The organism is Streptomyces sp. NPDC028308 (assembly GCF_055565855.1).
This window is the reverse complement of record NZ_JBVHTO010000001.1, coordinates 115,343-574,502: the sequence shown is the minus strand read 5'-3', so window position 1 is coordinate 574,502 and position 459,160 is coordinate 115,343. Positions and strand designations below refer to the sequence as shown.

At 72.1% G+C, this 459,160-nt stretch carries 377 protein-coding genes, 11 tRNA genes, 2 pseudogenes and 1 riboswitch (2 of these 391 cut by a window edge); of the genes and pseudogenes, 176 read left to right on the top strand and 214 right to left on the bottom strand.

Annotation, left to right across the window (positions count from 1 at the left end; translation table 11 throughout):
* The 3 genes from ACZ4VA_RS02375 to hrcA all read right to left on the bottom strand — a co-directional run.
* Nucleotides 1-207, bottom strand: the 5' end (the start) of a protein-coding gene (locus ACZ4VA_RS02375; RefSeq protein WP_468079335.1) for a nitronate monooxygenase. The gene continues 879 nt to the left of window position 1, outside the view; the window shows 207 of its 1,086 coding nt (coding positions 1-207); the start codon lies at nt 205-207; its stop codon lies beyond the left edge, outside the window.
* Nucleotides 208-344: 137 nt separating this feature from the next.
* Entirely contained in the window at nt 345-1,481 is a 1,137-nt protein-coding gene (dnaJ, locus tag ACZ4VA_RS02370) for a molecular chaperone DnaJ (protein ID WP_356168799.1), read from the bottom strand.
* The gene (hrcA, locus tag ACZ4VA_RS02365) at nt 1,482-2,498 is read right to left on the bottom strand and encodes a heat-inducible transcriptional repressor HrcA (RefSeq protein WP_121404740.1); all 1,017 of its coding nucleotides are present in this window, start codon (nt 2,496-2,498) and stop codon (nt 1,482-1,484) included. It lies immediately after the preceding gene.
* A 204-nt stretch (nt 2,499-2,702) separates the two neighbouring features.
* Between hrcA and ACZ4VA_RS02360 the strand changes: the two genes are divergently transcribed.
* Nucleotides 2,703-3,437: an MBL fold metallo-hydrolase gene (locus ACZ4VA_RS02360; RefSeq protein ID WP_468079333.1), complete on the top strand. Its 735-nt coding sequence runs from the start codon at nt 2,703-2,705 to the stop codon at nt 3,435-3,437.
* A 46-nt stretch (nt 3,438-3,483) separates the two neighbouring features.
* Nucleotides 3,484-4,287, top strand: a complete 804-nt coding sequence (locus tag ACZ4VA_RS02355) for a DUF3097 domain-containing protein (protein ID WP_389389516.1) — start codon at nt 3,484-3,486, stop codon at nt 4,285-4,287.
* 369 nt (nt 4,288-4,656) lie between these two features.
* Here ACZ4VA_RS02355 and hemW read toward each other — a convergent pair whose 3' ends face one another.
* Nucleotides 4,657-5,889, bottom strand: coding sequence for a radical SAM family heme chaperone HemW (hemW, locus tag ACZ4VA_RS02350; RefSeq protein WP_355793124.1), 1,233 nt, complete (start codon nt 5,887-5,889; stop codon nt 4,657-4,659).
* 22 nt (nt 5,890-5,911) lie between these two features.
* Nucleotides 5,912-7,939, bottom strand: a complete 2,028-nt coding sequence (locus ACZ4VA_RS02345) for a SpoIIE family protein phosphatase (RefSeq protein ID WP_468079330.1) — start codon at nt 7,937-7,939, stop codon at nt 5,912-5,914.
* A gap of 102 nt (nt 7,940-8,041) precedes the next feature.
* Here ACZ4VA_RS02345 and ACZ4VA_RS02340 point away from each other — a divergent pair, with 102 nt between their 5' ends.
* Both ACZ4VA_RS02340 and ACZ4VA_RS02335 read left to right on the top strand, forming a co-directional pair.
* Nucleotides 8,042-12,190 (top strand): HAMP domain-containing protein, encoded by a 4,149-nt coding sequence (locus ACZ4VA_RS02340; RefSeq protein WP_356237727.1) that lies wholly within the window; start codon nt 8,042-8,044, stop codon nt 12,188-12,190.
* Between the two features lie 12 nt (nt 12,191-12,202).
* Complete coding sequence (locus ACZ4VA_RS02335) at nt 12,203-12,787, top strand: response regulator (RefSeq protein ID WP_468079328.1); 585 nt, start codon at nt 12,203-12,205, stop codon at nt 12,785-12,787.
* A 147-nt stretch (nt 12,788-12,934) separates the two neighbouring features.
* Here ACZ4VA_RS02335 and ACZ4VA_RS02330 read toward each other — a convergent pair whose 3' ends face one another.
* Both ACZ4VA_RS02330 and lepA read right to left on the bottom strand, forming a co-directional pair.
* Nucleotides 12,935-14,821: an AMP-dependent synthetase/ligase gene (locus tag ACZ4VA_RS02330; RefSeq protein ID WP_355780569.1), complete on the bottom strand. Its 1,887-nt coding sequence runs from the start codon at nt 14,819-14,821 to the stop codon at nt 12,935-12,937.
* 305 nt (nt 14,822-15,126) lie between these two features.
* Nucleotides 15,127-16,995, bottom strand: a complete 1,869-nt coding sequence (gene lepA / locus ACZ4VA_RS02325; RefSeq protein ID WP_355780567.1) for a translation elongation factor 4 — start codon at nt 16,993-16,995, stop codon at nt 15,127-15,129.
* Nucleotides 16,996-17,302: 307 nt separating this feature from the next.
* On the opposite strand from lepA, the gene rpsT reads away from it, so the two are divergent.
* Nucleotides 17,303-17,569, top strand: a complete 267-nt coding sequence (rpsT, locus tag ACZ4VA_RS02320; RefSeq protein WP_121403109.1) for a 30S ribosomal protein S20 — start codon at nt 17,303-17,305, stop codon at nt 17,567-17,569.
* A gap of 512 nt (nt 17,570-18,081) precedes the next feature.
* Here rpsT and holA read toward each other — a convergent pair.
* The 8 genes from holA to leuS form a co-directional block, all read right to left on the bottom strand.
* A complete protein-coding gene (holA, locus tag ACZ4VA_RS02315; protein ID WP_356168897.1) occupies nt 18,082-19,068 on the bottom strand; it encodes a DNA polymerase III subunit delta in 987 nt (328 codons plus the stop codon).
* A gap of 157 nt (nt 19,069-19,225) precedes the next feature.
* Entirely contained in the window at nt 19,226-19,471 is a 246-nt protein-coding gene (locus ACZ4VA_RS02310; RefSeq protein ID WP_356168819.1) for a hypothetical protein, read from the bottom strand.
* Nucleotides 19,472-19,786: 315 nt separating this feature from the next.
* Nucleotides 19,787-20,599 (bottom strand): arylamine N-acetyltransferase family protein, encoded by an 813-nt coding sequence (locus ACZ4VA_RS02305; protein ID WP_355780561.1) that lies wholly within the window; start codon nt 20,597-20,599, stop codon nt 19,787-19,789.
* 112 nt (nt 20,600-20,711) lie between these two features.
* Nucleotides 20,712-23,345, bottom strand: a complete 2,634-nt coding sequence (locus tag ACZ4VA_RS02300; protein WP_468079325.1) for a ComEC/Rec2 family competence protein — start codon at nt 23,343-23,345, stop codon at nt 20,712-20,714.
* Nucleotides 23,342-24,556, bottom strand: coding sequence for a ComEA family DNA-binding protein (locus tag ACZ4VA_RS02295; RefSeq protein ID WP_356237709.1), 1,215 nt, complete (start codon nt 24,554-24,556; stop codon nt 23,342-23,344). The genes ACZ4VA_RS02300 and ACZ4VA_RS02295 overlap by 4 nt, the downstream gene beginning before the upstream one ends.
* Nucleotides 24,557-24,676: 120 nt before the next feature.
* Nucleotides 24,677-25,522 carry a DegV family protein gene (locus ACZ4VA_RS02290; RefSeq protein WP_355793849.1) on the bottom strand — a complete coding sequence of 282 codons (846 nt, stop codon included), beginning with the start codon at nt 25,520-25,522 and terminating at the stop codon, nt 24,677-24,679.
* Between the two features lie 72 nt (nt 25,523-25,594).
* Entirely contained in the window at nt 25,595-26,326 is a 732-nt protein-coding gene (locus tag ACZ4VA_RS02285) for a hypothetical protein (protein WP_356168900.1), read from the bottom strand.
* Between the two features lie 151 nt (nt 26,327-26,477).
* Nucleotides 26,478-29,390: a leucine--tRNA ligase gene (leuS, locus tag ACZ4VA_RS02280; RefSeq protein WP_356168830.1), complete on the bottom strand. Its 2,913-nt coding sequence runs from the start codon at nt 29,388-29,390 to the stop codon at nt 26,478-26,480.
* A 413-nt stretch (nt 29,391-29,803) separates the two neighbouring features.
* Here leuS and ACZ4VA_RS02275 point away from each other — a divergent pair, with 413 nt between their 5' ends.
* Complete coding sequence (locus ACZ4VA_RS02275) at nt 29,804-31,099, top strand: ferric reductase-like transmembrane domain-containing protein (RefSeq protein WP_355792208.1); 1,296 nt, start codon at nt 29,804-29,806, stop codon at nt 31,097-31,099.
* Nucleotides 31,100-32,719 carry an NADH-ubiquinone oxidoreductase-F iron-sulfur binding region domain-containing protein gene (locus ACZ4VA_RS02270; protein WP_356168834.1) on the top strand — a complete coding sequence of 540 codons (1,620 nt, stop codon included), beginning with the start codon at nt 31,100-31,102 and terminating at the stop codon, nt 32,717-32,719.
* 50 nt (nt 32,720-32,769) lie between these two features.
* Here ACZ4VA_RS02270 and ACZ4VA_RS02265 read toward each other — a convergent pair.
* A tRNA-Ala gene (locus ACZ4VA_RS02265) sits at nt 32,770-32,842 on the bottom strand.
* Between the two features lie 113 nt (nt 32,843-32,955).
* On the opposite strand from ACZ4VA_RS02265, the pseudogene ACZ4VA_RS02260 reads away from it, so the two are divergent.
* Nucleotides 32,956-34,101 (top strand): annotated as a pseudogene (locus ACZ4VA_RS02260) (glycosyltransferase 87 family protein); the annotation flags it as partial.
* Between the two features lie 37 nt (nt 34,102-34,138).
* Here ACZ4VA_RS02260 and ACZ4VA_RS02255 read toward each other — a convergent pair.
* The 3 genes from ACZ4VA_RS02255 to ACZ4VA_RS02245 all read right to left on the bottom strand — a co-directional run bounded on the left by ACZ4VA_RS02255 (nt 34,139) and on the right by ACZ4VA_RS02245 (nt 35,983).
* On the bottom strand, nt 34,139-34,372 hold the full coding sequence (locus ACZ4VA_RS02255; protein ID WP_121403099.1) for a DEAD/DEAH box helicase family protein: 234 nt from the start codon (nt 34,370-34,372) through the stop codon (nt 34,139-34,141).
* Between the two features lie 3 nt (nt 34,373-34,375).
* Nucleotides 34,376-34,549, bottom strand: coding sequence for a hypothetical protein (locus tag ACZ4VA_RS02250; RefSeq protein WP_355779248.1), 174 nt, complete (start codon nt 34,547-34,549; stop codon nt 34,376-34,378).
* Nucleotides 34,550-34,618: 69 nt separating this feature from the next.
* On the bottom strand, nt 34,619-35,983 hold the full coding sequence (locus tag ACZ4VA_RS02245) for an MFS transporter (protein WP_468079625.1): 1,365 nt from the start codon (nt 35,981-35,983) through the stop codon (nt 34,619-34,621).
* Nucleotides 35,984-36,199: 216 nt separating this feature from the next.
* Between ACZ4VA_RS02245 and ACZ4VA_RS02240 the strand changes: the two genes are divergently transcribed.
* Nucleotides 36,200-37,096 (top strand): helix-turn-helix transcriptional regulator, encoded by an 897-nt coding sequence (locus ACZ4VA_RS02240; RefSeq protein ID WP_468079321.1) that lies wholly within the window; start codon nt 36,200-36,202, stop codon nt 37,094-37,096.
* A 102-nt stretch (nt 37,097-37,198) separates the two neighbouring features.
* Here the strand turns inward: ACZ4VA_RS02240 and ACZ4VA_RS02235 are convergent.
* From ACZ4VA_RS02235 to ACZ4VA_RS02205, 7 genes are all read right to left on the bottom strand, one after another.
* A tRNA-Ala gene (locus tag ACZ4VA_RS02235) sits at nt 37,199-37,271 on the bottom strand.
* A gap of 106 nt (nt 37,272-37,377) precedes the next feature.
* A complete protein-coding gene (locus tag ACZ4VA_RS02230) occupies nt 37,378-38,049 on the bottom strand; it encodes a histidine phosphatase family protein (RefSeq protein WP_355779253.1) in 672 nt (223 codons plus the stop codon).
* Nucleotides 38,046-38,489: a ribosome silencing factor gene (gene rsfS, locus ACZ4VA_RS02225; protein WP_355779256.1), complete on the bottom strand. Its 444-nt coding sequence runs from the start codon at nt 38,487-38,489 to the stop codon at nt 38,046-38,048. Before rsfS ends, ACZ4VA_RS02230 begins: the two co-directional genes overlap by 4 nt.
* A 174-nt stretch (nt 38,490-38,663) precedes the next feature.
* Nucleotides 38,664-40,457, bottom strand: a complete 1,794-nt coding sequence (locus ACZ4VA_RS02220) for a LytR C-terminal domain-containing protein (protein WP_355779259.1) — start codon at nt 40,455-40,457, stop codon at nt 38,664-38,666.
* Nucleotides 40,458-40,473: 16 nt separating this feature from the next.
* Nucleotides 40,474-41,172, bottom strand: coding sequence for a nicotinate-nucleotide adenylyltransferase (gene nadD / locus ACZ4VA_RS02215; protein ID WP_355779262.1), 699 nt, complete (start codon nt 41,170-41,172; stop codon nt 40,474-40,476).
* Nucleotides 41,173-41,251: 79 nt separating this feature from the next.
* On the bottom strand, nt 41,252-41,416 hold the full coding sequence (locus ACZ4VA_RS02210; protein ID WP_097263999.1) for a hypothetical protein: 165 nt from the start codon (nt 41,414-41,416) through the stop codon (nt 41,252-41,254).
* A gap of 139 nt (nt 41,417-41,555) precedes the next feature.
* A complete protein-coding gene (locus ACZ4VA_RS02205) occupies nt 41,556-41,717 on the bottom strand; it encodes a hypothetical protein (protein WP_355779266.1) in 162 nt (53 codons plus the stop codon).
* A gap of 99 nt (nt 41,718-41,816) precedes the next feature.
* Here ACZ4VA_RS02205 and ACZ4VA_RS02200 point away from each other — a divergent pair, with 99 nt between their 5' ends.
* The gene (locus ACZ4VA_RS02200) at nt 41,817-42,932 is read left to right on the top strand and encodes a M48 family metallopeptidase (protein WP_356237707.1); all 1,116 of its coding nucleotides are present in this window, start codon (nt 41,817-41,819) and stop codon (nt 42,930-42,932) included.
* Between the two features lie 395 nt (nt 42,933-43,327).
* Here ACZ4VA_RS02200 and ACZ4VA_RS02195 read toward each other — a convergent pair whose 3' ends face one another.
* The 5 genes from ACZ4VA_RS02195 to proB form a co-directional block, all read right to left on the bottom strand.
* Nucleotides 43,328-44,395 (bottom strand): SCO2583 family membrane protein, encoded by a 1,068-nt coding sequence (locus ACZ4VA_RS02195; RefSeq protein ID WP_355779272.1) that lies wholly within the window; start codon nt 44,393-44,395, stop codon nt 43,328-43,330.
* A 76-nt stretch (nt 44,396-44,471) separates the two neighbouring features.
* A complete protein-coding gene (locus ACZ4VA_RS02190; RefSeq protein ID WP_452922325.1) occupies nt 44,472-45,065 on the bottom strand; it encodes an SCO2584 family spore wall biosynthesis protein in 594 nt (197 codons plus the stop codon).
* Nucleotides 45,066-45,150: 85 nt separating this feature from the next.
* Nucleotides 45,151-46,437 carry a glutamate-5-semialdehyde dehydrogenase gene (locus ACZ4VA_RS02185; protein ID WP_389389525.1) on the bottom strand — a complete coding sequence of 429 codons (1,287 nt, stop codon included), beginning with the start codon at nt 46,435-46,437 and terminating at the stop codon, nt 45,151-45,153.
* A gap of 73 nt (nt 46,438-46,510) precedes the next feature.
* Nucleotides 46,511-46,969: a hypothetical protein gene (locus tag ACZ4VA_RS02180; RefSeq protein ID WP_355779290.1), complete on the bottom strand. Its 459-nt coding sequence runs from the start codon at nt 46,967-46,969 to the stop codon at nt 46,511-46,513.
* A 177-nt stretch (nt 46,970-47,146) separates the two neighbouring features.
* Nucleotides 47,147-48,274 carry a glutamate 5-kinase gene (proB, locus tag ACZ4VA_RS02175; RefSeq protein ID WP_355779281.1) on the bottom strand — a complete coding sequence of 376 codons (1,128 nt, stop codon included), beginning with the start codon at nt 48,272-48,274 and terminating at the stop codon, nt 47,147-47,149.
* A gap of 268 nt (nt 48,275-48,542) precedes the next feature.
* On the opposite strand from proB, the gene ACZ4VA_RS02170 reads away from it, so the two are divergent.
* Nucleotides 48,543-50,648, top strand: coding sequence for a hypothetical protein (locus ACZ4VA_RS02170; protein WP_355779284.1), 2,106 nt, complete (start codon nt 48,543-48,545; stop codon nt 50,646-50,648).
* A gap of 88 nt (nt 50,649-50,736) precedes the next feature.
* Here the strand turns inward: ACZ4VA_RS02170 and ACZ4VA_RS02165 are convergent, their stop codons facing one another.
* From ACZ4VA_RS02165 to ACZ4VA_RS02065, 21 genes are all read right to left on the bottom strand, one after another.
* A complete protein-coding gene (locus tag ACZ4VA_RS02165; RefSeq protein WP_468079315.1) occupies nt 50,737-55,140 on the bottom strand; it encodes an nSTAND1 domain-containing NTPase in 4,404 nt (1,467 codons plus the stop codon).
* A gap of 16 nt (nt 55,141-55,156) precedes the next feature.
* Nucleotides 55,157-55,531 carry a CU044_2847 family protein gene (locus ACZ4VA_RS02160; RefSeq protein WP_356168857.1) on the bottom strand — a complete coding sequence of 125 codons (375 nt, stop codon included), beginning with the start codon at nt 55,529-55,531 and terminating at the stop codon, nt 55,157-55,159.
* 209 nt (nt 55,532-55,740) lie between these two features.
* Complete coding sequence (gene obgE, locus ACZ4VA_RS02155) at nt 55,741-57,177, bottom strand: GTPase ObgE (protein WP_355781719.1); 1,437 nt, start codon at nt 57,175-57,177, stop codon at nt 55,741-55,743.
* A 151-nt stretch (nt 57,178-57,328) separates the two neighbouring features.
* Entirely contained in the window at nt 57,329-57,583 is a 255-nt protein-coding gene (gene rpmA, locus ACZ4VA_RS02150; protein ID WP_006374707.1) for a 50S ribosomal protein L27, read from the bottom strand.
* A 14-nt stretch (nt 57,584-57,597) separates the two neighbouring features.
* Complete coding sequence (rplU, locus tag ACZ4VA_RS02145; protein WP_119102267.1) at nt 57,598-57,918, bottom strand: 50S ribosomal protein L21; 321 nt, start codon at nt 57,916-57,918, stop codon at nt 57,598-57,600.
* Between the two features lie 198 nt (nt 57,919-58,116).
* A complete protein-coding gene (locus ACZ4VA_RS02140) occupies nt 58,117-59,469 on the bottom strand; it encodes a phospholipase D-like domain-containing protein (protein ID WP_355789654.1) in 1,353 nt (450 codons plus the stop codon).
* Between the two features lie 294 nt (nt 59,470-59,763).
* Nucleotides 59,764-63,915, bottom strand: a complete 4,152-nt coding sequence (locus ACZ4VA_RS02135) for an Rne/Rng family ribonuclease (RefSeq protein WP_468079311.1) — start codon at nt 63,913-63,915, stop codon at nt 59,764-59,766.
* A gap of 245 nt (nt 63,916-64,160) precedes the next feature.
* Nucleotides 64,161-64,994, bottom strand: coding sequence for a TIGR03936 family radical SAM-associated protein (locus tag ACZ4VA_RS02130; protein ID WP_356168865.1), 834 nt, complete (start codon nt 64,992-64,994; stop codon nt 64,161-64,163).
* A 48-nt stretch (nt 64,995-65,042) separates the two neighbouring features.
* Nucleotides 65,043-66,353, bottom strand: a complete 1,311-nt coding sequence (locus ACZ4VA_RS02125) for a hypothetical protein (RefSeq protein WP_468079309.1) — start codon at nt 66,351-66,353, stop codon at nt 65,043-65,045.
* A 181-nt stretch (nt 66,354-66,534) separates the two neighbouring features.
* Nucleotides 66,535-67,077 carry a lamin tail domain-containing protein gene (locus ACZ4VA_RS02120; RefSeq protein WP_468079307.1) on the bottom strand — a complete coding sequence of 181 codons (543 nt, stop codon included), beginning with the start codon at nt 67,075-67,077 and terminating at the stop codon, nt 66,535-66,537.
* Nucleotides 67,078-67,554: 477 nt separating this feature from the next.
* Nucleotides 67,555-69,516 (bottom strand): TIGR03960 family B12-binding radical SAM protein, encoded by a 1,962-nt coding sequence (locus tag ACZ4VA_RS02115; protein ID WP_468079305.1) that lies wholly within the window; start codon nt 69,514-69,516, stop codon nt 67,555-67,557.
* Nucleotides 69,517-69,616: 100 nt separating this feature from the next.
* Nucleotides 69,617-71,140: a CYTH and CHAD domain-containing protein gene (locus tag ACZ4VA_RS02110; RefSeq protein WP_468079303.1), complete on the bottom strand. Its 1,524-nt coding sequence runs from the start codon at nt 71,138-71,140 to the stop codon at nt 69,617-69,619.
* 107 nt (nt 71,141-71,247) lie between these two features.
* The gene (gene rodA, locus ACZ4VA_RS02105) at nt 71,248-72,447 is read right to left on the bottom strand and encodes a rod shape-determining protein RodA (protein WP_356237697.1); all 1,200 of its coding nucleotides are present in this window, start codon (nt 72,445-72,447) and stop codon (nt 71,248-71,250) included.
* A 31-nt stretch (nt 72,448-72,478) separates the two neighbouring features.
* The gene (gene mrdA / locus ACZ4VA_RS02100) at nt 72,479-74,731 is read right to left on the bottom strand and encodes a penicillin-binding protein 2 (protein ID WP_355781956.1); all 2,253 of its coding nucleotides are present in this window, start codon (nt 74,729-74,731) and stop codon (nt 72,479-72,481) included.
* Nucleotides 74,732-74,859: 128 nt separating this feature from the next.
* Nucleotides 74,860-75,528 (bottom strand): rod shape-determining protein MreD, encoded by a 669-nt coding sequence (gene mreD, locus ACZ4VA_RS02095; protein ID WP_355781959.1) that lies wholly within the window; start codon nt 75,526-75,528, stop codon nt 74,860-74,862.
* 12 nt (nt 75,529-75,540) lie between these two features.
* On the bottom strand, nt 75,541-76,479 hold the full coding sequence (gene mreC, locus ACZ4VA_RS02090; protein WP_355781962.1) for a rod shape-determining protein MreC: 939 nt from the start codon (nt 76,477-76,479) through the stop codon (nt 75,541-75,543).
* Nucleotides 76,480-76,634: 155 nt separating this feature from the next.
* A complete protein-coding gene (locus ACZ4VA_RS02085) occupies nt 76,635-77,654 on the bottom strand; it encodes a rod shape-determining protein (RefSeq protein ID WP_037747701.1) in 1,020 nt (339 codons plus the stop codon).
* Between the two features lie 364 nt (nt 77,655-78,018).
* The gene (gene ndk, locus ACZ4VA_RS02080) at nt 78,019-78,432 is read right to left on the bottom strand and encodes a nucleoside-diphosphate kinase (RefSeq protein ID WP_355781966.1); all 414 of its coding nucleotides are present in this window, start codon (nt 78,430-78,432) and stop codon (nt 78,019-78,021) included.
* A gap of 277 nt (nt 78,433-78,709) precedes the next feature.
* Nucleotides 78,710-79,069, bottom strand: coding sequence for a DUF4233 domain-containing protein (locus ACZ4VA_RS02075; protein WP_356168881.1), 360 nt, complete (start codon nt 79,067-79,069; stop codon nt 78,710-78,712).
* Nucleotides 79,070-79,072: 3 nt separating this feature from the next.
* Nucleotides 79,073-80,593, bottom strand: coding sequence for a bifunctional tetrahydrofolate synthase/dihydrofolate synthase (folC, locus tag ACZ4VA_RS02070; RefSeq protein ID WP_388903766.1), 1,521 nt, complete (start codon nt 80,591-80,593; stop codon nt 79,073-79,075).
* Nucleotides 80,594-81,822: 1,229 nt separating this feature from the next.
* Complete coding sequence (locus ACZ4VA_RS02065) at nt 81,823-84,453, bottom strand: valine--tRNA ligase (protein ID WP_356168887.1); 2,631 nt, start codon at nt 84,451-84,453, stop codon at nt 81,823-81,825.
* Between the two features lie 136 nt (nt 84,454-84,589).
* On the opposite strand from ACZ4VA_RS02065, the gene ACZ4VA_RS02060 reads away from it, so the two are divergent.
* The gene (locus ACZ4VA_RS02060; protein ID WP_389389533.1) at nt 84,590-85,504 is read left to right on the top strand and encodes a hypothetical protein; all 915 of its coding nucleotides are present in this window, start codon (nt 84,590-84,592) and stop codon (nt 85,502-85,504) included.
* 71 nt (nt 85,505-85,575) lie between these two features.
* Here ACZ4VA_RS02060 and clpX read toward each other — a convergent pair whose 3' ends face one another.
* From clpX to ACZ4VA_RS02035, 5 genes are all read right to left on the bottom strand, one after another.
* Nucleotides 85,576-86,865: an ATP-dependent Clp protease ATP-binding subunit ClpX gene (gene clpX, locus ACZ4VA_RS02055; RefSeq protein WP_355791632.1), complete on the bottom strand. Its 1,290-nt coding sequence runs from the start codon at nt 86,863-86,865 to the stop codon at nt 85,576-85,578.
* A gap of 160 nt (nt 86,866-87,025) precedes the next feature.
* On the bottom strand, nt 87,026-87,706 hold the full coding sequence (locus tag ACZ4VA_RS02050; RefSeq protein WP_355791635.1) for an ATP-dependent Clp protease proteolytic subunit: 681 nt from the start codon (nt 87,704-87,706) through the stop codon (nt 87,026-87,028).
* Nucleotides 87,707-87,822: 116 nt separating this feature from the next.
* Nucleotides 87,823-88,428, bottom strand: a complete 606-nt coding sequence (locus ACZ4VA_RS02045; RefSeq protein WP_183116939.1) for an ATP-dependent Clp protease proteolytic subunit — start codon at nt 88,426-88,428, stop codon at nt 87,823-87,825.
* A 560-nt stretch (nt 88,429-88,988) separates the two neighbouring features.
* Nucleotides 88,989-90,374, bottom strand: a complete 1,386-nt coding sequence (tig, locus tag ACZ4VA_RS02040; protein WP_356165059.1) for a trigger factor — start codon at nt 90,372-90,374, stop codon at nt 88,989-88,991.
* Between the two features lie 215 nt (nt 90,375-90,589).
* Nucleotides 90,590-90,666: transfer RNA gene (locus ACZ4VA_RS02035), tRNA-Pro, on the bottom strand.
* A 163-nt stretch (nt 90,667-90,829) separates the two neighbouring features.
* On the opposite strand from ACZ4VA_RS02035, the gene ACZ4VA_RS02030 reads away from it, so the two are divergent.
* A tRNA-Gly gene (locus ACZ4VA_RS02030) sits at nt 90,830-90,903 on the top strand.
* A gap of 295 nt (nt 90,904-91,198) precedes the next feature.
* Here the strand turns inward: ACZ4VA_RS02030 and ACZ4VA_RS02025 are convergent.
* Nucleotides 91,199-91,393, bottom strand: coding sequence for a hypothetical protein (locus ACZ4VA_RS02025; RefSeq protein ID WP_016435177.1), 195 nt, complete (start codon nt 91,391-91,393; stop codon nt 91,199-91,201).
* Nucleotides 91,394-92,007: 614 nt separating this feature from the next.
* On the opposite strand from ACZ4VA_RS02025, the gene ACZ4VA_RS02020 reads away from it, so the two are divergent.
* Complete coding sequence (locus ACZ4VA_RS02020; RefSeq protein WP_355793219.1) at nt 92,008-93,195, top strand: acyltransferase family protein; 1,188 nt, start codon at nt 92,008-92,010, stop codon at nt 93,193-93,195.
* A gap of 15 nt (nt 93,196-93,210) precedes the next feature.
* Here ACZ4VA_RS02020 and ACZ4VA_RS02015 read toward each other — a convergent pair whose 3' ends face one another.
* Nucleotides 93,211-93,666: an HD domain-containing protein gene (locus ACZ4VA_RS02015; RefSeq protein ID WP_355793217.1), complete on the bottom strand. Its 456-nt coding sequence runs from the start codon at nt 93,664-93,666 to the stop codon at nt 93,211-93,213.
* Between the two features lie 46 nt (nt 93,667-93,712).
* Complete coding sequence (locus ACZ4VA_RS02010) at nt 93,713-94,885, bottom strand: PP2C family protein-serine/threonine phosphatase (RefSeq protein WP_356165054.1); 1,173 nt, start codon at nt 94,883-94,885, stop codon at nt 93,713-93,715.
* A gap of 161 nt (nt 94,886-95,046) precedes the next feature.
* Here ACZ4VA_RS02010 and ACZ4VA_RS02005 point away from each other — a divergent pair, with 161 nt between their 5' ends.
* Complete coding sequence (locus ACZ4VA_RS02005; RefSeq protein ID WP_468079295.1) at nt 95,047-96,276, top strand: GNAT family N-acetyltransferase; 1,230 nt, start codon at nt 95,047-95,049, stop codon at nt 96,274-96,276.
* Between the two features lie 3 nt (nt 96,277-96,279).
* Here the strand turns inward: ACZ4VA_RS02005 and ACZ4VA_RS02000 are convergent, their stop codons facing one another.
* Entirely contained in the window at nt 96,280-97,089 is an 810-nt protein-coding gene (locus ACZ4VA_RS02000; RefSeq protein ID WP_356237694.1) for an Fpg/Nei family DNA glycosylase, read from the bottom strand.
* A gap of 166 nt (nt 97,090-97,255) precedes the next feature.
* Nucleotides 97,256-97,741, bottom strand: coding sequence for a ribose-5-phosphate isomerase (locus tag ACZ4VA_RS01995; protein WP_355789153.1), 486 nt, complete (start codon nt 97,739-97,741; stop codon nt 97,256-97,258).
* 230 nt (nt 97,742-97,971) lie between these two features.
* On the opposite strand from ACZ4VA_RS01995, the gene ACZ4VA_RS01990 reads away from it, so the two are divergent.
* Nucleotides 97,972-99,456: an amino acid permease gene (locus tag ACZ4VA_RS01990; RefSeq protein WP_355789150.1), complete on the top strand. Its 1,485-nt coding sequence runs from the start codon at nt 97,972-97,974 to the stop codon at nt 99,454-99,456.
* A 299-nt stretch (nt 99,457-99,755) separates the two neighbouring features.
* Here ACZ4VA_RS01990 and ACZ4VA_RS01985 read toward each other — a convergent pair whose 3' ends face one another.
* The gene (locus ACZ4VA_RS01985) at nt 99,756-102,143 is read right to left on the bottom strand and encodes a serine/threonine-protein kinase (RefSeq protein WP_468079292.1); all 2,388 of its coding nucleotides are present in this window, start codon (nt 102,141-102,143) and stop codon (nt 99,756-99,758) included.
* 187 nt (nt 102,144-102,330) lie between these two features.
* Between ACZ4VA_RS01985 and ACZ4VA_RS01980 the strand changes: the two genes are divergently transcribed.
* Nucleotides 102,331-103,050, top strand: coding sequence for an LPXTG cell wall anchor domain-containing protein (locus tag ACZ4VA_RS01980; RefSeq protein WP_468079290.1), 720 nt, complete (start codon nt 102,331-102,333; stop codon nt 103,048-103,050).
* 124 nt (nt 103,051-103,174) lie between these two features.
* Nucleotides 103,175-104,491 carry an FAD-binding oxidoreductase gene (locus ACZ4VA_RS01975; RefSeq protein ID WP_468079288.1) on the top strand — a complete coding sequence of 439 codons (1,317 nt, stop codon included), beginning with the start codon at nt 103,175-103,177 and terminating at the stop codon, nt 104,489-104,491.
* Between the two features lie 4 nt (nt 104,492-104,495).
* On the opposite strand, the gene ACZ4VA_RS01970 is transcribed toward ACZ4VA_RS01975, so the two are convergent.
* Nucleotides 104,496-105,071: a biotin transporter BioY gene (locus ACZ4VA_RS01970; RefSeq protein ID WP_389389537.1), complete on the bottom strand. Its 576-nt coding sequence runs from the start codon at nt 105,069-105,071 to the stop codon at nt 104,496-104,498.
* 454 nt (nt 105,072-105,525) lie between these two features.
* On the opposite strand from ACZ4VA_RS01970, the gene ACZ4VA_RS01965 reads away from it, so the two are divergent.
* From ACZ4VA_RS01965 to ACZ4VA_RS01920, 10 genes are all read left to right on the top strand, one after another.
* Nucleotides 105,526-106,740: an ROK family protein gene (locus ACZ4VA_RS01965; RefSeq protein WP_356165038.1), complete on the top strand. Its 1,215-nt coding sequence runs from the start codon at nt 105,526-105,528 to the stop codon at nt 106,738-106,740.
* A 54-nt stretch (nt 106,741-106,794) separates the two neighbouring features.
* Nucleotides 106,795-106,947 carry a hypothetical protein gene (locus ACZ4VA_RS01960; RefSeq protein WP_355794538.1) on the top strand — a complete coding sequence of 51 codons (153 nt, stop codon included), beginning with the start codon at nt 106,795-106,797 and terminating at the stop codon, nt 106,945-106,947.
* A 221-nt stretch (nt 106,948-107,168) separates the two neighbouring features.
* Nucleotides 107,169-108,236, top strand: a complete 1,068-nt coding sequence (locus ACZ4VA_RS01955; RefSeq protein ID WP_355794536.1) for an ABC transporter substrate-binding protein — start codon at nt 107,169-107,171, stop codon at nt 108,234-108,236.
* The gene (locus ACZ4VA_RS01950) at nt 108,233-109,105 is read left to right on the top strand and encodes an ABC transporter permease (protein WP_389389539.1); all 873 of its coding nucleotides are present in this window, start codon (nt 108,233-108,235) and stop codon (nt 109,103-109,105) included. The genes ACZ4VA_RS01955 and ACZ4VA_RS01950 overlap by 4 nt, the downstream gene beginning before the upstream one ends.
* A complete protein-coding gene (locus ACZ4VA_RS01945; RefSeq protein WP_355793865.1) occupies nt 109,081-109,893 on the top strand; it encodes an ABC transporter ATP-binding protein in 813 nt (270 codons plus the stop codon). The genes ACZ4VA_RS01950 and ACZ4VA_RS01945 overlap by 25 nt, the downstream gene beginning before the upstream one ends.
* The gene (locus ACZ4VA_RS01940) at nt 109,890-111,233 is read left to right on the top strand and encodes an LLM class flavin-dependent oxidoreductase (protein WP_356165031.1); all 1,344 of its coding nucleotides are present in this window, start codon (nt 109,890-109,892) and stop codon (nt 111,231-111,233) included. The genes ACZ4VA_RS01945 and ACZ4VA_RS01940 overlap by 4 nt, the downstream gene beginning before the upstream one ends.
* 135 nt (nt 111,234-111,368) lie before the next feature.
* The gene (locus ACZ4VA_RS01935; RefSeq protein WP_468079283.1) at nt 111,369-112,262 is read left to right on the top strand and encodes a TauD/TfdA dioxygenase family protein; all 894 of its coding nucleotides are present in this window, start codon (nt 111,369-111,371) and stop codon (nt 112,260-112,262) included.
* A gap of 177 nt (nt 112,263-112,439) precedes the next feature.
* Complete coding sequence (locus ACZ4VA_RS01930) at nt 112,440-113,849, top strand: amino acid permease (protein WP_355793685.1); 1,410 nt, start codon at nt 112,440-112,442, stop codon at nt 113,847-113,849.
* Between the two features lie 135 nt (nt 113,850-113,984).
* Nucleotides 113,985-114,626: a superoxide dismutase gene (locus ACZ4VA_RS01925; RefSeq protein WP_468079281.1), complete on the top strand. Its 642-nt coding sequence runs from the start codon at nt 113,985-113,987 to the stop codon at nt 114,624-114,626.
* A gap of 181 nt (nt 114,627-114,807) precedes the next feature.
* Nucleotides 114,808-115,041 (top strand): hypothetical protein, encoded by a 234-nt coding sequence (locus tag ACZ4VA_RS01920; protein WP_356165019.1) that lies wholly within the window; start codon nt 114,808-114,810, stop codon nt 115,039-115,041.
* Nucleotides 115,042-115,060: 19 nt separating this feature from the next.
* Here the strand turns inward: ACZ4VA_RS01920 and ACZ4VA_RS01915 are convergent, their stop codons facing one another.
* The gene (locus ACZ4VA_RS01915) at nt 115,061-115,705 is read right to left on the bottom strand and encodes a mycothiol-dependent nitroreductase Rv2466c family protein (protein ID WP_356237688.1); all 645 of its coding nucleotides are present in this window, start codon (nt 115,703-115,705) and stop codon (nt 115,061-115,063) included.
* Between the two features lie 137 nt (nt 115,706-115,842).
* On the opposite strand from ACZ4VA_RS01915, the gene pepN (ACZ4VA_RS01910) reads away from it, so the two are divergent.
* Both pepN (ACZ4VA_RS01910) and ACZ4VA_RS01905 read left to right on the top strand, forming a co-directional pair.
* Nucleotides 115,843-118,416, top strand: coding sequence for an aminopeptidase N (gene pepN, locus ACZ4VA_RS01910; protein WP_356165013.1), 2,574 nt, complete (start codon nt 115,843-115,845; stop codon nt 118,414-118,416).
* Between the two features lie 221 nt (nt 118,417-118,637).
* Nucleotides 118,638-119,687, top strand: a complete 1,050-nt coding sequence (locus ACZ4VA_RS01905; RefSeq protein WP_468079278.1) for a hypothetical protein — start codon at nt 118,638-118,640, stop codon at nt 119,685-119,687.
* Between the two features lie 81 nt (nt 119,688-119,768).
* Here the strand turns inward: ACZ4VA_RS01905 and ACZ4VA_RS01900 are convergent, their stop codons facing one another.
* The 5 genes from ACZ4VA_RS01900 to ACZ4VA_RS01880 form a co-directional block, all read right to left on the bottom strand.
* A complete protein-coding gene (locus tag ACZ4VA_RS01900; protein WP_452923053.1) occupies nt 119,769-120,905 on the bottom strand; it encodes a serine hydrolase domain-containing protein in 1,137 nt (378 codons plus the stop codon).
* 102 nt (nt 120,906-121,007) lie between these two features.
* Nucleotides 121,008-122,789, bottom strand: a complete 1,782-nt coding sequence (locus tag ACZ4VA_RS01895) for a TIGR03767 family metallophosphoesterase (protein WP_389389548.1) — start codon at nt 122,787-122,789, stop codon at nt 121,008-121,010.
* A 231-nt stretch (nt 122,790-123,020) separates the two neighbouring features.
* Nucleotides 123,021-123,479 (bottom strand): NUDIX hydrolase, encoded by a 459-nt coding sequence (locus tag ACZ4VA_RS01890; RefSeq protein ID WP_356165004.1) that lies wholly within the window; start codon nt 123,477-123,479, stop codon nt 123,021-123,023.
* A gap of 9 nt (nt 123,480-123,488) precedes the next feature.
* Nucleotides 123,489-124,367: a pyridoxamine 5'-phosphate oxidase family protein gene (locus ACZ4VA_RS01885; RefSeq protein WP_355785965.1), complete on the bottom strand. Its 879-nt coding sequence runs from the start codon at nt 124,365-124,367 to the stop codon at nt 123,489-123,491.
* Between the two features lie 15 nt (nt 124,368-124,382).
* Nucleotides 124,383-124,826 carry a VOC family protein gene (locus ACZ4VA_RS01880; RefSeq protein WP_355785963.1) on the bottom strand — a complete coding sequence of 148 codons (444 nt, stop codon included), beginning with the start codon at nt 124,824-124,826 and terminating at the stop codon, nt 124,383-124,385.
* Between the two features lie 126 nt (nt 124,827-124,952).
* Between ACZ4VA_RS01880 and ACZ4VA_RS01875 the strand changes: the two genes are divergently transcribed.
* Complete coding sequence (locus ACZ4VA_RS01875) at nt 124,953-125,516, top strand: CGNR zinc finger domain-containing protein (protein ID WP_355785960.1); 564 nt, start codon at nt 124,953-124,955, stop codon at nt 125,514-125,516.
* A 240-nt stretch (nt 125,517-125,756) separates the two neighbouring features.
* A complete protein-coding gene (locus ACZ4VA_RS01870) occupies nt 125,757-129,068 on the top strand; it encodes a S8 family serine peptidase (protein ID WP_468079274.1) in 3,312 nt (1,103 codons plus the stop codon).
* A 66-nt stretch (nt 129,069-129,134) separates the two neighbouring features.
* On the opposite strand, the gene ACZ4VA_RS01865 is transcribed toward ACZ4VA_RS01870, so the two are convergent.
* Together ACZ4VA_RS01865 and ACZ4VA_RS01860 are read right to left on the bottom strand one after the other, a co-directional pair.
* A complete protein-coding gene (locus ACZ4VA_RS01865; RefSeq protein ID WP_356164994.1) occupies nt 129,135-129,926 on the bottom strand; it encodes a hypothetical protein in 792 nt (263 codons plus the stop codon).
* 1 nt (nt 129,927) lies between these two features.
* Nucleotides 129,928-130,449: an RNA polymerase sigma factor gene (locus tag ACZ4VA_RS01860; protein WP_356164991.1), complete on the bottom strand. Its 522-nt coding sequence runs from the start codon at nt 130,447-130,449 to the stop codon at nt 129,928-129,930.
* A 218-nt stretch (nt 130,450-130,667) separates the two neighbouring features.
* Between ACZ4VA_RS01860 and ACZ4VA_RS01855 the strand changes: the two genes are divergently transcribed.
* Nucleotides 130,668-131,696: an aspartate-semialdehyde dehydrogenase gene (locus ACZ4VA_RS01855; RefSeq protein WP_356164988.1), complete on the top strand. Its 1,029-nt coding sequence runs from the start codon at nt 130,668-130,670 to the stop codon at nt 131,694-131,696.
* 102 nt (nt 131,697-131,798) lie between these two features.
* Here the strand turns inward: ACZ4VA_RS01855 and ACZ4VA_RS01850 are convergent, their stop codons facing one another.
* Nucleotides 131,799-132,302 (bottom strand): DUF1203 domain-containing protein, encoded by a 504-nt coding sequence (locus ACZ4VA_RS01850; protein WP_468079271.1) that lies wholly within the window; start codon nt 132,300-132,302, stop codon nt 131,799-131,801.
* A 112-nt stretch (nt 132,303-132,414) separates the two neighbouring features.
* Between ACZ4VA_RS01850 and pepN (ACZ4VA_RS01845) the strand changes: the two genes are divergently transcribed.
* Nucleotides 132,415-134,988 (top strand): aminopeptidase N, encoded by a 2,574-nt coding sequence (gene pepN / locus ACZ4VA_RS01845; RefSeq protein ID WP_356164983.1) that lies wholly within the window; start codon nt 132,415-132,417, stop codon nt 134,986-134,988.
* Between the two features lie 107 nt (nt 134,989-135,095).
* Here pepN (ACZ4VA_RS01845) and ACZ4VA_RS01840 read toward each other — a convergent pair whose 3' ends face one another.
* The 3 genes and pseudogenes from ACZ4VA_RS01840 to ACZ4VA_RS01830 all read right to left on the bottom strand — a co-directional run bounded on the left by ACZ4VA_RS01840 (nt 135,096) and on the right by ACZ4VA_RS01830 (nt 138,162).
* Nucleotides 135,096-136,061 (bottom strand): LysR substrate-binding domain-containing protein, encoded by a 966-nt coding sequence (locus ACZ4VA_RS01840; protein WP_356164980.1) that lies wholly within the window; start codon nt 136,059-136,061, stop codon nt 135,096-135,098.
* 9 nt (nt 136,062-136,070) lie between these two features.
* Nucleotides 136,071-137,026, bottom strand: a pseudogene (locus tag ACZ4VA_RS01835) (DMT family transporter).
* A gap of 119 nt (nt 137,027-137,145) precedes the next feature.
* Entirely contained in the window at nt 137,146-138,162 is a 1,017-nt protein-coding gene (locus tag ACZ4VA_RS01830; RefSeq protein WP_356237682.1) for an EamA family transporter, read from the bottom strand.
* A gap of 182 nt (nt 138,163-138,344) precedes the next feature.
* Here ACZ4VA_RS01830 and ACZ4VA_RS01825 point away from each other — a divergent pair, with 182 nt between their 5' ends.
* On the top strand, nt 138,345-138,854 hold the full coding sequence (locus ACZ4VA_RS01825) for a MarR family winged helix-turn-helix transcriptional regulator (RefSeq protein ID WP_355796083.1): 510 nt from the start codon (nt 138,345-138,347) through the stop codon (nt 138,852-138,854).
* Between the two features lie 248 nt (nt 138,855-139,102).
* Here the strand turns inward: ACZ4VA_RS01825 and ACZ4VA_RS01820 are convergent, their stop codons facing one another.
* The 3 genes from ACZ4VA_RS01820 to ACZ4VA_RS01810 all read right to left on the bottom strand — a co-directional run bounded on the left by ACZ4VA_RS01820 (nt 139,103) and on the right by ACZ4VA_RS01810 (nt 142,044).
* A complete protein-coding gene (locus ACZ4VA_RS01820) occupies nt 139,103-139,351 on the bottom strand; it encodes a hypothetical protein (protein ID WP_356164971.1) in 249 nt (82 codons plus the stop codon).
* Between the two features lie 221 nt (nt 139,352-139,572).
* Nucleotides 139,573-141,735, bottom strand: coding sequence for a 4-alpha-glucanotransferase (gene malQ, locus ACZ4VA_RS01815; RefSeq protein WP_356164968.1), 2,163 nt, complete (start codon nt 141,733-141,735; stop codon nt 139,573-139,575).
* Nucleotides 141,736-142,044: a hypothetical protein gene (locus ACZ4VA_RS01810; RefSeq protein WP_355795198.1), complete on the bottom strand. Its 309-nt coding sequence runs from the start codon at nt 142,042-142,044 to the stop codon at nt 141,736-141,738. It abuts the gene before it with no gap.
* Nucleotides 142,045-142,461: 417 nt separating this feature from the next.
* Between ACZ4VA_RS01810 and ACZ4VA_RS01805 the strand changes: the two genes are divergently transcribed.
* The 6 genes from ACZ4VA_RS01805 (at nt 142,462) to ACZ4VA_RS01780 (ending at nt 149,904) form a co-directional block, all read left to right on the top strand.
* Entirely contained in the window at nt 142,462-145,503 is a 3,042-nt protein-coding gene (locus tag ACZ4VA_RS01805) for a beta-N-acetylglucosaminidase domain-containing protein (protein WP_468079266.1), read from the top strand.
* Between the two features lie 88 nt (nt 145,504-145,591).
* Nucleotides 145,592-146,176, top strand: coding sequence for an RNA polymerase sigma factor (locus tag ACZ4VA_RS01800; RefSeq protein WP_355794948.1), 585 nt, complete (start codon nt 145,592-145,594; stop codon nt 146,174-146,176).
* Complete coding sequence (locus ACZ4VA_RS01795) at nt 146,173-147,057, top strand: zf-HC2 domain-containing protein (protein WP_388903798.1); 885 nt, start codon at nt 146,173-146,175, stop codon at nt 147,055-147,057. Before ACZ4VA_RS01800 ends, ACZ4VA_RS01795 begins: the two co-directional genes overlap by 4 nt.
* Before the next feature lie 80 nt (nt 147,058-147,137).
* On the top strand, nt 147,138-147,887 hold the full coding sequence (locus ACZ4VA_RS01790; protein ID WP_355795789.1) for an ATP-binding cassette domain-containing protein: 750 nt from the start codon (nt 147,138-147,140) through the stop codon (nt 147,885-147,887).
* The gene (locus ACZ4VA_RS01785; protein ID WP_389389558.1) at nt 147,884-149,293 is read left to right on the top strand and encodes a hypothetical protein; all 1,410 of its coding nucleotides are present in this window, start codon (nt 147,884-147,886) and stop codon (nt 149,291-149,293) included. Before ACZ4VA_RS01790 ends, ACZ4VA_RS01785 begins: the two co-directional genes overlap by 4 nt.
* Before the next feature lie 50 nt (nt 149,294-149,343).
* Nucleotides 149,344-149,904 (top strand): hypothetical protein, encoded by a 561-nt coding sequence (locus ACZ4VA_RS01780; protein ID WP_355782727.1) that lies wholly within the window; start codon nt 149,344-149,346, stop codon nt 149,902-149,904.
* A 46-nt stretch (nt 149,905-149,950) separates the two neighbouring features.
* Here ACZ4VA_RS01780 and ACZ4VA_RS01775 read toward each other — a convergent pair whose 3' ends face one another.
* Entirely contained in the window at nt 149,951-150,487 is a 537-nt protein-coding gene (locus tag ACZ4VA_RS01775) for an HNH endonuclease (RefSeq protein ID WP_355782705.1), read from the bottom strand.
* 273 nt (nt 150,488-150,760) lie between these two features.
* Between ACZ4VA_RS01775 and ACZ4VA_RS01770 the strand changes: the two genes are divergently transcribed.
* From ACZ4VA_RS01770 to ACZ4VA_RS01705, 14 genes are all read left to right on the top strand, one after another.
* Nucleotides 150,761-151,837, top strand: a complete 1,077-nt coding sequence (locus ACZ4VA_RS01770) for a mechanosensitive ion channel family protein (RefSeq protein WP_355782708.1) — start codon at nt 150,761-150,763, stop codon at nt 151,835-151,837.
* Nucleotides 151,838-152,064: 227 nt separating this feature from the next.
* On the top strand, nt 152,065-153,276 hold the full coding sequence (locus ACZ4VA_RS01765) for an ROK family transcriptional regulator (RefSeq protein ID WP_355782711.1): 1,212 nt from the start codon (nt 152,065-152,067) through the stop codon (nt 153,274-153,276).
* An 80-nt stretch (nt 153,277-153,356) separates the two neighbouring features.
* Nucleotides 153,357-154,694 (top strand): ABC transporter substrate-binding protein, encoded by a 1,338-nt coding sequence (locus ACZ4VA_RS01760; protein WP_356164951.1) that lies wholly within the window; start codon nt 153,357-153,359, stop codon nt 154,692-154,694.
* A gap of 7 nt (nt 154,695-154,701) precedes the next feature.
* On the top strand, nt 154,702-155,646 hold the full coding sequence (locus ACZ4VA_RS01755) for a carbohydrate ABC transporter permease (RefSeq protein WP_356237677.1): 945 nt from the start codon (nt 154,702-154,704) through the stop codon (nt 155,644-155,646).
* 2 nt (nt 155,647-155,648) lie between these two features.
* On the top strand, nt 155,649-156,545 hold the full coding sequence (locus tag ACZ4VA_RS01750; RefSeq protein ID WP_355782720.1) for a carbohydrate ABC transporter permease: 897 nt from the start codon (nt 155,649-155,651) through the stop codon (nt 156,543-156,545).
* A 2-nt stretch (nt 156,546-156,547) separates the two neighbouring features.
* Nucleotides 156,548-157,813: a 6-phospho-beta-glucosidase gene (locus ACZ4VA_RS01745; RefSeq protein ID WP_355782723.1), complete on the top strand. Its 1,266-nt coding sequence runs from the start codon at nt 156,548-156,550 to the stop codon at nt 157,811-157,813.
* Nucleotides 157,804-158,802, top strand: coding sequence for an N-acetylglucosamine kinase (locus ACZ4VA_RS01740; protein ID WP_356237676.1), 999 nt, complete (start codon nt 157,804-157,806; stop codon nt 158,800-158,802). The genes ACZ4VA_RS01745 and ACZ4VA_RS01740 overlap by 10 nt, the downstream gene beginning before the upstream one ends.
* A gap of 262 nt (nt 158,803-159,064) precedes the next feature.
* Nucleotides 159,065-160,516, top strand: coding sequence for a hypothetical protein (locus tag ACZ4VA_RS01735; protein WP_356164943.1), 1,452 nt, complete (start codon nt 159,065-159,067; stop codon nt 160,514-160,516).
* A gap of 14 nt (nt 160,517-160,530) precedes the next feature.
* Entirely contained in the window at nt 160,531-161,547 is a 1,017-nt protein-coding gene (locus ACZ4VA_RS01730; protein WP_468079260.1) for a glutamate ABC transporter substrate-binding protein, read from the top strand.
* 47 nt (nt 161,548-161,594) lie between these two features.
* Complete coding sequence (locus tag ACZ4VA_RS01725) at nt 161,595-162,929, top strand: hypothetical protein (RefSeq protein ID WP_355789719.1); 1,335 nt, start codon at nt 161,595-161,597, stop codon at nt 162,927-162,929.
* Between the two features lie 88 nt (nt 162,930-163,017).
* Nucleotides 163,018-165,474, top strand: a complete 2,457-nt coding sequence (locus tag ACZ4VA_RS01720; RefSeq protein ID WP_389389698.1) for a serine/threonine-protein kinase — start codon at nt 163,018-163,020, stop codon at nt 165,472-165,474.
* A gap of 2 nt (nt 165,475-165,476) precedes the next feature.
* Entirely contained in the window at nt 165,477-166,967 is a 1,491-nt protein-coding gene (locus tag ACZ4VA_RS01715) for a PP2C family serine/threonine-protein phosphatase (protein ID WP_468079258.1), read from the top strand.
* A gap of 113 nt (nt 166,968-167,080) precedes the next feature.
* Nucleotides 167,081-168,427 carry a vWA domain-containing protein gene (locus ACZ4VA_RS01710; protein WP_355794048.1) on the top strand — a complete coding sequence of 449 codons (1,347 nt, stop codon included), beginning with the start codon at nt 167,081-167,083 and terminating at the stop codon, nt 168,425-168,427.
* Between the two features lie 73 nt (nt 168,428-168,500).
* Nucleotides 168,501-169,814 carry an FHA domain-containing protein gene (locus tag ACZ4VA_RS01705; protein ID WP_468079255.1) on the top strand — a complete coding sequence of 438 codons (1,314 nt, stop codon included), beginning with the start codon at nt 168,501-168,503 and terminating at the stop codon, nt 169,812-169,814.
* 63 nt (nt 169,815-169,877) lie between these two features.
* Here ACZ4VA_RS01705 and ACZ4VA_RS01700 read toward each other — a convergent pair whose 3' ends face one another.
* Nucleotides 169,878-170,858 (bottom strand): methyltransferase domain-containing protein, encoded by a 981-nt coding sequence (locus ACZ4VA_RS01700; RefSeq protein ID WP_356164930.1) that lies wholly within the window; start codon nt 170,856-170,858, stop codon nt 169,878-169,880.
* Between the two features lie 151 nt (nt 170,859-171,009).
* Between ACZ4VA_RS01700 and ACZ4VA_RS01695 the strand changes: the two genes are divergently transcribed.
* Nucleotides 171,010-171,414: a globin gene (locus ACZ4VA_RS01695; protein ID WP_468079253.1), complete on the top strand. Its 405-nt coding sequence runs from the start codon at nt 171,010-171,012 to the stop codon at nt 171,412-171,414.
* 96 nt (nt 171,415-171,510) lie between these two features.
* Here ACZ4VA_RS01695 and ACZ4VA_RS01690 read toward each other — a convergent pair whose 3' ends face one another.
* From ACZ4VA_RS01690 to ACZ4VA_RS01660, 7 genes are all read right to left on the bottom strand, one after another.
* Nucleotides 171,511-172,200, bottom strand: coding sequence for a DUF8185 domain-containing protein (locus tag ACZ4VA_RS01690; RefSeq protein WP_468079251.1), 690 nt, complete (start codon nt 172,198-172,200; stop codon nt 171,511-171,513).
* Nucleotides 172,197-172,607, bottom strand: coding sequence for an acyl-CoA thioesterase (locus ACZ4VA_RS01685; protein WP_355785300.1), 411 nt, complete (start codon nt 172,605-172,607; stop codon nt 172,197-172,199). Before ACZ4VA_RS01685 ends, ACZ4VA_RS01690 begins: the two co-directional genes overlap by 4 nt.
* Before the next feature lie 2 nt (nt 172,608-172,609).
* A complete protein-coding gene (gene ettA / locus ACZ4VA_RS01680; RefSeq protein ID WP_355785297.1) occupies nt 172,610-174,274 on the bottom strand; it encodes an energy-dependent translational throttle protein EttA in 1,665 nt (554 codons plus the stop codon).
* A gap of 353 nt (nt 174,275-174,627) precedes the next feature.
* Nucleotides 174,628-176,037, bottom strand: coding sequence for a TQXA domain-containing protein (locus tag ACZ4VA_RS01675; protein WP_389389565.1), 1,410 nt, complete (start codon nt 176,035-176,037; stop codon nt 174,628-174,630).
* A 262-nt stretch (nt 176,038-176,299) separates the two neighbouring features.
* On the bottom strand, nt 176,300-176,773 hold the full coding sequence (locus ACZ4VA_RS01670) for a single-stranded DNA-binding protein (protein ID WP_356164919.1): 474 nt from the start codon (nt 176,771-176,773) through the stop codon (nt 176,300-176,302).
* Between the two features lie 317 nt (nt 176,774-177,090).
* The gene (locus tag ACZ4VA_RS01665) at nt 177,091-179,196 is read right to left on the bottom strand and encodes a YfjP family GTPase (RefSeq protein WP_468079248.1); all 2,106 of its coding nucleotides are present in this window, start codon (nt 179,194-179,196) and stop codon (nt 177,091-177,093) included.
* A gap of 5 nt (nt 179,197-179,201) precedes the next feature.
* The gene (locus tag ACZ4VA_RS01660) at nt 179,202-180,809 is read right to left on the bottom strand and encodes a dynamin family protein (protein WP_468079246.1); all 1,608 of its coding nucleotides are present in this window, start codon (nt 180,807-180,809) and stop codon (nt 179,202-179,204) included.
* A 313-nt stretch (nt 180,810-181,122) separates the two neighbouring features.
* On the opposite strand from ACZ4VA_RS01660, the gene ACZ4VA_RS01655 reads away from it, so the two are divergent.
* Both ACZ4VA_RS01655 and ACZ4VA_RS01650 read left to right on the top strand, forming a co-directional pair.
* Nucleotides 181,123-181,195: transfer RNA gene (locus tag ACZ4VA_RS01655), tRNA-Arg, on the top strand.
* A 227-nt stretch (nt 181,196-181,422) separates the two neighbouring features.
* On the top strand, nt 181,423-181,695 hold the full coding sequence (locus ACZ4VA_RS01650; protein WP_355793357.1) for a chaplin: 273 nt from the start codon (nt 181,423-181,425) through the stop codon (nt 181,693-181,695).
* A 79-nt stretch (nt 181,696-181,774) separates the two neighbouring features.
* Here the strand turns inward: ACZ4VA_RS01650 and ACZ4VA_RS01645 are convergent, their stop codons facing one another.
* The 9 genes from ACZ4VA_RS01645 to chpG form a co-directional block, all read right to left on the bottom strand.
* Complete coding sequence (locus tag ACZ4VA_RS01645) at nt 181,775-182,641, bottom strand: tyrosinase family protein (protein WP_468079244.1); 867 nt, start codon at nt 182,639-182,641, stop codon at nt 181,775-181,777.
* Nucleotides 182,625-183,083 carry a tyrosinase family oxidase copper chaperone gene (locus tag ACZ4VA_RS01640; RefSeq protein ID WP_355793359.1) on the bottom strand — a complete coding sequence of 153 codons (459 nt, stop codon included), beginning with the start codon at nt 183,081-183,083 and terminating at the stop codon, nt 182,625-182,627. The genes ACZ4VA_RS01645 and ACZ4VA_RS01640 overlap by 17 nt, the downstream gene beginning before the upstream one ends.
* 90 nt (nt 183,084-183,173) lie before the next feature.
* On the bottom strand, nt 183,174-183,683 hold the full coding sequence (locus ACZ4VA_RS01635; RefSeq protein ID WP_356164851.1) for a hypothetical protein: 510 nt from the start codon (nt 183,681-183,683) through the stop codon (nt 183,174-183,176).
* A gap of 140 nt (nt 183,684-183,823) precedes the next feature.
* On the bottom strand, nt 183,824-184,453 hold the full coding sequence (locus ACZ4VA_RS01630) for a vitamin K epoxide reductase family protein (protein ID WP_356164848.1): 630 nt from the start codon (nt 184,451-184,453) through the stop codon (nt 183,824-183,826).
* Nucleotides 184,453-184,950, bottom strand: coding sequence for a DUF5949 family protein (locus tag ACZ4VA_RS01625; RefSeq protein WP_468079241.1), 498 nt, complete (start codon nt 184,948-184,950; stop codon nt 184,453-184,455). Before ACZ4VA_RS01625 ends, ACZ4VA_RS01630 begins: the two co-directional genes overlap by 1 nt.
* A gap of 197 nt (nt 184,951-185,147) precedes the next feature.
* Complete coding sequence (locus ACZ4VA_RS01620) at nt 185,148-185,387, bottom strand: chaplin (protein ID WP_355790396.1); 240 nt, start codon at nt 185,385-185,387, stop codon at nt 185,148-185,150.
* A gap of 85 nt (nt 185,388-185,472) precedes the next feature.
* On the bottom strand, nt 185,473-185,781 hold the full coding sequence (locus ACZ4VA_RS01615; protein WP_355790399.1) for a hypothetical protein: 309 nt from the start codon (nt 185,779-185,781) through the stop codon (nt 185,473-185,475).
* Nucleotides 185,782-186,014: 233 nt separating this feature from the next.
* The gene (locus ACZ4VA_RS01610; RefSeq protein WP_355790402.1) at nt 186,015-186,734 is read right to left on the bottom strand and encodes a hypothetical protein; all 720 of its coding nucleotides are present in this window, start codon (nt 186,732-186,734) and stop codon (nt 186,015-186,017) included.
* Nucleotides 186,735-186,964: 230 nt separating this feature from the next.
* Complete coding sequence (gene chpG / locus ACZ4VA_RS01605; RefSeq protein ID WP_121402990.1) at nt 186,965-187,204, bottom strand: chaplin ChpG; 240 nt, start codon at nt 187,202-187,204, stop codon at nt 186,965-186,967.
* Nucleotides 187,205-187,507: 303 nt separating this feature from the next.
* On the opposite strand from chpG, the gene ACZ4VA_RS01600 reads away from it, so the two are divergent.
* The 9 genes from ACZ4VA_RS01600 (at nt 187,508) to ACZ4VA_RS01560 (ending at nt 198,332) form a co-directional block, all read left to right on the top strand.
* Nucleotides 187,508-188,614: a DUF3344 domain-containing protein gene (locus ACZ4VA_RS01600; protein WP_356164841.1), complete on the top strand. Its 1,107-nt coding sequence runs from the start codon at nt 187,508-187,510 to the stop codon at nt 188,612-188,614.
* A gap of 40 nt (nt 188,615-188,654) precedes the next feature.
* Nucleotides 188,655-189,899 carry a glycosyltransferase gene (locus ACZ4VA_RS01595; RefSeq protein WP_356164838.1) on the top strand — a complete coding sequence of 415 codons (1,245 nt, stop codon included), beginning with the start codon at nt 188,655-188,657 and terminating at the stop codon, nt 189,897-189,899.
* Complete coding sequence (locus ACZ4VA_RS01590) at nt 189,896-191,329, top strand: exopolysaccharide biosynthesis polyprenyl glycosylphosphotransferase (protein WP_468079237.1); 1,434 nt, start codon at nt 189,896-189,898, stop codon at nt 191,327-191,329. The genes ACZ4VA_RS01595 and ACZ4VA_RS01590 overlap by 4 nt, the downstream gene beginning before the upstream one ends.
* Before the next feature lie 52 nt (nt 191,330-191,381).
* Nucleotides 191,382-192,710: an O-antigen ligase family protein gene (locus ACZ4VA_RS01585; RefSeq protein WP_468079621.1), complete on the top strand. Its 1,329-nt coding sequence runs from the start codon at nt 191,382-191,384 to the stop codon at nt 192,708-192,710.
* A complete protein-coding gene (gene murJ, locus ACZ4VA_RS01580; protein WP_468079235.1) occupies nt 192,707-194,581 on the top strand; it encodes a murein biosynthesis integral membrane protein MurJ in 1,875 nt (624 codons plus the stop codon). Before ACZ4VA_RS01585 ends, murJ begins: the two co-directional genes overlap by 4 nt.
* Nucleotides 194,565-195,329, top strand: a complete 765-nt coding sequence (locus ACZ4VA_RS01575; RefSeq protein ID WP_356164829.1) for a polysaccharide deacetylase family protein — start codon at nt 194,565-194,567, stop codon at nt 195,327-195,329. Before murJ ends, ACZ4VA_RS01575 begins: the two co-directional genes overlap by 17 nt.
* Nucleotides 195,329-196,462 (top strand): glycosyltransferase, encoded by a 1,134-nt coding sequence (locus tag ACZ4VA_RS01570; RefSeq protein ID WP_356164826.1) that lies wholly within the window; start codon nt 195,329-195,331, stop codon nt 196,460-196,462. The genes ACZ4VA_RS01575 and ACZ4VA_RS01570 overlap by 1 nt, the downstream gene beginning before the upstream one ends.
* Nucleotides 196,459-197,127, top strand: coding sequence for a YveK family protein (locus tag ACZ4VA_RS01565; RefSeq protein WP_356164823.1), 669 nt, complete (start codon nt 196,459-196,461; stop codon nt 197,125-197,127). Before ACZ4VA_RS01570 ends, ACZ4VA_RS01565 begins: the two co-directional genes overlap by 4 nt.
* Nucleotides 197,128-197,264: 137 nt before the next feature.
* Nucleotides 197,265-198,332, top strand: a complete 1,068-nt coding sequence (locus tag ACZ4VA_RS01560; RefSeq protein ID WP_356237766.1) for a GNAT family N-acetyltransferase — start codon at nt 197,265-197,267, stop codon at nt 198,330-198,332.
* A 64-nt stretch (nt 198,333-198,396) separates the two neighbouring features.
* Here the strand turns inward: ACZ4VA_RS01560 and ACZ4VA_RS01555 are convergent, their stop codons facing one another.
* Nucleotides 198,397-199,758 carry a glycoside hydrolase family 26 protein gene (locus tag ACZ4VA_RS01555; protein WP_356164821.1) on the bottom strand — a complete coding sequence of 454 codons (1,362 nt, stop codon included), beginning with the start codon at nt 199,756-199,758 and terminating at the stop codon, nt 198,397-198,399.
* A 168-nt stretch (nt 199,759-199,926) separates the two neighbouring features.
* On the opposite strand from ACZ4VA_RS01555, the gene ACZ4VA_RS01550 reads away from it, so the two are divergent.
* On the top strand, nt 199,927-201,231 hold the full coding sequence (locus ACZ4VA_RS01550; protein ID WP_468079232.1) for a carboxylate--amine ligase: 1,305 nt from the start codon (nt 199,927-199,929) through the stop codon (nt 201,229-201,231).
* Nucleotides 201,231-202,493 carry an NAD(P)-binding domain-containing protein gene (locus tag ACZ4VA_RS01545; RefSeq protein WP_468079230.1) on the top strand — a complete coding sequence of 421 codons (1,263 nt, stop codon included), beginning with the start codon at nt 201,231-201,233 and terminating at the stop codon, nt 202,491-202,493. Before ACZ4VA_RS01550 ends, ACZ4VA_RS01545 begins: the two co-directional genes overlap by 1 nt.
* A gap of 45 nt (nt 202,494-202,538) precedes the next feature.
* Here the strand turns inward: ACZ4VA_RS01545 and ACZ4VA_RS01540 are convergent, their stop codons facing one another.
* From ACZ4VA_RS01540 to rdlA, 3 genes are all read right to left on the bottom strand, one after another.
* On the bottom strand, nt 202,539-203,423 hold the full coding sequence (locus tag ACZ4VA_RS01540) for a chaplin (protein ID WP_468079228.1): 885 nt from the start codon (nt 203,421-203,423) through the stop codon (nt 202,539-202,541).
* Nucleotides 203,424-203,523: 100 nt separating this feature from the next.
* Complete coding sequence (locus ACZ4VA_RS01535) at nt 203,524-203,715, bottom strand: chaplin (RefSeq protein WP_355792996.1); 192 nt, start codon at nt 203,713-203,715, stop codon at nt 203,524-203,526.
* 296 nt (nt 203,716-204,011) lie between these two features.
* Nucleotides 204,012-204,404, bottom strand: a complete 393-nt coding sequence (gene rdlA / locus ACZ4VA_RS01530; protein WP_355792992.1) for a rodlin RdlA — start codon at nt 204,402-204,404, stop codon at nt 204,012-204,014.
* Between the two features lie 250 nt (nt 204,405-204,654).
* Between rdlA and ACZ4VA_RS01525 the strand changes: the two genes are divergently transcribed.
* Nucleotides 204,655-205,047, top strand: a complete 393-nt coding sequence (locus ACZ4VA_RS01525) for a rodlin (protein WP_355792990.1) — start codon at nt 204,655-204,657, stop codon at nt 205,045-205,047.
* A 62-nt stretch (nt 205,048-205,109) separates the two neighbouring features.
* Here ACZ4VA_RS01525 and ACZ4VA_RS01520 read toward each other — a convergent pair whose 3' ends face one another.
* Nucleotides 205,110-207,035 (bottom strand): AMP-dependent synthetase/ligase, encoded by a 1,926-nt coding sequence (locus ACZ4VA_RS01520; RefSeq protein WP_468079225.1) that lies wholly within the window; start codon nt 207,033-207,035, stop codon nt 205,110-205,112.
* A 258-nt stretch (nt 207,036-207,293) separates the two neighbouring features.
* On the opposite strand from ACZ4VA_RS01520, the gene lacZ reads away from it, so the two are divergent.
* Nucleotides 207,294-210,482, top strand: coding sequence for a beta-galactosidase, LacZ type (lacZ, locus tag ACZ4VA_RS01515; RefSeq protein WP_468079223.1), 3,189 nt, complete (start codon nt 207,294-207,296; stop codon nt 210,480-210,482).
* A 46-nt stretch (nt 210,483-210,528) separates the two neighbouring features.
* Here lacZ and ACZ4VA_RS01510 read toward each other — a convergent pair whose 3' ends face one another.
* From ACZ4VA_RS01510 to ACZ4VA_RS01500, 3 genes are all read right to left on the bottom strand, one after another.
* Nucleotides 210,529-212,079, bottom strand: a complete 1,551-nt coding sequence (locus ACZ4VA_RS01510) for a vWA domain-containing protein (protein WP_468079221.1) — start codon at nt 212,077-212,079, stop codon at nt 210,529-210,531.
* A gap of 153 nt (nt 212,080-212,232) precedes the next feature.
* Nucleotides 212,233-213,096 carry an ABC transporter permease gene (locus ACZ4VA_RS01505; protein WP_355788946.1) on the bottom strand — a complete coding sequence of 288 codons (864 nt, stop codon included), beginning with the start codon at nt 213,094-213,096 and terminating at the stop codon, nt 212,233-212,235.
* Entirely contained in the window at nt 213,093-215,744 is a 2,652-nt protein-coding gene (locus ACZ4VA_RS01500) for an alpha/beta fold hydrolase (RefSeq protein WP_356164800.1), read from the bottom strand. Before ACZ4VA_RS01500 ends, ACZ4VA_RS01505 begins: the two co-directional genes overlap by 4 nt.
* A 116-nt stretch (nt 215,745-215,860) precedes the next feature.
* Here ACZ4VA_RS01500 and ACZ4VA_RS01495 point away from each other — a divergent pair, with 116 nt between their 5' ends.
* Nucleotides 215,861-216,310, top strand: coding sequence for a GNAT family N-acetyltransferase (locus ACZ4VA_RS01495; protein WP_356164797.1), 450 nt, complete (start codon nt 215,861-215,863; stop codon nt 216,308-216,310).
* A gap of 4 nt (nt 216,311-216,314) precedes the next feature.
* On the opposite strand, the gene ACZ4VA_RS01490 is transcribed toward ACZ4VA_RS01495, so the two are convergent.
* From ACZ4VA_RS01490 to iolC, 6 genes are all read right to left on the bottom strand, one after another.
* A complete protein-coding gene (locus ACZ4VA_RS01490; RefSeq protein ID WP_468079219.1) occupies nt 216,315-217,724 on the bottom strand; it encodes an APC family permease in 1,410 nt (469 codons plus the stop codon).
* 377 nt (nt 217,725-218,101) lie between these two features.
* Nucleotides 218,102-219,604 (bottom strand): CoA-acylating methylmalonate-semialdehyde dehydrogenase, encoded by a 1,503-nt coding sequence (gene mmsA, locus ACZ4VA_RS01485; protein WP_356164791.1) that lies wholly within the window; start codon nt 219,602-219,604, stop codon nt 218,102-218,104.
* A 13-nt stretch (nt 219,605-219,617) separates the two neighbouring features.
* Nucleotides 219,618-221,492 (bottom strand): 3D-(3,5/4)-trihydroxycyclohexane-1,2-dione acylhydrolase (decyclizing), encoded by a 1,875-nt coding sequence (iolD, locus tag ACZ4VA_RS01480; protein ID WP_355790742.1) that lies wholly within the window; start codon nt 221,490-221,492, stop codon nt 219,618-219,620.
* Complete coding sequence (iolB, locus tag ACZ4VA_RS01475; RefSeq protein WP_355790740.1) at nt 221,489-222,313, bottom strand: 5-deoxy-glucuronate isomerase; 825 nt, start codon at nt 222,311-222,313, stop codon at nt 221,489-221,491. Before iolB ends, iolD begins: the two co-directional genes overlap by 4 nt.
* 7 nt (nt 222,314-222,320) lie before the next feature.
* The gene (locus tag ACZ4VA_RS01470; RefSeq protein WP_356165068.1) at nt 222,321-223,199 is read right to left on the bottom strand and encodes a Cgl0159 family (beta/alpha)8-fold protein; all 879 of its coding nucleotides are present in this window, start codon (nt 223,197-223,199) and stop codon (nt 222,321-222,323) included.
* An 80-nt stretch (nt 223,200-223,279) separates the two neighbouring features.
* Nucleotides 223,280-224,230 carry a 5-dehydro-2-deoxygluconokinase gene (iolC, locus tag ACZ4VA_RS01465; protein ID WP_355788224.1) on the bottom strand — a complete coding sequence of 317 codons (951 nt, stop codon included), beginning with the start codon at nt 224,228-224,230 and terminating at the stop codon, nt 223,280-223,282.
* A gap of 122 nt (nt 224,231-224,352) precedes the next feature.
* Here iolC and ACZ4VA_RS01460 point away from each other — a divergent pair, with 122 nt between their 5' ends.
* Together ACZ4VA_RS01460 and ACZ4VA_RS01455 are read left to right on the top strand one after the other, a co-directional pair.
* The gene (locus tag ACZ4VA_RS01460) at nt 224,353-225,354 is read left to right on the top strand and encodes a sugar phosphate isomerase/epimerase family protein (RefSeq protein WP_355788222.1); all 1,002 of its coding nucleotides are present in this window, start codon (nt 224,353-224,355) and stop codon (nt 225,352-225,354) included.
* Nucleotides 225,355-225,714: 360 nt separating this feature from the next.
* Entirely contained in the window at nt 225,715-225,915 is a 201-nt protein-coding gene (locus ACZ4VA_RS01455; protein ID WP_355788220.1) for a helix-turn-helix transcriptional regulator, read from the top strand.
* A 149-nt stretch (nt 225,916-226,064) separates the two neighbouring features.
* Here the strand turns inward: ACZ4VA_RS01455 and ACZ4VA_RS01450 are convergent, their stop codons facing one another.
* Nucleotides 226,065-227,108, bottom strand: coding sequence for a zinc-dependent alcohol dehydrogenase family protein (locus tag ACZ4VA_RS01450; protein ID WP_355788217.1), 1,044 nt, complete (start codon nt 227,106-227,108; stop codon nt 226,065-226,067).
* Nucleotides 227,109-227,149: 41 nt separating this feature from the next.
* The gene (locus ACZ4VA_RS01445) at nt 227,150-229,363 is read right to left on the bottom strand and encodes an MMPL family transporter (protein WP_468079215.1); all 2,214 of its coding nucleotides are present in this window, start codon (nt 229,361-229,363) and stop codon (nt 227,150-227,152) included.
* Nucleotides 229,364-229,553: 190 nt separating this feature from the next.
* Here ACZ4VA_RS01445 and ACZ4VA_RS01440 point away from each other — a divergent pair, with 190 nt between their 5' ends.
* The 3 genes from ACZ4VA_RS01440 (at nt 229,554) to ACZ4VA_RS01430 (ending at nt 232,999) form a co-directional block, all read left to right on the top strand.
* Complete coding sequence (locus ACZ4VA_RS01440) at nt 229,554-230,240, top strand: TetR family transcriptional regulator (RefSeq protein WP_468079213.1); 687 nt, start codon at nt 229,554-229,556, stop codon at nt 230,238-230,240.
* 148 nt (nt 230,241-230,388) lie between these two features.
* Nucleotides 230,389-230,628 (top strand): heavy-metal-associated domain-containing protein, encoded by a 240-nt coding sequence (locus ACZ4VA_RS01435; RefSeq protein WP_355781633.1) that lies wholly within the window; start codon nt 230,389-230,391, stop codon nt 230,626-230,628.
* 112 nt (nt 230,629-230,740) lie between these two features.
* A complete protein-coding gene (locus ACZ4VA_RS01430; RefSeq protein WP_468079211.1) occupies nt 230,741-232,999 on the top strand; it encodes a heavy metal translocating P-type ATPase in 2,259 nt (752 codons plus the stop codon).
* Between the two features lie 707 nt (nt 233,000-233,706).
* Here ACZ4VA_RS01430 and ACZ4VA_RS01425 read toward each other — a convergent pair.
* The 4 genes from ACZ4VA_RS01425 to ACZ4VA_RS01410 all read right to left on the bottom strand — a co-directional run bounded on the left by ACZ4VA_RS01425 (nt 233,707) and on the right by ACZ4VA_RS01410 (nt 238,558).
* A complete protein-coding gene (locus ACZ4VA_RS01425) occupies nt 233,707-234,996 on the bottom strand; it encodes a citrate synthase (protein ID WP_121402961.1) in 1,290 nt (429 codons plus the stop codon).
* A 261-nt stretch (nt 234,997-235,257) separates the two neighbouring features.
* Nucleotides 235,258-237,516 carry an SF1B family DNA helicase RecD2 gene (recD2, locus tag ACZ4VA_RS01420; protein ID WP_468079209.1) on the bottom strand — a complete coding sequence of 753 codons (2,259 nt, stop codon included), beginning with the start codon at nt 237,514-237,516 and terminating at the stop codon, nt 235,258-235,260.
* A gap of 32 nt (nt 237,517-237,548) precedes the next feature.
* On the bottom strand, nt 237,549-237,746 hold the full coding sequence (locus tag ACZ4VA_RS01415) for a DUF397 domain-containing protein (RefSeq protein WP_356237655.1): 198 nt from the start codon (nt 237,744-237,746) through the stop codon (nt 237,549-237,551).
* A gap of 8 nt (nt 237,747-237,754) precedes the next feature.
* Nucleotides 237,755-238,558: a helix-turn-helix domain-containing protein gene (locus ACZ4VA_RS01410; protein ID WP_355782320.1), complete on the bottom strand. Its 804-nt coding sequence runs from the start codon at nt 238,556-238,558 to the stop codon at nt 237,755-237,757.
* A gap of 256 nt (nt 238,559-238,814) precedes the next feature.
* Between ACZ4VA_RS01410 and ACZ4VA_RS01405 the strand changes: the two genes are divergently transcribed.
* From ACZ4VA_RS01405 to ACZ4VA_RS01345, 13 genes are all read left to right on the top strand, one after another.
* Nucleotides 238,815-239,240, top strand: coding sequence for an ATP-binding protein (locus tag ACZ4VA_RS01405; RefSeq protein ID WP_355782317.1), 426 nt, complete (start codon nt 238,815-238,817; stop codon nt 239,238-239,240).
* A 138-nt stretch (nt 239,241-239,378) separates the two neighbouring features.
* On the top strand, nt 239,379-240,404 hold the full coding sequence (locus ACZ4VA_RS01400; protein ID WP_356164763.1) for a LacI family DNA-binding transcriptional regulator: 1,026 nt from the start codon (nt 239,379-239,381) through the stop codon (nt 240,402-240,404).
* On the top strand, nt 240,401-241,939 hold the full coding sequence (locus tag ACZ4VA_RS01395) for a sugar ABC transporter ATP-binding protein (protein WP_355782311.1): 1,539 nt from the start codon (nt 240,401-240,403) through the stop codon (nt 241,937-241,939). The genes ACZ4VA_RS01400 and ACZ4VA_RS01395 overlap by 4 nt, the downstream gene beginning before the upstream one ends.
* Nucleotides 241,929-243,881, top strand: a complete 1,953-nt coding sequence (locus ACZ4VA_RS01390) for an ABC transporter permease/substrate-binding protein (RefSeq protein ID WP_356164759.1) — start codon at nt 241,929-241,931, stop codon at nt 243,879-243,881. The genes ACZ4VA_RS01395 and ACZ4VA_RS01390 overlap by 11 nt, the downstream gene beginning before the upstream one ends.
* Before the next feature lie 167 nt (nt 243,882-244,048).
* On the top strand, nt 244,049-244,948 hold the full coding sequence (locus ACZ4VA_RS01385) for a ribokinase (protein ID WP_356237653.1): 900 nt from the start codon (nt 244,049-244,051) through the stop codon (nt 244,946-244,948).
* Entirely contained in the window at nt 244,945-245,334 is a 390-nt protein-coding gene (rbsD, locus tag ACZ4VA_RS01380) for a D-ribose pyranase (RefSeq protein ID WP_356164753.1), read from the top strand. The genes ACZ4VA_RS01385 and rbsD overlap by 4 nt, the downstream gene beginning before the upstream one ends.
* A 475-nt stretch (nt 245,335-245,809) precedes the next feature.
* Complete coding sequence (locus ACZ4VA_RS01375) at nt 245,810-246,142, top strand: hypothetical protein (protein WP_355793989.1); 333 nt, start codon at nt 245,810-245,812, stop codon at nt 246,140-246,142.
* Nucleotides 246,143-246,165: 23 nt separating this feature from the next.
* A complete protein-coding gene (locus tag ACZ4VA_RS01370) occupies nt 246,166-246,477 on the top strand; it encodes a pore-forming ESAT-6 family protein (RefSeq protein ID WP_121402948.1) in 312 nt (103 codons plus the stop codon).
* Between the two features lie 127 nt (nt 246,478-246,604).
* On the top strand, nt 246,605-246,922 hold the full coding sequence (locus ACZ4VA_RS01365) for a hypothetical protein (protein ID WP_356164749.1): 318 nt from the start codon (nt 246,605-246,607) through the stop codon (nt 246,920-246,922).
* Between the two features lie 10 nt (nt 246,923-246,932).
* Entirely contained in the window at nt 246,933-248,318 is a 1,386-nt protein-coding gene (gene eccD, locus ACZ4VA_RS01360) for a type VII secretion integral membrane protein EccD (protein WP_355795085.1), read from the top strand.
* 9 nt (nt 248,319-248,327) lie between these two features.
* Nucleotides 248,328-249,761 (top strand): CpaE/TadZ family protein, encoded by a 1,434-nt coding sequence (locus ACZ4VA_RS01355; RefSeq protein ID WP_356237652.1) that lies wholly within the window; start codon nt 248,328-248,330, stop codon nt 249,759-249,761.
* A gap of 61 nt (nt 249,762-249,822) precedes the next feature.
* Nucleotides 249,823-253,812, top strand: coding sequence for a type VII secretion protein EccCa (gene eccCa / locus ACZ4VA_RS01350; protein WP_356237651.1), 3,990 nt, complete (start codon nt 249,823-249,825; stop codon nt 253,810-253,812).
* A complete protein-coding gene (locus tag ACZ4VA_RS01345; protein WP_468079204.1) occupies nt 253,809-255,293 on the top strand; it encodes a DUF6177 family protein in 1,485 nt (494 codons plus the stop codon). The genes eccCa and ACZ4VA_RS01345 overlap by 4 nt, the downstream gene beginning before the upstream one ends.
* A gap of 35 nt (nt 255,294-255,328) precedes the next feature.
* Here the strand turns inward: ACZ4VA_RS01345 and ACZ4VA_RS01340 are convergent, their stop codons facing one another.
* The 3 genes from ACZ4VA_RS01340 to ACZ4VA_RS01330 are packed head-to-tail and all read right to left on the bottom strand — an operon-like array spanning nt 255,329 to nt 258,461.
* Nucleotides 255,329-256,126, bottom strand: coding sequence for a sugar phosphate isomerase/epimerase family protein (locus ACZ4VA_RS01340; RefSeq protein ID WP_355788113.1), 798 nt, complete (start codon nt 256,124-256,126; stop codon nt 255,329-255,331).
* Nucleotides 256,127-256,161: 35 nt separating this feature from the next.
* Nucleotides 256,162-257,313 (bottom strand): dihydrodipicolinate synthase family protein, encoded by a 1,152-nt coding sequence (locus tag ACZ4VA_RS01335; RefSeq protein WP_468079202.1) that lies wholly within the window; start codon nt 257,311-257,313, stop codon nt 256,162-256,164.
* Nucleotides 257,310-258,461 (bottom strand): Gfo/Idh/MocA family protein, encoded by a 1,152-nt coding sequence (locus tag ACZ4VA_RS01330; protein ID WP_389389595.1) that lies wholly within the window; start codon nt 258,459-258,461, stop codon nt 257,310-257,312. Before ACZ4VA_RS01330 ends, ACZ4VA_RS01335 begins: the two co-directional genes overlap by 4 nt.
* Nucleotides 258,462-258,697: 236 nt before the next feature.
* Between ACZ4VA_RS01330 and ACZ4VA_RS01325 the strand changes: the two genes are divergently transcribed.
* Together ACZ4VA_RS01325 and ACZ4VA_RS01320 are read left to right on the top strand one after the other, a co-directional pair.
* The gene (locus tag ACZ4VA_RS01325) at nt 258,698-259,774 is read left to right on the top strand and encodes a LacI family DNA-binding transcriptional regulator (RefSeq protein WP_468079200.1); all 1,077 of its coding nucleotides are present in this window, start codon (nt 258,698-258,700) and stop codon (nt 259,772-259,774) included.
* Between the two features lie 725 nt (nt 259,775-260,499).
* Nucleotides 260,500-261,300 (top strand): sugar phosphate isomerase/epimerase family protein, encoded by an 801-nt coding sequence (locus tag ACZ4VA_RS01320; RefSeq protein ID WP_355787233.1) that lies wholly within the window; start codon nt 260,500-260,502, stop codon nt 261,298-261,300.
* Nucleotides 261,301-261,466: 166 nt separating this feature from the next.
* Here ACZ4VA_RS01320 and ACZ4VA_RS01315 read toward each other — a convergent pair whose 3' ends face one another.
* Nucleotides 261,467-263,497: a cell wall-binding repeat-containing protein gene (locus tag ACZ4VA_RS01315; protein ID WP_468079198.1), complete on the bottom strand. Its 2,031-nt coding sequence runs from the start codon at nt 263,495-263,497 to the stop codon at nt 261,467-261,469.
* A gap of 330 nt (nt 263,498-263,827) precedes the next feature.
* Between ACZ4VA_RS01315 and ACZ4VA_RS01310 the strand changes: the two genes are divergently transcribed.
* The gene (locus ACZ4VA_RS01310; protein ID WP_355787240.1) at nt 263,828-265,681 is read left to right on the top strand and encodes a glycoside hydrolase family 3 protein; all 1,854 of its coding nucleotides are present in this window, start codon (nt 263,828-263,830) and stop codon (nt 265,679-265,681) included.
* A 265-nt stretch (nt 265,682-265,946) separates the two neighbouring features.
* On the opposite strand, the gene ACZ4VA_RS01305 is transcribed toward ACZ4VA_RS01310, so the two are convergent.
* From ACZ4VA_RS01305 to ACZ4VA_RS01290, 4 genes are all read right to left on the bottom strand, one after another.
* Entirely contained in the window at nt 265,947-267,395 is a 1,449-nt protein-coding gene (locus tag ACZ4VA_RS01305; protein WP_356237649.1) for a S28 family serine protease, read from the bottom strand.
* A 178-nt stretch (nt 267,396-267,573) separates the two neighbouring features.
* Nucleotides 267,574-267,960, bottom strand: coding sequence for a hypothetical protein (locus ACZ4VA_RS01300; protein ID WP_355794359.1), 387 nt, complete (start codon nt 267,958-267,960; stop codon nt 267,574-267,576).
* Nucleotides 267,961-268,043: 83 nt separating this feature from the next.
* A complete protein-coding gene (locus tag ACZ4VA_RS01295) occupies nt 268,044-271,781 on the bottom strand; it encodes an ABC transporter ATP-binding protein (RefSeq protein WP_468079194.1) in 3,738 nt (1,245 codons plus the stop codon).
* 131 nt (nt 271,782-271,912) lie between these two features.
* Complete coding sequence (locus tag ACZ4VA_RS01290; RefSeq protein WP_468079193.1) at nt 271,913-272,836, bottom strand: serine hydrolase; 924 nt, start codon at nt 272,834-272,836, stop codon at nt 271,913-271,915.
* A 286-nt stretch (nt 272,837-273,122) separates the two neighbouring features.
* Between ACZ4VA_RS01290 and ACZ4VA_RS01285 the strand changes: the two genes are divergently transcribed.
* Complete coding sequence (locus ACZ4VA_RS01285) at nt 273,123-273,926, top strand: endonuclease I family protein (RefSeq protein ID WP_356164710.1); 804 nt, start codon at nt 273,123-273,125, stop codon at nt 273,924-273,926.
* A 181-nt stretch (nt 273,927-274,107) separates the two neighbouring features.
* Nucleotides 274,108-275,598, top strand: coding sequence for a hypothetical protein (locus ACZ4VA_RS01280; protein WP_356164707.1), 1,491 nt, complete (start codon nt 274,108-274,110; stop codon nt 275,596-275,598).
* Between the two features lie 40 nt (nt 275,599-275,638).
* On the opposite strand, the gene ACZ4VA_RS01275 is transcribed toward ACZ4VA_RS01280, so the two are convergent.
* The 3 genes from ACZ4VA_RS01275 to ACZ4VA_RS01265 are packed head-to-tail and all read right to left on the bottom strand — an operon-like array spanning nt 275,639 to nt 279,808.
* Entirely contained in the window at nt 275,639-277,324 is a 1,686-nt protein-coding gene (locus tag ACZ4VA_RS01275) for a thiamine pyrophosphate-binding protein (RefSeq protein WP_355780765.1), read from the bottom strand.
* The gene (gene speB / locus ACZ4VA_RS01270) at nt 277,321-278,292 is read right to left on the bottom strand and encodes an agmatinase (protein WP_355780768.1); all 972 of its coding nucleotides are present in this window, start codon (nt 278,290-278,292) and stop codon (nt 277,321-277,323) included. The genes ACZ4VA_RS01275 and speB overlap by 4 nt, the downstream gene beginning before the upstream one ends.
* Before the next feature lie 52 nt (nt 278,293-278,344).
* Entirely contained in the window at nt 278,345-279,808 is a 1,464-nt protein-coding gene (locus tag ACZ4VA_RS01265) for a sodium:solute symporter family protein (protein WP_468079189.1), read from the bottom strand.
* A 191-nt stretch (nt 279,809-279,999) separates the two neighbouring features.
* Between ACZ4VA_RS01265 and ACZ4VA_RS01260 the strand changes: the two genes are divergently transcribed.
* Nucleotides 280,000-281,877 carry a PucR family transcriptional regulator ligand-binding domain-containing protein gene (locus tag ACZ4VA_RS01260; RefSeq protein ID WP_388903851.1) on the top strand — a complete coding sequence of 626 codons (1,878 nt, stop codon included), beginning with the start codon at nt 280,000-280,002 and terminating at the stop codon, nt 281,875-281,877.
* 97 nt (nt 281,878-281,974) lie between these two features.
* A complete protein-coding gene (locus tag ACZ4VA_RS01255; protein WP_452923104.1) occupies nt 281,975-282,763 on the top strand; it encodes a phosphatase in 789 nt (262 codons plus the stop codon).
* Nucleotides 282,764-282,800: 37 nt separating this feature from the next.
* Here the strand turns inward: ACZ4VA_RS01255 and ACZ4VA_RS01250 are convergent, their stop codons facing one another.
* From ACZ4VA_RS01250 to ACZ4VA_RS01235, 4 genes are all read right to left on the bottom strand, one after another.
* A complete protein-coding gene (locus ACZ4VA_RS01250) occupies nt 282,801-283,775 on the bottom strand; it encodes a cation diffusion facilitator family transporter (RefSeq protein ID WP_468079186.1) in 975 nt (324 codons plus the stop codon).
* Between the two features lie 11 nt (nt 283,776-283,786).
* Nucleotides 283,787-284,668 carry an acyl-CoA thioesterase gene (locus ACZ4VA_RS01245; RefSeq protein WP_355788928.1) on the bottom strand — a complete coding sequence of 294 codons (882 nt, stop codon included), beginning with the start codon at nt 284,666-284,668 and terminating at the stop codon, nt 283,787-283,789.
* A gap of 35 nt (nt 284,669-284,703) precedes the next feature.
* Complete coding sequence (locus ACZ4VA_RS01240) at nt 284,704-285,861, bottom strand: acyl-CoA dehydrogenase family protein (protein ID WP_355788931.1); 1,158 nt, start codon at nt 285,859-285,861, stop codon at nt 284,704-284,706.
* A 102-nt stretch (nt 285,862-285,963) separates the two neighbouring features.
* Complete coding sequence (locus tag ACZ4VA_RS01235) at nt 285,964-286,566, bottom strand: SACE_7040 family transcriptional regulator (protein ID WP_355788934.1); 603 nt, start codon at nt 286,564-286,566, stop codon at nt 285,964-285,966.
* A gap of 86 nt (nt 286,567-286,652) precedes the next feature.
* Here ACZ4VA_RS01235 and ACZ4VA_RS01230 point away from each other — a divergent pair, with 86 nt between their 5' ends.
* From ACZ4VA_RS01230 to ACZ4VA_RS01185, 10 genes are all read left to right on the top strand, one after another.
* A complete protein-coding gene (locus ACZ4VA_RS01230; RefSeq protein WP_356164692.1) occupies nt 286,653-288,269 on the top strand; it encodes a carboxyl transferase domain-containing protein in 1,617 nt (538 codons plus the stop codon).
* A 14-nt stretch (nt 288,270-288,283) separates the two neighbouring features.
* Nucleotides 288,284-290,272, top strand: a complete 1,989-nt coding sequence (locus tag ACZ4VA_RS01225; protein ID WP_355786384.1) for an acetyl-CoA carboxylase biotin carboxylase subunit — start codon at nt 288,284-288,286, stop codon at nt 290,270-290,272.
* A complete protein-coding gene (locus ACZ4VA_RS01220; protein WP_355786387.1) occupies nt 290,269-291,216 on the top strand; it encodes a hydroxymethylglutaryl-CoA lyase in 948 nt (315 codons plus the stop codon). The genes ACZ4VA_RS01225 and ACZ4VA_RS01220 overlap by 4 nt, the downstream gene beginning before the upstream one ends.
* Before the next feature lie 4 nt (nt 291,217-291,220).
* Nucleotides 291,221-292,381 carry an acyl-CoA dehydrogenase family protein gene (locus ACZ4VA_RS01215; RefSeq protein WP_356164689.1) on the top strand — a complete coding sequence of 387 codons (1,161 nt, stop codon included), beginning with the start codon at nt 291,221-291,223 and terminating at the stop codon, nt 292,379-292,381.
* A 137-nt stretch (nt 292,382-292,518) separates the two neighbouring features.
* Nucleotides 292,519-293,568, top strand: coding sequence for an ABC transporter substrate-binding protein (locus ACZ4VA_RS01210; protein WP_355787193.1), 1,050 nt, complete (start codon nt 292,519-292,521; stop codon nt 293,566-293,568).
* Between the two features lie 76 nt (nt 293,569-293,644).
* Nucleotides 293,645-294,529, top strand: coding sequence for a siderophore-interacting protein (locus ACZ4VA_RS01205; protein WP_355787196.1), 885 nt, complete (start codon nt 293,645-293,647; stop codon nt 294,527-294,529).
* Between the two features lie 166 nt (nt 294,530-294,695).
* Nucleotides 294,696-296,138, top strand: coding sequence for a lysine decarboxylase DesA (gene desA, locus ACZ4VA_RS01200; protein WP_355787199.1), 1,443 nt, complete (start codon nt 294,696-294,698; stop codon nt 296,136-296,138).
* Nucleotides 296,122-297,402, top strand: a complete 1,281-nt coding sequence (locus ACZ4VA_RS01195; RefSeq protein WP_356164681.1) for a lysine N(6)-hydroxylase/L-ornithine N(5)-oxygenase family protein — start codon at nt 296,122-296,124, stop codon at nt 297,400-297,402. The genes desA and ACZ4VA_RS01195 overlap by 17 nt, the downstream gene beginning before the upstream one ends.
* Nucleotides 297,399-297,962: a GNAT family N-acetyltransferase gene (locus tag ACZ4VA_RS01190; RefSeq protein ID WP_355787205.1), complete on the top strand. Its 564-nt coding sequence runs from the start codon at nt 297,399-297,401 to the stop codon at nt 297,960-297,962. Before ACZ4VA_RS01195 ends, ACZ4VA_RS01190 begins: the two co-directional genes overlap by 4 nt.
* Nucleotides 297,959-299,731, top strand: a complete 1,773-nt coding sequence (locus ACZ4VA_RS01185) for an IucA/IucC family protein (protein WP_356164678.1) — start codon at nt 297,959-297,961, stop codon at nt 299,729-299,731. Before ACZ4VA_RS01190 ends, ACZ4VA_RS01185 begins: the two co-directional genes overlap by 4 nt.
* 63 nt (nt 299,732-299,794) lie before the next feature.
* On the opposite strand, the gene ACZ4VA_RS01180 is transcribed toward ACZ4VA_RS01185, so the two are convergent.
* On the bottom strand, nt 299,795-301,390 hold the full coding sequence (locus ACZ4VA_RS01180; RefSeq protein WP_388903860.1) for a beta-N-acetylhexosaminidase: 1,596 nt from the start codon (nt 301,388-301,390) through the stop codon (nt 299,795-299,797).
* 106 nt (nt 301,391-301,496) lie between these two features.
* On the opposite strand from ACZ4VA_RS01180, the gene ACZ4VA_RS01175 reads away from it, so the two are divergent.
* Entirely contained in the window at nt 301,497-302,375 is an 879-nt protein-coding gene (locus ACZ4VA_RS01175; RefSeq protein WP_356237644.1) for a DUF4429 domain-containing protein, read from the top strand.
* Nucleotides 302,376-302,394: 19 nt separating this feature from the next.
* Here the strand turns inward: ACZ4VA_RS01175 and ACZ4VA_RS01170 are convergent, their stop codons facing one another.
* The gene (locus ACZ4VA_RS01170; RefSeq protein WP_356165062.1) at nt 302,395-303,966 is read right to left on the bottom strand and encodes a purple acid phosphatase family protein; all 1,572 of its coding nucleotides are present in this window, start codon (nt 303,964-303,966) and stop codon (nt 302,395-302,397) included.
* 164 nt (nt 303,967-304,130) lie between these two features.
* On the opposite strand from ACZ4VA_RS01170, the gene ACZ4VA_RS01165 reads away from it, so the two are divergent.
* Nucleotides 304,131-304,388, top strand: a complete 258-nt coding sequence (locus tag ACZ4VA_RS01165; RefSeq protein ID WP_356164669.1) for a hypothetical protein — start codon at nt 304,131-304,133, stop codon at nt 304,386-304,388.
* Between the two features lie 62 nt (nt 304,389-304,450).
* Nucleotides 304,451-306,268, top strand: a complete 1,818-nt coding sequence (gene glmS, locus ACZ4VA_RS01160; protein ID WP_355781743.1) for a glutamine--fructose-6-phosphate transaminase (isomerizing) — start codon at nt 304,451-304,453, stop codon at nt 306,266-306,268.
* Between the two features lie 344 nt (nt 306,269-306,612).
* On the opposite strand, the gene ACZ4VA_RS01155 is transcribed toward glmS, so the two are convergent.
* Nucleotides 306,613-307,140 carry a universal stress protein gene (locus ACZ4VA_RS01155; RefSeq protein WP_468079179.1) on the bottom strand — a complete coding sequence of 176 codons (528 nt, stop codon included), beginning with the start codon at nt 307,138-307,140 and terminating at the stop codon, nt 306,613-306,615.
* Between the two features lie 366 nt (nt 307,141-307,506).
* Between ACZ4VA_RS01155 and ACZ4VA_RS01150 the strand changes: the two genes are divergently transcribed.
* From ACZ4VA_RS01150 to ACZ4VA_RS01135, 4 genes are all read left to right on the top strand, one after another.
* Nucleotides 307,507-307,974, top strand: a complete 468-nt coding sequence (locus ACZ4VA_RS01150) for a hypothetical protein (protein ID WP_388903863.1) — start codon at nt 307,507-307,509, stop codon at nt 307,972-307,974.
* A 387-nt stretch (nt 307,975-308,361) separates the two neighbouring features.
* Nucleotides 308,362-309,597, top strand: coding sequence for a helix-turn-helix domain-containing protein (locus ACZ4VA_RS01145; RefSeq protein WP_356164665.1), 1,236 nt, complete (start codon nt 308,362-308,364; stop codon nt 309,595-309,597).
* Nucleotides 309,598-309,714: 117 nt separating this feature from the next.
* Entirely contained in the window at nt 309,715-310,317 is a 603-nt protein-coding gene (orn, locus tag ACZ4VA_RS01140; protein WP_356173120.1) for an oligoribonuclease, read from the top strand.
* A gap of 105 nt (nt 310,318-310,422) precedes the next feature.
* A tRNA-His gene (locus ACZ4VA_RS01135) sits at nt 310,423-310,495 on the top strand.
* A gap of 79 nt (nt 310,496-310,574) precedes the next feature.
* Here the strand turns inward: ACZ4VA_RS01135 and ACZ4VA_RS01130 are convergent.
* Both ACZ4VA_RS01130 and ACZ4VA_RS01125 read right to left on the bottom strand, forming a co-directional pair.
* Nucleotides 310,575-311,402: a protein kinase family protein gene (locus tag ACZ4VA_RS01130; protein WP_356173122.1), complete on the bottom strand. Its 828-nt coding sequence runs from the start codon at nt 311,400-311,402 to the stop codon at nt 310,575-310,577.
* A 25-nt stretch (nt 311,403-311,427) separates the two neighbouring features.
* The gene (locus tag ACZ4VA_RS01125) at nt 311,428-312,483 is read right to left on the bottom strand and encodes a LacI family DNA-binding transcriptional regulator (protein WP_355787079.1); all 1,056 of its coding nucleotides are present in this window, start codon (nt 312,481-312,483) and stop codon (nt 311,428-311,430) included.
* Between the two features lie 326 nt (nt 312,484-312,809).
* On the opposite strand from ACZ4VA_RS01125, the gene ACZ4VA_RS01120 reads away from it, so the two are divergent.
* From ACZ4VA_RS01120 to ACZ4VA_RS01105, 4 genes are all read left to right on the top strand, one after another.
* Entirely contained in the window at nt 312,810-314,129 is a 1,320-nt protein-coding gene (locus tag ACZ4VA_RS01120; RefSeq protein ID WP_355787076.1) for an ABC transporter substrate-binding protein, read from the top strand.
* A gap of 5 nt (nt 314,130-314,134) precedes the next feature.
* Entirely contained in the window at nt 314,135-315,151 is a 1,017-nt protein-coding gene (locus tag ACZ4VA_RS01115) for a carbohydrate ABC transporter permease (RefSeq protein ID WP_355787073.1), read from the top strand.
* A gap of 12 nt (nt 315,152-315,163) precedes the next feature.
* Nucleotides 315,164-316,072, top strand: coding sequence for a carbohydrate ABC transporter permease (locus tag ACZ4VA_RS01110; RefSeq protein ID WP_355787070.1), 909 nt, complete (start codon nt 315,164-315,166; stop codon nt 316,070-316,072).
* A 96-nt stretch (nt 316,073-316,168) separates the two neighbouring features.
* Nucleotides 316,169-317,599 (top strand): GH1 family beta-glucosidase, encoded by a 1,431-nt coding sequence (locus ACZ4VA_RS01105; RefSeq protein WP_389389612.1) that lies wholly within the window; start codon nt 316,169-316,171, stop codon nt 317,597-317,599.
* Nucleotides 317,600-317,714: 115 nt separating this feature from the next.
* On the opposite strand, the gene ACZ4VA_RS01100 is transcribed toward ACZ4VA_RS01105, so the two are convergent.
* From ACZ4VA_RS01100 to ACZ4VA_RS01090, 3 genes are all read right to left on the bottom strand, one after another.
* Nucleotides 317,715-319,178, bottom strand: a complete 1,464-nt coding sequence (locus tag ACZ4VA_RS01100; protein ID WP_356237642.1) for a glycoside hydrolase family 18 protein — start codon at nt 319,176-319,178, stop codon at nt 317,715-317,717.
* Between the two features lie 195 nt (nt 319,179-319,373).
* Nucleotides 319,374-320,750, bottom strand: a complete 1,377-nt coding sequence (locus ACZ4VA_RS01095; protein WP_468079174.1) for a sensor histidine kinase — start codon at nt 320,748-320,750, stop codon at nt 319,374-319,376.
* Between the two features lie 34 nt (nt 320,751-320,784).
* Nucleotides 320,785-321,489, bottom strand: coding sequence for a response regulator transcription factor (locus ACZ4VA_RS01090; RefSeq protein ID WP_355784462.1), 705 nt, complete (start codon nt 321,487-321,489; stop codon nt 320,785-320,787).
* A gap of 110 nt (nt 321,490-321,599) precedes the next feature.
* Here ACZ4VA_RS01090 and ACZ4VA_RS01085 point away from each other — a divergent pair, with 110 nt between their 5' ends.
* Nucleotides 321,600-322,121, top strand: coding sequence for a hypothetical protein (locus tag ACZ4VA_RS01085; RefSeq protein WP_355784459.1), 522 nt, complete (start codon nt 321,600-321,602; stop codon nt 322,119-322,121).
* Between the two features lie 15 nt (nt 322,122-322,136).
* Here ACZ4VA_RS01085 and ACZ4VA_RS01080 read toward each other — a convergent pair whose 3' ends face one another.
* Together ACZ4VA_RS01080 and ACZ4VA_RS01075 are read right to left on the bottom strand one after the other, a co-directional pair.
* Nucleotides 322,137-323,012, bottom strand: a complete 876-nt coding sequence (locus ACZ4VA_RS01080) for a spermidine synthase (protein ID WP_356173136.1) — start codon at nt 323,010-323,012, stop codon at nt 322,137-322,139.
* A 388-nt stretch (nt 323,013-323,400) separates the two neighbouring features.
* Nucleotides 323,401-323,838 carry a hypothetical protein gene (locus ACZ4VA_RS01075; protein WP_355782554.1) on the bottom strand — a complete coding sequence of 146 codons (438 nt, stop codon included), beginning with the start codon at nt 323,836-323,838 and terminating at the stop codon, nt 323,401-323,403.
* Nucleotides 323,839-324,135: 297 nt separating this feature from the next.
* Between ACZ4VA_RS01075 and ACZ4VA_RS01070 the strand changes: the two genes are divergently transcribed.
* Nucleotides 324,136-325,596, top strand: coding sequence for a hypothetical protein (locus ACZ4VA_RS01070; protein WP_355782551.1), 1,461 nt, complete (start codon nt 324,136-324,138; stop codon nt 325,594-325,596).
* 50 nt (nt 325,597-325,646) lie between these two features.
* On the opposite strand, the gene ACZ4VA_RS01065 is transcribed toward ACZ4VA_RS01070, so the two are convergent.
* Nucleotides 325,647-326,243, bottom strand: a complete 597-nt coding sequence (locus tag ACZ4VA_RS01065; protein ID WP_355782549.1) for a histidine phosphatase family protein — start codon at nt 326,241-326,243, stop codon at nt 325,647-325,649.
* Nucleotides 326,244-326,434: 191 nt separating this feature from the next.
* Between ACZ4VA_RS01065 and ACZ4VA_RS01060 the strand changes: the two genes are divergently transcribed.
* The 7 genes from ACZ4VA_RS01060 (at nt 326,435) to ACZ4VA_RS01030 (ending at nt 332,895) form a co-directional block, all read left to right on the top strand.
* A complete protein-coding gene (locus ACZ4VA_RS01060; RefSeq protein ID WP_468079170.1) occupies nt 326,435-327,388 on the top strand; it encodes a phosphatase PAP2 family protein in 954 nt (317 codons plus the stop codon).
* Nucleotides 327,285-328,502: a hypothetical protein gene (locus ACZ4VA_RS01055; protein WP_468079169.1), complete on the top strand. Its 1,218-nt coding sequence runs from the start codon at nt 327,285-327,287 to the stop codon at nt 328,500-328,502. Before ACZ4VA_RS01060 ends, ACZ4VA_RS01055 begins: the two co-directional genes overlap by 104 nt.
* On the top strand, nt 328,493-330,103 hold the full coding sequence (locus ACZ4VA_RS01050; RefSeq protein WP_468079167.1) for a hypothetical protein: 1,611 nt from the start codon (nt 328,493-328,495) through the stop codon (nt 330,101-330,103). The genes ACZ4VA_RS01055 and ACZ4VA_RS01050 overlap by 10 nt, the downstream gene beginning before the upstream one ends.
* Nucleotides 330,100-331,446: an AAA domain-containing protein gene (locus tag ACZ4VA_RS01045; protein WP_356237641.1), complete on the top strand. Its 1,347-nt coding sequence runs from the start codon at nt 330,100-330,102 to the stop codon at nt 331,444-331,446. The genes ACZ4VA_RS01050 and ACZ4VA_RS01045 overlap by 4 nt, the downstream gene beginning before the upstream one ends.
* A gap of 143 nt (nt 331,447-331,589) precedes the next feature.
* On the top strand, nt 331,590-331,976 hold the full coding sequence (locus ACZ4VA_RS01040; RefSeq protein WP_355794155.1) for a hypothetical protein: 387 nt from the start codon (nt 331,590-331,592) through the stop codon (nt 331,974-331,976).
* A gap of 183 nt (nt 331,977-332,159) precedes the next feature.
* On the top strand, nt 332,160-332,831 hold the full coding sequence (locus ACZ4VA_RS01035) for a bifunctional DNA primase/polymerase (protein ID WP_468079165.1): 672 nt from the start codon (nt 332,160-332,162) through the stop codon (nt 332,829-332,831).
* Nucleotides 332,822-332,895, top strand: a tRNA-Lys gene (locus ACZ4VA_RS01030). The genes ACZ4VA_RS01035 and ACZ4VA_RS01030 overlap by 10 nt, the downstream gene beginning before the upstream one ends.
* A gap of 150 nt (nt 332,896-333,045) precedes the next feature.
* Here ACZ4VA_RS01030 and ACZ4VA_RS01025 read toward each other — a convergent pair.
* The gene (locus ACZ4VA_RS01025; protein WP_356237639.1) at nt 333,046-334,575 is read right to left on the bottom strand and encodes a M6 family metalloprotease domain-containing protein; all 1,530 of its coding nucleotides are present in this window, start codon (nt 334,573-334,575) and stop codon (nt 333,046-333,048) included.
* Between the two features lie 355 nt (nt 334,576-334,930).
* Between ACZ4VA_RS01025 and ACZ4VA_RS01020 the strand changes: the two genes are divergently transcribed.
* Nucleotides 334,931-336,895 carry a putative bifunctional diguanylate cyclase/phosphodiesterase gene (locus ACZ4VA_RS01020; protein ID WP_356173147.1) on the top strand — a complete coding sequence of 655 codons (1,965 nt, stop codon included), beginning with the start codon at nt 334,931-334,933 and terminating at the stop codon, nt 336,893-336,895.
* Here the strand turns inward: ACZ4VA_RS01020 and ACZ4VA_RS01015 are convergent.
* Together ACZ4VA_RS01015 and ACZ4VA_RS01010 are read right to left on the bottom strand one after the other, a co-directional pair.
* Nucleotides 336,871-337,965: an LLM class flavin-dependent oxidoreductase gene (locus ACZ4VA_RS01015; protein WP_468079163.1), complete on the bottom strand. Its 1,095-nt coding sequence runs from the start codon at nt 337,963-337,965 to the stop codon at nt 336,871-336,873. The two genes, ACZ4VA_RS01020 and ACZ4VA_RS01015, sit on opposite strands and share 25 nt — an antisense overlap.
* Nucleotides 337,966-338,052: 87 nt before the next feature.
* The gene (locus tag ACZ4VA_RS01010; protein WP_355782201.1) at nt 338,053-338,787 is read right to left on the bottom strand and encodes a maleate cis-trans isomerase family protein; all 735 of its coding nucleotides are present in this window, start codon (nt 338,785-338,787) and stop codon (nt 338,053-338,055) included.
* A 322-nt stretch (nt 338,788-339,109) separates the two neighbouring features.
* Here ACZ4VA_RS01010 and ACZ4VA_RS01005 point away from each other — a divergent pair, with 322 nt between their 5' ends.
* The 8 genes from ACZ4VA_RS01005 to ACZ4VA_RS00970 all read left to right on the top strand — a co-directional run bounded on the left by ACZ4VA_RS01005 (nt 339,110) and on the right by ACZ4VA_RS00970 (nt 345,885).
* Nucleotides 339,110-340,069, top strand: coding sequence for a D-2-hydroxyacid dehydrogenase (locus ACZ4VA_RS01005; RefSeq protein WP_468079617.1), 960 nt, complete (start codon nt 339,110-339,112; stop codon nt 340,067-340,069).
* 35 nt (nt 340,070-340,104) lie between these two features.
* On the top strand, nt 340,105-341,571 hold the full coding sequence (locus tag ACZ4VA_RS01000; protein ID WP_355782204.1) for an amidase: 1,467 nt from the start codon (nt 340,105-340,107) through the stop codon (nt 341,569-341,571).
* A 10-nt stretch (nt 341,572-341,581) separates the two neighbouring features.
* Nucleotides 341,582-342,505, top strand: coding sequence for an ectoine/hydroxyectoine ABC transporter substrate-binding protein EhuB (gene ehuB, locus ACZ4VA_RS00995; protein WP_355782207.1), 924 nt, complete (start codon nt 341,582-341,584; stop codon nt 342,503-342,505).
* Complete coding sequence (ehuC, locus tag ACZ4VA_RS00990) at nt 342,502-343,233, top strand: ectoine/hydroxyectoine ABC transporter permease subunit EhuC (RefSeq protein ID WP_355782210.1); 732 nt, start codon at nt 342,502-342,504, stop codon at nt 343,231-343,233. Before ehuB ends, ehuC begins: the two co-directional genes overlap by 4 nt.
* Nucleotides 343,230-343,880 carry an ectoine/hydroxyectoine ABC transporter permease subunit EhuD gene (ehuD, locus tag ACZ4VA_RS00985; protein ID WP_355782213.1) on the top strand — a complete coding sequence of 217 codons (651 nt, stop codon included), beginning with the start codon at nt 343,230-343,232 and terminating at the stop codon, nt 343,878-343,880. Before ehuC ends, ehuD begins: the two co-directional genes overlap by 4 nt.
* On the top strand, nt 343,870-344,703 hold the full coding sequence (gene ehuA, locus ACZ4VA_RS00980) for an ectoine/hydroxyectoine ABC transporter ATP-binding protein EhuA (RefSeq protein ID WP_389389623.1): 834 nt from the start codon (nt 343,870-343,872) through the stop codon (nt 344,701-344,703). The genes ehuD and ehuA overlap by 11 nt, the downstream gene beginning before the upstream one ends.
* Before the next feature lie 226 nt (nt 344,704-344,929).
* Complete coding sequence (locus ACZ4VA_RS00975; RefSeq protein WP_356173152.1) at nt 344,930-345,688, top strand: IclR family transcriptional regulator; 759 nt, start codon at nt 344,930-344,932, stop codon at nt 345,686-345,688.
* Between the two features lie 123 nt (nt 345,689-345,811).
* Nucleotides 345,812-345,885, top strand: a tRNA-Lys gene (locus ACZ4VA_RS00970).
* 124 nt (nt 345,886-346,009) lie between these two features.
* Here ACZ4VA_RS00970 and ACZ4VA_RS00965 read toward each other — a convergent pair.
* The 7 genes from ACZ4VA_RS00965 to ACZ4VA_RS00935 form a co-directional block, all read right to left on the bottom strand.
* Nucleotides 346,010-346,663, bottom strand: a complete 654-nt coding sequence (locus ACZ4VA_RS00965; protein ID WP_468079158.1) for a response regulator — start codon at nt 346,661-346,663, stop codon at nt 346,010-346,012.
* On the bottom strand, nt 346,648-347,892 hold the full coding sequence (locus ACZ4VA_RS00960; RefSeq protein WP_468079156.1) for a sensor histidine kinase: 1,245 nt from the start codon (nt 347,890-347,892) through the stop codon (nt 346,648-346,650). Before ACZ4VA_RS00960 ends, ACZ4VA_RS00965 begins: the two co-directional genes overlap by 16 nt.
* Before the next feature lie 125 nt (nt 347,893-348,017).
* Nucleotides 348,018-349,679, bottom strand: a complete 1,662-nt coding sequence (locus ACZ4VA_RS00955) for an AMP-binding protein (protein WP_388903884.1) — start codon at nt 349,677-349,679, stop codon at nt 348,018-348,020.
* Between the two features lie 108 nt (nt 349,680-349,787).
* Complete coding sequence (locus ACZ4VA_RS00950; protein WP_356237634.1) at nt 349,788-350,213, bottom strand: hypothetical protein; 426 nt, start codon at nt 350,211-350,213, stop codon at nt 349,788-349,790.
* 114 nt (nt 350,214-350,327) lie between these two features.
* A complete protein-coding gene (locus ACZ4VA_RS00945; protein WP_355793450.1) occupies nt 350,328-350,945 on the bottom strand; it encodes a lytic polysaccharide monooxygenase auxiliary activity family 9 protein in 618 nt (205 codons plus the stop codon).
* A gap of 160 nt (nt 350,946-351,105) precedes the next feature.
* Nucleotides 351,106-352,293 (bottom strand): SPFH domain-containing protein, encoded by a 1,188-nt coding sequence (locus ACZ4VA_RS00940; RefSeq protein ID WP_356173169.1) that lies wholly within the window; start codon nt 352,291-352,293, stop codon nt 351,106-351,108.
* A 169-nt stretch (nt 352,294-352,462) separates the two neighbouring features.
* Complete coding sequence (locus ACZ4VA_RS00935) at nt 352,463-353,809, bottom strand: peptidoglycan-binding protein (RefSeq protein ID WP_356173172.1); 1,347 nt, start codon at nt 353,807-353,809, stop codon at nt 352,463-352,465.
* A 187-nt stretch (nt 353,810-353,996) separates the two neighbouring features.
* Here ACZ4VA_RS00935 and ACZ4VA_RS00930 point away from each other — a divergent pair.
* The 3 genes from ACZ4VA_RS00930 (at nt 353,997) to glxA (ending at nt 358,380) form a co-directional block, all read left to right on the top strand.
* Nucleotides 353,997-354,070: transfer RNA gene (locus ACZ4VA_RS00930), tRNA-Lys, on the top strand.
* A gap of 429 nt (nt 354,071-354,499) precedes the next feature.
* Entirely contained in the window at nt 354,500-356,446 is a 1,947-nt protein-coding gene (locus tag ACZ4VA_RS00925) for a glycosyltransferase family 2 protein (RefSeq protein WP_356237632.1), read from the top strand.
* Entirely contained in the window at nt 356,443-358,380 is a 1,938-nt protein-coding gene (glxA, locus tag ACZ4VA_RS00920) for a radical copper oxidase GlxA (protein ID WP_468079152.1), read from the top strand. The genes ACZ4VA_RS00925 and glxA overlap by 4 nt, the downstream gene beginning before the upstream one ends.
* 61 nt (nt 358,381-358,441) lie before the next feature.
* Here the strand turns inward: glxA and ACZ4VA_RS00915 are convergent, their stop codons facing one another.
* The 4 genes from ACZ4VA_RS00915 to ACZ4VA_RS00900 form a co-directional block, all read right to left on the bottom strand.
* Complete coding sequence (locus ACZ4VA_RS00915) at nt 358,442-359,476, bottom strand: glycoside hydrolase family 6 protein (protein WP_355788165.1); 1,035 nt, start codon at nt 359,474-359,476, stop codon at nt 358,442-358,444.
* A gap of 417 nt (nt 359,477-359,893) precedes the next feature.
* A complete protein-coding gene (locus tag ACZ4VA_RS00910) occupies nt 359,894-360,562 on the bottom strand; it encodes a class F sortase (RefSeq protein WP_356237630.1) in 669 nt (222 codons plus the stop codon).
* A 167-nt stretch (nt 360,563-360,729) separates the two neighbouring features.
* Nucleotides 360,730-361,317 carry a hypothetical protein gene (locus tag ACZ4VA_RS00905; protein WP_468079149.1) on the bottom strand — a complete coding sequence of 196 codons (588 nt, stop codon included), beginning with the start codon at nt 361,315-361,317 and terminating at the stop codon, nt 360,730-360,732.
* Nucleotides 361,318-361,431: 114 nt separating this feature from the next.
* Nucleotides 361,432-362,211, bottom strand: coding sequence for an HAD-IIA family hydrolase (locus tag ACZ4VA_RS00900; protein WP_356173184.1), 780 nt, complete (start codon nt 362,209-362,211; stop codon nt 361,432-361,434).
* Nucleotides 362,212-362,436: 225 nt separating this feature from the next.
* Between ACZ4VA_RS00900 and ACZ4VA_RS00895 the strand changes: the two genes are divergently transcribed.
* A complete protein-coding gene (locus tag ACZ4VA_RS00895; protein ID WP_468079147.1) occupies nt 362,437-363,333 on the top strand; it encodes a hypothetical protein in 897 nt (298 codons plus the stop codon).
* Nucleotides 363,334-363,380: 47 nt separating this feature from the next.
* Here the strand turns inward: ACZ4VA_RS00895 and ACZ4VA_RS00890 are convergent, their stop codons facing one another.
* Complete coding sequence (locus ACZ4VA_RS00890) at nt 363,381-364,544, bottom strand: ROK family transcriptional regulator (RefSeq protein ID WP_356237628.1); 1,164 nt, start codon at nt 364,542-364,544, stop codon at nt 363,381-363,383.
* Nucleotides 364,545-364,591: 47 nt separating this feature from the next.
* On the opposite strand from ACZ4VA_RS00890, the gene ACZ4VA_RS00885 reads away from it, so the two are divergent.
* Together ACZ4VA_RS00885 and ACZ4VA_RS00880 are read left to right on the top strand one after the other, a co-directional pair.
* The gene (locus ACZ4VA_RS00885; protein WP_468079144.1) at nt 364,592-365,698 is read left to right on the top strand and encodes a Gfo/Idh/MocA family oxidoreductase; all 1,107 of its coding nucleotides are present in this window, start codon (nt 364,592-364,594) and stop codon (nt 365,696-365,698) included.
* Nucleotides 365,695-366,168 carry a heme-degrading domain-containing protein gene (locus ACZ4VA_RS00880; protein ID WP_355789580.1) on the top strand — a complete coding sequence of 158 codons (474 nt, stop codon included), beginning with the start codon at nt 365,695-365,697 and terminating at the stop codon, nt 366,166-366,168. Before ACZ4VA_RS00885 ends, ACZ4VA_RS00880 begins: the two co-directional genes overlap by 4 nt.
* Before the next feature lie 156 nt (nt 366,169-366,324).
* Here ACZ4VA_RS00880 and ACZ4VA_RS00875 read toward each other — a convergent pair whose 3' ends face one another.
* From ACZ4VA_RS00875 to ACZ4VA_RS00850, 6 genes are all read right to left on the bottom strand, one after another.
* Nucleotides 366,325-367,182: a fumarylacetoacetate hydrolase family protein gene (locus tag ACZ4VA_RS00875; RefSeq protein ID WP_355789583.1), complete on the bottom strand. Its 858-nt coding sequence runs from the start codon at nt 367,180-367,182 to the stop codon at nt 366,325-366,327.
* 190 nt (nt 367,183-367,372) lie between these two features.
* A complete protein-coding gene (locus ACZ4VA_RS00870; protein WP_468079141.1) occupies nt 367,373-368,134 on the bottom strand; it encodes a YidC/Oxa1 family membrane protein insertase in 762 nt (253 codons plus the stop codon).
* 98 nt (nt 368,135-368,232) lie between these two features.
* Nucleotides 368,233-368,544, bottom strand: coding sequence for a DUF6412 domain-containing protein (locus tag ACZ4VA_RS00865; RefSeq protein WP_356173198.1), 312 nt, complete (start codon nt 368,542-368,544; stop codon nt 368,233-368,235).
* A 196-nt stretch (nt 368,545-368,740) separates the two neighbouring features.
* The gene (locus tag ACZ4VA_RS00860) at nt 368,741-370,288 is read right to left on the bottom strand and encodes a sodium:solute symporter family protein (protein ID WP_468079139.1); all 1,548 of its coding nucleotides are present in this window, start codon (nt 370,286-370,288) and stop codon (nt 368,741-368,743) included.
* On the bottom strand, nt 370,285-370,545 hold the full coding sequence (locus ACZ4VA_RS00855) for a DUF3311 domain-containing protein (RefSeq protein ID WP_388903895.1): 261 nt from the start codon (nt 370,543-370,545) through the stop codon (nt 370,285-370,287). The genes ACZ4VA_RS00860 and ACZ4VA_RS00855 overlap by 4 nt, the downstream gene beginning before the upstream one ends.
* A 40-nt stretch (nt 370,546-370,585) precedes the next feature.
* Nucleotides 370,586-371,389 carry a class E sortase gene (locus ACZ4VA_RS00850; RefSeq protein ID WP_355783139.1) on the bottom strand — a complete coding sequence of 268 codons (804 nt, stop codon included), beginning with the start codon at nt 371,387-371,389 and terminating at the stop codon, nt 370,586-370,588.
* A 326-nt stretch (nt 371,390-371,715) separates the two neighbouring features.
* Here ACZ4VA_RS00850 and ACZ4VA_RS00845 point away from each other — a divergent pair, with 326 nt between their 5' ends.
* The 4 genes from ACZ4VA_RS00845 to ACZ4VA_RS00830 all read left to right on the top strand — a co-directional run bounded on the left by ACZ4VA_RS00845 (nt 371,716) and on the right by ACZ4VA_RS00830 (nt 375,600).
* Nucleotides 371,716-372,732 carry an SEC-C metal-binding domain-containing protein gene (locus ACZ4VA_RS00845; protein ID WP_468079137.1) on the top strand — a complete coding sequence of 339 codons (1,017 nt, stop codon included), beginning with the start codon at nt 371,716-371,718 and terminating at the stop codon, nt 372,730-372,732.
* A gap of 187 nt (nt 372,733-372,919) precedes the next feature.
* A complete protein-coding gene (locus ACZ4VA_RS00840; RefSeq protein ID WP_468079135.1) occupies nt 372,920-373,318 on the top strand; it encodes a very short patch repair endonuclease in 399 nt (132 codons plus the stop codon).
* 17 nt (nt 373,319-373,335) lie between these two features.
* Nucleotides 373,336-374,289, top strand: a complete 954-nt coding sequence (locus tag ACZ4VA_RS00835; RefSeq protein ID WP_468079615.1) for a DNA cytosine methyltransferase — start codon at nt 373,336-373,338, stop codon at nt 374,287-374,289.
* 129 nt (nt 374,290-374,418) lie between these two features.
* Complete coding sequence (locus tag ACZ4VA_RS00830; protein WP_468079133.1) at nt 374,419-375,600, top strand: DNA cytosine methyltransferase; 1,182 nt, start codon at nt 374,419-374,421, stop codon at nt 375,598-375,600.
* A 14-nt stretch (nt 375,601-375,614) separates the two neighbouring features.
* Here ACZ4VA_RS00830 and ACZ4VA_RS00825 read toward each other — a convergent pair whose 3' ends face one another.
* From ACZ4VA_RS00825 to ACZ4VA_RS00815, 3 genes are read right to left on the bottom strand one after another with little or no spacing between them, the layout of a single operon-like run.
* Entirely contained in the window at nt 375,615-376,496 is an 882-nt protein-coding gene (locus ACZ4VA_RS00825) for a DUF6339 family protein (RefSeq protein ID WP_468079130.1), read from the bottom strand.
* Entirely contained in the window at nt 376,493-377,485 is a 993-nt protein-coding gene (locus tag ACZ4VA_RS00820; protein ID WP_468079128.1) for a hypothetical protein, read from the bottom strand. The genes ACZ4VA_RS00825 and ACZ4VA_RS00820 overlap by 4 nt, the downstream gene beginning before the upstream one ends.
* On the bottom strand, nt 377,482-379,611 hold the full coding sequence (locus ACZ4VA_RS00815; RefSeq protein WP_468079613.1) for a helix-turn-helix domain-containing protein: 2,130 nt from the start codon (nt 379,609-379,611) through the stop codon (nt 377,482-377,484). The genes ACZ4VA_RS00820 and ACZ4VA_RS00815 overlap by 4 nt, the downstream gene beginning before the upstream one ends.
* A gap of 557 nt (nt 379,612-380,168) precedes the next feature.
* Between ACZ4VA_RS00815 and ACZ4VA_RS00810 the strand changes: the two genes are divergently transcribed.
* From ACZ4VA_RS00810 to ACZ4VA_RS00790, 5 genes are all read left to right on the top strand, one after another.
* Complete coding sequence (locus tag ACZ4VA_RS00810; protein ID WP_468079126.1) at nt 380,169-384,932, top strand: DEAD/DEAH box helicase; 4,764 nt, start codon at nt 380,169-380,171, stop codon at nt 384,930-384,932.
* Nucleotides 384,929-386,839, top strand: coding sequence for a UvrD-helicase domain-containing protein (locus tag ACZ4VA_RS00805; protein ID WP_468079124.1), 1,911 nt, complete (start codon nt 384,929-384,931; stop codon nt 386,837-386,839). The genes ACZ4VA_RS00810 and ACZ4VA_RS00805 overlap by 4 nt, the downstream gene beginning before the upstream one ends.
* The gene (locus ACZ4VA_RS00800; RefSeq protein ID WP_468079122.1) at nt 386,836-390,084 is read left to right on the top strand and encodes a helicase-related protein; all 3,249 of its coding nucleotides are present in this window, start codon (nt 386,836-386,838) and stop codon (nt 390,082-390,084) included. The genes ACZ4VA_RS00805 and ACZ4VA_RS00800 overlap by 4 nt, the downstream gene beginning before the upstream one ends.
* The gene (gene drmB / locus ACZ4VA_RS00795) at nt 390,081-391,946 is read left to right on the top strand and encodes a DrmB family protein (protein WP_468079120.1); all 1,866 of its coding nucleotides are present in this window, start codon (nt 390,081-390,083) and stop codon (nt 391,944-391,946) included. The genes ACZ4VA_RS00800 and drmB overlap by 4 nt, the downstream gene beginning before the upstream one ends.
* Nucleotides 391,947-392,213: 267 nt before the next feature.
* The gene (locus ACZ4VA_RS00790) at nt 392,214-392,516 is read left to right on the top strand and encodes a hypothetical protein (RefSeq protein ID WP_355783119.1); all 303 of its coding nucleotides are present in this window, start codon (nt 392,214-392,216) and stop codon (nt 392,514-392,516) included.
* 382 nt (nt 392,517-392,898) lie between these two features.
* On the opposite strand, the gene ACZ4VA_RS00785 is transcribed toward ACZ4VA_RS00790, so the two are convergent.
* Nucleotides 392,899-393,864, bottom strand: coding sequence for a GlxA family transcriptional regulator (locus tag ACZ4VA_RS00785; RefSeq protein WP_356173230.1), 966 nt, complete (start codon nt 393,862-393,864; stop codon nt 392,899-392,901).
* 229 nt (nt 393,865-394,093) lie between these two features.
* On the opposite strand from ACZ4VA_RS00785, the gene ACZ4VA_RS00780 reads away from it, so the two are divergent.
* Both ACZ4VA_RS00780 and ACZ4VA_RS00775 read left to right on the top strand, forming a co-directional pair.
* Nucleotides 394,094-394,543, top strand: coding sequence for a hypothetical protein (locus ACZ4VA_RS00780; RefSeq protein ID WP_468079117.1), 450 nt, complete (start codon nt 394,094-394,096; stop codon nt 394,541-394,543).
* A 10-nt stretch (nt 394,544-394,553) separates the two neighbouring features.
* A complete protein-coding gene (locus ACZ4VA_RS00775; protein WP_402382953.1) occupies nt 394,554-395,072 on the top strand; it encodes a levansucrase in 519 nt (172 codons plus the stop codon).
* Nucleotides 395,073-395,129: 57 nt separating this feature from the next.
* On the opposite strand, the gene ACZ4VA_RS00770 is transcribed toward ACZ4VA_RS00775, so the two are convergent.
* From ACZ4VA_RS00770 to ACZ4VA_RS00760, 3 genes are all read right to left on the bottom strand, one after another.
* Complete coding sequence (locus tag ACZ4VA_RS00770) at nt 395,130-395,600, bottom strand: hypothetical protein (protein ID WP_355783599.1); 471 nt, start codon at nt 395,598-395,600, stop codon at nt 395,130-395,132.
* A 209-nt stretch (nt 395,601-395,809) separates the two neighbouring features.
* Nucleotides 395,810-397,318: an MFS transporter gene (locus tag ACZ4VA_RS00765; protein ID WP_356173242.1), complete on the bottom strand. Its 1,509-nt coding sequence runs from the start codon at nt 397,316-397,318 to the stop codon at nt 395,810-395,812.
* A gap of 134 nt (nt 397,319-397,452) precedes the next feature.
* Nucleotides 397,453-398,814, bottom strand: a complete 1,362-nt coding sequence (locus ACZ4VA_RS00760; protein ID WP_388904015.1) for a DUF445 domain-containing protein — start codon at nt 398,812-398,814, stop codon at nt 397,453-397,455.
* 203 nt (nt 398,815-399,017) lie between these two features.
* On the opposite strand from ACZ4VA_RS00760, the gene ACZ4VA_RS00755 reads away from it, so the two are divergent.
* Nucleotides 399,018-400,376, top strand: a complete 1,359-nt coding sequence (locus ACZ4VA_RS00755) for an SGNH/GDSL hydrolase family protein (RefSeq protein ID WP_356173248.1) — start codon at nt 399,018-399,020, stop codon at nt 400,374-400,376.
* Nucleotides 400,377-400,415: 39 nt separating this feature from the next.
* Here the strand turns inward: ACZ4VA_RS00755 and ACZ4VA_RS00750 are convergent, their stop codons facing one another.
* Genes ACZ4VA_RS00750 through ACZ4VA_RS00735 form a run of 4 tightly spaced genes read right to left on the bottom strand, consistent with a single transcriptional unit; the run spans nt 400,416 to nt 403,962 of the window.
* Entirely contained in the window at nt 400,416-401,279 is an 864-nt protein-coding gene (locus tag ACZ4VA_RS00750) for a DUF1707 SHOCT-like domain-containing protein (RefSeq protein ID WP_356176378.1), read from the bottom strand.
* Between the two features lie 10 nt (nt 401,280-401,289).
* Nucleotides 401,290-402,318: an ABC transporter ATP-binding protein gene (locus ACZ4VA_RS00745; RefSeq protein WP_468079113.1), complete on the bottom strand. Its 1,029-nt coding sequence runs from the start codon at nt 402,316-402,318 to the stop codon at nt 401,290-401,292.
* A 5-nt stretch (nt 402,319-402,323) separates the two neighbouring features.
* Nucleotides 402,324-403,169 (bottom strand): ABC transporter permease, encoded by an 846-nt coding sequence (locus ACZ4VA_RS00740; RefSeq protein WP_468079111.1) that lies wholly within the window; start codon nt 403,167-403,169, stop codon nt 402,324-402,326.
* Nucleotides 403,162-403,962 carry an ABC transporter permease gene (locus ACZ4VA_RS00735; RefSeq protein ID WP_356176369.1) on the bottom strand — a complete coding sequence of 267 codons (801 nt, stop codon included), beginning with the start codon at nt 403,960-403,962 and terminating at the stop codon, nt 403,162-403,164. Before ACZ4VA_RS00735 ends, ACZ4VA_RS00740 begins: the two co-directional genes overlap by 8 nt.
* Before the next feature lie 202 nt (nt 403,963-404,164).
* Here ACZ4VA_RS00735 and ACZ4VA_RS00730 point away from each other — a divergent pair, with 202 nt between their 5' ends.
* Complete coding sequence (locus ACZ4VA_RS00730) at nt 404,165-406,564, top strand: transglycosylase domain-containing protein (protein ID WP_468079109.1); 2,400 nt, start codon at nt 404,165-404,167, stop codon at nt 406,562-406,564.
* Between the two features lie 25 nt (nt 406,565-406,589).
* Here the strand turns inward: ACZ4VA_RS00730 and ACZ4VA_RS00725 are convergent, their stop codons facing one another.
* The 3 genes from ACZ4VA_RS00725 to ACZ4VA_RS00715 all read right to left on the bottom strand — a co-directional run bounded on the left by ACZ4VA_RS00725 (nt 406,590) and on the right by ACZ4VA_RS00715 (nt 407,783).
* Nucleotides 406,590-406,910, bottom strand: coding sequence for a DMT family transporter (locus ACZ4VA_RS00725; RefSeq protein ID WP_356172784.1), 321 nt, complete (start codon nt 406,908-406,910; stop codon nt 406,590-406,592).
* 31 nt (nt 406,911-406,941) lie between these two features.
* A riboswitch (guanidine-III (ykkC-III) riboswitch) is annotated at nt 406,942-407,006 on the bottom strand.
* 50 nt (nt 407,007-407,056) lie between these two features.
* Nucleotides 407,057-407,401 (bottom strand): GroES family chaperonin, encoded by a 345-nt coding sequence (locus ACZ4VA_RS00720; RefSeq protein ID WP_355780317.1) that lies wholly within the window; start codon nt 407,399-407,401, stop codon nt 407,057-407,059.
* A 43-nt stretch (nt 407,402-407,444) separates the two neighbouring features.
* Nucleotides 407,445-407,783, bottom strand: coding sequence for a DUF3618 domain-containing protein (locus ACZ4VA_RS00715; RefSeq protein ID WP_355780320.1), 339 nt, complete (start codon nt 407,781-407,783; stop codon nt 407,445-407,447).
* Nucleotides 407,784-407,948: 165 nt separating this feature from the next.
* Between ACZ4VA_RS00715 and bcp the strand changes: the two genes are divergently transcribed.
* The 4 genes from bcp to ACZ4VA_RS00695 all read left to right on the top strand — a co-directional run bounded on the left by bcp (nt 407,949) and on the right by ACZ4VA_RS00695 (nt 410,070).
* Complete coding sequence (gene bcp, locus ACZ4VA_RS00710; RefSeq protein ID WP_355780323.1) at nt 407,949-408,416, top strand: thioredoxin-dependent thiol peroxidase; 468 nt, start codon at nt 407,949-407,951, stop codon at nt 408,414-408,416.
* 173 nt (nt 408,417-408,589) lie between these two features.
* Complete coding sequence (locus tag ACZ4VA_RS00705; protein ID WP_468079106.1) at nt 408,590-409,243, top strand: HNH endonuclease signature motif containing protein; 654 nt, start codon at nt 408,590-408,592, stop codon at nt 409,241-409,243.
* Nucleotides 409,240-409,899, top strand: coding sequence for an HNH endonuclease (locus ACZ4VA_RS00700; RefSeq protein ID WP_468079104.1), 660 nt, complete (start codon nt 409,240-409,242; stop codon nt 409,897-409,899). The genes ACZ4VA_RS00705 and ACZ4VA_RS00700 overlap by 4 nt, the downstream gene beginning before the upstream one ends.
* A gap of 84 nt (nt 409,900-409,983) precedes the next feature.
* Nucleotides 409,984-410,070: transfer RNA gene (locus tag ACZ4VA_RS00695), tRNA-Leu, on the top strand.
* A gap of 58 nt (nt 410,071-410,128) precedes the next feature.
* Here ACZ4VA_RS00695 and rdgB read toward each other — a convergent pair.
* From rdgB to ACZ4VA_RS00675, 4 genes are all read right to left on the bottom strand, one after another.
* Nucleotides 410,129-410,731, bottom strand: coding sequence for an RdgB/HAM1 family non-canonical purine NTP pyrophosphatase (gene rdgB / locus ACZ4VA_RS00690; RefSeq protein WP_356172789.1), 603 nt, complete (start codon nt 410,729-410,731; stop codon nt 410,129-410,131).
* A gap of 64 nt (nt 410,732-410,795) precedes the next feature.
* A complete protein-coding gene (locus tag ACZ4VA_RS00685; RefSeq protein ID WP_355780335.1) occupies nt 410,796-411,188 on the bottom strand; it encodes a hypothetical protein in 393 nt (130 codons plus the stop codon).
* 82 nt (nt 411,189-411,270) lie between these two features.
* A complete protein-coding gene (rph, locus tag ACZ4VA_RS00680; RefSeq protein WP_355780338.1) occupies nt 411,271-412,005 on the bottom strand; it encodes a ribonuclease PH in 735 nt (244 codons plus the stop codon).
* A gap of 121 nt (nt 412,006-412,126) precedes the next feature.
* Nucleotides 412,127-412,414 (bottom strand): PTS sugar transporter subunit IIB, encoded by a 288-nt coding sequence (locus ACZ4VA_RS00675; RefSeq protein ID WP_355780341.1) that lies wholly within the window; start codon nt 412,412-412,414, stop codon nt 412,127-412,129.
* Between the two features lie 122 nt (nt 412,415-412,536).
* Between ACZ4VA_RS00675 and ACZ4VA_RS00670 the strand changes: the two genes are divergently transcribed.
* Entirely contained in the window at nt 412,537-413,823 is a 1,287-nt protein-coding gene (locus ACZ4VA_RS00670; protein WP_389389641.1) for a PTS transporter subunit EIIC, read from the top strand.
* Nucleotides 413,824-414,093: 270 nt separating this feature from the next.
* A complete protein-coding gene (locus ACZ4VA_RS00665; RefSeq protein ID WP_355780347.1) occupies nt 414,094-415,344 on the top strand; it encodes a PTS transporter subunit EIIC in 1,251 nt (416 codons plus the stop codon).
* A 65-nt stretch (nt 415,345-415,409) separates the two neighbouring features.
* On the opposite strand, the gene ACZ4VA_RS00660 is transcribed toward ACZ4VA_RS00665, so the two are convergent.
* Nucleotides 415,410-416,162 carry an MBL fold metallo-hydrolase gene (locus ACZ4VA_RS00660; RefSeq protein WP_355780350.1) on the bottom strand — a complete coding sequence of 251 codons (753 nt, stop codon included), beginning with the start codon at nt 416,160-416,162 and terminating at the stop codon, nt 415,410-415,412.
* Nucleotides 416,163-416,387: 225 nt separating this feature from the next.
* On the opposite strand from ACZ4VA_RS00660, the gene ACZ4VA_RS00655 reads away from it, so the two are divergent.
* The gene (locus ACZ4VA_RS00655) at nt 416,388-416,846 is read left to right on the top strand and encodes a type II toxin-antitoxin system PemK/MazF family toxin (protein ID WP_356237615.1); all 459 of its coding nucleotides are present in this window, start codon (nt 416,388-416,390) and stop codon (nt 416,844-416,846) included.
* A 96-nt stretch (nt 416,847-416,942) separates the two neighbouring features.
* On the opposite strand, the gene ACZ4VA_RS00650 is transcribed toward ACZ4VA_RS00655, so the two are convergent.
* From ACZ4VA_RS00650 to clpS, 7 genes are all read right to left on the bottom strand, one after another.
* The gene (locus ACZ4VA_RS00650) at nt 416,943-417,893 is read right to left on the bottom strand and encodes a PLP-dependent cysteine synthase family protein (RefSeq protein WP_356237614.1); all 951 of its coding nucleotides are present in this window, start codon (nt 417,891-417,893) and stop codon (nt 416,943-416,945) included.
* Between the two features lie 5 nt (nt 417,894-417,898).
* The gene (locus tag ACZ4VA_RS00645) at nt 417,899-418,177 is read right to left on the bottom strand and encodes a MoaD/ThiS family protein (RefSeq protein ID WP_355780359.1); all 279 of its coding nucleotides are present in this window, start codon (nt 418,175-418,177) and stop codon (nt 417,899-417,901) included.
* A gap of 113 nt (nt 418,178-418,290) precedes the next feature.
* The gene (locus ACZ4VA_RS00640) at nt 418,291-418,392 is read right to left on the bottom strand and encodes a putative leader peptide (protein ID WP_355780362.1); all 102 of its coding nucleotides are present in this window, start codon (nt 418,390-418,392) and stop codon (nt 418,291-418,293) included.
* A 79-nt stretch (nt 418,393-418,471) separates the two neighbouring features.
* Nucleotides 418,472-418,894 carry a M67 family metallopeptidase gene (locus ACZ4VA_RS00635; RefSeq protein ID WP_356237613.1) on the bottom strand — a complete coding sequence of 141 codons (423 nt, stop codon included), beginning with the start codon at nt 418,892-418,894 and terminating at the stop codon, nt 418,472-418,474.
* Between the two features lie 92 nt (nt 418,895-418,986).
* Nucleotides 418,987-420,429 (bottom strand): amino acid permease, encoded by a 1,443-nt coding sequence (locus ACZ4VA_RS00630; protein ID WP_468079098.1) that lies wholly within the window; start codon nt 420,427-420,429, stop codon nt 418,987-418,989.
* A 332-nt stretch (nt 420,430-420,761) separates the two neighbouring features.
* Complete coding sequence (locus ACZ4VA_RS00625; RefSeq protein WP_355780372.1) at nt 420,762-421,367, bottom strand: DUF2017 domain-containing protein; 606 nt, start codon at nt 421,365-421,367, stop codon at nt 420,762-420,764.
* A gap of 134 nt (nt 421,368-421,501) precedes the next feature.
* A complete protein-coding gene (gene clpS / locus ACZ4VA_RS00620) occupies nt 421,502-421,819 on the bottom strand; it encodes an ATP-dependent Clp protease adapter ClpS (RefSeq protein WP_355780375.1) in 318 nt (105 codons plus the stop codon).
* 80 nt (nt 421,820-421,899) lie between these two features.
* Here clpS and ACZ4VA_RS00615 point away from each other — a divergent pair, with 80 nt between their 5' ends.
* Nucleotides 421,900-423,276: a nicotinate phosphoribosyltransferase gene (locus ACZ4VA_RS00615; RefSeq protein WP_388903914.1), complete on the top strand. Its 1,377-nt coding sequence runs from the start codon at nt 421,900-421,902 to the stop codon at nt 423,274-423,276.
* A gap of 301 nt (nt 423,277-423,577) precedes the next feature.
* Entirely contained in the window at nt 423,578-424,162 is a 585-nt protein-coding gene (locus tag ACZ4VA_RS00610; RefSeq protein ID WP_356172803.1) for a nicotinamidase, read from the top strand.
* Nucleotides 424,163-424,187: 25 nt separating this feature from the next.
* Here the strand turns inward: ACZ4VA_RS00610 and ACZ4VA_RS00605 are convergent, their stop codons facing one another.
* Both ACZ4VA_RS00605 and ACZ4VA_RS00600 read right to left on the bottom strand, forming a co-directional pair.
* The gene (locus ACZ4VA_RS00605) at nt 424,188-424,529 is read right to left on the bottom strand and encodes a hypothetical protein (RefSeq protein ID WP_355791753.1); all 342 of its coding nucleotides are present in this window, start codon (nt 424,527-424,529) and stop codon (nt 424,188-424,190) included.
* A gap of 121 nt (nt 424,530-424,650) precedes the next feature.
* A complete protein-coding gene (locus ACZ4VA_RS00600; protein ID WP_355791750.1) occupies nt 424,651-426,996 on the bottom strand; it encodes an immune inhibitor A domain-containing protein in 2,346 nt (781 codons plus the stop codon).
* A gap of 448 nt (nt 426,997-427,444) precedes the next feature.
* Here ACZ4VA_RS00600 and ACZ4VA_RS00595 point away from each other — a divergent pair, with 448 nt between their 5' ends.
* Nucleotides 427,445-427,747 carry a hypothetical protein gene (locus ACZ4VA_RS00595; RefSeq protein WP_468079094.1) on the top strand — a complete coding sequence of 101 codons (303 nt, stop codon included), beginning with the start codon at nt 427,445-427,447 and terminating at the stop codon, nt 427,745-427,747.
* A gap of 94 nt (nt 427,748-427,841) precedes the next feature.
* Here ACZ4VA_RS00595 and ACZ4VA_RS00590 read toward each other — a convergent pair whose 3' ends face one another.
* Together ACZ4VA_RS00590 and ACZ4VA_RS00585 are read right to left on the bottom strand one after the other, a co-directional pair.
* Nucleotides 427,842-428,555 (bottom strand): RDD family protein, encoded by a 714-nt coding sequence (locus tag ACZ4VA_RS00590; RefSeq protein WP_355795307.1) that lies wholly within the window; start codon nt 428,553-428,555, stop codon nt 427,842-427,844.
* 68 nt (nt 428,556-428,623) lie between these two features.
* Nucleotides 428,624-430,339, bottom strand: a complete 1,716-nt coding sequence (locus ACZ4VA_RS00585; RefSeq protein WP_468079092.1) for an RDD family protein — start codon at nt 430,337-430,339, stop codon at nt 428,624-428,626.
* Between the two features lie 267 nt (nt 430,340-430,606).
* On the opposite strand from ACZ4VA_RS00585, the gene ACZ4VA_RS00580 reads away from it, so the two are divergent.
* Nucleotides 430,607-431,080 carry an SsgA family sporulation/cell division regulator gene (locus tag ACZ4VA_RS00580; protein WP_355790555.1) on the top strand — a complete coding sequence of 158 codons (474 nt, stop codon included), beginning with the start codon at nt 430,607-430,609 and terminating at the stop codon, nt 431,078-431,080.
* 22 nt (nt 431,081-431,102) lie between these two features.
* On the opposite strand, the gene ACZ4VA_RS00575 is transcribed toward ACZ4VA_RS00580, so the two are convergent.
* Nucleotides 431,103-432,509 carry an FAD-binding oxidoreductase gene (locus tag ACZ4VA_RS00575; protein ID WP_356172814.1) on the bottom strand — a complete coding sequence of 469 codons (1,407 nt, stop codon included), beginning with the start codon at nt 432,507-432,509 and terminating at the stop codon, nt 431,103-431,105.
* A gap of 92 nt (nt 432,510-432,601) precedes the next feature.
* On the opposite strand from ACZ4VA_RS00575, the gene ACZ4VA_RS00570 reads away from it, so the two are divergent.
* Complete coding sequence (locus ACZ4VA_RS00570) at nt 432,602-434,143, top strand: tetratricopeptide repeat protein (RefSeq protein WP_468079089.1); 1,542 nt, start codon at nt 432,602-432,604, stop codon at nt 434,141-434,143.
* A gap of 15 nt (nt 434,144-434,158) precedes the next feature.
* On the opposite strand, the gene hppD is transcribed toward ACZ4VA_RS00570, so the two are convergent.
* Nucleotides 434,159-435,304, bottom strand: a complete 1,146-nt coding sequence (hppD, locus tag ACZ4VA_RS00565; protein ID WP_356172817.1) for a 4-hydroxyphenylpyruvate dioxygenase — start codon at nt 435,302-435,304, stop codon at nt 434,159-434,161.
* A gap of 122 nt (nt 435,305-435,426) precedes the next feature.
* On the opposite strand from hppD, the gene ACZ4VA_RS00560 reads away from it, so the two are divergent.
* The 5 genes from ACZ4VA_RS00560 to ACZ4VA_RS00540 are packed head-to-tail and all read left to right on the top strand — an operon-like array spanning nt 435,427 to nt 439,718.
* Entirely contained in the window at nt 435,427-435,897 is a 471-nt protein-coding gene (locus ACZ4VA_RS00560; RefSeq protein ID WP_355791329.1) for an Lrp/AsnC family transcriptional regulator, read from the top strand.
* 45 nt (nt 435,898-435,942) lie between these two features.
* The gene (locus ACZ4VA_RS00555) at nt 435,943-436,590 is read left to right on the top strand and encodes an ABC transporter permease (RefSeq protein WP_355791332.1); all 648 of its coding nucleotides are present in this window, start codon (nt 435,943-435,945) and stop codon (nt 436,588-436,590) included.
* Nucleotides 436,583-437,869 carry a betaine/proline/choline family ABC transporter ATP-binding protein gene (locus ACZ4VA_RS00550; RefSeq protein WP_356172820.1) on the top strand — a complete coding sequence of 429 codons (1,287 nt, stop codon included), beginning with the start codon at nt 436,583-436,585 and terminating at the stop codon, nt 437,867-437,869. Before ACZ4VA_RS00555 ends, ACZ4VA_RS00550 begins: the two co-directional genes overlap by 8 nt.
* On the top strand, nt 437,866-438,759 hold the full coding sequence (locus tag ACZ4VA_RS00545) for an ABC transporter permease (protein WP_468079086.1): 894 nt from the start codon (nt 437,866-437,868) through the stop codon (nt 438,757-438,759). The genes ACZ4VA_RS00550 and ACZ4VA_RS00545 overlap by 4 nt, the downstream gene beginning before the upstream one ends.
* Nucleotides 438,756-439,718, top strand: a complete 963-nt coding sequence (locus tag ACZ4VA_RS00540) for a glycine betaine ABC transporter substrate-binding protein (protein WP_355792145.1) — start codon at nt 438,756-438,758, stop codon at nt 439,716-439,718. Before ACZ4VA_RS00545 ends, ACZ4VA_RS00540 begins: the two co-directional genes overlap by 4 nt.
* Before the next feature lie 40 nt (nt 439,719-439,758).
* Here ACZ4VA_RS00540 and ACZ4VA_RS00535 read toward each other — a convergent pair whose 3' ends face one another.
* From ACZ4VA_RS00535 to ACZ4VA_RS00520, 4 genes are all read right to left on the bottom strand, one after another.
* The gene (locus tag ACZ4VA_RS00535; protein ID WP_355792142.1) at nt 439,759-440,544 is read right to left on the bottom strand and encodes a S16 family serine protease; all 786 of its coding nucleotides are present in this window, start codon (nt 440,542-440,544) and stop codon (nt 439,759-439,761) included.
* Between the two features lie 334 nt (nt 440,545-440,878).
* Nucleotides 440,879-441,517, bottom strand: coding sequence for an IclR family transcriptional regulator (locus ACZ4VA_RS00530; RefSeq protein WP_355792139.1), 639 nt, complete (start codon nt 441,515-441,517; stop codon nt 440,879-440,881).
* Nucleotides 441,518-442,113: 596 nt separating this feature from the next.
* Nucleotides 442,114-443,907, bottom strand: coding sequence for a DEAD/DEAH box helicase (locus ACZ4VA_RS00525; protein ID WP_468079083.1), 1,794 nt, complete (start codon nt 443,905-443,907; stop codon nt 442,114-442,116).
* Nucleotides 443,908-444,105: 198 nt separating this feature from the next.
* Nucleotides 444,106-445,635, bottom strand: coding sequence for an MFS transporter (locus ACZ4VA_RS00520; RefSeq protein WP_468079081.1), 1,530 nt, complete (start codon nt 445,633-445,635; stop codon nt 444,106-444,108).
* Between the two features lie 340 nt (nt 445,636-445,975).
* On the opposite strand from ACZ4VA_RS00520, the gene ACZ4VA_RS00515 reads away from it, so the two are divergent.
* Both ACZ4VA_RS00515 and ACZ4VA_RS00510 read left to right on the top strand, forming a co-directional pair.
* A tRNA-Cys gene (locus tag ACZ4VA_RS00515) sits at nt 445,976-446,047 on the top strand.
* 189 nt (nt 446,048-446,236) lie between these two features.
* Nucleotides 446,237-446,701 carry a hypothetical protein gene (locus ACZ4VA_RS00510; protein ID WP_468079079.1) on the top strand — a complete coding sequence of 155 codons (465 nt, stop codon included), beginning with the start codon at nt 446,237-446,239 and terminating at the stop codon, nt 446,699-446,701.
* Here the strand turns inward: ACZ4VA_RS00510 and ACZ4VA_RS00505 are convergent.
* The 14 genes from ACZ4VA_RS00505 to ACZ4VA_RS00440 form a co-directional block, all read right to left on the bottom strand.
* The gene (locus tag ACZ4VA_RS00505; RefSeq protein WP_468079077.1) at nt 446,698-447,942 is read right to left on the bottom strand and encodes a tyrosine-type recombinase/integrase; all 1,245 of its coding nucleotides are present in this window, start codon (nt 447,940-447,942) and stop codon (nt 446,698-446,700) included. The genes ACZ4VA_RS00510 and ACZ4VA_RS00505 overlap by 4 nt on opposite strands.
* A gap of 84 nt (nt 447,943-448,026) precedes the next feature.
* Nucleotides 448,027-448,233, bottom strand: coding sequence for an excisionase family DNA-binding protein (locus ACZ4VA_RS00500; RefSeq protein WP_468079611.1), 207 nt, complete (start codon nt 448,231-448,233; stop codon nt 448,027-448,029).
* Nucleotides 448,234-448,590: 357 nt separating this feature from the next.
* Nucleotides 448,591-450,138 carry a YfjI family protein gene (locus tag ACZ4VA_RS00495; RefSeq protein ID WP_468079609.1) on the bottom strand — a complete coding sequence of 516 codons (1,548 nt, stop codon included), beginning with the start codon at nt 450,136-450,138 and terminating at the stop codon, nt 448,591-448,593.
* 11 nt (nt 450,139-450,149) lie between these two features.
* Nucleotides 450,150-450,473, bottom strand: a complete 324-nt coding sequence (locus ACZ4VA_RS00490; RefSeq protein ID WP_468079075.1) for a hypothetical protein — start codon at nt 450,471-450,473, stop codon at nt 450,150-450,152.
* Nucleotides 450,470-451,348 carry a bifunctional DNA primase/polymerase gene (locus ACZ4VA_RS00485; RefSeq protein WP_468079073.1) on the bottom strand — a complete coding sequence of 293 codons (879 nt, stop codon included), beginning with the start codon at nt 451,346-451,348 and terminating at the stop codon, nt 450,470-450,472. Before ACZ4VA_RS00485 ends, ACZ4VA_RS00490 begins: the two co-directional genes overlap by 4 nt.
* Nucleotides 451,345-451,992, bottom strand: coding sequence for a DNA methylase (locus ACZ4VA_RS00480; RefSeq protein ID WP_468079071.1), 648 nt, complete (start codon nt 451,990-451,992; stop codon nt 451,345-451,347). Before ACZ4VA_RS00480 ends, ACZ4VA_RS00485 begins: the two co-directional genes overlap by 4 nt.
* Nucleotides 451,993-452,193: 201 nt before the next feature.
* Nucleotides 452,194-452,643, bottom strand: coding sequence for a hypothetical protein (locus ACZ4VA_RS00475; RefSeq protein WP_468079069.1), 450 nt, complete (start codon nt 452,641-452,643; stop codon nt 452,194-452,196).
* Between the two features lie 14 nt (nt 452,644-452,657).
* Complete coding sequence (locus ACZ4VA_RS00470) at nt 452,658-452,852, bottom strand: hypothetical protein (RefSeq protein ID WP_406360862.1); 195 nt, start codon at nt 452,850-452,852, stop codon at nt 452,658-452,660.
* A gap of 17 nt (nt 452,853-452,869) precedes the next feature.
* Entirely contained in the window at nt 452,870-453,121 is a 252-nt protein-coding gene (locus ACZ4VA_RS00465) for a hypothetical protein (protein WP_468079067.1), read from the bottom strand.
* Between the two features lie 141 nt (nt 453,122-453,262).
* Complete coding sequence (locus ACZ4VA_RS00460) at nt 453,263-455,485, bottom strand: cell division protein FtsK (protein ID WP_468079065.1); 2,223 nt, start codon at nt 455,483-455,485, stop codon at nt 453,263-453,265.
* A gap of 83 nt (nt 455,486-455,568) precedes the next feature.
* The gene (locus ACZ4VA_RS00455; protein ID WP_468079063.1) at nt 455,569-455,958 is read right to left on the bottom strand and encodes an RRQRL motif-containing zinc-binding protein; all 390 of its coding nucleotides are present in this window, start codon (nt 455,956-455,958) and stop codon (nt 455,569-455,571) included.
* Complete coding sequence (locus ACZ4VA_RS00450) at nt 455,955-457,058, bottom strand: conjugal transfer protein (protein ID WP_468079061.1); 1,104 nt, start codon at nt 457,056-457,058, stop codon at nt 455,955-455,957. The genes ACZ4VA_RS00455 and ACZ4VA_RS00450 overlap by 4 nt, the downstream gene beginning before the upstream one ends.
* Nucleotides 457,058-457,696 (bottom strand): GGDEF domain-containing protein, encoded by a 639-nt coding sequence (locus tag ACZ4VA_RS00445; protein ID WP_468079059.1) that lies wholly within the window; start codon nt 457,694-457,696, stop codon nt 457,058-457,060. Before ACZ4VA_RS00445 ends, ACZ4VA_RS00450 begins: the two co-directional genes overlap by 1 nt.
* Nucleotides 457,693-457,983, bottom strand: coding sequence for a hypothetical protein (locus ACZ4VA_RS00440; RefSeq protein WP_468079607.1), 291 nt, complete (start codon nt 457,981-457,983; stop codon nt 457,693-457,695). Before ACZ4VA_RS00440 ends, ACZ4VA_RS00445 begins: the two co-directional genes overlap by 4 nt.
* A gap of 432 nt (nt 457,984-458,415) precedes the next feature.
* Here ACZ4VA_RS00440 and ACZ4VA_RS00435 point away from each other — a divergent pair, with 432 nt between their 5' ends.
* Both ACZ4VA_RS00435 and ACZ4VA_RS00430 read left to right on the top strand, forming a co-directional pair.
* Nucleotides 458,416-458,751 carry a winged helix-turn-helix domain-containing protein gene (locus tag ACZ4VA_RS00435; RefSeq protein ID WP_468079057.1) on the top strand — a complete coding sequence of 112 codons (336 nt, stop codon included), beginning with the start codon at nt 458,416-458,418 and terminating at the stop codon, nt 458,749-458,751.
* Nucleotides 458,752-458,909: 158 nt separating this feature from the next.
* Nucleotides 458,910-459,160 carry the 5' portion of an XRE family transcriptional regulator gene (locus ACZ4VA_RS00430; protein WP_468079055.1) on the top strand. 997 nt of this gene lie beyond the right edge of the window, so 251 of the gene's 1,248 nt are visible here — the first part of the coding sequence; its start codon is at nt 458,910-458,912; the stop codon falls past the right edge of the window.

Genomic DNA, 459,160 nt, shown 5'->3' with positions numbered 1-459,160 from the left:
GAGGTTCACGCCGAAGGGACGGCCGGTGAGGCCGCGCAGCTGCTTGATCTCCTGGTACATGCCGTCGGCCGTCTTGTACCCGGCAGCGAGGAAGCCGAGCCCGCCGGCCTCGGAGACGGCGGCGGCCAGCTGCGGCACGGAGACACCGCCCGCCATGGGGGCCTGCACGATCGGACACCGAAGGAGATCGGTCAGCGCGGAGGACATGACGGCATGTTGTCACGTCCTCCGTACAAGTCCGAATCCGGCCGTCCGCCTGGCACAGGCCACCGGAATGTGCCTCTCCGGGCGGCCCGCGCGGGCACCGCGGGCTGCCCGGTCCGGGCGGCCCGCGCGCTCCGGCGTCAGCGTCCGTTGAAGGCGTCCTTCAGCCGGGAGAACAGGCCCTGCTGGCCGGGCTGGAACTGGCCGGTGGGCCGCTCCTCGCCGCGCAGCTTGGCCAGTTCGCGCAGCAGACGCTCCTGCTCCGGGTCCAGCTTGGAGGGGGTCATGACCTCGACGTGGACGATGAGGTCGCCCCGGCCGCCGCCCCGCAGGTGCGTGATGCCGCGGCCGTGCAGCGGGATCGACTGGCCGGACTGGGTGCCCGGTCGGATGTCGACCTCCTCCAGCCCGTCCAGGGTCTCCAGGGGCACCTTCGTGCCGAGGGAGGCTGCGGTCATGGGGAGGGTGACCGTGCAGTGCAGGTCGTCGCCGCGCCGCTGGAACTGCGCGTGCGGCAGCTCGTGGATCTCGACGTAGAGGTCACCGGCGGGGCCGCCGCCGGGGCCGACCTCGCCCTCGCCCGCGAGCTGGATCCGGGTGCCGTTGTCGACACCGGCCGGGATCTTCACCGTGAGGGTGCGGCGCGAGCGCACGCGCCCGTCGCCCGCGCACTCCGGGCACGGCGTCGGCACGACCGTGCCGAAGCCCTGGCACTGGGGGCAGGGGCGGGAGGTCATGACCTGGCCCAGGAAGGACCGCGTGACCTGGGACACCTCGCCGCGACCGCGGCACATGTCACAGGTCTGCGCGGAGGTCCCGGGGGCCGCGCCCTCGCCGTTGCAGGTGGTGCACACCACGGCCGTGTCGACCTGGATGTCCTTGGTGGTGCCGAAGGCCGCCTCGTCGAGGTCGATCTCCAGTCGGATCATGGCGTCCTGGCCGCGGCGCGTGCGCGACCGGGGGCCCCGCTGCGACGCGGTGCCGAAGAACGCGTCCATGATGTCCGAGAAGTTCCCGAACCCGCCGGCGCCGAAGCCGCCCGCGCCCCCGCCGCCGCTCTGCGAGAGCGGGTCACCGCCGAGGTCGTAGACCTGCTTCTTCTGCGGGTCCGACAACACCTCGTAGGCGGCGTTGATCTCCTTGAAGCGCTCCTGCGTCTTCGGATCGGGATTGACGTCCGGGTGCAGCTCGCGCGCGAGCCTCCGGAACGCCTTCTTGATCTCGTCCTGGGACGCGTCGCGGCGCACGCCGAGTACGGCGTAGTAGTCCGTGGCCACTTACGACTCCGCCAGGATCTGTCCGACGTACCGTGCCACTGCGCGTACCGCTCCCATCGTTCCCGGGTAATCCATGCGGGTCGGTCCGACCACGCCGAGTTTTGCGACTGCCTCGCCGCCCGAACCGTAGCCGACCGAGACCACGGACGTGGAGTTGAGCCCCTCGTGGACGTTCTCGTGACCGATCCGTACGGTCATGCCCGAATCCGTCGACTCGCCGAGCAGCTTGAGGAGCACGACCTGCTCCTCCAGGGCTTCGAGGACCGGCCGGATCGTGAGGGGGAAGTCGTGTCCGAAGCGGGTGAGATTGGCGGTGCCGCCGATCATCAGCCGCTCCTCGTTCTCCTCGACGAGCGTCTCCAGCAAAGTGGAGAGCACCGTCGCGACCGTACCGCGGTCCTCCGTCTCGAAGGCCTCCGGCAGATCCTGCACCAATTGCGGCACGTCCGCGAAACGGCGGCCCGCGATCCGGCTGTTGAGCCGGGCCCGCAGATCCGCCAGGGACGTCTCGCCGAAGGGCGCGGGGCAGTCGATCATGCGCTGCTCGACCCGGCCGGTGTCCGTGATGAGCACCAGCATGACGCGGGCCGGGGCCAGCGAGAGCAGTTCCACGTGCCGCACCGTCGAGCGGGTCAGCGAGGGGTACTGGACGACGGCGACCTGCCGGGTGAGCTGCGCGAGCAGCCGCACCGTGCGCCCCACGACGTCGTCGAGGTCGACGGCGCCGTCGAGGAAGTTCTGGATGGCGCGGCGCTCGGGCGCGGTCATCGGCTTGACGCCGGCGAGCTTGTCCACGAAGAGCCGGTAGCCCTTGTCGGTGGGGATGCGCCCGGCACTGGTGTGCGGCTGGGCGATGTACCCCTCGTCCTCCAGGGCGGCCATGTCGTTGCGGACGGTGGCCGGGGAGACGCCCAGCCGGTGGCGCTCGGTCAGCGCCTTGGAGCCGACCGGCTCCTCCGTCCCGACGTAGTCCTGGACGATGGCGCGCAGCACCTCGAGCCTGCGTTCACTGAGCATCGCGCACACCTCCAGCTGTCGGCACCTTGGTCGTCGCGGTCTTCGTCCTGGCACTCAGCGCGTGCGAGTGCCAGCGTTCCCCGGGCCAGTGTACGGCGGTGAGGTACGGCCCCGGCAAGGGCGGGCCCGTGACGCCCCGCCACGGTGTACGGACGTGTCCCGCCATGTCGCGCCGTCGTACCCCCTTGCCGCTAGCGTCTCCGTGTGACGGTGACTTGGGAAGAGGCGGGATGGGAGCAACTCGCCCCGCACGCCGGGCGGTGCCGGCTCCCGGGCTGGGACTGCACCGCGGGGCTCGTGGTGGGCGAGGGGGCGGCCCTCATGATCGACGCGGGGTCGAGCCTCGCGGAGGGCGCACGGCTGCGCGCCGAGGCGGGCCGGCTCCTGGGCCCGGAGCGGCGTGTGACGCACCTCGCACTGACGCATCCGCACTTCGACCACGTCCTCGGGGCCGCCGCCTTCTCCGGGGTGGAGGTGTTCGGCGCGGTGGGCCTGGACACCGCCCTCGCCCACGGACGCGAGGAACTGCGCGCCGACGCCGTGAGCAACGGCCTGGACCCGCGGGCGGCGGCGGAGGCGGCGGACCTGCTCGTCCGGCCCCGCCACCTCGTCTCCGGCGAGTGGACGCTGGGTCTCGGCGGCGGCACGCAGGTCCTGCTGGCGAACGTGGGCCCCGGGCACACGGCGTACGACCTCGTGGTGCTCGTGCCCGGCACCGACGGACCGGAGGTGGTGTTCTGCGGCGACCTCGTGGAGGAGTCGGGCGAGCCGCAGGCCGGTCCGGACGCCGTCCCGTCCCACTGGCCGGCGGCGCTGGACCGGCTGCTGGACCTCGGCGGCGAGGACGCGGTGTACGTGCCGGGCCACGGGGCGGCGGTGGACGCGGCGTTCGTCCGGGCCCAGCGGGACGCGCTGGCCGCCCGCTTCGGCGTGTCGTAGGCGCGGGCGGGCACTTCGGCGCGCGTCTTCTCCTATCGTCATCCGAATGCGCCAGTACTCTCCGGACCTGACCCCGCCGTGGAAGAAGCCCAAGCCCGTGCCCGAGGTCCCGGCCGACCCCGGTCTGGTGGTGGAGGAGCCCGGCACCGGTTTCTGCGGCGCGGTGATCCGCTGCGAGGCGGGCACGGTGACGCTGGAGGACCGCTTCGGCAAGCACCGGGTGTTCCCGCTGGAGCCGCGCGGCTTCCTGCTGGAGGGCAGGGTGGTCACCCTGGTGCGGCCCGCCGCCGGACCGGCCCGCCCCAGCCGCACCGCCTCCGGTTCGGTCGCCGTGCCCGGCGCCCGCGCCCGCGTGGCCCGGGCCGGCCGCATCTACGTCGAGGGCCGGCACGACGCCGAGCTCGTCGAGCGGGTCTGGGGCGACGACCTGCGTATCGAGGGCGTCGTCGTCGAGTACCTGGAGGGCGTCGACGACCTCCCCGCGGTGGTGGAGGAGTTCGGGCCCGGTCCGGACGCCCGGCTCGGGGTCCTGGTCGACCACCTGGTGCCCGGTTCGAAGGAGTTCCGGATCGCCGAAGGGGTCACGAGCGAGTACGCGCTCGTCGTGGGCCACCCCTACATCGACATCTGGGAGGCCGTGAAGCCGTCCTCCGTCGGCATCGCCGCCTGGCCCCGGGTACCGCGCGGGCAGGACTGGAAGACCGGCGTCTGCCGCGCCCTCGGCTGGCCCGAGAACACGGGCGCCGCCTGGCAGCACATCCTGTCCCGGGTCCGCTCCTACAAGGACCTGGAACCGGAACTCCTCGGCCGCGTCGAGGAACTGATCGACTTCGTCACGGCACCGGAGTAGCGCCGCGCCCGGCACGGCACGGCACGGCAAGGGGTCCGAAGGCAGACGCCAGCCCGGCCGACGGCTGGAGGACGGGGGCAGACCTCAGCCGCCCGGCGTTCGAGGACGAGCGCGACACCCGAGGACCCGGGGGGCGAATTTCAGCCCGTCCGGCGCTTGAGGACGAGCGCGTCAGCGCGACACGAGGGCGACATCAGCCCGCGGGGCGCTCAGAACAAGGGCACCCGGGTCCCGGGGGAAAATTCAGCCCGTCCGGCGTTTGAGGACAAGCGCGTCAGCGCGACTCGCCGTCCCGGGTCCCGGGTCCCGGGTCCCGGGTCCCGGGTCCCGGGGACGGAACCCCAAGGCACGGAGGAAAGCGGGCGGACCTCAGTCCACCAGGTCCCGTACCACCGCGTCCGCGAGCAACCGCCCCCGCAGGGTGAGCACGGCCCGCCCGGCCTCGTACGGGCCCGCTTCGAGGAGACCCTCGGAGAGGGCGCGACGGGAGGCAGCCAGGCCCTCGGGCCTGAGCAACGACAGCGGGCAGCCCTCACGCAGCCGCAGCTCGAGCAGGATGCGCTCGACCCGCCGGTCCTCGTCGGCGAGCAGCTCGCGTCCGGCGCCCGGCGAACGGCCGGCGGCCAGCGCGGCGGCGTACGCCCCGGGATGCTTCACGTTCCACCACCGCACGCCGCCGACGTGGCTGTGGGCACCGGGCCCGGCACCCCACCAGTCGGCGCCGCGCCAGTACAGCTCGTTGTGCAGGCAGCGTCCCGCGTCCGAGGTCGCCCAGTTCGAGACCTCGTACCAGTCGAAACCCGCCGCCGCGAGCACCTCGTCGGCGATGAGGTACCGGTCGGCGTGCACGTCGTCGTCGGTCATGGGGACCTCGCCGCGGCGGATACGGCGGGCGAGCTGCGTGCCCTCCTCCACGATCAGCGCGTACGCGGAGACGTGGTCGGGACCGGCGCCGAGGGCGGCGTCCAGGGAGGCCCGCCAGTCGTCGTCGGTCTCCCCCGGGGTGCCGTAGATCAGGTCCAGGTTGACGTGGTCGAAGCCGGCGGCGCGGGCCTCGGCGACGCACGCCTCGGGCCGGCCCGGGGTGTGGGTGCGGTCGAGCACCTTCAGGACGTGCTGCCGTGCGCTCTGCATGCCGAAGGAGATCCGGTTGAAGCCCCCGGCGCGCAGGGTGGCGAGGTAGGCGGGGTCGACGGACTCCGGGTTCGCCTCCGTGGTGATCTCGGCGTCGTCCGCGAGCCCGAACTCGTCGCGGACGGCGGCCAGCATCCGTACCAGGTCGTCGGCGGCCAGCAGTGTGGGCGTGCCGCCTCCGACGAAGACCGTGCGGACCGGGCGAGGGTCGTCGCCCAGCACCTTGCGGGCCAGCCGGACCTCGTCGATCAGGGTCGACGCGTAGTTGTCGCGGGAGGCGAGCACGCCTCCGGTGCCCCGCAGCTCGGTGGCCGTGTAGGTGTTGAAGTCGCAGTAGCCGCAGCGGGTCGCGCAGTACGGGACGTGGAGGTAGAACCCGAGGGCGCGCTCGGCGGCCCCGGCCAGGGCGTGCTCGGGCAGCGCCCCGTCGTCGGGGACGGGCTCACCGTCGGGGAGTGCGGAAGGCATGCCCTCCATTGTCCAGCACGGCTCACCCGTCCCGGTCCGCGTGGTCCGGGAGGCGGGGGCGGGGCGGCCGGTCCGGCTGCTCCGCCTGGAGGACCAGGAGGGCGAGGTCGTCCTCGGGCGGCTTGCCGCCGAAGGCGTGCACGAGCCGCCGGACGCGCTCCGCGATCAGCTGGGCGCTCAGTCCGACGCAGCCCGCGAGGGCGGTCGCGAGTCCGTCGTGGTCGTCGAACTGGCGGGCGCCGTCGCGGCGCTCGGTCACCCCGTCCGTGACGCACAGCACGGTGTCGCCCGGGTACAGCTCGAAGGTCTCGGCGGTGTAGCCCGCGTCCTCCACGACGCCGAGCAGGGTCTGCGGGGCGGCCACCTCCCGGACGGAGCCGTCGGATCCGAGGAGGAGCGGCAGCGGGTGCCCGGCGGAGGCGAGGGTGCAGCGCACGCCTCCGTCGAAGGGCACCAGCTCGCCGTAGAGCAGGGACAGGAACCGCGTCTGCGGGCCCTCGGCGTCGACCAGACCGGGCCCGCCGGTCGCGACCAGGGCGCGGGCCGCGGCGTCGGCCGCCTCGGTCGCGTCGTCGAGCAGCAGCTGGTTGAGGCGGTCCAGGACGTCGGCGACGGCGTAGCCCTCGCGGGCCAGCAGCCGCAGCCAGGGCCGGGCGAGCCCGATGACGACGGCGGCTTCGGGGCCCTTGCCCTGGACGTCGCCGACGGCGAAGCACCAGCGCCCGTCGCCGGCCGGGAACAGGTCGTAGAAGTCGCCGCTCGGGCCGCCCTTGTCACACGGCTCGTACACGAGCGCGCTGCGCACGCCGGGGATCTCGGCGACGGCGCCGGGCAGCAGGCCGCGCTGGAGCACCCGGCTGATGGTGGCCTGGCGCGCGTACTGGCGGGCGGCGCCGATGGCGAGGGCGATGCGGCGGCTGAGGTCCTCGACGAGTCCGGTGACCTCGTCGGGGAAGCCGGTCAGACCGGCGCGTCCGATGACGAGGGTGCCCAGCGGCCGGCCGCCGGCGATCAGCCGGTACGCCAGTGCCGCGCCGGGCGCTCCGTGCGGACCCCGGTCCTCGCCGGGCCAGGGCACCGGGACGGCCCGGGAGCGCACCGAGTCGGGCAGCCGCGGCGGGTCGTTCTCCAGGGCGCGGCGCAGCTCCTCGATGCGGTTCTCGCTGCCGTGCCAGACCCGGGCCAGCCGTGGCCCCGTGGCGCCCGGCCGGTCGGAGCCCCGCCAGCCGGTGGCCTCGTCCTCCAGCCAGACGGCGCACCAGTCGGCGATGCGGGGCACGAGGAGCTGTCCGGCGAGGGCCGCGACCAGCTCCTCGTCGAGCTGTCCGGCGAGCAGGTCGGAGGCCTCGGCGAGGAAGGAGAGCGCGCCGCGGCTGACCCAGTCGTGGTCCCGCCGGGCCGTGCGGCCCGGTGCGGGGCCGGGCGGACCGGCGGCGGCCGTACGGTGCTCGGCGGCCGGTGCGGGGACGTGCGGGTCGCCCATGCCGTCGGCCGGGGCCGCGCCGACGGGCAGCCGCGCCCAGACGGTCTTGACGCCGGTGCGGTACGAGACGCCCCATTCGCCGGAGAGCGCGGCGACCAGGCGGAGGCCGCGCCCGTACTCCGGGGTGCCGTACGGGCGTTCGGTGCCGTCGTCCCGTACCCCGCGGGAGGGGTGGTGGTCGGCGACCTCCAGGACGAGCCCCGCCGTACCGTGGCCGCCGAGGGTGTCCGGTTCGTCCTCGTCGACGTCCGGCTCCCGCGGGTCGTCCTGGTCGAGGCGGCAGAGCAGCTCCACGTCGGTGCCGGCGTGCACGACGGCGTTGGTGACGAGCTCGCTGACGACCACGGTGGCGTCGTCGAGCAGCCGGTCGGTGACCGCGACAGTGCCGGTCAGGGCGCGTTCGGCCCAGTCGGTGAGCGCGGCCCGGACGAAGCGGCGGGCGGCGCCGGGGGCGAGCGGACCGCCGGGCAGGGTCGTGCGGGCCACCGCGCGTCGGCCCGCGCCGGGGTGCTCGGGCGCACCGCGGGCCCGGGACAGGGTCTCCCGTCGCGTCGGTATGGGCCCCACTGTGCGTCTCCCTGAGCAGTTCGGACGAATCACCTCAGCCGATGCGGACAGGGTGACAGACTGACCGTGCCCATAAGCGCCGAGTTACCGAAGTGGGCCGCCATGAGTGAGAACAGTGCCGGTGATGTGCCCGAAGACGGTCGGATCCGGGCGTCGGATCTTCGTCCGCTGCTCGCCGCGCTGACCGCGGTCAGGGACGGCTACTTCACGAAGGTGCCGGAGACCGGGCACGGGCTGGTGGCCGAGCTGAGCACCGCCTTCAACCAGGTGATGGACCGGAACATGCACTTCAACACCGAAGTGCAGCGGGTCCGCCGCGAGTTGGTGCGCCACGGCCGGCTGGACGAGCGGCTGTCGGCGAGCCCGGGGCAGGGCAGCTGGACGTCCCGGGTCGACGACGTGAACCAGCTGCTGGACGCCCTGGTGGCGCCGGCGGCGAACGCGACCCGGGTCCTGGACGCGGTGGCGGGCGGCGATCTGACCCAGCGGGTCGACCTGCACGACGGCAACCGGCAGCTGCGGGGCGATCTGCGCCGGCTGGGCCGGGCGGTCAACAAGATGGTGGACCAGCTGTCGCTCTTCACCGGCGAGGTGACCCGGGTCGCCCGCGAGGTCGGCACCGAGGGGCGGCTCGGCGGCCGGGCCAAGGCGCAGGGCCTGTCGGGGAGCTGGCGGGACGTGACGGAGGCGGTCAACACCATGGCCTCCCGGCTGACCGCCCAGGTACGGGACATCGCGCTGGTGACCACGGCGGTGGCACGCGGGGACCTGACCCGGACGGTGACGGTCGAGGCGACCGGCGAGCTGCTCGAACTCAAGCTCACCGTGAACACGATGGTGGACCAGCTCTCCGCGTTCGCCGACGAGGTGACCCGCGTGGCCCGCGAGGTGGGCACCGAGGGCCAGTTGGGCGGCCGGGCCCAGGTGCGCGGGGTTTCCGGGGTCTGGAAGGACCTCACCGACAACGTCAACTTCATGGCGTCGAACCTGACCTCGCAGGTCCGCAACATCGCCCAGGTGACCACGGCCGTCGCCAACGGCGACCTCAGCCAGAAGATCACCGTCGACGCCCAGGGTGAGATCCTCGAACTGAAGTCGACGATCAACACGATGGTGGACCAGCTCTCGGCGTTCGCCGACGAGGTGACCCGCGTGGCCCGCGAGGTCGGCACCGAGGGCAACCTCGGCGGGCGGGCCCAGGTGCGCGGGGTGTCGGGGGTCTGGAAGGACCTCACCGACAACGTCAACTTCATGGCGGACAACCTGACCTCGCAGGTCCGCAACATCGCGTTGGTGTCCACGGCGGTGGCGCAGGGCGACCTCGGCAAGAAGATCACCGTCGAGGCGAAGGGCGAGATCCTCGAACTCAAGTCGACCATCAACACGATGGTGGACCAGCTCTCCGCGTTCGCCGACGAGGTGACCCGCGTCGCCCGCGAGGTCGGCACCGAGGGCAACCTCGGCGGCCAGGCCCAGGTGCGCGGCGTCTCGGGCGTCTGGAAGGACCTCACCGACAACGTCAACTTCATGGCGCTGAACCTGACCTCGCAGGTCCGCAACATCGCGCAGGTCACCACCGCCGTCGCCAACGGCGACCTCTCCAAGAAGATCACCGTGGACGCGCGCGGCGAGATCCTGGAGCTGAAGGACACCGTCAACACGATGGTGGAGCAGCTGCGCGCGTTCGCCGACGAGGTGACGCGGGTGGCGCGCGAGGTCGGCACCGACGGCCGGCTGGGCGGACGGGCCCAGGTGCTCGGCGTCTCCGGGGTCTGGCGCGACCTGACGGACAACGTGAACTACATGGCGGACAACCTGACCTCGCAGGTGCGCAACATCGCGCAGGTCGCCACCGCGGTCGCGCAGGGCGACCTGTCCAAGAAGATCGACGTGGACGCCCGCGGCGAGATCCTGGAGCTGAAGACCACCATCAACACCATGGTGGACACGTTGTCGTCCTTCTCCTCCGAGGTCACGCGCGTGGCCCGCGAGGTGGGCAGCGAGGGCCAACTGGGCGGCCAGGCCCGGGTGGAGGGCGTGTACGGCACCTGGAAGCGGCTGACGACGAACGTCAACGAACTCGCCCTGAACCTGACCACGCAGGTCCGCGCCATCGCCGAGGTGGCCTCGGCCGTGGCCCAGGGCGACATGTCCCGCTCGATCACGGTGGAGACGCAGGGCGAGGTCACCGAGCTCAAGGACAACATCAACCTGATGGTGGCCAACCTCCGCGAGACCACCCGCGCGAAGGACTGGCTGGAGTCCAACCTCGCCCGTCTCGCGGCGCTGATGCAGGGGCACCGCGACCTGATGGAGGTCGCCGACCTGATCCTGCGCGAGCTGACGCCGCTGGTGAACGCGCAGTACGGCGCGTTCTTCCTGGCCGACCCCGAGGACGAGTCCCTGCGGACCGCCATCCCCGCGAAGGGGCTGGCGTTCATCGCCGGGTACGGCTCGGCGCAGGGCGCGACGGTCGACACGGGCGGTATGCCGGTGCACGGGCTGGTGCGGCAGGCGGCGCGGGAGAAGAAGCGCATCCTCGTGGACGAGGCCCCGCCGGACTACATCAAGATCAACAGCGGGCTGGGCGAGGCCGCGCCGGCCAGCGTCGTGATCATCCCGATCCTCTTCGAGGACAAGCTGCTCGGCGTGATCGAGCTGGCGTCGTTCTCCCGCTTCTCCGACGTCCACCTGGCCTTCTTCGACCAGTTCGTGAACACCATCGGCGTCGCGATCAACACCATCATCGCCAACTCCCGCACGGAGTCGCTGCTCGGCGAGTCCCAGCGGCTCGCCACCCAGCTCCAGGAACGCTCGGACGAACTCCAGCGCCAGCAGGGCGAGTTGCAGCGCTCCAACGCCGAACTGGAGGAGAAGGCCGCACTGCTGGCGACCTCCTCGCAGTACAAGTCCGAGTTCCTGGCGAACATGTCCCACGAGCTGCGGACCCCGCTGAACTCCCTGCTCATCCTGGCCCGGCTGCTGTCCGACAACCCGGACGGCCATCTCTCCGACCAGGAGGTGCAGTTCGCGACCACCATCCACCGCTCGGGGTCCGACCTGCTCCAGCTGATCAACGACATCCTCGACCTGTCGAAGATCGAGGCCGGGCGGATGGACGTACGCCCGAAGAAGCTGCCGCTGATCAAACTGCTCGACTACGTGCACGCCACCTTCCGCCCGCTCACCATCGACCGGGGGCTCGCCTTCGAGGTCACGGTCGGCGAGGACGTACCGCGGGAGATGTACTCGGACGAGCAGCGGCTCCAGCAGATCCTGCGCAACCTCCTCTCGAACGCGATCAAGTTCACCGCGAACGGGCGCGTCGAGCTGCGGGTCAGCCGGCTCAAGGACCCCGAGCACGTCTTCACCCGCGAGAACAGCGACGACGTGATCGCCTTCGCGGTCTCCGACACCGGCATCGGCATCGCCCCGGAGAAACTCCCGGTGATCTTCGAGGCGTTCCAGCAGGCCGACGGCACCACCAACCGCAAGTACGGCGGCACCGGGCTCGGACTCTCCATCAGCCGCGAGATCGCCGGGCTGCTCGGCGGCCGCATCATCGCCGAGAGCGCCCCCGGCCAGGGCTCCACCTTCACGCTGTACGTCCCGGTCATCAGCCCCGGGCACGCCGCCACCGGGGCGGTCGCCGAGGACCGCAGGCCGCCCGTGCCCGAGCAGCTGTCGACGGAGCCCTACACGGCCCACGACACCGAGGACTCCTGGCCGACGCTCACCAAGCTGGAGGCGTGGAAGGCGGGCCGGGCCGGCCAGGTCCTGCCCGGCCGGCGCGTACTGATCGTGGACGACGACATCCGCAACGTCTTCGCCCTCACCCACGTACTCGGCCGGGTCGGCATGCCGGTCCTGTACGCGGAGAACGGGCGCGAGGGCATAGAGACACTGGAACGCAATCCGGACGTCGAACTCGTCCTGATGGACATCATGATGCCGGAGATGGACGGCTACGAGACGATCGCCGCCATCCGCCGCACCCCCCGCTGGACGGGGCTGCCCATCGTCGCGCTGACCGCGAAGGCGATGCCGGGAGACCGCGAGAAGTCCATCGCGCGGGGCGCCAACGACTACGTACCCAAGCCGGTGGACGTCGATCAGCTGCTGACCGTCGTCTGCGCGCTGCTCGACCCCGCGGGCACGGACCCCGGCGGTGCGCCGGACCCCTCCGCCGGGTCCGCCGTCCCGGGACCGGGCCTCTCGGAGGAGCCCGCCGTCCCGCCGCTGACCGAATGAGGCACAGTCACCATGAGCGCTGAGGCAAGGACCGACGAGCGCGCGAGCATCCTCCTGGTGGACGACATGGAGGACAACCTGGTCGCCTTGGAGGCCGTCCTGGGGTCGCTCAACGAGCCGCTGGTGCGGGCGCGTTCGGGCGAGGAGGCGATGAAGGCGCTGCTGCGGCAGCGGTTCGCCGTCGTCCTGCTCGACATCCGGATGCCGGGCATGGACGGCTTCGAGACCGCCGCGAACATCAAGCGGCTCGACCAGACCAAGGACGTCCCGATCATCTTCCTGACCGGCACGGACGCCGACGCGGGCTACGCCTTCCGCGGGTACGCGACGGGCGCAGCGGACTACCTGACGAAGCCCTTCGACCCGTGGGTGCTGCGTGCCAAGGTGACCGTCTTCCTCGACCTGCACCGCAAGAGCCGTCAGCTGGAGCGGATGCTGGCCCGCGAGCAGGCCCAGTTCGACGAGCTGGCCGAGCGCCTGCACACGGTCGAGACCCGCATGATTGCCGGCGGCACCCCGGACGTCGCCGAACTACGAGGCCACATCCGGAAGATGGAGGAGCTGCTCACGGAGATGCGGCGCGGGCGAGGCCTGTAGACGTCGACCGTCCGGCCCGTCACGCCGTGCGGGTACGGGGAGCCGGGGACCGCCGACCCCTCACGGCTTGGCGGTGCGGAAACCGCCGGCCCTCACGGCTTGGCGGTGCGAGGGCCGGCGATCACCGGTCTCCGCACCGCCGGACGGTTACGCCTCGCGCGAGCCGGCGTACATCTCCTCGATGAGGTGCTTGTACTCCCGCTCCACGACCGGGCGCTTCAGCTTCAGGCTCGGGGTGATCTCCCCGTGCTCCACGTCCAGGTCCCGCGGCAGCAGCCGGAACTTCTTGATGGTCTGCCAGCGCTGGAGACCGTCGTTGAGCTGCTTGACGTAGCCCTCGACCATCTCGACCGTGACCGGCGCGGCGACGACCTCGGCGTACGACTTGCCCTCCAGGCCGTTCTCCTTCGCCCAGTCCAGGATGGACGGCTCGTCCAGGGCGATGAGCGCGGTGCAGAAGTTCCGGTCGGCGCCGTGCACGAGGATGTTGGAGACGTACGGGCACACGGCCTTGAACTGGCCCTCGACCTCGGCGGGCGCGACGTACTTGCCGCCGGAGGTCTTGATGAGGTCCTTCTTGCGGTCGGTGATCCGCAGGTAGCCGTCCGGGGACAGCTCGCCGATGTCACCGGTGTGGAACCAGCCGTCGGACTCCAGCACCTCGGCGGTCTTCTCGGGCAGCCCGTGGTAGCCCTCCATGATGCCGGGGCCGCGCAGCAGGATCTCGCCGTCGTCCGCGATGCGCACCTCGGTGCCGGGCAGCGGCTTGCCGACCGTGCCGGTGCGGTACGCCTCGCCGGGGTTCACGAAGGAGGCGGCGGAGGACTCGGTGAGCCCGTAGCCCTCCAGGATGTGGATGCCGGCGCCCGCGAAGAAGTAGCCGATCTCCGGCGCGAGCGCGGCGCTGCCGGAGACACAGGCGCGCAGGTTGCCGCCGAAGGCCTCGCGGATCTTGGCGAAGACCAGGGTGTCGGCGACCTTGTGCTTGGCCCCGAGCCCGAAGGGGACGGAGGCGACGCCGGTGCGCCGGAAGTTGTCCTGGCTGACCTTCGCGTACTCGCGGGCCACCTCGGCGGCCCACTGGAAGATCTTGTACTTGGCGCCGCCACCGGACCGCGCCTTGGCCGCGACCCCGTTGTAGACCTTCTCGAAGATGCGCGGCACGGCCGCCATGTAGGTGGGCTGCACCACCGGCAGGTTCTCGATGATCTTGTCGACCCGGCCGTCCACGGCGGTGACGTGACCGACCTCGATCTGCCCCGAGGTGAGCACCTTGCCGAACACGTGGGCGAGCGGCAGCCACAGGTACTGCACGTCGTCGGCGCTGATCAGACCGGTGGCGACGGTGGCCTTGGCCATGTACGACCAGTTGTCGTGCGGCAGCCGGACACCCTTGGGGCGCCCCGTCGTACCCGAGGTGTAGATCAGCGTGGCGAGCTGGGCGGCGGTGATCGCGCCGACCTTCTCCTTGATCAGGTCGGGGTTCTTCTCCAGGTACTTGGCGCCGCGCGCCTCCAGCTCGGCGAGCGACAGCACCCAGTCGCCCTCGTCCCCGTCGGCGTCCAGGCCGGAGGGGTCGACGACCACGACATGGGTCAGCTCGGGCAGGTCGGCCCGCTTGGCGCGCGCCTTGGCGAGCTGCGCGGCGTCCTCCGCGATCAGCACCTTGCTCTCCGAGTCGGAGAGGATGAACGCGGACTCCTCCGCGTTCGTCTGCGGGTACACGGTCGTCGTGGCCGCGCCGGCGCACATGATGCCGAGGTCCGCGAGGATCCACTCGACGCGGGTGGAGGAGGCCAGCGCCACACGCTGCTCCGGCCGCACCCCCAGCTCGATCAGGCCCGCCGCGATGGCGTAGACCCGCTCGGCGGCCTGCGCCCAGGTCAGCGACTTCCACTCGTCCGGGCCCTGGCCCGCGGCCGGTGGTACGGGATAGCGGTAGGCCTCGGCATCGGGCGTGGCCGCCACGCGCTCCAGGAAGACGGCCGCCACGGAGGGCGGACGGTTCTCGATCAGGGTCTGTGTGTCGCTCACGACATCCTCCGGGGCCCGCGACAGTGCGTGCGACTGGCTCGATCGACTGCTGTGCGGCTGGCTGGTTGCGGCTGTGTTGTCGTCACTCACGAAGCCTTGTTTAACTCGTGAGTAACTACCGAGCAGAGATCAGAGTAAGGCCCGACCGCCTGGTATGTAAGAGGCAGCGGCCTGTCACTTCCTACAGAGAGCAACCGGCCGCATGCACAGGGGGCCCGCCGCCGGCGAGCGGAACGGGCCCCTGCCGCCCGGTCCGTTTCCGGGCGTCGTCCGTCTTTCGGACGGCTGCTTCTCGATCCGGGTGGCTACTTCTTGCCCTTGCCCGAGCCGGCGTTGTCGTCACTGGAGAGCACGGCGATGAAGGCCTCCTGCGGGACCTCCACGGAACCCACCATCTTCATCCGCTTCTTGCCCTCCTTCTGCTTCTCCAGCAGCTTCCGCTTCCGGGAGATGTCACCGCCGTAGCACTTGGCGAGGACGTCCTTGCGGATGGCGCGGATGGTCTCGCGGGCGATGACGCGCGAGCCGATGGCGGCCTGGATCGGCACCTCGAAGGCCTGCCGCGGGATCAGCTCGCGCAGCTTGGCCACGAGCCGCACGCCGTAGGCGTACGCCGCGTCCTTGTGGGTGATCGCCGAGAAGGCGTCCACCTTGTCGCCGTGCAGCAGGATGTCGACCTTGACCAGGCTCGACGTCTGCTCGCCGGTGGGCTCGTAGTCGAGCGAGGCGTAACCGCGCGTCTTGGACTTCAGCTGGTCGAAGAAGTCGAAGACGATCTCCGCGAGCGGCAGCGTGTACCGGATCTCCACCCGGTCCTCGGACAGGTAGTCCATGCCGAGCAGCACACCGCGCCGGGTCTGGCACAGCTCCATGATCGAGCCGATGAACTCCGACGGCGCGAGGATCGTGGCACGTACGACGGGCTCGTACACCTCACTGATCTTGCCCTCGGGGAACTCGCTCGGGTTGGTGACCGTGTGCTCGCTGCCGTCCTCCATGAGGACGCGGTAGACCACGTTGGGCGCCGTGGCGATGAGGTCGAGCCCGAACTCGCGCTCCAGCCGCTCGCGGATGACGTCCAGGTGCAGCAGTCCGAGGAAGCCGACGCGGAAGCCGAAGCCCAGCGCCGCCGAGGTCTCCGGCTCGTACACCAGGGCGGCGTCGTTGAGCTGGAGCTTGTCGAGCGCGTCACGCAGCTCGGGGTAGTCGGACCCGTCGAGCGGATACAGCCCCGAGAAGACCATCGGCTTCGGGTCCTTGTAACCGCCGAGCGCCTCGGTCGCACCCTTGTTCAGGGTGGTGATCGTGTCACCGACCTTGGACTGACGGACGTCCTTCACGCCGGTGATGATGTACCCCACCTCGCCGACACCGAGGCCGTCGGCCGACAGCATCTCGGGCGAGTTGGTGCCGATCTCCAGCAGCTCGTGCGTGGCGTTGGTGGACATCATCCGGATGCGCTCACGTTTGTTGAGCTGCCCGTCGATGACACGCACGTACGTCACGACACCGCGGTAGGAGTCGTAGACCGAGTCGAAGATCATCGCGCGCGCCGGGGCGTCGGCGACACCGACCGGGGCCGGCACCTCCGCGACCACCCGGTCGAGCAGCGCCTCGACACCCATGCCGGTCTTCGCGGAGACCTTCAGCACGTCGTCGGGGTCGCACCCGATGAGGTTGGCCAGCTCCTCGGAGAACTTCTCCGGCTGCGCCGCCGGCAGGTCGATCTTGTTCAGTACGGGGATGATCTTGAGGTCGTTCTCCATCGCCAGGTAGAGATTGGCGAGAGTCTGCGCCTCGATGCCCTGGGCCGCGTCGACCAGCAGGACCGTGCCCTCACAGGCCGCGAGGGACCGGGACACCTCGTACGTGAAGTCGACGTGCCCGGGGGTGTCGATCATGTTGAGGATGTGGGTCCTGCCCGGGTCCTCCGTGGGAGCCCAGGGCAGCCGGACCGCCTGGGACTTGATCGTGATGCCACGCTCGCGCTCGATGTCCATACGGTCGAGGTACTGAGCACGCATCTGCCGCTGGTCGACCACCCCGGTCAGCTGGAGCATGCGGTCGGCGAGCGTGGACTTGCCGTGGTCGATGTGCGCGATGATGCAGAAATTGCGGATCAGAGCCGGGGCGGTACGGCTCGGCTCGGGCACATTGTTAGGGGTCGCGGGCACGCAGGGTCCTGTCTCTTGAGGCGCCTGTCGCCTCGGGTCGGATCGATACGTAGGCTCCATGGTCCCACGGGCGGGGAGCTGCGACCGGTTTGGGCCGCCCCCGCGACGACTGGTAGCCTGGGTGGCTGTGTCTCATGCCCTCTCTGCACGAGGCACAGACGGCTCCACCGGGTGACCGGAGGGGTATCGGCTCCGCCGGGCTACCAGCGGGGCAGCAGTTCCGCCGGTTCGCCGGGGAGCTACTCGAAGATCAATCATCGGCGCGTGAGGCCTGCCCTCGCGCGCCTGAACCTGAAAAGGCTCATCAGTGGCGAACATCAAGTCCCAGATCAAGCGGATCAAGACCAACGAGAAGGCCCGGCTGCGCAACAAGGCCGTCAAGTCCTCTCTGAAGACCGCGATCCGCAAGGCCCGCGAGGCCGCTGCCGCGGGTGACGTCGAGAAGGCCACGGAGTACACGCGCGACGCGTCGCGCGCGCTCGACAAGGCCGTCTCGAAGGGCGTCATCCACAAGAACCAGGCCGCCAACAAGAAGTCGGCGCTTGCTTCGAAGGTCGCTTCCCTCAAGGGCTGAGTCGGCTGAGCCCTCGCGGGCTCGACCCCTGACTTGACCGTCGGCTGGACCCGAGCGGGCCCTCTCTCTCCGCTCCCACCCGACACCCCCGGACCCACGCGCGACCTGCGTTCGCCACGCGGGCGTGGATCCACAGAGCTTGCTCCAAGAACCCCGGCACCCCCTCCTTCCCCAGGAGGGGTGGCTGGGGCTTTTGGGTTTTCGGGGTGGGCCACGGGTGCCGGGGGGGCCGCCGTGCGGGCGTTGGGCGCGAGTGCCTGGGGCGACGGGTGCCCAGAGGCGGGTCCGCTGGGGCGGCGCAGAGGTGTGAGGTGAGGTGGCACGAGTGCCTGCGGGCGGGGCGAGGCGGTAGCGGGAGTTAGTAGGTCCTCAAACGCTGGATGGGCTGAGAATCCAACCCTCAGCACGAACCCGGGACCCGGGACCCGGGGCAACCGTCGGCCAGCGGCACCCGGCATCCGGCACCCGCAGCGCGAGCCGAAGGGGTCGGGAAAGTCACCCCGGTTTCGGGGCTAGCCCCGCCTGGACCGCGCCGCCCGGGCGATGGCGACGACCGCCTTCTCGAGCGCGTACTCGGGATCATCCCCACCCCCCTTCACCCCCGCATCGGCATCGGCCACAGCCCGCAACGCATAGGCGACCCCGTCGGGAGTCCACCCCCGCATCTGCTGCCGCACCCGGTCGATCTTCCACGGTGGCATCCCCAGCTCCCGGGCCAGATCGGCGGGCCGCCCGCCCCGCGCGGACGACAGCTTGCCGATCGCCCGCACGCCCTGCGCCAACGCACTGGTGATCATCACCGGCGCGACCCCGGTCGACAGGGACCAGCGCAACGCCTCCAGCGCCTCCGCCGCCCGCCCCTCCACGGCCCGGTCGGCCACGGTGAAGCTCGACGCCTCGGCCCGCCCGGTGTAGTACCGCCCGACCACGACCTCGTCGATCGTGCCCTCGACATCCGCGGTCAGCTGCGACACCGCGGACGCCAGCTCCCGCAGGTCGCTCCCGATGGAGTCGACGAGCGCCTGACACGCCTCGGGCGTCGCCGACCGGCCGAGCGCCCGGAACTCACTGCGCACGAACGCCAGCCGGTCCGCCGGCTTCGTCATCTTCGGACAGGCAACCTCGCGCGCTCCCACCTTGCGCGCGGCGTCGAGCAGCCCCTTGCCCTTGGCCCCGCCCGCGTGCAGCAGCACCAGGGTGATCTCCTCCGCGGGCGCCCCGAGGTATGCCTTCACGTCCTTGATCGTGTCGGCCGACAGATCCTGGGCATCCCGTACGACGACCACCTTGCGCTCGGCGAACAGCGACGGACTCGTCAGCTCCGCGAGCGTCCCCGGCTGCAACTGGTCCGGCGTGAGATCCCGCACGTCCGTGTCGGCATCGGAGGCCCGGGCAGCGGCCACCACCTCCTGCACGGCACGGTCGAGCAGGAGATCCTCCTGTCCCACGGCTAGCGTGACAGGGGCGAGGGGGTCGTCTTGTGCAGTCTTCCTGGCCATCGCGCCAAGCATCCCACGCGCCACTGACAACCCACCGCCCGCGGACCCACGCAGCCCTGAGCAGGCGGCCAGGGAGTTCCGACAGGGCGCCTGGTCACCAATACGCGGCGACGTCGACCGGCCGGCCCACAGGACGTAAGCGGGCGTCGGCCCCCGCTTACGGCTCCTCCCGCCAGCCGTCCCACTCGCCCGCGAACTCGTCCAGCTCCGCGGGAACGAGCCGCCCGTCCGAGTCCCGCAGCACGACCAGCCACTGCGCGTCCTCGGCATCGTCCTCACCGGCCAGCGCGTCCCGTACGAGCTGCGGCTCCTCGTCCAGGCCGAACCGGTCCCCGAGTGCCTCCAGCGCCTCCTCCGCCGCATCGCGGTCGGGCAGCACCAGCACATGTCTCACATCGCTCACGGAGACATTTTCCGCGACGGCCATCGGCCCTGGACGCCGGGCCCACCCAACGCCGGGAACACCCTTCGCCGGGCCCTCCGACCGACGGCACCTGACGCCCAGCCGCTCCTCACCGGCCGCCGGCGCCGGCCCCGCATGGCCTCGGACAACGTCGGACGACCCCGGACAGCGCCGGAAGACCCCGACGCCCCCGGCAACTCACGAAAGCCTGGCGCGGCATCGGGACCGCTCTTGGCGCCTCGGAGCATCCCGGACAGCCTCAACAATCGCGGGCTGCCCCGGGTGGCCATGACGACCTGGGACGACCTCGGCCGATCAGGCCTCCCGCACCACCGGAACCCGGCCCAGCTCCATCCCGAACCGCTCCCGGTAGACCCCCAGCACCTCCTCGTCCGTACCCAGCTCCGACACCTCCTTCGTGCCGTCGACTCCGGTCACCGTGAAGACCCGGCCGCTCAACGTGATCCGCCCTCCGTCCTCCGTGACACGCGAACACACCAGCGACTGCGTGAAGTGCGACTCCGGTGACGTGCTGTGCCACCAGGCCCCCGCCACGAAGTCCCCGAGCACACGCCGGCGCGTCTCCAGGCGGTACTGCGCGGTTCCGTCCCGCAGCACATCCAGATCCCCGTACTCCGGCGCACCGTCCAAGCCCGGCTCCTCCGCCTCTTCCACACGGAACGTGCCGGCCGGATCGACCTGGTCGTCCCTCTCCCCGAAGGCCAGCGGCCAGTGACTGTTCGCCCCGAAGCCCACGTCGGCCAGCAGGTCGCCCCCGTCCGACGTCCGCACCCGCAGCGCGAGGTGGTCGTAGGGGATCCCGAGCCGGCCGCCCGCCCCGTGCACCCGCGCCGCGAGCAGGGTCACGTCGAATCCCAGACCAGCCAGCAACATCCCGAAGGCGCCGTTCAGTTCGTAGCAGAAGCCGCCCCTGCGGGCCCCCACCACCTTGTCCAGCAACCGCTTCTCCTCCAGCACGATCTCCTCACCGAGGTGGATCGACAGGTTCTCGAACGGAACGGTTCGCAGATGCCGCACCTGGAGCTCACGCAGCGCTTCGGCCGTGGGCCGCTCGGGGCGGGCGGCCCCGATACGACGGAGATAGGCGTCGATCTGTGCGGAATTCATGACCCCAGTCTCCCTCCGCGACCGCCGGACACCCCGTCCCGAACCACCGTTCCGACTGATTCCCTCCTTCCGGCCCGCCCCACCCTCGGCTGCGCCCTCCCCTCCCGGCCCCTCACCCCCTGGCCACCCGCAGTCCCTCACCCGAGCCCGTGACCGCGATGGCCCCGTCCTTGTCCGTGCGCATCACCGCCGCACCCCCGGAACGCAGCGCGGCGACCGTGCTGGGTGCCGGGTGTCCGTACGGGTTGTCCTCGCCGCACGAGATCAACGCGAGCCTCGGAGCCACCCTGCGTATGAGCTGCGGATCCTGGTAGGCCGAGCCGTGGTGGGCGACCTTGAGCACGTCCACGGCGCCCAGGCCCGCGCCGCCGGGCGACCTCAGCAGGGCCTGCTGGGCGACGGGTTCCAGGTCGCCGAGCAGCAGGAGGGACAGTCCCGCCGACCGCACGAGCAGGGCGACACTGGCGTCGTTCGGGCCCTCGGCCGGCGGGGCGGGACCCGGTGGCGGCCACACCACCCGCCAGTCGAGGTCTCCGGTACGCCTCCGCTCCCCCGCCGCGGCACGGGTCACGGGGATGTGCCGCGCCGCCGCCTGGGACCGCACGAACCTTGCCTGCTCGGGCGGCTCTTCCAGGCCGGTCGTCTCGATGGCGCCCACCGAACGCCCCCGCAGCACGCCCGGCAGCCCCGCCACGTGGTCGGCGTGGAAGTGGGTCAGCAAGACCAGCGGGATCCTCGTGATGCCGAGCTCGCTGAGGCACCGGTCGACGAGCACCGGGTCCGGTTCCGCGTCCACCACCACGCCCGTACCGTCGCCCGCCGCGAGTACGGTCGCGTCCCCCTGTCCAACGTCGCACACCGCGAACCGCCAGCCCGGCGGCGGCCAGCCCGTGATAACCCGGGTCAACGGCGGCGGCTGCACCACGGCCAGCAGGAACAGCACGGCACAGACTCCGCACAGCCAGGGGTGTCTCACCAGCCTGCGCCCCACCAGTACGACGACCGCCGTGACCAGGGCGAGCAGCAACGCGCCCGTCCAACTACCCGGCCAGTCCACCCCCGCGCCGGGCAGCGCCGCCCCGGTGCGGGCGATGTCCGCGATCCACCCGACGGGCCAACTCGCGCACCAGGCGAGTGCCTTGGCGACCGGCATCGCCACCGGCGCCGCCGCGAGGGCGGCGAAACCCAGCACCGTGGCCGGCGCGACCGCGAACTCGGCCAGGAGGTTGCACGGCACCGCCACGAGGCTCACCCGGGCGGACAGCACCGCCACCACCGGCGCGCACAGGACCTGGGCGGCCGCCGCCGCGGCCAGCGCCTCGGACACCCTGGGCGGGACCCGGCGCCTCTGGAGCGCGGCGCTCCAGCGCGGGGCGATGGTGAGCAGCGCGCCGGTCGCCAGCACGGAGAGCAGAAAGCCGTAACTCCGCGCCAGCCAGGGGTCGTAGAGCACCAGCACCAGGACCGCGGTGGCCAGCGCCGGGATCAGGGATCTGCGTCGTCCGGTCGCGATGGCGAGCAGCACGATCGCACCGCACGCCGCGGCCCGCAGCACACTGGGGTCCGGTCGGCACACGATCACGAAGCCGAGCGTGAGCGCACCGCCGAACAGCGCGGTCGTCCGCAACGACATTCCGAGTCCGGCCGCCAGACCACGGCGCTCGGCCCGCTGCGCCAGCCCCGGTGGTCCGATGAACAGGACGAGCAGAACCGCGAGGTTGCCGCCGCTGACCGCCAGCAGATGGGCGAGGTCGGTCGCCTTGAACGCCTCGTCCAGCTCCGGGGAGACGCGTGAGGTGTCGCCGACGACCAGGCCCGGCAGCAACGCCCGCGCGTCCGGGTCCAGCCCCTCGGTCGCCTCCCGCAGCCCGCCGCGCAGCCGGCCCGCGAGGCGCTGCACCCCCGACGGCTCCCCCACGACGTCGGGTGCCCCTCCGCCGCGGACACGTAGGACACCCGCGATCCGGTCACCGCCGGTCAGGGCGGGCACGACCTGGGCGGACACCCGTACCCGCGTGGACGGCAGCAGCTCCAGCCATCGTGAGCGCCCCGCGCCTCCCCGCTTCCGGTAGCCGCTCGCGTCCACGATCACCAGCACCGGCGTGCGGGTCGCCACGACCGTCCCGTCCGGCTTCCTCACCCGCCGCACCTCCGCGTCGAGCAGCACCGCCGTGGGAGCCGCTTGATCTCCCCTGACGCGGGGCCGGGTGAGCCGGGGGTCGGAGGTGAGCTGCACCTCGGCCGTGATCCGCGCGTACTGCCGTGCCAGGTCAGGCACGGGGCCCCGGCGCAGATCCGCCCCGTGCACTCCGGCGGAGGTGGCGGCCGCGGCGACACACAACAGCACGGCGGCCGCCGAAACCTGCGGCCACGCCCCCGACGGACCCCGGACGCCGTCTCCTCGTCGCCGCCCCGGCGATGCAACAGGCGCCCCGACCACCGCCCCCTCGCCGCCCACTCCCCCGTCCGACGGTGCTCCCCTTTGCACCCCATGCGCCCCTCGCCACCGCATCAGCAACAGCACGGCCGCCCCCGCGAGGCAGACCACGACCAGGCCCGTCACCCACGTGCCGGACACGTGCACCGTCAGCGCCGCCGTCGCCCAGGCCGCCAGGGCGGGCGGCACCAACCTCAGGTCCGTCGCCCCTTCCTGGCGGGGGTGCGACGCCCCCAGCCGCTTGCCGGAGACGGCGTGCACCGCCGGGCGGTCGGGTGCCCCGGGTTCCGTGGTCCCCGTCCCGCTCATGGCCGTACGAGATTTCGCAGATCGGCGAAGCGGCGGTCACCGATGCCGTTGACCTCGCGCAGTTCGTCGACCGAGCGGAAACCCCCGTGCTGGGCGCGGTAGTCGATGATGTGCTGGGCCAGAACGGGCCCGACTCCCGGCAGGGTGTCCAACTGCTCCGCCGTGGCGGCGTTCAGGGAGACCGGCGCCGCGGGAGGCCCACCGGGCACCGACCCGGTGACGGACCCAGCGCCGCCCGAAGTCCCCGCCTGGCCGGAGCCGACACCGGCCGGGGGCGCGGGGCCGCCGACGACCACCTGCTCGCCGTCGACCAGGAGACGTGCCCGGTTCAGGCCCTCGGTCTTCGTGCCGGGACGCACCCCGCCGGCCGCCCGCAGAGCGTCGGCGACCCGTGAACCGGCCGGCAGCCGTTGGACACCGGGACTGCGTACCTTGCCGCTGACGTCCACGAAGATCGCGCTGCCGGGGCCTCCGCCCGGAGTCGGCGCGCCGGTCGAGGACTCGGGCTTCGTGCCCTCCCGTCCGCTCTCCTCCCCGTAGGGAACCGCCGCCCGTACGACTTCCGGTGCGCGGACCTGCTGAGTGCGTCCCGTCCAGAAGTGCTGGGCGGCGAAGACCGCGGCGACGACGAGCACGACGGTGAGTGCGGCCACACTCCGCCGTTCCAGTCCGCACCGCGACTGGAGCCACAGCGGCAGACGCTCCCGCACCGCGGGCCCCACCCGCTCGCGCCACGCACCGGGCACCCCGCCGATATCGGCACCCGTCCCCGAGCCAACCCCCGCGACCGCACCCTCATAAGCACCACCGCCAGCGCCAGCGCCAGCACCCGGACCCGCACTGACATCGCCGCGACGAGATGCACCACCGCGACGCCCCTCGCTCCCACGGACCTCCCCGGCCCACCCTCCAGGCGGCCCAAGCTCCGAACCCACCAACAGCCCGTCGGAATCAACCGACGGCCTGACCTCTGAATCCGCCGGCGGCCCATCCGAACCGACCGACGGCCCAACCCCCGAACCCCCCGGTTCCCCTGCTCTTTCGGCGAAGAGCGCCTCCGCCCGTCGGCGGAGCACCTCCGCCGATGTCTGATGTCGTCCGCCCCGGCCGCGGGCGTGGTGCCGCCGATGACGGGTGCGCCCGTCGGAGACGGGGCCCCTGCCCGGGCCGCTGGTCGCGATGGCTGTACGTGAGCGTGATCGAAGTGCCATGCGCCGAGGATGAGCCAACCCACGGCTCCCGCGATGATCTTGGTCAATTCCCGTGGACGACGGCCCCGTTGTGGATAACTCGCTCACTCGTACGGGGGAAATCCCACCCCGTCGGCCGTCTCACCGAGGGGAGACGACCGCTCCCAGCAACCCCGGTCCCGTGTGCGCCCCGATGACCGCCCCGACCTCACTGACATGGAGATCCGCGAGGCCCGGCACCCGTGCCCGCAGCCGGTCGGCCAGCGCCGACGCCCGCTCGGGGGCGGCGAGATGGTGGACCGCGATGTCCACCTGCGCGGCCCCCGCGCGGTCGGCCACGATCTCCTCCAGGCGCGCGATCGCCTTGGACGCGGTCCGGACCTTCTCCAGGAGTTCGATGCGCCCGCCGTCCAGCTGGAGCAGGGGCTTCACCGCCAGGGCGGAGCCCAGCAGGGCCTGGGCGGCACCGATCCGGCCACCTCGGCGCAGATAGTCGAGGGTGTCGACATAGAAGAAGGCGGAGGTGCCCGCGGCCCGTTTCTCCGCTGCCGTGACCGCGTCGTCGACGGTGCCGCCCGCCTCGGCGGACGCGGCGGCGGCCAGTGCGCAGAAGCCGAGGGCCATCGCGACCATGCCGGTGTCCACCACGCGCACGGGCACCGGCGCCTCACGCGCCGCGAGGACGGCGGCGTCGTACGTGCCGGAGAACTCGGCGGACAGGTGGAGGGAGACGATGCCCGGGGCGCCCGACTCGGCGACCTTGCGGTAGGTCTCGGCGAAGACCTCGGGGCTGGGCCGGGAGGTGGTGACGGACCGCCGCTTCTGCAGGGCCTGGGCCAGGGAGCGGGCCGAGATCTCGGTGCCCTCTTCGAGGGCCCGGTCACCGAGGACCACGGTGAGGGGCACCGCCGTGATGCCGTGGCGCTCCATCGTCCGTGGCGGCAGGTAGGCCGTTGAATCGGTGACGATCGCGACATGGCGGGACATGAGCTGGAGGTTACCTGTCGGGGCGGGCGAGCGGCAGTCCGGCCCCGGGCGCCGGGAGCGGGGCCGACCGGATCAAGTGGTGCTCTCGGGGCGGGGCTTCTTCTGCCAGGGGTGGACGGGCCGCGGTGCCGGCGGGGTGATGGCCGACCGGGTGGGCTCCTCGGCCGCGCGGGCCCCGGGTGTCTCGGGCCACGTCTGGCGGCCGGACGTCGCGTCCTCGGGTGCCGGCGCCTGGGGCCAGGACGAGGTGCCGGTCGGCTCCGTCGTCCAGTGGCGCAGCGCGCCCGCCTCCATGTCTATCTGCGTGCTCAGCGAGTCGAGGTCGTCGTCGGCGAAGCGGCGGGCCCGGTCGCGGGCCGCCCAGCGCAGGGCGTCGGCCGAGCGCGTGATCTGCTCGGTGCGCTCGCGGAGACCGGGCAGGCGGGAGACGAGCGTGCCCCGGTCTGGTTCGGTCTCCAGGCGCTTGAGCTCGCCGTCCAGTTCGTGTCCGTGAGCGCTGAGCCGCTCGAAGAGGCCCAGCGACTCCTTCAGGGACTCGTCGTGGGTCACGCCCGCGTGCAGGGCGTCCTGGGTGGCGCGCATCGACGTCCGCAGCTTGAGCCGGAGCTGGGCCAGCTCGCCGGTGGGGCCCGGCTGGGCGAGGGTCCTGGCGCGCAGGGTGGTGTCCTCGACGGTGCGGCGCGCCTGGGTCAGCGTGCGGTCCACGCCGCGCTTGGCGGCGCCGACGACCTTCACGGTGGCGTACGCGCCGAGGACCACGAACAGCAGGAAGAGCAGTGCCATCACTGCGACCACGGCTTCCACCACGCTCCTCCTCCGTCCGGCGCGGCGGCTGCCGCGGCTCTTCAACGGTAAACGCAACGGGCAGGTCCGGAGTTCCACAAGAACCCCGAACCTGCCCGTAGGGGACTACCCCGACGGCCGGACACGAAGGTGCCGGGCCGGCGTCGTTCGACTACGCCGGGACGATGTTCACCAGCTTCGGCGCCCGCACGATGACCTTGCGGATACCGGCGCCGTCCAGGGCGGCGACGACCCGCTCGTCGGCCAGCGCGACCTTCTCCAGCTCCTCGTCGGAGATCGCCGGGGAGACCTCCAGGCGCGCCTTGACCTTGCCCTTGATCTGCACGACGCAGGTCACGGCCTCGTCGACCACGTAGGCGGGGTCGGCGACCGGGAAGTCCTGGTGGACGACCGAGCCGGTGCGGCCCAGCTTGCGCCACAGTTCCTCGGCGATGTGCGGGGCCAGCGGGGCGACCAGCAGCACCAGGGACTCGGCGACCGTGCGCGCCAGCGGGCCGCCCGCCTTGGTCAGGTGGTTGTTCAGCTCGGTGACCTTGGCGATGGCGGTGTTGAAGCGCAGGCCCTCCAGGTCCTGGCGGACGCCGTCGATCGCCTTGTGCAGGGCACGCAGCGTGGCCTCGTCCGGCTCGGTGTCGACGACCGTGACCTCGCCCGTGGTCTCGTCGACGACGTTGCGCCACAGCCGCTGCAGCAGCCGGAACTGTCCCACCACCGCGCGCGTGTCCCACGGCCGCGACACGTCCAGGGGGCCCATCGCCATCTCGTACAGGCGCAGGGTGTCCGCCCCGTACTCGGCGCAGATCTCGTCCGGGGTCACCGCGTTCTTCAGGGACTTGCCCATCTTGCCCAGCAGCCGGGAGACCTTCTCGCCCTCGAAGTAGAACGCGCCGTCGCGCTCCTCCACCTCGGCGGCGGGTACGGCGATCCCGCGCGCGTCGCGGTAGACGTACGCCTGGATCATGCCCTGGTTGAACAGCTTGTGGAACGGCTCGGCGGAGGAGATGTGGCCCAGGTCGTACAGGACCTTCGACCAGAAGCGCGCGTACAGCAGGTGCAGCACGGCGTGCTCGGCGCCGCCCACGTACAGGTCGACTCCGCCGTGCGGCTGACCCTCGCGAGGGCCCATCCAGTACCGCTCGATCTCGGGGTCGACCAGCTTCCGGTCGTTGTGCGGGTCCAGGTAGCGCAGCTCGTACCAGCAGGAACCGGCCCAGTTGGGCATGGTGTTGGTCTCGCGGCGGTACTTCTTCGGCCCGTCGCCCAGGTCCAGGGTGACGTTGACCCAGTCCTCGTTGCGGGACAGCGGGGTCTCCGGGGAGGTGTCCGCGTCGTCCGGGTCGAAGGTGCGCGGCGAGTAGTCCTCGACCTCGGGCAGCTCCAGCGGCAGCATGGACTCGGGCAGCGGGTGGGCGATGCCGTCCTCGTCGTAGACGATCGGGAAGGGCTCGCCCCAGTAGCGCTGGCGGCTGAACAGCCAGTCGCGCAGCCGGAAGTTGACGGTGCCCTCGCCGATGCCCTTGCCGGACAGCCACTCGGTGATGCGCGCCTTGGCCTCGGTGACGCCCAGGCCGTCCAGGGTGATGTCCTCACCCGTGGAGTTGACGATCTTCGCGTCGTACGAGGCGAAGGCGTCGTCCCACGTCGAGGGGTCGGTGCCCCGGTCGTCCGAGGGCTCGACGACGCAGCGCATCGGCAGCTCGAAGGCGCGCGCGAACGCGAAGTCGCGGCTGTCGTGCGCGGGGACGGCCATGATCGCGCCGGTGCCGTAGCCCATCAGGACGTAGTCGGCGATGAAGACCGGGATGCGCTCGCCGCTGACCGGGTTGGTCGCGTACACGCCGGTGAAGACGCCGGTCTTGTCCTTGGCCTCGGCCTGCCGCTCGACGTCGGACTTGGAGGCGGCCTGCGCGCGGTAGGCGGCGACGGCCTCGGCGGGGGTGGCGTGGCCGCCCGTCCACACGTCGTGGGTGCCCTCGGGCCATGCGTCGGGCACGAAGGTGTCGACCAGGGGGTGTTCGGGGGCCAGCACCATGTAGGTGGCGCCGAACAGGGTGTCCTGGCGGGTCGTGAAGACCGTGATCGCCTGGCCGTCGACGGGGAAGTCGACCCGGGCGCCCTCGGAGCGGCCGATCCAGTTGCGCTGCTGCAGCTTGATGGCCTCGGGCCAGTCCAGCGCGTCCAGGTCGTCCAGCAGCCGGTCGGCGTAGGCGGTGATGCGCATGTTCCACTGGCGCAGCTTGGCCTTGAAGACGGGGAAGTTGCCGCGCTCGGAGCGGCCGTCCGCGGTGACCTCCTCGTTGGCCAGCACGGTGCCCAGGCCGGGGCACCAGTTGACGGGCGCGTCGGAGGCGTACGCCAGGCGGTACTCGCCCAGCAGGTCGGCGCGCTCCGCTGCGGTCAGCTCGCTCCACGCGCGCGTGGAGCCGTCGGCGGCGGGGACGGCGCGCTCACCGGACTCGAACTGCGCGACCAGTTCGGAGATCGGGCGGGCCCTGCCGGCCTCCTGGTCGTACCAGGAGTTGAAGATCTGCAGGAAGATCCACTGGGTCCACTTGTAGTACTCCGGGTCGATCGTCGCGAACGACCGGCGCTTGTCGTGGCCCAGGCCCAGCCTGCGCAGCTGGACCTTCATGTTCTCGATGTTGGCCTCGGTGGAGACACGCGGGTGCGTGCCGGTCTGCACCGCGTACTGCTCGGCGGGCAGGCCGAAGGCGTCGAAGCCCAGGGTGTGCAGGACGTTGTGGCCGGTCATCCGCTGGAACCGGGCGAACACGTCGGTGGCGATGTACCCCAGGGGGTGCCCGACGTGCAGTCCCGCACCCGAGGGGTACGGGAACATGTCCATGATGAACTTCTTGGGCCTGGCGACCAGAGCGGGGTCGCCGGCCAGGTCACCGGTCGGGTTCGGCGCCGCGTAGGTGCCCTCCGCGTCCCAGAAGTCCTGCCAGCGTGCCTCGATGTCCGCGGCCATGGCGGCCGTGTAGCGGTGCGGCGCGGCCACCTCGGAGGCGGCGGGGGCACCGCCCGCGCCTTCGGCGGCGGGGGAGGCGTTCGTCTCGCTCATGATCTCAAAGCTCCATCGGTCGTCTCTGCCAGCGCTGGGGAAATGAAAAAGCCCCTCGCACAGGAGGGGACGCCGCGCCGATGCCGACCACGATTCTTCAGTGGCCGGGACTGATCAGCGCGGCTCGCTAAGCAGAAGGCGTACGGCACGCATGGCGCCAGGGTACCCCAGGCCCGACGCGCGTCGCGACGGCCTTCCGGCCACCTCAGGACACGCCGTGCCACCCCCACGAAGACCGAAAAAGCTGAACAAAGTTCAAAGATTACTTCGCGTAACGGCCGCTAAGGGACAACACAAGCCTCTCGCGGCCCTTGGATAACGACGCAATAACTGAAACCCCGTATCCATAGGTATGGCTCGACTTAGAGTGCCGCTTCGGGACCGCTTCCCCGAAACTCCTTGGGAGTACCCCCATGAACCCTCGTCGCAACAACAGCTCGCTCCCCCAACCGGGCCGGTCGGTCTATGGGGCGGCATCGGCTGCCGCTCTGCTTCTCATACCCCTGATCGTCCTGCTCGGAGGTGACGGAGTCAGGGACTTCCTCAACTTCGGTGCCGGCGTGCTGTCACTGGTCGCCCTCACCTGCTCCGTGGTGTGGGGACTGGTCGCGACCGACCGCCTGTTCCTCAACACGCGACAGCGCCTGATCGCCCAGGCCGTGCACCGGACGACCGCCGTCTCCTCGGTCGCCTTCCTCCTGCTGCACGTCACGGTCAAGCTGGCGCTGGACCACACCACGCTGATCGCCGCCGTCGTCCCCTTCGGCCTCGGCGTCACCGGCACCGCAGGGCTCATCGGCTTCGGCTCCCTGGCCGGCCTGCTGATGATCTTCACCGCCGTCACCGGCGCGCTGCGCAGCGCGTTCGCCTCCCCCGCGCCGATCGCCGCGCGCTGGCGCGCCGTGCACATGCTGGCCTACCCCGCCTGGTGCTCGGCCCTGGTGCACGGCCTGTACGCGGGACGCCCCGCGAAGACCTACGTCACGGTGCTCTACAGCCTCTGCCTGGTCGCCGTCATGGCCGCGCTGGCCCTGCGCTCGGCCTCCGGACCCCTCAAGCGCAAGGTCGCGGACCGGATCCTGCTGATCATGGGCGAGGCCGGCGGCCCCGGCGCCCGGACGCCCCGCGAGGACCGCGAGGCACCCCGTGCCGCGGGCTCCCTGCCCGGCTTCGCCTCCCGCGGGTCCCGGCAGTCCCCGCCGGACACGTTCGTGCCGCCGCAGCGCATGCCGTCCGCCGCGCAGTCGCTCTACGCCACTCCGCCCCAGGCCGCCGAGGCCGCGAGCGGCGGTTTCGCCGCCGCCTACCGCGCCGTGGGAGGCAGTTCGCCCACCGGCGACCCGCTGATCGACCCGACGGAGCGCATCCAGGTCCCCCTGGACACGCAGCCCACGCAGGCCATGCCCCGCTTCGACGGCAGCACCTCCGGCGACTGGCCCATCCCGTCCCCGCCGCCCGTCGGCGAGGCCCCCCGTTCCGCGTACGACCCGCTCAACGACACGGGATACACCATCCCTGTCTATGGCAATCCGGGCGACAACGGATACGTCGCGAGTGATGTGTACGACACCGGTGAGACGAACCCCCTCTACGGCACGTACAACACCAACGACACGTACGACAGCGGTCCCACGCCTGACGTACTGCCGGGCGCCTTCGACGCTCCTGGCTCCGGTGAACCATGGAACGCCCCTTCCGGAGGCTTTTAAGTGAACGAGGCCCTGCCCGACGTCCCGGAAGTCCGCGTGGTCGGACTTCCGCAGCTCACGTCGGGCTTCGACCTGGTTGAACGACTCGACCTGCCGATGCACCTCAAGGTGCACGGACCGCTCGAACCGATGGGCGGCGAACAACTCGCGGGCCTCGCCGAAGCGATCTCCCTGAAGGGCCGCGGCGGCGCGGGTTTCCCCTTCGCCAAGAAACTGCGTTCGGTCGCGGAGTCGGCCATCAAGAAAGGCATCCGGCCCGTCGTGGTCGTCAACGGCAGCGAGGACGAACCCGCCTGCCGCAAGGACACGGTGCTCATCAACCGCGCCCCGCACCTCATCCTGGACGGCGCCCTCCTGGCCGCCGAGGCGATGGGCGCCCGCACCCTGGTCATCGGTGTGACCCGGGCGTCGACGCAGGCCTCCATGGAGGCAGCCCTGGCCGAACGCGGTCTGAGCAACCGCCGCGGATCGGCCCTCCGCGCGCGCGTGCAGCGCAACCCGGTACGGATGGTCACCGGAGCGGCCGCCTCCCTGATCCGCTCCATCGACGGCGGCCCGGCGATCCCGCCCGGCCGCAAGATCAGCGCGTCGCAGAGCGGGGTCGGCGGCGCCCCCACCCTGCTGTCCAACGCCGAGACGTTCGCCCAGCTGGCCATCGCGGCCCGCATCGGCCCCGACCGCTACCGCAACACCGGCCTGTACGACGAGCCCGGCACCGTCATGCTCACCGTCTCGGGCGCCGTCGCGCGCCCCATGGTGATCGAGGTGCCCACCGGAGTGCCCCTGCGGTACGTGCTCCAGCTGGCCGGCGCCCCGCCCATGCCGCAGGGCGTGCTGACCGGCGGCTACCACGGCAAGTGGCTGGACGCGGCGGCACTCGACGGGGCGATCGTCTCGCGCAACTCCCTGGACGCCGTGGGCGGTTCCCTCGGCGCCGGCGCGATCCTCCCGATCAGCCAGGCGACCTGCCCGCTCGGCGAATCGCTGCGCGTGGCGCAGTGGCTCGCCGAGGAGAGCGCGGGGCAGTGCGGCCCCTGCTACCTCGGCCTGCCCGCCGCCGCGCGCGGCCTGGAGGACATACTCAACGGCGGCGGCCCGGCCGCGCTGGAGGCCGTCAAGCAGGTCGCCAAGGCCGTGAAGCGGCGCGGTGCGTGCTCGCACCCGGACGGCTCGGCGATGTTCATCGAGTCCACGATCAAGGCCTTCACCGACGACCTCGCCGCCCACGTCCTCGGCAACGGCTGCGGAAGGCCCGTGGAGGGCGTCCTGCCGCTCTTCGAGGGCGGCCAGACCCCCACCGGCATCCCGGGCGGCCAGGGGCAGCTGGAGGCCGGTCCCAGCCGCCAGAAGATCTTCGTCGACTGGACCCTGTGCCGCGGGCACGGCCTGTGCGCGGACATCCTGCCCGAGGTCTTCGAGCTGGGCGCCGACGGCTTCCCGACCGTCGCGCAGGCGCAGGTGCCCCGGTACGCGGAGGCCAAGGCCCTGCGCGCGGTCCGGCGCTGCCCGGCACTCGCGCTGCGCATCGAGGAGGACACCAGGTCCTCCGCCCCGGCCCGCAACAACCTGCCCGTCCTCTCCCAGGGCCGCGGGCGGCGGGCACTGGGCAGCGGACGCTGAACGCGAAGAAGGCGGGCCACTCGAATCGAGTGGCCCGCCTTCAACTGCTGTGGAGCTAAGGAGAATTGAACTCCTGACCTCCTGCATGCCATGCAGGCGCTCTACCAACTGAGCTATAGCCCCTTGCGGTGTTCCGCCCGGTTTCCCCGGCGGCGACGCCAACACTACACGGTCTCCCGGGTGCACCACCAAATCGTTTCCGTTCTGTACGGATACGGCGGATAGTGTCGGCCTTCGTGACTCTGATCGCCCTGCCCCGTGACCGCCGCGCGCGCCTCGCCCTGGGGACGTGCCTGCTGTCCTTCGCGGTGTTCTGGGCGGCCCAGCGGGCCGCGCACGTGTCGATGATCGACCTGATGGTCTACCGCGCGGAGGGCGCGACGGTCCTCGACGGCGGCGACCTGTACGCGCTGCGCACGACCGAGGCCCGCCTGCCCGGCACGTACCCGCCCTTCGGGGCCCTGCTGTTCGTCCCGCTGACCCTGCCGGGCACGGATGCCGCGCGCACCCTGGCGACGGCCGGAAACCTCCTCCTCCTGGTGGCGTTCGCCGGTCTCTCGCTGCGGCTGGCGGGGCACGCGCGCGTGGAGGGCGTCTGGTGGCTGGCGGCCGTCGCCGTGTGGTGCGAGCCGGTGTGGACGACGCTGCGGTACGGGCAGGTCAACCTGCTGATCGCCGTGCTGGTGCTGTGGGACCTGACCCGCAGACCCGGCCACCGGTGGGCCGGTCTCGGCATCGGACTCGCCGCCGCGATCAAGCTGACGCCCGCTCTGTTCGCACTCTTCCTGCTGGTCACCGGAGTGGTGGCACGCGCGCGCGGGGGTTCCGCGGAGCCGTGGACGCGGCACGCGCGGCGGGCGGCCGCCGCCTTCGCCGGTGCCACGCTGTCGGCGGCGGCCGTCCTGCCGGAGGACTCCTGGCGGTTCTGGACCCGGGTGGTGTTCGACGCGGGACGGGTCGGACGGGCGGAGGACACCGCGAACCAGTCGCTGCGCGGGATCCTGGCCCGGCTGCTACACACCCCCGACCCGGGGCTGTGGTGGGTGGCCGCCGCGGTTGCGGCGGGCGCCGTGGGCCTCGCCGTGTCGGTCGCCGCCGAGCTGCGCGGCAGCCGGGCCTGGGCGACGGTGGCCTGCGCGGCCACGGCACTGCTGGTCAGTCCGGTCTCCTGGTCGCACCACTGGGTGTGGTGCGTGCCGTTCGCCCTGGTCCTGACCACCGGACACCGGGCCTCGGCGGGGTGTTCGGCGCTGGTCTTCTGCTCGTACGCGCTGTGGTGGGTGCCGCACGGCCCCGGCCGGCCCGAACTGCGTCAGGGAGGCGCCGAGTTGACGCTGTCGGCCCTCTACGGGGTGACCGCTCTCGCCGTCCTCGCCCTGGCCGCGGCCCGGACGGAACGGCCCGGGCCCTTCGATGCGCTCAGGCCGTCGCGAACGAGTAGAACCGCTTCAGTGTGCAGTGCTCGTCGAGCAGCCGTCCGTAGATCGGCTCGCCCTCCAGCTCCCGGTACGTCTCGATCGGGTCGCCTTTTATGATCAGCGCCCGCGCGCACTCCTCGCACCAGTACTGGTAGTCGTGGTTGAGCGGCTCCATGTCGCGGACGATCGGCGTGCCGCTGCCGCACCAATCGCACTTCCGCCTGTGTGCACCCATCGATCAGCTCCAGCTGTGGCCGCAGGCCGTGCACACGTAGGAGATCCCGCCGTTGTCCCCGAGGACCTGGGCGACATGGACGGAACCGCAGGACGGGCAGTCGAGGAGGGTGGCTGTCTTCCGGGTCGTCGACGCTTCGAGGAGCCGGTCGGTCTCCTCGAGGATGCTCGCAGGCATCGCTACTCCCTCCCGTCGGGCCGCGCCCCCTTCCGGCCGTCTGATTCTGCCACGGCCGGGCCGATACGGTCAGCGACGCCCGCGTACCAGTCCGGCCACGGCACCCAGCACGGCCGTGGCCGCCAGGGCGTACGTGCACGCCAGAAGCCCGTCCGCTGAGGTATACGCCCCGGGAGCCCCAAGTGACTCAAGCCGATCCAGGAAGAGTGCGCCGAAGCCCGCGACACCGATCAGCTGACCGAGCTGCGTGACCGTCGCGAGCAGTCCGCCGGCGTCCGCCGCGTCCTCGGCCCGCACCGTCGCCAGGGCCCCGGTGAGCGTCGGACTGAAGCTGAGCGCCAGGCCCATGCCCACGCCGGTGAACGCCGCGTACAGCCACAGGCCGCCGTCACCGCCGTCCCGCAGCGCCCACCCTACGCCCGCCACGCCGGCCCCGGCGAGCGCGAACCCGGCCGGGACGAGGGCCCGTTGCCACCTCGCGGGCCAGCTTCGCCAGGTCAGGCCGACCAGGCCGAAGACCACGGCGGTGGGCGCGAAGGTCAGCCCCGCACGCAGGGCGCAGTAGCCGAGGCCGCCCTGGATGTGGAGGGTGAGGACGAACAGGAACCCGCCGTTGACGGCCATCACGGCGGTGATCCGGAACACCGCGAGACCCATGCCGGGATGGCGCAGCACCCGCGGCGCGATCAGCGGGGCCCCGCCGCGGCGGGCGAGCCGGGACTCGTAGGCGCAGAAGAGACCGAAGAGGACGGCGGCCCCGGCGAGCGACAGCCAGGACCACAGCGGCCAGCCCTCCTCCTGGCCGAGCACGAGCGGCACCGTGAGCAGGGAGACGGCGGCGCCCAGCAGCACCAGCCCGGGCAGGTCGAGGCCGCGCGTACGCTCCAGCGCCCGGGTGTCGTCGCGCGGCAGCACCCGGCTTCCGACGGCGAGGAGGACGACGCCCACCGGCACGTTCACGAGGAACACCGGCCGCCAGCCGGTGCCGAACAGATCGGCGCTGACGAGAACCCCGCCGAGCACCTGGCCCGCCGCGGCGCCGGTCGCGAGGACCGCGGAGTAGGCACCGAGCGCCCGCGCCCGGCCCTCGCCGGCGAAGTGGCGCTGGATCAGGCTGAGCACCTGCGGGATCATCACGGCGGATCCGGCGCCCTGCACCACCCGGAAGGCGATCAACTCGCCGGTGCCCTGGGCGAGTCCGCAGGCCAGCGAGGCGACGGTGAAGACGGCGAGTCCGGTGAGCCAGACGCGGCGGTGACCGAGCCGGTCGCCGAGGCGCGCGCCGGTGATCAGCAGGACGGCGTACGCGACGGAGTAGCCGGCGACCACCAGCTGCAGGCCGGCGCCGGACGCGTGGAGATCGGAACCGATCGTGGGCACGGCGACGTTCACGATGAAGACGTCGAGCAGTGCCATGAACTGGGCGGCGAGCACGACGGCGAGCAGCCGTCCGGAGCCGTTGTCAGTGCCTGGGCTTTTACTGGTCGCAGGACTCGGACCCGCTTGCGGGGCGGGCCCTGCCGGGCTTGTGGTCGTCATGCGCCGAGCCTGGCGAGGAGCGGATCCGGGTGACGAGAGCCCGCCGATGCTGGTACTGACAGCACCTGGCAGCCGAGGGCTCCGGCACCGACGATGGAGCGGGGGGATGTGATGACGATGGTCACGACACAGCGGCGCCGGCCGGAGCTGGCCGCCTTTCTGCGCAGCCGGCGGGCCCGTGTGACACCGGCCGACGTGGGGATGCCACCGGGCTTCCGGCGCCGCACGCCGGGGTTGCGCCGCGAGGAGGTCGCCCAGCTCTCGGGCGTGGGCGTCACCTGGTACACCTGGCTGGAGCAGGGACGGCCGATCAACGCGTCCCCGCAGGTCCTGGACGCGGTGTCGCGCACGCTGCGACTGGACGGGGCCGAGCGGGAGCACCTGTACCACCTGGCGGAGGTGCCCTACGAGTCCGGTCCGGAGAGCCTCGCGCAGACCGTCGGGCCGGACGTGCAGGACATCATCGACGCCCTCGACCCGCATCCGGCGGTCGTCTACACCTCGCGGTACGACGTGCTCGCCACGAACCCGGCCTACCGGGACCTGTTCATGGTGCCGACGAGCGCGCAGATCGGCGTACCGAACGTGCTGTGGACGCTGTTCACGGTCTCCGACGAGTCCTGTCCCCTGGTGCACCCGGACCGTGAGCTGCCGGTGATGGTGGCCACCCTGCGCGCGGCGTACGGAAGACACGTCGGCGAGCCCGCCTGGGAGGACTTCATCCGCCGGCTGTCCGACGCGAGCCCCTACTTCGTGGAGCTGTGGGCCGGTGGCGAGGTCATACCGCCGGGACCCCGCGTGAAGACGTTCCGGCACCCGGTGGTGGGTGAGCTGCGCATGACCTCGCTGTCGCTGTCCGTCGACGGCATGCCGGAGTGCCGGATCGTGGCGTACACGCCGGAGGACGCGTCGGCGCGCGAGGGGGTGGCGCTGCTGCGGGAGTGGCGGGAGCGGCTCTGGCCACCGGCCGACGCGATGGACGCCGGGCCGGTGGGGGCCGACGCCTGACGCACCCCGCCCGGGACCGGCGGGGACACGAAAAATCCCGTCCCCTCACGGGAACGGGATCTTCATCACCGATCTTTGACAACTCAACAGAGAGTCGATCTGTGGAGCTAAGGAGAATTGAACTCCTGACCTCCTGCATGCCATGCAGGCGCTCTACCAACTGAGCTATAGCCCCTTGCGTTCTTCCCGCTCGGCGGGCGAACAAGAAGAACTTTAACCGGTGACCTGCCGGAAAGTGAAATCCGGGTCCCGACCCCTCGAGCGGGTGCGGAAAGGGGTGCTCAGTCGTCGTCGCCGAGCACGGGTTCGGGCAGCGTGCCCGCGTTGTGCTCGAGCAGGCGCCAGCCGCGCGCGCCCTGTCCGAGGACGGACCAGCAGCAGTTGGAGAGCCCGCCGAGGCTCTCCCAGTGCCGCGATTCGAGACCGAGGAGGCGGCCGATGGTCGTGCGGATGGTGCCCCCGTGGCTCACCACCACGAGGGTGCCGTCCTCGGGAAGCTTGTCGGCGTGCCGGAGCACGACCGGGGCGGCCCGGTCGGCGACCTCGGTCTCCAGCTCCCCGCCACCACGGCGGACCGGCTCACCGCGCTTCCAGGCGGCGTACTCCTCGCCGTGCCGGGCGATGATCTCGGTGTGCGTCAGTCCCTGCCAGACGCCGGCGTAGGTCTCGCGCAGACCCTCGTCGTGCGTGACCTCCAGGCCGGTGAGCGCGGCGAGTTCGGCGGCCGTGTCGGCGGCGCGCCTGAGGTCCGAGGCGACGATGGCGTCCGGGCGCAGCGAGGCCAGCAGCCGGGCGGCGCGGCGTGCCTGGCCGATGCCGGTCTCGGTGAGCTCGACGTCCGTGGTGCCCTGGAAGCGGCGCTCCACGTTCCAGGAGGTCTGGCCGTGCCGCCACAGGATGACGCGGCGGCCCCGGCCCTTCTTGCGCTCGGCGGTTCCGGCGGGGCCGCTCACCGCAGCTCCCCGAAGTCGGCGGAGTCCTCCTCGGCCTGCAGCTTGGCGTGCTCCTCGGCCTTGCCGCGGGTGGCCTTGGCGTCGGCGGGCAGCTCCAGCTCGGGGCAGTCCTTCCAGAGGCGCTCCAGCGCGTAGAAGACGCGCTCCTCGCTGTGCTGGACGTGGACGACGATGTCGACGTAGTCGAGGAGCACCCAGCGGGCCTCGCGGTCACCTTCGCGGCGGACCGGCTTGGCGCCGAGCTCCTTGTTCAGCCGCTCCTCGATCTCGTCGACGATCGACTTGACCTGGCGGTCGTTGGGTGCGGAGGCCAGCAGGAAGGCGTCCGTGATCGACAGCACGTCGCTGACGTCGTAGGCGATGATGTCGTGCGCGAGCTTGTCGGCGGCCGCCTGGGAGGCGGTGGTGATGAGCTCGATCGAACGGTCAGTGGCGGTCACTACGAAGCTTTCGGTCGGGAACAGGGGTCGGCTGGGTGCGGGGTCGCCCCCGCATGTCGCAGCCCGTCGGCGGTCAGGAACCCTCACGGGTCTCCTCAAGGGTCTCACGGCCCGCCGACGGCACCCCACGTGATGGCGGGATCACGCCCCGGACCTGCCGGGACGTGCTCCCCGTCACGAAGAGGTGCGGTAGTTCTGCCCCAGCACGACCGACACGTCCGCGTTGGACGTGACCTTGCCCTTCTTCACCGAGCCGGTGGGCAGGCCGAGGGTCTTGGCGACCTCGACCGCGTCGTCCTTGCTCTTCGCGTCGGCGTAGGTGATCCGGGACACGCTCTCGGTGGCTTCGGCGGTGCCGCCGTCCACGAAGGTGTAGCCGCCGTTGATGAGGACCACGCGGGCCTTCTCGGTGCCTTCCTTGGTGCCGGTGGCGTTGGTGATGCCGACGCGGACGGCGTCACCCTGCTGAGGGCTCCGGGCGGACCCGCCGAGGACGTTCTTCACGACGCTGTCGCTCGTCTTCGCGGTGAGGGTGCCGTCGGACTGCACCGGGAGCATCGAGGTCCTGAAGTCGCCGCCCTTGGCGTGTTCGGCGAGCTTGGCGAGGAAGGTGCCGAGGTCCTTGTCGTTCAGCGAGGGGTCGAGGATCTGGGCGAGCGTCTGCACGGTGGTCGTGGCGGCCTGCGGGTCCGAGGTCAGCTTCCGCAGCACGCCCTGCATCACCTGGCCGAACCGCTCCAGCTGCGCGTTCGGGGCCTCGCCGGGGGCGCGGTAGGTGGCGTAGGCGACGGCCATCTTGCCGCTGAGGGTCTGGTCCTCGCCCTTGTGCACGAGGGGTGCGGCGCCCTTCTTGGCCGACTTGGCGTCGGGGTCCGGCACGTCCGCGTCGGTGTCGATGTCGATGTTGCCGACGAGTTCGACGAGGTTGTTCAGGTAGGGGGTGTCCAGGCGCCAGGTGCCCTCGATGTCGGTGCCCAGGACCGTGTCGATCGCGTCGCGCGTACCCGACGAGCCGTCGTCGTCCACGGACTTGGCGAGGGTGGTCGTGGTGCCGTCGTCGTCCGTCAGGGCGAGGGAGTTGGGCAGCAGGACGGTCGCGCCCTGCTTCGTGGTGGTGTTGTCGACGAGCAGCGCCGTGGAGGTGCCGCCCTTCTTGGTGTTGTGCAGGTGGACGACGATCACGTCGCGGTTCTGCGCGCCGGCGGCCGTGGTGGTGCCGGTACCGCCGTCCGAGATCGTGCCCGGCAGCTTGTTCGCGTACCAGAGGTAGCCGACGCCGCCGACGGCGACCAGCGCGAGGACCACGACCAGCGTGACGACGCGGCTGCGGGCCCGCCGCTTGGCCTCCTCGCGTCGCTCGGTGCGGTTCTCGGTGAACTTCAGCCAGTCGATGACGTCTTCGGAGTCCCCGTCCGGGTCCTCGACGAAGGCGAACTGCTCGGTGCGGTAGTCGCGGTCGGCCCGCGGTTCGTTCTCCTCGGCGGACCTCGACTGCTGCGGGATGTACGCGGTCTGCTCGACGACACGCGGCTGCCGCCCGGTGCCCTGGCCCTGGCCTTGGCTGTGTCCATAGGCGTCGTACGCGGTCCCCGTGGACGAGGCTCCGTAGGAGTCGTACGCGTCGTAGGAGGTCACCGGCTGCTGCGTGCCGGTGTCGTAGGGCTGGACGGGCTGCTGTGTGCCCGTGTCGTAGCCGCTCCCCGGGTCGTACGGCGGGACCGGCTGCTGCGTGCCCGTGTCGTAGGGGCTCACCGGCTGCTGGGAGCCGGTGTCGTACGAGGGGGCGGGCGGCTCCTGGCCGCTCGCGTAGGGGTCGTAGCCGTACCCCTGCTGTTGCTGTTGCTGCTGCGCGTAGGGGTCGTAGCCCTGCTGCTGCGGGACCTGCCGGTACACAGGCTGCCCGAACTCGTCGTAGCCGACGAGTTCGTACTGGTCGCCGCCCGCGTATCCGTCGTATCGGTCGTTCACCGGTGCCCCTCTCGGCTCACTCGCCGCGGTACAGCTCGCGCTTGTCGATATAGCGCACCACACCATCCGGCACCAGGTACCAGACGGGGTCGCCCTTGGCGACCCGGGCACGGCAGTCCGTGGACGAGATGGCGAGCGCGGGGACCTCGACGAGCGAGACACCGCCCTCCGGAAGACCCGGGTCGGTCAGCGTGTGGCCGGGCCGGGTGACGCCGATGAAGTGCGCGAGGGAGAACAGTTCCTCCGTGTACCGCCAGGTCAGGATCTGGCCGAGCGCGTCGGCGCCCGTGATGAAGAACAGATCGGTGTCGGGGTTCAGCGCCCGCAGGTCGCGCAGGGTGTCGGTGGTGTAGGTCGGGCCGCCGCGGTCGATGTCGATGCGGCTCACCGAGAACTGGGGGTTCTCGGCGGTCGCGATGACCGTCATCAGATAGCGGTCCTCGGCCGGTGCGACCTTGCGCGCGGTCTTCTGCCACGGCTGCCCGGTCGGCACGAACACCACCTCGTCGAGGTGGAACTGAGCGGCGACCTCGCTGGCCGCCACGAGGTGTCCGTGGTGGATCGGGTCGAACGTCCCGCCCATGACGCCGAGGCGGCGCTTGCCCGGACTCGACGGGCCGTTGTCCGTGCCCGGCACCAGGCGGCCGGCCGCGCGGTGTGCGGTGCCGCTCACCGTGTCATCCGCCGGACCGGTAGGCATGTCCTGCTCTCCCATGCGTGCAGACCCTACCGGCCCGGCCGACGGGCTTCGGCCGACAGGCCCCCCGGCCCCGGCCCGGAAGCCCGCGGGGGACTCAGCGGTCCCGGTTGAAGCGGGTGGTGATCCACAGCAGGAGAAGCAGGACGACGAAGGCGCCGCCACCGGTCAGGTACGGGCTGAGGCTCTCGTGGTTGCCGCCGTGCTCCTCGCCCTCTGCGGCAAGGGTGACCAACTGGGCAGCGGTGCTGTGGAAGCTCATCTTCGGCAGGACCTATCCGGTGTGGGCGGGATAAAGACGTCCGGGCCATCGTATGCGGGGGCTCCGGCCCCCATCACCCCGACTCCGCCGTTGGGGAGGCCCGGTCGCGCGCACGGGTCCGGGTGGCCGCCCGCCGGGGTCAGTCGTCGTCCCGCTTGTATCCGCGGAGCAGGAACCAGGCCAGCAGGACGATCCCGACCACGCAGACGATCAGCACGACCCGCAGCAGATTGCCCGGTCCCTGCTGGTCCGCCGCGCTCGCGGCCTCGGTGAGCCAGTCGGCTGCGGGGATGTGCTCCATGGCTTGCTCCTCACGGTGTGCTGCCCTGCCACCGTATCTCCGCCTAGGCTGGGCACCGCTTCGGGGGCACACAGGGCAATCAGACGCATGGGGGACCACATGTCCGACGACAGCCACGAGCGGAACGGGCACGAGAGCGTGCCGAGCAGGTCGCGCAGGCGTTTCCCGGAGATCTCCTCCCGGGCGTACGAGCACCCGGCAGACCGTTCGGCGCTGGTGGCGCTGCGCCGGCTCAGCGGCTTCGACACGGTCTTCAAGGCGCTCAGCGGGCTGCTCCCCGAGCGCAGTCTGCGGCTGCTGTTCCTGTCCGACTCGGTACGGGTCTCGGACGCGCAGTTCGCGCACCTGAACGACATGCTGCGGGACGCCTGCTACATCCTGGACCTGGCGAAGGTCCCGCCGATGTACGTCACCCAGGACCCGCAGCCGAACGCGATGTGCATCGGCCTCGACGAGCCGATCATCGTCGTCACCACCGGCCTGGTGGAGCTGCTGGACGAGGAGGAGATGCGGGCGGTCGTCGGCCACGAGGTGGGCCACGCACTGTCCGGCCACTCCGTGTACCGCACGATATTGCTGTTCCTCACCAGCCTGGCGCTCCGGGTCGCCTGGATCCCGCTCGGGAACCTCGCGATCATGGCGATCGTCACCGCGCTGCGCGAGTGGTTCCGCAAGTCGGAGCTCTCGGCCGACCGCGCCGGACTCCTCGTCGGCCAGGACCTGCGGGCGTCGATGCGCGGCCTGATGAAGATCGCGGGCGGCAACCACCTGCACGAGATGAACGTGGACGCGTTCCTCGCGCAGGCCGAGGAGTACGAGGCGGGCGGCGACCTGCGCGACTCCGTGCTCAAGATCCTGAACGCCCTGCCCCGGTCCCACCCGTTCACCACGGTGCGCGCGGCCGAGCTGAAGAAGTGGGCGGAGTCCCGCGACTACCAGCGGATCATGGACGGCCACTACCCGCGGCGCACCGAGGACAAGGACACCTCGGTGTCGGACTCCTTCCGGCAGTCGGCGGCCAGCTACGCCAGCGATGTGAAGAACTCCAAGGACCCGCTGATGAAGCTGGTCAGCGACCTCGCGGGCGGTGCGGGAGATCTGGGCGGCCGGGTGCGGCGCGGCTTCGGCGGCTTCGCCTCGGGCAGCGCCCCGAAGGACCAGACCCCGCCGCAGGACGGCCCGCCTCGAGGCGAGGACCCCGACCCGACCCCCTGAGCCCAGCGCCACGGCCCTGTCCGTCCGCACAGGCGGGACCGTGCGTCAGCCCCGCCTGTGCCGGGGCGTGCGTCATGCCCCCGGCTGGGCGCCCGCGCAGATACGGCACGCAGGTACGGGTCGGATCCGGGCCGTCCGTGCCAGCCGGGGCCGACCCCCTCAGGGCGCTCACGAGCGGGACCTCCGCCCCTACCCCCGCCGGGAGGCCGGGGCCGGGATCGGTCTCCGGTCCAGCCCTTGCGGGCGGAATCAGGCCGCCGCCCGAACGCGTGGCCGGGGACGGACCCGCCATGTCCTCCCGACCGGGGTCGGCCTCCCGCGAGCCCTTACGGGCGGAGGCGCGCCATCGTCCCGAACCCGCAGCCGGCCTGCGAAGCCGGGTGGCCCAGGGAAGGTCAGACCTTCGGCTGGGCGCTGGTGGACAGTGAGCCGCAGAGCGCCGTGGCGCTGCCCGTGGCGTACGGGTCGGTGCCGGCGGGGCCGCCCGCCTTCGCCGTCTGGCCGGCGAGCAGCGGGCGCAGCCGGCTGGTTGAGTCCTCGGCGCAGGCGAGCGGGCCGGCCTGGACGTAGGAGACGACCAGCTCGGCCTGGTGCATCCGCAGGTCGTCGCGGTCGAAGCGGAAGTGCAGCTCGCGCCGCACGGTGAACAGCGACACCTCCGCCTTGGCGTCGGAGTCCGTGGGCCGCAGGGCGTAGACGAGGGTGTGGTCGGCGATGACCTCCAGGGTGTTCGAGTCGAACTCGGCGGCCTGGAGGGTGCCCTGCACGCGGATCCTGCTGTCGGCGAGCCGCTCGCGGGACGGGTCGAAGCGGACCAGCCAGCCGGTGGGTGCGTGCCGTCCGTCCGCCGTCGGATGGTCGAAGCTCTGGTCGAACTGGTCGAGCTGCTGCGGGTCGAGCAGGATCCGCACCGGCCGGGTGACCCCGCCGGTGAGCACGTCGGGGTCGAGGGAGGACCTGACCAGGTAGTCCTTGGCCGTGGTGAGGGCGGCGACGACCTGGCTGTCGGAGAAGTGGGCGGTGCGCCGGGAGGCGGGCATCGTGAAGCCGTCGGCGCCGATGCGGAACTGCGCCGCGGGACTGTGCGCGTACAGGTCGTCGGCGCTGGCGGCGCCCGGCACCGCGCTCTGCGGGGCGAGCGGGATCACGGTCATCCGCAGCGGCTCGGGCGGCTGGGCGACGGGGTTCTGGTACGGATGGCGTACACCCATGTAGATCGCGGTGCCGAAGGCGATCGCGATGAGCAGGACGAGGATCAGGGCCTGCCGGGACAGTCCGCGGTGCAGCGGGGGCCGGCGGCGTACGGCCGGGGCGTGGTCGTCGACCCGCTCCCGGGCGGAGAACTCCTGGAGGCGGGCAGCACGGACGAACGACTCGTCGAAGACGACGGATCGGTACTCGTCCTCCCCACCTCCGGGAGCACCCTCGGGCGCCCCCTCAGGTGGGTCTCCAGTCCCGTCCATACCTTCAGGTTAGGTCTCCGGGAGCCGCGGTAAACCCGGCTACGCGACAACTTGCGACCGGTTCGGGGCAGGTTTGTCAGGGGGTGCGGGGCACCGCGGACACCGCCGGCTGGGAGTGTTCGGCGGAAACGGAGGGGCTGACGCCGGTGACCTTGTCCGGGCCCTGTTCGAGGCCCGTGGAGGCGGGCGCGGGGACCTGGTCCTGGCGGCCGGACGAGGCGCCCCGGTAGACCGCCGTGAAGGCGAGGGCGACCATGCCGACGCCCATCAGCAGGGCCAGCATCCAGGCGACGGGCCGGTGCCAGCGGCCCGGTCCGTACGTCCCCGACGGCCCGTAGCGGCCCTCCAGGACGTCGGCGGCGTCCGGATCGTCCGGATCGAGGTCGTGGCCGAAACCGGAGTGTCCGTCGGGGCCGAAGCCGTCCTCGTAGCGGTCGTCGTCGCCGTGGCTCCCGGCGCGGGCCCGGCGGGCCTCCTCGGAGGCCTCGGCGCGGGCCTGGGCGGCGGCCACCAGGCGTTCCACGGCGGTCGGCTCGTGGACCACGGCCGAGCGGACGAAGTCCTCGTCGAAGACCACGGAGGCGAACTCTTCGTCCATACCCCCGCGGTCGCGGTCGTCGTCGGGCTCCCAGCCGTCCGGAAACGGCATGCCCCCCACGTCCTCCGGCACGGGTCCAGCGTAGACCTGGGGGGTCATTTTGGGCAGACCGTATGGAAATTCATCCGCCTGGCGAGACGCCTTCCGGCGGGCGGGCTCAGCGGCGGACGTGCCCGTCCCCGGTGACGATGTACTTGGTGCTCGTCAGCTCCGGCAGCCCCATGGGGCCCCGGGCGTGGAGCTTCTGCGTGGAGATCCCGATCTCGGCGCCGAAGCCGAACTGGCCGCCGTCGGTGAAGCGCGTCGAGGCGTTCACGGCGACCGTGGTCGAGTCGACCAAGCGGGTGAACCGGCGGGCCGCCTGCTGCGAGGTGGTGACGATCGCCTCGGTGTGCCCGGAGGTCCACAGCCGGATGTGCTCGACGGCGCGGTCCAGGGAGTCCACGACGGCCGCGGCGATGTCGTAGGACAGGTACTCGGTCTCCCAGTCCTCCGCGGTGGCCTCCACGACCGTGGCCCGGGAGTCCTTCGCGTACGCCGCCACCCGCTCGTCGGCGTGCACGGTGACGCCGGCGTCCGCGAGGGCGTCCAGGGCGCGCGGCAGGAACCGCGGGGCGATGTCCTGGTGGACCAGGAGGGTCTCGGCGGCGTTGCAGACGCTCGGGCGCTGCGCCTTGGAGTTGATGAGGATGTCGATCGCCATGTCGAGGTCGGCGTCGGCGTCGACGTAGACGTGGCAGTTGCCGGTGCCCGTCTCGATGACCGGGACGATGGACTCCTGCACGACGGTGCGGATCAGGGAGGCGCCGCCGCGCGGGATCAGGACGTCGACCAGGCCGCGGGCGCGCATCAGCTCGCGGACGGAGTCACGGCCCTCGCCGGGCACGAGCTGCACGGCGTCGGCGGGCAGTCCGGCGCCGCCCACGGCGTCGCGGAGCACGCGCACGAGGGCGGTGTTCGACTCGTACGCCGAGGAGGAGCCGCGCAGCAGCACCGCGTTGCCGGACTTCAGGCAGAGGGCGGCAGCGTCGACGGTCACGTTCGGGCGGGCCTCGTAGATGATGCCGACGACGCCGAGCGGGACGCGCACCTGGCGCAGGTCGATGCCGTTGGGCAGGGTCGAGCCGCGGACGACCTCGCCGACCGGGTCGGGCAGGGCCACCACGTCGCGGACGTCCGAGGCGATGGCCCGCACCCGCTCGGGCGTGAGCGTGAGCCGGTCGATGACGGTCTCGCTGGTACCGGCCTCGCGGGCACGGGCGATGTCCTTGGCGTTGGCCGCGACGATCTCGCTCGTACGGACCTCCAGCGCGTCCGCGATCGCGAGCAGCGCGTCGTCCTTCTCGGCCCGCGGGAGGGGCGCGAGATCGGCGGCGGCGGCCTTCGCACGGTAGGCGGCCTGGGTGACCGGGGACATCGAGTCGTACGGCGAGAGCGTGGTCATGACGGCAGCCTAGTGCTCCGAATGGGGCTGTTCAGCTCTTGTCCCAAACCCCGAGACACCCGGCGAAGGCGGCTCAAAAGGGATGCACGCCGACCGGGGTGGCGGGCAGCGGCCCGTACCCCTCGGCGATGCGGTGGTGGTAGGTCTCCCGGTCGATGACCTCGAGGCCGACGATCTCCCAGGGCGGGAGCTTGGCGGTCTGCCGGTGCTCGCCCCACAGGCGCAGCGCGACCGCGGCCGCGTCGTGCAGGTCGCGGGCCTCCTCCCAGTACCGGATCTCCGCGTGGTCGTTCGCGTACCGGCTGGTGAGGAGGAAGGGGTGGTCGTGGGCGAGCTGCTCCAGGGCGCGCCTGACCTCCTTCAGCGGGGCCTCGCCGCCCGAGAGGCTGAGCGTGACGTGCCAGAGCCGCGGCACGTCCGCGGGGTCGCCGCCCTCGTACGTGTCACCGGCGGCGACGCTGGTGAGCGCGCGCTCCTCGCTCATCGCACGGGAGGTGCCACCACCGCGGGACGCCGCCGCCCCAGGGCGCACTCGTCTCACGGCGGCCTCCTTTACGCAATGGTCGTGCGGAATCTCCCTGCAACAAAGTTGAACAGCTAAGGCGGGATCGCGTGGCGGTTTTACGGAACGTCCCTCGCCGGAGGGCGGGAGAATCGGCCGTTCACGACCACCGTGGCCGGTTGTCCTACGGAGTGTCCGGGACGCGTTCTACGGGTGCAGGAGCACCAGGTCGTCCCTGTGTACGACCTCGCGCTCGTACGCGGGACCCAGCTCGCGCGCCAGTTCCCTCGTCGAGCGCCCGATCAGCTGCGGGATCTCCTTGGCGTCGAAGTTCACGAGGCCGCGCGCGACCGCCCGGCCCCGGCCGTCACGCAGCTCGACCGGGTCGCCCGCGGTGAACTCGCCCTCGACCCCGGCGATGCCCGCGGGCAGCAGCGAGGTGCGGCGCTCGACGACCGCGCGGACCGCCCCGTCGTCCAGGACGAGCGCGCCCTGCGGGGTCGACGCGTGCTGGAGCCACAGCAGCCGGTCGGCGGAGCGGCGGCCGGTGGGGTGGAAGTACGTGCCGGTGTCGCGGCCGGCGAGGGCGTCGGCGGCGTGCACGGCGGACGTCAGGACCACCGGGATGCCCGCCGCCGCCGCGATGCGCGCCGCCTCGACCTTGGTGACCATGCCGCCGGTGCCGACCCCGGCCTTGCCGGCGCTGCCGATCTCCACGTGCGCCAGGTCCTGCGGGCCGCGCACCTCCGCTATCCGCGAGGTGCCGGGCCTGCCGGGGTCGCCGTCGTACACCCCGTCCACGTCGGAGAGCAGGACCAGCAGGTCGGCGCGTACGAGGTGGGCGACGAGCGCGGCGAGCCGGTCGTTGTCGCCGAAGCGGATCTCGTCCGTGGCGACCGTGTCGTTCTCGTTGACGACGGGCAGCGCGCCCATGGCGAGGAGCTTGTCGAGGGTGCGGGAGGCGTTGCGGTGGTGGGCGCGCCGGCTGGTGTCGTCGGAGGTGAGCAGCACCTGTCCGACGCGGATGCCGTGCCGGGCGCAGGAGGCGGTGTAGCGGGCCACGAGCAGCCCCTGGCCGACGCTGGCGGCGGCCTGCTGGCGGGCGAGGTCCTTGGGGCGGCGGCGCAGGCCCAGCGGGGCGAGCCCGGCGGCGATGGCGCCGGACGAGACGAGGACGATCTCCCGCTCCCCGCCGCTGCGGCCCTTGGCGAGGGCGTCGACGAGGGCGTCCACCCGGTCGGCGTCCAGCCCGCCGGCGGCGGTGGTCAGGGACGAGGAGCCCACCTTGACGACGATCCTGTGGGCGTCCGCCACACCTTGCCTTGCCGCTGACACGTACTTCCCCAATGTCTGTGAGGTCCGACCAGCCCGGTACGTGCAATCTACGTGAGCGCGGGTTGGGTTCGCCGCCGCGTTCCGAGGGGCGGACGGCCCCCGCGCACACGACACCGAGGGCAGGATGCCCGTTTTCCGGTGATAGTTCCCACCGAAGATTGCTAGCCGGGCGCCAGAGGTCATACGGTCAGTGGTCGGCCAGGTCATGCCTGCCCGACGTCACCCCCGGTTCGCCCATCCGCCGCATCCCTTCGCAGGAGCCCCGCCCGTGCCTTCCGCAGGCCTCGCCCCCCGCCGCATCGTGCAGCTCTCCGCGCTGCTCGCGATGTTCGCGCTCTTCACGGCACAGATCGTCTCCGCTCTGCTGCCGTACGTCCCGGTGTTCGTCGCCGCGAGCGCGGCGGGACTCGCCCTCGACGTCTATCTGCAGTATCGCGATCCCGGTCTGCTCGCGTTGCTCGGCAAGGTCCGCTTCGACGTCACGGTCCGCCAGCTGCTGCGCGACATGCTGGTCCTGGTGGGCCTGCTGCGCATCGACGGCATCGACCCGGAGCGCGAGCAGGCGCCGCTGCTCGTCGCGCTCTGCCTCTTCTACGGGCTGCACTTCGCGTGCCAGGCCGTCGCCGTCCTGGTCCGCCGCACCCGTACGCTGCCGATCGTCACGCGGAACATCGACGCCTCCGCGCTGCGCCTGACGACCGCGCCGCCGCGCATCCTGGCCCGCCGCCAGGGCCACCGCCTGCTGACCTTCTCCGTGCCCGCGACGATCGGCCTGCTGGTCACCGCGGCCACCGAGGACGGCCTGTGGGGCGCCGTCGGCGTCGGCGTCTCCCTGCTGCTGATCGCCGGCGGCACCGTCCACCTCGGCACCTGGCTGCTCCCCAGGAAGCGCGCGGAGAGCGAGCAGAAGGTCATGGAGTGGCTGGACAAGTGGCTGGCGGAGTACCGGCCGACGGTCGCCATGTACTTCTCCGGCGGTACGACGTCGGCGTACCAGGCGAACATGTGGCTCTCCACGCTCTCGCAGATCGACGCCAAGCCGCTGATCGTGCTGCGTGAGCGCTTCATGGTGCAGAAGATCGACGCGACCGACGTCCCGATCATCTGCTTCCCGAAGGTGTCGACGATGTTCTCGCTGGAGAACTCGACGCTGAAGATGATGCTGCACCCGGCGAACGCCGCGAAGACCTCGCAGGTGCTGCGCATCCCCACGATCAAGCACGCCTTCACCAACCACGGCGAGAGCGACAAGCTGTCCTCCTGCAACCCGTACGCGAAGGCGTACGACGAGGTGTGGGTGGCCGGTCCCGCGGCCCGCGAGCGCTACCTGCTGGCCGAGGTCGGGGTCGAGAACAAGGACATCGTCGAGGTGGGCCGCCCGCAGCTGGCGCCGATCCGCCCCTACTCGGGCGCGCCGACGGGCACGTACACGACCGTCCTGTACGCCCCCACCTGGGAGGGCTGGGACGGCAACCCGGGCAACACCTCGGTGGTGCTGGCCGGCGAGAACATCGTCCGGCGGCTGCTGGCCGACGACGGTGTGCGCCTGCTCTACAAGCCGCACCCGATGACCGGCTCCGTCGACCCGCGCGCGGGCGCCGCCAACGAGCGCATCAAAGCGATGATCCGCGAGGCCAACACCAAGCGGTCGGGTGCCCGCCCGGGCCCGGAGGCGGCGGCCGATCTGGCGCGCCTCACCGCGGAACTGGACAAGCTGACCTCCACGGCCTTCCGTGCCAGCGCCGACGAGATGGAGCGGATGCTGCTCCAGGGCGCGCCGCACGGTGACCGCGAGGCGGAGATCGCCCGGGCCACCGCGGCGTGGGAGTCCGCCTACTGGGCGTCGTTCCCGGAGTGGGAGCACCAGATCATCACCGACGCGCGTCCGGCGATCTTCACCTGCTTCAACCAGGCGGACCTGCTGATCAGTGACGTCTCGTCGGTCGTCTCCGACTGGCTGTCCAGCGAGAAGCCCTACGCCGTCGCCAACACCTCGGGCATGTCCGAGGCGGCGTTCCGCGCGGGCTTCCCGACGGTGTCCGCGGGTGTCGTGCTCACCCCGGCCGCGGACGGGGTGCCGGCGCTGCTGGAGTCGGTGCGCTTCCCGGAGAAGGACCTGTTCACCGCGGCCCGCGCCGAGCTCAAGGTGCACCTGCTGGGCCCCTCGGACCCGCCGTCCCTGGCCCGCTTCAACTCGGCGATCGACGCCCTGTGCACCAAGGCCGACGAGCGGCGCGTGCGCATGGAGTCGCGTCTCGCCGCGGAGATCCCCTCCCAGCGCAGCGCCGCCGAGGAGACGGCCCAGGAGTCCGACCAGGGCCTGGAGGCCGTCGAGACGGAGGACAACGGCGCGGAGGACTCGGTCACCGCGTAGGTCCCGTCCCGTACGCGAAGGGCCCCCGGGAGCAGCTTCCCGGGGGCCCTTCGCGTGGCGCGGCGGCCGAACTCCCGTGCCGGCGCCGTCAGTCGGGGCAGACCGTCGCCGGCAGTGCGGGCAGCCCGCGCCGCTCGTCGTCCGTGAGGTCGCGGCCGACGACGGCGCACAGGCGTCGCTTCCACCGGCTCGGGTCGAGCGTGAGCAGGTCGGCCTTGCCGTCCTGGACCCTGAGCAGCGTCCGGCCGTTCCGGGTGGCGGCGAGGAAGTACTGGTCCTCGGCGAAGTCGTACGTCTCGAAGCGGCTCGGGTCTTCCGCGTCCTGGAAACGTACCGAGCTGCCCGTCGCCACGTAGAACTCCGAGCCGCGTCCGGTGAAACCGAGAGTGAAGCCGTCGCCCCAGGACGCGTCGTTCTCCCCCAGCGGCCCGAGGGGTCCGAGCACCCGGGTGGGCGGGTGCCCCGCGCGCACCGACCAGATCTCGACCATGCTTCCCTTGGTCTTCGCCGCCGCGTACCGGCCGCTCGGGTCGAGGAAGGCACGGTCGTTGTCGGGGCCGAGGGTCACCCTGAGCCTTCTGACCTCCTTGCCGGTCCGCAGGTCGACGGCGTACAGGTGCGAGTCGCCGCGCACCACGATCTGCACGAGTCCGCGCTCCGGGCGGCGGTTCAGCGCGTATCCCGAGTCGGGCGCGGTGCCGTTGGAGGTGGTCAGGGCAGGCGTCTTCCCAGGGAGTCCCAGCTCGCGCGCGTCCAGGGTCTTCGTCAGGCGCCGGCCGTTCCGGGCGTCGAAGTGCTCGATCCGGGTGCCCGAGAGGGTGACGAGTTCGTCGCCACGCAGAAAGAGCAGGGAGAGGCGGGACTTGCCCTGCTTGTCGGCGGGAGGCATCCGCGTGGTGATCTCGGCGACCTTGCGCAGCGAGGGGATCCGCCGGATCTGGATGCGGTCGCGGCCCACCACGTCGGCCACCAGGGTCTGGGCCTCGTTGACCGCGAGGGTGTGCGGAGGGTCCGGGTCCATGCGGCTGTCCCGTGGCGGCCGCGCCACCTGGGTCCTCACGTGTCCGGTCGTCGCGTCAACCAGGGCCAGACGGTTGCCGACCGGGTCCATGGCGTCCTGCCGCGTCTCCACGTGGGCGACCAGAGTCCTGGCGTCGTCGAGAAGGAGCGGATGCGCGACCACGAGGCGCAGCGGATGGTCGGACGTCTCCAGGGACAGTCCCGTCACGGTGGTCCCGTCCCAGGTGGGCACCACCAGGTGCTGCGCGTCACCGAGCAGGCGGCCTGCGATGTCGGCCGTCTGCTCGGCAGCGTCCGCTGGCAGCACCTCGTCGCCCTCGCGGACTCCGCCGACGACCCAGTCGGACTTGTACACGTGCATGGCGAGGAGGGCGCCCGTGCGGTCCATGGCCACGCCACGGCAGCGGTAGCCCTCGGTCACGTACCGGTTCCGCTCCCGGCCGTCGGCCACCCGCACGGTCCGGTAGACCGCGCGATTCGTCCCGTCGTGCTTCTCCGTCCGGCAGTGGCTCAGCACCCTGCCGTCACCGGACAGCGCGATGGCCGGCAACGATCGGATCATGGTCTCCATGTCGTACGTCTCGACGCCGCGGGCGAGTTCGCGTGTCCGGCCGGCGCGGGTGTCGATCGCCACGACCGTGTGCTTCCCGCCGTCGGGATCCTGGGGGCTCCGCTGGGCCACCACCGTCCTCGCGTCCGGGCCGAACCACACCGCGTCGACCGCGGGCGGCCGGCCGGGCACCGGCCGGCGGGTCCCGGCCCGCAGATCCCACACGCCCAGCCGCCCGTCCGCCACCGTCACGATCTCGGAGCCGTCCGGGGAGAAGTCCATGAAGTGGACCTGGTCGCTCTGGCGTCCCTTCCCCTCGGCCTTGGCGGCGAACTCGGCAGCCGGCACCGGGTGCCTGCGGCCCAGCACGTCCGCCGCCCGGTCCGCCCCGGCGTCGACGTCGTGCCAGACCAGCGCGTCCTCCGTCGAGATGTAGGCGATCCGGCGTCCGTCCCGGCTGACCAGCGGATGGAAGGCCAGGCCCTGCAGTTGCAGCTGCAGCCGCCTGACCTTTCCCCCAGGCGGGCGCAGGAACAGCGACGCCCGCCCCAACTGACTGGTGGCCAGAGCTACTTGGCCGTCCACGCTCATGGACACGGCGTCGATCTCGCCCTCGACCCCTCCCATCACCCACGCCGCGCCGTTGAACTTGTCGTAGCCGCGCAGCATCGCGGTACGGGCCTCCTGCGTCGGCGCGGTGTCGTACGCCCCCATCGCCACCAGGGCGGCCTTGGCGGGGTCGCGCTTGTCCAGCTCCCCGGCGAGGCTCGCCAGCGCGCGTGAGCGTGCCTCGGCGCCCCGCCGCTCGCTGACCCCCGACTGGTGGACGAGGAAGGTGCCGAGCCCGGCGATCAGCGCGAGCACCAGCGCGCCGGCGATCCAGGCGGCACACAGGCGTCTGCCGCGGGCGCGCTGACGCTGCCGTGCCTGATCCAGGAAGTCCCGGTCCGCACCCGTCAGTTCGTCCTCACGGTCCCGCAGCCGCCCTGTCAGCAGGCCCAGCTGCACCGCCCCCGGCAGCAGGTCGGCCGAGCGGCCGCCGCGTTCCCAGCGCTCCCGGTCGTGCGCGAGTTCCGCCCGGGCGGCCAGGAACTCGCCGTCGGCCTTCACCTGCCGGGCGAGCGCGGGCCACGCCGTGATCAGCGCCTCGTGGGCGAGTTCGGCGGTCTCCGGTTCCTGGTCGCCGCCGTGCAGCACCAGCAGCCGCCGCTCCGCGAAGGACCGGGCCAGCCGCCAGCGCTCCTCGCCGGCCTCCTTACGGGTGAGCCTGCGGCGCAGCGGGGTCGCCCCGCCCGGCAGCACCCGGACCAGCCCGGTGAGCAGCCGCAGCGCGTCGGCCTCCGACCCCTCCTCCACGCACTCCCGCCAGGCGTTGCGGGCGTGCAGTCCGAGCGCCCCGGTGACGCCGTTCATCCCGTCGTACGCCGCCGCGCGCAGCCGTCCGACGGCACGCTCGTGCCACAGCTGCTCCAGTACGAAGCCGAGGAGCGGCAGGATGCCCGGCTCGCCGCCCGTGTCGTCCAGGATGCGCCGGTCCAGCCCGGGGTCGTAGGCCACCCCGGGGACCCGCTCGACGGGCCGGGTGATCACCTCACGGAGCTGCTCGCGCGTCATCGGCGTCAGCGGCAGCGTGCGGCCCGCCCGCACCGCCGGCCCGAGGGCCGGGTGTCTGAGCACCGCGTCCATGAGGTCGGCCCGCAGGGTGAGCAGGACGCGTGTCCCGTCGCCCCCTGGGCGCTCGGGGAAGAGCAGCCGCACCGTCTCGGCGACCTCCGCCTCCGTGCGGTCCAGGAGCGCCTCGGCCTGGTCGAGGACGACGAGCAGCCGGCCGCCCGCCGTGCCCCGCGCGCGGTGCAGCGCGTCCGCGAGGCCCTTGTCCGCGAGCCACGACTCGACCTGGTCGGCGCTGTGCGCGCGGGCGGCCCCGAAGCGGCCGGAGCGGATGTCCTCGTACAGCTCGGTGGCCAGCGCCGACAACGGGGACGAGACCTGGCCCGCGTTCACGACGAGCACGTCGTAGCCGTCCCGCCGCATCCGGGGGGCCACACCGGCCAGCGCCAGGGACGACTTCCCGGAGCCCGAGGGGCCGTAGAGGGTGACCGTCGGCCGCTCCCCGCGCAGGGCGCCGACGGCGTCCGCGATGTCGCCGTCCCGCCCGAAGAAGACGTCCGCGTCCTCCTCCCGGAAGGGGGCGAGACCGCGGAACGGCACGGCGGGCAGTACCAGCGGGGCCAGTGCGGGCAGCTCCGCGAGCAGGGTCCGGGTCCGCAGGACGAAGGCCTGCTGGGCGTCCTGCTCGGGCTGGGCCGCGACGACCAGGCCGACGGCGGCGCCGAGCTCGTTGTCCCAGACAGGTGTGCCGCTGAAGCCCTGCCGGACGTGGGCGGCCTGCCCGTCGGCCCGGGAGAGCTGGAGCCAGCCCTCGCCGGTGGCACCGCCGAGCTTCCCGCGGAACCAGCTCTCGCCGGGCTCGCCGTCCGTGAACCCGACCGCGCGCGCCCCGTGCTCCCAGACGCTGACGGGGTCGGCCATGGGCAGCGGGCGCGCTCCGGGGAGCGGTTCCGGCAGCCGCAGCAGCGCCAGGTCGCCCGTCCGGTCGGCCCTGATCGGGACCCAGGTCTCGACGAGGGCCTTGCGCTCGGGACGCGGCTGTCCGGGCCGCGCGTCCCCGCCCGCAGCCCCGCCCGTGCCCTCGGGCGCCCCGGGCCCGGACAGCGGCAGGTCCACGGTGACGGCGGTCCCGGGGGCCACCGGGCGGTCGCGCGACCGCTCCAGCACGTCCGACACCACATGGGCGCAGGTCAGCACCAGATCCGGGGCGACGAAGAACCCCGCTCCCCCGACCTCGCCGTCCTGCCCCTTGATCCGGACGACCGCCGCTGCCAGCGCCTCGTCCGGACTCTGCGACTCTTCCCCCGTCATCGCGCCCCCGTCCGGCTCAGTTCACCCGCGTACGGTCCGCGGCCGCGTCCCGGGCGTCACCGCGGTTCCAGGTCAGCGTCACGGAGAAATTGGCCTGCGTGGCGGTGCTCGCGATCACGACGTCCGCCTCCGCCGACAGCGACACCCCGAACTCCAGGGTGATCTCGTCGGGTGCGTCCGCGAGATCCCGGAACCGCCCCACGAAGCTGTCCGCGACGGGCCGTACGGTGTCCAGCATCTCGCCGAGCGAGCGCTCGGCCCGGGCCACCGCGCGCCCCGCGCGCCCGACCCTGACCAGGGACTCGTCCACCTCGCGGATCTGGACGCGCACGACCTCGTCGCCGCCGTCCCCCACGGGCACCTCGACCGTGCGCACGGTCCGGTCGCTCATGACGCTCCCCCGGTACTCCGATGTCCGGCTCCGCGAGGTCCGCCCGGCCGGGCGCGCGGTCCGCCCGCATCGTAGATCGTCACCACCGCGACACGGCCTGTGATCGGCCCACTTGGCGCGGACCTGACGGTGCCCGGGAACGCGAGAACGCCCCGGTCCGTGCGGACCGGGGCGTTCTCGGGGCGACGCGCTTCCTGCGCGGCGAGCGGCTAGAACGGCTCGAAGTCGTCGTACTCCTGCTCCGACTCGTCCCGCTCCGCCTGCTTGTCGCGGCGGCGCTGGGCGGCCGGGCGGGGGGCGTCGAAGCGGTGGTCCTCGCCGCGGCGGCCGAGCATCTCGGCGCCGGCCATGACCGTGGGCTCCCAGTCGAAGACGACCGCGTTCTCCTCGGGGCCGATGGCGACGCCGTCACCCGAGCGGGCACCCGTCTTCATCAGCTGGTCCTCGACGCCGAGGCGGGCGAGCCGGTCGGCCAGGTAGCCGACGGCCTCGTCGTTGCTGAAGTCGGTCTGCCGGACCCAGCGCTCGGGCTTCTCGCCGCGGACGCGGAACAGGCCGTCCTCCTCCTGCACCACCGTGAAGCCGGCGTCGTCGACCGCCTTCGGGCGGATGACGATGCGCGTGGCCTCCTCCTGGGGCTTGGCCGCGCGGGCCTTCGCGATCACGTCGGCGAGCGCGAAGGACAGCTCCTTGAGGCCGGTGTGGGCGACGGCCGACACCTCGAAGACGCGGTAGCCGCGGGCCTCCAGCTCGGGCCGCACCATCTCGGCCAGGTCCTTGCCGTCCGGTACGTCGATCTTGTTCAGGACGACCATGCGCGGACGCCGGTCGAGGCCGCCGTACTGCTTCAGCTCCTCCTCGATGATGTCGAGGTCGGAGACCGGGTCGCGGTCCGATTCCAGGGTCGCCGTGTCCAGGACGTGGACGAGCACGGAGCAGCGCTCCACGTGGCGCAGGAACTCCAGGCCGAGGCCCTTGCCCTGGCTCGCGCCGGGGATGAGGCCGGGCACGTCGGCGATCGTGTAGACGGTCTCGCCGGCCGTCACCACGCCGAGGTTCGGGACCAGGGTCGTGAAGGGGTAGTCCGCGATCTTCGGCTTGGCCGCGGACATGACGGAGATCAGCGAGGACTTGCCGGCGCTCGGGTAACCGACCAGGGCCACGTCCGCGACGGTCTTCAGCTCCAGGACGATGTCCTGGAAGTCGCCGGGCACGCCGAGCAGCGCGAAGCCGGGGGCCTTGCGGCGGGCCGAGGCCAGCGCCGCGTTGCCGAGGCCGCCGCGGCCGCCCTGGGCGGCGACGTACGAGGTGCCGTGGCCGACCAGGTCCGCGAGGACGTTGCCCGCCCTGTCGAGGACGACCGTGCCGTCCGGGACGGGCAGGACGAGGTCCTGGCCGTCCTTGCCGGAGCGGTTGCCGCCCTCGCCGGGCTTGCCGTTGGTCGCGCTGCGGTGCGGCTTGTGGTGGTAGTCGAGCAGCGTGGTGACGGACTGGTCGACGACCAGGATCACGTCACCGCCACGGCCTCCGTTGCCGCCGTCGGGGCCGCCGAGCGGCTTGAACTTCTCCCGGTGTACGGAGGCACAGCCGTGGCCTCCGCTACCCGCGGCGACATGCAGCTCGACGCGGTCCACGAAGGTGGTCATGGTGGGGTGCCTCCAGCACTTCGGTTACTTCTGTACGTACGGAATGTCTCTTGGGTAACACGCGAAAGGCGGACCCGCCTTCCCGACCGGGAAGTGAGGTCCGCCTCGCGAAAAACCTGTTCCGCGGAGCCTGCGCCCTAAGTGGACTGGATCAGGCGACCGGAACGATGTTCACGACCTTGCGGCCACGGTGGGTACCGAACTCCACCGCACCGGCGGCCAGCGCGAACAGCGTGTCGTCCTTGCCACGGCCGACGCTGGCGCCGGGGTGGAAGTGGGTGCCACGCTGGCGGACCAGGATCTCACCGGCGTTGACGACCTGACCGCCGAAGCGCTTCACGCCGAGCCGCTGAGCATTGGAGTCGCGACCGTTCCGAGTGGACGATGCGCCCTTCTTGTGTGCCATCTCTCCTCAGTCCCTTACTTCGCAGCCGCGGGGATCTCAGTGACCTTGATCGCCGTGTACTGCTGGCGGTGGCCCTGACGACGGCGGTAGCCGGTCTTGTTCTTGTAGCGAAGGATGTCGATCTTCGCGCCCTTGTGGTGGTCCACGATCTCGGCCTGGACCTTGATGCCGGCGAGGACCCAGGGGTCACTCGTCACGGCGTCGCCGTCGACAACGAGCAGGGTCGAGAGCTCGACCGTGTCGCCAACCTTGGCAGTGGAAATCTTGTCAACCTCAACGATGTCGCCGACAGCAACCTTGTGCTGGCGACCACCGCTGCGCACGATGGCGTACACGCGGATCTCTCTCTCACTCGGATCGGGACCCCGCAGTCCAGCCGCACGCTTGCGCGAGCGGCCTCTCCCGAAGCGCGGAGCGCCGGGAGGAAGAGGTTTACGGGGATGCGGCGCGCCAGGGGACACGCCGACGGTCAAGGTTACGGGGCCACAGCCGAAAGGGTCAAACCAGGCCCGGCCCCGTCACCGCCTCACACGTCACGTGGTCGGCTTCTCGCCGTCGTCCGGGAGCGGCTTCACGCCCCGGCACAGGTCCGTGGCGTCGGAGGCGCCCGGGTACGCGACCGCGCGCACCCGGTCGAAGTGGGTCCGGTACATGTCGTGCACGGCGTCGTCGTCGACCTTGACGATCGACTCGTCGTTCTCGCGCAGGGCGGGCCCGGTGTAGTTCCCGGAGCCGGTGAAGCTGACCTTGTTCCGCACGCCGTCGTACATGCCGTCGACGAGGATGTACTTGGAGTGGATGATGAACGGCGTCGTGAGCTTCTGTCCGGGGTTCAGCGGGTCCCGGTCGTCGTTGTAGCAGCGCACCGAGGGGCCGCCGGTGGTGTGCAGCATCTCCCACGTGCCCTTGGTGCCGCCGGAGCTCTTGGCGCTGTCCGTCTCCGCGTACACGACGCTGACCGAGCAGCCCGCCTTCTGCAACGAGACCAGCTTCTCGGCGATCGCCATCCGGGTCAGCTTGAAGATCGCGACCCGGACCTTGGTCTTCTGCGTGACGCCGGCGGTGTCCTTGTAGGAGCACTGGACGTTGTTGAGCACCGAGTAGACGGTGTCGGTGTCCCGGGTGTTGCCCTCGCGCGGGAAGAAGTACGCCTTGTACAGGCCGTTGCTGACGGTGCGGTAGTTCCAGGACGCCCAGTCCCGGCCGACCATCGTGTCGAAGTAGTCCGAGTAGGCGTCGTACATCGTCGGGTTGTTCGGCAGCAGCAGCGCGTCGTTGAAGAAGCGCGTGTGCGCGGACGGCGTCGAGTTCGACGTCGTCTCCACGACCACGTTCGTGGCGCCCTGGACCGCGGAGAACAGCCAGAACTTGTTGTGCATGATCGACTGCCCGAACTTCGGGTCGCCGAGACAGGACTTGTTGGCCGGGCACGTGCTGACGTACGAGCCCTTCGTGCGGTCGGTGCCGAGGCCGGCGGCCAGCGTGCTGTACGAGGTGTTGGTCGGCCGGTCGCTGATGCTCGACTCGTCGAGCAGGACCTGGACGTTGACACCGCGGTCCTTGGCGGCCACGAGGGCGTTGACGACCGACGCCTCCCAGACGTGGTAGACCGCGACCTTGATGACCGAGCCGGGCAGCGCCGCGTTGGTCAGCTCGATCAGCCGGGTGCGGATCGCGTACTGCTGGTCCGTGGTGCCCAGCGGGTCGTTGAAGATCGGGCCCTCGGTCCAGGTCGGGTTGCCCGTCGCCTGGGCCGTACCGGTGGCCGCGACCGCCTGGACCCCCGCCGCCGACAGCACCGTCGCCAGCGCGACGGCCTGGCGTCCTCCCTTGACCGGCTTCACAGCGCGGTGCCGCCCCGTGCCCGTCAGGCGCACGCGCGCCATGAAATCCCCTCCCTGACACGAGCAAGCGGTCTCCCCAACCACGGCCCGTGGGCTCATACGTGTGACTGCATGAGTTTTACACGTAGCTGTTCGTGTTCCAAGTGGCGGGGGGTGCGGGCGGGAGGGGAGAAGCCCTGAAACCCCGTCAGGACGGACAAAAAATCCGTCGCTACGTCACCCCTCCTGCCCTGTCGGCGCCTTGACGAACACGCACGCCCCCCGCGGCGGCGGTGACACCGCCGGGCAGGGGGCGTGCGGCCGGGGCTACGGGCCCCGGCCGGCTCGGTCCTCGGCTCAGTCGTCGTCGGTGGAGGCGGAGGCCGTGACGGTGGACACCGTCTGCTCCGCCGCCGCGGTCTTCTTCGCCGTCGACTTGGCGGCCGTCTTCTTGGCCGTCGCCTTCTTGGCCGTCGTCTTCTTCGCGGCCGTCTTCTTGGCCGCGGTCTTCTTGGTGGTGGCCGCCTTCTTCGCGGTCGCCTTCTTGGCCGTCTTGCGGGCCGTCTTCTTCGCCGGGGCCGACTCCTCCGCCGGCTCCTCCGCCGGTGCCCCGGCCTCGGACGCCTCCGGTGCGGACGCCTCGGGGGCGGCCGACGGGACGACCACGACGGCCGCCTCCTCGGACGCGGTGGGCGCGGTCGCCTTGCGGACGGCACGGCGGCGCGGACGGGCCGGGGCGGCGCTCTCCGCGGGCGCCTCGGCCTGCTCGGCGGCCGGCGGCTGGGCCACCGGCTCGGACACGGGCTCCGGGGCGGCGGCGGGCTGCGGGGCGACCGCGACGGTCACCGCCTCGGCCTCGTCGGCCGCCTTCGGCGAACCGGCCGGGGCCGACACCTTGCGGGTCGCCCGACGGCGCGTACGGCCCTGCGGAGCGGCCTCCTCCGGAGCGGGGACCTCCTGCGCCGGAGCGAGCTCCACCGGGGTCTCCACCGGAGCCTCGGGCACCTCGGGCGCCTCGACGACCGGGTCCTCCATGGCGACGGGCTCCGCCTCGGCGGCGTCCCGGGACTTGGGAGCACGCTCCTCGCCGCGCGAGCGGGGAGCCCTCTCCTCGCCCCGCGGCGCACCCGCCGGAGCCGAGGCCCGCCGGGTCGCCCGGCGCCGCGAACGGCCCCGGGACGCGGCGGCCTCCGCCTCGGCGGCGCTGCTGTACAGCTCCTCGTCCGGCTGGAACTCGGGAGCGGGGAGCGCGGCCGGCGCGGCGGCCTCCGCGGCCACCTCCGCCTCGGTCTCCGTCTCGACGGCCTCGGCGGTCTCCGTGGGCTCCGCGGCCACCGCCTCGTGCTCGTGCTCGTGCGTGTGCTCGGCACCGCCACGGCCGCGCTTCTTGCGCTTGCCGCCGCCACCCGCGGTGGTCGGCTGCTCCATGTGCACGATGACGCCGCGGCCGTTGCAGTGGACGCAGGTCTCCGAGAAGGACTCCAGCAGGCCCTGGCCGACGCGCTTGCGGGTCATCTGGACCAGGCCCAGCGAGGTGACCTCGGCCACCTGGTGCTTCGTACGGTCGCGGCCCAGGCACTCCAGCAGGCGCCGCAGCACCAGGTCGCGGTTGGACTCCAGGACCATGTCGATGAAGTCGATGACGACGATGCCGCCCAGGTCGCGCAGCCGCAGCTGACGCACGATCTCCTCGGCCGCCTCCAGGTTGTTCCTGGTGACGGTCTCCTCCAGGTTGCCGCCCTGGCCGGTGAACTTACCGGTGTTGACGTCGACCACGATCATGGCCTCGGTCTTGTCGATCACCAGCGAACCGCCGCTGGGCAGCCAGACCTTGCGGTCCAGCGCCTTCATCAGCTGCTCGTCGATCCGGTACGTCGCGAAGACGTCGACCTCGGAGGTCCACTTCGACAGCCGGTCGGTCAGGTCGGGGGCCACGTGGGAGACGTATCCGTGGATGGTCTCCCAGGCCTCGTCACCGCTGACGATGACCTTGGTGAAGTCCTCGTTGAAGATGTCGCGGACGACTCGGACGGTCATGTCCGGCTCGCCGTACAGCAGGGTCGGGGCGTTGCCGCTCTTCGCCTTCTTCTGGATGTCCTCCCACTGGCCCTGGAGGCGCTCCACGTCACGGCGCAGCTCGTCCTCGCTCGCGCCCTCGGCGGCGGTGCGCACGATGACGCCCGCGTCCTCGGGGACGATCTTCTTGAGGATGGTCTTCAGGCGCGCGCGCTCGGTGTCGGGCAGCTTGCGGCTGATGCCGGTCATCGAGCCCTCGGGCACGTACACGAGGTAGCGGCCCGGGAGGGAGACCTGGCTGGTGAGCCGGGCGCCCTTGTGGCCGATCGGGTCCTTCGTCACCTGGACGAGTACCGACTGGCCGGACTTCAGCGCGGACTCGATGCGCCGCGGCCCGTTGGCCATGCCCAGCGCCTCGAAGTTGACCTCACCGGCGTACAGGACGGCGTTGCGGCCCTTGCCGATGTCGATGAAGGCGGCCTCCATCGACGGCAGCACGTTCTGGACCTTGCCCAGGTAGACGTTGCCGACGTACGACGTCGACTGCTCCTTGTTGACGTAGTGCTCGACGAGCACGTTGTCCTCGAGGACGCCGATCTGGGTGCGCTCGCCGCTCTGGCGGACGACCATCACGCGCTCGACGGCCTCGCGGCGGGCCAGGAACTCGGCCTCGGTGATGATCGGGACACGCCTGCGGCCCTGCTCGCGGCCCTCGCGGCGGCGCTGCTTCTTGGCCTCCAGGCGGGTCGAGCCCTTGATGGACTGCACCTCGTCGGAGGCGTCACCGGTCCGCTCCTCCCGCTTGGGGCGCGGCTCGCGGACCTTGACGACCGTGCGCTCGGGGTCCGAGTCGCCGGTCTCGGCCTCGGTGCCCGAGTCACCGGCACGACGGCGGCGGCGACGGCGGCGACGGCTGCTGCTGGAGCCGGAACCGCCCTGCTCCTCGCGCTCGTCGGCGTCCTCGGCGTCTTCGGCGTCCTCGGCGGACCGCTCGGCGGTGTCCTCGGTGTCCTGCGCGGCCTGCTCGTCGGCGTACTCGTCGTCACCGGACTCGGTGTCGGAGTCGCTGGCCTCACCGCGGCGACGGCGACGGCCACCACGGCGGCGGCGACGGCGGGAACCGGTCTCCTCGGTGTCGTCGCCCTCGGTGGCGTCCTCGGCGGACTCCTCCTCGTCGACGGCCTCCTCGGGCTCCGGCTCGGGCGCGGCCTGCTCGGCGGCGGGCTCCGGGTCGGCGCCGCGGCGGCGACGGCGGCGGCGCGCGCCGGTCGGCTCCTCGACGGTCTCGACCGTCTCCGTGAGCTCCTCGGCGGGCTCCTGCTCCGGCTCCTCCGCGGCCTCGGCGGCAGCGGCGGCGGCGGCCCGCTCGGGGGTCTGGAACATCGGCTCGGCGAAGACGGGCGCCTGGAAGACGGCCACGGCGGGGCGCGCGGGCCGTCGCGTGGACTCGCCCTCGTCGGTCCTCGGCGCGGGGGCCGAGAAGCCGGCGGCGGCCTTGCGGGTGGCGCGGCGGCGGCCGCGGCGCGGGCCGGCGTCCTCCTCGGCCGGGGCGGACACGGCTTCGGCGGCGGGCTGCTCGGCCTCGGCGGCCTCGGCCACGGGCTCGCTGGTCACGGGCGCCTCCGCACGCTCGTCGGCGGCGGCACCCTCGGGTGCGCCGGCGGGCGTGGTGACGCGCCGGGTGGCGCGACGCCGGGAACGGCGGGGGCCGGCGTCCTCGGCCGGCTCCACCGGCTCGGGGGACTCGGCCGGCTCGGCGGCGGGAGCCTCGTCCGCCGGGGTGACGGTGTCCTCGTCGGGGGCCGGGGCCGTCTCGACCGTACGGACGGGCGCGGTAGCGCGGCGCCGGGTACGGCGGGTGGGGGCGGCCTCCTCGACAGGGGCGGGCGCCTCGGCGGGCGTCTCGGCCTCGGCGTCCGCGGTGTCGGCCTCAGCGGCCGGGGCCGGGGCGCCGGCGGGTGCGGAGGCGCGGCGGGTGGCGCGGCGGCGGGAACGGCGCGGGGCGGTGTCCTCGGCGGACTCGTCGGCCTGCTCGGTCACGGACGGGGCCTCGGCGGCGGGCGCCGGTGCCTCGGACGCGGCGACGGCGGGGACCACGGTCTCCGCCTCGGCGTCGGTCGCGGGGGTGGCGACGGGGGCGGTCGCGCGCCGGGTGGCACGACGCCGGGCGCGGCGCGGGGCGGCGTCCTCGGCGGCAGCGGGTGCCTCGGCGTCGGTGGCGGCGGTCTCGGCCGCCGTCTCGTCCTCGGTCTCCTCGACCTCGGCGGTGTCCGCGCCGGTGTCGGTCACGGTGTCTTCCGTGGCGAGCCCGGCGGACGACGCGGCCGGTATGGCCGGCGCGGTGGTCTCGGCCGCGGCCTCGGAGGCGGCGGACGGCGGGCCCGCGGGACGCGAGGCGGCGCGGCGACGGCGTCGCGGCGGCAGCGTGTCGCTGGGGCTGTTGTTGTCGGCGGAGCCCGTGGTGGGCTCGGCGGGTTCGGTCGGCTCGAGCATGCGGGTGGATCTCCCGTCAGGCTCCCGGGCGCCGCGCCTGGTCCGGATGAATCCGGTGACGTCCGCGGCTCGCGCGATGCGCGGTGCCGCCGTCCGGGGCGCGGGCGCCGCACGGGAGCTCTCTGTGTCCTGTCTCGCCGGTTCCGTACGCCATGTGTGCGTACGGCCTGGCGAAAGTCTTGTGGTCGGTGCGCTGCCCGACCCAGGTGGCTCCCGAGTACCAGGGCGGCGCTACGACATCCGTCCTACGCGGAACCTTCCGGCACCGGCGCCTTCGCGGTGGCAGTGCCGGCGACCCCTGGGCGATCGGCCGGGGCGGCCATGGCTGCCTCGCGGTCGGGCGCGAGCGGGTCGGTCACCGTGCCGGTCTCTTCATCGAACAGCCCCTGCGCCAGCCTGGTCACCGCTGCGGCGACCGGCGGCGCCAGGTCGGCCACGGCGCGGAGACCGGACAGGACGTCGTCGGGTCGAACGGCAGGCGTCACGTGCCGAACAACCAGGCGCAGTATCGCACAGGGCTGGTCCGTCGGCCTATCAGCCTGTGGACCGTGTGCCCCGTCCGCCGGGGCGGACGCCTCGGAGCCGGGGCTGTGGGCCTCCAGTCCGGCGACGGCGCCGCGGGCGTCGAAGGTGCGCATCCCGTTCTTGGTCCTGCGCTGCACCTCGACGGTCTCCGCCGCGTTGAAGGCGTCGACCGCGCGCCGGGCGTCCTCGGGGGTCACGCCGTCGAGGCGCAGCTCCCACACGGACGCGGTGAGCCGGTCGGCGAGTCCCGACGTGCGGGCCTCGACCGCCTCGGTGATGTCGAGCCCGGTGGGCAGCGACTCGTCGAGGAGCTCGCGCAGCTTGTCCGGGTCACGCGCCTCGGTGAGCGCGATCTCCAGGTACTCCGCCTCGCTGCCCGTGCCGGTGGGTGCGGCATTGGCGTACGACACCTTCGGGTGTGGCGTGAACCCCGCCGAGTACGCCATCGGCACCTCGGCACGGCGCAACGCACGCTCGAAGGCGCGCTGGAAGTCACGGTGGCTGGTGAACCGGAGGCGGCCGCGCTTGGTGTAGCGCAGTCGGATGCGCTGCACCGCGGGTGCGGGCGGCGGGCCTTCGGGCTGTCGCTTGCCCAGTGTCGTTCAGTCCTTCGTGAGAGCGGTCGTACTGCTACCTAGAGTACGTGTCTCACCGGCCGCCGGTTCCCGCCGGGCCACCGTCTGCCGCTCGGGCGGCGCTCCGAAGAGCATCCGGCGCACGTCGGCGCGGGCCTGCCGGACGGACTCGCGGGCGGAGGTGAGCGCCTGCCGCGCCGTGCGGCGCGCGACGCGGGCGGCCTCGGCGGCGGGGCGCAGGACCGTGTCGCGGACCGCGTGGCCCACGGGGGTGAGCACGCTCCGGTACGCCCAGCGCACCGGCTCCACGAAGATCCACCGGAACAGCTGGGCGAGGAAGCGCCCGACGGTGAGCGAGATCCGGCCGGCGACGCGCCAGGCGTGGCCGAGCGCCTCGGCGATCTCCCTGCCGACGACGACCAGAGCACGGCCGACGGGTGCGAGGACCCACCGCCACAGGGCGAGGGCGGGCAGCACGAACAGGATCCGCAGCGTCCAGTAGAGCGCGGCGCCGATCCCCACGAAGATCATCCGTACGAGCCACACGAGACCTCGCGCCGCCCAGGCGATCCCGTGTCCGACGGGCGTGAGGATCCACTCGTAAAGCCACAGCGCGGGTACGACGACCAGGTAGCGCACGAGCGCGGTGAGGGCGGTCCAGACACCGACGGCGACCGCCGCGAGGACGAGGCCGATCCCCCGCACGAGCCAGGCGACAGCGTGCCCGAGGGGCGTCAGCACCCGCGCGTACAGCCACAGCGCCGGTACGACCGCCAAGTAGCGCACGAGCGCGGTGAGGGCGGTCCAGACACCGACGGCGACCGCCGCGAGGACGAGACCGATCCCCCGCACCAGCCAGGCGGCCCCGTGTCCGACGGGCGTCAGCACCCGCGCGTACAGCAAGGTCACGCCGGCCCACAGACCGCCGAAGAACCACACGAGAACGGCTCCGGCGCCGCGCACCGCCCAGACGGCCGCACGTCCGACGGGCGTCAGCACGGTGCGGTACAGCCATTCGGCGGGCACCACGAGCAGCCGGTACGCGAGCCATCCGAGTCCCCTGCCGACCGGCACCACCAAGTAGCGCCACAGTGCCGACCAGGGCCAGACGAACATCGCCCACGCCAGCCACGCGAGAGCCCGCCCCACCGGACGCAGCACGGTGTCCCGGAGAAACCTGCCGCCGACGACCAGCGCGTCCCAGACCATCCGCACCGGCACCACCAGGACGAGCACCACGATCCGTACCGGGATGCGGATGGCGACGGTCAGGCACCCCTCACCCCGAGACACGTCCCGCTCGGCGGGCCGCCCGACGGCGGACTTCTCCAGATCCATACCGGGATAGACGCCCCGGCAGGCCGTTTGGATGCGGTGACGGCGGCGACGGTCCCGCCGGCCGCCGTCCGGGACCCGCCGAACGCCGAAAGCGGTGTCCCGGGCGGCTGTGGGAGCCGTCCGGGACACCGCTGCCGGTCAAGCGGGCGTCGGGCCCCCGAGGGGGCCGCGCCGGCCGGGGTCAGCGACGGTGGTCGCCGCCGTGGTGGTCGCCACCGCCGTGCTGGTTGCCGCCACCGTGGTGGTTGCCGCCGCCGTGGTGACCGCCGCCGCCCCAGTTACGGCCCCAGGACTCGTCGTCGATGAAGCGTCCGCGGTCGTTGCGCAGGGTGGCCGTGTCGGAGCGGTTGTCCCACACGTAGTCGCGGCGGTCCTGGAAGACGTCGTGGCGGTTGTCCTCGCCGTATCCGGTGTGGACGCGGACGGTGCTGCGGCCGTCCAGGCGGAAGTGGCGGAACCGGTAGGTGTCGCCGTCCCGCGAACGCAGGGTCCAGCCGTCGAGGTTGACGCTGTGCCGCCCGTTGTTGGTGATGTCGACCCACTCCTTGTTCAGGGAGCGGTTGGAGAAGTTGTCGTGGCCCGGCGAGTCGTACTGCACGCCGCTGATGACCACACGGGCACGCTGATGGCCGCTGTCCGCGGTGGCCGGCATGGCTGCCGCGCCGAGGGCGGCGCCCGCCGCGAGAACCGCGGCGGCGATACGGCGAGTGGAGCGAGAAGACATGAACGTCCCCCAACTGTGGGGCCCCGTCGGCCGGCCCTGACCGGCCGAAAGAGGCGATGTGCGTTCCCGGCGAGTGCCGAGGACCCACAGCTTTGCCGCGCCCCGGGCCGGGCGGCAGGTGTCCCGCTTGGTGTTGCCGTATGCGGACATTTCCGTGACCGTCAGATGCAACGTTCAACCAATCAGGCCCACCCGGGGACGCCGACCCCGTGGCACCCACACCCATCCCCGTAGATCACCGTGGAAGCGGTTTCCAGCTCCGCCCACGCCCCTGCCGCGCACCCCGCACGCTCCGCGCCGGTGGCCGGAAATACACGTAACAGTCCGGACCGCCACATTGTCGATCATTCGTTCCAGAAAGCCGGAAAAGTTCGACTCGGGAGCGGGTACGCGGACCTGTGCCGGACAGCGGAACGGCCGGTCACCCGGGCGAACGCGTCGCTCGGATGACCGGCCGTCCCGGCGGTCCCGCTGGTGTCAGTGCACGTGGCCGCTCGACGCGGGCGCCGGCGCCGCGTTCTTGACCGTCAGCGGCAGCAGCTTCTTGCCCGTCGGGCCGATCTGGATCTGCGTGTCCATCTGCGGGCACACGCCGCAGTCGAAGCACGGGGTCCAGCGGCAGTCCTCGACCTCGGTCTCGTCGAGGGCGTCCTGCCAGTCCTCCCAGAGCCAGTCCTTGTCGAGGCCCGAGTCCAGGTGGTCCCAGGGCAGGACCTCCTCGTAGGTGCGCTCACGCGTGGTGTACCAGTCGACGTCCACCCCGAAGGCGGGCAGCGTCTTGTCCGCGCAGGCCATCCAGCGGTCGTATGAGAAGTGCTCGCGCCAGCCGTCGAAGCGGCCGCCGTCCTCGTAGACGGCGCGGATGACGGCGCCGATCCGGCGGTCACCGCGGGACAGCAGGCCCTCGACGATGCCGGGCTTGCCGTCGTGGTAGCGGAAGCCGATGGAGCGGCCGTACTTCTTGTCGCCGCGGATCTTGTCGCGGAGCTTGGTGAGGCGGGCGTCCGTCTCCTCGGCGCTCAGCTGCGGCGCCCACTGGAACGGGGTGTGCGGCTTGGGCACGAAGCCGCCGATCGACACCGTGCACCGGATGTCGTTCTGGCCGGAGACCTTGCGGCCCTCGGCGATGACGTTCATCGCCATGTCCGCGATCTGCAGGACGTCCTCATCGGTCTCGGTGGGCAGACCGCACATGAAGTACAGCTTCACCTGCCGCCAGCCGTTGCCGTACGCCGTGGAGACCGTGCGGATCAGGTCCTCCTCCGAGACCATCTTGTTGATGACCTTGCGCATGCGCTCGGAGCCGCCCTCGGGGGCGAACGTGAGGCCCGACCGGCGGCCGTTGCGGGTCAGCTCGTTGGCCAGGTCGACGTTGAAGGCGTCGACGCGGGTGGAGGGGAGGGACAGGCCGATCTTGTCCTCCTCGTACCGGTCCGCCAGACCCTTGGCGATGTCGCCGATCTCCGAGTGGTCGGCGGAGGAGAGCGAGAGGAGGCCGACCTCCTCGAAGCCCGTCGCCTTGAGGCCCTTCTCGACCATGTCGCCGATGCCGGTGATGGAACGCTCGCGCACCGGGCGGGTGATCATGCCGGCCTGGCAGAAGCGGCAGCCGCGCGTGCAGCCGCGGAAGATCTCCACCGACATCCGCTCGTGGACGGTCTCCGCGAGGGGCACCAGGGGCTGCTTCGGGTAGGGCCACTCGTCGAGGTCCATCACCGTGTGCTTGGAGACGCGCCACGGGACGCCGGACCTGTTCGGCACGACGCGGGCGATGCGGCCGTCCGGCAGGTACTCGACGTCGTAGAAGGCCGGGATGTAGACGTTGCCGGTCTTCGCGAGGCGCAGGAGGACCTCCTCGCGGCCGCCGGGACGGCCCTCAGCCTTCCAGGCGCGGATGATGTCCGTCATGTCGAGCACGGCCTGCTCGCCGTCGCCGATGATCGCCGCGTCGATGAAGTCCGCGATCGGCTCGGGGTTGAAGGCCGCGTGGCCGCCGGCGAGGACGATCGGGTCGTCCAGCGTGCGGTCCCTGGACTCCAGGGGGATCCCCGCGAGGTCCAGGGCGGTCAGCATGTTCGTGTAGCCCAGCTCCGTGGAGAAGGACAGGCCGAACACGTCGAAGGCCTTCACCGGGCGGTGGCTGTCCACGGTGAACTGCGGGACCTCGTGCTCGCGCATCAGCGCCTCGAGGTCCGGCCACACGCTGTAGGTGCGCTCGGCGAGGACGCCCTCGCGCTCGTTCAGCACCTCGTAGAGGATCATGACGCCCTGGTTGGGGAGTCCGACCTCGTAGGCGTCGGGGTACATCAGGGCCCAGCGGACGTCGCAGGCGTCCCAGGGCTTCACCGTGGAGTTGAGCTCTCCGCCGACGTACTGGATCGGCTTCTGCACATGCGGGAGCAGAGCTTCGAGCTGCGGGAAGACCGATTCGGCAGGCATCGCGAACCTTCGTGAGCTGACTGGGGGCACCCCCGGCCGAAAAAAGCTGGGGGAAGGGTGACCATCTAGCCTAACGCGGCCGGGAGGTGCCCCCGCACGCTCAGAACGCCGCCTTGCGCCCGGCCTTCCGCCACGCGCCCCGCAGCGCGTCCTCGTCGGCCGCCGCCCGCCGCTCCTCACGGGCGTAGAGCACGCCGTACGTGAACGAGCTCTCACCGGCGGCCTGCGCCTTCTCGGCGAGGTCTCGCAGGGCTTCGCGGGCCATCACGCTGTCCTGGTGGTCGCCGAGCAGCTTGGTCAGGGACTTCATGGCCTTGGCGGTGGCCTCGGCGGGCTTGCCCAGAGCGGGCACCGCGGCCTCGGCGGCGTACCGCGTGCGCTTGGCCTTCTTGCGGGCCTCGTGCAGCGCGATGTCCCGGTCCCGGCCCGGCGGCAGCGAGACCGCCCGGTCGACCAGTTTCCCGAGTTTGTCGAGGTCCTTGCGGATGGCCTCGGCGAGCACCTTCTTCGGCTTGCCGGCGGCCGCCTTGTGCAGCGGCGGATCGCTGACCAGGGCGTCCAGGGCGCCCAGCAGGTAGAGGTGGCGCCGCCCGTCGAGCGCCTCGGTCAGCCGCTGCCGGGAGCCGGAGTGGCGGGCCCGCGACCAGGTGCGCAGGCGGTTGCGCACGGGTCCGGAGCGCAGCGACCCGGGGAGGTCGTCCAGGGCCGAGGTGAGGCGCTTGGTGATCACCTCCTGGTCGCGGTCCCCGGCCAGCTCCCCCGCGAGCCACTTCAGCTCGGTGCGGACGGGGTCGGTGACCTTGCGGTCCAGGACGTTGTCGAACGAGCGCAGGGTGTTGCGCAGGCGGCGGGTGGCGACGCGCATCTGGTGCACGGCGTCGGGCTGGTCGCGGCGGACGGCGGGGTCCAGCTCGACCAGGGCGTCGCGCTGTTCGCGTACGTAGGCGAGGACGTGGTCGCCCGCGGTCACCGGGGGCCGGGCCGCGGGGCGCCTGCCCGAGGGGCGCCGGACGCCGGCTCCGGTCTCCGTCAGGGCCCGGGCCAGCTTGGAGGGCGAGGCGGAGCGGTGCAGTCCCGCCTTGCGCAGCTTCTTCTCGACCTTGTCGAGGAAGGCGGGGTCGCCGTCGTCGGCGAGTTCCACCTCGATCTCGGTCCACTGGGCCGTGCCCTTGCCGCCGCTGAGCCGCTCGGCGCGCACCCGGTCGACGCTGACCTCGGCCAGCAGGGCTCCGTCGGCGTCCAGCAGGTGGCGGACGTCGCGGGAGGAGCGCAGCCGTACGACGGGGACGAGCGCGGCGTCCCGGACGCGGGAGCGGACGAGCGAGGACAGGGCGGCCGGCACGGAGTCGGCGAGCGGGGCGTGGATCTCGTCACGCACCCCCTCCGCCACCGGCAGTTTCAGGTGCCAGCCCGCGTCGGCGCCTCCGGTGCGGCGGCGCAGGGTGATGGAGGAGGCCGCCAGGAGCTGGTCGGCCGTGTCGTAGTAGGTGGCGTCGAGTTCGTCGACGCCTCTGCCGACGACGCTCCCGACGCCGGGGACGGCCGTCAGGTCCGGCAGGCCCGCACCGCCGCCGGCCGCGGGTCCCTCGTACTTCCGCTCGATCTCGCGCTTCGTGTCCGCCATGAAACGAATCTAGACGCGAATCGGGGCCGGGGGCAGTCCGTCCCCGGCCCCGCTCGGCCACCTGTGTGTTCCTTCCGACGGGTCGCGCCGGAGGTCGTCGGGCGGCGCTAGGCCGACATCGGCCGCTGCACCCGGATCGACTGGAGGAGTCCGACGGCCACCCAGACCGCGAACATCGACGATCCGCCGTATGAGACGAACGGCAGGGGCAGACCGGCGACCGGCATGATGCCGAGGGTCATGCCGACGTTCTCGAACGACTGGAACGCGAACCAGGCGATGATGCCGGCGGCGACGATCGTGCCGTACAGCTCCGTCGTCTCGCGGGCGATGCGGCAGGCGCGCCACAGGACGACGCCGAGCAGCAGCAGTATCAGTCCGGCGCCGACGAAGCCGAGCTCCTCGCCCGCGACCGTGAAGACGAAGTCCGTCTGCTGTTCGGGGACGAACTGGCCGGTGGTCTGCGAGCCGTGGCCGAGGCCGGTGCCGAAGAGGCCGCCGGAACCGATGGCGATGCGCGCCTGGTTGGTGTTGTAGCCGACGCCCGCCGGGTCGAGCTCGGGGTTGGCGAAGGCCGCGAAGCGGTTGATCTGGTACTCGTCGAGGATGTGCAGCTGCCAGACGGCGAGGGCGCCGAGGGCGCCGGTGCCGATGAGGCCGAAGACCCAGCGGTTGGAGGCTCCGGAGGCGAGCAGCACGCCGAGCACGATGATGACCATGACCATGACCGAGCCGAGGTCCGGCATCAGCAGGACGATCAGTATCGGCACGGCGGCCAGGCCGAGCGACTGCAGCACCGTGCGGTGGTCGGGGTAGGGCTTGTCGCCCGCGTCGACCCGGGCCGCGAGCAGCATCGCCATGCCCAGGATGATCGTGATCTTCACGAACTCGGAGGGCTGGAGCGAGAAGCCGCCGCCGAGGACGATCCAGGCGTGGGCGCCGTTGACCGTCGCGCCGAGCGGGGTCAGCACGAGCAGGATCAGGAACACCGAGATGCCGTAGAGGATCGGCACCGCGGTGCGCAGGGTGCGGTGGCCGAGCCAGACGGTGCCGATCATCAGCGCGAAGCCGATGCCGGTGTTCATCAGATGGCGGATCAGGAAGTAGTACGGGTCGCCCTGGTTGATCTCGGTGCGGTTGCGGGTCGCCGAGTAGACGAGGGCCGTGCCGATCAGCGAGAGCGCGATGGCGGACAGGAGTATCGGCCAGTCGAGCCGGCGGGCCAGCGAGTCGCGGGCGAACAGCCGCGTCCAGCCGGCGCGCTCGGGCCCGTAGCCGGACACGGAGAAGCCGTTCGTGCCGGTCATGTGAGCCTTCCCTGGTCGGTGCGCGCGCCGGTCATGCGAGGGTCCTCTGCCGCTTGCGCGGGCGGGTGGAGCGCCTGCGGGTGTCGCGGTTGGTCGGGTCGGGCGGGGCGGTGGTGCCGGCGGGCTGGTCCGGGTCCGTGCCGGCGGGCTGGTCCTCCTCGCTCGCCTGCTGGTCCTTGACCGGGTCCGGGGAGACCTTCGGGGCGTCGATCGAGCCGTCCGGCTGGATCTTCGGCAGGGTCTTCTGCGGGGTGGGCAGCAGCGCCCGCTTCTTGTCGATCGCGCCGTCCTCGGAGACGCCGTACAGCGCGTTGTAGACCTTGCGCACGGCGGGGCCGGAGGCGCCGGAGCCCGTACCACCCTGGGAGATGGTCATGACGACCGTGTAGTCCTTGGTGTACGTGGCGAACCACGAGGTCGTCTGCTTGCCGTAGACCTCGGCCGTACCCGTCTTGGCGTGCATCGGGATCTCGTCCTGCGGCCAGCCGCCGAATCGCCAGGCGGCCGTACCGCGGGTCGCGACTCCCGCGAGGGCACCGTCTATCTCGTCGCGCGTCTTCCGCGTCATCGGCAGCTTGCCGTGCGAGGAGGGCTTGATCTCCTGCACGTCCTTGCCGTCGGCGCTCACGATGGCCTTGCCGACCGTCGGGTCGTACAGGGTGCCGCCGTTGGAGATGGCGCCGTAGATCGTGGCCATCTGGATCGGGGTCACGAGCGTGTCGCCCTGGCCGATGGAGTAGTTGACCGCGTCACCGGCGCGCATCTTGTTGCCTTCGAGGCAGTTCTCGTACGCGATCTTCTGGACGTAGTCGCCGTCCTTCTTGCCGGTCTTGCACCAGGCGTCCTTGTTGGCCTTCCAGTAGTTCTGCTTCCACTGGCGGTCGGGGACGCGGCCGGTGACCTCGTTGGGGAGGTCGATGCCGGTCTCCTTGCCGAGGCCGAACTGGTGGGCGGTCTTGTAGAACCAGTCGTTGGGGTGCTTCTTCGGCTTGTTGCCACCGTCCTTCTGCCACTCCTGGTGCGAGAGCCGGTAGAAGACGGTGTCGCAGGAGACCTCCAGGGCCCGGCCGAGGCTGATCGAGCCGTATCCCTTGGACTCGAAGTTCTTGAAGACCTGGCCGCCGAGGTTGTACGAGCTGGAGCACTCGTAGTTGCCGTCGAAGGGGTAGCCGGCGTTCACGGCGGCGGTGGTCGGGATCACCTTGAAGATGGAGCCGGGCGCCGCCTGGCCCTGGATGGCGCGGTTGAGCAGCGGGTAGTTGGACTTCTTGCCGGTCAGGCGCGCGTAGTCCTTGCCGGAGATGCCGCCGACCCAGGCGTTCGGGTCGTAGCTCGGGTTGGACGCCATGGCGACGACCCGGCCCGTCCTGGCCTCCATGACGACGATCGCGCCGGCGTCCGCCTTGTAGTTCTCGCCGGTGTTCTTGTCGAACTCGGTACGGGCGGTCTTCATCGCCTCGTTGAGCTCGTACTCGGCGATGCGCTGCACCCGGGAGTCGATGCTGGTGACGACGTTCGCGCCGGGCTGGGCCGCGTCGCTCTCCGCCTTGCCGATGACACGGCCGAGGTTGTCGACCTCGTAGCGGGTGACGCCCGCCTTGCCGCGCAGCTGCTTGTCGTACTGGCGCTCCAGACCGGAGCGGCCGACCTGGTCGCTGCGCAGATACGGCGAGTCGGTGTCCTTGGCCTTCGTGATCTCCTCGTCGGTGACCGGGGAGAGATAGCCGAGCACCTGCGCGGTGTTGGCCTTGCCCGGGGCGGCGTAGCGGCGGACGGCCTCCGGCTCGGCGGTGATGCCGGGGAAGTCCTCGGAGCGCTCACGGATCTGCAGGGCCTGCTTGGGCGTGGCCTCGTCGGTGATGGGGATCGGCTGGTACGGCGAGCCGTTCCAGCACGGCTGGGGCGTCTTGGCGTCGCACAGCCGGACCTTCTCGATGACGTCCTTGGGCTTCATGCCCAGCACGTCGGCGAGCTTGGTGAGGACGCCCTTGCCGTCGTCCTTCATCTTCAGCAGGTCGGTGCGCGAGGCGGAGACGACCAGCCGGGTCTCGTTGTCGGCGATCGGGACCCCGCGGGCGTCCAGGATCGAGCCGCGCACGGCGGGCTGCACGACCTGCTGGACGTGGTTGCCGGAAGCCTCCTTGGCGTACTCGTCGCCGTTGCGGATCTGGAGGTACCAGAGCCGTCCGCCGAGGGTCCCGAGGAGGGAGAGCACGAGGATCTGGATGACGACGAGCCGGATCTGGACCCGTGGGGTCCGGCCGGTCTCGGGGATGTTGGTCACTGCGGCTGCCTCCCCCTCTCAGTGTGTGGACGAGTGGTACGTGTACACGGCCCGCCTGTGCGCGTGGACGGCGCGGCCGGCGGGCTGCCCCGCCCGTGCGGGCGTGCGCTCCCCTTGCTGACGCTTCCTCACAGCCGCTTGACCCCCTTGATGCGTCCGGCGCGGGCGACGCGCGCACGGGCCGCCTTGACGCGCAGGCCGCTGCGCTGACTGCCGATGCGCAGTCCGGTGCCGGAGGAGAGCCAGCCCGCGGAGACGTCGGCCGCCTTGGCGGCGTTGGTGTCGGCGAGCGGGTCGTTCTCGGCGCGCCGGGCGAGGGCCATCAGGCCGGGCACCACGAAGGGGGCGAGCAGCAGGTCGTACAGGGCGGCGGTGAACAGCAGGCTGCCCAGGCCGACATGGCGGGCTGCCGTGTCGCCGACGAGGGCGCCGACTCCCGCGTACAGCAGGGTCGAGCCGACCGCCGCCGCGACGACGACGGCCATCGGGCCGGTCGCCGACTTGAGCCGGCCGTTCTCCGGCTTGGCCAGTCCGGCGAGGTAGCCGATGACGCAGAGCACGAGGGCGTAGCGGCCGGCGGCGTGGTCGGCGGGCGGCGCCAGGTCGGCGAGCAGGCCGGCGCCGAACCCGACGAGGGCGCCGCCGACATGGCCGTAGACCAGGGCGAGGGCGAGGACGGTGAGGAGCGCCAGGTCGGGGACGGCGCCGGGGAGATGCAGCCGGGCGAGGACGCTCACCTGGATCACCAGGGCGACGACCACCAGGGTGGCGGAGAGCAGCATCCGGTTGAAACGCATGGGATTCGGCTCCTACTGCTGCTGGCCGTCGACGGGCGCGTCCGCCGAGGGGGTGACCGTCACGGTCACCGTCGGCGTGGGGGTGGGCTTGGGCTTGGCCGGGAGCACCTCGTCGCGCGGGTCCTTGCGCGGGGCCTCCACGACGACGCCGACGATGTCGAGCTTCGTGAACGAGACGAAGGGCCTCACGTAGACCGTGCGGGTCAGGTCGCCGCCGGAGGGGTCGACACGGGAGATCACGCCGACCGGGACGCCGGGCACGAACGGCTTGTCGGCCTGCGAGCCGAAGGTGACCAGCCGGTCCCCCTTGGCCACCTTGGCCTTGCCGTTGAGGAGCTGGACGCGCAGCGGGCGGTCGCCCTGCCCGTCGGCGAAGCCGAGTTCGTCGGTGGACTCCATGCGCGTGCCGACGGTGAAGTCGGGGTCGTTGGCGAGCAGTACGGTCGCCGTGTTCGGGCCGACGGTGGTGACCCGTCCGACCAGGCCGTCGCCGTTCAGGACGGTCATGTCGCGCTTGATGCCGTCGTTCGCGCCGACGTCGATGGTGACGGTCCAGGAGAAGCCCTGGGCCGCTCCTATGGCGATGACCTGGGCGCCCTTGATGCCGTACTGGCCGGCGCCGGCCGTCTTGAGCATCTTGTCCAGCTGCTTGACCCGGCTGCGGTTGCGGTCGTCGCTGCCGAGCTTGGCCTTCAACGCCGCGTTGTCGTTCTCGAGCTGGGCGATGCGGTCGTGCCGGTCGCCCGAGTCGCGGACGGCGGCGACCGCGTTGCCCACGGGGTCGACGGCGGAGGCGACCCCGTTCTCGATCGGACCGAAGACGGTGGCCGCGGCGTGCCGGGCACCCTCGACCGGTGAGTCCTCCCCACCGCGGATGTCCACCGTGATCAACGCGAACGCGATGGCGATCAGCAGCACCAGGAGCAGCCGGCTCTCTTTCGTGTCCCTCACGTGCGGCGGCCGTGCCTTCCTCGTCGGAATTGTTCGGGAATTCGTTGACGGACGCCCTGGTCAACACCGGGCGTCTTGGGGGAGCTTATGCCTCTATATCAACGATCCGCCGTACGAGAAGGGATCGTCTCGTACGGCGGAATCGAAGTGTCGTGTCATCGCCGGGGCTGGGCGTCCAGAACCTGCTGGAGCGCCTCGAACTCCTCGACGCATTTGCCGGAACCGAGCGCCACGCTGTCCAGCGGGTCCTCGGCGATGTGGATCGGCATGCCGGTCTCCCGGCGCAGCCGCTCGTCCAGACCGCGCAGCAGGGCTCCGCCGCCGGTCAGAACGATTCCGCGGTCCATGACGTCACCGGAGAGCTCGGGCGGGCACTTGTCGAGCGTCGTCTTCACGGCGTCGACGATCGCGTTGACCGGCTCCTCGATGGCCTTGCGGACCTCGGCGGCGGAGATGACCACGGTCTTCGGCAGGCCGGAGACCAGGTCCCGGCCGCGGATCTCGGTGTGTTCGTCATTGTCGAGGTCGTACGCGGAGCCGATCGTGATCTTGATCTGCTCGGCCGTCCGCTCACCGAGGAGGAGGCTGTACTCCTTCTTGATGTGCTGGATGATCGCGTTGTCCAGCTCGTCACCCGCGACGCGGATGGACTGGGCGGTGACGATGCCGCCGAGCGAGATGACGGCGACCTCCGTGGTGCCGCCGCCGATGTCCACCACCATGTTGCCCGTGGCCTCGTGGACCGGCAGGCCGGAGCCGATGGCGGCGGCCATGGGCTCCTCGATGATGTGCACCTGGCGGGCGCCCGCCTGGGACGACGCCTCGATGACGGCGCGGCGCTCGACGCCCGTGATGCCCGAGGGCACACAGACGACGACGCGAGGACGAGCGAGGTAGCGCCGCTTGTGGATCTTCAGGATGAAGTAGCGGAGCATGCGCTCGGTGATCTCGAAGTCGGCGATGACGCCGTCCTTCAGCGGACGCACGGCGACGATGTTGCCCGGGGTCCGCCCGATCATCTTCTTCGCTTCCGCGCCGACCGCGAGGATGCCACCGGTGTTGGTGTTGATCGCGACGACGGACGGCTCGTTGAGAACGATCCCGCGACCCCTGACGTACACCAGCGTGTTGGCGGTCCCGAGGTCGACAGCCATGTCACGGCCGATGAACGACATTGAGTTCCCCATCAGGATTCGTCTGGCCTTCCCAAGTGGAGCTTTTGATGGCTTTTTAGGACGGCGAGGTGGGTGCTGTGACGTGAAGGCTTCCATCGTAGACGCGCCTGCACGAACACTGCGCGAGGGTCTTCGCCAATTCTCAGCAGATGACGAGTCGCCTCGCTTCTGGAGACGGGCCATCGGGGCATGCGTTCCCCCGATCGGCACGCATATGCCGGAGGACGGCCGAAATACTCCGGCCGCCCCCGCCCGAATGGGCCCTTCGGCTGACGTGCCGTCAGAAAAAAGATCGTTCCGTGCGGCGGCCCGGCGGCTCCCCCGGACAGCCAACTCCGCGCCGGGCGCCCGGCGCGGCGGGAGGTCAGGCCCGGCCGGGGAAGAAGATCTTCAGCTCACGCTCGGCGGACTCCTCGGAGTCGGAGGCGTGGATCAGGTTCTCCCGGACGATGACTCCGAAGTCGCCCCGGATGGACCCGGGCGCGGCGGCGATCGGGTCGGTCGGGCCGGCCAGGGCGCGGACGCCCTCGATGACGCGCTCGCCCTCGACGACGAGAGCCACGATCGGGCCGGACGCCATGAAGGCGACGAGCGGCTCGTAGAAGGGCTTGCCCTTGTGCTCGCCGTAGTGCTGCTCCAGCGTGTCCTGGTCCAGGGTCCGCAGTTCCAGCGCGGTGATCTGCCAGCCGGCCTTGCGCTCGATACGGCTGATGATCTCGCCGGTCAGGCCGCGACGGACGGCGTCCGGCTTGAGCAGGACGAGGGTGCGCTGGCTCACGGTGGTGGCTCCTTCGATCACATGGTGTGCGGGCTCAGAGGCTACAGGGCCGCTCGGAGGGGACGTTACTCAGTGTCAGGCAGGGCCCTGCCCCGGAGGGCCGCTGAGGCCCTGCGGGACAGGGACCCCGCTGCCACGGTGACCGAGGGGTCCGGCGCTGGTCACGCTCGGGCACCGGGGGCGGGCTCTCCGGGGCCCGCGCCGCGCGCCGCTGTCGGTACGTCACGGGGCGCGGCGCGGGCCCCGGAAGCCGGGACCGGTCAGGCGCCGGGACCGGTCAGGCGCCGGACGGGCTGCTCGTGCCGCTCTGGGCGGCGAAGCGGGCTGCCTTCGCCTCGTCGATCTTGCGTCCGTAGTGGATGGAGGCCCACCACAGGGCCGCGAAGACCGCGCCCATGAAGAACATGGTCGGGACGACGAAGCCGGAGGCGATCAGGGCGACCTGCAGGGCCCAGCCGAGCTGGAGGCCGCCGGGCCGGGTGATCACGCCGCAGAACAGCACGCACAGCGCCATGGCGATGCCGCTGACCGTCCAGACCGTGGCGACGTCGAGGTCCGGGTCCTTCATGGCGACCAGACCGGCGAAGCCGATCACGAAGAACTCGCCGATCAGGGTCGATGCACAGAGCGTACGCACGGGTCAGCCCCTCCCCAGGAGCAGTCGGGCCTCGCCGACGGTGATGACGGAGCCGGTGACGAGGACGCCGCCGCCGGCGAACTCGCCCTCCTCCTCCGCGAGGGTGATCGCCGCCTCCAGCGCGTCGTCCAGGCGCGGCTCCACCTGGACGCGGTCCTCGCCGAACACCTCGACGGCGATGCCGGCCAGTTCGTCCGCGTCCATCGCGCGGTGGCTGGAGTTCTGGGTGACGACGACCTCGGCGAAGATCGGCTCGAAGGCCTCCAGCAGCTCGCGCACGTTCTTGTCGCCGCTGGCGCCGACCACGCCGATCAGCCGGCTGAAGTCGAAGACCTCGCTGACGGCCTCGGCCGTGGCGCGGGCGCCCGCCGGGTTGTGCGCGGCGTCCAGGACGACGGTCGGCGAACGGCGCACGACCTCCAGCCGGCCCGGCGCGGTGACCGAGGCGAAGGCCTTGCGGACGGTGTCGATGTCGAGGGCCTGGGACTGGGCGGCGCCCACCCCGAAGAACGCCTCCACCGCGGCGAGCGCGACGGCCGCGTTGTGCGCCTGGTACGCGCCGTGCAGCGGGAGGAAGACCTCCTCGTACTCCCCGCCCAGTCCGCGCAGGGTCAGCAACTGGCCGCCGACGGCGACCTGGCGGGCGACCACGCCGAACTCCAGGCCCTCGCGGGCCACGGTGGCGTCGACCTCGACCGCCTTCTTCAGCAGCACCTGGGCCGCGTCGACCGGCTGCTGGGCCAGGATCACGGTGGCGCCCTGCTTGACGATGCCGCCCTTCTCCTGGGCGATCTCGCCGGGGGTGGAGCCGAGCCGGTCCGTGTGGTCCAGGTCGATGGGGGTGATCACGGCGACGTCGCCGTCGATGACGTTGGTGGCGTCCCAGCTGCCGCCCATCCCCACCTCGACCACGGCCACGTCCACGGGGGCGTCCGCGAAGGCCGCGTAGGCCATGCCGGTCAGCACCTCGAAGAAGGACAGGCGGTACTCCTGCCGGGCGTCGACCATCTCGACGTAGGGCTTGATGTCCTCGTACGCCTCGATGAACCGCTCGGCGGAGACCGGCGCGCCGTCCAGGCTGATGCGCTCGGTGACGGACTGGACGTGCGGGCTGGTGTACCTGCCGGTGCGCAGCTCGAAGGCGCCGAGCAGCGCCTCGATCATGCGGGCCGTGGACGTCTTGCCGTTCGTGCCCGTGATGTGGATGGAGGGGTACGCGCGCTGGGGCTCGCCCAGGACGTCCATCAGCGCGCTGATGCGGGCGACCGACGGCTCCAGCTTCGTCTCGCCCCAGCGCGTGGCGAGCTCGGCTTCGACCTCGCGCAGCGCCTTGTCCGTCTCGGGGTCGGCCGGGCGCGTCGGTACGTCCGACTGCGGCAGGCCGCCCTGGGTGCGCAGGGTGCGGCTGCCGGCCTCGATCACCGCGAGGTCCGGGTCGCGCTCGGTCTCGTGCGCGACGATCTCGTCGAAGGAATCGAGCGGATCGGACTCGCTGCTGTCGTCGTGCGGGGGGAGCTCACTCACGGACCCCAGTCTACGGAGCCCCACCGCCACGCGACGCGGGGGCGCACACCGGGCGGATTCCGGCTCCTCGGGCCGCCCCCGCCCCCCGGGGGCCGGGGCGAAGCCCCTCGGGGCCGGAGGCGGGGGCCCCGGCGCGAAGTCCCCCGGGGTCGGGGAGCGGGGGCCCGGGGCGAAGTCCCCGGGGTCGGGGGGCGAACCCCCTCGGGGGGGGGGGCGGGGGCCCGGGGGGAAGTCCCCGGGGGCCGGGGCGAAGCCCCTCGGGGCCGGAGGCGGGGACCCCGGCGCGAAGTCCCCCGGGGTCGGGGGGGGCGAAGCCCCTCGGGGGGCCGGGGGCGGACCTCACCCCGAGGGCACGGGCGAAGCCCACCGGCCGGATGCCGGGGTGTGAGCCCACGGCCGGAAGCCGGGGCTAAGCACCCCGGAGGGCGGTGCAGGCACCGGGGTATGGGCCGGGGCCAAGCCCCCGGGAGCCTGGGGCGGAGCCCACCGTCGAGGGTGCGAGGCGAAGCCCCCGGGGCAAGGGGGGGCCGAGCCCCCGCCGAGGGCGCGGGGCAAAGCCCGCCGCCCGGGGGCGGGGCCGGGGTCGGGGCCCGCCGCCGGGGCGGAGCCCACAGCCGGGGGTCGGGGTGAAGCCCGGGATCGGGAGCCGGGGCGAAGCCGGGGGGCCGGGAACCGGGGGCCGGGGCGAAGCCCGGGGCGAGAGGCCGGGGCCGGGGGCCGGGGCGGAGCCCACCCCGAGGGTGTGGGCGAAGCCCTCGGGGTGGGCTGGGGCGAACCCCCGGGAGCCTGGGAGACGCCAAGCGTCGAGGGCGCGAGGCAAACCCCCCAGGGCAAGGGGCCGACCCCCCGGTCGAGGGTGCGGGACGAAACCCGCCGCCCGGTGGCAGGGCCGGGGTCTCGGCCCGTGGCCGGAAGCCGGGACGAAGCCATCGGGAGCCGGGGCGTAGTCCACTGCGGGCTGCGGTGCGAGGCCCCGGGACAGGGGGCCGAGCCCACCTTCGGCGGTGCGGGGCGACGCCAGAGGCCGGGCGGAGCCCACCGCCAGCTACGGAGCGAGCCCTGGGGACAGGGGGCGGAGCCCACCGCTGGCTACGGAGCGAGCCCTCGGGTCAGGGGGCGTAGCCCAGCTTCGAGGGTCGGGGCGGAGCCCGCGGCCAGGAGCCGGGGTATGAGGAGGCCCCCGGTGCCGTATTGGCACCGGGGGCCTCCTTCGTGTGCGTGGTGGGGTGTTACGCCTGGGGGAGGCGGTCCAGTTGGGTCTGGATGCGGGTGATGTCCTCGTCCGCCTTGGCGAGGCGGGTGCGGATCTTCTCCACCACGTTGTCCGGGGCCTTGGCGAGGAACGCCTCGTTGCCGAGCTTGGCGTTCGCCTGGGCCTTCTCCTTCTCGGCGGCGGCGAGGTCCTTGGCCAGCCGCTTGCGCTCCGCGGCGACGTCGATCGTGCCCGAGAGGTCGAGCGCGACCTGCGCTCCCCCGACCGGCAGGGTCGCCGTGGCCGTGAACTCCTCGCCCTCCGGCTGGAGGCGCAGCAACTGCCGGATGGCCGCCTCGTGCGGGGCCAGTGCGGTCCCGTCGAGGGTCAGCCGGGCCGGGACGCGCTGACCGGGCTGCAGACCCTGGTCGGCGCGGAAGCGGCGGACCTCGGTGATGACCCGCTGGAGCGTCTCGATCTCCCGCTCGGCGGCGTCGTCGCGGAAGCCGCTGTCCTTCGGCCAGTCGGCGATCACGACGGACTCACCGCCGGTGAGGGTCGTCCACAGGGTCTCCGTGACGAACGGGACGACCGGGTGGAGCAGCCGCAGCGTGACGTCCAGGACCTCGCCGAGGACCCGTCCGGAGACCTTCGCCGCCTCGCCGCCGCCCATGAACGTGGTCTTGGACAGCTCGACGTACCAGTCGAACACCTCGTCCCACGCGTAGTGGTAGAGGGCGTCGGAAAGCTTCGCGAACTGGAAGTCCTCGTAGAACGCGTCGACTTCGGCGACCGTCTTGTTCAGCCGGGACAGGATCCAGCGGTCCGTCGCGGACATCTGCGAGGCGTCGGGCAGCGGGCCCTCGACCGTCGCGCCGTTCATCAGCGCGAACCGCGTGGCGTTCCAGATCTTGTTGGCGAAGTTGCGGGAGGCCTGAACCCAGTCCTCGCCGATCGGCACGTCCGTACCGGGGTTGGCGCCGCGGGCCAGGGTGAAGCGGACGGCGTCGGAGCCGTACGCGTCCATCCAGTCGAGCGGGTCCACCACGTTGCCGAAGGACTTGGACATCTTCTTGCCGCGCTCGTCGCGGACCAGACCGGTGAGCGCGATGGTCTTGAAGGGGACCTCGCCGTCCATCGCGTACAGGCCGAACATCATCATCCGGGCGACCCAGAAGAAGATGATGTCGTGTCCCGTGAGCAGGACGTCGGTGGAGTAGAACTTCTCCAGATCCGGGGTGCGCTCCGGCCAGCCGAGCGTGGAGAACGGCCACAGGCCCGAGGAGAACCAGGTGTCCAGGACGTCGGTGTCCTGGGTCCAGCCCTCGGCCTCCGTGCCGGGCGGCTCCTCGTCGGGGCCGACGCAGACGACCTCGCCCTCGGGGCCGTACCAGACGGGGATGCGGTGGCCCCACCACAACTGCCGTGAGATGCACCAGTCGTGCATGTTGTCGACCCAGTCGAAGTAGCGCTTCGACATGTCGGCGGGGTGGATCGCGACGCGGCCGTCGCGGACGGCGTCGCCGGCGGCCTTCGCCAGCGGGGCGACCTTGACCCACCACTGCATGGACAGGCGCGGCTCGACGGTCGTCCGGCAGCGCGAGCAGTGGCCCACGGAGTGGACGTACGGACGCTTCTCGGCGACGATCCGGCCCTGCGAGCGCAGCGCGCCGACGATGGCGGAACGGGCCTCGTAGCGGTCGAGTCCCTGGAAGGGGCCGTGGACGGTGATGACCGCCCGCTCGTCCATGACCGTGATCGACTCCAGGCCGTGGCGCTGGCCGATCGCGAAGTCGTTCGGGTCGTGGGCGGGCGTGACCTTGACGGCGCCGGTGCCGAACTCGGGGTCGACGTGCGTGTCCGCGACGACGGGGATGGTGCGGTCGGTCAGCGGCAGCTTGATCCGCTTGCCGACGAGGTGGCGGTAGCGCTCGTCGTCGGGGTGGACGGCGACGGCGGTGTCGCCGAGCATCGTCTCGGCGCGGGTGGTGGCGACGACGAGGGTCTCGTCGCCCTCGCCGTACCGGATGGAGACGAGCTCGCCGTCGTCCTCCTGGTACTCGACCTCGATGTCGGAGATCGCCGTGAGGCAGCGCGGGCACCAGTTGATGATGCGCTCGGCGCGGTAGATCAGCTCGTCGTCGAACAGCCGCTTGAAGATGGTCTGGACGGCCTCGGACAGGCCCTCGTCCATCGTGAAGCGCTCACGCGACCAGTCCACGCCGTCGCCGAGCCGGCGCATCTGGCCGAGGATCTTGCCGCCGTACTCCTCCTTCCACTGCCAGACGCGCTCGACGAACTCCTCGCGCCCCAGGTCGTGGCGGGACTTGCCCTCCTCGGCGAGCTGCTGCTCGACCTTGTTCTGGGTGGCGATACCGGCGTGGTCCATGCCGGGCAGCCACAACGCCTCGAACCCCTGCATGCGCTTACGGCGCGTCAGGGCGTCCATGAGGGTGTGCTGGAAGGCGTGGCCCAGGTGCAGGGAGCCGGTCACGTTCGGCGGGGGGATGACGATGGTGTACGGAGGCTTCTCGCTCTTGGCGTCCGCGGTGAAGTAGCCCCGCTCCACCCAGCGCTCGTACAGCTTCCCCTCTACCTCGGCCGGCGCGTACTGGGTCGGCAGTTCGGGAGTGGATGCTGGCGGCTGCTGCTGAGCGTTGTCGGTCACGGAGCCAGTTTAGAGGTGTCACGGGCCCGTCCCGAAACGGGATTCTTCAGTAACGGTGAGCCCCCCGGCGCCCTCCCGCGTACGACCTTGCGCCAGGATGTTCGGAACACATAAGTATCCGGAGGGGAACCCAGTAATGAGCTACAACCAGCCGGGCCCGTACGGCGGGCAGCCCCAGCAGCCCGGACCGTACGGCCAGCAGCCGCAGCAGCCCGGGCCCTACGGTCAGCAGCCGCAGGCGCCGCAGCCCGGCTACGGCTACCCGCAGCAGGCTCCCCAGCAGCCGGGCTACGGTTATCCGCAGCAGGCTCCTCCTGGCGTTCCGCCCCAGCAGCCGTACGGCCAGCAGCCCTACGGCGCCCCGCAGCCGCCCGCCCCGGCCGGCGGCAAGAAGAAGACCGGCCTGGTCATCGGTGCGGTGGCGGTCGTGGCGGCGATCGCGGTCGGCGCGTACTTCGTGCTCGGGTCGGGCAGCGGCTCCTCGTCCGTCGCGGACGACGGCCCCCACAAGCTGACGACGCCGGCGACGCTGCTCACCGAGTACAAGAAGGGCAGGGACAGCGACAACGGCATGTCCAAGTCCGACCTCGAGGACGCCGAGTCCTGGGGCGTGAAGAACCCCAAGGACGTCAGCGCCACCTACCAGGCGGGGGGCGAGGACAACCCGCTGGCCGGAAAGATGATCACCTTCGGTGGCGTCTACGGCGACATCGACGATCCGGAGAAGGCCGTTGACGGGTTCTTCTCCTTCATGAAGGACGACTCCAAGGACGAGGACGTCACCTTCGTCGGCGACCCCAAGGAGTACAAGCCCAGCTCGCTGGACGGCGCTGTCCTGAAGTGCCAGGAGTCCAAGGTGGACAACTCCGGTGCCGCGGCAGGGCAGCCGAAGGCGATGAACGTGACGTACTGCGTCTGGGCCGACCACAGCACCCTCGGCTTCGTGATGCCGATGGAGTTCTCCGACGTGGCGGCGGGCAAGAGCTCGGACGCCGCGGAGGTCGCCGAGACCACCGCCAAGGTCCGCAAGGAAGTCCGCGTCAAGATCTGACCCCGCGCACCGACAGCGAAGAGGCCCCGGTCGTCCGACCGGGGCCTCTTCGCTGCGCGTACCGCGGCGGGTTACGCCGTCTTCTGCTCGCCCGGGCCGCGCCCGTTGCGCGCGTCCCTCGGGATCAGCGTCGGGTTCACGTTCGAGTGAACGACATCCGGGGTGATGACGACACGGGCCACGTCCTTGCGGGACGGGACCTCGTACATCACCGACATCAGGACCTCTTCCATGATGGCGCGCAGTCCGCGGGCGCCGGTCTGGCGAAGGATGGCCTGGTCGGCGATGGCCTCCAGGGCCTCGCGCTCGAACTCCAGCTCCACGCCGTCGAGTTCGAAGAGGCGCTGGTACTGCTTCATCAGCGCGTTGCGCGGCTCCACCAGGATCTGCAGGAGCGCCTCGCGGTCGAGGTTGTGGACCGAGGTGATGACGGGGAGCCGGCCGATGAACTCGGGGATCATCCCGAACTTCACCAGGTCCTCCGGCATGACGGCCTCGAACTGGTCCTTGGACTCGATCTCGCGCTTGGAGCGGATCGTCGCGCCGAAGCCGATGCCCTTGGCGCCGGCCCGGGACTCGATGATCTTCTCCAGGCCCGCGAAGGCGCCGCCCACGATGAACAGCACGTTCGTCGTGTCGATCTGGATGAACTCCTGGTGGGGGTGCTTGCGGCCGCCCTGCGGCGGGACCGAGGCGGTGGTGCCCTCCAGGATCTTCAGCAGGGCCTGCTGCACGCCCTCGCCGCTCACATCGCGGGTGATCGACGGGTTCTCGCTCTTACGGGCGACCTTGTCGATCTCGTCGATGTAGATGATGCCGGTCTCGGCCTTCTTGACGTCGTAGTCCGCCGCCTGGATCAGCTTCAGCAGAATGTTCTCGACGTCCTCGCCGACGTACCCGGCCTCCGTCAGTGCCGTCGCGTCGGCGATGGCGAACGGGACGTTCAGCATGCGGGCCAGGGTCTGGGCCAGCAGGGTCTTGCCGGAGCCCGTCGGGCCCAGCAGCAGGATGTTCGACTTCGCCAGCTCGATGGCGTCGTCACGCCCCTGCGCCCCGCCGTTCTCCCCGGCCTGGACCCGCTTGTAGTGGTTGTACACCGCGACCGAGAGCGCCTTCTTGGCGGCCTCCTGGCCCACGACGTACCCCTCGAGGAACTCGTAGATCTCCCGCGGTTTGGGGAGTTCCTCCCAGCGGACCTCGCTCGTCTCGGCGAGCTCCTCCTCGATGATCTCGTTGCAGAGGTCGATGCACTCGTCGCAGATGTACACACCGGGGCCTGCGATGAGCTTCTTGACCTGCTTCTGGCTCTTGCCACAGAACGAGCACTTGAGCAGATCGCCGCCGTCACCGATGCGTGCCACGGTGTGCTTCCCCTTCGCCTGGGAGACGCCTAGGTCCAGCGGCTCCTGGTGCTGCCTTATGTCCGACGGTACCTTGCCGGGACCCCCGTTCGGGCCCCCCTTGGCACGGTTCACTTTGACGTGCTCCGTGCCAAGGAGCGGCAGACGATACAGCGTCGCGTCAGGCAACCGCCGAGTTGTTCATCTTCCGGGTGGAGATGATCTGGTCGATCAGGCCGTACGAGAGCGCGTCCTCGGCCGTGAGGATCTTGTCGCGCTCGATGTCCTCGCGGATCTTCTCGATCGGCGTGGTGGAGTGCTTGGCCAGCATGTCCTCCAGCTGACCGCGCATCCGGAGGATCTCGTTGGCGGCGATCTCCAGGTCCGAGACCTGACCGCGGCCGGTCTCGCTGTACGGCTGGTGGATCAGCACGCGCGCGTTCGGCAGGGCCATGCGCTTGCCCGGCGTACCGGCGGCCAGCAGGATGGCGGCCGCGGAGGCGGCCTGGCCCATGCAGACCGTCTGGATGTCCGGCTTCACGAACTGCATGGTGTCGTAGATGGCCGTGAGCGCCGTGAAGGAGCCGCCGGGGCTGTTGATGTAGACCGAGATGTCGCGGTCGGGGTCCATCGACTCCAGGCACAGCAGCTGCGCCATGACGTCGTTGGCGGAGGCGTCGTCGATCTGCACGCCGAGGAAGATCACGCGCTCCTCGAAGAGCTTCGCGTACGGGTCGTACTCACGCACGCCCTGCGAGGTGCGCTCGACGAAGCGCGGGATGACGTAGCGGGACTCAGCACGAGGACCGGTGTACTCGGCCTGCGTGCGGGCGTAGATGCCGCTGCCGGGGAAGTCGTTCACTGTGTCTCCTGGAAGCCTGAAAGGGGCTGAGGCGTCGACTGGGGGGCTCGAGGGGCTCGCGCGCCGGCGTACGGCGGCGAATACCGCGTACGTCGGCCCGCACCGTCCCGAGCCTGTTACGCCGCCCCGGTGCCGCCGCCGCCCGGCATGCCGGCCGCGGTGGGCATGATGTCGTCGATGAGGCCGTACTCCTTGGCCTCGATCGGGTCGAACCAGCGGTCACGGTCGGAGTCGCGGGTGATCTGCTCCACGCTCTGGCCGGTGTGGAAGGCGGTCAGCTCCGCCATCCGCTTCTTGGTGTGCAGCAGCCGCTCGGCGTGGATCTTGATGTCCGACGCGGAGCCCGCGAGGCCGGCGGAAGGCTGGTGGATCAGGATCTCGGCGTTCGGCAGGGCGAAGCGCTTGCCGGGGGTGCCGGCGCTGAGCAGGAACTGGCCCATCGAGGCCGCCATGCCCATGGCGATCGTCACCACGTCGTTCTTGATGTACTGCATGGTGTCGTAGATCGCCATGCCGGCCGTGATCGAGCCGCCGGGGCTGTTGATGTAGAGGTAGATGTCCTTGTCCGGGTCGGAGGCAAGGAGCAGCAGCTGCGCCGTGATCTTGTTGGCGATGTCATCGTCGACCGCCTGGCCGAGGAAGATGATTCGCTCGCCGAGCAGTCGGTTGTAGACCTGGTCGCCGAGGCCACCACCGATGGGGTCGCCGGCAGCTGTGGGCATCAGATTCGTCACGTATCCACCTGCTCGTCTTGCGACGGCGCCGGGCCGTCTCACGTCTTCTGCTCAGGCCTGGGGCCCCACCCGCACCGCCCCGGGGCGGCTTCGGGGACTCCCCTGCCCTCGTATTCATGGACCCTAACGCGCGGGTCCCTCCGGAGAATCCCGCAGAAGGAACTGTTCGCTGTGAGCGCATGTGCTGCGCTGGCTTGACCGGGGTTCACTCGGCGCCGTTCGCAGGGGCGACCCGGGGTGCGCGGGGGCGCCCACGGGGCTGCCTCGCGAGGCGCGGGGGGGCGGACGCGGCGCCTCGGGCCGAGCGCACCGTTCCCCGCCCCCTGAGGGCGCGCTACGGGGCGGTCGCGCCTCGGGCTTGCCCGGTGTGCGGGGCGCCGTGCGAACGGCCCCTACGGGACCTCAGGCGCAGGCGCGTCTGCCGGGGGCTGCACGGAGGCGGGTGCGGGTCGTCGGGGGCCGGTCGCGCCGTTCCCCGCGCCCCTGGTAACCGCGACGGGCCCCCGGGACTGCTGTCCCGGGGGCCCGTCGCGGTTACCGCAGGTTGATCAGGCCTCGGGCTTGGCTTCCGGGGTCTCGTCCGTGGACTCGGCGGGGGCCTCGACGGTCTCGGCCGTCTCGTCCTCGTCGTCCAGGTCGACGATCTCGCCGTTGGTGTCCTTGACCGTGGCGGCCTCGACGACGACCGCGAGGGCCTTGCCGCGGGCGACCTCGCCGACCAGCATCGGGACCTGGCCGCCCTCGACGACGGCCTGGGCGAACTGGTCGGGGGACATGCCGGAGGAGGCGGCGCGCCGCATGAGGTGCTCGGTGAGCTCCTCCTGGTTGACGTTCAGCTTCTCCTTGTTGACGAGCTCGTCGAGGACGAACTGCGTCTTGATGCCCTTGACCGCGGCTTCCTCGGTCTCGGCGTCGAACTCTTCCTCGGTCTTGCCCTGGATCTCCAGGTACTTCGCGAGGTCGAGGCCCATCTGGCCGAGCTGGTGGTGCTCGAGGTTGTGCTTGCGGGTCTGGATCTCGTCCGCGAGCAGCTTCTCGGGGACCGGGACCTCGACCAGCTCGAGCAGCTTCTCCAGGACACGCTCCTGGGCCTGCGTGGCCTGGTCGTACTGCTTCATGTTCTCGAGGCGCTTGCGGCTGTCGGCCTTGAGCTCGTCGAGGGTGTCGAACTCCGACGCGAGCTGCGCGAAGTCGTCGTCCAGCTCGGGCAGTTCACGGGCGGCGACCTGGGTGACCTTGACGGTGACCTCGGCCTCCTTGCCGGCCGCCGAGCCGCCCTTGAGCTCGGAGGTGAAGGTGGCCTCGCCACCGGCCTCCACGCCCTTCACGGCCTCGTCGATGCCGTCCAGCAGCTCACCGGAGCCGATGGTGTAGGAGACGCCGGAGGCGACGCCGTCCTCCAGGATCTCTCCGTCGACCTTGGCCTCCAGGTCGAGGGTGACGACGTCACCGTCCTGGGCGGCGCGCTCGACCGGGGACGTCGAGGCGAAGCGCTCGCGCAGCTCGGTGACGGCCTTCTCGACGTCCTCGTCGCTGACCTCGACGGCGTCGACCTCGACCTCGATGCCGGAGTAGTCCGGGATCTCGATGGTCGGGCGGACGTCGACCTCGGCGGTGAAGTTCAGCGTCTCGCCGTCCTTCAGCTCGGTGATGTCGACCTCGGGCTGGCCGAGGACGTTCAGCTCAGCCTCGTTGACCGCTTCGGTGTAGAACTTCGGGAGCGCGTCGTTGACGGCTTCCTCGAGCACGGCGCCACGACCGAACCGCTGGTCGATGACGCGCGCCGGGATCTTGCCCTTCCGGAACCCCTTCACCGTGACCTGCTGGTTGATCTTCTTGTACGCCGCGTCGAGGCTGTCCTTGAGCTCCTCGAAGGGCACCTCGACAGTGAGCCGAACCCGAGTCGGGTTCAGGGTCTCCACGGCGCTCTTCACGGTTCGGTCTCCTTGTGGCTGACTTCTTGGGGGTTCTGCGTGCCTCTGCCGGTCGGGCAGAGCCTCTGAGGATTCGCGGCCCTTGAGAGACATGACAGTGCAGACATACGGGCGCGCAGTTTGCATACTAGCCGCAGGCGGTACACGCCCCAAAAGGAGATCGGGGGATCCCCGGCGTTCCTTGCCGGAACCAGCCGTCCTGACGAAGATCCAGGTGGTCGGGGTGGCGGGATTTGAACCCACGGCCTTCCGCTCCCAAAGCGGACGCGCTACCAAGCTGCGCCACACCCCGTCGGTGCGACACGTAGGGTACATGCCCGCAGGCCCGGCGGCGGGCCCATTTTCCCCGCGTGCGCGGCGCCCGCGGAGGAAGTGCGTGACGGGTGTGCGGCGAGTGGGTGCGACCCGCTACGATGCCTTCTGTGCCGCGGTCACTGACCTGCGGCGCGAGCCGTGCGGGCGTAGCTCAATGGTAGAGCCCTAGTCTTCCAAACTAGCTACGCGGGTTCGATTCCCGTCGCCCGCTCCAGACGACGTAGGGCCAGGCAGAGGATCACTCCTCGGTCTGGCCCTCTGTCGTGTCGTGGGTACCGTCCGTCGCCGGCGGACCGGCCGGCGTGCGGCTCCGTGAGAGGTGCGGGGACCGGGGCGCCGGGAGCGGGCCTCGGCGTCCTGGTCGACCGGTACATGGCGACACCGGTGGTGCGGGGTCGCGGAGCCGGCGCCCGGCGCGCGCCCCCCGCTCGGCGGTCGACGCGCGCGCCGCTCACCGGAGGGGCGCCGGCCGGGCCCGGGCGGGCGGGCACCCCGGGGAGGGCTCCCGGTCAGAAGCTGATCGAGTTGATGGTCTCCGCTATCGAGTTCAGGAACCGGTTGATGGACGGAGCCATCCCGGTCGAGGCGAGGAAGAAGCCGAAGAGCACCGCGACGATGGCGGGCCCCGCCTTGATCGATCCCCCTCGGATCAACACCACCAGGATGATCGCCAACAGCAGCACCACTGACAGCGAAATGGCCACAACTGATCACACCCTACGGTCGGTTCCGCTCTACCGGCCCGGGAGCGCCAGCCCCGCGCACCCCCGCCAGAACCATCGTGCCACCAACAGGCCCGCCGTATGCGGCTGGTGAGGCAACGTCGGTCGAGGAGAGCTGGAGTCCGCGTCGCCGCACGGGCCCCACGAGACGCAACGGCGGCTGCCCGCACTGCAATTCGAGGGTGACCCCGCATCAGGAATTCAGCGTGATCGTTTCCATGCCCACACATCCTGTTCGCAGGTAATTCGAATTGTCGCCGCGGGCACACCTGGTGAGCCGAAGACAGGCAACGGAAGTCTCCGGAAACGGACATTCCACAGGAGTCGCCCGCGAGTGTTATGCACCATTTAGTCAGGATGAAGAGGGACACAACGGGCGGACAGGTTCTGCCGATCGATGATCGGACTGTGTTCGGATTCGGATGTTGACTTCGCCAAATCGGGGGTATGCGCAGGCGAAAGCAGTAATCACACCCAGGGGTTTTACGAAATCCCGCAGACAACGCTAGGGTGCCTCAGATGTTCCACGCTGCCTCGTCCCCCGCAAGTGCAGCGAGGTCACGGACCGACCCGCCGAGTTCCTGGTGGGAGGGCCTGTGACGAACTCGTTGCGTCCGCACGGCCACGACAGAGCGCCGCTCCCCCCGGCACAGCCGCCGGTGGACGGAGTCCCGAGTCCGCGCTCGCCCCACCCCGCACCGCCGGCCGCACACACCGCCTCCCCGGGCGGCAGGCCGGTCAAACAGCGCGACGCCTTCTTCGACAACGCCAAGTACCTGGCGATCGTCCTCGTCGCGATGGGTCACGCCTGGGAGCCGCTCACCGACCACAGCCGCGCCGCGGAGGCGCTGTACATGGTCGTGTACACCTTCCACATGCCGGCGTTCATCCTCATCTCCGGCTACTTCTCGCGCAGTTTCGACATGCGCCCCGACCGGCTCCGGCGGCTGGTCACCGGCGTCGCCGTGCCGTACGTCCTCTTCGAGGTCGCGTACTCCCTCTTCAAGCGGTTCGCGGACGACGACCCGACGCACCCCATCAGTCTGCTCGACCCCTGGTACCTGACCTGGTTCCTGGTCGCCCTGTTCGTGTGGCGGCTGACCACCCCGCTGTGGAAGGTCGTGCGCTGGCCGGTGCCGCTCGCGCTCGCCGTCGCCGTCCTGGCCTCGGTCTCGCCCGACATCGGCGACGACCTCGACCTGCAACGGGTGCTGCAGTTCCTGCCGTTCTTCGTCATGGGCCTGTTCATGAAGCCCGAGTACTTCCAGCTGATGCGGCGCCGTGAGGTCCGTCTGCTGTCGCTGCCCCTCTTCGCGGCCGCGCTGGCGGTGGCCTACTGGGTGGGCCCGAAGATGAACTCGGCCTGGTTCTACCACCGGGACAGCGCTCAGGAGCTGGGTGCCCCGTGGTGGGCCGGAGTCGTCATGACGCTCGCGCTCTTCGGCTGCTCGATGGTGCTCACCTCGTGCTTCTTCGCCTGGGTGCCGCGCCGGCAGACGTGGTTCACGGTGCTGGGCGCGGGCACGCTGTACGGCTACCTGCTGCACGGCTTCCTCGCCAAGGGCTCCCGCTTCTGGGGCTGGTACGACAGCTACGCCTGGCTCCAGCAGCCGTACGGCGAGATCTTCGCGACGCTCTTCGCGGCCGCGGTCATCACGGTGCTGTGCACGCCGCCTGTCCAGCGGATGTTCCGCTGGGCGATGGAGCCGAAGATGGAGTGGGCGTTCAAGCGGGACGCCACGGAGCTCGCCCGCGAGCGCGCCAGGGCCAACTCGGCCCGGTAGCGCCCGCGGTGGCCCTCACGCGGGCGGCAGGCCGAGAAGCGCGCGCATCGTGGCGTACTTCTTGGCCAGCCTGGCCCGCGTGTGCTCGTCGAGGGCCGCGAGCCGGGCAGGGTCGCCGTTGTGCGCCAGGTCCGCCGCCTTCACCACCAGAGCGCCCGGGGTCGAGCGGACGCGTGCCGCGTACGACTCCGGGGGCTCGTCCTCGCCCTTGGTGAGCGCGAGGACGATGTCCTTCGTGCGCTGCGTCAGCGCGGCGCCGTTCAGCCACTCGCGGGTGAGCACGCCGTCCTCGACGGCGTCGTGCAGCCAGGCCGCCGCCACCTGCTCGTCGTCGCCGCCGCGCTCGCGCACCCCCTCCGCCACGGCCTGGAGGTGCTCTGCGTACGGCCGGCCCGCCTTGTCGCTCTGCGCGGCGTGCGCCGTGCGGGCGAGGGCTTCGACTTCGGCCAGGGTCAGGAGAGTCTGCGTCACGCCTCCAGTGTCTCCCAGGGCCCGCCCGCACCGCCCCGGCAGCCGCTCAGCGGGCCGAGGTGGGTCCGTCGCGGCAGATCAGCAGCAGCGCCCGGTCGTCGTTGACGTCCTTGGCCACCGCCTCGATGAGGTGCCAGGCGGCGCCGTGGAAACCGCCCGCCACATAGCGGTCAGCCTCTCCGGTGAGGCGGTCGATGCCCTCCACGATGTCGCGGTCGGCGGTCTCCACCAGCCCGTCCGTGAACAGCATCAGCACGTCCCCCGGGCGCAGCGAGCCCTTCACCGGGTCGAACTGGGCGCCGTCGTACACCCCGAGGAGGGGTCCCTCGGCCACCTTCTCCTCCCAGCGGCCGCTGCCCGCGCTGAGCTGGAGGCCCGGCGGGTGCCCGGCGGAGAACAGCTCGTAGTCGCCGGAGTCCAGGTCGAGGACCAGGTGGATGGAGGTCGCGAAGCCCTCGTCCCAGTCCTGGCGCAGGAGGTAGCCGTTGGCCGCGGGCAGGAAGGCGTGCGGCGGCAGCGAGCCGAGCAGGCCGCCGAAGGCGCCGGACAGGAGCAGCGCGCGCGATCCGGCGTCCATGCCCTTGCCGGAGACGTCGGTGAGGACGACCTCCAGGGTCCGCCCGCCGTTCGTGCGGGCCGCCACCACGAAGTCGCCCGAGAAGGACTGTCCGCCCGCGGGCCGCAGCGCCATCTCCCGGTGCCAGCCCTGCGGCAGCTGGGGCAGCTTGCTCTGCACCCGGATGCGCTCGCGCAGGTCGAAGAGCATGGTGCCGCCGCGCCGCCAGGGCACCCCGACACGGCTGCGGAACTGGGCGATCAGCAGTCCGAAGAAGCCGCAGGCCGCGACGACGAGCACGACGCCCGGCGTCACCCGGGACGGGCCCTGGGTGTACGGGCCGAGCCTGACGGACTCCACGATCAGCGCCGTGGCCGCTGCGGCGTACAGGCCGAGCAGGCTGGCGGGGCGCAGCAGCAGCCCGCCCGCGACGATCGGCAGGACGAGCGCGGCCGGTGAGCACCACACCGAGTTGACCATCGTGGTGGACGCGATCACCGGGATCATCAGCAGCAGACCGACCAGCGCGATCCAGTCCGAACCGTCTCCGCGGAAGTAGTCGACGGCGGATCTGCGCAGGGCGGTGCGGACCCGGTGCCACTGCTTCTTCAACCGGGCCGTGAACGTCTCGGCGGCCGTGCGCCGCTCTCGTCCTGCTGCCATTGCTCGGGACCCTATCCATCGGACCAGCCCCTTGGCACGGGAGGTCCCACTTGTCCCCCGTCCGAGCGCTCAAGTTCACAGAGAACTTCGCGGAAGAACCGTTCCGGTAACCCGGGCGAAATTCCCTCGCTCGCACCGCATTGCCCTGATAGGTATGGCTCATGACCACTGACGTGCGGGTGCTGCGGAAGAACGAATGGGACGCCTGGTACGGGAATCTCCTTCGCGCCTTCGGCGGGGTGGACGAGTCGTCCGAGGAGCGCGAGTTGTGGAACGCGCTCACCGAATACGACCGCTCCCTCGGTGTCTGGGACGGCGACGCGTGCGTGGGCACCGCGGGCGCGTTCACCTTCCGTCTGTCGGTCCCCGGCGGCTCCTGCGTGCCCGCCGCGGGCGTCACGATGGTGAGCGTGGCCGCCACCCACCGGCGGCGCGGGGTGCTGACGTCGATGATGCGCCGGCAGCTGGACGACGTGCGCTCCTGGGGCGAGCCGGTGGCCGTCCTGACCGCCTCGGAGCCGGCGATCTACGGCCGGTTCGGCTACGGCACCGGCACCATGAACCTGAACGCGGAGATCGACACGGACCGGGTGCGGCTGACGGTGCCGCCCGGCACCGACGACGTACGCCTGCGGTACGCGCGTCCGGCCGACGTGCTCGACGCCTGCGAGGCCGTGTACGCGGCGCAGGTGCCGCTGCGTCCGGGCATGCTGGCCCGCCGGCCGGGCTGGGAGCGGGTCCCGCTGCTCGACCCCGAGGGCGAGCGGCAGGGCGCCTCCCCGCTGCAGTGCGTGGTCGCCGAGCGGGACGGCGAGGTCGTCGGCTACACGCGCTTCCGGGTGAAGCCGGAGTGGACGATGTCCGGGCACAGCGGGATGGTCGTCCTGGAGGACCTGGAGGGGCTCGACCCGGTGGCGCGGGCCGCCCTGTGGCGGTTCCTCTTCGGCATCGACCTGACGTCCACGCTGCGCACCAAGGGCCGTCCGGTGGACGACGGCTGGCAGTACCTGGTGTCGGACGTGCGGCGGTGCAGCATGCGTACCAGGGACTCGATGCACGTGCGGCTCGTGGACGTCGGTGCCGCGCTGGAGGCCCGGACCTACCAGGCCCCGGTGGACGTGGTGTTCGAGGTGGAGGACGCCTTCTGCCCCTGGAACGCGGGGCGTTGGCGGCTCACCGGTGACACGAAGGGCGCGTCCTGCGCGCCGACCCGGGATGCGGCCGATCTCGCCCTGACCGTGCGGGAGTTGGGGTCGGCGTACCTGGGCGGGGTGTCGCTGGCCGCCCTCGCCGGGGCGGGGCTGGTGCGGGAGCTGCGCCAGGGCGCGCTGGCCGAGGCGTCCGCCGGGTTCACCTCGCCGGTCGCGCCGTGGCTGCCGCACGGCTTCTGACGGTCAGCGGGTCTGGCAGGCCGGGCACCAGAAGAGGTTGCGGGCGGCGAGAGGGGCGGTGCGGATCTCGCCGCCACAGATGTGGCAGGGCAGCCCGCCCCTGCGGTACACGTAGACCTCGCCGCCGTGGTCGTCGACGCGCGGCGGGCGGCCCATGGCCTCGGGGGTGTGCTCCGGGCGGACGGTGTCGATGCGGTTGTGGCGGACGCCCTCGCGCATCAGGGCGACCAGGTCGTCCCAGATCGCGTCCCACTCGGCGGGCGTGATGTCCTTGCCGGCCCGGTAGGGGTCGATGCCGTGCCGGAAGAGGACCTCGGCGCGGTAGACGTTGCCGACGCCGGCGACGACCTTCTGGTCCATGAGCAGGGCGGCGACGGTCGTACGGCTGCGGGAGACGCGCCGGTACGCCTGCGCCGGGTCGGCGTCGGGCCGCAGCGGGTCGGGGCCGAGACGGTCGTGCACGGCCTGCTTCCCGGCGTCGGTGATCAGGGCGCAGGTCGTCGGGCCGCGCAGGTCGACGTAGGAGGTGTCGTCGGCGAGGCGCAGGCGGACGGTGTCCGTGGGCGGCGGGGCCGGGGCGGGGCCGAAGGCGACCTTGCCGAAGAGGCCGAGGTGGATGTGGATCCACTCGGACGCCCGGAAGCCGAGGAAGAGGTGCTTGCCGTGCGCGTCGGCGGACTCCAGGACGGTGCCGTCGAGCAGGGCGGCGGCGTCCGCGAACTTGCCCTGGGGACTGGTGACGCGGACGCGGCGGCCCCGGAAGGCGGCCGCGTAGTCCTCGGCCAGCCGGTGAATCGTGTGCCCCTCGGGCACGGGTCCTCCCCCGTCGTACGTTCTTGGAGGACGGCCGGGTCTCCCCCTCCGCCCTTGCCCGTCCCGTGACCGGGGGCCGCGCCCCGAGCCGCCGGGTCGCGCCGTCGCGCTCGCCGTCGGACGCCGGACGGGCCGGTTCGGGCTCCGTCCGGCGCTCCCGGGCGGACTACTGCTGCGGGTGGTGGGAGGGGATCTCGGGGAGGTCGCCGGTGGTCTCGTAGGACGAGAGCATGTCGATGCGGCGGATGTGGCGCTCGTCGCCGGAGAACGGGGTGCCGAGGAAGATCTCGACGAACTTCGTGGCCTCTTCGCGCGTGTGCATGCGGGCGCCGACCGACATCACGTTGGCGTCGTTGTGCTCGCGGCCCAGCGCGGCGGTCTCCTCGCTCCAGGCGAGGGCGGCGCGGACGCCGGCCACCTTGTTCGCCGCGATCTGCTCGCCGTTGCCGGAGCCGCCGATCACGATGCCGAGGGAGCCCGGGTCCTCCGCCGTGCGCCGGGCGGCGCGCAGGCAGAACGGCGGGTAGTCGTCCTGGGCGTCGTAGATGAGCGGTCCGCAGTCGACGGGCTCGTGACCGGCGGCCTTGAGCCACTCGACGAGGTGGTTCTTGAGTTCGAAACCGGCATGGTCGGAGCCGAGATACACGCGCATGCTCCGAGTGTGACACGGCTGTCCCCGTCCGGCCTCGCCGGGTGCCGCCCGAGGAAAAGTGTGGTCCGCATCGCATAACCTCAGGAAAACCTCAAGTAACGATCCGGATTCAAAGGTTCACGAATTCTCTGGCCTCCGTTTCACTGGACCGACTCGTACACCGCTCGTATGAGGAGCCGTACACCGCTCGTACGGGAAATCTGCACGCTCGGCACAAAGGAATTCGTCCCATGACCTCGCAGCCGACCCTGTCGAAGGCCGGAAACGGCCCGGAGAGCCCCGGAGAACCCGGTGGCGGACTCCAGGCCGGACTGAAGAACCGCCACCTGTCGATGATCGCCATCGGCGGTGTCATCGGAGCCGGACTCTTCGTCGGCTCCAGCACCGGAATCGCCACCGCGGGCCCGGGCATCCTCCTGTCCTACGCCCTCGTCGGCACCCTCGTGGTGCTCGTGATGCGCATGCTCGGCGAGATGTCCGCCGCCAATCCCACCTCGGGCTCCTTCTCGGCACACGCCGACCGCGCGCTCGGCCGCTGGGCCGGGTTCTCCATCGGCTGGCTGTACTGGTTCTTCTGGGTGGTCGTGCTGGCCGTGGAGGCCACCGCCGGGGCCAAGATCCTCGAAGGCTGGATGCCGGGCGTACCCCAGTGGGGCTGGGCGCTCATCGTGATGGTGGTGCTCACCGCGACCAACCTTGTCTCGGTCGGCAGTTACGGCGAGTTCGAGTTCTGGTTCGCCGGGATCAAGGTCGTCGCCATCGGCGCGTTCATCGTGGTGGGCGGCCTGGCCGTCTTCGGCGTGCTGCCCGGCGTCGACGCGGACAAGGCGGGCCTCGGCAACCTGACCGAGCACGGCGGCTTCCTGCCGCACGGGCCCGGCGCGATCCTCACCGGTGTGCTGCTGGTGGTCTTCTCCTTCATGGGCAGCGAGATCGCCACCCTGGCCGCCGGCGAGTCGGAGGACCCGCAGCGCGCGGTCACCAAGTCCACCAACAGCATCATCTGGCGGATCGGCGTCTTCTACCTCGGCTCGATCCTCGTCGTGGTCTCGCTGCTGCCGTGGGACGACAAGTCCATCGCCGAGGACGGCTCGTACGTCGCCGCCCTGAACTCCCTCGGCATCGCGCACGCCGGCCAGATCATGAACTTCATCGTGCTGACCTCGGTGCTGTCCTGCCTCAACTCGGGCCTCTACACGGCCTCCCGGATGGCGTTCTCCCTCGGTGAGCGCGGGGACGCGCCCAAGGCGTTCGCGCGGACGACGGCGCGCGGTGTGCCGATGACCGCGATCGTCGTCTCGGTCGTGTTCGGCTTCGTCGCCGTCTTCTTCAACTACAAGTTCCCCGACTCGGTCTTCCTCTTCCTGGTCAACTCCTCCGGTGCGGTGGCCCTGTTCGTGTGGCTGGTGATCTGCTTCTCCCAGCTGCGCATGCGCAAGATCATCGAGCGTGAGGCGCCCGAGAAGCTGGTCGTGCGGATGTGGCTGTACCCCTACCTCACCTGGGCGACCGCCGCGCTGATCGTCTTCGTGCTCGGCTACATGCTGACCGACACGGAGCACGACGGACGCGAGACCGTGCTGCTGTCGCTCCTCGTCGCGGCCGTGGTCCTGACGATCGCGCTGATCCGCCAGAAGACGGGTGCCGGCCGGGCCGCGCACCCGGTGGCGGCCGCCCGTCCGCAGGACGAGGCATCCGGCGAGGCCGGCGCCTGACGCCGAGCGGCGAGAGGTGTGACGACGGGGCCCCGCGGCGCTTGCCGCGGGGCCCCGTCCGTCTACCGTGCGGAGTCGCCCTCGCGGGTGCCGGGCCGTGTCTTGCCGACGCCGGTGCCGGGTGAGGGTGCCTTGCGGACGCCGGTGCGGTGCGAGTGACATGCCGACGCCAGGGCCCGGTGCGGGTGCCGTGCCGACGCCGGTGCCGGGTGCGGGTGTTGCCGCCGGGGCCCGGTGCGTGTGACGTGCCGACGCCGGTGCCTGTGCGGGTGTTGGCGCCGGGCGCGGACCGGGTGCCGTCACAGGATCGTGAAGCTGTCCTTGACCTTCTCGTAGGTCCGCAGCGCCCGGCTCTCGTCGTCGGGCTGGTACCAGGTGTTGATCTGGTACGACTTCCCGTCGGCGTCGAAGCCCAGCAGGCGCGCGTGCCAGTGCACGCCCTTCATCGTGAACGTGTACTCCCACACCACCGCGGGCCGGCCGCGGAACGTCGTCCTCTCCAGGCGGACCTTCCGGTAGTCCTGCCCCTGGTGGGCGTTCTGCTCCGAGGTCCGCCAGGTCTTCATCAGGTCGCCCCGGGCGAGGGCGGACTTGGCGACGAGTTCCTGCGCGCCGTCCGGCGAGGTGTAGTGCACCTCGGCGCCCGTCTTCAGATCCCGGCGCCAGCCCTCGGGCGTCACCCACGCGAAGCCGCCGGCCTCCCGGTGCGCCCCCGGCGGCAGACTGGGCGGGCGCGAGGTGCCCTCGACGGTGGGCGTGGGGGACGCGGTGCCGCCGGTGCCGGTGCCGGTGTCGGCGGTGACGGACGACACCGACGACCGTGGCAGGGCGCCGTGGCCGTGGCCGCCGAACGGGCCGTTCGTGGCCGTCAGCACGAGGGCGGTGACGGCACCCGCGAGGACCGCGGCGGCACCGGCGAGCACCGTACGGCGACGGCCCGTCCGGGAGGCGGACGGCTGGGCGGGGCCCGGGAGTTCACCCGGCGGTGCCGGGCGGCGCGCGGGTGTCCCCGGCGTCGGGCGGACCTCCGTCGGCGCCTCGGCGAGCCCTCCGGTGGAGGCGTTCACGGCCTCCGGCGGGGCTTCCGCGGAGGCGCTCACCTTCTCCGGTGGGGTCGGTGCGGGGGTGGTCGGCTTCTCCGGCGGGGCTTGAACGGGGGCAGGGGCGGACGCGGGCGCTTCTTCCGGTGCGGCTTGCGCGGGGGTGCGCGCCGGTTCGGTGGGCGGGGCGGTGGGCTCGGGGTGCGCGGGCCGGTCGGGTACCGGTACGGGGACGACGGTCGGGGTGGGTGCCGCCGGGACCGCGTCCTGCACGGGGGCCGGCCGCATCAGGGCGCGCGTCGGCGATTCGGCACGGACCGGGGGCGGGAAGGTTTCCGCCGGATCCTGTGCCGGTCCCGGTGTCGATGCTGCGGGCTGGGACTTCCCGGTGCCGCGCTTTTCGGGGGCGGGGTGCGGGTCCCCATGGTCGGGCTGTGAGGTCCGGGCGAGGCCGGGGCCGGGATGGCTCCGGGGCTCCGGGAGCGGGTCGGTTCCGGGACGGGAGGTCGGGTCCGTCCCGGGCTTCGGGGCCGGATGCCCCGGGGGACCGGGGGCCGGGTCGGGATGCGTCCAGGGACCGGGGGCCGGGTCCGTCGCGGGTGCGGGTCCCGTCTCCGTGTCGGTCCTGGTGGCGGTGCCGAGCCTGGGGTCGGGGTCGCTCCCGGGCCTCGGGTCAGGTCCGGGTCCCGCCCTGCTCCCGCTCCCTCGCCCGGGGCCGGATCCGGGTTCGCCGCCGGTCCCGGTACCGGGGCCGCTCCCGGGTGCGGGCATCGTCGCGGAGCCAGGCGCCGGCCCGGGACCGGGCACCGTCCCGGGATCAGGCACCGTCTCGGCCGGCTCCGGCGTCCGCACCGGGAACGCGAGCGGGGCCAGAGCCTCCTCCAGTTCCGCCAGACCGGGGCGGACGGACGGTTCCTTCTCCAGAAGGGCGGCCAGGACGTCCCGCACCTCCCCTGCGGAGGAGGGCAGTTCGGGCTCCTCGTACAGCACGGCGTGCAGTGTCGCCAGCGTCGTCGAGCGGGAGAACGGGGAGCGTCCGCCAAGGGCCGCGCACAGCGTCGCGCCCAGGGACCACACGTCGGACGGCGGGCCCTGCGGCTGCCCCGACACCCGCTCCGGTGCCATGTAGTCGGGGGAACCGACGAGCATCCCGACCATGGTCAGTGCCTTGGCGTCCTGCATCGCGGCGATACCGAAGTCGGTGAGGACGATCCGGTGGCCGCGCCGCTCGACCAGGACGTTGCCCGGCTTGATGTCCCGGTGCAGGACTCCCCCGGCGTGCACCTGGCGCAGTGCCGCGACCAGGCCGAGCCCGAGCCGCGCCGCCTCGCGCACCGTGAGCGGCCCGTCGGCCGCCACGATCTGTTCGAGGGAGCGGCCGTCGACCAGCTCCATGACGATCCAGAGCCGCTCGCCCTCGTCCACCACGTCGTAGATGCGGACGACATTGGGATGGTCTATCCGGGCCGTGGCCCTCGCCTCGCGCAGCGTGCGTTCGCGGCGGGTGCGGGTGTCCTCCTGGTCGAGTCCGTCGATCCGCATCTCCTTGACGGCCACCGGCCGGTCGAGCATGTCGTCGGACGCCCGCCACACCCGCCCCATTCCCCCCTGGCCGATGCTTTCGACCAGCCGATATCGGCCCGTCACCAATAATCCCGGAACACCGCCGTACGCATTTCCCGGCAACCCCCTGCACCCCCTCCGCACCCGCCGCGAACGTCCGCAACAGCAGAAACACAATGGTCACACTTCAGGCCGTACCAGCATAGTGCGGAGAAATCTTGTGGTACCTCTTCAAGTACTGCGAATTCAGGCGCAGCCAAGGGGGACGAACATGAGTTCTCGTCACACGACGACCATCGCGGGATCGCTGCTCACGGCATCTTTCTCGGCCGTGATGATCCTTTCCTTCACCGCCGTCGCTGACGACACGGGACCGGAGAGCAGCAAGGGGGGAAAGGCGGTCGACAAGGCACCGGCGGGCGTACGGCTGACCACGGAGCTGCCGGAGAGGATCTCGGTCGACAACAGTTCGGAGAAAGCGTCGATTACCGCCACGGTGAAGAACGGGGGAAGCAAGGAAAGCGACAGCATCCGGCTTTTGGTGGTCGGTTTCGACGGCCTGCGCGTCAAGAACGTCGAAGGCTGCACCGCCATTGCCGCGAAGGATCTTCCCGAAGGGTCGAACAGCGGTTTCAGTTGCGCCGTGGGAAAGCTCGCGGCCGACGCGTCGAAGTCGTACGACGTCGATGCGACGTTCGATCTGGGAAAGACCGGGAAAATCTGCCTGCCGGTCCAGGACGCCGCGGGAAAGAAGACGTTCTGGCAGCAGGGACCGGTCCCGTTCGGCACGACCAACCCGTCGCCGAACGCGCCCGCCACCCCGCTGCTCCTCGGCACCGACAACCAGCCGGCGGCCCCCGGCGGCGACGAGCTGCCGAGGACCGGTGCCGGGGACGACGTCCTGCCGCTCGGCGCGGTGGGTGCGGCGCTCCTCGCGGCGGGTGCGGCGGGCCTGTGGTGGACGGGCCGCCGCCGACCGCGGCCGTGCTGAGCGGGTGAGCGACTGAGCCGGGGACCGTCCCCGCGCGCCGGGCGGGCCGGGTGCCGTACGCGGCCCGCCCGGCGTCCACGAAAAGCTGACGGCACCTGTCAGGTTGTGCGTCCACCCTGCGTCCATGAGCACTGTGGAGAGCAACCCCGGCAAGCGGGTCCTGCGGCCCGGCGACGCGGGCTACGAGGAGGAACTCGCCGGATTCCAGACCGGTTTCACCCGGCGCCCCGCCGTGGTCCACGCCGTGACCTGTGCCGACGACGTGGTCGCGGCGGTGCGTCAGGCCGCGGCGGCGGGCCTGAGGGTCGGCGTCCAGGCCACCGGGCACGGGGTGCCGGGCGGCGCCGCGGGCGGCGTACTGATCAGCACGCGGCGCATGGACGCCGTGACCGTCGACGCCGGGGCGCGCACCGTGCGCGTCGAGGCCGGCGTCCGGTGGGGCGACGTGGTCGCCGCGGCCGCGCCGTCCGGGCTCGCCCCGCTGAACGGCTCGTCCCCGGGCGTGGGCGCCGTCGGATACACCCTGGGCGGCGGACTCGGCATCCTCGCACGGGAGTTCGGGTACGCGGCCGACCACGTCCGGTCGCTCGACGTGGTCACCGCGGACGGGCGGCTGCGCCGGGTGACCCGGGCTTCCGACCCCGACCTGTACTGGGCGCTGCTAGGCGCGGGGCACGCCTTCGGTGTCGTCACCGCGCTGGAGACGGCCCTCGTCCCGGTGGCCCGGCTGTACGGCGGCTCGCTCGCCTTCGACGGGCGGCGCGTCGACCCGGTGGCCGTGCTGCGGGCGTACGAGCGCTGGACGCGGACCGTCCCCGACCGGCTGACGTCGTCGTTCGCCGTCGTGCCGTATCCGGACGTGCCGGCGCTGCCGCCGGTCCTGCGCGGACGCCGGGTCGTCTCCGTGCGCGTCGCGTACACGGGCCCGGCAGCCGAGGGCGAGCGGCTGGTCGCCCCGCTGCGGGAACTCGGTCCGGTGCTCGCGGACTCGCTGCGCGAGCTGCCGTACGCCGAGAGCCACACCATCCACGGCGACCCCGACTTCCCGCACACCTACTACGGCGACAACGCGGTGCTGAGCGAGCTGGACGTCGACGCGGCGGCCGGACTGCTGTCACTGACCGGCGCGGGGGCGTCCCCGATGACCGTCGTGCAGATCAACCAGCTGGGCGGAGCGCTGGCCCGGTCGGCGCCGAACTCGGTGCCGCACCGCGAGGGGCGCTTCCTGGTCCGGGTGCTGGCGACGGCCGGCCGGGACCGGGCGCGGGCCCGGCTGGACCCGGCTCTCGCGCTCCTGGAGCCGTGGACCATCGGACGGGCCGTCAACTTCGTGTTCGGCGCGGGCGACCGGCGCAGGGGGCTGTACGGCCCCGGAACGCGCGAGAGGCTCGCCGGGCTGGCGTCGCGCCACGACCCGGCGAGCCTCTTCGGCGGGGTGTGAGGGATCAGCGGTCGAGGAACTTCCAGGCGGTGGGCAGGACGCCCATCGCCAGGGCCGCCTTCAGGGCGTCGCCGATCAGGAACGGGGTGAGGCCCGCCGCGATCGCCGCGGTGAGCGACATGTCGGCGGCCAAGGCGAGGTACGGGACGCCGATCGCGTAGATGATCGCCTCGCCGAGGAGCATCGCGCCCGCCATGCGCGGGACCGAGCGGTCGGCGCCGCGGCGGGCGAGGGCGCCCACGACGGTGGCGGCGAGGAGCATGCCGAGGATGTAGCCGAACGACACGCTGACGCCCGAGGTGCCGCCCGCGAACCACGGGACGCCGGCCAGGCCGAGGAGGGCGTACAGGGCGAGGGAGAAGAGGCCGCGGCCGGCGCCGAGCGCGGTGCCCACGAGCAGGGCCGCGAAGGTCTGACCGGTCACCGGCACCGGGGAGCCCGGCACGGGCAGGGCGATCTGGGCGGCGAGCCCGGTGAGCGCGGCACCGCCGGCCACGAGCGCCACGTCCCGGACGCGGGAGGCGGGCAGCAGGTCGGCGAGGACCTGGCGGGGGCGGGTGGTCACGGCAGCGGTACTCATGGGGACTCCGGCGGCTTCTCACGATTCGGGACACCGTGACGCTATCCCAGCGCCGTCGGGGCGATCACCGTCAGCGCTCGACAAAGGGGGGAACACGCGCTTGGTGCCCTTCCGACAAAGGATGGCGTGTACACCCGCCGCGGCGTGATGCTGGTCACTGCGGTGGCGTCGGTTCGCCCACGATCAGGGGCGGAGCGGGAACTGTAGGGTCCCGCCAAACGGCCTTCGCGCCGACGCCGGTCCGTTCCCCGGTACGGGGGCCTGGCCGGAAAGGGGGCGCAGGCTCTACGCTCCCAGCCATGGTCGCCCAGTCCGAGAACTTCGCCTCACGTCGCTATGTCGACCTGCGGCGCCAGGGCACGGCCACCTGTCGTCCGGACTGAGGCGGGCGGAGCGGATCCGGCTCGCCGACACGTCGAGCGCAGTGCCGGACCGACCTCCGAGGACGTTTGCCATGCCCCGTTCCCTCACGCTCACCCCTCCCCGCCAGGCGGCGCCCGCGGCCGTGCGCCGCGCCGTCGACAGCGACCGGCGCAGGACCAGCGCCAGCGTGATCCTGCGGTCCGTGCTGGAGCACGGACCCGTCGCCCGCAGCACCATCGCCCGGCTGACCGGGCTCTCCCCGGCGTCGGTGACCGACTACTGCGCCCGGTTCGCCGAGCTCGGCCTGATCCGGGAGGCGTCCGCTCCCCGGCGCTCGAACGGCGTCGGACGCCCGCACGTACCCGTCGACCTGGACGACTCCCGTTTCGTGGTGGGCGGGGTGCACGTGGCGGTGCCGTACACCACGGTCGCGCTGCTCGACCTGCGCGGCCGGGTGGTCGCCGAGCGGCGGCTGGACCACGAGGGCACCGCACCGGAGCGGCTGCTGGCGAACGCCGCCGACGGCCTCGACGCGCTGCTGGCCGGCCACCCCGCGGCGACGGCGCTCGGGGTGGGGGTGGCGACCGGGGGCTGGGTGGACCGGGACTCGGGGACCATCGTGGAGCATCCGCTCCTCGGCTGGCGTGACGTGGCCGTGCGCGAGGCGGTCGGGGCGCGCACCGGGCTGCCGGTCCATGTGGACGGGCACGCGCGGGCGCTGGTGAACGCCGAGCGGCTGTTCGGGCGGGCGCGGGGCAGCCGGAGCGTGCTGCACCTGTTCGTCGGCAACGTGGTGGACGCCGCCTTCGCCACCAACGACGAGGTGCACCACGGCCCCCGTTCGCAGGCCGGGGCGATAGCGCACCTGCCGCTGGCGGGCGGTACCGAGCGGTGCGCGTGCGGGCGGACCGGCTGCCTCCAGGCCGAGTTGAGCGAGCGGACGCTGTGCGCGCGGGCGCGTGCGGAGGGCGTCGGCGGCACGGACGACCCGATGCGGGTGGTCGCCGCCGCGGCCGCCGGTGACCCGGTCGCCGCGCGGCTGCTGGTGGAGCGGGCCCGGCTGGTCGGCCGGGCGGCGGCGCTGCTGCTCGACGTCCTCAACCCGGACACCGTCGTGGTCACCGAGATCGGCGTCATCCACCGGGAGGACTGCCTGGCCGCGCTGCGCGAGGAGGTGGGCGCCGAGCGGGCGGCGGCGGTCGTGCCGACCGGTTTCCCGGACTCGGTGCTGGCCGTGGCGGGCGGAGCGGTGGCGCTCGACGTGCTCTACCGGGACCCGTTGGGCGCCTCACCGGGGGCGACTTAATTCAGAAACTCGGAATGTTGACAGGCGTTGGGCGTGGCCAGGAACATCCTTTTCATGAGCAGCGCGCAGGACTTCTCCCCGGTGTTCCGGTTGCGGCAGGGCCGCGACCGGAGCGCCGGCGGCGCGCTGTCACCGGTGCGGCGGGTCCCGCTCACCAGGTGCCGGGTCATCGACCTGATGCGGGTCGGACGCACCCTTTGTTGCTGACGCGTTGACGCCCTGACGTCCCGTCAATTCCCGTCAATTGCCTGCCGTACGGAGACGCTCCGGCGTCCTTGCGGCACGCCTCCTCCGCTCCGCACGTCCCGCGACCGTTCCCGGCCGCGCCCCGGGCGTGTGCCCTCTCCCCGTGCGTGACCTCCGCCCCGGGCTTCGCCCTGCCCGGAATCCCGCTCGCTCTCCGCCTCATGAACTCCTGGAGTCCTGCCATGCCACCACTGTCCGCGTCCGGTGCCGACCGACGGCGGTTCCTGTCCTCACTGCTCGGCGCAGCCGCAGCTGCCGGGCTCAGCGGCTGCGCCGGGAGCAGCGCGGCCGACACGGGCACCAAGGGGTCCACGTCCGCCCCGCTGAAGACCGACGTCCCCGCCGGCACCCGCCTGAAGATCGCCTCCTACCAGGGTGTCCAGCAGCTGCAGTTCAAGCTGGCGGGCCTGTCCGACCTGCCGTTCGAGGTCGCCGACTGGCCCAACATCGGCGCCGGCCCCGACGTCATCAACGCCTTCCGCGCCAAGTCCCTCGACCTCGCCAACAACGCGGGCATCCCGCCCATCCAGGCGCACTACCAGGGCTTCGACGCGAAGATCGTCGCGATCAACGTCACCCGCAAGCCGAACTACCTCTTCGCCACCAAGCCCGGCAGCGACATCCAGGACGTGCGGGACTTCAAGGGCAGGCGGCTCGCGTTCTCGCAGGGGCAGGCGCAGGGCGTCGTCCTGCTGCGCGCCCTGAAGAAGGCCGGGCTGAAGTACGACGAGGTGGAGCTGGTGCCGCTGACCAGCAACCAGTTCCTCACCGCGCTCCAGGCCGGCCAGGTCGACATCGCCCCGCTCGCCAACAGCCAGGCGCCGGCCTACCTCAAGCAGTACCGGGCCAAGGGCGCGCACACCATCAAGACCGACGTCGTCGACCTCCTCAACCTGCTGTGGGCGCCCACCTCGGTGCTGGCCGACCCCGCGAAGGCCGCCGCCGTGGCCGCGTACATCCCGCGCTGGGCGAAGGGCCAGGTCTGGGCGTACGAGCACCCCGACCGGTGGAACGAGGAGTTCTACGTCAAGACGCAGAACCTGACCCTCGCCCAGGCGCGGTCGATCACCGAGCTGGCCAACAAGCCGTACTTCCCGCCGAGCTGGGACGGCGCGGTGGCCTGGGAGCAGGAGACGGCGGACCTGCTGGCCGAGGGCGGCTTCGTGAAGGCGTTCAAGGTCGGCTCCCTCTTCGACCGCCGCTTCGAGGACATCGCCGCCAAGGCCGTCCCGGCCGAGTACCGGAGGTGACCGCCGTGACCACCACCGCACCGGCGCCCGCCGCCGTCTCCCCCGCCGCCGCACCCGCCGGGACACCCGGCCGGAGGAAACACCGCACCCGGCGCCGCGGGCTGGCCCCCGGCCGGCGGCTGCCCGCCTCCCGGCTCATCGGCCCCGCGCTGTTCGCCGCGCTGTGGGCCCTCGCCTCCGCCGCGGGACAGCTGGACCCCGGCGCGATCCCGGCCCCCTGGACGGTGCTGCGCACCGCCGGTCACCTGTGGACCGACGGCACGCTCCCGACCGACGTACTGACCTCGCTGCGCCGCGCCGCCTACGGGTTCGCCCTCGGGCTGACCGCCGGGGTGACGCTGGCACTGGCGGCCGGGCTGAGCCGGGTCGGCGAGGCGCTGATCGACGGGACCGTGCAGCTCAACCGGGCGATCCCGACGCTCGGACTGATCCCGCTGTTCATCCTGTGGCTCGGCATCGGCGAGACCTTCAAGATCGCGATCATCGCCATCGTCGTCTACATCCCGATCTACCTGAACCTGCACGCCGCGCTCTCCGGCATCGACCACCGCTTCGTCGAACTGGCCGAGGTGCAGGGCCTGTCGAGGGTCCGGTTCATCCGGCAGATCGTCGTCCCGGGCGCGCTGCCCGGGTTCTTCGTCGGGCTGCGGCTCGGGGTGACCGGCTCCTGGCTGTCGCTCGTGGTGCTGGAGCAGATCAACGCCACCAGCGGCCTCGGCTATCTGATGTTCCAGGCCCAGAACTACGGCCAGACGGACGTGATCCTCGTCGGCCTGCTCATCTACGGCGTCTTCGGTCTCGTCTCCGACACCGCGGTGCGCCTCGTCGAACGGAGGGTGCTGTCATGGCGACGCACACTGAGCAACTGACCCGGCCGGCCGTGCGGCTGCGGGGCCTGACCCGCTCCTTCGAGGAGCGCACGGTCCTCGACGGCATCGACCTCGACCTGCCGCCCGGCCAGTTCACGGCACTGCTCGGGCACAGCGGCTCCGGCAAGAGCACCCTGCTGAGGGCCATCGCCGGACTCGACCACGACGTCAGCGGGAGCGGTGAACTGACCGCGCCCGAGCGGGTGTCGGTGGTCTTCCAGGACTCCCGGCTGCTGCCCTGGCGGCGGGTGCTCGACAACGTGCTGCTCGGCACGGACGGCAGGGAGGCCGCCGAGCGCGGACGCGCCGCCCTCGCCGAGGTGGGGCTCGCCGGGCGCGAGCGGGCCTGGCCCAACGAGCTGTCCGGCGGTGAGGCCCAGCGCGCCGCGCTGGCCCGCTCCCTGGTCAGGGAACCCGAACTCCTGCTGGCCGACGAGCCGTTCGGCGCCCTGGACGCGCTCACCCGGATCCGGATGCACACCCTGCTGCGGGAGCTGTGGGAACGGCACCGGCCCTCCGTCCTGCTCGTCACCCACGACGTGGACGAGGCGATCGTGCTCGCCGACCGGGTCCTCGTCCTCGACCGGGGCCGCATCGGCGTCGACCTGGCCATCGAGCGCCCGCACCCGCGCTCGTACCGCGATCCGCTGCTCGGCGAGTACCGCGAGCGGCTCCTGGAGGCGCTCGGCGTGACCGGGCACCACGCGGACACGGAACCGCGCGAGAGGCACGACCGGCAGCCCGAGGTCCACACGGACCCCGTACGAGAGCAGGAGACCACCCCGTGACCCGGCGCAGACTGCACCTGAACGCGTTCCTGATGAACACCGGGCACCACGAGGCCTCCTGGCGGCTGCCCGAGAGCGACCCGCACGCGAGCGTCGACCTCGGGCACTACCGCGACCTCGCCCGCATCGCGGAGCGCGGCACCTTCGACTCCCTCTTCCTCGCCGACGGCCCGGTGCTCTTCAACAGCGTCGGCCAGCGTCCGTCGGGCGCCCTGGAACCGATCACGCTGCTCACCGCCCTGGCCACCGCCACCGAGCACATCGGCCTGATCGCCACCGCGTCGACCTCGTACAACTCGCCCTACAACCTGGCCCGCAGACTCGCCTCCCTGGACCACCTCAGCGGCGGGCGCGCGGGCTGGAACATCGTGACCACCGCCGGCGCCGAGGCCGCGCGCAACTTCGGGCTCGACGACCAGCCGGCCCACGCCACCCGCTACGAGCGCGCCGCCGAGTTCCTGGACGTGGCGCTCAAGCTCTGGGACAGCTGGGAGGACGACCTGGTCGTCGCGGACAAGGCGGCCGGGGTCTGGGGCGACGAGCGCAAGATCCACCCGCCGCGGCACCGGGGGACGTACTTCGACGTCGAGGGCGCGCTCAACGTGCCGCGCTCGCCGCAGGGTTACCCGCTGCTCGTCCAGGCGGGCTCCTCCGAGAACGGCAGGCGGTTCGCCGCGCGGTACGCGGAGGCGGTCTTCACCGCCCAGCAGACCCTGGGCGACGCGCAGGCGTTCTACGCCGACCTCAAGTCCCGTACGGAGCGGGCCGGGCGGGACCCCGACCACATCAAGATCCTGCCCGGGATCGTCCCGGTCATCGGGTCCACCGAGGCCGAGGCCCGCCGGCACGAGGCGGTCCTGGAGGACCACATCGTGTACGAGCACGGCCTGGACCGGCTCGCGCACCTGCTGCGCGTGGAGCCCGGCACGCTCGAACTCGACGCGCGACTGCCCGCCGACCTCCCGCCGGAGAGCGCCATCGAGGGTGCCAAGAGCCGCTACACGCTCGTGGTGGAACTCGCCCGGCGCGAGCGGCTCACCGTCCGGCAACTCATCGGGCGGCTCGGCGGCGGACGCGGCCATCTGACGTTCGCCGGCACCCCGGAACAGGTGGCCGACGCCATCGAGGACTGGTTCCGGCTCGGGGCGGCCGACGGCTTCAACATCATGCCCGCCGTACTGCCGTCCGGCCTCGAACTGTTCGTCGACCACGTGGTGCCGCTCCTGCGCGCCCGCGGCCTGCTGCGCACCGAGTACGGCCCCCGCCGGACCCTGCGCGAGCGCTACGGGCTGCCGCGGCCCGCCAACCAGTACGCCACCCCGGCCCTCGCCGCCCACTGAGCCGTCCCCGAGGACCGGGCCGACCCGGACGAACCGCCGGTCACGCCCGGTCCGGACCGCGGGCCCCGTGCTCCCGCCCGGAGCCGCCACCCGCAGCCAGCCCCCGTGAGTCATCCGCCGAAAGGACCGCCGCACATGCCCGAGATCGAGATCCGCAAGGTCACCGCCCGCATCGGCGCCCAGGTGTCCGGCGTCGACATCGGCCGCCCCCTCGACGAGGAGACCGTCGCGACCCTGCGCGAGGCCCTCAGCCGCCACAAGGCGCTGGTGTTCGACGGCGTCGGCCTGGACGACGCCGGACAGCAGGCCTTCGCCCGCCACTTCGGTGACCTCACCACCGCGCACCCCACGGTGCCCGCTGTCGACGGCGCCCCGAACGTGCTCCCCGTCGACAGCAAGAACGGCCGCGCCAACCACTGGCACACCGACGTCACCTTCGTCCTCAACCCCCCGCAGGCCAGCACCCTGCGCAGCATCACCGTGCCGCCGTACGGCGGGGAGACGCTGATCGCCGACTCCGCCGGCGCCTACCGCGACCTGCCCCAGCCGCTGCGGCAGCTGGCCGACACCCTGTGGGCGGAGCACACCAACGACTACGACTACGCCGTGCCCGCGGAGGACATCGACGAGGAACGGGCCGCGCAGCGCGCCCAGTTCACGTCCATCGAGTACCGCACCGCCCACCCGGTGGTCCGGGTGCACCCGCTGACCGGTGAACGGGGCCTGTTCATCGGAGGCTTCGCCCAGCGGATCGTCGGACTGTCGGTGGCGGAGTCCCGCAAGCTGCTGGAGCTGCTCCAGTCGTACGTGACGCGGCCGGAGAACATCCTGCGGTGGCGCTGGTCGCCGGACCAGCTCGTGCTGTTCGACAACCGGATCACCCAGCACTACGCCGTCGACAACTACGACGGTCTGCCGCGCCGGCTGCACCGGGTGACCGTCGCCGGTGACGTGCCGGTCGGGGTCGAGGGCAAGGAGAGCTACTCGATCACGGGCGACGCCTCGCACTACACGCCGCTCGCCGCCTGAGCCCCTTCCCCCGGGACGCGCGGGGCGCCGTGCTGCCCCAGGTCGCCCACCGGTGACCGGGGCGGCACGTTCCGTGGTGGAGGCGTCCGCATGGTGGGCGGTCTCCCCGGACGGACGGACGGACCGCCCAGAATGTGGGCGTTTTTGCCCGCCTCACGTAACGGACCCCCCACGCGCATGTCTCGGACCGCTCCCGACACCGGCGTCGACCGACCGGACGACGCCACCGCCGACCCGGCCCCGCCGCTCTCGCACGGACTCAAGCAGCGCCATCTGTCGATGATCGCCCTCGGCGGGGTGATCGGCGCGGGCCTGTTCGTCGGGTCGGGTGCGGGCATCGCCGCCGCCGGCCCGTCGATCGTCGTCGCGTACGCCCTCTCCGGCCTGCTCGTCATGCTGGTGATGCGCATGCTGGGCGAGATGTCGGCCGCCCACCCCTCGTCCGGTTCCTTCTCCGCGCACGCCGAACGCGCCATCGGCCCCTGGGCGGGCTTCGCCTCCGGCTGGTCGTTCTGGGTGCTGCTGTGCACGGCCGTCGGGCTGGAGGGCATCGCCGCCGCCGGGATCGTCGCCGACTGGCTGCCCGGCACGCCCGAGTGGGCCTGGGTGGCCTTGTTCGTGGCGGTGTTCTGCGCGGCCAACCTGGCCGCCGTGAAGAACTTCGGCGAGTTCGAGTTCTGGTTCGCCGCGCTGAAGGTGGGCGCGATCACCCTGTTCCTGGTGCTGGGCGTCCTTGCGATCGCCGGGCTGCTGCCGGGCACCGACTCCCCCGGCACCGCGAACCTCACCGGCGAGGGCGGGCTCCTGCCCAAGGGCGGCGAGGGGCTGGTCGTCGGCCTGCTCGCGTCCGTCTTCGCGTACGGCGGCCTGGAGACGGTGACCATCGCCGCCGCCGAGTCCGAGGACCCGGTCCAGGGGGTCGCGCGGGCCGTGCGCACGGCGATGTGGCGGATCGCGCTGTTCTACGTCGGCTCGATGGCGGTCGTCGTGACGCTGGTCCCGTGGGACTCCGCGGAGGTCCTGGAGCGGGGCCCCTACGTCGCCGCCCTCGACCACCTCGGGATTCCGGGCGCCGCGCGGCTGATGGACGTGGTCGTCCTGGCGGCCCTGCTCTCGGCGATGAACGCCAACGTCTACGGCGCCTCGCGCATCGCGTACTCGCTCGTCGAGCGGGGGCAGGGGCCGAAGCCGCTCGGCCGGGTCTCGGGCGGGGTGCCGCGGGTCGCGGTGCTCGCCTCCTGCGTTTTCGGCTTCGGCTGCGTGCTGCTCAGCTACTGGCGGCCCGACGACGTCTTCCCCTGGCTGCTGAACATGATCGGCGCGGTGATCCTGGTCGTCTGGATCTTCATCGCGGTCTCGCAGCTGCGGCTGCGGCGCACCCTGGAGCGGGAGGCGCCGGAGCGGCTGACGGTGCGGATGTGGGCGTTCCCGTTCCTGACCTGGCTGGCGCTGGCGGGGATGGCCGCGATCTTCGTGTTGATGGCCCGGCAGCCGGACACCCGGGTGCAGTTGTACTCGACGGGCGGGATGACGGTGTTCCTGGCGGCGGTCGGCTACCTCTGGCAGCGGACGCGCGCCCGCGCCTGACCCCCGCTCCACAGGCCCCCGCACGGACGCTCCGTGCGGGGGCCCTCGCATGTCCGGGCACGCATCGGCACCCTCTTGCTGCTAGCGTGCAGTTGCAAGTAGATTGCAATAAGGAAAGCGGAGGGGACCCCAGGCATGGCCGTCTACACACTTCCCGAGCTGCCGTACGACTACGCCGCGCTCGCTCCCGTGATCAGCCCGGAGATCGTCGAGCTGCACCACGACGAGCACCACGCGGCGTACGTGAAGGGGGCCAACGACACGTTGGAGCAGCTCGCGGAGGCACGCGACAAGGAGCGGTGGGCGGCGCTGAACGGCCTGGAGAAGAGCCTGGCGTTCCACCTGTCCGGGCACATCCTGCACTCGGTCTACTGGCACAACATGAACGGCGACGGCGGCGGCGAACCGCTGGCCGCGGACGGCGTGGGCGAGCTCGCCGACGCGATCGCCGAGTCCTTCGGCTCGTTCCGTGCCTTCAAGGCCCAGCTGTCGAAGGCCGCGGCGACCACCCAGGGCTCGGGCTGGGGCGTCCTCGCCTACGAACCGCTCAGCGGCCGGCTGATCGTCGAGCAGGTCTACGACCACCAGGGCAACGTCGGCCAGGGCTCGACGCCGATCCTGGTCTTCGACGCGTGGGAGCACGCGTTCTACCTCCAGTACCGGAACCAGAAGGCCGACTTCGTCGAGGCGATGTGGCAGGTGGTGGACTGGCAGGACGTGGCCCGGCGTCACGCGGCCGCGCGGGACCGTACGGACGTGCTGCTGCTCGCGCCCTGACCCCGATGACACCTGCCTCGTGATCGTCTTCTCACCCGGCACGCGGCAGGCGCACAGGGAGGCCCCCGTGAGGACGTGACTCACGGGGGCCTTCCGTTCCGTTTCCCGGCGCGCCCGGTTCCGCTCTCGCGCGGCGGCGCCCGGCGGCCTACCTTCTCAGTCCCGGCCCGAGGAGGCAGCCATGTTGTCCGACGCCCGATGCCCCAACCCGACCTGCCGGGGCCCCCTGCGCCGCTTCAAGGACCTGAACAAGGCCGAGGCGGAGGCCACCAGGGCCGTGGTGAGCAAGTACCCCGGCGAGCGGGACGAGAAGTTCCGCCCGCAGGCGTACCACCGGTGCACCACGAAGAACTGCCGCCGCGTCCAGCGCAAGGACAACTGGCAGGTGGGCGGCAACCTGCCCGAGGGCTTCTGAACCCGCGCCGGGAAGAGCCCTACAGGTTGCTGAAGTCCGGGCCCGCCGTGCGCGTGCGCTTGATCTCGTAGAAGCCCGGGATCGAGGCGACCATCAGGGTGCCGTCCCAGAGCTTGCCCGCGTCCTCGCCCTTGGGCGCCGGGGTGACCACCGGGCCGAAGAAGGCGATCTGCTCGCCGTCCGCGCCCGGAACCGCGATCACCGGCGTGCCGACGTCCTGCCCGACCTTGTCGATGCCCTCCTTGTGGGAGGCGCGCAGCTCGGCGTCGAACTCGAAGTCCTCCTGGTCGGCGTAGTCGATCAGGTCCGCGGGCAGGCCCACGTCGGCGAGCGCCGCCGCGATCGCCTCGCGGGTCGCGTCCTCGCCCTGGTTGTGGAAGCGGGTGCCGAGCGCGGTGTAGAGCGGGCCGAGGACGTCGTCCCCGTGCTTCTGCCAGGCCGCGGTGACCACACGGACCGGGGCCCACGCCTTGGTGGTGAGCAGCTCGCGGTACTGCTCGGGAAGCTCGTCCAGCTTCGGCTCGTTGAGGACGGCGAGGCTCATCACGTGCCAGCGGACCTCGATGTCGCGGATCTTCTCCACTTCCAGCACCCAGCGCGAGGTCATCCAGGCCCAGGGGCACAGCGGGTCGAACCAGAAGTCGACAGGGGTCTTCTCGGACATGGCTCTCCTCGTGAGGTCTGTTTCCGTGGGCAACACCGCCGCGCGCCCCCGCCATTCCCGGGTGTCCGCCGTCAGGAGCACATGGCAGGATCGGTCCTGTTCACACGTACCGATCACGCCACGAAGGAGTGCCGCCCGTGCCCGGTGAGAATCTGTCCCGCGACGAGGCCCGGGAGCGGGCCGCGCTGCTGTCCGTCGACGGGTACGAGGTGTCCCTCGACCTGCGGTCCGCCGTGGGGGACGCCGGGAGCGAGCCGCGCACCTTCCGCTCGGTGACCACCGTCCGGTTCCGCTGCGCCGAGCCGGGCGCGAGCACCTTCGCCGACCTGATCGCCCCGAGCGTGACCGCCGTCTCGCTCAACGGCAAGGACCTCGACCCAGCCGACGTCTTCGACGGGGCGCGGATCCGGCTGGACGGCCTCGCCGCCGAGAACGAACTGGTGGTCGACGCGCTCTGCGCCTACTCCCGCACCGGCGAGGGCATGCACCGCTTCGTCGACCCGGAGGACGGCGAGGTCTACCTCTACACGCAGTACGAGCCCGCCGACTCCCGCCGGGTCTTCGCCAACTTCGAGCAACCGGACCTCAAGGCGCCGTTCCGCGCCGAGGTGCGGGCCCCCGAGGGCTGGACGGCGTGGAGCAACGGCGCCGGCGAACTGACCGACGGGGTCTGGCGGTTCGCCGAGACCGAGCCGATCTCCACGTACATCACCGCGTTCGTCGTCGGCCCGTACCACTACGTGAGCGACAGCTACTCCCGCACCCTGCCCGACGGCACGGTGCTGGAGATCCCGCTCGGCGCGATGTGCCGCAAGGGTCTCGCGCCGCACTTCGACGCGGACGACGTCTTCCTCGTCACCAAGCAGGGCCTGGACTTCTTCCACGACCACTTCGACTACCCGTACCCCTTCGGGAAGTACGACCAGGCGTTCGTGCCCGAGTACAACCTCGGCGCGATGGAGAACCCCGGACTGGTCACGTTCCGGGAGGAGTTCATCTTCCGCGGCAAGGTGACGCAGGCGTCGTACGAGCGGCGCGCCAACGTCGTCCTGCACGAGATGGCGCACATGTGGTTCGGCGACCTGGTCACCATGCAGTGGTGGGACGACCTGTGGCTCAAGGAGTCCTTCGCCGACTTCATGGGGACCTTCTCGATGGTCGAGGCGACCCGGTTCACCGACGGCTGGATCACCTTCGCCAACAACCGCAAGGCGTGGGCCTACCGCGCCGACCAGCTGCCGTCCACGCACCCGATCACGGCCGACATCCGTGACCTGGAGGACGCGAAGCTCAACTTCGACGGGATCACGTACGCCAAGGGCGCGTCCGTCCTCAAGCAGCTCGTGGCCTACGTCGGCCGGGACGCCTTCCTCGAAGGCGCCCGCCGGTACTTCAAGCGCCACGCGTACGGCAACACGCGTCTGGGCGACCTGCTGTCGGCGCTGGAGGAGACCAGCGGGCGCGACCTGGCCGCCTGGTCGCGGGCCTGGCTGCAGACCGCGGGCGTCAACTCCCTCACCCCGCAGGTGATCCTGAGCCCCGAGGGGCGCGTCACCGAGCTGGCGGTCGTCCAGGAGGCACCGGAGTCGCACCCCGAGATGCGGCCGCACCGGGTGGCCGTGGGCCTGTACCGGCGCTCCCCCGAGGGCGCCCTGGAGCGGTACGCGCGCGCCGAGGTGGACGTCGAGGGCCCGCGCACGGTCGTCGGCGAGCTGGCCGGCGCCCCGGCACCCGACCTGGTCCTGGTCAACGACGACGACCTCACCTACTGCAAGATCCGCTTCGACGAGAACTCGCTGGTCACGCTGCGCGAGCGGCTGGGCGACATCTCCGACCCGCTGGCCCGCGCCCTGTGCTGGTCGGCGCTGTGGAACCTCACCCGCGACGGACTCATGCCCGCCCGGGACTTCATCGGCCTGGTGCTGCGGTTCGCGGGCCGCGAGTCCGACATCGGCGTCCTGCAGATGCTGCACGCCTGGGCCAACTCCGCGCTGACCCACTACGTGGCTCCGGTCTGGCGGGAGGAGGGCGGCCGGCTGCTCGCGGACGGCGCCCTCAAGGAGCTGCGCGCCGGCGCGCCCGGCAGCCAGGAACAGCTCACCTGGGCCCGGTTCTTCGCCCGGGTCGCGTCCGGCGCCTCCGACCTGGAGCTGCTGAAGGGGCTGCTGGAGGGCACGGCCGGGATCGACGGGCTGGACGTCGACCAGGAGCTGCGCTGGGCGTTCCTGGAGCCGCTCGCCGCGGCCGGGGAGGCCGACGAGCAGGTGCTGGCCGCCGAACTGGCCCGGGACGACACCGCGTCCGGCAAGCGGCACCAGGTCCGCTGCCTGGCCGCCCGTCCGTCGGCGGCGGTCAAGGCGCAGGCATGGGCGTCCGTCGTGGAGTCCGACGCGCTGTCCAACGCGCTGGTCGAGGCGACCATCGCGGGCTTCGGCAGGGCGTCCCAGCGGGAACTGACCGCGCCGTACACCGCGAAGTACTTCGAGGCGATCGAGCGCGTGTGGGCCGAGCGGTCCATCCAGATCGGGATGGACGTGGTCCGGGGCCTGTACCCGGCGCTCCAGGACTCGCCCCGGACGCTGGACGCGACGGACGCGTGGCTGTCCGCGCACGAGGGGGCGCCGCCCGCCCTGCGCCGCCTGGTGCTTGAGGCACGGGACGACCTGGCGCGCTCCCTGCGCGCCCAGGCGTGCGACGCGGCGGCCGGCTGACCCGGCCCGGCGGAGGGCACCGGCGGACGCCGGTGCCCTCCGTCACCGTGAAGAGTGGTTACTAAATTCAGGTATGCCCGGCCGTAACTCCGATGGCCCCCTGCCCGGACCTGCCGCTTTCGGCAGTCGAACGCCCGTACTTTAGGGCGAGCTTGTCCGGATTTGTCGACGGGCGTGTAACAGCGGTTAGGGAACGGATCACAGGCGGGAAGCTCCGGGTCATGACCCACAACACCCCGCTCTCCCCCCGCCCCCTGCGTCACCTGTCCGAGGTCCAGCGGCGCGTCCTGACCAGCGCGCAGCTCCGGGCCCACGGCGTGAGTGCCGCCGAGGTGAACGAGCAGTGCCGTCCGGGCGGCCCGTGGCAGCAGATCCTCCCCGGGGTCCACCTGCTGCACCCCGGCCCGCCCACCGGCGAGGAGCGGCTGCACGCGATCCTGCTGTACGCGGCCCGTTCCCCGCTCGGCGAGCAGGCGTCCGGTGTCCCGGCCCAGCCGAGCGCCGAGCAGCCGCACCGCCCCACGTACCAGGACGCGATGATCACCGGCCTGGCGGCCCTCACGCTGCACGGCTTCTCCGCCGCGCCCCCGCTGCTCTCCCTGGACCGGATCGACGTCCTGGTGCCCCGGCTGCGCAGGCTGCGCTCGACCGGTTGCGTGCGGATCGTGCGCACCGCCGTGCTGCCCGTCCCGGAGCAGGTCACGGGCGTCCCGGTGGCCCCGGTGGCGCGTGCCGTCGCCGACGCGGTGGCGGACCTGGTGGACGCGGGCGTGGTGCGGCGGCTGCTGACGGAGGCGGTGCGCGGCGGCCACTGCGAACCGGCCGCGGTGGTACGGGAGCTGACGCAGGCTCGGCTGCTGAGCCGCCCGCACGTGGTGGACGCCGTGGACTCGCTGCTGGCGGAGGGCCGCGCGATCGCCGAGGAGCGCCTCTACCGCATGGTCCGCGAGCACGGTCTGCCCGACCCGGTGTGGAACGTGGACCTGCGGCTGCCGGGCGGCCCCCACCTCGGCGGTCTCGACGCGTACTGGCCCGAGCAGGCGGTGGCGCTGGAGCTGGACACCCGGGCGCCCCGGCAGGACGACGACGCGCTGTGGTCGGAGTACGCCCGCAAGCGCGAGCACCTGGAGCGGCTCGGCATCACGGTCGTCCACGTGACGCCGCGCAAGCTGCGGGACGCGATGGAGCAGCAGGCGGCGGTCGTGCGCACGGCTCTGATGGCGGCGAGCGACCGCGATCCGGCGGCGTACGTCGTGGTGCTCCCCCGGTAGTGACGGACCGGGGCCACCAGGAGGGGAGAGGAGGGGCCGCCGGGCCACCGGCGGCCCCTCCTCGTGCGTGCCGTGTGGGTCCTAGGAACCGCAGTACTCCGCCTCGATCACCGCGTCGCCGTCCCCCGACCAGTCGCCGTTGAAGTTGAAGGCGAGGGAGTGGCGGCCGTCGGCGGTGGTGACGGCCTCCGAGGTCGAGCCGTGGATGCCGCCGCCGTGGCCCCAGACGTGGACGCCGCAGCTCAGTTCACGGTCGATGAGGCCGAGGCCGTAGCCGGCGCCCGGGATGTCGTCGACCCGGACGGTGGTCTTCATCTCGGCGAGCTGCTTCCTCGGGAGCAGCCGGCCGCGCAGCAGCGCCGAGTAGAAGCGGTTCAGGTCGCGGGAGTCGGCGATCATCTCGCCCGCCGAGGAGGCGAGGGAGGGGTTGAGCTCCGTGACGTCGTACGTAGGTCCGGTCGCCGTCCGCGCGAGCTTGCCGTAGGCGCGGCTGCTCGGCTTCGGCACCTTCGGGTAGGTGCCGGGCACGAGGGTGGCACGCAGTCCGAGGGGTTCGACGACGCGGCGGCGGATCTCGGTCGCGTACGTGTGCCCGGTGGCCTTCTCGATCACCATGCCGGCGAGGACGTAGTTGGTGTTGGAGTAGTGCCAGGAGGCTCCCGGGGCGAAGTCGGGTGCGTGGGCCATGGCGATCGCGACCAGTTGTCCGGGGGTCGTCGTGTCGAAGCGGTGCCGGAGGAAGCCGTCCTTGAGGAAGTACGTGCGGGCGAAGCCCTCGTCCTCGGTGACGTTGTAGACGCCGCTGGTGTGGTTGAGGAGTTGCCGGAGCGTGATGCGGCGGCCGTCGTGGCCGTGTCCGCGCACCACGCCCGGCAGCCACCTCTCGACGGTGTCGTCCAGCGACAGCCGGCCCTCCGCCTCCAGCTGGAGCAGGACCGTCGCGACGAAGGTCTTGGTGATGCTGCCGACGCGGTAGCGGTCGTCGGTGCCGCGGGCCCTGCCCGTCCTCAGGTCGCCGGTTCCGGAGGCCGCCTTCCAGGTGCCGTGGCCGTCCTCGGCGCGGGCGGTGACGCCCGGGACGCCGTCCCGCACGGCGGCGTCCATGGCCCGCCGGGTCGGGGTGTGGTCCCGCCCGCCGGGCGCCGCCGCCGCGGGTGCCGCCAGGGCGAACGCCGCCGCCACCGCGGTCGTCGCCACCAGTCCCGTACGTACTGACATGTGTTTCCCCCATCGCCTTGAACGCCCGCACCGTCCGTGTCGGGGGAAGGGACCCGGCGGGCGCGGGGAGGGTTGACCGCCGCCGGTCCGGTTGAGCCGGTTTCAGCCCTTCTTCAGCACCAGCTCGGTGTTGCGGTCGCCGGCCGTGCCCGTCAGGTCGCTGCGGGCGCCCGGGGCGTTGAAGGACAGCTCGCGGTAGAGGGCGGCGAGGCCGGTCTGGGAGAGGTCGGCGTAGTCGGTGCGGTGCGGGGCGGCGGACTCGATGAGCGTGGTGAACAGGGAGACCGTGCCGTCCTTGTTGTCCACCACCTCGATGACGCGGGCGAGTTGGGGGAAGTCGACGTGCGAGGCGGTGGAGATCTCCCAGAAGGAGCCGCCGCCGGACGTCCGGTGCGGGGTGATGTCGTTCTTGTGGCTGTGGCCGTTGACCCAGGCCAGCACGTTGCGGTGGCTGCCGAGCAGGGCGAGCAGCTCGTCGCCGCCGTGGCGCCTCTCGCCGGGGTGCGCGGGGTCGGCGCGCAGGTTGCGCATGGTCTTGCTGGTGTGATGGCTGAAGACGATCACGTGCGCGTCCCGGTTGTCGCGCAGGGTCCGCTCCAGCCAGCGGAGCTGGGCGGTGCCGACCGAGCCCTCGTAGTGGCCGCCGGGGTCGGTCGAGTCGAGGCTGACGCCGAGGACGTCGTCGGCGATGCGGAACGCGTAGTACTGGGTGCCCGCGGCGAGGTTGGCCTGAGAGTAGCCGTGGCCGACCGGGCCGGGGCCGGTGTGGGCGGGGTCGAGGTGCGCCCGCACGTACTCGGCCGGGGTGAAGGGGGCGCGCGCCTCGTCGGGGGTGACCGAACGCATGTGCCGAGCCTGGGACTTGAGCATCGCGCGGAAGTCGGTGCCCTTGGGGTCGCCGCCCTTCTTCACGTTCTTCCAGAGCGCGGCGCCGACCGCCTCGTCGAGCGTCATCAGCTTCTTGCCGCCCACGGCGAACTCCGCGAAGAAGGAGTCGCCGGGCGCGTAGCAGCCGCCGGGCAGGGCGTCGTGGTTGCCGACCGTGGAGTACCAGGGCAGGCCGAGGCCGGGGCTGCGCAGCTCGCGCACGGCCGCGTCGAGGAAGCCCTGGATGCGCGGGAAGCCGCGCTGCTTGTCGGCGTCGCGCAGGGCGGTGTCGGGCTGCCAGTACAGCTTGAGGTCGCTGTTCTGGACGCCCTCGTAGTGGCGCGGGTCGCCGGAGTTGGGGGTGACGCGCCCACCGCTCATCACCTTCAGGAACCACTCCAGTTCGGTCCTGGAGTTGTTGTCGGTGTTGTCGCCGGTGGTCATCACGAAGTGGAGCGGGGAGCCGGTGACGGGGGCTCCCCGCAGGCTGTTGACCCGCTCGACGAGCGAGACGGCGCCGGCCACGGACAGCGCCTCCTGGGGGCGCCAGGCGCTGGCGGTCTGGGCGCGCAGGTACTCGTAGCGCAGCGGGTGCTGGACGTCGACCAGGTGCAGGTCGGTGAACTGCACGAAGGAGGCGAGCGCGGTGCGCCGGCCGGCCCGGCCCGCCCGGGGCGCGGCCAGCTCGCCGCGCACCACCCGCTGCCAGGCGGGGCCGTCGCCGAGGCGCCGGTAGCCGGTGGCGCCGCGGGGTGCGGCGACCGAGCCGAGCGTGGTGCCGCGGGTGTAGGGGGCCAGGGGCGCGGCGGGCGCGCGGCGGGACATGGCGACGGGTGCCTGCGCCGCCGCGGCCGGTGCCTGCCCCGCGGCGGCGTGCGCCTCGGCGCCGGGCCGCAGCGCGTAGCCGAGCCCTCCGGAGAGCGTGACCGCCCCTGCGGCGGCGAGCAGGGCACGGCGGTCGAGGGAGGCGGTGGCGGTGCTGGCGGCGGCTGTGGCGACAGAGCGTATGCGCGACATGGCGCGATCTCCCCGAGTACGAACGCGTCGGCGGTGTTCGCGGGGACTCCTCTGCTGGAATCCCCGCTCACACTGGATCGTTGGCACCGGGAATGACCTGCGCGTTAACTGGACGGCAACGCGCAGCGCCGATCACCGTACGTGGATCACCGCCTGCCCTGCGTGGCCACGGACCTCTCTCCGGACGGCCGGGAGGCGGTCACTCCGTGTTCATCTTCCGGGGTACGCGGCCTACGATCCGGCGTCGGCGGCCCGTCCGTCGGCCGGGCGCCGCCGCCACAGGGTGAGGCCGACGTCGACGAGCCCGACCCGGTCGAGGCCGGTCACCGACTCCAGGGGGTGCCAGGCGGCCAGGTCCGTGGAGCCGTTCGTCTCGTGGCGGAGTTCGCCGCCGGTGACCTCGGCCTCGTAGACGATGCGCAGCCCGTGGAAGTCGGCCGTCGCGCCCAGCCGGCGCGGATAGGTGCGGCGGATGGAGTCCACGCCGAGCAGGGTGACCGGGCGCACGGCGTACCCGGTCTCCTCCTCGGCCTCGCGGACGACGGTGTCGTAGGGGTCCTCGCCGTGGTCCATGCCGCCGCCCGGCAGGGTCCACCGCTTGCTGCCGTCCCCGGCGACCCACCGGGCCAGCAGCATCATTCCGTCCCGTACACACACGGCGTAGGCCGCCACCCGCAACTCCTCATGCATGCACAGACGTTACGGCAGGGAGGGGTTGGCGGGTGAGTAATCGGGCGGTGACCAGCGCAGCGGGCTGCCCCCGGCGGTCTCCACGGCCTCGGCGAGGGTGAAGTGGACGCTCCGCTCGCCGCCGGGGCCGTACCGGGTGCGGGCGGTGCCCGTGAGCTGGAGCAGCGTGCCCGACGACCAGTCCAGGAAGAGCAGTCCGGCCCGCGGGTCCGCCTCCAGGTTGCCCAGGGAGAGGAACATGGAGTTGCCCGGGTAGTCGCGCCAGCTCAGCTCGCGGGGCGAACCGGCGCGCACGAAGCCGGGGTTGCCGCCGCGGTGGCTGACGTCCGCGCCGTCCGCGTGCACGCTGGCCAGGAAGAAGGTGTCGGCGGCGGCGACGAACTCCCGCTGCTCCGGAGTCAGTTCGGTGCCGCGGCCGGTCTCGCGTGGTGTGCGGACGAGCGTCTCGTACGTCTGTCTGCGCTGGAGGTACTTGGGGCAGTTGGCGAAGACCTGGTCGGCCTCGACGGCGAGACCGCCGGGCGTGGGCCGCGCCCGGCCGTTGAGCCGCATGCGGCGGCGCGTGCGCGGGTCCAGGGCGAGGGTGCCGACGGCCGTGCCCTCCGTGGAGAGGGCGGCCTCGATCGGGTCGCCCGCGCGGACCGAGCCGGCGACGGAGATCCGGCGCGGCCCGGTGGCGCGTACGAAGCCCGGGCGCCCGGTGACCGGCGAGGCCCACACCGCGCCGTCCACCGGGTCGGCGGCGCCGAGGACGAGCATCGGCTGCTGTTCCAGGAAGGCCGCGGCCACGGGCCTGATGCCCTGCCCGACGGACTGGCCCACGTGGTCGGCGAGGTCGCGGACGCCGACCCGCTCCTGCACGGCGCGCGAGCCGGGGTGATACGTCACGGGGCGCCCCTTCGCCTAGAAGAAGCCGCAGGTCGGTGCGGAGGACGAGGGTGCGGGGGCGTCGTCGGCCCCCTGCGGCGCGTAGATCTCCAGGCGGATGCCGTCGGGGTCGTGGAAGAAGATGCCGCCGGAGGCCCTCCCCTCGCCGTGGGCGACCACGCCCTCGTACGCGAACTCCACCCCGTAGGCGCGCAGGGCCGTCTCGTACTCCCTGACGCGCTCGACCGAGTCCACCTCGAACGCCAGGTGGTGCAGGCCGGCCCGGCCGCGGTCGTAGGAGCCCTCGGCCTGCTGCCACAGCGTCAGCACGGGGCTGCCGCCCTCCCCGAGGAACGCGTACCTGCGGTCCTCCTCCTTGCCCTCGCCGATCAGGCCGAAGCCGAGGACGTCCCGGTAGAAGCCGAGCGAGCGGTCGAGGTCCGTGACGCTGAGGCCGATATGCCCGGTGCGCGGTGTCATGACAGTCCCCTTCTGTCGATGGGGCCCCCGAAGCGGGGGCTAACCCTCGTCATGGAGATTAGAGGTTAGAATCGACGGGCGCAACCGGTCACGTAGTCTTGACCGGTTAGCAGTGAAGGAGCCCCCATGTCCCCCGCGCCCTCCGCACCCTCAGCGGCCCCGGCACCCGATCCGCGCCCGCTCACCGGCGAGCCCCTCTCGCTCGACCTGCTCAACACCCGCTGGATGCACGAGGGGACCGTGCGGGACCTGCTGACGGACACCGCGGGCCTCGCGGTGTGGCTGCACGCGAACGGCCTGGACTTCCCGGCCCGGGACGCCACCCTGCGGCACCTCCTGCACACTCGCGACGCCCTGCGCGCCATCGCCGACGGCTCGCTGGAGGGCGGGGCGGACCGCGTCGACGCCGTCCTCGCGCACGGGCGGGTCAGGGTGACCCTGACGCCGCAAGGGCCCGGCGAGAGACCGGAGTTCGAGGACGCGGCGTGGGGCCCCGCCTGGCTCGCCGCCCGCGACTACCTGGAGCTGCTCACCACCGCCCCGGACCGCATCCGCCGCTGCGCCCACACGGCGTGCATCCTGCACTTCTTCGACACCTCGCGGAACGGCACCCGGCGCTGGTGCTCGATGGCGGCGTGCGGTAACCGCGCGAAGGCGTCCCGCCACTACGCGCGCACGAAGGAGGGCTGAAACCCCGCCGGCCCGGCGCACGGCGTCGGGAATGCCCCCTCCTGCGGCACTTTGGCCGCCGTGACGTATGGCGGAAGTACGCCATGCCTCCAACCCGCCCCGGTCAACTCTCCCCAAACAACTGTCCCCTGGGTAAAGCTGAGCGGTCTTCCGGGTTCACATACCGGACTGACGCGACCGGCCCGATTCATCCCGGACCCGGTCGCTCCACGCTCGTTCCTTTACCTACAAGGGATGCAGATGACCCCCGAACCTCAGCGCGCTCCGATATCGGGCGCGAGACGCGTGGCCCGCGTGGTCGCCGCCGCAGGCCTGGTGGCCGCGCTCTCCGCGGCCGGGCCGATACCCATGGCCTTCTCGGCGGACCACGCGCCCGCCACACCGGACCCGGGCACCAAGTCCGCGAGCGCCAAGCTCGGTTCGGCCGACGCCGACCTCCTCACGGAGGCCAAGGCCGAGGGTGCCAAGAACGTCACGATGATGATCGCCACCGCTCCCGGGCAGACCGAGCAGGTCGCCGGGCAGCTGGACGCGGTCAAGGGCGGCTCCGTCGGCCGCACCTACGACAAGCTCGGCTACGTCCGCGCGACGGTCCCGACGGCCAAGGCCGACGCCGCCATCGCCGCCGCCGCGAAGCTCGGTTCGGTGCACGGCATCGACCTGCGCCAGGAGATCGCGCTCGACGACCCGGCCCCGAGCGCCGACACGGCCAAGGGCGCCAAGGAGCGTGCCACCGCCACGACGGCGTACCCGGCGCCCTCCAAGAGCACGCCCGCCGAGAACCCGTACAACCCCTCCTTCGAGACGGGCGCCGTCGACTTCGTCGAGGACCACCCGAAGGCGGACGGCCGGGGCATCACCATCGGCATCCTCGACTCGGGCGTCGACCTGGGTCACCCCGCCCTGCAGAAGACGACCACCGGCGCGCGCAAGATCGTCGACTGGGTCACCGCGACCGACCCGATCACCGACGCCGACGCGACCTGGCGCCGGATGACCAACCCGGTCGCCGGCCCCGTCTTCACCTACGGCGGCGCCACCTGGAAGGCCCCCGCGGGCGACTACCAGGTCAACCTCTTCCGCGAGTCCGCCTCCGTCGGCGGCGACGCCAACGGCGACGCGAACCGCGACGGCGACACCACCGACGTCTGGGGCATCCTCTACGACGCCAAGGCCGGCACGGTCCGCGTCGACCTGAACAACAACCAGGACTTCACGGACGACGAGCCGATGAAGCCCTACAAGGACGGCTTCCAGGTCGGCTACTTCGGCACCGACAACCCGGCGACCGACGTCGCCGAGCGGCAGCCGTTCGTCGTCGAGATCCGCAAGGACGTGCCGACCGACCCGTACGGCGGCGACTGGGTCGGCAAGAAGGCCGACTTCGTCAACATCGGCATCATCGAGTCCGAGCACGGCACGCACGTCGCGGGCATCACCTCCGCGAACGGCCTGTTCGGCGGCAGGATGAACGGCGCGGCCCCGGGCGCGAAGCTCGTCTCCTCGCGCGCCTGCACCTGGAGTGGCGGCTGCACCAACATCGCGCTCACCGAGGGCATGATCGACCTCGTCGCCAACCGCGGCGTCGACATCGTGAACATGTCCATCGGCGGTCTGCCGGCGCTGAACGACGGCAACAACGCGCGCGCCGAGCTCTACACGCGCCTCATCGACACCTACGGCGTCCAGCTGGTGATCTCCGCGGGCAACTCCGGCCCCGGCGCCAACACCATCGGCGACCCCGGCCTGGCCGACAAGGTCATCTCCGTCGGCGCGACCATCTCCAAGCGCACCTGGGCCGCCAACTACGGCTCCCAGGCCGAGAAGTCGTACGCGATGATGCCCTTCTCCTCGCGCGGCCCGCGTGAGGACGGCGGCTTCACGCCGACGATCAGCGCGCCCGGCGCGTCGATCAACACCACCCAGACCTGGCTGCCCGGCTCCCCGGTCGCCGAGGCGGGCTACACGCTGCCGGCCGGCTACTCGATGCTCCAGGGCACCTCGATGGCGTCCCCGCAGGCCGCGGGCGCCTCGGCGCTGCTGCTGAGCGCCGCGAAGCAGAAGGGGATCGACCTCACCCCGGCGACCCTGCGCACCGCGCTGAACTCCACCGCCGACCACATCAAGGGTGTGCAGGCGTACGAGGAGGGTGCGGGCCTCATCAACATCGAGGACGCGTGGGAGTCCATCAAGGACGACGCCACCGCGCACGCCTACACGGTCCAGGCGCCGGTCGACACCGCGATCGACTACGCCCTGAAGACGCCGGGCTTCGGCACCGGCCTGTACGACCGTGAGGGCGGCCTGAAGGCCGGCCAGTCCAAGACGTACGACGTGACCGTCACCCGCACCTCGGGCCCGGACCGCGCGCTGCGCCACGAGCTGCACCTGGAGAACAACGCGGGCGGCACCTTCCGCATCGTGAGCTCCGACGAGGTCGCGCTGCCGCTGAACAAGCCGGTCACCGTCAAGATCGCCGCCCGGCCGTCCTCGGCCGGCATCAAGAGCGCGATCCTGGAGGTCGACGACCCGCGCACCGAGGGCGTCGACAAGCAGATCCTGTCGACCGTCGTCGTCGCGGCGCCGGTCAAGTACACGTACTCCGCGTCGGGTTCGGTCCAGCGCAACAGCAGCACGTCGTACTTCGTGACCGTCCCCGAGGGCGCCAAGTCCCTCGAGGTCGCGATCGGCGGGCTGAAGGACAAGAGCCAGACCCGCTTCATCTCCATCCACCCGTACGGCGTTCCGGTCGACAACACCTCGACGCCGTACTGCTACAACAACTACCTCGACGGCAACGGCTGCAAGCCCGACGTGCGCGCGTACGCGGACCCGCAGGCCGGCGTCTGGGAGATCGAGGTCGAGTCGCGCCGTACGTCGCCGCTGCTCGACAACCCGTACAAGCTGGACGTCGCCGTGCTCGGCGCGGCCTTCGACCCGGCCGTCGTCACCGTCCCCGAGGCCAAGGTCGGCACCCCGGCCGCCGCCTCGTGGAAGGTCACGAACAAGTTCGCGGCGCTCGACGGCACCCTCAAGGGCGGCCCGCTCGGCTCCTCGAAGACGGCCCGGCCGACCATCGCCCAGGGCGCGACGCAGACCACCACGGTCGAGGTGCCCGCGGGCGCCAAGTCGCTCGACGTCGCCATCGGCAAGGTGTCCGACACGGCCGCCGACCTCGACCTGACGGTGAAGAACGCCGCCGGGACGACGGTCGGTTCGTCGGCGGACGGCGACTCGGAGGAGGCCGTCTCGGTGCCCTCTCCGGCCGCCGGGACGTACACCATCGAGGTCGTGGGCTACGCGGTTCCCTCGGGCTCCACGGCGTACGACTACCAGGACGTGTTCTTCTCGTCCTCGCTCGGCCAGGTCACGGTCGACGGGTCCGCGCCGGTCAAGCTCGGCACCGGTGACACGGCGACGGTGTCCGCCTCGGTCACCGCCGCGGCCGCGGCCCCCGAGGGCCGTGAGTTCTTCGGCCAGGTCCAGCTGGTGAACGCCCGCGGCACGGTCGCGGGCCTCGGCAGCGTCAAGATCGAGAAGGTCACGCCGTAACCGACGGTTCACGGCAGCGGGGGCGGGCGTCCGTACGGGCGCCCGCCCCTTCCCGTTCCCGCGCCGTCAGTCCTTGCCGCCGTCCCCCTCCGGGGCCGGGCACGTGAGGTGCTCGGCCCCGGGCAACGCCTTCAGGATGTCCTCGCGCGCGTCGCCGATCCCCCGGCCGACCTCCCAGTCCTGCCGGTCCGTCTCCGGGTGGACCGGCACCCGGACCAGCGTGCGGACGCCGGGCCTCAGATCCTCGCGCGCACTGCCGTCCAGGGTGACGGTGATCGTCGGCCGGTCCTTCACCGACTCCTGCGGCCGGTAGTAGCGCTTCACCTTCAGCACCACCCGGACGTCCCCGTCGTGCCGGGGCGTGAGGCTCACCACGGTCCCCTCGACGAGGACCCGGGAGCAGGCGATGCGCAGGGCCGGCGAGTGATCCGACTCCTGACCACCGGCCTTGGCGTCGGCGGCGGCCGACTTGCCGCTCGCCGAGGAGTCGGCGGCGCCCATGCCCCCGCCCTGCGTGACGAGCCAGCCCATGCCGGCCACGACGGTGGCCGCGACGGCCGCGGCGAGGGTGCCGAGGGCCAGACGCAGCGGACGGCGGGTACGCCGTGCGGGGGCCCGGTTCCTGACCGGCTCTCGCGCCCGCTCCGGCGCCCGCTCACGTGCCGGCACATCGCCGGCCAGCGCGTCCCCGATGGCGGTCAGCTGTTGCCGCAGCAGTGCCACGTCCGCCGCCGCGGACCGGTGCTCGGCCAGGACGGCGGCGTCGTCGCGCACCTCCTCGGGCAGCGGCTCGTCCATGATCGCGGCCCACAGCGCGTCCGCGCCGGATCCGGCCGGCCCGCTCTCGTACCCGGCCACGTCACACCACCTCGTCCTCGTGCAGGCGGACGCGCAGCGCGCGCACCGCCGAGTGCAGCCTGCTCTTGACCGTGCCCTCCGGGATGCCGAGCTCCTCGGCTATCCCGCGCACCGGCAGATCGGCGTAGAAGCGCAGCACGAGCACCTGCCGGTGGGCGTCGGGCAGCTCGTCCAGGCCCCGCGCCACGGCGAGGGAGAGCACGCTGGAGTCCTCGTCGGAGGGGTGCTCCAGCGGGCGCAGCCCGGCGAGGCGCTCGCCGAGCCGTTCCTGACGGCGCTTGGCGCGGTGCCAGTCCATCGCCAGGTTGGAGGCGACGACCGCGGCCCAGGCCGACACGTCCCGCGGCGCCTCGTCCCCCTTGGCGGCCCGCTCCAGCAGCCGCAGGCGGACCTGCTGCACCCCGTCCGGCAGGTCCGCCTGCGGCACCCCGCCGAGCGCGAGCACCGCACGCACCCGGCGTTCCTGGGCCGCGTCCAGGGGGTCGTCCACCCCCTGGACGCGGCGCGTCCTTCCGCGCAGCACCGTCACCCCTCCCCTCGCCGCGTTTTCTCTACGACGCCGGGGCGGGCCGAAACGTTCACCGAGACCTGGGTCACACGCGTGCGGGCGGCCGAGGGGTACGTCACAGGGGCCGTCCCATTCCTCGGGCAAAGGATTGGACACACGGGGCCTGGTGAGACGCATGATGGGTTCACTGGGACCTGTCGTCCGTACGCAGGAAAAGCACGCTAGGAGTCGTCGTGAAGGTAGGAATCGTCGGAGCCACCGGTCAGGTCGGCACGGTCATGCGCAGAATCCTCGTGGAGCGCGACTTCCCGGTCGAGACGCTGCGCCTGTTCGCCTCGGCCCGGTCCGCGGGTTCGACGATCGACTTCAAGGGCACGCCCGTGACCGTGGAGGACGCCTCCACCGCCGACTACAGCGGCCTGGACATCGTGCTCTTCTCGGCGGGCGGCGCCACCTCGAAGGCGCTGGCTGAGAAGGTCGCCTCGCAGGGCGCCGTCGTGATCGACAACTCCTCCGCCTGGCGCAAGGACCCCGAGGTCCCGCTGGTCGTCTCCGAGGTGAACCCGCACGCGATCGCCGACCGCCCCAAGGGCATCATCGCCAACCCGAACTGCACGACGATGGCCGCGATGCCGGTGCTGAAGCCGCTGCACGAGGAGGCCGGCCTCCAGGCGCTGGTCGTCGCCACCTACCAGGCGGTGTCCGGTTCGGGTCTCGCGGGCGTGGCGGAGCTGCACGGCCAGGCGCAGAAGGTCGTCGCCGACGCCGACAAGCTGACCCACGACGGCGGCGCGGTCGACTTCCCCGAGCCGCAGGTCTACAAGCGCCCCATCGCCTTCAACGTGCTCCCTCTCGCGGGCAACGTCGTCGACGACGGCCTGAACGAGACCGACGAGGAGCAGAAGCTCCGCAACGAGTCCCGCAAGATCCTGGAGATCCCCGGGCTGAAGGTCTCCGGCACCTGCGTGCGCGTGCCCGTCTTCTCCGGCCACTCCCTCCAGGTGAACGCCCGCTTCGAGCGTCCGCTGTCCACGGAGCGTGCCACCGAGCTGCTCGCCGGCGCCCCGGGCGTCGTCCTCTCGGACATCCCGACGCCGCTGGAGGCCGCCGGCCAGGACGCCTCGTACGTCGGCCGCATCCGCGGCGACGAGACGGTCGACAACGGTCTCGCCTTCTTCGTCTCCGGCGACAACCTGCGCAAGGGCGCGGCGCTCAACGCGATCCAGATCGCCGAGCTGGTCGCGGCCGAGCTGAAGGACTGACGCCGGTCCCGGCCGCCCCGCCGGGACGTGCCCGCGAGGGCCGGGACGCGCACGCGCGCTCCCGGCCCTTCCGGCGTTCAGGGGCGGGGTCGCGGGCGCTGCTCAGGGCCGCCGCACCTCGTAGTGGAAGCAGCCGTACTCCACGGCCCTGACGTGGACCAGGGCGACCGCCGGGTTCGCGAAGGCCTCGGCGAGCGCTTCGTCGACGGCCCCGTCGGCCGCCCCGGCGTCCTGCGGCACCTCCAGCAGCCGGCCGCCCAGGATGTGCCCCTCGGCGGAGTAGCGCCGCAGGACCCGCAGGACGCCCGGCCGGACGAACGGATGTCCGTCGCCGCCGGGCCCCGCGCACTCCTCGGCGTGCACGAACACCGGCCCCTGCTCGTCGTACGCCCCCGGGTCGGCGCCCGTCGCGGCCGCCCACCGCCGCAGCGGCGCGTAGGAGACGAGGGCGATCCGCTCGCCGGTCCGGCTGCGGCGCAGACAGCAGCGCAGCGGCGCCCCGCCCTCCTCGTCGGTGAACGGCGCGAGGGGCCGTCCGGCGTCGTCCCGGTCCCGGAGTTCCTTCAGAACCGTCGGCTCGACGGCTCGTGCGGTGTAGGTCGTCATGCCTCAAGACTCGCCCCGCTCCGGCGCCTCCACCGGCGGGAAACGGACATCGCGTTCCGCACAGTTCCCATGGAAGGATGACGCAACCCACACATAACGAGGAGATGACCGCGTGCCTGGCACAAACCTGACCCGCGAAGAGGCACAGCAGCGGGCGCAGCTGCTCAGCGTTGACTCGTACGAGATCGATCTCGACCTCTCCGGCGCGCAGGATGGGGGCGGCACCTACCGGTCCGTGACCACGGTGCGCTTCGACTCCGCCCGCACGGGCGCGGAGTCCTTCATCGACCTGGTGGCCCCGGCCGTCCACGAGGTGATCCTCAACGGTGACCCGCTGGACCCCGCCGAGGTCTTCCGGGACTCGCGGATCGCGCTGCCCGGCCTGCTGGAGGGACGCAACGTCCTGCGGGTCGTGGCCGACTGCGAGTACACCAACACCGGTGAGGGCCTGCACCGGTTCGTCGACCCCGTCGACCAGCGGGCCTACCTCTACACCCAGTTCGAGGTGCCGGACGCCCGCCGGGTCTTCGCCTCGTTCGAGCAGCCCGACCTGAAGGCGACCTTCCAGTTCACCGTGAAGGCGCCGTCCGGGTGGACGGTCGTCTCCAACTCGCCGACGCCGGAGCCCAAGGACGACGTCTGGTCCTTCGAGCCGACGCCGCGGATCTCGACGTACATCACCGCGCTGATCGCAGGCCCCTACCACAGCGTCCACAGCGTGTACGAGAAGGACGGGCAGTCGGTGCCGCTCGGCATCTACTGTCGGCCCTCGCTGGCCGAGTTCCTCGACTCGGACGCCATCTTCGAGGTGACCCGGCAGGGCTTCGACTGGTTCCAGGAGAAGTTCGACTACGCGTACCCGTTCAAGAAGTACGACCAGCTCTTCGTGCCGGAGTTCAACGCGGGCGCGATGGAGAACGCGGGCGCCGTCACCATCCGCGACCAGTACGTGTTCCGGTCCAAGGTGACCGACGCCGCGTACGAGGTGCGCGCGGAGACGATCCTGCACGAGCTCGCCCACATGTGGTTCGGCGACCTCGTGACCATGGAGTGGTGGAACGACCTGTGGCTCAACGAGTCCTTCGCCACCTACACGTCGATCGCCTGCCAGGCGTACCACCCCGACTCGCGCTGGCCGCACTCCTGGACGACGTTCGCCAACTCCATGAAGACGTGGGCGTACCGGCAGGACCAGCTGCCGTCCACGCACCCGATCATGGCGGACATCAACGACCTGGACGACGTCCTGGTCAACTTCGACGGCATCACGTACGCCAAGGGCGCCTCCGTCCTCAAGCAGCTCGTCGCCTACGTCGGCATGGACGAGTTCTTCCGTGGCGTGCAGGCGTACTTCAAGGCGCACGCCTTCGGTAACACGCGGCTGTCGGACCTGCTGGGCAAGCTGGAGGAGACCAGCGGACGCGATCTGCAGACCTGGTCGAAGAAGTGGCTCCAGACCGCCGGCATCAACGTCCTGCGGCCGCGGATCGAGACGGACGCCGACGGGGTCGTCACGTCCTTCGCGATTCACCAGGAGGCCCCCGCGCTGCCGGCCGGCGCGAAGGGCGAGCCGACGCTGCGCCCGCACCGCGTGGCGGTCGGCCTGTACGACCTGGACGCGAGCGGCAAGCTGGTGCGCGGCGACCGGATCGAGCTGGACGTCGACGGTGAACTGACCGCCGTCCCCGAGCTGGTGGGCAAGCGCCGTCCGGCCGTGGTGCTGCTCAACGACGACGACCTGTCGTACGCGAAGGTGCGCCTGGACGAGCAGTCGCTGGCGTTCGTGACGGAGCACCTGGGCGACTTCGAGTCGTCGCTGCCGCGCGCGCTGTGCTGGGCGTCGGCGTGGGACATGACGCGCGACGCGGAGCTCGCGACCCGCGACTACGTCTCCCTCGTCCTCGCCGGCATCGGCAAGGAGTCCGACATCGGCGTGGTGCAGTCGCTGCACCGCCAGGTGAAGACGGCGATCGAGCTGTACGCGGACCCGGCCGCCCGCGAGACGCTGCTGGCCCGCTGGACGGAGGCCACGCTCGCCCACCTGCGCACCGCGCAGGCCGGCAGCGACCACCAGCTCGCCTGGGCGCGCGCGTTCGCCGCGACCGCCCGCACCCCGGAGCAGCTGGACCTCCTGGAGGCCCTGCTCGACGGCCGGGAGAGCATCGAGGGCCTGGCGGTGGACACCGAGCTGCGCTGGGCGTTCGTGCAGCGGCTCGCCGCGGTGGGCCGCTTCGACGAGGCGGAGATCGCGAGCGAGTACGAGCGCGACCGGACGGCGGCCGGTGAGCGGCACGCGGCGACCGCCCGCGCGGCCCGTCCCACGGAGGAGGCGAAGGCGGAGGCCTGGGCCTCGGTCGTGGAGTCCGACAAGCTGCCGAACGCCGTGCAGGAGGCGGTGATCGGCGGGTTCGTGCAGACCGGCCAGCGGGAGCTGCTGGCCCCGTACACGGACAAGTACTTCGCCGTGCTCAAGGACGTCTGGGACTCCCGCTCGCACGAGATGGCCCAGCAGATCGCGGTGGGCCTCTACCCGGCCGTGCAGGTCTCCGAGGACACGCTCGCCAAGACGGACGCGTGGCTGGCCTCGGCCGAGCCGAACGCGGCCCTGCGGCGGCTGATCTCCGAGGCCCGCTCGGGCGTCGAGCGCGCGCTGAAGGCGCAGGCTGCGGACGCCGCGGCTTCCTGACGCCGACCGTACGTCGTACGGGAGAGGGGGCGCCCGGCTCTGTGCCGGGCGCCCCCTCTTCACGTCCGGCCCCACCGCGTACCGCCGGGGTGTCGGCGCGCGCCCTGTCACGCACCCCCGAAGCCGAGCCTGCCTCCGGCCGCCTCCCCGCCCGGCTCACCGGCGGCCGGCCGCGCCGCGGCCTCGCGCAGGGCGTCCAGGACCCGGCCGACGGCGGCACCCTCGTCGGCGCCCCGCCGTACCGCCGCGACGACGTGGCGGTGCGGACGGTCCGCGTCGAGCCGGCGCATGACGACGCCGTCGCGCGGTACGGACGCCATCCGCGGCACCAGGGCGACTCCCATGCCCGCCTCGACCATGGCGAGGATGGCCGTCCAGCCCGCCGCGGAGTGCCCCTGGTGCGGGCTGAACCCGGCGCTCTCGCAGGCGGCCCGCGTGATGTCCGACCAGGGCCCGCTGCCGCCGAAGATCCACGGCTCGGCGGCGCAGTCGGCCAGCCGGACCTCGTCGGCGCGGGCCAGCGGGTGGTCCCGGGGCAGCGCGAGGTCGAGCGGGTCGGCGAGCAGCGGCACCCGGCTGAAACGCGGGTCGGCCGCCGTGGGCGCCTGCGCGGCCAGGGAGAGGGCGAGGTCGACCGAGCCCGCGGCGAGCAGTTCGTACGCCTGTGCCGCCTCGGCCTCCCGCACCTGTACGCGGATCCCGGGACGCGTCACCCGCAGCGCCCGCACCGCCGGGACGACCAGCGCGGGCACGGCCGTCGAGAAGGCGCCGACCCGTACCTCGCCCGCCTCCCCGTGCAGGTAGGCGGTCAACTCCGCGTCGGCGCGCTCCAGCTGCTCGAAGACGGCCGCCGCGTGCCGCAGGACGAGTTCGGCCGCGTCGGTGAGTCGCACCCGCCGCCCCCGCGCCTCCAGCAGCGGCACGCCGAGCTGCTTGGCGAGGTTCGTCAGCTGCTGCGACACGGCGGAGGGCGTCAGCGCCAGCGCCTCGGCGGTCGCGGTGACGGTGCCGTGCTCCCGCAGCGTCCGCAGGATCCGCAGCTTCTTGATGTCCCACCTGTCGTACTCGGCCATGGCGGCAACCTATCCACCCGTGTGTCCCGCCCGGCCGGGGGCGGCCGTGCCGAGGACGACGCCGCCGAGGACGAGGACCGCGCAGGCGGCCTGCGTCCAGCTCGGGCGTTCACCGAGCAGGACGTACGACAGGCCGGCCACACACAGCGGCTGGAGGTGGTAGACGGCTCCCGCGCGGGCCGCGCCGACCAGGGCGACGGCCTTGTTCCAGGCGAGGAAGGCGAGCGCGGAGGACAGGACCCCGACGTACAGGAGCGGGCCGACGGTGGCGGGCGTCGGGGTGAAGGTGCCCTGGACGGCGACGCTGAGCGCGCACGCGGGCAGGAGCATCGCGGTGCCGAGGGCGAAGGTCGTGAACAGGAAGGCGGGACCGGCGAGTTCGGCGGGACGGCGGCGCAGCAGCGCGCTGTACGCCGCGAAGCTCGCCGCCGCGGCGAGCATCCAGAGGTCTCCCGCGGTGAACCCCGTGGCCCCGGAGCCGGTGCCGATCAGGAGCAGCACCCCGGCGCAGGCGATCAGCATCCCGGTGGTCCGCCGCGCCCCGAGCCGTACGCCGCCCAGCCGTTCCAGGGCGGCCATCAGGACGGGCGCGGCGGCCATGATCATGCCCATGTTGCCCGCCGAGGTGGACAGGGCGGCCTGTTGACCAGGGTGTTGTAGACGGTGACGCCGAGGAGGGCGGCGAGGAGGCAGTGGCCCAGGTGCCGGCGAAGGAGGGCGCGCCGCCGCCAGGCCCCGCGTGCCGTGAAGGGGGCGACGACCAGCAGGGCGACGGTCCAGCGCCAGAACGCCTGCTGGACGGGCGGCACGCTGTCGTGCAGGGCGCGGGCGGCGACGAAGCTGCCCGACCAGACGAGGGTGGCGACGGCGGCGAGGGCGATACCGGGACCGGCCGCCCGCCTCCCCGCCGCCGCCGTCGCCGTTGCCGTCGCCCGGTGCGTACGCGTCCGGTCCAGGACCGCCATGGACATCCCTGCCTCTCGATGGTGGGTGCGGGTGCCCGCCCACCGTCGCAGCGGCGGAACCGTCACGTCCATCGAAACTTTTCGACGTTTCCGTTCAGGAGAACTGAAAGGTGATGGGGCTACGAGGCCCGGGAGGCCGGTGTCACAGGGGCCGCGGGGACGGGCGCGGTAGCCGGGATCGCCGTCGCGGGGACGGGCGGGGAGGCGGGCGCCGTCGCGGGGGTCCGGTCCGCCGTGGGTGCCGTGACGCGGCGCGGGCGGCGCTGGCCCACCACGGTCGCGGTGAACGCCAGCGCCATGCCGGTGAGCTGGAGCGGGGTGAGCGCCTGGCCGAGCGCCGCCCAGCCGATGACCGCTGCGGTGAGCGGCGAGAGCGGGCCGAGGAAGGTGACTTGAGTGGCGGAGAGCCGGCCGATCCCGCGGAACCAGAGCCAGTACGCGACCGCCGTGTTCGCCAGCGCCAGGTAGAGGTATCCGCCGACCGCCCGGCCGTCGAGCGCGGGCGGGGCGCCCTCGGCGAGGAACGCGACCGGGGCGATGAGCAGTCCGCCGGCCGTCAGCTGCCAGGCGGTCAGCGCCAGGGGGCCGACGCCCTCGGGGCGCCCCCACCGCTTGGTGAGGACCGTGCCGGTGGACATCGAGGCGGTCGAGGCGAGGGCCGCGAGGACTCCGAGGGTGTCCAGCGCCCCGGCCGCCTGGAGCACGACGAGGCTCACGCCGAGCGCGGCGGCGATCCCGGTGAGCAGGGTGCGTACGGTCGGCCGCTCCCCCAGCAGCAGGGCGGCGAGCCCGGCAACGAACAGCGGTCCCACCGAGCCGACGACGGCCGCCATCCCGCCGGGCAGCCGGTACGCGGAGAGAAAGAGGAGGGGGAAGAACGCGCCGATGTTCAGCGCGCCCAGCACCGCCGACTTCCACCACCAGGCACGGCGCGGCAGCACCCGGGCCAGCGCGAGCAGCACGAGCCCGGCGGGCAGGGCACGCATCAGCCCGGTGAACAGGGGCCGGTCGGCGGGGAGGAACTCGGTGGTGACGGCGTAGGTGCTGCCCCAGGAGACGGGGGCGAGAGCGGTCAGCAGGACGGTGACGGAACGCCGTCCGGTGGTGCCGGTGAGGTCGTGGGTCGCGTCCGCCATGACGGCGCCCTCCAGAAGTGGGCCGGCGCCGGGACGCGTCGGCGGTGAGGTGGCCGACCCGGACCAGGTCGACATTAATAGCTTAGCGCTAAGCAACTTAGCGTCAAGCCGCTTAGCGACAAGCCACTTACCCATGAGCCACTTTCTTGCGACCGACCGAGGCACGGCCCGATACTCCTCCCATGACCGGGAACCCACCGAGCAAGGACGCCGTCGACGCGATCATCGAGCAGTGGGCCGTCGCGCGGCCCGACCTCGACACCGCGGCGATGGAGGTCTTCGGCCGCATCTTCCGTCTCTCACGGGCGATGGGAGACCGCATGGAGAAGGCGTACACGCGGTTCGGGATCTCCCGCGGCGAGTTCGACGTGCTGGCGACCCTGCGCCGGTCCGGGGAGCCGTACGCGCTCTCGCCCCGCCAGCTCTCGGCGACGCTCATGCTGACCACGGGCGGGATGACCGGCCGCCTCGACAAGCTGGAGCGCGCGGGGCTGCTGCGCAGGTCACCCGATCCGCACGACCGGCGCGGGCTCCAGGTGACCCTGACGGACGAGGGGTACCGCCTGATCGACGAGGCGGTGGGCGCGGGTCTCGCCGTCCAGACCGAGGCGCTCGACGCCCTGGACCCGGATCAGGCGGGCCAACTGGCCGGTCTGCTGCGCCTGTTGCTCGCGGGCACGACGACGGCGTGAGCCGGACCCGGTCCCAGGGCCGGGGCGAGTCGGTGCCGGGAGGTGCGCCGCTGCCTCACGGACCGCCCGCGGACGTGACCCTCGGCGGCCGCACGGCGGCGGAGCGGTGAGGCGGGCGGGGGCCCAAACGCGTCGAGGGAGTCCGCACCCCACTCGGGTGCGGACTCCCTCGGCGACGTGACGTCGGGCGGCGGAAGGCGGAAGGGCTGACCGGTACGGCCCGGACGCGGACGTCCGGACGCGCCGGGTCAGCTCTGCTTCTGCGGCTTCGGCTGCTTCGGGGACTTGTCCAGGACCATCACGAGACCGGCGATGACCAGGAACAGCACGATCGGCGCCGCGACATAGAGACCCAGCGTTTCGATCACGCTCAGTCCGCTGCCGGGCTGGTCACCGTCGTCGCGGTTCAGCGCGAGCGCGGGGGACGACATGAGCAGCATCATCAGCGTCGTACCGGCAGCCAGGGCGCCGGCGCGCAGGGCGTTCTTCTTGTCCACGGTGCAAACGTAGCGAACGCCCGGCGGAGCCGCGCGTCCGGGGTGCCGTACGAGGAATCACGCGCCGGGCGCGAGTGCCCGCTGCGGGGCGCGCGCGAGGCCACGGCCGGCGTCCGGGAGCCCGCCGAAGCGGCGGGCCACCGGACCGGGCGTCACCCCCCACCGGACCCGAACGCCCGGCCACCCCGGACGCCCCGCGTCCCATGGCGGCTCCGGGGCTCCTAGTCGCCCGACTCCGCCCGGCTCCTCCGCTCCGCCGGCTCGCGCCGCAGGACGTCCATCAGGGCGTGCAGCCGGGGTGACTCGGCGAGTTCCTCCAGCGTCACCGGGCGGCCCTCGGCGTCGGCGACGGGCAGCCGCCAGTTCGGGTACTGGTCCCAGGTGCCGGGCAGGTTCTGCGGGCGGCGGTCGCCGACCGTGTCGGGCAGCCAGACGCCGACCATGCGGGCCGGGGTGCGCAGCAGGAACCGGTGCACGGCCTGGATCGCCGCCTCCTCGGACGCCGGCGCGAGGTCGCCGCCCGTGTCCTCCAGCAGCCCCAGCCCGGTGAGCAGCGCCAGCCACTCCCCCGTGTCGGCCGCCGCCTCGGCCCGCTCCTGCGCCACCGGCCGGGTCAACAGGCCCAGGCTGTCGCGCAGTTCCACGTGCTCGCCGGTGAGGCGGGCGGCGGTGGACGGCAGGTCGTGCGTGGTCGCGGTGGCGAGGCAGTCGGCGCGCCAGCGTTCGGGGGGCAGCGGGAGTCCGTCGCCGGCCCAGTCCCGCTCGAACCACAGCACGGAGGTGCCGAGCACCCCGCGCTCCTGGAGCGCCTCGCGTACGCCGGGCTCGACGGTGCCGAGGTCCTCGCCGATCACCAGGGCACCGGCGCGCGAGGCCTCCAGCACCAGGACGGCGAGCATCGCCTCGGCGTCGTAGCGGACGTAGGTCCCGTCCGTGGGGGCCTGGCCCCGGGGAATCCACCAGAGCCGGAACAGGCCCATGACGTGGTCGATGCGCAGTGCGCCCGCGTGGCGGAAGAGGGCGCGCAGGAGGCTGCGGAAGGGGGCGTAGCCGGACGCGGCCAGGCGGTCGGGGCGCCAGGGCGGCAGACCCCAGTCCTGGCCCAGGGCGTTGAAGGCGTCGGGCGGGGCGCCCACGGTGGTGCCGGCCGCGAAGTACTCCTGCTGGGCCCAGGCGTCGGCCCCGCCGGGGTGGACTCCGACGGCCAGGTCGTGGACGAGGCCGACCGGCATGCCGGCGTCGCGGGCGCCGCGCTGGGCGGCGGTGAGCTGGGCGTCGGTGAGCCAGGCGAGCCGGGTGTGGAAGTCGACGCGGTCCTTCAGCTCGGCGCGGGCACGGGCGGTCTCGGCCGAACGGGGGTCGCGCAGCCCCGCGGGCCACGTGTGCCAGTCGGAGCCGTGCGCCTCGGCCAGCGCGCACCAGGTGGCGTGGTCCTCCAGGGCGGCGCCCTCCTCGGCGACGAAGTCGTCGAGGGCGGCCCGGCGGCCGGGGCCGAGCGGGACCGTGCGGATCAGTTCGAGTGCCGCGCGCTTGAGTTCCCACACGGCGTCGCGGTCGATGAGCGCGCCCTTGTTCAGGACGGTGTCGCGCAGTTCCGCGGCGCGCAGGCGCAGGGCGTCGAGCCGCTCCCGGTCCTCGGCGTAGGCGAACTCGGGCACGTCCTCGACGCGCAGGTGCACGGGGTCGGGGAAGCGGCGGGAGGAGGGCCGGTAGGGGGACGGGTCGGTGGGCGCGCCCGGGACGGCCGCGTGCAGCGGGTTCAGCTGGACGAATCCGGCGCCGAGCGCGCGGCCCGCCCAGGTGGCCAGCTCGCGGAGGTCACCGAGGTCGCCCATGCCCCAGGAGCGCCGGGAGAGGAGGGAGTAGAGCTGGACGAGGAGTCCGTGCGTGCGTCCGGGCGGGGCGGGCAGCCGGTCCGGGGCCACCACGAGGTGGACGTCGGCGGTGCGGCCGTCGGGCGCCTGAGCGTGCAGTGTGTGGACGCCGGGTGCGAGGTGCGCGGCGGAGTCGCGGGTGTCGCCCTGCTCGGTCTCGACGCGCAGCCGGGTGCCGTCGGGCAGGCCGGCCAGCGCGGCGGGCAGGTCGCCTCCCCAGGACACGATCGTCGGGGGCAGCAGCCGCTCGCGTAATTCGGCCTCGCGGGCGGCGAGGGCGGTGAGGACGGCCTGCGGGGTGCTCGCGTCGACGCCGAGGGCGGCGAGGGCCGCGGTGACCGCGGTGTCGGAGGCGGGGACCGTGCGGTCCGGGGAGGGGCTGTAGGAGGTGGCCACGCCGTGCAGCGCGGCGAGCCGGGACAGCGGGGTCCCGGCGGACTCGGCCGGCCGGGCGGGCGCGGCACCGGACGGGGGCCACTCGGCGGACTCGGCCGGCGGGGACGGTGCCATCTAGACTCCCGCGGCGGCGCCGGTCGAGGTCGGCTCGCTGGTCAGGTGGGCGGCGTCGGAGAGCGGCGGTTCGCTGGTCAGGGGCTCGGCGTCGGGCAGCGGGGGCTCACTGGTCAGCGGGGCCTCGCCCCAGGAGCCCTCGGCGCTGTCGCCCGCCCGGGGAGGGAATCCGAGGGTGTCCCACTCGGGGACGCGGGTGGGCCGTCCGTCCCGTTGTTTCGGGGTGAGGCCGGGGTCGCGGGAATCGGCGGAGGACTCCGCCGAGGGTTTGGAGAGGGCCGAGAGCAGAAGATGCGCCGAAGCGGCCACGAGGGTCTCCTTGTCGTCGTACGGCTGGACGCGGGTTGTCGCAGCCCTACCCAGTGAGCGCGGCCGCAGACGTGCACGAACGCCCAAGGTGTCCTTGGTCACATTCTGTTCCAGGGGCGGCCGCGGCACCAGAAGGCAGCCGGGTGACGCCAGGGGCGGCTCCGCGCCGGACGCCGGGCTGATCCGCCACGTGAGGCGCACGCGGCACGTCGGCCCCTTCCGTTGACACCGCGACCGCGTGGATGGTGGGCTCGATGCCGCCCCGACCGAGCCGTGCGGGGTGGACCGGACGACGAGGGAGGGCTGTTGCAGCTCCGGGGCGGGTGGGGAGCCGTGCTGCTTCGGCGGGGACAGCGGGCGGTGCGGCCCGTGCGGGGGCCTGGTGGCGTACCGCTTCGCCGGGGGCCGGGCGCGGCCGTGGTCGCGCTGCTCCTCGCGGCGGGCGCGCTGGGCGTCGCGCCCGAGGCCGTCGCCGACCCGGCGCCCGCCGCCGCGGACGCGCCGGATGCGGGCGCCGGGCCCGCGGTCTGGCCCCGTCCGCAGTCCCTGGACACCGGGGGCACCGCCGTCGCGGTCACCGGCGAGGTGGTCCTGGTCGCCGACGCGGCGGCCGATCCGTACACCCTGGACGCGCTGCGTTCGCTGCTGTGGCAGGCCGGCGCGCGGAAGGTCACGACGGTGCGCGACGGCGACCCGATCCCCGAAGCCGAGCTGCGCGCGGGCGCGTTGGTGGTGCGCGCGGGCGTGGAGAGGGCGCACGACAGGACGGCGCAGGGCCCCGGCTCGACGGGCGCCGACGGTACGGGCGGCCGGAGCGCGTACCCCTTCGGCGGGCACGCCGGCAGCGCGGCGACCGAGGGCGCGCACGCGCTGGGCGTCCGCGCCGCGACCCCGCTGGACGAGGCCCTGACCGCTCTCGGTGCCCCGCCCCGCGCCGACCTCCCGTCCGGGGGCTACCGGCTGGCCGTCGGACGGGTCGCGGGCCGAGCCACCGTCGCCCTCGCCGGGGCCGGCGAGGACGGCCTGTTCCACGCCGTGCAGACGCTCCGCCAACTGGTCGACGGCCGCGGGCGGATCGCCGGCGTCCGGGTCCGCGACTGGCCGGGCACCGCGGTCCGGGGCACCACCGAGGGCTTCTACGGCACCCCGTGGACCCACGAACAGCGCCTGGCCCAGCTGGACTTCATGGCCCGCACCAAGCAGAACCGCTACCTGTACGCGCCCGGCGACGACCTCTACCGGCAGGCGCGCTGGCGCGAGTCGTACCCGGCGCGGCAGCGTGCCGACTTCCGGGAGCTGACGGACCGGGCGGTGCGCGATCACGTCACCCCGGCCTGGGCGGTCGCGCCGGGGCAGGCGATGTGCTTCTCCTCGGACGCCGACGTGGCGGCCCTCACGCGCAAGCTCGACGCCATGTGGGCGCTGGGGTTCCGTGCCTTCCAACTGCAGTTCCAGGACGTCAGCTACAGCGAGTGGCACTGCGGGGCGGACGCGGAGGAGTTCGGTTCGGGCCCGGAGGCGGCGGCGCGGGCGCAGGCGCGGGTGGCGAACGCGGTGGCCCGGCGGCTGGCCGCACGGCACCCGGACGCGGCGGCGCTGTCCCTCATGCCGACCGAGTACTACCAGGAGGGCGCGACCGCGTACCGGCGGGCGCTGGCGGACGCGCTGGACGAGGGCGTCGAGGTGGCGTGGACGGGCGTCGGTGTCGTGCCGCGCACCATCACCGGCCGTGAACTGGCCGCCGCCCGGGACGCGTTCGGGCATCCGCTGGTCACCATGGACAACTACCCCGTCAACGACTACGCGCAGGACCGGATCTTCCTCGGCCCGTACCGGGGCCGCGAGCCCGCCGTCGCCACCGGCTCGGCGGGGCTGCTGGCGAACGCGATGCAGCAGGCGGAGGCCTCCCGCGTCCCGCTCTTCACCGCCGCCGACTACGCCTGGAACCCCCGCGACTACCGCCCCGAGGACTCCTGGCGGGCCGCGGTCGACGACCTCGCGGGCGGTGACGCGCGGGGCGGGCGGGCGCTGAGCGCGCTGGCCGGGAACGACGCGTCGTCGGTGCTCGGCGGCGACGAGTCGGCGTACCTGCGCCCGCTCGTCGAGGCGTTCTGGCGGGGCCGGGCGGCGCCGGACCGCGCGGCGGGCGACCCGGCGACGCGGCGGCTGCGGGCCGCGTTCGCGGTCATGCGGGAGACGCCCCACCACCTGCCGGGCCGTTCACTGGCGTCCGAAGTACGGCCCTGGAGCGAGCAGTTGGCGCGCTACGGCACGGCGGGCGACACGGCCGTCGTCATGCTGAGCGCCCAGTCGGACGGCGACGCCACGGCGGCCTGGGACGCCTACCGCTCCCTGGTCCGCCTGCGCGCCGACCTCGCGTCGAGCCCGGTGACGGTGGGCAAGGGCGTGCTCGGCCCGTTCCTGGCGCGGGCGTCGAAGGCGTACGAGGCCTGGGCGGGCCTCGACCACGAGCCCGCGCCGGACCGCGCCGGACAAGGCGGCGGGGGCGAGCAGCGCGTCGCCCGCTCCGTGCGCCTGGCGCGGGCCCGCCCGCTGACCGCCGTCACGGTGCTCACCGAGCCCGGGACGACCGGCACCGTCGAGGCGCACGTCCCCGGCGAGGGCTGGCGGCGCCTCGGCGACCTCGCGCCCGGCGGCGCGACCGAGACCGCCGCCAAGGTGAGCGCGGACGCCCTGCGGGTGACCGGACCCGAGCCGTCGCGGGTACGGCACCTGGTGCCGTGGTTCGCCGACTCCCCCGAGGCGAGGCTGGAGTTGGGGCGCGCGGAGACGGACGTGGCGATCGGCGGCACGGCGTCGGTGACGGCACGGCTGGTCCCCCTGCGTCCCTCCGACGTCCGCGGGAAGCTCACGGTGCGGGCGCCCGAGGGTGTCCGGGTGCGCGTCCCGGCGGCGCCGGTGCGCCTGCGGCGCGGCACGGACCTCTCCGTCCCGGTCGAGATCGAGGTGCCCAAGAAGACGCCCTCGGGGACGTACACCGTCCGTGTCGCCTTCCGCGAGGAGACCCGCACCCTCACCGTCCGCGCGTTCCCCCGCACGGCGGGACCCGACCTCGCCCGAGGCGCGCGGGCCACGTCCTCCGGCGACGAGACGGCGGACTTCCCGGCGTCCGCGGCGAACGACGGCGACCCGCGGACGCGGTGGTCCTCGCCCGCGCGCGACGACGCCTGGTGGCAGCTGGAGCTGCCCCGGCCGGTGCGCCTGGGCCGGGTGGCGCTGCGCTGGCAGGACGCGTACGCCTCCGCCTACCGCGTCGAGGTCTCCGCGGACGGCCGCGTCTGGCGTACGGCGGCGGCGGTGCGGGACGGGCGGGGCGGCCGGGAGTCGGTGCGCATGGACGAGCGGGACGTGCGCTTCGTGCGCGTCCGGGGAGAGGAGCGCGCGACCCGGTACGGCTACTCGCTCTGGTCGGTGGAGGCGTACGGCGTCGCCGGCTGAGGCGGCGCCCGCCCGTGAACCGTGTGCCGGACGGTGAACCGGCGGCGTCCCGGGGGCCGATAGACGGGGTGTGAGACTGTTCCGCCCCATGGGGGGCCACCGGGAGGACGTCACGGACGCGGCGCTGCTGCGGGCCGTCGCGGACGGGGACTCGGCGGCGATGGCCGCCCTGTACGACCGGCACGCCGGGTGGCTGCACACGCGGCTGACCCGGCGCTGCGCGGACCCCGAGGTCGTGCGCGAGGTGCTCCAGGACACCTTCGTGGCGGTGTGGCGGTCGGCGGCCTCCCACCGGGGTGAGCAGGCCGGCGGCTGGCTGTGGACGCTCGCGGCCCGGCGGCTGGTTGACGCCCGCCGGGTGCAGGAGCGGGCCGCGCGGGTCGAGTACGAGGCACCGGTGGCGGTGGCCTCCGCCGAGGAGCGGGTGCTGGCGGGCCTGGAGTACGGCGACGTCGGCACGGCGCTCGACCGCATCTCCCCCGAGCTCCGCGAGGTGCTGCGGGCCACGGTGGTCGACGGGCTCACGACCCGGGAGACGGCCCGGCTCCTCGGCATCCCCGAGGGCACGGTCAAGACCCGCGCCATGCGCGCCCGCGCCGAACTGCGCGCCGCCCTCGCCCACCTGCATCCGTCCGGGGCCCCGGGCCCGTCCCCGCTGGGAGGTCCGGCATGACCGGCTGGCACGCACCCGACGACCTGATCACCCGTTACACGGACGGCGGCCTGCCGGAGCCGGACGCCTGGTCCCTGGAGAAGCACCTGGAGGGCTGCGCCGCGTGCGCCGCTCGGACCTCGCGGGCGGCGCGGACGGGCACCGCCGGGGCGGTGCTGGCCGAGGTGCGGGACGCGGTCCTGCACGCGGCCCCGGCACCCGCCCGGGCCCCGGCGCCCGTGCGGGTCCGGGCCGTCGGGGGGCGGCTCGGGCGCGTCCTGTGGGCCGCCGGGCCCGCGCTGCGCGGGGCCTGGGCGGCGGCCGTGGTCCTGGTGGCCGCGGGGGCGCTGGCCCTCGCGTACGGCGGCGGGTTCGACGCCGTGCGCCCGCTGCTGCCGGCCGTCGCCCCGGTCGTCCCGGTCGCCGGGGTCGCCCTGTCCTACGGCCGGCACGCCGATCCCCTGCACGAGATCGCCGCCGCCTCGCCCTCCGGCGGGCTGCGCCTGCTGCTGACGCGGACGGCCGCCGTCCTCGCGCTGAGCCTGCCGCTGCTGACCCTCGCGGGGTTCCTGCTGCCCGCCACCGGCTCCGGGGCGCCGGAGGTGCCGGCGGCGGCCGCCTGGCTGCTGCCCGGGCTCGCCCTGACGCTGGCCACCCTGGCGCTGTCCGGGTTCGTGGGCTGCCGGGCCGCGTCTGCGGCGGTCGGCGGCGGCTGGCTGCTCGCCCTGGCCGCGCCCGTCCTCGCGGACTCCGGGGCCGGAGTCACGGTCCGGCTCGCCCGGCAGCTCTCCCTCTACCTCACCGGCGCCTCGCCGCAGTGGACCTGGGCGGCGGCGTCCGCGCTCTGCGCCCTGGTCCTCGTCGCGCGCCGCACCGCGTACGACCGTCTGGAGACGATGTGAACCCCGGCACCACCACCCCGCCCGCGCCCCGCGCACCGGACGGCACCGCGCCCGGCTCCCCGGCCGTCCGCGTCCAGGGGCTGACCGTCCGCCACCGCAGGACGCTCGCGCTGGACGCCGTCGACCTGGACCTCGGTCCCGGGGTCCACGGGCTGCTCGGTCCGAACGGGGCCGGCAAGACCTCCCTCGTCCGCGTCCTCGCGACGGTCGCGGAGCCCGCCGCGGGCCGCGTGGAGATGCTCGGCGGCGACCTCGGCCGGCACCGGGAGCGGACCGCCGTACGCCGTGAACTGGGCTATCTCCCGCAGGAGTTCGGGTACTACCCGGGGTTCACCGTGCGGGAGTTCGTGGCGTACGTGGCCTGGCTGAAGGAGATGCCCGCGGCCGCTGTCCCGGCCGCCGTCGAGCACGCGGTCACCCGGGTCGGGCTCGCCGACCGCCTCGACGCGAAGGTCAGGACGCTCTCCGGCGGCATGGTCCGACGCGTCGGCATCGCGCAGGCGATCGTGAACGCACCCCGCGTCCTGCTGCTGGACGAGCCCACCGCGGGCCTCGACCCCGAGCAGCGCGTCGAGTTCCGCGCCCTGCTGCGGGAACTGGGCCGGGCGGCCACCGTCGTCGTCTCCACCCACCTGGTCGAGGACGTGGCCGCCGCCTGCACGGACGTCACCCTGATCGAGGCGGGCCGGGTCGCCTACCGGGGAACCCCGCGATCGCTGGCCGACCTCGGCGCGGACGGCACCGCCGCCGACGGCAACGCCATGGAGCGCGGCTACACCGCGGCCCTGCGCGCCCACCGCGCCGGCGCCTCCGCGGAGGCCGGCCGATGAGCGTAGGCACGCGACCGGACGAGGACCGCACCACCGCTCTTCCGCCGGACCGGGGCACCGCTCCCGCGCCCCGCGGCCGCCGCGCGCGCCACCCGATGCGCACCGAGTTCCTGCGCGGGTTCGCCCCCTGGGCGGGCGCCGCACTGCTCGTGGCGCTGGCGTGGCCCCTCGCGGCCACCGCCGCGCAGTGGCAGGGCAGCTGGGGCGGGACGACCACCAGGCTCGGCGACGCGGCGGGGCTGGTCGGCGCGCCCTTCGCGCTGGCGGCGGGCGCGTGGCAGGGCGGCCGGGAACGCCGGCTCGGGACGGCGGAGCTGCGCACCTCGGGCGCCCGCGGACCGCTGGCCCAGCTCCTCACGGCGGCCCTGCCGCTTGGCTGCTGGCTGGCGGCCGCCTACCTGCTCACGGCGGCCGGGGCGCTGGCCGCCTGCGCGCCCTACACGTCGGCGGGCCACCCCGCCCCGACGGTCGTCGCGGGCACCGCCGTCTCGATCGCCGCGTGCACGCTGCTCGGCCACGTGGCGGGCCGGGCGCTGCCCTGGCGGCTGACCGCGCCGGCGCTGGCGATCTGCGGCTACGTCCTGTGCGGCGTCCTCGGCACCTCGCGCTCCGGTCTGCGCCTGCTGGCGCTCGCCCAGGTGCGGGGGCACGGCGACCGGGCGGTGCCGGTGTGGTGGTATCCGCTCCTCGCGGCCCTGTGGGCCTGCGGGCTGGCCGCCGCCGCGGTCCTGGTCGTCACCGCGCGCCGCCGCCCCGCCGCGCTGCTGCCGCTGGCCGCCGCACTGGGCGCCGCCGTCCTGCTCGTCCGTACGGGTGACGGGGTGCTCCCCGACAACCCGCGGTTCCACCGTCAGGTGTGCGACACCTCGACCACACCGCACGTGTGCGTCAACGCCACCCACCCCGGTCTGCTGCCGGAGGTGACCGACGCGCTGTCCGGTCTCACCGGCCGGCTGGCGGGCGTCCGGAACGTGCCGGTGCGCTTCGAGGACCTGGGGCGCGACCCGCACGAGGACGAGGCGCAGTTGCCGGTACTGACGCCCTTCGGGTGGGGCGTCGTACGCGGCGAGCTCACAAATCCGGAGCGGTACGCCTGGGAGGCCGCGCACATGCTGGTCAGGGCGGACTGCGAAGGAAGCCCTTCGTCACGACGCGTGCGGATCGCGGACGAGGCCGTGCTGCGCTGGCTCGCGCCGGACCGCCTGTCCCGCGACCTGCGCCGGTACTTCGTGAAAGCGGCCCGCAAGAGCGGCGACACGGAGGCCCTCGCCCGCTACCGGGACGAGGACGAGGCGTACGCCCGCCTCGCCGCGATGACCGTGGAGGAGCGCCGCGCCTGGCTCGGCCGCTGGTTCGCGACCGCCCGGGACTGCGCACCGGACGAGAGAGAGGTCCCGTCCCTGTGAAGACGCCGCCCGCTCCCCTCGTCCTGTACGCCCGCTCCCGCACCCTGCCCATGACGGCCGCCGTGCTGGCCGGCGCCGCGCTGCTCACCCTGTGGGCGGCGAGCCGGCCGGAGACCTACCTGGACCCGTACCGCAGGGTCCCGCTGCTCTCGCTCGCCCCGCTGGCGGCCTCGGCGGCGGTCGGGGTGAGCCTCCACTCGTACGCGCGGGAGCTGGACGACACGGCCGTACGGCCCTGGTGGCCCCGGCGCCTGGCGCACCTGCTGGTCCTCGGCGCGCTCGCGGCGCTGCTGCTGGCGCTCGCCGTGCCCGGGCGGGCGGAGGTGTTCGGCGCGGCGGCGATGGTCCGCAACACGCTGGGCGCGGTCGGTCTCACGGCGGCCGCGGCGGTCGTGACCGGCGCCCGGGCGAGCTGGCTGCCGACGACGCTGTACCTCAGCTCGGTGTACCTCTCGGCCGCCTCACCCCGTGTGAGAAACGAGACAGTGCTCGCCTGGCCGCTTCAGTCGGGCCCGCAGCCGGCCGCGTGGGGCGTCGCGCTGGCACTCTTCGTGTCCGGCTCGGCGCTCTGCGCATGGCGTGGCGCCCGCCCCGAAGGACCCCGCGGCTGAGGCGGGGCCGTGCGGGACGGGCAGGGGTGTGCAAAAGCCCGGATCGTCAGGCGGAGATGCCGTCGATCCGGGCCATCGCGTCCTCGGCGCCGTACGGCTGCAGGTAGGGCAGCCAGCGCGGGTCGCGATGGCCGGTTCCGATGATGCGCCAGGCGAGCCCCGTCGGCGGGGCGGGTTTGTGGCGCAGGCGCCAGCCGATCTCGACCAGGTGGCGGTCGGCCTTGACGTGGTTGCAGCGGCGGCACGACGCCACCACGTTGTCCCAGGCGTGCTGACCCCCGCGGCTGCGCGGGACGACGTGGTCGACGCTGGTTGCGACGCCACCGCAGTACATGCACCGGCCGCCGTCCCGGGCGAACAGGGCTCGCCTGGTCAGCGGGACGGGGCCCCGGTAGGGGACCCGGACGAACCTCTTCAGCCGGACCACGCTGGGTGCGGGGACAGTAACGGTCGCGCTGTGCATGAAGGCGCCGGATTCCTCCAGGGAGACTGCCTTGTTCTCCAGGACGAGGACGAGCGCGCGGCGGAGCGGTACGACGCCGAGTGGCTCGTACGACGCGTTGAGGACCAGGACATGCGGCACGGATGCCTCCTTGTACGCCGGCGGCGCGTGGCTCGCGCCGGGACGATCTGTGGCCAGTGTCCCCTCATGCCTGGTGGAAGCGCCACCATGTCCCGGTAACGGGCTGGGAGTGTTTTCGACCACACCTTCTTCATCCCCGGGTGAGCACAGTCTCTCCCTCGCGGACGGCAACGATCCACACACGATGCCCCGTTAGTGTGGTGGGTCTGCCCGACGGTGTCCTTCTCGTGATTTCCGGCCGCGGGCGGACCGCTACGCCTGGAGGTACACCCCGTGTTCTTGTCCGTCCTGTCGGCCACCGCGACCCCGTCGCCGTCACCCTCGACGACGGCCGACCCGCTTCAGGACGCCCAGGAGAGCGCGACCAACGCCGCCAGCTGGGTCGAGCAGAACTGGTCCACCTGGCTCAGCATCGGTCTGCGGGTCCTGCTGATCGTGGTCATCGCGGTGGCCCTCAGAATCGCGGTGCGCCGGGCGATCACCAAGTTCATAGAACGGATGAACCGGACCGCGCAGGCCGTCGACGGCACCGCGCTCGCCGGGCTGCTGGTGAACGCCGAGCGGCGCCGGCAGCGGTCCCAGGCCATCGGCTCGGTGCTGCGGTCGGTGGCGTCCTTCCTGATCGTGGGCACGGCCGCGCTGATGGTCCTCGGCACCTTCGAGATCAACCTCGCGCCCCTGCTCGCCTCCGCCGGTGTGGCCGGTGTGGCCATCGGTTTCGGCGCCCGCAACCTGGTCACGGACTTCCTGTCCGGCGTGTTCATGATCCTGGAGGACCAGTACGGCGTCGGCGACACCATCGACGCCGGGGTGGCCTCCGGCGAGGTGATAGAGGTCGGCCTGCGCGTCACGAAGCTGCGCGGCGACAGCGGCGAGATCTGGTACGTCCGCAACGGCGAGGTCAAGCGCATCGGCAACCTCTCCCAGGGCTGGGCCACGGCGGGCGTCGACGTCACCGTCCGCGCCTCTGAGGACCTGGACCACGTCCGGTCGGTGCTCAACGAGGTCAGCGAGGCCATGAGCAAGGCGGAGCCCTGGAACGAGCTGCTGTGGGGCCCGATCGAGGTGCTCGGCCTCGACAGCGTCCTGCTCGACTCGATGGTGGTCCGCGTCTCGGCGAAGACCATGCCGGGCAAGGCCCTGACGGTGGAGCGCGAGCTGCGCTGGCGCATCAAGCGCGCCTTCGACGCCGCCGACATCCGGATCGTCGGCGGGTCCACGGTCCAGCCGGAGGAGACGCCGGCTCCGGACCCGACGGCCGCGGTGGCGGCGCCCTCGGTGTACGCGAACTCGGCGTCCCCGCAGTCGGAGGCCGCGTCCCCGATCGCCCCGAGGTCCCCGCAGAGGTAGCCCCCGGCGCACTGCGCGGACCCACCACGACCGCCCCCGCGGGTAACGACTCTGTTGCCGCGGGGGCGGTCTCTCTTGACGCCCTCACGGCACCGCGCCTACGTTCCTCCCATCGAACAGGAAACTTTCCTAACAGTGATCTTGCGGCGGGGTCTCCCCGGCCCCCGCGTGGACGTCGCCGCCGCGGCACTGGGAAGCTGGGCAGCCGAGAGGCAGGTGGGGACGACATGGCCGGATCAGCCGGTACGCCGGGCACTCCGCGCGTCCTGCGCGCCATGAACGACCGCGCCGCCCTGGACCTCCTCCTGGAGCACGGCCCGCTGTCCCGCACCCGGATCGGCAAGCTGACCGGGCTGTCCAAGCCCACCGCCTCCCAGCTCCTCGCCCGCCTGGAGGCCGCCGGCCTGGTGCTCGCCACCGGGACCAGCGAGGGCCGCCCGGGCCCCAACGCCCAGCTGTACGCCGTCAACCCGCACGCCGCCCACGCGGCCGGACTCGACGTCACCCCCGAGCGCGTCCGGGCCGCCGTCGCCGACGTCACCGGCCGCACGGTGGGCGAGTTCGAGCTGCCGACGCCCGGCCGGCGTCCGGCGCAGCCCGTGGTCCGGCAGGTCACCGACGCGCTGGACGGGGCGGTGAAGGCTGCGGGGCTCGCCCGCGACGACGTGCACCGGCTCGTCATCGCCACACCGGGCGCCTTCGACCCCACCACCGGACGGCTGCGCTACGCCTCGCACCTGCCCGGCTGGCACTCCCCCAGCCTCCTCGACGAGCTGGCCGCGGCGCTGCCGATGCCCGTCGAGTACGAGAACGACGTGAACCTCGTCGCCGTCGCCGAGCAGCGGCTCGGCGCGGCCCGCGGTCACGAGGACTTCGTCCTGCTGTGGAACGAGGGCGGTCTCGGCGCCGCGCTCGTCCTCGGCGGACGGCTGCACCGCGGCTGGACCGGCGGCGCCGGCGAGGTCGGGTTCCTGCCGGTGCCCGGCGCACCCCTGGTCCGGCAGGTGACCCGGGCCAACAGCGGCGGCTACCAGGAGCTGGCCGGCTCCCAGGCGATCCCGGCGCTCGCCCGCGAGCTGGGCATCCGGCCGGTGCCGAGCGGGCCGTACGCCGAGGTGGCCGCCGCCCTCGTCGCCCAGGCCGCCGCCGTGAACGAGGGGCCGCACCTGCGGCTGCTCCAGACGTACGCGACCGGGCTGGCCACCGGTCTGGCCTCACTCGTCTCCGTCCTCGACCCCGAACTCGTCGTGCTCAGCGGCGCCTCCCTCACCGCCGGCGGTGAACCGCTGCGGGCCCTGGTCCAGGCGGAGCTGGAGGAACTGGCCCCGTCCCGTCCGCGGCTCGTCGTCGGCGACGTGCGCGAACACCCCGTGCTGCGCGGCGCGTTGGAGAGCGCGCTGGCGGCCACCCGCGACGAGGTCTTCGACACCTCGCGCTGACCCCGCCGTATCCCGGCACCGTCCGATCCACCCACCCCCCGCGTCCCCTGCAGTCCCGCCCGTCCTAGGGAGACCCCGTCATGCCCGGAATGTCCCGGAAAGCGGTCGTCGCGCTGGCCGCGTCCGCCTCGATAGCCCTCCTCGCCACCGCCTGTACCGGCCAGTCCGACTCCGGCGGCAGCGACGACGCGTCCAAGGAGACGACGCTCAACTTCTGGCACGCCTGGAGCGCGCCCGGTGAGGTCAAGGCCGTGAAGTCGCTCGTCGCGGGCTTCGAGAAGAAGCACCCCAACATCCACGTCAACGTCGTCGGCAACATGACGGACGACAAGATCAACCAGGCGCTGCGCGCGGGCGGCGACAAGGCCCCCGACGTTGTCTCCTCCTTCACCACCAACAACGTCGGCAAGTTCTGCTCGTCCGGCGCCTTCGTCGACCTCGGCCCCTTCTTCGAGAAGGCGGACATCGACCCGGAGAAGACGTTCCCGAAGGCGATGAACGAGTACACCCAGTTCGAGGGCAACCGCTGCACCGTGCCGCTGCTCGGTGACGCCTACGGGCTCTACTACAACAAGACCGCCTTCGAGAAGGCCGGCATCACCGCGCCGCCGAAGACCTGGTCCGAGTTCGAGAAGGACGCCGAGAAGCTCACCGTCACCAAGGGGGACTCCTACTCCCAACTCGGGTTCATGCCGAACTACCACGGCTGGGAGTCGACCACCGAGCACTACTTCGGGCAGTTCTCGCCGACGTACTTCGACAGCGAGGGCAAGTCGAACATCGCGAAGGACCCCGCTTTCAAGAAGGGGTTCACCCTCCAGAAGCGGCTGGTCGACGCGCTCGGCGGGTATCAGAAGCTGGAGAAGTTCCGGTCCAAGCTCGGTGACGAGTGGGGTCCCAAGCACCCCTTCCACACCGGCCAGGTCGCGATGCAGCTGGACGGCGAGTGGCGGCTCGGCATGGCCGAGGAGGCCAAGCCCGGCTTCGAGATCGGCGTGGCGCCGCTGCCCGTGCCCGACGACCAGGCCGACCAGTACGGCAAGGGCTACATCACCGGCACCATCGCCGGCATCGCCGCCACCAGCAAGAAGCAGAACGCGGCCTGGGAACTCGTGAAGTACATGACCACGGACACGGACGCGGTGGTCGGCTTCGCCAACGCCATCCACAACGTGCCGTCCACACTGGAAGCCCTCAAGTCCCCGAAGCTGAAGTACGACCCGCGCTTCAAGACCTTTTTGGACATCGCGTCGAACCCCCACTCCACGACGACCCCCGCCTCGATCAACGGCGGCACCTACCTCGTGTCGATCCAGCAGTTCGGCTACGACTACGAGAGCGGCAAGGCGCGGGATCTGGAGGCCGGTCTGAGGAAGACCGCCGCCCAGATCGACACGGACATCGCCCAGGCGAAGTGACACGTCCATGAGCGCCACGTACACACTGCGCGCCAAGCGCCGCCGGGCGGCGCTGCGCACGGCCGCCTTCATGTCGCCCTGGCTCGTCGGGTTCGCGGTCTTCTTCGCCTATCCGCTGCTCTCGACCGTCTACTTCTCGTTCATGCACTACGACGGCTTCAAGCCGCCGACGTGGAGCGGCACGAAGAACTGGGTCTACGTCTTCCAGAACTACCCCCTGTTCTGGCCCGCGTTGCGCAACACCCTGTGGCTCGTCGTCGTGATGGTCAGCCTCCGGGTCCTGTTCGGACTGGGCGTCGGGCTGCTGATCACGAAGATCAGGACCGGGACGGGCGTCTTCCGGACCCTCTTCTACCTGCCCTACCTGGCCCCGCCCGTCGCCGCCACGATGGCGTTCGCCTTCCTGCTCAACCCGGGCACGGGACCGGTGAACTCGATCCTGGAGGGCATCGGCATCCCGGCCCCCGGCTGGTTCAACGACCCCGCCTGGTCCAAGCCCGCGCTCACCATGCTCGCCCTGTGGGGCGTCGGCGACCTCATGGTCATCTTCATGGCGGCGCTGCTCGACGTCCCGAAGGAGCAGTACGAGGCCGCGGAGCTGGACGGCACCTCCGCCTGGCAGCGCTTCCGGTACGTGACCCTGCCGAACATCTCGCCGATCGTGATGTTCGCCGTGGTCACCGGGGTGATCCAGACGATGCAGTACTACACGCAGCCGCTGATCGCCGGGAAGGTCGCCTCGGGCGTCATCCAGGGCGCGGGAACGCAGTTCGAGCCCGGCTATCCGGACAAGTCGACGCTCACCCTGCCGCAGCTCGTCTACAACCTCGGTTTCCAGCGCTTCGACTACGGCTCCGCCTGTGTGGTCGCGCTGGTGCTGTTCGCCCTGTCCATGGTGTTCACCGCGTTCCTGATGCGGCGCCGGGGCGGTCTCATCCAGGCAGGTGACTGACCATGACCCAAGTACTCGACAAACCGGTGGAGTTGCGGCCCCGGCCTGTCTCACCGGCCGAGCGCACCGCCCGCCGCAGGGCCTTCCTGGAATGGATCGCCGTGCACGCGCTGGGCGTGGCGGCCGCGCTCTTCTTCGTGCTGCCCTTCGTTTTCGTCTTCCTCACCTCCCTGATGAGCGACTCGCAGGCCCTGAGCCGGGACCTGATCCCGCACACCTGGGAGTGGGGCAACTACCGCAAGGTCTTCGACACCCCGGGCTTCCTGACCTGGTGGAAGAACACGCTGCTGTACGCCGGGGCCGGCACCGTCCTCACCGTCGTCTCGTCGATCCCGGTGGCGTACGCGCTCGCCAAGTTCCGCTTCCGGGGCCGGAACCTGTCGCTGATGCTGGTCATCTCGATGATGATGCTGCCGCCGCAGGTCGTCGTCATCCCGATGTACCTGTTCTGGGCGAAGCAGCTGGACCTGTCCGGCACGCTGTGGCCGCTCATCGTCCCGATGGCCTTCGGGGACGCGTTCTCCATCTTCCTGCTGCGGCAGTTCCTGACGACCATCCCGAACGAGTACCTCGACGCGGCCCGGGTCGACGGCTGCGGGGACCTCAGGACGCTGCTGCGGGTCGTGCTGCCGATGGCGAAACCCGGTATCGCGGCGGTCGCGCTCTTCCAGTTCTTCTACGCCTGGAACGACTACTTCGGGCCGCAGATCTACGCGTCCGAGAACCCCGCCGCCTGGACACTGAGTTACGGCCTGGAGTCGTTCAAGGGCGCGCACCACACCGACTGGAATCTCACCATGGCCGCGACCGTCCTGGTCATGGCCCCCGTGATCCTCGTGTTCTTCTTCGCGCAGAAGGCGTTCGTCGAGGGCGTCACGCTCACCGGAGTGAAGGGCTGACTATGAAACTGGCAGTAGTGGGCGGGGGCTCCACGTACACCCCTGAACTCATCGACGGATTCGCGCGGTTGCGGGACACCTTGCCCGTCGAGGAGCTGGTGCTCGTCGACCCGGCCGCCGACCGGCTGGAGCTGGTGGGCGGCCTGGCCCGGCGGATCTTCGCCCGGCAGGGACACCCGGGGAGGATCGTCACCACCTCCGACCTGGACGCGGGGGTCGAGGGCGCCGACGCCGTGCTGCTCCAGCTGCGCGTCGGCGGGCAGGCCGCCCGCAACGAGGACGAGACCTGGCCGCTGGAGTGCGGCTGCGTCGGGCAGGAGACGACGGGCGCGGGCGGTCTCGCCAAGGCGCTGCGCACGGTTCCGGTGGTGCTGGACATCGCCGAGCGGGTCCGCCGCGCGAACCCGGACGCCTGGATCATCGACTTCACCAACCCGGTCGGCATCGTCACCCGCGCCCTGCTCCAGGCGGGCCACCGGACGGTCGGGCTGTGCAACGTGGCGATCGGCTTCCAGCGGAAGTTCGCCGGACTGCTCGGGGTGGCACCGGCCGACGTGCACCTGGACCACGTGGGCCTCAACCACCTCACCTGGGAGACCGGCGTGCGCCTCGGCGGCCCCGAGGGCGAGAACGTCCTGCCCAGGCTGCTCGCCGAGCACGGCGGCACCGTCGCGGACGACCTGCACCTGCCCCGCAGCATCGTCGACCGGCTCGGCGTCGTCCCGTCGTACTACCTGCGCTACTACTACGCGCACGACGAGGTGGTCCGCGAACTCAGGACAAAGCCGTCGCGCGCCGCCGAAGTGGCCGAGATGGAGCGGGAGTTGCTGCGGATGTACGGCGACCCGGCGCTCGACGAGAAGCCGGAGCTGCTGGCCCGGCGCGGCGGCGCGTACTACTCGGAGGCGGCCGTGGACCTGGCGGCCTCGCTGCTCGGCGGAGGCGGCAGCCCCTACCAGGTGGTCAACACCTACAACCGGGGGACGCTGCCCTTCCTGCCGGACGACGCGGTGATCGAGGTGCAGGCGGCGGTCGGCACCAAGGGGCCGACGCCGCTGCCGGTGCCGGACGTGGACCCGCTGTACGCGGGGCTGATGGCGAACGTGACGGCGTACGAGGACCTGGCGCTGGAGGCCGCGCTGCGCGGGGGCCGCGACCGGGTGTTCCGCGCCCTGCTCGCGCACCCCCTGGTGGGCCAGTACGCCTACGCCGACACCCTCACCGACCGGCTGATCGCGCACAACCGGGAGCACCTCGCGTGGGCGTGAGCGCAGGAGTCCTCGCCATCGACGCGGGGAACAGCAAGACGGACGTCGCGGTCGTGTCCACCGACGGCCGGGTGCTCGCCACGGCCCGCGGCGGCGGCTTCCGGCCCCCCGCGGTGGGCGTCGGGCCGGCCGTGGACGCGGTCGCCGCGGCGGTCGGCCGGGCGTACGCCGCGGCGGGCGTGACCTCCGTCGCCCATGTCTCCGCCTGTCTCGCCAACGCCGATCTACCCGTGGAGGAGGAGCAGTTGGCGGCCGCCCTGGAGGCGCGGGGGTGGGGCGCGAGCGTGGACGTGCGCAACGACACCTTCGCGATCCTGCGGGCCGGGATCGCCGAGCCGCGCGGGGTCGCCGTGGTGTGCGGCGCGGGCATCAACTGCGTCGGCATGCGGCCCGACGGACGCACCGCCCGCTTCCCCGCGATCGGCCGGATCTCCGGCGACTGGGGCGGCGGCTGGGGTCTCGCGGAGGAGGCCCTGTGGCACGCGGCGCGCGCCGAGGACGGCCGGGGCGGACCGACGGCCCTGGCCCGCACCCTCCCGGCCCACTTCGGCCTCGGCTCGATGTACGCGCTGATCGAGGCCCTGCACCTCGGGCACATCGGCAACGCCCGGCGGCACGAGCTCACCCCGGTGCTGTTCGCCACCGCCGCGGACGGCGACCCGGCGGCGCGCGCGCTGGTCGACCGGCTCGCGGACGAGGTGGTCGCCATGGCGGCGGTCGCCCTGACCCGCCTGGAACTGCTGGACGAGGAGGTGCCGGTCCTCCTCGGCGGCAGCATCCTCGCCGCCCGGCACCCGCAGCTCGACGACCGGATCGGCGAACTGCTCGCGGACCGCGCCCCCAAGGCGGTCCCCCGGGTGGTCACGGCGAGCCCCGTCCTCGGCGCCGCGCTCCTCGGCCTCGACCACCTCGGCGCCCCGGACGAGGTCCACGCGCGCGTGCGGGCCGCCTACGAAGGGGACGTGACCGCCGTACGCGACGGGGCGTGAACTCCCGCGCGGCGGGGGGCGCGATCCCTCCGCCGCGGGCCGGGAACCGAACTGATCCGGCGCGCGTATTCATGGGCAGGGGGGTGGCGCGGGGAGTCGTGCGCCGTGCTGGAGTCCGACGGGTGTGCCGCGATCCGAACAAGATCGAGTCAAGGCCTGTGCGGATGTCCGCCGCGGCGGCGATACTTGCGCCCGTGCACTTTCGCCCGCGCCCTCGGCGCGGCGGGCGGAGGTGACCGACGAAGGACCAGGGGGAGGTCACGTGACGTATCCGCAGCAGGGCGGTGCGGCGCCACCGGCGCCGGCCGCGCCCGCGGTCCCGGCCGTGCCGCCGCAGGCCGGGCCGCCCGCGCCGGTGCCGGCCGCGCGTCCGCTGCCCGCCCCGGCCCCGCCGCGCCGTACCGCCTGGTCCGAGGGTGTCGACCGGCTGCGTGCGGGCGCCACGACCGAGCCCGGCCGGCTGCGGATCATCGGCGCGCTCCTCGCGCTGCTGGTCGTCGCGTTCGGCTCCGTCACCGCCTGGCAGATGTCCGACCGCTCGGCCGCCGCCGACGACGTGCTGCACAAGAGCCAGCCGCTGAGTTCCGACGCGGCCGACATCTACCGCTCCCTCGCGGACGCCAACACGGCGGCGTCCAGCGGCTTCCTGGCGGGCGGTCAGGAGCCGGAGGCCACCCGGAAGCGGTACGAGAAGGACATCAGGACGGCGGCCGCCAAGCTGGTCACCGCCGCCGCGAACTCCGAGCCAGGCTCGGCCTCGGCGGACACGATCACCAAGCTGAACAAGCTCCTGCCGCAGTACAAGGGCCTGGTCGAGCGGGCCCGCGCCAACAACCGGCAGGGCTTCCCCCTCGGCGGCGCCTACCTGCGGTACGCGAACGACAAGATGCAGAAGGAGATGCTCCCGGCCGCCGAGGACCTCTACACCTCGGAGAACCGCCGGCTGCGCTCCGACTACGCCGCCGCGACCCCCTACCCCTGGGCCGCGATCGCGCTGGGCCTGCTCGTGCTCGGCGCGCTCGCCTGGACCCAGCGGCGCCACTACCGGCGCACCAACCGCGTGCTGAACCATGGCCTGGCCGCCGCCACGGCCGCCGCCGCGGTGGTCCTGCTCTGGCTGGTCGTCGGGCACAGCGTGGCCCGCGCCGGACTCGACTCCTCCTACGACCACGGCGTGCGCTCGCTGAACGTGCTGCACGACGCGCAGATCGCCTCCCTCAAGGCCCGCGGCAACGAGACGCTCACCCTGGTGAGCCGCGGCGCGGAGACCGTCGACGTCGGCGGCGAGCCCAAGGACCGGTTCGACGTCGACTTCCAGAAGTCGATGAGCGACCTCACCGAGGGCCTGGCCGAGGCGGCCGCGCTGGCGGACGACACGGCGGGCGAGAAGCCCGTCACGACCGCCACCGGCAACATGAAGGTGTGGAAGTCCCGCCACCTGGAGGCCCGCCGGGCCGACGACGCGGGCGACTACCAGGGCGCCCTCGACAGGATCATCGGCACCCCGGCGCAGAAACCGACCGGCGAGTGCTTCGACGGCGTCGACGACAATCTGGACCTGGCCCTGCGGCACGAGGAGCGGGAGTTCCGGCAGTCGGCGGGTGACGGGCTGGGCGCCATGACCGGTCTGCCCGTCGGCGCGGCCGTCCTCGCGGTGCTCGGTGCGGCGGGGGCGGTGCTCGGCATCGGGCGCAGGCTTTCGGAGTACCGGTGAGAGGAGGAGCGGCCATGACCGTACGACGGCTGAGGGCGAGCCTGCGGGGCTGGGGCGGAGTGGGCGCGATGGCGCTCGCCTGCGCCCTCACCGCGGCTCTCGCGCTGCTGCTCCCGCTGGCCGACGCGCGCGGGGACGGCAGCACGGGCATCGGCGGCCAGGGCGTCGCCGACGGCCGCCAGACCAGGGCCGAGGAGTGCACGGACCCGCAGGACCTGAGCCCCTCCCCGTCCGGCGACGAGAGCGGCGACACGGTCAAGGCCATCAAGGAGCGCGGCTACCTGAAAGTCGGCGTCGACCAGAACAGCTACCGCTGGGGCTACCGGGACCCGAACAGCACCAAGGAGAAGGTCGAGCTGGAAGGCTTCGACATCGATCTCGCGCGCCGGATCGCCGAGGCGATCCTCGGCAGCCCGGACAAGATCCGCTTCCAGGCCATACCCACCAACGAGCGCATCCCGGCCATCCGGGAGGGCCGGGTCGACATGGTGGTGCGCACCATGACGATCTCCTGCAAGCGCCTGGACGAAGTCGCCTTCTCCGCGCCGTACTTCATGACCGGCCAGCAGGTGCTCGCCCCCAAGAAGTCGGCCATCGAGGGCTACGACAAGACCCTCGCCGGCAAGAGGATCTGCACCGCGGACGGTTCCACCGCCTACGAGACCCTCACCGACGACCGGAAGGCGGGCCGGCTGCCCGCGTCCGCCGACCTGCGGACCGTCGTCCCGAACCAACTCGACTGCCTGGTACGGCTCCAGCTGGGCGAGGTGGACGCCGTGGTGACCGACGGCGCGCTGGCCGCGAGCCAGGCCGCGCAGGACCCGACGGTCGAGCTCAAGGGCGGCACCTTCACCACCGAGTACTACGGTGTGGCGATGAACAAGGACGCCGAGGACCTGGTGCGCCGGGTCAACCAGGTCATCGAGGACTACCGCAAGAGCGGCTGGCAGGCGTCCTACGACACCTGGCTGTCCGCGACCCTGCCCGAGAAGTCGCCGTCGTCGAAGCCGCTGGTGGCCCACTACAGGTGACGTGCCACGACCGGCGACAGGCAGCAACCGAGAGCGAGAGGTGATCGATGGGCGTCACGGGGCCCCCCGGGCCGGTGATGGACCGGGACGAGGTGGACCGTGCGCTGGCGCGGCTCGGCGCGGAGCACGAGGCCATCGAGACCTCGCTCCTCGCCCTCCAGGACCACGCGGGCCGCAGACTCCTCGAAGGCGCCGAGCTCACGGGCACGACCAAGGAGCGCTGGACGGCCACCGAGGCGTCGATCACCCTGCTGTGGGCGTACTTCGACGCGTACGCGGACGCCCTGCGCGCGGCCCGCGGCATCCGTGCGCGCCGGCGCTGGTCGAGCCGTGAGGACCTGGCCGAGCTGACGGAGCTGCTGCGCGGCGAGAGCGTCACCGTCGCCGGCAGCGCCACGGCCACGGCGAACGCGCCCACGCTCGCCGGCTCGGGCAAGCTCAGCGAACGGTTCTCGCTGGTCGCCCTCGTGGAGCGGATGAACGAGCTGTACGCGGCCTCGCTCGACATGGTCGTGGCGGCGGACGCCGTCTGGTCCGCGCTGCCGGCCCGGATCGATTTACTGGCCGCGGAGCTCCAGCGCACCCGCCGCCTCGCGCACTCGGTCGGCGTACGCCCCGGGGAGCACCCCTCGGGTGACGACCTGGAGCGGATCACGCGCACGCTGACGTCGATGCGGGAGCAGGTGATCTCCGACCCGCTGGCCTTCTGGCTGCCCGCGCAGGGCAGTTCGGCGCCCGGCGGTGGCAGGCCGGACACGACGGCGTACGACCGCGAGGCGCGCGCCCTGGAGGACGTGCGACGGGAGATCGACGCGGTGCTCACGGTGCGGCAGGACGCGGAGGCGCGGCTCGTGCGGCTGCGGGACGTGCTCTCGCGCGCCGACCGCACCCTGGCGGAGGCCCGGTCCGCGCGCGGTGAGGTGCTGGCGAAGATCGCGGCGTCCGAGGTGCCCGCGGTGAGCGGTCCGCCGACGGCGCTGCACGAGCAGCTGGCGACGGCCGCCGAGTACCGCAGGCACGCGCAGTGGCATCGCCTCTCCCCGCTCCTGGAGTCGCTGGAGCAGAAGGCGGAGGACGAACTGCTGCGCGCCCGCGAGTCGTTGACGGCCGTCACCGCGCCGCTGGCGGTCCGCGCGGAGCTACGCGGCCGGCTCGACGCGTACAAGGCGAAGGTCGCCCGGCACGGTCTCGCGGAGGACCCGTTCCTCATCGAGCGCTACGACGCGGCGCGCCGCATGCTGTGGAGCGCGCCCTGCGATCTGCGGGTCGCGGAGGAGGCGGTGCTGCGCTACCAGCGCGCGGCGGCCGACCTGCTGAGCCCGCGGGTGCCCGAACAGGGCGGCGCCGGGGAGCCGACGGACCAGAGGAGGCCCGGCACGTGAGGGGCAGGGATGAGGCAGCGTGAGTGAGCAGTCCGTGAGCGGTGCGCGCAAGTGCCAGCGCCCCGGTTGCCCGGGGTCGTACGAGGACATGGGCGGCGGGGAGCTGTACTGCGACACGTGCGGTCTGGCGCCGGTCGTCTCGTCGGACGGCATGGTGGGCTCGCAGCCGACCGGGATCACGGCCGGCGGCTCTCGCGGGTCGCGCGGCAGCAGTTCGCGGACCGGCTCGCGGGCGTCGTCGCGGTCCTCGCAGTCCCGGCGCTCGGTCTCGGGCCGCCTGTCGCGTTCCCTGTCGGGGAGTTCGGGCTCGCGGTCGGTGTCGGTGCGCAGCTCCGGCTCGACGACGGGTTCCTCCAGCCGCGGCCGGCTCGGCGCCGGTCTGGTGCAGGTGCCGGGGGTGCCGCGGCCCGACCCGCGCGAGATGGTCCTGGAGAACCCGGAGGTGCCCGAGCGCAAGCGGTTCTGCTCGCGCTCCGACTGCGGTGCGCCGGTGGGGCGTTCGCGCGGAGACAGGCCGGGGCGCACGGAGGGCTTCTGCACCAAGTGCGGCCACCCGTACTCGTTCGTGCCGAAGCTGCACGCGGCCGACATCGTGCACGGCCAGTACGAGGTCGTGGGCTGTCTGGCGCACGGCGGGCTCGGCTGGGTCTACCTCGCCGTCGACCGCGCGGTCTCCGACCGCTGGGTGGTCCTCAAGGGCCTCCTGGACACCGGGGACCAGGACGCGATGGCGGCCGCGATCTCCGAGCGCCGCTTCCTCGCCGAGATCGAGCACGCCAACATCGTGCGCATCTACAACTTCGTCGAGCACCTGGACCAGCGCACCGGCTCCCTCGACGGCTACATCGTCATGGAGTACGTGGGCGGCAAGTCCCTCAAGGAGATCGCGAACGGGCGCCGTACGGCGGACGGCAAGCGGGACCCGCTGCCGGTGGAGCAGGCCTGCGCGTACGGCATCGAGGCGCTGGAGGCCCTCGGGCACCTGCACAGCCGCAACCTCCTGTACTGCGACTTCAAGGTCGACAACGCGATCCAGACCGAGGACCAGCTCAAGCTGATCGACATGGGCGCGGTGCGCAGGATGGACGACGACGAGTCGGCCATCTACGGCACGGTCGGCTACCAGGCCCCCGAGGTCGCCGACATCGGCCCCTCCGTGGCCTCCGACCTCTACACGGTCGCGCGCACCCTGGCGGTGCTCAGCTTCGACTTCCAGGGCTACACGAACGTCTTCGTGGACTCGCTGCCGGACCCGGACACCATCGACGTCTTCCGGCGGTACGAGTCCTTCTACCGGCTGCTCGTGCGGGCCACCGACCCCGACCCGGCCCGCCGCTTCGCCTCCGCGGAGGAGATGTCGGAGCAGCTGACCGGCGTCCTGCGCGAGGTCGTGGCCCTGCAGACGGGCCGCCCGCGCCCCTCGCTGTCCACGCTGTTCGGGCCCGAGGTCAAGGTCACGGACACGGAGTTGTTCGTCAGGCTGGACGGTGACGTCTCCCGGCTGGGGGCGCGCGCCGTGCCCGTACGGGGCGGGAAGGGCGCCTCCGTGCCCGCCCCGAGGCCGAACGGCGCACCGCCGCCACCGCGCCCCGGAGCGTCCCTGGTCAAGCCGCTGAACACGGCCGCCACCGCGCTCGCGCTGCCCGTCCCGCGCGTCGACCCGGGCGACCCGAACGCCGGCTTCCTGGCGGGTCTGCTGACGTCCGCGCCCGGGGAACTGATCACGGCGCTCGCGGCGGCCCCCAGCGAGTCCGTGGAGACGAGGCTGCGGCAGATCCGGGCCCGGCTGGAGAGCGGCGACTCGTACACGGCGCTGGAGGTCCTGCGGAAGCTGGAGGAGCAGCGGCCCGACGACTGGCGGGTGGTCTGGTACCGGGGCGTGGCGGCGCTGGCGACCGGCGACCACGAGGGCGCGGCGCTGTCCTTCGACGCGGTCTACGACGCGTTCCCCGGCGAGCCCGCGCCCAAGCTGGCGCTGGGCGTCTGCGCGGAGGTGCTCGGCCAGCTGGACAACGCGGCGGAGTACTACCGCCTGGTGTGGACGACCGACCCCAGTTATGTGAGCGCGGCGTTCGGTCTGGCGCGGGTCCAGCTGGCGGCCGGCGACCGGCGGGGCGCGGTGCTGACGCTGGAGTCGGTGCCGGAGTCGTCGATCCACTACACGGCGGCGCGGGTCGCGGCCGTACGGGCGCGGCTGCGGCACCGGATGGCCGAGGAGGCCGCCGCGCCCGGTTTCCTGGACGAACTGACCGCCGCCGCCGGGCAGGTGGAGGCGCTGGACGGATACGGTCTGGACGCCGTGCGGCGCGAGCAGTTGTCCACAGAGGTCCTGGGCTGTGCGCTGGACTGGGTACTCTCCGGTAGCCAGGGTTCCGCACCTGCCGGGGGCGGACGTGCGCTGCTGGGCAGCGAGCTGGACGAGCGAGGCCTCCGCTTCGGTCTGGAGCGTTCGTACCGGATGCTTGCCAGACTCGCGCAGGGCGGCGAGGAGAGGATCGACCTGGTGGAACGTGCCAACCGTTACCGCCCCCGGACGTGGGTGTGAGGATGTCCCAGATGCCCCAGCCGACGGCTCTTTCGAGGTGCCCCAGTTGCGAGGAGCCCCTGGAGTCGGGTGACCGTTTCTGCGGTGCGTGCGGGTTCGACCTGTCGGCGGTGTCCGCACCGCCCCAGGACACCCCCACGATCACGATGAACGGCGCGGCGCCCCGCCCCCCTTCGGAGGTCTCGTCCGTGGACTGGCCCGACGCACCCGAGCGGGGCAGTTCCGGCGCGCCCGCCCCGGTCCACCTGCCGACGGACATCCCCGGCACGGACTCGGGCGGCTCGGAGCTGCCGGCCGCCCACCCGGCCGCCGGTGCGGTGTCCGAGCCCCGCCCCGCGGCCGCTCCCGGGGCGCGGCCTCCCGCCGCCTTCGGTCCCGCGCCCTCGGCCACCCCCGCTCCGGGGCACCCCGAGGCCGCCTCCCCCGCCGCGCCGGGCGCCGAACAGCTGGGCGTCGGGGGCGAGTCGGCCGGGGTGCGCTTCGACCGGCCCGCCGAGCCGGACGAGTACCCGCTGGCCCCGCCCGGATCGGCGCCCGCCGATCCGCGCACCGCCGACCTCGGGACGCCGCCCGCCGGCACCAAGCTCTGCGTGGCCTGCCGCGCCGGTCACGTCGACCGGGACGGCTACTGCGAGAACTGCGGGCACGCCCAGCCCCGCGAGCGCGACCACATGGAGCAGGAGCTCGCCGCGGTGGCCGCGGTCAGCGACCGCGGGCTGCGCCACCACCGCAACGAGGACGCGTTCACGCTCTCCTCGACCGCGCTGCCCGACGGTTCGCCCGCCGTCGTCGCCATCGTGTGTGACGGTGTCTCCTCGGCGACCCGCCCCGACGAGGCGTCCCTGGCCGCTTCCCGCGCCGCGGGCGAGGCGCTGCTGGAGTCGCTGCCGCAGGGCACGCATCCGCAGCAGGCGATGCACGAGGCGATCATCGCGGCCTCGCACGCCGTCAACGCCCTCGCGGAGGACCCCGGTTCGGCCCGCGAGCACACCCCGCACCAGAACGCCCCGGCCTGCACCCTGGTCGGCGCCGTCGTCACCAGCAGTCTGCTGACCGTCGGCTGGGTCGGCGACAGCCGCGCCTACTGGGTGCCGGTCGACCGGAGTTCACCGCCGGCCCGGCTCACCGAGGACGACTCGTGGGCCGCGCAGATGGTCGCCGCGGGCCTGATGAACGAGGCGGAGGCCTACGCCGACGAGCGCGCCCACGCCATCACGGGCTGGCTCGGCGCGGACGCCTACGAACTGGAGCCGCACACCGCCTCCTTCAAGCCCGACCGGCCGGGTGTGGTGGTGGTCTGCACCGACGGGCTGTGGAACTACGCCGAGGCCGCCGAACACATGGCCGAGGTGGTCCCCCTCGACGCGGCGGCCCGGCCCCTGCACAGCGCGCAGGTGCTGGTCGGTCACGCCTTGGACGGCGGGGGCCACGACAACGTAACAGTGGCCGTCGTGCCGTTCCCCGCACCCTCTCAGGGGGCAGGATCGGCCTGAGGCCGCAGCACGGGGAACGGTCTCGGACCGGAGGGGACCGGTCCGCATATCGTCGTCGTTCCGCCCGCCGCGGGAAGCGGCGGCGCGGGATGTCTAGGGGGAGCAGAGAAGGCATGGCCAATTTCTCGAAGTCGAATGTGCCGCAGTTCTCGGTGGACGTGTACCAGAACGAGTACCTGCCGGAGGGCGGCCGCGAGGTCAACGCGATCGTCACGGTGAGCGCGACCGGCGGCGGCACCGTCGGCAGCGCGATCGCCGCCCCGCACCTGTACCCGGCCGGGCAGGCGCCCGACGCCGCGGTGGCGATCATGGTCGACTGCTCGGGCTCGATGGACTACCCGCCGGCCAAGATGCGCGGCGCGCGCGAGGCGACGGCCGCCGCGATCGACGCGGTCCGCGACGGCGTCCACTTCGCCGTGATCTCCGGCACACACGCCGCCCAGGAGGTCTACCCCGGAAACGGCGCGCTCGCGGTGGCGGATGCCCGGACCCGCGACCAGGCGAAGCAGGCCCTGCGCAGGCTCAGCGCCGGCGGCGGGACCGCGATCGGCACCTGGCTGCGTCTCGCCGACCGCCTGCTGTCCTCGGCCGACGTGTCGATCCGGCACGGGATCCTGCTCACCGACGGGCGCAACGAACACGAGTCCCCGGAGGACCTGAAGGCCGCCCTGGACTCCTGTGCGGGCCGTTTCACCTGCGACGCCCGGGGAGTCGGCACGGACTGGGAGGTCAAGGAGGTCACCGCGATCGCCTCCGGGCTGCTGGGCACCGCCGACATCGTCGCCGACCCCGCGGCCCTGTCCGCCGACTTCACGCAGATGATGGAGACGGCCATGGGCAAGGAGGTCGCGGACGTCGCGCTGCGGCTGTGGACGCCGGTCGGCACGGAGATCAAGTTCGTCAAGCAAGTGGCTCCCACCGTCGAGGAACTGACGCACCGTCGCACCGAGGCCGGCCCGCGCGCCGGCGACTATCCGACCGGCTCCTGGGGGGACGAGTCCCGCGACTACCACGTGTGCGTGGAGGTCCCCTCCGCGGGCATCGGCCGGGAGATGCTGGCCGCCCGCGTCTCCCTGGTGATCCCGCAGAGCGACGGGAGCGTGCAGAACCTCGGCGCGCAGGGTCTCGTACGGGCGGTGTGGACCGAGGACATGGTGGCGTCGACGTCGATCAACCCCCAGGTCGCGCACTACACAGGTCAGGCCGAACTGGCGCAAGTCATCCAGCAGGGACTGGATGCGCGCAAAGCGGGAGATGTCGACGGGGCGACGGCCAAGCTGGGCCGAGCCGTCCAGCTCGCGAGTGCGTCCGGCAACGCCGATACTGCGAAACTGCTTGCGAAGGTGGTGGACGTCGTCGACGCGGCGGCGGGTACTGTGCGATTGAAGGCACGGGTCGAGGAGGCGGACGAAATGACCCTCGAGACCCGGTCCACAAAGACTGTTCGTGTAAAGAAGTAGCGAGCCCGGCCCCTCCAGGGGACCGGAGAAACCCGGCCGAACCGGCCGGAAAAGGAGAGGGGGAAGCGCCGACATGCCGACCTGCCCGAACGGACACCAGTCGGGTTCCGACGACTGGTGCGAGGTCTGCGGTCACCGCATGGCCGGTGCCGTGCCCCCGCCTCCGCCCCCACCGCCCGCCGGTTACGGCTACCCGCCGCCCGGCTCGCCGCCGCCCGGTGCGGGCGGCCGGCCCGGTGGCGGTCCGGGAGGCGGACCCTTCTCCGCCGCGCCCGAGCACGAGCCGCAGCTGTGCCCGCAGTGCCGCACGCCCCGCGAGGGCGGCGCGCCCTTCTGCGAGGAGTGCCGGTGGAACTTCCTGACCAACACCGCGACCTCGTACACCCCGGCCGCACCGCGCCCGCCGGCGCCGGGCCCCGGGTCCCCGGGCGGTCCCGGTCCCGGTCCCGCGCAGCGCTTCCAGCCGCAGCCCGGCCCGTCCTACGCCGGCGGCGGCGGTGACGCGTACGACTACCAGAGCTCGCGTCCCTCGCAGATGAACCGGCCCGCCGAGCCCATCCCGCCCTTCGGCCAGGAGCCCTCGGGCCCCTCCGGCTTCGGCGACCCCGCACGTCCGGCCCAGCCCGGTTTCCCCGGCGACCCCTCGCGGCCCGCTCAGCCCGGTTTCCCGGGCGATCCGGGCCGTCCCGTCCCGCAGCAGTCCGGCGGTCCCGGCGCCCCGCAGGCGTTCCAGCAGCAGAGCCCGCCCGCTCCGCCCGCCTTCCCCGGTGAGCGGCAGCAGCCGCAGGGCCGGCCGCAGACCGGTGGCCCCGCCTTCGGCGGCGACGACGACTGGGTGCTGCCTCCGCCGTCCGGCGGCCAGAGCGGTCACGGCGGCCAGGGCGGACCCGACCAGGGCCGGGGACAGGGCGGCTACGGCTACCCGCAGCCCGGCGCGACCCAGGCGCCTCCCGGCCCGGGCGGCGGCTACCAGCAGCAGCCACTCACCTGGACCGCGACGATCGGCCCCGACCGCGCGTACTTCATGGCGATGATGCAGCGCTCCGGCCCCGAGGCCGCGGGTCTCAACCTGCCCGCGTACTCGCCCGAGCAGCAGCGCCCGCTCACCGGCAACCAGCTCACCATCGGCCGCCGCCGCCACTCCACCGGCGACACCCCCGACATCGACCTGTCGGTGCCGCCGGAGGACCCGGGCGTCTCGCACCAGCACGCGGTCCTGGTCCAGCAGCCGGACGGCAGCTGGGCGGTCGTCGACCAGAACTCCACCAACGGGACGACGGTCAACGGCGGCGAGGAGCCCATCCAGCCCTTCGTGCCCGTACCGCTCCAGGACGGCGACCGCGTCCACGTCGGCGCCTGGACGACGATCACCATCCGCCGGGGCTGACCGGGGCCTCCCGGCTCCGGAAAGCCCCGTACGGCGGACGCGCGGGGCTCGTACGGCCGCGGGTCAGCGCAGTGGCCAGGCGTACGGCCCCGCGGGGTCGTCCAGCCACGCCCAGGCGTCCGCGCCGCTGACCGTCACGCCGAACCGCTCCCGCGTCGGCTGGTGCTCGCGCTCCCACAGGACGTACGCCTCGTACGGGTCGAGGCGGCCCGCCGTCAGCGTCAGCAGGAACCGGAACAGGTCGTCCGTCCTCGCCCGGTGCGGCAGCCCGTCGAGCTGGGGCGGCTCCGGCTCGGGCGGGGTGTCCCCGCGCAGCGGCACGAAGAAGGCGGGCGTGTGCAGGAAGTGCCCCTCGGCGTGCCGGCCGTCCCGTACCCGCAGGGCGATCAGGCCGGTGGCCAGCGGCCCCAGGATGCGGGCGCCCGGGGCGCACTGCGGGAGCCAGGCCCGCGGGATCGACGTCAGCGTGCAGGTCACGATGATCCGGTCGAACGGCGCGCGCTCCGGGACCCCCCGGGCTCCGTCGCCCGTGACGACGGCCGGGTGGTGGCCGGCGGTGGCCAGATGCCGTCGCGCCGAGTCCGTGATCTCCGGGTCGAGGTCGACGGTGGTGACGAGGTCGTCGCCGAGCCGGTACGAGAGCAGCGCCGCGTTGTACCCGGTGCCGGCGCCGATCTCCAGGACCGTGTGCCCGTCCCGTACCGCCAGCTCGGTCAGCATCTTCGCCATCAGCGAGGGCTGGCTGCTGGAGGAGAGCAGCTCCCCGTCCCGCACCCGCGTCGCCAGCGGGGCGTCGGCGTACGCCCCGCGCAGCCAGCGCTCCCGTCTGCGCCGGTCGGGGTCCTCCCCCCACATGCGCTCGTAACCGCCCAGGACGCCGACGTAGTAGTACGGCACGAAGAGGTGCCGCGGGACCGCCTCGAAGGCCTCCCGCCACACCGGGTCCGCGGCCCAGGCCCCGCTCGCCTCGATCTCGCGCACCAGCGCCGCCCGCGCGGACGCGGCGAGGTCGTCCAGGCCGGGGTCGAGAGCGTGGGCACCCATACCTCCACTGTGCTGCCGGACGGCCCGCGACGCGAGTACCGGAGCCCCGCGGTCCGTAAGAAGCGGCCCCCGGCCGGCCCGCAGCACCCGGGCCGGTGCGAAGCGACCTAGGTCTTGAGTCCTCGGTCGGCGCGTCTGAGACGATGGACGGGTGAATGAGATCCGGCGCGGCACGCTTCAGGAGCAGACCTTCTACGAGCAGATCGGCGGCGAGGAGACCTTCCGCCGCCTCGTGCACCGTTTCTACGAGGGCGTCGCCGAGGACCCGCTGCTGCGGCCGATGTATCCCGAGGAGGACCTGGGCCCCGCCGAGGACCGGCTGACGCTGTTCCTGATCCAGTACTGGGGCGGCCCGACGACGTACAGCGAGAACCGCGGCCACCCCCGGCTGCGGATGCGCCACGCCCCCTTCACCGTCGACCGGGCCGCGCACGACGCCTGGCTGCGGCACATGCGCGTCGCCGTCGAGGAGCTCGGCCTATCCGAGGAGCACGAGCACACCCTGTGGAACTACCTGACGTACGCGGCGGCCTCGATGGTCAACACGGCCGGCTGACCCACGGCACGTCCGGTTGCCCGTACCCGGCCGCAGAGAGGACCTGGCCGGGTACGGCGCCCACCCGTAGGACGTGGCAGGGTACGGAGCGGCCGGTCAGCGGACGCTGACGTCCAGTGCGCCAAGTCCCGCCCTGCGTACGGCTATCGAGCCGTACGGTGTGCGCAGTCTGAGCCACGCTCCCGACGAGTACAGCCCCAGCGGCTCCTCGTCCGGTGCCGCCGCGCGCGCGGGACGCAGGAACCCGAGTGCCTGTGCGGCGTGCGCAGCCCGCACCGGGAGTCCGCTGTCGCCGAGCGGCCGGGACCAGATCTCCCGCCCGATCCTGTCGAGTTCGGCACGCGTACGCCGGTCGGCCGCCAACTCCTGCGTACGCGACCGGAATTCGGCCACCGCCTCGGCGACCGTCGCCCGCACCTCGGCCGGTTCAGGAAGCCCGGGCTCCGGCCGCCAACCGCCGCGGGGCGGCAGCAGTCCGGCCCAGGGCGGTCCGGTGACGGCGGCCGGCACGGTGACCGTGGCAGCCGTGTCGTCGAGCGACTCCAGGAGTTCACCCGCGGAGACGGTCACGTCCAGCGAGTCGTCGAGCCCGCTCTCGTACGGCTTGGCGAGCCGCGCCGCACGGACGGCCAGGACCTCGAACGACGGCGGCCGTCCGAACACGGCGAGCGCGGTGCCGGACACCTGGAGGCGCACGGCGGCGGCGCGGTCGTAGTGGATCAGCCTGGCCAGGAAGGCGGCGAGGTCCGCCGCCTCCCCCTCGTCGGCCAGATGCAGGACCGTCATGCCGCGACGGCCTCGGCGCGGTCGTCCTGGTACTCCAGCAGGAACTCCCGCTCCTCCGCGGTGATGCGGCGCGGGCGCTGCGCCTCGAAGTCGAACGGCACTATGACCGTCTGGGCCCGGACGTACACCTGGTCCGGGTCCTTGACCTCGTAGGCGAGCGTGAACGACGCCGCCCTTATCTGCGTCACCCAGAGCTCGATGTCCACCGGCGCGTGCCGGTGGACGAGCTGGCGCTTGTAGTCGATCTCATGGCGCGCCACCACGGACCCCTGCTGGAAATCCTTGTCCGGGCGGAACAGGAAGTCGATACGCGCTTCCTCCAGGTAGCGGAGGAACACCACGTTGTTGACGTGGCCGTACGCGTCCATGTCCGCCCAGCGCAGCGGGCAGCGGTAGATGTGCCGCAAGATCAGCCCCGGGTCAGCTTCTTGTAGGTGGCGCGGTGCGGACGGGCGGCGTCCGGGCCGAGCCGCTCGACCTTGTTCTTCTCGTACGACTCGAAGTTGCCCTCGAACCAGAACCACTTGGAGTCGCCCTCGTACGCGAGGATGTGCGTCGCCACCCGGTCCAGGAACCACCGGTCGTGGGAGACGACCACGGCCGCACCCGGGAACTCCAGCAGCGCGTTCTCCAGGGAGGAGAGCGTCTCCACGTCGAGGTCGTTCGTCGGCTCGTCGAGGAGCAGCAGGTTGCCGCCCTGCTTGAGGGTCAACGCCAGGTTCAGGCGGTTGCGCTCACCACCGGAGAGGACGCCGGCCGGCTTCTGCTGGTCCGGGCCCTTGAAGCCGAAGGCGGAGACGTAGGCACGCGAGGGCATCTCGACCTGGCCGACGTTGATGTAGTCCAGCTCGTCCGAGACGACCGCCCACAGCGACTTCTTCGGGTCGATGTTCTCGCGGCTCTGGTCGACATACGAGATCTTGACCGTGTCGCCGACCTTGATGGTGCCGGAGTCCGGCGTCTCCAGGCCCTGGATCATCTTGAACAGCGTGGTCTTGCCGGCGCCGTTCGGGCCGATGACGCCCACGATGCCGTTGCGCGGCAGCGTGAAGGAGAGGTTGTCGATGAGGACCTTGTCACCGAAGGCCTTGCTGAGGTTGTCGACCTCGACCACGATGCTGCCCAGACGCGGGCCCGGCGGGATCTGGATCTCCTCGAAGTCCAGCTTCCGCATCTTGTCCGCCTCGGCGGCCATCTCCTCGTAGCGGGACAGACGCGCCTTGGACTTGGCCTGCCGGCCCTTGGCGTTGGACCGCACCCACTCCAGCTCTTCCTTGAGCCGCTTGGCGCGCTTGGCGTCCTTCTGGCCCTCGACCTTGAGGCGGGAGGCCTTCTTGTCGAGGTAGGTGGAGTAGTTGCCCTCGTAGGGGTGCGCGCGGCCGCGGTCCAGTTCGAGGATCCACTCGGCCACGTTGTCGAGGAAGTACCGGTCGTGGGTGACGGCGACGACGGTGCCGGGGTACTTCGCGAGGTGCTGCTCCAGCCACTGCACGGACTCGGCGTCCAGGTGGTTGGTGGGCTCGTCGAGGAGCAGCAGGTCGGGGGCTTCGAGGAGCAGCTTGCACAGCGCGACGCGGCGGCGCTCACCACCGGAGAGGTTGGTGACGGGCCAGTCGCCGGGCGGGCAGCCCAGGGCGTCCATGGCCTGCTCCAGCTGGGTGTCCAGGTCCCACGCGTTGGCGTGGTCGAGGTCGTCCTGGAGCTTGCCCATCTCCTCCATGAGCGCGTCCGAGTAGTCGGTCGCCATCAGCTCGGCGACCTCGTTGAAGCGCCGGAGCTTGCCCATGATCTCGGCGGCGCCGTCCTGCACGTTCTCCAGGACCGTCTTCGACTCGTCCAGCGGCGGCTCCTGGAGGAGCATGCCCACCGAGTAGCCCGGCGACAGGAAGGCGTCGCCGTTCGACGGCTGCTCCAGGCCGGCCATGATCTTCAGAACGGTGGACTTACCGGCGCCGTTCGGGCCGACCACACCGATCTTCGCTCCGGGCAGGAAGCTCAGGGTGACGTCGTCGAGAATCACCTTGTCGCCGTGCGCCTTGCGCGTCTTGCGCATGGTGTAAATGAACTCAGCCAAGAGAAACCGTCCGGACGCTTGAAATCGGCAGTGGGCAGATACACCCCATCTTGCCTGACGGCCACCCCTGGATGGAAACCAGTCTCATCGGGGGTCCGTGACCTGCGCCTCCGGACCCGCCTTCTCCGCCGAGCCGATCACGCACTCTCTGTTGTGGGCATTGCATCCACTTTGGTCACAATTTCGGATAGATCTCGATACCTGTGGGGTGCCTGAGAAACGTGGGGCGAGGACAGGCGACGGTCCGCAACGCTCTGCACCCACCCGGCACCCGCCCCGAAGCCGACCGCCCCGCCCCGGGGGCCTGTCTCCCTGCCCAGATGTCAAGGTGCCGTGTGCTCGGTCCCGCGCGCTCAGTCCTGTGCGGGCGCCTTCTTGCGGAGGAGCAGCAGGGCCGTCCCGCCGATCACCAGCAGGCCGATGGCGGTGCCCGCGATCATCGGGGTGGCACCGGAGCTGCCGGTCTCCGCGAGGTCCGTCCCCCCGGTGGTCGAACCACCGCCCGCGGTCGCCGGGCTCGGCTCACTGAGCGTCTGGGTCGCGTCGCCGCCGGCGCCGCCCTCGGTCTCGCAGTCGAGCACGCCCGTGAACCGCTTCTGGAAGCCGTTCGGCCCCTTGATCGTGAAGTCGTACGCCTGGTCCTCCTGGAGCGGGATGGTCACCGTCTGCGACTCCCCCGCCTCGATGGTGTGCTCCAGCCCCATCAGCTCGAAGGTGAACGCCTCGTCGCCCTTGTTGGCCGCCGTGATGTCCACACCGCCCTCGGCGCAGTTCTTCTCGGCGGACAGGGCGGGTATGGCGCCCTTCTCCGCCCAGTTCGCACTGGCCGTCGCGGAGACCGTGGACTCACTCGACCCCGCGAGTATCTGCGTCTGGCTCCGGGTTTCGGAGGTGAACGCACGACCGACCGGCACGGTCGTCGACGCCTGCACGCCCACGGCCGCGGACCCGTCCGGCGTGTCCTCCGGCACGTCGAAGTAGAGCCGGCTGCCGTTCCTGGCCGAGGTGACCGGCTTCCCGTCCCGGTCGACGACCCGCACCCCGGCGGCTGCCGCGTCCGCCGGCGGCGTCACCGTCACGCTGTCCGCGTTCGTGCGCACCGTCACAGGGCCGAGCTTCTCGCCGGCGTGACCGGAGACCGCCGGCGGATCGAGGGTTAGCGAGGCCTTGGGCTCCGCGAGGTTCCGCGCGCTCTTGTGGAGGTAGTCCGCGAGCTTCTCGGCCCGCGGGCTGACCGCGTCGACGTCCGCGCCGTCCGAGTACCGCCAGATGGCCACCTGGGTGCCGGCCGCCGCGTCCTGCTCGGTGAGGCCGCTCGTCCCGGCCTCGCGGGCCAGCGCCGCGAGATCGTTGACCTGCGGGTAGGAGTTCTGCAGGATCCAGCGGATCCTGCCCGCGTCCGGGTTGCCGCTCAGCGACGTGCCGCTCCAGGGGGTCTCCTGGTACTTGGCGTCCTTCTGCGTCGGGTTGTACAGGTCGACGCAGTAGGTCTGCAGCATCCCGCCGTTGTCGACCGACATCTCGAAGAGTCCCGCGGAGACCTGGAGGTCCTCGGCACCGTCGTGGATCACGGCGTCGCCGTACGTCTTCAGGCCGCCTATGGTCGCTGTCGCGCCGCCCTGACTCTGCGGCGCCTCGTCGGCGACGGCCGCACCGGCGGTGGCCAGAACCCCCGCGGCGAGCAGCCCCGACACGAACGTCGCGGCGGTGAGGCGAGCGGCGCCCCGTCCGCGCGCGGACGACGCAGAGAACCAAGAAAACACAGAATTCCCCTCCGAGCAGGACCCGTTGACGTGGGGGAACGGTCCCACCAGCAGAATCAGAAGCCCCATGAGCTATGCCCGGCATCCTAGGGAGACGGCACACCGCTCTCCCCAGTCATGTCATCCGATAACCGATCCGACTCGGAATCGTTATCGGCTGGGCAGACCCTGTGAGCTGGGCTTATCGACAAATCCACCAGGACCGTACGGAAAGCGGACGCCGACGGGCCGTCCCCCGGTCAGCCCGGTCCGACACCTGACATCACGTCACCGGGACGGGTTCCGGTTGCTCCTGGGCCGCCACTTCGCTCCGGATGCCGGGCTCCGTCTCCCAGTTGGGCTCCGGCCGGGACGCGACGGAAACCGCCGCCTCCCCCTCCCTGGACGGGCGCCGGAACGCCGACGTCCCCCGTGACAGGTCGTGACCGACCGCCACCGCGTCGATGTCCGCCGACGTCCAGCTCTGGCCGTCCCGCACCTCGGTGCGCACCTTCAGCCGGCCCTGCACGACGACCGGATCGCCCACCGAGAGGGACGCCCCCACGTTCGTCGCGAGCGCCCGGTTGGCCCACACCGTGAAGAAGTTGGTGTGCCCGTCCGTCCACGTGCTCTTCTCGCGGTCCCAGTAACGCGCCGTCACGGCGAGCCGGAACCGCGCCGACGCCCCCGAAGCCAGTTCCCGGTACACGGGCTGCGTCGCCACGTTCCCCACCGCGCACACCATCGTCTCGTTCATCCCGAACCCCTCCCTCACCCCGGCTGCCGCGCCGGGCGGATACGCGTACGGGCCCGGCCCGTACGGCTGCGTCTGCCGCGGCGACCGCGTCGGTGCGATCGCCGCGGATTCAGACTGCCTCCGCCGGGCCGGACCCGCTGAGAGCTGTGGGCCACCGGCCGATTGTGGACAACGCCGCCACCCGAACGAGTAGTTCCGCTCCCCGCGCACACTCTCCGTGCCCGGACGTACTACCCGTGCCCGTCGCCTCTCTCCCCCCGCCCCGAAAGCTCAACGCCCGTACGGCACACCCGCCCTCGCCCGGGACCCGTCTCCGCCTACACCCGCGTCCCCACGACCCTCCCGTACTGCTCCCGCACCTCGCGGTACCGCAGCAGTTCCGCGGCCACGGGATCGAGTACGCGGGCCCGTCCGCACCCGGCCGCCGCCTCCCGCAGCCGCCGTTCCGCCTCCAGCCCGTATCTGCGGGCCGGGCCGCGCGCGGCCAGTTTGCTGCTCCACTCGACGACCGGGCCGCCGACGATGCCCGCCACCATCAGCAGCACCGGCACACCGAGATTGGGCGACATGAACCCGATGATCTGGCCCAGCAGCCACAGGCCGCCGACCACCTGAAGGATCGTCATGGACGCCTGGGCGAACACGGCGACCGGCCACCAGCCGGGACGGGGCGGCCGGCCGGGAGGTCCCCCCGCGCGCACCGCCAGCTCGTCCAGCGCCTCAGGGAGCCCCTGAGCGCCCCGTGCGGCCGCCTCGCGCACCGCCTGCGCCCAGGGCGCCGGGAGCCCGTACGCGGCCCGCTCGGCGACCGTACGCACCGCCTGCTCGACGCGCTGGCGCGCGGTGCACTCCTCGTCCGCGGGAGCCCGCACGGGCAGCCGTCCGGTAGGGGGTTCGCGCCGGTCCTGGTACCACCTCCACAGCCGCAGCCAGGGCGTGCCGCAGGCACGGTTGGCGTTGCGCAGCCAGGCGCGTTCGGCCGCGTCGCCGGCGGCCGTCGCGCCCACCGCGTCCGCGAGCCGGTCGGCGAACTCGTCGCGCGCCTCCTCGCTGAGCCCGGCGCGCCTGCCCGTGGAGTAGACGGGCCACAGTCGGGCCGCGGCCACGTCCAGGTCGGCGGCGATCCGGCGGGCCGCGGCGCCCCGTTCGGCCACGAACTGGCCGAGCGCCTCGCGCAGTTCGCCGACTCCCTCCCCGGTCAGTCCGGACACCGCGAGCACGGTGGCGCCGGGCTCGCCGTACTCCCCCAGCGCGATCCCGTCCTCGTCGAGCAGCCGACGCAGGTCGTCGAGGACCTGGTCGGCCGCCTCCCCGGGGAGCCGGTCGACCTGGTTGAGGACCACGAAGGTGACCTCCGCGTGCGCCGCCATGGGCCGCAGATAGCGCTCGTGGAGCACCGCGTCGGCGTACTTCTCCGGGTCGACGACCCAGATGACCGCGTCGACGAGCGCCAGGATGCGGTCTACGTGCTCGCGGTGCTGGACGGCCGCGGAGTCGTGGTCGGGCAGGTCCACCAGGACGAGCCCGCGCAGCTGCGCCTCGGCCTCCGGGCTCTGCAGCGGCCGTCGGCGCAGCCGCCCGGGGATGCCGAGCCGGTCGATGAGCGTGGCGGCGCCGTCGCTCCAGCTGCACGCGATGGGCGCCGCTGTGGTGGGCCTGCGCACGCCGGTCTCCGAGATGGCCACTCCGGCGAGGGCGTTGAAGAGCTGCGACTTGCCACTGCCGGTGGCTCCGGCGATGGCGACCACGGTGTGCTGCCCGGAGAGCTTGCGGCGGGCCGCCGCCTCGTCGAGGACCCGTCCCGCCTCCGCGAGCGTCCTGTTGTCGAGCCGCGCGCGGGAGAGGCCGACCAGTTCGCGCAGGGCGTCGAGCCGCGACCGCAGCGGTCCGTCGTACGCGAGGGGCTCGGGCGGTGCCTGTACGGCGGGCCTGGTCTCGACGGCCGGTACCTCCTGCGGGGTGTCGCTCTCCGACACCCGGCGGGCGATCAGCCCGTCGTCCCAGGCGGGCCCGGCCTCCGTACCGGCGGCCGCGTCGGAGCGGTCCTCGGCGCCCCCGGTGCCCTCGCCGCCCTTCTCGTCCTTGTCGCCGCGGCCCCTCCTGGTGATGAACCTGATCGGCTTGATCGTCCTGCCGGACCCGCCCGCGTCGGCGGACGGTGCGGGCTTGTCCGGCTCCGCGCGGGTCAGCCGCGGGGTGCCCTCCTCGCGCTCCACGCGCGCGTGGACGCCGTCGGAGGGGGCTTTGCCGGCGGACCCGTCCCCGGTGGGCTCACGCCCGGGACGCTCGCCGCCTCCGGGCTCCGCCGGGGACGCGGCCCCGGAACGGGCTTCCCCGGAGAGGCCGTTTTGGGAAGTGCCGTCCCCGGAGGGCTCGTCTCCGGGACGGTCGGCGTGATCCGTGCGGTCAGTGACGGCGGTCACAGCGGTCACCTCTCCTTCTGCAGTACGGACAGCGCGGCGATGAGTTCGGCCTGGGGTTCCGGGTGGACCTCGAGTGCGTCGAGGGGCGCGAGACGGCGTTCCCGCTCGGTGTGGAGCGCCTGGTCGAGGTAGTCGGTGAGGAGGCGGCCGCCGCGGTCCCGCAGCCGCAGGGCGCCGTGCGCGCCGATCCGTTCGGCGAGGCCCTCGCCCGCGACCCGCGCCCGGCGTCCGCCCAGGAGCGTGGTGGCGACCAGCGCGGCCACCACCTCGGCGTCCGGCGCGACGCTCTTGTCGAGGTCGCGGACCTCTTCCTCCGCGTACTCCTCCAGGACCCGCCGCCAGCGCCGTACGGCCATCCCGATGCGGTGCTCGGCACTCTCCAGGGTCGGGTCACGGTCCGTCAGCCCGGGTGCGTCCGCGGCTGGTTCGCGCCGCCACGCCTCGTCGATCCGTTCGTCGGCGGCGGTGACAGCGCACAGCACGAGCGCGGCGAGGCTCTCGACGAGCGCGTCGAGAAGTTCACCGGCGGTGCAGTCCAGCGGGTACGCACGCCACCGCTTCAGCGCGTCCCCGGCGAGCACGGCGCCGGACTGCAGACGCCCCCGTACACGCGCGTACTCGCTGTCGTAGGCGCCGTCCACGGCCGCGGTGAGCCGCAGGGCGGCGGCGTACTGAGCGGCTGCCGCGCCGGCCAGTTCGGGCATCCGGGACTTCAGCGAGTCGAGGACCCCGTAGGCGGTGCGGGCCATCGCCTCGTGGCGGGCCGCGGGGTCCTGGACGTGGTGGGTGAGCCAGGTCCGCAGCGGCGCGACCGCGGTGGCCGGAAGGAGACCGCCGCCCCAGGCGGACTCGGGCAGTTCGGGCACGGTGAAGCGGGGCACGTCGCCGAGCCCGGCCTTGGCGAGCAGCGCGCCGTACTGCCGCGACACCTCGGACACCACCTGGTGGGGCACCCGGTCGAGCACGGTGACCAGGGTCGCCTTGTGCTCCTTCGCCGTCCGCAGCAGATGCCACGGGACGGCGTCGGCGTACCGGGCGGCCGTCGTCACCATGACCCAGATGTCGGCCGCGCAGATGAGCTCGGCGGCGAGGACGCGGTTGTCGGCGACCAGGGAGTCGACGTCGGGCGCGTCCAGCAGAGCGAGGCCAGGTGGCAGCGTGTCGGCGGTCTCGATGCGCAGCACCCGTTCGCCGCGCTCGACCGGTGGGTTCATGTCGTCGCCCGACTCCTGATGGGGCACCCACACGCGCGTGAGGTCGGGCAGCACCCGCATCCCGCTGAACCAGTGATGGTCCTCCGGGTGGCAGACGAGCACCGGGGTGCGCGTGGTCGGCCGCAGCACCCCCGCCTCGCTGACCCGGCGGCCCACGAGGGAGTTCACCAGGGTCGACTTGCCGGCCCCGGTGGATCCGCCCACCACGGCCAGCAGAGGCGCTTCGGGGTCTCTCAACCGGGGCACCAGATAGTCGTCGAGCTGTGCGAGCAGTTCGTCGCGGTTGGCACGCGCGCGTGGAGCCCCCGCCAGGGGCAGCGGGAAGCGTGCGGCGGCGACACGGTCGCGCAGGGCGGAGAGTGCGTCGAGCAGCTGAGGCCGTACGTCCAAGGTCACCACATGCGAAGAATGCCCAATTTTGGAGGCTTTCTGAAGCATATGGGTATGTCTGCGCGCCGACAGGACACAGGGGGCGGAAGGGATGACTGAGGCGCAGGCATAACGAGTGCACAACACCCGGTGCCACAGAGCCCAAAAGCGGTGCACGATTCGTACCTGCCTGCGATTATCAGGACCGCTTCACTGAACCTCCACATCGAGCCACGGAGGGGAAGCACCAAGGGTAAGGACGCGGGAGCCCTATCCTTGTCCCCGGCAAGGTCACGGATCAGCCCACACCCGGGCAGCACCAGGACACAGGCCACCACACCCGGCCCCCGTAGCTCAGTGGATAGAGCAGGCGCCTTCTAAGCGCTTGGCCGCAGGTTCGAGTCCTGCCGGGGGCGCTCCGCCGCCTGGGCGACGTCGCTCGCCCGGCCCCTCACCTGGTCCCGCCCTCTCCGGCCTCGGGCCCCCTCCCTCCGCCCGGCCCCTACGCCCGGCCCCTCCACCTGCGCCCTCTCCGGTAAGGGTGACGCACCGGTGATCGCCGTTACCCAAGGTGACCGGGCGCGTTGAAGGGAAGTGCGGCCGCGTCCGTGCAGTCGCACTCACCGAGTAGAAGGAGAACGTGATGTCTCGCATCGCGAAGGCAGCCACCGTCGCTCTCGGCACCGGCGCCGTGGTGCTCAGCGGGGCCGGCCTGGCCACCGCGGACGCCGGGGCCGCCGCCGCCGCAGCCAACTCGCCCGGCGTCCTGTCCGGCAACGTCCTGCAGGTCCCGGTCCACGTGCCGATCAACCTGTGCGGCAACACCGTCGACGTGATCGGCCTGCTGAACCCCGCCTTCGGCAACTCCTGCGTCAACAAGAGCGACGACAAGCACGACGGCGGTTACGGCCGCTGAACCGGCCTGCATGTGTGCAACGACCCCCGGCAGCGGTACCGCCGGGGGTCTCGCGCGCCAGGCACCGGCACGTCCCTCGCTACGCGTACCGGTAGATCCCGCCGACGTCCTCCATCTGATCCGGCGTCACGTCCCAGGGCGGCAGGGCCTCGTGCCGCGCGACGATCCGTCCGTACTGTGAACTGCCCAGTCCTGGCGGGCTGGCCGGCAGATAGCGCCCTCCCCGGTGCTTGCGCTGCCAGCGGGTCCAGACGAGGTCCACGAAGGCGTGGTGCAGCCAGAAGACCGGGTCGTTGACGGAGGCGCCGCCGAGCATGTGCCCGCCGACCCAGCGGTGGACGCGGTTGTGGTTGCGCCAGGCGGCGCTGCCGCTGCCCGGCCCCCATCCCTCCAGCTTGTTGCGGAACCCGCGCGCCGAGGTCGAGTTCCAGGGCTCGGTGTCGTAGACCGGGTCGTCCAGCGCCCGGGCCAGCTCCGCCGCGGTCGGCAGGTCGATCGGGTTGTGCGGGCGGCCGAAGTCGCGGGTGAGGTACTCGACGTCGGTCACCCCCTCCTTGATCTTCCACTTCCCGTGCCCGTAGGCGAACGGGCCGGTCATGACCCGGTGGTCGGAGGGCCGCCCGTTGCCGCCGAGCAGGTCGCTCGTCCAGGGGGCCGCGGACGGCGTACGGCTGCGGGTCCAGTCCCAGTAGGGCACGCTCACCGAGGAGTCCACCCGCCGCAGGGCACGCTCCAGGTCCAGCAGGAACTTGCGGTGCCAGGGCAGGAAGGACGGCGCCATGTGGGCGGTGCGCAGCTCGTCGTCGCCGTCGGAGACGTAGTACTCGATGTGCGTCCGCACGAATTCGTCGTACTCGCCCCGGCGTTTGACCTCCAGCAGGGCGCCGACGAACCGCCGCCGCTCGGCGCGGGTCAGGGAACTGACGTCCCTACGCGTGTACACCATCGTGCCTCCCCCCTGTGGCGGGGCCGCGCAGCCGCTCGGAGGCGCCGAGCACGTCGACGGCGGCGCGCGCCGCGGCGAGCGGGGTGGGGTAGGACTCGTAGTGGTCGACCATGCTCAGATACGAGCCGTCGGCGCGCCGCATCAGGTGCAGCGGCCGCCCGTCCACGGTGACCTGCCACTGCCCGCTGTCGTAGGCGGCGCGGCCCGCGACGGACCAGACGCCGTGGATGCGGCGGCCGCGGTACGTCTCCTCGAAGGTGTCCGCCACGTCGTGCGGGTCGGACACCACCTCGTCGCCCCCCGAGGGTCTGGAGGCCGCCACGACCGGGACCGCGGACACCGCGACGAGCGAGGCGAACAGCGCGCGCATCGCGTTCCGGCGGGTTCTGTTCCCGACCTCCACCGGACCGGCCGTAGTGACCGGCACTCTGCTGACGGACATCGTTCTCTCCTTGTCGGATCCCGTGGCGGTGGCCGCCCCGGTGGGACGCGGGCGCCGGGGACCGGACCACGGACCCCCGGCCCCCGCCGGTCAGTCCCCGAGCCCGAGATTCAGCCCGGGCGCCGTCTGCAGCAGCGGGGTGAGCACGGCCGCCTGGGGCAGCTTCGGGTCGGGCAGGCCGAGGTGGTCGGCGTTGGGCGCGGTCACCGGGGTGTCGACGGACAGCCCCGGGGTGAGGGTCCTGAGGTCGGAGGCCGGGGCGTCGACCACCAGGTACTCGAATTCCTGTCCGAGGGCCTGCGGGAGGGGCGCCTGGACGTCCGCACCGAGCAGCCCCGCGCTGATCGGAAGCTGCGGGAGGGTGCGCTCGGGCATCAGACGGCCCGTGACGTACCGCGGCCCGTTCGGGCTTCCCGGCACGGGGACCGGCAGCTCCCCGGCGACCCTGGGCAACTCCATGCCGAGAGCGCGCTCGGCGCCGCCCAGCGGTACCGGGACGGGGACGACGGGAGCCGCGGCGGCGGGCGTCGCGGCGGCGCCGACCGAGGCCGCCACACCGGTCAGGACGGCGGCGAGGGTTGCTCGAGTGGTGGACTTCATCTCAGGTACGGTCCCTTTCAGGATTCGGTGCATTGGGTCCGTACCGCGTAACGATCCCGGGAACGGCATCAGCGAAAGATTCCCCCGACGGACGCAGTAATAGGACCGACGGCCATGCGGCTATCGGATCGGTACGACGATCAGCTCGTCCAGAAGTCCCACCAGCGGGTCAGGATCAGCATCCCGATGACGCCGATGTGCACCGCCGGCAGGACCCAGGTGAACTCGGTGAGGAACTGCCTCGCCCAGCGGGGTGCGGGCAGGAACCGGTTCCGTACGTTGAACGAGGTCACGTACCAGAACATGAGGATCGTGGCGACCCACGCCAGACAGCACCACAGGCACAGCGAGTTGATCCGGTACAGCGACTCGAACTGGAGCCACGAGACGAATCCGACGCCGAACAGCGTCCCCGCGTCGAGGAGCAGCCAGTACCAGCGCGGGAAGACGGCACCCGCGAGCAGGCTGACGCCGACGCAGACGACGACGCCGTAGGCGACCAGTCCGAGCATCGGGTTGGGGAACCCGAAGGCGGAGGCCTGGTCGCTCTTCATGATGTTGCCGCAGGAGACGACCGGGTTGAGGCTGCAGCCCGGTACGAAGCCCGGGTCCTCCAGCAGCTTGAACTTGTCGATCGTGATGACCCAGGCGGCGAGGAGACCGGCCGCACCGGTGATCACCAGCAGCAGCGCGAAGGCACGGCCGCCGCCCACCGCCCGCACCTCGGACCGGGCGCCGGCGCCCGTCGCCGGCCCGGTGGTGGCCGCCATCAGCCCTGGGCGGCGCGGGCGGGCAGGAGCACGTGCGCCGCGCTGTCGAGGATGCTCTCGTCACCCGCGAAGGCGGCCAGGTCCTCCGGCGCCACGGGCTTGCCGGGCTCGGCGCCGGGCCACGGGCGGGTGGCGAACAGGAAGTAGGCGTAGCCGCGCCGGCCCACGGCGGCGAGCCACTCCTCGGGGACCACGCACCGGGCGTGGAGGTACGGCATGTCGACCACGGCCTCGCCCCCGTCGACGACGAGGGTCAGCGGCAGGTCCGGCCGCTGGGAGCCGTCGATGATCTGGTCGCCCGTCGACAGGCCGTTGGCGCGCAGGAGTTCCTCGACCGCGGCGGTGGATGCCTCCGGGCCGCCCGCGCCGTCGCCCAGGGTGTAGGCGAGGAGGTAGGGCATGTCGCCGTCGGGGGCGGCGCCGCTGAAGGCCATGACGACGAGCGTGCCGAGTTCGGCGGCGCTGAACGGACGTGTGTCGCTTGAGGCTGAGGTCACCGCAAGACCCTATCCAGGCAACGGAATTCGCCCCGCCGACTCATCACTCGACAGGGTGACACCACAGGGCCGACCACCCGAATGAGGGACGGATGTCGAACAGGGGAGAAGGCCGGCTCCGAGCGTCCGGAACCGGCCCTTCGGCGTCATCGTGTCGCCGGGTGCCGGCGCGTCAACTCACCCGCCGGCGTACGACGTCACTTGTTGACGCACACGTTCCCGGCGGCCGGGTTGAGAACGCCGATGATGTCGACGGTGTTGCCGCAGATGTTGACCGGGATGTGCACGGGGATCTGAACCACATTGCCGGAGAGGACGCCGGGAGAATTGACGGCGGCACCTTCGGCTTCGGCGTCCGCGAACGCGGTGCCCGCGGCGGCCCCCATGGACATTCCCACGGCGGCCACGAACAGAGCGGCCTTCTTGACGGTGTTCATCGTCGGTCCTTTCTTGGAAGGTTTGCTCCAGCCTATAAACGGCCCCGCAAGGCTTTCCGTAAGGACACGCAATAAAATGAACTGATTAACCGTTGACGGGAAGGCCGCCGAGCAGGGTGTCCGAGGGGCTGCTCACCGTGTTCAGGGTCTTCGTCGCGCCCTTCACGGTGCTGAGCGCGGAGTCCTTGTTCTCGGTGTCGAGCGCGTCCGACTGGTGCTTCAGGGGCTGAAGGTCCTCGACGTCCAGCGAACGCTGGCTCGCGATGGTCTCCACCGCGCCGTTCAGGCCGCCGTTCAGGCTGGTGGGCGCGGCGTCGTACGCGAAGGCGGGAGCGGCGGCGCCCGCGGCGACGAGGGAACCGGCAATGACAGCGGCAGCCTTCAGGGGCTTCATCGTGTTCCTTTCTTCGGCAACTCGCGTCGCCAGGAGGAATTCAATACAGGCACTACTTATGCCTGGTCTCTCACTTCGCCCTGGATAACGAGCCCCGTGGCACCCGGAAACCCCGCGCCCGGTAAATTCCTGGACGCCACCCGAATGAACGGCGTGTCTCATTCTCATATAAAACAGCCGTCGGGCTTGGCCCCCCGGGCCGGCCCGACGGCTCCGCTGCCGCGCCGCTCGTCTCAGGCGCCCGCCCCGAGGCCCAGCAGGGAGAGCAGACCGGTCTTGGGGAGGCGGGAGGAGTCGGGCAGGTGCTGCATGCCCGGCATGCTCGACACGTTCGACGGGTTCAACCCGCTCGTCAGGTCCGCCGACTGGGCGGAGTCGGGCAGTGCGGACGTGTTCGGCTCCGTCGTGCTGTTCGCGACCACCGTGGAGACCACGACGTCGACGAGACCGGTCACCAGGCCCGTGGCCGCGGGGACCACCTTGCCGAGGTCCCCCGAGGTGACCGCCTCAAGGAGCTTGTCCAGGCTGCCGCGCAGCTTCGCGAGCGGGTCGTCCTTGACGTCCGTGGCGTCCGTGCCGTCTTCGCTCCCCTGTCCGTCGGCGTCCGCCGCCGGGTCGGACCGCGGTACGGAGGCGGCCTCTTCGGTGATCTGGGCGATCGCGGCCTCGGCCGCGGCACCGAGTTCCTCCGTCTCCTCGTCGGAGAGCCGGGCGTGGTCCGTGGTGAGCACGGTGTCGAGGAGGTCGGTGACCGGGGTCAGCGGGCCGCCGAGTCCGGCGAGGGCCGTGACCTGCGGCAGGAGCCCGTCAGCACCGGGGACGGGAGCGGCCGCGCGGGCGTGGCCACGCGTCGGGGCGCCGTCGGCCGCGAGTGCGGCGGGAGCACCGATCCCGAGCAGGAGCGCGGCGCAGAGTGCGGAGGAGGCGATGCGCCGGGCGGGCAGAACACGCATTGACGTTCCCTTCGATGGTCGCGAGGAGCTTGTGATCACCGTGGGATCGGTGATCTTGCCCTGCAACCGATCGGCCCGCCACCGGTGTCCGCGTGTCGACGCCACCGCGGGCGTCGTCGCTGGTGAGCGCGTTCTCGTCGCGCTGATACCCCATCCGTCCATTCGGGGCAACGCGGACCGGCCGCCCTCCCGTCAGGGGAGAACGGCCGGCAGAAGGGTCCGTACCGGCGTCAGTCGTTGACGCAGACGTTGCCGAACGCGGGGTTCAGCAGGCCGATCACGTCGACGGTGTTGCCGCAGACGTTGACCGGGATGTGGATCGGAACCTGCAGGACGTTGCCCGACAGCACGCCCGGGGAGTTGGCGGCGGCGCCGTGTGCGTCGCTGTCGGCGGCGGCGATGCCGGCGGTGCCCGCCACAGCGGCGGCGGCAACGGAGGTCAGGGCCAGGCCCTTCGCGATACGCGACATGGAGAGGTGCTCCTTGGGGGTCGACACAACATCCGGGCGGATATGCCCGGCGTTGTGTCAACGCGCGGCGCACTCGCGGGTTGTGCCTCCAAAGGAGTGATGTCACAAGTGCCGGGCTTCACCATTCCGACACACTTGGCAGGTTTCACCGATAAATACCGACAACGGCTAGAGTTGCGCTCCTCCCGAGGCCCCTTGGCACCACGGGACGGACGGGGGAACTGACCGACACCTGTGCGATCCGCACGCGACAGTCCGTCCGTCGTTCCAGAACCTTCACAGCTCGGAAGGGCAACGCCGATCATGCGTCATTCCCCGGGTCCTCTGCTGCGCCGTGCCTTGGTGGGCTGCCTCGCCCTGACCTCGCTGTACGCGCCGGCGGGCCACGCGAGCACCGCACCGCCCCCCGCGGAGGCCGAGAGCCTCGCGTTCACGCAGCGGTACCACGCCCTCCAGCACGGCGGGATCGTCCGCGCGGCCAACTCGTCCATCAGCTGCCGTACGGCGCCCGCCCCCTCCCGCACGTCGGGCTCGTCGCCGTGCACGGCCGCGCGGGCGGGCGGGACGGCCGCGAACGACGACTTCGACATGTTCTACATCGACGTCGACAAGGACCCGAACACCTACAACTCCAGCCGGGGCGAGGTCCGTCTGCCGCGGGGCGCGCGGGTCACGTACGCGCGCCTGTACTGGGGCGGGAACCTGCGCGTGGGCGAGCAGAAGCCGCCGAAGGACAACGCGCGCGTGCTGGTCGCCGAGCCCGGCGGCCGGTACAAGGCCGTGCTCGCGGACACCGTCGTCGGACACCGGGTGACACGCGGGGCGGACGCGTTCCAGGCCTCCGCGGACGTCACCGGGCTGGTGCGGGCGAGCGGTTCGGGCCTCTACACGGTGGCGCAGGTCAACGTGGCGATGGGCCGCTCGGCCGCCGGCGCCTGGGGCGGTTGGACGCTGATGGTGGCGTACGAACGGGAGTCGGAACCGCTGCGGCACCTCGCGATGTGGGACGGCTTCGCCCCGCTCGGGCCGGGCGCGGACCAGGTCGTCGGGGTCCGCGGGCTGCCCCTCGCACCGGGAGCCGGCGGCCGGGCGGGACTGGTGGCCTACGACGGCGACGCCGGGCGCGGAGGGGATTCGCTCATGGTGTCGACCGGACGCGGACGGGTGACGGCGCTGAGCGACTCCGCGAACCCCGCGGACGACGTCCTGAACTCGACGATCAGCGAGCCGGGACCGGCCGCCGCCAGGCGCTCGCCCGCCTTCCCCAACACCCTCGGATACGACTCCGACGTCTTCGATCTGGGCACGGCTCTGCGGCGCGGCGGTGACCAGTTGGCCTTCCGGCTCGTTGCGCAGCAGGACGCGGCCTGGGCCGGGGCGCTCTTCGTCGCTGTCGACGCCAAGCAGTGACGCGCTCCCGCCGGCGCCGTCCGTGAGCGAGGAACCGCGTATGCCAGTGTCATCGACCGACCCACCGACGCGGGTCCTGCATGTCACCCAGCCGGTCGACGGCGGGGTCGCGCGGGTGGTCACGGACCTGGTGCGGGCGCAGCTCGCCGCCGGACTGCACGTCACGGTCGCCTGCCCCGAGGGCGGCGGGCTCGCCGACACGCTCCGGATGCTCGGCAGTGACGTACGGCGGTGGCGGGCGACGCGTTCGCCGGGCCGCCGGCTGGCGTCGGAACTGTGGCAGCTCGGCAGGATCGTCGACGAGATGCGGCCGGACGTCGTGCACGCGCACAGCGCCAAGGCCGGACTCGCGGTGCGGCTCGCCCTGCGCGGCCGGGTGCCGACCGTGTTCCAGCCGCACGCCTGGTCGTTCGAGGCGGTCGGCGGCGTCACCGCCTCGGTCGCGCTGCGGTGGGAGCGGTGGGGGGCACGCTGGGCCTCGCGGGTGGTGTGCGTCAGCGAGGCGGAGCGTACGACCGGGGCGCGGGCCGGAGTGGCCGCCCGGTGGCGGGTGATCCCCAACGGCGTGGACACGGCACGCTTCCGTCCGGCGGACGTGCGGAGCGCGCGCTCCGGGATCCCGCTGCTCGCGAAGGCCGGCCCGGCCGGTCCGCTGGTCGTCTGCGTCGGGCGGCTGTGCCGGCAGAAGGGGCAGGACGTCCTGCTGGCCGCGTGGAGTTCGGTGGTCCGGCGGGTGCCGGGGGCCCGGCTGGTACTGGTCGGGGACGGGCCCGACACCCCCGAACTGCGCGCCGCCGCCCCCGACTCCGTGCTGTTCGCCGGGGCCGCCGCCGACGCCGTGCCCTGGTACCAGGCCGCCGATCTGGTGGTGCTGCCCTCCCGCTGGGAGGGGATGGCCCTGGCGCCGCTGGAGGCCATGGCCTGCGAACGCCCCGTCGTCATCACCGATGTCGACGGCGCCCGCGAAAGTCTTCCGCCGGGTCTGAAGGACCGGTGCCTGGTGCCCGCCGAGGCGCCCGGGGCACTGGCCGAGGCGCTGTGCGGCCTGCTGTCCGATCCACCGCTGCGGGAGTCGCTCGGCCGTCGCGGCCGGCACCACGTGCTGGCCACGCACGACGTGCGGCACACGGCCGACGCGGTCGCCGCCGTGTACGGCGAGCTGCTCGTCGCGGAGCCGTCCCGGCGCCGCGGGCGGTCCGCCGCGAAGCCCGCCGGGCACGCCGAGCGCGCGGAGTTCGCCGCGCGCGGGGCACACAACGAGTGCAGGGAGTCCATCCACACGTGACTGCGGAAAGCACCGTTCCCTCCCCCGGCGGACAGCCACGGGAGCACGGATTCTCGCCCGTCTCGGTCATCCCTCCGCGCGAGGCCGCCGACGGCTTCAGATTTCCCGCCGGCCCGCGGACCTCCGTACGGCGGACCGCGCGGTGGCCGCTGCCCGCGGTGGACGCCGGCGCCGCGCTGCTCGCGTCCCTGGCGCTGACCGGGGCCCAGCGCCATCCACTGCTCGTCGGCCTGCTGCTGGCCGCCGTGATCGGCCTGAACGCGCGCGCGTCGCTGTACCGGCCGCCCGCCGTGCCCGCCGTCCTGGACGAACTGCCCGCCGTCTGCGGGCGGATCGTCGTGGGCTGGTGCGTGCTCGCGGCCCTCGTCGCGGCCCTCTCGCCGGCCGACGCGCTGTCCGCGGGGACGCTGGCCGCGGGCTGCGCCGCGCAGTCGGCGGCGAGCTGTCTGGGCCGCGGCGCCGTCCACTGGCGGCGGCGCAGGGCGCTGGTCCGGCGCCCCGAGGCGGCCCTGGTGATCGGTCCCGCCGGCACGGCCCAGCGGGTGGCCGCGGCCTTCCTGCGCCACCCGGCCTGCGGGGTGCGGCCGGTCGGCATCGTGGACCGGCAGCCGTCCGGCGGCGAGGGGCTGCCGGTGCTGACCACCGGCGAGGAGGTGCAGCGGGCGCTCATCCAGAACGGCGTCCAGACCGTCCTCGTCGTCGGCCGCCGCGCCGAACACGCGCCGCTGCTGCGCGCGCTCGGCGAGTCCGGCTGCATGCTGTGGGAGGTCGACGCCGAGTCGCCGTCGTACGACGTGCACGGCGAGCGGCTCGCCGGGTTCTCCTGCCGGCGGCTCAGCGTGGGCGAGCCCCGGGGCGGCGCGGGCAAGCGGCTGCTGGACGTGCTGGTCTCCGGGGCGCTGCTGCTCGCGGTCAGTCCGCTGCTGCTGGTGTGCGCGGTGGTGCTGCGGCTCGCCGACGGGCCCGGTGTGGTCTTCCGGCAGGAGCGCATCGGCAAGGACGGACGGCCGTTCACGCTGTTGAAGTTCCGCACGCACCGGCCCGTCGACGCGCACGAGGCGGCGACCCGGTGGAGCGTGGCGAACGAGCACGAGATGAACCCGTTCTGCCGTTTCCTGCGGCGGACCTCGCTGGATGAGCTGCTCCAGCTGTGGAACGTCTTCTGGGGCGACATGAGCCTGGTCGGCCCGCGCCCCGAACGCCCTTATTTCGTCGCCAAGTTCAGCCAGACGTATCCCGGTTACGCGACCCGCCACCGGATGCGGACCGGCATCACCGGGCTCGCCCAGGTGCACGGTCTGCGCGGCGACACCTCCATCGAGGACCGCTGCCGCTTCGACAACGCCTACATCGACAACTGGTCGCTGTGGCAGGACGTCTGCATCCTGCTGCGCACCGCGGTCGCGCTCGTCCGTCCGACGGGGAGCTGACCAGGTGAGGGTCAGGTGGACGCCCGTCGTGCCGGTGCTGGCGGTGGTCGCGATGCTCGCGCTGCCGGTCGCGCCCGGCGGGGAGGGCGGCGCGACCGTCGCCGACGCCGTCTCCGGGCTCCTGGTGGCGTACTGCGTGGTCCGTCTCCTGCGGCAGCGACGGCGGCCCCTGACACCGTCCGCCGCCGTGATCCTCGCGCTGCCCGTCGCCGGTTTCGCGGTGGCGGCGGTCGGCGCGGTGTCGCCCGGGGCGGGGCTCACCGGGTTCGCCCGCTATCTCCAGGTCTTCGTGCTGGTGCCGGCCGCGGTGGTGCTGGTGGTGCGGGACCGGCGCGACTTCCGGCTGCTCGCCTGGTCGTTCGTGGCGCTGGCGCTGTGGCAGGGCGCGATCGGGGTGCGCCAGTACGCGACCGGCACGGGGGCCTCGTACATGGGCGAGGAGATCCGGGCCGTGGGCACGTTCGGGGCGGCGGACGTCATGGGGATGGCGACCGTGGTGGCCTTCGGGCTGGTGTGCGCGGTCGCGCTGGCGCTCGGGACCGGGCCGGCCCGGCAGCGGGCCACCGCTGCGGCATGCGCGGCGGTGATGCTCGCGCCGCTCGCGCTGTCCTTCAGCCGGGGCGCGTGGATCGCCACCGCCGTGGCGGTCGGGGCGCAGCTCGCCCTGGCCGGGATGCGGCGCGCGATGAAGGCGGCCCTCGTCGTCACCGCCGCCGCGGTGGTCCTGGTCGGCGGGGTCGGCGTCGGTACGGCGATGCTCCAGGAGCGCATCAGCAGCATCACGCAGGTCACGGACGCGCCCGACCGCTCGGTGACCGACCGCTACACGATGTGGGCCGCCGCCACCGACATGTGGCGGCAGCACCCCGTGAACGGGGTCGGGCTGAAGGGCTTCCCCGAACACCGCGACGGGCACGCCTCGTTGGCGCTGTCCTCGGGCAGCGACACTGAGGGCGCGGGCGCCGCGTTCCGCAAGCAACCGCTGCTCTCCCCGCACAACATGTACCTGCTGGTGCTCAGCGAACAGGGGCTCCTGGGGCTGCTCGCGCTGGCCGGGAGCTGGCTGGCGCTGCTGGTCTGCGCCGTGCGGGGGCTCGTCCGCGTGCGGCGCGAGGAGCCGGGCGGCGCGGCCTCCGACGGCGGGAACGGCCTCGACTGCGCGCTCGTCGCGTGCGGGCTGCTGGTCTGGCAGTTGGTGGACTTCGTGTACGGCGACATCGGCGGCCCCTCGACCGTGCTGACGGCCGTCTGCTTCGGGCTCGTGGCCTGGTGGGCGCTGATGGATCCCGCCTCCGCGCGGCCGGGCGGACGCCGGGCCGGGACCGACGGCGCGGCCGACCGGCTGGGCGTCACTGTGGGCTGCTCCGGGGCGGCGCGATGACGGTCACCCCTCGCCGGGCCGACGACGCGGCGACACTGCCTCCGGCCCGTACCGGTACGGACACGGGCTCGGCCCCGGAGGGCACGGGTGCCGGTACGGACGCGGCCCCACGGACCACGGGTCCGGGTACAGACGCGGCCCCGCACAGCACATGTCCCGGTACCGACACCGGTATCCGCGAGAACGCGGACGCGGCCGACGGCGTCGGCTCGGCGGGTGGTACCCGTACCGACAAGGTCGATCCCGCCGATACCGGCTCCGCCGGGGCGTCCTCGCGGCGCTTCCTGGCCAAGGCCGCTCTCGTCACCGTCGGCCTGTCCATCGTGGGCGCGCTGCTGGGCCTCGGCCGGGACCAGGCGCTCGCGCACCTCTTCGGGGCCGGCAGCGAGACGGACGCCTTCCTCGTCGCCTGGACCGTGCCGGAGTTCGCGGCGACGCTGCTCATCGAGGACGGGCTCGCCTTCGTCCTCGTCCCGCTGTTCAGCCGGGCGGTGGCGCTGCGGGCCCAGGGAGCCGGCGGCGATCCGGTGCGCTCGCTGGTCGCCACCACGCTGCCCCGGCTGGTGCTCGCCTTCGTGGCGGCGGCGGCACTGCTGATCGCCGGGGCGCCGTACGTCGTCGAGGTGCTGGCGCCGGGACTGCCCGACCCCGCCCCTGCGGTGGACTGCACGCGGCTGACGGCGACCTGCGTACTGAGCTTCGGGCTCGCCGGGTACTGCAGCGCGGCGCTGCGGGCGCACCGCCGGTTCGTCGCGCCCGCCGCCATCTACGTCGCCTACAACACCGGCATCATCACGACGATGTTCGTCCTCGGCGGGCGCTGGGGCGTGCGGTCGGCGGCGGCCGGGGTCGCGGTGGGCGGCGCCCTGATGGTCGTGACGCAACTGCCGTCGCTGTGGCGGCAGGTCTGGGGACGCTCGCGCGAGAAGCGGCCCTCGGCGGCCGACGGCTCCCCGGCCGCCGAGGACACCACCGGCCGCCCCGGCGAAGGCGACCGGACGGCGCGCTCGATGGACCTGGTCCTCGTGGCGACGGTGCTCCTCTTCGCGCTGTTCCGGCAGTCCCAGGTCCTCGTGGAGCGGTTCCTCGCCTCGTCGCTCCCGGCGGGGGCGATCTCGCATCTGAACTACGCCCAGAAGGTCGCCCAGATGCCGATGGTGCTGTCGCTGATGCTGTGCACCGTCACCTTCCCGGTGGTGGCGCAGGCGCTGGCGGAGGGCGACACCCGGCGCGCCAGGGACCGGGTGGAACGCGACCTGGCCCTCGTGTCCTGCACCGTCCTCCTCGGGGCGGCGGCGGTCGTGGCCTGCGCGCCGCAGATGATCCGGCTGCTCTTCGAGCGCGGCGCGTTCGGCGCCGGTGACACCGCGGCCACCGCCGCCGTGATGCGCGTGTACGCGCTCGGCCTGCTCGGCCACACCCTCGTGGGCGCGCTCGTCCGCTCGTACTTCTCTGCGGGCCGGCCGACCTGGTACCCGATGGGCGCGATGGCGGCGGGGATCGTCACCACCGCCTGCGCCGGGGCGTGGGCGGTCGGCCCCTGGGGCGTGTGCGGGATCGCCGCCGCCAACGCCCTCGGCATCACCCTGTCCGCGCTGCTCCTGCTCTCCGGGATGGGGCGGCACGGGGTGCCGATCCGTACCCGGCAGGTCGTGACCGAGATCAGCCGCCCGGCGCGCGCGGCGGTGGCCGCGGCGGCGGCGGGCGCGTTCTGCGCGAGCCGCACCGACTCCGCGCCGGCCGGTCTGGCCGCCGGCGGCACCGCCGTCGTCGTCGTCTTCGTCCTGGTGGCCTGGGCCCTGAACGCCCAGGCCGTCGCACCCGCCCTCCGTTCCGTGACCCGAAGGCTCCCGCATGTCCGTTTCCGTTGACACGGCACGAGCACGACGTGCCACCAGACGCCCCGGCACTCCCCCGTGGGTGGCGATGTACCACTCCGTGGGCGACTGCTCCGACGACCCGTACCGCATCACCGTGACGCCCGGCCGTCTCGACCTCCAGCTCGGCCTGCTGCGCCGCCGCGGTCTGCGGGGCGTGAGCATGGCCGACCTGATCGCGGCGCGCGCCCGGGGCGAGGGGCGGGGCCTGATCGGCCTGACCTTCGACGACGGGTACGCCGACTTCGTGGAGCACGCCCTCCCGGTGCTGCGCCGCCACGGCTGCGGGGCCACCCTCTTCGTGCTGCCCGGCCGGCTGGACGGCGAGAACGCGTGGGACCCCCTCGGCCCCCGCAAGCCGCTGCTCGGCAAGCAGGGCATCCGCGTCGCCGCCGCGACCGAGGGCATCGAGATCGGCTCGCACGGGCTGACCCACGTCGACCTCACCACGGCCGACGACGCCGTCCTGCGTGCCGAGGTCGCCGAGAGCAGGGCGGCGCTCGCGGAGCTGATCGGTGCCGACATCGACGGGTTCTGCTACCCGTACGGCACGGTGGACCAGCGGGCCGTCGACGCCGTACGGGCGGCCGGGTACCGCTACGCCTGCGCGATCGACCCCGGCCCGCTCACCGGGCCCTTCGCGCTGCCCCGCGTCCACGTCGGGCAGAACGACACCGCCGTGCGCCTGCTGCTCAAGCACCGGCTGCACCGGCTGCGCCGCCGCCCGGCCGAGGGGGTCTGATGAAGGCCCTGCACGTCATCACCGGTCTCGGTGTCGGCGGCGCCGAGCAGCAACTGCGCCTGCTCCTGCGGCATCTGCCGGTCGACTGCGACGTGGTGACCCTCACCAACCCGGGCAGCGTCGCCGACGGCCTCGCCGACGACGGCGTACGCGTCTTCCACCTCGGGATGACCGGCAACCGCGACCTCTCGGCGCTCCCCCGCCTGGTGAAGATCATCCGGTCGGGCGGCTACGACCTCGTCCACACCCACCTCTACCGGGCCTGCGTGTACGGGCGGATCGCCGCGCGGCTGGCGGGCGTCAAGGCCGTCGTCGCCACCGAACACTCCCTCGGCGACTCGCAGATGGAAGGGCGGGCGCTCACCACGGGCGTCCGCGCGCTGTACCTGGCCAGCGAACGGCTCGGCAGCGCCACCGTCGCCGTCTCCCCCACCGTCGCCGACCGGCTGCGGCGCTGGGGCGTGCCGGGGCCGCGCATCGAGATCGTGCCGAACGGCATCGACGTGGACCGCTTCCGCTTCGACCCGGTGCTGCGCGAGCGCACCCGGCGGCGGCTGGGACTGCCCGAGGGCGCGTACGTCGTCGGGGGCGTCGGCAGGCTCACCGCGGGCAAGCGGTTCGACGTCCTGGTCCGCGCGCTGGCCGAACTCCCGGACGACTACTGGCTGTTGCTGGTCGGCGGTGGTCCCGAGGAGAGCGTCCTGCGGCGGGCCGCCCAGCGCGCCGGCGTGTCGGACCGGGTCCTGCTCACCGGGGAGCGCCCGACCGGCGGCTTGCCCGGCGCCGACCTGCCGTCGCTGACGGCGGCGATGGACGCGCTGGCCTCGCCGTGCGCGGAGGAGGCGTTCGGGCTCGCCGTCGTCGAGGCGCTGGCCGCCGGACTGCCGGTGCTCTACGTGTCCTGCCCGGCGATCGAGGACCTGCCCCCGGGCGCGGCGCTCGGTGCCCGGCGGGTGCAGGGCGGCGCGGAGTCGTTCGCCCGGGCGCTGGTGAAGGTCCGCGCCGAGGGCCCCCGGCCCAGGACGGCACCCGAAGCCGCCCACCACTACTGCATCACCCGCAGCGCCGCCCAGCTCATGGACGTGTACGCGGCGGCGGTCTCCTGCACCTCTCTGGGAGTGAGTTCCTCATGACCGACAACCACACCGGACACCACCGCCAGGCCGCCAGGCCCGGCTCGGCCCTGTCCCGCGCGCGGAGCCTGCCCCCCTGGGGTCTGCTCGCGACCGGTGCCCTGCTCGGCGGCCTGGCGGGCGGCACGTACGGCGTGCTGACGCCCGCGACGTACACGGCGACCAGCTATGTCGTGGTCGTGCCGACCCAGAAGGCGGACCCGGCGGCGGCGCTCGGCTTCGCGCAGGCGTACGGGCGGGTGGCCACGCAGGTCGCGGTGCTCGGCGACGCCCAGGTGTGGGCCGGGGTGCCCGTCGCCACGCTCCAGGAGAGCGTGCGGACCGCGACCTCGCCGGACGCCCCGATGGTCTCGGTGACGGCGACCTCCTCGCGTCCGGACCTGGCGGCCGACATGGCCAACGCCGTCTCGCGCTCGCTGACCCGGCACGCCAACGACACCAAGAGCAGCACCCACGTGGAGCTGCTCCCGTTCTCGCGCGCGGTGAAGCCGGCCGAGCCGTCGTCGGCGTCGCCCGCGGTGACGGGTCTGGTGGGCACCGCCGCGGGCGGACTGCTCGGCGGGCTCGCGCTCCTCGTACGGCCCCGGCGGACGACGGACGACACGGCCCGCGCCGCGTCCGTGCCGAGTCCGGCCGTCGCCGCCGACGCGCACGGACAGCTGTGAGCACCGAGCGGCCCGCCGGCACCGGGGTCACCGAGGGGTCCGCCACCGTACCGGCGCCCGCGGCCGGCCCGGAGGCGGGCGCCGGTACGCGGACGGAAGGCGCCGGAAGTACTCTCGTCGCCGAACTCGTCACCGATGTGCGCGAGTTCGCCGAGCTGGGCCCGGCCTGGGAGCGGCTGTACCGGCGGTGCTCGGCGGCCACCCCGTTCCAGAGCCACGCCTGGCTGCACTCCTGGTGGCTGTCGTACGGCACCCCGGGCGGGCTGCGTCTCCTCGTGGTCCGCGAGGGCGGCGAACTGCGGGCGGTGGCGCCGCTGATGCGCGTACGCCGCGTACTGCCCGTCCTCGTCCCGCTCGGCGGGGCGATCTCGGACTACGCGGACGTGCTGCTGGACGACGAGCACGCCGACCGGGCCGCTCCCGCGCTCGCCGCGGGGCTGGCGGAGGCCGCCCGCACCGCGCTGATCGACTTCCGCGAGGTACGGCCGGGCGGCGCGGTCGAGCGGGTCTACGAGGGATGGCGCGGGCCGCGCACGCGGGTGCGGGACTCGGTCTGCATGGAGCTGCCGGCCCTGCCGATGGAGGAGTTGCTGGAGCGGCTGCCGGCCTCGCGCGCCCAGCGGGCCCGCGCCAAGCTGCGCAAGCTCGCCTCCCTCGGCGTCGAGCACCGTGTCGTGGGGCACGACGAGGTGGACGCGGCGCTGCACCGGCTGCTGGAGCTGCACCGGCTGCAGTGGCAGGGCCGCAAGGTGACGTCCGAGCACGTGCGGCCCCGGTTCGCCGCCCATCTGGTGCGGTCGGTGAGCCGGATGGTGCGCTCCGGCGACGCCCTGGTGACGGAGTTCCTGCTGGACGGCACGGTCGTGGCGGTCGATCTGACGCTGCTGTCGCCGGGCCTCGCGGGCGGCTACCTGTACGGCTCGGACCCGCTGCTGCGGGAGCGCAAGGCGGACGTGGCCACGATGCTGCTCCAGGCGTCCGCGCGGGAGGCGGTCGACGGCAGGCGGCGCGTGCTGAGCCTGCTGCGCGGCGCCGAGTCGTACAAGTACCGGTGGCGCCCCGAGACGGTCGTCAACCGGCGGCTGCTGCTGTCCCGCCGGCGTACGGCGCCGCTGTTCCTGGTGGTGCTGGCCGGCGTGAGCGCCCGCCGCCTGTGCCGGGACCTGGTGCACCGCTGGAGGGAGCGCGGTGGCGACGGGTCCTGAACGACCCGCCGCCGTCCGGGGACCGGCCGGTGAGGGGCGCGCCCCGCACGCGCCCCTCACGGGGTCACCGGTTGCGCGACCACCAGTCGAAGCGCAGGCAGAGCTTGCCGCCGATCCAGTGCTCGACCCAGTCGCCCAGCTCCACCGGCGAGCAGTTCTCCGGGTGCCCGGGGGTCGGTGTCGTCGGAGGCGCGGTCGGGGGCGTCTTGGTCGGCGGGGCCGTGGGGTCGGGGGCCGGATCGGTGCGGCCCGAGAGCATGGTCCGGTAGATCTCCGAGGCCCTCGGGTTGTCGTCGCACTGCCACACGCCGTGCGGGCAGTAGTCGGTGACGGTGTTGTAGAGCGGCTTGTGCTCGTCCATCCACGCGAGCATGCGCTTCATGTACGTCGCGTTGTCACCGTTGCGGAACAGGCCCCATTCCGGATAGGAGACGGGCTTGCCGTGGGCCTTCGCGAAATCCACGTGCGCCTGAAGGCCGAAGGGTTCCTTCACCTGTTCGTCGAATGAAAGACCTCGCGGCTGGTCGTACGAGTCCATGCCGATGATGTCGACCGTGTCGTCCCCGGGATAGCACTGCGTCCAGGGAATGGCGTCCCGGCCGCGGTTCGGTGTGAAGTCGAACCGGAATTTCTGGCCCGGCACCGAACGCATGGTCGTGACGATTCTGTTCCAGTACTTCTTCCACGCCTCCGGATCGGGACCGCAGCGATGGGTGTAGGTAATGCCGTTCATCTCCCAGCCGAGCACGACGACGGTGTCCGGCACCTTCAGCGCGACCAGCCGCTCGGCGAGGGCGCGGAAGTGCCTGTCGTACGCGCCGGACGCGCCCTCGGCCAGCAGTCCGCGGACCTCGGCGTCGGAGACGTGCTCCTCGTTGCGCTCCATCATCGGGACGTTGAGGACCAGGAGCCGGTCGGCCTTCTGGCGGCGCCAGTTGGCCCAGGCGTCGAGGAAGCCGGGCGCTCCCTCGATGTTGCTCCAGCGGTCGCCGGGCAGGTAGGTGTGGGCGACGCGCAGTTCGGTGCCGCCCAGCCACTGGCTGAGCCGGGCGATCCGGGCCACACCGCTGGGGCCGTAGTCCAGGTAGGCGCCGAAGGCGGGGCGGGGGGCGGCGGGTCTCGGCGTGCCGGAGGGCTCGGCCGACGGCGCCGGCGGGACGGCCGGCGGGGTGACGGGCGGCGTGACCGGCGGGGTGACGGGCGCGGGGAGTGTCACGGGTCCGGCGCCCGGGGGCGCCGGGGCCGCGGCGGGTGCCGTCGAGGCGGGTGCTGTCGCGGCGGGTTCCGGTGCCGGCGGGTCGGCGACCCCGAGGGCCCCCGAACTCACGGCGTGCACCGGTCCCGATGCCAGGGCGAGCGACGTGACGATCGCGGCCGCGACGAAAGCCGACCGTCCGGCCCGGGGCCGTTGCTGCTGTGCGGCCATACCTGCTCCTCTCTCCACGCTTCTCCGCTGTCTCTCCGTCGAGCTCCGCGTTCAAGCTTCTCTGTTCACTGACACTCAGTCATATGAATGCGAATTCCGCCAACCGAGGTTCAGGCCTTCGAGTGCCCCCATCGCCCGCACGGGTGAACCGACCTGAAGGAAATGTCCGTGTCGCTTCTCGACAGCCGCGTCCCCGCCGTTCTTCTGCGGATCGACCGGAATCCCTTTCACCACGGGACACTGGGGGCCGTGCGTTCGCTCGGACGTGCGGGCGTGGACGTGCACCTGGTCGCCGATTCCCGGCGAAGTCCCGTACGCAGATCGCGATTTGTGCGGGAAATGCATTCACCGCCCGCGCCCGGGGCGTCCCCGCGTGACATCGCCGCCGTGCTGCACCGGGTGGCGGCACGGATCTCCCGCCCGGCCGTCCTGATCCCCCTGGACGACGCGAGTGCCGTCGCGGTGGGCCATCTGCGCGAGGAGCTGGTTCCCGCCTACCTGTTGCCGCGTCAGCCCGGCGGTCTCGCCGAGCGGGTCGCCGACAAGGCGGAACTGGCCGCCCTGTGCGCCCGCATGGACATCGCGCACCCGCTGACGCTGGTCCCGGACAGCCCGGCGCAGGCGGCCGCGGCGGCCTGGCGGCTGGGGATGCCGGTGGTGGCGAAGTGGAGCCGCCCCTGGCGGGTGCCGCCCGGGACCGGGCTGCGCAGCACGGTGCTCGTGCGTTCGGCGCAGCAGGCGCAGACGCTGTACCTGCGGGCGGCGGAGGCGGGCAGCCCGCTGCTGCTCCAGGCGTATCTGCCGCCCGGGCCCGACCGCGACTGGTTCTTCCACGGGTACGCCGACCGGTCGGGGGCCCTGCGCGCCGGCGGCCCGGGCCGCAAGCTGCGGGCGCGGCCTCGCGGTGCCGGACTGACCGCGGTCGGCCAGTGGACGCCGAGCCCGCCGCTGCGGGCGCTCGCCGAGCGGCTCACCGGGGAGCTGGGCTACCGCGGCATCTTCGACCTCGACTTCCGCCGGGACGGCACGACCGGCCACTACCACCTGCTGGACTTCAACCCCCGGCCCGGGGCCCAGTTCCGGCTCTTCACCGACGCCTCGGGCCTGGACGTCGTACGCGCCCTGCACCTGGACCTGACGCACCGTCCGCTGCCGGACCCGGCGCCGCGCCCCGGGCGGACGTTCGTGGTGGAGAACTACGCCCCGCTGACCGCGGTGGGCGCGCCGCCCGGCGGACGGGAGCTGGCCTGGCACGCGTACGACGACCTCGGTCCCGGCCTCGCGCTGTGGAGCATGTGGTCCCGCCACGTGGCCGCGCGCCTGCTGGACCGCGCGCAGGCCCCGCAGCCGGCCGCGCCGCTCCCCCGGCTCGTACGGCAGCCGGAGCCGCGCGACCTGACGGCCGACGACGTGCGCCCGGCGGGCGACGGCGCGGTCACGCTGACCGACGACGAGAAAGCGAGCAGCTGCTGATGCACGACCTGCTGGTGGTGGGGGCCGGTCCCTACGGCCTGTCCATCGCCTCCCACGCCGCGGCCGCCGGCCTGGACCTGCGCGTACTCGGCAGGCCCATGGCGTCCTGGCGGGACCACATGCCCCCCGGGATGTTCCTCAAGTCGGAGCCCTGGGCGTCGAATCTGTCCGACCCCGGGGGCCGGCTGCGCCTGGACGCGTACTGCGCGGAACAGGGGGTCCGGGCCGGGCACGGGGAGCCGATCCCGGTCGGGACGTTCGCCTCGTACGGGGTGTGGTTCGCGCGCCACGGCGTGCCGGGGGTCGACGAACGGACGGTGGCACGGATCGCCGCGGTCCCGGGCGGCTTCGAGGCGGTCACCGAGGACGGTGAGGTGCTGCGCGCGCGGACGGTGGCCCTGGCGGTGGGCGTGCTGCCGTTCACCGAGATCCCCGCGGCCCTGCGCGGGCTCGGTCCCGCGTACGTCTCGCACAGCAGCCACCACGGCGACCTCGGCCGGTTCCGCGGCCGGGACGTCACGGTGGTCGGCGGCGGCCAGGCGGCCCTGGAGACGGCGGCGCTCCTCGCCGAACAGGGCACCCGGGTCCGGGTGGTGGCCCGCGCGGGCCGTCTCCGCTGGAACGACGTGCCGCCTCCGTGGGAGCGCCCGTGGACGCAGTCGCTGCGCGCCCCGCACAGCGGCCTCGGCTGCGGCTGGCGCAACTGGTTCTACGCCGAGCGCCCGGGTCTCTTCCGCCGGCTCCCGGCGGCCACGCGGGCCCGGGTCGCGGCGACGGCGCTCGGTCCGGCGGGCGCGTGGTGGGTGCGCGACCGGGTGGAGTCCGCCGTCGAGGTGCTGCTCGGGCACGAGGTGGCGGCGGCGTACGGCGAGGGCGGCGCCGTACGCCTGGAGACGGTGAGCCGGGCCGGTGAGGCGGCTGTACTGGACACCGAGCACGTCATCGCGGCCACGGGGTTCAGGGCGGGCTGCGAGCGGCTCGGGCTGCTGGCGGACGACCTGCGGGGCGGTCTGCGCACGGTCGCGGACGGATCGCCCCACGTCGGGCGGGACTTCGAGTCCTCGGTGCCCGGACTGTTCATGGCGGGACTGGTGACGGCGTCGGGCTTCGGGCCGGCGATGCGCTTCGTGCACGGCGCGTCGTTCACCGCGGGCACGCTGGTGCGGGGGGTGCGCCGGCGGCTGCGCACCGGGGCGCGGGGCGGGCTGATCCCGGCGCCAGTGCGCCGTTCGCCGGACGCGCTGGACACGGCCGGGCGCTGAGGCGGGCCTGGGTGCCGGGCACGGCGCGTCCGGCACCCAGGAGCACTACCGACGGGACGCGGTGCGGCTGCGGCGGTACAGGACGGTCCCGCTGATCAGCAGCGCGGCACTGGCGGCCGCCGCGCTGAGCACGTCCTCGCCGCCGGTGCGGGCCAGCGCGGACGAGGAGCCGGTGGTCGAGTCGACCAGGCTCTCCGAGGTGCCGACCGGGGGCAGCGCCCGGGTCTCCACCGGGGAGGTGATCGGCTCGGCTCCGTGCGGGCCCCGCGGGACCTCGGACGGGGTGTCGGGCAGCACACCGGGCGGGGTGTGCGGCTGTCCGGGGGTGTGCGGCTGCTGCGGCTTCCCGCCGGACCTGCCGGGCTCCTCGCCGCAGACGTTGCCGAACACCGGGTTCAGCAGCCCGATCACGTCGGCGGTGTTGCCGCACACGTTCACCGGTACGTCCACGGGCGCCTCGGCGTCGTTGCCGCCGCCGACCCCGGGCGAACCCTGCGTGCCGCCGTGCGCCGAGGACCCGGAGTGGCCGTGCCCGGACGACGGACCGTGCGAACCCGGCGCGTCGCCGTAGCCGCCCTCGTCGTCGTGCCCGCTCCCGTGGTGACCGGAGCCGTGGTTGCCGCCGTGGCCCCCGTGCGGGGCGGGCCGGTGAGGGGCGCCGTGGGAGCCGTGGGAGCCGTGCTGCCTGGGGCCGTTGGCACAGGAGTTGCCGAAGGCCGGGTTCAGCGCGCCCACCACGTTGACGGAGTTGCCGCAGGCGTTCACCGGAACGTCCACGGGTACCGCCACGTTGTTGCCCGAACCGACACCGGGCGAGTCCGACGCGGCCCCGCCCGCCTGCGAGTCGGCCAGTGCCGGGCTGCCGTACATGGACAGAATGCCCGTCGCGGCGGCGGCCACGACCATTCCCCTGCTCAGGGTCTGTCGCATCGTTGTCTTCCTGCTGGTAGAAGTGGGAAAGCCGGCCTTGGAACCGTGTAGGTCGTCCAAGGCCGGCATGACCGAGCCGGGAGGCAGGTGCGCTCCGGGGTCAGTCGTTGACGCAGGTGTTGCCGAACGCCGGGTTCAGCAGACCGATCACGTTGATCGTGTTGCCGCACACGTTGACGGGAACGTGAACGGGGATCTGGACGACGTTGCCCGACAGGACACCCGGGGAACCGACAGCGGCACCCTGGGCGCCGGCGTCCGCGAAGGCCGGGGCGGCCATGCCGAGAGCCATGATGGCGCCGGCGACGACGGCTGCGCTCTTCTTGTAATTCACGTGCTTTCCCTTCTCTGCGGTCATGCCCCTGTGACGGCCGAAACCGAGCGAGCACTTCGGGAACGGCTCGCAGCACGACCTGCATGCGGTAAACGAGGGGCGGAGGCCCGGAGAAACTACGGAACGAAAGCCGCTTGATAATTCACTCGAACGCTCCGCACGAAATCCGGCGAGGCCGGTGGAATACACGTGGGCAAAAGCCCGGGCGGCCCGCACGGAAAATCGCGGGCAACCCGGGCTGCACCGGGAACGTCTCAGCTCTCGCCGTTGGCGGACAGGACGGAGAGGTCCTCCAGGACGTGCGACAGGGCGCCGTCCCGCTTGGCCTGCGTCGAGTTGTCGCTGCACTGCTGAGCCAGGTCGTCCGACAGGATCGGCACGTCCTGGATCGGAACGAGGTTGATGACCGCGACGTTGATGTCCTCAAGGCCGACACACGGCTTGTTGAGGGTGCCCTCGACCAGCGACAGCTGCGGGCTCATGTCACCCTTGGTCGCCGAGTTGCCGAAAGCCGACGTCGCACCGTTGCCGTTGGCAACGGACGGTCCGGCGTCGTCACCGATGGCAAGGGCCTGGGGAGCAGCCGCCACCGTCATACCGATCACAGAAGCGGCGGCCGCCGCGGCGACCATAGCCTTCTTGAGCACTGCGTGTTCCTTTCCTCGTAGCGACGCACTGTCGTACTGCCTCATCAACCCGGCGCCGCGGGATTAGTTGCGGGGGTTCACCCGGTTGGACGCCACGAGTTCGGGACAGTGACGAGAAATCAAGGGTTTCGGTGGGTAGAGGGACCCCGCCGCGTATCCGCCGGGCGGGTGAACGACAGAAACCATCCTTGCCAAACGGAGTTGGTCATGGCGCTCCGGTGGACGGGGTTTCTTCAGAAGGGACTGGCCAGTGATTAAAAAGGTTATTGCCGCTGCGGCGATCACCGCTTCCGTCGTGGGTGCCTCCGCTGCCGCGGCTCCGACGGCGATGGCTCTCGGCGACGACAACGGGCCGGCCATCGCGAACGGCAACGCGGCCATGCAGAGCTTCGGCAACTCGGCCACGTACGGCAACATGAGCCCCCAGATGGCGCTCATCCAGGGCTCCTTCAACAAGCCCTGCATCGGCCTGAACGACATCAACGTTCCGGTCGTCAACCTCATCCCGATCCAGGACGTCCCGATCCTGTCGGACGACCTGAACCAGCAGTGCACGGAGAACTCCACGCAGACCAAGCGCGACGGAGCGCTGGCGCACCTGCTGGAGGACGTGTCGATCCTGTCCGCCAACAGCGAGGACTGACACTCCGGCACGCGAGGGGCGGGGCCACCGATCACGTCGGTGGCCCCGCCCCTTTTCGTGTGTCAGCGCTCCTGCCGGTAGAGCGCCTCGATCTCGTCCGCGTACGCCGCCACCGCCGCGTGCCGCCGGACCTTGAGGGACGGGGTGAGCAGGCCGTTGTCCTCGGTGAACTCGCCCGTCACCAGCCGGAAGGCGCGGATCGACTCGGCGCGGGAGACCGCCGCGTTGGCGTGGTCCACGGCCTTCTGGACGTCGGCGCGCAGCCGGGGGTCGGTGACCAGCTCGGACAGCGGGGTGTCGGCGGGCAGGCGCCGGACGGCGAGCCAGTGGGCCACGGACTCCGGGTCGAGGGTGATCAGGGCGGCGACGTAGGGGCGGTTGTCGCCGACGACGAGGCACTGGCCGACGGGCGGACGGCTGCGCAGACGGTCCTCCAGGACGGCCGGGGAGACGTTCTTGCCGCCGGAGGTGACGAGGATGTCCTTCTTGCGGCCGGTGATGGTGAGGTACCCGTCCTCGTCGAGGGAGCCGAGGTCGCCGGTGGCGAACCAGCCGTCGCGCAGGACCGCTTCGGTGGCCTCCGGGTTGTTCAGGTAGCCGCCGAAGACGACGCCTCCGCGGACCAGGACCTCGCCGTCGTCCGCGATGCGGACCGTGGTGCCGGGGACCGGGAGGCCGACGGTGCCGGGGCGGGGGCCCAGCGGCGGTACGACGGTCGCGGCGGCGGTGGTCTCGGTGAGCCCGTAGCCCTCGTAGACGATGATCCCGGCGGCGTAGAAGAAGAGGCTGAGGTCGCGGTCGAGCGGGGAGCCGCCGCTGATCGCGTAGCGGGTGCGGCCGCCGAGCTCCCGGCGCACGCGGCGGTACACGAGCAGGTCGTACAGGGCCCAGGCCGCCCACAGGCCCGGTCCGGGGCCCTTGCCGCGGCCGAGGAACCGGTCGAGGTGGGCCCGGCCGAAGCGGACCGCGATCCGGTGGGCCCGCTCGAAGGAGGCGCCCCGGCCGATCTTCTCGGCGGTCGCCCGGCCGGTGTCGTGGATCTTCTCGAAGAGGTACGGGACGCCGACGAGGAAGGTGGGGCGGAACTCCCGCAGGGCGGGGCGCAGTTCGTCGGGCTTGATGCTCGGGCAGTGGCCCAGTTCGATGCGCGCCGTCAGGCAGGCGATCTGGAGGGAGCGGCCCAGGATGTGGGCGAGCGGGAGGAAGAGGAGGGTGGAGGCCGTCCGGCCGGTGACCGCCTCGAAGACGGGGTGCAGCAGTTCGACCGTGTTCGCGGCCTCGGCGTGCAGGTTGGCGTGCGTGAGGACGCAGCCCTTGGGCCGTCCGGTGGTGCCGGAGGTGTAGCAGAGGGTGGCGACCGTGTCCGGGGTGAGGGCGGCGCGGCGCTTGGCCACCTCCTCGTCGGGGACGTCGCGGCCGGAGCGGGCGAGGTCGGCGAGCGCGCCCGCGTCCAGTTGCCAGACGCGCGGCGGTTCGGGGTGTCCCGCGGTGGCGGTGGCGACGGCCGCCGCGTTCTCCGGGGTCTCCGCGACGACGAAGCGGGCGCCTGAGTCCCGCACGATCCAGTCGATCTGGTCCGGGGGCGAGGTCGCGTAGACGGGGACGCTCTGGCCGCCCGCCGCCCAGACGGCGAAGTCCAGGACGGTCCACTCGTAGCGGGTGCGGGACATCACGGCGACCCGGCCGCCCGGTTCGAGTCCGGCCGCGATCAACCCCTTCGCGGTGTCGGTGACTTCGCGGGCGAAGGCCGCCGCGGTGACCGGCCGCCAGGAGCCGCCCTGCCGGCGGCGCAGCACCACGGCGCCGGGTGCCTCGGCGGCGTTGGTGTACGGCAGGTCGGCGGTGCTGCCGGTGACCGGCGGCGGTGCCAGCGGGGTGGCACGGGCCTCGCGGACCCTGCCGGTCTCGTCGCGGACCAGCTCGATCGCGGGGCGGGTCCCGAGGCCGGTGCCGCGCCTCGCCCGTCTCAAGTCCTTGCGTACGCCCATGGCGGCTCCCGGTCGCGGCTCGTGCGGAGGTGCGGGGTGCTGGAACGGTACTTACTCTGGAGTCAACTTACTCGTGCGTAACAGAAATTCAATGGGTCGCGCACGGTCTTCCCGCACTTGCCGCCCACGGGTGCTCGCCCCTCCGATGGCCTCGCCTCCTTTGCGCCAAAGGGAGTTGTGAGCCCCGTGGGGCCTTGCGTGCTGAGCGGTTCGGTTCGACGCTGGCGTTTCTTGTCGTCTTACGTGCGGAGCCGCAGCGTGAGTGCAGACCGACCGACCACCGGCCGACCGAGCCGCCGGACCCTCCTGCTGGCCGGCGGGGCCCTCGCGGGGTGGACCGCCTTCACCGCGCAGAAGGGGGCGTTCGCCGCGACGGCCGCCGCCCGCGCGGGAGAGCCCGAGTGGGACGCGAGACCGGGCGTCTTCCAGATCGGCCGCGAGGCCGCCCGGGCCCGTCTCGTGCCGTACGCGAGTGCCGCCGACGCGCTGCGCGGGCGGTTCACCGAGTCGCCGTACCACCGCTCGCTGAACGGGACTTGGCGCTTCCACTGGTCGAGGAACCCCGACCGGCGGCCCGTCGGCTTCGAGGCGCCCGGCTTCGACGACGGCGGCTGGGACCGCATCCCCGTCCCGTCGAACTGGGAGATCGAGGGCTACCCGGAGCCCATCTACCTCAACGTCAGGTACCCGTGGGTCGGCTACGAGACGCCGACGCCGCCGCAGGTGCCGCACGACTTCAATCCGGTCGGCTCCTACCGGCGTTCCTTCACCGTGCCCGAGGGCTGGGCCGGGCGGCGGACGCTGATCTCGTTCCAGGGCGTGAAGTCGGCGTTCTTCGTGTGGGTCAACGGGGAGCGGGTCGGCTACAGCGAGGACAGCTACACCCCGGCCGAGTTCGACATCAGCCGCCATCTGCGGCCGGGGCGCAACACGCTCGCCGTCGAGGTCTACCGCTGGTCCGACGGCAGCTGGCTGGAGGACCAGGACATGATCGACCTGTCCGGGATCTTCCGGGACGTGTACCTGTACTCCGTCCCCCAAGTGCACGTGCAGGACCTGTTCGTGCGCACCGAGCTGGACGCGGCGTACCGGGACGCGGTGCTCTCCGTCGACGTGACCGTGCGCGACCGCGGCGGTGAGCGGCCGGACGGGTACCGGGTGACGGCCGAGCTGTTCGGCGCGGACGGGCGCCGGGTGCCGGTCCGGATGCCCGCCGGGGACGTCGGGTTCGAGGACGGCGACGCGGAGGTCCGGCTCAGGGCGGACGTGAAGGCGCCCGCGCTGTGGTCCGCCGAGGAGCCGAACCTGTACACGCTCGTCGTCACGCTGGCCGACGGCTCGGGACGGCCGGTCGACGTGCACGGCACCCGGGTGGGCTTCCGGGAGATCGGCTACGGGCCAGGCCGGTTCACGATCAACGGCAGGCCGCTCATGTTCCGGGGCACCAACCGGCACGAGACGGACCCCGACCGCGGGCAGGCCGTCGACGAGGCACGGATGATCCAGGACATCCGCCTGATGAAGCGGCACAACATCAACGCCGTCCGCACCTCGCACTACCCGAACCACCCCCGGTGGACGGAGCTGTGCGACGAGTACGGCCTGTACGTCGTCGACGAGACCAACCTGGAGACGCACGGGGTGCGGGACACCGTGCCCGGCTCGCTCGCCGAGTGGACCGACGCCTGCGTCGACCGGCTGCGCTCCCTGGTGGAGCGCGACAAGAACCACGCCTGCGTGGTCGTCTGGTCGCTCGGCAACGAGGCCGGGCAGGGGTCGAACTTCAAGGCGATGGCCGACTGGGTGCACGCCAGGGACGCCTCCCGCCCCGTCCACTACGAGGGCATGAACGCGGTCGCCGACCTGCACAGCGAGATGTACACCAGCCCCGCCGGGGTGGAGCGCTACGGCAGGTCCGGCGACCCGAAGCCCTTCATGCTGTGCGAGTACACGCACTCGATGGGCAACAGCGGCGGCAACCTCCGGGAGTACTGGGAGGTCTTCGAGCGCTATCCGAACCTGCACGGCGCCTTCGTCTGGGACTGGGCGGACCAGGCGATCCGGCTGCCCGTGCCCGGCGACACCCGGCGCACGTACCTCTCGTACGGGGGCGACTGGCACCCGGGCTATCCGACGGACGGCAACTTCTCCTGCAACGGGCTGGTGGCCGCGGACCGCTCGCTCCATCCGGGGCTCGCCGAGGTGAAGAAGTGCTACCAGCCGGTGGGGATCGCCGCCGGCGACCTGTCCGCCGGGACGGTGAAGATCCACAACAAGCACCTCTTCAGCGGCCTGGACTCCTACGAGCTGCGCTGGTCCGTGACCTGCGACGGCACCCGGGTCCAGCACGGCACGCTCGCCGCGCCGCGCGTCGCCCCGGGCGCCGAGGGGACGGTCCGCATCCCGTACCGCAGACCCTCGGCGCCGGAGCCGGGAGCCGAGTACTTCCTCGACCTGTCCTTCGTGCTGCGCGCGGCGACGCGCTGGGCGGAGGCCGGGCACGAGGTGGCCGCCGAGCAGCTGGCGCTGGACTGGCACGCGCCCGCCCGTCCGGCCGCCGCCCCCCGGGGCCGCCTCACCCTCGCGGAGACCGCCACCGAGGTCACGGTGACCGGGCGGGAGGTGGAGGTCGTGCTCTCCAAGGAGTCCGGGACGCTCTCCGCGTACACCTGGCGGGGACGGCCGCTGCTGGCCGAGGGTCCCGTGCCCAACTTCTGGCGCGGGCCCACCGACAACGACATCGGCCGCAGGTTCCCGGCCACCGCGCGGACCTGGCGGGGGGCGGGCACCGGGCGGACGGTGACGTCGGTCGAGGCACGGCGGACCGGGTCCGGTGAGGTCGTCGTCGAGGTCGGCTGCACCCTGCCCACCGAGCCCGGCGCCTCCACCTGGCACACCGTGTTCACCGTGCGCGCCGACGGCGAGGTCGGGGTGCGGCACACCCTCGACGCCGCGGCCGGACTGCCGGACCTGCCGATGGTGGGCGCCCTGCTGACCGTCCCGCCCGGTTTCGAGCGGCTCGACTGGTTCGGCCGGGGGCCGCACGAGAACTACCAGGACCGCAAGGCCGCCGCGTTCGTGGGCCGTCACCGGTCCACGGTGGACGAGCAGACGGCGCCGTACGTCCGTCCCCAGCAGATGGGCAACATGACGGACGTGCGGCGGCTGTCGCTGACCGACCGTTCCGGTGACGGGCTCCTGGTGGCCGCCGACCCCGCGGACGGCGAACCGCTGCTGGAGACCAGCGCCCTGCACCACTCGCCGTTCGACCTCGACGGGCCCCGGCACCCCCACGAGCTGAAGCGGCGGGACGAGACCGTGCTCCTGGTCAACCACCGGCAGATGGGCGTCGGCGGGATCAACTCCTGGGGCGCGGCACCGCTCGGGGAGTACGTGCTGCGCTCCGGCCGGACGTACACCTACGCCTACCGGCTGCGGCCGGCCTAGGACGCGCGGGGCCGGACGGGCGCGGGGTCCGTCCGGCCGGGTGCCCTCAGTCCCGGAGCCGGTCCGCCCGGCGGATCGCGTCGGCCAGGTCGCGCACCGCGTCGTCCTCGGTGGCGGTCGCGAGCCGTCCGGCGCGGTCGGCGAGGGCGCCGAGCGGTGGCCTGGCCGGCAGCGCGCTCCAGCGGCTGTCGCCCCGGCGGAGGTCGTCGGCGAAGTAGGCGGCCACCGCCGAGACCTGGAGGGCGGGCGGCGCGCTCCACAGGTCGTCGCCGAGGGCGGCGGCCGCCAGCCGGCCCGACTCCTCGTGCGGGGTGCGGTCGCCGGGGCCGAGCCAGCGGACGGTCGCGGTGGCGAGCCGGCCCGAGGCGCCGGGCCGGGTGCGGACGGCGTACAGGGCGGTGACCGTGTGGCCGGGGCCGGTCTCGCCGCCATCCACCCGGTCGTCGCGGAAGTCCTCGTCGGCGACCTGCCGGTTGTCGTAGCCGACCAGGCGGAACTCCTCGACGGCCGCCGGGTCGAAGGCGACCTGGGCCTTGGCGTCGCGGGCGGTGAGGTCGATGTTGCGCGGGAGCTCCTCGCAGAAGACCTTCCGGGCCTCCTCGTCGTTCGCGACGTACGCGGTGTGGCCGTCGCCCCGGTCGGCCAGACGTTCCATCAGGGCGTCGCCGTAGTCGCTGCCGACCCCGACGCCGAACAGGGTGATGCCGTGCTCGCGGCGGGCGCCGGAGACGCGCTCCAGGATGGAGTCGGCGTCGGTGTCGCCGGTGTTGGCGAGCGCGTCGGAGAGCAGGACGACGCGGTTGGTGGCGCCCTCGCGCAGTCCTTCCACGGCGGTGTCGTAGCCGGCGCGGACTCCCTCGCCGAGGTCGGTGGAGGACCGTGGCTCCAGGCGGCGGATCGCGGAGTGGACGCGTGCCCGGCCGGTTCCCAGCCGTGTCATGGGCAGGATCGTCTCGGCCTCGTCGCTGAAGGCGACCAGGGCGACCGAGTCGTCCGCGCGCAGCCGGTCCGTCATCACGCCGAGGGAGTCCCTGGCCAGGTCGAGGCGGCCCGGTTCGGCCATGGAGCCGGAGACGTCGACGACGAAGGTGAGGGCGGCGGGCGGGCGTTCGCCCTCGTCCCGGGCGGCGCGGGTGGCGAGGCCGACGCGGACCAGCGACCAGTCCTCCTGGCCGGTGCGGGCGCCGTCGACGGTGACCGAGAAGCCGTCGCCGTCGGGGCGTTCGTAGCCCTGGCGGAAGCTGTTCACGAACTCCTCGGGGCGGACGGTCGCCGGGTCGGGCAGCCGGCCGTCGGCGAGGGTGCGGCGCGCGTAGCCGTACGAGGCGGTGTCGACGTCCAGGGCGAAGGTGGAGAGGAGGTCGGGGGACGGCGCGAGGTCCCGGCCGGTGTCTCCGCCCTCCTCCCGGTGCTCGTCGTCCCGCGGCGCGTTCGGCGCGGGGGCGGGCCAACCGGTCGACCGGTCACGGGACTTGGCGGCCCCGTCCGAGGCTTGGCCGTGGTCCCCGTCCCCGCCGCAGCCCGCGACCAGCAGGCCCCCCGCGACCGTCAGCGCGAGCAGTCCGCCGCGCAGTCGCCGTGCATGGTCGATCCCCATCCGTGCCCCCTCGGTGAACGGTCCCGGCTCATGGCCTGTGTCTGTGACTGTGACGTCCGAGAGGGCCGTTCCGTGCGGCACGGGGTGTTGCGGATGGATCTCGAAGCGGCCACGGCGGGGGCCGCCGAGACCGGTAGGTGACGCTCCGGAGACCTACGACACGATGTCCTTGTGCCGGAAGCCCCTGAAGGCGAGGGCGAACAGGACGAGCGCGTACGTCACCGAGACGGCCGTGCCCTGGATCATGCCTCCCCACTCCGGGGTCGGCTGGAGGGCGTCCGCCCAGGCGAACTGCCAGTGCGCGGGCAGGAAGTCGCGCCAGTCGCCGAGCGCGGTCACCGCGTCCAGGACGTTGCCGACGATCGTCAGGCCGACCGCGCCGCCCACCGCGCCGAGCGGGGCGTCCGTGCGGGTCGACAGCCAGAACGCGAGCCCGGCGGTGACCAGTTGGGACACGAAGACGTACGCCACGACGATCAGCAGGCGCTGGGTCGCGGTGCCGGTGGACAGCTCACCGCCGGTGGGGATCTCCAGCGGGCCCCAGCCGTAGGCGGCGCTGCCCACCGCCAGCGCCACGACGGGCAGCAGCACCATGGCGGCGAGGCTGAGGCCGAGCGCCACGGTGAGCTTGGACCACAGCAGCCGGGTCCTCGGAACGGGCGCCGCCAGCAGGTAGCGCAGCGAGGACCAGCTCGCCTCGGAGGCGATGGTGTCCCCGCAGAACAGCGCCACCGGGATCACCAGCAGGAAGCCGGCCGAGACGAACAGGTTGACGGCGGCGAAGTTCGCGCCGGACGCGGTGGCCGTGTCCATCAGCGTCACCTGGCCGTTGCGCGCGCCCGGCTCGCCGCCGATCGCGAAGGCGGCGACGAGGACGAAGGGCAGCAGCGCGAGCACGGCCCCCATGACGAGGGTGCGGCGGCGCTTCAGCTGCCGTACGAGTTCGACCCGCAGCGGCAGTGTCCGCCGCGGGCGGTACCCGTCGGCAGTCTCGGCGCGCTCGGTGAGGGTGCTCACGCGGAGCCTCCGATCAGGGTGAGGAAGGCGTCTTCGAGGCGGCGGTTGGGGCCGACGGACCGCACCGGCACGTCGAGCCGGACCAGCTCCACTACCAGGTGTTCGGCGCTGCCCCCGGGGGCGAGGCGGACCAGCAGCCCGTCGTCGGTGACGAGGGCGGAGAGCACGCCGGGCAGCGCGCCGACCTTCTCGGCGAGCGGCCCGGCCACGGGTGTGCCGGTGCCGACCAGGAGGGTGTCGCCGGAGCCGATGATCTCGCTCACCGGGCCGGCCTGCACCAGCCTGCCGCGGTCCATGACCACGAGGTGGGTGCAGGTCTGCTCGACCTCGGCGAGGAGGTGGCTGGAGACGATCACGGTACGGCCCGCCGCGGCGTACCGGATCATGACCTCGCGCATCTCGCGGATCTGGGGCGGGTCGAGGCCGTTGGTCGGCTCGTCCAGGATCAGCAGGTCCGGCAGGCCCAGCATGGCCTGCGCGATGGCGAGGCGCTGGCGCATGCCCTGCGAGTAGGTGCGCACCGCGCGGGCCAGGGCGTCGCCGAGTCCGGCGATCTCCAGGGCCTCGTCCAGGTGCGAGTCCTCGGGCGGGCGTCCGGTGGCCCGCCAGTACAGCTCCAGGTTCTCGCGGCCCGACAGGTGCGGGAGGAAGCCCGCTCCCTCGACGAAGGCCCCGACCCGGGAGAGCACGGGAGCGCCCGGCCGGATCTCGTGCCCGAAGACGCGGATCGAACCGTCGTCGGGCGTGATCAGGCCCATGAGCATGCGCAGGGTCGTCGTCTTGCCGGCGCCGTTCGGTCCGAGCAGGCCGAGGATCTGGCCCTTCTCGACGCGGAAGGACAGGTCCCGGACCGCGTACCGGTCGGCGGACCTGGCGTACCGCTTGCTCAAGCCGGTGATCTGGAGCGGCACCTCGGCCCGCTCCGGGTCGGGCGGCCCGGCGGCGGTGCGGCGGCGGCCGGTGAGCAGCAGGGCGAGCGCGGCCAGGGCGCCGGCCACGGGCAGCCACCACACCCAGGAGGGCAGCGGCGCGGCGGCGGTCGTCACGCCGGGCGCGCTCGGGACCCGCAGGTCGCCCTTGAGCGAGACGGTGTACGTGGCGGGGGCGGTCGGGGAGGCGTAGCCGAGGTCCGTGGAGGCGAGGACCAGGCGCAGCCGGTGGCCCTTGCGCATCTCGTGGTCCACGGCGGGCAGGGTCAGGTGGACGTCCTTGCCGGCCTTGGCGCCCTCGACCCGGACGGGCGCCACGAGCTGGGCGGGCAGCACCTGCCGGGAGCCGCCCGGTCCGACGTCGTACACCTTGCCGAAGAGGACGGCGTCGTCGGTGGTCGACCGCACGTGCACGGTCGCCGTGGGCGATCCGGTGATCCGCAGGTCCTCGGTGAGCGGGGCGGACGTGAACTTGGCGTACTGGCCCGGGAAGTCGATGGAGATCCCGACGCCGAGGGAGGACAGCTGGGAGATGCCGCCGGAGTCACCGAGGCCGGGGAGGGCGGAGATGGCGGGCGGGCTGGCCCCCGCGGGGTTGCGGACGGCCTGCTCGCGTCCGCTCAGCGCGATGTCCCGCCCGCGGCTCTCCAGGCCCGGGTACGTGTCCGCGCTCGCGCCCCGCAGCCGCGCGGCACCGTCCGTGGAGTCGACGCCGCCGGTGCGGGTGACGCGGAAGGCGGGGCCGGTGTCGGCGTGGGCGTCGTCCTTCAGGTAGCGGTCGAACCAGGCGCCGACGCGGGCCCGCACCCGGTCGGTCTCCATGTCGCCGCCGTCGTGGCCGCCGGAGATCCAGTCGACGTCGACCGGCGCGCCGTTGGCCCGGATCGCCCTGGCCGCGGCGTCGGCCTGGCCGAGCGGGAACAGCGAGTCGGTCTGGCCCTGCACCAGGAGCGTCGGCACCTTGATGCGGTCGCCGACGGCGGACGGGGAGCGGGCGTCGAGCAGCGCCCGGGCCCGCGCGTCGGGCTTCCCGGCCTCGGCGACCCGGTTGTACATGGCGCACAGCGGGGCCTCGAAGCGCTCGCAGCCGCCGCCGGAGTTGATGAACAGGCCGGCCCACAGCTTCTTGAGGACCCCGTTCGGGAAGAGGGCGTCCGCCAGGTTCCAGTAGGTGATCTCCGGGGCGATCGCGTCCACCCGGCGGTCGTGTCCGGCGGCCAGCAGGGAGACCGCGCCGCCGTAGGAGGCGCCGCTGACGCCCACCCGCGGGTCGCCCGCGGCGTCCAGCTCCACCTCGGGCCGGGCGGCGAGCCAGTCGATGAGGCGGGAGACGTCGGCGACCTCGCCTGCGGGGTCGTTCAGGCCGATCCTGCCGGTGGAGCCGCCGAAGCCGCGGGCCGACCAGGTCAGCACCGCGTATCCGTCGCGCGCGAGCTGCTCGGCCTGCTCCCGGACGTCGGCCTTGCTGCCGCCGAAGCCGTGCGCCAGCAGGACGGCGGGGCGGCGGCCGGTGCCCGAGGTGAAGTACGAGGTGTTGATCTTCACTCCGTCGCCCATGGCCATGGCTCTGTCGGCGCGGTGCACGGGCGGGGCCTCGTCGGAGGCGGCGGCCGTCCACGTGCCGGCGCCGGCGAGCACGACGACGGCGGCCGCCGCGGCGGCCCACCGTCGCGGTCCCCGGGGTGCGGGTCCGCGCAGTCGGGACAGTCGAAGATCCATGCGTCCACCGTAAGGGGGCCCGCCGGCGCCCGACGCAGCCGCCGGGTTGAACCCGGCCCCCTCCCCTGGGAGTACGCTCGCGCCCCCGCGTACCGCGCCCGTGGTACGAACGCCCCATGGAGATTCGCCGTGCCACCACGGTCGGGGAACTGACCGCCGCCGAGTACCTCTTCGACCGTCCCGTGCGTCCCGAGTGGGCGCAAAGATTCCTGGAGGCCGGGGGCCACCACCTGTTCCTGGCGTACGGGACCCCGGAGTCCGGCGGCCCGCCGGAGCCGGTGGGCTTCGTCAGCGGGGTCGAGACCGTGCACCCCGACAAGGGGACCGAGATGTTCCTGTACGAGCTGGCGGTCGCCGAGCCCTACCGGCGGCGCGGGGCCGGGCGGGCGCTGACCCGGACGCTCGCCGACCTCGCCCGCGAACGCGGCTGCTACGGGATGTGGGTCGGCGTGGACACCGGGAACGACGTCGCCCTCGCCACCTACCGCAGCGCGGGTGGCGAGGACGACGGGACGTGCACGGTGGTGGTGTGGGACTTCGCGCCGGAGGCGCCGCCCCGGGCCTGAGGAATCAGGCCTGGCCGTCCTCCGTGATCGACACCAGCCAGCGGGTGTCGCGGCGCGGGCGCAGGTAGAAGGCCCAGTACAGGGTGGCGACGGCCGTGATGCCGCCGGTCCACAGCAGGTAGCCCGTCTCCTGCTGGCTGAGGATGTACGCCAGGACGCCGATCAGCAGGACCGGTACGGCGGGCCACAGCGGCATGCGCCAGGCGGAGGTGTGGGCGTGTGTCCCGCGCCGGGCGAGCAGGGCGGCGACGGCGACCAGCAGGTACATGCCGGTGACGGAGACTCCGGTGACGCCGTACAGCGTGTCGAGGTTCACGAAGCACAGGACGGCGCCGGGGATGCCGACGAGCAGGGTGGCGACCCACGGGGAGCCGAAGCGGCCGAGGCGGGACAGGCCCCGGTTGACCGGCTCGGGCCAGGCCTTGTCGCGGGCGGAGGCGAACAGGACGCGGGAGTTCTGGATGACCATGACGATGCCCGCGTTGATGATGGCGAGCGCCACGCAGAGGCTGACGAAGGTGCCGACCGCGGAGTTCGACCAGGCGGTGACCATGGTGCTGATGTCACCGCCGGACAGGGCCGCCAGGTCGGGGGCGCCCATGGTGATGGCGACGACCGGCACCAGGATGATCACCGTGGAGATGGCGAGGGTGGCGAGGACGGTACGGGCGACGTTGCGGCGCGGGTTCTCCAGCTCCTCGGAGAGGTAGACCGCGGTCGAGAAGCCCTGGGTGACGAAGAGGGCGATGGCGAGGCCGGAGACGATCAGCATGGCCGTGACGGTGTCCGTGTGGCCTCCGGCGTCCGCGACCTGGAGGGAGACCAGGCTGCCCGCGCCGCGCTCGCCGTGCGCGAAGCCGAGGACCGCCACGACGGCCGCCGCGATGACCTCGAGGACCAGGAAGACGCCGGTGATCCAGGCGTTGGCGCGCAGGTCGAGCAGGCCGGCGAGGGTGGCGAGCAGCATGACGGCGGCACCCGCGTAGGACGGGTCGAGGTGCACGATCGGGGCGAGGTAGTCCGCGGTGCCCATCGCGATCACCGGCGGCACGATCATGACGACGAGCAGGGAGAGCACGAAGACGAGCCAGCCGGCGAGGCGTCCGGCCATCGTGGAGACCATGGCGTACTCGCCGCCCGCGCTGGGGATGAGGGTGCCCAGCTCCGAGTAGCAGAACGCCACGGCGATGCAGAGGAGCGAGCCGATCGCGATGGTGAGGGCGGTGGCCGTGCCGAGGGACGAGAAGAGGTCGGGCACGACCACGAAGAGCGTCGAGGCCGGGGTCACGCAGGAGAGCGTCAGCAGGGTGCCGCCGACGATCCCGATGGAGCGCTTGAGCTTGAGGGGGCCGCCGGACGCCGTGGGGGCGGCGTCCGGGGCGGCGGTCTCGACAGGGCGGAGCGTGTCGGTCATGGAGCGGTTCCGATCGACTCGTGCGTCAGGTGTTTCGGGCGGGAGCGATATCGCCTCCGGCGGCTCGCGTCGTTCATGTCTTCGTCCGCTCCCGGCGCTGAATGGAACCCCGACGAAAACCAGCACGTCAATGGCTGTTTACCTACGGAATCCGCAGCCGTGCCGCGACCCAGGTCACATCACTTTCGCAGGCTTCGACGCCCCGATATTGCAATCATCAAGCCGTTCGGGAATGTGACCTTGCTTTCCAAGATCCAATACGGATGCGGCCTGCGTCACCCGTTTCATCCCGTCTGAACGGGAACCGCAGCTCGGCCGTCAAAAAAACGTGAGGCCGTCCGCAATGCGGACGGCCTCACTGCCTGCGTCGATCACCCTCAGTGGTTGCGCGGGAACCCCAGGTCGACGCCGGCCGGGGCCTCCGACGGGTCCGGCCAGCGGGTGGTCACGACCTTGCCGCGCGTGTAGAAGTGCGTGCCGTCGTTTCCGTAGATGTGGTGGTCCCCGAAGAGGGAGTCCTTCCAGCCGCCGAAGGAGTGGTAGCCGACGGGCACCGGGATCGGCACGTTGACGCCGACCATGCCCGCCTCCACCTCCAGCTGGAAGCGGCGGGCGGCGCCGCCGTCCCGGGTGAAGATCGCGGTGCCGTTGCCGAACGGCGAGGCGTTGATGAGGTCGACGCCCTCCTCGTAGGTGTCCACGCGCAGCACGCACAGCACCGGGCCGAAGATCTCGTCCCGGTAGGCGTCGGCGGTCACCGGGACCCGGTCCAGCAGCGACAGCCCGATCCAGTGGCCGTCCTCGTAGCCCTCGACGGTGTGGCCGGTACCGTCCAGGACGACCTCGGCGCCCTGGGCCGCCGCGCCCGTCACGTACGAGGCCACCTTGTCGCGGTGGGCCGCGGTGATCAGCGGGCCCATCTCGGACGCCGGGTCGTTGCCGGGGCCGATCTTGATCTTCTCGGCGCGCTCGCGGATCTTCGCCACAAGCTCGTCGCCGATCGCGCCCACGGCGACGACCGCCGAGATCGCCATGCAGCGCTCGCCGGCCGAGCCGTACGCGGCCGACACCGCGGCGTCCGCGGCGGCGTCCAGGTCGGCGTCGGGCAGGACCAGCATGTGGTTCTTGGCGCCGCCGAGGGCCTGGACGCGCTTGTGGTTCGCGGCGGCCGTGGTGTGGATGTGGCGGGCGATCGGCGTGGAGCCGACGAAGGACACGGCCGCGACGTCCGGGTGCTCCAGCAGGCGGTCGACGGCCACCTTGTCGCCGTGCACGACGTTGAAGACACCGTCGGGCAGGCCGGCCTCGGAGAGCAGCTCGGCGATCTTCATGGAGGCCGACGGGTCCTTCTCGGACGGCTTCAGCACGAAGGTGTTGCCGCAGGCGATGGCCATCGGGAACATCCACATCGGCACCATGGCCGGGAAGTTGAACGGCGTGATGCCCGCCACCACGCCCAGCGGCTGCCGGATGGAGGACACGTCGACGCGGCTGGCGACCTGCGTGGACAGCTCGCCCTTCAGCTGCACGTTGATACCGCAGGCCAGCTCGACGATCTCCAGGCCGCGGGCGACCTCGCCGAGCGCGTCCGAGTGGACCTTGCCGTGCTCGGCGGTGATCAGCTCGGCGACCGCGTCCCGGTTCGCGTCGAGCAGCGCCCGGAACCGGAACAGGATGTTGGTGCGCTGCGCGAGCGAGGACTGGCCCCAGGTCGCGTACGCCTCCTTGGCGGCGGCCACCGCCGCGTCGACCTCGTCGACGCTCGCGAAGGCGACCTTGGTGGTGACGGCGCCGGTCGCCGGGTCGGTGACCGGGCCGTACGTACCCGACGCGCCTTCGGTGGGCTTGCCACCGATCCAGTGGTTGACGATCTTCGTCATGCCAGAAACTCCCTCACAGATGGCGGCGTCGGGTGGAGACGTGCCGGTCGTACTCGTCGCGCGCCTTGACCGCCGACGGGCGGGTCGCGGTCTCGGCCACGGGTACATCCCACCAGGCTTGGGCCGGGGGCGCGCCCGACACTGTGTCTGCCGTTTCGGTCTCCACGTAGACACATGTGGGAGTGTCCGCGGCCCGTGCCCGCGCCAGCGCCTCCCGCAGGTCACGCACGGTCTTCGCCCGCAGCACCCGCATGCCGAGGCTGGCCGCGTTGGCGGCGAGGTCCACGGGCAGCGGCGCCCCCGTATAGGCACCCTCGCCCGACCGGTGGCGGTAGGCGGTGCCGAACCGCTCGCCGCCCACGGACTCCGAGAGGCCGCCGATGGACGCGTACCCGTGGTTCTGCAGGATCACCACCTTGACCGGCACGTTCTCCTGGACCGCGGTGACGAGTTCCGTCGGCATCATGAGGTAGGTGCCGTCGCCGACCAGCGCCCACACGGGCCGGCCGGGCGCCGCCATCCGCACCCCGATCGCGGCCGGGATCTCGTAGCCCATGCACGAGTACCCGTACTCCACGTGGTACTGGTCCCGGGACCGCGCCCGCCACAGCTTGTGCAGGTCGCCGGGGAGCGAACCCGCCGCGTTGATGAGGATGTCCTCCTCATCGACGAGCGCGTCGAGTATGCCGAGCACCTGGGGCTGGGTGGGCCGGATGTCGGGGTCGTCCGCCTCGAACGCCGCGTCGACCCGGTACTCCCAGCGCTCCTTGTCGTCCGTGTACTCGGTGACGTAGGCGGGCTCCGCGCGGTGGCCGTGCAGGGTGAGCGCCTCGGTGAGCTCCTCCAGACCGGCGCGGGCGTCCGCGATCAGGGTCCGCCCGGACAGCTTGTGCCCGTCGTAGGGCGCGATGTTCAGGTTGAGGAAGCGGACGCCCGAGCCCGCGAAGAGGGTGCCGGACGCCGTCGTGAAGTCGGTGTAGCGGGTGCCGACGCCGATCACCAGGTCGGCGGTGCGCGCCAGTTCGTCGGCGGTCGCGGTGCCGGTGTGGCCGATGCCGCCGACGTCCTGCGGGTGGTCCCACCGCAGGGAGCCCTTGCCGGCCTGGGTGGAGGCGACCGGGATGCCGGTGGCCGCGGCGAGTTCCGCGAGGGCGTCCTCGGCGCGGCTGTGGTGGACCCCGCCGCCCGCGACGATCAGGGGGCGCCGGGACTCGCGGACGGCCCGCACGGCCTCGGCCAGTTCGCCGGAGTCGGGGGCCGGGCGCCGGACGGTCCAGACCCGCTCCGCGAAGAACTCCTCCGGCCAGTCGAACGCCTCCGCCTGCACGTCCTGCGGCAGCGCGAGGGTGACCGCGCCCGTCTCCACCGGGTCCGTCAGCACCCGCATCGCCTGGAGCGCCGCCGGGATCAGCGCCTCGGGGCGGGTGATCCGGTCGAAGTACCTCGACACCGGGCGCAGGCAGTCGTTGACCGACACGTCGCCCGCGTAGGGGACCTCCAGCTGCTGGAGGACCGGGTCGGCCGGGCGGGTGGCAAAGACGTCGCCGGGCAGCAGCAGCACCGGCAGGTGGTTGACCGTCGCGAGGGCGGCGCCGGTGACGAGGTTCGTGGCGCCGGGGCCGATCGACGTCGTCACGGCGTGCGTGGACAGCCGGTTGCGCTGGCGCGCGTAGCCGACGGCCGCGTGCACCATGGACTGCTCGTTGCGGCCCTGGTGGTACGGCATCTCGTCCGCGTACTCGACGAGCGCCTGGCCGATCCCGGCGACGTTCCCGTGGCCGAAGATGCCCCAGGTGGCGCCGATCAGCCGCTGCCGCTCGCCGTCCCGTTCCGTGAACTGGGAGGCCAGGAAGCGCACCAGCGCCTGCGCGACCGTCAGACGGGTCATCGGTATCCCTCCGCGCTCTCTCCGTGTCCGGGGTGGAAGCAGATCCGCCACTCCCGCTCCGCGCCCGGACCCGCCATCACGTTCAGGTAGTACATGGTGTGCCCGGGAGCCGCGACGGACGGGCCGTGCCAGCCGTCGGGGACGAGGACGGCGTCGCCGGTCCTCACCTCGGCCAGCACGTCGGCGCCGCCCTCGCGTGAGGGGAACACGCGCTGATAGCCGAAACCGCCCGGACCCTCGATCTCGAAGTAGTAGATCTCCTCCAGCAGCGACTCGACGCCGGGGCGGTGCTCGTCGTGCTTGTGCGGCGGGTACGAGGACCAGTTGCCGCCGGGGGTGACGACCTCGACGGCGATCAGCCGGTCGCATTCGAAGCCGTCGGCCGAGGCGAAGTTGCGCACCTTCCTGGCGCAGGTGCCGCTGCCGCGGTCTTCGACGGGAACCTCCGGCGCGGGGCCGTAGCGGGCGGGGAGTCGGCGCTCGCACTTCGCTCCTGCCAGGGCGAAGCGGCCTCCCGCGCCGGAGGCGATCAGTGCCCGGGCGTCGCGGGGAACGTAGGCGAAGTCGCTGACTCCGCCGAACACGCTTTCCCTGCCCAGGAGATGGAACTCCTCACCCTCCGTGTGTACCGTACAACCACCCTCCAGGGGCAGCACGATCCACTCGCTGTCGCCGCTGGTGAAGGTGTGCGTGCCACCCGGCGCGAGGTCGACCACGCGCAGGCTGCTGTACTCCCATCCCGCCCGCTTGGGGTCGATGTCGACGGCGTACAGCGGGCCTGCGGCGGCGCCCTTGGGGACGTACAGGTCGTTGCTCGTCATCCGGTCCTCACAGGAGTCCGACGGCGGTGTCCACGGCCGCGGCCACGTCCCCGTCCGCCGGGTAGAGCAGGGAGCGGCCGACGACCAGCCCCTGCACGGTGGGCAGTTGGAGGGCACCGCGCCACTTCTCGTACGCGCCCTCCTGGTCCTCGCCGACGTCGCCGCCGAGCAGGACGGCGGGCAGCGTGGAGGTCTCCATGACGCGGGCCATGTCGTCGGGGTTCTCGGTGACGGGAACCTTCAGCCAGGTGTACGCCGACGTGCCGCCCAGGCCGCTCGCGATGGCGATGGACTTGGTGACCGCCTCGGCGCCGAGGTCGTTGCGCAGCGCCCCGGTCGCCGGGTCGCGGCGGCACAGGAACGGCTCGACGAACACCGGGAGCCGGCGCCCGGCCATCTCGTCGACGACGCGGGCGGCGGACTCCAGGGTCCGCAGCGAGCCCGGGTCGTCGTAGTCGATGCGCAGCAGCAGCTTGCCCGCGTCGAAACCGAGCCGCTCGATGTCCTGCGGGCGGTGCCCGGTGAACCGGTCGTCCAGTTCGAAGGCGGCGCCCGCGAGGCCGCCGCGGTTCATCGACCCGAGGACGACCTTGCGGTCCAGGGCGCCGAGCAGCAGCAGGTCGTCGAGGATGTCGGCGGTGGCGAGGACGCCGTCGACACCGGGCCGCGAGAGCGCGAGGCAGAGCCGTTCCAGCAGGTCGGCGCGGCTCGCCATGGCGAACCTGCGGTCGCCGACGGCCAGCGCGCCCCGGGCCGGGTGGTCCGCGGCGATGATCATCAGGCGGCCGCCGCCGTCGACCAGGGGGCGCCGGGGGCGGCGGGCCGCGGCCTCGGCGATCGCCTCGGGGTGCTGGGCGCGGACGCGGACCAGCTCGGATACGTCTATCGGGCCGAGGGCACCCGGAGCGGTGCCGCGGCCGTCGCCGGCGCCCTCCCCGTGCCTCGTCCCGCCGACGTGTCCCGCCCTCACCGCACCGCTCCCGCGGCGAGCGCGTCCTCGACCTCGTCCGGGGTCGGCATGGCCGAGGAGCACTCCAGGCGGGAGGCGACGATGGCGCCCGCCGCGTTCGCATACCGCATGATCCGCTCCAGGTCCCAGCCGGCCAGCAGGCCGTGGCACAGGGAGCCGCCGAAGGCGTCGCCGGCGCCGAGGCCGTTGAGGACGGTCACCGGCAGCGGCGGGACCTCGGCGGACGTGCCGTCGCGGTGGACGGCGAGGACGCCCTTCGGGCCCTGCTTCACCACCGCCAGCTCGACGCCCGCCGCCAGCAGGGCGCGGGCGGCGGTGTGCGGGTCGCGCTCGCCGGTGGCGATCTCCACCTCGTCCACGTTGCCGACGGCGACGGTGGTGTGGCGCAGGGCCTCGGCGTAGAAGGGGCGCGCGGACCCGGGGTCCTTCCAGAACATGGGGCGCCAGTCGAGGTCGAAGACCGTCGTGCCCGCCCCGGCCCGGTGGGCGAGCGCCGCGAGCGTCGCGGTGCGGCTGGGCTCCTCGCTCAGTCCCGTGCCGGTCACCCAGAAGACGGAGGCGTCGCGCACCGCCTCCAGGTCGAGCTCGTCCGCGTGGATCTCCAGGTCGGGCGCCTTGGGCTGCCGGTAGAAGTAGAGCGGGAAGTCGTCCGGCGGGAAGACCTCGCAGAACGTGACCGGGGTCGGCAGCCCGGCGACCGGCGTCACCCAGCGGTCGTCGACGCCGAAGTCCCGCAGCGCGTCGTGGAGGTACGCGCCGAAGGGGTCGTCGCCCGTACGTGTGATCACCGCCGTGCGCCGGCCGAGGCGGGCGGCGGCCACCGCGACGTTCGTCGCCGACCCGCCGAGGAACTTCCCGAAGGACGTCACCCGGGCCAGCGGCACGCCCGTCTGCAACGGGTAGAGGTCCACGCCGATCCGCCCCATGGTGATCAGGTCGTACGCCATCGAGATCCCTTCGCTTGGGCTGTCCCCAGGTCTAGCGTCGCCCGGGGAGCCCTGTCAACGCTTTGTCCAGACATTCGGACCAGGGCTTGACACCTTCCAGGGGCGGTCCGAAGCTGACGCCCATGACGTCGTTGTCACCGCAGCCATCGCCCGAGCCGTCACGTCCGTCGTCACCTGGCCCCTCACGCCCGTCGTCGCCCCGGCCGTCACCGCGGTCGTCGCCTCCCTCCTCACTGTCCCGCATCCGAATCGGTTCGGCTCCCGACTCCTGGGGCGTCTGGTTCCCGGACGATCCGCGGCAGGTCCCCTGGCAGCGCTTCCTCGACGAGGTCGCCGCGTCCGGGTACGAGTGGATCGAGCTGGGCCCCTACGGCTATCTGCCGACCGATCCGGCCGTCCTGGCGGAGGAGACCGCACGGCGCGGGCTCACGGTCTCGGCCGGCACGGTGTTCACCGGCCTGCACCGGGGCCCGGCGGTGTGGGACTCCACCTGGGCGCACGTCTCGGCCATCGCCGAGCTCACCCGGGCCATGGGCGCCGAGCACCTCGTCGTCATCCCCTCCTTCTGGCGGGACGACAAGACGGGCGCGGTACTGGAGGACAGGACCCTGACACCGACGCAATGGCGCAGCCTCACCGCCCAGACCGAGCGGCTCGCCCACGAGGTGCGGGAGCGCTACGGGCTGCGGATCGTCGTCCACCCGCACGCCGACACGCACATCGACAGCGAGGAGAACGTCACCCGCTTCCTGGACGCCACGGACTCCTCGCTCGTCTCGCTGTGCCTGGACACCGGGCACTACGCCTACTGCGGCGGCGACAGCGTCAAGCTCATCGAGACGTACGGCGAACGCATCGGCTACCTCCACCTCAAGCAGGTGGATCCGCTGGTCCTGGCCGAGGTCCGGGCGGGCGAGGTGCCGTTCGGGCCGGCCGTGGCACGCGGTGTCATGTGCGAACCGCCCTCCGGCGTACCGGCGCTGGAGCCCGTCCTCGCCGCCGCGCAGAAGCTCGACGTCGACCTCTTCGCGATCGTCGAGCAGGACATGTACCCCTGCCCACCGGACAAGCCCCTCCCGATCGCCCAACGGACCCGGGCGTTCCTGAGGTCCTGCGGGGCCTGAACGGACGGGGGCCAGGTTCGAGGGCGCGGGTGGGGGCGATTCGGGGGCGCGGCTTCGGGGGGCGCGGCGGTGCGCCGGGGGGGGCGCGTGGGGTCCGTCGGCGTGCGGTGGGGCCGGGGCCATCAGTTGTTCCCAGGGTGCTCACGACGCTCAATGCGTCACCCGTGTCACAAAAGACCGCTTCCTGTCACACATGTCGCGTATACGCGGGTCTTGGGTCACACCCGGGCGACAGGCCCAGCCTCCCGGTCACGCAGCGTCGTTCAACGGGCACAGGCTTTGTGATCGCCAGCACAGCGCCCGGCTCCCCCGACGGCCGCCCCCGGCCGCCGCCGCGGCGCGCGCAGGGAGGTGCCACTGATGACCGACCGTCGGCTCTGGTCGTACAAAGAGATCGCCGCGCACATCCGGGTGCAGCCGGACACCGTGAGGTCGTACCGCAAACACGGCCTGCTGCCACCGCCCGACCATGTGGAGGGCGGAAAACCGTACTGGTACGCCGACACCGTCCGCGCCTGGGTCGCGTCCCGGCCGGGCAACCGGGGGCGCCGGGAGGACTGACCCCGGGAGTCACGGCCGCCCCGGCGGCACTGACGCCGGGAGTCACGGCCGCCCCGGCGGCGACGGGCCGGCCCCCGGAGCCGGTTCGACGGGCGGGAGGCGGCAGTGAAGGGCTCCGGCGCGGACCCGGACGTGGGCGGTGCGGCCCCTCAGGCCCAGGGTTCGACGACGGTCACCCCGGAGCCCGGGGCCGTGCCCATCGCCTCCAGCGCGGCCGGCGCGGCGTCCAGCGGGATGGTCGACGTGACGAGCAGATCGGGGCGCAGCACGCCCGCCCGCACCAGCTCCAGCATCCGGGGGTAGGCGTGCGCCGCCATCCCGTGGCTGCCCAGCACTTCGAGTTCGAGGCCGATCACCCGTGCCATCGGAACCGGGGTGGAGCCGGTCGGCGAGGGCAGCAGGCCCACCTGCACATGACGGCCGCGGCGGCGCAGGCCGTTCACGGAGGCGGCGCAGGTGGCGGGGGAACCGAGCGCGTCCAGGGAGAGGTGGGCGCCGCCGCCCGTCACCTCGCGCACCGCCTCCGCCGTGTCCGCGACCCGGGAGGCGTCGACGCACTCGGCCGCCCCGAACGTCCGCGCCAGCTCCAGCGCCCGGGCGGAGACGTCCACGGCCACGACCCGGGCGCCCGAGGCCGCCGCGATCATCACGGCGGACAGCCCGACGCCCCCGCACCCGTGCACCGCGACCCACTCCCCCGCCGCCACCCGTCCCTGTACGACCACCGCGCGGAACGCCGTGGCGAACCGGCAGCCCAGCGAGGCCGCCGTCCCGAAGGACAGCTCCTCGGGCACCGCGACCAGGTTCACGTCGGCGTGCTCCAGCGCCACGTACTGCGCGAAGGAGCCCCAGTGGGTGAAGCCGGGCTGGGTCTGGCGCTCGCAGACCTGCTGGTCGCCCGCCGCGCAGGCGGGGCAGGTGCCGCAGGCGCAGACGAAGGGCACGGTGACCCGGTCCCCGGGGCGCCATCCGGTCACCCGCGCGCCCACGGCCTCGACGACACCGGCGAGTTCGTGACCGGGCACGTGCGGCAGCGTGATGTCCGGGTCGTGCCCCTGCCAGCCGTGCCAGTCGCTGCGGCACAGCCCGGTGGCCTCGACCCGCACCACGACCCCGTGCCCGGCCGGTGCCGGGTCCGCCACCTCGCGCACCTCGGCCGGCTCGCCGTACCGCTCGAACACCACTGCCCGCATCCGTCTCGCCCCTCGCCCGGAGATCGTGTCCGCGGGGAACGCTATCCGCGTACCTCGATCCTGTCCCGGTCCAGGTCGGGCTCCTGCACCTCGGAGGCGGGGGGCCGCGTGTCCCCTTCGGCGACTCCGAACCGCTCGTGGAAGCGGCGCAGCGGACCCGGGGCCCACCAGGTGGCCCTGCCGGTGAGCCGCATGACGGCGGGCACGAGCAGGCTGCGGACGATCATCGCGTCCATCAGGACGGCGAGCGCGATGCCGAGGCCGAGCATCTTGGTGTTGGTCACCCGCGAGGTGCCGATCGCGACCATCACCACCGCCAGGATGACCGCGGCGGCGGTGATCAGTCCGCCGGTGCGCTGGAGGCCGAAGCGGACCGATTCCCGGTGGTCGCCCGTCGCGTCGTACTCCTCCTTGATGCGGGAGAGCAGGAACACGCCGTAGTCCATGGACAGTCCGAAGGCGACGCAGAACATGAGGACCGGCAGGGTGGTCTCGATCGAGCCCGTGTCGGTGAAGCCGAGCAGCCCCGACAGATGGCCGTCCTGGAAGACCCAGACCACCGCCCCGAACATCGCCGTCAGGCTGAGCGCGTTCAGCAGGACCGCCTGGAGCGGTACGAGCACGCTGCCGGTCAGCAGGAACACCAGGAGCAGGGTGACGAGCGCGATGAAGGCGACCGCCCACGGCAGCCGGTCGGCTATCGCGTGCTTGGAGTCGACAAGGACCGCCGCCGTGCCGGTGACGGCGGTGTCGAAGGGCGCGTCGGCCGCGCGCAGGTCGCCCACCAGCCGCTGGGCGGCGTCGTCGACGGCCTCGCCCTTCGGCAGCACCGTGAAGTACGCCGAGTCGCCCTCCACCAGGGGTCCGTCCACCCGGAGCACGCCGGGCAGCGCGGCGATCCGGTCCTTGTACGCGGCGTACTCGGCGCGGGTCGCGCGGCCTTCGGCGAGCACTTCGAGGCCGCCGCCCGGACTGCCGGGGAAGCCGTCCCTGATGTGCTGCTGGACGGTGTGGGACTCGGCGGTCGAGGGGAGCTGCCGGTCGTCGGCCGTGCCGAACCGCACGCCCAGGAACGGCAGTCCGAGGACGACCAGGGCGACGGTGGTGGCCAGGGCGAAGACCGGTGCCCTGCGCATGACGAGGTCCGCCGTGCGCCCCCAGGCCGCCCCTTCGGCCGTCCTGCGCGGCCGGCCGCGCCGCAGCAGGCGCCGCAGGTCCAGGGCGTTCACCCGGTGTCCGAGCAGGACCAGCGCGGCCGGCAGCAGGACGAGGGCGGCGCCCGCGGCGAGCAGCACCACCGCGATGCCGGCGTAGGCGAAGGAGCGCAGGAAGTACTGCGGGAAGAGCAGCATCGCGGCCAGCGACACGGCGACCGTGAGGGCCGAGAAGAGGACCGTGCGCCCGGCGGTGCGCAGGGTGGTGGCGACGGCGGCCCGGGGCTCGGCGCCCGCGGACAGCTCCTCGCGGAACCTGCGGACGATGAACAGGGCGTAGTCGACGGCGAGGCCCAGTCCGAGGGCCGTGGTGAGGTTCATGGCGAAGACCGAGACGTCGGTCAGCTCGGTGAGTCCGCGCAGGACCGCGTTCGTGCCGAGGATGGCGATGATGCCCACGCCGAGCGGCAGCAGCGCCGCCACCGCGCTCCCGAACACCATCACCAGGAGCACGAGCGTCACCGGGAGGGCGATCAGCTCGGCGCGGGTCAGGTCCTCGCGGATGGTCGTCTGCATCTCGTGCCGTACGGCGACGGGTCCGCCGACGCGGACCTCGACCGGGCCGTGCGTCCCCCGGAAGGCGGGTGCCAGGCGGTCCAGGGTCTCGCCCGCGGTCTTCTCGTCGCCCGTGATCCGGGCGGCGACGAGTGCCTCGTGCCCGTCCTCGGCCTTCAGGGCGGGTGAGCCTGACTGCCAGTAGGAGCCGACGCCCGTGACGCCCCGCTCGGAGGCGAGCCGGGCCGCGAGCCGCTTCGCCTCGGCGGCGACGGCGGGGTCGTCCACCGACGCGCGTCCCGCGTCGACCAGGAGGAGCAGATTGGGCTGCGAGGCGGGGAAGCGGTGCTCCAGCGCCTCGGTCGCGTAGGTGGACTGGGCGTCCGGGTCCTCCCAGCCGCCGCTGCCCAGCCGGTCGGCGACACCGCTGCCCGCGACCACCGCGAGGGCGGTGACCAGCAGGGCCAGGAGCAGCGAGAGCCGGGGCCGCGCGGTCACGACGCGGGTCCAGCCGCCGATACGCGGGGTCCTGTTGACTACGGTCATCGTGCGGTGTCCCCTTCACCGTGACCCCTGTCGTCCGCTCGCGGCCGCGCCTTCGTCGCGCGCGTCCGGGCAGGCCGCATGGGTCGTCCTTTGCCATAGACTGGCAAACACGAGTCATCGCTCGCGTTTTCCAAGAATGCGAGCGACCACTCGTGTTTGTCAATCGCGCCCTGAGAGTTGGGGATAACCCGTGTCCGACAAGCCCGACAGGTCCGCCGACGGCACCGGCACCGGCATCACGGAGCGGACGCCGGAGGACAGGCCGCGCCGGCGCCAGGCCCGCGGCGAGCGCCGCATCGCCCAGCTCCTCGACGCCGCCGCCTCGGTGTTCTGCAGGAGCGGCTACACGGGCGCCAGCACGAACGCGATCGCCCGCGAGGCGGGCGTCTCCCCCGGCACGCTCTACCAGTTCTTCCCGAACAAGGAGGCCCTCGCGATCGGCCTCAGCGACCAGCTGCTCCACGACTGGCGCGCGTCGCAGGGCCAGGCCCTCGCCCCGGAGAACATCGGGCTCCCGCTGGACGAGATGCTCGACGCGGTCCTCGACCCGCTCATCGAGTTCAACGTCGCCAACCCCGCGTTCGGCGTCCTGATGCACGGCGCCGACACCCCGGGCCGCATCACCGAGGAGATCAGCACCGTGCACGACGCCGTGCTGACCCGGGTGGACGACATCGTCGCCGGCTACCTGCCCGACGCCTCACCCGAGGAGCGCACCCGCACCGCGAACATGACGCTCGCCCTCTTCAAGGCCGGACTCGACCTGATCATGTCCCACGAGGGCACGGCGCGGGACGCGTACGTCACCGAGCTGAAGACGGTCATGTACCGCTACCTGAAGCCGCTCGTCGGGGAGACGGGCGGCGGCGGACACTGAGCGGCGCGCCCGCGGTCCGGCCGCGTCCCGCCCGGCCTCGTTAGTACCCCCTAGGGGTATAGTGTGGAGCGCGTCGGGTGGGAACCCGCATCCCACAGGCCGCCCACCCGCACCGGAACGCCCCCATGCCTCGACGAGGAGTAACGCCATGACCGCCCAGACCGGCACCCCGCACTCCGTCACGACCGTCTACCGGGTGAGCGGCATGAGCTGCGGCCACTGCGAAGGCTCCGTCTCCAGCGAGATCTCGGAGATCGCCGGCGTCGACTCGGTGAAGGCCGTGGCCTCCTCCGGCGAGGTCACCGTCGTGTCCGCCGCGCCGCTCGACGACGAGGCCGTACGCGCCGCCGTGGACGAGGCGGGCTTCGAGCTCGTCGGCCGCGCCTGACCCCGCCCGAGCCCGGCTGCGGCGCCGCCCGCAGCACCTCGTCCCCGCACCGGGCCGTACCGGCCGGCAGACACCGACTCCGTACGGCCCGGCCCATCGACTGGAGCCGGACATGACCACCGCAGCAGCCAGGACCCCGGTGACGGAGACCTCCGCGCCGTCCGTCCCGGCCTCCGAGGTCGAACTCGTCATCGGCGGGATGACCTGCGCCTCCTGTGCGGCCCGGGTCGAGAAGAAGCTCAACCGCATGGACGGCGTCACCGCCACGGTGAACTACGCCACCGAGAAGGCGAAGGTCACCTACCCCGCGGGGACACAGGTCGCCGACCTCATCGCCACCGTGGTCAAGACCGGCTACACGGCCGAGGAGCCCGCTCCCCCGCCCGCCGAGGACACCGAGGCGCCCGCCGCGGACGACCCCGAACTCGCCTCCCTGCGGCAGCGGCTGACCGTCTCCGCCGCCCTCGCGCTGCCCGTCGTCCTGATGTCGATGATCCCGGCACTGCAGTTCGACAACTGGCAGTGGCTCGCACTCACCCTCGCCGCGCCCGCCGTCGTCTGGGGCGGACTCCCCTTCCACCGCGCCGCCCTCACCAACGCGCGGCACGGCGCGGCCACCATGGACACGCTCGTGTCCGTCGGCACGCTCGCCGCCTTCGGCTGGTCCCTCTGGGCGCTGTTCTTCGGCGACGCGGGCATGACCGGCATGCGGGACGGCTTCACCTTCACCGTCTCGCGCCACGACGGCGCCTCCACCATCTACCTGGAGGTCGCGGCCGGCGTCGTCGCGTTCATCCTGCTCGGCCGCTACCTGGAGGCCCGCTCCAAGCGGCGCGCCGGGGCGGCCCTGCGGGCACTGATGGAGCTCGGCGCGAAGGACGTCCGCGTCCTCAGGGACGGCCGCGAGGTGCGCGTCCCCGTCGGCGGACTGGCCGTCGGCGACCGCTTCGTCGTACGGCCCGGCGAGAAGATCGCCACCGACGGCACCGTCGTCGAGGGCACCTCGGCGGTCGACGCGTCCATGCTGACCGGCGAGTCCGTGCCGGTCGACGTGTCCGTCGGCGACGGCGTCAGCGGCGCCACCGTGAACGTCGCGGGCCGCTTGGTCGTGGAGGCCCGCCGCGTCGGCGCGGACACCCAGCTGGCCCGGATGGCACGGCTGGTGGAGGACGCGCAGAACGGCAAGGCCGAGGTGCAGCGCCTCGCCGACCGGATCTCCGCGGTCTTCGTGCCGGTGGTACTGCTGATCGCCGTCGGCACGTTCGGTTTCTGGCTCGGTCTCACCGGTGACACCGTGGCCGCCTTCACCGCCGCCGTCGCGGTCCTGATCATCGCCTGCCCCTGCGCCCTCGGCCTCGCGACCCCGACCGCGCTGATGGTCGGCACGGGACGCGGCGCCCAGCTCGGCATCCTCATCAAGGGCCCCGAGGTCCTGGAGTCCACCCGCCGCGTCGACACCGTCGTCCTGGACAAGACCGGGACCGTCACCACCGGCCGGATGACCCTGCACGAGGTGTACGCCGCCGAAGGCATCGGCGAGAGCGAGCTCCTGCGGGCCGCAGGAGCCCTGGAGCACGCCTCGGAGCATCCGATCGCCCGGGCCGTCGCCGCGGGCGCCGAGGAGCGCGCCGGCGCCCTGCCCGCTCCCGAGCACTTCGAGAACGTCCCCGGACTCGGCGTGCGCGGACGCGTCGAGGGACGGGAGATCACGGTGGGACGGCTGCCGCACGGCACCCTCCCGCCCGAGCTGGCCCGCGCCCGCGCCGAGGCCGAGGCCGGCGGCCGTACGGCCGTCGTGGTCACCCGGGACGGGACGGCGATCGGCGTCCTGACCGTCGCCGACACGGTCAAGGAGACCAGCGCCGAGGCGGTGAGGGCCCTGCGCGCCCTCGGTCTCACGCCGGTGCTGCTGACCGGCGACAACCGGGCGGTGGCCGAGTCCGTGGCCCGCGCCGTCGGCATCGACCAAGTCGTCGCCGAGGTGCTGCCCGAGGGCAAGGTCGAGGTGATCGAGCGGCTCCGGGGCGAGGGCCGGACGGTCGCCATGGTCGGCGACGGCGTCAACGACGCCGCCGCGCTCGCCACCGCCGACCTCGGTCTCGCCATGGGCACGGGGACCGACGCGGCCATCGAGGCCGGCGACCTGACCCTCGTCCGCGGGGACCTGCGCGTCGCCGCCGACGCGATCCGGCTCTCGCGCCGGACCCTCGCCGTCATCAAGGGGAACCTGCTCTGGGCCTTCGGATACAACGTGGCCGCGCTGCCGCTGGCCGCCGCGGGACTCCTCAACCCGATGATCGCGGGCGCCGCCATGGCCTTCTCCTCGGTGTTCGTGGTCACGAACAGCCTTCGGCTCAGGGCATTCTCATGACGACGGGGCGGGAGTCCCTCTAGAGTCCAACGGAAGCCTCACATAAGCTCTTCACAAGGCTCGCGCATCATCCTTACGCTTGGTCTCCGATCGACGTATCGGGGCTCTTGCGCATTTTCAGGACATATGCAAGAGACGCAGGTCACAGTGATGTGAACGTAACCAACGAAGGGGTTCGTGAGTCTAAGTTGGCGATGTCGGCAACGTCTTGGGGGGCGGAGCCGGCATCTGGGGATGTCTTGGGGGACGTTCCCGGAGCTGCGTTGCCGGGGCACGTACGCCGGAGAGCTTTGAGCGGCCCTCCCGGTCCGTACGGGTCCCGGCAGACCGCACCTCGTCACGCAGTGGCGTAACCAGTTTTGCTCGTTTAGCTCGCAGCGATTCAGGCGCTGTCCCACAGACGCCCGGCCGGATCCCGTGGGGGGAATCCGCACCGGGACAAGGAAAGCGCCCTGACTGCCGGCCCGTGGGGGGACCGGCAGCAGGGCGCTTTCCGTATTTCTGGCGCTCGGTTCGCCTCCGGGGCCCCCTCTTCCAGGAGCTCGGTTCGCCTCCGGGGCGCGGAAGCCTGTGTCGAGGGGCCGATCGTGCTCGACCCTCCTTCGTCGGGGCCTCCGCGCGTCGGCCCTTCGACACAGGCGCGCCCCTTCGGCTCACTCGCTTTCGGGAGGAGCCGTCGGGGCGGTTTTTTGCCTGGAAGGTGCTGTCTAGCGGGCTTCCACCGGGACGAAGTCGCGGAGGACCTCGCCCGTGTAGATCTGGCGCGGGCGGCCGATGCGGGAACCCGGCTCCTTGATCATCTCGTGCCACTGGGCGATCCAGCCCGGCAGGCGGCCGAGGGCGAACAGGACCGTGAACATCTCGGTCGGGAAGCCCATCGCGCGGTAGATGAGGCCCGTGTAGAAGTCCACGTTCGGGTAGAGCTTGCGCTCGACGAAGTAGTCGTCGGCCAGCGCGTGCTCTTCCAGCTTCAGCGCGATGTCGAGCAGCTCGTCCGACTTGCCGAGGGCGGAGAGGACGTCGTGCGCGGCGGCCTTGATGATCTTCGCCCGGGGGTCGAAGTTCTTGTAGACGCGGTGCCCGAAGCCCATGAGCTTCACGCCGTCTTCCTTGTTCTTCACCTTGCGGATGAAGGTGTCGACGTCGCCGCCGGACGCCTGGATGCCTTCGAGCATCTCCAGCACCGACTGGTTGGCGCCGCCGTGCAGCGGGCCCCAGAGGGCCGAGATGCCGGCGGAGATCGAGGCGAACATGTTCGCCTGCGAGGAGCCGACCAGGCGCACGGTGGAGGTCGAACAGTTCTGCTCGTGGTCCGCGTGCAGGATGAGCAGCTTGTCGAGCGCGGAGACGACGACCGGGTCGAGGTCGTACTCCTGCGCGGGGACCGAGAAGGTCATCCGCAGGAAGTTCTCGACGTACCCGAGGTCGTTGCGCGGGTAGACGAACGGGTGACCGATCGACTTCTTGTACGCGTAGGCCGCGATCGTCGGAAGCTTGGCGAGCAGGCGGATCGTCGAGAGGTGGCGCTGCTTCTCGTCGAACGGGTTGTGGCTGTCCTGGTAGAAGGTGGACAGCGCGCTGACCACGGACGACAGCATCGCCATGGGGTGGGCGTCACGCGGGAAGCCGCGGAAGAAGTTCTTGACGTCCTCGTGCAGCAGGGTGTGCTGCGTGATCTCGCCCTTGAAGGTGGAGAGCTGGTCGACGGTCGGCAGTTCGCCGTTGATCAGCAGGTACGCCACCTCAAGGAAGGTGGAGCGCTCGGCGAGCTGCTCGATCGGGTAACCGCGGTACCGCAGGATGCCTTCCTCGCCGTCGAGGTAGGTGATCGCGGATTTATAGGCGGCGGTGTTGCCGTATCCGCTGTCGAGCGTGACCAGACCGGTCTGGGCGCGGAGCTTCCCGATGTCGAAGCCCTTGTCGCCGACGGTGCTGTCGATCACCGGGTAGGTGTACTCGCCATCGCCGTACCGCAGTACTACAGAGTTGTCGCTCACGTCATCCCTCACCGACGTTGTGCCTCTTCTTCGAGGTGCCCTGACTGTCTCTACCATCCCCCATTTGGCCCTGGAGAGTGCACTCGGGGTCGACCATTGGGCCTATTGGCGGCACTCAGTGCCGCCAACCTGCTCATCCTGCCCCCCACGCTCCGCTTCCGGAAGTGGAGTGTGACCTTTGTGACTCATTTGATCGATCATTTTTTACGAACCCCGCCGTGCCGGGCCCGTTGAGCCCTTCCCCGCGTCCGTGCCGGCGTCTCAGGCTCCGAGGGGGCGGGGCGCCAGACGGTGGTCCAGGGCGGTGCAGCGGCGCCCGGCGGAGACCGTGCGGACCGCCTGGCCTATCGCCTTGCGGGAGCCGACGAGGACGACCAGCTTCTTGGCGCGGGTGACCGCCGTGTAGAGCAGATTGCGCTGGAGCATCATCCAGGCGCTGGTGGTGACCGGGATCACCACCGCCGGGTACTCGCTGCCCTGGGAGCGGTGGATGGTCACCGCGTACGCGTGGGCCAGTTCGTCGAGCTCGTCGAACTCGTATTCCACTTCCTCGTCCTCGTCCGTGCGTACGGTCAGGCGCTGTTCGTCCGGGTCGAGCGAGGTGACGACGCCGACCGTGCCGTTGAAGACGCCGTTCTCGCCCTTCTCGTAGTTGTTCCGGATCTGGGTGACCTTGTCGCCGACGCGGAAGACCCGGCCGCCGAAGCGCTTCTCGGGGAGGTCGGGGCGGGCCGGTGTGACGGCCTGCTGGAGCAGGCCGTTCAGTGCTCCGGCGCCCGCCGGGCCGCGGTGCATCGGCGCGAGCACCTGCACGTCGCGCCGCGGGTCGAGGCCGAACTTGGCCGGAATGCGCCGGGCCACCACGTCCACGGTGAGCCGGCCCACCTCCTCGGTGTCGTCCTCGACGAAGAGGAAGAAGTCCTTGAGTCCCTGGGTGACGGGCTGCTGGCCCGCGTTGATCCGGTGGGCGTTCGTCACCACGCCGGACTGCTGGGCCTGGCGGAAGACGCGGGTGAGGCGGACCGCCGGGATCGGGCTGCCGTCGGCGAGCAGATCGCGCAGGACCTCGCCGGCGCCGACGCTGGGCAGCTGGTCGACATCCCCCACGAACAGCAGGTGAGCACCCTCGGCGACCGCCTTGACCAGCTTGTTGGCGAGCAGGAGGTCCAGCATCGACGCCTCGTCCACCACCACCAGGTCGGCGTCGAGCGGCCGCTCCCGGTCGTACGCCGCGTCCCCGCCGGGCTTGAGCTCCAGCAGCCGGTGCACGGTGGAGGCGTCGGCGCCGGTCAGCTCCGCGAGGCGCTTGGCCGCCCGGCCCGTGGGCGCCGCCAGCACGACCCTCGCCTTCCTGGCCCGGGCCAGCTCCACGATCGAGCGCACCGTGAACGACTTGCCGCAGCCAGGTCCCCCGGTGAGGACGGCGACCTTCTTCGTCAGCGCGAGCCGGACGGCCGCCTCCTGCTCGGGGGCCAGCTCCGCGCCCGTACGCCCCTTCAGCCAGGCGAGCGCCTTGTCCCAGTCCACGTCGTGGAACCCCGGCATCCGGTCCTCGCCGGTGCGCAGCAGCCGCAGCAGCTGGGCGGAGAGGGAGAGTTCGGCGCGGTGGAACGGGACCAGGTAGACCGCGGTGACCGGGTCGCCGCCGTCGGGGGCCGGGACCCTCTCGCGCACGACGCCCGGGTCCTCGCCGTCCTCGCCGGGTGCGGCCAGCTCGGCCAGGCACTCGATGACGAGTCCCGTGTCGACCTGGAGCAGCTTCACCGCGTCCGCGATGAGCCGCTCCTCGGGAAGGTAGCAGTGGCCCTGGTCGGTGGACTGCGAGAGCGCGTACTGCAGACCTGCCTTGACACGCTCCGGGCTGTCGTGCGGGATGCCGACGGACTGGGCGATCTTGTCGGCGGTGAGGAAACCGATGCCCCAGACGTCCGACGCGAGGCGGTAGGGGTGGTTCTTCACCACGGAGATCGACGCGTCGCCGTACTTCTTGTAGATGCGGACGGCGATGGACGTCGACACCTCGACGCTCTGGAGGAAGAGCATGACCTCCTTGATCGCCTTCTGCTCCTCCCAGGCGTCGGCGATCTTCCTGGTGCGCTTGGGGCCGAGACCGGGGACCTCGACGAGCCGCTTCGGCTCCTCCTCGATGATCCGCAGCGTGTCGGTGCCGAAGTGCCGGGTGATGCGGTCCGCGAAGACCGGGCCGATGCCCTTGACCAGACCCGAGCCCAGGTAGCGGCGGATGCCCTGGACGGTGGCGGGCAGCACCGTCGTGTAGTTCTCCACCGTGAACTGCTTGCCGTACTGCGGGTGGGAGCCCCAGCGGCCCTCCAGGCGCAGGGACTCGCCGACCTGTGCGCCGAGGAGCGAGCCGACCACGGTCAGCAGGTCGCCGGCACCACGGCCGGTGTCCACCCGGGCCACTGTGTACCCGGTCTCCTCGTTGGCGTACGTGATGCGCTCCAGTACGCCTTCCACCACCGCCAGGGTCACCTGGCGGGTTCCCGCCTGATCGGACATGTCCCGACGGTACCCGGAGGGTGTGACAGCCGTCAGCGATCAGCCACGGGGGCCTGCTTGAGCGCCTCCACGAAGGGGACGAAGGCCGTCACCGGGAAGGTGAGGGTGGCTTGGGCGGGGGCCTTCGAGTCACGGACGGCGACGTGGGTGGGGCGGGTCGCGATCTCCACGCAACTGTTGCCGTCGCCCTCGCCCGAGTGGGACGACTTGTGCCAGTTGTCGAACGTCATGGGGCGCCTCACAACTCTTTCGCCAGTCCGTTGATGAGTTCACGCGATCGCTCCGGGTCGAGCGATGCAGCTTGCACCCTACGGAAGTTCGTTCGGTAAGTCGCCAGTTGAGCTTCGGCGTCGATGAGGACCGACCCGTGCGGCGCGTCGCGCACGACCGTGTCCAATCGGGGCAGAGAGCCACCCGCGTAGGTCATGGTGGCGGACGCTTTGGTGAAACCGTCCACATCGAAGGGGATCACTCGCAGGGTGACGTGGGCGCTCTCGGACGATTCGAGAAGCCGCGTGAGCTGCGCTCGGGTTGCGGCGCGGTCGCTCACCCGGATCCTCAGCGCCGCCTCGTGGATCACCACCTCGTGCGGGAGGGGCAGTTGTTGGCGTGCCATTCGGTGACGCACCCGAAACTCGACCTCCTCGTCGGTCAGTTCGGGAACTCGCGAACTGAAGAGGGCGCGGGCGTAGTCCTCCGTCTGCAGCCGACCCGGCACGTAGAGGATCGCCACGTCGTGCAGGTACACGGCGTGATGTTCCAGTTCGGCCAGGTCCAGAAACGACGTGGGCAGCAATCCCCGGTACTCCTCCCACCAGCCCCGCGTCCGGTCCGTCGCCATGGCCACCAACGCGTCGATGAACTCCTCGTCCGTGCAGGCGTAATGAGAGGCGAGGCGGCGCAGCCTCTGCTCGCTCACGCCCGCGAGGCCGGACTCGATGTGGGTGATCTGAGCCGGGCTCACCCCCAGGAGCGCCGCCGCTTGGCGCGCCGTGAGGCCTGCCGCCTCGCGGAGTCTGCGCAGCTCTGTCGCCAGTCGCATCTGACGTGCCGTCGGTTCGCGCCTCAAAGCCTGACCGCCCTCTGGTTCAACGCGCCCGCGGACGCCACTCATTGGGGGCCAGATTACGTGACCCGCTTGCGGCGTCTCTAGATTTAGATCTACCGTCAGTGACGCGACGCACACTCTGCGGCACCCCCGGGGCACCGGAAGCGCACCGCCCCGTCCTGCCATGACGGGCGCGACACTGCCACCGCCGGCCCGCCGCAACTCCCCCTCCACCGAACGGAGTTCACGCATGCCCGAAAACGAGTCCTGGGAGTACTCCCTGCACGTCCCCAACGACGTGCGCGCCGTCACCGTCAGCCGCCGCACCATCCGACTGATCCTCACCATGCACGGACTGATCGGCCTCACCGACGTCGCCGAGCTGCTCGCGACCGAGCTGATCTCCAACGCCGTACGCCACACGAAGGGCCCCGCCGCCCTCCGGGTGCGCTGGTCGCCGCCCGGCACACTGCGGATCGGGGCCTGGGACACGGACCCCGAGCCGCCCGAGCCGCCGGCGCCGTCCGGACAGGAGGGGCAGGAGGAGCAGGAGCACCCCGAACAGGGGCGAGGGCTCACCCTGGTGCGGGCCTGCTCCACGGAGTGGGGCTGGCACCCGCTCGCCCGGCACGGCAACCGCGGCAAGTACGTGTGGTGCGAGCTGGCCGCCGTCTGAGCGCCCAAGAAGGCCGTCGTGGGCCGTATCACGCCACAGGTCACGATTCAATCTCGGCCACTGGCGACCCTTGCCTTTCCCCATGTAATCGATTCCAATTCCTGCATGTAATCGATTCCACGAGGAGGTGGAGCGACGATGGCGAGCATCAAGGACGTCGCTGCCGAGGCGGGCGTGTCCGTCGCCACGGTCTCGCGCGTCCTGAACGACCATCCGTCGGTCAGCGCGGACGCACGCGCCCGTGTCCTGACCGCCGTCCAGACCCTGGGCTACCGCCCGAACGCCGTCGCCCGCTCCCTGCGCACCGACCAGACCCGCACCCTCGGCCTGGTCATCAGCGACGTGCTCAACCCGTACTTCACCGAGCTGGCCCGCTCCGTCGAGGAGGAGGCCCGCGCCCTCGGCTACAGCGTGATCATCGGCAACGCCGACGAGCGGCCCGACCTCCAGGACCACCACGTCCGCACGCTGCTCGACCGCCGGATCGACGGCCTCCTCGTCTCCCCCGCCGACGGCGGCTCCCCCGGCATGCTGGACGCCGCCCGCGCGGGCACTCCGATGGTCTTCGTGGACCGCTGGATCCCCGGCGTGGACGTGCCGGTCGTCCGGGCGGACGGGCGGGCGGCCGTCCGCGACCTCGTCGCCCACCTGCACGGACTCGGCCACCGGCGGCTCGCCATCATCGCGGGCCCGGCGGCGACCACCACCGGCAGCGAGCGCGTGGAGGCCTTCCGGGAGGCGCTCGCCGAGTACGGCATCGCCCTGCCCGACGCCTACATAGGCCAGGGCGACTTCCAGGCGGAGAGCGGGCGCCGGGCCACCGAGGGCTTCCTCGACCTGGCCGAGCCGCCCGAGGTCGTCTTCGCCGCCGACAACCTGATGGCGCTCGGCGCGCTGGACGCCGTCCGGGCACGCGGGTTGCGGGTCCCCGAGGACATCGCCCTCGCCGCCTTCGACGACATCCCGTGGTTCGTGCACACCGACCCGCCGGTCACGGCGATCGCCCAGCCGACCGGTGAACTGGGCCGGGCAGCCGTCCGCGCCCTGGTCGACCGGATCGAAGGGCGGCCCCCGCAGTCCGTCACCCTCCCCGCCCGTCTCGTCGTGCGCCGTTCCTGCGGCGAGCCGGCACCCGTACCTCCCGTGCAAAGGAGCAACCCGTGAGCCGTACGGACGAGTTGCTGCGTATCGAAGGGATACGCAAGACGTTCCCCGGCGTCGTCGCCCTCGACAGCGTCGACTTCGACCTGCGCCGCGGCGAGGTGCACGTGCTGCTCGGGGAGAACGGCGCGGGCAAGAGCACCCTCATCAAGATGCTCTCCGGCGCCTACCGCCCCGACGCAGGACGGGTCCTCGTCGACGGCGAGGAGGTGCGCATCCACGGCGCCCAGGACTCCGAGCGCCTCGGGATCGCCACCATCTACCAGGAGTTCAACCTCGTCCCCGACCTGACGGTGGCCGAGAACATCTTCCTCGGCCGCCAGCCGCGGCGCTTCGGACTCATCGACCGCAAGAAGATGGAGGCCGACGCCGCCGAACTGCTCGACCGGGTCGGCGTGCACGTGTCCCCCCGGGCCCGGGTGCGTGAACTGGGCATCGCCCGGCTCCAGATGGTCGAGATCGCCAAGGCGCTCAGCCTGGACGCCCGCGTCCTGATCATGGACGAGCCGACCGCGGTACTCACCTCCGAGGAGGTCGAGAAGCTCTTCTCGATCGTGCGCAGGCTGCGCGAGGACGGCGTCGGCATCGTCTTCATCACCCACCACCTGGAGGAGATCGCCGCCCTCGGCGACCGGGTCACCGTCATCCGGGACGGCCGGAGCGTCGGCCAGGTGCCCGCCTCCACACCCGAGGACGAACTCGTACGCCTCATGGTGGGCCGGTCGATCGAGCAGCAGTACCCGCGCGAACGCGCCGACGCCGGAACCGCGTTGCTGACCGTCGAGGGGCTCACCAGGGACGGCGTCTTCCACGACGTGTCGTTCGAGGTGCGCGCCGGTGAGGTCGTCGGCATCGCGGGACTGGTGGGCGCGGGACGCACCGAGGTCGTCCGGGCGGTCTTCGGGGCCGATCCGTACGACAGCGGCACCGTCGAGGTCGCCGGGGCGCGGCTGCCGCGTCACGACGTCACCGCCGCCATGACCGCCGGCATCGGGCTGGTCCCCGAGGACCGCAAGGGCCAGGGACTGCTGCTCGACGCGTCCGTGGAGGAGAACCTCGGTCTCGTCACCCTGCGTTCGGCGACCCACGGCGGGCTCGTCGACCTCAGGGGCCAGCGGGCGGCCGCCGCCCGGATCGCCGGGCAGCTCGGCGTCCGGATGGCCGGACTCGGCCAGCACGTACGCACCCTGTCCGGCGGCAACCAGCAGAAGGTCGTCATCGGCAAGTGGCTGCTCGCCGACACCAAGGTGCTGATCCTCGACGAGCCGACGCGCGGCATCGACGTCGGCGCCAAGGTCGAGATCTACCAGCTCGTCAACGCGCTCACGGCCGCCGGAGCCGCCGTCCTGATGATCTCCAGCGACCTGCCCGAGGTGCTCGGTATGAGCGACCGCGTGCTGGTCATGGCCCAGGGCCGGATCGCGGGCGAACTCCCCGCCGCCGAAGCCACCCAGGACGCGGTGATGGCACTCGCCGTCAGCACACCCGCTACCGCCAACACCGGAACTACCGCAGTGGAGGACTCCCGTGGCCACTGACACGCTCAAGAGCTCATCGGGCGCCAGTGGCGCCTCGGCGGTCCGCCGCCTCCTTCTCGACAACGGCGCGCTCACCGCGCTCATCGTCCTCGTCGTCGCGATGTCGGCGCTGTCCGGCGACTTCCTGACGACCGACAACCTGCTCAACATCGGCGTCCAGGCGGCCGTCACCGCCATCCTCGCCTTCGGTGTCACCTTCGTGATCGTCTCGGCGGGCATCGACCTGTCGGTCGGTTCCGTCGCCGCGCTCTCCGCGACCGTCCTCGCCTGGACGGCCACCTCGCACGGCGTCCCGGTGGGGATCGCGGTCCTCCTCGCCATCGCCACCGGCATAGCGTGCGGGCTGGTCAACGGCGTGCTCATCTCGTACGGGAAGCTGCCGCCGTTCATCGCGACGCTGGCCATGCTCTCGGTGGGCCGCGGACTGTCCCTGGTGATCTCCCAGGGCAGCCCGATCCCCTTCCCCGACTCCGTCTCGCACCTCGGCGACACCCTCGGCGGCTGGCTGCCTGTGCCGGTCCTAGTGATGATCGTGATGGGTCTGATCACCGCCCTGATCCTCGGCCGTACGTACATCGGACGCTCCATGTACGCGATCGGCGGCAACGAGGAGGCGGCCCGCCTCTCGGGTCTGCGGGTGAAGAAGCAGAAGCTCGCGATCTACGCGCTGTCCGGTCTGTTCGCCGCCGCGGCGGGCATCGTGCTCGCCTCCCGGCTCTCCTCCGCGCAGCCGCAGGCCGCCCAGGGCTACGAGCTCGACGCGATCGCCGCGGTCGTCATCGGCGGCGCCTCGCTGGCCGGCGGCACGGGCAAGGCGTCCGGCACCCTGATCGGCGCGCTGATCCTCGCGGTGCTGCGCAACGGACTCAACCTGCTCTCGGTGTCGGCGTTCTGGCAGCAGGTCGTCATCGGTGTCGTCATCGCGCTGGCGGTGCTGCTCGACACGGTGCGGCGCAAGGCGGGGGCGACCCCGACGGCCGCCGGGACGGGCGGTCCGGGCGGCCGGGCCCGGCAGGCGGGCACCTATGTGCTGGCGGCCGTGGTCGCGGCGGCCGTCGTGGGCGGCATGTCCTTCCTGCACAACGGCTCCTCGGGCGGCACCGACAAGAAGGTCGGACTGTCCCTGTCGACGCTGAACAACCCGTTCTTCGTCCAGATCCGGGCCGGCGCCCAGCAGGAGGCGAAGAAGCTCGGCGCGGACCTGACCGTCACCGACGCGCAGAACGACGCCTCGCAGCAGGCCAACCAGCTGCAGAACTTCACCAGCTCGGGTCTCGGCTCGATCATCGTGAACCCGGTGGACTCGGACGCGGCGGGCCCCGCGGTACGCGCCGCGAACAAGGCCGGCATCCCCGTGGTCGGCGTCGACCGGGGCGTCAACAAGGCCGACACGGCGGCGCTCGTCGCCTCCGACAACGTGGCGGGCGGCAAGCTCGCCGCCCGGACCCTCGCCGAGAAGCTGGGCGGCAAGGGCACCATCGCGATCCTCCAGGGCCAGGCGGGAACGTCCGCCAGCCGGGAGCGGGGCGCCGGTTTCGCCGCGGGTCTCAAGGAGTTCCCGGGCATCAAGGTCGTCGCCAAGCAGCCCGCGGACTTCGACCGCACCAAGGGCCTCGACGTCATGACGAACATGCTCCAGGCGCACCCGGACGTCCAGGGCGTCTTCGCCGAGAACGACGAGATGGCGCTCGGCGCGATCAAGGCCCTCGGCTCGAAGGCCGGCAAGTCGGTCGCCGTCATCGGCTTCGACGGCACGCCCGACGGACTGAAGGCGGTCGAGGCGGGCACCCTGTACGCCTCCGTGGCCCAGCAGCCCAAGGAGCTCGGCCGGATCGCGGTGCGCAACGCGCTGGACGCGGCCGAGGGCAAGAAGGTCGACGAGACCGTGAAGGTGCCGGTGAAGGTCGTCACGTCGAAGAACGTGGCCGGGTTCGGCGGCTGACGCCCGGCCCGCCGACCGGCTCCCCCGCCGGTCCGCGGGCCGTTCGCCGGCGGTCGGGCCGGGTCCGCCTCACCGCGGACCCGGCCCCCACCGGCGTACGGGGGCCGGACCCGGCTCCCGTGGACGGACGGGGTCCCGCCCCGTCGACGTACGGAAAGAGTGTGCTGATGTACGACTACGACCTGCTGGTCGTGGGCTCGGCCAACGCCGACCTGGTGATCGGGGTCGAGCGGCGGCCCGCGGCCGGGGAGACGGTGCTCGGCTCCGACCTAGCCGTCCATCCGGGCGGCAAGGGCGCCAACCAGGCGGTCGCCGCCGCCCGGCTCGGTGCCCGTACCGCGCTGCTCGCGCGGGTCGGCGACGACGCGCACGGACGGCTGCTGCTCGACTCCCAGCGTGCGGCCGGCGTCGACACGGCGGGTGTGCTGGCAGGCGGGGCGCCCACCGGGGTCGCGCTGATCACCGTCGACCCGTCCGGGGACAACAGCATCGTCGTCTCGCCGGGCGCGAACGGACGGCTGACGCCCGCCGACGTCCGCGCGGCCGAGAAGCTCCTGCGGGCCTCGCGGGTGGTCTCGGCGCAGTTGGAGATCCCGCTGGAGACGGTCGTGGAGACCGTACGGTGCCTGCCGTCCGGCTCCCGGTTCGTCCTCAACCCCTCACCGCCCGTGCCGCTGCCCGCCGAGGTGCTGGCGGCCTGCGACCCGCTGATCGTGAACGAGCACGAGGCCCGCGTCCTGCTGGGCGAGGCGGCGGGACCCGAGCCCGAGGACTGGGCGCGTGCGCTGCTCGCCCTCGGCCCGCGCTCGGTCGTCGTCACGCTGGGCGCGGCGGGCGCGCTGGTGGCGGACGGGAGCGGGTCGGCCCGCGTCGCGCCGGTGAAGGTGGCGGCGGTGGACACCACCGGGGCGGGCGACGCGTTCACCGCGGCGCTGGCCTGGCGCCTCGGGGCCGGGGCGTCCCTTGCCGAGGCCGCCGCGTACGCGGCCCGGGTCGGCGCCGCCGCCGTCACCCGGGAGGGCGCGCAGGTGTCCTTCCCGACCGCCGAGGAGGTCGGCGCGCTGTGAAGAAGGCCGGGATACTGAACCGCCATCTCGCGGGCGCCATCGCCGAGTTGGGGCACGGGGACGGGGTGCTGGTGTGCGACGCGGGGATGCCCATCCCGGACGGGCCGCGGCTGGTGGACCTGGCGTTCCGGGCCGGGGTGCCGTCGTTCGCCGAGGTCCTGGACGGGCTGCTCGCGGAGCTGGTGGTGGAGTGCGGGACGGCCGCCCACGAGGTGCGGGAGTCGAACCCGGAGGCGGCGGCCCTGCTCCGCTCGCGCCTGCCCGTGCTGGAGCTGGTCTCGCACGAGGAGCTGAAGTCGCGCTCGGCGGGCGCGCGGCTGATCGTGCGCACCGGGGAGGCACGGCCGTACGCCAACGTGCTGCTGCGGTGCGGGGTGTTCTTCTGAGGAGGACGGCGCGCCCGGGGCCGTGAGGCGCTTGATTGCGGCCGTGAGGCGCGTGGTCGCGGCCGTCCGTCGCCGGGATCAGCCGCCCGTCGGGCCGGTTCCCGGCCGTGCGCGGGCATTTCGAAGGGGCCCGGTCCGTCGACCGGGCCCCCTCGGCTTTCCCCTCCGCATCAGAACCCCCGCGATCCCCCCGGATCCCCCTCCAAGAGTCCTGACGCACACCTAGACCCGCGGACTCCCGGAAGGGTTGCACGGTATTTCCAAGATTTTTTCCGAGGCACTCCGGCACCCCGCGAGAGCCTTGCCGGAGCCCCGTGGGAGCCCCGGCGGAGCCCCGGGGCGACGCGTCGCGAAGAAGTCCGTGTTACGTCCTGATCGTGTCACTTGGCACCCAACGGCGTTGCCGCTGCAACGCGTTATGGGTCACGATGTTCGACGTACTGGTGAGTCATACGCGATACACGGGGGTGGATACGTGAAGTTCGACATGGGGGCCACGACCCTGGCGGACCTGGGCAAGAGCACGGTCGGATCCAGTGACGACCTGGGCACCCTGATCAAGTGGCTCGTGCAGGCCGCGGAGCCGCTGGAGGGCAAGTTCAACGGCGCCGGCAAGGCCGCGTTCGACTCGTTCAAGAGCCGGGCGGACGAGATCACCGACGCGCTGAACGGTTCGCTCGGCGCGATCCTCGGCGGCCAGGGCGGCATGGACACCGCGTTCGGCACCGGTGACACCGAGCAGCAGGACAACGCCCACCAGAACATGGGGCAGGCCAACTTCGACGCGGCCCGCTTCGGCGCCCGATAAGACGACTCAGGGGGATTTGGATCATGGGTCAGAACCAGGACCGCCGCTCGTACGACACCGGCGCCTCCACGGAGGTGCAGGGCAGCCTTCAGGGCATCATCGGCCAGCTGGAGCGCGTCCTCGGGGACCGCGACCGCGCGGTGCAGGCCGCGATGGCCGAGTTCCAGGCCGACGGTGTCTCCGACGACTACCACGGCAAGGAAGTCCGCTGGAACCGCGCGGCGAACGAGGTCCGCGACATCATCCGCCTCGTGCGCACCACGCTGGAGCAGAACGACGGCACCGCGCAGGCGACGCTCGCCAAGGCGCGCGCCGCGGTCGACAACATCGGCTGAGGCGGACCGGCCCGGGGCCGCGGCGAGTCCGCGGCCCCGGGTCCGGCACACCGGGCCGCGGCGGGGGAACCGCGGACGGGATCCACCGGATCCCGGCGAACGGCACGTCCATGCCGAAGGGAACACGGTGACGGCCCAGGAGTACGACAGCCAGCTGCTGGAGTCCGTGTCGGTACGGCGACGGCGGCTGCGGGACGCCCTGCTGTTCGGGACGCAGCGGCAACGGCGCTCGGTGGACGAGCGGTTGGGGAAGGTGTTCGCCGGGGTGGTGATCGCGGCGGTGCTGTGCGCGGGGTGCGTGGGGTGGTCGTTCGTGTCCCACCGGATCATCGGCAAGAGCCCCAACGGCGGTCCCGTACAGCCTTCTCCGGGTGTCTCCGCCCCGTCGTCGCCGGGGTCCTCCCCGCAGCCTTCCGCTTCCTCAGTGACTCCTTCGACCCGGTGATTGGTACGACATGGCGATATCCGCGGGGGCTTCGAGCCAGACCGGACCGACGGGCCGCACGGCGCTGAGCCGGGTCACCCTGGTCGGCGAGCGACGGAGGGTGGACCTGGTCCTGCCGTCGCGGGAACCCGTCGGGCTGCTCCTGCCCGAGGTGCTGCGGCTGCTGGGCGACCAGGTCTCCGAGCGCCCCCAGTTGCGCCACCTGGTGACCGCGGACGGCTCCGCGCTCGCGCACGACGGCACGCTGGAGTCCGCGGGGGTGCCCGACGGGGCCGTGCTGCGGCTGGTGCGTGCCGAGGACGCGCCCTCGGCGCCGGTGGTACATGACGTCAGCGACGAGACCGCCGACGACCTGGACTCGCGTGCCTGGCGCTGGCGGCCCGCCGTCCGGCGGATCGTGGCCGGGCTCGCGACCGTCGGCTGGGCGCTCGTCGCCGGTGTCGTCGCGCGGGCGCACTACACGCACGGGTCCGTCGGCGCCGCGCTGCTGGCACTCGCCGCGGTGTGCCTGCTCGGCGGTGTGCTGCTCGGGCGGACGGGACGGCGCGGGCTCGCGGCCACGCTGCTCACCACGGGCGGGGCACTGGGGGTGCTCGGTGCCTGGACGCTGGGCGACGCCCGCGGCTGGCCGGGGGCGGCGCAGGCGGCGGGTGCGGTGGCGGCGGTCGTCGTGACGCTCGTCCTGCTGGGACGGTTCACGCCGCTCGGCCGGGGCGGGCTCGTCGGCGGTGCCGCGCTGGCCGCGACGGGCCTCTGCTGGGAGGCGGCCGTGGCCCTCCAACCGGGCATGTCGGACGCCGGGGAACAGGCCCGGGTCGGCGCCGTGCTCGCCGTCGGGTCCGTCGTCGTGCTGGGGCTGCTGCCCCGGCTGGCGCTGATGGCGTCGGGGCTGTCCGGTCTCGACGACCGGCGCTCGGGCGGCGCCTCGGTGAGCCGGTACCAGGTGTCGGCGGCGCTGGCCGCAACGCACCGGGGGCTGGCGCTGGCGACGGTCACGGTGGCCGTCTCGGCGGTCGCCGCGGGTGTCCTGGCGCTGCGCGAGCCCACCGTGTGGACGGTGCTGCTCGCGGTCGTCACGACCGTCGTGGTGGCGCTGCGGGCCCGTGCCTTCCCGCTGGTCGCGGAGGTGGTGGTGCTGCTGGCGGCGTCGGCCGTGCTCGCGGTGCGGCTGCTCCTGGTGTGGCTGGACCGGTCCGGGGCGGCGGGGCCGCTGGCCGTGCTGGCGGGGCTCGCGGTGCTGCCGCTGCTGGTCCTGTCGGTGCAGCCCGCCGAGCATGTGCGCGTACGGCTGCGGCGCGCCGGCGACATGCTGGAAACCGTCGGGGTGATCGCCCTGTTCCCGCTGGTTCTCGGCGTCTTCGGCGTGTACGGACGACTGCTCGACACCTTCGCTTAAGGGGCGGACATGGCGCAGGAACAGGGACGGGGAGGGGACTGGCAGCGCGACGTGCTGCGCCGGCTGGGACAGACCACCGGGGAACCCCGGGCCGTGGGTGACACCGGTGTGCCCACGGGGGCCGGCGCCTCCGGTACGGCCGCCGCACCGGGCGGTGCCGGGCAGAACCCCGCGGCGACCGCTCCGACGCCCGGCGTGGGGCCCTCCGGCCCTCCCGGCGCCGGGGTCCCCGGCGTGCGGCGGGGCGAGCCCGCGCTGCGTCTCGTGCATCCGCCGCGCCCCGGAGCGCAGCCCTTGGCCGCCGCGCCGCCCGCCGGAGGGGGCGAACCGGCGTACCCCGCCCCGCCCTTGGAGACCGCGGAGCCCGCCCCGGCGCACCCCGAGCCGCAGCCGGCGCCCGCGCCCACGCGCCCCGCGCCCTCACCGGCCCTGCCGCACCCGGCCCGTTCGGCCGCGGCGGGCGGAGGGCAGCCCGGGGACAGTCCCGTGCCGCGGGGCTCACGCGACCCCCGGCTGCCGGAGTCCGCCCCGGAGGCCGTGCCCACCGTCGACCCGCGGCTCGCCCGCGCCCTCGGCCGCCCGCAGCACGGGGACTCCCTCACCCGGCGCACCGGACGCTCGCTGCGCCGCCTCACCGCGTCCGCCGCGCAGGACGTGACCGAGGAGACCCGGATCGCCCGGGAGTTGCAACAACCGGTCACCACCGGGCGGGTCATCGCCGTGACCTCGATCCGCGGAGGCGTCGGCAAGTCGACGGTCTCCGCGCTGCTCGGCCGGACCTTCAACCACTACCGGCACGACCCCGTGCTGACCCTGGAGGCCGACGCCGCACTCGGCACGCTGCCCGTACGCATGGGCGCGGAGTCGGTGCGCTGGGCCTGCGGGGACCTGGCGCCGATCCTCAGCCCCTCGATGCGGCTGAACGACGTCACCGGCTACCTGGTGCCGGTCGCCGACGGCGGCTGGCTGCTGCCCGCGAGCCGGGGCCGCGTCGGCGCCCCGCTGGACGTCCCCACGTACCGCACGGTGACGCTGGCGCTGCGCCGCTACTTCGCGGTGACGGTGGTGGACTGCGAGAGCCTGCCCGGCGAGGTGGCCCGCACCGCGATGGACACCGCCCACGCCCGGGTGGTCGTCGCCCCGACCACGGCCGAGGGCGTCAACGGCACCCGCCAGGTCCTCAACTGGCTGGCCCAGCTGCCGCACGCCGCGCTCGCCTCGACGGTCGTCGCGCTCACGGCCGGATCGCCCGATCTGGTGCTGGACGTCAAGGCGGCCGTCGCGCACCTGAAGGAGACGGGCGTCACCGTCGTCCCCCTGCCCTACGACCGTCATCTGGCGGGCGGCGGCCCGATCCGCCCCGAGCTGCTCGGGCAGGCCACCCGAGACGCCACGGTCCGCCTCGCCGCCGAGGCCATGCGGCGCGCGACGAGGGTGCGATGAGCGTCCGCCGTACCGCCGCCGCGCCGCACGCCACAGGAGCCGTACGAGAAAGGGTCCGTCCGTGACCCAGAGTCTGATACACCGGCCCGCCCGCTCCACCCGGCCGCTCGCGCCCGCCGGGCCGCGCACGGTGGAGCCGCCGCCGAACCTGCCCGAGGGCAAGCTGGGCAACGCGGCGACGGCGCTGCTGCCGATGGCCGGCGTCATGGGTTCGGTCGTCATGATGACCGTCATCCGCAACAGCCAGTTCGCGGCGCTCGGCGCGATGGTGCTGGTCATCGCGCTGCTCGGCGCGGTGGGGCTGTTCCTGTCGCAGCGCGGCAAGGCGCAGCGCACCCGGCGGGCCCAGCGTGAGCGGTACCTGGAGTATCTGGAGGAGCTGCGCGAGGAGTTCGGGGCGGCCGAGCGGGAGCGGCGGCAGCTCGCCCGGGTCCTCAACCCGCCCCCGGAGGCGCTCTACGACCTGGTGCGGGACCCCGCGCGGCTGTGGGAGCGGCGCCGTCAGGACCCCGACTTCCTCCGGGTGCGGGTGGGCACCGGCGACGTGCCGGTGCAGGAACTGGCCATCGGCTCCGACGCCGGCGGTGTGATGACCCCGCCGGACCCGTTCATGCTGAACGAGGCGCGGGCGCTGCTGGCGCGGTACTCGGTCGCCAGTGACTGCCCGCTGACGGTGCCGCTGGACCGGGCGGGCAACGTCAGCATCGTCGGTGACCGCGAGGGGGTGCTGCGGGTCGCCCGCGCGCTGCTCGTCCAGGCCGCCGTCACGCACGCGCCCGACGACGTGGCGATGGCGCTCGGCGTGCCGGGCGACCGGCTGACCGAGTGGGAGTGGGCCAAGTGGCTGCCCCACGTGCTCGATCCGCAGGAGCAGGACGGCCCGGTCGCCGCCCGCCGGATCGCCCCGAGCCTGCCGCAGCTCGCCGCGCTGTGCCGGCACGAGCTGGGACAGCGGGCGTCGTACGCGGCGGAGGTGCGGCGGGGCCTGTCCGGCCGCGACGCGCTGCGGCTGACGAGCCGGCTGCTGGTGGTGAGCGACGAGTACGGCGCCACGGCCGCCGAGCTCCCGCGGCCCGACACGGCCGTCGAGCTGCGGGACATGGGCGTCACCGTGCTCCACCTGCTGGAACGGCAGGTGCACGAACCGGACCAGGTCGGCGTGCGCATCCGCGTCGACGGCGACCAGGTGACCGTCGAGGACCTGCGCGAGCCGTCCCCGGTGGCGCAGGGCACGGCGGACGCGGTGAGCCCGGCCGGCGCCGAGGGGCTGGCGCGGCTGCTCGCCCCGCTGCGGCTGTCCGCGGAGTCCGCCGCCGAGGGGACCCCGGTGTCCGGGCCCGTCGACTTCCCCGGGCTGCTCGGTGTCGAGGACCCGGCCGCGCTCGACCTGGAGCGGCTGTGGGCGCCGCGCGGCGAGCGCGAGTTCCTGCGTGTGCCGATCGGACTGACGGACCGTCACGAGCCGGTGCTGCTCGACCTGAAGGAGTCCTCCGAGCTGGGCATGGGGCCGCACGGGCTGTGCGTGGGCGCGACCGGTTCCGGCAAGAGCGAACTGCTGCGCACCCTGGTGCTCGCGCTCACCGCCACCCACGCCCCCGAGGACCTGGCCCTGGTCCTCGTCGACTACAAGGGCGGTGCCACCTTCGCGCCGTTCACCGAACTCCCCCACGTGGCCGGGGTGATCACGAACCTGGAGAACCAGGCCGGGCTCGTCGAGCGTGTCCACACCAGCCTCGCGGGCGAGGTCAAGCGCCGCCAGCAGGTGCTGAAGGACGCCGGGAACGTCGCCGACATCGGGCACTACGCGGCCCTGCGCGCCGCCGGGCGCCCCGATCTGGAGCCGCTGCCGCACCTGTTCGTCGTCATCGACGAGTTCGGCGAACTCCTCACCGCCAAGCCGGACTTCATCGACCTGTTCCTGTCCATCGGCCGCATCGGACGCTCCATCGGCGTGCACCTGCTGCTGTCCAGCCAGCGCATCGAGGGCGGCAAGCTGAAGGGTCTCGACACCTACCTGTCGTACCGCCTGGGTCTGCGCACCTTCTCCGCCGACGAGTCGCGCACGGTGCTCGACACCACCGACGCCTTCCATCTGCCGCCGCTGCCGGGCTTCGGCTACCTGAAGGTCGACACCTCGCTGTACGAGCGGTTCAAGGCCGGGTACGTGTCCGGCGCCTACCGCGGTCCCGCGCTGCGCGACCAGCAGGACGACGAGCCGCTCGCCTGGCCCTACCCCGCCTTCAACACGCTCGACGCGGCCCCGGCCGAGGGCGCCGCGGAACCGGCGGCCACCAAGCGGGAGACCGGGCCGACCGTGATGTCCGTGATGGTCGGCCGGCTCACCGGCGCGGCGCCGCCGGTGCGCCGGATCTGGCTGCCGCCGCTGCCGGCCGCCATCACGCTGGACGCCGCCGCGGGGCCCGTCGAGGTGACCGGACGCGGGCTGCACCTGGCCGCCGGGCGGGCCGGGGCGATGCGCGTGCCGCTCGGGGTGCTGGACGACCCGGCGAGCCAGTGGCAGGGCAAGTGGCTGCTCGACCTCACCGTCGCCGGCGGGCACGTCGCCGTCATCGGCGGGCCCCAGTCCGGCAAGACCACGATGCTGCGCACCCTCGCCCTGTCCCTGGCGACCACGCACACCCCGTACGACGTCGCCGTGTACGGGCTCGACCTGGTCGGCGGCGGTCTGTCGGCGCTGGCCGGGCTGCCGCACGTCGGCGGGATCGCGGGGCGCGCCGACCACGAGCGGGCCGCGCGGACGGTCGCCGAGGTGCGCGCGATGCTTGCCGCCCGCGAGGAGCTGTTCCGCGAGCACGGCATCGACTCCGTGGAGCAGCTGCGCCGGCTGCGCGCGCAGGGCCGGCTGACCGAGCTCGGCTCGACCGACGTCGTGCTGCTCGTCGACGGGTTCGGGGCGCTGCGCGACGAGTTCGCCGACCTCGACGACTCGGTGACCGACCTGCTCAAGCGCGGCGGCGGCTACGGCATCCACGTGGTCGCCGGCATGCTGCGCTGGAACGACGTGCGGATCGCCACCCAGTCCATGTTCGGCACGCGTGTCGAGCTGCGGCTCAACGACCCGGCCGACTCCTCCGTCGACCGCAAGCTGTCCGAGACGCTGGCCGCGGACACCCCGGGCCGGGTCCTCACCGACGGGAAGCTGTTCGCCCAGGTCGCGCTGCCGCGTATCGACGGCTCGCCGTCCAGGGACGACATCGGGCCCGCGCTGGAGGAGGCGGCGCGCACGATCCGGGCCACCTGGCACGGGGACGTGGCGCCGCCCGTACGGGTGCTGCCGACGCGGATGCCGGCGGCGCAGCTGCTGTCCGTGGCCGCCGAGCCGCGGCGGGTGCCGATCGGCGTCGACCAGGACGCGCTGGCGCCCGCCCTCCTCGACCTGTTCGGGAGCGACCAGCACCTGCTGGTCCTCGGCGACAACGAGTGCGGCAAGACCAACCTGCTGAAGCTGATCGCCGGGCAGCTCGTGGAGCGGTACAGCGACGAGGAGCTGGTGTTCGGGGTCTTCGACCCGCGCCGCGGGCTGCGCGGGGTGATCCCGGAGGCGTACCGCGGCGGCTACGCGCACAACGCGAAGCTGTCCGCCGCGCTGGCCTCGGGCATCGCGGCCGAGCTGGAGAAGCGGCTGCCGGAGAGCGCGGACCCGGACACGCTCGGCACCGAACCCGCCTTCAGCGGGCCGCGGATCGTGATCCTCGTCGACGACTACGACATCCTGACGACCGCGGGGCAGCAGCCGCTGAACCCCTTCCTGCCGTACGTCTCCTCCGCCCAGGACATCGGCCTGCACTTCGTCATCGCCCGCCGCGTCGCCGGGTCCTCCCGCGCGCTGTACGAACCGCTGCTGACGACACTGCGCGAGACCGGCACCGCGGCGCTCGTGATGACCGGCGACCGGACCGAGGGGCAGCTCTTCCCCGGCCTGTACGCCTCCCCGCAGCCGCCGGGACGCGGCACGATCGTCCGCCGCGGCCGCCGGCACCAGCTCGTCCAGACCGCCCTCTCCGACACCGAGGAAGCAGAACGCCCGTGACCAAGGACGTCATCGCCCTCACCCCGAAGATGCCCGACATCTGGGACCTGCTGACCGGCCTGTACGCGGGCGGCCCCGACCTGGGGGTGTCCGCCGCGGCCGACGGCGCGGTCGTCCAGCTGCACGGTCCCGGGGGCCGCCCGCTCGTCTCCGTGGAGGCGCCGGTCCTCGTCCAGGTGCCCGGCGAGGCGCGGCGGCTGCTCGGCCCGTCGGCCGACGGCGTGCCGCTGCCGTTCTGGTGGACCGAGGCCCGCGCCGCGACGGCGGTCCCGGAGGCCGAACGGCTCGCCGCCTCGGTGTGCGGGCGCCTCAACGCCCTGCTGGGCGGCATCACCTGGCCCGCGGGGGCGGCGCGCACCGAGGTGGTGGACACCTCCGGCGTCCCGACGCCGGAGACCGTGCCCGGCGCGGAGGGGGAGCCGCCGGAGGGCGCGGAGGCAGACGGGGCGCCGGACGGGGAGGGCGAGGTGACGGCGCGCGCGGCCGTGGGTCTGCCCGCCGTGGACGTGCTCACCGACAGCACCGCCGTGGTCCTGGCCGACCGGCCGGTGATCGCCCTGACCTCCTGGCTCTCGGAGGTGCTGCGTGCGGCGTCCGGCTCGCGCCGGGCCCTGCAGATCGTGACCCCGCCCGACGTACGTCTGAGCCCGGCCGCCCGCACCACGCTGGCGCAGGTGCCCAACCGCTGGGTCGTCCAGGACCCGGACTGCGGGTACTACGACGGGCTCTCCGGGGCGGTGCTGCGCTGGCAGGACGGCACTTTCACGCCCGCCCTCACGGCCGAGGGGAAGTCGACGGTCGCCAAGGCCTTCACCGACACCGGGCCTTCGGCCGAGCGCCAGCTCCACGTCGCGTTCCGCACGCGGCACGCCGCCGACCCGAACCTGCTCCTGGGCGGGGCGCTGGAGACGGCGTGGCGGACGCTGACCGGTGCGCCGCCGGCCGGCTGGGGCACGGCGGAACCGGTCAACCTGCCGTGGTCGCCGCGGCAGTTGACGGACCTGGCGCAGGAGCGCGCTCCGCAGGCCACGCACCTGGTCGCCGTGGGCGCCCCGGACCGTCCGGCGGTCGGGACGCTCCGGGTGACGCGTACCGGGGCGGGGGTGGAGGAGGACGTGCACCTGACCCTCGGCTTCGGCGCGGACGAGGGCCTGCCGCTGGACGCGGTCCAGGGCCTCGCCGAGACCCTCGTCGGTGAACACGGCCTGGTCACCATGCTGGTGTCGGTGCGCCGCGCGGGCCGGGACCTCGTGACGCCGCCGCGGCTGGAGGCGCCGCCCGTGCCGTTCGCGTTCACGCTCGGCCCGGACGACGTGCGCGCCATCGGCCTCGACCACGCCGGCCGTCCGCCCGTCGCGCTGCGGCCGGTCCGGCTGGGTGCTCCCTCGCGGCCTGCGCTGCACTATCCGCTGGGCGACGGGAGCGACCCGCAGTCGTGGACGACGCTCCAGCAGCTCACCCGGCACCTGAAGCGGGGCTGACCGGCGGCCGGTGACCCGTCACCGGCCGCCCCGCCTCACAGGACGTGCGCCGCGAACCGGGCCGCCGTCTCCGCCAGCACCTCGCGGCCGTCCCGGGCCCACAGCCCCTCGTTGAACAGCTCGACCTCGATGGGTCCGCGGTAGCCCGCCGCCTCCACGTACCCGCGCCACTCGCGCAGGTCGACGGCGCCGTCGCCGAGCTGCCCGCGCCCGTTGAGGACGCCCTCGGGCAGCGGGGTGACCCAGTCGGCGACCTGGAAGGTGTGGATGCGGCCGCCCGCCCCGGCCCGGGCGATCCGGGCGGGCGCGGTGTCGTCCCACCACAGGTGGTACGTGTCCACCGTGACGCCCACCTGGTCGGCCGGGAAGCGCTCCGCGAGGTCCAGGGCCTGGCCGAGGGTGGAGACCACGCAGCGGTCGGCGGCGAACATGGGGTGCAGCGGCTCGACGGCCAGCCGGACACCGCGCTCGGCCGCGTACGGGCCCAGCTCCGCGAGGGCGTCGGCGATCCGCTCGCGGGCGCCGTGCAGGTCCCTGGAACCCGCGGGCAGGCCGCCCGAGACGAGCACGAGCGTGTCCGTGCCGAGGGCCGCCGCCTCGTCGACGGCCGTCCTGTTGTCGTCCAGGGACCGGGCCCGCTCGTCCGCCCCGGTCGCCGTGAGGAAGCCGCCGCGGCACAGCGTGGTCACGGTGAGTCCCGCGTCGCGCACCAGCTTCGCCGCCGCCTCGACGCCGTACGCCCGGACAGGCTCGCGCCAGAGGCCGACGCCGGGCACGCCGAGCTGTGCGCAGGCGTCCACGAGTTCGGGCAGCGAGAGCTGCCTGACCGTCATCTGGTTGATGGAGAGACGGGAGAGATCCGGGGTGCTCACTGGGCGACTCCGTACAGGGCGAGCAGGTGTTCCATACGGGACCGGGCCAGCTCGGGGTCGGGGAACAGGCCGATTCCGTCGGCGAGTTCGTAGGCGCGGGCCAGGTGCGGCAGGGAGCGCGCCGACTGCAGCCCGCCCACCATGGTGAAGTGGGACTGGTGGCCCGCGAGCCAGGCGAGGAGGACGACCCCGGTCTTGTAGAAACGGGTCGGCGCCTGGAACAGGTGGCGGGACAACTCGACGGTGGGATCGAGGAGTTCACGGAAGCCCTTGGTGTCACCGGTGTCCAGCACGCGCACCGCCTCGGCGGCGAGCGGTCCCAGCGGGTCGAAGATGCCGAGCAGGGCGTGGCTGAAGCCGTGCTCGTCGCCCGCGATCAGCTCGGGGTAGTGGAAGTCGTCGCCGGTGTAGCAGCGCACGCCTCGCGGGAGCCTGCGGCGCAGGTCGGTCTCCCGCCGGGCGTCCAGCAGGGAGACCTTGACGCCGTCGACCTTGTCGGGGTGCGCGGCGATCACCTCAAGGAACGTGCCGGTCGCGGTGTCGAGGTCCGTGGAACCCCAGTAGCCCTCCAGCGCCGGGTCGAACATGGGGCCGAGCCAGTGCAGGATCACGGGCTCGGCGGACTGGCGCAGGAGATGGCCGTAGACCGCGAGGTAGTCCTCGGGGCCCGTCGCCGCCGCGGCCAGCGCCCGGGACGCCATGAGGATCGCCTGCGCGCCCGTCCCCTCCACGTGCGCGAGCTGCTCCTCGTAGGCGGCCCGTACGTCGGCCAGTGAGCCGGCGGCGATCTGGTCGGTGCCCGCCCCGCACGCGATACGGCCCCCGACCGCCTTCGCCTCGGCGGCGGAGCGCCTGATCAGCTCCGCGGCCGTGGCCCAGTCCAGGCCCATCCCGCGCTGCGCGGTGTCCATCGCCTCGGCGACCCCGAGCCCCTGCGCCCACAGATGCCGGCGGAAGGCGAGGGTGGCGTCCCAGTCGACGGCGGCCGGGGAGTCGGGGCTCGTGTCGGCGTACGGGTCGGCCACGACGTGCGCGGCGGAGAAGACCGTACGGGAGGTGAGGGGGCCGCCGGGCGAGAGGGCGAGCGGCTCGGGGCGCGGGGTGTAGGTGACCAACTCCCCGTTCGCGCGCGGCAGTCGGAGGGTCACAGCGAGATCTCCGGTACGTCGAGACGGCGGCCCTCGGCGGAGGAGCGCAGACCCAGCTCGGCGAGCTGGACGCCTCGGGCGCCGGCCAGCAGGTCCCAGTGGTACGGCGCGTCCGCGTAGACGTGCCGCAGGAACAGCTCCCACTGGGCCTTGAAGCCGTTGTCGAACTCGGCGTTGTCCGGGACCTCCTGCCACTGGTCGCGGAAGGAATAGGTCGCCGGGATGTCCGGGTTCCAGACCGGCTTCGGGGTCGAACCACGGTGCTGGACACGGCAGTTGCGCAGGCCGGCGACCGCGGACCCCTCCGTGCCGTCCACCTGGAACTCCACGAGCTCGTCGCGGTTCACGCGCACCGCCCACGAGGAGTTGATCTGGGCGACGGCGCCGCCCTCCAGCTCGAAGACGCCGTACGCGGCGTCGTCGGCGGTGGCGTCGTAGGGCTTGCCCTGTTCGTCCCAGCGCTGCGGGACGTGGGTGGCGGTGAGCGCCTGCACGGAGGTGACCCGGCCGAAGAGCTCGTGCAGCACGTACTCCCAGTGCGGGAACATGTCGACGACGATGCCGCCGCCGTCCTCGGCGCGGTAGTTCCAGGAGGGGCGCTGGGCGGACTGCCAGTCGCCCTCGAAGACCCAGTAGCCGAACTCGCCCCGCACGGACAGGACCCGGCCGAAGAAGCCGCCGTCGACGAGCCGCTTCAGCTTGAGCAGGCCCGGCAGGAACAGCTTGTCCTGCACGACGCCGTGCCGGATGCCCTTCTCCGCGGCCAGCCGGGCCAGCTCCAGGGCGCCGTCGAGGCCGGTGGCGGTCGGCTTCTCCGTGTAGACGTGCTTGCCTGCGGCGACGGCCTTGCGGATGGCCTCCTCGCGGGCGGAGGTGACCTGCGCGTCGAAGTAGATGTCGACGGCCGGGTCGGCGAGCACGGCGTCCAGGTCCGTCGACCAGTGGTCCAGGCCGTGCCGTTCCGCGATGGTCTTCAGGGCGTGCTCGCGGCGCCCGACGAGCACCGGCTCGGGCCACAGCACGGTGCCGTCGCCGAGGTCGAGTCCGCCCTGCTCGCGCAGGGCGAGGATGGAGCGGACGAGGTGCTGGCGGTACCCCATGCGCCCCGTCACACCGTTCATGGCGATACGCACCGTCTTGCGTGTCACGTCATTCCCTCCGTACGCGTCCGGCGCCGCGTACGCTCACAGGTGAGCGCGGCAGCAAGCGCTTTCTATGCCAGAGACGCTAGCCGCTGCGCCGCCGATCGGACAAGACCGTGTGGGCCGCGAGATGTTCGACGGGGCGGACAGGAGGTACGGTCACGCGGCGGGGGCAGGGCACACGCACGGCCGGCCGGGTCCCCGGGACCGACCGAGAGACGCGCGACCGGAGGAAAGACGAGATGACGGTGACCCTGGCGGACGTGGCGGCGCGCGCGCAGGTCTCGCCCGCGACCGTGTCGCGTGTGCTGAACGGGAACTATCCGGTGGCGGCCTCCACGCGCGAGCGGGTGCTGCGGGCCGTGGACGAGCTGGACTACGTGCTGAACGGGCCCGCGAGTTCGCTGGCCGCCGCCACGTCCGACCTGGTCGGCATCCTCGTGAACGACATCGCCGACCCCTTCTTCGGGATCATGGCCAGCGCCATCCAGGCGGAGATCGGCGGGCCCCCCGGGCCCTCCTCCGGGGTCCTCGGCGGCGGGCGCGCGGGCGGTGAGCGTCTCGGCGTCGTCTGCAACACGGGCGGCGACCCGGAGCGTGAGCTGACCTACCTGACGCTGCTCCAGCGCCAGCGGGCCGCCGCGGTGGTGCTGACCGGCGGCGCCGTCGAGGACGCGCGGCACGGGGCGGCGGTCGCGGCGAAGCTGCGCAGGCTGGCCGAGGCGGGGACCCGGATCGTGCTGTGCGGGCGGCCGCCCGCGCCCGAGGACACCGGGGCGGTCGCGCTCACCTTCGACAACCGCGGGGGCGGGCAGCGGCTGACCGAGCATCTGATCGGGCTCGGGCACCGGCGCATGGGGTACATCGCCGGTCCCGAGGAGCGGACGACGACCCGGCACCGGCTGGAGGGGCACCAGGCCGCGCTCGCCGCGCACGGGATCGAGGACGATCCGCGGCGTACCGTGCACGGCCGGTACGACCGGCGGGCCGGGTACGAGGCGACGCTCGAACTCCTGCGCCGCGAGCCGTCGTTGACCGCTGTCGTCGCCGCCAACGACACCGTCGCGCTGGGGGCGTGTGCGGCGCTGCGCGACTCCGGTCTGCGGATTCCGGCGGACGTGTCCGTGGCCGGGTTCGACGATCTCCCCTTCAGCATCGACGTGGTGCCGGCGCTCACCACCGTGCGGTTGCCTCTGGCAGAGGCGGGGGCGCGGGCCGGGCGGATCGCCATGGGGCGGGAGGAGGCGCCGCCCGGGGGGATCGCCACGGTACGGGGGGAACTGATGGTCCGCGGCTCCACCGACGCCCCGCGCCCCTGACCAACGCCAAGTTCGCCCCCGTCCGGGGTCCCCGCCCCTCTCGGGACGCCGTTCCCCCCGAGGCCCACGGGACGCCGCGTACGTCGCCCGCATCGGCACCCGGTGCTTGGGCTGCCCTCGAGGCCGGCCGGCGAACCCGGCGTCCACTGGGTGCCGCCCAGGGTGGGCCCACTCCCCCTCACCCGCATCAGCACCCGGTGCCTCAGCTGGCGTCGGGTGGGTCGGCGAGCCCGGCGCCAGCGGGGTGCCGCCTGCGCCCACCCGTGCCGCCCCTAGCGGCACGCATGCCCGCAGCTGGAGCGGGCGGCCCGCCGGCGCCAGCCGGGTGGGTGGGCGCCGCCCCACGCCGCACGCCCGTCCGCCAGGTGGGCATCGCCCACCGGCCCGCACCCGAGCCACCGAGCCCGCGCCCCCGCAGCTCAGCCCCCACGAACCGCAAGCCGCCCTACGACCGAAGGGGCCGTGCCGGTACATCAAATGGCCGTCGAGACGGGGACGTATCCGGCCGAGGAACGCTGGTGACGGACGCCGACACCAACTACCGACGGCCGGATGTACCGGCACGGACCCGACCCACCCACCGGACCTAAAGCGCCCGACGCCCGCCGCAACGCCCGTGCGCGTCCGTGATGCGGGTAGGGTCCGGCGCATGCTCTGCTGTCCCGGGGGGCACCGGACCCCCGGCCGGGCCCGCGTGCCCGGGGCTCCGTAGCGAGGTGTGCAAAGTGAAACTGGCCTTCTCCACCCTTGGCGTCCCGGGACTCCCCGTCCCCGACGTCGTACGGCTCGCCGCGACGCACGGCTACCACGGCGTCGAACTGCGGGCGCACCCCGAGGAACCGGTCCACCCCGGCCTCACCCTCGCCGAACGCGCCGACGTCGCGGCCGAGTTCAAGTCGGCCGGCGTAGAGATCCTCGGCCTCGCCGGATACGCCCGCGTCGCGGCCCCCGGCGACGACACCCCCGTCCTGCGCGAGATCCGCGACCTCCTGGAGCTGGCCAGAGACGTCGGCGCCCCCTTCGTCCGCGTCTTCCCGGGCGCCGGCGAGGACCAGAGCCCGGAGGAGGCCGACGCGACGGCCGCCCGGCGCCTCGGCACCGCCGCGGAGTACGCGACGGACCTCGGCGTACGCATCCTGCTGGAGACCCACGACTCCCACCGCACCGGCGCCGACGTCATCCGCGTCCTGGGCCCGGTGGGCCACCGCCGGGTGGGCGCCCTCTGGGACGTGATGCACACCTGGCTGGGCGGCGAACAGCCGTCCACCACGTACGCCGCCCTGTCCCCGCACCTGGGCTACGTCCAGGTGAAGGACATCGCCTCGCCCGAGGACACGACCCCGCTGCTCCTCGGCACCGGCGTCCTGCCGCTCACGGAGTGCGTGGAGCTCCTCTCCCGGGAGGGCTGGGACGGCTGGCTGTGCTGGGAGTACGAGAAGCGGTGGTACGAGTCCGCCGAGCCGCTGGAGCCGCTGCTGACCCCGGGCCGCGACCACCTGGCCCGCCTGCTGAACGACTCGGCGTAGCCGGCGCGCCCCCGAAACGCCACGCCCGAAACCCACGCCCGGAACGAGCAAACCGGCCCCCGGGTGCGGAACGCACACCCGGGAGCCGGTGTCGAGGCGCACCGGGCGGACCGGAGCGTGGCGGCGACCGCCGTCGCCGCCACGCTCCACCGCCCGGTGGCCCCCGCTACTTGTTGGTCGTCCGCACCGAGTCCAGGTCGGGCACCGGCGCCCCGCCCGTGCCCCGGGGCAGGACCGGGCCGGCCCCGCTCCGGGCACCCGCCGACAGCGCCGACTTCTGCGCGGTCTGCTGCGGGACGATCCCGTCGTAGTACGGCGTGTACTTGACGAGGGAGCTGCCCGCACTGATGGCGGACCCCGCCGCCGTCAGCTCGGACGCGGAGACCGACCCCGTCCCGCCGAAGGCGACGACGATGTTGACCCCGGCCGCCTGCTCGCGCAGGTACGTCGCGTCGGCGTCCGTCAGCGTCGTCTCGTCGGTCCACAGGATGGGTCCGTAGTCGAGCATGCCGGTGCTCGCGGAGACGCCCCCGCGCCAGCTGTCCGACCAGGCGAGGCCCACCACGGAAGGCGAGGTCCACCAGAAGCGGGCGAGCGCGGCGGAGGTCCCGTCGTGGCCACTGCCGCTGATCGGGTAGTACGACCAGGTGTCGGGCCAGTTGGAGAGGTACGTGTGCGTGAGCGCGTACTTCGCCGAGGCGCCGACGGGGATGACCATCGTCTGGTCGGGGTCCAGCGAGTTGAGGTACGACTTCACCGACGTCGACAGCGAGTTGCCGTCGTTGAGGACGACCGTGCCCTTGCCGCCGTACCCGAGGGCACCGGCCGCCGCGGAGGCCGCCATCGCGGAGTGGTAGTCCGTGCCGGTGGCGAGGAACACGTACTCCGGCGCGCCGGTGACGGCCTTGGCGACCGCCACGGACGTCGAGTAGCGCGAGGTGCCCGACAGCCGCTTCGGCGTGAAGCCGAGGGAGCTGACCTTGCTCGCGACGGTGCCGGAGAGGATGTCGGTACCGCCGACCAGGTAGACCGTCGCGCCGGGCTTCAGCGTGCGCTTCAGCTCGGTCTGCACGGCGGTCGACAGCGAAGTCTCCGAGGTCATCAGCAGGGGACCCTGCTTCTGGCCGGCGAGGCTCTGCCCGGTCAGCGCGTAGGACGGGCTGTCCTTGCTGACGAGGACGGCCGACTTGGCGTCGATCAGACCGGGCTCGCTCTGGCCGACCGTGTTCCAGCTCCAGCGCGACGCGGCCACGTTGGTGGCGTAGGAGTCCGCGCCCCAGACCCGGCCGACGCTCTGTCCGCGCAGCGGCTGCCACGCCGGGTCGAGGACCGACGACGTGCCCGGAGGCAGCGGCATCTTGGTGACGTCGCCGGTGGCGACGTCCACGATCCGGGGGATCGCGACGTCCTCGTCGGTCCCGTTGGTGACGACGATGCGCGTGCCGGTGGGCGCCCACGCCGGGGCGTACGCGGCGTCCTCGAAGGTGAGCTGGCGCTCCCCCGTGCCGTCGACGTTCACGACGAAGAGCCGGCTGAGGCCGCCCGACTCGCGTACGAAGGCGACCTGGGTGCCGTCGGGCGAGATCGCCGGGTCGTCGCCGGTGTCGGCCAGCTTGGTGAAGCCGCCGGTGGTGTCGTCGTAGAGCCAGATCGCCGAACCGGTCGGCGAACCGCAGGTGTCGCCGGTGCGGACGAAGGCGATCAGCCCGTTGGCGGCCGCGCTCGGCTTGCGGTCGCAGCCGTCCTCCGAGGTGGAGAACAGCGGCTGGGCGTAGCGGGAGCCGTCCGAGGGGGCGTAGCGCAGGCGGCCGCCGCCGGAGTAGACGACCGTGCTGCCGCTGTAGAGGAACGTCGGGTCGCCCACCGACGTCATGGAGCCCTGCTCCTGGATCTTGACCAGGGTGGAGCCGGTGTAGCGCCGGGTCTCGACCCGGTTGTCCTTCACGTACGCGACGCGGCTGCCGTCGGGCGACCAGGACGGCTGCCTGCCGTCGGCGACGAAGTCGGTGTACGTGCCGGTGCCGGGCTGGTTCGTCTGCAGGACGTTGCGCGCGCCGTTGAGGAACATCAGCGTGCCGTCCGCGGCCTGCCAGGTGACGGGGTTCGCCGCGGCGGCGCCCGGCGCGGTGGCCATACCGGCGGCCACGGCGACGGCGGTGCCCAGCGCCGCGAGGACGCGGCGTCTTCGAATCTTCATGTGCCCCCACAAAGGTGATGAAAGAGAGCTGTCGTTCACCTCTCGGGTGCGGAACGGAAACCTCACGTTCCTCTGCGACAGCTGCGTCACTGTAACGGCACAGCTGATCAAAAAGGAACAGGTTTCAACCATCACTTGGCCCCCGACCGCGACGACCAGCGCGGCACCCGCGGGACCACCCCGGCGGCTCAGCCGCCCGCGGCCGACGGCACCCCGTCACCGGCGCGCCTCCCTGCGACCAGGCCGGTGGCGGCCCGTTCCCGGTTACTGTGCACACCCTTGACTGGAAGAAACTTCCCGGATATTCGTGATTCCTCGGAAGTTTCCTTCATGAGGGAAGGGGCGCACGTGCGCGACTCCGGCACGGGAAGCACCGCAAGACCGTCCAGACGTTCCGTTCTCACCGCGACGGCGGGCGTCACCGCCGCCCTCGCCGCCGGGGGCGGCGCGTACGCCGCCGCCGACGGCACCCCGCACGACGACCGGAGACTGCGCGCGCTCATCTCGCGGATGACGCTGGAGGAGAAGGTCGGCCAGCTCTTCGTGATGCGGGTGTACGGCCACTCGGCCACCGCGCCCGACCAGGCCGACATCGACGCCAACCTCAAGGAGATCGGCGTCAGGACGGCCGCGGAACTGGTCGCCAAGTACCGCGTCGGCGGCATCATCTACTTCGCCTGGGCGCACAACACCCGCAGCCCGCAGCAGATCGCGGACCTGTCGGACGGCATCCAGAAGGCGTCCCTGGGTCTGCCCCGCGGCCTGCCGGTCCTCATCTCGACGGACCAGGAGCACGGGATAGTGGCACGGGTGGGCAAGCCCGCGACGCTCTTCCCCGGCGCGATGGCCCTCGGCGCCGGAGGCTCGCGGGAGGACGCCCGCACGGCCGGCCGAGTCGCCGGCGCCGAACTGCGCGCGCTCGGCATCCGCCAGGACTACGCGCCGGTCGCCGACGTGAACGTGAACCCGGCCAACCCGGTCATCGGCGTACGGTCCTTCGGGGCCGACCCCGAGGCGGTCGCCGGGATGGTGGCGGCGCAGGTGAAGGGCTATCAGAGCGCCGGTGTCGCGGCGACGTCCAAGCACTTCCCCGGGCACGGCGACACCGCCGTCGACAGCCACACCGGCTTCCCGGTCATCGGGCACAGCCGGGAGCTGTGGTCCGAGCTGGACGCCGTGCCGTTCCGGGCGGCGATCAGGGCGGGCATCGACTCGATCATGACCGCGCACATCATGGTGCCGGCGCTCGACCCGGCCGGCGACCCGGCCACCCTCTCGCACCCGATCCTCACCGGCATCCTGCGCGGCGAACTCGGCTACGACGGCGTGGTGGTGACGGACTCGCTCGGCATGGAGGGCGTCCGCACGAAGTACGGCGACGACCGCGTCCCCGTACTGGCGCTGAAGGCGGGCGTCGACCAGCTCCTCAACCCGCCCTCTCTGGACGTCGCGTGGAACGCGGTGCTCACGGCGGTCCGGGGCGGCGAGCTGACCGAGGCCCGGCTGGACGAGTCGATCCTGCGCATCCTGCGCCTCAAGGCGAAGCTCGGCCTCCTGAGGGACGCCTACGTCCCCGACGGTGCCGTCGAGCGCACGGTGGGCACCCGGGCCCACCTGAGGACGGCCGACCGGATCGCGGACCGCACGACGACCCTGCTGGTCAACAAGGACGGCCTGCTCCCGCTGTCCCGGCGGACGCACCGGAACGTGCTCGTGGTGGGCGCCGACCCGGCCTCGCCCTCCGGCTCCGACGGGCCCCCGACGACCGTGCTCGCCGCCGCGCTCACCGGACTCGGCTTCTCGGCGACCGCGCTGTCCACCGGTACGGCACCCTCGCAGGCGACCGTCGACAAGGCGGTGGCGGCGGCCGGGAGCGCGGACGCCGTGGTGGTCGGCACGTACAACGTGACGGCGACCAGCGCCCAGCGGACCCTGGTGGAACGGCTGGTCGCCACGGGCGTCCCGGTGGTCGCCGTGGCCATCCGCAACCCGTACGACGTGGCCCAGCTCCCGGGTGTCGGCGCGTATCTGGCCGCGTACTCCTGGACGGACGTCGAACTGCGCGCGGCGGCACGGGTGATCGCGGGGGCGGTGTCCCCGACCGGGAAGCTGCCGGTGCCCGTGCAGCGGGCCGACGATCCGGCCCAGGTGCTGTACCCCCTCGGGTACGGGCTGTCGTACTAGCCCTGCGCCCCGCCCGCCGCGGGACCCCGCCGTCGGCCCCCGAGCACCCCGAACGTCCGGCGTGGCCCCGTGCGGGCGGGCCACGCCGGGCGGGGTCGTACCGGGGGGAGCCATGGGGGCCGAGCGGGTCGGACGTGCCCTGCCGGGCGTGCCGGCGCCGTACGCGCCGGCCTCGGCGCTCCTGACGAGCCGTCAGGGCCCGGCGGCGGTGAGCCGGTGGGCTGCGCCCGTCCGGTGCGGTGACCGGACGGGCGCGGCACGGGTGTTACGGACGCAGCGCGGGCTCGCGCTCGACGTCCCGCTTGTCCAGCCTGGCGTCGAACTTCGCCAGCGGCTTCGCGGCCGCCGGGTCCGCCTGGACGGCCGCCGAGGCGACTCCCGCCCATTCCAGGATGCGGGCGGTGGCGAACGCCTTCTCGTCGGCGACGAGTCCGGCGACGTTGGCGCCGTGGTTCAGTCCGGGCGCCGTCATCACGTACGAGTCCTTCGCGCCCTTGCCGAGGCGGAAGCGCTCGGCGCCCCACGGGTCGTTCTGGCCGTAGACGAACAGCATGTGGCGCGCGTTGTGGCGCACCCAGGTGTCGACGTCGCGCATCGCCCACGGCTGGAACTTCATGGAGATGTCGCGCGGCACGAAGTTCCGCGGCGGCTGGTACCCGTAGCGGATGAACCGCTTCTCGATGTACGGGAACTTGATCGTGGGCGCTCCGAGCTGCGTACCGGCCTGGTAGTAGTACGGCGTGTACGTGGTCAGGCCCTGGTCCGTGTAGGCGGAGAAGCCGGAGATCGTGTCGACCGAGGTCCAGATCTCGTCGTCGGTGGCGTGCGCCGCGTCGGCCGGGATGTCCCCGCAGTCGGAGAGCAGGCTGTACTGCCAGAAGCCCCAGACGTAGTCGAGGACGACCGCCTCGTAGGCCCGGTCCAGGCTGCCGATGGTGGTGAAGGTGTAGCCCTCGGCCGCGGCCAGATCGGCGTACTTCTTCTCCAGCGGCTCGCGGCGGACGAGCGCCTCGCGCTGCACCGCGTTCAGCCGGTCGCGGCACTCCTTGGTGCCGACGTTCGCGAAGAAGCGGTCGTAGGCGGAGTCCTCGTCGTTCACCACGTCGTTCGGGGCGACGTAGGCGACGACGCCGTCCATGTCGCGCGGGTAGAAGCGCTCGTAGTACGTGGCGGTCATGCCGCCCTTGGAGCCGCCCGTGGAGAGCCACTTCTTGCCGTAGATCGGCTTGAGGGCGGTGAAGATGCGGTGCTGGTCGCTGGCCGCCTGCCAGATGTCCAGCTTGCTCCAGTCGGCCGGGGCCGGACGGGACGGCGTGAAGTAGCGGTACTCCATGGAGACCTGGTTGCCGTCGACGATCTGGGTCGGCTCGCGGCGGCCGGGGTTGGTGGAGACGTTGTAGCCGCCGGTGTAGAAGACCGTCGGGCGGGCGGTGTCCTTGTGCAGCACGGTGATCCGCTGCTGGAACGTGCCCTTGGACGGGTTCCGGTGGTCGACGGGCTGGGTGTAGTTGAGGACGAAGAAGCGGTACCCGGTGTAGGGCTTCTCCTCGATCAGGCTCATGCCCGGTATCGCGAGCAGCTGGTCCTTGATGTCCGTACCGGTGGTGCCGGTGGTGCCGGTGGCCTCCGGCTGGGCGGCGGTGGCCGCCCCGGCCGTGCTCAACGTGCCGATGAGCACCGTGAGCGCCAGCAGCCATCTGAGCGCCTTGCGCATGCACCCTCCCCTGGGAAATACGCGGATGTCCGCCGGAACCTAGCGGAGCAACACCCGGTGCACCAGGGGATGTTGAGTCGACGTGCCGGAAATGTGCCGGATCGGCCGCAAACGGCCGGGGCTCCGGACCGGAAGCGGACCGCCGCGGGGGCCGGTCCGGGCCCCGTTCAGCACAGGATCAGCAGAGGATCCAGCCCGAACTGACCGAGCCCGAGCCCACGGAACCCTCGACGCGCACGCAGCGGCGTCCGGCGTGCACGGTCACCGGGCCGGCGTGGTGCGTGTAGCGCCCCTTGTCGGCGACGGGGCGGCTGCCGCGCGCCTGCACGCTCACCGACATCGACTTGCGCGAGCCCTGCCGCTTGGGGAACGTCACCGCGCACACGTAGCCACTGCGTTTGTAGACCTGCACGGAGCCGGTGGAGAAGGGCAGGGTGCGGACCTTGCGTCCCGAGCAGTAGGAGGCGGCCTCCGCGCTGCCCGGCCCGGCGAGGGCGAGCAGCCCGGACGCGGTCAGCACGGCCGTGCCGAGCGCCAGCCGCCTGCGTATCGCACCACTGTCCACTGTCGTCCCTCCCGCAGCAATCAGCGTACTGGTGTACGGACGCAGGACGTACGTCGGATGGTTGCGCGGGAGGGGACGGGCCGTCAGGCCGTGGAGCGGACCGGCTCCCCGGGCTCGGGCGCGCCCACGAAGGTGCGCCACAGCTCGGCGTACCGGCCGCCGAGGCGCAGCAGTTCCTCGTGGGTGCCGTCCTCGGCGACGCGGCCGTGGTCCATGACGACCACCCGGTCGGCGCGGGCGGCCGTGGTCAGCCGGTGGGCCACCACCAGCGTCGTACGGCGGCCCGCGATCCGGTCGGTGGCCTGGTTGACCAGTGCCTCGGTGGCGAGGTCCAGGGCGGCGGTGGCCTCGTCGAGGAGCAGGATGTCCGGGTCGACGAGTTCGGCGCGGGCCAGCGCGATCAGCTGGCGCTGACCGGCCGACAGGTTCCGGCCGCGCTCGGCGACCTCGTGCAGATAGCCGCCGTCGAGGGTGGCGATCATGTCGTGGGCGCCGACGGCGCGGGCCGCCGCCTCGACCTCGGCGTCGGTGGCGTCGGGGCGGCCGTAGGCGATGGCGTCGCGGACCGTGCCCTGGAAGAGGTACGCCTCCTGCGGGACGACGCCGAGCCGGTGCCGGTAGGACGTGAGGTCGAGGTCGCGCAGATCGGTGCCGTCGACGGTGACGCGCCCGCCGGTCGGGTCGTAGAACCGGGCCACCAGCTTCACCAGGGTCGACTTGCCCGCGCCGGTCTCGCCGACGAACGCGACGGTCTGCCCGGCGGGGACGGTCAGCGCGACGCCGCTGAGGGCCTCCTCGTCGTCGCCGTAGGCGAAGTCGACGTCCTCGAAGGCGATCTCCCCGCGCAGGGAGAGCACGTCGAGCGGCTCGGCCGCGGACCGCGTCGACGTCGGCTCGCGCAGCAGTTCCTGGATGCGGCCCAGCGAGACGGTCGCCTGCTGGTAGCCGTCGAAGACCTGGGAGAGCTGCTGCACGGGCGCGAAGAACAGGTCGATGTAGAGGAGGTAGGCGACCAGGGCGCCGGTGGTCAGTGTGCCGGCGTCCACCCGGTGGGCGCCCACGATCAGGACGCCCGCCGCGGCCACCGAGGACAGCAGCTGCACGAAGGGGAAGTACACGGAGATCAGGCGCTGGCCACGGATGCGTGCCTGGCGGTAGCTGTCGCTGCCGTCCGCGAAGCGCTTGCGGCCCGCCTCCTCGCGCCGGAACGCCTGGAGGATGCGCAGCCCGGAGACGGACTCCTGGAGGTCGGCGTTGACCACCGAGACGCGCTCGCGGGCCAGCTCGTACGCCTTCACGCTGGCCCGGCGGAAGAAGAAGGTGCCGACGACCAGCGGGGGCAGCGTGGCGAAGACCACCAGCGCCAGCTGCACGTCGATCACCAGGAGCGCGCCCATGATGCCGAAGAAGGTGACGACCGAGACGAACGCGGTGACCAGGCCGGTCTGCAGGAAGGTGGACAGCGCGTCCACGTCCGTCGTCATCCGGGTCATGATCCGGCCGGTCAGCTCGCGCTCGTAGTAGTCGAGCCCGAGCCGCTGGAGCTGCGCGAAGATCTTGAGCCGGAGCGAGTAGAGGACCCGCTCACCGGTGCGCCCGGTCATCCGGGTCTCGCCGATCTGGGCCGCCCACTGGACGAGCACGGTGAGCAGGGCGAGGACGGCGGCCGTCCACACCGCGGCGCGGGAGAGCTGCGAGACGCCCTCGTCGATGCCGTGGCGGATCATCACCGGCAGCAGCAGGCCCATGCCGGCGTCGAGGGCGACCAGGCCGAGGCTGACGAGCAGCGGCAGCCCGAAGCCGCGCAGCAGCCGGCGCAGCCCGTAGGACTCCTCCGGCATGACCGCGCGGGCCTCGTCGATGCCGGGGGTCTCGGTCGCCGGGGGCAGCGCCTCGACCTGCGAGAGCAGCTCCGGGGTGGCGGGCATCCCGGCGATCGCGTTGTCCTTCGGCTTGCGGTCGCCGGTCCACAGGTGCGGGGTGACGCCGCGCTCGGCGTCGAACTCGGCGTCGAGCTCGTCGCGGACGGACGTGTCCTCCCGCTCGGCGGCGGGCGCGGCCCGGCCGGGCGAGACGCCGCCCAGCTCGTCCGGGTCGGTGAGCAGCCGCCGGTACAGCGCGGAGCGTTCCTGGAGCTCCTCGTGCGTGCCGATGTCGGTGAGCCGGCCGCCGTCGAGCACGGCGATGCGGTCGGCGAGGTTCAGGGTGGAGCGGCGGTGCGCGATGAGGAGGGTGGTGCGGCCCCGCATGACGTGCGCGAGGGCCTCGTGGATCTCGTGCTCGACCCGGGCGTCCACGGCGGAGGTGGCGTCGTCGAGGACGAGCAGCCGCGGGTCGGTGAGGATGGCGCGGGCGAGGGCCATGCGCTGGCGCTGGCCGCCGGAGAGGGTCAGTCCGTGCTCGCCGACGGTCGTGTCGTACCCGTCGGGCAGCTCGGCGATGAAGCGGTGGGCCTGGGCGGCGCGGGCGGCGGTCTCGATCTCCTCCTGCGTGGCGTCCGGGCGGCCGTAGGCGATGTTGGCGCGGACGGTGTCGGAGAACAGGAAGGAGTCCTCGGGGACCAGCCCGATCGCGGCGCGCAGCGACTCCTGGGTCAGCTCGCGGACGTCGTGGCCGCCGACCAGGACGGCGCCGTGGGTCACGTCGTAGAAGCGCGGCAGCAGCAGCGAGACGGTGGACTTGCCGGAGCCGGAGGAGCCGACGACGGCGAGGGTCTCGCCGGGGCGGATCTCGAAGGAGAGGCCGTCGAGGACGGGGCGGCCCTCCTCGTAGCCGAAGGAGACGTCGTCGAACTCGACGGTGGCGGGCGCGTCGGCGGGCAGCGTCTTCGTGCCGTCCTCGATGGAGGGCTCGGTGTCGATCAGCTCCAGGACGCGCTCGGCGCCCGCGCGGGCCTGCTGTCCGACGGTGAGGACCACGGCGAGCATCCGCACCGGCCCGACGAGCTGCGCGAGGTAGGACGAGAAGGCGACGAAGGTGCCGAGGGTGATCTGTCCGCGCACCGCGAGCCAGCCGCCGAGGGCGAGCATCGCGACCTGGCCGAGGGCGGGCACGGCCTGCAGCGCCGGGGTGTACTTCGCGTTGAGCCCGATGGTGCGCATCCGGCCCGCGAAGAGCCTGCGCCCGACCTCCCGGAGCTTCCCGGTCTCCTGGTCCTCCTGCCCGAAGCCCTTGACGACGCGGACGCCGCTGACGGCGCCGTCGACGACCCCGGCGACGGCGGCGGCCTGGGCCTGCGCGTACCAGGTGGCGGGGTGCAGCCTGGTGCGGCTGCGCTTGGCGATGAACCAGAGGGCGGGGGCGACGGCGAGGGCGACCCCGGTGAGCGGCAGGGACAGCGAGGCCATGATCCCGAGCGAGATCAGGAAGAGCAGGACGTTGCCGATGGTCATCGGCAGCATGAAGAGCAGGCCCTGGATCAGCTGGAGGTCGCTGGTGGCCCGGCCCACGACCTGGCCGGTGGACAGCTCGTCCTGGCGGCGGCCGTCGAGCCGGGTGATGGTCGCGTACATGTCCGTGCGCAGGTCGTGCTGGACGTGCAGGGCGAGCCGTCCGCCGTAGTAGCGGCGGATGTAGGTCATGACGTAGACGAGGACGGCGGCGCCTATGAGGGCGCCGGCCCAGGGGGCCATGTCCCTGGTGTGGTTCCCCACGACGTCGTCGATGATCACCTTGGTGACGAGCGGGACCAGTGCCAGGACGGCCATGCCCCCGAGGGACGAGCCGAGGGCCAGCACGACGTCCTTGGGGTAGCGCCATGCGTACCCGGCCAGTCGCCGCACCCAGCCGGGCTCGCCCGCCCCGCCCTGTTCCGCTGCCACGCAGATGCCTTCCGTCGTTCCTGTTCCGCCGGAAGGCACCAACACGGATCGGGGCGGATTTCATCCCTCCGCAACATTCGCGGCGCGGCGAAGGGCAGGCGAGACGGCCGGGCGGCGGGGCGTGCGGGGCGTCAGCCGGCGGTCGGCACCGCCGGGAACGCCTCGCGCGGTGTCTCGGTCGGCGTGTACCGCTGGGCGGTGCTCACGCTCGGCACCAGGTCCCGGTGAATGACCTTGGCCACGGCCTGGATGGTGGCGACGCCGTAGTCCATCGTGCTGTTGCCGTGGGTGAGCACGGAGATCGTGTAGTCGTGGCCGGCCCCGTCGAAGGTGCCGACACTGTGTACGCGCCAGCCGTTGGTGGCGCGCGACAGCCAGCCGTTCTTGACGTGCACGGCGACCGAGGAGGGCGCGCCGGCCGGGGTGCCCCAGCGCTGCGAGGAGACGACCTTGCCCATCAGCTTCAGGACGTAGGCGCGGGCGTTGTCGCTGAGAACGGTGTTCCGGGCGGTGAGCAGCGCGAGCAGCTTCTGCTCGTCGCGCACGGTGATCTGGGTCAGGCCCCAGTAGCCGTCGGCGCCGGGCTTGGTCTGGGTCATGCCGGCCGCGGTGAGGAAGCCCTTGATCTTCGTGAGGCCGAGCTGGCGCCACAGGGTGCTGGTGGCGGCGTTGTCCGACCTGGTGATCATGGCGGTGGCGAGGTCGGTCTCGCGCTGCGTGAGGTAGCGGTTGTGCTTCTTGGCGTCCCACAGCAGCGTGGCGAGCACGGTCACCTTGACGACGCTGGCGGAGTCGAAGGCGCTGGTGGAGCGCAGCGTGCAGGTGGTGTTCGTCGTACGGTCGCGGAGGCCGACGGCGACGGTGCCCCGGCGGCCGGCGAGCGCGGCGGTGATGTCGCGCTGGAGCTTCTCGGCGAGGCCCGCCCGGTCCGACGTGCAGGTGACCTGCGCGGCCGTGGCCGAGGCCGGCGTCGCGGCGGCGACCAGCGGCACGAGCACACCGACGCCGAGGCCGGCCGCGAGCACACGGGCGCGCCCGGATATCCGGTGAGTCATGAAGGTTCCCATCCCCTGAGGCGATACGGGTGCGCCCCCTGCACACCCGCCCCCCTTTGACCGGGCAAGGGCACGAAAAGTTGTACGAGTCGCGCGACGGGACCGGTTCCTTTCGGCGCCCGCCTCAGGGACCGGATCCGGCAGAGCGGGCAAGTCGCGGGCGCTGCCGCCGACTTGCCCGCTTCCGACACACAACGGTCACATCTCGTTCACCCCTAGAAGCGCATGTCCATGTCACGCTCCCGATTGCCCGCTCAATCAACCCGCGTAGAACGGACGTCCCCACATGCCCGCCACGCACACACGCCGCTGGAAGACGCTGGCGCTGTCGACCTCAGCCGTGCTCGTCGCGCTCGCCGTCCCGACGGTGACCGCCTCCCCCGCGAGCGCCACGACGACGGCGTACGACACCACGTACTACAAGAACGCCGTCGGCAAGACCGGGTCGAGCCTGAAGTCCTCGCTGCACACCATCATCAGCAGCCAGAGCAAGATCTCGTACTCCGCGGTCTGGAACGCGCTCAAGGTCACCGACCAGGACCCGAACAACAGCAACAACGTGATCCTGCTCTACAGCGGGGTCTCGCGCGCCAAGTCGCTCAACGGCGGCGACCTCGGGGACTGGAACCGCGAGCACACCTGGGCCAAGTCCCACGGCGACTTCGGCGAGGTGACCGGCCCCGGCACGGACCTGCACCACCTGCGCCCGGCGGACGTCCAGGTGAACAGCATCCGCGGCAACAAGGACTTCGACAACGGCGGGAGCACGGTCAGCGGCGGGGGCGGCAGCCTCACCGACTCCGACTCCTTCGAGCCGCGCGACGCGGACAAGGGCGACGTGGCCCGCATGATCCTCTACATGGCGGTGCGCTACGACGGCGGCGACGGCTTCGCCGACCTCGAACCCAACGAGAGCGTCAGCAACGGCAGCAACCCCTACATGGGCAGGCTCGCCGTGCTCAAGCAGTGGAACGACGAGGACCCGCCGAGCGCCTTCGAGGAGAAGCGCAACCAGGTCATCTACGACACCTACCAGCACAACCGCAACCCCTTCATCGACCACCCGGAATGGGTCGAGGCGATCTGGTAGGAGCGGTAATCGCCTGAACTCCCTCCGTGAAAAGGGGAGTTCAGGCGGTATCCGTCGTTCCGGGCCACCACCGGGTGACCGATGAATGGCCGACGGGCGTACAACCAGTGACGCCCCGCCCGAGTCGCACTGTCCGGACGCGTCGGACCACCGCGTCCACCGGAACGACGAAAGGCACTCGATGTCCCGAGCACGACGAAGGACCCGCTCCGCGCGACTGACCGCGCCCCTGGCCGCAGCCGCCCTGCTGGCCGGCGGCATCGGCACCTGGGCCCTCACCGGCGCCACCGCCCAGGCCGCCGGCGGATCGGCGGACGCCCGGGACGACTTCAACGGGGACGGCTACGCCGACCTGGTGGTCGGGGCCCCGGGCGCGACGGTGTCGAGCCAGGCCAAGGCGGGCTACGTGGCCGTCATGTACGGCTCCCCCGGCGGCCTCTCCACCACGGACAAGAAGATCGTCAGCCGCTCCACCAGCGGGGTGCCCGGCGCCGCCACCGCCAACCAGCGCTTCGGATCGACCTTCGCCAAGGGCGACCTGGACAAGGACGGCTTCACCGACCTCGTGATATCCGGCGGCACGGCCGGCTCGGTCGTCCTGTGGGGCTCCGCCTCCGGCCTCACCGGCGGCACCGCCCTCGCCGGATACGGGGCCGCGCCCCAGGCCGGCGACTTCGACGGCGACGGCACCACGGACCTCGCCCTGTTCGCCGCCCGGTCCGTCGGCGGCGACGACCCCGCGGGCGCCCCGGCCGCCCTGTGGAAGGGCCCGCTCTCCCGCACCGGCCGCCCGGCCGCCGTCCTCAACATCCTGGACAAGTCCGGCTGGTGGGGCAACGACGAGGACGACGCCTCCTGCGCCACCGGCGGCGGCTGCGAGGAGGACGGCGACTCGATCACCGGTCCCGTCGTCTCCGGCCAGGTCGGCGACATCAACGGCGACGGCAAGGACGACCTCGTCCAGTGGCGGTACGAGGGCGACGGCGTGTGGGGCAACCGCCTGCTCTACGGCGGCACTTCGGGCTTCGTCAAGGGCCGCGCCCCCGGCGAGGACACCTCCCGCGAGGGCGTGGGCACCGGCATCGGCGACGTCGACCACGACGGCTACGACGACGTCGTGGTCGGCGGCGACGGCTGGAACGGCAAGGCGCGGATCGCGTTCGGCTCGGCCTCCGGCCTGTCCGAGACGCGGGTGCAGTCCTTCGACCAGGATCTGCCCGGCTTCCCCGGCGTCGAGGAGGAGGGCGACGGACTCGGCACCTCCGTCTCGGTCGCCGACGTCACGGGCGACGGCTACGCGGACATCGCGCTCGGCATCGCGGGCGAGGACGTCGAGGACATCGCCGACGCCGGCTCGGTCGCGCTGCTCCACGGCGGCCCGACCGGCGTCACGGGCGCCGGGACCCAGGTGTTCCACCAGGACACCGCGGGCGTCCCCGGAGTCGCCGAGACGGACGACCGGTTCGGCGTGAGCACCGCGCTGCTGGACGTCGACGGCAACGGCCACCGCGACCTGGCCGCGGGCTCCACCGCCGAGAACGGCACCGACGGCGCGGTCTGGATCCTGCGCGGCACCTCGTCCGGGCTCACCACCACGTCGGCGCTCGCCTTCGGCGCCGCGAAGCTGTCCGCGCCCGCGACGGACGCCCTGTTCGGCGCCCCCCTGCGCTGACGGGCGGGGCGGGGCGTCCGCGCCCCGCCCCCACCGCCGGTCAGCCCAGGTGGGTCGGCGCGAACATCCGCAGCACCGCGGGGAGCACGACCACCGAGGGGCCCGGCGTGCCGAGCGCCTTCGCGAGGTCCGCCTCCAGGGCCTCGGGCGTCGTCCGGACGCCCGGGACCCCGAACGACTCGGCGAGCGCGACGTAGTCGGGCCGCGCCAGTTCCGTCGCCGTGGCCTCGCCGAAGGTGTCCGTCATGTACTCGCGCAGGATGCCGTAGCCGCCGTCGTCGACGATCAGCCAGGTGACGTCCAGCCCGTACTGCTTCGCCGTGGCCAGCTCGGCGATCGAGTACAGCGCGCCGCCGTCGCCGGACACCGCCAGGACGGGCCGCGTCGGGTCGGCCACGGCGGCACCCAGGGCCGCCGGGAATCCGTAGCCGAGGCCGCCCGCGCCCTGGGCGGAGTGCATGAGGTTGGGGCCCTCGGCGTCGAACGCCGACCAGGCCCAGTACGCGAGGATCGTCATGTCCCAGAAGGACGGCGAGCCGGCGGGCAGGGCCTTGCGGACCGAGGCCAGCACCCGCTGCTCCAGGGCGAGTTCCTGGCCGGCGATGCGGTCGGCGACCTTCGCGAGGACGGTGCGGACCCGCTCGGCGGCCCCCTCGTCCTTCCTCGGCGACACCGTCTCCAGCAGCGCCTGCAACGCCGGCCGCGCGTCGGCGTGGATGCCCAGCGCCGGGTGGTTGGCCTCCAGCTTGCCGAGGTCGGCCTCGATCTGGACGACGCGGCCCCGCGGCGCGAACGTGTGGTAGTTCGAGGAGAGTTCACCGAGGCCGGAGCCGACGACCAGCAGGACGTCCGCGTCCTCCAGGAAGTCCGTGGTGTGCCGGTCCTCCAGCCAGGACTGGAGCGAGAGCGGGTGCGTCCAGGGGAAGGCGCCCTTGCCGCCGAAGGTGGTGACCACCGGTGCGTCCAGCTTCTCGGCCAGCGCCCTCAGCTTCCCGGACGCGTCCGCCCGTACGACACCACCGCCCGCGATGATCGCCGGGCGCTTCGCGCGGGACAGCAGGTCGGCGGCCAGCGCCGTCAGTTCGGGGCGCGGGACGACGTCCTCGGGCGTCGCGTCCATCGCGGTCACCACGGGCAGCCGGGCCTCGGCCAGCAGCACGTCCTGCGGGATCTCCACCCACACCGGGCCGTGCGGGGCCGTCAGCGCCGACTCCCAGGCCGCCGCGATCGCGGACGGGATCTGGGACTGCGTACGGACCGTGTGGACGGACTTCACCACGCCCCGGAACGAGGCCTGCTGGTCGGGGAGTTCGTGCAGATAGCCGTGGCGGCCGCCGCCGAGTCCCGCGGTCGGGACCTGGCTGCTGATCGCGAGGACGGGCGCCGAGGCGGCGGCCGCCTCCTGGAGCGCGGCCAGCGAGGTCAACGCCCCGGGGCCGGTCGACAGCAGCAGCGGCGCCGCCTCGCCGGTGATCCGGCCGTAGGCGTCGGCCGCGAACCCCGCGTTGTTCTCGACGCGCAGCCCCACGTACCGCAGGGGCGAGCGGCGCAGCGCGTCGAACATGCCCAGCGCGTGCTGGCCGGGCAGTCCGAACACGGTGGTCGCGCCGAGACCGGCGAGGGTCTCCACGACCAGGTCCCCGCCGTTGCGGCCCGGCGGGGGGTTGAGCGCCGCCTCGGTCTGGGCGGCGGTCGGCCGCAGGTCCAGGTCGTGGTCGTGAGTCACTTCGCGGCCTTCTCCTCGGCGATCTGGCGGGACATGATCGTCGTCAGCTCGTACGCCGTGTGGGACGCGGCGACCGCGGTGATCTCGGCGTGGTCGTAGGCGGGCGCGACCTCGACGACGTCCGCGGAGACCAGGTGGCAGGACGACAGGCCGCGCAGGATCTCCAGCAGCTCGCGGGAGGTCATGCCGCCCGCCTCGGGGGTGCCGGTGCCGGGGGCGTGCGCCGGGTCGAGGCAGTCGATGTCGATGGAGATGTACAGCGGGCGGTCGCCGATGCGCTGGCGCAGCTGGTCGGCGACCTCGTCGGCGCCCCGGCGGTAGATGTCGGCGGAGGTGACGATGCCGAAGCCCATCTTCTCGTCGTCGGTGAGGTCCTGCTTGCCGTACAGCGGGCCGCGGGTGCCGACGTGGGAGAGCGCCTCGGTGTCGAGGATGCCCTCCTCGACGGCGCGGCGGAACGGGGTGCCGTGCGTGTACTCGGCGCCGAAGTAGGTGTCCCAGGTGTCGAGGTGGGCGTCGAAGTGGAGCAGGGCGACCGGGCCGTGCTTCTTGGCGACCGAGCGCAGCAGCGGCAGCGCGATGGTGTGGTCGCCGCCGAGGGTCATCAGGCGGGCGCCGGTGCCGAGGAGCTCGTCGGCCGCCGCCTCGACGGTCTCCACGGCCTCGTTGATGTTGAACGGGTTCGCGGCGATGTCACCGGCGTCGGCGACCTGCGCGAGGGCGAAGGGCGAGGCGTCCTGCGCCGGGTTGTAGGGCCGCAGCAGCCGGGACGCCTCGCGGATCGCGTTGCCGCCGAAGCGGGCGCCCGGCCGGTACGAGACGCCCGAGTCGAACGGGACGCCGACCACGGCGACGTCGGCCGAGCCGACCTCGTCCAGGCGCGGCAGCCGGGCGAAGGTCGCGGGACCCGCGTACCGCGGGATGCGGGACGAGTCGACGGGGCCGCGGGGCGTCTCGTTGCTGCTCATGATGGGTGCTCTCTTTCCTACGCTTCGTCGCGTATGTACGACTGGTACGACTCTACTGGTGAGCCGGGACGGGTTCGGACAAGGGTTCGGAGCCGCGGCCGGCCAGGCGCTCCCGCCAGGCGGCGAGGACGGCGGGCTCGGTGGGCCTGGTCGCCAGGGACACCACCACGTAGGCGGCCAGCGAGGAGAGCAGGCCGTAGTAGACGGGCTCGTTGGCGAGGATGCCGTAGGCGGCCATCAGGCCGACGACGGCGATACCGCCCACCGCGACGGAGGCGAGCGCGCCGGGCGCGGTCCCCCGCTTCCACAGCAGACCGCCGAGGATGGGGACGAGCAGTCCGCCGACGAGCAGGTTGTAGGCGACGGTCAGCGCCTCGACCACGTTGTTGAGCGCGATGGCGATGCAGATCACCGCGACGCCCATGATCAGGATGAACGCGCGGTTGCCGCGCACCTCGTCGCGTTCCCCGTCCCCGTCCCGGGTGACGGCGCCGCGCAGCCGCGACCAGATATCGTTGTTGGCGACGGTGGCGCAGGCGATCAGCGCGCCGGAGGACGTCGACATGACCGCGGCGAGCGCGGCGGCCAGCACCAGGCCCCGCACGCCGACCGGGAGTTCGTCCTTGACGATGGTCGCGAAGGCGGCGTCGGCGCTCGGCAGCTTGGGGTAGAGGACCTTGGCGGCCGTGCCGATGACGGCGCCGGCCAGCGCGTACACCAGGCAGTAGGTGCCGGCGACGGTGCCGCCCCACTTGGCCGTGGTGTCGCTGCGGGCGGTGAACACGCGCTGCCAGATGTCCTGCCCGATCAGCATGCCGAACGTGTAGATCAGCACGTAGGTGAACATCGTCTCGCCGCCGATGCCCAGCGGGTCGAAGTACTCGGTGGGCAGCTTCGCCCTCATCTCGCCGAATCCGCCGGCCTTGACGACGGCGATGGGCAGCAGGAGCAGCAGCACGCCGATCGTCTTGACCACGAACTGCACCATGTCGGTCAGCGTGATGGACCACATGCCGCCGAGCGTCGAGTACGCGACCACGATCGAACCGCCGAGGACGATCGCGAGCGTGCGGTTCATGTCGAAGAGGACGTCGAAGATGGTGGCGTACGCGATGGTCGAGGTCACCGCGAGCATCAGGGTGTACGCCCACATGACCACGCCCGAGATAACGCCGGCCCGGCCGCCGTAGCGCAGGTCGAGCATCTCCGAGACCGTGTAGACCTTCAGCCGGGCGATGCGGGCGGAGAAGAAGACGGACAGGGCCAGCAGTCCGAGGCCGATGGTGAAGACCATCCAGGCGCCGGAGAGCCCGTACTGGTACCCGAGGCCGACACCGCCGATGGTGGAGGCGCCGCCGAGCACGATCGCGGCCATGGTGCCGGAGTACATCGCGGGCCCGAGGCGGCGGCCCGCGACGAGGAACTCGCTCTTGGACCTGGCGCGGCGCATGCCCCACCAGCCCATGGCCAGCATGCCGGCCAGATAGACGACGATCACTGTGTAGTCGACGGCCATGGGGGCCTCCTTCGCGCACTCTCGGTGGCGTGTCGTGCGGCGGGAACGCGGCCGGCGCATGTCGCGCGGCCGGCGGTACGGCAGCTGGTCGCGGGGACATCCGCCCGTACCCGCGGCTACCGACGGCTCTGACCCTAGGTGGCCGGAAAGCGACTGCGAAGTGTACGTTTCATCCACTCGAACCGCTCCGGATGGAGGGAACGTCCACCGTGCCGGACCCGGCAGTACCGCCCGTCCCGCCGACCCCGCCGGTGCCGCTGGGCGCGCTGCTGGCCCGGGACGACCTGGGGCTGCGCCGGATCGCGGGCCCCGCCGACCCCGACACGGTGATCCACTGGGCGCACACCTCGGAGATGGCCGACCCGTACCCGTACCTGCTGGGCGGCGAGCTGCTGCTGACCGCCGGGGTGCACATCCCGGAGGCGGCGGGCTCGGGGACCTACTTCGACGACTACGTGTCCCGGATCGTCGCCGCGGGCGGGGCGGCCCTGGGCTTCGGTCTGGCCCCGGTGCACGACACGGTGCCGCGGGCGCTGGTCGCCGCCTGTGACGCGTACGGGCTGCCTCTGCTGGAGGTGCCGCCGCAGACCACGTTCTCGGGCGTGGCCCGCGCGGTCTGGCAGCTGATGGCCCAGGCCCGCCTGGCGGAGCTGCGCCGCGTGACGGAGGCCCAGCAGAGCCTCGCCGCGGCCGCCGCCCGGCCCGACCCGGTCCCGGCCGTGCTGCGCCGGCTCGCCCGGCACACCGACGGCTGGGCGGCCCTGTACGGCCCCGAGGGCCGGGAACTCGCCACCGCGGGACGCGTCCCGCGGACCCCGGCACCGGACACGGCCTCGCGGTCCGCCCCGCGCACGGCGACGCCCGAGGCCGCCGACCGGGCACCTGGGACGCAGGCCCCGGCAGCCGGCGCGACGGACCCCGGCGCCCGTCCGGCGGGGCCAGCACAGGACGCGACGGCTTCCGGCCCCCGTCCGGCGGAAACCGCGCAGAGCACGGCGCCACCACGCCCCCGTCCGGCGGGCTCCGGACAGAGCGCGACGGCACCCGAGGCCCGTCCGGCCGGCTCCGCACAGGGCGCGGCGACTTCCGGGCCCCGCCCGGCGGGGGCCACACAGGACGCGACGGCACCCGGCCCCCGGCCGGCCGGCTCCGTACCCGGCGCGGCGGACGCCGAGGGCTGGGTCGTGGGGGCGTTGCGGGAGCTGGCCGGGGTGGTGCGGCCGCGCGGGCGAGCGGGGGGCGCGGTCCCGCCGGGGCCCTCGTCCGCCACCGACACCGTGGGCGGCGTCCACCTCGCCGCCTACGCCCTCGGGGCGGGCCAGGGCTTCGTCCTCGGGGTCGCCGGGGCCGGGCGCGCCCCCGGTGACCACACCATCGCCTCCGTGGCCGCCGTCCTGCTGTCGCTGCTCACCGGGGAACACCAGAGCGGGACCGGGGCGGCCCGCTCGGCGGCGCTGGTCCGGCTACTGCTCGGGGCGACTCCCGGGGAGGTGGCGCCGCTGCTCGGCGCCGAGCGCCTCCTCGTGGTGCACGCCCGGCCCGCCGGGGACGCTCCCGCGCCGGACGCCGTCGCGGCCTCCGCGCTGGGCGCCGCCCTCGGTTCCACGCTCGTCGACGTGGGCGACGACGTCGTACGCGTCCTCGTCCCGGCCGGCCGCGAACCGGCCCCGCAGCCCGGCTGGACCTGCGGGGTCAGCGCCCCCGCCGCCCCGGACGGGTGGGCCGCCGCGGACACCCAGGCCGCCCGCGCCCTGGCCCGCGCCCGTGCCACCCGCGCGGCGTTGGTGCGTCACGGGGAGCGCCCGGCGCTCGCGGACCTCGTGCCCGCCTCCGACGCCGAGGCGCACGCGCGGGCCCTGCTCGCCCCCGTCGCCGGGCAGCCCGCGCTGACCGAGACCCTGCGCACCTGGCTCTCCCTGCACGGGAGTTGGGACCGCACGGCGGTGGCGCTGTCGGTGCACCGCAACACCGTGCGTCAGCGCATCACGCGGTGCGCGGCCCTGCTGGCGGCGGACCTCGACGACCCGGACGTACGGATGGAGCTGTGGTTCGCCCTGAGGGAGGGGTGAACGAGGGAGGTCACCGGGGTCACGGTGAGGAGTGACGCACGTCCCAGGGCTCGGGACACCGGCGCCCCGGACGGGCCGCCCCGGCACAATGGGAGGCATGCCGATACCCGGGACTCCCAGCCGCGCCGAGCTCGTCGACCACCTCGTACGGACACGTATCGCGGGCGATGTCGCCACGCCCCGCGAGAACAACCTCTCCCACTACCGCAAGCTGGCGAACGGCGACCGCAACTTCTGGCTCGGGCTGGAGCTCGGCGACCGCTGGAGCGACGAGCAGGACGTGCTCGCCGTGATGGCGGAGCGGTGCGGTGTGAACGACGACCCGGAGTACCGCTACGGCCAGGACACCATCGACCCGGAGCTGACCGTCGACGCCCTGGACCGGATGGCCGCGCGGCTGCGCAAGGCGGCGGCCGGCGAGGAGCGGGTGCTGTTCGCCACCGGGCACCCCGGCGGCCTGCTCGACGTGCACCGCGCGACCGCCGACGCCCTGCGCAGGGCCGGCTGCGAGATCGTCGTCATCCCGGCGGGGCTCCAGACGGACGAGGGGTACGTCTTCCAGTTCGCGGACGTCGCGGTGCTGGAGCACGGGGCCTCGCTGTGGCACACCCATTCGGGCGAGCCGATGCGCGCGATCCTGGCCGGCCTGGAGCGGGACGGCCGCCCGCTGCCCGACCTGGTCGTCGCCGACCACGGCTGGGCGGGCTTCGCGGGCCAGGCCGGCATCGACTCCATGGGGTACGCCGACTGCAACGACCCGGCGCTCTTCCTCGCCGAGGCCGAGGGCACGCTCCAGGTGACGATCCCCCTCGACGACCACGTCACCAGCCCTCGCCACTACGACCCGATGACGGCGTACCTGCTGAACGCGGCGGGCCTGGAGTAGCACCGGCCCGGTCCGCGCCGGCGGGCGGGCCGCCGGTTCACGGCCACGGGCTGAGTCCCTCCCTCCGGCGCTGGGCGTACCCCGGCGTCGGGTCCAGGTACACGCGGCCGACCGCGGGGAACGTCTCGCGCAGCCGCCGTTCGGCCTGTTCGCAGGCCCACTCGATCTGGGCGGCGGTCGAGGCGTCCCGGAAGTCGACCTTGGCGGCGACCAGCGCCTCCCGCGGCCCCTGCACCAGCGTGGTCAGTTCGAGAACCGCCTCGATGTGCTCCACGGCGAGCAGCTCGGCGCGGATCCGCTCCCGCACCGGCCGGGGCAGCGGCCGCCCGATGAGCAGCTCCGCGTTGGAACGGCCGAGGACCCAGGCGACGTAGAGCAGCAGGGCGCCGATGCAGAGGGAGGCGGCGCCGTCCCAGACGCCGGAGCCGGTGAGCTGCCCGCCGAGCAGTCCGCCCGCGGCGAGCACCAGGCCCACCAGGGCGGCCGAGTCCTCCATGACGACGGCCTTGACCGCGGTGTCCGGGGTGCGCCGGAGATAGTGGACGAACGGTGTCCCGGAGCGGTCGGCCTCGCCCCGCGCCTGGCGGACGCCGGTGCGCAGGGAGTAGCCCTCCAGCAGGAAGGCGACCGCCAGCACGACGTACGAGACGAGGGGGTCGCCGAGGTCCTCGCCCGCGACGAGGGTGTGGACGCCGTCGTAGAGCGAGAAGACCGCGCCGCCGACGAAGGTGGCGACGGCGGCGAGCATCGCCCAGATGTAGCGCTCGGGCCCGTAGCCGAGCGGGTGGTCCTCGTCGGCCGGCTTCTCGCTGCGCTTCAGCGCGGTGAGCAGCAGCACCTCGGTGACGGTGTCCGCCACCGAGTGCGCGGCCTCGGACAGCATCGCGCTGGATCCGCTGACGACACCGGCGACGGCCTTGGCCAGCGCGATCCCGAGGTTGGCGACGGCGGCGACGATCACGGTGAACGTGCTCTCGCCGCCGCCCGGTTCCTGTTCCCGCGCTGCTCCCATGGGGCCCAGTCTCACCGAGGAACGCGGACGACGCCTTCCTGGATCACCGTGATGGCGAGCCGCCCGTCCTGGGTGTAGATCCGGGCCTGGCCGAGCCCGCGGCCACCGGAGGCGGACGGGGACTCCTGGTCGTACAGCAGCCACTCGTCGGCGCGGAACGGCCGGTGGAACCACATGGCGTGGTCCAGCGAGGCGCCGACGACGTCCCCGATCGCCCAGCCGCCGCGCCCGTGCGGCAGCAGCACCGAGTCCAGGAGCGTCATGTCGGAGACGTAGGTGGCGAGGCAGACGTGCAGCAGGGGTTCGTCGATGGCGCCGCCCAGCTTGCCGTTGGTGCGGAACCACACCTGGGAGCGGGGTTCGCGCGCCTCGCCGACGCTGCCGAAGGGCGGCGCGTCGACGTAGCGCAGGTCGACGGCCTCGCGGGCCTCGGCGAGACGCCGGGCCACGCCGGGATCGGCGAAGACGTCGGCGTAGCGCGGCAGCATCTCGGCCGTGGTCGGCAGCGTCTCGGGGTCCGGGGCCGGCGGCATGGCGGCCTGGTGCTCCAGCCCCTCCTCGTACGCCTGGAAGGACGCGGAGAGGTGGAAGATCGGCTGCCCGTGCTGGACGGCGACGACGCGGCGGGTGGTGAAGGAGCGCCCGTCGCGGATGCGGTCGACGGTGTAGACGATGGGCGCGCCCGGGTCCCCGGCGCGCAGGAAGTACGCATGCAGGGAGTGGGCGGGCCGGTCCGCGGGGACGGTGCGGCCCGCGGCGACCAGCGCCTGCGCCGCCACCTGCCCGCCGAACACGCGGGGGACGACGGCGGAGCGGGACTGGCCGCGGAAGATGTCCTGCTCGATCCGCTCGAGGTCGAGCAGATCGAGCAGGGACTCAAGTGCCTGACTCATGGGGTCAGTTGTACCGTGAACTTTTTTCGCGGGCCTTACAGACCCATGTCCTTGGCGATGATCGTCTTCATGATCTCGCTGGTGCCGCCGTAGATCCGGTTGACGCGGTTGTCGGCGTACAGGCGGGCGATCGGGTACTCGTTCATGAAGCCGTAGCCGCCGTGCAGCTGGAGGCAGCGGTCGATCACGCGGTGCGCGACCTCGGTGCAGAACAGCTTCGCGGACGCGGCCTCGGCCGGGGTCAGCTCGCCCGCGTCGAGGGCCTCCAGGGCGCGGTCGGCGACGGCCTGCGCGGCGTCCACCTCGGCCTGGCAGGCGGCCAGCTCGAACTTGGTGTTCTGGAAGGAGGCGACGGTCTTGCCGAAGACGGTGCGGTCCTGGACGTACTGCTTGGCGAACCGGACGGCCGCGGCGGCCTGCGCGTAGGCGCCGAAGGCGATGCCCCAGCGCTCGGACGCGAGGTTGTGGCCGAGGTAGTAGAAGCCCTTGTTCTCCTCGCCGAGGAGGTCCTCGACGGGGACCTTGACGTCGACGAACGCCAGCTCGGCGGTGTCGGAGGTCTTCAGGCCCAGCTTGTCCAGCTTGCGGCCGATGGAGTAGCCCTCGGACTTGGTGTCCACGGCGAACAGGGAGATGCCGTGGCGGCGGTCCTCGGCCGTCGGCGCGGAGGTGCGGGCGCAGACGATCACGCGGTCGGCGTGGACGCCACCGGTGATGAAGGTCTTGGAGCCGTTGAGGACGTAGTGCGTGCCGTCCTCGGAGAGCTTGGCGGTGGTCTTCATGCCCGCGAGGTCGGAGCCGGTGCCCGGCTCGGTCATCGCGAGGGCCCACATCTCCTCGCCGGAGACGAACTTCGGCAGGAAGCGCTTCTTCTGCTCGTCGGTGGCGAGCATCTTGATGTAGGGCAGGCCGAGCAGCACGTGCACGCCGGAGCCGCCGAACTGGACGCCCGCGCGCGCGGTCTCCTCGTACATGACGGCTTCGAACTTGTACGAGTCGATGCCCGCGCCGCCGAACTCCTCGGGGACGCGGATACCGAAGACACCCAGCTCGGCGAGCTTGTAGTAGAAGTCGCGCGGCGCCTGGCCCGCGGCGAACCACTCGTCGTAGACGGGTACGACCTCGGCCTCGATGAAGGCCCGGAGGGTCTCCCGGAACGCCTCGTGATCCTCGTTGAACACCGTACGGCGCACCGCCGCCACCTCCGTCTGGGGTATCTGTCTAAGCGCTTGCTCAGATCTCAGGTTACCCGTCGGTCACGACGGTCGTCCAGAGCGGTCACCCCATGACCCTCGTCACGCCACGGGGGCCGCTCCGGCCGCCTGGAAGGCCCCGCGCGCCATGCGGTGCAGCAGCTCCGCGGTGCCCGCGCGGCCGGGCAGGGCGCCGGGGCGGCCCAGGTGGGGCGTGGAGTTGAGGAGCCCGAAGACGGAGTGCACGGCGGAGCGCGCCGCGGGCTCGGCGAGGTCCGGGTAGACCTCGCGGACGACCTCCACCCACAGCTCCACGTACTGGCGCTGGAGCTGACGCACGAGCTTGCGGTCGCTGTCCCGGAGGCGGTCCAGCTCACGGTCGTGCAGGGTGATCAATGGACGGTCGTCGAGCGCGAAGTCGATGTGCCCCTCGATGAGCGAGTCGAGGACCGCCTCCGAGCCGCCCCGGGCCTCGGCGACCCGGCGCCTGCCGCCCGTCAGCAGCTGGCCGCTGATGCCCACCAGCAGCTCGGCGAGCATCGCGTCCTTGCCCGCGAAGTGCCGGTACAGGCCGGGTCCGCTGATGCCGACGGCCGCTCCTATCTCGTCCACTCCTACGCCGTGGAAGCCGCGCTCGGCGAACAGCCGGGCGGCCTCCCTGAGGATCTGCTCGCGACGGGTGGGGGCGTCGGTTCTGGTGGCCATGGAAGCAATTCTAGACAGGGAGGTTAGCGGTCGTTAACCTGGAGGAAATGCGTTAACGCTCATTAACAAGGTGAGGGGACCGCAGGATGCACGAGGCACCGGAGCTGACGAGCGCGGCAGACCCCGCGTCGGAGGCCTGGCGGGCCAACGAGGCGGCGCACCACGCGCTGGGCGAGGAGTTGCGGCGCAGGCTGGCCGCGGCCCGGCTCGGCGGTGGTGAGCGGGCCAGGCAGCGGCACACCGCGCGCGGCAAGCTGCTGCCCCGCGACCGGGTGGACACGCTGCTCGACCCGGGCTCGCCCTTCCTGGAGCTGGCGCCGCTGGCGGCCGAGGGGATGTACGGCGGAGCGGCACCGGCCGCCGGGGTGATCGCCGGGATCGGGCGGGTGAGCGGCCGCGAGTGCGTGGTCGTCGCCAACGACGCCACGGTCAAGGGCGGCACGTACTACCCGATGACGGTGAAGAAGCACCTGCGCGCCCAGGAGGTGGCGCTGGAGAACCGCCTCCCCTGCATCTACCTGGTCGACTCGGGCGGCGCGTTCCTGCCGATGCAGGACGAGGTCTTCCCCGACCGGGACCACTTCGGGCGGATCTTCTACAACCAGGCGCGGATGTCGGGCGCCGGCATCCCCCAGATCGCCGCGGTGCTCGGCTCCTGCACGGCGGGCGGCGCCTACGTCCCGGCGATGAGCGACGAGGCCGTGATCGTGCGCGGCCAGGGCACGATCTTCCTCGGCGGGCCGCCGCTGGTGAAGGCCGCGACCGGCGAGGTGGTCACCGCCGAGGAGCTGGGCGGCGGCGAGGTGCACTCGCGCGTGTCCGGCGTGACCGACCACCTCGCGGAGGACGACGCGCACGCGCTGCGCATCGTCAGGACCATCGCCTCGACGCTCCCCGCGCGCGGGGAGCTGCCCTGGACGGTCGAGCCGGCCGTCGAGCCCAAGGTGGACCCCGCCGGGCTGTACGGCGCGGTGCCGGTGGACTCGCGCACCCCGTACGACGTGCGCGAGGTCATCGCCCGCGTGGTCGACGGTTCGCGTTTCGCCGAGTTCAAGGCGGAGTTCGGGCAGACCCTGGTGACCGGCTTCGCCCGGATCCACGGGCACCCGGTCGGCATCGTCGCGAATAACGGCATCCTCTTCTCCGAGTCCGCGCAGAAGGGCGCCCACTTCATCGAGCTGTGCGACCAGCGCGGCATCCCGCTGGTGTTCCTGCAGAACATCTCGGGGTTCATGGTGGGCCGCCAGTACGAGGCCGGCGGCATCGCCAAGCACGGCGCCAAGATGGTCACGGCCGTCGCCTGCACGCGCGTGCCGAAGCTGACCGTGGTGATCGGCGGCTCGTACGGCGCGGGCAACTACTCGATGTGCGGCCGGGCGTACTCGCCGCGCTTCCTGTGGATGTGGCCGAACGCGAAGATCTCCGTGATGGGCGGCGAGCAGGCCGCGTCCGTCCTCGCCACCGTCAAGCGGGACCAGGCGGAGGCGCGCGGGGAGTCCTGGCCGGCCGAGGAGGAAGAGGCCTTCAAGGACCCGATCCGCGCCCAGTACGAGCAGCAGGGGAACGCCTACTACGCGACGGCCAGGCTCTGGGACGACGGTGTGATCGATCCCGTGGAGACCCGGCAGGTGCTGGGCCTCGCCTTGACCGCGTGCGCCAACGCCCCGCTGGGTGATCCCGGCTTCGGCGTCTTCCGGATGTGAGGGGACCCCTGACGATGTTCGACACGGTACTTGTGGCCAACCGCGGCGAGATCGCCGTCCGGGTCATCCGCACGCTCCGGGAGCTGGGCGTGCGGTCGGTGGCCGTCTTCAGCGACGCGGACGCCGACGCCCGCCATGTGCGCGAGGCGGACACGGCGGTGCGGATCGGGCCCGCGCCCGCCTCCGAGAGCTATCTGTCCGTGCCCAGACTGCTGGAGGCCGCCGCGCGCACGGGCGCCCAAGCCGTCCACCCCGGGTACGGCTTCCTCGCGGAGAACGCCGCGTTCGCCCAGGCGTGCGAGGACGCCGGGCTGGTCTTCATCGGGCCGCCCGCCTCCGCCATCGACCTCATGGGCGACAAGATCCGCGCCAAGGAGACCGTGCGGGCGGCGGGCGTCCCCGTCGTCCCGGGCTCCTCGGGCAGCGGGCTCACCGACGGCCAACTGGCCGACGCCGCCCGCGAGATCGGCATGCCCGTGCTGCTGAAGCCGTCGGCGGGCGGCGGCGGCAAGGGCATGCGGCTGGTGCGCGAGGAGGCGCTGCTCGCCGACGAGATCGCCGCCGCACGGCGCGAGGCCCGCGCCTCGTTCGGCGACGACACCCTCCTCGTCGAGCGCTGGGTCGACCGGCCCCGGCACATCGAGATCCAGGTCCTGGCCGACGGCCACGGCCACGTGGTGCACCTGGGCGAGCGCGAGTGCTCCCTCCAGCGCCGCCACCAGAAGATCATCGAGGAGGCGCCGAGCGTGCTCCTGGACGAGGCGACGCGCGCCGCGATGGGTGAGGCCGCCGTCCAGGCCGCCCGCTCCTGCGGTTACCGCGGGGCGGGCACGGTGGAGTTCATCGTGCCCGGCGGCGACCCGTCCTCGTACTACTTCATGGAGATGAACACGCGCCTGCAGGTCGAGCACCCGGTGACCGAGCTGGTCACCGGCCTGGACCTGGTCGAGTGGCAGCTGCGCGTCGCGGCGGGCGAACGCCTGCCGTACGAGCAGAAGGACATCTCGCTCACCGGCCACGCGGTCGAGGCGCGGATCTGCGCCGAGGACCCGGCCCGCGGCTTCCTGCCCTCGGGCGGCACGGTGCTGGCCCTGCGGGAGCCGCAGGGCGACGGCGTGCGGACCGACTCGGGCCTGTCCGAGGGCACCGAGGTCGGCAGCCTCTACGACCCGATGCTGTCCAAGGTCATCGCCTACGGCCCCGACCGGGCCACGGCGCTGCGCAGGCTGCGCGCCGCGCTCGCCGGGACGGTCACGCTGGGCGTGCAGACCAACGCCGGGTTCCTGCGGCGGCTGCTGGCCCATCCGGCGGTCGTGGCGGGCGAGCTGGACACCGGGCTGGTCGAGCGGGAGGCGGACTCGCTGCTCCCGGGCGACGTCCCCGAGGAGGTGTACGAGGCAGCGGCGGCCGTCCGCCTCGACGCCCTCGCCCCGCGCGGCACCGGCTGGACCGACCCCTTCTCGGTGCCGGACGGCTGGCGGCTGGGCGGCGAACCGGCCCCGCCCGCCTTCCCGTTGCGGGTGCCGGGACTCGAAGCGGTCGCCCACCGCCCGCGCGGCCGCCACACCGTCACCGCCGACCGGGTCTCCGTGACCCTGGACGGCGTCCGCCACAGCTTCCACCGCGCGGGCGACTGGATCGGCCGCGACGGCGACGCCTGGCAGGTGCGCGACCACGACCCCGTGGCCGCCTCCCTCACGGGCGCCGGGCACGCGGGCGCCGACTCGCTCACCGCCCCCATGCCCGGCACGGTGACGGTCGTCAAGGTGGCCGTCGGCGACGAGGTGAGCGCCGGGCAGAGCCTGCTGGTGGTCGAGGCGATGAAGATGGAGCACGTCGTCTCCGCGCCGCACGCCGGCGTCGTCAGCGAGCTGGACGTGACGCCGGGCTCGACCGTCGCCATGGACCAGGTCCTGGCGGTCGTCACCCCGGCGGAGGAGGCCCCGGCGAACGCGGCGATCCCCGCGGCCGCGGCGGCTCCGGCACTGGAGGAGACCTCATGACCACGCCCCAGCCCGGCCTTCCCATGACCGTACCGGCGCCGGGCCTGCCCGCGCGGGTGCGCATCCACGAGGTCGGCGCACGCGACGGCCTGCAGAACGAGAAGGCGACCGTCCCGACCGAGGTGAAGGCCGAGTTCGTCAGGCGCCTGGCCGACGCGGGCCTCGGCACCGTCGAGGCCACGAGCTTCGTGCATCCCAAGTGGGTGCCCCAACTCGCGGACGCGGAGCAGCTGTTCCCCCTGATCAGCGGGCTCCCGGTGGACCTTCCCGTGCTGGTGCCGAACGAACGCGGGCTCGACCGCGCCCTCGCGCTCGGCGCCCGCCGCGTCGCCGTCTTCGCCAGCGCGACGGAGTCCTTCGCCCGCGCCAACCTCAACCGCACGGTGGACGAGGCGCTCGCCATGTTCGCGCCGGTCGTCGAGCGGGCGCGCGCGGAGGGCGTCCACGTCCGCGGCTACCTGTCCATGTGCTTCGGCGACCCCTGGGAGGGGGCCGTGCCCGTCCCGCAGGTCGTGCGCGTGTGCCGCGCGCTGCTCGACATGGGCTGCGACGAGCTGAGCCTCGGGGACACCATCGGTGTGGCGACCCCCGGTCACGTGCTCGCGCTGCTCTCCGCGCTCGGCGAGGCGGGCGTCCCGGTGGGCGCCCTGGGCGTGCACTTCCACGACACCTACGGACAGGCGCTCGCCAACACCCTGGCCGCCCTCCAGTACGGCGTGACGACCGTCGACGCCTCCGCGGGCGGCCTCGGCGGCTGCCCGTACGCCAAGTCCGCCACCGGCAATCTCGCCACCGAGGACCTGGTGTGGATGCTCCAGGGCCTCGGCATCGAGACCGGTGTCGACCTCGGCCGCCTCACCGCCACCAGCGTGTGGATGGCCGGACAACTGGGCCGACCCAGCCCCTCCCGCACCGTCAAAGCCCTCTCCCACAAGGAGCCGTGACCCCATGGACCACCGCCTCTCCCCCGAGCTCGAAGAACTCCGGCGTACGGTCGAGGAGTTCGCGCACGACGTCGTCGCGCCGAAGATCGGTGACTTCTACGAGCGGCACGAGTTCCCGTACGAGATCGTGCGGGAGATGGGCCGCATGGGGCTGTTCGGCCTGCCGTTCCCCGAGGAGTACGGCGGCATGGGCGGTGACTACCTGGCGCTCGGCATCGCCCTGGAGGAACTGGCCCGGGTGGACTCCTCGGTGGCCATCACGCTGGAGGCCGGCGTCTCGCTCGGGGCGATGCCCCTGCACCTCTTCGGCACGCCCGAGCAGAAGGCCGAGTGGCTGCCGCGGCTGTGCTCCGGCGAGATGCTCGGCGCCTTCGGCCTGACGGAGCCCGACGGCGGCTCGGACGCGGGCGCGACGCGGACGACGGCGCGGCTCGACGAGGACACCGACGAATGGGTGATCAACGGCACCAAGTGCTTCATCACCAACTCCGGTACGGACATCACCGGACTGGTGACGGTCACCGCGGTGACCGGCCGCAAGGCGGACGGCCGGCCGCGCATCTCCTCGATCATCGTGCCGTCCGGCACCCCCGGGTTCACGGTCGCCGCCCCGTACTCGAAGGTCGGCTGGAACGCCTCGGACACCCGTGAGCTGTCCTTCGCCGACGTCCGCGTACCGGCGGCGAACCTGCTCGGCGAGGAGGGCCGCGGGTACGCGCAGTTCCTGCGCATCCTGGACGAGGGGCGCGTAGCCATCTCGGCGCTCGCGACGGGTCTCGCGCAGGGCTGTGTGGACGAGTCGGTGAAGTACGCGAAGGAACGGCACGCGTTCGGGCGCAGCATCGGCGCGTACCAGGCGATCCAGTTCAAGATCGCCGACATGGAGATGAAGGCGCACACGGCCCGGCTCGCCTGGCGTGACGCGGCGTCCCGGCTGGTCAGCGGGGAGCCGTTCAAGAAGGAGGCGGCGCTCGCCAAGCTGTACTCGTCCACCGTGGCCGTCGACAACGCGCGCGAGGCGACGCAGATCCACGGCGGGTACGGCTTCATGAACGAGTACCCGGTGGCCCGGATGTGGCGCGACTCCAAGATCCTGGAGATCGGCGAGGGCACCAGCGAAGTCCAGCGGATGCTGATCGCCCGGGAGTTGGGCCTCGTGGGCTGACGCACCGGCACCTCCGCGCGCGGGCCCGTGGGCCGGTGCCCGGCGACCCGCCCTCTGGACAACTTCTGAGGTTAGGCTAACCTACCTTCGAACTTGTCCGGCGGGCGGATCGCCCCGTGCCGAAAGCAGCCACACTCATGCCCAAGCCCCGTGCCAACCTCCTCTCCCGCCGCGGCATCCTGGCCGCGGGCGGCGCCCTCGGCCTCGGCGCCGCGCTCGCCGCGTGCGGCGACGACGACGCGAAAAGCGGTGGCTCGGGCAAGGCCTCGACGTCGGGCAAGTCCGGCCCCTGGTCCTTCAAGGACGACCGCGGCCAGACCGCCAAGGCCGACAAGGTCCCGGCGAACATCGTCGCCTTCACCGGTGTCGCCGCCGCGCTGTTCGACTACGGCATCGAGGTCAAGGGCGTCTTCGGCCCGACGAAGACCAAGGACGGCAAGGCCGACGTCCAGGCCGGCGACATGGACATCAGCAAGCTGACGATCCTCGGCAACGAGTACGGCCAGTTCAACATCGAGAAGTACGCGGCCCTCGCGCCCGACGTCCTGATCTCCACGATGTTCGACGACGCGGGCACGCTCTGGTACGTCCCCGCGGAGTCCAAGGACAAGATCGCCAAGGTCGGCGCCCCGAGCGTCGGCATCTCCGTCTACGACCGGCAGATGACCGGCCCCCTGGAGCGGATGCTCGCGCTCGCCGAGTCGCTCGGCGCCGACGTCACGTCCGCCAAGGTCACCAAGGCCAAGAAGCGCTTCGAGGACGCGGCCGCCAAACTGCGCGCGGCCGCCAAGGCCAACCCGGACATCAAGGTCCTCATCGGCTCCGCGAGCCAGGACATCTTCTACGTCTCCGGCTCCAACCTCTCCGTGGACCTGGAGTACTTCAAGGCGCTCGGCGTGAACATCGTCGAGCCCCCGGCGAAGACCCTGAAGGCCAGCGGCGGCTGGTTCGAGAACCTGAGCTGGGAAAACGTCGACAAGTACGACGCGGACATCATCATGATGGACAACCGCTCCGCGACCATCCAGCCCGCCGACATCACCAAGGGCACCTGGAAGAAGCTCCCGGCCGTGAAGGCGGGCCAGGTGATCCCCCGGGTCACGGAGCCGATCTTCTCCTACGACAAGTGCGCCCCGATCCTCGAGGACCTCGCGGCCGCCATCGAGAAGGCCAAGAAGGTCAGCTGACCCGCCGCGGGCTGCCCGGCCCCCGGCCGGGCCGCCCGGACGACAACCGCCCCCTGACGACGACTCAGGAGCACACATGACGACGGCCGTGGCCGCCCCGTTCCGTTTCTTCTCCCTGCAGGTGGCACGGACGAGGCGGCTCGGCCCGTCGCTGCTCCGGGTCACCTTCGCGGGCTCCGACCTGCACGCCTTCCTCTCCGACGGCCGCGATCAGAGCCTGTCGCTCTTCCTGCCGCATCCCGGGCAGAGCGAGCCCGCCGTCCCGGTCGAGCTCGGCGACGGCTGGTGGCAGGGCTGGCGCGAACTCCCGGACGACGTACGGGCGGTGATGCGCTCGTACACGCTGCGGGGACTGCGCCGCGACGCGCTGGGCCGCACCACCGAGATCGACATCGACTTCGCGCTGCACGGCGTGGACCCGGGCGCGGCCTCCCCCGCCGGTCCCGCCTCGCGCTGGGCGGCGGGCGCGCGGGCCGGTGACCGCGTCCTGCTGCTCGGACCGGCCGTCGAGGACAACAGGGCGATCCGCTTCCGCCCGCCCGAGGACACCGACCTGGTGGTCCTGTGGGCCGACGAGACGGCCGTGCCCGCGGCCTCCGCCGTCTTGGAGTCGCTGCCGGCCGGCACGCGCGTCCGCGCCTGGCTGGAGGTCCCCGCCGCCGGCGACATCCAGGACGTGGTGACCGACGCCGACGCCGAGATCACCTGGCTGGTGCGCGCCGACACCTCCCGCGCCGCGAGCGCCGAGGACGCCTCGACTCCCCTCGCCCTGGACGCGATCCGGGACGCCGGACTCCCCTGCGCCCGCGCGCCGTACGCCTGGATCGCCGGCGAGTCCGGCTGCGTCAAGGCGCTGCGCCGCCACCTCGTGCGCGAGTGCGGCGTCGACCGCCGCCGGGTCACGTTCGTCGGTTACTGGCGGCGCGGGCTGACCGAGGAGCAGCTGCGGGAGCGGGAGTGAGTCGCGAGCCGCGCCGAGACGCTCGCCCCTGAAAGACGCAGGTGGGGTGGGGTCGCACGATCGACTTAGGTTAGGCTAACCTAAGTTGAAAGCGCGACTTCGCCCCTTTCCCTTGTCCCGCCCCGCTCCCGTCCGGCTCGGACTCTCCCGCACGGAGGACCCCCACATGCGCTCGCACCTGCTCAATGACACGACCGCGGAGCGGTACCGCCGTTCCGTGATTGAAGGAGTCGAGCGGGTGGCGGCCAAACTCGCCACCACCGGCCGTCCGTTCACCGGCGTCACGGTCGACGAACTCGCGCCCCGCATCGACCGGATCGACCTGGACCGCCCGCTGCACGACACCACCGCGGTCCTCGACGAACTGGAGGAGGTCTACCTCCGGGACGCCGTCTACTTCCACCACCCCCGCTACCTCGCGCACCTCAACTGCCCGGTCGTGATCCCGGCCGTGCTCGGCGAGGCCGTCCTGTCCGCCGTCAACTCCTCACTCGACACCTGGGACCAGTCCGCGGGCGGCACCCTCATCGAGCGCAGGCTCGTCGACTGGACCGCCGAGCGCATCGGCCTCGGCCCGGCCGCCGACGGCGTCTTCACCAGCGGCGGCACCCAGTCCAACCTCCAGGCGCTGCTGCTGGCCCGCGAGGAGGCCAAGGCCGACGACCTCGGGTCCCTGCGCATCTTCGCCTCCGAGGTCAGCCACTTCAGCGTCCGGAAGTCCGCCAAACTCCTCGGCCTGAGCGCGGACAGCGTCGTCTCCGTCCCCGTCGACCACGACAAGCGGATGCAGACCCTTGCCCTCGCGCACGAACTGGACCGCTGCAAGCGCGAGGGCCTCACCCCCATGGCCGTCGTCGCCACCGCCGGCAGCACCGACTTCGGCTCCATCGACCCGCTCCCCGAGATCGCGGAGCTGTGCGCCCGGTCCGGCGCCTGGATGCACGTGGACGCCGCCTACGGCTGCGGACTGCTCACCTCGCTGAAGAACCGGGACCGCCTCGACGGCATCGAGCGCGCCGACTCGGTCACCGTCGACTACCACAAGTCCTTCTTCCAGCCCGTGAGCTCCTCCGCGGTGCTGGTCCGCGACGCCTCCACGCTGCGCCACGCCACCTACCACGCGGAGTACCTCAACCCCCGCCGCATGGTGCAGGAGCGCATCCCCAACCAGGTCGACAAGTCCCTGCAGACCACGCGCCGCTTCGACGCCCTCAAGCTGTGGATGACGCTGCGCGTGATGGGCGCCGACGGCATCGGGGAGCTCTTCGACGAGGTCTGCGACCTGGCCGCCGAGGGCTGGGAGCTGCTCGCCGCCGACCCGCGCTTCGACGTGGTCGTCCGGCCGTCGCTGTCCACCCTCGTCTTCCGCTACATCCCGGCCGCCGTCACCGACCCCGCCGAGATCGACCGCGCCAACCTGTACGCCCGCAAGGCCCTGTTCGCCTCCGGTGACGCCGTCGTCGCGGGCACCAAGGTCGGCGGCCGCCACTACCTGAAGTTCACGTTGCTCAATCCCGAGACCACGGCCGACGACATCGCCGCCGTACTCGGTCTGATCGCCGGCCACGCCGAGCAGTACCTGGGAGAGTCCCTTGACCGCGCTTCCTGAATCCACCCGCGTGCACGACTTCGTGGGGATCGGGCTGGGTCCCTTCAACCTCGGCCTCGCCTGCCTCACCGAGCCGATCGCCGAACTGGACGGCGTCTTCCTGGAGTCCAAGCCGGACTTCGAGTGGCACTCCGGGATGTTCCTGGAGGGCGCCCACCTCCAGACCCCCTTCATGTCGGACCTCGTCACGCTCGCCGACCCGACCTCCCCTTACTCCTTCCTCAACTACCTGAAGGAATCGGGCCGTCTGTACGCGTTCTACATCCGGGAGAACTTCTACCCGCTGCGCGTCGAGTACGACGACTACTGCCGCTGGGCCGCCTCCAAGCTGAGCTGCGTCCGCTTCGGCACGACGGTGGCGGAGGTGACGTACGACGAGGGCGCCGAGGTGTACGCCGTGCGCACCGAGGGCGGCGAGACCTACCGCGCCCGCCACCTGGTCCTCGGCACCGGCACTCCCCCGTACGTCCCCGAGGCGTGCGCCGGCCTCGGCGGCGACTTCATCCACAACTCCCGCTACATGCAGCACAAGCGGGAGCTCCAGCGGAAGAAGTCGATCACGCTGGTCGGCAGCGGCCAGTCCGCCGCCGAGATCTACCACGACCTGCTGAGCGAGATCGACGTCCACGGCTACCAGCTGAACTGGGTGACGCGCTCGCCGCGCTTCTTCCCGCTCGAATACACCAAGCTGACGCTGGAGATGACCTCCCCGGAGTACATCGACTACTTCCACGCGCTGCCCGAGCCGACCCGATACCGCCTCCAGGAGGAGCAGAAGGGCCTGTTCAAGGGCATCGACGGGGAGCTGATCGACGCGATCTTCGACCTGCTCTACCAGAAGAACGTCGGCGGCCCGGTCCCCACCCGGCTGCTCACCAACTCCTCGCTGCACAGGGCGGAGTACCGGGACGGCACGTACACGCTCGGACTGCGCCAGGAGGAGCAGCAGAAGGACTACGAACTCGCCTCCGAGGGGCTGATCCTGGCCACCGGCTACAAGTACGCCGAGCCGGAGTTCCTCAAGCCGGTCCGGGACCGGCTGCGCTACGACTCCCGCAACAACTTCGACGTGGCCCGCAACTACGCCGTCGACGTCACCGGCCGCGGGGTCTTCCTGCAGAACGCCGGCGTGCACACCCACAGCATCACGAGTCCCGACCTGGGCATGGGCGCGTACCGCAACGCGTACATCATCCGGGAGCTGCTCGGCACCGAGTACTACCCCGTCGAGAAGACGATCGCGTTCCAGGAGTTCGCTGTATGAGCACCCGTTTCACCTTCCGCCCGCTCGACCCCCTGAAGGACGCCGTGCTGCTGCACGGCTGGGTCACGCATCCCAAGGCGGCCTTCTGGATGATGCAGGACGCCGCACTCGAGGACGTCGAGCGCGAGTACATGGCGATCGCCGCGCACGAGCACCACGACGCGTTCCTCGGGCTGTCGGACGGCGAGCCCGCGTTCCTGATGGAGCGCTACGACCCGAGGTACGTCGAGCTCGTCGGCCTGTACGAGCCCGAGCCGGGCGACGTCGGCATGCACTTCCTGGTGCCGCCGACCGACACCCCCGTGCACGGGTTCACCCGGGCGGTGATCACCGCGGTGATGGACGAGCTGTTCGCCGACCCGCGCACCCGGCGGGTCGTGGTCGAGCCCGACGTGTCCAACAAGGCCGTGCACGCGCTGAACGCGGCCGTCGGCTTCGTCCCCGACCGCGAGATAGACAAGCCGGAGAAGCGGGCGCTGCTGAGCTTCTGCACCCGGGAGCAGTACCTGACGGCCCGCGAGGCGGCGGTCCTCGCCGCCGTCCGAGGAGTGGCGACATGACCCTGTCCGACGCCGTGGCCCACCTCTCCCCCGAGCGCTGGGCCGAGGCCAACCGCCTGCTGATCCGCAAGGCGCTCGCCGAGTTCGCCCACGAGCGGCTGATCACGCCGCTGCCGCGGGGCGGCGACCGCTACACCGTCCACAGCGACGACGGGCTCACCCGCTACGGCTTCACCGCCCGCCGCCGCGCGCTCGACCACTGGGAGGTGGACGCGGCGTCCGTCACCCGTCACCGCGACGGACGCGAACTCCCGCTCGCCGCGCTGGACTTCGTCATCGAGCTGCGGTCGTCGCTGGGCCTGAGCGACGAGGTCCTGCCGGTCTACCTGGAGGAGATCTCCTCCACCCTGTCCGGCACCTGCTTCAAGCTCACCAAGCCGCGGACCAGCTCCGCCGACCTGGCGAGGAGCGGCTTCCAGGCCATCGAGACCGGGATGACCGAGGGCCACCCCTGCTTCGTCGCCAACAACGGCCGGCTCGGCTTCGGCGTGCACGAGTACCTCTCGTACGCGCCGGAGACCGCGAGCCCGGTCCGGCTGGTGTGGCTGGCCGCGCACCGCTCGCGGGCCGCCTTCACGGCGGGCGTCGGCATCGAGTACGAGTCGTTCGTGCGCGAGGAGCTGGGCGAGGAGACCGTCCGGCGCTTCCACGCCACGCTCACCGCCGAGGGACTCGACCCGGCCGACTACCTCTTCATCCCGGTCCACCCCTGGCAGTGGTGGAACAAGCTCACCGTGACCTTCGCGGCCGAGGTCGCCCGGCGGCACCTGGTCTGCCTCGGCGAGGGCGACGACGAGTACCTGGCCCAGCAGTCGATCCGGACGTTCTTCAACACGAGCAACCCGGAGAAGCACTACGTGAAGACCGCGCTGTCGGTCCTCAACATGGGCTTCATGCGAGGGCTGTCGGCCGCCTACATGGAGGCGACCCCGGCCATCAACGACTGGCTCGCGCAGCTCGTCGACAACGACCCGGTGCTCAAGTCCACCGGCCTGACGGTCATCCGCGAGCGGGCCGCCGTCGGCTACCGCCACCTGGAGTACGAGGCCGCCACCGACCGCTACTCCCCCTACCGCAAGATGCTCGCCGCGCTGTGGCGCGAGAGTCCGGTGACCTCGCTCAGGGAGGGCGAGTCGCTGGCCACGATGGCCTCGCTCGTCCACGTCGACCACGAGGGGGCGTCCTTCGCGGGCGCGCTGATCGAGCGGTCGGGCCTGACCCCGGTGGAGTGGCTGCGCGGCTACCTGCGGGCCTACCTCACGCCCCTGCTGCACAGCTTCTACGCCTACGACCTCGTCTACATGCCGCACGGCGAGAACGTGATCCTGGTCCTGGAGGACGGCGCGGTCCGGCGGGCGGTCTACAAGGACATCGCCGAGGAGATCGCGGTCATGGACCCGGACGCGGTGCTGCCGCCCGCGGTCGAGCGGATCCGCGTGGAGGTGCCCGAGGACACGAAGCTGCTGTCGATCTTCACCGATGTCTTCGACTGCTTCTTCCGCTTCCTCGCGGCGAACCTCGCCTCCGAGGGGATCCTCGACGAGGACGGCTTCTGGCGGACGGTCGCCGAGTGCGTGCGCGAGTACCAGGACGCGACGCCCGAACTCGCGGACAAGTTCCGCCAGTACGACCTGTTCGCCCCTGAGTTCGCCCTGTCCTGCCTCAACCGGCTCCAGCTGCGCGACAACCGGCAGATGGTGGACCTGGCCGACCCGTCCGGCGCGCTTCAGCTCGTCGGGACCCTGAAGAACCCCATCGCGGGCCTCTGAAAGCCGAGGTGGGGCCCGGGAGACGGTCCTCCCGGGCCCCACCTCCGTCCCGCGTCCCGCGTCCTAGGGGGCGGGCCAGGGCACCTGCGGTGAGCGGTAGTAGTCGATGCCCAGCGCCTCCCAGCGCGGGGCCTGCGCGGCGAGCCGCACCTTGTACGCGTCCCAGTCGTGGGCCGTGGCCGGCGACCAGCCCAGCTCGGCCACGCCGGGCAGGCGCGGGAACGCCATGTACTCGATGTGGTCCGAGTTCAGGATCGTCTCGGTCCACAGCGGCGCCTCGACACCTCGGACGGCCGACGCGGGGGCGCCGGGCAGATAGGCGCCCGGATCCCAGTCGTAGGACCGCCGCACCTCGACGAGACCCGCCCAGTCGAGGCCGAGCGGGGTGTCCGCGGTGTACTTCATGTCGAGGTAGACGCGGTCGGCCGGGGACAGGATCAGCCCCGTCCCGTTCTGGGCGGCCTTCGCGACCTGGGCCTTCTCGGCGGCGCTCGTGTCGTCCAGTCCCCAGTACTGGGCCAGCGCGCCCTTCACCGGGGTGGCGCCGGTCAGCTGGTGCCAGCCGATCACCGTCTTGCCGTACCGGGCGACCACGGGCTGCACCCGCTCCATGAAGGCCACGTAGTCCGCGTGGCTGGTGGAGTGCGCCTCGTCGCCGCCGATGTGCAGATAGCGGCCCGGGGTGAGCGCGGCCAGTTCACGGATCACGTCGTCCACGAAGTCGTACGTCACCGGCTTGTCGACGCACAGCGAACTGAAGCCGACCTCGGTGCCGGTGTACAGCTCGGGGGCCACGCCGTCGCAGTTCAGCTCGGCGTACGAGGCGAGGGCCGCGTTGGTGTGCCCCGGCATGTCGATCTCCGGGACGACCTCCAGGTGGCGTGAGGCCGCGTACCGTACGATCCGCCGGTACTGGTCCTTCGTGTAGAACCCGCCCGTTCCGCCGCCGACCTGGGTCGAGCCGCCGTGGGTGGCCAGGCGCGGCCAGGAGTCGATCGCGATGCGCCAGCCCTGGTCGTCGGAGAGATGCAGATGCAGCTTGTTGATCTTGTAGAGCGCCAGCTGGTCGATGTACCGCTCTACCTGGGCGACCGTGAAGAAGTGCCGGGAGACGTCGAGCATCGCGCCGCGGTAGCCGTAGCGCGGGGCGTCCTTGACGGTGCCGCCCGCGACGAGCCAGGGGCCGGGCTGCGCGGACCTCTTCTCGACCGCGGCCGGCAGGAGCTGGCGCAGCGTCTGGACGCCGTGGAAGAGCCCGGCTGCCTTGCGCGCGGTGATGGTGACGCCGGATCTGCCGCTGTCGAGGCGGTAGCCCTCGTCGCCCAGTGCGCGCGCGGAGTTCGAGCCGAGCCGCAGCCGGATGCCGTCCCCGCCGCGCGAGGTGACGGGCAGCCGGTAGCCGGTGGAGGGCCGCAGCACGTCCGCGAGGTACTCGCCGACGCGGCGGGCCCCGGGCGAGTCGTCGACGCGGATGCGGGTGTCGCCGGTGATGCGGTACGGCGCCCCCTTCGCCTCGACCGAGAGGGGGGCCGGGACGACCTGGCCCAGCGGGACGGGGACGCCGGTCGCGGCAGGAGCCGCGCCGACGACGGAGATACCGGCAGCCACCACGAGCAGCAGCGTACCGAGCAGGCGGGGCGTTCTGTGGTGCTGTCTCACATGCGCTCCCTTCCATGAAGCTCCACGAGCTCCGGTGGGGTCCCCTGGTCTGGACCCGGATCGGTATAGACCACTCTCCCGCACAGCCGGTGAAACAATCCCTCTCATGGCGGAAATCATCCAGCGGGACGGCACGTGGACCTTCGAGGGCGACGCACTGCGCCTGACTCCGGGCCGCGACAAGAGCGTCGGCCTGCTGCGCCGGACACTGGGTGAACTGACCGTCCCCCTTGAGGCGTTGGCGGGCATCTCCTTCGAACAGGGCCGTAAGGCGGGCCGGTTGCGGCTGCGGCTGCGCGAGGGCGCGGACCCGCTGCTCCAGGCGACCGGAGGCAGGCTCACCGACGCGGCCGACCCGTACCAGCTCGTGGTCGAGTCGGACCGCTACGGGGTGGCCGAGTACCTGGTGGAGGAGGTCCGCAACTCCCTGCTCCTGGAGGGGATTCCGGCGGACCCGGTGGCCTCGTACCTGCTGCCCGGCCCCGCGGTGCCGCTGTCGGTGTCCGCGGGCGACGGCACGGCGGGCTTCGACGGGGAGCGGGTGCGCCTGGAGTGGAACTGGAAGACGGAGGACGCGAAAGCGGCGGCCGGCGCCCGCACCCTCGCCGTCACCGACATCATCGGCGTGGAGTGGCAGCCCTCGGTCGGCCTGGAGGACGGCTACCTGCGCTTCACGGTGCGCGGCGAGCGGACGAAGGTGCCGCCGAAGTACGACCCCAACTCCGTGCAGCTGTGGGGCTTCCGGAAGGACCCGCTGATGGCGCTGGTGGCGGCGGCGGTGCAGGCCCGGCTTCCGCACCCGGCCGCCGCCGCGCGGGAGGCACCGCCGGAGAGCCCGAAGGCGCTCACCGCCGGAGAGCCGGCCGAGGACGGCCATGACGCCCTGCTGCGCCGGCTGCGTGAACTGGGCGAGCTGCACCGCTCGGGCGTCCTGACGGACGAGGAGTTCGCGCTGGCCAAGCAGGCGGTCCTCAGGAGGATGTGAGGACCGCCGCCCCGGTGGCTCAGACCCGGCGGGCCACCGTGAACCGGTCGACCTCCTCGCCCGTCTCGGCGATCCCGCGCACCGTCAGCGTGGCGGTGCGGCCCTTCGGCGCGGGCGTCACGTCGACCCGCAGGAACGAGTAGTCGAGGTAGCGCACCCGCGACCAGGCGACCGTCTCGTTCTGCCGGTCGCCGTCGACGCAAACGAACGACGACACCGACTCCAGGTCCTTCTCGTGGCCCTGGTAGGACTCGGTGGCGCTGAACGCGTACAGGCTGCGCCCGGCGGCGCCCGCCGTCACGTACACGACGCCGTCCGTCTCGGGGTACGCGGTGCCGCCGATCGGCAGCTCCTTGGCCACCTTGCCGCCCTTGACGACGTCGGTGCGCTCGTAGACGTGGTTGTGGCCGTTGATCACCAGGTCGACGGTGTACTTCTCGAAGAGCGGCACCCACTCGTCGCGGACCCCGCCCTCGGAGGCGTGGGCGGTGGAGGTGCAGTACGCGCAGTGGTGGAAGAAGACGACGACGAAGTCGATGTCCTTCGCGGCCCGGTACTTCTTGAGCTGCGCCTCCAGCCACTTCGTCTGGGTGCCGCCGGAGATGCCGAGGTTGGCCGGGATCTCGAAGGAGATGTCGTTGGCGTCCAGCGAGATCACGGCGGTGTTGCCGTGCGTGAAGGTGTAGACGCCGGGCAGGTTCGCCTTGTCCGGGCCGTTCTCCGGCAGCTGCCAGCGCGCCTCCTCGCCGCCGTAGCCGTTGGGCGAGTACCAGGCCTCCATGTCGTGGTTGCCGTAACTGACCATCCACGGCACCTGCTTGGCGACCGACTCGGTCTGGGCGAGGAACTGGTCCCAGGTGCGCGAGTCGAAGCCGGTGTCGGCGCTCTTGCCCTGGCCCGCGGGGTCGGCGTAGGCGATGTCGCCCGCGTGCAGGTGGAAGGCGGGGTTCTGGGCGAGGATCAGGCTGTCGTTGGCCAGGCCGTGGTAGCTGACGCCCTGGTCGCCGAAGGCCGTGAAGGTGAACGGCCGCGCGTGCGCGGGGGCGGTGGTGAAGGTGCCGAGGGTGCCTGCGAGGTGGGCGGACGCCGGGTCGAAGCCGTCGTGGCCGACGCCGTAGTAGTAGGTCCTGCCCGGGCGCAGCCGGGTGAGGCGGGCGTGCAGGTAGTACTGGGTGTGGTCGCCGCTCGCGCCGACGCCGGCCGGCGTGAACAGCTCGCGGACCTCGGCCTCGATCTTGCGGGAGAGGTCCCAGGGGTGCGCGCCGATGCGGATGTAGGGCCTGCGGACGGCGACCGGGACCTGCCAGGAGACCGTCATCTCGGTGCGCGGGTCGGCGCCGTAGGCGAGGTGGCGGCCGAAGGGGGCGACGAGGGCGCCGTCCACCTTCCCGGTGCTCGTCGCCCGGGCGGGTGCCGCGGACGACGCGGTCGCGGCCCGCGCGCTCGCGCCCGGTACGAAGACGCCGCCGGCGACGGCGCCGAGGGTGACGGCGCCGCCGCGCATCATCGTGCGCCGCGAGAAGCGCGCCCGGAGGTATTCGTGCTGCTCGGCCATGCTCATCCGGTCGGCGAGCCGCTCCGGTACGCCCATGCGTGGTATGTCCATGGGGCCAGAAGTTGCTCCAGGCAAGCAACGCTTCGCGGGACGCAGGGTGGACAGCTCGCAAACAGCGGTCCATAAGAGTTTCAACACTGCCCTGCCCGATATCGGGCAGGTTTCTTGCGAAACGCCTTCCCGTACCCCAGGATCAACGGGTGCACGACGAACTTGTTGATCATCTGACGCGCTCCACCGCCCTGAACCGGGGCGAGGCACTGCGGGTGGTCCAGGACGTGCTCGCCTACTTCGACGAGACGACCGAGGAATACGTCCGTCGCCGCCACCGCGAGCTCCAGGCCCAGGGCCTGGTGAACACGTCGATCTTCGAACGGATCGAGGCGGACCTGAAGTACCGCGCGGTCGCGCCGCCCGAGCTCACGCTCCGGCAGCTGCGCCGCATCGTCTACGGCTGACCGCCCGACGGCGGACCCGGACGACACAGCGAACAGAACGACAGAGGGGAACCGGAAGACGTATGTGCGGAATCGTCGGTTACATCGGCAGGCGTGACGTGGCACCACTGCTCCTGGAGGGCCTGCAGCGCCTGGAGTACCGGGGCTACGACTCGGCGGGCATCGTCGTCACCACCCCCAAGGCGGCCGGCCTGAAGATGGTGAAGGCCAAGGGCCGGGTCCGCGACCTGGAGGCCAAGGTCCCCGCGCGCTTCAAGGGCACCACCGGCATCGCGCACACCCGCTGGGCCACCCACGGCGCCCCCTCCGACGTGAACGCGCACCCGCACCTCTCGCACGACGGCAAGGTCGCCGTCGTCCACAACGGCATCATCGACAACGCCGGCGACCTGCGCAGGAAGCTGGAGGCCGACGGCGTCGAGTTCCTCTCCGAGACGGACACCGAGGTCCTCACCCACCTCATCGCCCGCTCGCAGGCCGAGAAGCTGGAGGACAAGGTCCGCGAGGCGCTGCGCGTCATCGAGGGCACCTACGGCATCGCGGTCCTGCACGCCGACTTCCCCGAGCGCATCGTGGTGGCCCGCAACGGCTCCCCCGTCGTCCTCGGCATAGGCGAGAAGGAGATGTTCGTCGCCTCCGACGTCGCCGCGCTCGTCACCCACACCCGCCAGATCGTCACCCTCGACGACGGCGAGATGGCCACCCTCAAGGCCGACGACTTCCGCACGTACACCACCGAGGGCACCCGCACCACGGCCGAGCCGACCACCGTGGAGTGGGAGGCCGAGTCGTACGACATGGGCGGCCACGACACGTACATGCACAAGGAGATCCACGAGCAGGCCGACGCCGTGGACCGCGTGCTGCGCGGCCGCATCGACGACCGCTTCTCCACCGTGCACCTCGGCGGCCTGAACCTGGACGCCCGCGAGGCGCGCCAGATCCGCCGGGTGAAGATCCTCGGCTGCGGCACCTCGTACCACGCGGGCATGATCGGCGCCCAGATGATCGAGGAGCTGGCCCGCATCCCCGCGGACGCCGAGCCCGCCTCCGAGTTCCGCTACCGCAACGCGGTCGTGGACCCCGACACCCTCTACGTCGCGGTCTCCCAGTCGGGTGAGACCTACGACGTGCTGGCGGCCGTCCAGGAGCTCAAGCGCAAGGGCGCCCGCGTCCTCGGCGTGGTCAACGTCGTCGGTTCGGCGATCGCCCGCGAGGCCGACGGCGGCATGTACGTGCACGCCGGCCCCGAGGTGTGCGTCGTCTCCACCAAGTGCTTCACCAACACCACGGTGGCCTTCGCGCTGCTCGCGCTGCACCTGGGCCGCACCCGCGACCTGTCGGTGCGCGACGGCAAGCGGATCATCGAGGGCCTGCGCAAGCTGCCCGCCCAGATCTCCGAGATCCTGGAGCGCGAGGACGAGATCAAGAAGCTGGCCGAGAACTACGCCGAGGCCCGCTCGATGCTCTTCATCGGCCGGGTGCGCGGCTACCCGGTGGCCCGCGAGGCCTCGCTGAAGCTGAAGGAGGTCTCGTACATCCACGCCGAGGCCTATCCCGCCTCCGAGCTGAAGCACGGCCCGCTCGCGCTCATCGAGCCCGCGCTGCCGACCGTCGCGATCGTCCCGGACGACGACCTGCTGGAGAAGAACCGCGCCGCGCTGGAGGAGATCAAGGCCCGCAGCGGCAAGATCCTCGCCGTCGCCCACCGCGAGCAGGAGAAGGCCGACCAGACGATCGTCGTCCCGAAGAACGAGGACGAGCTCGACCCGATCCTCATGGGCATCCCGCTCCAGCTCCTCGCCTACCACACGGCGCTGGCCCTGGGCCGGGACATCGACAAGCCGCGCAACCTGGCCAAGTCGGTGACGGTGGAGTAATCCGCCCGCCGGACACGGGACTTGGGCCCGCCGGAGCGTGAACGACCCCCTGCGTGTGCCACCTTCGCGCAGGGGGTCGCTCTGTCAGGGCCGGGGCCGCCCATTGCCCCGGCCCGCGCCTGCTTCAGCCGGTGGCCGTCACCCCCCGGCCGGCGGCGCGTCCGCGAGGGTCCCGGGCCGACATACCGGGACCGGCGACCGGTATATGCCCTTCACAAAGGCACAAACACCTCTACGCGTCGGTAGATTGACGCGATACGGCGAGGGAACCGAGCTACCCGCCCCTCATCCCACCTGGGATGGGAGCGAGTTGCACTCGAAGGGCGCGTGAGGGGCGCGGCGCGCTAGGGGATGACGACGACGGGCCGCCGGGCGCGCTTGGCGAGCCGGCCGGCCACCGAGCCGAAGATGCGCCCGACGATGCCGTGCGTGGAACCGACGACGATCGCGTCCGCCTCGTACTCCTGCCCCACCTCTTCGAGCTCGTGGCAGATGTCGCCCCCGCGCTCGACGAGGATCCAGGGCACGTCGGACAGGTACTCCGCGCAGGCGAGCTCCAGCCCGAGGACCTCGGTGCGGTGGTCCGGCACGTCCACGAAGACGGGGGGCTCGCAGCCCGCCCAGACGGTGGTCGGCAGCCGGTTGGCCACGTGCACGATGATCAGGCCCGAACCGGAGCGGTGGGCCATGCCGATCGCGTACGCGAGCGCCCGCTCGCTGGACGTGGAGCCGTCGAAGCCGACGACCACGCCGTGCTTGAACGCGGGGTCGCAGGAACGACGTGGCTCTTCCGCCGCCAAGGGCTCGGCCGCCGTGGGATCGGCGAGCGGGCGCTTGCGGTCCGCGGGATCGAAGAATTCGTGACCGGCCATGAGTGTCTCGGCGTGTGGATCCTCGTGGGTGGGACGACAGAGAGCGGCGGAGCTGTGTGTCCGGGAATCACCTTCCCAACCCCATACCCCCAAGGGTACGGCGGCACGCCTCCTCTGCCCATATCCCGCGCCTGCCGCGCGGGGTTCCAGGGAGCATGCATGAGGGGGCGCCCGTAACGCAATGGTTGCTGCCCCGTACAGGCGGTTTGCACGGGGTTCACCCGAGCGCGGCCCGGACCCCGGCCCGACGCGGCGGGGCGGGGTCCGGCCGGTCTTCGGCGTCCGGGCAGTGACCGGGCGCTCGAACACGCGTTGAACCGGGTGAGCCACGACCATGGGAAGCACGGGAGCACCAGGGAGCACAGCGTGCCCGCACCAGAGACCGCGTCCCAGTCCGCCCCCGCGCCGCGTCCGCCCGCGCCGCCCCCGCAGGACACGGCGAGCGACGTCGTGCGCTGGGCCGCCTTCAGCTGCGTCCTGGTCCCCGTGGTGCTCGTCCTGTACGGCACCTCGCTCGCCGGCGCGGCCGGCACGGCGCTCGGGCTCGGAGCGGTGACCGCCGCCTGCCGGATGCTGCTGAGGCAGTCCGAACGGGGCGCCGCCCGGCTGCGCGCACAGGAGGAGCCGCAGCACCGCGGGCGGCACGGCCGGCCCGGTCCGCCGCGGGGCGAGGGCCCCGGCAGGAGCGAGTGGGGACGGGGCGGCGCGCACGCGATGGCCGGCGGCCACGGCGGGCGGGGTGGTTCCCACGGGGCTGCCGGGGCACACGGGAGGAACGGTCCCGGGGCGCACAGAGGCGGCCGTCGAACAGGGGGAGATACGCCGGTCGACTGACCGGTTTGTGCGCACGCCCCCGCTTCTTTTCAGCCAACTTCACTTACCGGCGCATGGCTTGGTCGAACGACCCCCCAACCCCCGTTCCACCTGCACGGACAGGGTCGCCGGGGACATGCGCACCCTATGGGGACCGGCCACCGGCACAAGGCGCACTTCCCTGCACGGCCCACGAGTGCAACGCTTCGTGATCGAATGCTTCACGCCAAGTTGCCATGTCGACAATGTGCCGGATGGTGAACTGGTCACGCCGGCACCACGCGACACAGTAGATTCGATCATGACTGTCTTACGGCGGGGGACTCGTGCAGGACCGAGGGGAAACGTGTTGGAGCGACAGACCCGAAAGGTTAAGGGTGCCGCGACCACCGAGGGGGGCTTAGCAGTATGAGCCACGACTCCGCTGCCGCGCCGGAAGCCGCGGCCCGGAAACTCTCCGGGCGACGCCGCAAGGAGATCGTCGCGGTGCTGCTGTTCAGCGGCGGCCCCATCTTCGAGAGCTCCATACCGCTGTCGGTGTTCGGCATCGACCGCCAGGACGCGGGCGTACCGCGTTACCGCCTCCTGGTGAGCGCGGGTGAGGAAGGCCCACTGCGGACCACAGGGGGCCTCGAACTCACCGCGCCACACGGGCTGGAGGCGATCTCACGGGCGGGCACCGTCGTCGTACCGGCCTGGCGGTCGATCACCTCGCCGCCACCGGAGGAGGCGCTCGACGCACTGCGCCGGGCGCACGAGGAGGGGGCCCGCATCGTCGGGCTGTGCACCGGCGCCTTCGTGCTGGCCGCCGCCGGGCTGCTGGACGGACGGCCGGCCACCACCCACTGGATGTACGCGCCGACGCTGGCCAAGCGCTATCCGTCGGTGCACGTCGACCCACGCGAGCTGTTCGTGGACGACGGGGACGTACTGACCTCGGCCGGCACCGCGGCCGGAATCGATCTCTGTCTGCACATCGTGCGGACGGACCACGGCAACGAGGCGGCCGGCGCGCTGGCCCGCCGGCTGGTGGTCCCCCCGCGCCGGAGCGGCGGCCAGGAGCGCTACCTCGACCGCTCTTTACCGGAGGAGATCGGCGCCGACCCGCTCGCCGAGGTCGTCGCCTGGGCGCTGGAGCACCTCCACGAGCAGTTCGACGTGGAGACCCTCGCCGCGCGCGCCTACATGAGCCGGCGGACCTTCGACCGCCGCTTCCGCTCGCTCACCGGCAGCGCTCCGCTGCAATGGCTGATCACGCAGCGGGTGCTCCAGGCGCAGCGGCTGCTGGAGACGTCGGACTACTCGGTGGACGAGGTCGCGGGCCGCTGCGGCTTCCGCTCGCCGGTGGCGCTGCGCGGGCACTTCCGCCGCCAGCTCGGCTCCTCGCCCGCCGCGTACCGCGCCGCCTACCGGGCGCGCCGTCCGCAGGGCGACCGGCCCTCCGACCTGGACGGCTCCGCGGGGCCGCCGGGACCGGCTCCCGCGCTGCACCAGGAGAGCCCGGTGCCGCTGCAGACCCGGCGTACGGCGGCCGCCGGCGCGATCGGCCCGTCCACCTCGCTGTCCACGGACCCGGCCAAGCACGGCCAGGACTTCTACGCGGCGGGCCGACCGAGCCTGCCGGGGCAGCGCAGCGCGCCGTAGCACCGGCCGGGCGGGGGCCCACGGGCTCCCGCCCGGACCGTCCGTGCGCCCCGGGCCGTGCGTGCCCGGGGCGCACGGGCGGTCCGGCGGGCCGGAGCGGGCCGTAGGGTAAGACACATGAACGATCGCATGGTGTGGATCGACTGCGAGATGACCGGTCTCTCGCTGTCCGACGACGCGCTCATCGAGGTGGCCGCGCTGGTCACCGACTCGGAGCTGAACGTACTCGGCGAGGGGGTGGACATCGTGATCCGCCCGCCCGACGCGGCGCTGGAGACCATGCCGGACGTGGTGCGCACCATGCACACCGCCTCCGGCCTCCTCGAAGAGCTGGCCGGCGGCACGACGCTGGCCGACGCGGAGGAGCAGGTGCTCGCCTACGTACGGGAGCACGTCAAGGAGCCGGGCAAGGCCCCGCTCTGCGGGAACTCGGTCGGCACCGACCGCGGTTTCCTGCTCCGGGACATGCCGACCCTGGAGGACTACCTGCACTACCGGATCGTGGACGTCTCCTCCGTGAAGGAGCTGGCCCGGCGCTGGTACCCGAGGGCGTACTTCAACAGCCCCGAGAAGAACGGCAACCACCGGGCCCTGGCCGACATCCGCGAGTCGATCGCGGAGCTGCGCTACTACCGCGAGGCGATCTTCGTCCCCCAGCCGGGCCCCGACTCGGACACCGCCCGCACGATCGCCGCCAAGCACGTCCTGCCCGTGGAATAGTCCCGCGCCCGCCCCGCGGAAAGGCGGGCGCGAGCACCCCTTCGGACCCTGTACACTTTTTCTCGGCCGGTCGGGGAAACCACTTTCGGAGAACCGCCGGTCATGGTGGGTGTAGCTCAGCTGGTAGAGCACCTGGTTGTGGTCCAGGATGTCGCGGGTTCAAGTCCCGTCACTCACCCTGAGTAGTCAGCCGGTGACCTGTTCGTTCAGGTCACCGGCTGACTGCGTTTCAGGGGCCGTCCGCGCCCGGCCGTGGCTCAGGCGGCCCGGCCCGGGCGCACCGCCCGCCACGCGGCGGCGAAGGAGGCCACGTCCTCGTAGCGCTCGGCGGGATCCTGCCGGGTCGCGCGCTCGATGACCGCGAGCTGCGGTGCCGTACCCCGCCAGGCCCGCTCCTCGTCCCCGGCGTCCAGGAACAGCCGCGCGGTGCGGCCCAGGGTGAAGACCGTCGTACGGGCGTCGATCACCGCGCCCCGCTCGAACTCCTCGGGCGCCATGTACCGCCGGGAGCCCGGCAGCCGCTCCTCCTCCACGACGAAGGGGCCCGGACGGTACTCGTCGAGGTCGACGAGGTGGGCCACGCCGCCCGCGAAGTCGTACAGCAGCGCCCCGTCGTAGAAGTCGACGGCGACGTGGCCGGCGCCCTCCACGGCCAGGTGGGCGTCCAGGACGCGGTCGAAGGCGCGCAGGATGTCCGCGGTCGGCAGGGCGCGGAAGCGGGCCATCGGGGTGTGCGGGCTCGTACGGTCGCGCTGCCCGGTCCCGGTGGGGTGGTAGAGCACCTCGCCCTTGCGCCAGGGCATCACGACCGCCCAGGTGTCCCGTACCGCGATGCGGTGGACCTGGGGGACGATGGCCGCGTGCCGTACGGCGCGGTGGAACGCCCAGCCGCGCTCCAGCGACTGGCGGGCGCCGTCGGTGACCGCCTCCTTGACGAACCAGCACGCGCCGTCGAGCAGCCGGACCCCGTACGACACGCACCCGGAGTCCTGTTCCCGGAACGCGGTGAACACCTCACCCACCCGGCCCAGATACGGCTCCACGGCGGAGACTTCGTCGACTGCCAGCAAGGGATGGAGGACCATGCACGCCAGCTTGCCCTACGAGAGGTCAGGACGAAGCGCGCGCCACCAGTTCCGTGGGCAGGACCACCTGACGGCTCTCCAGATCGCGCGAGGCGACGGGCCTGCGGTCGGCGATCTCGCCAAGCAGCAGGTCGATCATCACGCGGCCCATCTCCTCGATCGGCTGGCGCACGCTGGTCAGCGGGGGGTCCATGTGGCGGGCGATGGCGGAGTCGTCGTACCCGACCAGCGCCACGTCGTCCGGTATACGGCGGCCGACCTCGCGCAGCACCTGGCGGGCGCCGGCCGCCATGACGTCGGAGCCGGCGAAGACCGCGTCCAGGGTGGGGCAGCGGGCGAGGAGTTCGGTCATCGCGCGGCGGCCGCCCTCCTCGGTGAAGTCGCCGGCCACGATCAGGTCCTCGTCGACCTCGCGGCCCGCGGCGCGCAGGGCCTCGCGGTAGCCCTCGACGCGGCGCTGGGCGCCGAAGACGTCCATGCGGCCGGCCAGGTGGGCTATGGTCCGCCGCCCCTGCGCGATCAGGTGTTCGACGGCGACCCGGCCGCCGCCGAGGTTGTCGGAGTCCACCGAGGGAAGCGTCTCCCGGGCGGATCTGCGGCCGCTGATCACGGCCGGGATCTCCAGCTGGGACAGCAGGTCCGGCAGGGGGTCGTCCGCGTGCACGGACACCAGCAGCACGCCGTCCACCCGGTGCGCCGCCAGGTACTGCGCGAGGCGCTGCCGCTCCCGGTCGCTGCCCGCGAAGATCAGCAGCAGCTGCATCTCGGTCTCGGAGAGCTCGGCGCCCACGCCCCGGAGCATGTCGGAGAAGTACGGCTCCGAGAAGAAGCGGGTCTCCGGCTCGGGGACGACGAGCGCGATGGCGTCGGTGCGGTTGGCGGCGAGCGCGCGGGCCGCCGTGTTGGGGACGTAGCCGAGTTCCGCGACGGCCGCCTGGACGGCCGCGCGCGTGGCGTCGCTGACCCGCGGCGAGCCGTTGATGACCCGGGAGACCGTGCCGCGGCCCACCCCGGCCCGCGCGGCGACCTCCTCGAGAGTCGGCCGTCCGCCGCTCCGGCCCCGCGCTCCGTGGCCTGCCATGGTCCGCCTCCCTTCACACCGCGTCACACCGCGTTGGCCTGGAATCTAACAGTCTTGATCCGCGCGCGACGCCCCGAGACGGGCCGCGGAGGCTCCGTCGCCGGGATTAGTTAACAGCCCGATAACCGAAGAGATATCTCGGCGTCCTCACCCTTGACACCCCCGCGTGAACCGACGACTCTTCAACACATCACATGTGGGAGCGCTCCCACGGTACCTGACAAAACACATCCCGCACGTTCCCCGCCCGAGCCGCAGCGAGAACTAACGGGCCCAACAATGCAGTTGGCCGGGGGGTCGGCACGTCAGGGCAACAGGAGGATGCAATGCGAGCACGTTCCCTTACCGCCCGCAAGGCGGTGGTCGTCGCGGCCGTCGCAGCGCTGGGCGCCGGGCTGCTGGCCGGCTGTGCCGACGACGGCGATGGCGACTCTAATTCGTCGGGCGGCGGCAAGGGCAAGACGACGATCACCCTTGGTCTGTTCGGCACGTTCGGCTTCAAGGAGGCCGGGCTGTACGACGAGTACGAGAAGCTGAACCCGGACATCAAGATCCAGGAGAACGTCACCGAGCGGAACGAGAACTACTACCCGGCTCTCGTCAACCACCTCACCACGGGCAGCGGTCTTGCCGACATCCAGGGCGTCGAGGTCGGCAACATCGCCGAGGTCGTCGACACCCAGGCCGCCAAGCTCGTGGACCTCTCCAAGGTCTCGGGCGTGAAGGAGGGCGACTTCCTCGACTGGAAGTGGAAGCAGGCCACCGCCAAGGACGGGGCGACGGTCGGCCTCGGCACCGACATCGGCCCGATGGCCATCTGCTACCGCAAGGACATGTTCGAGAAGGCCGGCCTGCCCACCGACCGCGAGGAACTCGCGAAGAAGTGGGGCGGCGACTGGAACAAGTTCGTCGAGGTCGGCAAGGAGTACAAGAAGAAGGCGCCGAAGGGCACCACCTTCCTGGACTCCCCCGGCGGCCTGCTGAACGCGGTCCTCGGCAGCGAGACGGAGAAGTTCTACGACGCCTCCGGCAAGGTCATCTACAAGGACAACCCCGCCGTGAAGTCGGCCTTCGACCTGACGGCCGGGGCGGCCAAGGACGGTCTGACCGGCAACCTCACGCAGTTCCAGCCGACGTGGGACCAGGCGTTCGCCAACGGCAAGTTCGCCGCGGTCTCCTGCCCGCCGTGGATGCTCGGTTACATCGCGTCCAAGGCGAACAAGGACACCAAGGGCAAGTGGGACGTCGCCAAGGCGCCCGCGGGCGGCAACTGGGGCGGCTCGTTCCTCGCCGTGCCCAAGGCCGGCAAGAACGTGAAGGAGGCCTCGAAGCTCGCCGCGTGGCTGACCGCGCCCAAGCAGCAGGCCACCCTGTTCGCCAAGCGGGGCAGCTTCCCGAGCGCGCAGACGGCGTACGAGCTTCCCGAAGTGACCGGCGCCAAGAACGACTTCTTCGGTGACGCCCCGATCGGCACCATCTTCGCGGCGGCCGCCAAGGACAGCCCGGTCCAGGTGATCGGCCCGAAGGACCAGATCATCCAGCAGGGTCTGACCGACAACGGCGTGTTCCTCGTGACGAAGGGCAAGTCCCCCGCGGACGCCTGGAAGACGGCCACGAAGACCATCGACAACAACCTGGAGAAGTGACCGGTATGTCCACCCGGCACGACACCGCCGCGCCCCCCGTGAAGGAGGGGGGCGCGGCCCCGGCCGACCGCGTACCGGCCGCGGCGCCCACGGAGGCGGACATCCGCCGCCGGGCCCGGCTCTCGCGGCGATGGCAGCGGGACCTTCGGTGGAGCCCGTACGTCTTCGCCTCCCCGTTCTTCCTGCTCTTCCTCGCCTTCGGCCTCTTCCCGCTGATCTACACGGGCTGGGCCTCGCTGCACACGGTCGAGCTGACGGCGCCCACCGACATGGAGTGGGCGGGCCTGCGCAACTACACGCGCATCTTCGACGACGAGTTCTTCTGGAACGCGGCGAAGAACACCCTGACCATCGGCATCATCTCCACCGTCCCGCAGCTGCTGATGGCGATGGGCCTCGCCCACATCCTCAACTACAAGCTGCGCGCCTCCACGTTCTACCGGGTCGCGATGCTCGCGCCGTACGCGACCTCGATCGCCGCGGCGTCCCTGGTGTTCGTCCTGCTCTTCGGCCGCGACTACGGCATGATCAACTGGGCGCTGCACTTCGTCGGCGTCGACAGCATCGACTGGCAGAACGACAAGTGGCCCTCGCAGATCGCGGTCTCGACGATCATCATCTGGCGCTGGACCGGTTACAACGCGCTGATCTACCTGGCGGCGATGCAGGCCATTCCGCAGGACCTGTACGAGTCGGCGGCGCTGGACGGCGCCTCGCGCTGGCAGCAGTTCCTGCACGTCACGCTGCCGCAGCTGCGCCCGACGATCCTGTTCACCGTGGTCGTCTCGACGATCGGGGCGAGCCAGGTCTTCGGTGAGCCGCTGCTGTTCGACCAGAACAAGGGTGCCTCCGGCGGCGCCGAGCACCAGTTCCAGACGCTCGGGCTCTACCTGTACGAGCAGGGCTGGGTCAACCAGCACCTCGGGCGGGCCTCGGCCATCGCCTGGACCATGTTCTTGATCCTCATCGTGATCGGGATCGTCAACTACGTCATCTCGCGCCGGCTGCGCGCCAGTACCTAAGGAGAACCGGCCGTGACGACGACCCTGACGAGTCCGCCCGCCGACGCCGTGCCCAAGGAGCCGAAGCGCAGCCGGCGCCCCAAGTCGGCGCGTGCGGGCGGACAGCTGCACGGCGGTCCCCTCGCCTATCTGATCCTCGCCCTGTTCACCATCGGCTCGCTGTTCCCACTGGTGTGGACGGCGATCGCCGCCTCGCGCGACACCAACCGGCTGGCGCAGACCCCGCCGCCGCTGTGGTTCGGCTCCAACCTCTTCAAGAACCTGGACCTCGCCTGGGGGGACGCCAATCTCGGCGAGGCGATGTTCAACACCACGCTCGTGGCGGGGATCTCGGCGGCCACCGTCGTCTTCCTGTCCACGATCGCCGGGTTCGCCTTCGCCAAGCTGCACTTCCGGGGCCGCGGCGCGATGATGCTGATCGTCATCGGCACCATGATGGTCCCGCCGCAGCTCAGCGTGATCCCGCTCTACATGATGGTCGCCAAGCTCGACTGGACCGACCAGCTCCAGGCGGTGATCTTCCCCTCCCTGGTGAGCGCCTTCGGGGTCTTCTTCATGCGGCAGTACCTGATCCAGGCGCTGCCGAACGAGCTGATCGAGGCCGCCCGGGTGGACGGCGCGAGCAGCTGGCGCGTGGTGTGGCACATCGTGTTCCCGGCGGCGCGGCCCGCGATGGCCGTCCTGGGCATGCTGATCTTCGTGCAGACGTGGAACGACTTCCTGTGGCCGTTCCTGGTCCTGACCCAGACCGGCAACCCGACCGTGCAGGTCGCGGTGGCGGGCCTCGGCCGCGGGTACACCCCGGACCAGTCCCTGATCATGGCCGGCGCGCTGCTCGGCACCCTGCCGCTGCTGCTCGTCTTCGCCCTGTTCGGCAAGCAGATCGTCGGCGGCATCATGCAGGGCGCCGTCAAGGGCTGACCCCCTGCTCCGGGGGCCGGGTCATCGCCGCCCCGGCCCCCGCCCCTCCGTTTCTCTTCACCGTCGGTCTCCCCGACCTCTTATGGGAGCGCTTCCATGCCCGATTCAGTGACGCCCGTGACCTTCCCTCCCGCCTTCCTCTGGGGTGCGGCGACCTCCGCGTACCAGATCGAGGGGGCGGTGCGTGAGGACGGACGGACCCCCTCGATCTGGGACACCTTCAGCCATACGCCGGGCAAGACGGCGGGGGGTGAGACGGGGGACGTGGCGGTGGACCACTACCACCGCTACCGCGACGACGTGAAGCTGATGGCGGAGCTGGGCCTGGACGCGTACCGCTTCTCGATCTCCTGGCCCCGGGTGCAGCCGACCGGGCGCGGCCCCGCGGTCCAGCGCGGTCTGGACTTCTACCGCCGGCTGGTCGACGAGCTGCTGGCGCACGACATCAAGCCCGCGGTCACCCTCTACCACTGGGACCTGCCGCAGGAGCTGGAGGACGCGGGCGGCTGGCCGGAGCGGGACACGGCCCTGCGGTTCGCCGAGTACGCGCAGATCGTCGGAGAGGCGCTGGGCGACCGCGTCGAGCAGTGGATCACCCTCAACGAGCCCTGGTGCAGCGCCTTCCTGGGCTACGCCTCCGGTGTGCACGCCCCCGGCCGCACCGACCCGGCGGCCTCCCTGCGGGCGGCCCACCACCTCAACCTGGCGCACGGGCTCGGCACATCGGCGCTGCGCTCCGCGATGCCCGCCCGCAACACGGTGGCGGTGAGCCTCAACTCCTCGGTCGTCAGGCCGCTTTCGCAGAGCCCGGCCGACCTTGCGGCGGCCCGGCGCATCGACGACCTCGCCAACGGCGTCTTCCACGGCCCGATGCTGCACGGCGCGTACCCGCAGAGCCTGTTCGAGGCGACGGCCTCCGTCACCGACTGGTCGTACGTGCAGGACGGCGACCTCCAGCTGATCCACCAGCCGCTGGACGCGCTCGGCCTCAACTACTACACGCCCGCGCTGGTCTCCGCCCCCGAAGCGGAGCCGACCGGCCCGCGGGCGGACGGTCACGGGGCGAGCGCCTTCTCGCCGTGGCCGGGCTCGGAGGACGTCGCCTTCCACCAGACGCCGGGCGAGCGCACCGAGATGGGCTGGACGATCGACCCGACGGGCCTGCACGACCTGATCATGCGCTACACCCGTGAGGCTCCGGGACTGCCGCTCTACATCACCGAGAACGGCGCCGCCTACGACGACAAGCCGGACCCCGAGGGCCGTGTGCACGACCCCGAGCGCATCGCCTACCTGCACGGCCACCTCGCCGCGGTGCGCGGCGCGATCACCGACGGCGCCGACGTCCGCGGTTACTTCCTCTGGTCCCTGATGGACAACTTCGAGTGGGCGTACGGCTACGGCAAGCGTTTCGGCGCGGTGTACGTGGACTACGCGACCCTCGCCCGTACGCCGAAGTCGAGCGCCCTCTGGTACGGGCAGGCGGCCCGGACGGGCGCCCTGCCGTCGCCGGTCGCCGCCGAGTAGACCACCGCCCGGGGGGGCGGGAGGGGAACGGGGGAACGGAGCGCGCCCCGGCCGGGTGGGGGGAGGTCCGGCCGGGGCGCGCTCTCCCCCGTGGGGAAGGGCCTACTGGTGGGGGTTACTTGTAGGCGCCGAAGGCCTTGGAGAAGGCGTTCTGGTCCTGGACGATCGAGCTGCACGTGGCGTCGGCGTAGTTCTTCGCCCCGCCCGCGCACTGCTTGTCACGGGTCGCGGACCACATGGAGAGCCAGCCGATCCCCTTCGACCTGGCGAAGTTCACGAGCTGGGTGGCGTCGTCCACCTTGAAGATCTCGCTGGTGACGTCGTTGACGCCGATCATCGGGGTGACGGCGACCGCCTTCCAGGCCGCGCTGTCGGAGAGCCCGAGGACGCTCTTGACCTGGGCCTGGGTCGCGGTGGCGGCCTGCTCGGCGTAAGTGCCCATGTCGCCGCTGTACGCGGGCCCGTAGTCCATCGCCATGATGTTGACGGTGTCGACGGCCACGCCGTTCGCCTTGGCGTTGGCGAGCAGGCTCACACCGTCCTGGGTCAGGCCCTCGGGCATCACCGGGAGCGTGAAGGAGACGTCGATGCCGGGGTGGGCCTTCTGCAGTTTGGCGATGGCCTGCGCGCGCCGGGTGTTGGCAGCCGTGTTCGGCAGCGCGCCGCCCTCCACGTCGAAGTCGACCTTGGTGAGCTTGTACGCGTCCACGACCTTGCCGTACGCCGTGGCGAGCGCGTCCGCGGACGAGCACGTGGTCGCCAGCTCCGAACCGGCCGCGCCGCCGAAGGAGACCCGGACGTCGCCGCCCTTGGCCCGCAGCGCGCCGATCTGGCCGGCGACCGCGTCGCTGCCGAGGTCGGTGACGCCGCCCCACTTGGGGGTGCAGCCGCCGCCGTCGGTGACGAAGGCGAGGTTGTAGTCCTTCACGCCGGTCGCCGCGGCGTTCGCGACCAGGTCGAAGGCCGGGTAGAGGGACGTGTCGACGTAGGGCGCGAAGCCCGCGTCCGTGCTCGTGCCGCTGCCCGGCGTCTGGGTGGGCGCGGGGGTGGTGGGGGCCGACGTGCTCGGGCTCGGGCTCTTCGTGGGGGTGGCGCTCGGCTCGGGCTTCGCCGTCTCGGACGGGCGGCCGCTGGGCTCGGGCGTCGCCCCGCCGTCCGCCGAACACTTGGCGTCGTCGATCAGGCAGCCGCTCGGGTCCGCGGTGCCGTTCACGACGAAGCCGATGGTCACGGACTTGCCGGCGGCCAGGCCGTCGGTGTCCCAGGACGGCGGCGTCACGGTGACATGCCGTCCGCTCACCTCGGACCGGCCGTTCCACAGCGAACTGAGCTTGGCTCCGGTGGGCAGGTCGAACTCCAGCGTCCAGTCCTTCTTGACCTGGCCGCTGTCGTTCGTGATGACGTACTGACCCGTGTAGCCGGTGGACCAGTCGCTGGTCCTAGTGTACGCGGCGCCGACGCCGGCCGCCTGCGCGGTCCCGGTGAACAGGAGGGCGCCGCCGCCGATCACGGCCGCGGCGACGACGCCGCCTATCGCCTTGTTCCTGCCACTGACCTTGCGCCGGTGCGTGCTGCTCATCGCGTGCCTGCTTTCGCGGTTTCACGGGGGGTGGGTGCGAGCAGCACGCTAGCGACCGGCAAACGGGCAAAGCGCCTGATCCGGGCGGTGGTCGGGGATCTTAGGGTGCGCTTAAGGAAGGCATCGGGGACGGTTAAAGGTCGAGACCAATTCGGCTCTCGGCGGCGTCGGAGCGGGCCCGGCGCCGCGAGGCGTTCAGACCACGCCCACGCCGCGCCTGCGGCGCCGGACCGTTCCGCGGTGCCCGCGGCGGACGGGGGCGCGCCCGTCGAGCTGGATCCAGACCCGCACCTCGGTTCCGCCGAGCACGGAGGAGCCGATGCGCACGTCCCCGCCGGTCGACTCGGCGAGACGCCGCACGATGTCCAGGCCGAGTCCGGTCGACCCGTCGCTGCCGGAACCCCGGCCGCGCGCCATCGCCGCGTCCGGGTCCACGATGCCGGGGCCCGCGTCCGAGACCAGCACGATCACCGCGTCCTCGCCGTTGTGCACGTCGACCGCGAAGGCCGTGCCCTCGGGGGTGTGCCGGAAGACGTTGCCGAGGAGGGCGTCGAGCGCGGCCACCAGGTCGGCGCGGGCCACCGGTATGCGCACCGGACGGTCCACGCCCGCGAGACGGACCTTGCGGCCCTCGTCCTCCGCGAGCGCCGACCAGAAGTCCATCCGCTCCCGGACGACCTCGGACGCGTCGCACCCGGCGCCCACGCCGATCGCCGCGGTCTGCGGCTTGGCCTCGCGGGCCGTGCGGATGATCGTGTCGACCTCGCGCTCCAGTTGCGCGACCGCGGCCCTGGTCTGGTCGGCGGCCGGTCCGTCGCCGAGCGAGGCCGTGTTCAGCCTGAGCACGGTCAGGGGCGTACGCAGCCGGTGGGAGAGGTCGGCGGCCAGCTCCCGCTCGTTCGCCAGGAGTTGGACGACCTGGTCGGCCATCGAGTTGAACGCGACGGCGGCGAGCCGCAGTTCGGTGGGCCCCTCCTCCGGCACCCGGGCGCCGAGCTTGCCCTCCCCCAGCTCGTGCGCGCCCTCGACCAGACGCTGGGCGGGCTGCACCATGCGCACGCCGAGCCGGTCGGCCACCGCGACCGAGCCGATGATCAGGGCCACGCCGACGGCCGCCAGGACCGCCCAGGCCGTCCCGACGCCGTTGCTCGTCTCGGACTCGGGGACGTACACCTCGACGACCGCTATCTCACCGGAGCTCAGCGCGGTCGGCTGGAGCAGCGTGGAGCCGCCCGGCACCCCGGTGGTGGAGGCCCGGCCCAGCTCGCGGGTGGTGGTGATGTCCTTGTCGGCGGCGCGCTGCCTGCCGAGGTCGACGGCCGCCGCGCCACCGGAGGCGGGGATGTGCACGGCCAGCCCCGAGTCGGAACCGGCGGAGGCGACGACCCGCTCCAGCTGCTCCGGGTCGGTGGTGATGGAGAGCGCTGGGGCGATGGCCGCGGCCTCCCGCTCCGCGTTCGAGAACGCCCGGTCGCGGGCCATCTCCTTGATGACCAGCCCGAGCGGGACCGCGAAGGCCACCACGACCATCGTGGTGACCGCCACGCACACCTTGACCAGCGCCCACCTCATCGCGGCCGCCCCAGGACTTTGGCCCGGCCCGCCGTCACGGCGCCGGCTCCGTCCGCGGCGGCTCCAGCTTCACGCCGACCCCGCGCAGCGTGTGCAGATAGCGCGGCTTGGCCGCCGTCTCGCCCAACTTCCGCCGCAGCCACGACAGATGGACGTCTATGGTCTGGTCGTCGCCGTAGGCCTGCTGCCACACCTCGGCGAGCAGCTCCCGGCGCGCCACGACCACGCCCGGCCGGCCCGCGAGGAAGGCGAGCAGGTCGAACTCACGGCGCGTCAGGTCCAGGCGTACGCCGTCCAGTTCGGCCTGGCGGCGCAGCGGGTCGACCGAGAGCCCACCGACCCGGATCACCCGGGACGGGGGCGCCTCGCCCACGGACGCCCGCGAGCGCCGCAGGACGGCCGCCATGCGCGCCGACAGGTGCTCGACGGAGAAGGGCTTGGTCAGATAGTCGTCCGCGCCGTCGTTCAGCAGCCGGACGATCTCCGTCTCGTCGTCCCGCGCGGTGGCGATGATCACGGGGACGTCCGTGATGCCGCGGAGCATCTTCAGGGCCTCGGAGCCGTCCAGATCGGGCAGACCGAGGTCCAGGATGACCACGTCGAAGGAGTGATGGGCGACCTCGCGCAGCGCCTCCAGGGCGGTGCCGACACTGCGCACGGTGTGCGCGGCATCGGTCAGATGCCGGATGAGGGCGGAGCGCACGAACTGGTCGTCCTCGACCACGAGCACACTTGCCATGGGCGGCACCGTACGCCATCCGGGGGATGCCGGTCCGGTGCCTGTGGACAACTCCGTTCGGGACGCACCCATGAGACACCGGTGGGGCGCGTGGTGCAGTATGGCCCGCGATGCGCAGAGGTCTCGTACACGTACTCGCGTGGTCGCTCGCCACGGGCGCGGCGGTCACGCTGTCGTGGTGGGGTGTCCACACGGTGATGGCGGGGACCGCCTACGACCCGCCGCGCGCGCTGCCCATCACGGCGGCCGACGCCACCACGCAGGAGTCGAAGCCGCTGGCCTCCTCGACCAGCCGCCCCTCGCCGTCCAAGAGCCCCTCGGAGAAGCCGCGGAGGACCCCCGGGCCCACCACGACGCCCTCCTCGGCGCCCTCCCGGTCGGCGTCCGCCGGGCCGGGGCCGAGTGCCTCGGGGCAGGTCAAGAGCTACGGCACGGACGGCGGGCGGGCCGTGTTCGACCTCGGGAAGACCTCGGCGACGCTCGTCTCCGCGACGCCGGCCTCGGGCTGGTCGATGCAGGTGTGGAAGACGGAGACGTGGATCCGCGTGGAGTTCGGCTCCGGGGCCGACCGGGTGTCGGTGTTCTGCACGTGGCACGACGGGCCGCCCCGGGTGGAGATCGGCACGTACTGAGCCGGGCGGCGCACCTCAGCGGAACACGGACGGAGGCGGTGCGGGCGAGGCCACCGCCGAGGCGTCCGTGACCGGGACCGCTCCGCCGGTGAAGTCGGCGAGGGCCCTGCCGTGTTCGACCCGTCCGGGGTGCGGGTCCGAGGCCGCGCGCCGGGTGAGTTCGGCCACCGGCAGCGGGTGCGCGGAGGCGACGAGGACGGCGTTCCCGAAACGCCGGCCGCGCAGCACCGTCGGGTCGGCCACCAGGGCCAGTTCGGGGAAGACGCTCGCGGCGGTGGCGATCTGGCCGCGCAGGTGCGCGAGCGGCGGTCCGTCGGCCAGGTTGGCGGCGTACTGGCCGGTGTCCCTGAGCACCCTGCGGACCTCGGTGAGGAACTCGACGGAGGTGAGGTGCGCGGGGGTGCGGGCGCCGCTGAACACGTCGGCGATCACCAGGTCCGCCCAGCCGTCCGGCACCTTGCCGAGTCCTTCGCGAGCATCCGTGGAGCGCACCCGGATGCGGGCGTTCGGGTCCAACGGGAGTTCGCGGCGGACCAGTTGCACGAGGGCCGCGTCGCGTTCGACGACCTGCTGGGTGGAGCGGGGGCGGGTGGCGGCCGCGTAGCGGGCGAGGGTGAACGCTCCGCCGCCGAGGTGCACGGCGTGCACGGGTCTGCCGGGCGGGGCGACCAGGTCGATGACGTGGCCGAGGCGCCGCTGGTACTCGAAGCTCAGGTAGGAGGGGTCGTCGAGGTCGACGTGCGACTGCGGTGCCCCGTCGACGAGGAGGGTCCAGGCGCGGGCCCGGTCCGGGTCGGGCAGCAGCTCCGCGAGCCCGCCGTCGACCGGCTCGACGACGGCGTCGGCCCCCTGCCCACGCCGCGCGCTCCGGCCACTCTTCGACTTGCCCATCAGGCCATTATCGACGCGCGGAAGGGGGTCGGCCCACCGGCGGGCGCGTAGGGCGGCTGGGGACGGACATCGGCAGTCGGCTCGACACCGACGGAGGCGGGGCGCGACGGCGCCGGAGCCGCGGGGCCCAGGGCGCGTCGGAGGCGCGGGGTGGGCGTGCCGGTCGGGAAAGCGGGGCGAGCCGGCATCTGCGGGGCAGACGGCCGGGCCTGCGCTGTGGCCGGGTACGGCGGAGTCCGACGGGCGGCCCGCTGCGGGTGCCGGGGCGGCCGGCTCGGAGTGGAGGCGTCGCCCGGCGGCTGCCCGGTGGCCGGGGCCACCTGCTCGGGGCAGGGTCGGCCCGGTGGGCGGATGGTCGCCCGGGGAGCGTACGGCTCGGGAGCCGGGGTCAGCGGCAGTTGTCGGCGGCCTCGATGAGGCGGGCGGCCTCCCCGAGCGCCGCGCGCAGCACCGCCGGGTCCGTCGCGAGGTCCGCGTCCCCCGGCGGGAGCAGCCAGTCGGAGCCCTCGACGGGCGGCTCCGGCGCGAGGCTCACCCCGCGGCCGTTGGTCTGCGTACAGGTGCTGCCCGGCATGTCCCAGGCGTCCGCCGTGCCGGGCGGCACCAGGAAGCCGAGGGTGTCGCCGTTGTCGTCGTGCAGTACCGGTCCGACGGACTCGGAGGAACCGCGGCGGAGGATGTCGACCGCCTCCAGTCCCTGCCGCGCCGGCACGGTCACCAGATCCAGGTCGCTGTCCTGCCCCGGCGGGGCGGCGAACTCGGCGTGCGGTCCGGGTCGCGCCGCGGCCGACGCCGTACGGAAATCGGTGCTCTGCCTGGTCTTCATCCCGGCCTCCAACACGGAACCCTCCTCCTGACGAGTAGGTCGGGAGTTCGGGCGGCTCCCGGTCCACAGGGTTCAACGCGTCAGGGCGTCAACGGCTACGGCGGAACTCCGCCGCAAAGGATGGCAGTTCATGGCAGATCGGGGATGGGATATCCGGTTTGTAGCCAAACCCCGGGTGTCGGGCCCGTCACAGCAGGTACGTTCTTGCCCGCCGGAACCAGGGCGACGATCGGGCGGTTAACGGACAACTCGCCTCGGTCCGGCATGGTTCGACGGTTCGCAAGAGAGGGCCCGGCCATGACGTCGTCAACGGTGACCTCGTCCGAGTACCCCCGGCCGCCACGGCCGAACCTCGCTTTCCGGCGGCTGCGCGGGCACCGCTCACCGGGCGAGTTCGCCGCCGCGGTGCGCAGGGCGGCGCGGGAGATCGGCGAGCGGGTCAGCTGCGACGCGCGGTACATCGGGCGCGTCGAGGCGGGCGAGATCCGCTGCCCCAACTACGCCTACGAACGGGTGTTCCTGCACATGTATCCCGGCCGCACACTGGCCGACCTGGGCTTCGCTCCCCGCTCGTCGGTGCGCGGACGGGGGGCGCGTACGTCGGACGAGGCGCCCCCCGTCCACCTCACGAGCCTGTCCGCCGCCCCGCATGAGTCGGACGGGCACCGCGACCCGTATGACCCGCAAGACACGTGCGACACGCACGAGTACCACGAACAGAACCACGAGGAGAGCGACGTGCAGCGTCGCGCATTCATGACCGGCGGCACCGCCACCGTGGCCGCCGCCTCCCTCAGCCCCCTGGGACTCGGCCTCGGCGCGCCCGCGTCGGCCGCGGACGGACCGGTCCACCGGGCCGGGACACCCGAGGCGGGGGCCCTGGAGGAGGCCGTCCGCAAGATCAGGCTGCTCGACGACCGGCACGGCGCCGACGGCCTGTACCGCAGGGCGGCCACCCCGCTGCGCACCGCCTACGCGCTGCTCGACGCCGGCACGATGCGGCAGTCGACCGCGGACCGGCTGTACGCGGGCGCCGGTGAACTGGCCATCTCCGTCGGGTGGCTGGCCCACGACTCGGGCCGGTTCGACGACGCGCGCTCGCACTACGCGGAGGCGCTCGCGACGGCCCGGATGTGCGGGGACGCCGGACTGGAGGCGCACGCCTTCTGCAACACGGCCTTCCTCGCCCGGGACGCGGGCCGCCCCCGGGAGGCGGTGCGGGCGGCACAGGCGGCCCAGCGCGCCGCCCTGCACCTGGGCTCGCCCCGGCTGCTGTCCCTGCTCGCGCTGCGGGAGGCGGGCGGCTGGGCGGGGCTAGCCGACCGCACCGGCTGCCGGCGCGCCCTGGCCCGCGCGCAGGCCCTCTTCGAGCGGGGCCCCTCGGCGGCCGACCCGGAGTGGATGAGCTTCTACGGCGAGGCCGAGCTGGAGGTGCTGGAGGCGCAGTGCTGGTCGACGCTGGGCGACTGGCCGCGCGCGGCCCGGCACGCCCGGCGCGCCGCCCACCTCCAGGACCCGCACTTCACCCGCAACATCGCCCTCTACACGGCCGAGCTGGCCGACGACCTCGCGCGCGGCGGCCGTCCCGACGAGGCGGCGGCGGCCGGTCTGCGCGTCCTGGACCTCCTGGACGAGGTCCAGTCCTCCCGCATCCAGACGATGCTGGCGGGCACGGCCCGGGTGCTTCTCCCGCACCGGCGGGCCTCGGGGGTGCCGGCGTTCCTCGACCGGCACGCGAGCCTGCCGCGCACGGCGTGAACCGCGGGCCGGCGCGGGCGGGGAAGGAAACGGGGCGGGAGGGACAGGCCCTAGCCCGCCAGGTGGCCGCAGTCGTTCCAGGCCTCGATCGCGGGCTCGCCGTAGGCCCAGCCCAGGACGGAGAGCGACGTCGGGTTGAGGCGGATGCGGGCGGCGAAGTCGATCGGCAGGCCGAGCCAGCGGGCGCCGATGGCCCGGAGGATGTGCCCGTGGGCGAAGACCAGGACGTCGCGGTCCTCGGCGCGGGCCCAGGCGACCGTCTCGTCCGCGCGCGCGGAGACCTGCTCCAGGGTCTCGCCCCCGGGGACCCCGTCGCGCCAGATGAACCAGCCCGGCCGCACCGCCTGGATCTCCGCCGGGGTCATGCCCTCGTACTGCCCGTAGTCCCACTCCATGAGCGGGTCCCAGGTGCTCGCGCGCTCGCCGAAGCCGGCCAGTTCGCACGTCTCACGCGCGCGTACGAGCGGACTCGTGCGCACTTCGAGACCGGGCAGAGCGCCGAACGGCGCCCGGTGGAGGCGTTCGCCCAGTAGTTTGGCACCGCGCCGGCCCTCCTCCAGGAGGGGGATGTCCGTCCTGCCGGTGTGTCTGCCGGACAGCGACCATTCCGTCTGTCCGTGCCGGGCCAGCAGGATGCGCGGTGCCATGAGGAGCCCTTCCGGGGGAAATGGGAGGCGGATGCCTCCATCATCGCGCACGCTTGCACGGAGCAACCCGCCGGGCGATCCCGGCGTCTTCGAGGACCGGGGGCGCCGCTCGGCGGCGCGCACATACACCGTAAAGTGGACGAGCGGGCCATCGGCCCCAGGACTGCAGTCAGAAGGGGGAGGGCGATCGGATGCCGCAGACCGAGGCACCCGGCACCGGGGCGATCGCACGTACCCGATTGCGCTGGTGGACCGAGCTCCCGCTGATCGTGCTGGTGTACGCGTGCTACTCGGCGGGCCGCCTGCTCGCGCGGGGTGACGTGGCCGGCGCCGTCGACCACGGTCTGACGATCCTGCGCGTGGAGAAGGTCCTCCACCTCAACGCCGAGCATCCGCTGAACCGTCTTTTCACGCACCACGCCTGGCTCGGCGTACCCGCCGACTTCTGGTACGCCTCCCTGCACTACCTGGTCACCCCGCTGATCCTGGTGTGGCTCTTCCGCTCCCGCGCGGTGCGCTACCGGGCGGCCCGCACCTGGCTGATGACCTCCACGTTCATCGGCCTGATCGGCTTCACGCTGCTGCCGACCTGCCCGCCCCGGCTGCTCGCGGCGAGCCACGGCTTCGTCGACACGATGGCCCAGTACAGCGACTACGGCTGGTGGGGCGGCGAGGCGAGCGCGCCCCGCGGCATGGGCGGCATGACGAACCAGTACGCGGCGATGCCGAGCCTGCACGTGGGCTGGTCGCTGTGGTGCGGGGTGATGCTCTGGCGCCACGGCCGCACCCCGCTCGCCAAGGCCGCGGGCGTCGCCTACCCGCTGCTCACCACGATCGTCGTGATGGGCACCGCGAACCACTACTTCCTCGACGCCGTCGCGGGAGCCGCCGTGATGGGCGTCGGACTGGCGCTCACCCCGCTCGTGCTGCGGGCCGCGGAATCCGCCAGGGCGCGCCTGGGATCGCGTTTCGCTCCCGTCGCACTGGCCTCACGGGGCGCGGGTTCCTCGATTGTCAGTGGAGAGTGCAAGACTTCCGCGGGTGAGCGAATTCCCCGACAGCGCGAGTCCCGAACCGGAGCGGGAGCCGAGCCGGACGCCTCTCCCGCCGACGCGGGGGAAGGCGCTGCGGCAGCGGCTCGCTGAGCTGCGCGGCCCGGACGTCCCGCCGAAGGCACTGGACGCGCGGGCCCTCGCGGCGCTGGCCGCCAACCCCGGCTGCGAGCGCCGCGCCCTGCTGGACGGCGCGGGTGTCGACAAGGCGAAGCTGGCCGACGCGCTGGGCTCGCCGTCCGCCTTCGGCCAGTCGCAGTTCGCCTTCACGCGGGGCAACGCGTTCGAGGCCCGGGTGAAGGCCGACGGCGGCGCCGAGCTGCTGCGGCTCGTGCACGAGACGCTGGACCCGCGGGCCGAGCCGCCCGCCGCCGGTGTCGTCCCCGACCTCACGGCCGCGGGCCCCGAGGGACGCGCGGCGCGTACGGCGCTCGCGCTGCGCGAGGCCACCGGGTCCGCCGCCTGGACCCTGCTGGACCATCCGATGCTCGCGCTGGACGTGGCGGGCTCCCCCGCCTTCCTGGAGCCGGACGCGGTGGTCGTGCACCCCGACGGCGGCTGGACGGTCGTCGAGATCAAGTCGTTCCCGATGCTGGACGGTTCGGCGGACCCGGCGAAGGTGGGCGCCGCCGCCCGTCAGTCCGCGGTCTACGTGCTGGCGCTGGAGCGGGTCGCCGCGCTGATCGACCCCGCCCCCGAGGTGCGGCACCGGGTGCTGCTGGTGTGCCCCAAGGACTTCTCGAACCTGCCGACGGCGTCCGCCGTGGACGTGCGCAAGCAGCGCGCGGTCACCCGGCGCCAGCTCGCCCGGCTCACCCGCGTCGAGGACATCGCCGACGCCCTCCCGGAGGGCACCTGCTTCGCCCCGGACCGCCCGGCCCCCGACCTGACCGCGGCCGTCGAGGCGGTCCCCGCCGCCTACGCGCCCGAGTGCCTGGCCGCCTGCGAGCTGGCCTTCCACTGCCGGGACCGCTCGCGCGGCGAGGGCGCGGTGACGGCCCTGGGCCGCTCCCTGCGCGCCGAGCTGGGCGGACTGACGACGGTCGGCGACGTGCTGGCCGCGGCCCACGGCGAGGCCGGTGACCCGCGGGACCCCGCGGTGGCCGCCCTGCGCAGAGCGGCCGCGCTCAGGGCCGAGGCGCTCAAGCCCCGCACGGTGCCCCACCAGGGCCAGGAAGCACTTCCGGAGGTGGCCCCTTGTCGCTGATCACCACGCTGGCCCGTCTGGAGGCCGTGAGCAGCGGGCGCGCGCAGCCGGCGGCCACCGTGCGGCACCGGCACCTGTCGGAGCGGCCCCTCGTCTTCGTCCCGCTGACCACGGCGGGCGAGGCCGGAGCACCGCTCGGGGCGCTCGTGGGCACCGACCGGGACGCGCCGACTCTGCTCGTCGTACCGCAGCCCCGGGACCGTGACCTGCGGTTCGCGTTCCTGGCCGAGCTGGCCGCGGTCGTCCTGCCGTACATCGACGGGTACGCGGGAGAGGTGGAGGCCGCCGAGCGCACGGAGACCGACCCGGAGACCGGCAAGCGGGTCAAGGTCGAGGTCGAACTGTGCGCGGACGCCCCCCAGTTGATCGTGCCGAGCCGGGCGGGTGTGGAGTTCGTACGGCTGCTGGGGCGCTCCATGCGGTTCCGGCGCACCGCCGAGGAGGAGCCGGAGGCACCCCATCCCGCGCCGCCCCGGGTGCCGTTGCTGGGGCGGTGGCTGACGCACTACGGGGAGCGGGCGCGGGTGCCCGGCTCCTCCCTGCTCCTGGCCCTGTCCGACGTGCTGTCCCGGCACTGGGCGACCGGGCAGAGCAGCCTGGAGGACCAGCACCTGGGCGCCCTCCTCGCCTGGATCGACCCGGCGCCGGGCGAGTCCGGCGCCGAGGCGGCCCTGCGGGCGGAGCTGACCCGCGACTCCGAGGGGCAGCTGCTGTGCCCGCCCGCCGGACCGGCGACCGACCCCGCCTTCGACAACAAGCTGCTGGCGCCCGCCATCGAGCGCTACGACCGCGCGCGTACGGCACTGGCCGCCGCCGAGGACGGTCTGGAGGCCGACGACCGGCTCGGTGAACTGACCGCGGCCGAGGGGCGGATCCGCGCTCTGGTGGCGAGCCGGACCCGGCCCACCTGGGACGCGGTGTGGCGCGGACTGGACCTGCTGCGGGAGCTGCCCGAGGGGGCGCACGTCGCCGACCGCTGGACCCGGGACCGCTGGTCGTTCACCGGTCACCGCGACCGGGTCGTGGCCGGCGAGCCCCCACAGCCGCGCCGCGACGACGCGGTCACCGCCGCGAACAAGCTGGCCACCCGCGAGCGCGAACAGGCGCGTCTGGAGGCGCAGGAGGCCCTGGACGACCCGCTGGTGATGGCCGGACGGCGGCTCGCGGGCGAGGCGTTCGCGGGTGAGGTGACCGATGTCGTCATGGCGTACAGCGAGGGCAAGCGGCCCAGTCCGCGCCCCCTGGTGACCGTCCGGACCGACGACCGGCCGCATCTCGGGGAGCGCGCGAAGGTCTACCGCTCGCTCGGCGGCAAGCCGCAGGCCGCCGAGTTCGTCGGGTACGAGGAGCACGGGGAGGCCGGTGCCGACGGGCTCGTGGTGCTGCGGATCGTCGACAAGATGGGGCGCGGCAAGGAGCCCGAGGACGGGTCGGTGCCGGAGAAGGGGGACCTCGTCTGCTTCACCCTCTTCGAGCACGAGCAGCGCGGCGGCGCGAAGCTGCCCGACCCGGAGGAGACGCCCTGGACCCACGGCGGCCCGCCGGGCGGGTCCGCGACCGCTCCCGCCCCCGACCCGGTGACCGAAGAGGACGTCCTGTGACCGGTCTTTCCGCCGTCCCCACCGACCCCGGTGCCGCCGCAGGCCGCGCCACCGACGCGATCCTGCGCGACACCCTGCACGGCACGCACCGGGGGGTCGTGGTGGACTCGCCGCCCGGTGCCGGCAAGTCGACGCTGGTGGTGCGGGCCGCCCTCGAACTGGCCGCGGCGGGACGGCCGCTGATGGTCATCGCCCAGACGAACGCGCAGGTCGACGACCTGGTCCTGCGGCTCGCCGAGAAGGATCCCGAGCTGTCCGTCGGCCGCCTGCACAGCAGCGACCCCGACCCGTACGACAAGGCGCTCGACGACCTGACGAACGTCCGCAAGTCCGCGAAGGCCGCCGACCTCGCGGGGCTCTCGGTCGTCATCTCGACGGCCGCCAAGTGGGCGCACGTCAAAGGCGTGGAGCCCTGGCGGCACGCGATCGTCGACGAGGCGTACCAGATGCGCTCGGACGCGCTGCTCGCCGTGGCGGGACTGTTCGAGCGGGCGCTGTTCGTGGGCGACCCGGGGCAGCTCGACCCGTTCTCGATCGTGGGCTCGGAGCAGTGGGCCGGGCTGTCGTACGACCCGTCGGCGTCGGCCGTGACGACCCTGCTCGCCCACAACCCCGAGCTGCCGCAGCACCGGCTGCCGGTGTCGTGGCGGCTGCCCGCCTCGGCCGCGCCGCTCGTCTCGGACGCGTTCTACCCGTACACGCCGTTCCGCAGCGGCACCGAGCACGGCGACCGCCGGCTCGGCTTCGCCGTCCCCTCGGACGGTTCGGGACCCGACCGGGTGATCGACGAGGCGGCGGAGGCGGGCTGGGGCCTGCTGGAGCTGCCCGCCCGGCACACTCCGCGCACCGACCCCGAGGCGGTCAGGGCGGTGGCCCTGGTCGTGCGCCGGCTGCTGGACCGGGGCGGTGCGGCCACCTCCGAGCGGTCGCCCGACCCGGTGCCGCTGACCGCCGACCGGATCGCCGTCGGCACGGCGCACCGCGACCAGGCCGCCGCCGTCCGGGCCGCCCTGACCGATCTCGGCGTCGCGGACGTCACCGTGGACACGGCCAACCGGCTCCAGGGCCGCGAGTTCGACGTGACGGTGTTCCTGCACCCGCTGTCCGGGCGGCCCGACGCGACGGCGTTCCACCTGGAGACGGGCCGGCTGTGCGTCCTCGCCTCACGGCACCGGCACGCCTGCATCGTGGTGTGCCGGGCGGGTGTCTCGGACCTGCTGGACGACCACCCCTCGACGGAGCCCGTCCAGCTCGGCGTCACGGTCAAGTTCCCGGACGGCTGGGAGGCGAACCACGCGGTGCTGGCGCGGCTGTCGGAGCACCGGGTGGGCTGGCGGCCCTGATCGGGGCCGTCCGCGGGGCCCGGTCAGCGGTGCGGGCGGCGATCGCACAGGCGTGCCAAGGGCCCACTTGCACCGTCAGGGGACAATGGACGGTGGCCCATGCTCGCCGCGGGGCCACCGGAACCGTACGAGGAGGAGAAGACATGGCGGAGCCCACGCCGCGTCGGAACGAACCGCGGCTACGCCCCGCGCCCCTGCTCTTCGAGCCGGCCGAGGCGGCGGCCGACCCGGAGCACTTCTTCGACCTGGAGTCGATGGACGACCCGCGTGCCCTGCTGGCGCGGGCGACGGAGCTGACCCAGGCGTTCCGTGCCGCGGCCGACCGCGCCGTGGAGTTCCAGGCCATCGCCGCCGCCCAGCTCGCCGACCCGCGCCGCTTCGACCGGCTCACGCACGCCGCGATCGCCGAGCGGGCCCAGTGGACCGAGGACTACGCGAAGAAGATGGTCGAGTTCGGCCGGGACCTGCTGCGCGGCGGCGACGACGGAGGCGGCCGGGGCCACGGCCACGGGATCAGCGACCACGCCTGAGCCCGGCGCCCGCGCGAGGGCCGCGCCCCCGGACCGGGGCTCGCGGCACGACGCCCGGCCGGCCTGCCCGCAAGGCGATGTGGCATATGCCAGGCGGGCAAGATACTCCTCCCCCCGCCCTCCTGTCCCGACTTCCGGCAACTCTCCGGAACAGGGCGCTCACCCCCGGTAGATGTAGACGGCATGAGCGACACACGGGACCAGGCAGGCATCTCCCCTCGCGGCTCCGGCGTGGACGCGCCGTCCCCCGACCGCTACGACGTCTCGGACGTCACCTCGGAGGGCGCCGCGTGGCTCGCCTCCGCCGGAACGTATCCGCGCAGCACGCTCGCCCTCTGGGAGGAGCGCCCCGCCGCCCCGGTCGTCCTGCCCTGCGGCGCGGCCTTCGACGTCGTCAACGCCCCCGCCGTCTTCGGACGCCGGATGCTCGACCGGCTCTGGGACGAGGGGCCCGGCTCCGGCCCGGTGGCCGTCTACCGGGGGCGCATGCTCCTCTTCGCCTCGCCCGGCACGGCCCAGCGACTGCCTTCGCTGCTGGCGTGGGAGGACTGGGGTTCCCGGTCGGACGCGGGGCCCGGACGGTGCGGTGCGGTCCCGCCGCTGCTGTGCCACGGCACCGGGGACGCCGTCACCGTGCCGGCCCTGACCACGGCGACCTGCGACGGCCCTGACCGGCCCGAATCCCGGTGGCTCGTCGCTCCCGACTGCCGGCAGCCGTGGCTCCCGGGGCCCGAGATCGTGCTCTGGGCGGCCGTCCGCGCGGCCCGCGCAGCGGCCTCCGCGGCGGTGCGGATATCGATTTTTCCTCCCGCCGATCAGGATGCTAAGGTCTACGACGTCAGCAGGCGCCGCTAGCTCAGTTGGTTAGAGCAGCTGACTCTTAATCAGCGGGTCCGGGGTTCGAGTCCCTGGCGGCGCACGTTGCAGATGGCGAGACAAGTTCGCGGAGACGCGAATCTGTCTCGCCATCGTCGTTTCCGCCCCGTACCGACGTCCGCCGTACGGAAGCCGACACCGAGAGCGCGCGTGCTCGCCGCCGCGTGGCGCCCGGCCGCCTCTCCCCCGCCGCTCAGCCGAGCGTGATCTTCACCGTCCAGGAGCCCGACGCCGTACGGTCCTCGGCCTCGACCCGGACGTTCTCGCCCGGCACCGTGAAGCTCTCGCCCAGTCCGACCGGCGCGTCCGCCAGCGGCGGGTAGACCGAGTCGTCCCAGCACCCCTCGGACCGGGGATGCGCGTCGAGCACCTCGATGGGACCGCCGCCCGACTCGGTCTCGCTGCGGACGCGGTACACGAGGACGCCCTGCGTGCAGGTCGCCCCGTCGTTGCCCTCCGGGGCGCGCACCTCGACGGCGAGCGCGCTGTCCGGCCCGGTGCGCACCACGGCCAGCTTCGTGCCGCGCCCGGTCGTCAGCGTGCGGGCGCCGAGGCCCAGGGCGGGCCTCCCGGAACCGATCGGCTGCTCGGCCGTGCCGGCGCTCCGTCCGCCCGCGCCGTCGAACTGCGCCCCCGGCTCCGGGGTCCGGTGGTCCGGTCCCACGCCTGCGGCGTCGGCGCCGGGGGGCTGCTCGTCCAAGCCCGGGAGCCGTCCGGCGGGACGCGGCCGGGCTCCCGGCATGCCCGGCTCCTCCGCGGCGTCAGCCGGCGGCGGGCCCGCGGCCGCCGTCCCCGCCGGCCCCGTGCCGAGCGGTTCGAGGGTGAGGCGGGTGCTGCCCGACCCCGAGACGCAGCTGACCTGGCGGGGTTCGAGCCAGCCCAGCTTCCACTTGTGCCAGCCGAACAGGTCCGGCGACAGGCCGAACTGACTGCCCATCAAGTCCCAGTCGCCGACATGGGTGTCCCAGTCGCCCTTGCCGTCGGAGGGCCGGTGGTAGAGGTCGGGCAGGTCGAAGACGTGGCCCGTCTCGTGGGCGAGGACGAGCCGGTCCGGCGGGTGCTTCTCGAAGACCGTGACCACCCGCCGGATCTCCTTGCCGTCGGCGCGCAGCGGAGTGTCGAGGTTGACCACCTTCGTCGCGTCCGAGTCGACGCCCGGCGCGTCCGGATCGGCCACGAGGTAGACGATGTCGTACCGCGAGAAGTCGACCCCGGCGTCGGCCGCCCGCAGCGCGTCGCGGAGGTAGGCGCCGCGGTGCGCGGCGTTCCAGTCGCGCCGTATGGCGTACGCCGTGGAGGGGCGTGGCATCCGGATCCACTGGCGCCGCGGGTGGGGGCGCAGCGTGAACTTGCCGTAGGAGGCTCGCTCGAAGAAGCGGGTGGTGGACGGGAAATAGTCGGCGGTGAGTTCGGCGGGTGTGGTCGTGGGCTCCGAATCGGGGAATGAAAGAAACACCATGACCGCGTCGAGGGCGCGGGTGGGGCGCGGATAGGAGGCGTTCCAGGTGTCGACGCCCTCCGAGTGGTGCGCCGGGGTCCGCTTCAGGACGCACGGCGCCGCGAGTGGTTCGGCCAGTGCCGGAGCGGTGACCAGTGAGGTGGCGGCCAGGGCGGTCAGCGAGGTGAAAGCGGCGGCGGTACTGCGCAGGCGGGGCGCCCCGTCACGGGTGAGACTCCGCAGGGCCTCGCGAGTGAGCCCCTTCAGTGGCAGCGGACGCGGCACGTCGACCTCCGGATGCGGTTTTCAGGACACCGCACCCAGACTGTGTGCATTTGTAGTACTACGCCCTGTTTGTCTGCACCAGAAGAGTGAGAGTGCTCGAAGGACGACACCCCGAGCACTCACAGAACGTCACAAGCGATCGCCGCAGGAAGGAAGCTGTCCAGGGGCGGGCAGAAACGATCTGCCAGAAGGGACGGTTCCGCCGGGACGCCGGAGAGTGGCTGGAAGGCCCCGGGGCCAACCTCTATGATCGGCACACTTTCCTGCACGGGCCCGGCTTGTGCGGCCGTCCCCCGTTCGGCCGAGTACCCCGACGAGACCCATACGAAGAACGAGTGCACTGCGGGAGCGAGCGGTGAGCGGAACGTCCGAAGGGCCGGCGCCCGCGGCAGACCTCATCCGGCCGGCCGTCACAGAGCGTCACATCGACACATCTCCTCGTACGCCCATGCCGTCCCACCCCACGGCCGGCGCGCCGCCGGGCACGGCCACCGCGGAGACCCGGAGCGAACCCGAGGAGACGCTGCACGAGGCGGTCGCCGACGCGCCGCTCGACGCCGTGTCCGCCCTCCGGACCGGCCGGACCTTCGGTGCCGCCTTCGCCGCCGCGCCGCTCGCCATGGCCGTCGTGGACCGCGAGGACCTGGTGGTCATCGCCAACGACACGCTGGGGCTGCTGCTGGGCACCGGCTCGGACGCGCTCGTCGGGCGGACCGCGTCCGACCTGGTGGACCTGGCGTCCGACCCCCGCACCTGGCACGCGTACCGCGAGGTGCTGGGCGGCCGGCAGGCACGGCTGCGCTGCACGCGCCGGATCAAGCACCCCGACGGGTACAGCCTCTGGGTGCAGGTGACGGTGACCCCGCTGCCCCAGGAGGAGGCGGTCCTGCTGTCCGTCGCCGACGTCAGCGCCCGGCGTGAACTCCAGGCACGGCTGCGGCACTTGCAGATGCACGACCCGGTGACCCGGCTGCCCAACCGCACCCTGTTCTTCGAGCGCCTGACGGCCGCGCTGGAGGCGGAGGCGTACGAGGAGAGCGGCACCGGCCGGATCGGCCTGTGCTACCTGGACCTCGACGGGTTCAAGGCGGTCAACGACACCCTCGGCCACCGCGTCGGCGACCGGCTGCTGGCGGCCGTCGCCGAACGGCTGACGCGCTGCGCCGAGCAGGCGGGGCACGCCAGGGCCGCCACGCCCCTGGTGGCCCGGCTCGGCGGCGACGAGTTCGCCCTGCTCGTGGAGGACTCCACCGGCACCGAACAGCTCGCCGACCTCGCCGAGTCGGTGCTGCGGGCACTGGAGGCACCCTTCGACCTGTCAGGACGGCGGCTGTCGGTGTCGGCGTCCATCGGCGTGGTGGAGCGGCACGCGGCGGGGACCACCGCGACCGGGCTGATGCAGGCCGCGGACACGACGCTGTACTGGGCCAAGGCCGACGGCAAGTCCCGCTGGACCCTCTTCGACCCGGAGCGCAACGCCCACCGCATGACGCGCCAGGCGCTGTCCTCCACCCTGCGCCCGGCCATCGACCGCGAGGAGTTCGTCCTCGAGTACCAGCCCCTGGTGAGCATGGAGGACGGCGGGGTGCGCGGGGTCGAGGCGCTGGTGCGCTGGAACCACCCGCAGTTCGGGATGCTGACGCCGAATCGGTTCATCGGACTCGCCGAGGAGGACGGCTCGATCGTGCAGTTGGGCCGGTGGGTGCTGGCCACCGCCTGCCGGCAGGCCCGGCGCTGGCAGCTCGACCACCCGGACACGAAGCCGATCTTCGTCAGCGTGAACGTGGCGGTGCGCCAGGTCTGGGACTCGGACCTCGTCGAGGACGTGGCGCACATCCTCGCCGAGACCGGACTCGCCCCGCATCTGCTGCAGTTGGAGCTCACCGAGTCCGCGGTGATGGGCTCGGCCGGCCGTCCCCTGCAGACCCTCCAGGCGCTCAGCGACATGGGCGTGCGCATCGCCATCGACGACTTCGGCACCGGGTACTCGAACCTGGCGTACCTCAGCCGGCTGCCGGTGTCGGTCCTGAAGCTGGACGGCTCCTTCGTCCGGGGCTTCCAGTACGAGAACCCCGACGGCGCCGACGGCCACCCCAACCCCGCCGACGAGGTGATCGTGGAGGCCCTCATCCAGCTGGCCCACCGGCTCGGGCTGACGGTCACCGCGGAGTGCGTGGAGACCTCGGCCCAGGCGGGGCGGCTGCGCGGGATCGGCTGCGACACCGGGCAGGGGTGGCTCTACTCCCGCCCGGTGGCACCGGACCGCATCGCCGAGCTGCTGACGGCTCCGGCCGTTCAGGCGGGCGCGGGCAAACCGTAGGCGTCCGCGATCAGTTCGTAGGAGCGCAGCCGCACGTCGCCACCGTGCGCGTTGCCCGTGATCATCAACTCGTCGGCGCCGGTGCGCTTCTGGAGGTCGTCGAGGCCGGACCGCACCTCGTCGGCGGTGCCGTGGATGACGTTGGCGTTCCAGCTGTCGACGAACTCCCGCTCCATGGGCGAGAAGTCGTAGGCCTCCGCCTCCTCGGGCGTCGGCACCAGGCCGGGGCGGCCGGTGCGCAGCCGGACCATGTTGAGGGCGGCGGCGAGGACCTGGCGGCGGGCCTCCTTCTCGTCGTCCGTGGCGAGGGCGGAGACGCCGATGAGGGCGTACGGCGCGTCCAGGACCGCGCTCGGCCGGAAGGACTCGCGGTAGAGGTCCAGGGCCGGGATCGTGTTCTGGGCCGAGAAGTGGTAGGCGAAGGCGAACGGCAGGCCGAGGACGCCGGCCAGCCGGGCGCTGAAGCCGGAGGAGCCCAGCAGCCAGACGGGGGGCCGGTGCGGGGACTGCACGCCGCCGGGCGAGGTCGCCTGGACCGGGCCGGGGACGGCGTGGATGCGGGCGTAGGGGTGCCCGTCGGGGAAGTCGTCGTCCAGGAAGCGGATCAGCTCCGCGAGCTGCTCGGGGAAGTCGTCCGCGCCCTCGTTCAGCCGGTCCGTGCGGCGCAGGGCGGCGGCGGTGGCGCCGTCGGTGCCGGGGGCCCGGCCGAGGCCCAGGTCGACCCGGCCCGGGGCCATGGCCTCCAGCGTGCCGAACTGCTCGGCGATGACCAGCGGGGCGTGGTTCGGCAGCATCACGCCGCCCGAGCCGAGCCGGATGCGGTCCGTGTGGGCGGCCAGGTGGGCGAGGATCACGGCCGGTGAGGACGAGGCGACACCCGGCATCGAGTGGTGCTCGGCGACCCAGTAGCGGTGGAAGCCGCGGGATTCCGCGAGACGGGAGATGGCGACGCTGGTGCGCAGCGCGTCGGTCGCGGTACGGCCCGCGCCGACCGTGACGAGGTCCAGTACGGAGAGGGGTACCGGGGCGGTGCCCTGCGCCCTGCCTCGGATTTCGTCCGTCTCTGCCACCGGGGTGCCTCCTGTTTGCTTCGTCGCGTGCTCCTCGTTCCACGAACAGGAGGGTGTCCCCGGTTATTCCCGGCGGCCGGGTGGCGGTCAGGTCTGGACGACGGGTTCCCGGGTGAAGAGGGTGCCGAGTCCGGGGGCGTTCACGCGGCGGTCCGCGAGCCGCAGGGCCTCCCAGACGGTGACCTGGGCGGCGGTGAGGACGGGCTTGCCGAGTGCCCGCTCCAGGGCGGGGAGGTGGGAGGCGGTGTGCAGGGCGGTGTCGGGGAGGAGGACGGCGTCCGCGTCGGGACGGTCGCCCTCCCGGGCGAGGGCGAGGATCTCGGCCTCGCCCCAGGTGCCGGCGTGGGCGGCCGTGCCGGCCCCGGCCCCGCGCACCGCGACGACCTCGACGCCGGCGTCCCGCAGGAAGGACGCGAACAGCGCGGCGACGTCGTCGGGGTAGGCCGCCGCCGCGACCGCCACCCGCCGGGCGCCGATCTCGCGTACCGCGTGCGCGAAGGCGAGGGCGGTGGAGGAGGCGGGCAGACCCGCCGTCCGGGCGAGGCCGCGGATCTGCTCGTGGGCGCCTTCCCAGCCGTACACGAAGCTGCCGCCGGCGCAGGCCCACACGACCGCCTCCGCGCCGGACAGCCGCAGCTCCTCCACGCCCGCCGCGAGCCGGGCCGCGGAGCCCGTCTCCCGCAGGGCGTCGACGCGGTGGACGTCCTCGCCGAGGTCCGTGTGGACGAGGGGGAGGCGGACGTCGCTGCCCAGGAGCTGCTCCATGCGCGGATAGTCGTCCTCGGCCGAATGGCCCGGGTAGAGGAATCCGAGTGCGGTCATGCCCGACCTTCCTGTTCTTCCGGCGCTGCGGGCCGCCGCCGCGCGAAACCGGCCGGTCGGCGTCGGCGGGACCCACTGCCCGGGTACCCCGTCGGCGCCGCGGGGCCCACACCGTGAGCGGATCGGCCGGGATCACCGGGACGAGCGGTCCGGTCTCCGGCCGGGGAGCGTCCTACTGCGGGAGGGCGTCGTGGGTGGGCCGCCGACCGCGGGGCCGTGTTGACGAAGGCCGGCCCGGGTGCGAGCGTGGGCGATCAGCGCAGCTCGGACGGCCTTTCCCTTCCAGAGAAGCGGACGCGCAGTGCGAAACGGTTCCTCCTCGATGTCCGGCGGCCGGTCCGGGACGACCCTGCTCGTCCTGGACGCCGAGCCGCTCCCCCGCCTCGGCCGGCTGACCGGGCGGGTGCGGATCGAGCACGCCGACGAGTCCACGCTGGCCGAGCGGCTGCCGCGGGCGGACGTGCTGCTGGTGTGGGACTTCACCTCGCACGCCGTGCGCCATGCCTGGCCCGGCGAGGGCCCGCGGCCGCGGTGGGTGCACACGGCGAGCGCCGGCACGGGCCACCTGCTGTGCCCCGAACTCGTCGCGTCCGACACCGTGGTGACCAACGCGCGCGGTGTCTTCGAGCAGCCGGTCGCGGAGTACGTCGCCGCCCTCGTCCTCGCGATGGCCAAGGACCTGCCGCGCACCTGGGCGCTCCAGCGCGAGCGGGAGTGGCGCCACCGCGAGTCGCAGCGGGTGGCGGGCACCCGAGCGTGCGTGGTGGGTTCCGGGCCGATCGGGCGCGCGATCGCGACGACCCTCAAGGCGCTCGGCGTCACGACGGCGCTGGTCGGACGCACCCCGCGGACCGGCGTCCACGGCCCCGGCGATCTGGACCGGCTGATGGCGCGGGCCGACTGGGTGGTGGCCGCGGCGCCGCTGACGGATGCCACCCGGGGCATGTTCGACGCCCGCCGCTTCGGGGTGATGCAGCCGTCCGCGCGCTTCGTCAACGTGGGGCGCGGTCGGCTCGTCGAGGAGGAGGCGCTGGCCGAGGCGCTGGCGAAGCGGTGGATCGCGGGCGCCGCGCTGGACGTCTTCGAGCACGAGCCGCTCGGCCCCGAGAGCCCGCTGTGGGACGTCCCCGGGCTGATCGTGTCGCCGCACATGAGCGGGGACACCGTCGGCTGGCGGGACGAACTCGGCGCGCAGTTCCTGGAGTTGTTCGACCTCTGGGAGAGCGGGAGGCCGCTGCGGAACGTGGTCGACAAGCAGCTCGGGTACGTACCCGGGCACTGAGGCACGCGCAGGGTCCTGACTCCTTGGAGGGGCGGATGACCGAACTCACCGAGCTGACCGCGCTACAACTCCTCGACGGGTACCGCAAGGGCGAGTTCAGTCCGGTGGACGCGACCCGCGCGGCCCTGGAGCGGGCCGGGCGGATCCAGCCCGCCGTCAACGCCTTCGTCCGCCTCGACGCGGACGAAGCCCTGGCGCGGGCGCGGGAATCGGCGGACCGCTGGCTGCGCGGCACGGCCACGGGGCTGCTCGACGGAGTTCCGGTGACCGTGAAGGACCTGGTCCTGCAGCGCGGCGGACCGACCCTGCGGGGCTCGACGACCGTGGATCCGCAGGGCCGTTGGGACGAGGACGCGCCCTCGGTGGCCCGGATGCGCGAGCAGGGCGCGGTTTTCCTCGGCAAGACGACGACGCCCGAGTTCGGCTGGAAGGGGGTCACGGACTCGCCGCTGTCCGGGGTGACCCGCAATCCGTACGACACCTCGCGCACGGCGGGCGGTTCCAGCGGCGGCGGCGCGGCGGCCGTGGCGCTGGGCGCGGGCCCGCTGTCGCTGGGCACGGACGGGGGCGGCAGCCTCCGCATCCCGGCGGCCTTCTGCGGGATCTTCGCGCTGAAGCCGACGTACGGACGGGTCCCGCTGTATCCGGCGAGCGCCTTCGGGTCGCTGGCGCACGTGGGCCCGATGACCCGGGACGCCGCGGACGCGGCCCTGCTGATGGACGTGATCAGCGGTCCCGACGTGCGCGACTGGTCGGCGCTCGGGCCGGCGGCCGGTTCCTTCCGGGCGGCGCTGGAGGGCGGGGTGCGCGGGCTGCGGGTGGCGTACTCGGCGTCCCTGGGCGGGCAGGTCGCGGTCCGTCCGGCGGTGGCGGCGGCGGTGCGGCGGGCGGTGGAGCGGCTGGCGGGGCTCGGGGCGTACGTCTCCGAGGCCGACCCGGACCTCACGGACCCGGTGGAGGCGTTCCACACGCTGTGGTTCAGCGGGGCGGCCCGGGTGACCCGGCGCCTCGGGCCCCGGCAGCGGGAGGTGCTCGACCCGGGCCTGCGGGAGATCAGCGCCCTCGGAGCCCGGTTCAGCGCGCTGGACTACCTGGCCGCCGTCGACGTACGGGCGGAGCTGGGGCGGCGCGCGGGGCTGTTCCACCGCTCGTACGACGTGCTGGTGACACCGACGCTGCCGCTGACCGCGTTCGAGGCGGGCGTGGAGGTCCCGAAGGGCTCGGGGCACCGTCGCTGGACGGGCTGGACCCCGTTCACGTACCCCTTCAACATGACGGGGCAGCCCGCCGCGAGCGTGCCCGTCGGGACGGACGCCGACGGGCTGCCGGTCGGCCTGCAGATCGTGGCCGCCCGCCACCGCGACGACGTGGTCCTGCGGACGGCCCACGCCCTGTACGCGGCGGGCGCGGCCGGGGTCGCACCCCCGGTGCCGACGGGGTCGAGGGCGCCGGGTCCACGAGCGGAGGGAACTGATCCGAATAACCCGGGTGGTCTCGGGTAGCCGCGCCGCCATGGCTCCACCACTTGGGAACGACACTCAGGACGTACACATAGGAAAACCCAGCCGGCGGTCGCTGCTCGCGGGTGCTTCGGCGCTCGGCGCGGTCGCCGCGCTGGGGGCGGCCGGCTGCAGCCGGGTGGCCACGGCCTCCGCCGCCGGGGGCGGTGACCTCCTCGGCCGGCTGCGGGCGCAGGGCGTCGTACGCCTCGGCATCGCCGGGGAGATCCCCTTCGGGTACATCGACCGGAACGGCGAACTGACCGGCGAGGCGCCGGAATTGGCGAAGGCCGTCTTCAAGCGGCTCGGCGTCGACCGGGTCCAGCCGGTGCCGACGGAGTTCGGCTCGCTCATCCCGGGGCTCAACTCCCAGCAGTTCGACGTGGTCTCCGCCGGGATGTACATCAACCCGGAGCGCTGCGAGCAGGTCATCTTCTCCGACCCGGACTACCAGATGCTGGACGCGTTCGTCGTCCGCAAGGGCAATCCGAAGGGGCTGCACGACTACAAGGACGTCGTCGAGAAGAAGGCCAGGTTCGCCACCGGCACCGGCTACGCGGAGATCGCGTACGCCGTCGAGGCCGGTTACAAGGAGAGCGACATCCTGATCGTGCCGGACCAGGTGGCCGGGCTGAACGCTGTGGAGGCGGGCCGCGTCGACGTGTTCGCCGGTACCGCGCTCACCGTGCGCGAGGTGGTCAGGAAGTCCGCGAAGACGGAGAGCACGAAGCCCTTCGCACCGCTGGTGAAGGGTAAACCGCACGTGGACGGGGGCGGGTTCGCCTTCCGGCCGACCGAGACCCGGCTGCGGGACGCCTTCAACGCCGAGCTGCGCAAGCTCAAGGCGAGCGGTGAACTGTTCCGCATCCTGCGGCCGTTCGGCTTCACGAAGGCCGAGATGACCGACATGACCGCGAAGGAGCTCTGCCGCGGATGACCTCGGGACTCTGGGAACTCGTACTGAGGGGGATCTGGACCACCGTCCAGCTGCTGGTGCTCAGCGCGCTGCTGGCCGCGGCCGTCTCCTTCACCGTGGGTATCGCGCGCACCTCCCGGCTGTGGATCGTCCGCTTCCTCGCGGGCTTCTACACCGAGGTGTTCCGCGGCACCTCCGCACTGATCATGATCTTCTGGGTGTTCTTCGTGCTGCCGCCCGCGTTCGGCTGGCAGCTGGTGCCCCTGTGGGCGGGCACGCTCGCGCTCGGCCTCACCTACGGCGCGTACGGCGCCGAGGTGGTGCGCGGCGCCCTGAACTCCGTCGACCCGGCGCAGCGCGAGGGCGGGATCGCGCTCAGCTTCACGCCCTGGCAGCGGATGCGGCTGATCCTGCTGCCGCAGGCCGTGCCGGAGATGATGGCGCCCTTCTCGAACCTGCTGGTGGAACTGCTCAAGGGCACCGCCCTGGTCTCCGTCATGGGCATGGGCGACCTGGCGTTCAGCGGCAACCTGGTGCGGCTGGCGCTCCAGGAGAGCGCGGAGATCTACACGTACGTCCTGCTGATCTACTTCGCGATCGCCTTCCTGCTCACCCGGATCATGCGCGGGCTGGAGCGACGGCTGAAGGCGGGGCTCGGCCGGGCGCCCGCGCCGAGCAGGACGTGGTCGCTGCGGCGTGCCGCGGCGGACACCGCGACCGTCGGCGCCGGGACCGGAGGTGCGCGATGACCTGGGACTGGAGCGCCGTCGGTGACTTCATGCCGCAGTTCCGGGACGGCCTGCTGATCACCCTGCAGGCGCTGGTGCTCGGCTCGCTGATCTCCTTCGCCCTCGGGCTGGTCTGGGCGCTGCTGATGCGCACGCCCTCGCGCTGGGTGCGCTGGCCGGTCGGGGTGGTCACGGAGTTCGTCCGCAACACCCCGCTGCTGGTGCAGCTGTTCTTCCTCTTCTACGTGCTGCCCGAATGGGGAGTCACGTTCTCCGCGCTGACCACCGGTGTGGTCGCGATCGGACTGCACTACTCGACGTACACGATGCAGGTCTACCGGGCCGGTATCGAGGCGGTGCCCGCCGGCCAGTGGGAAGCGGCCACGGCGCTCAACCTGCCCCGCACGCGCACCTGGACGGCGGTGGTCCTGCCGCAGGCGATCCGCCGGGTGGTGCCCGCGCTGGGCAACTACGTCATCTCGATGCTCAAGGACACACCGCTGCTGATGGCGATCACGGTCCTGGAGATGCTCGGCGAGGCACGGCTGTTCTCGCAGGAGCACTTCCAGTTCACCGAGCCCCTCACGGTCATCGGCGTGGCCTTCATCCTCATTTCCTATCCGGCTTCCCTCCTCATGCGAGCCCTGGAGCGACGTCTTGTCCGCTGACACCAATCCCGCACAGACCGTCGAGGACGCCGCGAAGACGGCCAATCCGCCGGTGGACGGCAGCGAGCTGATCCGCTTCGACAGGGTCACCAAGCGCTTCGGGGACAACACCGTCCTCGACGGGCTCGACTTCTCCGTCGACTCGGGCAAGCACGTCACGCTGATCGGCCCGTCCGGCTCCGGCAAGACGACGATCCTGCGGCTGCTGATGACCCTGACCAGGCCCGACGAGGGCACCATCAGAGTGGGCGGCGAGTACCTGACCCACGAGGAGCGCAACGGCCGGCTGGTCCCGGCCGGCGAGAAGCACGTCCGCGAGGTCCGCAAGAACATCGGGATGGTCTTCCAGCAGTTCAACCTGTTCCCGAACATGAAGGTGCTGCGCAACCTCACCGAGGCGCCCGTCACCGTCCTCGGGATGTCCCGGGACGCGGCCGAGGAGCGGGCCCGGGAGCTGCTCGAACTGGTCGGGCTGACCGAGCACCTGGACAAGTACCCGAGCCAGCTCTCGGGCGGTCAGCAGCAGCGGGTGGCGATCGCCCGGGCGCTGGCCATGCGTCCCCAGGTGCTGCTGCTGGACGAGGTGACCTCGGCGCTCGACCCCGAGCTGGTGGCGGGCGTCCTGGACGTGCTGCGCGACATCGCCCGCACCACCGACATCACGATGCTGTGCGTGACCCACGAGATGAACTTCGCCCGTGACATCTCCGACCAGGTGCTGATGTTCGATTCCGGCCGGGTCATCGAGGCGGGCCCGCCGGAGAGGATCTTCGGTGACCCGGAGCACGACAGGACCCGGGAATTCCTCAGCGCGGTCCTCTGATCACGCGAAGTGAACAGGACAAGGCGCGAGGTCCCGCGCCTGGGGCATGACCACTGACCGATGACACTGACATATGCCAGGGTGGCGCGTTCCTGCTGAGCGAGGGGAACGCGCCGCCAATCTCATCAACGGACGGTCACCGCAAGCGCTTTGGCGGTTATCGTGAAGTGAGCCCACTGTCCGGGCTCCCTCTCTTCGAGACGGCCGAAAAGCGCAGGGGGAAACCGTGGCGCTGATGAACGAGCCGACCGCACCCCACCACTCGGCTCAGGACGCCCTGCGCGTCCTGGAGACGGTGGCGGGCCACGCGACCGGCATCACCGACATCCGACTCGCCCGCCTGACCGGCCTCGGCACGGAGCGCCTGACCACGCTCCTGCGGATGCTGCGTCGTGAGGGATACGTCGAGCAGGTCACCGACGGCGCCTACGTCGCCGGTGCCGCCCTCGGCAGGCTCAGCTCCGCGCACGGCCGCGACCAGGCCCTGCGGGAGAAGCTCCAGCACACCCTCGACCGGCTGCGCGACTCCTTGGGCGCCGCCGTCTACATCAGCCGCTACATCGACGGCGAGGTGCACGTCACCCAGTGCGCCGAGGGCCCGGCGACGCCCGCGGTCAACGAGTGGGTGGACTTCCGCTCCTCCGCCCACGCCAGCGCCGTCGGCAAGAGCCTGCTGGGCCAGCTGGACCTGAACGGGCGGCGCGACCACCTCGCCCGCCACAAGATGGCCCGGCTCACCTCGCACACCATCACCAGCGAGCGGGTGCTGCTCAGCAGGCTGGACGCGCAGCCGCCCACGGTCCCGGTGCTCGACCTCCAGGAGTACGCGGTCGGCACGGTGTGCGCTGCCGTCCCCATCACCGCGGGCTCCTCGGTCGGCTGCCTCGCGCTGTCACTGCCGGTCGAGCACGCGCACCGGCTCCGCCGGGCCGCGGACACACTGAACCGGGGTGCGGCGCCGGTGCTCCTCTCCCTGGCCCTGTAGGACCCGTCCGGCGCGCCCGCGCGCACGGCCGATCGGGCCGGCGCCGGGTGGTCCGGAGCACCCCCGGGGACCGGGTATTATTTTTCATGTCGCCGCCCCGCGAGAGCGGGAGGCGAGAGTCATGCGCCGCTAGCTCAGTTGGTTAGAGCAGCTGACTCTTAATCAGCGGGTCCGGGGTTCGAGTCCCTGGCGGCGCACATCGCCGATGGCGAGGGGTGTTCACGAGCGATCGTGGACGCTCCTCGCCATCGCTGTTTTCCGCGCGGCCCGCGTCGCCCGGGTCGCCCAGCGCCCCGCCCCGCCTCGCGCGACGGCTCCGGATCAGCCCCGCAGATAGGCCAGCACCGCGAGGACCCGGCGGTGGGTGTCCTCCGCCGGGGGCAGGTCCAGCTTCCCGAGGATGTTCCCGATGTGCTTGCCGACGGCGGCCTCGGTGACGACCAGCTCCCGCGCGATCGCCCCGTTCGACCTGCCCTCCGCGACCAGCCCGAGCACCTCCCGCTCGCGGGGTGTCAGCGCCGCCAGCGGGTCACGCCGGCGCCGCAGCAGCTGCCGTACGACCTCGGGGTCGACGACCGTGCCGCCGGCCGCGACCCGTTCCACCGCCTCCGCGAACTGCTCGACCTGCCCGATGCGGTCCTTGAGCAGATAGCCGACGCCGGTGCCGTCCCCGGTGTCGAGGAGGTCGGCTGCGTAGGCGCGCTGGACGTACTGGCTGAGCACCAGGACCGGCAGCGCCGGATCGTCCGCGCGCAGGGCGAGGGCGGCGCGCAGCCCCTCGTCCTGGAAGCCCGGGGGCATCCGTACGTCGGTCACGACGAGGTCCGGCGCGTGCTGGGGAACCGCCCGTCGCAGGGCGTCCGCGTCCCCGACCGCCGCGACGACCTCGTGCCCGAACCGGGCCAGCACGCCCACGAGTCCCTCGCGCAGCAGCACGCTGTCCTCGGCCAGTACGACTCTCAGCGGGGCAGGCACGGAATCTCCAGGCACAGGACGGTCGGCCCGCCGGCCGGGCTCGTGACGGTCAGTGTGCCATCGAGGGCCGCGAGCCGGTCGGCGAGTCCGGTCAGGCCCGAGCCGCGCACCGGGTCCGCGCCGCCCCGTCCGTCGTCCCGCACCTCCACCCGCAGCCGCCCCCGGGCGTGAGCGCCGGTGATCCGGGCCTGCCCGGCGCCGCTGTGCCGCCCGACGTTCGCGAGCGCCTCCCGGACCGCGAAGTACACGGCCGACTCCACCGGCTCCTCGAACCTCGGCAGCTCCACCGCCACCTCCACCGGGACGGCGGACCGGTCGGCGGCGTCCGCGATCGCGTCCCCGAGCCCGTAGTCCGCGAGCACCTGCGGATGGATGCCGTGGATCAGCTCCCGCAGCTCCAGCAGGACCTGCTCCGACTCCCGCTGGGCGGCGGCGAGCCGGGCGGCCAACTCGGGCGGAGCGTCGAGACGCAGCAGACCCAGGTTCATGCCGAGCGCCACCAGCCGCTGCTGCGCCCCGTCGTGCAGGTCCCGCTCGATGCGCCGCCGCTCCGCCTCGAACGCGGCCACCAGCCGGGCCCGCGACCGTGTCACCTCGGCCAGCCGCTGCTCCGCCTCCCGCGGGGCGAGCAGCAGCCGGGCGAGCGCGGCGCGGGCCCGGGCGTACCGGTCGAGCGGCCACAGCAGCAGGAGCAGGAGGACGGCGCCCGTGGCGGCGCAGAGGGCCGCCGAGGCGTACGAGTCGACCGGCCAGAGCTTGACGACGCGGGTGTCGCCGCCGGACAGCGCGAGCTGCACGGGCGCCACGGCCATGGCGGCGGGGACCAGGACCGCCGCGGTCAGCACGAGCAGGTCCAGCGGCCACAGGACGGACGCGAGCAGCACGGTGTACGCCAGTTCGCGCCAGGTCGCGGGCTCGGTCAGCCGCAGCCGGGCCCAGGCGGCGAGGCCCGGTTCGTCCGGGGTGCGGTGGGGGCTGCCCCCGTCCGGCGGGCCCGGCAGCGCGGACGCCGGGCCGGCGAGGCGCAGCCGCCGCCGCTCCAGGACTCCGACGGGCACCCCGGACAGGGCGAGCAGCACCAGCAGGGGCAGGCCCACCAGGAGCGGGGTGAGCACGACGCCGACGACACCGAGGACCAGCAGGCCCACCAGGATCGGGGTGCCGGTCAGGACGCCGGTGACGAGATAGGCGAACGCGCGTACCGGGCCCCGGCGCAGGCTGCTGATCATGCGCCCACGGTAGGCGGCGGCGGGAGGCGCGGACCATACGCGCAGCGGGCGTCCCGGGGGTGGGCCCAGACCTACCTTCCGGGGGCGGTGGCCGGCTCCGCCGCGCGGTCGGACAGCTCCCCGTCCTACCTCCGCAGCAGCTCCTCCCGGCCGCGGGCCCGGTACTCCTCCTCCAGGCCTGCCAGGTCCGGGGCCGTCAGTCTGCGGTAGGCGTCCTCGCCCGCCGGCCGCCACCAGACGGGGTCGGGGCAGCGGAACCCCTGCCGCCGCAGCCCCGCCCGGTGGATCTTGTTGGTGGCGGTGACGGGCATGCGGTCGACGGCCCGCACGAACCGCGGGGCCATCTTGGTGCCGAGGTCCGGCTGGGCGCGCAGGAACCCGGCGAAGGCGTGCGGGTCGAAGGACGCGGCGCCGGAGCGCAGGGCGAGCGTCGCCATCACCTGGTCGCCCGCCACCGGGTCCGGCACGGCGTAGACGGCGACGGCGACGGCCCGCTCGTACCGGGCGAGGATGTTCTCGATCATGGCGGCGGCGAGGTTCTCGCTGTCGACGCGCAGCCGGTCGTCGGTGCGGCCCGCGAAGTACAGGAACCCGTCGGGGTCGCGGTAGAAGAGGTCGCCCGTCCAGTACCAGCCCTCGCGCAGGCGGGCCCGGTCGGCCTCGGGGTTGCGCCAGTACCCCTCGAAGGGGTTGGGCCCCCGGTTCACCAACTCCCCGATCGCCGCTTCGCCGTTGAGCAACCGTCCGTCGGCGGCGAACTCGGCCGCCGGGCACTCCTCGCGGGTGAGCGGGTCGACCACGGCGAGGTCGTCGCCGGGTGCCGCCCGGCCGACGGCGCCCGGCGGGGTGCCGGGCGCCCACTGGATGGCCGCGCCGCCCTCCGAGGAGCCGTAGCCCTCCACCAGCCGTACGCCGAAGCGCCGTTCGAAGGCCGCCGCGTCCACGGCGCCCGCCTCGGTGCCGAAGCCGAGGCGCAGCGGGTTGTCGCGGTCGTCGGGCCGGGCGGGGGTCGCGAGGAGGTACTGCACGGCCCGTCCGACGTAGGTGAAGTAGGTGGCACCGCAGGCCCGTACGTCGGTGAGGAACGCGGAGGCGGAGAAGCGCCGGCGCAGCGCGACACCGGCGCCGGCCGCGAGCGCGGGCGCCCAGTCGGCGATCACCGCGTTGCCGTGGAACATCGGCATGCAGATGTAGTGGACGTCGTCGCGGCGCACCCCGAAGTGGCCGGCGAGCGAGTGTCCGGCGGCGGCCAGGCGGCCCTGGGTGCAGATCGCCGCCTTGGGGGCGCCGGTCGAGCCGGAGGTGAAGTACAGCAGGAGGCGGTCGGACGGGACGGCCCGGGAGGTGTCCGGACCGGCGCCCTCGTACGGGGCGAGCAGGGCCGCGTAGGCGTCGGTGCCGGTCACCAGGACGCGTACGCCCGGGAGTTCGAGGCCGGCGAGCAGCGGCAGGTGCGCCTGCTCGGTGACCAGCACCCGGCAGTCGGTGTGGCGGATGTCGCGAACCAGTTCGGGGCCGCGCCGGGTCGGGTTGATCCCGGCGACGGCGGCCCGGGCCAGGGCCGCCGCGCCCAACCACATCGGGTACTCCGGGGTGTTGTCGAGCAGCACGCCCACGTGCGGTGGCGCGCCGGGCGGCAGCAGGTCGGCCAGGAGGGCCGCCCGGGCCGCCGCGCCGGCGGTCACCTGGTGGTGGCTGAGCACGCGGCCCTCGAACCACAGCCCGGGCCGGTCGTCCCCCCAGCCCGCTCCCACGAGCTCCGCGACGGTGCGTCTGATGGACCCCATGGCAGCGCACCATAACTGACGGTACGTCAGATGGCGATGGTCACGACGCCTCCACCGAAGGCGAGGGCGTCGGTCGTCACGGGACAGGGGCTGTCCGAGGTCGCGGCCTCACCAGTACTCGACCGCCACCTTGGTGAGGATGACGACCGCAACCCCGAGGACGACGAGACAGACCGTCGTCATGAATGTGTCCCTGCCGGGCCGGGGCTCCGAGGCGGTGGCCTTGTCGGGCTCGTCGCCCGCGTAGTACACGAGCGCCTCACCGCCCGCGTCCAGGCTCGCGGGGCCTCCCGCCTCCTTGAAGCGGACGGCCACACCGTCGGCCGTGGTGAAGTCGTACTCGTGCCACTGGGTGCGCTGCGGCACGTTGTTGACCATCCGGACGGTGACCCAGGCGCGCACCACCCGCGCACGTGCGGTGAGCCCGCTCTCCCAGGCGGCGCGGCGTTCCCGCGTCCGGCGCACGATCGCCCAGGCGGCCCAGAACAGCACCACGATGAGCAGCGGGAAGACTATGTGGAAGACGAAATCCATGCGCTACGTACCCCCGTACGTGAGAAAGGGTTCCACGTGCGGCGCGACCGGAGTCGGTCACGGCGCACGCGGACCCTATCCCGAGCGTTGTCGGGAGCATGGCACCCGGGTGGCTCAGAAGGTGACGTCCGAGCAGGCGTAGAAGGCGTTCGCCGTGTCGGCCACCGTCCACACCGCGAGGATGACGTGGTGGCCGCTGCGCCCGCCGGGGATCGTGCCGCTGTGCGAGAGCGTGGACGGCGGGCGCTGGTTGTTGTAGGGGACGGTGAGGAACGGCGTGGTCTCCAGGTCCGAGCGGCTGAGCGCGTGGTTCTGGTTCCACCCGTTCTTGGTGATGTAGTACTTGAAGTCGGTCGTGGCGTGCATGGCCGTGAACTGCCACCGGAAGGTGTAGCTCTGGCCGCCGGTGACCCTGGTGGTGGGCCAGGCGCCGCCGCCGGGCTTCGTCGGCTGGTTCAGCGCACCGAAGTTGGCGTGGTTCGCCGAGCAGATCTGACCGTCGGCGGGGCCGCCCGCCGGGAAGCCCTTGGGGCCCTCGACGCTCTGCGGCTCCCACTGGATGTCACCGCACCCGGTCACGGTGCCGTTCTGGCAGAGCTTCTGCCGGCTGACGGGCAGGTCGGTGTAGCCGTGGCCGGTGGCGCCGCCGCTGGAGAGCACCAGCGCTCCGGTCGTGGCGAGACCGACCACGCCCGCGTACCACTTGGCCTTCTTGGTCGTCCGTATTCGCATGCTGCCGCTCCTGGAGAACGTGGGGGAGGTTCCGTGAGCCGTACGCGCATACCGCCATGTTCAGGTCTAGACCAAGTCCCAGATTATTACCGGTAGTTGAACATGTCCATACCAATCTCGGCGCCGGTTTCCGCACCGGCGCCGCTCCCCCGGCAACCGCTCAGTCAGCGTCGGCGGTGCGCCCCGTGCAGAACGCCACCGTCAAGTCCTTGACCAGCGCCTTGCGTTCGTAGTCGTCGAGGTCGACCAGGCCCCGCAAGGTCAGCCGGGTCACCGTGTCCTCGACCGAGTCGACGACGGAGGTGAGCACGGTGTCGCGGTGCTGGGCGTCCAGCGCGGCCAGCCGACGGCGCTGCATCCGGGAGGCGACCTCGGGGGCGTACTCGACCCGGACCGGCTGCACGGAGAACACCTCGATGCCCACCGGCGCCGTGTCCGCGGCCACCAGCCGGGTCAGCGCGTCGCCCGCCGCCTCGGTGTCGCGCAGCGTCGCACCGTCCTTGCCGGGCCCGCCGCGCCCCGCGGCCGGCGGGTCCGCGGGCAGCCGGCAGAGCACCCGGGACAGCGCCGCCTCCACGCACTCGCGCAGATACCCCTCGTGGTCCTCGACGCCGAGCGCGGCCCGCGCGGTGTCCTTGACCCGCCACACCACGAGGACCACCACCCGCAGCGCCACCCCGTTCGCGTCGACGGCGGGCATCGGCTCGCTGCGCCAGTGCCGCAGCCGTACGTCGATCCGGCGGCGCAGCACCAGCGGGTTGACCCACATCAGACCGGTGCGCCGGACGGTGCCCCGGTAGCGCCCGAACAGGCCGAGCACCCAGGCCCGGCCGGTCCGGCCGCGGGCCAGCCCGCCGAAACCGAGGAGGGCGAGCGCGCCGGAGGCGGCGAACCCGGCCCACTGCGCGGGACCCGGTCCCGCGCCCGCGAGACCGGCGGGCAGCCCCGGCGGCGTCACGGCGGCCGGCAGCACCCCCGCCCACCACGAGGTGAACAGGCAGCCGGCCACCCCGCAGACCCCGGCCAGCACCCCCGCGGCGCCGGGCAGCACCCGCGCCGGGCGCTCCGCCAGTTCGGGGTCGACCTCCGGGACCGGGCGGGCCCGTACCGGTGCGGGGCGCCTGACCCGGGGCTGTTCACCGGTGCCGCGCCGACGGCCCACCACGGCGGGCGCGACCGGTACGGCGACGGGGTCGGGGTCGTCCCGAAAGAGCAGATGGACGGGGATCTCGGTGGTCGCCTCGTTGTGGATGAGCCGGGCCGGCCGCAGCACGGCCTCGGCCGCCGTCTCCAGGGGGGCGGACGGCGCCCCCTCGGACTCCGGGGTGTGTGACGTCGTCGTGGTCATACGTGCCTCCATGCCTCCGCGCCTGGAAGGGTTGTCACGAATTGCGCCGGTACACGACCGGCCCGGCACGCAGCCGCGCGAGTGCGGATGCGGCCGTACCGGCACGGGGCGCACCGGCGCGCGGGCCGGTGCACGGGTGCGTGCCGGGTGGTGCGTCCTGCGAGGTGCGTCAGGAGAACAGCCGCCGCCAGGTCTCCGGGCCCGGATAGCCGTCCGCCGCGCCGCCGCGCCAGCCCTGGGCCCGCTGGAACGCCTCGACGTTGCGCCGGTCCGCCTCGCCCCAGCGCGGCCCGGGGCCCTTGGTGTAGTGCGTGCCGAATCCCTTCTCGACCAGCTGTTCGCCGAGCCGGGTGACGTAGGCGTTGACCGCGCCCGGCCGGAACAGCGCCCGGCCCGGGTAGCCGGGCACCCCGTGCGAGGAGGGGTCCGGCACCGCGGGTCCCGGCGTCCCGGCCGCCGGGATGTCCTTGCCCCTGCCGCCGACCAGGTACGACCAGGTCGTCGGCCCCGGCAGCCCGTCGGCGTCCGCCCCGCTCCATCCCTGGGCCCGCTGGAACGCCTGGGTGGCCCTGCGGTCCGCGTCCGACCAGCGCGGGCCCGGTCCCGTCGTGTAGAAACGGGCGCCGCCGCGCTGCACCAGGAGCCGCCCCAGCCGGGTGACGTGCGCGTTGTCCGCGCCGGGCCCGAAGTACCCGGCGCCCGGGAAGCGCGAGGTCCCGCCCTCCTGCCCGTCCGGGTCGGTGGGTCCCGGACCGCCCGCCGGTTCCTCGCTCACCCCCTTGGGGCGGTAGGCCACGTAGCGGCCGGAGTTGCTCCAGTACGCGTAGGGGGTCGACTGCTTGCGGGTGTGCGGGCGGGTCTGCTCGTAGGCGATGTAGTAGGTGCGCGTGTAGTCGGCCCAGCCGCCGAAGATGACCACGTGCGAGCCGTTCTGCGGGTTGCTCGGGTTGTGGAAGAGCAGGATGTCGCCGGGCTCCAGCCGGTCCTTGGACGTCCGGACGCCGTAGGCGGGAAGGCTGCCCGTCCACTCGTTCCCGTCCAGGTTCCAGGCCATCGAGACGAAGCCCGAGCAGTCCTGCCGGTACCCGTCCGACCAGTACGCGGTCATGCTGTACGGCACCTCGGCGGCGACCCACTTCTTGGCCCGGTTGATGATCTCGGCCCGGGTGGTGGCGGGTGCCGCGGCCAGGGTCCCCGGCCCGCCGGGGCGGGCCGGGCGACCGGACGGGCCGTGCAGCGGGGCCGTGCGGCCCTGCGGGGTGTCGGGCTCGTCCCCCGCGGGGAGGCCGGGTCTGGCCGGGCCGTGGGTGACGGCGACGGCGGGGGCGGGGTGGCCCGCCCCGAGGACGGTGCCCGCCGCCGCGGCGAGCGCGAGGGCCCCCCGCGCCGCGGGACGGACGGCACCGGTCGCCGGTGCGCCGGACGCCTGGGCGCCCCCCGCACGGCGCCGACCGGTACAGCCGGGGCAGTCGCAGTCGCTCGCGGGATCGAATTCCTCGAATACCGGAGTCTCCATGCGATCGCCCTCACACTCCAGGTGGAAATGTCCGCATTTCTGCACGATCGTCAGTTTCTCAACTGTCGGCCGTTGTCGCATGCTGACGGTCCGAATGATGTACGGCACCCTCCGTGCACGCCGACTCACCGGCCGTCGGCGGGCCGGACCACCTCCCGGAATCGGGTAGAGTTCTCCAGGTCAGCGCGCGCCGCTAGCTCAGTTGGTTAGAGCAGCTGACTCTTAATCAGCGGGTCCGGGGTTCGAGTCCCTGGCGGCGCACAGACAGACGAAGAGGCCCCTCACCATCGGTGAGGGGCCTCTTCGCCGTCTCCACAGCAGCGACAAGAGACCCCTTCTTCGCACACACGTCCCATTCACAGACGTATGACCGATTGCTACCTCGTTGCGTATCTTGCGATCATGCCGGACGGCGTAGAACCCTGGGGCCTCAAGGGACTGCCCATCTGAGGCAGTTGGGGCGCCCGGGCCGGATGTGCCGCCATGGGGGGATCGAGGGATTCCACTCATGGACGGATGCCGAGGGGGGCATCATGCAACCGGAAGGCCGTCGTTTTATGTCCATAACGACATAAACGATCTGGTTTACGGCAGCCTGCCACTGATGCGTCCGGGACGGTCGAGGGGGACCGGAGCGGACGACGGAGACCGACGACCACGCGTCCGAGGGCGCGTGCGGGGGGATGACTCATGACGTCGACGCCGACGGGCGCCCGACAGGGCTTCGACCCGTCCGAGACGACCCGGCTGAGGGTGCCGGCCCACCGGACAGGCGGCTTCCGCCGGATACGGAGGACGCTGCCCAGGTACGACTACGAGCACTACAGCCGGCTTGCGGGACCCCTCACTCAGCCGGACCCGGACAAGCCGTACAAGGTGCGGTACCGCTCGCTGCTCTCCCAGGAGCCGCACCGGCTGCGGGCCGCGCTGATGCTGGGCGCCGCCCCGCTGCTTTCGCTGGTCCTGCTGGGCTGGCTGCTCCAGCCCGACCACTGGACCGAACGCGACCACCCGGCCTACGACTTCCTGCCGGCGCTCGACGTCGTGATGCTGGTGTCGATCGGGCTGATCGAGTTCTTCCGCTGCATGAACGTGCTGTCGAACGCGCACGCCACCCTGGTCGCCCGCGACCCCGTCCCGGTGGTGCCCGAGACCGGCACGCGCGTCGCGTTCCTCACCTCCTTCGTGCCCGGCAAGGAACCGCTGGCGATGGTCACGAAGACCCTGGAGGCGGCCGTCAGACTGCGGCACCGGGGCCTGCTGCACGTCTGGCTGCTCGACGAGGGCGACGACCCGGAGGTGAAGGAGGTCTGCGAGCGCCTGGGCGTGCACCACTTCTCCCGCAAGGGCGTCGAGAAGTGGAACCGGCCCAAGGGCCCGCACCGGGCCAGGACCAAGCACGGCAACTACAACGCCTGGCTCGACGCGCACGGCGACGACTACGACTTCTTCGCCTCCGTGGACACCGACCACGTCCCGCTGCCCAACTACCTGGAGCGGATGCTCGGCTTCTTCCGGGACCCCGACATCGGCTTCGTCATCGGCCCGCAGGTCTACGGCAACTACGACACCTTCGTCACCAAGGCCGCCGAGTCGCAGCAGTTCCTCTTCCACGCCCTGATCCAGCGCGCCGGCAACTTCTACGGCTCGCCCATGTTCGTCGGCACCTCCAACGCCGTACGCATCAGGGCGCTGAAGCAGATCGGCGGTCTCTACGACTCGATCACCGAGGACATGGCGACCGGCTTCGAGATGCACCGCGCCGAGAACCCGGCCACCGGCCGCAAGTGGCGCTCGGTCTACACACCCGACGTGCTGGCTGTCGGCGAGGGGCCGGGCGCCTGGACCGACTTCTTCACCCAGCAGCTGCGCTGGTCGCGCGGAACCTACGAGACGATCCTCAAGCAGTACTGGAAGGGCTTCTACTCCCTGCCGCCGGGCAAGCTCTTCAACTACACGATGATGATCATCTTCTACCCGATGTCCGCCCTCAACTGGATCCTCGCGGCGCTCAGTTGCGCGCTGTTCCTGGGCCTCGGCGCCTCGGGCGTGGACATCGACCCGGCGATCTGGCTGATGCTCTACGGCAACGCCTCGGCGCTGCAGATCGGGCTCTACGTCTGGAACCGCCGGCACAACGTCTCCCCGCACGAGCCGGAGGGGTCCGGCGGGGTGGCCGGCATGGCGATGTCCGCGCTGTCGGCACCGGTCTACGCCCGCTCGCTGCTGGACGCCGTGCTGCGCCGCAAGAGCAGCTTCGTGGTGACGCCCAAGGGGGACTCGTCCAGCCCGGACACGCTCTTCGGGACCTTCCGCATCCACCTCTTCTTCATCGCGGTCTTCGCCGGCTCGATCACCGCGGCCTTCCTGTACGGGCACGCCCACCCGGCCATGATCACGTGGGCGTCCTTCGCCCTGCTGGTCACCGCCTCGCCCATCCTCGTCTGGCGCTGGACGCTGCGGCAGGACCGCCGGAAACCGCCGGCCGCCGAGCCGCAGGACGCGGTCCCGTCCGCCGCCGTACCGGCCCCGCACGCACCGCGTCACCGGCCCGGCTGGGCCGCGCCGGACGAGCCGGAGGGCGCCGCCGGCGCCGACAGCACCATCCAGATCGCTCTTGGGGGACGCAAGAAATGAAGGACCGTGCAGGCCACCGACGCGCCCGTCGCCTCGCGATAGGCGGGGCGGTGGTCCTCGCGCTGGCCGGGATGAACGGCCCGTGGCTCTACCGCTTCGGGACGGAGCGGTACCACGAGTACAAGATCAACAAAGCGGAGTACAAGGCCGCCAACGGGCACTGGGACATCGTGGAGTTCCCGAAGGAGTACCGGCAGAACACCATCCACGCGGCCCTGCTGCACACCGGCAAGGTGCTGCTGATCGCGGGTTCGGGCAACGACCAGGACAACTTCGACGCCAAGAGGTTCGACACCCGGATCTGGGACCCGGTCAAGGGCACGGTCAAGAAGGTCGCGACGCCCAAGGACCTGTTCTGCACCGGACACACCCAGCTCGCCGACGGCCGGCTGCTGATCGCGGGCGGCACCAAGCGGTACGAGAAGCTCAAGGGCGACGTCACCAAGGCCGGCGGCCTGATGATCGTCCACAACGAGAACCCGGACGAGCCGGTGACGCTGCCCGCCGGGACCAGGTTCACGGGCAGGAAGAACGGGCGGACGTTCGTCTCCAAGGACCCGGTGCTGGTGCCCCGGGCGAAGAAGGTCTTCGACGAGGACACCGGGAGGTTCCTGCGCAACGCCCCCGGCCTCGGCCGGATCTACGTCGAGGCGCAGAAGAGCGGCGCCCGGTACGAGACGGGGACGCAGGACAACTACCGCGTCCAGGGCCTGAAGGGCGCCGACGCCCGCAACACCTACGGCATCGCGCAGAAACTGGCCCTCGACAAGAAGGACTTTCAGGGGATCCGCGACGCCTTCGAGTTCGACCCGGTCGCCGAGAAGTACATCAAGGTCGACCCGATGAACGAGGCCCGCTGGTACCCGACGCTGACCACGCTCTCCGACGGGAAGGTCCTCAGCCTCTCCGGGCTCGACGAGATCGGCCAGTTGGTCCCGGGCAAGAACGAGGTCTTCGACCCCCGCGCCGGCACGTGGACGTACACCAAGGGCACCCGCCAGTTCCCGACCTACCCGGCGATCACCCTGATGCAGAACGGCAAGCTGTTCTACTCGGGCTCCAACGCCGGCTACGGCCCGGACGACGTCGGCCGCGACCCGGGGGTCTGGGACCTGGAGAGCAACGAGTTCACCAAGATCCCCGGGATGAGCGACCCGAAGCTCCTGGAGACCTCCGGCACCGTGCTCCTGCCGCCCGCGCAGGACGAGCGGTACATGGTCATCGGCGGCGGCGGGGTCGGCGAGTCGGACCGGGCGAGCAAGAAGACCCGGCTGGTCGACCTGCTGGCCGGGCACCCCAGGTTCACGGACGGACCCGAGCTGGAGAAGGGCACCCGCTATCCCCAGTACTCGATCCTGCCCGACGACACCGTGCTGGTGTCCGGCGGCTCCGAGGACTACCGCGGGCGCGGGGCCTCCGACATCCTCCAGGCGCGGATCTACGACGGTCGCAAGAACGCCTTCGACCGGGTGGCCGACCCGCTGGTGGGGCGCAACTACCACGCGGGGTCGATCCTGCTGCCCGACGGCCGGGTGATGTTCTTCGGCTCCGACCCGCTGTACGCCGACGAGGGCAACACCGAGCCCGGCGAGTTCGAGCAGCGCGTCGAGATCTACACCCCGCCCTACCTGTACCGAGGCGCGCGGCCCTCCCTCTCGGGCGGCCCGAAGACCGTCGCCCGGGGAGCCTCGGCCACCTTCCGCTCGGCACGTCCTTCGGCGGTGAAGGCGGCGCGGCTGATCCGGCCGAGCGCGTCCACGCACGTCACGGACACCGACCAGCGTTCCGTCGCGCTGGACTTCGTGACCACGAAGGACGGGATCAGGGTGACGGTCCCGAAGAACCGGAACCTGGTGCCGTCCGGCTGGTACATGCTGTTCGTGACGGACGGCGAGGGGACACCCGGCAAGGCCCGCTGGGTGCGGGTGCCGTAGCCGGGTGGGGGCGCCCTCCGGGGAGTCCGGAGGGCGCCCCCCGCTCACGCGTGCCGCGGGGTCAGCCGGTGGCCTTCGCCAGCTTCAGCGCGTACGAGGGCCACCAACGGCCCGCCTCCGGGCCGCCCTTGCACGTGCCGTCCGACTCGCCGGGCCGCTTGACCCACAGGTAGGCGTCGACGAGCGGATCGCCGGTCTTCGTCGTCGGCGGCTCCCCGAGCGCGCGGCCCGGCGGGTTGCACCAGTTCTCGTCCGGCTCACCGCCCGTGTACGGCCCGTTGCCGTTGCGGCTGGTGTCGATCACGAAGTGCTTGCCGCCCACCTTCGCGGACAGCTGCCTGCCGTAGGCGAGGGAGTCCTTCGTCGAGTAGAAGTTGGAGACGTTGACCGCGAAGCCGTCGGCGCGGTCGACGCCCACGCGCCGCAGCGGTTCGAAGATCTGGTCGGGGCGTCCCCAGCCCGCGTTGCCCGCGTCCACGTAGACCTTCGTGTTCTTGAGCGCCTTCAACTCGGTGACCGCGCCCGCCAGCAGGTCGTAGCGCTCCTCGTGGAACTCCTGCGGGGTGCACCGGTCGACCAGGTGCAGCAGGGCGTCCGGTTCCAGGATCACCGTGGCGGGCCGGTCCCCGATGCCCCGGGCCACGCCCTCGACCCAGGTCCGGTAGGCGTCGCCGTCCGCGGCGCCGCCGCGGGAGAACTGACCGCAGTCGCGGTGCGGGATGTTGTAGAGGACGAGCAGCGCGGAGCGGTCGGCCTTCCGCGCGGCGACGGTGAAGCCGCGTGCCTCCTGCTCCGGGTTCTCCGGGCCGATCCACTCGGCGGTGGGCTGCTCGGCGATCTTGCGGATCTGCCGGGCCTCGTCCTTCCTGCCCGCCTTCTCGTACCTGGCGACCTGCTCGGCCGCGTTGCCGTGCGGGTTCACCCAGTACGGGTCGGAGCCCTTCGGCCGCTGGGCGATCCCGGGGCCCGCTTCGCCCTCCTCGCCGCCCCCGCCGCCGGAGGAACACCCCGCGAGCACCAGCGCCGCCCCCGCCGCCACGGACCACCGTGCCGCCCTGGAGGCGAACGTGGAGACCGCCCCCGTGCTGCCGTACATGCAACTCCCCCTCGGTGCACCGTCCAAGGCACCAATCCTGACATAGGCGGCGGGTCGCCACATGGTCACCGCTTCCTTCTCGGGGAGCTGTTACAGCGCGCCGTCCGGCGGCCGGGACGGGACACTCCGCATGCCGGACGGGACCGCCGGGCGGCCCGCCGCCACCTGTGGTCATCACGCACAGCCACCGCGGGCGGACTTGGCGTCAAATTCCCCCTAGGCCGCAGCGCTCATCCGTTCTACAGTCTTCTCAAACGGCCCCGGTCCCCGGCCGATCGAGCCGACCGTGAGGCCAGGACGGCTCCCAGAACCTCCCGCGCCGGTCGCCGGGTTACTCCCGCAGCCCGAGCGCGCGCGGTCGAGGACCAGCCCGGCCGGCGGCTCCGGGGGGAGCAGGTCGCCGGCCGGGCCGGGCAGTCATGCGCGGGTGCCGGTGAGGTACGCCGAGACGACGACGTTCGCCGTGTACGAGCGGCTGGCCCGGTCGAAGGTGCCGCCGCAGGTCACCAGCCGCAGCTCGGCCCGGCCCCGCTTCCGTGCCCCGTAGGCCTGGCGGGCGTCGAAGCGCTCGCGCGGGACGACCTGGACGTCGTCGACGGTGAACTCGGCGACCGTGCCGTCGTCGCGGACCACCCGGACCTTGTCGCCGGGGCGCGCCGAGCTGAGCCTGTAGAAGACGGCGGGGCGGGTCTCGGTGTCGACGTGCCCCACGAACAGGGAGGTCCCGGCCGCCCCGGGCCGCGCGCCGGCCCCGTACCAGCCGACCACGCCCGGCTGGTCGTAGGGCGGCGGCTGGATCGCTCCCTGCCGGTCCAGGCCGCGGGCGACCACCGGCGCCTGGATCCGCAGCGCGGGCACGTCCACGCGCAGCGGCCGTGCCTGCCTCAACGGCTTGTGCGCGGGGGGCAGTTCGACGCCGCCCCAGGGGCGGCCGACCGCGGCCACGTCTCCCGTGGTCGGCGTCGCGATCCCCTGCCGTACGTCGGTCACCTCGCGGCCCCAGAGCCAGAGCCCGAGCAGCAGGACCGCCCAGGCGGCCCACGTCATCAGGCGCCCGGTGCCGGAGGAACGCTCCCGGTCGGACATGTCAACTCCTTGACCCTGTCGGGCGGTTCGGTCCGGCCGTGACCGGTCCCGGGCGGGGCCCGGCGCGTGCGGCCGCACGGCGGAGGAGGAAGCCGGGGCGGAGCGCCGGGGCCGGACGAGAACGCCGGTGCCGGACCCGCGCGGCCCCGCCGACCGGAGCGAGGGTCCTAGTCGTCGGCGCGGTTCCGGCGGGCGCTGCGCACCGCGACGGCGATGGCGGCGGCGCCGGCGAGGACCAGGCCGGTGACGGCCTGCCGGGTGCCCGGGCCGGTGGAGCGGGTGTCGACGGACGCGAAGTGGGCCGTGCCGCCGCCGCCCGCCTGTACGGGGGCGATCGGTGAGGCCGGCACGGCGGCCTCGGGCCGCTCGGGCCGGTCCACCGGGCGGTGCGGCCGGTCCGAGGCGGGAGGACTCGCGCCGTCGGCGCGGGCGACGGTGAGCGTCCCCTTGACCTTGTCGTCGACGCCGTCGCAGGCGACCTTGACGGGGTAGGTGCCGGGCCTCAGCGAGGAACGCACGCGCGTCTCACCGACGAGCGCGCCGTCGCCGCCCGTGAGCCGGGCGTCCGCGACGAACGCCGGAGACTTCGCGGTGGCCGTCCTGGCCTTGCAGCCGGTCGCCCGCAGCGTGACGTCGCCGCCGGGGGCCGGGGGCGAGGGGGTGACGGAGACGGCCGCGTCGGCCGCGTGGGCCGCGGGGGTGAGGGCGGCGGCGAGCACCGCACCGGCACAGAGTGTGAGTCGCAGTGAACCCATCGTGAACCTCCAGACACCTGGAGACTCCTCTCCCGGGACGCCGGCCGCATCCCGGGGAGGACGCCCACTGCTCCGTTCGAGCGGATTTCGACCGCTCCGCGCATGGAACGCGGGTCAGACGCGGTCGACCAGGTCCGCGATCGAGTCCACGACCTTGGAGGGGCGGTAGGGGTACCGCTCGATCTCGGCGGGTGTGGTCAGTCCGGTGAGCACCAGGAACGTCTCCATCCCGGCCTCCAGCCCGGCGAGGACGTCCGTGTCCATCCGGTCGCCGATCATGGCGCTGCTCTCGGAGTGCGCGCCGATGGCGTTCAGGCCGGTCCGCATCATCAGCGGGTTCGGCTTGCCGGCGAAGTACGGCTGCTTGCCGGTCGCCTTGGTGATCAGCGCGGCGACCGCTCCGGTGGCGGGCAGCGGGCCCTCCGCCGAGGGGCCGGTCTCGTCGGGGTTGGTGCAGATGAAGCGCGCGCCGCCGTTGATCAGCCGGACCGCCTTGGTCATGGCCTCGAAGGAGTACGTCCGGGTCTCGCCCAGCACCACGTAGTCCGGCTCGTGGTCGGTCAGCACGTACCCGATGTCGTGCAGCGCGGTGGTCAGCCCGGCCTCGCCGATGACGTACGCCGTGCCGCCGGGCCGCTGGTCCTCCAGGAACTTGGCGGTGGCGAGCGCGGACGTCCAGATGTTCTCCACTGGCACGTCCAGGCCCATGCGCTGGAGGCGGGCGTGCAGGTCGCGGGCGGTGTAGATCGAGTTGTTGGTCAGCACCAGGAACGGCCGGCCGGACTCCCGCAGCTTCCTGATGAAGGCGTCGGCGCCGGGGATCGGCACGCCCTCGTGGATGAGCACACCGTCCATGTCGGTGAGCCACGATTCGATGGGCTTGCGCTCTGCCATGCCGTTCTCCTGCCGTACGCGGTGCTGCGTCGCCCTCAGCCTAGCGATCAGCTGTCGTCCGATGTCCGCCGGTTCCGAACGCACTTCGGCGGTTCCGGTCGATCCCGGTCCGGAGCGCGTCCGGCGGCACGGCGCTCCGCCGATCGAGGGGACCTCGGCGGCCGTCCGGGGCGTGGTGGGCGTGGCGGCGGCGGAGGTCCGGCGCCCATGGCAGGTCATATGTTCATGCGACTGTGTACGTCCCTGTCCCTCTCCGTTGCCGCCACGGCCGCCCTCTGCTGCGGCCCCGTCCCGGCCGCCGCCGGACTCGGCGCCCCCTCGGCGGCGCCCGCCCCGGCTCTCGCGGCGCCCGGCGCCGACCGCCGTCCCGCCTGCGCCGAGCCCGACGCCCGCGCCTTTCCGCTGACGACCCGCATCCACGGCGGGCCCGACGTCTACGAGACCGGCGGCGCCGAGGGGACGTGGTCCATCGACCTCACCAACAAGACCGCCCACCCCTGCGGGAACCTCCACCCCGTGGTGGTCCTGGTCGACGCGGAACGCCGGCTGCGCCCGTCCGAGGTGCGGCTGGAGTTCTTCGAGGGGAAGCGGGCGCGCCCCGTGTCCTTCGTGCGGACGGACGACGACGAACTCGTCGGCGCCTTCGCGGGGTTCCCCGGCTTCACCGTGGCGCCCGGGCGCACCCTGAGCGTGAAGGTGCGGCTGCGCGTCACCTCGGCCGCCACGGCCCCGAACGACGTCGTGGCCAACGCGGCTCTGGTGCGCCGGCACAGCGACGACGGCGACTGGGTGGGTCAGTCGAACGACTACCGCTTCCGCATCGCCGGCGGCCCGGACACCCCCGAGGACGGCGGTACGAAGACCGGCGCCCCCACGGCCACCACGCCCCCGGAATCCGCCGAGCCCTCCGCCGCGGGTACCGCCACCGAGGCCGGGGCGGCCGTGAGCGCCGGTGCCACCACCGGCTCCGGCACCCGTGAGGATCTGCCGGCCACCGAGGAACTGGCCAGCACCGGCTCGCGCGCCTCACGCGGCACCTGGCTCCTGATCGGCGCCCTCCTGCTCACCACGGGCAGCACCCTCCTGATCGCCTCCCGCCGCTTCCTGCGTAGGGGGCGATAGGGCCAGGAGCCTCTGCGTCCGGCTGTCCGTACGCCCCGGCCGCGCCGTCAGCCGTCGGCGCGGCCGAACAGGGGCGCGAGGAGGAGCTGCGCCGCGCCCTCGGCGACCGCGCGGGCTCCCCCGGGCGCGAGCCGAACCGGCACCGCCGCGTCGAGGCCCCCGCGCCGGGCACGCTCGTCGAGGACGGCGCCGACTCCCCCTACGAAGTGCTCCTCGTGGGCGGCGACGGTACGGCCGCCGAGGAGCACGAGGTCGATGTCGAGCAGCCCGGCCAGGTTGGCGGCGCCCGCCCCGAGGACCTCGGCCGCCTCGTCGACGGCGCCGCGTGCCACCGCGGAGAGGCACAGCACCTCGATGCAGCCGTGGTTCCCGCAGTCGCAGCGGGGTCCGCCCAGCTGGATGACCTGGTGCCCGAACTCCCCCGCGCCGGTGCGCGCACCCCGGTGCACCACCCCGCCGAGGACCAGCCCGGCGCCGAGTCCCGTACCGAGGTGCAGGTACGCGAAGGACGCCTGGCCGGACCCGGCGGCGCCGCCGACCGCGAGGTTCAGCGCGGCCGCGTTGGTGTCCTTGTCCACGACCACCGGCACCCCGAGCCGCGCCGCCAGCGCCTCCCGCAGCGGGTACCCGTCCCACTCCGGGAAACCGGTGACCCGGTGCAGCACCCCGCGGGTGTGGTCGAGCGGGCCGGGCAGCGCGACCCCGGCGCCGAGCACGGAGGTGACGCCGGACGCCCCCGCGAGCAGGGCCGCCACCTCGCGCGCCGCACCGGCGACCACCGCCTCCGCCCCCGACCCGAGGTCCAGGGGGGAGCGCCGCTCGGCGACCACCGCGCCCGTCAGGTCGCTCAGGACGGCCGTCAGCTCGTCCCGGTCCAGGTGCAGGCCCACCGCGTGGCCCGCCTCGGGGACCAGGCGCAGCACCGTGCGCGGCTTGCCGCCCGTGGACGCGCGCCGGCCCGCCTCCGCCGCCAGTCCGTCCGCCCGCAGCCGGGCGGTGATCTTGCTGACGGCCTGCGGGGTGAGCCCGGTCCGCTCGGCGAGTTCGAGGCGGCTGATGCCCGCAGGGCCCGCCGTGCGCAGCAGGTCGAGCACCAGCGCGGCGTTGTGGCTGCGCAGCGCCAGCAGGTTCACCCCCGCCTCCCCACCGCGCCCGCGCACCCCCGACCGGTTCACTTCCGACTCCGCGCTGCTCCTGTTCACGTACGCCATTGTCCCCCGCGCTTGCACTTTGGCAACAGCGTTGCGAAAGTGGGGGCATGACAGGCACCAGCACCGGCACAGGATCCGGCCCCGGCACCCCCCTCCGCGTCGGCCTCATCGGCTACGGCCTCGCGGGCTCCGTCTTCCACGCCCCGCTGATCGCCGCGACCGAGGGCCTCGCCCTCGACACGGTCGTCACCTCGAACCCGGAGCGGCAGGAGCAGGCCCGCGCCGAGTTCGGCGACGGTCTCCGCTTCGCCGCCACGCCCGACGAGCTGTGGGCGCGCGCCGGCGAGCTGGACCTGATCGTCATCGCCTCGCCGAACAGGACGCACGTCCCGCTCGCGACGACCGCCCTGAAGGCGGGCCTGCCGGTCGTCGTCGACAAGCCCGTCGCCAGCACGGCGTCCGAGGCGCGCGAGCTGGCCGCCCTGGCCGACGAGCGCGGCCTGCTCCTGTCGGTCTTCCAGAACCGCCGCTGGGACAACGACTTCCTGACCCTGCGCAAGCTCGTGGACGACGGCGAACTCGGCGACGTGTACCGCTTCGAGTCCCGCTTCGAACGCTGGCGCCCGCAGCTCAAGGGCGGCTGGCGCGAGTCCGGCGACCCGGCAGAGATCGGAGGTCTCCTCTACGACCTCGGCAGCCACGTCGTCGACCAGGCGCTGACCCTCTTCGGTCCGGCCGCGCAGGTCTACGCCGAGTCGGACGTGCGCCGCCCGGGCGCGGAGACCGACGACGACACCTTCATCGCGATCACGCACGTGAACGGCGTCCGCTCCCACCTGTACGTGTCCGCGACCACCGCCCAACTGGGCCCGCGCTTCCGGGTGCTGGGCTCCCGCGCCGGCTACGTCAAGCACGGCCTCGACCCGCAGGAGGCGGTCCTGCGCGAGGGCGGGCGCCCCGGCAGCACGGCCGAGTGGGGCATCGAGCCCGAGACCCTGTGGGGGCACGTCGGAGCGGGCGAGTCCCCGCTGACCGGCGGCGGCCGCCCCGAGCCCACGCTGCGGGGCGCCTACCCGGCGTTCTACCAGGCCGTGGCCGCGGCCCTGCGCGACGGCGGCCCGAACCCGGTCACCGCGTACGAGGCGGCCGACGCCCTCGACGTCCTGGAGGCGGCGCGACGCTCCGCCCGCGACGGCGGGACGGTGACGCTGTGAGCGCCCCGACGGCCACCCCCACGATCCCCGAACTGGAGGAGCAGGAGCGGCGCCTGACGCTCCCTCACTTCACGTACGACGACGCGTGGACCCTCGGTTCCCTGCTGGTCGAGCTGGCCCGGGAGCGCGGCGCGCCGGTCGCCGTCGACATCCGCCGCGGCGGCCAGCAGCTGTTCCACGCGGCGCTGCCCGGCTCGACCCCGGACAACGACGCCTGGATCGACCGCAAGCGCCGGGTCGTGGAGCGCTACGGCTGCTCGTCGTACCTGGTCGGCGCCCGCTTCCGCGCCAAGGGCACCACGTTCGAGGAGTCCTCGCGGCTGGACCCCGACCTGTACGCGGCGCACGGCGGCGCGTTCCCGATCACGGTCGAGGGCGCGGGAGTCGTCGGCACGGTGGTCGTGTCCGGCCTTCCGCAGGTCGAGGACCACCGGATGGTCGTCGAGGCCCTGGAGCACTTCAAGGGCTGAGCCCGGCACGGGCCGGGCCGCCGCGGACCGGTGACGCCGGCCGGGCGCGGAACGCGGTTCCGGCCGGGTCGCCGGCGTCCGGACGGTGTTCGGCCCCACATACGTACGAGGCCGGGGGTACCCCACTCCCCCGAGGGCGCCCCCGGCCTCGTACTCTCACGCGTCCTTTAGCTCCTGGCGCTGGCGCCCCAGGCCCTCGATCTCCAGCTCCACCACGTCACCGGCCCGCAGGAACGGCTTCGGCTCGGGCTGTCCGAGCGCGACACCCGCCGGCGTACCAGTGTTGATCACGTCGCCCGGGTAGAGCGTCATGAACTGGCTGACGTAGCGCACGACTTCGGCGACCGGGAAGATCTGCTCCGCCGTCGTCCCGTCCTGCTTGAGCTCGCCGTTGACCCAGAGCCGCAGCGACAGCGCCTGCGGGTCGGGCACCTCGTCCGCCGTCACCAGCCAGGGGCCCAGCGGGTTGAACGTCTCGCAGTTCTTGCCCTTGTCCCAGGTGCCGCCGCGCTCGATCTGGAACTCGCGCTCGGAGACGTCGTGCGCCACCGCGTACCCGGCGACATGGGCCAGCGCCTCCTCGTGCGAGCCCAGGTAGCGGGCCGTACGGCCGATCACGACCGCCAGCTCCACCTCCCAGTCGGTCTTCACCGAGCCGCGCGGCACCAGCACCGTGTCGTTCGGGCCGACGACCGTGTCCGCCGCCTTGAAGAAGATCACCGGCTCGGCGGGCGGCTCGGCGCCCGTCTCCCGGGCGTGGTCGTGGTAGTTCAGCCCGATGCACACGACCTTGCCGATCCGGGCCAGCGGCGGACCGACGCGCAGTCCGGCCGCGTCCAGCGCGGGCAGGTCCCCGGCCTCGGCGGCGGTGCGGATCCGGCCGAGCGCCCCGTCGTCGGCGAGCAGCGCTCCGTCGATGTCCGGGACGAGGCCCGACAGGTCCCGCAGGGTTCCCTCGGCGTCGAGCAGCGCCGGCCGCTCCGCCCCCGCCGTACCGACTCGCAGCAGCTTCATGATCACAATCTCCCTCGATCGCGGCAGCCCGCCGACGGGTGCAGCCATCGGAGGACTGGTCGATCCTCCAAGCTGTGCGTCCAGTCCGCAAGACCCCGTTCACGGACTGGACCGCCACCGGCCCGCGGGCGGGGCCGTCCCCTGACCAGGGCGGCCGCCGCTGGAACTGAGCAGCCGCCGACGGTGGCCGCTAGACCAGTGCGGCCGCCGCCGGTGCCGCGCCCGGCATGTCGCGGTAGAGGACCGCCCGCTCCACCGCGCTCCACGTCGTGCTCGTCACCACGTACAGCGCCGCCGCCAGCGGTACGACGGCCACCGTGAACAGCGTGAAGAAGGACATGAACGGCACGATCCTGTTCACCGCGCCGAGACCGGGCACCTGCTGCCCGCCGGCCGCCGGGGCGGGCGCCGCCGCCATCATCCGCCGCGTGCGCAGGAAGTTGAAGGTCGCGACCACGGCCACGACCGCGAACAGCCCGAGGTAGACGAGCCCCTGGGTCCCGAGGAGCCCGCCGTGCCCCAGCGCGTCCGCCCAGCGGCCGCCGAGCGGGGCGGTGAGGAGCCGGTGCCCCAGCAGCGCGTTGGCCTCGCCGCCGATCGTCGAGCTGGAGAACAGGTGGTACAGGAGGAAGAAGGCCGGCATCTGGAACAGGCTCGGCAGGCAGCCGGAGAGCGGCGACACCTTCTCCTCGGCGTGCAGGGCGAGCAGCGCCTTCTGGAACTTCTCGTTGTTCGAGCCGTGCTTCTCGCGCAGCGCGGCGACCTGCGGCTGGAGCCGGGCGCGCGCCCGCTGCCCGCGCGCCGACGCCCTGGACAGGGGGTGCACCAGCAGGCGTACGAGCGCGGTGAACAGGACGATGGCGGCCGCCGCCGCGGACGCGTGGAACAGCGGCTGGAGGAGATCGGCGAACCGTTCGACCAGGCTCGCGAAAACGGACATGAAAGCGGACATGGGTGAGCCCTCCGGGGGTCTCGTCGTGCCGGAAAACGAGCAGATCGGCATGACGGCCCGCGCGGGGTTCGCGACGGTGAGGAGAGAGGTGCGCGTCCCTACGCGGCGGCCGCCGGGAGGGCACACCCCGGCGCCCGGGGGCGGGTACGTCCCGACGCGTCGGGATCGCGCTGGGGCAGGAACGCGGTGCGCTGCTCGCGGTCGCGGATCGCCGTCCGTACGCGGGTGCGCGGGACGGCCGGGACGCTGCGCGCGGCGATGACGGCGCAGGCGGCGAGCGCGGAACCGGCGGCAGCGGTCGCGGCGAAGGCCACGGCGGCGGAGAGGCTGCCCGTGTCGAGCAGCGCGACCTCGACGACGAGCAGGAACAGCGCGGCGGCGGGCCGCACGGCCGCCCAGCTCCGCAGCATCGGCCGCTCCCCCTCTCGTACACGTGGTCGTCCTGCCGTTATACAGGATGGGGTCCTGGGGCGGGTTGCGGGATGCGGGACCCGGAGCGGCCCGCGCGGGATACGGCTCGGTCTCGTCCACGTGACGCACCTCGGCGGCGTGCGTCGGTGACGTGCGTCGGTGCCGTGCGTCGGTGCCGTGGGTCGGTGGCGTCCGTCAGGGGCTCGGAGCCTCTCGTGCGGGTTTCCCGTGAGCGGGGTCCGCGGGGGGCTCGTCCGTGGGGCCGAGCGCGAGCACCTCACGGTCGGGGCGCCCGTCGTCGGGGGTGCCGCCGCGGGCGTACGCCAGGGTGAGGGCGACCAGGAGGTTGGCGGCCAGGGCTACGATCCCGGCGTTCACGCCGAACACCGGGTCCCGCCCGCTGAAGACGAGCCAGCACACCAGGACGCCCCCGACAGCGAGCCCGCTGAGCGCCGCCGTGAGCGTGAACCGCCGCCACACCAGCCCGAGCAGCAGCATCGGCACGAGCTGCGCCATCCCCTCGTACGAGATGAGCGACAGACGTACCAGGGTGTTGGGAGCCGCGTACGTCATGATCAGCGCGATCGTGCCCGCGAGCACGACGACGGTCTGCGAGGCGCGCTTCTGGGCCTGCTGGGCGCGCCAGCGGGGGACGGAAGACAGGACGCTGCGGCCCCACATCGTGCCGATGACCAGCATGAACACCGCCATCGGCACGATGGAGGACAGGGCCGCCGCGACGCCGACGATCCCGACCGCCCAGGCCGGCAGCGAGTCGACGACCATCCGGAACAGCGCGAGGTTCGAGTCGGCGCCCGTCAGTCCGGGGACCACGAACAGCGCGGCAGTCCCGAGCAGCATCGGCACGAACAGCAGCATGTTGTACGCGGGCAGCCAGATCGCGTTGCGGCGCAGGGCGTCGCCGTCGCGGGCGCCCAGGTAACCGGCGACGGTCGTCGGGAAGATGACGACGGTCAGGGCGTTGAGGAGCGAGGTCGTAATGAACCACGGGGTGCCGAGCCCGCTCTCGCCGCCCCCGTGTCCGGGCAGGGTCAGCCAGTCGCGCTTCTGCTCGACGAGGCGGTCGAGGAAGTCGCCGTACCCGTCGAAGTAGTGCAGCGGCACGTAGAGGACGAGGAAGGCGAGGGTCGCGATGACCAGGCCGTCCTTCAGCACGGACACCCACGCGCTGCCGCGCAGCCCGCTGACCACGACGAAGCCGGTGGTGACGGCGAACGCCACGAAATAGCCCCAGTTCAGGCCGATGGCGCCGTACGAGATGGTCGAGACGACGACGCCCATGCCGGTGATCTGGACCTGGATGTAGGGGAGCAGGCAGACGGTGGCGAGGACCGCGATCAGTGCTCCGGCCCAGGGCCGGCCGTACCGGTGGGCCACCATGTCGGTGATGCCGACCAGGCCGTGGCGCCGGGCGTACGCGTGCAGCATGGGGCCGACCAGGTAGCCCACCGCGTAACCGCAGGACATGTACGCGACGACGTAGAGGACCGGAGCCCCGTAGTTGTATCCCCAGCCCGCGGCGCCCAGGTAGCTGAAGCTGGTGTACGACTCCCCCGCCATGAGCACCCAGATGAACACGGCCCCGAGGCTCCGCCCGCCCACCGACCACTCGGCGAGCCCGCCCTGGCCTCCCCCGCGGTTGCGCACGGCGAGCAGGCCGAGGGCGACGGTGGCCACCATGAAGACGCCGAAGACGGCGGTGGCGACGGCCGAGTCGCTCATGACCGCCCGCTCCGGCGCCGCGCGGCCAGACGCCGGTCGCCCCGCCAGGTCAGCCACACCGCGAAGGGCGTGAGGACGGTCGCCCCCAGCAGCCACACGACGAGGAAGGGCAGCCCGAGGACCACCGGATCGACCCGGTTCACCAGCGGCAGGACACCGAGGTACAGCACGAACGGGGTCAGGAGCCAGAGCCGGTGCAGTCGCGCTCTGACGGGGTGGGCCGGCGCCGGGCCCGCGCTCTCGGGACGTGCGTTCACGGAAGACGACCTTAGCCGCGGTGCCCGTCCCGTCCTCTTCCTACCGGGGCCGCATGGAGCGCAGCGTGCCCCACACCACCAGGCGGTACTTCGAGGTGTACGCCGGGGTGCAGGTGGTGAGCGTCAGGTAGTACCCAGGCTCGCCGTACCCGTAGGCGGGCCGGACGGTGCTGCGCGGGACCGGGGCCAGGACCCCGCCGTCACGCGCGGAGGTCCGCGGAAGCGTCCGGTCGACGGCGTACACGTACGTGGCGGTACGGGTCTCGACCTCGACCGTGTCCCCGCGCCGGAGCCGGTCGAGGTGCCGGAAGGGCTCGCCGTGGGTGTTGCGGTGCCCGGCGAGCGCGAAGTTCCCGGCACCGCCCGGCTGTGCCGTGCCCGGGTAGTGGCCGACGTACCCCCTGTTGAGGACGTCCGGCTTGCCGACGCCCTCGGCGACCGGGACGCGGAGGGAGAGGCGGGGGACCGTGAGGACGGCGTAGGCCTGGGACCGGCGGGGCCGTTCGCGGGCGGTGCGGCCCCCGGTGTCCGCGCGCCCGCGCGGGCCGGCGGGTGCCGTACGGTCTCCGGCCCCGGCGCCCTGGCGGTCCGCGTCCGCTCCCGGGCCCTCTTCCGGGGCCGGTGTGGCGCCCGGCCGCCCCCGGTCCCACTCCCGCTCCAGCGCCTCGACCCGCCGCTCGGCACCCTCGCGGGCCTGCCGGTTGGTCCACCACACCTGGTGCACGACCAGCAGCGCGAGCACCAGGCCGACGGTGACGAGAACCTCGCCCGCACTCCACAGCACCCGCCGGCCGAGGGCACGCCGCCGCCGCGTGCCGTGATCCACGACCCCGGGAGCCCGCATAGGCACGCCTCCTTCGCCGGGGTCGCAGGATAGGGGGTGCCGGTTCAAGTCACCAGCGGGGAAACGGGGTTGGCGTCGCGCGGTCGTGACGGGCGGGGGCGGGGTCGGGCGCCGACCGGTCGAGGAGGGCGGGGGGTTGAGCGCTGCCCGGTCATGGCTGGCGGGGCGGGTGGCGCGGGACTCACGTGGCTCGCGAGCTCGGCGTAGGTGTGGTTTGCGGGATACCGGAACCAGTTCGCGCGACGCCGCTGCGGGCCGGACCCCGGTCGAGGCTGTGGCCTGCGGATCTCTCTCATTTGTCGGTCCACGGCAGTACGGTGTCCACCATGCGCCCCGACACGCCAGCCGAGAACGTCGACCACAACGCCGAAGCGGCACGCCTGGAGCGGACCGCGGGTCTGTACCCCGAGGACGCCGAACACCTGCTCGTGCAGGCCGCGGCCCACCTCGAACTGTCCGGTGACCGCCCGAGCGCCACCGCGCTGTACGACCGCCTGCTGTCGTCCCCCGAGCCCCTGGAGAACCCACAGCTGGTACGCGCCCTGAAGGCGGCGAACCTGTGGGAGTACGGCCACGAGGCGGAGGCGCGGGCGATCATCGACGGAGTCCGCGCGTCGTCCCCGCGGGACCCGGCGGCCTGGGTGATCGTGGCCGAGGCCCTGGAGTCGCACGACGAGCTGGAAGCGGCGCACGAGACGTTCACGGAGGGGGCGCGGCTGCTGCTGACGGGCACGTCGGAACCCCCGTACTCCACGCATCCGCTGCTCTTCGGCCGGCACCGGGTGCGGCGCATGCTGGGCGCGGGCCACGACGAGTGGGACGCGCTGGCGGACACGCTGCACACGGCGCCGGTGTCCCTGGACGAGCTGCACGACCCGAAGCGGGTGTGGTCGCTCGGTTCGGACAACCCGGCGGAGCTCCAGGCGGAGATCGCCCGCCTCCAGTCGGAGCTGACCACGGCACGGGAGGCCCTTTCCCGGCCGTTCCCGGTGGCGGTGCTGCACTGGCCGGCGGACGAACTGGCCGAGCTGCTGAGCGCGTACCCGTCGCTGTCCTCGGAGTACCCCTCGCACGAGGAGCACCTGGCGACGATAGAGGCGTCCCTGCGCGAACTGGCGGCCTCGGGCACCCCGAACCTGGGCATCGTCACGGGCACGGTCCCGTCCTACGAGGCCTTCGCAGCGTCGGAAGCCTCGTCCCCGACGGACACGACACTCCTCCCCCAGTACGCGACGACCCTGGCGGCCAGGGGGTTGGCGGTGTCTTGGCCACCGCGGGGGGATGTGTGCTGGTGCGGGTCGGGGCGGACTTATGAGGGGTGTCACGGGGGATCGGCGAGCTGAAGTCGAGCGCGGACCCGCACCTCGAGTGCCGTCCGGCCTCCCATCATGGAATCGAGACCGCGACTGCCTACAGCTCGTCCCAATGAGCCGGCAGAGTCGGTAGTCGATCGAACGGACCGAGCCACGATCGTGAGGCACAACCGCTTTGGGCACGATGAAGCCGCTGTCGCCTGCCGTGTCGGCGCGTATGAGCAGGCAGGTCAGCAAGGACACTGCTGCCGAGCTGGCCGTCCGTCGCCTGCTCCACGCCGCCGGGCTGCGCTACCGGGTCGAGTACCCCGTGCCCGGCATGGCCCGACGCCGCATCGACGTGGCCTTCACCTCCGCCAAGGTGGCCGTCCTGATCGACGGGTGCTTCTGGCACGGTTGTCCGCAGCACGCCACGCAGCCGAAGTCGAACGCGGAGTGGTGGCGGCAGAAGCTCGACCGCAACATGGCGCGGGACATGGAGACCACCGAACACCTGATGGCCGCCGGGTGGGAGGTACTGCGTTTCTGGGAACACGAAGCACCTGAGGATGTGGCGCTGCGTGTAGCGACGGCGGTCAAGCGACGGAGAGCCCAACGGGAACGGGGGACGGATTGACAAGCGGGCTGACCTTTGTGGACGTGTGCTCCGGAGCCGGTGGACTGGCCCTGGGACTGGAGCGGGCCGGCTTCGAGCCGAAGCTGCTTCTGGACGAGGACGCCGACGCCTGCCGGACTCTGCGGGCCAATCGACCGCATTGGAACGTGCTGCAGGACAATCTGTTCGACTTCGACCCGAGCGAGCACCCGGAAAGCTACGACGTGGACCTGCTGTCCGCCGGACTGCCGCGGGTGAAGTCCAACGCCACGGCCGCCCGGACCGAGTCGGGCGAGGAGGAACGGCTGCTCGAGGCCACCGTCTACCTCGCTCACGCGGTGAGGCCGCAAGCCATGATCATCGAGAACGTGCCCGCCTTGGCGGCCTCGGACAGGTTTCGCGACTTCCGCGAGTTCACCCGCCTCGAACTGGAGCACCTGGGTTACGAATTCAGCTGGTTCGTTCTCAACGCCGCTGACTTCGGTGTTCCTCAGGACCGAAAGCAGGGGGTGTTGGTTGCACTCAGGAAACGGTGGTTCCCTGCTTTTCGGTCGCCGTCCCCGACGGTGACGGGTCACGTGTCGGTCGGCGAAGCACTGGCGTCCTCCATGCGGTCGCGTGGCTGGAAGGACGCCGACCGATGGGCGACCCGCGCGGCCACCGTGGCTCCCACGCTGGTCGGCGGGTCGAAGAACCGCGGCGGGGCCGACCTGGGGCCGGCAGGGACAAAGCGGAAGTGGGAGAAGATGGGGGTGAACGCCCACTCGCTGGGTGATGAGATCCCCGGCCCGAATTTCGCCTGGGCGCCGGAACTCGGCAAGGAAGGCATGGTTCGGCTCACGGTGGACCAGACCGCCCTGCTGCAGAGCTTCCCGCAGGATTGGGAGATCACCGGCAAGAAGACGGCCCGCTACCGGCAGATCGGCCACGCGTCCCCACCGCCGGTGGGCGAGGCACTGGGCCTGGCCATCGTGCAGGCACTCCGTTCCTGAGCCAAGACTCCCCTGGTCAGAACCGATACCTGCCGACGCGGGACGCCTGGCCGGCTACACTTGCACCCCATGACCCGAGCACCTCATCCGGACGCGGACGCCTCCGTGAACGCGCCCCAGGATCCACCCGTGATCGTTGATCTCTTCGCGGGGCCGGGTGGCCTGGACATCGCAGCCGAGATGCTCGGAGTACCCACAATCGGCGTTGAGTGGGAGAAATCGACCCGCGCGACCCGGCAGGCCGCCGGTCTTCGCACCACCGACATCGGCGACGTGGCGAAGTTGAACCCGCTCCACCCCGAGGTTCGCTCGGCCCGAGTCCTGACCGGGGGCCCGCCCTGTCAGACCTACTCCGTGGCGGGCAGCCGGGAAGGACACAAAGCCCTCGACGAGGTGACGGACCTTGCTCAACTCGTCGGTGACAGCGCGACCGTCAGGGACCTGGAGCAGGCCTGGGCCGAGGTGGAGCGGCGGGCCGTCGAACTGGAATGGGCCGACGAGCGCACCGGGCTCGTGCTACAACCCCTTCGATGGATCGTCGAAAAGAAAATCAAGTCGGATCCATACGATGTCGTGGTGCTGGAGCAGGTCCCCACGGTCCTCCCCGTCTGGAAGAAGTACCGAGAGATCCTTCGCGAACTGGGATACGACGCGGACTGCGAGATCCTGCACACCGAGGAGTACGGGGTGCCGCAGACACGGCGACGCGCAGTGCTGATCGCCCGTTACCGGGGGAACGGCAAGGGCAGAGATGTCGAGTTCCCGCCGGTGACACATCAGCGATATCGCAAGGGCGTCAAGCGTCTCTCTGCGGCACCTGAACGCACAGCTCTGAGTGCCGCTGTCGAGCAGAGCGAACTCTTCGACGCTCCGACATCCCCAGCAGTGAAGCCATGGGTTTCGATGGGAGACGCGCTCAAGGACTCGCGCTCCACGGACTTCGTCGTTCGCTCCAACTACGGATCGGGGGGCGACCCCAGGAAGCGGGGACTCCGCGCGTCCGACGCGCCGGCTGCCACCGTCACCGGCAAGGTGCGCCGCAACACTGTGCACGACCTCAAGGGCTTCGGCGCGGAGGGAGAGCCGGAACTCGGCCCGGAACAGGAGCGTTTCACGTTCCGCGAGGCTGGGCTTTTGCAGACCTTTCCGGTCGAGTACCCCTGGCGTGGGACCGACGTCGCTCAGCAGATTGGCAATGCGATCCCGCCGGTCCTGGCCGTTCACGTCCTGTGCGCGGCCCTCGAACTGGACGTGTGCCGCAAGGAGCGTGCCATCGAGGCGCTGAAGTCCTGGCGGCCTCCGCACCTGTAGGACAAGGGCTCGGATCAGTCCTCCTCCGAGTCCTCGTCACTCTCTTCCTTACCTCGCACGGGCGCGTCCGCGAACAGCTCCGCGAAGTGGTCCGTCAGTCGCTTCACGGAGTCCTCAGGGGCACGCTCCTCGGCAGCACCGACAGGAAGAGGGCGGTGGTGCACGGCCAGGCCCTCCTCGCCCTCATCGATCCATCTCTGCACAGCGCCGGCATCCCGCCCGACATCCGGCGCGATCACTTCGTACATCAGTGTCGCCGCCGCTGCGTTGACGGCCTTACCGAGGGCGTTCGCGTCGCGCCCCGTCCGCACGATTTCTCGTTGCAACAACCGGACCAATGCCTGAGCTGTCGGGCGGTGATCGATGACGTCCAACCTCAGCACCGTGTTCAGCATGTCCTGATTACCGCAGGCGATGACGACAGGTTCGTAGTCGGGCCCGTTGCGAAACAGTTCAGCCGACCACCAGAGACGGGCGAACGCCTGCTTGTGATAGGGGCCCTTGAAGTAACGAGCATTGACCGCCTTTTTCGACTCGGAGAGGTGCCGCCAGACCACGAAGTCGGGAGCAACACCGAGGGCCAAGTAGTTCCACAACGCGGGGTCAGCCGCCTCCGCCCGCGTCAGGCGCAGCACAGCGTGCAGACGTGGGGCGAGCCACGCATCGACCTTCGTCGGCTTGCTGTCCCGGTACGTGTACATCGCGTCGTCGATCAGGTCCCGTATCGCGCGAATTCGCCTGCGAGGGCTCTCGGGCAACACAGCGGCGGCCTGGTTGAGAGCGATCACCGGGACGTTGTCCTTCCCGGACAGCAGGCCGTCCGTGATGAACCGCGCGGCCTCCTCGTCGGACAGCCGAGCCAGGTACTCGGGCAGGTGCTCGGGGCTCTCCGTCATGCCTCGTCCTCACGCTTGAGCTTGTCCAGACCTCGTACGGTCTCGACGAGCGCCCGGGGTACCTCGGCCCTACGCATCGCCGCGTACTGGATGCGCGGTTGCAACTCGGTCCACCCCGTCGCGCCGACACGACGGCGGTGCACCTCGCGCAAGGCATCCTCGAGAGTCCGGTCGGGCACGACGTCCGGAAGCATCTCTCTGAGCACCTCCCCCTGCCACCCGTGCGGGAACAGAGGAGTGCCGTCGTCCTCGATCTCAAGGTCCCCGATGGCAGAGTGGAACACGGCGATCCACACATCAGCGGCCATCTGAGACACCATCAGTTCGTTGACCAGCCCGTCCGGGCCGCGGCCCTCGGCACCGAGGACATCCGTCATGCCTTCGAAGTCGGTGTTGATGTGCACTGTGGGCAACGTCCCGGACGCGTTGACGACCCAAGGAGCGTCGGCGAAGTTCTGCAGCCAGCGCGGGCCCTTGGCGAACCCGACTTCCTTGATGTCGAAGCTCTGCTCCCGTGTCGGCGTATCGCTCCTCACGTCGACGATCCAGTCGTCGGTGGCTTCCGCAATGGTACGCCCGGGTAGGCCGTCGACTGTCGCGACCACCTGAACCGTCAATGTGGCACGGTCGAAGAGGTCGGCACGCAACACCTCCAATTCACCCCGCCATTCACGGCCGCCCTCCGCCTCGGGAACGAGCTTCGCTGTGACACGGGTGTTGGTCATTCGTTCCGTCAGGAGCGCGACCACCGTGACGTCCGACCACGGGCCGCCTGGCTCGGTGGCCTTGGACGGAATCGTCGCCGACACGGCCAGTGTGGCGACCTCCCAGTCTTCCGTCTCCGCCAGGCCGAGCGCGACAGCACGCTCGACCACCGAGCGCGCACGGGAATCGAGCTGCTCACGGGGCTGCTCGGGCGCCTTTACCCTCGCCGCGTCCACCCGCAGGGAGACGGTTCCGCGCAAGCGCGGATACGGGAACACCTTCATGACAGCGACTCCCCGTCAGCCATGCGCAGTTCGACTACGAGACCGCTGAGGCTCGTCCTGACAGCGTGCGTCGTGGGATCGGTCACGCCCCGGAAGGCCGCAGTGCGCGCCTCCTCGAAGCGCAGCGTTCCGTCCACCACTCGACAGTTGTCCACTCCGACGAGTTCGGCCCACGCGATGGTGGGACGTGGTCCGGAGCGCACGTCGAACTTCGCCACCGGAACAAGTCGCCAACTGTGGCCACCGACAGGAATCCTGATCTCACCTGTCACCTGCCAGGCGCCGTCTGAGAGCACTCGGGCGTCCAACTCCTCCAGCACCGGCAAAGTCGCCGCCGAGAGCCGACGTGGCTTCCTGCCTGCCCCGACGGTCAGTTTCGGGGCCAGGCGCCCGCCCCCAGCCTTGGACCGCTTCTTCGGGCGGGCTACCATCTCTTTGATCGCCGCGTTGGTCTCACGAGTGAAAGAGGCGATCCGCCGATACGCCGACGGCGAGTACGTGAGTGTCAACTCCTCCGTCTGACCCCACTTGTTGTGCTCGGGGGGCTCGGCGGAGCGCAGGAACTCCTCGGCCTCCGCGGCGAACGGGGCCTGTGGGCCCGCCGCATCACCTGCCAGCAGCACTGCCTGGAAGGGGTTGACGGACAACGGCAGCCCCGGAACGGCGACGTCCCGCACCGTCATACGGTTGCCCCGCATCGCCGCAACACGATTAGGCTTACAGTCGTCGGCATCCTCGGCATCCGTCACCAGGAGCACCGCACGGTGCTCGCCCAGCGAAGCACGTCCGCTCCCCCGAGCGGGCAGGTTGAGCGGCACGGTGACAGCGGCCACCTGGCCGGCTTCCGTGAGCTGCTCCACGGTCGTACCTTCGAGGAAGGCCTTCAGAGCGCGCGTACGGGACGGCTGGGTGGCCGTGGGGTCAACCCGCTCCTCGGCGAGCACCACCTCGCCGTTGCGCAGGGTACGCACGGACGCCTCCAACAACGGTAGTTGGTCGCCCCCGCCAGTCATCGCTGCCCAGAAGTTCTTGCTCAGAGCCCGCACGAGCCTGCGATGCATCCGCTGAACGCTGTCGTCGTCCTCTCCCTCGTCACCGTCGGGTGCGAGACCGTCGCCCGCTAGGCTCGCCACGTCGTGGGCCCCCACGATCAAGAACGATGTCCCGGATTCACCGCTCTCACGCTTCAAATGAAGGGACTCGACGGTCTCTTCGTCCGCCCACCACGAACGCGCCACATTGGCACCAGGTGAGTCTGGATCCGGCCGGCCCAGCCACGCCGGCCCGGCCCAAGGCTTGCCGTGCACCCGACGCCATGGCAGGTCGAGCCGCCCGATGAGACGACGTTCGGTCCTGCCCTCGTGCGGCTGCGACAGCGTGGAGTTCATGAGGACGAGGCCGAGGCGACTGGTCGCCCAAAGGGTCGCCTTGCCCAACCCGTACGAACCTCCCGCCGAGCTTCCGGACTTGTGGCTGTCGAGCTGACGTCTCACCACAGCCGCGAAGCGGCCGTCCTCGTAGTCGTCACCCGTGAGGCCTGCGGCGTTGTAGTCGTCCACCCGCAACAACACGAGACGGTCGTGCTCGTACATGTCGCGCAGTCCCGCGTCGATGACCCGGCCGACCTTCTGTTCCTGCGCAGCAGCCACCTCATAGTGCGGGAAGAGGCCGTCCCACTGGATGGCCTCTCGGAATCTCGCGAGGGCCTCGCCGGTGAGCTCATGCAGGGTGTAACGCACGCGCACGGGCCGCCCGTTGCCGGTAAGCCGCTCGTCGAGGCTGTTCTGGCACGTCTCTCGAGCCAGCACCGAGACGTCGGCGTCGAAGGCGAACGCGGCGGCATTGCCCAACTCACGGCCGCCGTCCGCATAGCCGGGACGGTGATACCAACCGACGGGGAGGCCGGCCTGGGTGTCGGTGGTGCGGGTGTGCACCGTGGCCAGATCTGTATTCAAGGCCGCGGCAATACGCTCGATCGTCTCGGGCCTGGGCTCGGCGCGTCCGGTGATCCACGCCGAGACCGCCGCACGCGTCACCTCCACGGCCCGAGCAAGCTCGGTCTGGGTCATATCGGCAAGCTTCAACTGCCGGGCCAGCCACGGACCGAAGTCCTCGCCTGCTTCCACGGTCACCTGCTCTCGGATCCTGCGCCTTCGCGTCGGACAAGGAAGCCACCATACCCGCGCCTTTGACAGAGTGCCCACTGTCAAACAACCTTTGACATGCCTTCCGACCGCCAGAGCATGAGGCGGACGGCATGGTTCGTCCACTTGTCCCGCGATCACCCCAATTGCACCTACAGCGAACGGCCTGGCCAACCCCTTGCGCGCCGTCGACGTTGCCGGGTACGGTCCTATCCAGCGGCCCCACCCGTCTCGGAAGAAGCATTCTCCGAATCAATGGTTGAAGCGTGCCGCTCTAGCCTCTAGCCCGGTTTTCAGTGGCGGCCGTACAACGGCACATGGATTCACTCTCACGTGCACGATTCCATTTCTGCCTATTCCGTACGCAATTTACCCTACGGCCCTTTGTCATGGCTCGAACGAAATCACATTCGGCTTTTCCATAGCCATAGGCCATCTCGGGAACCACCGTCACCACAACAGCGTCCGTGCCATTACCCGCACACGCCGCGTGCCCGACGCCCCGTCAGGCACGCGGTTTTTTACAGGATCGGAGTCCTGTGTCTCCCGAACTGACCCCCGTGCTCAATACCGTGGTCAATCAGTCCTCCCGTGTGCTGAGGACGTACGCAGTCGATCCGGGACTCATTCCGGAGCACGCGAACGGAGAGAGACGGATCACCCAGGGCGGATACGGCGACCGACAACTTTTCGAACTCGTCCAGAACGCTGCGGACGAAATCGCCGCCGAGCCCGGTGGTTCCACTCACGTCGTTCTCACGGACACCCATCTCTACTGCGCGAACGAGGGGACGCCCGTCACCCCGGAAGGGGCGGAGACGATCCTTCGGATGAGTATGTCCAGGAAGCGTGGTGGTCAGATCGGGCGTTTCGGGGTCGGTGTGAAGTCCGTGCTCGTCGTGACGGACGCACCACAGTTCTTCAGCCGCACCGGTTCCTTCGGGTTCGATCGCGACTGGGCTCAGGCGCAGATTCTTTCCGTCCCCGAGGTCGTGGCCCGCCTCGGCGTGAAGTTCGAAACTCCGGTGCTGCGCATGGCTCGTCCGCTGGACGAAGCAAACGAGCGCGCCGCCGATCCCGTGCTGGACGAGCTTCTGAAGTGGGCCACCACGGTTGTCCGCCTACCGTTGCTCGACGATGCCGCCGACCGACTCGGCCAGGACATGCACGGTGGGCAGTCGATCGGCAGCCGTGAGGAGTTCCCCGTCGGGTTCCAACTCTTCTCACCGCACGTGGCCAAGGTGGTCCTGGAGGACCGTCGCCCGCGCCCCGTCGTGCGGCGGACCCTCACGGTCGAACGGGACCAAGAGCTGCACACCGTGCGTGAGGAGCGCCCTGGCCGGCATCCGTCAGCCAGCCGATGGCGGGTGTTCACTCTTCACCACGAGCCGACCGCCGCCGCCCGGGACAGCGCGGGCGAACTGCACGACCGGGTCTCCCTCGACATCTCGTGGGCTGTGCGCGAGTACGAGAAGGACGCCACTACCGGGCTCATGTCCACTCCCAGGGGACGGGGGAGGTTCTGGTCGTTCTTCCCGACCAAGTACGAGATGACGCTGAGCGGCATCCTGAACGGAGCGTGGAAGACCAACGAGGACCGGCAGAACCTGTTGGACTCCTCTCCGTTCAATCAGGAGATGATCCGGGTCGCCGCCCGGCTGGTGGTCGAATCACTGCCCGGACTGGCGCCGGCCGAAGACCCGGCCGCATACCTGCCCCTACTTCCGGGGCGCCCCCGTGAGTCCGAGACGGTCAGCTGGGCCGACCGATACCTCACCGAGAACATCTGGGAGGCAACAGCCCACCGCCCGTCCCTACCTGATCAGGACGGACGACTGCGCGTACCGCGAGACGTGAACATCCACCCACCGCTCGGCAAGGACAGCAAGTCACTGGTCCGCTGGCTGACCATGTGGAATTCGTACCCCGGCCGGCCCACGAACTGGCTGCACCCGTCCGTGGAGGCGACGGACATCCGGGCCGGCAAGGTGGAACACATCCTCAAAGCCGCCAAGCGTGAACGAGCCTCCGTACGCGAGTGGTTGGAGGCCCTGGTTGCCGACGGTACCGCAGAGGCGTCCGCCACAGCCGTCCGTATCGTCGCCGACATGGTCCAGTCGTCCTCGCCGTACGTGAACGACGCCCGGACCGCCCGGATCGTGCTCACCGAGGAGCACGGCATGGTGGCCCCGGTGGTCGGCAAGGTGTTTCGCCGCACCGACCAGGACGGACTACGCGAGTCCCTCGTGTACGTCGACACCGCTCTGTCCGACGACCCGTCGCTCGCCGGCGCCCTCGCCGTGCTCGGCATCCGGGACGCCGACGTCCGAGGCCGCTTCGTCAGCGTCCTGGAGCAGGGCTTCACCGCGTACGGACCGCAGGAGTGGACCCGATTCTGGGAGCTGTTCCACCAGGCCGGCAGCAGCAACCTGTCACACGAGGTGTTCCGGCGCGTGCCCGACCCGCATTCGACGCTGTACGTGCGCACAGCGGGCGGAACCTTCCGACGCATGCGGGACTGTCTACTGCCAGGCCCGGTCGTGACGGCGGAGTCGGACCCCACCGTCGCCGTCGAGACCCGGTTCCACTCCGACGACATGACGTTCTTCCGCGAAGTGGGGTTGCGTGACCGACCCACGGGGGGACATCGCCCCGAGGAGGAGCCGTGGTTCGAGCAGTACCGCGAGGCCATGCACAAGGCCTACTGCTCGACTCTGCCCAACCAGGCTGCCCGCCCGACGCTCGCCCGTATCAAGTTGGAGGGTGCCGCAGTCGGCGGATCGTTGCATCTGCTGCCCGAACTCTCAAATGAGGCCCGGGCCAACTTCCTGAACGTGCTCCCCGAGGACGCCCTCGTCGACAACTGGACGCTGCAGGTGGGTGCGCAGGTCGGTACCCGCCGGGCCGTTGCCTCGCCCATGCGCTGGATGCTCAAGCGGCATGGACTCGTCGCGACGTCCCAGGGAATCCGCCCCCTCGCCGAGGCAGTCGGGCCACAACTCGCTTCTTACAGTGATGTTCTGCCGGTCGCGCAGATCAGTGCTGAGAAGGCCCGGAAGCTGCGTCTGGCCACGAGTGTCGACGATGTACCCGGTTCCTTTTGGGACCAGCTCCTGGAGAAGCTCCAGCACAGCGAGGACGACGTGTTCGTAGGCAACACGTACGTGCTGTTGACCCGCCTGGAGGTGCCGTTCCCCGACGACTCGCTCACCCGGTGCCGCGTCGGCGACGATTGGGGCACACGCCCCGACGGCGAGATCGCTGTTGCCACCTCGCAGCAGGAGTATCGGGCTCTGCGCTCGGAAGGGCTGCCCGCCCTGCTGACCGCCACGGCCGACGATGCCGCGCTTCTCGTCAAGCAGTGGGGCATGCTGCCGTACGCCGACGTGATCAGTCGCGAGACCAGGCACGAGCCCGCCGGCGAGGCGGTCCCGCTCAAGGAGGCGTACCCCGCTCTGCGGCAACTGCGCGGTTCACAGGTGGACCAGTACACGCTGCAGCGGTGCAAGGTCCTGGAAGAGGTGACACGGACGCCGAACGGTATGCGCCCCGCGCCGCTGAACAGCAGCCTGCAGGGATCCACCATCCTCGTCCTCGAACCTGCCGACTCGCTCGAAGCCCTGATCGCCGTGGACCGTGAACTGCGTTGGCGCATGGGAGAGGCCGGATGCAGGCAGGTCCTGGAGGCGCAGCAGCGTCAGGAGGAGGATCAGAAGGTCAAGAACGTGCTCAAGGCCGTACGCGAGGCCGACGACGTGGTGGCCAAGCTCCTTCTGCTGCTGGGCGCCGAGACCCTGCGGGACCGTCTTCCGGCGGGCCTGTTGGAAGGGGAACGAGCCGAGAACGGCGGACCCGAGCCCGACGGTTATCGCATCGCGCAAATGGCGTTCAACGCGCACGGGGACAGCATCTTGCACGACCATGGCCGTGATCTGCAGAGGCTCTACCCGAGCCATGCCCCTTCATCGTTCAGGGGCGCCTCCAATGCAGTGGCATTCGTGTCGGATCTACGCTTCCCCGACGCCTTCGCCGGCTTCCGAGCGCCGCCGCTGGAACCGCGGATCGACGTGGACGGGCCCCGCCATTACCCGCGACTGCACGACTACCAGGAACGACTTGCCGCAAATGTCTTCACCATGCTGGACCGGATCGTCCCGCAGCGCGGCATGCTGTCCCTGCCAACCGGCGCGGGCAAGACGAGGGTCACCGCAGAGGCGGTGATCCGATGGGTCAAGCAGGTGGGCCGGCTCGACGGGCCGATTCTGTGGATCGCGCAGACCGAAGAGTTGTGCGAACAAGCTGTTCAGAGCTGGAAGTTCGTCTGGGAGAAGGTCGGCGCCGAGACCCCGCTGGTGATCAATCGGCTGTGGTCGACGAACGAGGCGGGTCCCGTCCCCGACAGGCCTCAGCTCGTCGTCGCCACGGATGCCAAGCTCCAGCAGCCGAATTGCCTCGCCGCCGACTCCTACGCCTGGCTGCGTGACGCCGCCCTTGTCATCGTCGACGAGGCACACACCGCCATATCCCCGCGTTACACCGAGATCCTGGCGCACCTCGGCCTGACGGCCTCTCGCACAGAACGCCATCTCCTGGGACTCACTGCTACGCCGTTCCGCCCTGACCACGACGAGACGCGCCGTCTGATCAATCGCTTCGGTGGCCCTGGAAGGCGACTGGACGAAGGCGTCTTCCCTGACCACGGCGCGTACGCCGAGTTGCAGCAGCTCGGCATGTTGGCACAGGTCGAGCACCGTCTCCTGCAAGGCGGCACGATCACCCTGAACCGAGAGGAGAAGCAGCATGCCGAGCAGTTGAGTGTGCTGTCCAGGGCGGCCGAACAGCGGCTGGCCGATGACCACGACCGCAATGACCGCATCCTGGCCGAGATCTCGGGCATGCCCCCGCACTGGCCGGTGCTGGTGTTCGCCACATCGGTCGACCACGCCAAGTACCTGGCGGCGAAGCTCCGCGACCTGCAGATCACTGCCTCCTCCGTCGACTCCACCACGTCGCGCATCGACCGTCGCCGACGCGTCGACGACTTCCGGAGCGGCCGTACCCGTGTTCTCACCAATTACGGCGTCCTCACCCAGGGCTTCGACGCTCCCGCCACCCGGGTCGTCGTCGTCGCTCGCCCGGTGTACAGCCCCAACATGTACCAGCAGATGATCGGGCGCGGGCTCCGCGGCCCCCTCAACGGTGGCAAGGAAACCTGCCTGATCCTCAACGTCCGCGACAACATCAAGAACTTCGACACCACCCTCGCCTTCACCCAGTTCGAGCACCTGTGGAGCAGCAAGTGACCGACCCCTACGGTGACGGCCCCCCGCTCACCGACGAGCAGCGGGCCGTCGTCGACCTTCCATGGGACACTCGCCTGCTGGTCACTGCTGGTGCAGGTGCAGGAAAGACGCACACCGTCGTGCGACGGCTCGATGCCCTCGTGGGACACGATGACCCCGAGGAAGCCCTGGAGGCGGGTCAGATTCTCGTCCTGAGTTTCTCCCGCGCCGCCGTCCGTGAGCTGCGGGACCGGATCGCCCGGCACGGTGACAGGGCCCGCAGGGTTCGGGTCCAGACCTTCGATTCGTGGGCGTACCAACTCCTCGTAGGGGCCTATCCCGACGCAGAGTGGGCGACTCTCACCTTCGACGAGCGCATCCGGGCGGCTACAGACGCCATCGAGAAGGGCGCGGTGGAGGCCGGGGAGCTGGGCGCCCCCATCCACGTGGTGATCGACGAGGCACAGGACTTGGTGGGCGACCGTCGGGACCTCGTGGAAACGTTGCTCGACCGCTTCCAGCGTTCGTGCGGCTTCACCGTGGTCGGCGACTCCGCCCAGGGCATCTACGGCTTCCAGATCGAGGACCCGACAGAGCGAACCGGTGAGACGGATCGGTTCTTCGTCTGGCTGCGAGCGTCCTACGACGACCTCGTCGAACTCAGCCTCACCGAGAACTTTCGAGCGAGGAGCGCCGAGGCGCGCACCGCCCTCGACCTCGGCTCCCGACTGCAGAACCTGGCCGTCTCCCCGCTCGGCCAGACGGCCGCGGCCGCGACACTCCACACCGAATTGCGCGACCGGCTCCTCGAACTGCCGAATCTCGGCAACCTGGCCGACAGGTTCGCGCTGGAGGCGTTGCGGGCGTTCCCCGGCACCTGCGCGATACTGACCCGGGACAACCGCCAGGCGCTCGCCGTATCGGAACTCCTGCACGAGTACGGGGTCGAGCATGCGCTGAAGCGTTCGCTGCAGGACCGGCCCGTGCCGTACTGGGTCGCCGAACTGCTACGCCGTGCCGAGTCGTTGACTCTCACCGAATCACGGTTCCTGGAACTGCTGGCGGAGATCCCTCTGCCTTCGGCGGTGGAGGCTCAACGGTGCTGGCGATCGTTGCGGGCCGCGACCCGGCGCACCGGCCGCGGCCTCGTCGATGTCCCCGCCGTGGGGCGCTTGGTGGCCGAGGGGCGTTTCCCCGACGAGCTGGGAGAGGCGGAGACGGCTCGGTTGATCGTCTCGACTGTGCACCGGGCCAAGGGCCTGGAGTACGACCGCGTATTGCTGCTGTCGCCTCCGTCCGTCACAGAGCTGCAGAGGGCCCACGAGGATCTCGACGTGCCGGCCGAGGCACGGGCTCTCTACGTGGCCATGACCCGGGCCCGTGAGGACCTGTACCACGTGACGGGGCCGGACACCTCCCGCATACGACGCCATCGCGCCACCAACCGTTGGTACCGGGGAGGTTGGAAAAAGTATGAGCGCTACGGCATCCAGGTCATGGCCGGTGACGTCCACCGCGAGGAGCCCGGCTCCGGGGACACAGGCACGTCCGCCATCGACACGCAGACCTACCTGCTGGAGCACGCACGTACGGGTGACGCGGTGACGCTTCGTATGCGGCACCCGCTGCCCGTGGGGCCGGACCAGAGCCCGCCCTACGACGTGGTCCACCGCGAGCGAATCATCGGCGAGGCCTCCGAGCGCTTCCGTCGAGACCTGTACGCGGTGGAGATGATCTCCCGCTCGTGGGATGTGACGTGGCCCGCCGAGATCGGCGGTCTGCGGGTGGACACGCTGGAGACGGTCGCCGGCAGCACAGCAGCCGGCGCCAACGCGGGGCTCGACTCCCACGGGGCGTGGATCGCCCCTCGCATCACCGGAATCGGAAAGTATCGACGCGGCGCACGCGCCGGGGAGGATCGAGGATGACGCGCGAGAACATCCGGCACGCCGAGCACTACCGGGTCCGTGAGGAACTGGTGACCCGATTGCGTCGCGAACTCCTCGGACCGGACGTCGACGCCGGCGACGACCCCGTCGAAATCCTCACCCGAGACGCCCCGATCACCCGATACCCGATCGGTGTGTTGTTCCCGAGGGCTGCCGACGGCAAAGCCCGCCGGCAGCAGAAGGAGGACGCCGCCGGGGAGGAAGGGCTGGACGAAGCCTCGTTGCTCAGCAATGACAGCCCCGATGAGACGGGCACCTCCGTCGAGCCGCCGGTCTCCGGTGACCGACGCCCATCCGCCATGGGCCTCACCTTCGCCGTGGCACCCGAGGTGAGCTCCGAGATCGTGGTCTCCGCACGAGCCGCCGTGTACGACCCCGTGGACGCCGAGGGCCGGTCGGTGTCGGCCCGGCGCACGGAGGCCAGAACGACGGGTGACCAGCGCGAGCATTGGCGACGCCGGGAGCTGGAACTGCCGGATACGAAGGTCGACGTCACACGGCCCGGACCTGTCGTTCCCGCTCCCGCCCTCGCCGATGGCGTGGAACTGCATGTACTCGTACGACCGGCCAGCACTACCTCCGGCACTGTCACCGTCACGGTCACACTGATCAACAAGCAGGTCGTGGGCGAGCGGGAACTCCAGGACGGGCTCGCTCTGTTCCAGCCCAGCCTTCGAGTCCGGGCATCCAACGGGGCGTCCGCGTTCGTCGAGCGTCCCGCCGCTCTGTCCGCCGTGGACTCGGAGCTGGCCACGAGCCGACTGTTGTATCGCCACGCCCCCACATTCGCCGTGGGGCACGGCTGCTCCGCGCACTGGAACTGGACGCCGCCGCCGGTCGGTCTGACCGACATAGAGCGTGCGGCGATCGATGAGATTCGTTCCGAGTTCCTGCCCTCGCACGAGGTGCTGCTGACCGACTCCAACCCGGAGATCGACAACTCCGCACTCGGGATGCTCGGCCTCGCCGAGCGCCCCGTTGCCGAGGTGCTCGACGCGTTGCACGGGCTGGCCCGTGGCTACGAGCAGTGGATCGAGGCCAAGGCCTCGGAAGCCGCCGCCCTCGCCGGCACGCACTACGAGGAGCCCGCGCACGCGCGGCTCGACGCCTGCCGCGAAGCTCTTGGCCGAATGCGTGAGGGCATCCAGATCCTGAGGGACGAACCAGAAGCCATGGATGCCTTCCGACTGGCGAATCGGGCGATGGCGGAGCAGCGTGCGCGCAGCGCATGGGTGAAGGCCGGCCGTGAGGGCGCGCCTGACCTGTCAGTCCAGCGCTGGCGGCCGTTCCAGATCGCGTTCATGCTCCTCTGCCTGTGCGGCATCGAAGATCCGAACCACCCAGACCGCAAGATCTCGGACCTGTTGTGGTTCCCCACCGGTGGTGGCAAGACCGAGGCCTATCTCGGCCTGATCGCCTTCACCACATTCCTGCGCCGGTTGCGGCGTGGGGCGGACGGTGGTGGGGTCACCGTACTCATGCGCTACACGCTGCGGCTGCTCACCCTCCAGCAGTTCGAGCGGGCGACGATCCTCATCTGTGCGATGGAGCTGATGCGCCGAACCGCCCCCCACCGCCTGGGCGAGGAGGGCATTTCGATCGGCATGTGGGTCGGCAAGTCGGCCACGCCGAACGACCTGGAGACGGCCGACCAGAAGCTGGACGAACTCCGAGCAGGACGTAGCCTGCAGAAGGAGAACCCTGTGCAGCTTCACGCCTGCCCCTGGTGCGGCACGGCGTTGGACGCCCGCAACTACTGGGTGGACAAGGACGACGTCCGCATGGACGTGCGCTGCCCCGGCCCAGGCTGCGACTTTGCCTCCGGTCTGCCGGTACACCTGGTGGACCAGACCGTCTACGAAGCCCGTCCCACCCTCGTCATCGCCACAGTCGACAAGTTCGCGTCCATGCCATGGCGCGAGCGGACAGCCGCCCTGTTCAACCGGGACCGCACGGACGACTTCACGCCGCCGCCCGAGCTGATCGTCCAAGACGAACTCCACCTGATCTCAGGCCCTCTGGGCACTCTTACCGGCCTGTACGAGACCGCCGTCGACGCCTTGGCCGACCAACCGAAGGTCATCGCCTCCACGGCGACCATCCGTCGGGCCGCCGACCAGGGACGGAATCTCTTCGACAGGGACGTACGCCAGTTTCCGCCGGCCGGTATGGACGCGCGAGACTCCTGGTTCGCCGTGGAGACCGACCGTGAAAACAAGGCCAATCGACGCTACGTGGGGTTGCTCGCTCCCGGCACCAGCCAGTCGACGCTTCTCATCCGCACGTACGCGGCCCTGCTGCACCAATCCATGGTCGCGGAGACGAGCGACGAGGTCCGGGACGCGTACTGGACGCTCGTCGGCTACTTCAACAGCCTCCGCCTCCTGTCGGCTGCCGAACTCCAGGTGAACGACGACGTCGAGGACTACCTGCGACTCCTCGCCGACCGTGACGGCACCCACGTGCGCCCGTCCAACCGCTACTCGGAGCTGACGAGCCGGGTCGACGCGAGCCTGATTCCGGCCCGGCTCAAGGAGATCGAGAAGCGATACCCGGATCCCGATGTCCGGGACGTACTCCTTGCCACCAACATGATCGCCGTCGGCGTCGACGTGGACCGCCTAGGCCTGATGGCGGTGATGGGTCAGCCCCAGACCACAGCCGAGTACATCCAGGCCACCAGTCGTGTCGGCCGTGCCCACCCGGGCCTGGTCGTCGTAATGCTGAACTCGGTCCGTCCCCGGGACCGGTCACACTACGAGAACTTCCTGCATTTCCATTCCGCGCTCTATCGCGAGGTGGAGCCGACGTCCGTGACACCGTTCTCCGCCCGATCGCGTGACCGCGGTCTGCACGCGGTGATCGTGGCGCTGGCCCGCATCCTCATCCCCGAGGCCCGGTCGAACGATGCCGCTGGTCGGATCGAGGCATACGAGGATCGCCTGCGCTCGGAGATCAAACCGCTGCTGACCAGCCGTGCCTCCCAAATCGCTCCTGAGGAAGTGCAAGACACCTCCGACGCCTTCGACGAATTCGTGGATTGGTGGCAGGAGATGGCGAAGGGACACGGCGGTCTGCTGTACGAACCGCGCCGTGGCAATCCCACTCCTGCTCTGCTCAAGCCGTTCGACGATGAGTCAACCGACGCCAGCCCCTGGTCCACCCTGTGGAGCTTGCGCGACGTCGACGCCGAGTCCGCTCTCTTCCTGGAGGCATCCCGATGACCCCGCCACCCGCGCGACGTCGCCGTACCGATGGTGCCTCGGCCGCCTCGCGCCTCGCCCTCCCGCGTCGTGGGTCGGTCCGACGCTCCCAGATGATCACCACGTACGGCGTCGGATCGCTGATCGCCGTCGACAACGAGTCGTTCATCGTCTCCGGCATCGACGACGCCTACCGAAGCTGGTCCCTCGACGAAGCGCCGATCATCCGTGAGCACCGTCTCGCCAGCGTCCTGGGGGTGAGCCACTTCCGCCTGCCCCCCGCCTCCGAGGACAAGAGCAAGGATGGAGTACGCGTCCGGCGCTTTCCGCTGTGGCACTCGTGCCCGAGCTGCCAGTCCCTGCAGCACGTCCGGAACTTCAACCCACCCGCTGGCAAGAACGTCTGCACGGAGTGCGACGACGAACCTCTCGTACCCTCCCGCTTCGTCGTGGCATGCGAGGACGGGCATCTCGACGACTTCCCGTACTGGAAGTGGCTGCACCGCAAGAACCGCGAGGAAGGCGCGACCGGGCGCTGTGGCGGGCAGTTGACCATGCGCTTCTCCGGTCGGAGTGCCTCACTGCGCGCCGTCATCATTTCGTGTACGTGCGGCGTAACGGAGGTGTCCATGGAGGGCGCCTTCCGCCGCTCTGCCCTGACCGACCTCGGGGTTCGTTGTGAGGGCAGACGCCCCTGGCTCAAGGACGCACCCGCCGAGTTCTGTACCCAGGCGCCGCGTACGCTGCAGCGTGGTTCGTCGGTGGTGTGGCAGCCGGTGCTGAAATCCGCCCTGTCCATCCCTCCGTGGAGCGACGGTCTGGCGGACAAGCTGGCAGACCACTGGGAGGCCCTGCGGTCGCTCGCATCCCGGGAGAAGATCACGATCTACCTCATGGGAGCGTTTAAAGGCGACGACTCCGTCTCGGTCGATGCCGTCATGGAACTGTTGACGGCCGAGCAGGAGGAAGACCCGGGGCAGCAAGGTGACTCGGACGTCGGTGTGGTGAGCCGCTACCAGGCTCTGCGCCGCCAAGAGTACGAGCGGCTCTGTTCCGGCAACGCTCTGCGGGACAAGGGGCGCGAGGAGCAGTTCATCTGTGAGCCACCGATCTCGGACCCGGCGGTCCTCGATCCGTTCGGTGTCGGCAGACCGATGCTGGTCAAGCGCCTGCGCGAGGTGAGGGCGCTCAAGGCATTCACACGCGTCGCGGATCCGGAGTCGAGTTCCGAGGGGCACGAAGCTCCCCTCTCCCTCGCCCCCACCGACTGGCTCCCCGCCATGGAGGTGCGCGGCGAGGGCGTCTTCGTACGCCTCGACGAGAACCGGTTGGACGACTGGGCCGAATCGGTTGCGGTGGCCGCCCGAGTGGAGCGCATGCGCACCAATCACGACCGCATGCTGAGAGAACGGGCCACGGACCCCGCGGAGGTGCCCGTCTCGCCTGCCACGCCTCGCATGGTGCTGCTGCACACATTGGCGCACGTGCTGATCAACGAGTGGAGTCTGGACGCCGGATACCCTGCCTCGGCGCTGCGCGAGCGCCTGTACACGGACGCCACCATGGCCGGGTTCCTCATCTACACGGCGACCAGCGACTCCGCGGGCAGTCTCGGGGGAGTGGTGGCTCAGGGCGAGCCCGACCGTCTCGCTGAGGCGCTCCGCTCAGCGTTGAGACGTGCCGCTTGGTGTTCGGCGGACCCGCTGTGCATCGAGGCGCGGTCGGCCGGCATCGGGGGCGCGAACCTGGCTGCCTGCCATGCCTGCGCGATGCTCCCCGAGACGAGCTGCGAGCACAACAACATCCTGTTGGACCGCGCTCTCTTGGTCGGGACGCCGGACGACGCTCATCTGGGCTTCTTCGCGAATATTCCGGACCACTGACATTCCACATCTTCGAGGGGCACGAAGGGACCGGGTACACACCCCCCGTGGGAGGTCGGGGTACCGAGTCACTTGTCGACTCTTCGTGTCACGTAATTGCCACTCCGAGTTTCAAATCATCGAGCCCGCTACGAGCTTGTGTCGTGCGGGGCCTTCCCGCTCCGGTCAAGCAATTCCTCAAGCACCTGTGAGGCGGTCGTCCTGCGGTGAGGTGAGCGCGTTAGCCTCGATGGCGATCGACCGAGTCGGCAGCAGCAGGAGGCAGCGATGGCGAAGGTTCCGGCCGCGGTGGTGGCCGCCGGCGGACTTGTCGGCGGGTACGGCGTCGCCCGGTGGACCGGGAAGCGGCAGCTGGGCGGGGTCGTGCTGGCCGCCGCCGGTGCCGCCGCCGGACGGCAGTGGCAGCAGCAGGCCGGTGGCAGGGCCGCCGGAGTACTGGGCGCCGCCTACGTCGCCGCCTTCGCCGGATCCCACCCCCTCGCCAAGAAGGTCGGCGCCTGGCCCGCCGTATTCGGCGTCGCCGGAGCCGTGGCGCTCGCCTCCTGGGCCGTCGCCGACCGCCACGCCTGATACCCGGGGTCGGCGGTCAGACCGGCGCCGTCGCAAACTTGCTGAGCCACCCGGCGGCCGAGCTGCGTCACCGTACGGCCGATTCGAGCGCCCTTGCCGAGCGGCCGTACGGATGGCCCGAGCCTCCGTCGCCGAGTCGCCGTACAGCCCCGCCCGAACGCCCCTCCCCCGGCCGCCGATCGGCCACAGTCCGAGCCTCCGTCGCCGAGCCGTCGTACTAGCCCGTCCGAGCGCCCCTGCCCGAGCCGCCGATCGGCCGGTCCGAGCGGTCGCCGCCGAGCCGCCCCACCTGCCCTTCTGGGCGCCCGTCTCGGACTCCCCCTACCGAACGTCATGAGCGCTCGCCGCCGGACCCTTCCCGATCCAGGAGCCCGCATCACCGTCACGCCGACGCGGCAGCCCCCGGCGCTCCCCGGAACGCCCTCCGGTATGCGTGCGGGCTCGTGCCCACGACGCGTCTGAAGCGGTCCCGGAATGCCGTCGGGGAGCCGAAGCCCGCCTGGGTCGCGATGCGTTCGACCGGGTAGGTCGTCGTCTCCAGGAGGTACTGGGCGCGTCGGACCCGCGCCCGGTGCAGCCACTGCAGCGGCGTCGTCCCCGTCTGCTCCCGGAAGCGGCGGTTGAGCGTGCGCGTGCTCATGCCCGCCTGGACGGCGATGTCCTCCAGGGTCAGGTCCCTGCCCGCGTTCTCCTCCAGCCAGTGCAGCAGGGGCTCCATCGTGCTGCCGGCGGGCGCCGGGGGCTGGGCGTGGACGATGAACTGGGCCTGCCCGCCCTCCCGTTCGAGCGGGACCACGGACATCCGGGCCGCGTGTGCCGCCACCGCCGAGCCGTGGTCCCGGCGGATCATGTGCAGGCACATGTCGATCGCGGCGGCCGCGCCCGCCGAGGTGAGGAACTGGCCGTTGTCGACGTAGAGGACGTTCGGGTCGACCGTGACCGCCGGATACCTGGCCGCCAGGTCCGCCGCCGCGACCCAGTGCGTGGTGGCCCGCAGCCCGTCCAGGAGCCCGGTGGCGGCGAAGACGAAGGCGCCGACGCAGATCGACGCGATCCGCGTGCCGTTCGCCGCCGCCGCGCGCAGCGCCTCCGCCACCCCCGGCGGCAGCGGCGCGCTCGGGTCCGCCACCCCCGGCAGGACGATCGTGTCGGCCTCCGCCAGCGCGTCCAGGCCGTACGGGGCCCGCACCGCGAACGGGCCCGCGCTCACCTCCTCGGCCACCGAGCAGACCCGGACCCGGTACGCCTCCCGGCCGTCCGGCAGCCGGGCCCACCCGAACGTGTCGATCGGGGCGGAGAGGTCGAACGGGATGACCTGGTCGAGCGCCAGTACGGCCACGGTGTGCATGGCGAGATCCTAGACATTCGCCGGATTGCAGCCAACCCGCCCCCAACCTGTTCAACCCCGACGGACCCGCCTTGGTTACCCCGGCCCGCCGCGGTGAACGGCGGCTCCTACCCCCGTCACCTCGATAGAAGCCCCAGCCCGTGGTCTCGCACGCCCCTGGCTGGAATCCGTTGACTCCTGGCACTATCGCCACTTCTGCAAGATCCGGACCGGCCCCTACCGTCGCTGCGTGACCAAGTTCCTCCTCGCCGTTCACGTCATCGCCGCCATCGTCGCCGTCGGGCCCGTCACCGTCGCCGCGAGTCTGTTCCCGCCCGCCGCGCGCAAGGTGCTCGACGAGCCCGCCGACGTGCAGGCCCTCGCGACCACGCGGCTGCTGCACCGAATCTGCCGGGTGTACGCCGCCGTCGGCGTCGTCGTGCCCGTGTTCGGGTTCGCCACCGCGAGCAACATGGGCGTCCTCGGGGACACTTGGCTGGTCGTCTCGATCGCGCTGACGGCGGCCGCCGCCGTGGTCCTGGCCGCGCTGGTCCTGCCCCGGCAGAGCGCGATCCTGGAGGGTACGGGCGACCGGGCGGCGACGGTCCGGCTCGCCATGTTCACGGGAACCTTCAACCTGCTCTGGGCCACCGTCACCGTTCTGATGATCATCCGACCGGGATCCACGACCGGCGCATAGGATCCCGCTCATGTACGCACAGCAGGGACCGCCGGGACACTCGGCGTCGGGGGCCTACCTGGCCTCGTTGGAACAGCGGTTGACGGCCGACGGATGCGGCACCCGGTGGGAGGACTGGGCCGGGGTGCCCGTCCTCGTCGGGCGCCGCGCGGACTTCCGTATGCGCTGGATGGCCACGCGGCTGCACCTGTTCACCGTGGCGGCGGCCGTCCCGGAGATAACCGTCGAGGCCATCTCGGGCTTCACCGACCAGGTGATGAAGTACGCCAAGGACAACAAGGGCGGCCTGCCGGTCGGCCTGCAGAACGGGATCGGCGCGTTCCCCGTGCTGGTCAGCGAGCGGGTCGACCCGGCGGCCGTGCAGTGGGCGGAGCAGCAGCAGCGCCTGAAGTTCGCCGTCATGACCCGGCCCGTGGTGGTCGACAGCGCCCGCCAGTACGTGGGCACCTACCGCGGCAAGCCCGCCCTCGGCCGCGTCTACGCCTCGCACTTCATCGAGAAGGGCTCCGCGTACTTCTACGGTCAGTGAGCCGGGAGTCCACACATCGGGCGCCCGAACCGGCGGTCCGGAGTCCTCAGTCGCTCCTCACGCGTCACAGGTGTGGGCGAACACCGCTTCGTCGTCCTGCGGTTCGTCCCTGAACTGCCGGGCCACCGCCGCCGCCACGAGTACCCCGGTGGCGATCACGAGCGTGTGGAACGCCCACACCAGCGGCCACGCGTGCGAGAACCCGTCCGGCGGGCCCGGGTGCGTGCGCAGGGAGAGGTGCATGAGCGCCGCCGGGGGCACCGCGACCAGCAGCAGCGGCCAGGCTAGGGCGTCGCGGTGGCCGAAGTAGGCCGCCAGGAGGAGCAGTGCCGCGGCGAGCAGCAGAACACCGGCGCCCGGCACCGGGGTGGTCTCGTCAAAGGCGCCCGGTATCCGCACGCGGTCGCGCAGATCCCAGGGCAGGCACAGGAGATACGCCGTCCCGGAGAGGGCGGCGCCGAGCACGCGCGTCAGCCAGCGTTCCGGCCAGGGGCGCGTTCGCAAGGGGCTCAACAGCTTCTCGGTCATGCGTACGAGGTTCCGCCGGAAGGAAACGCTCCGACAGAGTACGCGTACTCAGGTTCCCTTCCCCGGTACGCCCCGCATGGCATCGGAGGCCGCGCTCACCCGCCCCCGCAGCGCACCGGGCCCCCACACACACCGGCCCCGGCGCCCACAGGACGCCGGGGCCGTAACCAGACCGGGACCGGAAAACCGGGGTCAGACCCGGCCTGCGATCAGGTCGCCGGTGCCGAAGAGGTGTCGGACGCCGGCTTGTTCTCCGTCGCCGACAGGGGTGTGGCGATGTCCTCCAGCGACCGGCGCTCGGCGTTCACCGCCAGGAACACGGCGACCAGCCCCGCCGCGCACATCAGGCTCGCGCCGATCTGGAAGGCGAGCACCGTGTCGCCGACCACGCCGGACTCGGTGAGGTCCGCGAAGACGAGCGGACCGCTGATGCCGCCGGCGGCGGTGCCGAGGGCGTAGAAGAAGGCAATGGCCATGGCCCGGGTCTCCATCGGGAAGACCTCGGAGACCGTCAGGTACGCGCTGGAGGCACCCGCCGACGCGAAGAACAGCACCGCGCACCAGCAGGCCGTCATCGTCACCGCGTCCAGCGAGCCCTGGTCGAAGAGCCAGGCCGTGCCGAAGAGGAGGATGCCGGAGATCAGGTACGTCGAGGAGATCATGATGCGCCGGCCGACGGTGTCGAAGAGCTTGCCGAGCAGCAGCGGGCCGAGGAAGTTGCCGGCCGCGATGACCGCGAAGTAGTAGCCGGTCTTGCCGGTGGGCACGTCGAAGAACTTGGTGAGGATGGCGCCGAAGCCGAAGGTGATCGCGTTGTAGAGGAACGCCTGGCCGATGAAGAGGGCGAGTCCGAGCGTGGCCCGCTTGGGGTAGCGGCCGAAGACGGTCTTGGCGATGAGGCCGAAGCCGATGCTCTTGCGCTGCTCGATGGTGATCTCGCGGTCCGGCGCCGGGAGCGGCTGCCCCTTCTCCTCCTCGATCTCGCGTTCGACGGAGGTGACGAGGGCGTCGGCGTCCTCACCCTTGCCGTGGATGAACTGCCAGCGCGGGCTCTCCGGCACGTGTCGCCTGACCAGCAGGATCACCAGTCCGAGGACGACGCCGAGGGCGAAGGTGAGCCGCCAGCCGACGTTCTTCGGGAAGATGTCCGTGTTCAGCATGACGATGGAGAGCAGGGCTCCGCCGATCGCGCCGAGCCAGTAGCTGCCGTTGATGATGAGGTCGACGCGGCCGCGGTACTTGGAGGGGATCAGCTCGTCGATCGCGGAGTTGATGGCCGCGTACTCGCCTCCGATGCCGAAGCCGGTGAGGAAGCGGAAGGTGAAGAACCACCACGGGGAGAAGGACACGGCGGTCAGCGCGGTCGCGGCGAGATACACGGCGAGCGTGATCATGAACAGCTTCTTGCGGCCGAACCGGTCGGTCAGCCAGCCGAAGAACAGCGCGCCCGCGCAGGCACCCGCCACATAGAGCGCCGCCGCGATGCCGGTGACCTGCGCCGAGGTGATGGCCAGTCCGCTGCCGTCCTCGGAGAGGCGGCCGGCGATGTTGCCGACGGTGGTGACCTCCAGGCCGTCCAGGATCCAGACGGTGCCGAGGCCGATCACGATCATCCAGTGCCAGCGTGACCACGGCAGCCGGTCCAGGCGGGCCGGTACCGCGGTCGTGACGGTTCCCGTGGAGCCGGGCACTGAGGCCGGCGTCGCTGATGCTGTCATGGCTCCCTCTTCGTTGAGTGACCCCGGGGGTGACCCAGTTCAGAGTGCCCTGGTCTGCGCTTCTCACGCCCGCCGGGGCGGGCGCCCGGGGTACCCGCGTGGGCTCCCCGCCCCGCCCGTCCGGGCACGTCGTCTCAGGCCCCCAGGGCGCGGGACACCACGTAGATGAGCAGTCCGGCCAGCGAGCCGACCACCGTGCCGTTGATCCGGATGAACTGCAGGTCGCGGCCGATGTGGGCCTCGATCTTCCGGGTGGTGTGCTCGGCATCCCAGCCGGCCACGGTGTCGGTGATCAGGGAGGTGATCTCCGTACGGTAGGTCGTCACCACGTACACCGCGGCCCCCTCGACCCAGCCGTCGACCTTGCCCTGGAGCTTGGGCTCGGTGGCCATGCGGGCGCCCAGGGAGAGCAGCGAGGCCCTGACCCGCAGGCGCAGTTCGCTGCGCTCGTCCTCGGCGGCTGAGACGATCATGGCGCGTACGGCCGTCCAGGCGGACGCGATCAGGTCCTGGACCTCGCCGCGGCCGAGCACCTCGCCCTTGAGGCGCTCCACGCGGGCCCGGGTGTCGGTGTCGGACTGGAGGTCGGAGGCGAAGTCGGTGAGGAAGCGGTCGAGGGCGCCGCGGGCCGGGTGCGAGGGCGCGTCGCGCATCTCGGTGACGAAGCGGAGCAGTTCCTTGTAGACCCGCTCGCCGACCTTCCTGTCGACGAACCGCGGGGTCCAGCCGGGGGCGCCGCCCTGCACGGCGTCCATCACCGAGTCGCCGTGCAGCACCAGCCAGTCGTGGGCGCGCACGCAGACCAGGTCCACGACCCGGTGGTGGCCGCCGTCGGCGACGACCCGCTCCAGCATCTTGCCGATGCCGGGGGCGATCTCCTGGGCGTCGGCGCGCCGGGTGATGGCCTCGCCGACGACCGCCTGGACGTCGGAGTCGCGCAGCACGGTCAGCGCCCCGCGCAGCGCGGTGGCGAGTTCGGCGGTGACGCGGTCGGCGTGCTCCGGTTCGGCGAGCCAGGCGCCGAGCCGGCTGCCGATGCCGACGGCGCGCAGCCGCTGGCGTACGACCTCCTCGGAGAGGAAGTTCTCCCCGACGAACTCGCCCAGGGAGACGCCGAGCTGGTCCTTCTTGTTCGGGATGATCGCCGTGTGCGGGATCGGCAGGCCGAGCGGGTGACGGAAGAGGGCCGTGACCGCGAACCAGTCGGCGAGCGCGCCGACCATGCCGGCCTCCGCGGCGGCGGCCACGTACTCCGCCCAGGCGCCCGCGCCCTGGTGGGACGCCCACTTGGCGAGGACGTACACGAGGGCGACGAAGAGCAGCAGGCCGGTCGCCGTGATCTTCATCCGGCGCACCCCGCGGCGCTTCTCCTCGTCGGCGGGGCTGAACGTGTTCATGGCCCGCCCGGACGGGCCCGCGGCCGGACGGTTCCCGGGGGCACCCGGCCGGGCATGCTGCCCCTCGGCACCTGTTTCTTCCGCTTTCGTACGTTCCATCCGCTCCACCCGCTCGGTGACCTCGTACACATTGTCCCTTCCTGACCGACTCATGGAACGGAACAGGAGTTCCCGGCGTCTGTCCGGACGGGAGTTCAACCGGGGACCACAGGGGTCTTTCGGAGTTCTTCTTCCCCATGCCGCATCATGGGGTCATCACATCGGAGCCTCGGGCTCCCGTCGTCCGAGGAGACACGCACCGCATGACCAAGCGTCACGTCGGGGGTGCGGGGGTGTCCCCCGCACGACACGGCGCCCTGCTCGCCGCGATCATCGCCGTGATCATGACGTTCTCCGCCGCCATATACGTCGGTGTCTCCACCGACGAGGGCGGCGCCGAGACCGATCTGGCGAGCGGCCGCACCCCGCACAACTCCGCCGCCCCGGCGTCCACCGGCACCTGGGTCGGCTCCTGGTCGGCCTCCCCGGCCGGCGCGGAGCCGGGCACCGAGACGAACGGCATGGCGGGCCGCTCCGTGCGCAACGTCGTGCACGCCGGTGTCGGGGGTACGAGTGCCCGCGTCACGCTGTCCAATCTCTACGGGCAGCAGCCGCTCAGCATCACGCACGCCACCCTCGCCGTCGCCGCCGCCCCGCACGACGCGGCGGCCGCCGCCGACACCATGCGCCGGCTCACCTTCGCCGGGAACGCCTCGGTGATCATCCCGGCCGGGCGGCAGGTCATGAGCGACGCCGTCCGGGTCACCGTCCCGCGCGGCGGCGACGTCCTCGTGACGACGTTCTCGCCCACCCCGTCGGGCCCGGTCACCTACCACCCGCAGGCCCGGCAGATCTCGTACACCGCCGAGGGCGACCGCACCGAGGACGTCACCGGCACCGCGTACACCGGGCAGACCCCGTACTGGCGCTACCTGACCGCCCTGGACGTGCTGAGCAACGAGTCGGACGGCACGGTCGTCGTGATCGGCGACTCGCTGACCGACGGCGTCACCTCCACCGTGGGCGCCAACCGCCGCTGGACGGACGCCCTTTCGGCCCGCCTGCGCGAAGCCGCCGGCTCCGGCGACGTGCCCCGCTACAGCGTCGTCAACCAGGGCATCAGCGGCAATCAGGTCCTGGCCTCCGGCCTCGGCCGCCCCGCCGACAACCCGAGCGGCCTCTCCCGCTTCCAGCGCGACGTCCTCGGCCGCACGAACGTCAGGGCCGTCGTCGTCGACCTCGGCGTCAACGACATCCTGCGCAACCCGAACCAGGCCGACCCCCGTCTGATCGTCGGCGGACTGCGCAAGCTCGTCGCGCAGGCCCACGCCCGCGGACTGCGCGTCGTCGGCGCCACCCTGATGCCCTTCCAGGGGCACCGCGGCTACAGCGACGACCGCGAGGCCGTACGCCAGGCCGTCAACGCGGAGATCCGCTCGGGCCGGGTGTACGACGACGTCGTCGACTTCGACAAGGCGCTGCGCGACCCGTACAACCCGCGCCGGCTGCGCTCCGACTACGACTCGGGCGACCACCTGCACCCGAGCGACAAGGGCTACCGCGAGATGGCCGACTCCTTCGACCTGGGCGACCTGAAGGGCGCGGCCCCGGCCGAGCTCTGACGGGCCCCGGCGCCGGGACGGCCGTCCCGGCGCCGCCGGTCAGTGGCCCCCGTGCCACCGCCGGCCACGGTCCTCGCGCCGCGCCTCCCGGCGCTCCGCGTGCCGCTCCCGGCGCTCCTGACGCTCTGTCAAAGACCCGCGTCGCGAGCCGTCCCGCTCGTCGGACTCGTCGAAGCCGTCCTCGCCGTCGTGGTCGTCGAGGTCCGGCCCGGCGGAGCCCTGGAGTTCCTTGCGGGCCGCCTTGCGCTCCAGCTTGAGCCGTCGGCGCTCCTCCTTCAGACGCAGCCGCTCCGCCTTCGTCAGCTTGCGCTCCACCCCCACCCCGCCCCAGAAGGCGAACCCGGTGACGACCACGCGCGGCGCCCCCGGGTCACCCGGCACACCGTCCTCGCGGTGGTCGAAACCGCCCATCACACCGACACCGCGCACGACGACCTCGACGCCCGGCGGCACCAGGATGTTCACGCCGCCCATGACCGCGACGCAGTGGACGACGACCTCACGCTCCGCGAAGTTCGCCTCCCGCAGGTCGAGATCACCACCGCCCATGAACGTGAACGCCGTGAAGCGCCGCGGCACGGTCCAGCGCCCCTTGCGCTCGAACCCCGACAGCACGGCGACACCCCAGGACGACGAGCCCTCACCGCCGACGATCCGCTCGCCCCAGCCGCCGCGCTCCGCGGGCACACCGGCCGGGAACACCGGCGCGACGGCGTCCGCGCCGGGCAGATCACGGGTGATCGGCGCCAGCTCGCCGTACGTACGGGCCCGGTACGTCGCCTCCAGCCGCTCCTCGAACTCCTCCATGTCGAGGCGGCCTTCGGCCAGCGCGTCCCGCAACTGCTCGGCGACTCGTTCACGATCGGCGTCGGAGGCCCGGAGCCCGGGGAGTTCGTCCGTCATGCCGAGCAGCCTACGAGTTCGCCCTCTCCGCGTACATCTTCGCGATGACCGCCTCGATGTCGGGCTCGCGGACCGACAGATCCACCAGCGGATACTCCGCCGCGATCCGCGCCACCAGCGGAGCCGCCGACTGCGCGGCCGGGAAGGCGAGCCACTGCCGCGGCCCCTCCACCCGCACCACGCGCGCCGACTCCAACTGGACGGGCGGCAGTTCACGCTCCAGATCCACCACCAGCGTCCGCTCCGCCTCCGCCACCTCGTGCAGCCCGGCCAACGCACCGTCGTACATCAGCCGCCCGTGGTCGATGACCATCACCCGCCGGCACAGCTGCTCGATGTCGGTGAGGTCGTGCGTGGTGAGCAGCATCGTCGTGCCCTGGTCCGCGTTCAAGTCCCGCAGGAAACCACGGACCTTGGCCTTGGAGACCACGTCCAGGCCGATCGTCGGCTCGTCCAGGTACAGCACCTCCGGGTCGTGCAGCAGCGCCGCCGCGATGTCCCCGCGCATCCGCTGCCCCAGCGACAGCTGCCGCACCGGCACGTTCAACAGAGGCGCCAGCTCCAGGAGTTCGACACACCGGTCGAGGTTCTCCCGGTAACGGCCGTCGGGGATGCGGTACATGCGGCGCATCAGCCGGTAGGAGTCGATCAGCGGGAGGTCCCACCACAGCGTCGTGCGCTGCCCGAAGACGACACCGATCCGCTGCGCCAGCCGGGTCCGCTCGCGCGAGGGATCGATCCCCGCGACCCGCAGCCGGCCCCCGCTGGGCGTGAGGATCCCCGTCAGCATCTTGATGGTCGTCGACTTCCCCGCGCCGTTCGGGCCGATGTAGCCCACCATCTCCCCGCGCGCCACGGTGAACGAGAGGCCGTCCACCGCCCGCACCTGCCGGCGCTCGCCCCGCAGGAACCCGGTCCTCCTGCGTACGTCGAAGACCTTCTCGACACCGTCGAGTTCGATGAAGCCCTGCCCGGCCGCAGCCGGTCCGCCGGCCGCGACGGCCGGCCCCCCGTCCGGGGCGACGCTGTGACGGTCCATGTCCGCTAACTCCCTGTACTCCGGTAGGAACGCAGTCCCACACGCCAGGCCAGACCCGCCAGCGCGCAGCAGCCCGCCGCCACCAGCGGCGGCGTGAAGGCCACCCAGGCCAGCAGATCCAGCGGATAGGGCCGCCCCAGCACGTACAGCGCGGGCAGCCAGTTGACGAAGGCCAGCGGCAGCACGAAGGTCACCCCGCGCACCAGGTCCTTCGCGAAGACGGTCGGCGGGTACTGCAGCAGCGTGTTGCCGCCGTACGTGAAGGAGTTCTGCACCTCGGAGGCGTCCTGCGCCACGAACTGGAACGCCGCGCCCGCCACGAACACCGCCGCGAAGATCGCACCCCCGCTGAGCAGCGTCACCGGGATCAGCAGCACCTTCAGCGGACTCCACGCGATGTCGAGAGCGGCGACGGCCCAGCCGAGGACCAGCAGCCCCTGCGTGATCCGGCCCAGCCGGCGCAGCGCGAAACGGTCCGCGGCGACCTGCGCCAGCACCGGCACCGGACGCACCAGCAGCGTGTCCAGCGTGCCGTCGCGCACCCGCCGCCCCAGCCGGTCCATCGACCCCATCGCCAGGTCCGCCAGCCCGAACGCCGCCCCCGACAGCCCGTAGAGGAACGCCACCTCGGGCAGCGAGTAGCCGCCCAGCCGGTCCACCTGCGAGAACATCAGCAGGATCGCCGCGAAGTCCAGCGCGGTCGCCGCGAAGTTCCCGAACGCCGTCATCGCGAACGACGCCCGGTACGCCATCGTGGAGCGGATCCACATCGCCGCGATCATGCGGTACGCGCGCAGGGCCTCCCGCACCCGCCCGTACCCGCCGCCCGCGCACGCGCCGCCGTCAGCCACCCTGCACCACCACCCGCCGGGTCGCCGCGCCCTGCAGCAGCCGCCCGGCCGCCAGCAGCCCCACCGCCCACGCCGCCTGGAACGCGTACGTGGACAGCGGCTCGGCCCGGCCGAGCAGGACGTCCACCGGCGCCTGGATCAGCGACGCCCACGGCAGCGCGCGCACCACCTCGCCCAGCACCCCCGGGAACACGTTCAGCGGCAGCAGCATGCCCGAGCAGAAGATCCCCGCCAGGAACGCCAGTTGCGCCACCCCCGCCCCGTCCAGCAGCCAGAACGCCGACAACGCCACCAGGAAACGGATCGCGAAACTCACCACCACCCCGAGCGCCACCGCGACCAGGAACGCCAGCCACGCCAGCGGATCGGCGGGCAGCGCCAAATCGAAGACGAACGCGCCGAACACCATCGGCACCACCCCCCGGCCCAGCAGGTGGAACAGCGCCCGCCCCGCGTCCGCGGCCAGCCACCACGCCTGAAGATCCACCGGCCGGTACAGGTCGATCGCGATGTCGCCGGTGCGGATCCGCTCGATCAGCTCGTCCTCGAAACCGCCGCCCATCACCGCGACCACCATCAGCATCGCCTGCCCCAGCCACACGTACGTCAGCGCCTGCGCCTGGTCGTACCCCCCGAGGTGCGGCCTCTCGTGCCACAGCGCCAGATACGTGTACGCCAGGATCAGCCCGAACACGGTGTTGGTGAACACGCCCGCCGCCGTCGCCGTCCGGTACGTCGCGTACCGGCGGAACCCGCTCACCGCGACGGCCGCGTACAACCGCGCTGTCCCCACGAGCCCAGCCCCCTTCGCCGCTCCGGGCCAAAGCGCACGAGCCTAGCCCGCAGGTGGCGCGGCTTGCCACGCATTTTTCCGTCGCGACACGTTGCGGGATCGGGGAACGGAACGCCCGGTGCGAGAGTCTTCAAGAGGGGACGCAGAAGACGTACGAGGTCGTACGGGTCAGTACGACGCGAAACAGGAGTCCGGCACCGAGATGAGCGACGAGCCGCAGCCGCAGGACAGCAACAAGGGCCGGGCGCCCGACGAGCCCGCGCAGGCTCCGTCGGACCCGGCGGCTTCGGCGGGCCCGGCGGGCAAGAAGAAGCGGCCCCGGCGCACCGGCTGGCGCCGGCTCGTCCCCACCTGGCGGATGGTGCTCGGCACCTTCGTCGGCCTGATCCTGCTCCTCGTCGGCCTCTTCGCGCTCGGCTACTACCTGGTCAAGATCCCGCCCGCGAACGCGGCCGCCGTCAAGCAGAGCAACGTGTACCTGTACGCGGACGGCAGCCAGCTCGCCCGCGACGGCGAGGTCAACCGCGAGAACGTGACCCTCGCCCAGATCGCCAAGGGCACCCAGCACGCGGTACTGGCCGCCGAGGACCGGGACTTCTACACCGAGTCGGCCGTCGACCCCAAGGCGATGGTCCGCGCCGGCTGGAACACCGTCACCGGCAAGGGCAGGCAGTCCGGCTCGACGATCACCCAGCAGTACGTGAAGAACTACTACCTGGGCCAGGAGCAGACCGTCTCCCGGAAGGTGAAGGAGTTCTTCATCTCCATCAAGCTCGACCGCGAGAAGAGCAAGGACGACATCCTCGAGGGCTACCTCAACACCAGCTACTTCGGCCGCAACGCCTACGGCATCCAGGCCGCCGCCCAGGCGTACTACGGCGTCGACGCCCAGGACCTCACCGTCGGGCAGGGCGCCTACCTCGCCGCGCTCCTGAACGCGCCCAGCGAGTACGACGTGATCGCCCACCCCGAGAACAAGTCCGCGGCCCTGGCCCGCTGGAACTACGTCCTCGACGGCATGGTCAAGAAGGACTGGCTCAGCCAGTCCGCCCGCGTCGACGTCACGTTCCCGGCGCCCAAGGAGGCCAAGGGCTCGGCCGGGATGTCCGGACAGCGCGGCTACCTCGTCCAGGCCGTACGCGACTACCTCACGAGCAACAAGATTATCGACGAGGACACCCTCGCCACCGGCGGCTACCGCATCACCACCACCATCCAGAAGAAGAAGCAGAACGCCTTCGTCAAGGCCGTCGACGACCAGGTCATGGACCGCCTCGACAAGAAGAACCGCAAGGTCGACACCTACGTCCGCGCGGGCGGCGTCTCCATCAACCCGCAGAACGGCAAGGTCGTCGCCATGTACGGCGGCATCGACTACACCAAGCAGTACGTCAACAACGCCACCCGCCGCGACTACCAGGTCGGCTCCACCTTCAAGCCGTTCGTCTTCACCTCCGCCGTTCAGAACGGCTCGACCACGCAGGACGGCCGCACGATCACCCCCAACACCGTCTACGACGGCACCGACAAGCGGCCCGTCCAGGGCTGGAGCGGCGGCTCCTACGCCCCCGAGAACGAGGACAACGTCTCCTACGGCCCCATCACCGTGCGCACCGCCACCGACAAGTCGGTCAACGCGGTGTACGCCCAGATGGCGGTCGACGTCGGCCCGGAGAAGGTCAAGGACACGGCCGTCGCCCTCGGCATCCCGGCGAGCACCCCCGACCTGAGCGCCACCCCGTCCATCGCCCTCGGCCCGGCCACCGCCAGCGTCCTGGACATGGCTCAGGCCTACGCGACCCTCGCCAACCACGGCAGGCACGGCACGTACACCCTCGTCGAGGACATCACCAAGGACGGCGCCGAGGACGTGCAGCTGCCCGGACGCGGCACCCGGCAGGCCGTCGACCGCGAGGCCGCCGACACCACCACGTCGGTCCTGCAGAGCGTCGTCGAGGGCGGCACCGCCACCGCAGCCCAGGCCGCGGGCCGCCCCGCCGCGGGCAAGACCGGCACCGCCGAGAACGACCAGGCCGCCTGGTTCGCCGGCTACACACCCGAGCTCGCCACCGTCGTCTCCGTGATGGGCCAGGACCCCGAGACCGGCGAGCACAAGCCGCTGTACGGCGCGCTCGGCCAGGCCCGCATCAACGGCGGCGGCTACCCGACGCAGATCTGGGCCCAGTACACGCGCACCGCCCTCGCGAGCAGCCCGGTCAAGGACTTCGACCTGGAGCTGGAGGTGGGCGCGGAGGAGCCCCAGTCGCCCTCCACCGGCCCCACCGGCCAGACCCCCGGCACCGGCGGCCAGGACACCGGCGGCACCACGGGCGCCTCCCCCACCACCGGCGGCACGGAGACCGGCGGCACCCCTGGCACGGGCGGCACGACCGGCGGCACCCCCACCACCGGCGGCACCGCCACCGACGGCGGGGCGACGGACGGCGGCACCACGGACGGCGGGGCGACCGACGGCGGCGGCACGGACACCGGAGGCACGACGGACGGCGGCACCACGGACACCGGCGGCTCGACGGACGGCGGAGACGCCGCGGGCACGGCCGCCGGACTGTTCAGCGAACCCACCACAAGACGCCCGTAGCGCCCCGGCGGCGGTGAAGGCGGCCTCAGTGACCCGAGGTCGCCTTCAGCCCCACCACGGCCACCAGCAGCAGACAGACGAAGAAGATCCGGGCCGCGGTCACCGGCTCCCCCAGCACCACCATGCCGAGCACCGCCGCACCAGCGGCCCCGATCCCCACCCACACGCCGTACGCCGTACCGATCGGCAGCGACCTGGCCGCGTACGACAGCAGCAGCATGCTCGCGACGATCCCCGCGCCGGTCAGGAGGCTCGGCACCAGCCGGGTGAAACCGTCCGTGTACTTCATCCCGACCGACCAGGCCACTTCGAGCAGACCGGCGACGAGTAGCAGGATCCAGGCCATGACAGGCACCTCCGTCAATGGGTCAACAGGGGGTGCGTCGTCTTTGCGGATCCCGGTACGGCGCGTCTCGTCGGGGTCCCACCAACGTAGCAAAGGAACGCCGAAGGGGCCGGTGACAACGGTCACCGGCCCCTTGCGGCACCTGCCTACAGATACAGCCCGGTCGAGTCCTCGGACCCCTCGAAGCGGTCCGCGGCCACCGCGTGCAGGTCCCGCTCGCGCATCAGCACGTAGGCGGTGCCCCGCACCTCGACCTCGGCACGGTCCTCGGGGTCGTAGAGGACCCGGTCGCCCGGCTCCACGGTCCGTACGTTCTGCCCCACCGCCACGACCTCCGCCCAGGCGAGGCGTCGGCCGACGGCCGCGGTCGCGGGGATCAGGATGCCGCCGCCCGAGCGGCGTTCGCCCTCCGCGGCGTCCTGCCGCACGAGCACGCGGTCGTGCAGCATCCGGATGGGCAGCTTGTCGTCGTGATGGGTCTTCTCGCTCACGCCCCGAACCTACCCGCCCCGGCCGCTTCCGTACGCCATCGGGTCAGCGCCTGCGACGCCGCGGGGTCAGCGTGAGCAGACCCACCAGCCCCACCGCGAGCAGCGCCACCGGCACGATGCGCTCCAGCCGGGGCGCACCCTCCTCCGTGACGAACTGCCCCCGCACGTCACCCACGACCCGGTTCACGCTGATGTAGGCACGGCCCAGCGTGTGGTCGATGTGGGAGACGGCCTTGGCCTTGGCGTCCCCGACGATGGTCTTGGGATGGACTCGCACACCGATCTCGTCCAGCGTCTCCGCGAGGACTTCCCGGCGGCGTTTGATGTCCGCCTCGATCTGCGCCGGAGTCCTGGTATCCGACGTTCTCGACGTATCCGACACCGCGCTGCCTCCGTGGTCGTTGCGACGTAACTCTGTTCTCCGGACTGTCTTTGGTCGACAGTCTGTCAGCTCACGGGCGATCGCACCCCACGGCACCCCCTGTCGGACGTGCGCGAGCCCATTAGGCTCGTTCCCCGAAACCCGCCCCTGCCACGTGAGGTACCGATGAGCGAGCGACTCCAGCCCGGCGACACCGCCCCCGCCTTCACCCTGCCGGACGCAGACGGCAACGAGGTCTCCCTTGCCGACCACAAGGGCCGCAAGGTCATCGTCTACTTCTACCCGGCGGCCCTCACCCCCGGCTGCACCAAGCAGGCCTGCGACTTCACCGACAACCTCGACGTGCTCGCTGGCGCCGGCTACGACGTCATCGGCGTCTCCCCCGACGCGCCGGAGAAGCTCGCCAAGTTCCGCGACAAGGAGAACCTGAGGGTCACGCTCGTCGGCGACCCCGACAAGACGGTCCTCCAGGCGTACGGCGCCTACGGCGAGAAGATGAACTACGGCAGGACCTACGTCGGCGTGATCCGCTCCACGGTGATCGTCGACGAGGACGGCAAGGTCGAGCGGGCGCTGTACAACGTCAAGGCGACCGGCCACGTGGCGAAGATCATCAAGGACCTCGGCATCTGAGATCCCGGGCGGCGGGCGGATTGCGGACGGGGTCCCGCACACCGGGACCTCCGTCCGCCGGCCCGCCCCGAGCCGCCGCCCACCGGCCCGTTCCATCCACCCGCGTGACGGTCCGACCATCACTTCGTTACTCCGTACGAGCCACGAACAGGTGGCCGGAACGGAGGGGAACGATGGGCACCAGCCCGTACACGAAAGCCCGCCTGGAGGAAGCGGCGACCGCGTCCCGGACACTGTCGGAGGCGCTGGTGAGGCTGGGGGTGGATCCGGGGAGTCCGACGCGCCGCTACCTCCAGGCGCGCATGAAGAAGCTCGGCGTGACCACTTCGCACTTCGAGCGGGAGGGCGTCCGGTGGACCAGAGAGGTCCTGGAAGCGGCGGTCGCGGCCTCGACGAACATGTGTGAAGTACTGCGCCGGCTCGGACTCGAGGTCGTGGGCGGACACCACACACACATCAGCCGCCGCATCAAGGCGTACGGCATCGACACCTCGCACTTCAGGGCTCCCTCACGGCGCGGGGAGGTCCGGCGCCCCCGCAGGTCGGACGCCTTGCTCGTCGAGCAGCCCGCCGGTCACGCCCGCCGCGTGCCAGGCCACCGTCTCAAGGAGGCGATGACGGACCTCGGGGTGCCGGAACGGTGCGCGCGCTGCGGAATCGAGCCGGTCTGGCGCGGGCGCCCGCTTCCCCTGGAGGTCGACCACGTCGACGGCAACTGGCGGAACAATCGCATCGGGAACCTGCAACTGCTGTGCCCCAACTGCCATTGCGTCACGGACAGTTACCGGGGGCGAAACAAGGGGCGCGCCCCGGGCGGAAACGCGTGAGCGGCGGTACGCGGTACACCCGCGAGCGATTGGTCCAGGCAGCCGGGCAGTGCTCGGACATCGACGAGGCCATCGCCTTCTTCGGTACGCGGCCCTACGGACAGCTGCGCCGGCACCTGTACAGGCGCTTCGAGCATTTCGGGATCGACGTCTCGCACTTCTCCGGCGTAGGCCGCTCCGAAGCCCTGGAGCTGCCGAGCGAGGAGGATGTGCGCCGGGCGGTCGGTGAGTCCGTCTCCGTCGCCGGGGCCCTCCGGTCGCTGAACCTCCCCGCCAATTCCAGGATGCGGGCGCTGCTCTCCCGGCTGATCACTGCGTACGCCATCGACGCCTCGCATTTCCTGGGGCAGGCGCACCAGCGAGGAAAAGCCGGCCCGACGGCCGTGAAACGGCCGGAGGAGGTGCTCGTCCGGCACGGCGGTGAGCGCCGGACGAGGACGTATCTCCTGCGCCGGGCACTTCGCGAGACCGGCGTGCCCGAGGAGTGTGCCGAGTGCGGTACAGGTCCACTCTGGCAGGGTGAGCCGATGACGCTGGAGATCGACCACGTCAACGGGGACTGGAGCGACGACCGGCGCGAGAACCTGCGGCTGCTTTGCCCCAACTGCCACGCGGTCACCGTCACGTGGTGCCGAGGGGGCAGACGGCGCTCGTGACGCCGTCCGCCCGCGGACTGCCGCCGGTCACCCGGGCCTCGGTACACTGAACCGTCACCGGTCGAGTGCCATGACCGGCTGTACGCGGCCGTGATGGAACTGGCAGTCATGCTGGGTTTAGGTCCCAGTGGGTTCACACCCGTGTGGGTTCGAGTCCCACCGGCCGCACCACCGGGAAGCCGTGGTCTCCGCCCTCGAACAGGCGGCGGCCACGGCTTCTCCGTCTCTCTCAGCCCAGCAGTTCCCGTACCACCGGGGCCAGGGCACGGAACGCCTGGCCCCGGTGGCTGATCGCGTTCTTCTCGTCGGGGGTGAGTTCCGCGCAGGTGCGGGTCTCGCCGTGGGGCTGGAGGATCGGGTCGTAGCCGAACCCGTTCGTGCCGGAGGGGGCGTGGCGGAGGGTGCCGGTGAGCCGGCCCTCGACGACGCGTTCGGTGCCGTCGGGGAGGGCGAGGGCCGCCGCGCAGGCGAAGTGGGCGCCCCGGTACGGGTCGGCGATGTCGCCGAGCTGGGCGAGCAGGAGCTCCAGGTTGGCCGCGTCGTCGCCGTGGCGGCCGGCCCAGCGGGCGGAGAAGATGCCGGGGGCGCCGCCGAGGACGTCGACGCAGAGGCCGGAGTCGTCGGCGACGGCGGGCAGTCCGGTGGCCTGTGCGAGGGCGTGCGCCTTGAGCAGGGCGTTCTCGGCGAAGGTGACGCCGGTTTCCTTGACGTCGGGGATGTCGGGGTAGGCGTCCGCGCCGACGAGGTCGTGGGGCAGTCCTGCGTCGGCGAGGATCGCCCTCAGCTCGGTGATCTTTCCGGCGTTGCGGGTGGCGAGGATCAGGCGGGTCATGCGCACCAGTATCCAGGGGTGGGCGTGGCCCGTGGTCCGGTACCTGTGGGCGGGGTGCCGGCGGTTACGGCGTGCAGACCTTGGTGAGTTCGCCGGCGGCGTCGGTGACGGGGCTGATGTCGGGGGTCTCGTCGCCGTTCTTGATGGCGGTGCGGACGTTGTCGACGGCGTCGCCGAGGTCGTCGACGGCCTTGTTGACGTCGGTGTTGTCGGTCTTGTCGCCGATCTTGTCGAGGTTCCGCTCGATGGACCGGAGGGATTCGTCGGTCTGTGTGGGGTCGTCGGCGGCGTTCTCGACGGCTTGCTGGAGGTCGGTGACGCTGTCGGCTATGGCGTCGGCGGTCTGGACGCAGTCCAGGGCCTTGTTGACGGCGTCGCAGCCGACGGCCGCCGGCAGGGCGACGAGTGCGGTGACGATGGCGATTACCGCGGTGCGGCGGCGGTGGCGCGAGGCCATGGAACGGTCCCTCCCCGTGGGCAAGATGTGGTCGCGGGCGCACGGCTGGACCGTGCGCCCGTATCCCTTAGAACGCGAACGGCTAGCGCGTGGTTGCCTCGAGGGCGGCTCGCTGGGCGGCGGCGAGTTCGTCGCAGCCCGCGACGGCGAGGTCGAGAAGGGCGTTGAGTTCCTTGCGGTCGAAGGGTTCGGCCTCGGCGGTGCCCTGGATCTCGACGAAGCGGCCGTCGCCGGTGCAGACGACGTTCATGTCGGTGTCGGCCTTGACGTCCTCCTCGTAGCGGAGGTCGAGGAGGGGGACGCCGCCGACGATGCCGACGGAGACGGCGGAGACGGTGCCGGTGAGGGGCTGGCGGCCGGCCTTGACGAGCTTCTTGCCCTGGGCCCAGGTGACGGCGTCGGCGAGGGCGACGTAGGCGCCGGTGATGGCGGCGGTGCGGGTGCCGCCGTCGGCCTGGAGGACGTCGCAGTCGAGGACGATGGTGTTCTCGCCGAGGGCCTTGTAGTCGATGACGGCGCGCAGGGAGCGGCCGATGAGGCGGCTGATCTCGTGGGTGCGGCCGCCGATGCGGCCGCGGACGGATTCGCGGTCGCCGCGGGTGTTGGTGGAGCGGGGGAGCATGGAGTACTCGGCGGTGACCCAGCCTTCGCCGCTGCCTTTGCGCCAGCGCGGGACGCCTTCGGTGACGGTGGCGGTGCAGAAGACCTTGGTGTCGCCGAAGGAGACGAGGACGGAGCCTTCGGCGTGCTTGCTCCAGCCGCGCTCGATGGTGATGGGGCGGAGCTGTTCGGGCGTGCGGCCGTCGATTCGAGACATGGCGACGAGCCTAGCCGTACATGCGTGAGGGGCCGCTCCGGGTGCGGGGAGCGGCCCTTCGGAGTGGGCCCGGGTGGGCCCTGCGGGGCCCGGTGTGGGTGGGCCCGGTGGGTTCAGGTGGTCACATCATGTCTTCGATGTCGGCGGCGATGGGGTCGGCGTCGGTGCCGATGACGACCTGGATGGCGGTGCCCATCTTGACGACGCCGTGGGCGCCGGCGGCCTTGAGGGCGGCTTCGTCGACCTTGCTCGGGTCGATGACTTCGGTGCGGAGGCGGGTGATGCAGCCCTCGACCTCTTCGATGTTCTCGATGCCGCCGAGCCCGGCAACGATCTTCTCAGCCTTGCTGGCCATGTGCTTCTCCCTGATCCGAACCGCTTTTGTCGCAGTAACCCACAGTTGGCCCATCTTCGCGAGCGGTCGTGCGGTGTGTACCGAATGATGTCGATCACGACAGCCCGATCGCTCGCAACTGGTCTACACCAGTTTTCAACGGCCGCCAAACCCGGTCCTGTTCCCGGAGGACGTCCATGAGTGCCGACAGCGCCGTCTCACCCGCGCGCGCCCGCTGGAACACCGCGTTCCAGGGGCTGCAGAAGATGGGCCGCAGCCTCCAGCTGCCCATCGCCGTGCTGCCCGCGGCGGGCATCCTCAACCGGCTGGGGCAGCCGGACGTGTTCGGTGCGGACGGGCTCGGCTGGGACAACGTCTCGAAGGTGATGGGCGCGGCGGGCGGCGCGCTGCTGGACGGTCAGCTCGGGTTGCCGATGCTGTTCTGCGTGGGCGTGGCCATCGGGATGGCGAAGAAGGCGGACGGTTCCACGGCGCTGGCGGCGGTGGTGGGCTTTCTCGTCTACTACAGCGTGTTGCGCGCGTTTCCGGAGGACTGTCCGTCGGGCAGCATCGCGATCAAGCTGGGCTGCCAGGCGGAGGACAACTCCGTGGTGGAGTTCACGTACCAGAATCCCGGGGTGTTCGGCGGCATCGTGATCGGGTTGCTGTCGGCGTACTTCTGGCAGCGCTTCCACCGGACGAAGCTGGTGGACTGGCTCGGGTTCTTCAACGGCCGCCGGCTGGTGCCGATCATCATGGCGTTCGTGGCGATCGCGTTCGCCTCGCTGTGCCTGTGGGTGTGGCCGCCGATCGGTGACGGGCTGGAGAACTTCAGCGACTGGCTGGTGGGTCTGGGGGCGTGGGGCGCCGGTGTCTTCGGTGTGGCGAACCGCGCGCTGCTGGTGATCGGGCTGCACCAGTTCCTGAACGTGCCCATCTGGTTCCAGTTCGGCAGCTTCACCAAGCCGGACGGGACGGTGGTGCACGGCGACATCAACATGTTCCTGGCGGGCGACCCGGACGCGGGACAGTTCACGACGGGGTTCTTCCCGATCATGATGTTCGCGCTGCCGGCCGCGTGCCTGGCCATGACTCACTGCGCGAAGCCCCATCGCCGCAAGGAGATCGGCGGTCTGATGCTGTCGGTGGCGCTGACGTCGTTCGTCACCGGCATCACGGAGCCGATCGAGTACTCGTTCCTGTTCATCGCACCGCTGCTGTACGTGGTCCACGCGCTGCTGACCGGTGTCTCGATGGCCGTGACCTGGGGGCTCGGCGTGCACGACGGCTTCAGTTTCTCGGCGGGCCTGATCGACTACGTCATCAACTGGAACCTGGCGACCAAGCCGTGGGCGATCATCCCGATCGGGCTGTGCTTCGCCGCCGTGTACTACGCGATCTTCCGGTTCGCGATCACGAAGTTCGACCTGAAGACTCCGGGGCGCGAGCCCGAGGAGGAGGTCGAGGACACGACGAAGGCGTAGCGCGCCTGCGGGGTCTGCGCCCCGCCGCCGCCCGAAGGGCCCCCGGACCTGCCTGGTCCGGGGGCCCTTCGGCGTGATCCGGGGCCCCTTCGGCATGAATGGAACCGGTTCCTCCGCTATGGCCCAGGCCACAAAATACGCGGGTTCCTTATCCAGCCTTCACCGTGCTACAACAGGTCTACACCACTGAGTGGTGTAGACCACGCGGTCGCTGCCTACTCCGTTTTCGCCCTTCCCGTCCCCCGGCAGCGCCCAGCACATGGAGGAACTATGAGCACCGCCACCGCATCGGCGGCCCCCGCAAAGAAGCGGGGATCCGGCCTGTTCCAGGGCCTGCAGAAGGTCGGCCGCAGCCTGCAGCTGCCGATCGCCGTGCTGCCGGCGGCGGGCATCCTGCTCCGCCTCGGCCAGCCGGACGTATTCGGCAAGGACGGCCTCGGCTGGGACAAGGTCGCTTCCGTCTTCGCCACCGCCGGCGACGCGGTGTTCAGTAACCTGCCGCTGCTGTTCTGCGTAGGTATCGCGATCGGCTTCGCGAAGAAGGCCGACGGTTCCACCGCGCTGGCCGCGCTGGTCGGTTTCCTGGTCTACAAGAACGTACTGACCGCGTTCCCGATCACCGACGCCAAGGTCACCAAGGGGGCGGACATCGCCGCCACCTACAACGACCCCAAGGTCCTCGGCGGCATCGTCATGGGTCTGATAGCCGCCGTCACCTGGCAGCGCTTCCACCGTACGAAGCTGCCCGACTGGCTCGGCTTCTTCAACGGCCGCCGGCTGGTCCCGATCCTGATGGCCTTCATCGGCACCGCGGTCGGCGTCTTCTTCGGCCTGGTCTGGGAGCCCGTCGGTGACGTGATCACCAACTTCGGCGAGTGGATGACCGGCCTCGGTGCCGTCGGCGCCGGCATCTTCGGCGCCATCAACCGCGCCCTGCTCCCGGTCGGCATGCACCAGTTCGTCAACACCGTCGCCTGGCAGGAGATCGGCTCCTACAAGGACGCCACCGGTGCCGTCTGGCACGGCGACCTGCCGCGCTTCTTCCACGGCGACCCCACCGCCGGACAGTTCATGACCGGCTTCTTCCCCATCATGATGTTCGCCCTGCCCGCGGCGGCCCTGGCGATCACGCACACCGCGCGGCCCGAGCGCCGCAAGGCTGTCGGCGGCATGATGATGTCGCTCGCGCTGACCTCGTTCGTCACCGGCATCACCGAGCCGATCGAGTTCGCGTTCATGTTCATCGCGCCACTGCTGTACGTGATCCACGCGGTCCTCACCGCGATCTCACTGGCCGTCACCTGGGCGTTGGGCGTGCACCACGGCTTCAGCTTCTCGGCCGGTGCCATCGACTACTTCCTGAACTGGAACCTGGCGACCAAGCCATGGATGATCATCCCGATCGGACTGGTCTTCGCCGCGATCTACTACGTGGTCTTCCGCTTCGCGATCGTCAGGTTCAACCTGACCACCCCGGGCCGCGAGCCCGAGGAGGAGGTCGAGGACCTCACCAAGGCGTGAGCCCTCGCACGGCATGACGAAGGCCCCCGGAGTCCGCTCCGGGGGCCTTTTCGTGTGTACGGGGGCTACACCTCGTACGACCTGCGCGGTACCGCCAGTTCCACCGGGCCCTCGTACGCCGCCCGGGCGTCGGTCAGGTTGATCTGGGGGTCCGTCCACGGGGGGATGTGGGTGAGGACCAGCCGGCGCGCGCCCGCGCGGGTGGCCGTCTCGCCCGCCTCGCGACCGTTGAGGTGCAGGTCGGGGATGTTCTCCTTGCCGTGGGTGAACGCCGCCTCGCACAGGAACAGGTCGGTGTCGCGGGCGAGTTGGTCGAGGGTCTCGCTCACCCCGGTGTCCCCGGAGTAGGTCAGCGAGCGGCCCCCGTGCTCGACGCGGATGCCGTACGCCTCCACGGGGTGGCGGACCTTCTCCGTGTGCACGGTGAAGGGGCCGACCTCGAAGGTGCCCGGCTTGACCGTGTGGAAGTCGAAGACCTCGCTCATCGAGGAGGCGGAGGGCGTGTCCGCGTACGCGGTGGTCAGCCGCTGCTCCGTGCCCTCGGGCCCGTAGACGGGGATGGGGTCGCAGCGTCCGCCGTCGTGGCGGTAGTAGCGGGCGACGAAGTACGCGCACATGTCGATGCAGTGGTCGGCGTGCAGGTGACTGAGGAAGATCGCGTCGAGGTCGTAGAGACCGCAGTGGCGCTGCAGCTCGCCCAGGGCACCGTTGCCCATGTCGAGGAGCAGCCGGAAGCCGTCGGCCTCGACGAGGTAGCTCGAGCAGGCCGATTCCGCGGACGGGAACGACCCCGAGCAGCCGACGACGGTGAGCTTCATGAGAGCTGGAACCTCCGCGCTGGCGGGAAATGCAAAGGCAGAAACGAAACGGGAACGGGGGTCGTGCGGTCCGTCGAGCGTAAGGCGCAAAAGGTCCCGTCGCTCCTCCGCCAGGGGCCGTTGTGGGCGAACTCACCTGTGCTGTCACCGGTTCGGATGGACGCGGGAGGGACGGGCGCCCGGGCGGGGCGGCGGCCGGGGGTGCGCACCGGTACCTTCTACCGTATGGACACGTCCTGGTGGCTCGCTCTGGTGGCCGTCGTGCTGCTCGCGCTCGTCGCGACGCTGGTCGACGGCTGGGGGCGCCGGGGGCGCGGGCCGTCGGGGCGTACGCGTCCGCCGGGGCGGCCGTCCGGGCCGCGCGGGAAGGTGCCGGGGCCGCGGCCGGCGGAGATCTGGTGGGCGAACGTCCCCTACGAGGACGGGCCCGGCGCGAAGGACCGGCCGTGTCTGGTGCTGTCCGTGCGGGGCCGGCGGGCGAGGGTCGCGAAGATCACCAGCAAGTACCACGACGAGCGGGCCGGGGTGATCCCGCTGCCGCCGGGGTCCGTGGGCGACGCGCACGGCAGGCCCAGTTTCCTGGAGACGGACGAGCTGCGGGACGTGCCGGTCGGGGACTTCCGGCGCCGGGTGGGGGTCGTGGATCCCGTGCTGTGGGACCAGGTGCGCCACCTGTCGCGCTGAGCGCCGCCGTCCCGCGTGCGCCGCGCGCCGCGGACGCCGGACGGATCGGCCGGGACGAACCGTCCGTCACGGCCGACCTGATCCAGACGACGGACCCTAGGCCCAGAGCTGGCCGTGGAGGGTCTCGATGGCCTCTTCGGTGGTGGCGGCGGTGTAGACGCCGGTCGAGAGGTACTTCCAGCCGCCGTCGGCCACGACGAAGACGATGTCGGCGGACTCCCCCGCCGCCAGCGCCTTCCTGCCGACGCCGATCGCGGCGTGCAGGGCCGCGCCGGTGGAGACGCCGGCGAAGATGCCCTCCTGCTGGAGCAGCTCGCGCGTGCGGGTGACGGCGTCCGCGGAGCCCACGGAGAAGCGGGTGGTGAGGACGGAGGCGTCGTACAGCTCGGGGACGAATCCCTCGTCGAGGTTGCGCAGGCCGTAGACGAGGTCGTCGTAGCGCGGCTCGGCGGCGACGATCCTGACGTCGGGCTTGTGCTCGCGCAGGAACCGGCCGACGCCCATGAGGGTGCCGGTGGTGCCGAGCCCGGCGACGAAGTGGGTGACGGAGGGGAGGTCGGCGAGGATCTCCGGGCCGGTCGTGGCGTAGTGGGCGCCCGCGTTGTCGGGGTTGCCGTACTGGTAGAGCATCACCCAGTCGGGGTGCTCGGCGGAGAGCTCCTTGGCGACGCGTACGGCCGTGTTGGAGCCGCCGGCCGCCGGGGAGGCGATGATCTCGGCGCCCCACATGGCGAGCAGGTCGCGGCGCTCCCGCGAGGTGTTCTCGGGCATGACGCAGACGATGCGGTAGCCCTTGAGCTTGGCCGCCATGGCCAGCGAGATGCCGGTGTTGCCGGAGGTCGGCTCCAGGATGGTGCAGCCGGGGGTGAGGCGGCCGTCCTTCTCCGCCTGCTCGATCATGTGCAGGGCGGGGCGGTCCTTGACGGAGCCGGTGGGGTTGCGGTCCTCCAGCTTGGCCCAGATACGCACGTCCTCGGACGGCGACAGCCGCGGCAGGCGCACCAGGGGGGTGTTGCCCACCGCGGCCAGCGGGGAGTCGTAGCGCATACCGATCAGGCCATGCCGCCGGCCACGGCCGGCAGGATCGTGACGTTGTCGCCGTCGGTGAGCTTGGTGTTGATGCCGTCGAGGAAGCGGACGTCCTCGTCGTTGAGGTAGACGTTGACGAAGCGCCGCAGTTCGCCGCCGTCCACGATGCGGGCCTGGATGCCCGTGTGGCGGGTCTCGAGGTCGGCGAAGAGCTCGGCGAGGGTGTCCCCGCCGCCCTCGACGGCCTTCTGGCCGTCGGTGTAGGTGCGGAGGATGGTGGGGATGCGGACCTCGATGGCCATGATTGCGGGCTCCTGTCGGGAGGGAAGTCGGGTCGGTGGGCGCGCGGCGGCGCTGCGTGCGAGCGGGACGCGGTGCGGGACGCCGCGGCTTCACGGCCGTGCGGCGGCAGGGGTCAGCGCGGACAGAGGGCGCTGTTGAGCCTGCACAGGTCGACGTGCAGCCGCGCCACGAGCAGCATGCCCGGCGTCTTCTCGCTCACGTCGTGGGAAACCATGGGCTCATCGTATCGATTCCCGGTCGGGGTCCCGGAGTGTGATCTCAGATGGTGGATGAATTCTGACCGAAATGCGGGATCAGTAGCTCTCCACGACGGTGACCTCCTCCTCCGTGACCTCGCCCTCGACGATCCGGTACGAGCGGAACTGGAAGGGGCCGGCCTCGTCGGCGTCCGCGGTGGAGACCAGGACGTAGTGCGCGCCGGGCTCGTTCGCGTAGGAGATGTCGGTGCGGGAGGGGTAGGCCTCGGTGGCCGTGTGCGAGTGGTAGATGACGACCGGTTCCTCGTCGCGGTCGTCCATCTCGCGGTACAGCTTCAGCAGGTCGCCCGAGTCGAACTCGTAGAAGGTGGGCGAGCGGGCCGCGTTGAGCATCGGGATGAACCGCTCGGGGCGGTCCGTGCCGGCCGGGCCCGCGACGACGCCGCAGGCCTCGTCGGGGTGGTCCTGCCGCGCGTGCGCGACGATCTGGTCGAAGAGCGCCTGGGTGATGGTCAGCATGCTGGTCAGGATAAGCAGAAGGGCCGCCCCGTACCGAAGAGTGGTACGGGACGGCCCGGATGCCGGACGCGGGGTCCGGGGAAGGCCGGCGGTCAGCGCTTGGCGAAGGCGGCGGCCTGCGGGTCGCGGCTCTTGAGCACCAGGTAGGAGACGCCCAGGACGAGGGCCCACAGCGGGGCGCAGTAGAGCGAGATGCGGGCGTCCTTGTCGATGCCCATCATCACGATCACCATGCCGATGAAGGCGAGGGAGAGGGCGCTGGCCCAGATGCCGCCGGGTGCCCGGAACTCGGAGACCGGGAGTTCGCCGCGGTCGGACTTCAGGCGGTAGCGGATCTGGCAGACCAGGATGATGATCCAGGCCCACATGCCGGAGATGGTGGCGAAGGAGACGACGTAGTTGAACGCCTCGCCGGGCCACTGGTAGTTGATCCAGACGCCCACCAGCATCATCGCGGCGGAGAACGAGGTGCCGATCAGGGGCAGGCCGTTCTTGGTGAGCCGGGTGAAGAAGCGGGGGCCCTGGCCGTTGAGCGCGAGGTCGCGCAGCATGCGGCCGGTGGAGTACATGCCGGAGTTGCAGGAGGACAGGGCGGCCGTCAGGACGACGAAGTTGACGATGGCGGCGCCGACGCCGAGGCCCATCTTCTCGAAGGCGGCGACGAACGGGGAGACGCCCGGCTGGAAGTGCGTCCACGGCACGACCGAGAGGATCATGATCAGGGCGCCGACGTAGAAGACGGCGATGCGCCACGGCACGGTGTTGATGGCCTTGGGCAGAACGGTCTTCGGGTCCTTGGACTCGCCCGCGGTGACGCCGACGAGCTCGACCGCGAGGAACGCGAACATGACCATCTGGAGGGTCATCAGGGTGTTGCCGACGCCGTGCGGGAAGAAGCCGCCGTCGCTCCACAGGTGGCTGACGGAGGCGGTGTCGCCGGCGTCGGAGAAGCCGAGGGTGAGGATGCCGGCGCAGATCAGGATCATGCCGACGATGGCGGTGACCTTGACCATGGAGAACCAGAACTCCAGCTCGCCGAAGAGCTTCACGGAGATCAGGTTCGCGGCGTACAGGATGATCGTGAAGACCAGTGCCGTGACCCACTGCGGCACGCTGTCGTGGGTCCAGTACTTCATGTACTGGGCGGCGGCGGTGACCTCGGTCATGCCGGTGATGACCCAGAACAGCCAGTAGGTCCAGCCGGTCACGAAGCCCGCGAAGGGGCCGATGAACTCGCGCGCGTACTCCGAGAAGGAGCCGGACACGGGCCGGTACATGAGCAGCTCGCCGAGGGCGCGCATGATGAAGAAGATGACCACGCCCGCGATGGCGTAGGCGAGGATCAGGCTGGGGCCCGCCTTCGAGATGCCCTTGCCCGCGCCGAGGAACAGGCCGGTGCCGATGGCGCCGCCGATCGCGATCATCTGGATCTGGCGGGCGCCGAGCCCGCGCTGGTAGCCCTCGCCGTCCTCGGCTGCCGCGCTCTGCACGGCCTCACTGCCGTCGTAATTCTTGTCGACCTGCGATGAGGTCATGTTCGGTGCGCCTTTCTCCATGCCGACCCGAGCCGTCTGCGTGGCCTCGGATCGGGTCCCGATCCCCCCGGATGTGATGGAGCTGTGCCTGGCCGGCGATCCGCCGGCTCGGTGGCGCACCCGGCGGGACATGGGTGTCGTCCCGTCGGGCGGTCGTGAAGATTTATCACGGCCGCAACAGTGATCGGCGGAGGCGTTCGTGGCGCAGACCACAGGGAGAACCGGACAAAAGTCGAGCCGCGCCCCATAGGACGCGGCCTCGGTGACACGATCGTTATCCGGATTTGAGCGTCCGCTGAGCGAACACAGGAGGGGGAGTTTGTCGCGACAGGTCAGGGCATAAGGGTTTCCACCAGGGTCTCCTGGAGTCCGCCGAGCCACAGGTACGCCAGCACCATCGGCTTGCGGGGGTCCTCGTCCGGGAGGCGGTAGAGGAGTTCGGTGTCCTCCTCGTCGACGACGTCGAGCCGGGCGCCGATCGCCAGCCGCAGGTCGTTGAGGGCCCGCAGCCACTGCTCGGACTGCGCGGGGGACAGTTCGAGGACCGCGCCGCCGTCCCCGGCCGGGGTGAGCGCGTCCAGGGAGCGGATCACGGTGAGCGCGTTGTCGCGCTTGCCGGCGCGCAGGTCGTTCTCGGTGAAGCGGCGGAACTCGGAGGAGTGGGCGCGCTGCTCCTCGGCCTCCTCGGGCGAACGGGCCTCGACGCCGGGGCCGCTGTACGCGTCAGGGAAGAGGCGTTGCAGCACGGGGTCGGACGGCGGCTCGCTGGGGCCCTCGGCGAACAGCTCGGCGAGCGGGTCGTCGGGCGCGTTCTCGGCGGGGCCGGGGCCGATCAGCTCCAGGAGCTGCACGGCGAGGGAGCGGATGATGGAGATCTCGACCTCGTCGAGCGCGACGGCGGCGCCGCCGCCGGGGAGCGGTTCGAAGTGTCCTGGCATCAGGTTGCGTCGCTACTTCCAGTGCTGCGCGTCGCGCTCGGCCGGTTCGGTCCTGCGGTGCCGCGCTGCGGCCGGTGCGGTCGTCTCCGGTGCTGCGGTCGCTTCCGGTCCTGCGGTCATGTGCGGTCCCGCGGTCACTTGCGGTCCTGCTGGAGGGTGGCCCACAGACCGTAGCCGTGCATGGCCTGCACGTCGCGTTCCATCTCCTCGCGCGTGCCACTGGAGACGACCGCCCGGCCCTTGTGGTGGACGTCGAGCATGAGCTTGTGGGCCTTGTCCTTGGAGTAGCCGAAGTACATCTGGAAGACGTACGACACGTAGCTCATGAGGTTCACGGGGTCGTTGTGGACGATCGTGACCCAGGGGACGTCGGGCTCGGGTACGGCGAAGACCTCCTCCGCCGACTCGGTCTTCTCGATCTCTAGAGGTGCGGGAGCCGTCACACCGCCCATGCTGCCACTTGAGGGGGGTGCCCGGCCAAACGAGACCCACAAATCGTCAGAGTGACGAGATGGGAGTACGATCCCTCGTCATGAACACAGCGGACCTTGGGCTGCCAGAAGAAGGGCGTGGAGCGCTTCCTCAGGAGGGCGGCGGCGGGCGACGGGTGGGCGTTCCCTCCACGGCGCTCTTCACGGACCAGTACGAGCTGACGATGCTGCGGGCCGCCCTGGCCGGGGGGACCGCCGAGCGGCGCTCCGTCTTCGAGGTCTTCACCCGGCGGCTGCCGGACGGGCGCCGGTACGGCGTGGTGGCGGGTACCGGCCGGGTCCTCGACGCCGTCGAGAACTTCCGCTTCGACGCGGACGTGCTGGGCTTCCTGCGGCAGAACGGGATCGTCGACGAGCCGACCCTGGAGTGGCTCGCCTCGTACCGCTTCGGCGGGGACATCTGGGGCTACCCCGAGGGCGAGGTGTACTTCCCCGGCTCGCCGATCCTGCGGGTGGAGGGCACGTTCGCGGAGTGCGTGCTCCTGGAGACGGTGATCCTGTCGATCCTCAACCACGACTCGGCGATCGCCGCGGCCGCCTCCCGGATGTCCTCCGCCGCGGGCGACCGGCCGCTGATCGAGATGGGCGCCCGCCGCACCCACGAGCTGGCCGCGGTCGCCGCCGCGCGCGCCGCGTACGTCGGCGGTTTCGCGACCACCTCCGACCTGGCCGCGGGCTACCGCTACGGCATCCCCACGGTGGGGACGAGCGCGCACGCCTTCACCCTGCTGCACGACCGGGAGCGGGACGCCTTCCAGGCCCAGGTGACCTCGCTGGGCCGGGGCACCACGCTGCTCGTGGACACCTACGACGTGGACGAGGCCGTCCGTACGGCCGTGGAGGTCGCCGGTCCCGAGCTGGGTGCCGTGCGCATCGACTCCGGCGACCTGCTGCTGGTCGCGCACCGGGTGCGCCAGCAGCTGGACGAGCTGGGCGCCGCCAAGACGAAGATCGTCGTCACCTCGGACCTCGACGAGTACGCGATCGCCTCGCTGGCGGCGGCGCCCGTGGACGCGTACGGGGTCGGCACCCAGCTGGTGACGGGTTCCGGCCACCCGACGTCCTCGATGGTCTACAAGCTGGTCGCCCGCGCCGAGTCCTCGGACCCGGACGCTCCGCTGGTGCCGGTGGCGAAGAAGTCGACGGGTGGCAAGACGTCCGTGGGCGGACGCAAGTGGGCCGCCCGGCGCCTGGACAAGTACGGCGTCGCGGAGGCCGAGGTGATCGGCACCGGTCCCGTGCCCGCCGCACTGGCCGACCGCCAACTGCTCGTCGAGCTGGTCAGGGACGGCCGAGTGCTGGCCCGCGAGCCCCTGGACGTCGTCCGCAGCCGGCACGCGGCCGCCCGGGCGAACCTGCCGCTGTCGGCGACCCAGCTCTCGCGCGGCGAGCCGGTCATCCCGACCGAATACGTCTGAGGGACGGCCGCGGGACGCCGCACGGTCGGCGTCCCGCCCGCTCCCGGCGGTCCGTTCACGCATGAACGACCGGTGAGCGGGAATGCAACGGCAGCGTCCCCCGTACGACGCAGCAGCCGAATGCCCCCTCCCGCAGTGCACGCGAAGTCTCTAGGCTCGGAACGACAACCTGCGCCCGCACGACCGTCCACGGCACCCGCGCCGCCCTCGGGCCGGGGTCCGGGACCGTCCCGCGGGTGACGCAGTACGGCCGGGCCCCCACCCCACCACCGCCCTCCTGCCGACCCGAAGGACACCGACCATGCGCCGCGCCTTGATCGTCGTTGACGTGCAGAACGACTTCTGCGAGGGAGGCAGTCTGGCGGTCGCCGGGGGCTCGGACGTGGCCGCCGCCATCACCGAGCTGATCGGCCAGGCGCCCGCCGGTTACCGCCATGTCGTCGCCACCCGCGACCTGCACATCGCCCCCGGCGGCCACTTCGCCGACAACCCCGACTTCGTCCACTCCTGGCCCGCGCACTGCGTGGCCGGCACCGAGGGCGTGGGCTTCCATCCGAACTTCGCCCCGGCCGTCGCCTCCGGCGCCATCGACGCCGTCTTCGACAAGGGCGCCTACGCGGCCGCCTACAGCGGCTTCGAGGGCGCCGACGAGAACGGCGTGCCGCTGGGCGACTGGCTCAAGGCCCGGGAGATCGACGAGGTGGACGTGGTCGGCATCGCGACCGACCACTGCGTGCGGGCGACCGCGCTGGACGCGGTCCGGCAGGGCTTCCGCACGCAGGTGCTGCTCGACCTGACGGCCGGGGTGGCCGAGCAGAGCACGCAGCGGGCGCTGGAGGAGCTGCGGGAGGCGGGCGTGGACCTCTCCGGCAAGCCGGTGGTCTGACGCCCGCCCGCTTTCGCCGCGGCGGTCAGGCCGGGGTGACCGGCCGGCGGATCAGGGTCCGTATCGGGTGCCAGAGCTCCTGGGCGAGCTCGGGGCCATGGAGGTCGCTGCCGGGGGCCGTACGCCAGACGAGGCCGTCGGGGTGGTGCAGGACGGCGGTGATCTCGTCCGGGGTGGGCGGCGCCGCGTTGCCGCGGAGGTAGACCGCGCGCATGCCCAGGTTGCGCAGCCGGGTCAGCGCCCGGGCGCGGTTCTGGGCCAGCACGAGGAAGCGCACCGATCCGCGGCCGGGCCCCGCCGGACTGGGCAGGTTCAGCGCCACCACCACGCTGCCGTTCGGCAGCTTGCAGAAACCCCCTGCGGCCATGCGGTCACACCCCCGTGAGATTCGGTGTCAATAAGGAAGTCACAGGACGCACCTAAACACGATCGGCCGCAACCCGCCAGAGGGTTGCGGCCGATCATGTTCTGACCTGCAAAGATGCCGATCAGTTGGTCGAGGGACCCACCTGGAGCGAGATCGTCGAGCCGTCCTTGGGCTCCTTCACGATCTTGATCTTGGTGTTGGTGTCAGTGACCTTGACGCTGTTGAACGGGTTCGCCGGGTCGAAGTACGAGCCCTTGCGGTCGTCGAAGACGGAGACGCCCTTCTGCGACTTGATCTTCAGCGCGACGTCGGCGTTGTGAAGCGTGAACGCGTCGGTCGGGTAGGTGCTGAAGGTGGCGTCGAAGGCCTGGATCTTGTTGCGGAGCAGCGAGCCGTCGGCCCACTTCAGCGCCTTGGAGTGCGCGTCCACCGGCAGGATCAGACCCTCGCCCGGGTGCTCGCTGGTGTTGTCGTCCGCCTGCGAGGTGTCCCACTTCCAGATCAGCAGGCCGTTCTGGTACGGGTAGTGCTCGACCCAGTCCGGACGCGTCGTCGAGAAGCCGAAGTTGTACGGGCCGACCTTGAGGGTCTTGTCGTACGAGACGTACTGGCGGTTCTCGGCGAGGTAGTACTGCGCGTAGTCCTTGGTGAAGGACGCGCCGATGCGGGAGAAGCCGTTGGCCGTCCATGCGGCGTCGGCCGTCTCGGCGTTGTCCGAGAAGAGCGCGGTGCCGTCGGCGGTCACGGTGATCTCGTCGGCCGCGAAGCCCTTCAGCGCCTTGCCGCCGTCGGACGAGTAGCGGAAGCGCAGGTCGATCTTCTTGCCCGCGTAGGCGTCGAGCGGGAACGACAGCTTCTTGTACGCGGCCGTGGTGCCGGTCAGGGCGGGCTTGTCGCTGCCGTCGCGCGGGATGGCCGCGCCGTCCGCCGTGCCGTCCAGGGCGGTCCAGTTGGCGCCGCCGTCGGTGGACACCTCGGTGTAGAGGAAGTCGTACTCCTCCTCGATGTCCCACCAGCCGTCGAGGGTCAGCGCGGCCTTCGACCTGCCGGTCAGGTCGACCGAACGGGTCAGCGTGTTCTTGAGGTTGTCACCGCTGCCGCTCCACCACTGGGTGGCGCCCTGGGCCGGCGTGACGACCTGGGTGGTGACCTTCTTCTTGGGCAGCGTGACCACGAGGGCCTGCTTGTTCTTGGTGTTGTACTCCGCGACGCCCAGCTTGTGCTTGGACTTCTTGCCGGCCTCGGCGGTGCCGTAGTTCAGCCAGCCGAGCTGCAGCTTGTCCCAGGCGTTCATGTCGCCGGGCAGGTCGCCGATGGACTCCTTGCCGGTGCCGAGCCAGGAGCCGGCCGACATCAGCGTCCAGAAACCGGTGCCGTTCTCGCCGCCGCCGGAGGTGTCGTACTCGTCCGGCAGACCGAGGTCGTGGCCGTACTCGTGGGCGAAGACGCCGAGTCCGCCGTTCTCCGGCTGGATGGTGTAGTCGCCGACCCAGATGCCGGTGTCGCCGATCTGCGCGCCGCCCAGCTTGTTCTCCGCGGGGCCCGTGGCGCCCGCGTCGGAGCCGAACGCGTACCAGCGGTGGGCCCAGATCGCGTCCTTGCCCTGGACGCCGCCACCGGCGGACTCGTCCTCACCGGCGTGCACGATCTGGAAGTGGTCGATGTAGCCGTCCGGCTCGTTGAAGTCGCCGTCGCCGTCGAAGTCGTAGCGGTCCCACTGGTCGTAGTGGGCGAGGTCCGCCTTGATGTCGGCCTCGGACTTGCCGGCCGCCTTCTGCTGGGCGACCCAGGCGGTGACGCCGTCGCTCACCACGTTCCAGACGCTGGAGCAGTTGGTCTGGCCGCAGTAGTTGGAGCCGTAACGGGCCTCGTTGTAGGGGACCTTGACCCAGTCGGTGACCTCGCCGTCGACCGAGTAGCGGCCCGAGGACTGCTTCTCGTAGTACTTCTTCAGCGACTCGGTGTTCTTGCCGGCGCCGAAGTAGAGGTCCTGGAAGTGCTTCTGGTCGTAGTCCTTCTGCCAGGCCGTGCTGTTGTCCTTGGCACGGTCCGGCGCGGCTATCTGGTTGTGCAGCGGACCGGCGGTGCCGCCGTACCTGCTGTCGACCTGGTCGCCGAACTCGACCAGGATCGTGAAGATCTGGTCCGTCTTCTCGCGGCCGAGCTCGACGTACTTGCTCTTGTTGAGCTTCACCACCTGGGAGCCGTCACGGTCCTTGACCGTGGCGTCGCCGGATATGACCCGGTTCAGGGCCTCCTGGCGCTGCGCTTCCTGGGTCTTGCTGAGCGGGCCGTCGAGGTCGTGTTCGACCTTGTTCTTGGCCGGCTGCGGGTCGTGGCGGTCCACGGACACCGACGACGGTGCGTCATCGGCCTGCGCCACGGCGAACGTCGAGAACGTGGCGGTCGCCGCCGCGAGGGCGACGCCCACCGCGGACGCTCTGAACGTCCAGGATCTGCTGCTCACTTGATTTCCTCCCCCGCGCCCCGTGCGCGCGGAGAGGATGGGGGTCCTGGTCATGGAGGGTCCCGCGCGCCGTACACGCGATTCAAGTGACGACATTCGACCGGAGTTAACGGAGAAAAGACAGATCTTGACTTGAACAGGCCAAGTGCACTATGCGAAGCAACCGTTCGGTATCCGGACGGTGACCGGCACCCCAACGGGCGCGCTCAGCCGTCCAGTTGTCGGACGCCATGACTCCGTGCGCCCCCTGTGCTCCGGCACCGTGGGTTAGGTCACGCTTACTGGTCGTTCCTGTCGGGCATGCAGCGGAATAGAGTCGATTGGCGGAGCGCCGGAATGCCGGCGGAAAGCCAAGTCGACACCGTTGTCCGACCCCCAGATCTTTATCCGCACCCTCCCCGATCGCGAGAGGCTCGGGGGGAGACACCCACCCGAGGACACGATTGCCATGCCTCGTCCGACTGCCAGGCCTCGCCCGACCGCCGCACAGCTCGCCTACGGCTCCTGCACCGTGATCTTCTCCACACTCGCCATGCTGCTGCTGTCGCAGACGAGTTCGGGCGCGGGTATCGCGGTGATCGCCCTCTCGGCGCTCGTCCTCGGACTCCTCGTCGCCATGACGGTCCCGCTGCCGAAACCCGAACCGGCCGCCGCCGGCCCATGGGCGCCGGAGCAGGTGCCCGTGCCGGTACGGCGCGAGACGGCGTCCGTCGGCTCGGCCGAGTCCGCGCGCGGACCGTCGGGCCCCTGAGTCACGCACCTTCGCACGCAGGACGGCGGGCCCGTGTCACACGGGCCCGCCGTCCTGTGCCGCGCCCGCCGTCCCGCCGACGGGACGGCCGGGCTCAACGGGTGCTGACCACCACCGTCTTGGCCGCCTTGTCGTGCAGGCCCTGCTTGTAGGGCCGGTCGAAGAAGCTCCAGCCGCCCGCGATCGCCGTCCACACGCAGGCGCAGCAGAAGGCGAACGGCAACCACAGCACGGCCGCGCGCGTCAGCGAGGTCTGCACGGAGGGCGTCGCGCCGTTGTCCAGGTTGGCCACCCGCAGGTCGAAGAGCCGCTTACCGAGGGTCTGGCCGGTCCTGCTGATCATGAGGGTGTCGTACGCGATGTAGAGGATCGCGGCGACGACCTCCTGCCCGAACGACTTGCCGTACTCGATGTCGTCGGTGTCGACCGTGTACTGGGCGAAACCGAAACCCCAGGACAGCAGCCAGATCACGATCCCGACCAGGATCATGTCGATGATCCGCGCCAGCACCCGCTTGCCGCTGCCGGCCAGCGGAGGCATCCCGGCGAGCGGGTCCGCACCGCCGAACGGACCGCCGCCCCCGCCTCCGTACGGGTCCCCGCCGCCCGGGGCCTGGTACGGGCCTCCGCCGCCGTAGGGGTCCCCTCCGCCGCCCGGGCCCCCGTACGGGCCGCCGCTGCCGTACGGGTCGCCCTGGGGCGGCGGGGTGTCGTACGGGGATCCGCCGCCCTGGGCGGGCGGCGGCTGTTGCTTCTTGAACGGGTCGTCGTCCGGGAACTGACCGGGGGGCGGCGGTTCGGTGCTCATGGCCCGAGTCGACCGCGAACCCCCCGGCTCCGCATCCGGCACGGGTCCGTCCGGGCGACGGGCTCCGGTCAGGCGGCGACGAAGGTGTGGGCCGCCTTGTCGTGCCAGCACTGGCGCCAGGGCCGGTCGAACAGGCACCACAGGACGCCCACCACCCCGATGGCGAGGACACCGGGGATGCTGTAGACGAGCCAGCGGCGCAGCGCCGGGGCGAAGGAGGGCGGCTCACCGCCCTCGATGTCGCGCACCTGGAGGCCGCAGAGCTTCTTGCCGAGCGTGCGGCCCCAGCGGACGGTGGGCAGCACCTCGTAGAGGACACCGAAGACCAGCAGCACGGCGAGGACGATGCCGAGGCAGGTGGTGGTCGTGCCGTCCAGCAGCCACACCGTGACGGTCTCGCCGGACTGCTTCGCCGCGTCGATCTTGTCGTTGACGTGGTCGAGTGCCTTGGTGCCCAGCGGTACGGCGGCCACGGAGGTGACGCCGGCCAGCACGACGGTGTCCACGAGCCGGGCGGCCAGCCGTCTGCCGAGCCCCGCGGGGCGGGCGGCCGCCTGGGCGCGGGCCGCCGCCTGGAACACGTCGTCGACAGGCGGCTTCCACGGGACGACGGGCTGTCCCTCGTCGCCCGCTCCCGCCAGCCGGTGCACCTGCTGGGCCCAGGACGGCTGTCCGCCGCCCGCCCCGGGGCTCATCGGGGAGGCGGCCGGGCCGCCGGACTGCGCGGGGACCGACGGGGCCGGTGTCTGCCGCGCCTGGGAGGCGGCGGCCTGCCCGGACGCCTGGGGCGGGGTGACCGCTCCCGGCCCGCCGCTCTGCGCCCCGCCCTGCCGCTCCGTGCGCGGGGCGGGCGCGCGGAAGGCCGTTGCCCCCTCGGGCGCGAGGGAGCCGCGGGGTCCCTGGGGTCCCGCGCCGCCGTCGGCTCGGGCGGCGCCGGGCGCCGACGGCTGTCCCGGGACCGCGGGTCCGGGTACACGCGGCCCGCCGGTCGCTCCCGCGGGTCCGAAGGCACCGGCGGGCGTGGCGGCGTCACCCGTACCGGAGTTCACCGTTCCGGAACCCGGGGCGCCGAAGGTCCCTGGGTGGGCGGCACCGGAGGCGGTGGTGCCGGGGGCGCCGGAACTCCCGGCCGCGTCCGGCGTGCCGGTGGTGCCCGCGGTCCCGGGGGCCCCGGCGGTGCCGCCGGTCGGGCGGCGGAAGACGACGGTGCCGCCCGAGGCGGGCGGGCGCGGGGAGTCCTCCCCGGTGTCCGCCGGGGGAATCGTCGTGGTGCCGTCCGTGCGGGCGGACCTGCCGTCGGGCTGCACGAGCGCCTCGCCGGGCTCCGCCGTGTGCGGGACGCGCGGATCGCCCTGGCCGGCGCCCCAGGAGACCCGGCGGTCCTGGTCGCCGCCGAAGCCGGACTGCCGGGACCGGTCGGCGCCCCAGGCCGACGCCGGTTCGGGCCGGCTCCCGTGCTGGGCCTCGGCCGGGCTCACCTGGCGGGGCGCGGCCGGGGGCTGCGGGTCCTCGTCGAAGAAGTGTGGGCCGGTCTCCTCGGCCGGGGGCACCGCTCCCCGCGCGAGCGGGACCGAGCGCTGCGGGGCGGGCGCCGGAGCGGGTACGGAGGCGGGACGCGCGCCGGCCGGGGGCGCGAGGGGCACCCCGTCCGTCGGCGCGGGACGGCTGGTGCCCGGCACCCAGGACGCACCGTTCCAGTACCGGACATATCCAGGAATGGACGGGTCCGGGTAATACCCTTCGCGGGGCCTGTCGTCGCCGGGTGCCGGGGTTGGGGCGCTCATGTCCGTCGTCCCGTATCTGCTCGGGGGTCTTTTGGGGGCTCCACATCTATCAGACGCGCGCCCGCCCCACCGGCGCTCCGGCGCTACCCACCCCATTAGGGCAACCGCGCGCCCCCTCTCGCGCTCCTGGCACCGAAGCTGTCCGGGACAGTGCGCGCAGGAGTCGGAAGAACTTCCCCGAACCCGCGTAATGATCCGGGCGCCCCGCGCTCTCCACTCGTACGGGCTCGTTCCGTGGGCCCCGATCCGGAAAGGAAGCGCATCGACATGTACACCGTGGTGGAACGCGAGCTCGAGCTGAACCTCGTCCTGTCCCCGGAACGCAGCATCCCGGTCCCGGCCCGGCTGACCTACCGCACCGACGACCCGTACGCCGTCCACGTCACCTTCCATGTGGGCTCGGACCATCCCGTCAGCTGGACCTTCGCCCGCGAGCTGCTCGTGGAGGGGGTGTTCCGGCCGTGCGGGCACGGTGACGTGCGGGTGTGGCCGACGAAGGTCGCGGGCCGCGGTGTCGTGCTGATGGCGCTGAGCTCGCCCGACGGGGACGCGCTGCTGGAGGCGCCCGCCGCGCAGGTGTCCGCCTGGCTGGAGCGCACCCTGCGGGCGGTCCCCCCGGGTTCCGAGGCCGGGCAGCTCGGCATCGACGACGGCCTCGCCGAGCTTCTCGCGCCCACCCCGGCCGACGACCTGTGGCTGCGCGACCCGTGGCCGTCCGACGAGTCGGCGGAGGGTGAGTGAGGGGCCGGGGCTCCCGTACCGCTCAGAGGACCTTGCCCGGGTTGAGGATGCCGAGGGGGTCGAAGGCGGCCTTGATACCGCGCTGCATCTCCACGCCCACGGGGCCGATCTCGCGCGCCAGCCACTCCTTCTTCAGGACGCCCACGCCGTGCTCGCCGGTGATGGTGCCGCCGAGTTCGAGGCCGAGGGCCATGATCTCGTCGAAGGACTCGCGGGCCCGGCGTGACTCGTCGGGGTCGGCCGCGTCGAAGCAGACGGTGGGGTGGGTGTTGCCGTCGCCCGCGTGGGCGCAGACCCCGATGGTGAGGGCGTACTTCTCGGCGATGCGCTCCACCCCGTCCAGCATCTCGCCGAGCCGGGAGCGCGGCACGCAGACGTCGTCGATCATCGTCGTGCCCTTCACCGCCTCCAGCGCGGTCAGCGACAACCGGCGTGCCTGCAGGAGCAGTTCGGACTCGGCCGCGTCGTCGGCCGGTACGACCTGGGTGGCGCCCGCCGCCTCGCACAGGGCGCCGACCGCCGCGAGGTCGGCGGCGGGGTCCGGGGTGTCGAAGGCGGCCAGGAGGAGCGCCTCCGTGGTCTCCGGGAGCCCCATGTGGGCCAGCGCGTTGACGGCCTTCACCGTCGTGCGGTCCATCAGTTCGAGCAGGGACGGGACGTGGCCGCCCTCCATGATCCGGCAGACGGCGTCGCAGGCGGCGGCGCCGGAGGCGAACTCGGCGGCGAGCACCAGCTGCCGCGGCGGTTGCGGCTTGAGGGCCAGGACCGCCCGTACGACGATGCCGAGCGAACCCTCGGAGCCGACGAAGAGGCGCGTGAGGTCGTACCCGGCGACCCCCTTGGCCGTGCGGCGTCCGGTGCTCATCAGGCGGCCGTCGGCGAGGACGACGTCGAGCCCGAGGACGTACTCGGCCGTCACCCCGTACTTCACGCAGCACAGGCCGCCGGAGGCCGTGCCGATGTTGCCGCCGATGGTGCACATCTCCCAGCTCGACGGGTCCGGCGGGTAGCAGAGCCCGTGCTCGTTGACGGCGCGCGAGAGCGTCGCGTTGACGACGCCGGGCTCGACGACGGCGATCCGGTCCACGGGACTGATCTCCAGGATCCGGTCCATCCTGACGAGGGACAGCACGATGCACCCGTCCGTGGCGTTGGCACCGCCGGACAGGCCCGTGCGGGCGCCCTGGGGGACGACCGGGACGCGCAGCTCGGTGGCCGTGCGCATGACGTGCTGGACCTGTTCGACGGTGCGCGGGAGGACGACGACGGCGGGGGTGCCCGCCGCGCAGAAGCTGGCCATGTCGTGGGCGTAGGAGGCGGTGACGTCCGGGTCGACGAGGACCGCCTCGGCCGGCAGCCCCGCGAGCAGACGGTCCACGAGGTTGCCCGTCGCTTCGTCGCGCGGGGCTTCGATACGGCTCATGATCACAGCGTCGCACCCGGGGCCATCGGTGTGAACCCCGAATACGGCACCCTTCGCGTGCCGGGGCGTGGTCCCGGTGTTGACGCACAGTGAGCGGCATGGTGATCGCACAGCTCCCGCCGGCTCCCTCCGGGCCGCGCCGCTCCCCCGTCGTGCGGCGCCTGCTGGCCGGTGCCGTCGCGGCGGGTGCCGTCCTCGGTGGGGTGCTGGTGTTGCTGCCCGCGGACCGGGCGAAGCCGCCGCCGCCCGCGCCGGGTCCGATGGCCAGGACGGTGAGGGCGGTGGGGGCCGGGGTCCCGGTGGCGCTGCCCGACCTCGCGGCGCTGATCGGCGAGCGCGAGGCGCGCGTACGGACCCGGCCCGGCGACGGCCGCTCGTGGGCGCTGCTGGGCGCGGCGTACGTCGAGCAGGGCCGGCGTACGGCCGCTCCCGCGTTCTACCCGAAGGCCGAGAAGGCGCTGCGCACGGCGCTGGGGACCGGGGCGGCCGGGAAGGGCACGGCAGTGGAGGGGCTGGCCGCCCTCGCGAACGCCCGCGGCGACTTCCGGGCGGCGCGCAAGTGGGGCGAGGAGGCCGTCACGCGGGCGCCGAAGCGGTGGACGGCGTACCCGCAGCTGCTGGAGGCGTACGAGGGTCTCGGTGACCACAAGGCCGTCCGCCGCACGCTCGACCGGCTGCAGGAACTGCGCTCGGGTCCGGCGGTCATGGCACGGGCCGCCCAGGTGTACCGGGACCGCGGCTGGCGCGAGGACGCCGCCGCCGCTCTCGCGGACGCGGCGGCGGGCGCGAGGACGCCGGCCGAGCGGGCGGCCTATCTGTCCCGCGCGGGCGATCTGGCGTGGGAGCGGGGCGAGCCGGAGGAGGCGCTGCTGCGGTACGGGGCGGCACTGCGCACCGACCCCGACGAGTACACGGCGCTCGCCGGGCAGGGCCGGGCGCTGACCTCGCTGCACCGCACGTCGGAGGCGCTGCAGGCGTACCGGACCGTGCTCGAAAGGCGGCCGTCGCCGCGGTACGCCCTGGAGCTGGGCGAGCTGTACGAGTCGCTGGGGCTGGGCGGGGCGGCCCGGGTGCAGTACGACCTGCTGCGGGAGCGGGCGCGGGAGGAGGCCGCCGGGGGCGTCGACGTCGAGTTGGTGCTGGGGCGGTTCGAGGCGGATCACGGGGACGCGCGGTCCGCGGTGCGGCGGCTGCGCGGGGAGTGGGAACGGCACCCGGGTGTCGCGGTGGCGGACGCGCTGGGCTGGGCGCTGCACCGGGCCGGCCAGGACGAGGAGGCGCTGAAGTTCGCGACGCGGGCGATGGACGCGGAGCACGGCGGCGGGGTGCGCAGCGCCCTGTACGCGTATCACCGGGGGGAGATCGAACGCTCCCTGAAGCGGTACGGGCCGGCCCGCCGACATCTCCAGGAGGCGCTGCGCGTCAATCCGTACTTCTCCCCGCTCCTCGTCCCGGCGGCCGAGGAGGCGCTGAAGGCGCTGGGCGAGCCGGCCGCGGTGGGGCTGCCGGAGGAGTCCGAGGACACCGAGGACACCGAGAGCGGCGAGGACGCTGCGGAGCCGGGTCCGGAGCCGTCGGCGGCGCGGCCGACGGACCGGGGCGGGGTGTCACCCGCTCCGGTCCGTTCGGGCTCGCGCTGAGGGCCGGGCCGGCCGCTACAGGTTGCCGCGCTTCGCCTGCTCCCGCTCGATCGCCTCGAACAGGGCCTTGAAGTTGCCCTTGCCGAAGCCCATCGAGCCGTGGCGCTCGATGAGTTCGAAGAAGACGGTCGGACGGTCCTGGACCGGCTTGGTGAAGATCTGCAGCAGGTAGCCGTCCTCGTCGCGGTCGACGAGGATCTTCAGCTCGCGCAGCGTCTCCACCGGCACGCGGGTCTCGCCGGCCCACTCGCCGAGCGTGTCGTAGTACGAGTCGGGGGTGTCGAGGAACTGGACGCCGCCGGCCTTCATCGTGCGGACGGTCTCGACGATGTCGTTCGTGTTCAGCGCGATGTGCTGGACGCCCGCGCCGCCGTAGAACTCCAGGTACTCGTCGATCTGGGACTTCTTCTTGGCGACGGCGGGCTCGTTGATCGGGAACTTGACCTTGAGGGTGCCGTCGGCGACGACCTTGGACATCAGCGCCGAGTACTCGGTCGCGATGTCGTCGCCCACGAACTCCTTCATGTTCGTGAAGCCCATGACCTTGTTGTAGAACTCGACCCACTCGTTCATGCGGCCGAGCTCGACGTTGCCGACGCAGTGGTCGATGGCCTGGAAGGTGCGGCGGGCGGGCGGCGCGACGATCGGGTCGGCGGCCACGTAGCCGGGCAGGTAGGGGCCGTCGTAGCCGGACCGGTCGACCAGCGTGTGGCGGGTCTTGCCGTAGGTGGCGATCGCCGCGAGGACGACCGTGCCGTGCTCGTCCTTCAGCTCGTACGGCTCGGTGACGGGGCGGGCCCCGTGCTCGACGGCGTACGCGAAGGCGGCGCGCGCGTCCGGGACCTCGATGGCGAGGTCGACCACGCCGTCGCCGTGCGCGGCCACGTGCTCGTCGAGGAAGCGGCCCCAGTCGGTGGCGGGCTTGACGACGGAGGTGAGGACGAAGCGCGCCGAGCCGTTGGTGAGGACGTAGGACGCCGTCTCGCGGCTGCCCGTCTCCGGCCCGGAGTAGGCGACCAGCTGCATGCCGAAGGCGCTGGAGTAGTAGTGCGCCGCCTGCTTGGCGTTGCCCACGGCGAAGACGACCGCGTCCATCCCCTTCACCGGGAAGGGATCTGCCTCGCGCGCGGTGCTGGGGGTGTGGTGGGTTGTCTGAGTCATGGCGGCAGCGTCGCCCCGTTCCGCAACGTGCGCAATAGTTTGCGTTTCGACTGGGCATTCTGCCCAACGTGAGGCCCGTAGGATCGGGCGTTCTGTACAGGATGACCATCACGGAGGCCGGCGTGGCGATCGATCATCTGGACGGCCGGCTCATCGTGCTGCTGGCACGGGAGCCGCGTATCGGGGTGCTGGAGATGTCCCGGCGCCTCGGCGTCGCGCGCGGCACCGTGCAGGCCCGCCTGGACCGGCTTCAGTCGAATGGAGTCATCCGGGGCTTCGGTCCGCAGGTGGACCCGGCGGCCCTCGGCTATCCGGTGACGGCGTTCGCCACCCTGCAGATCAGGCAGGGGCAAGGGGCGGACGTACGGGCCCACTTGGCGACGGTCCCCGAGGTGCTGGAGCTGCACACCACGACCGGCAGCGGGGACATGCTCTGCCGGCTGGTCGCCCGCTCGAACGCCGATCTCCAGCGGGTGATCGACCGGGTTGTCGGTTTTGATGGCATCGTCCGGGCCTCCACGGCGATCGTCATGGAGAACCCCGTTCCGCTGCGGATCATCCCGCTGGTGGAGCAGGCGTCGGGAGACTCCTGACGCGGGGGCCGAGCCCGGCGGTACGCCCGTCCCGAGGTGAGGCCCGTGAACTTCTGGGAGTACCTGAGCAGCCGCCACCAGCAGCTGCTCACCGACGCGTACCAGCACGCCAGCGCCGTCTTCCAGTGCATGGTCGTCGCGACACTCATCGGCGTCGTCATCGGCGTCGTCACCTACCGCAGTGACTGGGCGGGCAACCTCGCCACCACGACCACGTCCACCATCCTGACGATCCCCTCGCTCGCCATGATCGGTCTGCTGATCCCGGTCGTGGGTCTCGGCGTCCCGCCGACGGTCATCGCACTGACCCTCTACGGGCTGCTGCCGATCGTGCGCAACGCGATCGTGGGCCTGCGCGGAGTCGACCCGTCGCTGGTGGACGCGGCGAAGGGCATCGGGATGTCCCGGGTCACCCGGCTGCTGCGGGTGGAGCTGCCGCTGGCGTGGCCGCCGATCCTCACCGGCATCCGGGTCTCCACCCAGATGCTCATGGGCATCGCGGCCATCGCGGCGTACGCCTCGGGACCGGGCCTCGGCAACGAGATCTTCCGCGGCATCGCCTCCCTGGGCAGCAAGAACGCGCTCAACCAGGTGCTCGCGGGCACGCTCGGCATCATCGTCCTGGCGCTCCTGTTCGACGCCGCGTACGTCCTCGTCGGACGGCTGACCATCCCGAGGGGGATCCGTGCCTGAGACCACCGGCCTCGACACCGGGCACGCCCCGGCCGCGGCCCAGGACGCGCCGACGACGGGCGCCACCATCGAGCTGGAGAACCTCACCAAGCACTACCCGGGCAGCCGGGAGCCCGCGGTCGACAGCGTCAACATGGAGATCAAGGCGGGTGAACTGGTCGTCTTCGTGGGCCCCTCGGGGTGCGGGAAGTCCACCACGCTCAAGATGATCAACCGGCTGATCGAGCCGACCGGCGGCCGCATCCGCATCGGCGGCGAGGACGTCACCCACATGGACCCGGTGAAGCTGCGCCGCAAGGTCGGCTACGCGATCCAGGCGTCCGGCCTCTTCCCCCACATGACCGTCGCCCAGAACATCGCGCTGGTGCCGCGGATGATCGGCTGGTCGAAGCAGCGGATCAGGGCGCGGGTGGAGGAGATGCTCGACCTGGTCGGCCTCGACCCGGGCGAGTTCCACGGCCGCTATCCCCGTCAGCTGTCCGGGGGCCAGCAGCAGCGCGTGGGCGTGGCGCGGGCGCTGGCGGCGGATCCCCCGGTGCTCCTGATGGACGAGCCGTTCGGAGCGGTGGACCCGATCACCCGCGACCACCTCCAGGACGAGCTGATCAGGCTCCAGCACGAACTGCACAAGACGATCGTCTTCGTCACCCACGACTTCGACGAGGCGATCAAACTGGGCGACCGGATCGCGGTCCTGCGCGAGCGCTCGCACATCGCGCAGTTCGACACCCCGGAGGCAATCCTGACCAACCCGGCGGACGACTTCGTCTCCGGGTTCGTGGGCGCCGGCGCCGCGCTGAAGCGGCTCAACCTCACCCGCGTACGGGACGTCGAGATCACCGACTATCCGACGGTCACCGTCGACGATCCCCTCCAGGACATCTTCAACAGGCTGCGCTCCAGCGGCACCAACGAGATCCTGCTGCTCGACAAGCGCGGCCGGCCCTACAAGTGGCTGCGGCGCGGCGACCTCATGCGGGCACGCGGATCGCTGGCGCGGGCGGGCACGCTGGTGCACGACACGGTGACCCGGGACGCCACGCTGCGGGACGCCCTGGAGGCCGTCCTCACCGACAACGCGGGCCGGGTCGCGGTCACCGGGCGGCGCGGGGAGTACACCGGCGTCGTCGACATGGAGACGCTGATGAACTCCGTGCACGAACTCCTGGAGGCGGACCGGCTGGACGCGATGGAGCACCAGCACGAGCTGGAGGAGGCACGCGCCCAGCAGACCCGCCACGACCAGGAGGGCGCCGAGGGCGGGGAGTCGAGGGCGTGAACGGACCGAGGACGCCCGGGGGCCGACGCCCCGAGGGCGAGCACGACGTCAAGGGCCTCGCCTTCCGCGACGACGCCGGGGACGAGGAGCCGGGCGGCGCCGGGTACGACGGCGGCACCGCGGCCGCTCCCCCGCCACCGGCCCTCACCCGCCGCCGGATCAGCTGGCAGAAGCTGACGTTCCTGCCCGCCGTGATGGTGGCACTGCTGCTCGCCACCTGGCTCTGGTTCTGGCAGGCCGACCTCGACCCGATCTCCGAGAACGCGCTGGCGAGCAGTCTCGTCTGGAAAGCCCTGCGTCAGCACATCCAGCTGACCGTGATCTCCACGTTCTTCGTGCTGATCATCGCGATCCCGCTGGGCATCCTGCTGACCCGCAAGGCGTTCCGCAAGGCGACCCCGATCGCGATGACCTTCGCCAACATGGGGCAGGCCACCCCGGCGATCGGCCTGCTGGCGCTGCTCGTCATCTGGCTCGGCACCGGCGAGAGGTCGGCCCTGATCGGCATCACGATCTACGCGATCCTGCCGGTCCTCTCCAACACCATCGCGGGCCTCAAGGCCAACGACCCGACGCTTCTGGAGGCCGCCCGCGGGATCGGGATGTCCCCGCTGGGCGTCCTGAACCGCATCGAACTCCCGCTGGCCGTCCCGCTGATCCTCGCCGGGGTGCGCACCGCCCTCGTCCTGAACGTCGGTACGGCGACCCTCGCCACCTTCGGCGGGGGCGGCGGGCTCGGCGTGCTGATCACCACCGGGATCACGACCCAGCGAATGCCGGTGCTGGTGCTCGGCTCGATCCTGACGGTCGCACTCGCGCTCTTCGTGGACTGGCTGGCGTCGCTGGCCGAACTGCTGCTGCGGCCGCGCGGACTGGAGGCGGGATCATGAGGCGCCGGTGGCCGCTGTCGGCCGGACTCCTGGTGCTGGTCTCCGCCTGCGGACTGACCAGCGGCTCCCCCATGGTCGACGACGTACGGCCCGGCTCGATCGGCCAGGGCGAACCGCTGCGGGGAGTCGATCTCACCGTCACCTCCAAGGAGTTCACGGAGCAGCTGATCCTCGGCGCGATCATGGGCATCGCCTTCGAGGCGGCCGGCGCCGAGGTCCTGGACCGCACCGGCATCCAGGGCTCCATCGGCTCCCGGGAGGCCGTCAAGAACGGCGACGCGGACGCCGCGTACGAGTACACAGGGACCGCCTGGATCACGTATCTCGGCAACAGCGACCCGATCGCCGACCCGCAGAAGCAGTGGGAGGCGGTCCGTTCCGCCGACGCGAAGAACGGCGTCACCTGGCTGCCGCCCTCCGCGCTCGACAACACCTACGCGCTGGCCATGAACCGGAAGAACTTCGAGAAGTACCGGACGACCACGCTCTCCCAGGTCGCGGCGCTCAGCAAGAAGGACGCGAAGGCGGTGACGCTGTGCGTGGAGAGCGAGTTCGCCAACCGCGCCGACGGGCTGCCGGGCATGGAGAAGGCGTACGGCATGAGCGTGCCCGCGGGGAACATCACCCAGATGGACACCGGCATCATCTACACCCAGGTCGCCAAGGGGAGCTGCACCTACGGCGAGGTGTTCACGACCGACGGGCGCATCAAGTCGATGAACCTCGTGGTGATGAAGGACGACAAGGGCTTCTTCCCCCACTACAACGCGGCGCCCATGATCAATACGAAGACCCTGGACAAGCATCCGGAGATCGCCGGGATCCTCGACCCCATCACGAAGAAGCTGAACAACGACATGGCCCGGACCCTCAACGCCAAGGTGGACGTGGACGGTCAGGACCCGCACCAGGTCGCCTTGGACTGGCTCGTGCGGGAGGGGTTCGTGAAGGAGGACTGAGGACCGATTCGGCCCCGGGCCGACCGCGGCGCTCGCCGGGTCAGCAGCTGGGGACCCCGCCCTTGCCCTTCTCCAGCGCGACGAGGGAGTCCACCGCGCCCTTCAGCGTGGTGACCGGGATCAGCCGCAGCCCTTTCGGCAGCTCGGTCTGCGCGTCCGCGCACTCGGCCTTCGGCACCAGGAAGACGCTCGCGCCGTCCCGCCGGGCGGCCTGCGTCTTGAGGGCGACGCCGCCGACCGCGCCCACCTTGCCGTCGGCGTCGATCGTCCCCGTACCCGCGACCGTGCGGCCGCCGGTCAGGTCGCCGCCGCTGCCGTCGCCGTCGAGCTTGTCGACGATGCCGAGCGAGAAGAGCAGGCCCGCGCTCGGGCCGCCGACGTCGGCCAGCTTCAGCGTGACCTTCACGTCCTTCTCGCCGAGGTAGCCGAGCGCGGCCTCGGTCGCCGTGTCCTGGGACTGCCGCATCTGCTCGGCGTTGTGCCGCTCGATCTCCTTGGTGCTGTCGCCGCTCGGATAGACCGAGTCCCGCGGCATGACCGCCCGGTCCGTGCGGAACCAGCTGTCGACGACGTCACCGAGGCTCACGTCCGTGTCCGGGCCGGTCGCCTCGATCGTCGTCATACGGAGTTCGCCGTCCGTCCTGCGCGTCGCCGCCCCGCTGATCGTGATCACGGGGTCGCCCTTGTTCTCACCGAGGACGTCCGCCGTCATGCCCGGCTGCGCCAGGGAGAACGGCAGCGGCGCGAACGCCGCCGTGGCGAGCAGGGCCACGACGGGTACGGCGCAGACGGCGAGGGCCTGGGGGCGCGTGAGGCGAGAGAGCACGGGGTCAATCTAACGTGAAGGCACGTTTCGGCCCGGGGCGGTGGGCGCTCCCTGGAGGGCGGGCGCCGCTCGGAAGGGAGGTCGCCGTCCGAGGGGAGGGCGTCCTCGGGAGGGGCGCCTGGACAGAGGGGCCCTGGGAGGAGGCCGTGCTGACCGCCCACCGCGTCGTCGGCAGCCTCACCGCGGTTCGGTTCCGGGCTGGTGCGCTGCGCTGCGCCGCCCGGAGCGGGGAGCACAGTGGTGAAGGGGCCGCCGGAACGCGGAGCACAGGCGTGAAGAGGGCCCGCCGGTGGGACCGGGCCCGCCGGGCGGGACGCCTGCCGGTGTGCGCCGGTCAGCGCAGGGCGTCGGCGACCTCCCGGGCCGCGTCGACCACGCGGGGCCCGACCCGCTCCGGTACGGAGTCCGCGAGCATGACGACGCCGACACTGCCCTCGACCCCGGTCACGCCGATCAGGGGCGCCGCGGCTCCGCTCGCCCCCGCCTCCAGCTCCCCGTGGGTCAGGGTGTAACCGGGCTCGGCGAGTGCCTGCCGGGCGGCGAGGATGGCGCGGCCCGCGGCCCCCCGGTCCAGCGGATGCCGGAAACCTGCGCGGTAGGCGACGTGGTAGTCCGTCCACGTCGGCTCGACGACGGCGACGGCCAGGGCCTCGGCCCCGTCGACGAGGGTGAGGTGGGCGGTCGCTCCTATGTCCTCCGCGAGCGCCCGCAGCGCGGGGAGCGCGGCCTCGCGCACCAGGGGGTGCACCTGGCGGCCGAGGCGCAGCACCCCCAGTCCGACCCGGGCGCGGCCGCCGAGGTCCCGGCGGACGAGAGCGTGCTGCTCCAGGGTGGCGAGCAACCGGTACACGACGGTGCGGTTCACGCCGAGCTTGTTCGAGAGTTCGGTGACGGTCAGTCCGTGGTCCGTGTCGGCGAGCAGCTTGAGGACACGCAGTCCCCGGTCGAGCGTCTGGGAGGTCTCCGCGGTCACGACGCCCACTCCTTCGTGGTGAGGGTCGGCGGCCTCCTGCGCGGCGGTGCGTCGCCGGTCCCGTCGGCGACGCGCTACAGAGGCCGCCGGTCGGCAAGCGACCCGGGGTGTCCCGGGCGGAGGCGCTTCACGGCTGCGCTCCGCGGCGGCGCTGCCACGGGGCGTGTGCGTAGCGGGACAGTAGCGAGCCGGTCCGCTCAGCGGAAGGCTCCGTCCAGAATCCGGGCACCGATGATCGTAAGGTGACGTTCTTTGTCCCGTTACGCACGGGCGCGTACCCGGGCCGGTCCGGCCGCCCCGCACCCCGGGCGCACGGTCGTGCCGGGGGTACGGGATTCGCGCGCCGGGCGCCCTGGGCAGCGCACATGCGGGCCATCGGGGGCCTCCACCCGGTGCGCGGCGCCGCGCACCCACGGCCACGCCGCGACGACCGCCGGCCGTCCACTGTGCGGACACGGGGACGGGGGAACGCCGGGACGCCGGGACGCCGGGACGCGCCAGGATGTAGGAACGCGCGAGGACGTGGGAACGGGCGCGGACGCATGGGGACGCCGGGACCGGGGGGAGCCGGAAGCAGGAGGGCGCTCAGGGTGGCGTCAGCGCATACGGGTGGCCCACTCCTGGACCTTGGCGATGCGCTGGCGCAGCTGGCCGGCGGTGGCCTCGGCGCTCGGCGGGCCGCCGCACACGCGCCGCAGCTCCGTGTGGATCACCCCGTGCGGCTTGCCGCTCTGGTGGACGTACGCGCCGACCATGGTGTTGAGCTGCTTGCGGAGCTCCATCATCTCCTTGTGGGAGACGACCGGCCGCCGCTCCGCCGGGAGTTCCAGGAGGTCGGCCTCCTCGTCCGGCTTCTTGCGGCTGTGCGCGATCTGCCGGGCCTGCCGCTTCTGGAGCAGCATCTGCACCTGGTCGGGTTCGAGCAGACCCGGGATGCCGAGGTAGTCCTGCTCCTCCTCGCTCCCGGGGTGCGCCTGCATGCCGAACTCGGCGCCGTCGTAGAGGACCCGGTCGAAGACGGCGTCGGACTCCAGCGCCTCGAAGGGGAGCATGTCCTGCTCGCCGGTGTCCTCGTCCTCCTCCCGGTTCGCCTCCTCCATCTCCTTCTCGGACTCGGCGTACGGGTCCTCCTCGCCCTCCTTCTTGGGCTTGTCGAGGACGTGGTCGCGCTCGACCTCCATCTCGTTGGCGAAGCCGAGGAGGTCGGGGATGGTGGGCAGGAAGACGGAGGCGGTCTCGCCGCGCCGCCGGGACCGTACGAAACGGCCCACGGCCTGCGCGAAGAACAGCGGCGTCGAGATCGTGGTGGCGTACACCCCGACCGCGAGGCGCGGGACGTCGACGCCCTCGGACACCATGCGGACCGCGACCATCCAGCGGTCGTCGCTCTGGCTGAACTCGTCGATGCGGTTCGAGGCACCGGTGTCGTCGGACAGCACGAGCGTGGCCTTGTTCCCGGTGATCTCCCGGATCAGCTTGGCGTAGGAGCGCGCCGAGTCCTGGTCGGAGGCGATGACGAGCCCGCCGGCGTCCGGGATGCCCTTGCGGACCTCGGTCAGCCGCTGGTCGGCGGCGCGCAGGACGCTCGGCATCCACTCGCCGCGCGGGTCGAGCGCGGTGCGCCAGGCCTGGCTGATCGCGTCCTTGGTCATCGGCTCGCCGAGGCGGGCGGCGATCTCGTCGCCGGCCTTGGTGCGCCAGCGCATGTTTCCGCTGTAGGAGAGGAAGATGACCGGCCGCACGACCCCGTCGCCCAGGGCGCTGCCGTACCCGTACGTGTAGTCGGCCGAGGACCGCCGGATCCCGTCGTTCCCCTCCTCGTAGGTCACGAACGGGATGGGGTTGGTGTCGGAGCGGAAGGGCGTACCGGTGAGCGCGAGGCGGCGGGTGGCCGGCTCGAACGCCTCCAGGCAGGCCTCACCCCACGACTTGCTGTCTCCCGCGTGGTGGATCTCGTCGAGGATCACGAGGGTCTTGCGCTGCTCGACGCGGTTGCGGTGCAGCATGGGCCGCACGCCGACACCGGCGTACGTGACGGCGACGCCCTGGTAGTCCTTGCCGAGCGGACCCGCGCTGTACTCGGGGTCCAGCTTGATCCCTATCCGCGCCGCCGCCTCAGCCCACTGCTTCTTCAGATGCTCGGTCGGCGCGACCACGGTCACCTGCTGCACGACATGGTGGTGCAGCAGCCAGGACGCGAGCGTCAGCGCGAACGTCGTCTTGCCGGCCCCCGGCGTGGCGACGGCCAGGAAGTCGCGCGGCTGCTCCTGGATGTACCTCTCCATCGCCCCCTGCTGCCAGGCCCGCAGTTTGTTGGCGGTGCCCCAGGGGGCGCGGCCGGGAAACGCGGGTGAGAGGTGGTGGGAGGTCGAGGCGGCGGTGGTAGTCACGGTCTCCGTGGGTGGGTCGATCCGGGGGCCGTCCGCGACGCGCGCCGGGTGGGGCTGGGGGTGACGGCGGGCGGACGACTCGGCTACGTATGACAACCGGGCCACCCTACCGGCGCCCCGGGCGGGCCGAGGCGCGGACGACGCGGGGTCACGGGTGGATGGGACTCACGTCACAGCCGTCACAGCGGGCGTCCCGGTTCACGTCCGCGGGCTCCGTTCCTCCTTCAGCCGCGTGGTCACCCAGGCGCCCGCGAGGGCGACCGCGGCCATGGGCAGGAAGACGGCGGCGAAGGCGGCGGGGTGGGAGCCGGTGACCTCGCCGGCGGTGTGCGTGACCGTGCCGCCGCCGAGCGCGGCGAAGGCGGCGCCGCCCGCGGCGAGCAGGATCACGTTGGAGAGGCCGTCGGAGATCTGGAGGGCGGCGGAGTTGGCGCCGGCCTCCTCGGGGGCGGAGAGCTTGAGCAGCAGCACGCTGCTGGAGGAGATCACCAGGCCCATCCCGAAGCAGCCGAACCCCCAGGCCACGGCGACGGTCCAGACCGGGACCGCCGGAATCAGCACGCTCGGCGCGGCGGCGATCGCGGCGGCCACCAGCACCATTCCGGAGAACATCAGCCGCTCCCGGTACGGCTCCACGCGGGGCCTGGACTGGACGAAGGAGCCCAGCGCCCAGGTGGCCCCGCCCGCGGCGAGCGAGAACCCGGCGAGCGTCGGCGAGAGCCCCCGCTGGGTGACCAGCATCAGCGGTACGAAGGACTCGGCGGCGATGAAGGAGCCGGCCGCGACGCCGCGGAGCAGCACGACGGAGGGGAGTCCGCGGGCCGCCCGGTAGGTGCCGGGCGGCAGGAGACCGAGGACGGCGGGGACGAGCAGCGCGGTTCCGGCCACCGCGGGGACGAGAGCGAACCACCGGGTGTGCACGCCGGTCGCTGCCTGGGCGGCGTACTGGAGCAGCCCGGCGCCCAGGGAGATGCCGAGGGCGAGCCGGATGCGGCGCCGGTCGAAGGGGGCGGGCGCGCCGCCCCCGGCCGGGCCCGACGCGCGGCGCCGTATCTGCGGCAGGGCGAGCGCGAGCGGGAAGACGACCAGGACCGGGATGCCGACGAAGACCCAGCGCCAGCCGAGGTGTTCGGTCACCGCTCCCGAGGCGAGCGGGCCGACGACGGACGGGATCACCCAGCTCGCCGCGAACGCCGCCATGATGGCCGGCCGCAGCCGTTCCGGGTAGGCACGGCCGACGACCACGTAGAGCGCGACGATCACGAGGCCGCCGCCGAGCCCCTGCACCGCCCGGCCCAGCACGAACAGCCACATGGCTCCCGCCGTGCCGGCCAGCAGCAGGCCGACCGCGAAGGCGCCGATGCCGGTGGCCAGCGAGGTCATCGGGCCGGCCCGGTCGGACCACTGTCCGGCGAGCACCATGCCGAACAGGCTCGTCGTGAAGTACGCCGAGAACGCGAAGGCGTAGAGCGACAGGCCGTCGAGCTCACGGGCGGCGACCGGCATGGCGGTGCCGACGGCCGTCGCCTCGAAGGCGATGAGCAGCACGACGGAGACGATGCCGATGCTGAGCGCCCGGTGATCACGGCTCAGCACGCCCCCGGTATCGGCGACGCCGCCTGTCCCGTCCTTCACCCCGGCTGCGGCCTCGCTCGGTTCGGCCTCCGGGAGCACGACGGGTACGGGTATGTGGGCGACGCCGGTGTCGCCGGGTTCCAGGGCGGTCATGGACCTCAGAGTAAGGGGCACGCCCGGGTTTAACCCCTGTCGGAGGTCGCTGCCCTCCTGGTCCGCTGGTCCTACGCCCCGCGCAACGGGCACGCGGCACGGCCCGAGAAACTTGGGGAACTCCGGGAACTCCGGGAACTCCGGGAACTCCGGGGAACCGTCGACGCCTGCAGAGCCGACTCACGCACGGCTCGGGCGCCGCGCGCCTGCGCCCCAAGGCTCCGTTCATGAACGCCGTATGGCAGTCGCGTTGCACGACCCGCGTTCCCCTTGAGGGCCCGCCCCGGCCCGCCCTACGGTCATCACACGAAGTCGGGAGCAAGCACTTCGCTCCCCGCCCGGCCGTGTGCCCGAGTGGTTTAGGGACTCGCCTGCAAAGCGAGTTACGTGGGTTCGATTCCCGCCACGGCCTCTGCCTGCCTGACCAGGCGAAACGAAAGGGCGGCACCCCAGAGGGGTGCCGCCCTTCAGCCGTCCGTCTCAGTTTTCGTCTCAGTTGACCCGCGCCGGCGCCTCAGCCGGACCCCTCTCCAGGACCGTGCGCCCTGGGATCAGGATCGCCCCCTAGGCCCAGATCTACGGCGCCTCTACGATGTGCACCGTGGACTGGGGGACTCTCGCGGGTACAGCAGTCGGCGCCGTTCTTGGCGTCAGCACAACCCTTCTTGGTGAACGGTCACGATGGCGCCGGGAGGACACCTCTCGCGAGCGCGCCGCAAAGCAACAGCTCTACGGCGAATACCTCGCGGCACTCTGGCTCACGAGACACCGCTTACGCGACCTAAAGAGGAGCATCGGGCTGAGCCGGGAGGAACGCATCAAGCAAGCTGGAGAAATCCTCGGGTCCGCCAACGCCTTTCAACTCCTCTATCAGATGCACATCATGGCGCCCGAATCTCTAGGGGCCGTTGCCGATCAGACCTTTCTAAAGCTCCGACAGCTAAGGGACCGCTTCGATGAGCCTGACGTGAGCATCGATCCAGAGTGGTCAGCGACCCAAGGGGCACTAGGTGAGGCTCTGGAGGCTCTCCAGCGCGCGATGCGTCTAGACCTCAGGTCTCTCTAGGGGGCCTCCCGGCGGTCTGAGTCGGGCCTCCAGATGAGGCCGTCGACTTGCTTTGCGATATCCGTCCGTACGGCGTCCACCATGTGCTGATACCGGGCAGCCATGGCCGTGGTGGACCATCCCATAAGGCCCATCACAGCTCTCTCCGGAACACCGAGGATCAAGAGGACCGTGGCGGCCGTGTGCCGAGCGTCATGGAGACGTCCGTCCCGTACCTCTGCTTCGACCAGAAGTGCCTTCCACTCGGTCCAGTCCCGACGGTGAGACGGGCTGCACCCGTGCTCGTCCGGGAACACCAGGCCGTTGTCAGCCCAGCGCTTCCCGGACACGATCCGCTCCGCTTCCTGTGCCTTGCGATGAGCACGAAGTAGGTCAACAAGCTGCTCCGGGAGACCGACAGCGCGGCGACCGGCACGCGATTTGGTGGTGGCCAGCTCCGGGTTCGTGCGTCGCCTCTGCGGGCAGTATCCGGCGGTCTTGCGTCCGCAGGGCTCGACGCAGCCGTGGGCGTACTGGGGACGGTGGCGGCTACGGCGGACCACGAGGACACCCCCGTCGAGGTCCACGTCATCCCACCTCAGACCGAGCACTTCCCCTTGGCGCAGTCCGAGGGCGAGGGCGACTGCCCAGCGTGCGGAGTTGCGTTGCCCGGCAGCAGCCTTGAGCAATCGCTGTACCTCTTGAACACTGTAGGGCTCCACCTCGTACTCGCCCGTCCTAGGAGCCTTGGCCAACTGAACGGGGTTCTTCCCGAGATGCCCTCGCCGCACGGCTTCGTTGAGCGCGGCACGAAAGGTGCGATGCACTTGGTGAGCGGTCCCTGGCTTGCTGCCGTTGGCCTGCATGTTCGCGTAGAACACCTCAATGTGCTCGGGCTTGAGCCGATCGAGACGGTGAGCCCCCAAGCCGGGAATCAGGTGCTTCCGTACGGCGACGCGGTATCCCACCATCGTGTTGTCGTTGACGGCAAGAGGCGCAACGTTCTCTATCCAGTGCATCAGCCATGTCGTGACCGTCCACGCCTTGCCGGGCTTCCGCACGGTCTTGGCGTCGCGTTGCTTCTCCAACTCGCGGACAGCGTCTGTCACTTCAGACCGCGTCTTGCGTTCGACGTGGCGTCGGTCCGGCGTGCCGTCGTCGCGTATTCCGACGGTCACGCGGCCGTGCCACTTTCCGTCCTTGCCGAGGTAGATCGAGCTACGACCGTTTGGCTGTCGGGTGCGCTTCTTTTCTTCTGCCATGGGCAGGCTCCTGTGTCTGGGTGTCGGGATGGAGACCGGGGCGGCGGGCGACCTTGTCCGGGAGTGCCGCCGCCCCGGGCGTCGTTAAGCGGCGTGCTGGGTGGAACGGAGACGGGCGACGTATGCGGCCGGCGCGTCGACCGGGATGCGTCGGAGGCCTCCGACCAATACGGACTCCAGCTCGCCGGTGCGGATGAGCGCGAAGCATGTGGTTCGGCCGATGCGGAGCCGTCGTGCCGCTTCTTCGACCTTGAGGAGGACAACGGTGGTGTCGTCGTCGCCGTGCGTCATGGGGGTGCCGTGCTCGTCCAAAGCTCACTCCTGTGTGGCTGGGTTCCTGAGCAGATGCCGCCGCACAAACCGCAAAATCCGCAGAAACAACAGGGATGGCCGCTGACCTGCGGCGATGCGGTGGGCGGGTGTTGGCTGGAGGCGTCCCGCACAATCCCGCGAAATTCCGCAAAAAGCCGAGCCGTCCGGCACTGGCCGGACTGGCAGGCCGGGGCCCCTGAATTTTGCGGAATTTCGCGGGATTGTGCGGCGGGCCTCGCCGCGCGGTGCCGCGAGGTCCCGCCGCAGGTCAGCGGGGGTGCCGAGGGTTATTGCGGATTTTGCGGTTTGTGCGGCGCCGGTTGGGCCGCTTCCTCGCTACCGCTCGATGCCTCGCAGGCCGGGGTGCACCGACACGCGGGGTGCCGGCGGGCGACCGGGCTTGCCGGTGCGCTCCGGTTGGTAGCTCCGGAGGTACCCGTGTTCCTCCAACAGGGCGAGGGCCGGTTCGAGGTCGGCAACGGTGCGGACCTCGGACCGGGACAGGGCGGTGAGGAGGTCCCGTCGGCTGACGTCGTCCCATCCGTTGTCCCTGATGACGTCCAACACGCTGCGGGCCCGCCCGACGACGGGATCGGCGCCCATGGCGTCGAACACGGCAAGGGCGTGAGCCGTGTAGTACTCCCCCAACTCGATCGCGGCGACCATGGTGGCCTCCGGAACCGGGTGCGCGTAGCCCTCACCGAGGTGTTCGGCGAGGTGCAGCAGCGCGGCCATGCGTGCGACTGCACCGGCCAGCTTTCCGGCCCAGTCGGATACGTGGCCCAATTTCCCACCCCTGGCCTTGAGCTGTGGCTCAAGGCGTTTCTGGTAGCCGATCAGGACTGCGTCGGCTTCCGGGCTGAGTTGGATGACGGCCGGGTCGGTCCATTCCGCGAGGGACAGGGTCAGGCTGATGACCCGGGCGGCGTAGGTGGCGGCCGTCTGCTCAGGAACCGGCTGGGTGACGACCTGCCGGTCCCCGACCGTCGAATGCGGCAGGGAGTACAGGAAGCGGCCCAGTAGTCCCCGCCCCTTGAAGCCCTTGACCTTGCCGATCTCTTGGAGCACGTCCGGTTGGACGGCGAGGCCGATGGTCAGGGCGGGGTTGTCGATGTACTCGCGTCGGGTCTGCCGGTTGACCCTCAGCCGGTCCCCGGCATGGCCCTTGAGGAACACCTCCATGTTCGGGGCCCCGGAGTAGCGGCCGGCGATGATGTCGAAGATGCCGCCCTCTGCGCTCATCACGGACAACCGGCCGCCCTGTTCCGCCATGAGGGAGGTGACCGTCTCGGGGGTGGAGTCGTCGGCGAGGAGCACCGGTTCGGCCGGGACGGTGAGCGTGTCGGCCGTCTGCGCCAGTCCGACGGCCGTGGCCACCGCTTGCTCCCGCTTGTCGGCCTCCGCGGATGCCGCCTTGGTGGCGGCCTTCTCTGCCGCTTCCTTGGCCAACCGGGCGGTCACCTCCGCCTCTACGATGACCGGTTTCATCGCGGCTTTAAGGTGCTTCTCCGCCTCGTACAGGGGGTTGGCGAGCAGTCCGAAGACGGCGGACTTGCGGTTGCCGGGCGGGAGGGCCACCACGGTGTAGAGGTTGGTGGGCTCGCGCCAGTTGCCGCGTACGTGGACCACGGACCGGCCGCCGGCCGCCGTGGCGAGGACGGCGAGAGCGATGGACCCGGCGAGGTCCACCGGGGTCTGTGTCTCCTCCGCGACGGCCCCCACGAACTCCCCGAGCCATGCGGGGAGGACGTGGGCGGGGAACGGCGGTCGCTCGCGCCCGCCGGTGAGAGGAATGGGGTCCTCCCACACGTCAGGCGCCATGTCGGCCTCGCCGGGGGGCTGTTCGAGGGTGGGCAATCCGGCCCACAGGTCCGGGCTGTCCACAGGCTGTGGAGTCATGAGGCCGCCCTCCCTTCGGATGCGGTGGCGTGGGGGCAGACGCCGACGATGACGCGCGCGGCAAGCGCGATGACGGCGGCACGACCCCGGGCGCGTTCGTGGCTTCCGCAGGCGCAGAGCCAGTCCGCAACGGCCACCTGCTCGCACCAGATCCGCAGACCCGGTTGGATACCGGTCACGGTGACCCTCTGCGGGTCAGAACCAACCGCAGAAAGGACGCCCTTGCGGGCGGCATCCTTCAGCTCGCCCACGGTCGGCCGTGCCGGGCCCTGTACTGCGCCCTGCGGGCCGTTCGAGGTGGTTCGGGATGCTTTGTTCATGCCGTGCGCTCCACAGCCGTCTCAAGGCCGTTGACGACCGCACGGCGGGCGTAGGGCTCCGGAACACCGACGGAGACGGCGGCGGCCACGATCCGCTCCCCCAGGTTCGCCAGTCCGCACGGCCCGGGGCATCCGGCGTGCTGTGCGGCGAGGAACCGGGCGACCCCGAACGCCTGTGAACCAGCGCCGGATTCGGTGCGGGCCCGGACCAGGGCGAGGCCGCGTTCGAGGCCGGTGAGGACGTAGCGCTCGTTGTGGCGGCACCCGGTGGCAACGGTCCGGTCCCAGGTGGCGCGTTCAGGGACGGAAGACACCAACCCCCCGGGGGCGGGGTTGGTGTCTTCTTTCACGACCAGGGCGCGAACGGCCGCCGGCAGGGCGACCATGCGGCCGGTACCGGGTCCGAGCCACCGGGCGTACTGCATGAGCGACTTGACGTCCACGCCCGGCCGGACCGCGTTGCGCGAGGGCATGGCGCCCCGGTAGAGCCAGTGCTCACCGCGCGTCGTCGCCACGACCCGCGTGGCGGGGAGCGTTTCGTTCGCCCACGCGACGGCCGCCGCGTTGTCGAGGTCCACGACCGTGAGCCCGGCCCCGCCGGGGTTGTAGGCGACTGCCACCGCCTCACGCCACGCCGGCGCCCACACGGGCGAGGTGAGAACGTTCGGCTCGGTGGTGGCTGCGGCCCATGCGTGGCACGGAGCGGGGCACCGGCAGGGGCCAGCCGTTTTCATGTTCGGTCGGCCGCCGCAGGCGCCGTCCTTGCAGGAACGGCAGTTGCCCAGGGGGAGCTTGCCCCGCAGCAAGGGCAGGGCGGGAACACCGGCCGATGCGAGGGCGAGGGCGACCCTCAGGGCGTCGGGAGTGGTGTTCATGCCGCCACCCCCTTGAACGCACGCGAGACGCGGAGGGCCCGTCCGATGTACTCCGTGTACGCGGGCGGAATGGCCTCCGTCAGTTCCTCGCGCACGGCGGTCCAGGGGATGCCGAGCGCTTCTTGCAGTTCGGGGATGGACGGCTTGCCGCCGCCGTTGCCGTACGCGGCGACGTAGGGGCCATCGTAGAAGCGGCCGTGCCGGTACCCGCGCACCCGTCCCCGGTGGGGCACGTGGTCCCGTTGCGGGGCGGTCCAGCCGCCCAACTCGAAGTTGCGGTGACGGATCACGCCGAGACCGAACATCTCGCCGCACAGCGTCAGATCTTTGCGGATCGCGGCCCGCCCGTTGGGCTGCTCGATCACGTACGGCAGACCGGTCCGTTCGAGCAACGCTCGCGTGGGGGCGACCAGGTCGACGTGCGTGCCGCCCCACCCCTGGGAGGCGTTCGTGCCGACCGTCAGGGCGCATCCGTGCTGGCACGGCGGGGAGGCATGCACGCCCGCGTACCGGCGGATATCACCGGTCGCGATCAGGTGGGCGAGGTATTCGAGGGCGTCGCCCCGGTGGTACGGGAAGGGGTAGTTGGGACGGTCGGCGATGTCACAGCCGTCCACAACGAACCCGGCCCGGAGGTAGCCCATAGCAGCACCACCGGCACACGAGAACAGATCCAGCAGGCGTGGCCGGGACACTCGCCCCGAACGGGTGGCCGGGACTAAAGGGCCCTCGCCGAAAATGCGCAGTTGGGTCATGCTGTAGGTCTCCTGTTCTGCTACGTCGGGATACGGAGACCGAGGGCGGCGGGCGACCTTGTCCGGGAGTGCCGCCGCCCTCGGGCATAGCTAGCTGTAGAAGCGGTTCCGCTTGATCACGGCCTTGCGGATGTTCACCGTGGTGCCGCCGCCCGAGCCATGGCCGAAGATCTGGACGGCAATCCATCCGCCAAAGATGACGGCGGCGAGGATGATGAGTTGGTGGATCAGCACGGCGAGCGCGGCGATGAACGTGGTCAGCAGGACCAGTCCGCCGCAGACGGCGCCGAACCCGATGCCTCCGAGCGCGATGTTCACTGCCGTCCGGGAGACGGCCGGTCCGACGGCGACCGGTTCGGGCTGGATGGGCTCGATGGCGTAGCCGGAGACGACGCGGCCGTCGGGCAGGACGACGCTCGCCACGGTCGGGACGTGGCCGGTCTGTACCGGCATCAGCGGCGCCGGGTGCACCGGAGTGAGTGGGGCCGGCTGGTGGACTTCCACGGCGGCCGGGCGGCTGCAGGCGGTGGGCTCGTTCACGTCGGGACCTCTCTCTAGTGGCCGGTGCCGGCGAGGGCGCCGGTCACGGCGGTGACGAGTTGGTTGACGGTGTCGGCCGCGCCGGTGTCGGCGAGGTAGAAGCCGAAGAGGACGGCGGCGACGGCCGCGCCGCCCCCGAGCGCCCGGAAGCGGAGCAGGAGGGCGAGGACGGCGGCGAGGAGCAGGACGAGCGGGATGGTGAGGACCATGGGCGTCTCCTGTCGGGTCAGCGGGTGCCGGCGCGGTAGGTGCGCGCGGCGCGGTTGTAGATCCAGCGGCCGACGCGTATGCGCTTGCCGGTTGCCTTGCAGCGGCGGCAGTCCTTGCCGCGCTTGAGGCGTCCCTTGCGGTCGTTCTTGAAGGCGTGGCCCATGCCGTGGCACTTGCGGCAGTCGCCGAACGGGCTCAGCCAGCACCGGCCGCCATAACCGAACGTGACGGCGAGCAGGCATGCGATAGCGAGGAGGAGAAGGCTCATCAGGGGCCTCTCAGAGGGGTTTTCGAGGGTTTCCGCAGGTGGGCCGCTATCTGCTAGCGACCTGATCAGGGCCGGTTTGGGTCGCTAGCAGGGTTGCTACCGGTAGCGACGTCTGCCGCTACCGGTAGCACCCTCCGAGACCTACTCGCCGTCACGCTTCTTGTTGCGGTCCGTAATCGCGGCGGCGACGTCGTCGCGCTTGATGCCGCGCTTGTTGACCTGTTCGCCGTCGATGCGCCGGCTGATCTGCCCGGTGGTGATCCCGAACGGCTTGAGCGCTGCGGTGAGCGCTTCCGCCTTCGGCTTGGGCTCCAGGTCTGCCCACGGCCCGTACGCCTCCGGGCGGAGCGTGGCGAGGCGGTCCACGATGGTCTCGGACCACACCTTGGTCTCGCCCTTGCCGAGGACGGCGGCGACGTCGTCCAGGATCGTCGCGGACGCCTCCGGGGCCGGGGCCTCGCCGACCGCGTCGCCGGACAGGGTGCCTTCCGCCTCGCGCAGGGCGGCGGCCCGAGTGAGGATGCGCTCCGCGTCCCGGCCGTCGGCAAGGTAGGTGCGCACGATCCCGGCGTCGTCGGACATGCCCTTGAGCAGGCCAACTCCCTTGTGGGACTTGAGGAGCTTGGACGCGTCCAGGCCCTCCGAGTACGACCCGGCACCCAGGATCGTGTCCGAGACCTGGTAGGCGCCGACCCGCAGCGCGAACCGGGCTTGGTGCTGGTCGCGCAGTTCCGAGGGGCACGCCTTGTCGTCCGGCTTCTGCGTGGACGTCATCACGCTCACGCCGACGGCCGGGGCGACCCGGGCGAGGTAGACGAGCAGTGCCAGGATTTCCTTGCCGTGCTCGGGATGCTGCAGGTACTCCTGCACCTCGTCCACGACGAACAGGATGAGGGGCATGTTCAGCTTCTTGTCCCGGCTGATCTCCGGGGTGAGCTTGCCCTCGGGGCAGATGTGCAGGGGCAGTTCGGAGAGTCGGTGGTAGCGGTCCTCGACGTCCGCCTTTAACTCCCGCAGCGAGGTCAGCAGATGCCCCACGGGGTCGATGCCGTTCTTGGGCACGATGCCGAACCCGATGCGGTGGGCGACCAGCGCGAACTTGCGCCAGTCCGGCGATGCCTTCCCGTCGAACACGTACAGGCGCACGTACGGGTCGAGTGCTGCGGCGAGCGCGATCGTGCGGGCCGAGAACGTCTTGCCCTGACGCGGGACCGCGCCGACGAGCAGGGACAGCCACAGCATGGTGGCCATGACCGGGTTGCCGCGCTCGTCCACGCCCCACGGGAACGGCTTCCAGAAGTCCACCCGAGTCGCCCCCAGCAGCGGCGACTTGCCCGACGGGACCGCGAGCGGGTCACGGTCGGCGATCCAGTACGACACCCTGCGCTCGCTCGTCTCGTCCTTGTCGAGGAAGAGCTGAGTGGCGGCGATGTCCATGCCCGACGCCACCTTGGTGTGCGCGTTGAGCGCGTCCTTGAAGGACTTGCCGTACGGCAGGTCCACGATCACGCGCCAGCCGTCGCCGTCCCGGCCGATCGGCCGCGGGAAGGCGATGGACTGATCCTTGCTGGTCAGTCCCGCCACCTCGTGTGCGCGGATCACGATGTCCGAGGACAGCTTGCGCTTGCGGAACGTCACCTTGGCCATGTCGATGAGCGGCCGGTCCGCCGGCGCCCCCACCACACCCAAGGTGGTCGTCAGCGCGGCTACCGCGAGCAGCAGTAGCCACGACGGCGCCATGACGTACAGCGTGAGCGTGGCGGCGAGACCCACCATGGACGCGATGGCGGCGACGACCCCGCGCAGCCGCACACGGTCGTTGCGCTGCCGCGAGAGCTTCAGGTACTCCGCCGCGTCCTCAGCGGCCACGGCCGCCAGACGCAGCGACTTGCCCTCAGCGTCGAACACCCACCGGCCGATCGCGGCCGACCAGCGCCACGCCCCGCGCGGCGAGTAGTAGAGAACCTTCGGGGTGTAGATGCACGGCAGACGGACCGCGTGATAGCCCATCACCGCCGAGTAGTGCCGGATGGCCCACTTGCGGACGGCCTTGCGCTGGTCAGGGAGCTTGACCCAGTCCGGCAGGACCGGGACACGGGCCTTGTCCCTCGCCTCCATCCACTCCGCCACGGACGGCGGGTAGACCTCGCGCGGCGGGTCGACCGGGGTGCCGTCGGCCAGTCCTTCGGCCTCCGGGTCGTCGGTGTCGGGGAGTTCGGCCTCCCACTCCCCCGGCTTCGCCTCACCGGGCGGCGCGGCGGGCTCCGGAGCCTTCTTGAGGGGGAAGGTCAGAACGGCGGCCGTCTGCGCTTCCGTGCCGCCCGGCTGATCCGGAGGCGGGGTGAACGTGGTTGTTTCCGTCACGATGTACGTACTCCTTCGGGAGTCGAAGGGTTCCGGCCGGCTTGCTGTGGAAGGTCGGGCGGCCGGACCCGGGTTCGTGTGGTTCACGCGGCGCGCTGTTCTTCGGGGTAGGCGCAGGTCACGCACCTGCCGAGGGTGGGCGGAATGACGTATCCGGCATCGCGCCGGCACTCGGGGCAGGTGCGACGGGCGCGCATCATGGCGTGGTGTGCGCGCCACCGACCCGGTGTCATCGGTCGGACGGGTTGGGCGAGGTCCAGCCGGTAGAGGTAGGCGGTCAGCGGCTCGCGCCGACGGCGCGGCCGTAAGAGTTGCGCGGCGACTTCCTGACCTCCCGGCCGCAGTCCACGGATACGGAGTTGGCGGCGGGTAGCCAATCCCAACTCCTTCGGGGCGTGGCGCCATGGGTAGGTGGGGATGCCGAACCGTTCGCCGGTGGGGTCGAAGCAGTCGGCGAGCGTCAGCCGCTTCACGGGGCCGTACTGCCGGTGGCACGGTCGGCGAGGATCGTGTCCCGCAGCAGTCGGGCGTTCGCGGGCGAGGTGTGGACCTCGCGGCGGATGCCCTCAGCCGTGATCTGCGCGTCCGTCCACCCGGCCGTGACCGACCGTGCTTCGGCGAGCAGTTGATCCGGGGTCCGCTTGGGCCGAGGTGATCGGGCGACCTGCGGGACCCGCCCCGTCGCCCGACGCGGCCGACTCGACACAGCCGGAACCGCCTTGACGACCGGGACCAGGATCGGCGCCGGAATCGCCCGTACGGGCTTGAGAGGCAGAGTCGACTTGCCCAGGTCGACCGCCACCGGCGCGGGAACCGGGAATCGGGTCAGGACCACGGACGGCACCGGCGTCGATTCCGGCAGGTCAGCCGTAGACCGATTCCTCATGGTCTTCGCTGATTCATCCGCATTCTCGATCGGCTCGGGCGCTGGGTCGGTGCCGCCGAACATCGAGGCGAGCGCGGCATCCGCGCCATCGGTGATCCGGTCGCGCTGGACATCCAGCAGCCTCGATCCGAGCGCCACATCCCCGACACCGACCCGGCGGGCCAGCCGCCACGACTTGCGCTCCGACCACTTCCGGACGCGGTCGCTGGGGTGGTGGACGGCGCGGGCGCGGTGGTAGGCGAGTGACTGGACGACGTCGGCGATGCGTCGTTCGTTCTCCGCGTCGCGGCCGTCGGTGTGGACGACGATCCGGCGGGCGAGGAACGCCATGCCCTCCGCCGAGACCGACATGCCCATCGGGGTCAGGGCGTAGATGACGGTGCGGCCGGGGTCGGGTGCGGCCATGGCGCCCATGGACGCGGCGGCGGCCGGCAGCGCCCAGAGCCCGGCCCGCACGATGCGCGGGGAGGACTGGCCCAGCATGGTCAGTCCGAGCAGGACCAGGGCGAGGACGGCGGTCGCGCCCTCACCTGCACCGAGCGCACCGAGTGCGGTCCCCTTGCCGTAGGCGTGGCCGATGTTGCTGTAGGTGCCGATCCCGCCGACGACGCCCGTGGCCAGCATGGGCACGAAGGCGGCCGTCAGAACGGTGATCTGAACTTTTGTCAGGGGCTTGCGGGCGGTCATCACGCTGCCTCCTTGCCGGTGGTGCCCGGCCGGCCGTAGCGGCGGCCGTTGACGGTGGGCAGTGCGGGAGTCGTCGCGTGCTGCGGGGCGATGCTGGCGCCCCCGCCCTCGCGCTTGGCGAGGTACATGTGCTCGTCCGCCTGCCGCAGCAGCGCGGACAGGTCCGGGCTCCCGTGCCAGTGGCGGGCCACTCCGACCGAGACATGCACGTCGATGTCGCAGTCCTCAAACGTGACCGGCCGCTCAAGGCTGCGGATTAGGTCCAGGACCTCGCCGGGGTCGTCCAGGGCCATGACGGCGGCGAACTCATCTCCGCCCAACCGTCCGGCCACGCCGTGGTGTCCGGCCGCCCACTCCCCGAGCCGCATGCCGGTCGCGCGGATCACCGCGTCACCTGCCGCGTGGCCGTGGGTGTCGTTGATGGTTTTGAACCAGTTCAGGTCCAGGACCAGAACCGCGCGCCGTGATCCGTGGGCGAGGTTCTTGCGGGCCCGGTCCTCGAACGCGTCTCGCGTCCACAGGCCGGTCAGCGGGTCGCGGCGGGCGGCCTCGATCCGGCGCGTCAGCCGCAGCGCGTGAACCGACCAGCCGGCCAGTAACGGGGCGCCGGCAGCGGTGGCGAACATCAGCCCGCTCATGCCGCTTCCCCCATCCCCGGCCGCTGGCCGCGAACGGAGCGGAGGAACGGCACAGTGCAGATCAGGGCGTCCGCGTACAGGGCGTCCCAACCAGCGATCTCGTCACCGGCCTCCGCCTCGTGCCGCAGGTCGGCGAGGACGTCACGGGCCGCGTCCTCACGGGCCGTCCGCTCGTCGGCCGTTTCGGACTTCAGCGGGCCCCGGAACAAGTCGACGTCGATACCGAGCGCCAGTTCCAGAAACTCCAGGTCGCCGTGCGCTTCCTGCCCGGCGACGAAAGTGCGCATACGCATGGTGGATCTCTCCATCTCAGGTACGTCGGGATACGGAGATCCGGGGCGGCGGGCGATCCTGTCCGGGAGTGCCACCGCGTCCGGAAACGGGCCAACGCCGCACGTCACGGCGGGCCGAGTGACCCCGGACGGAATCTGATTCCGCGCCCTCACGGCTGGATACCGGGGTCGACGGCATCACCCGGCCGCCACGGGGACGAGGCCCACAGAGCCCCGCCAACTTCAAGCACTCTGTTGAGTTCTCAAGGAACAGCCGCTTCCTTCGTACTCACCCTTACGGGCTTTCCTCCGGGCGTTCATGCAGGTCAGGGAGTTGTCCGGATGACTCCGGGTCCCTTTCGTGAACTAGCTTGCACTAGTCTGCTGTGGTGCACAAGCCATGCGCGGTGATGCGAGCTAGTTCGCTGTGGTGAGTACCCTCAACATATGACTGTCACTGGAGGGCCCAAGCCCAAGGCCGTGCAGGTCGCAGACGCTCTACGCGACGACATCAAGAAGATGAAGCCGGGAGACAAACTCCCGTCTCAGCGAGAGCTGATCGACCGATTCGGGTATGCGAGCCAGACCATCCAGAACGGGCTAGCCGCACTGCGAGCCGAGGGGCTGATCGTGTCGGCGGGAAACCTGGGCAACTTCGTCAGCGACGGCTCTGCCCCGGACGGCGACGTACGTGATGACATCAAGGAAATCCGCTCCCAACTCAAGACGTTGACCGAACGACTCGAAGCGCTGGAAAGCCGCTCCGTACCGGGTGGCGCTTGATCTGGAACCAGCATCGGAGTAACGGAGTGTGTGTAGAAAGTGACAGTGGGGGGACGGGAGAACTGGGGTGGGGACATGTCCAGTGACACCCCCCTGTCCCCTTCCCTGTCCCCCGTGCTCACGCGCGAGACTCGGAGCAGGCACTCGGAGGAGGGCGCATGACTGACGACAGGCCCGCATGGGCACGGCGGATCGCTGCCGAACGACAGGCGCGCGACTGGTCACAGCGTGACGCGGTCCGGGCTCTGCGAGCGCACGCGTCTTCCGAGCTGCCGGCAGAGGACAGCATGATTCGCCAGTGGAAGCGCTGGGAGTCCGGTCAGGCACCAAACGACTTCTACCAACCGCTGATCGCAGCCGTATTCGGCACAGTGACGCACGCCCTCTTCCCCGCGCCGTCTCGCCGTGA

What these genes read in the sequence shown, in the direction of transcription:
- ACZ4VA_RS01795 (WP_388903798.1), top strand. Translation starts at nt 146,173, where the DNA reads ATGACCGGCTGGCACGCACCCGACGACCTGATCACCCGTTACACGGAC.
- ACZ4VA_RS01545 (WP_468079230.1), top strand. Translation starts at nt 201,231, where the DNA reads ATGCACGACCTGCTGGTGGTGGGGGCCGGTCCCTACGGCCTGTCCATC.
- ACZ4VA_RS01540 (WP_468079228.1), bottom strand. Translation starts at nt 203,423, where the DNA reads ATGCGACAGACCCTGAGCAGGGGAATGGTCGTGGCCGCCGCCGCGACG.
- ehuD (WP_355782213.1), top strand. Translation starts at nt 343,230, where the DNA reads ATGACCTGGGACTGGAGCGCCGTCGGTGACTTCATGCCGCAGTTCCGG.
- murJ (WP_468079235.1), top strand. Translation starts at nt 192,707, where the DNA reads ATGACGGTCACCCCTCGCCGGGCCGACGACGCGGCGACACTGCCTCCG.
- ACZ4VA_RS01830 (WP_356237682.1), bottom strand. Translation starts at nt 138,162, where the DNA reads ATGGCGGACGCGACCCACGACCTCACCGGCACCACCGGACGGCGTTCC.
- ACZ4VA_RS01060 (WP_468079170.1), top strand. Translation starts at nt 326,435, where the DNA reads ATGCCGCAGACCGAGGCACCCGGCACCGGGGCGATCGCACGTACCCGA.
- ACZ4VA_RS01490 (WP_468079219.1), bottom strand. Translation starts at nt 217,724, where the DNA reads ATGACCGACACGCTCCGCCCTGTCGAGACCGCCGCCCCGGACGCCGCC.
- speB (WP_355780768.1), bottom strand. Translation starts at nt 278,292, where the DNA reads ATGAGCAGCAACGAGACGCCCCGCGGCCCCGTCGACTCGTCCCGCATC.
- ACZ4VA_RS00940 (WP_356173169.1), bottom strand. Translation starts at nt 352,293, where the DNA reads ATGACCACGACGACGTCACACACCCCGGAGTCCGAGGGGGCGCCGTCC.
- ACZ4VA_RS01260 (WP_388903851.1), top strand. Translation starts at nt 280,000, where the DNA reads ATGGAGGGAACGTCCACCGTGCCGGACCCGGCAGTACCGCCCGTCCCG.
- ACZ4VA_RS00910 (WP_356237630.1), bottom strand. Translation starts at nt 360,562, where the DNA reads ATGTCCGACCGGGAGCGTTCCTCCGGCACCGGGCGCCTGATGACGTGG.
- ACZ4VA_RS01415 (WP_356237655.1), bottom strand. Translation starts at nt 237,746, where the DNA reads ATGACGTTCGACAACTGGCACAAGTCGTCCCACTCGGGCGAGGGCGAC.
- ACZ4VA_RS00955 (WP_388903884.1), bottom strand. Translation starts at nt 349,679, where the DNA reads ATGGGGTCCATCAGACGCACCGTCGCGGAGCTCGTGGGAGCGGGCTGG.
- ACZ4VA_RS00685 (WP_355780335.1), bottom strand. Translation starts at nt 411,188, where the DNA reads ATGGCCTCGCGCCACCGCCGCCGCACCGCGGTAATCGCCATCGTCACC.
- ACZ4VA_RS01120 (WP_355787076.1), top strand. Translation starts at nt 312,810, where the DNA reads ATGCGAGCACGTTCCCTTACCGCCCGCAAGGCGGTGGTCGTCGCGGCC.
- ACZ4VA_RS02085 (WP_037747701.1), bottom strand. Translation starts at nt 77,654, where the DNA reads ATGTCGTTCATCGGCCGTGACATGGCTGTCGACCTCGGGACCGCCAAC.
- ACZ4VA_RS02290 (WP_355793849.1), bottom strand. Translation starts at nt 25,522, where the DNA reads ATGTCCCGCCATGTCGCGATCGTCACCGATTCAACGGCCTACCTGCCG.
- ACZ4VA_RS01725 (WP_355789719.1), top strand. Translation starts at nt 161,595, where the DNA reads ATGGGCGTCACGGGGCCCCCCGGGCCGGTGATGGACCGGGACGAGGTG.
- ACZ4VA_RS01765 (WP_355782711.1), top strand. Translation starts at nt 152,065, where the DNA reads ATGGCCGGATCAGCCGGTACGCCGGGCACTCCGCGCGTCCTGCGCGCC.
- ACZ4VA_RS01570 (WP_356164826.1), top strand. Translation starts at nt 195,329, where the DNA reads ATGAAGGCCCTGCACGTCATCACCGGTCTCGGTGTCGGCGGCGCCGAG.
- ACZ4VA_RS01090 (WP_355784462.1), bottom strand. Translation starts at nt 321,489, where the DNA reads ATGGCAAGTGTGCTCGTGGTCGAGGACGACCAGTTCGTGCGCTCCGCC.
- ACZ4VA_RS00610 (WP_356172803.1), top strand. Translation starts at nt 423,578, where the DNA reads ATGCGCCGCGCCTTGATCGTCGTTGACGTGCAGAACGACTTCTGCGAG.
- glxA (WP_468079152.1), top strand. Translation starts at nt 356,443, where the DNA reads ATGAAGGACCGTGCAGGCCACCGACGCGCCCGTCGCCTCGCGATAGGC.
- ACZ4VA_RS02250 (WP_355779248.1), bottom strand. Translation starts at nt 34,549, where the DNA reads ATGCCTGCGAGCATCCTCGAGGAGACCGACCGGCTCCTCGAAGCGTCG.
- ACZ4VA_RS00590 (WP_355795307.1), bottom strand. Translation starts at nt 428,555, where the DNA reads ATGAGCACCGAACCGCCGCCCCCCGGTCAGTTCCCGGACGACGACCCG.
- ACZ4VA_RS00775 (WP_402382953.1), top strand. Translation starts at nt 394,554, where the DNA reads ATGTACGCACAGCAGGGACCGCCGGGACACTCGGCGTCGGGGGCCTAC.
- ACZ4VA_RS02305 (WP_355780561.1), bottom strand. Translation starts at nt 20,599, where the DNA reads ATGAATTCCGCACAGATCGACGCCTATCTCCGTCGTATCGGGGCCGCC.
- ACZ4VA_RS00800 (WP_468079122.1), top strand. Translation starts at nt 386,836, where the DNA reads ATGACGCGCGAGAACATCCGGCACGCCGAGCACTACCGGGTCCGTGAG.
- ACZ4VA_RS01220 (WP_355786387.1), top strand. Translation starts at nt 290,269, where the DNA reads ATGACCACGCCCCAGCCCGGCCTTCCCATGACCGTACCGGCGCCGGGC.
- ACZ4VA_RS01960 (WP_355794538.1), top strand. Translation starts at nt 106,795, where the DNA reads ATGAGCAGCGCGCAGGACTTCTCCCCGGTGTTCCGGTTGCGGCAGGGC.
- ACZ4VA_RS02355 (WP_389389516.1), top strand. Translation starts at nt 3,484, where the DNA reads ATGCGCCAGTACTCTCCGGACCTGACCCCGCCGTGGAAGAAGCCCAAG.
- ACZ4VA_RS00665 (WP_355780347.1), top strand. Translation starts at nt 414,094, where the DNA reads ATGAGCACCGCCACCGCATCGGCGGCCCCCGCAAAGAAGCGGGGATCC.
- ACZ4VA_RS00945 (WP_355793450.1), bottom strand. Translation starts at nt 350,945, where the DNA reads ATGCGAATACGGACGACCAAGAAGGCCAAGTGGTACGCGGGCGTGGTC.
- ACZ4VA_RS01285 (WP_356164710.1), top strand. Translation starts at nt 273,123, where the DNA reads ATGCCCGCCACGCACACACGCCGCTGGAAGACGCTGGCGCTGTCGACC.
- ACZ4VA_RS01105 (WP_389389612.1), top strand. Translation starts at nt 316,169, where the DNA reads ATGCCCGATTCAGTGACGCCCGTGACCTTCCCTCCCGCCTTCCTCTGG.
- ACZ4VA_RS00660 (WP_355780350.1), bottom strand. Translation starts at nt 416,162, where the DNA reads ATGAAGCTCACCGTCGTCGGCTGCTCGGGGTCGTTCCCGTCCGCGGAA.
- ACZ4VA_RS01745 (WP_355782723.1), top strand. Translation starts at nt 156,548, where the DNA reads ATGAAACTGGCAGTAGTGGGCGGGGGCTCCACGTACACCCCTGAACTC.
- ACZ4VA_RS00960 (WP_468079156.1), bottom strand. Translation starts at nt 347,892, where the DNA reads ATGATCAGCAGCCTGCGCCGGGGCCCGGTACGCGCGTTCGCCTATCTC.
- ACZ4VA_RS01095 (WP_468079174.1), bottom strand. Translation starts at nt 320,750, where the DNA reads ATGAGGTGGGCGCTGGTCAAGGTGTGCGTGGCGGTCACCACGATGGTC.
- ACZ4VA_RS00595 (WP_468079094.1), top strand. Translation starts at nt 427,445, where the DNA reads ATGCCTCGTCCGACTGCCAGGCCTCGCCCGACCGCCGCACAGCTCGCC.
- obgE (WP_355781719.1), bottom strand. Translation starts at nt 57,177, where the DNA reads ATGACCACCTTCGTGGACCGCGTCGAGCTGCATGTCGCCGCGGGTAGC.
- iolC (WP_355788224.1), bottom strand. Translation starts at nt 224,230, where the DNA reads ATGGCGTACGACCTGATCACCATGGGGCGGATCGGCGTGGACCTCTAC.
- ACZ4VA_RS00645 (WP_355780359.1), bottom strand. Translation starts at nt 418,177, where the DNA reads ATGGCCATCGAGGTCCGCATCCCCACCATCCTCCGCACCTACACCGAC.
- ACZ4VA_RS01080 (WP_356173136.1), bottom strand. Translation starts at nt 323,012, where the DNA reads ATGGGCAAGTCGAAGAGTGGCCGGAGCGCGCGGCGTGGGCAGGGGGCC.
- ACZ4VA_RS01630 (WP_356164848.1), bottom strand. Translation starts at nt 184,453, where the DNA reads ATGGCGGCCACCACCGGGCCGGCGACGGGCGCCGGCGCCCGGTCCGAG.
- ACZ4VA_RS00825 (WP_468079130.1), bottom strand. Translation starts at nt 376,496, where the DNA reads ATGACGGAGAGCCCCGAGCACCTGCCCGAGTACCTGGCTCGGCTGTCC.
- ACZ4VA_RS01750 (WP_355782720.1), top strand. Translation starts at nt 155,649, where the DNA reads ATGACCCAAGTACTCGACAAACCGGTGGAGTTGCGGCCCCGGCCTGTC.
- ACZ4VA_RS01145 (WP_356164665.1), top strand. Translation starts at nt 308,362, where the DNA reads ATGAGCCACGACTCCGCTGCCGCGCCGGAAGCCGCGGCCCGGAAACTC.
- ACZ4VA_RS01930 (WP_355793685.1), top strand. Translation starts at nt 112,440, where the DNA reads ATGTCTCGGACCGCTCCCGACACCGGCGTCGACCGACCGGACGACGCC.
- ACZ4VA_RS01645 (WP_468079244.1), bottom strand. Translation starts at nt 182,641, where the DNA reads ATGGTGTACACGCGTAGGGACGTCAGTTCCCTGACCCGCGCCGAGCGG.
- ACZ4VA_RS01265 (WP_468079189.1), bottom strand. Translation starts at nt 279,808, where the DNA reads ATGGCCGTCGACTACACAGTGATCGTCGTCTATCTGGCCGGCATGCTG.
- ACZ4VA_RS00435 (WP_468079057.1), top strand. Translation starts at nt 458,416, where the DNA reads ATGACTGTCACTGGAGGGCCCAAGCCCAAGGCCGTGCAGGTCGCAGAC.
- ACZ4VA_RS02060 (WP_389389533.1), top strand. Translation starts at nt 84,590, where the DNA reads ATGAGCTACAACCAGCCGGGCCCGTACGGCGGGCAGCCCCAGCAGCCC.
- ACZ4VA_RS01290 (WP_468079193.1), bottom strand. Translation starts at nt 272,836, where the DNA reads ATGACTCACCGGATATCCGGGCGCGCCCGTGTGCTCGCGGCCGGCCTC.
- ACZ4VA_RS00725 (WP_356172784.1), bottom strand. Translation starts at nt 406,910, where the DNA reads ATGGCCTGGATCCTGCTACTCGTCGCCGGTCTGCTCGAAGTGGCCTGG.
- ACZ4VA_RS01230 (WP_356164692.1), top strand. Translation starts at nt 286,653, where the DNA reads ATGCACGAGGCACCGGAGCTGACGAGCGCGGCAGACCCCGCGTCGGAG.
- bcp (WP_355780323.1), top strand. Translation starts at nt 407,949, where the DNA reads ATGAGCGAGCGACTCCAGCCCGGCGACACCGCCCCCGCCTTCACCCTG.
- ACZ4VA_RS01800 (WP_355794948.1), top strand. Translation starts at nt 145,592, where the DNA reads ATGGGGGGCCACCGGGAGGACGTCACGGACGCGGCGCTGCTGCGGGCC.
- ACZ4VA_RS02125 (WP_468079309.1), bottom strand. Translation starts at nt 66,353, where the DNA reads ATGGATCTGGAGAAGTCCGCCGTCGGGCGGCCCGCCGAGCGGGACGTG.
- ACZ4VA_RS00925 (WP_356237632.1), top strand. Translation starts at nt 354,500, where the DNA reads ATGACGTCGACGCCGACGGGCGCCCGACAGGGCTTCGACCCGTCCGAG.
- ACZ4VA_RS01175 (WP_356237644.1), top strand. Translation starts at nt 301,497, where the DNA reads ATGGCGGAAATCATCCAGCGGGACGGCACGTGGACCTTCGAGGGCGAC.
- ACZ4VA_RS01980 (WP_468079290.1), top strand. Translation starts at nt 102,331, where the DNA reads ATGAGTTCTCGTCACACGACGACCATCGCGGGATCGCTGCTCACGGCA.
- ACZ4VA_RS01400 (WP_356164763.1), top strand. Translation starts at nt 239,379, where the DNA reads ATGGCGAGCATCAAGGACGTCGCTGCCGAGGCGGGCGTGTCCGTCGCC.
- ACZ4VA_RS00450 (WP_468079061.1), bottom strand. Translation starts at nt 457,058, where the DNA reads ATGACCGCCCGCAAGCCCCTGACAAAAGTTCAGATCACCGTTCTGACG.
- ACZ4VA_RS01210 (WP_355787193.1), top strand. Translation starts at nt 292,519, where the DNA reads ATGCCCAAGCCCCGTGCCAACCTCCTCTCCCGCCGCGGCATCCTGGCC.
- ACZ4VA_RS01760 (WP_356164951.1), top strand. Translation starts at nt 153,357, where the DNA reads ATGCCCGGAATGTCCCGGAAAGCGGTCGTCGCGCTGGCCGCGTCCGCC.
- ACZ4VA_RS01610 (WP_355790402.1), bottom strand. Translation starts at nt 186,734, where the DNA reads ATGCGTGTTCTGCCCGCCCGGCGCATCGCCTCCTCCGCACTCTGCGCC.
- ACZ4VA_RS01925 (WP_468079281.1), top strand. Translation starts at nt 113,985, where the DNA reads ATGGCCGTCTACACACTTCCCGAGCTGCCGTACGACTACGCCGCGCTC.
- iolD (WP_355790742.1), bottom strand. Translation starts at nt 221,492, where the DNA reads ATGACCCGTCTGACGGTCGCGCAGGCGCTGGTGCGCTTCCTGGCCTCC.
- ACZ4VA_RS01890 (WP_356165004.1), bottom strand. Translation starts at nt 123,479, where the DNA reads ATGCATGAGGAGTTGCGGGTGGCGGCCTACGCCGTGTGTGTACGGGAC.
- ACZ4VA_RS01970 (WP_389389537.1), bottom strand. Translation starts at nt 105,071, where the DNA reads ATGAGTACCGCTGCCGTGACCACCCGCCCCCGCCAGGTCCTCGCCGAC.
- ACZ4VA_RS00615 (WP_388903914.1), top strand. Translation starts at nt 421,900, where the DNA reads ATGAACACAGCGGACCTTGGGCTGCCAGAAGAAGGGCGTGGAGCGCTT.
- rph (WP_355780338.1), bottom strand. Translation starts at nt 412,005, where the DNA reads ATGTCTCGAATCGACGGCCGCACGCCCGAACAGCTCCGCCCCATCACC.
- ACZ4VA_RS01010 (WP_355782201.1), bottom strand. Translation starts at nt 338,787, where the DNA reads ATGACCGCACTCGGATTCCTCTACCCGGGCCATTCGGCCGAGGACGAC.
- ACZ4VA_RS01945 (WP_355793865.1), top strand. Translation starts at nt 109,081, where the DNA reads ATGGCGACGCACACTGAGCAACTGACCCGGCCGGCCGTGCGGCTGCGG.
- recD2 (WP_468079209.1), bottom strand. Translation starts at nt 237,516, where the DNA reads ATGTCCGATCAGGCGGGAACCCGCCAGGTGACCCTGGCGGTGGTGGAA.
- ACZ4VA_RS01875 (WP_355785960.1), top strand. Translation starts at nt 124,953, where the DNA reads ATGTCCCCCGCGCCCTCCGCACCCTCAGCGGCCCCGGCACCCGATCCG.
- ACZ4VA_RS01255 (WP_452923104.1), top strand. Translation starts at nt 281,975, where the DNA reads ATGCCGATACCCGGGACTCCCAGCCGCGCCGAGCTCGTCGACCACCTC.
- ACZ4VA_RS00705 (WP_468079106.1), top strand. Translation starts at nt 408,590, where the DNA reads ATGGGCACCAGCCCGTACACGAAAGCCCGCCTGGAGGAAGCGGCGACC.
- ACZ4VA_RS01955 (WP_355794536.1), top strand. Translation starts at nt 107,169, where the DNA reads ATGCCACCACTGTCCGCGTCCGGTGCCGACCGACGGCGGTTCCTGTCC.
- ACZ4VA_RS01880 (WP_355785963.1), bottom strand. Translation starts at nt 124,826, where the DNA reads ATGACACCGCGCACCGGGCATATCGGCCTCAGCGTCACGGACCTCGAC.
- clpS (WP_355780375.1), bottom strand. Translation starts at nt 421,819, where the DNA reads ATGGGCGGTGTGACGGCTCCCGCACCTCTAGAGATCGAGAAGACCGAG.
- ACZ4VA_RS00900 (WP_356173184.1), bottom strand. Translation starts at nt 362,211, where the DNA reads ATGGCAGAGCGCAAGCCCATCGAATCGTGGCTCACCGACATGGACGGT.
- ACZ4VA_RS00580 (WP_355790555.1), top strand. Translation starts at nt 430,607, where the DNA reads ATGTACACCGTGGTGGAACGCGAGCTCGAGCTGAACCTCGTCCTGTCC.
- ACZ4VA_RS01225 (WP_355786384.1), top strand. Translation starts at nt 288,284, where the DNA reads ATGTTCGACACGGTACTTGTGGCCAACCGCGGCGAGATCGCCGTCCGG.
- ACZ4VA_RS02140 (WP_355789654.1), bottom strand. Translation starts at nt 59,469, where the DNA reads ATGGCGCGCGTGCGCCTGACGGGCACGGGGCGGCACCGCGCTGTGAAG.
- ACZ4VA_RS01975 (WP_468079288.1), top strand. Translation starts at nt 103,175, where the DNA reads ATGAGCACTGTGGAGAGCAACCCCGGCAAGCGGGTCCTGCGGCCCGGC.
- ACZ4VA_RS00605 (WP_355791753.1), bottom strand. Translation starts at nt 424,529, where the DNA reads ATGGCCGCAGGGGGTTTCTGCAAGCTGCCGAACGGCAGCGTGGTGGTG.
- ACZ4VA_RS02205 (WP_355779266.1), bottom strand. Translation starts at nt 41,717, where the DNA reads ATGGAGCACATCCCCGCAGCCGACTGGCTCACCGAGGCCGCGAGCGCG.
- ACZ4VA_RS00860 (WP_468079139.1), bottom strand. Translation starts at nt 370,288, where the DNA reads ATGAGCGACTCGGCCGTCGCCACCGCCGTCTTCGGCGTCTTCATGGTG.
- ACZ4VA_RS01585 (WP_468079621.1), top strand. Translation starts at nt 191,382, where the DNA reads ATGCTCGCGCTGCCGGTCGCGCCCGGCGGGGAGGGCGGCGCGACCGTC.
- ACZ4VA_RS01130 (WP_356173122.1), bottom strand. Translation starts at nt 311,402, where the DNA reads ATGGTCCTCCATCCCTTGCTGGCAGTCGACGAAGTCTCCGCCGTGGAG.
- ACZ4VA_RS00465 (WP_468079067.1), bottom strand. Translation starts at nt 453,121, where the DNA reads ATGAGCCTTCTCCTCCTCGCTATCGCATGCCTGCTCGCCGTCACGTTC.
- ACZ4VA_RS01595 (WP_356164838.1), top strand. Translation starts at nt 188,655, where the DNA reads ATGCCAGTGTCATCGACCGACCCACCGACGCGGGTCCTGCATGTCACC.
- ACZ4VA_RS01155 (WP_468079179.1), bottom strand. Translation starts at nt 307,140, where the DNA reads ATGGCCGGTCACGAATTCTTCGATCCCGCGGACCGCAAGCGCCCGCTC.
- ACZ4VA_RS01520 (WP_468079225.1), bottom strand. Translation starts at nt 207,035, where the DNA reads ATGGGCGTACGCAAGGACTTGAGACGGGCGAGGCGCGGCACCGGCCTC.
- ACZ4VA_RS02115 (WP_468079305.1), bottom strand. Translation starts at nt 69,516, where the DNA reads ATGCCTGCCGAATCGGTCTTCCCGCAGCTCGAAGCTCTGCTCCCGCAT.
- ACZ4VA_RS00820 (WP_468079128.1), bottom strand. Translation starts at nt 377,485, where the DNA reads ATGAAGGTGTTCCCGTATCCGCGCTTGCGCGGAACCGTCTCCCTGCGG.
- ACZ4VA_RS01900 (WP_452923053.1), bottom strand. Translation starts at nt 120,905, where the DNA reads ATGTCAGTACGTACGGGACTGGTGGCGACGACCGCGGTGGCGGCGGCG.
- glmS (WP_355781743.1), top strand. Translation starts at nt 304,451, where the DNA reads ATGTGCGGAATCGTCGGTTACATCGGCAGGCGTGACGTGGCACCACTG.
- ACZ4VA_RS00630 (WP_468079098.1), bottom strand. Translation starts at nt 420,429, where the DNA reads ATGACCTCATCGCAGGTCGACAAGAATTACGACGGCAGTGAGGCCGTG.
- ACZ4VA_RS02295 (WP_356237709.1), bottom strand. Translation starts at nt 24,556, where the DNA reads ATGGCACTTCGATCACGCTCACGTACAGCCATCGCGACCAGCGGCCCG.
- ACZ4VA_RS01075 (WP_355782554.1), bottom strand. Translation starts at nt 323,838, where the DNA reads ATGAAGACCAGGCAGAGCACCGATTTCCGTACGGCGTCGGCCGCGGCG.
- ACZ4VA_RS00445 (WP_468079059.1), bottom strand. Translation starts at nt 457,696, where the DNA reads ATGAGCGGGCTGATGTTCGCCACCGCTGCCGGCGCCCCGTTACTGGCC.
- ACZ4VA_RS01650 (WP_355793357.1), top strand. Translation starts at nt 181,423, where the DNA reads ATGTCTCGCATCGCGAAGGCAGCCACCGTCGCTCTCGGCACCGGCGCC.
- ACZ4VA_RS01325 (WP_468079200.1), top strand. Translation starts at nt 258,698, where the DNA reads ATGACGGTGACCCTGGCGGACGTGGCGGCGCGCGCGCAGGTCTCGCCC.
- ACZ4VA_RS01510 (WP_468079221.1), bottom strand. Translation starts at nt 212,079, where the DNA reads ATGGGGATCGACCATGCACGGCGACTGCGCGGCGGACTGCTCGCGCTG.
- ACZ4VA_RS01995 (WP_355789153.1), bottom strand. Translation starts at nt 97,741, where the DNA reads ATGCGCGTGTATCTCGGCTCCGACCATGCCGGTTTCGAACTCAAGAAC.
- ACZ4VA_RS00675 (WP_355780341.1), bottom strand. Translation starts at nt 412,414, where the DNA reads ATGGGCCAACTGTGGGTTACTGCGACAAAAGCGGTTCGGATCAGGGAG.
- ACZ4VA_RS01715 (WP_468079258.1), top strand. Translation starts at nt 165,477, where the DNA reads ATGTCCCAGATGCCCCAGCCGACGGCTCTTTCGAGGTGCCCCAGTTGC.
- ACZ4VA_RS00505 (WP_468079077.1), bottom strand. Translation starts at nt 447,942, where the DNA reads ATGGCAGAAGAAAAGAAGCGCACCCGACAGCCAAACGGTCGTAGCTCG.
- ACZ4VA_RS00640 (WP_355780362.1), bottom strand. Translation starts at nt 418,392, where the DNA reads ATGGTTTCCCACGACGTGAGCGAGAAGACGCCGGGCATGCTGCTCGTG.
- ACZ4VA_RS01850 (WP_468079271.1), bottom strand. Translation starts at nt 132,302, where the DNA reads ATGACGACCTACACCGCACGAGCCGTCGAGCCGACGGTTCTGAAGGAA.
- ACZ4VA_RS00750 (WP_356176378.1), bottom strand. Translation starts at nt 401,279, where the DNA reads ATGACGGACGAACTCCCCGGGCTCCGGGCCTCCGACGCCGATCGTGAA.
- ACZ4VA_RS01005 (WP_468079617.1), top strand. Translation starts at nt 339,110, where the DNA reads ATGTCCGGCGGCCGGTCCGGGACGACCCTGCTCGTCCTGGACGCCGAG.
- hemW (WP_355793124.1), bottom strand. Translation starts at nt 5,889, where the DNA reads ATGCCTTCCGCACTCCCCGACGGTGAGCCCGTCCCCGACGACGGGGCG.
- rodA (WP_356237697.1), bottom strand. Translation starts at nt 72,447, where the DNA reads ATGACCGGCACGAACGGCTTCTCCGTGTCCGGCTACGGGCCCGAGCGC.
- ACZ4VA_RS00905 (WP_468079149.1), bottom strand. Translation starts at nt 361,317, where the DNA reads ATGGGTTCACTGCGACTCACACTCTGTGCCGGTGCGGTGCTCGCCGCC.
- rpmA (WP_006374707.1), bottom strand. Translation starts at nt 57,583, where the DNA reads ATGGCACACAAGAAGGGCGCATCGTCCACTCGGAACGGTCGCGACTCC.
- rdgB (WP_356172789.1), bottom strand. Translation starts at nt 410,731, where the DNA reads ATGACCCGCCTGATCCTCGCCACCCGCAACGCCGGAAAGATCACCGAG.
- ACZ4VA_RS00635 (WP_356237613.1), bottom strand. Translation starts at nt 418,894, where the DNA reads ATGCTGACCATCACCCAGGCGCTCTTCGACCAGATCGTCGCGCACGCG.
- ACZ4VA_RS00540 (WP_355792145.1), top strand. Translation starts at nt 438,756, where the DNA reads ATGAGGCGCCGGTGGCCGCTGTCGGCCGGACTCCTGGTGCTGGTCTCC.
- ACZ4VA_RS02185 (WP_389389525.1), bottom strand. Translation starts at nt 46,437, where the DNA reads ATGACCACGCTCTCGCCGTACGACTCGATGTCCCCGGTCACCCAGGCC.
- ACZ4VA_RS00730 (WP_468079109.1), top strand. Translation starts at nt 404,165, where the DNA reads ATGAGCGACGAGCCGCAGCCGCAGGACAGCAACAAGGGCCGGGCGCCC.
- ACZ4VA_RS00935 (WP_356173172.1), bottom strand. Translation starts at nt 353,809, where the DNA reads ATGGAGACTCCGGTATTCGAGGAATTCGATCCCGCGAGCGACTGCGAC.
- mmsA (WP_356164791.1), bottom strand. Translation starts at nt 219,604, where the DNA reads ATGACGAAGATCGTCAACCACTGGATCGGTGGCAAGCCCACCGAAGGC.
- ACZ4VA_RS01700 (WP_356164930.1), bottom strand. Translation starts at nt 170,858, where the DNA reads ATGGGTGCCCACGCTCTCGACCCCGGCCTGGACGACCTCGCCGCGTCC.
- mreD (WP_355781959.1), bottom strand. Translation starts at nt 75,528, where the DNA reads ATGCGTTTCAACCGGATGCTGCTCTCCGCCACCCTGGTGGTCGTCGCC.
- ACZ4VA_RS01600 (WP_356164841.1), top strand. Translation starts at nt 187,508, where the DNA reads ATGCGTCATTCCCCGGGTCCTCTGCTGCGCCGTGCCTTGGTGGGCTGC.
- ACZ4VA_RS01315 (WP_468079198.1), bottom strand. Translation starts at nt 263,497, where the DNA reads ATGAAGATTCGAAGACGCCGCGTCCTCGCGGCGCTGGGCACCGCCGTC.
- ACZ4VA_RS00790 (WP_355783119.1), top strand. Translation starts at nt 392,214, where the DNA reads ATGGCGAAGGTTCCGGCCGCGGTGGTGGCCGCCGGCGGACTTGTCGGC.
- ACZ4VA_RS00850 (WP_355783139.1), bottom strand. Translation starts at nt 371,389, where the DNA reads ATGCGGGCTCCCGGGGTCGTGGATCACGGCACGCGGCGGCGGCGTGCC.
- ACZ4VA_RS01705 (WP_468079255.1), top strand. Translation starts at nt 168,501, where the DNA reads ATGCCGACCTGCCCGAACGGACACCAGTCGGGTTCCGACGACTGGTGC.
- ACZ4VA_RS01710 (WP_355794048.1), top strand. Translation starts at nt 167,081, where the DNA reads ATGGCCAATTTCTCGAAGTCGAATGTGCCGCAGTTCTCGGTGGACGTG.
- ACZ4VA_RS01615 (WP_355790399.1), bottom strand. Translation starts at nt 185,781, where the DNA reads ATGAAGCCCCTGAAGGCTGCCGCTGTCATTGCCGGTTCCCTCGTCGCC.
- ACZ4VA_RS01640 (WP_355793359.1), bottom strand. Translation starts at nt 183,083, where the DNA reads ATGTCCGTCAGCAGAGTGCCGGTCACTACGGCCGGTCCGGTGGAGGTC.
- ACZ4VA_RS00765 (WP_356173242.1), bottom strand. Translation starts at nt 397,318, where the DNA reads ATGACAGCATCAGCGACGCCGGCCTCAGTGCCCGGCTCCACGGGAACC.
- ACZ4VA_RS01245 (WP_355788928.1), bottom strand. Translation starts at nt 284,668, where the DNA reads ATGAGTCAGGCACTTGAGTCCCTGCTCGATCTGCTCGACCTCGAGCGG.
- ACZ4VA_RS00870 (WP_468079141.1), bottom strand. Translation starts at nt 368,134, where the DNA reads ATGTCCGCTTTCATGTCCGTTTTCGCGAGCCTGGTCGAACGGTTCGCC.
- leuS (WP_356168830.1), bottom strand. Translation starts at nt 29,390, where the DNA reads ATGAGCGAGACGAACGCCTCCCCCGCCGCCGAAGGCGCGGGCGGTGCC.
- ACZ4VA_RS02210 (WP_097263999.1), bottom strand. Translation starts at nt 41,416, where the DNA reads ATGAGCTTCCACAGCACCGCTGCCCAGTTGGTCACCCTTGCCGCAGAG.
- ACZ4VA_RS02110 (WP_468079303.1), bottom strand. Translation starts at nt 71,140, where the DNA reads ATGGCGGACACGAAGCGCGAGATCGAGCGGAAGTACGAGGGACCCGCG.
- ACZ4VA_RS02165 (WP_468079315.1), bottom strand. Translation starts at nt 55,140, where the DNA reads ATGACGGGGGAAGAGTCGCAGAGTCCGGACGAGGCGCTGGCAGCGGCG.
- ehuC (WP_355782210.1), top strand. Translation starts at nt 342,502, where the DNA reads ATGACCTCGGGACTCTGGGAACTCGTACTGAGGGGGATCTGGACCACC.
- ACZ4VA_RS01170 (WP_356165062.1), bottom strand. Translation starts at nt 303,966, where the DNA reads ATGGGCGTACCGGAGCGGCTCGCCGACCGGATGAGCATGGCCGAGCAG.
- hrcA (WP_121404740.1), bottom strand. Translation starts at nt 2,498, where the DNA reads ATGCTCAGTGAACGCAGGCTCGAGGTGCTGCGCGCCATCGTCCAGGAC.
- ACZ4VA_RS01565 (WP_356164823.1), top strand. Translation starts at nt 196,459, where the DNA reads ATGACCGACAACCACACCGGACACCACCGCCAGGCCGCCAGGCCCGGC.
- ACZ4VA_RS01965 (WP_356165038.1), top strand. Translation starts at nt 105,526, where the DNA reads ATGCCCCGTTCCCTCACGCTCACCCCTCCCCGCCAGGCGGCGCCCGCG.
- drmB (WP_468079120.1), top strand. Translation starts at nt 390,081, where the DNA reads ATGACCCCGCCACCCGCGCGACGTCGCCGTACCGATGGTGCCTCGGCC.
- ACZ4VA_RS01435 (WP_355781633.1), top strand. Translation starts at nt 230,389, where the DNA reads ATGACCGCCCAGACCGGCACCCCGCACTCCGTCACGACCGTCTACCGG.
- ACZ4VA_RS00650 (WP_356237614.1), bottom strand. Translation starts at nt 417,893, where the DNA reads ATGCGCTACGACTCCCCGCTGGCCGCGGTGGGCAACACCCCCCTGGTG.
- ACZ4VA_RS01070 (WP_355782551.1), top strand. Translation starts at nt 324,136, where the DNA reads ATGACGTCGTCAACGGTGACCTCGTCCGAGTACCCCCGGCCGCCACGG.
- ACZ4VA_RS00485 (WP_468079073.1), bottom strand. Translation starts at nt 451,348, where the DNA reads ATGAACACCACTCCCGACGCCCTGAGGGTCGCCCTCGCCCTCGCATCG.
- ACZ4VA_RS01825 (WP_355796083.1), top strand. Translation starts at nt 138,345, where the DNA reads ATGACCGGGAACCCACCGAGCAAGGACGCCGTCGACGCGATCATCGAG.
- ACZ4VA_RS01065 (WP_355782549.1), bottom strand. Translation starts at nt 326,243, where the DNA reads ATGGCACCGCGCATCCTGCTGGCCCGGCACGGACAGACGGAATGGTCG.
- ACZ4VA_RS01635 (WP_356164851.1), bottom strand. Translation starts at nt 183,683, where the DNA reads ATGAAGTCCACCACTCGAGCAACCCTCGCCGCCGTCCTGACCGGTGTG.
- ACZ4VA_RS00760 (WP_388904015.1), bottom strand. Translation starts at nt 398,814, where the DNA reads ATGGAACGTACGAAAGCGGAAGAAACAGGTGCCGAGGGGCAGCATGCC.
- ACZ4VA_RS02010 (WP_356165054.1), bottom strand. Translation starts at nt 94,885, where the DNA reads ATGGCAGCAGGACGAGAGCGGCGCACGGCCGCCGAGACGTTCACGGCC.
- ACZ4VA_RS00785 (WP_356173230.1), bottom strand. Translation starts at nt 393,864, where the DNA reads ATGCACACCGTGGCCGTACTGGCGCTCGACCAGGTCATCCCGTTCGAC.
- iolB (WP_355790740.1), bottom strand. Translation starts at nt 222,313, where the DNA reads ATGACGAGCAACGACCTGTACGTCCCCAAGGGCGCCGCCGCAGGCCCG.
- ACZ4VA_RS00440 (WP_468079607.1), bottom strand. Translation starts at nt 457,983, where the DNA reads ATGCGCACTTTCGTCGCCGGGCAGGAAGCGCACGGCGACCTGGAGTTT.
- ACZ4VA_RS01430 (WP_468079211.1), top strand. Translation starts at nt 230,741, where the DNA reads ATGACCACCGCAGCAGCCAGGACCCCGGTGACGGAGACCTCCGCGCCG.
- hppD (WP_356172817.1), bottom strand. Translation starts at nt 435,304, where the DNA reads ATGACTCAGACAACCCACCACACCCCCAGCACCGCGCGCGAGGCAGAT.
- ACZ4VA_RS01935 (WP_468079283.1), top strand. Translation starts at nt 111,369, where the DNA reads ATGCCCGAGATCGAGATCCGCAAGGTCACCGCCCGCATCGGCGCCCAG.
- ACZ4VA_RS02195 (WP_355779272.1), bottom strand. Translation starts at nt 44,395, where the DNA reads ATGGACGGGACTGGAGACCCACCTGAGGGGGCGCCCGAGGGTGCTCCC.
- ACZ4VA_RS00670 (WP_389389641.1), top strand. Translation starts at nt 412,537, where the DNA reads ATGAGTGCCGACAGCGCCGTCTCACCCGCGCGCGCCCGCTGGAACACC.
- ACZ4VA_RS00655 (WP_356237615.1), top strand. Translation starts at nt 416,388, where the DNA reads ATGGACACGTCCTGGTGGCTCGCTCTGGTGGCCGTCGTGCTGCTCGCG.
- ACZ4VA_RS01310 (WP_355787240.1), top strand. Translation starts at nt 263,828, where the DNA reads ATGAGGGAAGGGGCGCACGTGCGCGACTCCGGCACGGGAAGCACCGCA.
- orn (WP_356173120.1), top strand. Translation starts at nt 309,715, where the DNA reads ATGAACGATCGCATGGTGTGGATCGACTGCGAGATGACCGGTCTCTCG.
- ACZ4VA_RS01035 (WP_468079165.1), top strand. Translation starts at nt 332,160, where the DNA reads ATGAGCGACACACGGGACCAGGCAGGCATCTCCCCTCGCGGCTCCGGC.
- ACZ4VA_RS01370 (WP_121402948.1), top strand. Translation starts at nt 246,166, where the DNA reads ATGGGTCAGAACCAGGACCGCCGCTCGTACGACACCGGCGCCTCCACG.
- malQ (WP_356164968.1), bottom strand. Translation starts at nt 141,735, where the DNA reads ATGGCACCGTCCCCGCCGGCCGAGTCCGCCGAGTGGCCCCCGTCCGGT.
- ehuB (WP_355782207.1), top strand. Translation starts at nt 341,582, where the DNA reads ATGGCTCCACCACTTGGGAACGACACTCAGGACGTACACATAGGAAAA.
- ACZ4VA_RS01535 (WP_355792996.1), bottom strand. Translation starts at nt 203,715, where the DNA reads ATGGCTCTCGGCATGGCCGCCCCGGCCTTCGCGGACGCCGGCGCCCAG.
- ACZ4VA_RS00890 (WP_356237628.1), bottom strand. Translation starts at nt 364,544, where the DNA reads ATGGCGTACGTGAACAGGAGCAGCGCGGAGTCGGAAGTGAACCGGTCG.
- ACZ4VA_RS01355 (WP_356237652.1), top strand. Translation starts at nt 248,328, where the DNA reads ATGGCGCAGGAACAGGGACGGGGAGGGGACTGGCAGCGCGACGTGCTG.
- ACZ4VA_RS01100 (WP_356237642.1), bottom strand. Translation starts at nt 319,178, where the DNA reads ATGAGCAGCACGCACCGGCGCAAGGTCAGTGGCAGGAACAAGGCGATA.
- ACZ4VA_RS02255 (WP_121403099.1), bottom strand. Translation starts at nt 34,372, where the DNA reads ATGGGTGCACACAGGCGGAAGTGCGATTGGTGCGGCAGCGGCACGCCG.
- ACZ4VA_RS00915 (WP_355788165.1), bottom strand. Translation starts at nt 359,476, where the DNA reads ATGTACGGCAGCACGGGGGCGGTCTCCACGTTCGCCTCCAGGGCGGCA.
- desA (WP_355787199.1), top strand. Translation starts at nt 294,696, where the DNA reads ATGCGCTCGCACCTGCTCAATGACACGACCGCGGAGCGGTACCGCCGT.
- ACZ4VA_RS00845 (WP_468079137.1), top strand. Translation starts at nt 371,716, where the DNA reads ATGCGCCCCGACACGCCAGCCGAGAACGTCGACCACAACGCCGAAGCG.
- ACZ4VA_RS01620 (WP_355790396.1), bottom strand. Translation starts at nt 185,387, where the DNA reads ATGAACACCGTCAAGAAGGCCGCTCTGTTCGTGGCCGCCGTGGGAATG.
- ACZ4VA_RS01500 (WP_356164800.1), bottom strand. Translation starts at nt 215,744, where the DNA reads ATGGATCTTCGACTGTCCCGACTGCGCGGACCCGCACCCCGGGGACCG.
- ACZ4VA_RS02135 (WP_468079311.1), bottom strand. Translation starts at nt 63,915, where the DNA reads ATGCTCGAGCCGACCGAACCCGCCGAGCCCACCACGGGCTCCGCCGAC.
- ACZ4VA_RS01340 (WP_355788113.1), bottom strand. Translation starts at nt 256,126, where the DNA reads ATGACGGTCAGGCAGCTCTCGCTGCCCGAACTCGTGGACGCCTGCGCA.
- nadD (WP_355779262.1), bottom strand. Translation starts at nt 41,172, where the DNA reads ATGGGAGAGCAGGACATGCCTACCGGTCCGGCGGATGACACGGTGAGC.
- ACZ4VA_RS02160 (WP_356168857.1), bottom strand. Translation starts at nt 55,531, where the DNA reads ATGAGCGACCGGACCGTGCGCACGGTCGAGGTGCCCGTGGGGGACGGC.
- ACZ4VA_RS02275 (WP_355792208.1), top strand. Translation starts at nt 29,804, where the DNA reads ATGAACCCTCGTCGCAACAACAGCTCGCTCCCCCAACCGGGCCGGTCG.
- ACZ4VA_RS01305 (WP_356237649.1), bottom strand. Translation starts at nt 267,395, where the DNA reads ATGCGCAAGGCGCTCAGATGGCTGCTGGCGCTCACGGTGCTCATCGGC.
- ACZ4VA_RS00885 (WP_468079144.1), top strand. Translation starts at nt 364,592, where the DNA reads ATGACAGGCACCAGCACCGGCACAGGATCCGGCCCCGGCACCCCCCTC.
- ACZ4VA_RS01205 (WP_355787196.1), top strand. Translation starts at nt 293,645, where the DNA reads ATGACGACGGCCGTGGCCGCCCCGTTCCGTTTCTTCTCCCTGCAGGTG.
- ACZ4VA_RS01840 (WP_356164980.1), bottom strand. Translation starts at nt 136,061, where the DNA reads ATGGCCGAGTACGACAGGTGGGACATCAAGAAGCTGCGGATCCTGCGG.
- ACZ4VA_RS01385 (WP_356237653.1), top strand. Translation starts at nt 244,049, where the DNA reads ATGTACGACTACGACCTGCTGGTCGTGGGCTCGGCCAACGCCGACCTG.
- ACZ4VA_RS01785 (WP_389389558.1), top strand. Translation starts at nt 147,884, where the DNA reads ATGAGCGTAGGCACGCGACCGGACGAGGACCGCACCACCGCTCTTCCG.
- ACZ4VA_RS01455 (WP_355788220.1), top strand. Translation starts at nt 225,715, where the DNA reads ATGACCGACCGTCGGCTCTGGTCGTACAAAGAGATCGCCGCGCACATC.
- ACZ4VA_RS01670 (WP_356164919.1), bottom strand. Translation starts at nt 176,773, where the DNA reads ATGAACGAGACGATGGTGTGCGCGGTGGGGAACGTGGCGACGCAGCCC.
- ACZ4VA_RS00840 (WP_468079135.1), top strand. Translation starts at nt 372,920, where the DNA reads ATGAGCAGGCAGGTCAGCAAGGACACTGCTGCCGAGCTGGCCGTCCGT.
- ACZ4VA_RS01755 (WP_356237677.1), top strand. Translation starts at nt 154,702, where the DNA reads ATGAGCGCCACGTACACACTGCGCGCCAAGCGCCGCCGGGCGGCGCTG.
- ACZ4VA_RS02200 (WP_356237707.1), top strand. Translation starts at nt 41,817, where the DNA reads ATGTCCGACGACAGCCACGAGCGGAACGGGCACGAGAGCGTGCCGAGC.
- ACZ4VA_RS00950 (WP_356237634.1), bottom strand. Translation starts at nt 350,213, where the DNA reads ATGGATTTCGTCTTCCACATAGTCTTCCCGCTGCTCATCGTGGTGCTG.
- ACZ4VA_RS01905 (WP_468079278.1), top strand. Translation starts at nt 118,638, where the DNA reads ATGACCCACAACACCCCGCTCTCCCCCCGCCCCCTGCGTCACCTGTCC.
- ACZ4VA_RS01730 (WP_468079260.1), top strand. Translation starts at nt 160,531, where the DNA reads ATGACCGTACGACGGCTGAGGGCGAGCCTGCGGGGCTGGGGCGGAGTG.
- ACZ4VA_RS01450 (WP_355788217.1), bottom strand. Translation starts at nt 227,108, where the DNA reads ATGCGGGCAGTGGTGTTCGAGCGGTACGGCGAGCCGGCCGAGGTGCGC.
- ACZ4VA_RS01000 (WP_355782204.1), top strand. Translation starts at nt 340,105, where the DNA reads ATGACCGAACTCACCGAGCTGACCGCGCTACAACTCCTCGACGGGTAC.
- ACZ4VA_RS01690 (WP_468079251.1), bottom strand. Translation starts at nt 172,200, where the DNA reads ATGACGGTCCTGCATCTGGCCGACGAGGGGGAGGCGGCGGACCTCGCC.
- ACZ4VA_RS00500 (WP_468079611.1), bottom strand. Translation starts at nt 448,233, where the DNA reads ATGACGCACGGCGACGACGACACCACCGTTGTCCTCCTCAAGGTCGAA.
- ACZ4VA_RS01190 (WP_355787205.1), top strand. Translation starts at nt 297,399, where the DNA reads ATGAGCACCCGTTTCACCTTCCGCCCGCTCGACCCCCTGAAGGACGCC.
- ACZ4VA_RS00480 (WP_468079071.1), bottom strand. Translation starts at nt 451,992, where the DNA reads ATGGGCTACCTCCGGGCCGGGTTCGTTGTGGACGGCTGTGACATCGCC.
- ACZ4VA_RS01235 (WP_355788934.1), bottom strand. Translation starts at nt 286,566, where the DNA reads ATGGCCACCAGAACCGACGCCCCCACCCGTCGCGAGCAGATCCTCAGG.
- ACZ4VA_RS00770 (WP_355783599.1), bottom strand. Translation starts at nt 395,600, where the DNA reads ATGACCGAGAAGCTGTTGAGCCCCTTGCGAACGCGCCCCTGGCCGGAA.
- ACZ4VA_RS01115 (WP_355787073.1), top strand. Translation starts at nt 314,135, where the DNA reads ATGTCCACCCGGCACGACACCGCCGCGCCCCCCGTGAAGGAGGGGGGC.
- ACZ4VA_RS01250 (WP_468079186.1), bottom strand. Translation starts at nt 283,775, where the DNA reads ATGGGAGCAGCGCGGGAACAGGAACCGGGCGGCGGCGAGAGCACGTTC.
- ACZ4VA_RS00520 (WP_468079081.1), bottom strand. Translation starts at nt 445,635, where the DNA reads ATGACCGCCCTGGAACCCGGCGACACCGGCGTCGCCCACATACCCGTA.
- ACZ4VA_RS01445 (WP_468079215.1), bottom strand. Translation starts at nt 229,363, where the DNA reads ATGACCGTAGTCAACAGGACCCCGCGTATCGGCGGCTGGACCCGCGTC.
- ACZ4VA_RS01215 (WP_356164689.1), top strand. Translation starts at nt 291,221, where the DNA reads ATGGACCACCGCCTCTCCCCCGAGCTCGAAGAACTCCGGCGTACGGTC.
- ACZ4VA_RS01990 (WP_355789150.1), top strand. Translation starts at nt 97,972, where the DNA reads ATGACCTCGCAGCCGACCCTGTCGAAGGCCGGAAACGGCCCGGAGAGC.
- ACZ4VA_RS00585 (WP_468079092.1), bottom strand. Translation starts at nt 430,339, where the DNA reads ATGAGCGCCCCAACCCCGGCACCCGGCGACGACAGGCCCCGCGAAGGG.
- ACZ4VA_RS01920 (WP_356165019.1), top strand. Translation starts at nt 114,808, where the DNA reads ATGTTGTCCGACGCCCGATGCCCCAACCCGACCTGCCGGGGCCCCCTG.
- ACZ4VA_RS01040 (WP_355794155.1), top strand. Translation starts at nt 331,590, where the DNA reads ATGGCGGAGCCCACGCCGCGTCGGAACGAACCGCGGCTACGCCCCGCG.
- ACZ4VA_RS01895 (WP_389389548.1), bottom strand. Translation starts at nt 122,789, where the DNA reads ATGTCGCGCATACGCTCTGTCGCCACAGCCGCCGCCAGCACCGCCACC.
- ACZ4VA_RS01555 (WP_356164821.1), bottom strand. Translation starts at nt 199,758, where the DNA reads ATGGCCGCACAGCAGCAACGGCCCCGGGCCGGACGGTCGGCTTTCGTC.
- ACZ4VA_RS00865 (WP_356173198.1), bottom strand. Translation starts at nt 368,544, where the DNA reads ATGCTGCGGAGCTGGGCGGCCGTGCGGCCCGCCGCCGCGCTGTTCCTG.
- ACZ4VA_RS02340 (WP_356237727.1), top strand. Translation starts at nt 8,042, where the DNA reads ATGAGTGAGAACAGTGCCGGTGATGTGCCCGAAGACGGTCGGATCCGG.
- ACZ4VA_RS01085 (WP_355784459.1), top strand. Translation starts at nt 321,600, where the DNA reads ATGCGCAGAGGTCTCGTACACGTACTCGCGTGGTCGCTCGCCACGGGC.
- ACZ4VA_RS00490 (WP_468079075.1), bottom strand. Translation starts at nt 450,473, where the DNA reads ATGAACAAAGCATCCCGAACCACCTCGAACGGCCCGCAGGGCGCAGTA.
- ACZ4VA_RS01460 (WP_355788222.1), top strand. Translation starts at nt 224,353, where the DNA reads ATGACGTCGTTGTCACCGCAGCCATCGCCCGAGCCGTCACGTCCGTCG.
- ACZ4VA_RS00745 (WP_468079113.1), bottom strand. Translation starts at nt 402,318, where the DNA reads ATGGACCGTCACAGCGTCGCCCCGGACGGGGGGCCGGCCGTCGCGGCC.
- ACZ4VA_RS02045 (WP_183116939.1), bottom strand. Translation starts at nt 88,428, where the DNA reads ATGCCCACAGCTGCCGGCGACCCCATCGGTGGTGGCCTCGGCGACCAG.
- ACZ4VA_RS02120 (WP_468079307.1), bottom strand. Translation starts at nt 67,077, where the DNA reads ATGTCTTCTCGCTCCACTCGCCGTATCGCCGCCGCGGTTCTCGCGGCG.
- ACZ4VA_RS01720 (WP_389389698.1), top strand. Translation starts at nt 163,018, where the DNA reads ATGGGCGGCGGGGAGCTGTACTGCGACACGTGCGGTCTGGCGCCGGTC.
- chpG (WP_121402990.1), bottom strand. Translation starts at nt 187,204, where the DNA reads ATGTCGCGTATCGCGAAGGGCCTGGCCCTGACCTCCGTTGCCGCCGCC.
- ACZ4VA_RS01185 (WP_356164678.1), top strand. Translation starts at nt 297,959, where the DNA reads ATGACCCTGTCCGACGCCGTGGCCCACCTCTCCCCCGAGCGCTGGGCC.
- ACZ4VA_RS01575 (WP_356164829.1), top strand. Translation starts at nt 194,565, where the DNA reads ATGTCCGTTTCCGTTGACACGGCACGAGCACGACGTGCCACCAGACGC.
- ACZ4VA_RS01915 (WP_356237688.1), bottom strand. Translation starts at nt 115,705, where the DNA reads ATGTCCGAGAAGACCCCTGTCGACTTCTGGTTCGACCCGCTGTGCCCC.
- ACZ4VA_RS02335 (WP_468079328.1), top strand. Translation starts at nt 12,203, where the DNA reads ATGAGCGCTGAGGCAAGGACCGACGAGCGCGCGAGCATCCTCCTGGTG.
- ACZ4VA_RS01780 (WP_355782727.1), top strand. Translation starts at nt 149,344, where the DNA reads ATGACGGCCGCCGTGCTGGCCGGCGCCGCGCTGCTCACCCTGTGGGCG.
- ACZ4VA_RS01495 (WP_356164797.1), top strand. Translation starts at nt 215,861, where the DNA reads ATGGAGATTCGCCGTGCCACCACGGTCGGGGAACTGACCGCCGCCGAG.
- ACZ4VA_RS00470 (WP_406360862.1), bottom strand. Translation starts at nt 452,852, where the DNA reads ATGGTCCTCACCATCCCGCTCGTCCTGCTCCTCGCCGCCGTCCTCGCC.
- ACZ4VA_RS01280 (WP_356164707.1), top strand. Translation starts at nt 274,108, where the DNA reads ATGTCCCGAGCACGACGAAGGACCCGCTCCGCGCGACTGACCGCGCCC.
- holA (WP_356168897.1), bottom strand. Translation starts at nt 19,068, where the DNA reads ATGGCCAGGAAGACTGCACAAGACGACCCCCTCGCCCCTGTCACGCTA.
- ACZ4VA_RS01405 (WP_355782317.1), top strand. Translation starts at nt 238,815, where the DNA reads ATGCCCGAAAACGAGTCCTGGGAGTACTCCCTGCACGTCCCCAACGAC.
- eccD (WP_355795085.1), top strand. Translation starts at nt 246,933, where the DNA reads ATGGCGATATCCGCGGGGGCTTCGAGCCAGACCGGACCGACGGGCCGC.
- ACZ4VA_RS01410 (WP_355782320.1), bottom strand. Translation starts at nt 238,558, where the DNA reads ATGCGACTGGCGACAGAGCTGCGCAGACTCCGCGAGGCGGCAGGCCTC.
- ACZ4VA_RS01125 (WP_355787079.1), bottom strand. Translation starts at nt 312,483, where the DNA reads ATGGCAGGCCACGGAGCGCGGGGCCGGAGCGGCGGACGGCCGACTCTC.
- ACZ4VA_RS00625 (WP_355780372.1), bottom strand. Translation starts at nt 421,367, where the DNA reads ATGCCAGGACACTTCGAACCGCTCCCCGGCGGCGGCGCCGCCGTCGCG.
- ACZ4VA_RS02300 (WP_468079325.1), bottom strand. Translation starts at nt 23,345, where the DNA reads ATGAGCGGGACGGGGACCACGGAACCCGGGGCACCCGACCGCCCGGCG.
- ACZ4VA_RS00875 (WP_355789583.1), bottom strand. Translation starts at nt 367,182, where the DNA reads ATGAAGCTGCTGCGAGTCGGTACGGCGGGGGCGGAGCGGCCGGCGCTG.
- ACZ4VA_RS02005 (WP_468079295.1), top strand. Translation starts at nt 95,047, where the DNA reads ATGACCACTGACGTGCGGGTGCTGCGGAAGAACGAATGGGACGCCTGG.
- ACZ4VA_RS00755 (WP_356173248.1), top strand. Translation starts at nt 399,018, where the DNA reads ATGACCAAGCGTCACGTCGGGGGTGCGGGGGTGTCCCCCGCACGACAC.
- ACZ4VA_RS01870 (WP_468079274.1), top strand. Translation starts at nt 125,757, where the DNA reads ATGACCCCCGAACCTCAGCGCGCTCCGATATCGGGCGCGAGACGCGTG.
- ACZ4VA_RS00895 (WP_468079147.1), top strand. Translation starts at nt 362,437, where the DNA reads ATGCGACTGTGTACGTCCCTGTCCCTCTCCGTTGCCGCCACGGCCGCC.
- ACZ4VA_RS00570 (WP_468079089.1), top strand. Translation starts at nt 432,602, where the DNA reads ATGGTGATCGCACAGCTCCCGCCGGCTCCCTCCGGGCCGCGCCGCTCC.
- ACZ4VA_RS02240 (WP_468079321.1), top strand. Translation starts at nt 36,200, where the DNA reads ATGACGATGGTCACGACACAGCGGCGCCGGCCGGAGCTGGCCGCCTTT.